Consider the following 456,067-nt stretch of genomic DNA (forward strand, 5'->3'; position numbering starts at 1 on the left):
CTTCACGGGGGCAACCTCGGTCGTAACCTTTTCCGTCCTGCCGCAGGTAGAGCACTCGAACGTACGCTCCTCGAATCCCCGCTCGCCGGAAGAGATACGCGACAGCGCGAGCCCGTGCTTGCACACCGGGCACATCGGGCGATCGTTTAGGGACTTCATGCGGCTGGCCTCGAAGGCAACATCGCAGGCGCTGCGGAGGACGGTTCGACTCTTACGCCTGGAGGAGGCCGCCGCCTTTGGCTATCCTCGCGAGCGCTAGTTCTGAATAGCGGGCCGTGAGACCTTTGGCTATCCGCGACAGGCGCCGTAGTTCAACGGCGGGCGACGGTCCCTGCAGTTCAATGGGGCAGCACGATTATCGTTCCTTCGACCTGCCCCGGTCGCCGCTGAAACCGTCCACGTTCGCCGACGTTCCTTTCAGGAGGTGGGTCGCAACGAGAGGAGGTGGGTCGCAACGAGATTGCTTCGATGCTGGGGGCCGTCGACATCGGTCCGCAACACAGCGGGTCAATTGTGCGGGAAATCGGCGGGCGGTGCATCAAGGAAAAGCCGGAATTGTCCCCCCCTGCGTCTGCAATTGGAGCGGCTCCCGAAAACCGAAGCCCCCTGACTCGGCCCCCTCGGCTCGCCGATCTGTGTTCACGCGGTAGCCGGCGCCCGCCCACCGTCGGTGATGCGATACTCGATATCTCCGGATGGAAGCGGTTCGGTTTCCACGTGACCGGGCTCCACGAGCCGCGCCGCGATTTCGTGGTCGAACGTCGGTGGGTTGACCAAGGATCCGCCGATGAGCTTCCTCAGAAAATCGCGCTCCAGATCGGTGCTCCATCTTCGCGCTCCTCTGCGATCTTTTCCGGCGCCGCTGCGGGACCCGGTCGGCGCAAGAAGGACTCGATTCCGGAACCCGGCGCGGTTCACCTGCAGTTCAGACCGGAACGCCTAGTAATGGGGCGTTGCAGAAAGAGGGCCATGATGGGTGCACCCGAGACTTTCGATGCCATGGCCATCGTCGTCGATTTGCTCGACGCGTGCCGGGACCGGCGAATGTCCGATCTGCTCGGCCTGTACGACGAAGACACCACCGTGGAATGTTGCGAAGGCGGGAGGTTCGAGGGCAGGCGGGCATTGCGTTCCTATTGGACGCTGAGGTTGGCGGATCAGCCTCCCGGCCCCTTCCAGATCGCCAGATCGAGGCGATCGTGCCGGAAGACGGCGGCATCTACCTCGAGTACCGCGATGCAGGGGGACGGCTGTTCCGGACGCGTCTCCGCTTGAACACCGCCGGCAAGATCGTGCACTCGACCTGCAATCCGCTGGTCACCAACGATGAGGCGTTTACGGTTTGATGCCGTGACGACTGTCCGTTCGCGGCGGCCTCAGCCGACCGCTCCAGCTGCCGCCGTTGTCGATGCGCCGTTGCCCCTCGCGTCTGCTCGGTCGCTGTGCCGGGATCGCGCTTTCGAGCAGGCGTGGCGGAGGGCGGTCAGTGCATCGGGCTGCGGCGCGGATACAGCTGAGACCTCCGGCGCGACCGGCTGGGGGGCCGACGATTCCGCAACACTGAGGATCTCGCGGCCGGCGTCGGTCAGCTGCCAGCCCGTTTCGTCCCGCAGCACCAAGTGCTGCCCGAGGTCCAGGTCCGGCACGCGGGCCGCGAGACCGTGATACCCGAGCCAGCCCCGATCCTTCGCGTACTCCAAGCCAGCCCAATACTCAGCCGGCGGCGCCTTGTCCTGGTAGAGCATCGGATAGTTGATCTCTTCGATGCAGATCCGGCCATCCTGGATCGGCTCGAAGGCGCGTGCTCCATGATCCTGCGCGCGGCTTTTTCGGATTCGGAGTAGGGGCGGTCGCCAACGTGTTTCATTGCTATGAATTTAGAGAGTTACAAACGGCCGCAGCAACCTTTGGGGGCCAAGAGGCTGTCGCTGGGGCCGCTGTCTCGGCCGGTTCGCTCCGGCCGACTCGCGAATGAAACCGTGTCAGCTTTGCACGAGCAGAGCAATTGCAACGATTGCGAAAGGGCAAAGCCCCAAGAGGACGATACCTACGCGGACGAATGTTTCGGCCATGGCACACCCCGACAGTGCAGCATTTGTCACATAGCTTAAGCCCGGGCGTCTCTCGCTGAAAGCGCAATTTATGCCGGATGCACGTAGCCCGAATAGGCTACAAAACCGCGCGTCCAAAGCGCTCCTCGCAGACGCTAGGACTTATTGTTTTAATGTCTTGGGTTCAAATCGGCGGAGAGCCGCCGACTCAGCCCCGAGGGGTTGCATGGAACTTCCGCTGCCAAAGCCACTAATAGCGAGCCAGATTGGCAGGTCCCCTACTTCGAGATGCTTGTCGATTGTCCGTTCGCTGCAGCGATCGCTTCCTGGGTACGTTGATAGGTCATTGTTCTGATCGTTTGTGCGCCAGCGATCGGCGTGGCTTCCACCAAGAACCCGCCGCCGGGTTGCTCGATAATCACCATTGGTGATCTCGTTCTGGATTTCGGAACAAGCGGGTAAGGCCCGGAATGTTCCAAATGTCGAGGTTGGTCTTCCGGGCGCAGCAAGCTCTGCGTTGGTGTCAGCGCTCTCCCGGCCACCAACTCGATGGCGGCCGCTTCCGGCTTTAGGTGGTTTGCCTGGATCAGGGCGCGACGCCGCCCGCTTAAAATACACACGGGCCGTTGGCTCTAGCCCCAGGATGTAAAGTGCAAAATCCTGACGAGTTGAAGACTGCGGCGGTACGTAAATATTTCTTACCTAAGAAGGAGTAGGCTCTGGGCTTGACCGACGCCTTGGGTCGAAGCTGCCACTGAAGCGCTAGCCGTCGCGCCGCCGGCCAATGAAAGAGTTTTCGAGCTCCACGAGAATATGCATATGATCCTTCCCGAGTGGCCGAACGTCGAGCAGCAAGATGAAGACGACGAGGCGGCCTGAAACGGGCTAGCTCGCGCTGGTTCAAGAAAAAACGCCGCCGGTCTCAAAAATACACGCCCGGCGGCGTTCCTTCCTGAACTGGGACGCTGAAATTCCTAGCACTAAGCAAACTGCAGGGGCCGTGCCACGGGCCAATGACGCATCAAGTGCGCGTGATATGTGAGGCCGTTCACACGCGATCATCGCGAGTCGGCCTAACGCACCGATGGGTGGCAACTCGGTGTCGGAGAATCATGATGCCGTTTTTCAGCAGCCAAAGCTTGGCGTCAGCAGCCGCCGCTTCAGTGCTCAGTGTTCTCGTCGTGGGAGCGCTCGCCTTTTCGGCCGTTGGTTATGTGGAGTGGTCATCGGGCGTTAATCTAACCCATTTCATGGGCCGGACTGCGGCGGATGCCTCAACGCCGGTTCTACCGCTCAAGGGGCGAACAGGTTGCGAGCAGGGCAATAAGCCGCTGCCCGCGCTTTCTCTACCGCTCGAATGACGCCGACCTAAAGCGACGGCGCCCAATCTCCCAAGGCGACTAAACCGCCAGACGGGCAGGCAGGGCCTCATCGCCTGCTGGCGACGTGCATCGGCGAGTTTGTGCCTGGCTCGGGCGCCCCCATAGTTGCCCATATGGCAATGCCTATGGCCAGCGCTAACAGCACGGTCTTTGTAGCAATCTTGTCGCCAGACATTCTCGAGACGCCTCTCATGCGTCAGCGCGGCAAATCTCAAAAACTACGCCGCCGGGCCCGAAATGGTTTGTCCCGGCGGCGCCCTGTCATTCCCAGCGCTAGGGCCCTGAAATTCCCAACGTCACTTGCTTAGCAGGTACCCGGAGTGACGGCTGTTGCCTAACTCACACAAGGTCCAAAAGAGGAGCCGACGCTCAGGGCCGGTGCGCCAGCTCCTCCGAAACGTGACCGTGCTGCGTCCCCAACGGTCCCGTCCCTCAGAGAAGCCTGCGCCGATCACGTTGCTGATTTGCTAACGGCTCGGGAACAAGTGGGAATGCGAAGAGTCAATTCGTTGCTCCCGCGATCAGGTGCCCCCCCGACCGGGAGTTCAGTGGCGACCCTGGTGCCCCCAGCGCCGGGGTCGCTTGTATGCGTCCCCCCGAGGCCCTCGGCAAGTGCGCTGCGACGTCGAGTGCAATTCAGGCTGCCGCGGATGTACCGGCATTCTGCCTGAACCGAGGTGGCTCTTGCTCACCGGCGCCCGCGCCCCCAGCAGACGACACGACGGCCTCAGCGATCCCAAGCTGGGGCCGTTTTCGCGTTTTGTGTGTAGAATTGGCCGCGGGCGCGGAAGACACGCCATCGGGGCCCGGGCTGTTGCGGCGAACAGGGAGGCGATTGGGGAGCGTTTGTCGTCGACCAGATGGGCTTACAGGCACCTGCGGGATTGCTTGCCATCCACACCAACATGCCCGCCACCGTTCCAGCCGACGTCGACAAGGCCCTCAAGGCCGGCAACCCACCGCCGTCCAGTCTCTCCGCAGGAACGACGCGCCTATGAACAGCTGGTCAGAACTCTGGCGCGAACATGCTCACCGGAGGTCACCAATGAAAAGACTGGAGGCGATGCGGCAGATTTCGGCGTAGCTCGAGTGGTAGGCTTTAGCCCACGAGCGATGGGAGTGCTAGGGTCACCATTGTCAATTTGGGATTGGAGAACGTTTGACTAGTGCTCGACCAAACGCGCCGATCATTGCTGCCGCCTCATGATCTCCACGATCATCGAGAATGCGATGAAGCGTCCTCGCACTTTCTTGGAATACGGGCAAAAGCGATGGGTCACGTTCGCACAAGACACCTGCGATACACAGTGCAAGGGCCTCCACACCCATCTTCGCTTGAGCTAAAGGATCTGCTGCCATCTTTTCCTGCCTCCATCGACAGTTTAATCGTACACTGCGCGGTCCCAGGCTCAGTTTTTATGACGACGCTCGCTCCGGGAGGCGATCAAGCCCTTTAATTCCTCGACAAGACGCCGCCTGATGAAGTTGCGTTCGGCGTCAGTCAGTTGAGTGTCCAACAGCCGCCGGTACCGCCGTACATTTGCTTCGCGAGTCCACCGAGCATCCGCGCGGGATACTCTCAACGGCCGATGCCGCTTCGTCGCAGCATGTCGTTCGGAATCGCAAACGGCGGGCACCGGCTTGCTCAACCGAGGCAGCTGCATCGCCATTCCACCGCGCGGCGGCGGATCCTCCTCGTCGTCCAGCCGCTTCAGCGCCGCCAGGATATCGGCGAGGCGCAACCGATGCGGAATGCCGGGCACCTCCCGAAGAGCCGGCTGGGATTCGACGATGTACATATCCGATGCCCAGGACGATAGGATGACTCGCTTCTCGTCTGTCGAGAGCCGAGCGTCATTCAATACATCGCCGGGTGAATTATAGTGAGATACTGAATGAAATAGCGACGCATTGCTGTTGGCATTGCGATTGACATGGCTCATGTCGTGCCTCCTGTTTCTCCTTTCGCCCAGAGACGCGTTGCTAAAGGCTTGGATATAGAGGTCGGCGACGGTCGTACGCCGCCGACCTCTGGCCTTAGTTGCTGTTGATCGCGATACGCTTGACGTTCGACCGTGACTGCTCGGACCTCGGTAGCGTCACGGTGAGGACGCCGTCCTTGAAGTCGGCCTTCGCCCTATCTTCCTCGACGCCATCAAGCGGAATCTGGCGCTCGAAAGAGCCGTAATATCGCTCGCTGACGAACTTGGAATCGTCGCTGCGTTCTGCTTTCCTTTCACCCCGGATTGAAAGGATGCCGTTGGCGATTTCAACCTGGACATCCTTTTCGCTGAGGCCTGGAAGCTCGGCGGAAACCGTAACCTCCTTATCGGTTTCATTCAGTTCAAGGCGTGGCCAACTAAACTGGCCCTCCATCAACGGAGCGTTGATGCGACCGAATGAGCCGAAGCCGCGAAAGGCGTCATCGAACAGACGGTTCATCTCACGGTGAAGCGTGAGAAACGGATCGAATGCCTCTCGTCCGGTTGAGAGTTCTTGCCCTTTGCCCCAGGGAACGAGATCCCGAATACCCATGATATCCTCCTTAACTTGACATGCAGCTGGTCAGCGCACGGACGGTTACCGTCCGTGCGTGTTTTGGCCCAATAGGAAGCGGGCTCAGGCCGCCTTCTGCGTGATTTGTCCGCCAGGAGCGCCACTTCCGATGGCAATACGCCGAGGCTTCATGGCCTCGGGGATTTCGCGCAGGAGCTCGATCCGCAGCAGACCGTTTTCGACCATCGCCGACTTGACCTGCACGTAGTCGGCGAGGTTGAACTGTCGCTTGAACGGACGCGCCGAGATACCCCGATAGAGGTATTCGTGCTGGTCCTTGTCGCCCTTGCGCCCTTCCACGGTCAGCACGTTCTGCTCAGCCGTCACCGAAATCTCGTCCTGGTTGAAGCCGGCCAGTGCGACCGAGATCTGGTAACGGTCCTCTCCGAGCCGCTCGATATTGTAGGGCGGGTAGTTGTCTTCGGATCGGTGCTGGGTTTCGTCGAGAAGGTCGAAGAGGCGGTCGAATCCAATACTCGAACGCCACAGGGGAGTGAAATCATATGTCCTCATAGCCAAGTCCTCCAGAGAGCAAGATGGATACGAAGGAGCGCAAGACGTTCGGTGCAAGACACCTGTCCGGCGCCCTGGTTGCTTTGCCGAGCCCAGCCTGGCGCCCGGCACCGCCCGTAAGCGGCAAAAATCAAATTAGAAAAACGGCGATCAGTTTCAAGAGCGTTCGCAAAAATTTTTGGGCTTGGTTTTAGTCGGGTTATTCCGGCCCGCGCACCGGAACCGAGTTCGGGCAGTTGGCTCGCGAGGGCACACCGGCCATCTCAGCCGGGTCGGGAGACCACTCAATACGGGGACATCGCGGGGGCCGGAGAAGTTTGCACTTTGGCCGCGGGGACCTGGATTTCTTGATCCGGATCAAGACAACGAGAGAACGGCGCCGTCCACGGTAAATCACTCGTCGTGGGAGGCCGTCTGATGGCGTGCCGGCCCCATTGCGGTATTTCCATTTGCTCTGGAGTCGGCTGCCGTGCAAACGGGCTTATCACGAAGGCACGCGCCATGCGAGATCGGTTGCGCAGCCGGCGCGCAACCCTTGCTTGCAGCTAGCCTCTAACGTTTTAAGTCCCGCGCGATCCCTTGCGAACGCCGGATGCGCCAACCCATCGACCCTAGAGGTATAGCTCTTGCCATGAGCAACAACACTGACGGTGCACCAAATGAAAATCGCTTCAGATCCTACGGGCAGGCTCAAGGTCTTCGGTTCATCGGCGAGCAGGCGCGCCTCGACTGCGCGATGCTTTCGCTCGCCAGCCATTGGCGGGTCGGACCGCCGGCAGATCGCAAATTTTTTCTCAAAGCGGCTCTTGACGCCGTTACTCCGCCGCATAATTTTTGCTGAGCCAGCCCGCTTTGGGGCGGTGTCTGGGCGCCCTTTAGGGCCCAGGCAAGACGGGTGCCGGTTGTGTACCGGTGCCGTTCATATCCATCTTGCTCTCTGGAGGATTTGGCTATGCGCACATACGACCTATCCCCTCTCTTCCGCTCGACTATCGGCTTCGATCGTCTTTTCGATCTTGCCGAAATAGCCAACCGGACCGGTGGCGACGACAACTATCCCCCCTACAATATCGAACGGCTGGCCGAGGACCGCTATCAGATTGCGCTTGCAGTCGCAGGCTTCTCGCCTGACGCGATTTCGGTGACGGCCGAGCAGAACGTCCTCACGATCGAAGGGGACAAGCTCGAACAGGCCGAGCGCGAATACCTGTACCAGGGGATCTCGACCCGGAGGTTCAAGCGGCAGTTCAGCCTGGCCGACTACGTTCAGGTAAAGAGTGCTGCATTCGACAACGGGCTTCTAAAGATCGAGCTTGCGCGCGAGATTCCTGAGGCCATGAAGCCGCGGCGGATCGCGATTAACGCAATGTCGACGAAGTCGCCCCGACAGCTCGAATCTGCTGCCTGACCCGGCCGCGTGCCGAAAATCCGGCACGCGACCTTCACATTGATATCGTCTACAGAACGGAGGCAACCATGCGGCCGACGACCGCGTATAACACTCTGGACGCTGTGAAGTTATTGATCTCAAACGAGCGACGATTCGAACGTCCGCGGGATCTATTCGCGGATACCTTACTGAACATGGCTGAAAGCCGAGCCATTCTCGCGTGCCGAGCTTCCGAGGTCGCCGCCATTCCATCCAATCTTACCTTGTGCTCGTCGAAGGGACTGTTAGCGCCCCTTCGCGTCGACGCGATCCCGGCTGCACGTCGCAGTCTCGACGGCGATCTACGCCCACTGCCGGAAGGCAAGTCAGCCCGTCTGCGCTCGACGGCGCGTCCTGTTGCCGCATAGGAGGTTGCCATGACCGACATCACGCTGCCCAAGCAAGTCGTCGACAGGATTGAAGCCCGCTGGTCCTCAAGATACGGCCCGATGGAGAAGCGACACTCCAGATTGATCGATCAGCGGCTCGAGCAACTTCGAGCGCACCGTAACAACATCTGGCGTTATCGGCGGCTACTGAAAACCCGGCTCACCGAGTTGGAGCGTCAATTCATCGAAAGACGCCTCGCAGAGGAGCTCGAAGCCGTGCAACGCGTGGCGTCTGATGTAACCCCCATCGGTACATGCCTGATGTCAATCCCGGCTGCCAGAACATCGGGAGAAAGCCAGCCATGATCGACCTTCAAAAGAAACTTATTCGCGGCAGCGAGAAGATCATCGGCCACTACCAGTATCTGCTGGCTACCGCGACCTCGGAACGGGAGCGCGAGCGTTTTCGCCAACGCATCAACGAAGAGCAGTTGCTGCTGGACAAGCGTCGGCAGCCTGAGCAACCCGCTCGCGCAGCGTGACAGAAAGGATGACATGGCCGCATGGGTGAATTGAAGAGCTTGCCCCTGGACGAAGCCATCCGACTTCGCTGGGTCTTGCGGGACATCAGAGCCAGGCGCTTTATCGTCAGCCCGCTCGATCCGGCCGATGTCCAGAAGCTCACTCAAATGGGCTACATCGAAATCCGTGACACGCTCCCCGTTCTGACGGCTGCGGGTATGGATGAGATTTGAATAATTTGACTCAGATGTTAGCCGATCCGCTGAGTCAAAGGGTCGCTGGAGGCTTAACAACCGTCCGCATGTTGGCGAACCAAAAAGGGACTGAGCAGGATCGGTACGACAATGACTGCGAAGATCGTCATTTTCTGCGACCACGAGGATTCCCATGGCGCAGTGACTTTGACAACCTACATGGGCTCGGAGGATAAATGTCTATCTATCTGCATACGCAAATCCGGCAGATGAAGCCGACCGAGATCAGCCGCATCGTGACAGCCTACGAGCAAACTCTACGTGCTCTCTGCGTCAAGGATCGCGACGACCCACTCACGGAAATGATCGCGAAGACAATCATCAAGGTCGCACAGACCGATATCACTGATCCAGCAGAGATTTCGGCTCACGCGATCAAGCAATTGGAAATCCGCTAGGGGATGCGATGGGGTCTCGACAAACAAGCGCTCCTTCATCTTTCTGGAAATTGTCGATGAAGATCGGGCTCTTGAGGTGGCACGGCGGATCGCTGAGAGCACTGGGCGTGAGGTGCCCCTGCGTGATGCGAACTGAGTAGAACTGACCACAATTCGAACGAGGCACTGAGACCAAGCTCTTATGCGGTGGCACTGCTGATCTCAGTTTTTTTGCTTTGTGACGTCTTAGAAAAAAAGCCTGGGCCGACAACTGTGCCGCCATCGATGTGTGGCGAGCACGCCAAATGCTGTCGAGATCGCCAGCAGAACTGGGATCCAATGGTTCGAGGCAATCTTCGAATTGGACAGATGGTAGGAAATCAGCTCGAAGCTCACCAGCCCTGCCGCAAACAGACCGCCCGCCAGTGCGACGAGCGACGCGACTGCAGAGATCGTCAGCAAGGCGTATCCAGTTCGATAGTCTCTCTTGAGACCGTCTTGGCCGTCACATTGAACTGCCTGCGAGAATGGGCCTACGCGCAGGCCTACAACGCCTCAACAGAAAGAGCAGCCGAGCTGCCGCGATGGCTTCACCGCTACAACTGGCATCGTCCTCATGGCAGTATCGGCTCAAAGCCACCGATCAGCAGGTTCGGATTGACCGGGAACAACCTCTTGAGGCTCCATACCTAGAGCTATGGCAGGAGACGCGCTGGGTAGTGACCTATCGACCCAGGAGTAAAGCACCATGTCCCTTTTGCAAGGAAAGACGCGAAGCGACTGTCACCGCACCGGAGGTCCGGCGTTGAGTACGATCGCAAGATAATGCTGTCGGGTCGGGGGCAGAACGACGATGGCGACGGTCGATCAATCTTCCATTCGCGGTCGAGATCGCATGAACGTTTTTCGTCGCAGGCCTACCTCGGACTTAGTGCGGGCGTCGGGTCGCGAATGCCGGTCCGATGGGGCTCTCGAGGGTTGCCTTGACCGAGTGCCCTGCTCTCGGCCAAACAGGCAGGCGCGAGCTTGACTACGTTGTCACCGGCTTCACCTTCTGGCCGATCGCCCATACAAAGCCGCAGAGCTCCCGCGCGATTGCGGCCACGACAATGGTTGGCTCATTTCCAGCAGCGCTCAGCGTTCGATATCGTTTGCAGACCCGCAGCTGCGCCTTCCAGGCAATATCCCGGACTGCCTTTGAAAGACGGACGATCGCTTCAGCCATCTCCTTCGCGATGCGAGGCGGATAGCAATAGCTCCAGGCGGCCTTGATGAGCATGCGCCGAGCCTCGCTGTTGCCGGCTTTGGTGATGCCACCACGCCGGATCCGCTCCCCACTCGGCTGCTCCGAAGGCACCAGGCCGAGCAATCAAATGGCGAGCACTCTCGAAACGAGCCAGATCGCCGATCGCGGCGACAAATGTTGCGGCTGAGATCAGATCAAGCCCATTACGAGGCGCCGGGCGCGACGACGGAGCGGGCGGTTGAGCTGGCTGCGTTCAGGAGGCGCGACCATGCTTTGGCATAATGATCTTCTGCGAAGATGGGCGAGATCAGGCAGCATGACAAATGCATAGCGAGAGTGTCATTAGGAGGGGAATGAGTATCTTTAATCGTTTGAGTATTTTTCAATGAAAACAATTATTTACGGGAATAACGTGGGATATAGAAAGTCGCCGCTGCCCCTCGTATTTATTCCTCATCACCGCACAGCCCTGGGTATCTATCGGTGATGAGATCGCCGTCACCGCGCTCCCGCCTTCTTGCAACGGAAAGGAGTGCGCTATGGTCATCAAGCGTCGCCATCGAACGAAGCATACCAAGACATTCGAAGAGAGATTGGCTGAGGAGGCTGCTCGCTTCAGGGAAGCTGCCGCGCACCTCCCGCCATGCGCACAGCGCGAGCTCTATCTTCGTCGAGCCCGTCAGGCTGAAACGGCAGCCCATATTAACGACTGGCTGACGTCGCCTGGCCTACAGCCGCCTACGATCGAAAAATTGCACGTCGTCCGGAAGCTGAAGCCGAATCGAGAAGGCGATCTAAATGGCCAAGGTTAAAGATCCCATGAACCTATCGGAAAGGGCGAAGTCTCGCGCGATCAGGCGAACGATTGGCAGCACAAGGACTCGGTACGCAACAGCGAGGGTGACGCAGGGTGCGACAAACCGAAGGATACAAAGCAGGCCGGACGAGTAGGCCTATTCGCCCTCCAGTCGCACATGCGATATTGATCTCAAATCAGCTTGAGTGAATTGATGCGCCCGCCCGGCACTGCCGCGGCGGGTTTTGCTTTTGAAACGAAATCAAACGATGCCCGCGGTGGAAAGCGAGAGGGCGCGGGTCGCAAGGCTGGCGTCCCGAACACAAAGACCCAAGAGCTGCAGCAGAAGGTTGAGTCCTCTGCCTTACGCCACTGGATTACATGCTCGGCGTCATGCGGAACGAAGAGTTGAACCGCGACACCCGGCTTGATGCTGCCAAATCGGCGGCGCCTTACGTTCACGCGCAATTGGCGGCTGTTGAGCACTCCGGCGCTCAACCAATCCGCCGCCATGCCTGACCCGGCGGTGCTCTGCCTGATCGCGCCCTAATCGGCGTCGGTCCTTTTCTGCCTTGAGTAGAAAGCAACCGCGGAAGCGGTGCCATCCGTGGCCGCGACAGTATCGGCTTCTCTTCGGCTGGCCTAGTTTCAGTTCGACTTTGCCGCGATCTGGTAATCAGGCCAGCTAGGACCAGCATGCTATGCAAGTTAGGAACCGTCTAGCGCGGAGATTAGCAGCTTTGAATGCTCGTTGTGCGGGCGATTCTCGAAATCTGGAACTCAGCTTGGGTGCCGACCTACAAATTTTTGGCCGGGCCCTCCGACTTACCGAAACGTAATTGTGCCGTTGGCACAGATTGCACTTTTGCCCCCAGTTGCTGGAGTCGCTCATAGGAACAAGTGTTCACTTTGTAACTTAAGCTCCCACTGCAACGGGGTAGATGGGCAGGACTATGGAACGTAAACTTGACCAGCTAAAAGCTCATTCGCTTACGGCGGTAGCACTGAGCACCTGCATACTCGTCGCAAGCCTTGCCATGCTCATATTGAGATAAGGCCGCCTCAGTTGGACGGCCTTGTCCTGTTCGATCTTCATTTCAACCGGTTCATAGTCCCCATCACAGATTTGAGAAACTTTCATCGCGAACGTCTTGAACCACCACACGCGCTGTGCGGCCGGCCTGCGGTGTACGAACGCTGAGCGGTCGTCCTAAACGGTCCGGCCCTCGCTTTTCTTTTGAGCGGCTTATTTGCATCTGGCGAATGGCCAAGCTGGCCCGCAACGCAAAAGCCCGGCGCGTCAGCGCCGGGCGAATGCCAATATATTTCAGGTGGGCAATGGAGAATGAAGCGCTCAAACGGGGCCGCAGTATATCCGTAGTGATACGGCTTACTCGTCTGACGGTCCCTTGCTGGGCTTCCTCTCCAGATCGTCCTGCGTCCCTCTGGAGCCCTCCAGCACGGCCTCGCTTGCGGCCAGGACGCGGAAGCTCCGCTCCATCTGTTCCAGAAAGCGCCGCATGAAATCGTCCTTGGTCGCCTCCTTGGCCCGCCTATAGTGCTCCGCCATCTCTGCATAATCGTCGGCACTCATACCGTTATATGCGGCTGAACATAGTAGCGTTCCTATGCCGTGACCGGTTTTGAAATGGGGGATGGCCTATTTCGGCCAGTACCGCGGCCTCGGGTCGGCGATGAAGACGGCGTTAGGAACGACACCTTCGAAGCGTCGTTAACAATCGCCGCTCCTCGGCCGGAGCGGAAGTGGCGAATGAAGGTGCCCCGGCTCTTGCCCCCGAAGACCCGGGGCACATTCTCGATCAGTTTGGAGCGGCCCCGGCTGGCACCTCGCTGGGGCACCGAATCGGCCTCGGCATGTCCTCTCGCTGGGGCCGCTTCGCTTCGGGGAACAAGCAGCAGTCCGCGACGTTGAATCGCCACTAAGGAGTGGGACTACTTGCCGGCCTCAGCACTCTCCCCGGGAGCTGGGGCCATCCTTTTTGATCAGAGGCCGGTTTTCGCGAGTCGTAAACAGCTTCGCCAAAGTCTCAGCCTGCTCTTTTGTCAGCTTCTCGGCGAACGCGCCGTTCTTTTCTATCTGCGCCGGTCCCTTGAGTTCGCTATCGTAGACCATCCATCCGTTGCCACCCTGCCGAACGAGGAAACGTCCCCGCATCGGGCGTCCAATAAATTCCATCTGCAACCACCTCTGCGAAATACGAGCTCGTCGATTAGCTCGAAGGATGGAGCGCCCGGCATTGAACTATGTGAATCGTAACGATCAACTTTGGACAAGCGCCACTTGGCTTTCGCGGCGAACTGAAAACGGCCCCAACCGGGGGGCCGCCAACCCGAACGATACGGGTTTTCCTCTGGCAGTCGGGGGGGCACCTTGGCTGACCAGAAGCGCCAATTAGACGCTGATCCCCTCTCGATGGTTCCTTGCTTGACGCGCATATTCGGGAAAAGGTGGCAATTGGACAGTTGCGTAAGCAACAGCTCCGTCGGATCGCACCCCGACATATTTGATGACTGGCCTAATTAACCTGGGATATTTCCATCCCATGCAAACCGCTGCAATCCACGCGCTGTGATCGTTGATGCCGGAGAGAGCTTTGCACGCTAAGCCATGGTCCGAAGAGGACGAACAGCAGTTGCTAAAGTTGATGCGAGAGACAGCCATGACGCAGTTCGAGATCGCCCGGAAGCTGGGACGCACAGAAGCTGCGGTAAGCAACCGGCTCACGGTCATCAGAAAGCGGAAACAGGTTTTCGGTGCCCAGTCCTCTCGAAGGACGACCGGGAAATAGGAACCAAACGGCCGAGTGCCGGTTTTGGCGAGAAGGAAATCATGGCAACTCGGCCTCGGTGCGCTCGGACTGCGCTGGGGCCGTTTTTGCGAAGAGCCGCCACTGGGGTGGGCTACACAGGCCTAATTTTCGGTTTCAGCTTACGATCGATCAGCATCTCGGCCCGGCGCTTTGCCAGTTCTGCCAATCGTGTGCGCACGGTATGGCGGGTCGTTTCTCCGCCGATCTCAATGATGATCTCGAACTGATCATCATATAGGCGTTTTACTTCGAACGTGACGCCCCTGTGGGTGAAGGTGCTTGGCATACGCATGGGATAGCAAATCGATGTGCTGTCCTTGCACCGGGATGCTACGGGAAATTGTCCCACTGTAGGAATGGAGCCATGCAAGGCCACTTGCGCAGGGTGGCCTTAATCTCCCGCGTCGCTGAGTAGCGGACTTCCTAGGTTGAGGCCTTCATGGTCCGCTCGACCTCATCAGCTAGCTCCCGGTGGCGTGCCGCCAGCTTGGCAAACAGCTCTTTCTTTGTCGGATTGGTCGCCAGCTTGCTGATCAGCTCGCACTCTTCCGCTTCGACGCGAAGCTTCTCTAAGTGCGCCTGCATGTCCTTCATTTTGGGCTCCCGATGCCGAGACCATATTTGTGGAACTCATGCGACGCGTCAACCGTGCGCTAGATGCGAAAGCCGGCGGTGTACCGTCGGGCGCTCAGACTATCGGGCGCTGTCCTAGTTAGGGCACTCGCAGAGGAGAATTAGGACACCCTGCATCCAACCCTGGATGCCTACGCTTGATCTGGGTCAATTATCGCCACCATGAGCAAGCTCTCTTCGTGGAATGGTCGAGGAGCGGCATGCTGCGCATTTGCCTTGGTTCGTCACCGAGCCAGGTCAAACCGACGCGCTCACGTTGGGCATGGGCGTTTTCCTAGTCCTGTTCATGGGGTTGGAATTGTCCTATTCCGCATCCTGTGCATGCCGGCGCAAATGGTGCCGGCGGAGCAGAAGACTAAAGCCACGTTCGTCGCGACGCTTTGCGTGCTCGCCATGTTTCAGCCCGGCACCTTCTTCTGGGTTGGGGCCGTGCTGGTCGCGATGGCTGACATTCCCGACTTCACCCCGGTATTCCACCGGATCGCAGACGCCGTGAGGCGGATCGAAAGGCGACGGAAGGGCGCCCCGCGTTAAGCATCCGGACGATTTATTTACCTTTGGTTTACGCAAGTTAATTGACTGGCTCACGCTTTGGCTCGATCATCCGGGCACTGGGCAGGGCGGTTTTATTAAGGACAATTTTTTGAGGCCCAGAGGGGCTAGCCCGATTACCGACAGCGGCGGCTCGGCAAGCAATGGGAATGAGGAACGGCCTCAGCACTGCCTCCAAGGGTGCTGGGGCCGTTTCTTGGGGTATCAGACTTGGCCGCCGTTGTTGTCGGCATCGCTTGGTTGAAGTCCTGCGCGCGCCCTGTCGATGAACGCAGGAGCGCCAGCGCCAAGATAGAAAGCTGTGATCGCGCCATTTGCGTCAGGGCCACGCGGGAATGAAACCGGCGAGTACAGCGAGAGTTGCGCGCATAAATAGATGGAAGGCTTGTTGTACGGAGGCGGACACGATCCACCGTTGTCGGATGCCGCCTTGACAGCGACAACCACCTCGACGGCTACGCTACCGAAAACACTCGCTTTTCACATCAATAGGGCGATAGCGACTATCGCGATGGGGCTCAGCCCGAGCGCCACGATGAGCGCGCTAAAAGGTAGGTCACTACTCATGACACAACCCCTGCGGTTGGGGTTGAAATCCTATTTCTGGATGCTGGAGGGCCGCTAGTGCAGTTTGTGCCACAGCCAACTGAAGGCGACCTTACTCTCTCGCGTCGTCTTGGGACAAATAGGGGTCTGGCTTTCCTAAAAGCCGAAACGACAAGCGTATCTGCTCCTGAGACCTAGCGAACTGTTCAGCAGCGCGTTGGTTGGCTGCCTCAATGCGGCGCATTAAGGCTTCATAGCGAGCAAACTGGAACCAGTAATCATCCCACATAGCCTCGCCTCCGGTTGCGAGATTAACGCAGGTTAGGATGGCTGGGTTCCGGGGATGGATCACGTCTAGAAGGCGATAATACTGGTCAAGAGCGCAGCGAGCATGGTGGCGCTAAAGATCGCGACGCCGAGACAGATGCGCGCTGCCATCGAGCAGGAATCGATTTGGGGCTGGTTGGTCATGGCGCGCGGCCTAGATCGGCGCCCGTAAACCTGAAGACATCAGCCAATCCGTCAAATGAGCGGCTGTCTCGTCTTGCCGCGCCTTTCTAATCAGGGCTTCTTTTTTGGCTGATGGGGGGAGTGCCTTGGCCTGCGAGCGCAGGCGCATCGCCTCGTCGGCTAGACGTTCTTCCAGAGACTGGGTCTGCTTGAAACGACGCCGCTTGCTGGTCATGGCGCTGCTCCCTGCTGGTGTTGGGCGGGGGCGCTACCGGGGGCGAGCTCATCACCGATAGATGCCGCTGGCCGTGCGGTGATGTTGCGCTAACAAATGAAAAGGTACGACGTTCCCAGCCCCGCCGGAACACCGTTCACGCATGGAGAAGACCGGGCCCAGCACCGGTCGATCGGTTCTGACCCTTATTGAGGGGAATTAGGATAACTGATGCCGGCGGACTTCTCCGAGCCTCATGTTGAGCGCCACGACGTGCTCGGCGGCAAGTTGTCGCTGAATTATACTTGCGGCCCATCCTTCCGGAATTTCATCCAGCACGCGATCAACCGCTTCTTCGCGCGAGGTCGCAGCGAGCCAGATTTGGACTTCGCCCTCATCGGTTGTCACACGGACAAGATGAACCTCGGTCGCCTGTTGCATGAGCAATAAAAGCGGGATCGCCGGAATCGTTTCAAAAACCATCACATAAGCTAAGGCGGGAACCTGGAATGGGACATTTCAGCTGACTGACATACGCTAAAGCGCTCGCCCGATCCGAGGCGTAATGATTTGAACATTATGTTCAAGACCGATTTAGATGGCGTCGAGTACAGCCTTTTAGGCTTGGCGGGGATATCGCTCGTAGCGTTCATCGTCAGCTTAGGCTGGCTTCTGATCGGCTGAACGGTCGTACCTCACATGGATAACGCAACCTTAGTTCCAGTGTAGATTCACGCGCTGGGGCCGTTTCTTTGGGATAATGAGGGTCCGCATGGAACTGGTGGAAGGGGTCGTCGCAATCGTCGGAGTGCTCAGCGCGGCTGCTGCGGTTGGGACCGGATATTGGTACGTCATGTCAGAACGGCAGAGGCGATAGACGTAACCTGACGACGACAGTGGGTCAGGCGAACAAGTGTTTCCCGGCCTGCAGCATCCTCACAAACGTCCCGCTCTCGTGGTATTCGAGCCAGCCCTGATCCTTGGCGTACTCCAGGCCGGCCCAATACTCGGCCGGCGTTGCCTTGTCCTGGTGGAGTATCGGATAGTTGATTTTCTCGATGTAGATCCGGCCGTCTTGGATCGGCTCGAACGCTCGGGCGTGCTCAATGATCCTGCGGGCGGCTTTCTCGGGGTCGGAGTAGGAGCGGTCAGCCACTTTAAGACCGGGCCAGATTGGCAGGTCGCCTGCCTTCGGGATGCTTGTCGATTGTCCGCTTCGCTGCAGCGATCGCTTCCTGAGTGCGTTGATAGGTCATTGTTCTGATGGTTTGGCCGCCGGCGATCGGCGTGACTTCGACCAAGAACCCACCGCCGGGTTGCTCGATAATCACCAATCGGTGCGCTAGATATTCAAGTTCGTCCGTCACGATAGTGATCTCGTTCTGGATTTCGGAACAAGTGGGTAAGGCCTGGAATGTTCCAATGGTGGGACCTTCGGGCGCAGCGAGCTCTGCGATGGTGTTAGCGCTCTCCCGGCCACCAGTAAGCGGTAGGGCAATGCGAAGTGGACTAGGCACAGGAGCTATTGAAACTCGGCCCTGCGGGCCTGATCTGCGTCATTCTTGTGTACTCGCTTTACAAGTCCGAGCAACGCGAAGCGAAGAAGGATATCCGAATCCAGCTGCTCGAAAACCAGCTGATCGAAAGCTATGACAAGCGCGTGTTGGCTGCCGATCGCCTCGCCGAAGCCATTTACAGCACGCGTACCGCGTTGGAAGCCCTGACCTCAGAGATACGGGCAAAGCGATGAACCAGATCATCAATCAGTTTCGACGCATCTTCGCCGACGACGGGCGCGGGGACAAAGATTTCACCCAGCAGGAAGAGCGGTTTGAAGAAGGCTCAGGATGAGCTGAAGGAAGCATCCGCTTCATTGGCGCGAGCCGCTAACCATCTCGCCGACTTCATCAAAGCCAGGATGTGATGGAGTTCCAGCCTTCATGATCGTTCTCTCGGTTCTCACCATCGCCATCGCGTTCCAGGAGTGGCGCGAGTGGCGAAAGAATCCGCCTGATCTTCTGGACAGGCGGTAGCTCGGCCTGATGCCTTCACGCCTGTTTCCCTCCCTAGACTTTCCCAGCGCCCTTTCGTTCACGCCGGGATGTTGAGGAAGTTACGACCTTGCCCCCGGGTGTGATCTGATGCTGTGCCCATTAGGGCAGCTGAGATCGGATATCGTCCGGGACGCGAAGGCAAGCGTTGCTGCCGAAAGGATCAACGCTAGCTCGCGACAAATCGGGCACAGATACTTTTTGTCTGTAGGCGGTATTGGCGACGCCATCGGGCTCTCCGCCAAAACACTGCCGGGAAAACGCAGATGAGGATTGCGGGTTCCCGTGCTGGCTCTCCTCTTGCGGGAAAGGATCGTGCGTTTTGCGGCCGAGGAAGGTGTCGGGCGGAGGTAGTTTTTAATAGTTCAGCCGCCTTTGCAATGAGTTCGCGGACGAATGCGGTCTGCTTGGATATTTGGGCGGCTTCATCGTGAACCCGATGAACAGCTTGGATTGGCATGGCTGTGCTCCTTGGCTTTGCAGGCGGGAGCGCTCTCGGTCTCTCAACCACCGACGCCTACGAGCAGAGCCTTGGCGGTGATAACTCATCAACGACGCTGGAGCGATTTTGCTCAATAGTGAACACAAGCTGGCGCCTAATCGGCGTCGGGCTCTTCTTTGTGCCTCGCCACAGCTTCATTAACTTTCTGGCGGTCGAGCCGATCTTCGGGGGAGAGCGTCGAGACAGGGCGCCAGATGCTAACGTTGATCTCCAAGTTTGAATTACGTGGCTTCGTGGCCCACTCCCACCATTGATCAAATGCGTCTTTGGTCACTCACGACTCCTGCGACATTGCCGGGTGCGTCCGGTTCTTGATCTTCCCCTGCCTGGATATGGTTCGGGCCGGCGCTGCCTAGCGCCGGTTCACCCGGCTGCCATTATGATCGCGCGCGGACTTGGGACTTTTAGCGCATGGAGATAATCGGCGCTGAACTCGGCCACCGTTTCAAGCTCCTCGCGCCGAAGCACGTAGGCGATTTGTCCGCGCCAATCGAGCAATCCCATCTTTCTCAGTTCCTGAACTGTGCGATTGACATGGACGGTTGAGAGGCCACAGGCATCCGCAAGGTCTTGCTGCGTTAAAGGAAGACGGAAGGTATCGTCGTCGAGCAAACCCACCATCTCAAAACGGGTGGCAAGCTCGCAGAACAGATGCGCGACTCTTGGCAGCGCCGCCCTTGAGCCCAGGTTTTCGACCCATTCTCGGTAGATCGCTGCATGGATAAGGGTCTCTCGCCAAAATGCGTTTGTCAGCCCCGGAGATTCCTTCAACATCCGCCGGAGATGCGAATGGGATATGAAGGCCACAGTCGAGGTCCCCTCGCTGCAGAGATCGTGATCCAAAACGGGCAGATGCAGCGTATGGAGATCAGGTACGTCCCCCGGTACGTAGATGGACGATATTTGATTGCGTTCGGAAACAACCCTTCGACGCGACAGCATTCCAGTCATGACGACGGCACAATGCACGGGCACGTCGCCTTGCCGTGCGACGCGGTCGCCGTCTCTAAATGTTTTGATGATGTGAGGCATCTGCTGGAGCCGGACCTTGTCTTGCTCGGACAGCTCAACGACGGACAGCAAACGCGCGACTAGCTTGACATGCGGCATCAGACACTCCCTCCCCTTCGCAGGCGGGAGCACGAGAGTGTCTCTCAGTCACCAGCGCCCACAGAAAAGGCCTTGGCCGATGATGCACAAGCAACGCGGGAAAGGGAACTAAGTTCCCGCGCTGACTGAACCATCAGGTGCGTGTTCGCCCTGCGAGAAAGTACGATTTCTGGCTGTAACAAATTGATACAGAAAGTGCGCTCCCGCCGGGCGCGAGATTCACCTCGGTTATTTCGGGAACCCAACTTTGCCAAGATTCTCAATGGCATGGGGCAGGTGATTTTCATTTCCTATTTTTACAGCCCTAAAATGACGACCGCTGCATCCTGGCGGACAGCGGTTCGGCAATCAGTCTAGGCCCCAGCCAGTCCCCTCGCTGGGGCCTTTTTTTGGAACAGGGAACGGCCGGCGCGGTTCTAGTCTCGCTTTGATGACGAGTGGGAAGAGCCCTCGGCCTCAGTGCTCTTCCCGGGGGCTGGGGCCGTTTTTGCAGTTTGAGGTTAGCTCACTTTCTTGCGGCTGATCGCGAAGGAAAAGCGGACCGTCATAACGGGGCCGGCGTCGTCCCGGACCTCGATCTCCATTTGCTCAGCGCCGCTACCGCTGAGGGTCGCTACGGCATCATGGGCCATGCCGCCTAAAGATCGCGCAGCCTCGTCCTGTGCCGCGTCCAGATCCCGAAGATCGAGGCCTTCCTCGTCAGGGGTTGTTCCGTTGCCATCCTTTAAATCGAAGTAATACCGAGGCATTGAGCGCGCCCATTCATTTCCTAACATTTCAAAGCGAAATTCGGAGGCGCGTTCCTAGTGGCCCCGCTTTTTGAAATGCGGGCGGCCTGTTTGGGGAGCACAGGAACAGGTCTCCATTGGCGGGCCGCACTGCCCCCCGCGGCAATTGAACAACGACGGAAGCCGAACTCCAGCGACGCCCCCGCGCTGGGGCTACTTCTCTAGGCCATCACGCGAACGGGTCTTTGCATGGCTGAAGTATCCTCACGAACGTCCAGCCGCCGGAGAGTGGGGCAGGGTGGTGTTTTGGGCCCATCGCATATGATCGCGCCGAATCCTGCGCGAGAGCAGCCGCTAAACGTTGGGGGCGCTAGCGATCGCCGATGGTTAACAGGCGAGCGTAGCCATACGCTCATGGCTTCTTCCAATTGATGTCGGCGCCGGTGGCGCCGCGGCGACCTGGCCCGATTGATCTAGATCAATATTAGACGGTTGTGTCGCTGCGAACGTGCCACCGCTTCAGATGTTCGATTGTCATGTTGACCGACGAAGGTGTTAGGCCGCGCTCCTCCCCGGCTGAACCGACGTTTGGAAGCCGCCGAGAGATGGGCGGCCCTAGTAACTTTGAAATCGTTCTGCGAGTAGCCCATGCACGACGTTGCCGTTGCGGCAGGCGTACCTTTGTCGGACGGGCCCAGTGAGAGGGGTATGGTCTGGATTCCGGGCGGCACGTTCCGCATGGGTTCTGACAGGCACTATGCCGAAGAGGCGCCGGTCCATCGCGTCTCGGTGAGCGGCTTCTGGATGGACCGGACGCCGGTCACCAATCGCGAATTTCGCAAGTTCGTCAACGCAACAGGCTACGTGACGTCAGCGGAGACACGGCCTGACCCCAGGGATTATCCGGGTGCGCTGCCACGCATGCTCAAGGCAGGCTCGCTGGTTTTCACGCCGCCGAGGCGTCCGGTCGATTTGCGCGACTGGTCGCAATGGTGGAATATCAAATTTGGCGCCAACTGGCGCCGGCCATACGGCCCCCGCAGTTCGATCAGCGGCCTCGACGATCATCCCGTGGTCCACATCGCCTATCGCGATGCTGAGGCCTATGCGACATGGGCTGGCAAGGACTTGCCGACCGAAGCTGAATGGGAGTTTGCCGCGCGGGGCGGCTTCGACGACGCCGAGTTCGCCTGGGGCGACGAGTTCATGCCCGGCGGCAGGCCAATGGCGAATACCTGGCAAGGCGCTTTTCCGTACGAAAATCTCAGCCGCGATGGTCACGCGCGCACCTCGCCGGTGATGGCGTTCCCGGAAAACGGCTACGGTCTCCATGACATGATCGGTAACGTCTGGGAGTGGACCGCAGATTGGTGGTCCACCAGACATGAGCCCGATGCGGCCAAGGCGTGTTGCATTCCGGACAATCCACGCGGCGGGCGTGAGCAAGACAGCCACGACCCGTCTCTGCCCAGCATCAAAATTCCCCGTAAGGTTCTCAAAGGCGGCTCGCATCTCTGCGCGCCGAACTACTGCCGTCGCTATCGTCCGGCTGCGCGCCATGCGGAAGCGGTGGATACGTTCACGAGCCACGTTGGTTTTCGATGCGTCATAAGAAAGGGAATAAATGATGAGCGATGAGAAGGATAACACTGCGCGCGACATGAGCCGTCGCAACGATTGCTCGCGACGACAAGCCTGGCTGCCGCGTCCGCATTGGGTGCCGCCGCATCGGTCGAAAAGGCACTGGCCCAGGCGCAGCAGGCACCGAGCGGCCAGCGGCCCAATATCGTCGTCATCATGGGAGACGATATCGGCATCTGGAATATCGGTGCTTACCATCGCGGCATGATGGCCGGCCGGACGCCGAACCTCGACAAGATCGCCGCAGAAGGCATGCTGTTTACCGATTATTACGCCGAGGCAAGTTGCACCGCAGGCCGCGCCAACTTCATCACCGGCGAGCTACCGATCCGCACCGGCATGACAACGGTCGGTCAGGCCGGCGCCCCCACAGGCTTGCCGGCGGAGGCCGTGACCATTGCCACCGCGCTCAAAGGCATGGGCTATGCCACCGGCCAATTCGGCAAGAACCACCTTGGCGACAAGAACGAGTTTCTGCCGACAGTGCACGGCTTCGACGAGTTCTTCGGCTATTTGTATCATCTCGACGCGATGGAAGACCCGGCCCACCCCGCTTATCCGCAGGAGCTGTTGAACAAAGTCGGTCCGCGCAACATGATCCATTCGTGGGCGACCAATGTGGACGATGCCACCGTGGATCCGCGCTGGGGCAAGGTCGGCAAGCAAAGGATTGAAGACGCCGGAACGCTCTATCCCAAGCGGATGGAAACTGTCGACGATGAAATCCGAGACTTTGCGTTGAGTTTCATTGAAAAGGCCAAGGCCGATAACAAGCCGTTCTTCTTGTGGCTCAATCCGACCCGCATGCACATCGTCACGCATTTGTCGCCGAAGTACCAGGCGATGCGCAACTCCAAGAACGGCTGGTCGATTCATGAAGCCGGCATGGCACAGCTTGACGACGATGTCGGCATCGTCATGCAAAAGCTCAAGGACATAGGCGTGGATGACAACACCATTGTCATCTTCACCACTGATAACGGCACCGAGGTCTTCACTTGGCCGGATGGCGGACAGACCCCCTTCGCTCAAAGCAAAGGTACGGTCATGGAAGGCGGCTTTCGCGCGCCCGCGATGATCCGCTGGCCGGGCAAAGTGCCGGCAGGCAAGGTCGAGAACGGCATCATCTCCGGGCTGGACTGGTTCCCGACTTTGCTGGCCGCTGCCGGCAACCCGAACATTGTCGAGGAACTGAAGAAGGGGAAGCACATCGGGGACCGTACCTACAAGTGCCATCTGGACGGTTATAATCAGATGGACATGATTACCGGCAAGGGGCCGTCGAGCCGGCACGAAATCTGGTACTTCGGCGAGAGCGAACTCGGGGCTGTGCGCATCGACGACTACAAGTATCGTTTCATCGACCAACCGGGGGGCTGGCTGGGCGAAAAAAGCAAGGTTGACGTACCCTACCTGACCAACCTTCGCCTGGATCCGTTCGAGCGAACGGGCTGGCCAGATAGCGGGACCAAATGCGGCGCGCAACAATACTTCGACTGGTTCAAATATGAGTTCTGGCGCTTCGTGTTCGTCCAGCAGAAGGTCGAGAAGCTGGCCATGACGGCGGTCGAGTTTCCGCCGATGCAGAAGGGCGCGAGCTTCAACCTCGATTCCGTGAAGGCAAAAATCGAGGCCGCCAGGACGGCAATGGCAAAATAAACTGTATTCGTGATCAGCATGGCGGGTCGGCCTCTTGGGGCCGCCCCGCGCAGCACGCGGGAAGTGTCTCTTCGTGACTCTTAACGAACATAGGCGCGGTGGAGCTGACCCTGGCTCATGACCCCAACCGGAAATGCCAATCAGAGCTTCAATGGTGCATAGAGTACCTGAAGGCGGCCGCTCTCCCGTTCCATTGCACAACGGAGGTGTACGATGGCAGTGAGCAGGAATTTATCCACTCTTCTATTAGCATCGTGTCTTGCCGTGCCTTTGGGAACGACCCCATTAACCGCGCAGCAATCGCAAAAGCCAAACGTCGTTTTCATCCTCGCCGACAACGTTGGGTACGGTGACCTTGGTCCCTATGGCGGAGGCCAGTTGCGTGGCGCGCCGACACCGCGGATTGACCAACTGGCCCACGAAGGGTTGCGGCTAACCCAGTTCCTGGTCGAGCCGGCTTGCACGCCGTCGCGGGCAGCCCTGATGACGGGGCGTTACTCGATCCGTGAGGGGCTGTCGCTCATTCTCGTTCCAGATGGACCAAACACGCTCTCGGCGCGCTCGGTCACGATGGGCGATCTGTTCAAGAGCGTAGGTTATGCCACGGCCATCTTCGGCAAATGGCATCTGGGCAAAGACCCGCAGAGTCTACCGACGTCGCATGGGTTCGATGAGTACTACGGCATCCCTCCCGACATGACGTGGGACTCGGCAACCTACGTTGAAAAGATCGAACTCACACACTCCTTACCCGTGCCCTACGACGTGTTGGTGCGCCATGGGCCGCAGGTCGTCGAGGCAATAGCCGGCGGCGAGTTACACAGCGTCAAGCCGTTCACACCGGAGGTGCGCGCCAACATCGATAACGAGCTGGTCGAAAAATCAATTGACTTCATGCGACGACAGAAAGCCGCTGGGAAGCCCTTCTTCCTCTATCTGCCGTTCTCAATGGGGCATATACCCAACCTGCCGTCCGGTCAGTTCAAGGGAAAATCTCGCATAGGCAACTATGGCGACAAGCTGATGGAAGGCGACAATCACGTCGGTCAGATTCTCGATGCGCTGAAGGAACTTGGCGTAGATGACAACACGCTGCTCGTGTTCGCGTCGGACAACGGCCCATCCGGAGAAGCCTTTCGCGAATATGGCAACGCTGGAACGCCAGACATGGGCAGCCCGGGTCCGTTTCGCGGCGAGCTTGGCGAAGCCACCGAGGGCTCGATACGGACCTTTTGTTTCATCCGCTGGCCGGGCCAAATCAAGCCAGACACGACTTCCTACGCAATGCTCTCGATCATGGACTTCTTTCCAACCTTCGCCAGCATCATCGGAGCCAAGCTGCCGAGCGACCGGCCTATTGATGGCGTTGATCAGACCGGCGTGTTGCGCGGGCAAAGCGAGACGGGAACGCGTGACACCCTGTTGAGCTTTATCGGCGGCGACCTCGTTGCTGCGCGGTGGAAGCAATGGCGCGTGTACTTCACCGACGTGTACCCGACAGGCATTGGCCCACAGCGTCAGCCCGGACCCGGGTCGGCCAGCGCCCCCATGGCCGGCTACCCGAAGATATTCAACATAGAGATGGATCCACACGAAGACCTCAACGTCTTTGGGTTGTTTCCCTTCGCCAGTGAACCGGCGCTTAAAGTCGTTGAAGAGTATCTATTATCGGTCAAGCAATTCCCGAACCCGCCTGCGCCGAATGTTACACAGTTCCAAACTGCAGGACGCAAGGAGTAGCACATTTCTTCGCTATGTCTGTGCTGATGGCCCCGTAGCGGAAGTGAGGCGACAGGCTGGGCATTCGCAAGCAGGACCTTGCGCGCGTCGCCGGCGCGTAGGATTACGGGGTGAGCTATGAAGCAAAGAAGACCGGCAAGTCGGCAGCGTCGCGGGCTAGCAACTCCCCTTGAAGGGTCCATCGAATTCCGAGGAAGTCGCCGTCTCGCCATATGAGCTGACAAGCTCGGGACGACGCGAAATTGCCAAAGGAGATATGAAAGCTTGTCGGAATGACGGTGGCTCCCGGTAGGCGCAGACTCGCACCGCTGTTCGTGGCATCGCGGACCACGCATGGCATTGATCTCCCTCTCATGGAGAAGGACACCAGCGCACTTCGGTTGATCATGGAACGCTTGATGCGGCGACGTTCAACCCTCTGCTCTTGAAGAAAGATGTCATCCATCGATACCCCAGCGTTGCTGCGTTCTTGAGTGGCTGCGAGAGCAATTACGCGCAAAATTGCACGACACAAATCCAAGTTATATGGGATCCCCATCCGAGCGGCGTGGCGCAAAGGTAGTAGCGCGCCGCAGCATTTGCGGTTCGCGGCGCAAGTACTGGCTTCTACTAATACCCCCGCAGGGTCTGGTCCGACGGGGGTTGGGAAAGATGGTGCGAGGCGAGATTATCCCGGTGTCGCTCCAAGGACCCACCTGCATGACAGCGTAGCAGGGAAACAGCTCTTAGTCGTCCCAGGTTCGTCCGCTGCAGCCTTTGCATTCAAACATGCGAACATGTCGGCCATTGTGCACGTTCAGCATTGTCCGGATCAGTTCGGCCTGCTTGCCGCAGCGGCAAAGCTTAGTTGCAATCGTTTCGATCCCTTCAATTTTCTGCCGAAGGATACCCATCGGACTTCCCCTGCGAAAGGTGATGAAAATGCTCTAAGTTACAAAGTGTGCACCAGTTCCTACCGGGAAGAGAGTACAACGCAAAAATTTCCCGTTATCGGCTTCATAAGGGTAAGGAGCTGGCTTACATGGGCGGCACCGGCTGGTCGCAGACTGCGTGCAGCCATCCGAAAGCAGCTCCATACAGTCGTGAGCTCGAAGTCAAAGCTCACCAAGTCGATTAGGAAGCTTAACGCTACATGGCTTGAGCTGCCATTCGTCGCCGAGATCGACTATCGCGATGTCACGGCAAAGAGCTGCTACGAGTAAGTTCGTTCAAGGCAGGAACGCATGTAGCTCCCGCTCGTTGAGGGTTAGGAGAAATCCGATGAATAAGCGAATTGATGAAGCCGTAGCTGCGCGTGCCTACCAGCTCTGGGAAAAGGCCGGCAAACCGGAAGGACGAGACGAAGATTTTTGGCACTTAGCCGAGCAAGAGCTGATCAACGAGGATAAAGGCTCTCCACTTCGTACCCCCGACACGTTGTGACCAACCTGAGTTGTTCCATTCGTCACGGTCTTGGCTGGGTTTGCGAGAGCCATCCGCGCCTCGCCTGAACCGGCGAACCCCTCGGCTGCACGTGCGGTGCCGGCATGCTCTGCGGATGCAACAGATCCGCAAATATCGATGCAGAGATCGAGCAGCCGGATGTGAGCGAGCTACTCAATGAGACCCCTCCCAATAAGAGTTAGCGTCGGTATAGGGCATGGCCTATGACGGGTGGGACGGAGAAAGTAGTCTCCAGATAGCAACGGGCGTTCCAGTCGAAATGCGTTTCCTAGTTTGGACCGTTGTCACCGAGGAACGTATGTTACGGCAAGCCATTTACGGACATGCATTATCGAAGGTGGACCCCCGAGGAAATTGAACGACTTAAAGCGATGATCGCCGCTCGGGCTAGTGCGAACCGCATCGCGGTCGCGCTGAGACGACCAGTTAACTCCGTTCTTGAACGTGCGCGCATCCTTGGCATGTCTCTTCCAACAATCACAGAAGAGCGGCGGCGGGTGAGGAATTTGCTCAAGCAAGACAATTCTCGTCATCGTTGAGGAGCTGTGGATTTGTGCAATTCGCTCGGTCCGGGTAGGACCTGTCGCGGTCCAACTTCATCTTCATCGTCGAATTCCATCGCGCCTTTGCGCAGCGTAGATGTGAGGGGTGTGAATCTGGCTTTCGGCCGGCCGGTGGCTTCAAACGTCGCGCCGCAGGGACAGCGCATCAGCGACGACGGCTGTTGAGAAGGCCGCGGCGGCCCCAAAGGACAGCCGCCCCGATTTGAAACCTGCAAGCGCCGCGGCAGCGTCGTCCGCGAGATCTTCATTCTCGATCCGACAAAGGACGGTAGAAAGCGATCTGCGCCCGAAGAACGTTCTTCCGGGAGATGAGCCGAAGCAACACGCCTGGGGAGCTATGGGGCCAGAATGGTTCCCAGCGAATGCCGTAATCCCACGGTGTCGCCTTGGTTGGCATACAAGCCGGTTTCAGCTAGGATTGAGAGTAAGGGCGCATCTCAGAGACCGGTTCAATAATGACGACTGTGCAACCGAACTTCCGCTCACCAAAAGCTCTGATGGCCGGCGCACAAGATGCGTGGCATCGATCATTTGAGCATTCCCCTGTACCTATGCTTCTGCTCACGCCGGATCTGAAGATTGTTAACGCCAACGAGGCCTATCTCGGCAGCGTCTCCCGCTCGCGAGATACGTTAGCCGGTTTGGATATGTTCGACGCCTTCCCTGACAATCCACACCTGACATTTGCCGACGGCGTTGCCAATCTGGCCGAGTCCTTTGGCAAAGTTCTTCACGAAAAACGCGGTCAGGTGATGCGCATGCAACGATATGACATCCAGCCTGAAGGACGCCCTTGGCAGGTCCGTTATTGGCACCCTAAGAACTGGCCGGTTCTCGATGACAATGGCGCGATCGTTGCGGTAGTCCATCATGTCACCGATGCAACGACTTCTGTTCTGGCCAGAAGGGCTGAGAAAGCGGGTTCTCCTCCTTTGTCGTCAGAGGCGCTCTTGCGCTCTGCTGACAGGGCGATTCTTGAAGCGCGCGAGGTTGTAAGGGAAACTCACGAGAAAATCTTGGTATCTCGCGCTTTGATCGAGGAGAGGGTGTCGCTCTCAATTCTCAAGCCCAATGTAAAAGCGCCCACCTAATAGTTCGGGCACGGAAGGCATCGCGAAGATGCATGACGTTTCGGAACTGCCGCTCCTCCAATCGGCTTTGAGCGAGGCATTGGTTATTACCGGCCAAGAGCTCGGCAACATTCAACTGATCGACTGGAAGACGGGCCATCTGGAGATCATGGCTCAGCAGGGCCTTTCTGAAGAGTTTCTCAACTGCTTTCGTCGTGTAACGATCAGGGATGGGTGTGCTTGCGGTCGTGCGTTGTTCAATCGGCAGCCCGTCATTCTCGATGACGTCACAATGGACCTTTGATTTCTGCCTTTTCGGGACATCGCCGGACGCGCCGGTTTTAAGGCCGTACAGTCAACGCCGCTCATGACCCACTCGGGCGCCCTAGTGGGTATACTCTCAACCTACGGCCAACATACACCGAGTGAGGACCAGCTGGGACTGATCAGGAGCTTAGCCATGCGAACAGCTGGCAGCATACTCCGTGGTCGCGCGGCGAAATCCGCATTCCCCGATTTGGATGACCTCGCCTTGCGCCCGCGGCTGTCGAAATAGCAAAGCACGGCTGTCCTCCGTCTTTAGATGCTTGGGGCCGACTCAAGTCGTGACCCCGTTTCATCATCTACCGGGGGACAGCCACCATCATCACCCCGTGTTCGGAGCAGGGCCCATCGGAGAGCGGAGCGCTTTGACTAGCGTCTTGACCACCGCTATGCCCTGAGATTTTCTTTGTGGCCAAAGGAAATCAGGCTGGCGAAGGGGGTTATATGTGCGAGGCAATCTGGAGGAGAATGCTCATGAGGACATGCATTATCGCACTTGCAGCCGCAGTCATCGCGGCGACGCCGATGACGGTCAAACAAGCCGCGGCCCAGAGCCAACAAAGCGAAGCTGACAAGGGCGTTAAGACACGCAATTCCGGTGAATCTGGCTACGTCGGCGAGCAGGAAAAGCCAGGCATGGCCGCTACGCCGCCTGGCCGGCCGGCCACTAGCTCAACCGGCGCCACGAATTCTCCGAGCGCGGAGAATTCAGGAACCGGCATTAGCGGCGCCCCCGGAAACAAGAACGGCCCCGCGCCGGGCCAGGGCACAGTCGGTTCAAACCCCCAAAATCAGCACGTGCGACAGCAGGATCCCTCAAACATCAAAGGCCTGCCAGGAAATAAGAGCGGCCCGCCCGCGAAGCGCTAACGATCGATGCATCGGTGCGCCGGCCTGACGAGGCTTATTAGGATGTCAGGCCCGCGGCCGTGCGGAAGGCGCGGCGATCACATTGAGATCGTGACGTGAGAGGCGTCTGCGCGCGCTTTGGGTTGCATCGCAATTTCAGGTGTGAATTGCGATTTCGCAAAAGGATTCATCGCGCGTCGCCGCGTCGAGGCGGTCACGTTAGCGGCCACTAAATCCAGTAAGCAAATTCTGTATTCATTCCGCCTTTATCGAGTTTCGTAATTGGAACGCCGCTTTCGGCAATCGGTTAACCGCCGTTCCCCGGATGCTGCTGTGTCCGGCGCTGCCCTAAGGAACGAGGAGACTGATCATGGCAAGTGAGGCAGACCGCGAGCCCCGGCACCATACGCAGAAGATGCAAAAGGCGCTCCAAGATATCCGGAACCACCTGCGCGATGACATCCAGAAGGTCGACGATCCGCAGTTGAAGGCGATGTTCGAGACGTCCGCCGAGGTCCTAGGCGGGCTTGAGAAGGCCTTCAATGATTACGAAAAGAAAAACGAGAAGGCTTGGCGCTGAGCACCTCCGCGGCGGTTTGACTTTTAGTGAAGCCAGAGCCCGCCTGTCCGAAGGCCGAGGCCGCTGTTCGAGTTCAGCAGGGAAAGCCAAATTCTTGTGTCCAAGTGGCGATTTTGTAAAGCAATTGGGGACGTAGCTCAGCGGCGAGAGCAGCTGTTTTGCAGTAAGCATCCGGTGAGGCTTTCAATTACCCACATCTCGCGCGTAGGATTTGCACCGGTTGAATCTTCTGTGATTCTGTTTGTGACGCCGATTCGCGGAGGCGTCACAGATGAGCAGAGACACGGGAGCTGGTGCTGCAGGCTGGCATGACGACGAAGTCGTTGCGGCAGGGCTGCCGGACAAGCGATTGGCGCGCCGATTTGGCCGCCTGCTTGATCAGATGTCGGCGGCACCCGGCCAACCGGTCCCGGCCGCGTGCGGCGACTGGGCGGCGACGAAGGCCGCCTATCGCTTCTTCGACAATCCGCGCGTGACCGAGCATGGGATGCTGGCCGGCCATTTTGCCGCGACCGCCAGGCGCTGCGCGGCGAACGACGGACCAATCCTCATTTTGCAGGATACAACCGAGTTCATCTACAGCCGTGCGCAGCCGGGTAAGATCGGCTTCACCAAGACCATCAACGCCGGACGCTATAAGGCGGGTCAGCCGAACGTGGTGACCTTGTGTGGGGTGCTGATGCATTCGAGCTTGGCTGTAACCCTCGGCGGCACGCCGCTCGGGCTGACGGCAGCGAAGTTCTGGACACGCACGAAGTTCAAGGGGACCTGGACGCTCAAGCGGCACGTGAACCCCACGCGCGTGCCGATCGAGACGAAGGAAAGCTATCGCTGGCTGGAGAACCTGCGCCAGTCGATGGCGCTCGTGGGCACGCCGGAGCGCTGCGTGCATGTGGCCGACCGCGAGAGCGATATCTACGAGCTTTTTTGCTTGGCGCAGGATCTCGGCACGCGCTTTCTGGTGCGAGTGCAGACCAATCGCTTGGCCGCCGCGCCCGCCGGCGCGGAGCCACGGGATAGAGCTCATCGGGTCTTCACCCAGCTCTCGGCGGCGCCTTGGGCGGGACGCCATTACGTCGCGATCGGACAGGATGAGACGGCGTGCGTGCACGTGAAGTTCGCCACCATCCAAACCTTGCCGCCCGTCGGCAAGCAGAAGCGATACAGTCCTCAGCTTCTCACCTACATCCAAGCCCTTGAGATCGACCCGCCGGCGGGCCGTCCGCCGATCGACTGGAAGCTGGTGACCAATCTGCCGGTCGGAGATTTCGCCATCGCCATCGAGAAGCTCGAATGGTACGCCTTGCGCTGGAAAGCAGAGGTGTTTCATAAGGTAATGAAGTCTGGCTGCCGCGCCGAAGAGGCGAGGCTTGAGACCGCCGAGCGGCTGGCCAAGTTCCTCGCCCTCATCGCGATGGTCAGCTGGCGTATCTTCTTCCTCACCATGTCCGCACGAGCAAAGCCCGAGGTTGCGCCGGAGACAGTTCTCACCACAACCGAAATTGCGACGCTTGATGCCATCGACGCGGCGCGGGCCAAGCCGCGCATCTTGCGCAAGACCCTCGCCACCTATTTGCTCCAGATCGCCATGCTCGGCGGCTACCTCGCTCGCAACCACGATCCGCCGCCAGGAAACATGGTTGTCTGGCGAGGACTAACACGCCTCCATGACATCGTCTTCGGCCTCTCAATCAGAACTCGTCGACAATGTGGGTAATTGAAAGCCGGTGAGGACCGCGTAGCGCTCACTCAGGCAGCCTGATTGGCTTGCTTGTTCTGGTCGCGCCAATTCCAGGGCAGGAGTTCGTCGAGCCGTTGGACCGGATGTGCAGCGGTGCGCGCCAGGACGTCGGCGAGCCAAGCTTGTGGAGCGAGGTCGTTCATCTTGGCCGTTTATGCCGCCCGCCGAACTATGCCGAACGGATTTGGTATGGCACGCCGTTGTCACGCTGGCACCGTCGATCGCGTGCAGGGCAGCCCCGTTCCATTCGGCATAGTCTGGTCGTTCAGAGCGCCTCGAGGAAGGCGAGTAGGCGGTCGTTCGGCTGGAAGCGGGTTCGCTTGCCGCGCTCGTACGGCTTGAGCTTCGCCAGGGCAGCTTCCTTCAGGGCGAGGTGGGCGTGCAGGTACGTCTGCGTCGTCTCGACCGATTCATGACCGAGCCACAGCGCGATCACGGAGCAGTCGACGCCGGCTTGCAGCAGTTCCATCGCAGCGCTGTGCCTCAGCACGTGCGGTGACACGCTCTTGGCCTTCAAAGACGGGCAACTCTTGTGAGCGACACGAACATGCTTTCCCAGCAGGGACTGGACGCTATCGGCACTGAGCCGGCCCCCGTGCACGTTCGGGAACAACGCTGTTGCTCCTTTCCGCAACGGTTCCTTGAGCCATGCCTGGAGCGCACACCGAGCGAGTGTGGTCAGCGGAGTGGTCCGCTCCTTCCGCCCTTTACCGACGCATCGTACGTGTGCACCAGACCCGAGGTGGACGGCATCCCGGTCAAGGCCAGTCAGCTCTGAGAGGCGCAAGCCCGTCTGGGCCGCGACCAGCAGCAAGGTGTGATCGCGGCGACCAAGCCACGTCGTTCGATCGGGCGCGGCGAGAACCGCCTCGATCTCGGGGCGCGTCAGGAAGTGCACCTGTCGCTTGTCATGGCGTTTGCTCGGTATGGCGAGCACGCGCTGGATCAGCGCACTGTGTGCCGGTTCCTCGAAGGACACGAACCTGAAGAAGGATCGGATGGCCGTCAGACGCAGGTTACGCGTCTTCGCGCTGGCGCCGCGCTTTACCTCGAGATCGGTGAGGAACGCGCCGATGAACGTTGCATCCAGATCGGCGAGCGTCAGGGCCGATGGGGACTTCCGCAGCCGCACCTGTGCGAACATGAACAGCAGCCGGAACGTGTCCCTGTAGGAGGCGATCGTGTTGGCGCTAACATTGCGCTGGCGCATGAGGCGCTCGGTGAAGAAGCGCTCGATCAACGTGGCGACATTGCAGGCGGGCTTCATGGCGTCACCTCCCATCGCCGATCGAGACGCCGCGCCGCTTCTTCCATCAACTCGGGGCAGGCCGAGAGATACCAGTAAGTATCGCGCACGCAGGCGTGGCCGAGGTAAGTGGAGAGAACTGGGAGTTGCTGCTCGACGTCCTTGCCTTCACGATACCAGTCGAGCAGCGTCCGGATGGCGAAGCGATGACGGAAGTCGTGCACGCGTGGGCCGGTACGATCACCTGGGCGCCGCAGCCCGATCTCTCTGGACAATCGCCAGAAGACGCGATGAACGTACTGGTGCAGCAATCGGCCTCCCTGTTCGGCAACGAAGAAGGTCGAGCCGCAGCGTGATCCGAGCAGCGCATCGCGCCGGTGGGCGTAGTCGCGCAGCGCGGTTCTCGTCGTCGGATGCAATGGCACGAGCCGCGACTTGGCGAACTTGGTCAGCCGGACCGTCAGCACGCCGGCGTCGAGGTCGACGTCATCACGCTCCAGGCCCATCGCCTCGGATATACGCATGCCTGTCACCGCGATCAGCCCGAACAAGGTATGGTAGGTCCATCGGCGCAGCCCGTCCGCTGGCGGCAGAGCCAGCGCTGCCGTCAGCAACGCATCGATCTCCGCGTCGCTGTAGACATAGGGCTTGGCGCGCTTCCATCCGGGCAGCATGCCGACGGGCGACACCTCCGTTCTCGGATCGAAGTTGGCGACATGGCGCGCGAACCCGCGCACGTCGCTCAATCGCAGCGCCCAGGATGCATGACGATCGGGCGGCAGCGTTGCCCATTCCATTGCCAGCTTCGTCGTGATGATCCTGGCTTTGCGCTTCTCCATGAAGGCGACGAAGTCGGCGAGCCGACGGGTCTGGTGCTCATACTTGTATCCCAACCCCTTGCTCATGCTCAGGTACTTATCGAGTGCGGAGCGCAGATCGGTCATTGCACGCCTCCCGGCCAGGGCAGGCTCAATGTTCTCAGCGCATCGATGTCGACCTTCGCGTAAATCCGGGTGGTGTCGTGGTTCTCGTGCCGCAGCAACTGTCCGATCTCCGACAAGGTCGCCCCAGATCGGAGAAGCTCTGTAGCGAGACTATGTCGGAAGATATGGGCGCCGCGGTGGGCGCAACCTTCGATTCCAACGCGATCGAGAGCGGCCTTGGCGATCATGCTGATCGCGCATCCGGAAGCAAAGCCGACGTGTGGCGCGAGTGTGCGGACGAACAGCCGTCGGCACGACGACTTTGGGCGGCCATTGCGCAGATATACAACGATAGCCGCGCCAATGTCTGGCGGTATCGGCATTCGTGCGCGCTGTCGGCCCTTGGCGCGAACGAGTATCTCGCTGGCGCGCCAGTCGATATCGTCGAGGGTGAGCGTCGCAACCTCGTCGGCCCGCAGGCCGAGCTTGGCCAGCAACAACAGAATGGCGTAGTCGCGCCGTCCCATCACCGTCTCTCGGTCGCAACCGTCGAGAGCCTTCCGCACCTGAGCGGCAGGCAGATAGGTCGGTAGAGTTGCGAGCTTCCATCGGCGCATCGATGGAACGCAATCCGCCAACGAGCGCGAGTTCAGCCCCCGATGGTGGAGGTAACGGAGAAAGGCACGCAACGACCAGCACATCGCCTTGCCTGTTCCCGGGCTCCAATCCTGGGCGTGGCGCTCAACGTAGCGGATCACGTCCTCTTGGCTGATCTTGCACAGGGCGCCGGCGCCGCCGGAGCACACCTCGTGCAGGAACCTGCGGATGACTGGGAGATGGCGGACGATGGACCTCGGGGCCAAGCCGCGCTCTGATCGCAGGTAGGCATCGAACTCCTTGAAGATCCGTTCGTGCGGGGTGAGAGGCGGTAGCACCAACGGCGCGATCGCGCCTTCCTCGCGCAGCACCGACAGCCATCGCTTGAGTGCAGCTCGGTCACCGGGCTGGACAGACTGCCTCCCGCCTCGATGTCGGAGGTACCGCGCAACGACCTGCTCATCGAGATCGACCAGCTTGTAGCGACGGCCCGCGATCCAACTCAGGAGCCCGCCAACCACGTTGAGGCAACGCCACGTGCCGTGCCGAACGAGCCTCTCTTCGACGAGACGAGCGGCGTAGCGCTCGACGAACTGTCCGTGCGGCCCGCTTCTGAGACGCCGGTACAGCCGGCTTCTTCTACCCAAGTACTCTTCAACTTCCATCTTCCTGTTCTCCGCTGTTGAAAGCGGAGGCACAGAACGAACTATGCCGAACCGACCAAACGCCGGTCAGCGAGAAATCTGGGGAAAACGCCCCGACTCGGCATAGTTCGGCGGGCGGCATAAACCTGCCTATGCCGCACTCGGCATAGGCAGGTTACGATCAGGCTGTACCTCATCGCGGCACGATCGCCACCGCGGTCGGAGCCACAGAACAGCCACGACTTCCGCCCGAGGGCAATGCCGCGCAGGGCTCGTTCGGCGGCGTTGTTCGACAGGCAGATGCGTCGGTCCTCAAGGATGCGGGTGAACGCACTCCAGCGCTTGAGTATGTAGTCCATCGCCTTAGCGACATCGTTGCGCCGTGGGAGCTTGGCACGCTGCTCACGCATCCAGTTTCCAAATTGGCGATCAGCGGTGCGCTGAGCTCATGGCGGACGGCCCGGCGCCGTTGGGGTGTCTCGCCGTTGATGCCTCGCCAGCGCCCATCTCAGCCACTGCGTGTTTGCTTCGGACGGTGAACGTGGCAGAAACCGGTTCGCCTGATGTCGAGAAAAACCGCCAAAATGCCAGCGGCCGCCGCCGGCGCGGGTGGCGGCCGGCTGATGAAACCCGGCATAAGTCGCATGCGGCAGCCGCGCATCGGCAGCGTCCGCCTCGGCGCGGCTCCTGATCGGCACGACCCTCGCCTAGTATGCGATGCTTTTGGTTTTCGTCGAGTCAGGACCATGCCAGTGGCGCCGGCCCGCCTGGTGCTGGTCGGCACGTTGGCTTGAACGTCAGCTTAACCATTTCCCGCCCAAAACGCCCAAAAGGAAAGGACCGCTGGCTTACCGCTTCAGGATAAGCGGAAGGCGAACCAAGGAGCTGGCGCGCGCCCGGGCGGTGACCACGATCCTTGCCACCCGAGCGGCCCAGAAGCGCGCCGCAGGCGAGGCTGCAATGGCGCCATGGTGGCGCTCGAAGCCGCTCGCCACCGGAAACAATGTCGGTATGGTCGCGATGATCGACCCGCCGACGGTCAATGCCGTCCGGCGAGCCGAGCGACTGTCAAGCTGATGAAGCCGATCGTCTCGCGCAGGATTTTTGATGGCGCCATATCTTCTGGCATCGCTCGAGGTCTCCGCGGCGTTTTACTCCGCCGAACACGAGGGCCGCAATTGGCGGCATCTCTGTTCAAGTGTCCAAGTGCCTTGGGGGCTGCATGACTGTCGGTGCGAAGCTGCTGGTTGATCACCTGGGGCAAAGAATCGACGCGCTAGCTGATCGCGTGCCTTTCATAAGAAATCCACCGTCTATGACACTTTTCGCGCCGTCGACCGGTTTTTGCGGAGCTGTGCTTAGGGGCCATATGGCCAGATCATCGCGCTGAACCGGATCCGCGATCACGCCGCGGGCGAGAGCTTTCTGATCGGCCTGTCGAGCGCTTCTCCACCAAAGGTCGAAGATTTCGGGGAAAATTGGAAACTTTCGCCATCGCGCTGAGTTGGCAGCGACTGGATGCGGTCGCTTGGAGCGTGAGGATGGTCGACGAAGTCACGGTGAGAAGGGCGGCAGAGACGGCCTGGATCGTATACCGGGCGGCGCACCCCGACGTTGACGTTCACGACAGCCGCCGCTGCCTGCTCGAGCGCTATTTGCACAGGAGACGGGAAGAGCGAGAGTGCGATGCCGAAGATCTCGCCAGCTTCGGGATAGCCTACTTGCACCAGCCTCCCGAAGACGAAGGTTGACGGGCGTGAAGATGTTCGTCGCGCGGATGGTCTGCGAAAGCGCAAAGCCCAGTTGGACGCTGCTGGCGATTTCATACCTCGGTTCCGCGGTCGTTGTGATTGCCATGCAGTCCGTGGTCGGGGCCTAGCGATGCGGATCGCCCAGCTTGCTCCATTGGCCGAGAGCGTTCCGCCGAAGCTCTATGGCGGCACGGAGCGCGTGATCGCCTGGCTTGTCGACGAACTGGTCGAGCTCGGACACGACGTCACCCTGTTCGCGAGCGGGGATTCGAAGACAAAGGGAAAGCTCCATCCTGTCTGGCCGCGTGCGCTGCGCCTGGGGCGAAGGGGAACGGATCCGAACGCCGCATGCGCGCTGCTGATCGAAGCCATCGCCGATCGCGCGGGCGATTTCGACGTGATCCACTCCCACGTCGACTGGTTGCCTCTTCCGGTGCTAAGCCGGACCGGCGTGCCGTTCCTGACGACAATGCACGGCCGGCTCGACCTTCCCGGGCTGTCCGATGTGATCGGGGCTTTCCCAAACGCGGCCTTCGTCGCGATTTCCGACGACCAGCGTCGACCACTTCCGGATGCGAACTGGATCGCGACGATCCAGCATGGGCTGCCCAATGATCTGTTTAGGCCGTCCTGCGAACGTGGTTCGTACCTGGCTTTCCTCGGGCGGCTGACGGCGGACAAGGGACCGGAGGCCGCCATACGCATCGCACGCGCCGCGCGGACGCCGCTGCGGATAGCGGCCAAGATACCGCGCGCGGAGACGGCCTACTTCAAGAAGAAGCTCGAGCCGAACATCGATGGCGCGGAGATCCAACTTGTCGGCGAAGTGGACGAAATCGGGAAGCAGCCGTTCCTCGCCGGGGCCGCCGCGTTGCTGTTTCCGATCGGGTGGCCGGAGCCGTTCGGGCTCGTCATGATCGAAGCGATGGCGTGCGGGACACCTGTGATTGCCTACCGAGCCGGCTCGGTGCCCGAAGTGGTGGAAGACGGCGTCACCGGCTTTATCGTGGATAACGAGGAGCAGGCGATCAGGGCAGTGAACGAACTGGGCCGGCTGGACAGAAGAGTGGTCCGCGCCCGGTTCGAGGAGCGCTTCGCCGCGAGCCGGATGGTGAAAGAGTACGAACGCCGATATCGCGAGCTGCTCGGCCGCGGAGGACGCGAAGGATTCGAGACGAGGTCAACCATATTTCGCCCGGAAGTCGGCACGGCTTCGGAGTCTCTTCGTTGAGTTGCCGATCAGGAGGCTCGCACGAAAAACCATTCTTTCCACGGCGGCTTTTGTTCTTCTCGCGGCGGCCTCTCTTGCGGACGAAGTGCCTCCTCCACAGCCGGAGGTCCAGCAGCCGGCGACTCCGCGAAGCAAGCGGAAGACTGTTCGAATCAGGTTCGGCAGGCTTGCTTTCGCTCCCAAGGCAAGGGAATTGTCGTCCGGCTCGTGAGCACCGAACATCGTTGGTGGACTGGGTCCTGACCGCCATCAAGCAGGGTTTGCGCCCCGTTCCGAGTGAAAGAGCCATCAGGAACAAGTGGCAATCGCGCGCGTTGGGGCCCGGCATCTTGAACGGGTGCGGCTCACGTTGGAGGAGAAAATCGATGAAAAGCTTTCTTGCCGTCGCTCTGCTTGGCACTGCCGTGATCGGCGGCGGCGCGTTCGCGCAATCCACCCAGCCCGCCGATCGCGCCGCGCCGGCGGTCACGGGCCAGCCGGCCGATGCGAAGATGGCGCTCAAAGGAAATTGGCGCGCTTCGAAGCTGATAGGCCTGAACGTCTACAACGAGGCCAACGAGAAGCTCGGAGACATCAACGAACTGCTCGTCGACAAGGCAGGCAAGATCAACGCGGTGGTGATCGGTATCGGCGGCTTTCTGGGCATGGGCGAGCACGACATCGCCGTCTCGATGGACAAGCTGAAGTTCGTCGAAGAGCCGGTCCGGACCAGCTCGAGCAGCACCTCGACCAGCTCGAGCAGCACCTCGACCAACTCGCGCGACACCACCACCGGCGCGGCTTCGACGAATACGACGAACCGCAACGCGAACGATTGGGTCCCGGACCACGCGGTCATGAGCGGCAACAAGGAGCAATTGAAGGCGCTCCCGCAGTTCAAATACTCGGACTACAATTAGTGCGGCGAGAACTCACGGAAAAAGGGCCCCCGCTGGGCCCTTTTTTCTGCCGGGCCCAATGGTCCAAAAAAAATCGCCCGGTTTGCGGGCGAGCCTTTCATGCGGACCGTTCGCTGCAGAAACTATCCAATAGTCGGCTGTGAACAAGCCTGTAAGCGATTGAACGGGATTCTGTTTTTGGGGTTTGGGAGCGTTTGAGATTTGCAGGGATGTGAAGCTTGAGCGTCGCAAACCTTGCAAATTCGTTCTGTGGATTCCCCTTCGCGGTGAACCGTGCTTGTGTGGCGCATCGAGGGGACGATGCGGCCGAAGAAGCACAAGACGACGGGATCGAACGATCTGTTCCGGGCACGGCTGGACCAGATCATCAACATGAAGCACGAACTGGTTCTGCTTGCCGGCAAGATCGACTGGGACTGGATCGACGGCGAGATCGCCCCGCTCTACAGCGAGAACGGCAGGCCGGGGATCGAGACCCGCTTCATGATCGGGCTGCTGTTGCTCAAGCACATTTACGGGCTGTCCGATGAGGGGGTGTGCGAGCGCTGGGTGCACGATCCGTACTTCCAGTTCTTCACCGGCGAAGAGTTTTTCCGGCACGTTTTCCCGCACGAGCGCTCGGACCTGAGCCATTGGCGCAAGCGGCTCGGCGACAAGCTGGAGCGGTTGTTGGCCGAGAGCCTTCGGGTGGCGCACGCGACCGGTGCGTTACGCAGCCAGGACCTCAAGCGGGTCACGGTCGACACCACAGTGCAACCGAAGGCCATCAGCTTCCCGACCGACGCCAAACTGCTGCATGCCGCGATCCGGGGGCTGAACCGCCTGGCGAGGAAGCACCGGGTCAGGCTGCGGCAATCCTATTGTCGCGTGGCCAAAAGCGCGGCGATGATGGCGGGCCGTTACGCTCATGCCAAACAGTTCAACCGGCATCAGCGGCAGCTGCGTATCCTGCGCAGCCGGCTGGGGCGGATCATCCGCGACATCCGCCGCAAGATCGAAGGCCAGGCGACGCTGGAGGAGGCGTTCGCCCTCCCGCTTGGCCGGGCCACGCAGATCCGCTCGCAGCAGCAGCGCCAGCGCGGCTTCAAGCTTTATTCTTTCCATGCCCCGGAGGTGGAGTGCATCGGCAAGGGCAAGGCCGCCGCACCTTATGAGTTCGGCGTGAAGGCCTCCATCGTTACCAACAATCGCCGGGCTCCCGGTGGCCTGTTCGTGCTGCATGCCAGGTCGCTGCCCGACAACCCTTACGACGGTCACACATTGCGGGACGTTATCGACCGCACCGAGACACTCACCGGCTGTGCGATCGAGCGGGCCTATGTCGACAAGGGCTACCGCGGCCACGACGCGCAAAATCCCCGCCGCGTCTTCATCTCCGGCCAGAAGCGCGGTGTCTTTGGCGCCATCAAGCGTGAGCTGCGCCGCCGCTCCGCCATTGAGCCCATCATCGGACACCTCAAAGCTGAAGGACACCTCGGCCGGTGCTACCTCAAGGGCCGCGCAGGCGATGCCGCCAACGTCATCCTCTCCGCCGTCGGACACAACCTCCGTCGCATCCTCGCCTGGTTCAGAGAACTTTTGCGCCTATTGTTGGTCTCGCTCTGGCGCGCACGCTCAACTGTCCAGCTCAGCTCAATCCGGCTTCTTAACGGTCGACTCCAATAGCCGACGCCGCCATCACCGAGCACGGGGGAACGCCCCATAAAATCAGTACAGGCATCTTCTCCTCCAATGGCCTTCAGAACGTTTTCGCGAGGCCGGCTCGGCCCTGCGATGGCCGTTTACTGTTCGGTGCAGACCTTGGTGGTCTTCACGGCGGACTCGGCTTCCGTCTTGGTCTTGTAGACGCCGTCGCCCACGACCGTCGTCGTGGTCGTCGTTGGCTTGGTGTCGACAACGGTGCACTTTTTGGTCGTTGCATCACGAACGATGTAGAACTCAGCAGCGCCTGCGGCCTGGGTGCCGAGGACGAAGGCGGCGAGGGCGCCGCACACGATCAGCTTCTTCATTGTATCTCCTCCAATGGCTTATAAGTAGTCACTGCCAACGGGCAGGCGGCCGCGAAGTTCCGTTTCTCCCGGCAGTTGGAAGGCACACTGCTCATGTCGCGAGACTAATTTCTTGCGGCTTGAAGAATTTCCGCCGGCGCCGTCTCAGCCGATTTGCCGAAACTTCCCGTTCTGGAACCTGCCCCTTCGTCCGGTGTTGTTCGGCGACCAATTACCAATTAGGAGGATTTCAGATGAACAAGCGTTTATTGTTGGCTACGACCGCCGCAGTCGCGCTCGCGACTTCGGCTCTCGCACAATCTTCTCCGAGCACGTCGAGCTCCAATCCGTCGGCTACGCAGCATCAACAGGATTCCACGTCGACGCCGCCGTCCTCTTCGACGTCGACACCGTCGTCCAACTCCGCTCCGGGATCCGCGCAGACCAACCCTTCGACGAATTCGGCCCAGACGCAGCCTCCGCCAGCGACCGGCCAGAGCGCTGCAGGCCAAACGTCCAACTCCGGTACGGGCACCAACACCACGCAGGCGCCCACGTCGAATAACTCTACCAACCAAGCGCAGACCAGCCAGCCCTCCAACCAGACTATTCCGCCTTCGAACCAGGCGCAGACCAATCCGCCTGCGAACAATCAGACGCAGAGCGCGAACCCACCGGCTTCGGGCACCAATCAGGCTCAGTCTCCGACGGGTAGCAATTCGACCACCACGGCCCAGCAGCCGAACAGCCAGCAGAATACGGCCGATCGCTCGTCGAGCACGAACGTGAACGCGTCCGTGAACATCAACGATCAGCAGCGGACCCGGATCAGTACGTCGATTTCACACCTGAATGTGCAACCGCTCAACAGCGTGAATTTCTCGTTATCGGTCGGCACGGCCGTGCCGCGCGATGTACGTCTGCAGCCGCTGCCTGCGGAGGTCGTCGAGATCGTGCCCCAGTACCGGGGCTACAACTTCGTGCTGGTGAGGGACGAGATCGTGATCGTGGAGCCCTCCAGCTACAAGATCGTCGCGGTCCTGCCGTACTCGGGCCGCTCCACGGCGGCCGCGCCGGCGCGCACCGAACAGCGCAAGACGACCTTCAGCGACAGGGACCGCGAGGTCATCCGCAAGCACGCCAAGGAGCGGCCGGTCGAGCGCGAGCGGCGCACAACCACCGGCAGCTCGGTTCGTACCGAGATCCGCACCGGAGAGCGCGTGCCGGAAGGCGTGGAGATCGAAGCGTTTCCCGAAGAGGTCTATCGGGATGCTCCGACCCTTCGCGAATACCGGTACATCAACCGGGACAGCCGGACCTACATCGTCGAACCCCATGAACGTCGCATCATCGAAGAGATCGACTGATCTCGCCAAGGAAGGAGAATATCCATGAAGAACATCGCGCTTGGAGCTCTCGCCGCGACCTTGATGGCGTCGTCTGCGAGTGCGGCCCCTCTTGCACCTGCAGCCATCGCGTCGAATGAGGCTTCGGACATCGAGCAGGTCCGTCTTGTCTGTAACGAGTATGGCCGCTGCTACCGGACCCGCGGTCCCCGCTATGTCCAACGCTACTACGGCGGAGACGACGGCTACGTGGTCCGCCGCAGCTACGGCTATTACAGTGGTCCAGGCTATTACGATCGCGGCTACGGCTACTACGGCGGTGGCCCAAGCATCGGTTTCAGCTTCGGCACACGGAGCTGGTGAACTAGAAAAGGGGCCGCTCTCTGAGCGGCCCTTTCGCCGTCGATTACGTTTTCGCGGTGATGAGATGTCTGCTATTGCAAAGCTCCTGGGACAGAAGGAGCAATTGCTGGCGCGGCTCGAAGCCGATCTCGGCCCGAACGAGCGAGCCGAAATCCAGGCGCTCCTCGCCAAGATCGAGACCGCGTTGAAGATTGCTCGGCACCCAGGATTCCGCCGCTGCAGGCGAAGAAAGACGGCGAGTGTCGTGGTTTGCCTAGTTGTTCATCACTCGCGCTGCCACCAAGCGCTCGCGGCAGATATCCTAGGAAGCAGGACGCGCTTTGATCTCTGGCTGGCAGCGGCACATGTCCTCGTCAAGCGATACAGATAAAACCAATGACGCTGCCCGCCGACGGCGGAGAAGGAGCAATTCATTGCTGCTTGTCCTGGCCGTTGGATTTCTAGTCTTTGGCGCCGCAGCGGGCGCACTGTATTATGCGCTGCGGCCGGAAGTTCTCCGGATCGCGGTTGGGCCTCCCGGAAGCGATGATCACAAAGTAGTTGAGGCGATGGCCGATGCCTTCGCCAGCGAAAGCAGAACCGTCAAGCTGTCCCCGATCAAAGCCGTCGGGGCGGTCGAATCCCTCGCGTTGCTTCGTGCTGGCAGGGCCGACCTTGCGGTCGGTCGCGGCGACCTGGATATGCCCGCCGACGCGCAGACCGTCGCCACGCTGCGTAAGAACTTCGTTGTGCTGTGGGCGCCTTCCGGACTTGCGGGCAAGGCCCCCAAAAGAAAGCACGCGCCGAAAATCAAGGAGATCGCAGATCTCGCGGGGCATCGTGTCGGCGTAATTGGGCGGACCCCGGCGAATGCTGCTTTCCTGCGGGTTATCCTTAGCGCCTCCGGCGTGCAGGCGGACAAGGTCGCGATTATGCACTTTGGGACGGACCACATCGAGGAGCTGGCACGCGACCCGACCCTCGATGCTTTCATGGCGGTCGGTCCGCTCGATAGCAAAATCACCTTTGATGCCATCGCTGCAACGACCCGCGTGCGAGGCGCGCCAAAGTTTCTCGCGATCGAGACATCGGAAGCCATCGCTCTGAAGCACCCGCGGTATGAATCCGAGGAAATTCCGCCCGGCGTCTTCAATGCCGATCCGGCTTGGCCAGATGACAAGGTTGAGACGGTCAGCGTCAGCCACCTGATCGTGGCGCGAAAGACATTGTCTGAAGCGACGGTTGCGGCCTTTTTCCGGCAATTATTCGCTATCCGTCAGGCGATTGCCAGACAAGTGCCGGGGGCTGCACACATTACCAAGCCTGACACCGAGAAAGATGCCGAGCTGCCCGTGCACCGGGGAGCGGCGGCCGTCATCGAAGGTAGCGAACGCAGCTTTCTTGACAGATACGGCGACTACTTCTGGTTCGCTCTCCTGCTTCTCTCCGCGATCGGTTCGGCCGGCGCCTGGTTGCGTCGCTATTTGAATCGGGACGAAAGGGAGGAAAACACCAGCCATCGCAACAGGCTCCTGGCCATGGTTTCCAGCGCGCGGACCGCGGAAACCAACGAGGAACTGCTAGCCCTGCAGCGCGAGGCTGATGCTATCATCGCGGAAACGCTCGAAAGTTACGATGATGCCGCCATCGACGAAGAAGAGCTGGCAGCATTTGGCCTGGTGCTCGAACTGTTGAACCATGCCATCGTCGAAAGGCGAGCTGCGTTGCAACGAGGTCCCCTTGAACCGGTTCAAGGCGCGGCAGTGAGTCACAGCCTTGCGCCTCGGGGATAAGGTCTCGTATGAGAAGACTGCACCTTGGGAAAATGATTCTGCGGGTGCCTTCTTTCGGTACCTTGAAAAGTAGCGTCACCAGCGGATTAGGGGGCCAACGCGTCCGACGAAGCTGGAACTGGACCACCAAGGGGCCCGATAGTGTGGCGTCCGTCGCTCCCGGATGTGGCGCGTCGATGGCCTCGATACGAAACGGTGTGCGGTTGCCGGAAGTCACCCGAACGGCCTTTCCAGCCCGCTGCGGAATCATCGATCCGCCCATCGATCTGCTTGTCAAAGAACCCCATTGGATCGCGAACGACATCGGCCGTATCGTCAAAGGTGCGAATGGGCCCGAGGGCGGTGTGTGGGTCATCGCCGAAACCAAAGATCTCGGCACGTGATTACGGAGCATCGTATCCGTCGTCGTAGGCGTGTGGTCCGCCTTAGTACCCGGCGCCATAGTACCTTGGACCGTAGTCATAGAAGCCCGGACGCGGTCCCCAGGCATACGCCGAGGCAGCAAGCCCTCCGTGACCGCGCCGGCGATCACGCCTCCGGTCGCCCCACCATTGCAAACTTCCTCATCGGATCATTCCTTTCTCGTTTCTTTCCCGGCTCGACAACGGGAAAACCAGGCGTTGGTTGCTGGTTGTCCGCAATGCCTCGGCGCCGGGGCCCGCGCAACAGCTTGACCGAAGGCAGGTTCAATCCGCACTGCGGTGCGGCCACTTTCTGAGCTTGCCGAGCCGGATCTCGAGTGCAGACTTTGCTGGATATTGGGGCGCTAAACACTTTTGAATTTGGCGCCCATGTGATTGTGATTGCGTTACAATCTTTTTCCTTGGGGGCCTCATGTTCGATCCGGCAATGACCGCGCTTCGGCGTATCGTCCTCGACGAGGTCTGCGAAGACGTGTCGCGCTATGAGACCGGCGCACGCACCCACGTAGCTTTAAGCATTTTGGAAGCCGCGACGAATGGCGACACCTCGCCCGAGCGGCTGAGGCAGGTCGGCCGCGAGGCTCTTCACGGCGCGCCGACGATGTGGCGATAGCGGGCGGGAGCGGGTGGCGTGAACTTCCAGGTCACGGTGCTGAAGATCCTGGTGAGCTATCCCGACGGATTCGCCGTCATGCCGGACCTCAAGCGCGACCTGGCGATCCTTGCGACGAGCGGACGGGACTGGGGCGAGCGGACGAAGCGCTTGCCGCACGCATGCCGGATCTCGACATCTTCTCGTAAGGACAGGAGCGTGAACGGCGGTTGGCGCATCACAGAGAAAGGCCGCGCGGTGCTGGAGCTCATGGAAGCCCGGCCTTCCGACGTAGAGCTGCGAAGCGAGGCACCCCGGGCCGAGTCTTCGCCTGCAGCGCCTAGATCTCCGCTTCCCGGCTTAATCCGGGAGGGCTGGATCCAACGGCGTCAGCGGCGTCGACCCGTCCGGGAGCGGGCGCGGGCGAAGGCTTTCTGACTCCGCCGCGGGCCGCCGTACTGCCGGCGCTTCGGGGAATTCGAAGACTTTCATCACCGCGCTGCGCACCGGCCCACAATCGCAAGGTGGGAGCGGCGCGCCGTGCGTCGTTCCGCTGCGGCAGGAATCCTAGACCCGGGGGTAGGCGTTGCGGTCGCGTCCCGGCCGAATGCTGCCGGAGGCGAGAACGACGGCACCAAGGCTTCAGCCAAGGAACGGAGCCATGGTCGTCCGGTTGACTTCTGAAGACAAACTTCAGGAGGTCAACATGGCCATGGAAGACTGCGAGACGTTCAGCTTGATCGGAAGTGACAAGGTCGAGGGCACCAACGTGTACGGGGCCGACGGCGAAAAGGCCGGCTACATCGAACGCGTCATGATCGACAAGATCAGCGGCAAGGTATCCTACGCGGTGCTGAGCTTCGGCGGTCTGCTCGGCATCGGTGATGATCACTATCCGCTGCCGTGGCAGGCACTGAAATACGACACCAACCTTGGCGGCTACGTCACCGGCATCACCCACGACCAGCTCCGCGGCGCTCCCAAATATGCCGATGAGAGCAGTTGGAACTGGAGTGACCCCGCGACCACGCGGGCTTTGAATGCCTATTACGGTGTGCCGGTGGCTTGAGGCGGCACTCGGGGCCACGACCCTGCCGTTACGCGAGACCCACCCGCCTTTCCGCCTTGGTCCCGATGGAGACTTAAAAGTGAGTGCTGCAATTCGCGTTCTGGTCGTGGACGATGAAGCTCTTATCTGCAGCTTCATCGAGGACGCCTTGTGCGACGGCGGTTTCGAGGCTTGCTCGGTCCATTCGGAGGAGGTGGCCCTATCCACCTTTCGCGATGGGCGAGAGGGGTGTCGGGCGTTGCTGACGGACGTCAACCTGGGTAGCGGCATCAGCGGATGGGAGCTGGCGCGGCAGATCAGGGAAATCACGCCTGGCTTTCCCGTCATCTACATGACGAGCGCCAGCGCGCCAGACTGGAAATCCCAGGGCGTCGATGGCAGCGTCCTAATGGAGAAGCCCTTTACGCCCGCGCAATTGGCTGCGGCCGTCTCGCAGCTACTCGATACCGGCCTCTTGCCGGGTTGAACCGGGAAAGCTTCCGATCCTTCGATCGAGCCCGCAGGTGGTGGCTATGCCGTGAGGGCGCTGGCGATCGGCGCCAAGCGCGCCAAGAAGCCGCGCAAGGCATCAAGCGGGCGGAAGGAAATGCTGATGCCGATCAGGGCAAGAAGGCCGCGAATGCCCCAGTGAAAAAGCCGGCGGCCAGGCCGCCAGGGAAGCCTGCCTGTGTTGCGGGCCCATGGAACGAACGGGCTTACCGGGCGTCGAATCCTCAACCCCGGCACTTCCCCTTAAAGCCTCGCCGGGAGAAAACCTGCCAACCAGGTTGGGAGACCTGATGCACACTATTGGGCAAAGGACCGTTTGCGCCCCCGGGGAGGGAGCAATGAGCAATCGCATATCGGAGCGGCGAACGCCGACCCCGGCCGAACGGGAAGCTCGAAAGTTCTTTTGAGATGCGGATGCCAAAGTGGCGGTGTCAGAGTATGAACGTGCCTAGCACGCGTTCCATGCGAACCGGGAGCTGAAGGCTGAACGATTGGCTCGCGAGGCGGCAGCGAGACAGAAGCCAAAGGCCTGAACAGCCGGAACGTCCGAATATCCGCAAGGTCCGATTGGGCTTGCCATGATGCAGCGCCGGTGGGAACACTGTGCACGAGAGCAACTGAACGGCAAGCCCGCGGTTGGGATCCAATGAACAGGCTTTACCCCCTGGTTCTGGAGCACCGGCTTCCAAGCCCGGTCCGGTACTGCATCTCCGCCTGCATCATGGTGGTGTGCTCCGTGCTGCAGACGGCGCTGCAGACTCAGACCGGGGCGCCTGGATATTTCCTCCTGTTGCCTGGCGTTTTTCTCTCGGGCCTGATCTTCGATCGCGGCTCTGGAATGTTCGCGGCGGTCATCGCTGTCGGCGTGGGCGCCTACCTCAGCTACGCAGGTGGCTTCGGCATCGATTTCCTCGCGACGAATGCACTGTTCGCGATCACCGCCGCCGGGACAGCCATCGTGGCCGAATTTCAGCGCGCCGAACTCCGGCGGGTCATGCTGCCGGACAAGACCAAGACCTTGCTGCTGCAGGAGATGGCGCACCGGACGAAAAACAATCTCGCAATCCTTGGCGGGATGATCCGGCTGGAGGCAAGGCACGGCGGGCCGGAGGTCGCGGCAGCGCTGGAAGCCACCGCCCGCAGGGTGCAGGTGATGGCGGAGGTCTACGACCATCTTGTGCTCAAGGAGGACTCGCGCTCGGTCAATATGCGCTACTTCCTAAATGACGTGGTTGAGAAGGTCTTCCAGTCCTTGGCTCCATCTGGGCCGGTCGCCTTCCAGGTGGTCTGCGAGGACATTCTTCTGCCGAACAACCACGCGCTTGCGATCGGCATGATCACGAACGAATTGGTCACGAACTCGCTGAAGTATGCTTTTCCTGGCGACAGGCCAGGAAATGTCGTTGTTTTTTTGTCGAAAGGAGACGGCATCGAGCTGTCGGCGTCCGACAACGGCATTGGCCTGCGGGAGGGTGCAGAGCCGGGCGGACTGGGCTCCCGGATCGTGCACCTCCTCACTCAGCAGCTCGAGGGCGAAATCACATACGAACGGCTGGACCCGGGTCTGCGCGTCCGGATGCGGGCGCATCCGCGTTAGCATTCCTTGTCGCTAACGACTGGTCCATCTCAAGGGGAATTGGCATTGCGTCAGGGGCCGGTGCACCAAGTCCTTCTTGAACCTGCTTGCCTGGCAACAGAGGAGGGCCCAATGTCGACGGTCGCAAAGCTTCTTGCACGGAAGCTGGCGCTCCTGCAGCGACTGCAGCGTGATCCAGGACCGAACGAGCGGGAGGAAATCGAGGCGCTGATCGCCCAGATCGAGACAGCGCTAACGCTTCTCGATTCCGATGACGTCGCGGAAGGCGAGTAGCTTCGGCAGCGCCTTTTTAAGGGCCACGAGTCAGCTTCTCGGCAAAGGGCCCATCTTTTCTTATCTGGGCCGGTCCTTTGAGTTTGCTGTCATAGACCATCCAGCGATGCGGCCTTGCCGAACGAGGAATCGGCCTCTCATCGGGCGTCCATTCCATTGCAACCACCTGTGAAATTGAAGGGTTTCATGCGTCTGGCGAATTGAAACGGCCCCAATCGGGGGCCGCCAACCCGGACAATGCGCGTTTTCCTCCAGCAGTCGGGAGGCGCCTGGACCGCCTGGTGGCCCTGAGCCGACGCGTGCCAAGCCGATCGTTCCTATCATCGGCCCGCGGGGACCATGAACCATCGGAGCCAAAGTATACAATTGGACGGACGGCCAAATCGAATGCAATCATCTTTGGCATTTGATGACGAAATGATTCGGAGAAGCCATGCCGGTATGGTCCCTCGAGGACGAGCAGAGGTTATTGCAGTTGGCGCAAGAAACCGATCTGACGCAGCGCGACATTGGTCAGAAGCTCGGGCGTTCTGAGGCGGCCGTAAATCTACGCCTAGCCATCCTAAGAAAGCGTGCCGCCAAGGATGAATGGAGCAATGATCAGGATCAGAGGCGCGCCGAGCTGGCGGCCTTGTCCGGCATGCGGAAGGCATGGCCAAGATCGACCATAATGCCGATGATGAGGGCCGTGAGTGGTCCGTGTTCGAGTGCTTGAACTGCGGCCACGAGGAGACGTCGGAGCCGGCGGTGTCGGACCGCCACCCCCGCTACTGCAAAGGAGGGGCCGCTGCGAAGGAGGGCCCTCTGTAGAGGCTACCAGCCGCGGGCGCCAAAGCTGAAGCCGACGTCAGGGCCGCTGCCGCAATAACCATAGCCACGGTCATAGTAAGCGGGTCCGCCGTAGGAACCGGCTGTCGCGATTGATGTACCGCTATTCTCGCGAGGTCGGCGCGTCCCGCTAGACCTCGTTAGACAACGCTTCGATCTCAACCTCGGCACGCGCTCGCCGGTACGGATTTCGGTGCGAACCGTACTGCCGGTGGTGCGCCCCTCGCGCTCAGCTGGGCGCGCCTTGGCGTTGCTTTCGGATCACTTCGCGATCGCGATCACTAAAGGTCGTCTTGCCCTGCTCGGAGCGCGCCGGCGCCGCGGCCGTTGCGCGGCTCGAATGCAGCGTGACCGCAACGATCTTGTGGCCGATTGGCGCAAGAGCGAGTTGGCGGCCAAACGCCCACCGCGGCCTTGCCGGAAAGTGCACTACTAGATCAAGTGCAGTAATCGGCGTCCTCATTGGCGCGCCGAAGTCGGCTTTTGGTGCTCGCGTCGCCAGGAGACGCCCCTGTCAGGCAAGTCAACGTGATGCGCTGCGACGGATCAATGCTTGCTGCAGTGCGTCACAATTCGGAAATATCGGTGTGCACTCACTTTCCGGTCCGGTGCTCCCTGCGTGTGCAGGAACGCACTTCATAAGTTTGCATTGATTTGTTGTTGTACCAAATTTTGAGTGAGGCCGATCATGCGTCCGCTTTCTGGAATGATCGTGATTGCAACAGTCCCGACGTTTATCGCACTACTTCAGGCGACCCCTGCTGTCGCGCAGTCCTTCGACGACAGGTGGTCCGTCATTCCAAAGGCTCATGCAGAGCCCGCTCCTGAGAGACCTGACCAGACAAAGAAGTATGAGCCACAAGTGCAACCACCGAGCGGACAAGAGCCGACAAGTGAGACGGAGGTTCGCTCAGAGACCCGATCTTTCAATCGAGTGTTTTCCGGAAAAGCCTCGTTCTACTCATACCTGAAAGGAAAAGCAGCCAGCGGTTCTCCGTTCAATCGGGATGCACTGACAGCAGCGCATCGCAGCCTGCCGTTCGGCACGAGAGTTCGCGTCACTGATCTTACAAGCAGCAAATCTGTGGTGGTTCGTATCACCGACCGCGGACCAAGGGTTCGCGGTCGCGTCCTCGACCTTTCACTTGGCGCCGCGCGCAGCTTGGGAATTACGGATCGTGGCGTGGTCCAGGTTCATGCTAAAGTGCTTTAAAAGGCGGACCTTTATGCGGCGCCGAGATCGATGAGATTTCCGGGACGTGGCTGCGCGCAAAGCGTTGGCGGTTGAGCATCGGCGGCAGGCTGATTGGCGCAAACGCGAAATGGCGGCGAGCCGATTTCGCGCGGAATTTGATCATCTCGATGTCCAGCGCCGTTGTCATGTACTGCTCAAGGTCGGGTGGTATGTGTTTGATCGGAAGGCGCGGCGGATGGCGCGCGATCGGGAATTCGGTAGTTTGGGGGACAAGCATCCCCGCATCGAGCTTGGACATATTCAAGAGCGAATTGACATTTCGTCCATTTCTTTGCGCGTTGCATCGACCCGCTCGATCGTCTTTGTCATTTCATCCGATTTGAGCGGCGTGCGCAGCTGTGCAACGAACAGCCCTAACGCATGTAGTGGCTGCCGCAAATCATGGCTTGTCATGTCGAGAAAGCGCGATTTTACTGCATTGGCAAGCTCCAGCTCTTGCGTGCGTTCTGCAACCTTCCGCTCGAGGTTGATGTGCGCGCGGCGCAGACCTTCCTCCGCATTTTTTGCGAACCTCGACATCGGCGCTCAGTAACAAGCTTGGAAGGGCAATACTAATCAGGAACATTAACAGCAGCAGGAATGAAGCGTTGCGGTCCGCGGTCGTGAAGGAGCCGCCGCCTGTGAGCGTCCCCCAAATGGTGATGCCCGCAAGCAGCAGCGCAACCGTTGCGGTGTCGCGTGGGCCGCGGCGCAAAGCCGCCCACAACATTGGCAGGATCGCAAGAAAGCCCAGTGGATCGCGGCCTGGCGTTTGCTCGATGAGGGGACTGAAAGCAAGGACCCCAACGGCCGCCGCGGTCGCGCAAGGACCGCAGGTCTCCAAGAAGTCGTGGCGGTTAAGGGCCTGATGGTGGCCTGACGCCCAAAGCACAATAACCGGGGCGATCACCAGTGCGCCGGTCACGTCTCCTAAAGGTGTCAGGCGCCGGATTATCTCTAAGCAGTTGTCTAGATTGCGCTGAGACCTTACGGGCCTCCTCCAGGATTCGCTGTTCCCGGCGCAGGAAAAATGCGGTTGATGACGCGTTGGTTGAACATATGGCGCGCTCCCTCGCTCAACGGACGCGACTGGCTGGACCCTCGGTCTGGTGGTTTTAGGTACCGCTCGGCCCCAGTTCGACGCTGGGCCGTTTCTTTGGGCGACATGTCATCACCGGGATTCTACGGAATCCACCTCTACGGCATTGGGCGCTAATTTTGCTCTTGCCGGGGCTAGATTTCATTCCGAAGCAATTTTCAAATTCCGGCAGAGGGGCCGTTTCGCGACACGGCCCCTTTTCATTTGCCCCCTCGCTGGGGCCGGTCAGGCGAACAGGTCTTTGCCCGGCTGCAGCATCCTCACGAACGTCCCACTTTCGTGGTACTCGAGCCAGCCCTGATCCTTGGCGTGCTGCAAGCCGGCCCAATACTCAGCCGGCGTCGCCTTATCCTGGTAGAGCATCGGATAGTTGATCTTTTCGATGTAGATCCTGCCATCCTGGATCGGCTCGAAAGCGCGGGCATGCTCCATGATCCTGCGGGCGGCTTTCTCGGGGTCGGAGTAGGGGCGGTCACCCACGTATTTCATCGCTCAATCTACGGAATTGGCGAGAGCCCCGGCAACTTTTGGGGGCCAGGAGGCAGTCGCCGGGGCCCTCTATGCGGCTAATCCAACGCCAGCCGACTCGCGAATGAAATCGTGTCAGCTTTGCACGAGCAGAGCAATTGCAACGATTGCGAAAGGGCAAAGCCCCAAGAGGACGATGCCTACGCGGACGAATGTTTCGGCCATGGCACACCCCGACTGTACAAGATTTGTCGTAGCTTAACCCCGGGCGCCTATCGCTGAAAGTGCAATTTACGCCGGATACACGTAGCCCGAATGGGCTATAAAACCGGGCGCCGAAGCGTCTTCTTGAGATCCTTAGCGCGTTCCCATCTTCGCCGGCGCGAAGTGCGGCCGCACATCGGCGCCGCGCGTGCCGCAAGCCATGCAGGTAAAGCGAGGCTCGAGGTCGGACAGGCGAATGCTATCGGACCGGCACGAGTTCGACGGAATGGCTGCAGCGATGATCGGAGCAGAAGACGAGGAGGCCGCGGGCACCGGACTGGCGCATCTCGCCCAGGGTGATTTTGGGCTCGACCATGTCTAGGGCCTCCGAAAAGGCACCACGTCACCGTCCGCCGCGCGGATTACCACCCGGGCCAGCTCGAGTGGGTCGAAACCGAGGTCGGCGACCGCTTCGGCAACGCCCTGGCGGTCCAGCTCAGCGACGATCGCCTCCGTTACCTTCATCAGACGCGCCGTTTCTGCAGTGAGGTCTGCCATTGATCTGTTCTCGAGCTTCGGGCAGCCACGACCTTGCCCCCTGGTGTAATGATGAGTCTGTGTCCATTGGGGCAGGTGAGGTCAGATAGCGCGCGAGACAAAAACGCGGCCCCCTGAGCAGAGACGGTCACAGCAATCTCACCGCAAAGCGGGCATCGGTAGTTTTTGTCTTGAGGACTGTCGTAGACATCAGGCACGTCGAACATCCCATCGTGCTCTCCCCGATGGATAACAACGCTTTTGTGCGGCTGCTATTTGCTCATCTAAAATTAGGCATTAGCTCTTTCCTGCAAAGCTAGGTCTTCAGCTATATTATTACTTTTCCGGCCGACGGAAAAAAATGGCAATTGCAAAAGGGCGTGCTAACGTTGGTTCGTCGGGTTCGCGCCCGACCATCCCACTGGCCTCAGCGCCGGCCTTAAGGCCCCCAAGGTGCTGGGGCCTTTTCTATGGCAGCTAGGAACGAACGTGGCAGAGCTTTGTTCGTCTGTCATCCGAATGCAGCTCTCACCACCACCCCCCGACCAGACCGCATTCGGACAGTGTGAGTGGAAAGCCCAGGCCCCAGCGTGCTCCGAGCGCTGGGGCCGTTTCGCTTCGGGAAACAAGCAGTAGTCCATGACGTTGAATCGACATTAAGGAGTCGGACTACTTGCCGGCCCCAGCACTCTCCCCGGGAGCTGGGGCCTTTCTTGTCAAAGGCCGGTTTTCGCAAGCGGCTAACCGGTGCGACAAAGTGAGACATCTGGAGGAAACCGGACAGACAGGCCGGCCGATCTTTGCCATCCTCGCCAGCAATTCAGAACGTAGCAATTTTTTCGGAGCTCCAATGCCAGCGTGGTCCGCCGAGGACGAAAAGCGGCTATTGCAATTGGTTCGGGATCCAGGCCTCACCCAACGCCAGATCGCGCAAAAATTGGGGCGCAGCGAGGCTGCGGTCACCATCCGCCTGGCTCTAATCAGACGGCGGATTATCGAGGAATTGAAGCATCGGCTTATGCGTTAAGGCCCGGCTGCTGCGGCATGCAGCTTCGCTGCCATATCGTTCGTGGCCCTCGTCGTCGGGCGCCTGGCCTTAGTCATCCTCAGCCCAGCTCAACTTCTCGCAGCTCGCGCAGCGGCGCAGGCGATAGCTTTTACCTTGGCGAGTATTGAGGATGGGCATTGTCGAAGTACTACCGCCGCAATGACTGCAGGCGCAAAAATCGGGCGGACGTTTTTGCCGGCTGTCGCCGGCGCCGAGTAGGTCGTTCATGATGTCGTTCCCTGCGAACCCGAAACTCACAAAGCGGACGTTCGTTCCTGGGCGGGAAGCAGTTTCCTTTCTTTCTGAGGGGGGCCTTTTTTCGGGCTTTGCTCTGGCTATGATCTCGCAGGGCCGCCAACTGAGGCGTCATAATGGACCGGATAGAGCGCGTAATCTTGCTATTGCTTGTGCTGTCAGTGTTGACGGCCGCTAGCGCGTTCGCCTTTTAAGGCGGCCTCAACCTCATCGCATAAACAGCCAACCCACGCTTGCGATCAGGGCCACAAACGGCACTGCCGCAGTGCAGACAAAGGCAGCTTCAATACCGTCGATATGGTGGTGGCCTGCGCGCATAGCGGAGCATCTCTCGGTCGACGAGCTCGAGGAGTTGCGCAACCTGCTGCGAGGAGCGGCGAAGATAGGATGCGAGCGGAGAAGCAACGGACACGAGTCCCGCGACGCAGCCGCCCGATAGCCTGGCAGGACGGAAGCACCGGGGGCAGGAGCTCTCGCATTACTGGGCCAACGCCGAGCGGGCTCCGGAGTGTAGCTGTGGTTCGCCAGGAACGTTTCGCGAGGGCCGCAAGCCGCCTGGCAGGCGATGTCGTCGGCGTTGGGCAACCCTAACGGCGGGATCTGCCTCCTAGAATTTCAAAGTCGTGCGTAGACCGAAGACCGTTGCGTTCTTGAGCGCTCGGCCCGGGATCGGCCCCGCCGGGTCCGTTGCTCCGCCCCCGGGATGAATGATGTATTGGAAATTTGGCTGCAGGGTCCAGCCGTCCCGTAACTGATATTGATACACCGCCGTCAACAGTCCTTCGAAGCTGCGCACCGGCCATGTCGGACCAAAGAGTACGCGATAGTCGACGTCCAGTGCCTGAGCCCGCTTCGAGACGTGGGCGTAGCCAGCAGCGATGCTGAATTTGTCGTCCGGCCGTTTGTTGCTGAGGCCGATGAACTCGAGTCCGGCGTCGGCGTAGAGATCAATCAGATTGCGGTCCGCGGGAGCGCCGGAGATGCGACCGAAAACGCCAATTCCCCGTTCATCGCTTTTGGGCACGCGATAAATCTGCTGCTCGAAGACTGCCCATCCGCCGACATCGCCTGCCAACATCAGGGGAGTGCCGCTGCTGGCCGGCGCCGCAAGCGAAACGCCGTTGCTGGCGAGTTGAAGATCGGAGAATGGCCCGAGGTGACGCCAACCGCCGAACTTGATCTGGCCCGTCAGATTGGGATCGCCCTTCGTGTTGTTCCAGGAGTACTGGATTTGGCCCAGCAGAAGGGGCGGATCGTTAATCCGGAAGTTGACGCCAAATCGGTTGCGTTGTTGTGGATCGCCTGGGCCCGGACCCGCCTGGTTGCCGTCGAAGACGCCGCCAAGAATGGATAGCTGATCCGTGATGTTGACCAGCAGCCGGGTGCCCATTGCCGCCAACGGCGGCGACGGACCGCTGCTGGGCAGGTCGAGAGATGTGATTGCCGGCCACCCCATCGATGCGTTGGTGAAGACATCTGTATATTTCGTGTTGAAGAACTCGCTATCGGCGGCGAGCTGCCCGAACTTCAGGGAGACCTTTTTGTTACCCCACTGCTTCTCGAAGTAGGCTTCGTAAAGTCGCGTCGACGGCAATGCCTCGATGCCGCTGACGACGAAGAGATTGTCGAGATAGTTGCGCGACAGTCCCGCACCATGAATCTGGAACATGTTGGCGTGGAAGGTAAGCTTGTCGATGCCGGCGAGCTTCTGCAGGTCGACATCGACGGCAAGGTTCAGCCGGCCTTCGTAGATCGCTCCCTGCTTCAGCCCGCCGGAGACATTTCCGAGCGTCTCGCCGATGTAGGTCGCGGCGAACTTGATCCCGTATTTTTGAAACGGGTTCGGCAGAAGTCCAAGCGTCTTCTCCTCGATGGTGCTCTCGCCGGTGTCCGGATCGGCAGGCTTGTCTTCGTCGGTCTTCTTGTCTTCCTGCGCGAAAGCGTGGGTGCCGGCGAGAAGCCCCGCAACAAGGACCGCCAGCGTCAGGCATCTAACGACCATGTTCAATCGAACCGCATAGCGAGGAGTCCGCAAGACAGGGGCACATTGGGACACGGTCGAATAGCAAACTCAAGAGGGCGCGCGCGCTGGCTGGTTCCGCTCAGGTGATTTTCCAAGCCCGTGATTTTTGCGGCAGCGCGAGAGGCGAGCCGGCTTTGAAAACGGCAACCCCGGGAACAATCGGAACTTTGCCTTGACGCTGCCGTTCGTGAGTGGGGCCAGAAATGGAGGAGAGTGAGATGAATAAGCTGATCGTCTGCGGCGCCCTTGCCGCTTTTGTGCTCGGTGCGCAGGCTGCGAGCGCCGCCGAATTCTACATCGTGCGCGATGCCGCGACTAAGAAATGCACGGTCGTCGACACAAAGCCGACAACTACCACCACGACGGTCGTTGGCGACGGCGTCTATAAGACCAAGACGGAAGCCGAATCCGCCGTGAAGACCACCAAGATCTGCACCGAACAGTGATGATCCGTCGGCCATGGTTCGGGCCGGTCGGAAGGACAAGGAGGATGAACGATGCCTGTATTTCTGTTGTGGGCCGTTCCCGCCATCATCGTGATCGGCGGCGCCGGCTATTGGCTGATTCACATACACTGATCAAACAACGATGATCACGAAGCGGCCCGTCCGGTCATGTCAGGCGGGCCGCTTTTCTGCCGGGACGGCGCCCTTTTCGGACGGGCAGCGGACGAAGCCAGGCAACCATGCCGACCGCCGTACGTTGACGCTCGAATGGGGCGCAGCTACGGAGCCGCCGATGATCGAAACCGATACCCTTTTGGTGAAGTGCCCCAACTGCGGCGCCTGGCCTATGGCGGCGGGCCCGAACGCCCCCTATTCCCATCAGGACGTTCGGCTGAGATGCGCCAAGTGCGGCCATGGCGAGGATGGCCGGCTGCGACGCTCCGCGTCCGTCGAACACCCCCCGCAGCAGCCGCATGCCGCTTGAATCATGAAGATACGCGTGCACTTGCAAAGCCACATCGTCGAGCTCGATGACGGCTCGAGATGGCAGGTCTTTCCGGGCGATCTCGACTTGACGCTGAACTGGAAGCCGGAAACGGACCTGATGGTTCTCGATGCAGACGACGAAGTTGCGTCTCATGTCCTGGTCGGTGGTGGCGCAAAGGTGCGCGCGAGGCGCGTGGGCGACAGCTGGCCTGCGACGCAAGTCAAGGACGCGCTGAAGGGCGGTTGAGCGCTTTTTGCAACCCGCCGGTTGGAGATCCATGGAAGACGAGAAGGCCCATTGGCTCGCGGAGGCGTAGGGATGCCGACGCCTGGCGTTGTCGATCAGCGATCTGGATACTGTCGAGCGGCTAAATGCGCTGGGCGATCCTACTCCGGAAGAGAAGCTGCTCGCGAAGATCGACACCGCGCTGAGCTTGCTCGAGCCGCGACATGTTGCCGGACCGAGCAGCGAATGAACCGGCGCTGCCGCCAGTCAGCGCTCGGCAAGCTGACAAAGCGATCTCGGACGATGATCGGCCGCGTAGCTCCGTGTGGCGCAGGACTGGTAGGCCTACTCCGGAGACGCCCGCAGTCGGAGCAAGAGGCGTTCGAAGCCAGAAGCGAAGCCGACGGCACAGGGCAGCCCGACTCGGAGGCCTCGAACTAGCGATAATTGGTGAACAATGCGCGAGTGGCTCCGATCTCCCGGACTCCAGCGGTCCACCTAGCTTGATCTACGTCAACGTGGCTTTGGCCGCTGGCCTGAGAGTTTCGGCATGACCGAGCGGTACGACCGGATCACTATTGCCGGATACGTCGCCATCGCCTTTGGCGTCGCGGCGTTGATTTGGCTGCTGATGTCGTAGAGGCCGCCTCAGTTGGCGGCCTCTTTCATCCTAGATCCAATTCATATATTGGCCGAAAATCCGGCGAAGTGCCATCATATTGGGATACTGAATACCCAAAAGATGACCGAGGAATTGGCGCAGCGCTCTCATTCCGGTATCTGACAGGAACTGCTGGTCTTGCGGTCCTTCGGGCCCTGAGCACTTGCGGCCCCGCCAGCCGGCGTTATTCGGCCTGTTCGATCGCGGCTGGCATTTTGGCTACCGACATCAGAGATCGAGCGACTTGGTTTAGCAACTGATCAGAATTCTCCTCTTCCGCAAGTGACTTCGACAACAGCGCGACGACTGCACTGTGGCGTAGCTGCTGGGCGAGATTCTTCGCCATGGTGTAAGCCGAGATTTCATAGTGCTCCACACGCTGTGCAGCTCCGATTAAGGCGAGGTCCGCGGCCGCGTCTTCCTTTTCCTCTCCTTCAGCCATGATTTCCTGGCCTTCCTCGATAAGCCCCATCATGCCCTTGCAAGGCTTCGCTCGGACGGTCTTGCCGAGCAACTTGAAGCATTCATTGATGCGCTCCACCTGGTTTTCGGTCTCGACGAGATGTTGCTCAAACAGCTCTCGCAACTGATCGAAGCGAGCTGCCTCGGCCATCTTCGGAAGCGTCTTGGTGAGTTGCTTTTCGGCATGCAGGATGTCGCGGAGCTCATCGATCAACAGGTCGCCAAGCCCGGCTTGGTCGTCTGGCGGCGAACTTTCCGCGACGATCGCGGCGGACGCGCCGGGGTCAGCCTGGATCGCTGGCGATTCCGTGAAGACCCAGCCATTGCCCTCGTTCCACGGACCGCGGGCGTCGATCTCGCCGTGGTCGCCGGCCCCGGTGGAGTCGTTGAAGAACTGGTCGACCAGTCCCGGTGTTGGGGCGATGCGGCCGATGCTGAAAGCGGGCTTGGCCATGCTCTCGAGCGCCAGCGCGAACGCTCTCATGTGTGTGATTTCCCGAGTCATCAGGAACTGCAGCGCGTCCTTGGTACCGGCGTCGTCGCAGAAATTGATTAGGCGTTCATAGACGATCTTGGCCCGCGCTTCGGCGGCGATGTTGCTGCGCAGATCGACGTCGAGCTCGCCGGTTATCTTCAGGTAGTCGGCCGTCCACGCATTGCCCTGAGAATTGAACAGGTTCACGCCGCCGCCACCAGCGATCGCAATCAGGGGATCGGCTTCGGCGGCCTGGCGATCGAACTTCGCCGGCTTGAGGTGCATCCGGGCGAGTGTCCCCACGACTTCGAGGTGACTCAGTTCCTCGGTGCCAATATCCATCAGCAGGTCCTTGCGATCCGGATCCTCGCAGTTGAGCCCCTGTATTGAATATTGCATCGCGGCAGCGAGCTCTCCGTTGGCACCACCGAACTGTTCAAGAAGCATGTTGCCAAAACGAGGGTCTGGTTCGTCGACGCGGACAGTGAACATCAGCTTCTTGACATGGTGGTACATCGAAAGGCCTTGCAATGAGAGGGGAGATCATCCCGAACGGAAGCCAGGATCGTTTGTTCCTATCGGACGGAGGATTCCCGGCCGGACGCCAACCGCCGACATTCCTTGTTTGGATAGCCGGGGGAGGACCTCGACGGCACGTGGAGCGTTGGGGAGGTACTTACCTTTCCGATCGTTGAGACATGTTCAAGATCGCTAGCTTGTCAGCAAGGCGCCTTGGCCGCAGTCCAAGCTTTCCGGTGAATGTTAGACCGACCAGAGAGGATGTCGCGGTGGCACATTCAATCGCCCGCAGCACTGCGCCGGCCCCGGAGCAGGTGGCCCGCGCCCTGACCTGGGCGCAGATGAGAAGCTTCTTCTGGTCCTGACAGCCGTCGGCTGGCTTGCCTCGCGCGGTTGTGGGGTGCCGCTGCGGCGCGCAAGAAACCATGCTCTGCCAGTGACGGTCACTGCGTCGCTGCTGCCCGATGATTTAAAACTCGTATTCGACCAAACTCGGCCGGATCGTCGGACGGTGATTGGGCATATGCATGGCGTCCCGCTTTCCGGCAAACGAAAAGATGCGTTTCCCTCAGGCCACGCGCTGCACATGGACTGGCACCGGCGGCCAGCGGGTTGCCGGCTGGTCCCCGGCGGGCGATCCGCGCGATTGCGGTCGGGCTGTCGCTCACTCGCATTGCGATCCTGGCGCATTGGGCGAGCGATGTCGTTGCCGGCTTCGCACTCGGGGCGATTCTCGAACGGGGCCTCCGGCTTTGGACCGGCTACTCGAACGGAATTTCAAAGGAGGATGATCATGCCGACTCTTGAAGACCTGAAGGGATACATGGAGCGCGCAACCGGTCTGAAGCGCCCCGGCAAGCGGAAGGCTGTGGATCTCGCGCGAGCGCGAAAGCCTGTTACGGTTCGCTTTAAGGACGACGGTCTCATTCCAAATCACCCGCGATGGCCGCTCGTACTGTATCGAAACGCGGTCGCTTTCGACGAGGACCTGGACGCCGCAGCCGTGATCGAAGACCTATTTGAAGCGAACGGATGGGGAGATAGCTGGCGGGATGGCATCTACGATTACGTGCATTATCACTCCAGGATCCATGAGGTGCTCGGCATCGCGCGCGGCAAGGGCCGCGTTCGGTTCGGCGGCAACAAAGGGAAGATCTTCACCCTGAAGGCTGGGGACATCGCGGTTCTTCCCGCCGGCACAGGCCACCAGTGCCTTTCAGCGGGCGATGAGTTCCTCGTCATCGGGGCATACCCGCCGACCGGTACATACGACGAGTGCACGAGCGTCGAACACCGTCAGCGGGCGCTGAAAGCCATTCCGAAGGTTTCGGTGCCGCCTAAGGATCCGGTCTATGGGGCCGGCGGGCCGCTCTCGAAGCTCTGGAAGAAAGCGAAATGACCGAGTACGTCATCCGCTTCGTCCTCGGGGGCGCCGTCGTATCGGCCTTCGCGATGCTGGGAGATCTCCTGCGTCCAAAGAGCTTCGCCGGCCTGTTCGGAGCAGCGCCCTCGGTCGCGCTCGCGACGCTTGGGATCGCGGTGTATCAGCACGGGGTCAATTACGCCGCCTTGCAAGCTCAGGCGATGATTGCGGGAGCGGTTGCGCTCGCCATCTACAGTGTCGTCGCCTGCCATCTGCTTGTCCGCGCAAAGCTGCGAGCGGTGACGGCGACCTTGCTGTCACTCGTCATTTGGCTGGTCGCCGCTTTCGGGCTGCTGGTTTTCGCTGGAGGTCAGACGTGAGCCCGATCCGCTTTTCAACGTCATCTCTCAAGGAAGGCCGCTGGTACGAATATCTGATTCGCTTCGTGCTTGGCGGCGCTGCGACCGTCTTTACCGGCCTCATCAGCAGTCGCTATGGAGCAGTCATCGGTGGCGTTTTTCTTGCCCTTCCAGCCATATTCTGCGCGAGCGCAACGCTGATTGAGAAGCATGAAATTCGCCGCAAGCGCGAAGCGGGTCTCGCCGGCAAGCGCCGCGGGCAAATGGCGGCCGCCGTCGATGCCGCTGGCGCTGCGCTCGGCGCGCTGGGCATGCTGGCCTTCGCGGTTGGTTTCTCGATGCTAATCCCACGCGGCAATATCCCCGCCGTCTTCGTCGGCGCCTCCCTCGCCTGGTTGACTATCGCGGTAGCGGCTTGGTACGTGCGCCGGAAAATGCGATCGATGCGGACCGTGAAAGAGCCCAGCGGCTCCACGAATTCGCGAACGCGATAGACGGGCTGGCGATCTTCTCTTCACACTTGAGGCCGGGCGAGATCCAGCACGGCTTGTCCCAAGATCGTGCACAAGGGAGACCAGAGGAACTGCGGTTATCGGCGCGGGTTGAATGCAAAGCAGCCCAGTTGCTGCCCGCGGCTTGTGCAAGGTTTAGAATGGCCGACGAAACGATCAAGACCACCGGCATAGCCGCACGCGGCGCCTCTCGCCTCCCGTCGGGTCGAGATCGACAGTTTCAACCTCGAACTAAAAGATGAGGACGAATTCCTGGGGGACCGCGCCAGCAAGGGCGCCTTCCGGGAAACTCTCGAAGAGTGGCGAAAGCCGTTGCGCAAATATGGCGAAGATCCCTTCGGGGAGGAGCTTTCCGAAGATATCAGCAAAAAGGAGCTCGACGCCGTCCTTGGCGGCGACGATCCTGAAGGCTCCCGTTGTCGTCCACGGCGCCATTGAGGACTTTGCACAGGAGCTCGCCCGCGTAACGCGGCGGTTCCTAAAAGCCAAGGCCTGGGAAAAAACCGAGCGCATCGTAGTGGGCGGCGGTTTTCGGGACAGCCGCCTCGGCGAACTCGCCATCGCCCGGGCCGAAATCCTCCTCAAGGCGGACAACTATAAGGTCGAGATACTCCCGATCCATTCTCATCCGGACGACGCCGGCCTTATCGGCGCGCTATATCGCGCTCCATCCTGGATCTTCGAAGCGCACGACTCCATTCTTGCCGTGGACATCGGAGGCACGAACATCCGCTGCGGCGTCGTGGAAACGCGACGCAAGAAGGCGCCGAACCTCTCCGAGGCGTGCGTGTGGCAGTTCGAGCTATGGCGTCATGCCGACGACGAGCCGTCGCGTGAGAACGCTGTGAGGCGCCTTGTCAAGATGCTCAAAGAACTGATCGCGAAGGCGGAAGACGAGGGATTCAAGCTCGCGCCATTCATCGGCATCGCATGCCCAGGCGTTATCAAGAGCGACGGCTCGATCGAGAAGGGCGCGCAGAACTTGCCCGGCAACTGGGAGAGCAGCAAGTTCAATTTACCCGCAAGTCTCGTCCAGGCGATCCCGCAGATCGGGGAGAACGACACCGCCGTCATCATGCACAACGATGGGGTCGTGCAGGGACTTTCTAAGGTCCCCTTCATGCAAGACGTGAAGCGTTGGGGCGTGCTGACGATCGGCACCGGTCTCGGCAACGCCCGCTTTACCAACCGCAATGGCAAAGGCGAACGCTGAGGTTATCGGAAGAAGGTGGCTCGATATCCGGTAAAATGAGGGCCGATCGTTGGCTGGGTTGTGAAACGCGTTTTTGGGGGAGACCAAGATCGGCATCTCAGGAGGCAGCTGAAATTTCCTTCCTGAACTGGCATAGGCGGCGGTCACCACCGCGATTTCGTTCGGCCAAGGGCGACTTTTTGCCGCTCATAGGGCAAGGTTTCAACGGAGGAACCTCGCTGACTTCGCGGGTTTATCACCGGAAGGAGGGATCGGCGCTAGCGAGTGGAAATGACTGCTGTGATAGCGGCGGCCGAGCGTGTCGCTGACGACTAACCGTCGAAGAGGCCGTGATTAGCGGAAACCCAGCCTACGATCCCTACAGAGTTGAAGGAGGCACGTGGTGACCCAACCGACCGAAAAGGAAATCGAGAAGCGCGCCTACGAGATATGGGAGCGGAGCGGCAAGCCCGAAGGCAGGGAGGAAGAATTCTGGCGGTTGGCGGAGCAGGAGTTGCGAAACGAGGACAAGTCATCTCCCCTCCGCACTCCAGATAGCCTGTAAGCAGAGAAGAAGCGCTAACCGGATGTCTCATTCCGCAGCAGCCGAAACTGTATTGCTGTACTTTGTGCTGCCCTTTGGTTATTGGCGGGGTTTGCTGATTATCTTTGCCATCGCGCATCTCGGATTGAGACGACAAGCGGCTATAAGGAAACCCTACTTCATCTGTTGATGTTGATCGAACTTGGGATACCATTGCTGGCGGCGATTTTTTTTGAAATCAACGCTCTTATTATTGCGGCTATGATCGTCGGCTTTGTTACGCACCAGCTGACAGCCCTCTGGGATACAACATTCGCCAGCCATAAGCGGAGCAACACGCCCATCGAACAGCAGGTCCATAGTTTTCTCGAGCTCATGCCTCTCATGGCGATGGTGATCGTCATCATCTTAAACTGGCCGCAATTCCTCAGCCTTTGGGGACTGGGTTCTGGGCCCGCACGTTACGAACTCGCCCTGAAGCGAGAGCCATTACCATGGACGTATGTGGCGGCGTTTCTATTCGCGGTCCTGCTGTTTGAAGTCCTTCCCTATATGGAGGAATTCGTTCGAGGCTTACGGTCGCGGAAGAGGGCTTAGCTCCGAACGCGGAGCACCATCAATGAAGGTTGCCGTCATCGGAGCGACAGGACTTTTAAGGTCCGCTATTGTGGCTGGCTTTCCTCGCACGGCCATTCGGTCCTTTCGATGAGTAGAATCGCCGACATTAGGTGTCCTGGCACGATCTCAACGAGGCGCGGATTGTATCTTCACAGCCACCGCTGTCGTTGCACAGCCCGTCACAGGCTCGCTGCTTGTGCTGCACGTCGGTTACTCCTTCTGGGAAGGATGGATCGTGGTCGATGGTGCTGTATCTCTCGTCTCACCGAATCTGCTGGCTGTGGTTTGCCTTCGGCATTCCAGTGTTCATGGCGGTGGCCGCTATACTCTGGCTGATGATAGCTAAACCTTAACTTGAGGTGTTTTGAAGCGTGATGGCAGTGCCGAGCTCGCCAGGATGCTCCGCTCGCGGTGGCATGCCAGCTTGCAGTAGTTGCCGGGGAGCGCGCAGGCCTCCGGGATGGTCGAGCGGATAGGAGGGGATACCTGTTAGGCCGCCAAAGCGCCTGTTGCTCAGGCGCGCCTCCGTTATTGGCCAAGAACTCTGCGTGCGAGATGAATATACGCAATCGCTCTGGATGAATGTCCCGGTGGTCGAAGTTGCTAGCCTGTCGGGATCCGACCGGGCGGACGTGGTCGTGGTCGGTTCTGGCATTGCTGGGCTGCCGGTGGCGTAGAGCTTGCAAGCCGTGGGCGCTATCGACACCGGCATGACGGCACGCACGACCGCGCATCTCGCCACAGCGCTGGACGACTATTCCAAGGAGCTCGTGGGCGCGCGCGGCGAGGAATGTGCGCCTTACTACCAAAGCGTCATGACCGCGATTGACCGCTGAAGCTATCCTGGAACTCGAAAACGTCGACTGCGATTTCTGCCGGGTCGACGGAATCTTGGGTGCATTGCCGAATCCCAGACCGGGCGGCCAACCGCCAGCGGCAGCAAAAGGGGAAAGGAGCCGCCTCGCAACGGCTCCGTCCTTCCGCTATTTCTTGCCCTCGCCGACCGTAGGCGCGGGCTTCTTGTCGAGATCCTGCGCCATCTCAAGATGATGCTTAAGCGCCGGCAGGGTTTTGCCGGCCCAATTCTTCAGATCCGCGTTATCGCCGCCCTTGGCATAGCGCTCGAACAGGTCGACGGCATCCTTATGAGCGCTGACCTGCATCGAATTGAACTCCGAGCTGAAGTCGTTACCGTTGGCACCCTTCAGCTTGTCGAGCTTGCTTTGGTGCGATGAATCGAGAGCGCTGGGCAATTCGGCTTTCACCTTGCCACTGGTGACAAGTCCCTTCAGCTCGGTGCTGGTTTTGGTGTGGTCCGTTACCATCTGGGAAGCGAAAGTCTTCTCCGCTGCATTTCCCTTCTGCTGTGCGAGCTTGTTAGACTCGATTTCAAACATGTCCGATATCGCGACCTGCTTGACAAAATCCACCGTCGAGGGGCTGACCCCGAGCACGGAATTGACCCCGGTCTTTTCGCTGACGGATTGCGCCATGACCGGTGTCGCCAGCAAAATGCACGCGATTGCTATTATAGTGCGTCTCATGTGTATCTCCATCAGTTTGCGGTCTTGCAATTGACGCCCTTGCGAGGCGTTAGTTGAGCTTAGTCGCCGTCTGCTCGTCGAATTTGGCGGCGAGGGATCGAACGATATCGTGTGGCTGAGCTTTCCATCCAGGCGATCAAGACGTCGTAGTGGCGACCGGCCGCAACAGGAGACCCGCCAGATAGCAGCGGCCTCAAGTAACCGGTCTTGCGGCATCTTCGACCGCTCGGGCGGTGGAACGATCCCGTGACCAAACGAGCCTGTTGCGGGTGGTAGACCTCCTTGCGGTTGAGGTGGAACTGGACGCAGTAGCCGCCGCATTTGCGCTTTTCGCTGATTCCCGCCCCGTTCTTGGCCAAGCTATCGTCAAAGGCGAGGTGGTGGTTGGCCTACGCACTACCCTGAAGTTTTAAGCCGAGTGCCGGTAAACGTGGCGGAGGTATACGCGTCACTACGCAGTGACCTGTATATCGGATCCATTACTTCTTTTTCTTGGGGACGTTCTTGCCTTTTTTGCGGGCCTTGGAAAGTCCGATCGCGATCGCCTGCTTCTTGCTTTTTACCTTGCCGCCCTTTCCGCCACGGCCACTTTTGGCCGTCCCCTTCTTGTACCGTCGCATCTCGCTCTTGACGTCCGAGCCCGAGCTCTTCGAGTAGCGACGCTTCTTCTTGGCTTTTTTTGCCATGGGTTCTTCTCTTTCCACTAAAAGACACTGCTAGTTGAACTGCCAGAAGCATGACTTCCGCGCCGTCGGCCTTCCCATCCACCGCATCGACAATCTAGATGGCGCTGGCAAGTTCCAACGCACCATTCGGAGCATCCGTTAGAGGATATACCGAATGCGGTGTCCTCATAGGAACGCTGTCAAATGTTTCACGCTTGATAGGTTGGAGAACCTCGATCGATGCGCCGCACCAGAATTCGGCTCAAGCGCCAGCCATCCGACCAAGCCGGCCGACGCGGTTGGCGGCTTAGCACCGAGGAAGATGAAGAAGGTATCGAGGATTGGATGGTCGGCGGAGGCGACAGCCCGTCAGCTTGAACGGCAAATAGTCCCGGAAATTGTTGCTGCATCAACCAAGGGACCAGGGTAGCCACACGATGGTTCGTCCCAAGGGTTCACCTCCTATTTCGAGCCCGATTCAGCGGGCCAGCCGTTTGATGGTCTTGGCCGCACGGCTGGGACCATGCCAGCCGAGAAACTTCAGCTCCTTGTTCTCCAGCGCATTCGTTGCTCGAAAGAACTGTTCGAGGTCATCGCGTGCATGGGTGGGAAGATCGCGGATATCCTTGAGATCAGTTTCGAGCGGTGATCTATCAGGCACCGCAAACACCCGATCGTTGCGCTCCGTCTCGCCCTTTTTCTTCTGTTCGACTTCGAGAATGCCGATGGGACGGCAGCGCAGCACGACGCCCGGATAGGTCTGCGCGTCATGCAAGATCAGCACATCCAGCGGATCGCCATCCTCGGCCTTGGTCGAGGGAATGAACCCCCAGTCATAGGGATAGGTCAGGCCGGCCATCAGTGGCTTCGCCAAGGCAAAAACGCCAAGCTTCGGATCGAAATCGAGCTTGCACGAACTGCCGCGCGGCGTCTCGACCACGGCGAAGATGTTCTTATCGTCGGCCCAACTCGGCAGTTTTGTCAGATTGGTCATGGCGGACGACTCGGGCCTCGAAAGGAGCAGCGGGCCCGACGGAAATCGATCCGCCGAGCCCTGCCGGGAATCAGGCGGAGGCGGAGGCCTTCTTGTTGACGCCCTTGCGCAACGCTACCGTATTGAGCTTGGCGTTCGCGGCCTTCTCTTCGTTTAGGTTCGTGGTAAGGAAGCGCACGATATCGTCGTGGCCGAGCTCCTCCGCCCAGGCGATCAAGGTGCCGTAGCGGCATATCTCGTAGTGCTCGACGGCCTGCGCGTTGGCGACGAGCGCCGCATCCAGCACCGTCTTGTCCTCGATCTCGCCGGCCGTCTCGTCGGCTTCCTTGATGATCCCGTCGATGGCTGGGCATTGCGTGCCGCTTGGCGATTGGCCGAGTTTCTCGAACACCTTTTCGAGACGCTCGATCTGCTTGTTGGTCTCCTCGAGATGGTTCTTGAGGCCCGTGGCCAGATCCCGGTTGGTGGCTTTGTCGATCATCTTCGGCAGGGCCTTGGTGATCTGCTCCTCGGCATAATAGATGTCCTGCAAGCCATGCAGCAGCAGATCATCCATCGTCTTGATGTCTTTGGTGAATAGTCCCATGACGCCGCTCCTCGCTCCTAAAGCGGGGGGAACGCATGCTCGCCGTGCTGGTTCCTGGGCGTGAACGCCACAGCCGGCCGGGAAGATTATGATGGTGGGTGGCGTCTCGTCCGTCCGCAGGAACTCGCGCAAACAGGCCGCGTTTTGCCTCTTTGGGTGGAGTTCAACATGGTCAGCACCTCGCTCTGGATGGAGACCGAGATCCTGCCGGAGGCGGGTGCCCTCAAAGGCGATGTGCAATGCGATGTCGCCGTGGTTGGTTCGGGCATCGCCGGACTGTCGACGGCGTACGAATTGATGAAGCGCGGCCGCTCGGTCATCGTCATCGACCGCAAGGGTATCGCAAGCGGCATGACGGCGCGCACCTCGGCGCATCTTGCGCCGCTCTGCGATGATTTGATGAGCGAATTCAGGAAGCTGCGCCGCGCCGAGGCCGCCAAGCTGTTCTACGAAAGTCAGGCCGCCGCCGTGGATCGCATCGAGGAAATCCAGACAAGTGAGAAAATTGCCTGCGACTTTCTCCGTCTTGACGGCTATCTTTTTCAAGGCAATGGCATGCCGACCGACATACTCGATGAGGAGCTGGAAGCGGTGCGCGAGGTCGGCGCACCGGTGCACCGGCTGGTTGGCGTGCCGCTCAAGGGCTGCGAGAGCCGGCACGTCTTGCGCTATCCGCGCCAGGCAAAATTCCATCCCCTCAAATATCTCGCCGGACTTGCCGCCGCTTGCGCAAGCGGCAGCGTCCGTTTCTTTGCCAACAGCCCGGTCGAGGAAGTCGCCGAACATGACGGCGGCGTCGCGCTGCGAACCTCACAGGGGCAGATCACGGCCGTGCATGCTGTCATCGCGACCAACGCATCAATCGCCGACCGCTTTCAACTGCATACCAAGGTTTCTCCTTACCGCACTTACGTGCTCGCCTTTGCCATCGCGCGGGGCGAACTGCCCGACGCGCTCTATTGGGACACCGAAGATCCCTACCATTATGTGCGGCTGAAAACGGGCCCCGAGGAGGATGATTTCGTGCTGGTCGGCGGCGAAGACCATAAAAGCGGTGAGGCCAACGATGCCGACCAGCGCTTTGCTCGGCTGGAGAACTGGGCGCGTGAATTGATCCCGGCTTTGGACCGCATAACCCATCGCTGGTCGGGTCAGGTTCTCGACACGATCGACTATGCCGGCTTCATCGGCCGCGAGCCCGGCAGCGAGCGCATTTACCTTGCGATGGGCGATTCAGGCCAGGGTCTGACCCATGGTGTGATGGGCGCGATGCTGAACACAGCCCTCATTCTGGGCGAAGATCATCCGTGGAAGTCCGTCTATGCGCCGGATCGCAAGCCGCTCGCTGCGGCGCGGAATTTCCTGCGCGAGAACATGACGATCCTGCAAAACCTCGCAGAATATGTGGCGCCGGGTGAAATCGCTTCGCTCGAAGAGCTTCAGCCCGGTGAGGGCGCCATTCTGCGGCGGGGACTCGAAAAGATCGCAGCCTACAAGGACAAGGCTGGCGAACTGCATCTTCATTCGGCCAGTTGCACGCATATTGGCTGTCATCTGCACTGGAACAGCTTCGAGAGCTGCTGGGATTGTCCGTGCCACGGTTCGATCTTTGCGCCCAACGGACGGCCGATCAATGCTCCGGCCGTGTCGGCTTTGCGCCCGGTAAAGGTCTAGCGAGATCCGGTCAAGGCTCAGGGAGCGTTCCATCTTCAAGGACGAGGACATCGAGCAGGGCGATCTGCGTAGCCCGCGCACACCGTGGGCCGTCCTACGGCCGCTGCCAATTGAGCCGATCGTTGACAGCTTTCGGTGCAAGGTGCTGATCGTCGGTGCCGGCATCACCGGTGCGCTGATGGCCGAGCGCCTGACACGGCAAGGCCGCCAGGTGGTCATCATCGATCGCGAGCTTCCCAGTCTCGGCAGCACGGTGGCCAGCACCGCCATGCTGCTCTGGGAAATCGACCGGCCGCTGTTCGAACTTGCGCAGCTCTATGGTTTCGAGAAGGCGGTGCGCTGCTATCGGGCCAGCCACCATGCCGCGCAAGGCCTGCCGTCCCTGGTTAGGCAGCATGGAATTGCCTGCCAGATGCGACGGCGTCTCTCGCTCTATCTCGTCGTCGATGACAGTCCGAACCTTGTTCAGGATGAATATGCGCTGAGGGGCCGCGCCGATCTGCCGTCCCTCTATCTCGATCACGCCGCGCTGCTGAAGCGCTTCGGCATCGCGCGGGCGGGCGCCCTTTTGTCAAGGGACGCGGCTGATGCCGATCCTGTGCTGCTCACACATGGCCTGCTTGATATCTCCCTGCAACGCGGCGCCCGCCTTCTCAAGGCCAACGCGGTTGCCTACGACAGCACGGCCCAGAGCGCCACCGTCGGCCTTGAGAACGGACTTTCGATCGAGGCGCGCCAGGTTGTGCTCGCGACCGGCTATGTGATGCCGGATATTGTGCGGCCCACGGCGCAGCAACCAGCTTCCAGCTGGGCCATCGCGAGCCGGCGGCAGCCAGGCCATCTGTGGCCCGAACAGGCGCTCATCTGGGAAGCGAGCCGGAACTATCACTATGCGCGGACCACCACTGATGGCCGCATCATCCTTGGTGGCGAAGATGACCGTGCGCTCATCGAGCCTCACGCTCGTGATGACGCCACGCCTGCCAAGGTGAGGGCGCTCAAAGATTATCTGAAGGCGCTTTGGCCGCATGCATCGGAAGATGTGGCGTTCGGCTGGTCGGGCGCCTTCGATACCACACATGACGGATTGCCGTTGATCGGCAAGGTGCCCGGCTCCAAGAATATCTTCGCCGCCTTTGGCTATGGCGGCAACGGCATTACCTTCAGTTCCTGACCACCAAAGCGGCGGTGATCGCACGATGGTATTCCCGCGGCCAATCATCGAGCAGGAGGTCGAAATGCCGCCGCGTGGCGTCCGTATGGAGGCGATGGAGGCACGTTCTGTCGATGCCATTCCAGTCGGAAAGGAGTGGCAATATGAACCCAAATGGGACGGATTTCGTTGCCTGCTGGCGCGGGACCGGGACGCGGTGTCCATGCGCTCGAAGTCCGGCCAGGATCTTGCCCGATACTTCCCGGAGATCGTCGCCGCAGCCCGCGATTTGCGCGAACGGAGGTTTGTGCTTGACGGCGAGCTCGTCGTCGAGGTTGGCGGGCAATTTTCGTTCGATGACCTCCTGCAGCGCATCCATCCGGCCGCTAGCCGCGTTCAGAAGCTGTCCCGGGACACGCCGGCCCTGTTTCTCGCTTTCGATCTGCTGGAGCTGGGCGACAAAAAGTTGGCCGACCAACCGTTGTCCCGACGGCGACCTCAGTTGGAAAAGCTTGCTGGCCGCAATTTTTCGCGCGCGCCGCTATTTCGGCTATCGCCGGCCAGCACGAAGTTCGGGGATGCCGAGCGGTGGCTGCAATCGGCAGGCGGCGGAAGTGACGGCGTGGTCGCCAAGCGGCTCGATCTTCCGTACCAGACCGGGAAGCGCGAGGGCATGCAGAAGATCAAGCGATATCGCAGCGCTGATTGCGTCATTGGAGGCTTTCGCTACGGCGAGAAGCTGCAGGCCGGCCGCAAAGCTGTCGCCTCATTGCTGCTGGGGCTTTACGATGCAGACGGCCTCCTGCACCACGTCGGCTTTTCGTCAGCCATCAAGGCAAAGGACAAACCGGCGCTGACCGAAAGACTCGAGATGATTGCGGCGACCAAAAGCTTCACTGGCAACGCGCCAGGCGGACCAAGCCGATGGTCGACGAGACGATCGTCCGAATGGCAGGCGGTGAAGCCGAAATACGTTGTCGAAGTGTCCTACGATCACTTCACCGGTGGCCGCTTTCGGCACGGTACGACCATCCTTAGATGGAGGTCCGACAAGAAGGCGGACCAGTGCACTATGGAACAGATGAAGCAAAAGATCGCGCGGGACCTCATGAGGGCGATCGAGCCAGCCTGACGGATACTTGGGGTCTATCGCATGTCCCGGATCTCGCAGGCCAACACGCCCCGATCGCGTTCGCGCCAACGACAACCCAGTCTTGGCGCAGCAGGTCGTAGACGACCTACAACGTAGGCCCAAGGGTGAGGGCTGCGAGCATCCCAAGCGAGAGGTCGCCCGTCGATCCACGCGGCCAAGCCTTCCTCAACTGAGGGATGTAAGACAGCGATGCGAGAAAGGCCGCGATGCCGCCAATAGAGGATGCGAATTTACCCATCACACTCTATGGCCACTCCTCGCCTGCCGACGGTGCAGATCCTCGGAGCGAGCCGGTTGCTCGGACTGCCGGCCAGCATTCGCGTCGTATCCCCTGTCAATGAATGCCGCACGGCAAACAGTGAGGAATAAGAACCGTTCCTAACGTCCTGCGATCGTCACGCGAGCCACCGGCCATCAGCGTTTCCGTCGTCACTCGACCTGCTCGCCGAACCGGTTCAAGTAGACCGCCATCATGGCGTCGTGAGTCTCGTCCGCGGAACTGCAGAACGCGTCGGTCACCAGGACGACGCGAAAAGCCCAATCGATCGCGCCGAGCGCGGTAGCGAGCACGCAAACCTCCGTCTCGCCTCCCGTAACGACGATCGTACCGACCAGCTTCTCGCGCCGGCGAAGATGCAGGTCGGATCCGGTCCACGGAGAGTAAACGTGCTTGTCGTAAATCGTGGCCGGGGGAACGAAGCAGGCGAGCTCCGGAACGAGATCGACTATATCTGGGCCAAGACGATCGATTGTCATCGAGCTCCGTCGCTCGTAGTACCGTCGCCACATCCCCGCACCTTGGCCTGAGGACCGGGCTGGGATGAAGCGGGTAAAAGTCGCCCGCTCGGGATGCCTTGCCGTGATGGCGACGATACTAGGAATCACCCGATCGAACCACGGCGTCCTCCATTCGGTGTCCTCTGCGAACATCCAGTGCATGTCGACGCAGATGTGAATCGTGTTGGCGCCGGATGGCCCCAGCCGTAGCACATCTCTCTTGGCCATCCTTCGGTCGTCTCAAGGACTTTGCCGTATCGGACGCAACAAGGGTGTTCCTTCATGGTTCCTTCGTTAACGCGCCCTGGGCGACTCGACCGGATGTCCTCGGGAACCACGAGATGCAGCCGGGCTTTTACCTCTCGATGTTCGAGAAAGCCGATAGAAGTGAAGAACTGACTTCCGCGATGGCCGACGGTTTCGTCCGCGTCCGCGGAGCGCGGGAGCATAACCTCCGGAACGTTTCGCTCGACATCCCACGCAATGAGCTCGTGGTCTTCACAGGCGTGTCCGGATCCGGCAAGTCCTCCTTAGCGTTTGGGACGTTATACGCGGAGGCTCAACGTCGTTATCTCGAATCCGTATCACCTTACGCACGTCGGCTATTCCATCAGATGCAGGTGCCCGACGTCGACGCAGTTGAAGGATTGCCGCCAGCCGTCGCCCTTCAGCAGCAGCACGGATCGCCGACAACCAGGTCGTCGGTGGGAAGCGTCACGACGCTCTCCAACCTCTTGCGCATACTGTATTCGCGGGCGGGCACATATCTGCGCGGGCAGGCCTTGCTTTACGCGGAGTCCTTCTTGCCTAACACGCCGGAAGGCGCCTGTCCGAACTGTCACGGCATCGGGCGAATTCATCAGGTCGTCGAACGAAGTCTGGTACCCGACGACACTTTGACGATCCGTGATCGCGCCATTGCGGCTTGGCCTTCGGCTTGGCAGGGCCAGAATCTCCGGGACATTCTCGTCACCTTGGGGTATGACGTCGATAGGCCGTGGCGCGAGCTTTCGAAGAAAGATCGTGACTGGATTCTCTTCACGGACGAGCAGCCAACCGTACCGGTGTATGCGGGATACACGCCAGCCGAGACGCGAAAAGCCCTGAAGCGCAAGGAGGAGCCCAGCTATATGGGCACCTTCACCGGCGCCCGCCGGTACGTGCTTCAGACATATGCCACCACGCAGAGCATCATGATGAAGCGGCGTGTAGCGCAGTTTCTGTCGAGCGATGATTGCCCGGTCTGCGATGGAAAGCGGCTAAAAGCGGAAGCGCTTTCGGTCAAATTCGCAGGAATGGACATTGCCGAGATGTCTCGCCTGCCGTTGGGCAAGCTCGACGAGCTTATCAAGCCGTACATTGATGGAAGCAAGAAAGACGGTACCGACGATCATCCCGAAAAGGCGCTTGTCGTTCAGAGAATCGTCGAGGATCTCGTCGGGCGTCTCGAAGTTCTGCTTGAGCTAGGCCTCGGTTATCTCACCTTAGAGCGCAGCACGCCGACGTTATCGCCGGGCGAACTGCAGCGTCTGCGGCTCGCGACGCAGGTCCGATCGAACCTGTTCGGGGTCGTCTACGTACTGGACGAGCCCTCCGCTGGCCTGCACCCGGCAGACATTGAGGCGCTCTTGCGGGCACTCGGGCGCCTGAAGGCATCGGGAAATTCGCTCTTTGTCGTTGAACACGAGCTCGATGTGGTGCGCGAGGCCGACTGGATCGTCGACGTTGGGCCCGCTGCCGGGGACCAGGGCGGTCGGATACTCTACAGCGGGCGCCTTGCCGGTTTGGCCAAAGTCGAAGCGTCCCAAACACGAAGGTATCTGTTCGAAGATGCCGCGAGGGCACCACGCAAGATCCGTCGGCCGAGCAGCTGGCTGAAGCTGCGGAACGTGACGCGGAATAACCTGAGCCGTCTCGATGCCGACCTCCCTCTCGGCGTCCTTACATGTGTGACCGGCGTGTCCGGCTCGGGCAAATCCACTCTCATCAGCCAGTTTCTCGTCGAGGCGATCGCAGAGAAGCTAGGTCAGCGCCGCAAATCCGATCTGGACGAAGCTGAGCTGCAGGAGACCGTGCGTACGCTGAGTGGAGAGATTACGGAAGGGTTGGATCGCGTTAAACGTCTCGTTGTGGTCGATCAGAAGCCGATCGGGCGGACCCCGCGGTCCAATTTGGCGACTTACACCGGCTTGCTCGATCACGTGCGTAAACTTTTCGCCGGGACGAAGCAGGCGCGTGCCAGGCGCTACGACGCGGGCAGATTTTCGTTCAATGTGGCCAAGGGCCGTTGCGAAACCTGCGAGGGCGAAGGCTATGTATGCGTAGAGCTGCTGTTCCTTCCGAGCGTCTATACTCCGTGTCCGACGTGCCGGGGCGCTCGCTATAACCCGAAAACGCTCGAGATCAAGATACTGGACAAGTCGATCGCCGATGTGCTGGCGATGACCGTCGACGCGGCTTTCGAGTTCTTTAAAGACGATGACGTTCTTTCGCGCTCTTTGGGCGTTCTGCGCGAGGTCGGGCTCGGTTACATTAGACTTGGCCAGTCGGCCACCGAACTTTCAGGAGGAGAGGCGCAACGCGTCAAACTCGCCACCGAGCTCCAGCGCGCCCATCGTGGCGGCACATTATACGTTCTCGACGAGCCGACGACGGGACTGCATCCGTCCGATGTCACAAAGCTCGGCAATCAGCTGCAAGGGCTCGTCGAGGCTGGCAACACCGTCGTTCTGGTCGAGCATGATATGTCTGTTGCAGCGGAGAGCGACTGGATCGTAGAAGTCGGCCCTGGCGCTGGAAACGAAGGAGGCCGCATCGTGGCGTCCGGACGACCGGATCAAGTTGCTGCCTCCGGGAGCCGGACAGCAGAATATTTGAAGCGAGCGCTCTAACTAGTTCATCGAAGGCCGCCCGCCCCCATAGGAACACCGGGGGACGCAGTTGGTTGTTTGCCATCGCCTGCCCGAAAGAGACACGCATGGAAAGCATCCTCATCGTCGAATTCGATACTAGCCGCGCGGCAGAGCTCGCGGTCGAGCACGTTATGCAGGAGTGCGGAGTCCAGGGAACCGACGTGTTCGTGCAGCCGACGGGCGCCGACAATACATCCGGCGATCGACCCGCGCTCGCCGACGTGAAGGTAAAGCCGAAGCCGGGCGAGAAGCTTGGGGGCCCGATCGAAGTATCCGTCGACTTCCATGGCGACGATCCGAAGCGCGTCGCGGACGCGCTGAAATCCGTTGGTGCTAAGGCCGTCCGGATGAAGTAAAGGACAGAATCATGCCCGAATATCCCAAACCGCCGTTTCCCAGCCAGCGACAACCCATGCCAGGCTCGACGGGGAAGATGGACCCGCGCCCGGATCATGGCGAGACAAGCTACAAGGGCTCGGGACGGCTTCAAGGCAAGTGCGCCATTATTACTGGCGGCGACAGCGGCATCGGGCGCGCGGTCGCCATAGCCTTTGCCCGCGAGGGCGCCGACGTCCTGATCGCCTACCTTGACGAAAGCGACGATGCGAAAGAAGTCGCGGCGATGATCGAGAAGGAAGGGCGCACGGCTGTCCTCGTCGAGGGCGACCTTCGCTCGGCCGACCATTGCCGCACCGTGGTCCGCCGCGCCGTGCAGGAACTTGGCGGCGTCGACATTCTCGTCAATAATGCCGCGCATCAGGCGACCTTCGCCGACATCGGCGACATCAGCGACGAAGAATGGCGCATGACCTTCGAGGTGAACATCCATGCGATGTTTTACCTCGCCAAGGCCGCGGTCCCGCATATGAAGCCTGGAGGCGCCATCATTAACACGGCATCGGTAAATTCCGACATGCCGAACCCGATACTGCTCGCCTACGCGACGACGAAGGGAGCGATCCAGAACTTTACGGGCGGTCTGGCCCAGATGCTGGCGGAGAACGGCATCCGGGTGAATGCCGTTGCGCCGGGTCCAATTTGGACCCCGCTCATTCCCTCGACGATGCCAGAGGAAACCGTAAAGAACTTTGGCAAGCAAGTGCCGCTGAAGCGGGCTGGCCAGCCGGCTGAACTCGCCACAGCCTACGTGATGCTCGCCGACCCGCTATCCAGCTACACTTCGGGCACGACCGTCGCGGTGACCGGAGGCCAACCCTTTATCTGAGAGGTGGCCGGCATAAAGCATCCCGTGACGCCCGATGGCCGCTACTTCGTCGTAAATGGGAAGCTTGGGTCTCAGCAATGCGGACGTTGAGCCGGGCGCCTCCATAGAGCTTGGGAGGCAGGCTTTCAGCGAGGGGGCAAGTTGGGCGATGCGCATCGATGGTCCTTTAGATAGGAAGCACCGCTCGGAGCAGTAAGATGATTGCAGCCGAACCGAAGTTCGGCAATGCTCCGCCTTGCGGTGCCGATCACCGCGCGCGTGCCCTCTTTAGTGATGCGCTCGAGGAGCTCTTGCGCACGCGTCAATGTTCGTCTTCGGAAAGCTGACTGAGATAGGCCAATCCGAAACTTGCGAGGTCTTCGGCATCGCCTTCGCGGCGATCCCAACTCCCATAGAAATGACGCTCAAGCAGGCAACGACGCCTATCTGATGTATCAATCCCGGAGTGAGTGGCGCAGAAAACGCTCCAAGCGATATCGATCGCCGTCCGCAATGTGATTGCATTTGCCATTTCAGCTCCGCGACACCGGCATCATTGCCGTGCAATCCCTTTCCACGGCGAAGGTTGCATCTTTTTCCCAACCTTAAAGCTGGCACCGGGCGTATCGTAGGAACCTTGCTCTCCCGAAGACATTTGCCGTTAAGATCTTGAACGGAGGATGTTATGGCACTCGAAGCGAAGGAATCGGGCAACTTGATCGGCAGCGACAAGGTTGAAGGCACGACAGTTTACGGTGCAGACAGTCAGAAGATCGGCAGTATCGAGCGGGTGATGATCGACAAAAAGAGCGGAAAGGTCTCCTACGCGGTCCTGAGCTTCGGCGGCCTTCTTGGCATCGGCGATGACCACTATCCACTGCCTTGGCAATCGTTGAAGTACGACACCAATCTTGGCGGGTACGTCACAGGCGTGACAGAAAGCCAACTGCAGGGCGCGCCCAAATATCGTGATGAGACGGCATGGAATTGGAATGATCCGGCTGCCGGTCGATCGGTAAATGACTATTACCGAGTACCAATCTGATTGCCCTCGAAATGCGGCGTGCTCGTCATCAAAGTGCGCCTCAGACGAAGCTATATAGCGCGCCTCAACTTCCCGCACCACGAGGCCCTGCGAAAAATGTGGAGGCCCGGCTCGCGCGCGGCCTGAACGCTTAGTGCGCTCGGCCCAGTCAGGGCCACTGGTCACGAGTTAGTCGGACTGCGATTGTCGGACATCTGAGTCCATGTATCTCAAGCGCTAGGGTTCACGGCCAAGGCCGGGATTAGGAACGCGGTGTGGGTCCGTATCCGGGGCCCGGGGAAGCGGATCTAATTGCTGTTCAGGAGCTGTCGCATTAGCGGCAAGCACGCCGCACGGCCTTGCAAGTCAGCAAGGTAGGTGCGCGCGAACGTGGAATATGAGAGCGGATAGTCTATCCGAGACTGAGGACGTAGAAATACATCGCCACGATTATCGCGACGCTTAGTAGCGTGATGCCGAAACTTTCGTATCCCGAACCGATTTGACGACCGCTCAAACGTTCCGGCGCTGCGACATCCTGTCAAAGCGCTTGATGAGCAATGCGCCTCACTCCTCGTCGCCCGATTGACTTGGTGGACGCCCACGATGGGGCAGCTTCGGGCCAGTGATCCGGTCTGCCGCGACGCGAAGGGTGCCGGCGTGTTTCATCGCTTCAACGCGAGCCGGCCCAGGCGGCAAAGCGCGCGCATGATCCAGCGCCAGTATCGCTTCCGCATCGAGGTCAGCTGCCGACTACCGATCGACCGTTCTCTTCATGCGACTCGCGTGACCTAATGCCTGCCGAACTAGGGCGCAAAAAAAGAGCTTGTTTCGGCGCTAGGAAAGAAGCGGACATTTGAGGGTACGATTCACGCATGTTAGTTTTTGAAGTTGAACCACGAAAGTGTGTCGCGCTCGCAACGTCGCAATAGTTCCGCTGAACATCGGACCCGTTTGGACTTCACGGCGATACGGATCCACTGTTTACTAATCGTGGACCATTGAAGACGATTTTTATTTGCAAGATGTTCATTTCAGATCGGGTCCAGGAGGTCGCTGTCCAGCGCCAGCGGCCTCCTCGTTTTGCTTTCTCGACCTGCAAGGGAATCGTGTAATGCCAGTGCAGGTATGGGCCGTTGCCGCTTCGATTGGATGGACAGCTGTTGTCGGAACGATGCTGCTGTATATGATTTTCGGCCCTAACTGATCGTATTCCTGTTCTCCCAACCATCGGGTCCCGGCGGGTTCAAGGCGGAGAGTCCTTGTAGTCCGCGCCAGGCGATTGCCCTCAATCGATTGCTGAACAAAACGCCGGCTATATCGCTGCAGCCGGCGCATCACAGCCCTGTCAACTGATGTAAATGCACCGTCTGGTTAAGGCGGCTTTTCGCAACTGGAAGTGCGTTTAGGAACGCCGATCTCCCCGGTGTGTTGCTCGCACTGACAAACGGAAAGGAAGCGTTCAAATGAAGGTTGCAAGGATCGCGCTGGCAGCGGCATTCATTCTCGGTTCGATAGCTGCCGCGAGCGCTCAAGGGGGCGGCGGAGGCGGTGCGGGTGGAGGCGGTGCAGGCGGAGGCGGTGCGGGCGGTGGAGCGGGTGCGGGTGCCGGCGCAGGCGGCGCAGGCGGTTCCGGAAGCGGTGCGGGTGCCGGCGGTGGCGGTGGCGGTGGCGGTGGCGGTGGTGACTCTCCGGCCGCGGCTAGCGGTCAAGGTGCCTCAAGTAGCCCCAGACACGGGAACCCGGGGGCGACCATGAACGATACGAAGGAGCGCCGAGATCGCTAACTAGGTTCGGCCATCCCGGATGGGCTCATAAGGCGGGGCGGCCTCCAAGAGCCTTTGCAGGCCGCCGTCTCGGAGGCTGAGTAGGTGCGCGTGCGATCCAGTCATGGAAGCTGTACGAAGACATTCCGCCGCAAGCGCAGTGGGTATCAATACAGGGCAATGCGCCGACGCTGAGGAGACATCGCCGGGGCCCTGAAGACGAATTTCTGGATGGGGGGTTCTAGCGTCCATTCCGGTTCCTTCGCCATAGAGCTCGCGCTTTCGCTGGATATGGTCGCTCGGCAGAAATAGTGGCCGTGCGGCGGGAGAGCGTTTTAGTTTCAGGCAGCTTGCAACGCCTCTTGGCGTCATCGTCGAAATAGACATAAACATCGCAGCCACGCCGATTCCAACCGCGGATATGCTTGGCCCATTCGGAGAGCTGGGCCGGTTTGTAACATCCGCTGTAGCGTCCGCCCGGACCATGGCCGCGAACGTAGACAAAATCTGCAGTCCGCTTCCAAGGCGCTGGCGCATCGTGATGATCGGAGATGCAGAGCGCGATGTTCTGGGCGGATAGCAAACTCAGGATGCGCGGCTCGTACCAACTTGAATGACGGAACTCGAAGACATAGCGACGCCGTCGCTTCAACAGATTGAGGAAGGCGGCTAGCTGGTCCGCGTCGACTGAAAGATTTGGCGGCAGTTGAAACAATACAGGGCCGGCCTTCTTACGCAGCAGCGACAGACGGTCTTCCAGCAGTTCGAGACTGTTGATCGAGCTCCCGGACAGTCGCTTCCAGTGCGTGATGAACTTCGAAGCCCTCTGGCGAAGACGAAGCCGTCGTCAGTAGCGTCGCGCCAGTCGGCTACGGCGTTTTGCGTCGGCGTGCGGTGGAACACGCCGTTCAACTCCGTCGTGCAAAACTGACTCGCATAATAGTCGAGTTGCCGTTTTACAGGCAATTCTTTCGGAAAGAACCGGCCGCGCCGGGATGGATAGTGCCATCCGGATGTGCCTATCAGAACACGTCCCGGCACTCCGGCTATTTCCGATTCTTGTCCATGTCTTGCGCCATCTCAAGATGGTGCTGGAGCGCGCGGCGGGTCTTGCCCGCCCAGTGCTTCAATTTCGGATTGTCGCTGCCCTTGGCGTAGCGTTCGAACAGCGAGACCGCGTCCTTGTGCGCGCTGACCTGCATAGGTTCATATTCGCTGGAGAAGCCGTCCGTCTTGGCGTCGCGCAGCCGCGCCAGTTTCTTTTCGGAGCTGTCGTCGAGCTTGGTCGGCAGCGCCGAGCTCATCTCGCCGCTGACCAGCTGCTTCAGCTCCGAACTGGTCTTGCCATACCCTCGATAGCATCGCACTTCTTGCCGCGCGCCGGCTTACCCATCAGCTCGAAGATCGGCTCGAGCCGCTCGATTTGGCCTTCGGTCTCGTCGTGGTGCTTTTCGAACGCGGCGCGCAATTGATCTGAGGAGGCTGTCTTGGCCATCTTCGGCAGTGCCTTGTAGATCTGCTTTTCGGCGTAGTAGATGTCCTTCAGGGTATCAAGGAAGAGGGCACTAAGATCTTTCTCGGCCATGGGTCGCACCAGGATTGCAGGTTGCTTTGCAGCCGACAACGAGAGCATCACAACCAGGCTCCTATTTTCTGACCCTCGTCTCTAGCGGTCCTTGCGGCGCACGTTTCGACTGGTGCCGGGTTTTTGACGGATGGTCGAGGAGCGACGCCCTCGTTCGGTCATGTGTGCGGTTGAGCTCGTCGGAACAAGGTTCAATCCGCCAGGGAGGCCTAGCCGCTAATTGCATCCGGATGGCTGAAGACCTCGAATGCGCTTCCACGCGCAACAGCAATTAACGTAATTCCGCACGCCTGGGCCGCACGGACCGCGAGCGCCGTCGGAGCCGACATCGCGACGAGCATGGGACAGCTGATCGCGGCAGCCTTTTGTACAAGCTCGATCGAGACGCGACTTGTCAGGACGATCGCGCCTTCGGTGGCGGAGACGTTGTTGGCGGCGAGCGCGCCAGCGAGCTTATCCAAGGCATTGTGGCGACCGACATCCTCGCGAATCGCGACCAGTTCTTGATCGGGATGGAAGAAGCCGGCCGCATGCGTGGCGCGCGTCGCGCGGTTGAGCGTCTGGGCGTCCGACAATGCGAGCAGGGCGCTCTCGACTTGCCGAGCCCGGATAATGATAGACCTCGTCAAGTGCGACGCCGGACGCGCGGCGTCAGCGAGGCTTTCTATGCCACAAAGGCCGCAGCCGGTCGGACCGACCAAGCGCCGCTGGCGCCGCTTGAAACGCTGTTCGCTAGTGCCGGCAAGCCACATGCGCAGCTCAATGCCTGACGGTCCTGGAATGATGTCAAGGGACTTCAGGTCAGCGACATTTTCGATGGTCCCTTCGGTCAGGCTGAAGCCCAGCGCAAGATCCTGGAGGTCAGCGGGAGTCGCCATAACAACGGCGGCCGTGGTGCCGTTGTATACCAAAGCGACGGGACACTCCTCTGCGAGAGTTCGCTGCGCTTCCAAGCCATCTTGATCTCTCCGCAGCGTCTCGGCGGTGGGGTCTGGCAGGAGATGAAGGCTGTCGTTGGAGATCGGCAATCTCTGCATGAGCGCTCCTTGCCAGCACGACGCTCGGGACACGCCAAGGTTCCTGTCGCGCGAGGAACCTCCGCTTCAACGGTCGGTTCTGTCGGTACTTGTCGAGCGAGATCAGTGATCAGCCATGAAGCCAAAAGTGACAGTGAAGCCATACGCCGGACCGGCCGGCGGTTGGGGGTCTGTGAAGGCCGTCGCGGGTATTCTGACCAAAGAGGAGGTAGCGATCCTCGGCAGCGAAATCCTGCTGAAACAGAACAAGTCCGACGGATACATGTGCGTCAGCTGCTCCTGGGCGAAGCCGGCAAAGCCTCGTCCGTTTGAGTTCTGCGAAAACGGCGCCAAGGCCACCGCTTGGGAGGTGACGAACAAGACGGTCGAGGCCGAATTCTTTGCAAAGCACGCGCTTACAGAGTTGCGAGGCTGGTCCGATCACGCACTCGAGGAGCAGGGGCGCCTGACCGCGCCGATGCGCTATGATGTGGCGCTGGACAAATATGTTCCGGTGAGCTGGTCGGAGGCGTTCCAGGAGATCGGCCGAGAGCTGAAGGGGCTCGATCCGCGTTCGGTGGTGCTGTACACCTCCGGCCGCGCCTCACTCGAGGCAAGCTACATGTATCAGCTATTTGGCCGGATGTATGGCACCAACAATTTTCCTGATAGCTCGAACATGTGCCACGAGAGCACGTCGGTGGCATTACCCCCAGTGATCGGCGTACCGGTCGGGACTGTACGGCTGCCGGATTTCGAGCAGACAGACTGCATCCTGTTCTTTGGTCACAATACGACGACCAATGCTCCACGGATGCTGCATCCCTTGCAAGAAGCGGCGCAACGGGGCGTCCCGATCATCACCTTCAATCCGTTGCGGGAGCGTGGTCTGGAGCGCTTCACCAACCCGCAGGACCCGATCCAGATGGCGGCGGGCGGCACCCGGATCAGTTCGCAATACCATCAAGTGAGGTTTGGTGGTGACGCCGGAGCCATCATAGGGATCTGCAAGGCCGTGATCGAGGCGGACGACGAGGCGCGGTCGAAGGGGCATGAACGTATCGTCGACGCCGCGTTTATCGAACAGCATACATGCGGGTTCGACGCTTTCGCGGATTTCTGCCGCGCGCAGTCGTGGAGTGATCTTGAGCGGAAGTCCGGATTGCGCCAGGCGGCGATGTTCCAGGTGGCCAGCACCTACATGGCCGCGAACGCCGTCATCGCGAACTACGGCATGGGCGTGACGCAGCACCAGCACGGCGTCGAAACGGTGAAGATGATCGTCAACCTGCTGCTGTTGCGCGGCAATATCGGCAAGCCCGGCGCCGGGATCTCTCCGATCCGCGGCCATTCCAACGTCCAGGGCCAGCGCACCGTCGGCATTTCCGAGAAGACCAAGTTGGTCCCGCTCGACAAGCTGAAGGAGCTTTACGCATTTGAGCCGCCACGATGGGACGGCCTGACGACGGTGGACGCCTGCAAAGCAATCCTCAAGGGAGAGGTGCGCGCCTTCCTCAGCCTCGGTGGCAATTTTATCCGCTCCATTCCGGAACGATCGCTGATGGAGCCGGCGTGGACCCGGCTTCGGCTATCGGTCCAGATCGCCACCAAGCTGAACCGTACGCATCTCGTCCCTGGAGAAGTGACTTTTCTGCTGCCGTGTCTCGGCCGGATCGAGATAGACCAGCAGGCGAACGGCCCGCAAGCCGTTGCCATGGAGGATTCCACGGCCTGCATTCATGGCTCGAGAGGACAACGCAAGCCGGTAGCGGAGCGGCTGTTGTCCGAACCGCGGATCATTGCCGAGATGGCGAAGGCGACGTTGCCGCCGAATCCCAAGCTCGACTGGGACGCCTGGGTCGACGACTATGCGTTAGTCCGCGACGCGATCGAGCGGACGTATCCGGATCAATTCGAGGATTTCAACAAGCGCATGTTTGAGCCAGGTGGCTTTCCGCGGCCACTCGGCGCTCGCGAGCGGAAATGGAAGACGCCGAATGGCAAAGCCAATTTCACGGTTCCGGAAGCCGCTTTCGCCTCGCCGCCAGCCGGGGACGGCGTCTTCGAACTCATGACTACCCGCGCAGATGGTCAGTTCAACACGACGATCTATAACGAGAACGACCGCTTCCGCGGAATCTACGGCAGCCGCGAGGTCGTGCTGATGAACGGGGACGATATGGCCGAATGGGGTCTTGCCCAGGGCGATCTGGTCACGCTGGAAACGGCGGCCGATGACGGTGTCGAACGTCGTCTCCGTGGACTTCAGGTCGTTCCCTACGACGTCCCCCGCGGTGGCATCGTTGGATATTATCCGGAGTGCAACGTCCTCGTTCCGCTCTGGCATTTCGCCAAGGGCAGTAAGGTCCCGGCGGCGAAGTCGGTCCCGGTGCGCATCAGCCGCGATCCGGTGCCCGAATTGACGGACACCCATGAAATCCCGATCACCAAGGTCGAGTGAGAGGGGGCGACATGCCCAAGGAAAACGATCTCGAAGGACAGCAGGATCAGGGCGGCAAGAACGGTGGCCAGAAGCGAATGCCAAAACCGGAGCCCAAGCCGAAGGGTGATCAGCCCGATCTGCTGAAGCGGCCGGGCTCGACGCCTCCGCCGACACAGGAGTGAGATCGGCAGGATCGCGGCTGGCTGCATCACGCCGGTGCGCGCGTCATGAAATCCATCAGGCCCAGCCACAGCAAGATGCCGAGCCAGAACAGCCCGGCGCCGGCGAAGATCAGGAGGCGTGCGCCGCGATCCCGCAGCTCCATGAAGAATGCCGCGACGATGGTGGCCTTGATAGCGGCAATCACAATCGCCACCGCGGAATTGAAGGAACCGAGCGGCAGATAGGCCAGGGTGACCGTCAGCGCGAGCAGTGCCAGCAGGGCAAGCCAGGAGCCAACGAGCGTAAGCGGTGGCCACCAGTTCGTCATGTGCCGCTCCGTCCGGGCAGATAGATCAGGGCAAACAGGACGATCCAGACCACGTCGACAAAATGCCAATAGAGTGCGGCGGAGTGCAAGGCAGCGCGCAGGCGCGTGCTAGCGGAGCGGCGCAGCAGGACGGCAAGCGTCGCGAGAACAGCGATGCCGATCACCATGTGGACGGCGTGAATCGACGTCGCGACGAAGTAGAAAATGAAGAACAGCTCGACTCCATCGGCGAGCGGCGCAGCGTAGCTGAAGTCAATGTCGGGAACGAGGTGCTCGTGATATTCGCCGGCATATTCGGTTGCCTTCAGGCCAAGGAACAGCAAGCCAAGCAGCATGGCGCTGGCCAGCATCGCGATACAGATCCGGCGTGCGTCAGCTTGCAGCGCATTGACAGCGCACGCGACGAAGAAGCTGGAGGTCAGCAGGATCGCCGTATTCGCCGAACCGATGACGATCCTGGTGTGGCGGCCGGCCTCCGCGAACGCGTTCGGATTAGCGTGCCGGTAAACGAAATAGGCAAACAGCAGCCCGCCGAACAGCAGCACTTCGGTTGCGAGAAACACCCACATGCCGATCTCGGCGGTTTCATCGCGATGTTGAACGGAGGCGTATTGCGGAGCGAAGGCGCGGCGCTCAGGCATTCTGCGGCTCCGCAGCAAAGTCCGGCCCGTATTGGTAGGGCGCACGGGTCACGACGGGCTGTGACTGGAAATTAAACTCGGGCGGCGGGGATGGGGTCTGCCATTCCAGCCCCGGCGCATCCCAAGGGTTCGCCGGCGCGCGCGCGCCGAAAAACAGGGAATAGCCGAGATAGAACATCGGCAGCAGATAGGCTGCCGCCAGGATCGTCGCGCCGCCGGAGGACAGCACGTTCCACAACTGAAATTCCGGCGGATAAACGTGATAGCGGCGCGGCATACCTTCGGCGCCGAGCACGAATTGCGGGAAGAAGGTCAGATTGAAGCCGAAGAATATCAGTACCGCCGCGGTCCGCGCCCAGTACTCGGAGTAGAGCCGTCCGGTGATCTTGGGCCACCAGTAGTGCAGACCGCCGAAGTAGGCCGTTACCATGCCGCCGACCATGATGTAGTGGAAGTGAGCCACCACGAAATAGGTGTCGGTGGCATGCACGTCGAAGGCGAGGCAGGCCAGGAACAGGCCCGTCAGTCCGCCGATCGTGAACAGGCCGAGGAAGGCCAGAGCGTAAAGCATCGGAGCGTCGAAGCGCAGCGATCCCTTGTGCAGGGTGGCGGTCCAGTTGAACACCTTGATCGCCGAAGGCACCGCCACGATGAAGCTCATGAACGAAAACACGAGACTTGCGAGCAGCGACTGGCCGCTGACGAACATGTGGTGGCCCCAGACCAGAAAGCCGGCGGCCGCAATGGCGAGGCTGGCCCAGGCGACAAATTTGTAGCCGAACACCGGCTTGCGCGAGAAGCAGGAGATCAGTTCGTTGACCACCCCCATGCCGGGCAGGATCATGATGTAGACGGCCGGGTGCGAGTAGAACCAGAACAGATGCTGGAATAGCAGGGGATCGCCGCCGATTCTGGGATCGAAAATGCCGACACCGAGGAAACGTTCGGTCGCGAGCAGGACCAGTGTGATGGCGAGCACCGGCGTCGCCAAAACCAGGATCACCGACGTCGCATAGATCGACCAGATGAACAGCGGCAGCCGGTACCAGGTCAGGCCCGGCGCGCGCAGCCGGTGGATGGTGACGATAAAATTCAGGCCGGTGAGGATCGAGGAGAAGCCGGCGATGAAGATACCGGTCACGGCGACGATGACGTAGCTGTTGGAATAGAGCGTCGAAAACGGAGTGTAGAACGTCCAGCCCGTGTCGATGCCCCCGGCGACGATCGCGAACAGCGTCACGGTTCCGCCAGCGATGAACAGGTACCAGCTCATCAGGTTGAGGCGCGGGAAGGCGAGATCGCGGGCGCCGATCATCAGCGGCACGATGAAGTTGCCGAGCGTGTTCGGGATCGAGGGGATCAGGAAAAACCACACCATGATGACGCCGTGCATGGTGAAGAGCCGATTGTAGGTATCGGACGAGACGAGATCGGCCTGCGGCGTAGCGAGCTCGATGCGGATCGCGGTGGCGGCCGCGCCGCCGACGAAGAAGAAGCAAATCAGGGCGGCGAAATACAGGATCGCGATGCGCTTGTGGTCGGTGGTGAAGAACCAGGAGCGCAGCGTGTAGGCGTTGTTGAGATAGTCGGGCTCGGTCATGGCGCGCGATCCGCAAGCGATTTGATGTAGGTGACGAGCCGCAGCAGCTGGTCTTCGTTGATCTTGCCCTCAAAGGACGGCATCACCGGCGAATATCCGGCTGCGACCTGGCTGCGCGGAAGCAGGATCGAATCCCGGATGTACCTGTCGTCGGCGGTTACCGTGGAACCATCCGAGAGCGGCACCGGCTTGCCGTAAAGTCCCTCCAGCAGCGGCGCATGCACGCTGCTGTTGGCGGCGTGGCAGCCGCTGCAGCCTAGCTCGCGAAACAGTGCGCCGCCTTCACGAGCCAGCGAGTTGGCGGGTCCCTGGTCGTTCAGCCATTTGTTATAGTCCGCCGGCTCCATCGCCACGATCTCGCCGATCATGCCGGAATGGTCGGTGCCGCAATATTCGGCGCAAAACAGGTGATAGTGCCCCGCCGTGATCGCTTCTATCTCGAGGCTCTGGTAGCGCCCGGGCACCACGTCGTGCTTGAGACGCAGCGCCGGGATGAAGAAGCTGTGAATGACGTCCTGGGATGCCATTACCAGCCGCACCGGACGATTGACCGGCATATGCAGGCTGTTGATCTCGGATTGTCCGCCGGGGTGCTGGACTTTCCACATCCATTGTTTGGCGACGACAAAGACCGACAGCTCTCCCTGCGGTTTCTGGTAAATCTCGAGGTACACGCTGGCGCCCCAGACAAACAGCAGGAGGAAAATTAACAACGACGCCGACGTCCAACCGACCTCCCAGTGCCAGCTTTTCTCGACCCGATGTCCGCGATCGGTCGGGTTGCCAGCTCGGTAACGCACGCAGAACACGATGAGCAGGAAGAACAGCAGGCCGAGCACCAGGGCGCTCGCCAGGAGCAATCCCGCAAACAACAGATCGACGTCGCCGCCATAGGGTGAGACCCCGGGCCGCCAGAATGGGATCCATTCGCGCCACATCGTGCTCAGCCGCCCGAGCGGGTCATCGGGACGGCCATCCGGGCAGGCCGGTCTCCAGCAGCCGCTCCATCGCACGCCTAACGGGGATCCGGACCAGGCCGCGGCCGCGATCGATCCAGCCATAGCTGTCCGCAAATTGGCGATCGGCTTCTCGATGCCGGCGCAGTTCGGCCGCCGGATCGAGTGCAAGCGGCGGCGCCTCGGCACTGAGCGCAGGGCGCGCCACGGGGCTTCCACGATCGATCGACCGCGTGAAGGCGAAAGGCATGACAAGGGGCGTCGCCACGACGAACAGTCCGAGGCCAAGCGCCAGCCAACCCACGAGGACGGGATCGACATCGGACCGCTCGTAGTTGGTATCGGGGCTGTCAGTCATGGGGGGACCCGAAAGGCACGGAGACCAATGCCAACCATGGGCGCATGTTCCAATCCAGGAACGATCCTGTTTGGCCCGCATTGGAATCTGACGTGCTCACGACGCTGATCCGGCGACCGGATGACCCAGATATTCTCTCCTGCCGCGGATACGTGGCTGCGCCTGTCCATGGTAGCCGGTCTGGCCGTTCTGGGCGGTGGTCTGGTCGGCGTGATCGGATTTGCGCACTCGACCTTTGAGACGTCGACCGATGTCCGCCCGCACCAGCCGGTTCCGTTCAGCCACAAGCACCATGCGGGCGAACTCGGGATCGACTGCCGCTATTGCCACACGGGCGTCGAAACGAGCCCGCAGGCAGGGCTGCCGCCGACTGCGACCTGCATGACCTGTCATTCGCAAATATGGACCAATGCAGCGATGCTCAAACCGGTCAGAGAAAGCCTCGCCGACAACAAGCCGATCGCCTGGACCCGCGTCGCGAAACTGCCCGACTACGTCTTCTTCCGCCACGACATTCACATCGCAAAGGGCGTGGGTTGCGAGAGCTGTCACGGGCGCATCGACACCATGCCGCTGACCTATCGCGCCAAGGCGTTGACCATGGAGTTCTGTCTCGATTGCCATCGCGATCCCGCGCCGCATCTGCGTCCAAAGGATCATATTACCGACATGACGTGGCAGGCCGGCCGCGATGCACGCAAGCAAGGCGCGGCGATCGCTGCGCACGAAGGCATCCGCTTCGGGCAGCTCACCCATTGCTACGTCTGTCATCGATGAGGCGCCCCGCGACAAAGCCGGACCATCCACGTGGCCCCGTCCTCTGGTCGAGCCTCGAGGAGTTGTCGGGTGATCCCGCGTTTGAAACGTGGGTCGACGCAGAGTATCCGGTCGCGGCCACCTTTGGCCCGACGGCGCGGCGGACGTTTCTGAAGCTGATGGGCGCATCCTTTGCGCTTGCCGGACTAACAGGATGCGAGAAGAGCCCGTTCGTCGCGGCGTTGCCCTATGTCGAACAACCGCAGGGTACGGACGTCGGAGTTCCAAAATACTATGCGACGGCGGTGACGCTGGATGGCTATGCCCAGCCGGTCATTGTGACGACCTATTCCGGTCGGCCAACCAAGCTGGACGGCAATCCGGATCATCCGGCGACACAGGGCCGCAGCGACGTATTCATGCAGGCCGCCGTGCTCGATCTCTACGATCCGGATCGCGCGCAAGCACCTAACCGCCGCGGCGAGCCGGTGACGTGGAACGACGTGCAGCATCACATCGGCCTGTTGCGTCAGCAGTGGGCGCAAAGCCAGGGCGAGGGGCTCGCATTGTTGCTGGGTCATTCGACTTCGCCGACGCTCATTCGCCAGATTGAAGCTCTGGTTCGCGAGTTTCCCAAGGCCCAGATCTATGAGCACGCCGCGGTTGGCGGCGGACGATGGCTCGATTCCACGAGAGCGGCCTATGGTCAGCCGCTGCAACTTCGCCCACAATTCGAGAACTGCGAGGTCGTCGTCAGTCTCGATGATGATTTCTTGGGAGCGGGACCTGACCAGGTCGCCAACGCGCGCGCCTGGTCGGCGGCGCGACATCGCACCGCCGACAAGCCTGGACTTGCGCTGTACATGGCGGAGGCCTTGCCGTCCACGACAGGAGCGATGGCCGAGGCGAGGGTGGCGGTCGATGCCTCGCGCACCTGGCTCATCGCCCAAGGACTCGCCAATTCATATGGCGTTGCCGGCGCGGCAAAACCTGATCTTTCGGCGAAGGAGCAACGATGGCTCGATCGCGCAGTCCATGCGTGCCGGTCCGCGCGTGGCCGAGCGCTCGTGACCTGTAGCCGCTTCGGCGACGACGCGACAGCGTCCTGGGTGGCGCGAACTAACGAGGTGCTCGGCGCGAATGCGCTGCTCGGCGCTGCGGCGCCTGCCCCCAATGTAGCGAACGCCAAGAGGTTGAGCGATCTGGTGAGCGACATTCGCGGCGGCGCTGTAGAAACGCTTGTCATCATTGACGCCAACCCGGCCTATACTGCGTCGGCGTGGCTGGCTTTCAGGGACGCTATCGCGAAGGTCAAATCCTCGGTCCATCTCGGCATCCATCGGGACGAGACAGGGGCGCTTTGCGAATGGCATCTGCCATTGACGCATACGCTGGAGAGTTGGAGCGATGCTCGCTCGATCGATGGAACGGCCACTATCATCCAGCCCACGATTACCCCCTTCTACGACGTCCGCACCGTTCATCAGGCCATTGCGTTGCTGCTGGGAGATATGGACCCGTTGCCGGAAGCGCCGGTTCGGGACACGTGGCGCGCGGCGCTTGGCGACGATTTCGAGACGAAGTGGACGCGTTGCCTGCATGACGGCTATGTCCCGGAGCAGAGGACGGCCCCACCGAACATCCGCGCGGCGGCAACCGCCATTGTCCCGCCGCTGCCGGATGACGGACTGGATATTGTCTTTCGGCCCGATCCGACGATCTGGGACGGCAGTTTCGCCAACAATGCCTGGCTGCAGGAGTTGCCGAAGCCGCTCACCACGCTGACCTGGGGCAATGTGATTTCAATCGGTCCGGCGCTGGCCATGCGAAAGGATCTGACCAATGGCGATCATGTCAGGATTAGGGTCCGGGATCGATCGATCACGGGACCTGTGTGGGTCCTGCCGGGCCAGGCCCCGAACACGGTCGCGCTCACGCTCGGCTACGGCCGGAGCAAAGCGGGTCGGGTTGGCGATGGTCTCGGCTACAATGCCTATGAGGTCCAACCGATCGACCAGCCCTGGCAGACCAAGGGCAGCCTGCACAAGCTGGGAACCCGCGAGACGCTGGCCGTCACGCAACTGCATCACCGCATGGAGGGCTTCGACTTCGTCCGTGAAGTCAATCTAGCCGACACCGATCATCCCAAGCACGAGAGGTCGCAACCGAGCCTCTATCCGCCAAAGGCTTCGGCGCAAAACGCCTGGGGCATGGTGATCGACCTCGATGTCTGCATCGGATGCAATGCGTGTGTGGCCGCTTGTACGGCCGAGAACAACGTGCCGGTCGTCGGCAGCGAGCAGGTCAAGGTCGGCCGCGAAATGCATTGGCTGCGGATTGCGCGCTACTATGCCGGCGACGTCGAGGAGCCGCGCAGTTTCTTCCAGCCGGTGCCCTGCATGCATTGCGAGCAGGCCCCCTGCGAGATGGGCTGTCCGGTTCACGCCACGACGCACAGTCCGGAGGGCGTCAACCAGATGGTCTACAACCGCTGCATCGGCACCCGGACTTGCTCGAGCTACTGCCCCTACAAGGTGCGCCGCTTCAACTTCTTCGACTATCGCCCTGCGTCCGATGCGCCGGAACATGCTGCACACAATCCGGACGTCACGGTGCGCTCGCGCGGCGTGATGGAGAAGTGCACCTATTGCACGCAGCGGATCGAGGCTGCGCATGTCGCGGCCGACAAGGAGAACCGGCCGATCCGCGACGGCGAGGTGGTGACCGCCTGCCAGAGCGCGTGTCCGACCAAGGCGATCGTGTTCGGGGATATCAGGAATCCCGACTCCGAGGTGTCGCGCCTGCGCGGTGACGGACGGCATTACGTGTTGCTGGAAGAGCAGGGGACGCGACCGCGCACGACCTATCTGGCACGCTGGAAACCCCCGGAAGGCCAGGGATGACCGATCGCACCGCCGATATCCTGCCGCACGACCAGAGCCTCGGGCGGGTCAGCGATCAGCTCACCGGCATTCCCCTACATTTCCCGGCGCGCCGGCGCTGGTGGATTGCGATGATCATCGCATCGGCGCTGCTGCTCCTCCTTGTGATCTCCACAACCGCGCTGTTCACCCGCGGCGTCGGCATCTGGGGCATCAATATCCCCGTCAACTGGGCGTTCGCGATTCACAATTACGTCTGGTGGCTGGGCATCGGTCACGCCGGAACGTTGATCTCGGCGTTGCTGCTGCTGACTGGCAGCGAATGGCGTAATTCGCTCAATCGTTTTGCCGAGACCATGACGCTGTTCGCGGTGATCTGCGCCGGCATCTATCCGGTGCTGCATCTCGGCCGTCCCTGGTATCTGTACTGGATGTTTCCCTACCCCGCGACGATGGGGGTATGGCCGCAGTTTCGCAGCCCGCTGGAATGGGACATCTGGGCGGTCTTGACCTATCTGACCGTATCGCTGGCGTTCTGGTACACTGGCCTCATTCCAGACCTCGCCGCCGCGCGCGACCGGTCGAGGAAGCGCGGCTGGCAGATTTTCTTCGGCATCACGTCGCTCGGCTGGCGCGGCTCGGCCGCGCATTGGCAGCGCTGGTCGCAGGCCTATCGCCTCACCGCGGGACTTGCGGTGCCGCTCGTCGTGTCCGTGCACAGCGAGGTCTCGCTGCTGTTCGCGGCCGGTCAGATCCCCGGCTGGCACTCGACGATCTTTCCGCCGTACTTCGTGCTCGGTGCGGCCTTCTCAGGTTTTGCGGTGGTCGCAATCATCGCGATCGCGCTGCGGTCCCTGTTCGGTCTCGGCAATCTGGTCACCGATGACCATCTCGATGTACTCGGCAAGGTGCTGCTCGCGTGCGGCCTGATGACAGGCTACGGTTACCTTTTCGAAGTCTTCGACGCGCTCTTCTCCGGTGGAGCGCACGAGATGCAGACGCTGTCGGACCGGCTCACCGGTGCCTATGCCTGGACTTATTGGGGCGCGGTCGTCTTCAATTTCATTCCGCTGCAGGGGCTGTGGTGGCGTTCGGTGCGGCGCAGAGGCTGGATGCTGCTGTCGATCTCCATCTCGGCCGTGATCGGAATGTGGCTGGAGCGTTACATGATCCTCGTCACCAGCCTCTACCGCGACTTCCTGGTGTCGTCCTGGGGCGCGTTCACCCCGACCTTCTGGGACTGGTCGACTTATCTCGGCACGATCGGTCTGTTTCTGGTGCCGTTCCTGCTTGCGATCCGCTTCATTCCCATGATTTCGATCTTTGAGACCGAGGAGCTGTTGCACAAGGAGCAGGAGGAGCCTCATGGCTGAGCACTCCTTCGGCCTGCTCGGCGAGTTCGCTACCCCAGAGGCGCTGCTCGCGGCCGCGCGCAAGGCCCGCGAGGCGGGCTATCGCAAGCTCGATGCGTTCACGCCGTTTCCCGTCGAGGGGCTGGCGAGAGTCCTGCGGCTGCCGACGCCCCGGCTTTCCATCGTTGGTCTCGTTGGCGGTCTCGCGGGCGCTGCCATCGCGCTGCTGATGCAACTCTATGTGAATTACGACTATCCGCTCGATGTCGGAGGGCGGCCACTCTACGCACTCTCGGCTTTCGCCGTCGTGGTGTTCGAACTGACGATCCTGGTGTCGGCACTCGCGATGATCATCGCCATGCTCTGGCAAAACGGCCTGCCGCGGCTCAATCATCCGATCTTCAACGCCCGTCATGTCGCCCGCGCCAGCAAGGACCGGTTCTTTCTGTGCGTGCTGGCCGAGGACGCAGCGTTCGATTCCGATAAGACGGCGGCTTTCCTGCAGAGCGCTGGGGCGCTGTCAGTGGAGCTCGTGTCGTCATGAAGGGCGCATGGCTTCTTGCGTCGGCCTTGCTGCTCGCCGGGTGCGACCAAAACATGGACGCGCAGCCTCGTTACAGTGAGTACAGCCGCGCGCCGCTGTTTCGCGGCAGCGCATTGCGCAAACCGCCAGCGGGCGCGGTCGACCGCGACGCGCTGGCGGAACAGGCCGCTGTGCGGACCAAGCCGCCATTGACAGCGGCGTTGCTGGAGCGGGGCCGTCAGCGCTTCGACATCTTCTGCTCGCCGTGCCACGGCGCCAATGGGGACGGCAACGGCATCATCGTCGAGCGCGGCATGCCGCGGCCGACCAGTTACCATGCCGAGCGGCTGCGGAACGCCGAAGATCAGCATCTCTTCGACGTTGTCAGCAACGGCTACGGCGCGATGTATTCCTATGGCGCGCGCGTGCCGCCGCGGGATCGCTGGGCGATCGTCGCCTATATTCGCGCGCTGCAGTTCAGTCGTCATGCGTCGATCGACGATGTGCCGGCCGGCCCGCGCGGCAAGCTTGTGGAACAACCATGATCGGACGCGACCTGCGCGATCGCCGTTTGATGATTGCCGTGGTCGGCGCGGCCGGCATGCTGGTTGCTGGTGCGTTCGCGGACCATCGTTCGACCGCCGCGGCCTATCTCGTGGCCTGGATCGCAGTCAGTGCGGTTCCGATCGGGACGCTCGGCGTGCTCATGACGAGCTATCTGGTGCGGCGGGCGTGGACGGAGGAACTGCAGCCGGCAATGACGGCGATCTGCGCCACCCTTCCTATTTTCGGCGTGCTCTTCCTGCCGGTCCTGCTCGACCTCGCTACGCTCTATCCTGCGGCCGGACCTCACGCGGCGCTACCGGCCTTCAAGGTGGTCTATCTCGCTCCGTGGTTCGTGGCGGCGCGAACGGTGGTTTATTTCATCGTCTGGACCTGGCTTGCCCTGAAGTTGCGGGCGGCCTGGCCGGACCGGGATCGCACGGCGAGGACGGCGTGCGGTGGACTGATCGTCTACGCGATCTCCGTGTCGTTCGCCGGTGTGGATTGGATCGAAGCGCTGGAGCCGCAGTTCCATTCATCGATTTATGGCCTGCTGTATCTCGGTATGGTGCTACTGGACGGCGTCGCCGGCGCCATCGGCCTTGGACTTCTGCTGTGCGGCATAAGGCGAGCCGGCGGCTACAGCGCGCTGCTGTTGTCGACGATCCTGCTCTGGGCCTATCTGCACGCCATGCAATACATCGTCATCTGGTCGGCCAACATTCCGGACGAGGTGGCCTGGTACATCGATCGCTCGTCGAACGGCTGGCAGTTCGTCCTGTCGCTCCTGGCCGTCGGCCAGCTCGTGTTTCCGTTCTTCGCGCTGCTCAGTCACCGCGTCCGCGCCGATCGCCGTTGGCTGCTCGGACTATGCGCCCTCACGCTCGCGATGCGGATTTGCGAGGCTTCGGTCCTGGCATTCCCTGCCATTGATGGCCTCCACGGCTGGCTCGCCGGCATCATGCTGGTGACCGCGCTCGCCCTGCTTATGGGGGTATTGGCCTGGGGCGTAGCGTTCCGCCCGCGCCATGGCAGATGGCTCAACTTCGCGCCACCTCGCGTTCGCGCCGAAGCAGAGCGACGATGAGCACGCCGAGCAAGACCAAGGTCGCAAGACCGGTCGCCTTGAGCAGGCGACCGACCGCGAGCGTGTAGAGACCGCTTGCGGGATCAAACCCGTAGCACATCAGCCTGACATGATCGGTCCATCCGCCAATGCGGCCTTGACCGGCTTCGACCAGCGCCAGGCGCAGATTGGCGGGATCGAGCCCGAGACCGGGCAGGGCGCGCGCAATGCGACCGTCGGCCGTGACGACAAAGGCGGCTGCGGGATGCGCGTAGCGGTCCTTGTCGCGGTCGTAGACGGCTTCAAATCCGAATGCTCGTGTCAGTGCCGCGATATCGCCGGCATCTCCGCGCAGGACGTGGGTGGCGTCGCCCAGCGCTTCGAGGCCGACTTGCGCCTGCTTCATCTCCTTCGCGTTCTCCGCGGTATCCTGCGGGTCGAAGCTCACGACGTTCAGATCGAAGTCCTGACCGGGACGCAGGCCGGACTGCCGGAGCGCATCGGAGATGGTGCTGACCACCGGGCCGCACAACGTATCGCAGGTGAAATCTGCGAGGACCCACACGCTTGGCCCGCCGGTGAGCCATTGCCGGATCGGCCGTGCGACGCCGTTTTCGTCCCGCAGGCGGACGCTCAGCGGTAGCACGGCGCCGGGCCGGGGCGATGCCTCGACCCCGGCGACATCGGATCTGGTCAACTCGGCGCGCGCCGGCGCAAGCGCTGCGCAGACCAAACAGACGGCAAGCATCATCTGATGATGCATCGCTCCTGGCCTTCACTTCTCCTTGCCGGGCAACACGGTCTCGAGCAGCTGACGCGCTGCGCCGCGGATGACGCCGACTTCGTTCGGGTCGCCCTTGGCGAGCGCGATCGAGAAGTTCTTGGCTTGCTCGAGCGTGATATGCGGCGGTAGCGGGGGCACTTCCGGATCGGTCTTGACTTCCAGCACCACCGGAATGTCGCTCGCGAGCGCCTGCTCCCAGGCCGAGCCGAGCTGTGCGGGGTCGTCGACATAAATCCCCCGCAGCCCGATCAGGTCGGCGAAACGCGAATAAGACACGTTGGGAATGCGTTGCGATGCCTCGAACTTGGGATCGGCATTGATGATGCGCTGTTCCCATGTCACTTGGTTGAGATCTTCATTGTTGAAGACGCAGACAATCCAGCGGTGGTCGCTCCAGTCGCGCCAGTATTTGGCGACCGTGATAAGCTCGGCCATGTTGTTCATCTGCATGGCGCCGTCGCCAACCAGCGCAATGACGGGACGATCGGGCGCTGCATATTTGGCGGCGATTGCGTAGGGAACGGCCGCGCCCATCGATGCCAGGCCGCCCGACAGCGAGGCGTTGAAGCCGGGACGCATCTTCAGATCACGGGCAAACCAGTTGGCGCAGGAGCCGGAATCGCTGGTGATGATCGCGCGATCGGGAATGCGCGGCGATAGCTCCCATGTCACGCGCTGAGGATTGACCGGCTTGGCCGGCTGGTGTGCACGATCCTGCAATGTCTTCCACCAGGCCCGGACATTGTGCTCGATCGTCTTTCGCCAGCTGCCGTCGCTCTTCTGCTTCAGGCGCGGAAGCAGCGCGCGCAGCGTCTCCGCGGCGTCGCCCACGAGGCCAATCTCCATCGGAAAGCGGATCGAGAGCATGCCGGCGTCGATGTCGACCTGGACGCCGCGGGCCTGGCCCTCCTTGGGCAGGAACTCGGAATATGGAAACGCCGAGCCGATCATCAAGAGCGTGTCGCACTCCATCATCAGATCGTAGCTCGGCTCGGTGCCGAGCAAGCCGATCGAGCCCGTCACCCATGGCAGGTCGTCGGGCACCACGGCCTTGCCGAGCAACGCCTTGGCGCATCCGGCCGACAGCCGGTCGGCGACGGAGGCGACCTCGTTGGTCGCGCCAAGCGCGCCAGCGCCGACGAGCATGGCGACCTTCTTGCCGGCGTTGAGAATGTCGGCGGCGCGATCGAGCTCGGCCTCTGCCGGAACGATCCTCGGCGGAGTGTATCCGACGCCGGACCGCAGCGTGCCGTGTGCGCGCGGCGGATCCTCGTAATCCTCTTCCTGCAGATCATTCGGCAGGATCAGCGCGGTCACGGTGCGCCGGGCGAGCGCAATGCGCGCGGCGCGGTCGATCAGATGGCGGACCTGAGCGGGCGAGGAAGCCTGCGCGACATACGCGCTGGCGACGTCCTTGAACATCGAGACCAGGTCGAGCTCCTGCTGATACTGCCCGCCCAGCGCGTTCCGCGCCTGCTGGCCCACGATGGCGAGCACCGGCTGATGGTCGAGCAGGGCATCATACAGACCGGTGATCAGGTGTGAGGCACCGGGGCCCGACGTCGCGATGCAGACGCCAAGGCGGCCGGAAAATTTGGCATAGGCACACGCCATGAACGCCGCCATCTCCTCGTGGCGCGCCTGGACGAAATCGATCTTGCCTTCGGCGCGATTGAGCGCACCGAACACGCCATTGATGCCATCGCCGGGATAACCGAAGAGATGCCGCACGCCCCAATCCTGGAGGCGCTGCACTACGAAATCGCCAACGGTCTTGGACATCGTGCATATCCCGAAAATTGAATGTGAGCGGTGAACGGCGGGGATTGGCAGCCGTTCCAAAGCGACCGTCCCTCAAGTAGGAGGCGGCATCGGAGAAGAAATAAGCAGGTCAATGGTCACCGAACGTGTGAGGATCCGCGGCGACATGCGGTTGCCATTAGATTGGGTCGATAATAGCCAGAGTTGGCCCTCATCGACAGGAAGGCCGGAATGGCAAAGAAAGAAGCAGACCGCGCGCGGTCGCAAGCAGGACCGGGCGCGCGTCGCCGGCGGGCAGGACTACGAGGTGAGTTACGAGTCAAGGAGGACGGGCAAGTCGGCGGCATCGGTGAAGAAGGCGGTCAAAATGGTCGGCACCAGCCGGAAGCGGGTTGAGCGGTCGGCTCGGAGTAGCAAAGAAGAAGTCGCTAGGAACAACGCCCTCGCGGTGAACGTTGACCTGCGTCGCTCGCGGCAGAGCGGCATGGACGAGTAGAGCGTGCCCCGGCTCTTGCCCCCGAAGACCCGGGGCACATTCGCGGTCAGTTTGGAGCGGCCCCGGCTGGCACCTCGCTGGGGCACCGAATCGGCCTCAGCACGTCCTCTCGCTGGGGCCGTTTCGCTCCGGGGAACAAGCAGCGGTCCACGACGTTGAAATCGACGATGGAGTGGGACTACTTGCCGGCCTCAGCACTCTCCCCGGGAGCTGGGGCCATTCTTTATGGTCAGGGGCCCGTTTTCGCGAGTCGTAAACAGCTTCGCCAAAGTCTCAGCCTGCTCTTTTGTCAGTTTCTCGGCGAACGCGCCGTTCTTTTCTATCTGGGCTGGTCCCTTGAGTTCGCTATCGTAGACCATCCAGCCATTGCCACCCTGCCGAACGAGGAACCGGCCTCGCATCGGGCGTCCAATAAATTCCATTTGCAACCACCATCTGCGAATTCCAATCGAGCAATAGACCTACAGGATAGCATCGCCAGGCATTGAACCATGTGAATCGGCTCTATCAACTTTAGGCGAATAGTTCTCGCCGGCCCGGGTGGTGCGATTGGGTGCCTTCCAAGGCAGCACGCTCGCTGCGACAAATAGGACAGGGAGCCCATCGCCAAGAAGTGGCAATTCCTGGCACCGGTGTTAGTCTTGGACCCCTTGGGTCACGACCCGATTCATTATAGGACAACTGGCCTCAGCACCGGCCTCCAGGCCCCCAAAGGTGTTGAGGCCTTTTTCTATTGCGCTAGGAACGAACGTGGTCGAGTCTTGTTCATCGGACGTTCAGATGCCATCACTGCCCCCGACCGCATCTGGGCATCAGCAGTGGCCCCAGCCAGTCCCCTCGCTGGGGCCATTTCTTTGGTCGATTAGGACATCACTTCTGATACGCCTAAGCGAATGCGGAAGCGATTATTCGGCCGCACTCTGGCGCAATGTTCAGGCTCAATCATCACGATGGCGTTGAGTACACCTTCTTGGCGTTGGCGGCGATATCGTTCGTAGCGCTCATCATGAGTGTCGGCGCGCTGTTGATCTGAGCCTGGTCATCTCATGGATTGATCCAACCGCCTTGGCCTCAGCGTGTACCCCCTCGCTGGGGCCTTTTTCACAAGGTGCCAAGCGGATTGGCGGCCTTGTCATGGGTGGCCAGGGGACCAGTTTTAACCTAGGTCAGTTGAGGGGGCATGACCGATGAGGGCTTGAAAAACTGTTCACCCGCGCCGCTGCAGCTATCGAAGAAGCACGAGAGCTGACTGCGGAGAGCGCAGAGTCGCAAAGGGAAGTCAACGCGCGCATTAGGCATTACAATCTTCGTGCCACCTTCTATCCGCGCAGCCTCAGACTTTTCTCTCCATCGGATTTTCCCGAATTACGCCGCGTGGACGTTCCATCTCGTAGCGCACAAGACGTAGAGCAGCCCTGACTCCTTCGACGTTCGCCCGCGCCTGGTCCAAGCCATGGCGGGCACGTTCGCGAGTGATCGCGCATTCGCGGATCACCTGATCGGCCCGTTTCAATAAGTCGTCCATGACCTCGTTGAGCAGCAAGTGAAGGAACGTTCCAATTGGGGGCTCGTCCTCGCCGGGGTGTCAAGTCGCGTACCCGCGCTCCTGCGCTTCGCCATATCCGCTTTCCTCTTGCGGAAAAGGCTCCTGCGTCTTCCGGCCAAGGAAGGTATCCGGCGCCGGCAGCTTCAGCAGCTCGGCCGACCTCACGAATGAACGCACTCTGTTTGGAGATGCTGGAGGCCTCGTTGTGCACGCGCGAAATCTGATCGATACCGGCCATGGCTGCGCTCCCTTGCTTATGCAGGCGGGAGCGCTCTCGGTCTCTCAGCCACCGATGCCTACGGACAGAGCCTTGGCCGGTGATGGACAGATAACGATCGCGTCAGGGATCGGTTCCGGGCTGATCTTGGGCTCGGCCTATTCCTCTTCGGCCTAGCTCAGCTTCTCACAGCCTAGGCAACGGCGCAGGCGATAGCTCTTGCCTTGGCGACTGTCGAGGATGGACATTGCCGAAGTGATACCGCCGCAGCGGAAGCAGGCCTGGAAATGGGGCCGCGGCGGCTTATGCTCGCCATCACCGGCATTGAGTAGATCGTTCATTGGTCCTTCCCCGGATTTTTCGCCGGTCGACCGGTCAGATCCGGGATAGAAGCCGCATTTCCATTCCCATTGGTCCGCGTGGTTCGGCACGCCCTTGCGCAGCCCGATCGAACCAACGACGACGTCGCGATAAAGGATGCTCCATTTCTCGCGGGCAGCTTCCTTGTCGCGCCGGCGCGTGAGCTTGGTCACGTCGCGTCTCCGATCGGGCAGCGCTGCCACAGTTGCAGCAGCTCCGCGGCCGGCCGCTTGCCAGTCGCGCTGCACTTCACGCAGCGCAGGCGGTCGGCGAGATCGTGCACCCTGGTGGTCGGAACGTGGCGCAGGGCAGCCCAGGTCAACCGCGCGCGGCGTCTTGCACCGCGAGCATTTGATCTCAAGCCACGGATAGCCGGCATTGATAGCCTGGTCGATCGAGTGCTCCGCCATCATCACCAGCACCACCTGCCGATTTGCGCTCGACCTGAGTGCTGGACCTGCATATTCCCGTCGAGCCATTTCGGTGAAAGCGCTCCGCTGTTCACGGAGGAAGGCACGTTCGAATCGTGCGGCGGGAGCCAATTTCAATCGAGCAGTGCGCGTCGCAGAATCGAGGAGCGCCAGCGTCATCAATCAGTGTCTGGCAATCCCGAGATTCACTTAGTGTATTGGCCCTTAGATGGTCGGTGTCACCGATCGTCGCGCGCGAGCACGACCTTCACTTCGCAGCCGTTCGGGAGCGGGCTGCGGGATACCGAACCCTTCATTTGGGCCGCGAGAAGCTTGATCAGCCGGCTACCCATCCCAGTTTTTGCCTCCGAGGGGCAGCCTACCCCGTCGTCCTTGACGACGATGCTGAGCCTGCGTTCGTCGGCCTTGACATCGACGTCGATGGCGCCAGCCCGCTCGTTCGGGAAGGCATATTTGAAGGTGTTGGTAACCAGTTCGTTCACAATCAGCCCGATATTGGCCGCTTGCACGCTGGCCAGGGAGATCTCGTCGCAGCGCACGCGAACGGCGATCGGCCGCACGCCGCGCTGCAGGTCGCCGAGGCTTCCGCAGAGCGTTTCGATGTAGGGCCCGAGCCGGATCTTGCCGTCGCCGCCCATGCTGTGCAGCCTATCGTGGACCTTGGCGATGACCTCGACGCGCCCGATGGCGGCATGGAGGGCGGCCTGCACCTCCGGATTGACGTCGGCCCGCGCCTGCAGCCGCAACATGGACACGATGGTGGTGAGATCGTTCTTGGTCCTGTGCGCCAGCTCCTGCAGCAACACGTCTGAATAGACCTTGGCTTTGGCCAGGCTCTCTGTGGTGGAGCGCAGAGCTTCGGTGATCCCTGCTAAGCCGAAGCCGGTCAATATGAATACGATCAGTGGTGGCGCCGCCGCAGCGGCGGACCGCGGCAGGAAGAACACGGACGCGAGCACCGCGCTCGCGATCGTGGCGAGAAAGCCGCTCCCTCGGTCAAACAATACGGATGCGAGAAACACGGCGGGTACGAAAAGGAGGAGAGGATAGGCCCCCAAGGGCTCCGGCGCCAAAAGTCGCCCCAGGCATGCGCCTCCCACCAGGGTGAGCGATAGCACGTAGCGCAGCCAGATCGGATAGCTTGGCACCATGTGAAGGAGCTTGAAGACGAACCGATCCATCTTGGGCAACAGCTGCTCCCGGCTAGCAGTTCCTGCATCGAATTCCATGAGGCCAGCGTTGCGCGTGATGACGTTGGCGTTAAACACTCGCAGCCCGCCAAGAATTAGGACAGGCTGCTTGACTTGCCTATGCGCATGCGTCGACAGCTCGCCCGGCCCATCCTACGAGCACGCTTCAGTCTCACCATATGGACAGAGTAGAATGGGGGCTACTAGCTTTGCTGCCATGTCATTCGTGGCCCTCGTGGTCTTCTCCTCGAATAAGCCGATCCTTCAGGGGATGACGTCGACTCGACCTAAGCGGGAAACCCCCTCGCTGGAGCCGTTTCGTTGGGGCAGCTATCAAGGGGCTTATGGCTCAAAAGAAAGAGGCCGCTAAGGAGGCGGCCTCCGTCTTCACATCAACAGGGCGATAGCACTATCACGATGGGGCTCAGCCCGAGCACCACGACGAGCGCACCAAACGGCCAGGCCGAGGCGGCCTTACGGCCTTTCTCTCTTATCTCGCTGTTTTGCCGCTTCGCTGGGGTATTCAGTCGTTCGCCCACGGTCCGTTTCTTCGCCATACCTGCTTTCCCCTTGCGGGAAAGGCTCGTGCGTCTTGCGGCCGATGAACGCATCCGGCGGCGGATTGTCTTTGAGCAACCGGACAGATTCAGCCGAGACCCGGAGGGCCTCATCAATGATGCGCCGGTCTCGCCGCTGGTCGCCGTAAATGAGATTGATGACGCGCTGATCGGCCATGGCCGCGCTCCCTTGCTCAATGCAGGCGGGAGTACGCTCGGTCTCTCAGCTACCGGCGGCCACGGCAGAGCCTCGGCCGGCGAGAGGTACATGCACCTAAACGCTTATTCGTTGCTAGGAATTAAACCATCCGCAGTCGGGCAATTCAGGAAGTCTTGCCCCTTTTAGTCTGGAGATCGAAGACCAATCTGACCTGCATGATGGTGCCGGCTTCGTCCCTGACATCGATGGTCATGTCGCGCGGCTTTGCCGACCTCGAGTGGATCGCGTCACGAGCCATATCCGCCAGCGACTTGGCGGCCTCGACTTGAGCGGCCTCGACACTCTTCAGTTCCAGTCCCTCCTCGTCGAGGGCCATTGCCTCTCCCTCGTAGAGATCGAAATAAAAGCGAGGCATCACAGACCTCCAAGACTGCATTCGAATAAAGCAGGCCTATGGAATGTGTTCCTTGCTCGCCGCGGTCTAATGCCTTGTTGCGCGAGGAATGGCCCCTAGCACTCTGCTTCTATCGTCGCGCACTATCACCGCTCGGCCTGTCGCATCTGCCATCTCTCGTGCTTTCCTTAACGCGGCGTCCGCGTCGGGAAGATCGAGTACTATGCGCTTTCGGCCCTTTTGCTTAACGGACATCGTCCCGACCGAAGCATCCTGTTGGCCCGCGCCTGCGGGGGAAAGCTGCTGGATCGACGGTGGAACGTTGGACATTAATCCGTTTTCGCTTTCCTGCTTTGGGAACGGCTCCTGCGTCTTTCGTCCCAGGAATGTATCGGGAGTCGGTGTCGCCAGCAGCTTCACCGAGGCCGATATTCGACCACGCATGAAAGCGAGGCGCGCTTTGACGGCATCGCCGTCCTGGATGCGATGAACAACCGCCATTGACCGATCTTCCCCGTTTTTTGGCGCAGCGCCATTTGGGCCCTACGTCGGCGGTTGAAGGCCGGAAGCCGATAGCCACTCAGTCATGCGCGCGGCCCTCTCATCCTGGTGGGCTTTCTGCAGAATCGCCTCTTCCTCAGTGCCTGGCGGAAGCTCCTTGGCTTGCGCGCGCAGGCGCAACGCGGTGATGTTCGTTAACGAATCGAAAGGTGCGGCGTTCCAGCCGCGCTGGAACTTCTGTTCATCCGGACGCCATGACCGTAATGGGCTAAAAACTGGCGCCCCGGGAAACCGTGCCGCTACCGAGATGGGGTCACCGGCAGCCGAGCCAGCACTCGCCTTAAGAGCGAGCCGGATTGGCAGGTCGCCTGCCTTCGGGATGCTTGTCGATTGTCCGCTTCGCTGCAGCGATCGCTTCCTGAGTGCGTTGATAAGTCATTGTTCTGATGGTTTGGCCGCCGGCGATCGGCGTGACTTCGACCAAGAACCCACCGCCGGGTTGCTCGATAATCACCAATCGGTGCGCTAGATATTCAAGTTCATCCGTCACGTTAGTGATCTCGTTCTGGATTTCGGAACAAGCGGGTAAGGCCTGGAATGTTCCAGTGGTGGGACTTTCGGGGGCAGCAAGCTCTGCTGGTGTTAGCGTCTGCGGCCACCAGCTTGAGGGCGGGTTCATGGCGGAGATCTTCGTCGTCGGCAACGCCACGAGATGACTGCGCTTGGACGACAGCCGGAGGCTCGCGAGAAATCCTTACAGCGCATGTACCGCTCCAGCTCATGCACCGCCGTTTATTTCGGCCGCCTCACGATATCGAGCGCGACCGTCTGATGGGTCTCGCAGCCGAGGCACGTCACTTCGAGGTTAGCGAAAAACCCTGATTGAGCGCATCGCCGAGCGCGGGCGACGGCTGGGCTGGCCCCTGAAAAGCGAGTATGCGGGCGTTCCATGCTCGGCAGGCCGCGCCATCCGCCACCAGCCGGGCCTCCTTGACGGGCTCAGCCAGATGCCTGACCGTGGCGCCGTCCTCGCGTGACTTCGATCCCATGGGGATCCCGCCTCCGGGCCTGCCGCAAATCCGCACGATGGGGGTTCGGGACGGCCGACCGCGTGGCCAGGATCGTCGTTACAACCCCGGGCGCGCGCCTAGCTCCTTGGTCAGCGCCTTGCGGTTGCCGCCGGGAGAAGCGGGGTGGGGGTGGTGTTTTGGGGCAAGGCCGCGGCCTTCGGAATCTGGCATCGACGTCTTGGCGAGGACATCGCAGCAGCCATAGTTCCCCGTCCTCACGCGCAGACGACAGCCGTGGAGCTTCGTCAGTTCCTGCAACGCGAGTTGGCCTCATTCAAGATTCCGCGTCACATCCTGATCCTCGACCAACTGCCAAAAGAAGAGACGGGAAAGATTCAAAGGCGACAGCTGCGCGAATTGTTCGACCGATCGGCTTCATCAGCCTGACGATCATTCGGGTGGCCGGACGCGTCGCTTCTTTCTACGCAGAATATTTGAACGTCTGGCGCGGCAGGAGCGAGACGCCAAGCATTCGACGAGCGAACCGGTATGGACCGCCAAGGGCAAGATTTCGCCGGCTCTGTGGGATGCTTATTCGATGGCGATGGCGCGATATCTTCCGGCATCGCTCGAGGTCGCCGTTGCCAGGCAAGTTGTCGAATGGTTTCCGCCCCGAACAGAATCGTTTCCGGGACCGCCTTGCCAATCAGCTGTTCGAGCTGAAGCAGCATTTCCATCGCCAGGAGGGAATCACCACCGCGCCAAAGGACCATTGGATCTGGAAGCAGAATTGCTGATGCTGTGGAGGCGGCTGCTCAAGTCCGATGCGGTGACGCTCGACGATGATTTCTTCGCGTGCGACGGCCGAACACGAGGGACGGAACTGGCGGCACCTGTGTTCTCAGCTCGAGGTCGTCCAAGTGCCTTAGGGGCATGATGGCTGCACGCTCCATCTGCTCGGCCGGCGGATTACCTCGACTTGACACGTGTCTAAGTTCGGTAATGTCTCACCTTGAATTTGTCCCGCTTTGTCGCGTTTTCAGACGCGCGCAAGGAGGCGCACGCGAGGCTAGAGCGTTGATTCTTTGCCGCAGTTGATCAACCAGCCGCTCCGCACCGACAGTCATGTCGGCAGAGCGGTCTAAAATGCTGAGATTTCCCGGTAGACTGACGGTGCGCTCAGCCAGTCGCGCGCTGAGGATGCGGTCCGGGGAGGATCACATCCGGAAAGAAGCCCTGACGCCGCTAGCCCCCGTCGGGGCTTCTTGCGGGCTTCTTGCAGCTTACGCCGGCTCAGAATGTACGAACGCCGCCCGCTTAAAATGCATGCGGACGGCGTCGGTTCTAGCCCCAGGAAGGATCTGCAAAATCCTGGCTAAGCTAAGTCTGCACAAAGACTTAAAAAGTTTAATACCCCTGAAGGGGTAGCTTGCCGTCAGAACGCGCGGCGCGCCCACGTTGTCGCACGACTGGCGTGGTCTCTGCCGATCAGCCGAACAGGCCTTTGCCAGCCTGCGCCATTCTGACGAAGGTGCCATTCTCGCGGTACTCAAGCCACTTCATGTTTCCTCGGCATACTTCAGGTCAGCCCAATACTCAGCCGGTGTCGCCTTATCCCGGTAGAGCATTGGATAGTTGATCTTCTCGATCTAGATCCGGCCGCCCTGGATCGGCTCGAATGCGTGAGCGTGCTCCATGATCCTGCGGGCGGCTTTCTCGGGACTGCCGTAAGGACGATCTGCGGTCAGTTTCATCGGCGGTATGGAGAATTAGCGACTTTTCTGCGGGGGCGCCGTTCCGTGTGCATTCATTGGAAAATATGGCGCTCTCACGGCAATCGAAGCGAAAGACTTGAGATCGACGAAGCTACAGTATTGGTTCGATCGATCGATGCATGGCCGACGTCGATTATACCAGTCACCGAGTCCTACAGCCTCAGCGATGAAGAGAAAGTCAGCCTCGCTTAATTTGAAGGTCAAAGCCCTACCGCTGTTCAACCCTGGTGCGCCACAGGGCATCGAAGGTATTCTGGCGAGATGGCGTCCATTCTTCTGAACCGATCGGATCGCTGGGCTTCTCTATGAGTGCACTTGCAAGCTCCTCGGTGGGACGTGCCTGCGTCGAAATCCGCACGGGCCACTCCAATAATGATTTTGAAAGCATGGGCTTGCCTTCGTACCAGCATTTTCGTCCGTCGATGAGGCGCCAAGACCAATACTCGCGCGGATTTGGGGGCATCACCGCACTGCATTGCTGTTTTGCCTGCGCGGTCGGCATTCCAATCAATAGAAAAGTAGCGATGCGAGCGGCCAAAGGAATAAATGAAAATTGCCTCTTCATCGGAACACTTAGAGACTACTTCGTTGCCGCAGTCGACTTACAGCAACGACCAAGTCGGGCCGCTCAAGAACCTCAACTAACTTGTCGAGTATGCGTTCACTGTCGTGGGGGCGGGGCAGAAGATACTCGTCCAATATGCACAGGGCTTCGCTGACGGCATGAAGAGCCAGCTGTTGATCGGTCACCGCTTCTTACCCATTCGAATTGGCGGAGCGTTGCGATTTCAAGGAAGCTTAAAGATCAAGTCAGCTTTTGGACTTATCCCATCAAATTTTATTTCAATCGAGGGTGAATTTAGGTCAGCGCTTCTGTCTCAGGATTGCGATTTGGCTATCGCCTCACCGCCGCTCCGCGCAACGCCACGTGCACTTCGATGGGCGTATCGCTACACAAACGAAGAGTCCGACAAGGCGCTGCGCCTCCACGCCCGGATTAGCGCGACGGATCACGCGATGGGAGCGCGAGGATCTGCTCGACGCTTTGCAGCAGCGGCTCGATGCGAACCCGCTTGCTATGCGCCTTCGTCGCGAGACGGTCGAGCATCCGTTCAGCGTCACCTCATCAAGCCGTGCGAAATGAGCCTTCAAATTTTTCAAGTCAGTGAATTTCTTGCATAGCGCCAGCAACTACCACCGTTGCCCGATCTTCTTGACTCCCGATCTCGGAAGAACGGCGCGGGCGCGGGAGTTACGGCTCAATAGATTGGGGCCAAAAAAGCGAAGTGTGGCAGGATCACTGGCTTGTAGCAGCCACCAGTCGGCGCATAGTCAAGCAATGATCGAGCAGCGTCCAGCCTTCATGGCTTGCAAAAACCCCGGCACCGGCTGGAGAATCGATATTCTGTGGGCCGATGGCGAAACCGAAGTCATCAAAGGTTTTGTTACGGAGCACGACGCAACCAAGTGGATTTCCGAGCATTCGGCGGCGTGCCAAGAAAGCGCTAGCCCACCGCGCTAGCATGGCTTCTAGTTCGGAGGAGCGGCGACGATGGATCGCGAGACGGAAGAACTGGCAAGTAAAATCGCAGAATGCGCGAGACAGGCGCGCCATCAAGCCGCGCTTCTGCCGGAAGGTCCAGTCCGCGACGCACTGATAGAAAAAGCCAAGCATTACGAAGCACAAATCCCCGCCGACTCTACGTATACGACTGTTACGCAGCGCTAATGGGCAGGTGACTGCATTGCTTCGGCGCTCCGACTCATCCGGCAGGCTTCCACCCGAGGTTTGCCTTTGAGTTAAGTGTTCTTCCTTCATCTTCATCGTCGAATTGCGTCGTTTTTAGATGTTCCCGCGGTGTGTGCAACTCCCGGCCGGTGGTGGCTATCGACGTTGCGCCGCAGGGACAGCGCATCAGTGACACGGCCTCCCTCATCAGTGACACGGCCTCCCTGAGGGCAGCTTTTCGCCGCATGCCCCATGGCGCTGCTTGCGCAATCCGGTCCGCTGATTGCGCCAGCCTTGGAAGTGCTCTCCGATCAGTATCGGCCGCAACCAAATGGAGACCGACCTCGCCATTGCTCTACAGTGTAAAGACATTGAAAATGAATGATTTGGAATTGCGCTTGATGCTGGCAGGAGTCCGTTTGGTGACGTCAAAGAGCTCTTAGTTCAAGGCCAAATCTGAAATGCGAGCGGGGGCGGGCGATCGAGCTGCTGCCGGGGCAGGCCACGGCGACGAAATAGTCTTGCTCGGGGGCGCCGCTGAGATTGGCGAATGGAAGCACGACCATAGAAAGACGGGGACGACGAATGCCTTGCGATATCAGGCGATGTCACCGTCGTGCTGAACGAGCCACCAGTGGTGACCGCAAAGGCCCGAACCGGACGAGAAATGTTCTTGAGCACTTGCTCGCCAAGGATCGACGACATCGACATCAACCTTTCCTTGGATTTGATCGTGGATAGATAACGAGATGCAGATGCCGCCCGACGCTGAGATGCCTTCAAGACGCGCAGCGATATTGACGCCGTCTCCGAATATGTCGTGTGGCTCGACGATTATGTCGCCGATATTGACGCCGATGCGAAAGGCGACACGGCCATGTTCCGGATCAGCAGCCGCAAATTCGTGGATGCGGGATTGAAACCGTAATGCGGCTCGAACCGCTTCGACCGCGCTCGGAAACTCTGCCAAGAACCCGTCTCCGGTGTTCTTCACGATACGGCCGCCGTGACTGGCAATAGCGGGCTCACTTCTCTGGCGAGAAGTTCGCTCAGCTTGCCGTGCGTGGCCTCTTCGTCATCGTGCATGAGCCGTGAATAGCCGGCGACATCGGCGGCCATTATGGCCGACAGCCTGCGCTCTATCCGACCTGGCCGCTCTTGCACTATGGACCCGCGATCCAAGCGATGCCCGATTGTACGACGGACAAGCCCCGCCCCCAACGGCCTTGACGAAGATGCCCGAGAGGCCGCCGATCAGCTATCGGCCCGAACGGCACAACCTAGGAACAGTCGATATTCGCCGGACGTTAGCGCTCATGCAGCAAGTCCGTTTGGTGGGCGACCGGCGCGAGGAGACTTACATGGCTGACGAAAGCTCAGTTGCACCTACTGCCACGCCCGAGCAGCGAATAGACCGAGCTTCAAAAGCGATCCGGCGGATGGCTGAAGACGATGCGTTGCAACATTTGCCACAACATGATCGGTGGCTGCATCATTTGAGTGAAGCGACCCGGGCAGCTCCATTTCAGTCCCTTGCCGTTGCATTCTTGCTAGGCGCCTTCCTAGCTCGTCGGTAGCGTCCATGCAGCGCAGCCCTACGAATTGCCGGACGGCAATATCTTATTCGGATTGCTCAATGACCTTGCTCACATCAGGCTCATCAATCCCATCCGCCCGATGGCACTCGCAAGGCATGCCGGCGCCGCACTGACAGCCATGTGCCTCCGCCGTCCAAGGCAAGTGCGGATGGTTCTCGCAGACCCAGCCCAACCCCAAGCAAATCGGACAGGTGGGTTTGGTCATTCTTGAGCTTTGTCGGGCAGACCCAATTCCTTGCGGACCGCAGCAGCGGAGTTGCCGACCTTTTCGACGACCTTCTGAAGGTCATTCTTCGACACACCAAGTGCATGGGTCCAATACTTCACCTCGTATGGCTCGTGCATGTTGATCTTCGAGCGATCTGGCTGGACGCGGTTGGTTAAATTGTCCGGCATTGCCTCTATCCCAAAATAAAAGGTCGCGGCCGTTGGCTGGTCCGAAGAAGATCAGGCTATTGTCGGGGCGGTTTGCAAAATTGACCGTCGCGGCAGTAACGTCGGGCACCCAAAGCTAGTTCCTACCAACGCTTCCTTGCCCCCGAAGATCCGGGGTACATCTCAATCAGTTTAAACCAGTGGCCCCGGCTGCACCTCGCTAGGGCCGTCGACTCGGCCTCAGCGTCTCGCCGGGGCCGTTTCTGTTCAGGGAACGAGCAGCAGTCCACGACGTCAAATCTAAACGATGGACTGGGACTATTACCGCGGCCTTAGCGCTCTCCGCGGGCGTTGAGGCCATTCTAACGTCAGGGGCCGGTTTTCGCGACTCGTGAATAGCTTCGCTAAAATCTCAGCCTGATCTTTTGTCAGCTTCTCGGCGAACGCGCCGTCCTTTTCTATCTGGGCCGGTCCTTTGCATTCGCTATCGTAGACCATCCAGCCGTTGCCGCCTTGCCGAACGAGGAATCGGCCTCTCATCGGGCGTCCAATAAATTCCATTGCAACACCACCTGTGAAATTGAAGGGTTTCAGGCGTCCAGCGAATTGAAACGGCCCCAACCCGAGGGCCGCCAACCCGAACAATGCGGGTTTTCCTCCAGCAGCCGGGGGGGCCTGGATCGGCTGGGGACCTGAGCCGACTCGTTGCCAAGCCGATCGTTCCTATTATCGATCGTTAGGATAAACGGCCCAGTGGTGCTGGTTTTGGCGTGCAGGTGATCGTGGCAACTCGGCCCCTCCGCGCCGCGCCTCACCGCGTTGGGGCCGTTTTTGCAAAGACTACGCGAAAAGGTCTTTGCTGACCTGGTGATCCGCGGAGTGCCAGCGTTATTAGCGAACCGAAATAAAAATTCAGCTGAAGTCGTGTTTATTCGGTTAGCCGAACAGATTCTCGCCGGCCTAGGGTCATGCGATTGGGTGCCGTCCTAGTTAGGACATTCGCTGCGGGCCTACCTTAGAACGCGACAAAGGAAAAACCCATCAGTAGCAGGGCGAGCAAAACAGACGCCCCGGCCGCTATCTTTAGTCCGGCGCTTGGCTTCGCTGATTGGTTCATATTGGGGGCCGTAACCCGCGAGATTGAAGTCACGCGCTCATATGCGCGCCGGTCTCAGCTTGCCGGGTTCTCTTAAGTAGCTGCTCTTTTTCCATACCTGCGGGGAGTACGCTTGCTTCTTCACGAAGACTCTTGGCCTCTTCAGTAAGGCGTTCCTCTAGAGAGTGCTCTTGCTTGAAGTGCCGACGCTTAATGACCATGCGCTGTCCTTTCCGTGGCGGAAGGCGGCGTGTCCCCCGAGCTGGAGCTACTCCGAGATAGCGATGCGGCGTTGAGCGCGCCGCCGAGGGGCGGATGGGCGCGGAGGCGACCATCTGGATTCGAGAATGCCCCGGCGTAGCTTTCTCAAGCAGAAAAAGCGGGTGCGCGTTTGCGACCGCTTTTTCTTGATGTCGGTTTGAGGGGACCTCTTACTTTGCAGGCTCCATCATTGGTTTACCCTTATCGACGATATGGACCGTCAACATCTTCAGGGTTTTGTCGCCTGCCACCTTGAAACCACCGTGGGGCACGTCGCGAATGTTGATTGTTGCTGCTCCCGTAGGAAATGGCACCTCTTTTCCATCGGGTAGCGCCAACGTTGCTCCCTCTAGAACGTAAACGGCTTCCTCGCCATGATGCGTGTGGCGGATGAGATTATTCCCGGGCTGTACGTCGACGACGCTGACTACAATCTCCATATTCGTGCCGCTTAGATTGGCGCGTTTCAACTCGGTGCGGTTTGTTTGGGCATTCGCGGACCAGGTAAGGGCGAAGAAAATAAGAGCAGTGATCCGAAGCATACTTTCCTCCTCAAATGGACAATGAAATGTTTTCGCGACACGCCAATGTGACGCCCACTTATCCAACAGCAACCATTACGAGAGTGCAAGGGAAGTGCAGCACAATCCATCCTGAAGCAGATTGTGGCGATTGAGGCGACGACTACACCACCCCGCCGATCGTGGTATCGATCCGTGATGGTCGCATCGTCAGAGATTGCGAAGCAAAGTAAACCTCCGCGCATCGGAAGTTTACCAGTAGGAGAAATCAGCAGGGCCTACCAGAGACGTCCTTGGCGAATTGATCACTTCGCCTCAGTCGACCCGGGTATCAACCCAGCCGACCTTGCCGCAGGCGGTGAACTTGCGGTGCACCGAGATCTCAGCCCAATCCCATCTGCAAGTCGGTAAGCTTCAGCAGCCGCTATGATGTTGGCAGCCGACGCAAGAACACAAGCACCGTCTTGAAACCGGCGTTGCGATCGACAGGGCCAGTCCAATAACGGAGATGACGGGCGGGTTTTCGACGCCAAGGCATGGGCCGATATACTCAGTGCATCGAGTTCATGGCCGCTCGGGCTGCGGAGCGCATGTTGCTAGGCGGCGAACTCGCCGCTCCGGTTGAAGAACGTCCTTGGCGGGGATCGCTTGTGCATTTCCCTGCACGAACGAAAACATCCAGGTCCGGAAGCTTCATTCGCGGCTCCTCAACGAAGAGCGGGCGAGCAAGCGCCGCCGGCAGTCACGCGGTGGCGACAATCCCCTCCGAAGAGCTGCAGCAGGCTCGGCGGGGATAGGGCGTCCCCGGCAGATGAGTTCTAGAAGCTGGTTTTGCGAACCGAGCTGACAAGCCAGGATTGGGCTGCGCGGCAGCGGCCCAGCATTGGCTTCCACCGCCCCAGGAGTGCTGGCACCGTTTCGTATTGGGCGAAGGGTCATTGCCCGCCTGAAGCACCCGGACGAAAGTCCCGCTCTCATGGTACTCGAGCCAGGCCCTTGACCGATGGCGTGCTGCAGCCAACCTAATACTTGGCTGGCGTCGCCTTGCGCAACCACCGGTAGAGAAAAAATCCGTGGACGCCCGCATAATCGAAAGTAGTGGGAAGCAGGCTCTCCACGGCGCCGCGCTGGGGACGGCGGCAGCATTTATCCGCGGCGGGGAATTGATTTCTTAACTCAAACCTTGGGTCCGGTGATCGCGAAGCTTGAGAACTTCCGAAGCGGTCCCTTGCCGGAAATTGGGCTTCATCCGCGATAGGTCGGGCCATGGGCTTTGCCGGTCATCATGTCCCGCTGAAACGTAACCCCGCGCCCATTATGCCGGGAGTGCCGCCGTCTCTTAAGAGTGGTCGCTGACAAGAGACGGCAAGGCACCCCTGCGCACGGATATCCCCAGCCTCGTTGTCCACATCCGCAACTCCTTGAAGCTGCAGCAAAGACGAATGCCCTCGGAGCGCGCACCATAAACCCACGTATTGTTCGGGAAACGAATCGCCGGCGGCCTAGTTTCAAGTGCAGAAGCGATGTTTGCCTTCGGGGTCGATGCCGTAGCCCGTCGACATTCGCCGTCGCCCGCTCGTAACTGGCCTTCAACTGCTTGACCTGCTGGCGTGTTTGCGCGAGCGATGCCTCGAGCTGGTTGACTTTGTACTGGAACGACGCCGGATCGATACGAAACAGCATCGCGCCGGCGACCGCGGTGGTGTGCCTGGCACATGGGATAGGTTGATTGTCCGGGCGTCATCGACCCGCGACCCGTCTAGAAATGGTATCCGCGCGACAAGGAGAGGTCTGGCGCTTCTGGTAGGTCAAGTTGAGAAATTGGCCGGAGCTGGTCGGAAGGAAGCAGACGAGGAGCACCACGCGCCTACGGCACGATGCCGGCACCGAATACGGGCTTTCGATATTCCGCGACAGAGGTCGATTTCGCCTGACCTACAGGCGAAGGTCTTTCAACGTTCCGCTTTGTTGAGATAAATCTGTGCTCGCCACGCGGGCTCATGAACTGCCCTATGCGAAGGATTGGATGATGTATCGTAGGTTTGGTTGGTGTGGGGAAAGGCGGTAGCGCTCCCCCGCTACCATGCGGCACGATTGTCATACCGTTGCGGTCCACCGCCTTATCCTCCAGCCTCCAAAGGGATGGTGCTTTCCACGCGGTCCGCCAGCTCAGGGCCGGCGCGCTCTGCGGCCAAGGCACGAGTAACGAGTGAAAGACTGCCTGGCGTTCAGCTGTCGGGTCGCGGGCGCTGCATCCTCATGCTCGACTCTCGCCGTTTTGATGGCGGTCGTCATTCTAAGACCTTCGTACGAGTGCGGTGCCTTGGCGACCATTGAGCGAATTAGTGGCGCCAAGCTTCCCGGCCGTCAGCGTCGTACCAAGATACGGCCCAGCAATGCCGTGCTGTACTCGCCGGTGGCCCTCGCCAGATTTCTTGCGCTCGAACTCGGCTGCCCGGCCGGAAAGTTGAAGGGCAGGCTGAGCGTCCAAGGCGCGATGAACCGGAATCCCCAAGAGTCGTCCTTTTGCGGCGGCTTTGAGATCGGTGCGAGTTCGATCTCCTCTGCCTTATGGGCGAAAGGCGAGGATAGCGCGACCTTGCCTTTGATGGGTTGAACGACCGCACCGCCAAGACCGTATTTCAGCATCGAGTAGATGAAATTGCCATCCGGCTGGACGCCGACCAGAGGCTGATCCAGTTTGTCGCGGAGTTGCTTGATGACGAGATAGCTGTCGATGCCACCGGGCACGCCGTCGCGCTCGAACCAGGTTCTTATGGTGCCGGATGAGCTTCGCATGGAGAAGGAGTCATTATCATCCTGGATTCGTGCGACCTGTTTGTTGAAGCCGTAAAAATTCTGGCCGATCAACGTGGCTGCCAGCGAGCTCACGAACAATTGCGGCATGTAGCTGAACAGGACGTTCTGCAATGAAGGTGCGTTCTTATGGATAACGTCGGGAATCAGCTGGGCGATTTCGAGGTAGTGCGCGCCGCCGAAGGGTAGTGGTCCTGGACGCACGTTGCGTTGCCGGGCAAAGATCAGGACGACATGATGCGGTGGCTCGGGAATATTCGCCGGCGTCTTTTCCGTGTTGCCCTCTGCATAGGACGACGCGCCGTGGTGCGCTGTCTTGATCGTGCTGTGGGGCGCTGGAGGTTCGAGGAGTGTCAGCCCATCGGGTAGCATCTTCTCGAGTTCGCAGCGCGGCCGTTGTTGGACGACGCAAAACGCCTCGATTTCGCCGGTACCGGCGACGGCGTTAGTGGCAAGCTTGCGCAGCAGGTCCAATGCCGGCAACAAGGCGGTTGGCAGCGAAACGTCGTTGAAGTCGTTGGCGTTTGGCATGGCAATATCTACTCCTGCAATTGCGGCTGCCGCGGCGCGGCCCGCCATGACCGATGCTTCAATACAACCCGCATTAATACCGGTACGAACCCAGTCGCCGGCGAGAAAGAGATTGTCGACCCCCGACTTGCCGGCCTCCATGCGTTTGAACACGCTGCCGGGAACCGATAGCACATATCGGTCCGAGGGATTGATGTTCACCCTCGGATATTGCGCGAAGAACCGCCTTCGAGTCGGGGGAGAATAAGCACGATAGTCGAAGAATCGCTCCCACCGAATGGCACGGCCGGGGCCTTCAATTCCGGGCCATAGGAAGTGAAGGTTGCTCTCGACCCAGTGCAGCATCCTTCGCCTTTGCCGCGCGAGCATCCTGGCCGGATAACTGTGTTTGCAGAACGGGGGCGGCGGATTCAGGGGATCGTCGACCAGGGAGCCAACGAAATATGCCAACCCCTTGGGAGGCGGTTGAGGCCATTCTTCCAGTGGCAACATCAGGCTGAGGTCGGCCCAGGTATCGAGCGGCAATACGAATCCCGAAAGAGCCGTTCGATCCTGCTTGCAACCGAGCTCTCGCATGCCGACGTTTGTCCATGCCTGAAAGGCTACCGTCGCCGTCGTCTTGATGGCATCGACCATCTCTCGCCAGCCGGGCGTGTGGCAGATCAGGTCGCTGCATATCGTGCAAAATGCGCCGATGCCGATGCCGAGCACGACATCGTCGAAATCCCTCCCTCGCAGCAGCTTTCGGGGAGGGTCGACGCCGGGCCACTTCGTCCACGCCGATTCCAGGTCTATTCTTTGGTCCCGCAGAGCCTGTCCTTGGACCAGCTGAGTGTAGTCTGGATGGGAAGGCCAGCTCGGGATTGTGCCATCTGCGCCGATCCAGATCAGCGGATCGTAAGAATTGCCGGAGTGGGTGGTCGCCTGCACGGTGGTGTCGATGAACTCGATCGAAGCTTTGTCTTGAGACAGTCCGATGTGCTCGACCTTGGTAAAGAATTCGAACTTGACGTGGCGTTTCGTGAGCACCTGGTAGAGCGGAGCGAACAGCAGCTCGCCCATGGTCGCCTTGAGAAGGTAGAAGAACGACCCGCGATATGTGAAGAGCAGTTTCAACAGGATGCGGGTGCCGGTGCCTGCCGCCACATTCCTGCAGGGAATGACATTCCCGTATTTATCCGTGTGGCGGCTACCGAAGAACCCGAACACATAATCATAGCAGCCACGGATAATGGCGGAATCCAGCGTCGAATCCGAGCAACCGTTCAACCTCATCCAATCGGTCCACTCCTGATGGTCGATGCAGTCGAAGCCCTGCCACAGCACGCCGTCGCTCAACATGCCGATCGCGATCGTCAGAGCGACCTCCGCCACGATCTCGCGCGGGTCGCGAGACATCGCAGCTGACGCCGGCTTGTCGCAGAGCTGAGTCCGCGCATGCCTTAGTATCGTCTGTAGTTCGGCGGCGTCACTCGGGCTGACCGCCCTGGGATCCTGCGGCAGGATATCGATCTTCGCCCGCGCCGTTCTGAACGGACCGTCGGTTGTTCCGGCCGCCACGGCGGAGTGCTGGGTCCCCGCCGGCCATTGGTCGGTGAAACCAGCGATCGACTGGCTCTGCTGCACCGAGCATTCGAGCAGGGAGCGCAGAAAATCGACGAGCGAGACTGCGGGACGCGGTGTGCCCGGAATTCCTTCATGGGGTGGAATGTCGATAGTCCATGAAGTCCAACCGGAATTGAACGGCTCCATGAGCACGGATCGATCGAGGCCCTCGAAGGCGTTCTCGCGTGATCCGAACGGCGGGCTGAGATCGAGATCGTTCATCGCGGCATAAAGCCGGTCGACCAGTTCGAATGCGTTATCGTAGAAACCGGTCCAGACATGAAGTCCGTGTTCTTCGGCGCGATATCCTTTCTCCTTGTCGCGGCCGACCGCTCCCTTGCCGCCAAGCCGCCAGCCGATCGTGTAGACGGTGATGTCGAACAGCTGATGCTGGGGATCCTGTTCCGTCAGCTCGAACGCCGCGCTGAGCGCCGCGACACCGCCTCCCAGGATTGCAATCTTTCTGAGCGCCATGCGGCCGATCCTCATTCAGCGGGAGCGGGCGCGCAGCTGCGCATAACATCACAGAGAGACACATATTGTCGGGTAGCGTGAAGGAACCGCTCGCCGGGAATTTCGAGCTCTGCGCCGGTGATCGCGCGCGCCGCCTGCATTCCCGAGATCACGGCTGTTTCAACGCATTCGGTGTTGAAGCCGGTGTCGATCCAGGTTCCGGCGAGGTACAGGTGCTTGAAGCCGGACTCGTCGGTCTTCAGGCGCCAGGCGCTGGTGCCGGCCGCCGTCGCGACACAGCAGTCCCAGGGACTGATATTGGCTTTGACGTGCTGCGCCCTGATCCGGCGATAGTCGTCGCGATCCTGATCGTCGTAGAGCACGGTCCAGTCAAACGCACCATTCTTCATCACCTTCGGCCAGATGAACTTGGCCTTGTGTTCGAGCCAATCCAACGTCTTGAGATAGGCGAGCAGATTTGCCATCTCCTGGGCATGCCGGCTTGTCCGCGGCGCTGCGTACAATTTCGAAGGGAAGACGTCACAGAGGTAGTGAAGCGAGTAGGGAGGGTCGCGGCGCTCATACCGCAGGAGCTGGGACATGTCCGCCCAGATGTCGAGAGGATTGGGGCCTGACACCAGCGCGGGCTTTTGTCCGGACCAGCCGAGGTCGGCAAGCGAGCGCGTGCTCCAGAGCTGAACTGCGATGCTGGGCACCAGGCGAAGCTTTGCCGCCATATTCCAGAAGCCGGTGCTGTAGTTGTAAAGGTCGTCGAACGGCTCGTGCTTTGCTTCAATGCCAGATAGGCCCGGTCCGGCCGGTCGCTCGACACTTTTGTTGCCCGTGAACTTCTTGAAAGCGCCGAGCGGTATCGCCAGGACGACATCGTCGAAATCGTCGACTCGTGTCTTTACGTCAGTGTCGACCCGTTCGTTGCACCAGAACGATTCAAAATCAACGCAGCCGTTCGGGGGCACGTCGAGGTGAAGCCAGTCGGGTTGGCTGCTCCAGCCGGACAGTCCATCGCCAATCGGCACGGTCCATTCATAGCCGGACTTCGGTATCGCCTGCACGTCAAAGTGCAGTGAATCGACAGATCGCCCATCCGACGAGACCCTGATATCGGTCAGTTTGTGAAAGAACCGAAACTCGACGTCTCGCTGCTTGAGTATCTCGAACAGGGGAGCGACAATCACTTCGCCCGCACCGGCCTGCAGCTCCCACGCCACGGCTCCCTGATAGGTTCCGAGTGCTCGAAGCAGGACCTGGACCGCGGTTCCTGCGCCGTAGCTCGCGTTGGCGATGTCTCCGTCCGGATACTGAAACATCGTGTCGTAGAGCGCTCTCACCATTGGCGACTGCTTGACCAGTAAGGGCTCGGCGCCATGACGAACCAACCAGCGGCGAAAGTCCTCGCCGTCCATCTGCTGGATGGATCGTTGCTCAATCACGATGTCGTCGAAAATGCCGTCCACCAGCGGCCACGCTAGTCGCAAGGCCTGGTCGAACAAGTGACCGGCTGCGGTATTCGCAAAGGTCATATGACAGCTGGCGCCAGCAGCGCCCTGAAGCACCCGGCGGACTAATTCCATGTCCGCGGGGCCAAACGAGATCATGTCTTCGTCGAGATGCAACAGCCATGCCGAGGCAATCTCCAGACAGGTCCTTGCCGTCACCACACCGAGCAGTCTTGAGGGGGGAAACCGCGGGTCGTCGCGCATTTTTATCGTTTCGATCGAAACTTCGTCGAGCTTTACGATCGGCGAGTCTGACCCGAGCGCATAGTCGTGGAAGTCGATCAACAGCCGTATCGCGTGCGACAGACAATTGGCGATGCTGAGGTCAGCCGGTTCTCTGCCGGGTATACCGACTTTCTTCGATGTCGGGAAGTTGACGTCATACACGGTCGGCTTGGCCCCATCGGGATCGCCGATCGGCGTGTAACCCTGTGGGAGAATCAAGGTGTTCAAATCGACTTTCGCTCCCTTCCGCGACAAGTCTCGGTAAACCTCGGCCAACATCTGGAAAGCGTTCAGGTAGTGGCCGAACCAGATATGCAGGCCATGCTCGATGTTGCGGCCCTGCGCATCGCGCCCGCTGGCGCACTTGCCTCCGAGCCGCCATCCCAGCTGATAGACCGTGACGTGATATTGCTTGCGCAATTCCGATGTAAGGCTGAGCTGATAGGCGGCGGAAAGTCCCGCCATTCCGCCGCCTACGATGATGATGCGGCGCTGGCTCAAGCCTGTCTCCATTGCGACGACGGCGATGGATGGATACGTTTCAGTTCGGCGAGCTCCTTGGCGGCGCCGAGGCGTTCAAAGATGTCGGCAGCCTGCCGCAGGCGAGACTCACGCTCAGGATCGCTCGCGCTGGTCGCAAGGCCGGTTCGATAGATCGCCTGCGCCTGCTCGCGGGGGGTTTGCAGCAGCTCGGCCACTTCGGCGGCGCGCTTCCAATTCTCGAGCGCCCGCGCCGATTGACCGGTCAGGAAGCACAATCGGCCGTTCATTAACAGACTGTAGAGACGGCAGATCGGCGATGTTCGAGCGAGCCGGGAAAGCTCCCGGCACGCCAGCTTCGCCTGGCTTTGAATGTTCGAAGAGACCGCGCCGGAAGCTTGCTCCCAATGGCTCAGTAAGACATCGGCGATTCCTGCCGGCCCGAAGGCATATCCGCCCCACACAACGCCGCATTCGCGCAAGATCGGAAGTCCCCGTTCCGCAAGCTCCAGGGCGACCGCGGCCTCGCCGCGCTCGAGGTAGCCGGCCGCGGCCACGCCGGTGCAAAGCAATTGTTCGGTGCGGATCAACCGCTGGCCCGCCAGCGCTTTCAGTTTGTCGAGGCATCCGGTATCGGCCCCGCCCCGGGTGATGTCGATCAATGCTCGTAAGGAAAGACTCCAAGCGCGGATCTGCGGCGGGGAATCGTCGGAGAGTTCCGCGAACAGCCTGGCAAGCCGCTCATCGGCGAGCGAAATATATCCCCGCAACAGCGCGATGAAGATCAACATCGTCTCGCTGTTCTGCGCACGCTTTCGGTCACCCAGGCGCTCGTAACAACGTCTTGCATGTTCGCCATGCGCCTCGGCATTGTCCCATTCGGCGAGGCCATAAGAGAGAACGCCGAGCACGAGTCGGACCCGCGCGATCTCGGGCAGCGAGCCGTAATCTTCCGCAAGTTGGATCGCGCGCGCTGCGTAACTGCGGCCGATCCCCACCATGCCGGACATCCCCATTCCGAGCGCCAGCGCGCTGTATCCTCGAATCGTCTCCGGGGTCGCGCCGCATTTCTCGGCCAGGTTCAACGAGGCCAGGGTTCCGTTGAGCACGGCCAGCGAGTCATTCTGGTAGAAATACTGCTCCGACAGAAATTCGTGCATATGAGCGACGCGCTGCATGTCGGACCTGTCCTGCTCAGCCAGGACCACTTGTTTCGACGAAGTAAACCGTAACCTCAACTGGGTTGCGGCGTTGCGAACAAGCGCGCCGATTCGTTCGGTCTTGCTCGCCGGGAGACGATGACCAAGCAACTCCATTGCGCGGTGGTAGTGGTTGGCGGAGCTCTCGTAGTCCGACAATTCGTGACAAGCGTCACCGAGGATGACCTCCCAAGCCGCCTTGCGGCTGCGTCCGATCTGGATTGCTTCGCGCTGCGTGAGATCGAATAGCTTTTCCACGTAACGGATCGCTTCGCGATTTGCCGAGTTGTTGCGCGACTGTTGCGCCGCAAGCTCGAGGTAAGTGATCGCCCGCAACGGCTCGCCGCCAAGCTCGAGATGCCTTGCCAGGCGCGCATAATTCGGTTGGAGCTCCTCGGCGTGATGCTGCTCGATGAAGCTGGCAATCCGCCGATGGAGGGTTTTTCGCTGCGCAAAAGACAAGACATGATAGGCAACCTCCATCGTTATGGAGTGCCTAAACACAAAGGAAAGTGGCCGCGTCTCGCGATCGAGTTGCAGGAAGTCGAAGTCGATCAATCGGCGGATGCATTCCGCCTTGGTGGCAGCGGACAACTCCGGGACGATTTGATCCAGCAACTCGGAGGAGAAGGCGTCGCCGACTGCGCTGGCGGCCTTGAGCACCAGCTGGTCGTCGAGCGATAGCAGGTCGATCCGGCTGACGATTGCGCGTTCAACGCTGGTCGAGAGCGAGATACTGGAATCGGCGAGGCTCTGTTCATCGAACGAACATATCCCCCGCGTAACCTGAATCTTTCCGGTGTCCCTGAGCGCGAGCGCGAGCTCCTCGCTGAAGAACGGATTTCCACTGGCATGACCGTAGACATATCGCACCAGTTCCGGCGGAACCTCGGACGATCTCAGGCGCCGCTTCACCAGCAGCCGCACGTCGTCGCGCGACAGCCGGTCGAGCCGCAACTGCAGCGATGAGGCGAGTTCGACGACAAGACGCTGCTCTGCGATCGCTGTCGTCTGGGTCCGCTGAGTAACCACGATCAGGAAGTCCGAAAGCCGGCGCGCGACGGCGCCAAGCAGTTCGATCGAGGGGCCGTCGAACCAGTGGACGTCCTCCATCAGGAGGATGCGAACGCTCGATCGTCGCAGGATGAAGATCACGAGTTCTTCGATCGCGCTCGCGCGAGCCGAGCCGACGATCTGTTCGGTGAAGGCGAATTCGGAAAATCCCAGTGGAATGACTTCTTCGAGCAGCGGAAGCCAATTCAGCAGCGACTCGTTTTCGAGCAGCGCTTCCGACAATTCGCGTCGAACCCGCGGTCCGTCGCCCGGTCCTTCAAACTGCAAGATCTGCCGCAATACGGCGCGCCACACGAAGTAGGGCGTCGATCTTTCGATCGCCGTGGCATTTGCAACCAGGACGGCGTGATTGTCGGCCTGCGCCGATCCGATGAAGTCTTCGAGTAGGCGCGATTTTCCGATGCCGGCTTCGCCTGCAATGAGGACGAGCTTACCGGTTCCCGTCTTCAGACCGTCGAGACAGCTCCTGAGCATCGCGGTTTCGCTGACGCGGTCGATGATGGTGCGCCGGGGTGGAGCATGGAAATCGTCGGTCACTGCCGCCGGACTGAACGCCAACATCGATGCGCCCGTCCCCTTGACCTGGAGATGTGGCAGCAGATTGAACACGATCCTGCGCCCGACGGCCTGGGCCGTCGTGGCGTCGCAGACGATGTCGCCCTGTGCGGCCTCGGCGAAGTGCGCGGCCACATTGATCGCCTGCCCAAAAATCCCGAACGTCCTTTGATGGAGGCCGCCATAATTGCTGCAGAACAGGCGGCCGGTCGCCAGGCCGACAGAAATCGGAATGGCCTTCGCTTCCAGCTGGCGACGGAGGCGCAGACACGCCTCGACTGCCCTGAAGGGATCGTCTTCGTGGGCAAGCGGAGCCAATCCGAAGACGAGCGTAAGAGTCAGGCCCTTGTCGTCCATCAGGACCTGATGAACGGTTCCCTCGAGCCGTTCGGCGATTTGCTGGACGTCAACGACGAAGGCCTGCAGTCTCGTCAAGAAATCATCATCGAAATTGAAATCGGGGAGGCCGACCCGCGCCACTGTGAGCGTGCGAAACTCGCCGACCCAGTCGCTGGCATCGGCCTTGCCCGTGTGGCTTCCGAAGATAGTGCCGTCTATCGGTGCGACGGCATCAGGTGAGTTCATTCCAAGGAGCCGTGCCCCATAGGGCATGGGCTCGAGTTCGCACGAGCCCGTCAACAGCCGCGCGGCGTTTGCACACAACGCGATGTCGCCGATCGCAGCTTTCTGATAAGCGAGGCCGATGCGGTAAAAGGGTTCTCCGGCTGCAACATAGTGCCATTTGTCCTGCCAGCCGCCGAGCCTGCAGAAGAACACTTCGCCGGTTTCCACCGCCGTGCGCGCACTGATCGCTTCTCGGCCCGGCCCGGCGGTCATGGCCTGTCGCAGCGCAAGGCCGCAGCGCACGGCCTGCGCGGTAGCGACGGCAGCGTCCGGATCGACCCAAATCGCGAGAATGGCGTCACCGGCGAAAGCGACGATGTCGCCTCCCTCTGAATCAATCACGTCGGCCAGTATCGCAAAGCAATCGTTGATGAAGTAGGTAAGGCTTTCAGCGCCGTCGCCGGCAGCGCGGTCGGTCTTCGCTGTGAAGCCGGCAATGTCGATAAGCAGCACTGCCGCGGTCCGGGCGTCCGCGCGAGGGTTGTTTGACCACTCCTGAGACCGGAGGCGTGCATTCACCCATTTTGGCGTGTGGGCGGCTTGCTCCCTCGCGACAGCTCCGGCAGGCATTGCACGACCTCGGCTCAATGGAGCCGGAATGGAACCCTGTCTTGGAGAGAAAATCAACAAACCTGCGGTTCTCGGACCGCCGGAGACCGTCAGCGGTCTTGTCCAATGTCTAAAATGCCTTTTATCACCTCGGCGGCATGCGGGCTGTGGGGTGGCTCACAATGATCGTCAAACTTCGGGTCCGTTCGTGATCCGGAAAAAACGCGACCACATGCGATGACCTTGTCACTCACACGCATGTCGACGTGCACATGACGGGCTGGCCGAGCCGTGCGCATGACGCGGCGCGAACGCGCGCCAAAGGACGGTGACTGGCTCTCTTGGCTTTCGACGCTTTGCTTTCGTTCCAGTCTTCATGAGGCTGCGCCTTCTGAACAAGCTCGACTTCCAAATTGAGGCTCTCAACCTATTGAAAACACTGGGCCGGGAAATGACGGGGCGATCCCGGCAGGAGGGATATCCCAAGCAAATTCAATGGCATGGACTTGATAACCCCGCCAATGCCGCCATTGCCTAGCGAGCGTTGCGGTGGCTACCGTGTTCGTCGCTGAAAGGGATATCAGCGCGAACAAAACGGACTAGCCGTTCTGCCCGTCGCGGGGTGCTGCCCGACTGCACGGATTGGATGGTTTTCAGTGCTGTGGTTGACCAGGATCGGCTTACTGGTCGGGACTGCTAGCCCGTCTCCGTGGGCCGTTCGACGTCTCGATACTTGCCGAAATTTGCGGAAATCGCCCTTGCGACGGCCGACCCGGGAAGGTCACCGACGCTCCCCGACCTCTCCCGACTGGTGGGTCGCAGGTGATACATTCTCGAACCGGTGCGCTTGCCAGCCTATGCTCAAGCCGAGCTGTCCTGCCGCCATCACCGCAGCCCGGGCCAAGATCCCTCCGTAGGTGGGGTAGGCTCAACCGCGACGTTCAGCCGCTTCGTGTCTGCGACCCAACCCACTGCCAAAACCGCAAGCGAGGCTTCAGCATCCAACCGGGCTCCATTCTTCGTAAAGACCATGCGCACGCCATCAGGTGTCTTCGCGAACGCCTCGATGGTGCCGAAACTCTCGTATCCTGAGCGTTATGGTGTCATTTGTCGCTGCCTCGCAGCTCATGCCGATGCTTACGATTTTGTTGAATCGAGAGAAGCGATGCCGTCACTCGCAACGTCGGCAATCGAGCGTCTGCGTTGTGGAATTCAACCTGAGGTTAGTTGGCCCTCCGGACATGGCCGAAGACTCCTTCGCCATTGTTTTGACGGACAGGCGTGTGACGAATGCTGCCAAGAGAGTAGCGAAGCTCCGGCCGGCAATCCCGGTATGCATCGAGGTGAGCAATGAGTTCATTCGAGGCTTTCCCGACAGCTCTGCACGACCGCCACTTGAGAGGGGTGTCGTGTGAGATGGCTGCCCACAGCGCCAGGCGGGGAGATCCAATCTCGCAACGCAAGCGGACGTCGATTCGACCGGTCTGGTTATGCATCCTGGCGCTGGCGGTGGCCGCGTTCGGCTGCGGCGCCCTTCACGCCCAAGCGGCCGCGGCGCCCGACAAGGAATTAGTCGTGGCGACCAAGCAGGCCCCTCCATTTGCCATCAAGCAGCCGGATGGGAGTTGGAGCGGTATGAGCATCGCGCTCTGGAAAAGGATCGCCGATCAGGCACACCTACGTTTTCGCCTGGTCGAAACCCAGAGCGTGCCGGATTTGCTGGACGGCGTCGCAAACGGCAGATTCGATGTTGGCGTCGCGGCGGTCACAGTGACCGCCGAGCGTGCGCGCAAAGTCGATTTTACGCAGCCGTTCTACAACACCGGGCTCGGCGTTGCGGTACCGGTCAACGAAAACCCCTGGGTCGCGATCGGACGGGCGCTTCTCTCTTTCGGATTCTTCCAGGCCGTCGCGGTGCTGCTTGGTTTCGCAATGGCGGTCGGATTTCTGATCTGGATGCTGGAACGGCGCAAAACGGAGCACTTCGGTGGCGGCGCCAAGGGACTCGGCTCCAGCTTCTGGTGGTCGACCATCGCCATGACGCAAGCCGGGGCCGCTCAGAATGCGCCGACAACGCTCCCCGGCAGGATCGTCGCAATGGGATGGATGATCGCTTCCGTGATCGCGATTGCGGTGTTCACCGCCGGTATCACCTCCACCCTGACGCGCAGAGGGCTCGAGGGCGCCGTTCACGGCTTCAACGACCTGCGTTCCGTGCGCGTCGGCGCGGTCGCGAACTCCGCGACGACCGACTACCTCGCCCGTCAGCGGCTTTCGTTTCGAACGTTTCCGGACATCCAGGGCGGCCTCTCCGCGCTGGGGCGTGGGACAATCGATGCCTTTGTTCATGACAAGCCGTTGCTGACCTGGATGGTTCGCAGCGACTTCTCGGCCTCGGCTCGCGTCGTCGATACCAGCTTCAGCAGCGAGAGCTATGCGATCGTACTGCCCAAAGACAGCGCCTTGCGGCCGATGCTCGATCTCGCCGTACTCGATCAAATCGAAGGTGATTGGTGGCAGCAGACGGTGTTCGAGACGCTTGGAAACGCTCAATCTCGCTGACGATACCTGCGAGGAGCCCGGTCCGTTCAGCGCTGCCAGAGTCTCATCGTTGGAGCGGAACCGACAAAGTTCCGAACATCGGCCTCGCGAGCGATGCAAACCGTCAATAGCCCTGTGCGTATGCGCGAGTTGCTGTTCCACCAAATCAGCTTCAAGCTTGCTTCATCCTCGGCGTGGCAGCTTGGCGCATTTTCTAACATGGCCCCCAAACCACGTGCGTGAGTTGCCGTTGCCGAGGAACTGCTCCAGCGCGCCTTGTCCGTAGGCCGAGTTCGATCCATCGGCCAACTACGCGGGCCAATCATTCCCATCTGAGCGGCCTTCCTATTGGCGCGGTCTCAACCTGTTGTCGGCAACCGTGCTGACGCGAGTGCATTCCATGTTTCTGCGAAATGTTCTCCGGTGCCGCGACTGGCGCCACCGGGCACGCAACGTGAACGTGATTTCCCAACCCTCGTGTCCGTGCCTGACAAGCATTGTCGACTATCGCGGCCGGCTGCCCGCACGCTTTCATTCGTACAGCACCAGAGTTGATTCTCTTCTCTGCCAGAGCGACTGGCATTTTCGACATCATCCTGACCGCAGATCAAGCCGCCCCAACCGGCGATGGTCTCGAAAAGGAGGCGGCGTTATACGCGCGTGCGCATCAGTGCTCAGCGCAGTTCCACGAAGCGAGGTTGAAAAAAGCGCAATAGGTTTGTGCGTCGGTCAATCTCTGCAATAAGGCATCAAGCACTTGAACGCAGCAGCCGTCGAGTGGCTTGTAAGTTGAAATAGGAGACCGGGTTGCAAACACATTTTTCGCGCATCAATCAGTCCAAGGCCGTCTTCGATGATATTTATGCCCTGGATGATCCCAGGGCGTATTTCTCTGTCCTGGGAGATTTGGATTACATGATCCCGGACGTGGCCGAGCCGGTTGTGCGCCAAATTCTGGCAGCGAAGGTTTCGGAAACCGGCGTCAAGCCGACCGTGCTTGATGTTGGCTGTTCATACGGAATCAACGCAGCGGTGCATCGGTTTCCACTGACTTTCGGGGGCTTGCGCCATCGCTACGCCCGGCGCGAGATGAGGGCGATCGGTTCTGAGACATTGGTGCGTCTCGATCGCAATTTTTATGCGGCTTGGCCGGATGTCGGTCTCGCGCGATTTATCGGTCTCGATGTGTCGGCGCCGGCGATTAGGTATGCAACGGGTGTTGGTCTGCTTGAGCAGGGCATTGTCGCAGATCTTGAAACGGAGGCGCTCTCGACCGACAGCGCGCATCTTGTCCGATCCGCGGATGTCATCATGTCGACGGGGTGCATCGGCTACGTCACCGAGAAGACGTTCAGCAAGATTCTCGATGCGACGGAGAGGCGTCCATGGATCATTTCGTTCGTGCTACGAATGTTCCCGTTCGATTCTCTAGCCGCGACGTTCGCGAAGCGTGGCCTTGTGACGGAGCGTCTTGCCGGCGCGACTTTCATCCAGCGTCGTTTTCGCGATGCTGAAGAGTTTGAAAGTTGCTTGGCCAGCCTGGCGGCTCTTGGCATCGATGCCACCGGTCTTGAGTCGGAAGGGCTGTTTCACGCCGATCTGATGTTGTCCCGCCCTGAGGCGGATGTGCGCGCCGCTCCCCTGGAAGACATTGTCACTGTTGCCAGCGGCAGGGGGCGTCCGATCGGACCCCGTTATGTCCATGTTGAGGGCGACGACGGCTTGCAGGTCGCGTTGGAGCCGTGACGGGCTCGCCTTCCGAAGGTGGCGTCGGTGTGACCCAGGGACCTGTGCATCCAAGTGGATCATGCCCTGACTCCTGCTTGGTCATTTTCTGCCAGTTCTGCAGTCTACAGGGAGGCCCTGTTCATGACAGCTTCGCCGATTTCGAATCCGTCCAATTCCGTGCCGTATATCGAGATCGATGCTGTATCAAAATCCTACGATGGGGGGCGGAGCGTTGCTGTTTCCAACGTATCGCTCGACGTACAGCAGGGTTCGCTGGTCGCGCTCGTGGGCGGCTCGGGATCCGGCAAGACCACGCTGCTGAAGACCATCAATCGGCTCGTCGATCCTGACGTTGGAGAAGTCAGGATCGACGGAGTGCCTGTCAGCGAAGCCGAACCGCCGATGCTGCGGCGGAGCATCGGCTATGTCTTTCAGGGGATCGGCTTGTTTCCGCACATGCGCGTTGCCGACAACATTGCCGTGACACTCAAATTGCGTGGCTGGCAGGCGAGCGAGATCAAAGCGCGGGTGGCCGAGATGCTGGATATGGTGGACTTGCCGCAGGATTACGCCAGCCGCTTTCCGCACATGCTGTCCGGAGGTCAGCGCCAACGGGTTGGCGTCGCGCGTGCAATCGCCGCCCGACCGCGCATTGTTCTGATGGACGAGCCGCTGGGTGCGCTCGATCCTGTCACCCGCGACAGCCTGGGTTCTTCCTACCGCGAGCTGCACGACCGGTTCGGCATGACGACCCTGATGGTGACCCATGACATCCAGGAAGCTGCGCTGATGGCTGATCGAATCGTCGTCATGAAGAACGGCCGCGTACTCGCGGACGATACGCCGCACACGTTGATGATGGGCTCTGGTTCTGACGATCCGGACGTGACCGCCTTGATGGAAGTCCCGCGACGTCAAGCGGAACGCATCGCCGCGCTTGCGACCAAGAACGGACCTGCTCGTGCCTGATGCCGGCGCAGAGCTGCTTTCCAGTGCCCGATTAGACGCGTTGTTCGACGCCTGGCGCCTGCTTCCCACCTATCTCACACCACATATTGTACTTTGCGCCACGGCGCTGGCGCTTGGACTGCTCGTCAGCCTGCCGCTGGCTGCCCTCGCAGCGGAACGACCATGGCTACGCAGGCTGGTGCTTGCCATCGCCAGCTTGATCCAGACCATACCGGGACTTGCGTTGCTCGCACTGTTCTATCCATTGCTCCTTGCGCTCTCGACATTGACGGCACGGCTCTTCGGCTTCGGCATCCCCGCACTGGGATTCCTGCCGACGCTGATCGCATTGACGCTCTATGCGATGCTTCCGATCTTGCGCAACAGTGTGGTCGGTTTGAATGGCGTTAGTCCAGCTGTCGTCGAAGCGGCAGAAGGCGTTGGTATGACGCCTCAGCAGATTCTGACGCGCGTCAAGGCGCCGCTCGCCACGCCCGTCATCATGGCCGGGGTGCGGACTGCAGCCGTATGGACGATTGGAGCAGCCACGCTTTCCACGCCCGTCGGCCAAACCAGCCTTGGCAATTACATTTTTACGGGGTTGCAAACCGAGAACTGGGTTTCCGTGCTGTTCGGCTGCATCGCCGCGGCCGGGCTTGCTCTGATCACCGACTTCTGTCTCGGTCTCGTGGAGACGGGGGCGTCTGAACGTAGCAGGAAACGTGTGGCGTTCGGTATAGCCGGGCTTGCTCTCGGCACGCTCGCCGGTTTCGCGCCGCTGCTCTCGAACGAAACAGCAACCTATGTCATCGGCGCGAAGAGCTTCTCCGAACAGTTCATTCTGGCGGATCTGATGGGTGACCGGCTGAAGGCTGAAGGAGCCGGCGTAACGCGCAAGGATGGGCTCGGTTCGGCTATCGCCTTTCGCGCGCTGGCTCACAATGACATTGATGCTTACGTCGATTACTCCGGCACGCTCTGGCGCAACGTTATCGGTCGCACCGATATGCCACGGCGCGAGGAGATGCAGGCGGAGATCGTCCGCTGGATGAAAGCGGAGCAGGGTGTCACGGTACTCGGCGCGCTTGGTTTCGAAAATGCCTACGTTCTCGCGATGAAACGGGAGAGAGCGCAGAAGTTAAACGTCACCTCGATTGCCGATCTTGCTCGTGTTGCACCTCAACTCACCATCGGCGATGACCTTGAGTTTTTGGGCCGACCGGAATGGCGCTCGCTTAAGGATGCCTATGGTCTGTCGTTCAGAACGCGACGCTCGTACAATCCAACGATCATGTACCATGCTCTCGAGGCCGGTGAGGCCGATGTCATCTCCGCGTTCTCCAGCGACGGGCGTATCGCCGCGCTTGATCTGCTCGTACTGGCTGACCCGAAGCATGCGATACCTTCCTATGATGCGCTGATCCTCATCTCGCCAAAGCGTGCCGCCGATGCGCGGCTGAAGCGAGCACTTGTTCCGCTTGTCGGCTCGGTGCCCGTTGAAGCGATGCGCGCCGCTAACCTCATGGTCGACGGTGATACGGACAAGGCTTCTCCGGCAGAGGCGGCGCGAGCCCTGGCAAAGGCCGTGCATTTGCAGCCGCGATAAATACGCGAACACGATCAGGGGCGTTCTCGTTCGAGGTTCGACCATCGCCGATGAGTCGTGCCCAAGGTCGCGAACGAAATTGCGCGTCGCGCAATGAACGATCAGCTCGGCAGCGTGGCCGGGCGCCGTTGGCAACGTTTTTGCGGTGACGCGAGGCCCCAGTCCAAGCTGGGGGAATTCGGATTCATAATGACGCCACGAATCGTTGTCACGAACGTACAACCGTATTTGGGGATGACAATGCGGGCAAAAAAAGTGGAAAGGGCGGTTGGTTCCAACCAATCGTTGCTTGAGCTGCTCCAGGCAGAACTTGCAGCCCTCAATTCGCAAATCGAAGCGATCGAAAAGACACGGGCAGAAACGCAATCGATCGATGAGTTGAGAGAGTGTGCGATCCGCGCGTGTCGACGGATTGACGAGATTCGTTCCGTCGTTGCCGCCGAACAGTCGAACGACGCGCCCAACAGCGCAACTCCTGAATCTCCGTCTACGGTTGCTCGTTGAAGCATGCCGGCCGCGTGGTCCGTCTCTCGGCTTCCTGGGCGGTAGACGCGGTCAAGGCGCTGGCCCGAGGGGCGGCGATGCTCCGCTCGCTCGTCTGCGGCGATCGTCCTGAAGGCGACGCATCTCGACTTGCGTCATGCGCTTGGGCACCAGCCCTAACCAAAATCGTCCCTTCGATCCCGACAGCCGCGCGTATCGCAATCAGCCAACTTCCGGGTGTAGCGCGATCAGCAAGATCGCCACCGCGACCACTGCGAGCCAGCATTCAGCGGCGATGATGGCCCATTCGGTACCTGTTCGAGCTTTCATTGGCGCCACCTTTTTCGACGGCTCCGACGTGAGTCTGAGGGGTTTCAACGTCGGAGCCGTCTTCGCCAGTGCTTCGGACTATCCGAGTTTGATGCGCTGTGGGGCTCGGCTGATCCGAGTGACGATCAGATCACACTCGGCCTTGGATGGAAGTGCACTTTGTGCCAGCGCAACCGGTTCCGTTGCCGAGGTTGCATCGAAATTCATGCGCAACCCATGCCGCCTATCGTGCGGCACCCAATTGTGTTGCCGCCAGTGCATTCCAAGCCAGGCCGAAGCTCAGTCCGATGGACGACACTTGATCCGCGTTGAGCGCAAGCCTGATTTCCCATCCGCGTCCATGCTGGCGTGAAATCAAAACTTCGGACGACCCAAATCCGCGCACGTCGCGTTTCCATTCGCGCAGCATTAGAATCAATTCCTTCTCTTCCGCGCTCACTTCTATTCTGGACATCGCCATCACCGCATCAAGCCACCCCAACCGGCAAAGCTATTGAGCGCCTCAACGCCGCGTCAACACGCGCGCGTGCATATCCGACATTGGCACTCGATGGCTGTCACCCATCTCGCAAGCTCCGCTGACGCAAGCGACGGCCCCGACGTGCTGTCTGAGGGCCGCGCCGGAGCCGTCTTTGCCAGTATTTCGGATTGGCCGAGCCGATGCGCGTGCTCGGTCGATCCGATGTACGCAATGAGATCACAACCGCCTCGTGATGGGATGTGCAGTCCGTGCCAACAGCACGAGTTCCATGGTCACGATTGCATCATAATCAATCAACAACCAAAACGCCCACGCGTGTTGCTGTTCCATCGAATGCGTTTCACTTTGCATTTTCCTCGGCGGTGGTGGGCGACTCATGATCCAGCACTGGACTCGCAAAGTGTGTCGGCTAGCACTCGCCGGGGAACGGAGGCCATGATGAAACGCTGCGACCGCAAGCGCTCCGACATGACGCCGTGCGTGATTACCGACGGCGCGGATGCCTATAGCTTCGAGAGCGATCAGGACACCCACCCGATCTGCGTTGGCTGCGGTCGCAGCCCGCAAGTGACAGGCGTGGCGCCACCCGCCGATTGGGCTGAGCAGGTTGCCGACTATCTGAAGGCCGTGCAGATCAGGCAGCGGCGCTGAAGCCTCGCAGCGCGCGGCGCCCATGCAGTAGATCCGACGGGCCTGCCCAATCCACCAGCCCGGCCGAACCGCTCGCAACGGGCCTCGTGTTCGCGCTCGATCAGCCCGATGAGCGCTAGCTGCCATCGTCCCTTGCAGGTCAGTTCCATGACGCATTGATCGTCGTGCGTCATGTCGTCACGGATCAGTCCGTCAACGTGCGTCAATCGACCGCGCAACAAGAGGCTTCCAATCCGGAAGGAACCATCGCTCCAACGAAAAAGCTCCGGGCCTTTGATTGGCCCGGAGCTTTCATGTCGCTTTGAGTTAAGTGAGCGATCAGTACCTAGCGACGGCGGGGCCGCCCAGGTTGAACCTGTAGTTCAAGCCTGCCTTGATGGTGTGCTGGTCGTTGCGGAAGCTGCCGATAAAGCCGAGAGAATCGGACACGTTGACGGTGCCGAAGTCATAGTACTGGTATTCGAGCTTGCCCGACCAGTTCTGGGTAAACATGTATTCGAGACCGGCACCGACGGTGTAGCCGTCACGGCCGCCGTCGCCGCCGAAGCCGTTCGAGAAGCGCGTGTCAGCCCAGGCATAGCCGCCCTTGACGTAAAGCAGCGCCGGACCCCAGGTGTAGCCGAGGCGTCCGGTTACCGAACCGAGGCCACGATTAGCGAAGCTCGAACCGGTATCCAGAAAACTATAGTTGGCTTCAAGACCCATCACCCAACTCGGCGCGAACTGGTAATCATAGCCGGCCTGCACGCCGCCCATGAACACACCGTCGTTGCCACCGCCGAAGCCGGGGGCGAGGACGTTATCGTTGCCACCGAACGCACCACCGACGTGGCCACCGATGTAGAACCCGGTCCAATTGTAGATCGGGGTCGGAGCAACATAGGGCGGAGCCTTGGTGTAGGGCTGCGGCGCGAGATCAGCCGCGGAAGCGGGCGCGACCGCGCCGAGCGCGATCATGCTGGCGGTGACAAGCAGAATTTTCTTCATCTTTTCATTCCAACTTTCTTGTACTGGCCCGGCCCCAAGTTCATCGCCTATCAGACACGTGCGGAATTGCTGTAACTTGGCTGCAACAGGCGGTGCCAAACGGGGGCTGCTAACGACAAAGGCGAGGGACGCTTGGCGTTAGGCGAGCTTGGAACTTTCGTGACGCGGATTATGCATTGCAGATCACATCCCGGCGCAACGCGTCGGTGGATAGATGACTATCTTCGCATGGAACTAAAGCGAGCTCGAAGACGACCGAGAGCGAAGCGCGGGCCTGCAGTGCTTGTCGAGCCAAAAGGAAGAGTCACTACTGCCGCTGACACACGACGAGAGGGGTTGCCGTCAATGCCGAGAGGCATGTCGTTGATCTGTCCTACACAATAGCGCGATGAGGAGGGCTGCTGACATCTGACGCGCGATGAATTCAGGCAGAATCCGCGCGAAGGTAGAAGCTTCGATCTCGGAACTCTTCGCCTGGCTGCAACCGGAGCGGCACGACATCCCGATGGCCCGTTGATACTGTCGGGCTTCTGTCCCGCAGCGGAACGAAATGGGAAGCCCCGACGCATACCAGCCCCGCGCCGCAGTCTTTTTGCGTGCACGCAGCATCCCGCCCGATATCTCTGACAGATTGATCCAGCGATAATGCAGGGCAGCGTCCCGACGATGGGAGTCCTGAACCAGGCTGTGTCAATTACCGGAGAGGATGTAGCGGCAGACTCGGCCAATGAGCCACGAAATAAGGCCGAGGACGGCGATGAAGACTCCAACTATTGGGGCAAACGCCACGTCAAAAACGCCACCTGAATTGTGCATTACGATCGCCGTGATGGCGCCGGTGGCGATGCAAATGGCCGCAACAATGCACCCGATCAGATAAAGGGCATTCCCAAGTCTAGCTGTCTTTGTGGGCCGTTGTTCCAACTGCTTCGCCTTTACCCTCAATTCGATCCCGAACAGGCGGCGGATTGCTCCTGGGCGGTGGCGAGAACAATGTTTATCTGGCGTTTGCGAATGTGGTCGATCCGGCGCGCGGCTTCCTCGGTGCGAGTGCGGTGCTCGGTCCGGACAACTTTGCTTTCCCGCGACAGGAAACCGCGATCCTCGATCAGGAGGAGAGTGCCATCGCGACGATCGACACGAGCAATCTCGAAACGCCGTATCCGACCAATATAGTGCGTCGCAAGGATCACGTCGTGATGCGCTTGCCACATCATTATCTGCCTTTGGTGACGTAGCACCAGTAGTTAGGAGCGCTTCTCGAGCCGCGGCCGCGGCCCTTCGGTGATGCGGAACCGGGACAGCACGTCGGTGCGAATGGCGCCGCGGAGGATTTTGCCGATCCCATTGCGCGGCAATTCGTCGAGGGCAATCAGCAGGCGCGGACGCTTGTAGTCGGTCATGTTCGGCACCACGCGATTGATGCGCTCCTCCCAGCCTGGTGCGGGATTTTCGACCGCTGCCAGAATGACCTCGCCCCAATAGTCCGAGGGAATGCCGACCACCGCGACTTCCGATGGCTGCAGCGCCGGCGCAAGCAACCGTTCGACCTCTTCCGGCGCTACTTTGTAGCCGCCCGACTTGATGACGTCGGCGCTACGGCCGGTGAGGTGCAGCCGGCCGCGTGCATCGAGATAGCCGAGATCGCCGGTTTCGTGGAATTCATTCGGTGCGAGCGCGCTAAAACCCTCGGTGGTGAGATACCCGGTCATCAGGTGTTGTGCACGGATCAGAACCTCGCCGTCGCCGCCCGCCGCGGCCGGCCGGCCGTCCTCGCCGCGGATGACGATTTCAACACCGGGAGCGGGCCAGCCGACGCAGGCGTCCTCGCCTCCGGATGCATACCAGGACTCGGTCTCCTCGGCTTCGAGTACCGTGATCGGATTGAATACTTCGCTCTTGCCATAGGTGACCCGCACCACGGGGCCGAACATCTCCCTTGCGCGCGCATAGAGCGTGGGCTTCAGCACCGCCGTGCCGCAGAAGATCGTGCGCAGCGACGAGAACTGGCGCGTGCCCGCGGCAGCCACGATCTTTGCCAGCACGGTCGGCGGCGCAAACATCGCATCGCATGCGCCGCGTGCGAGGATATCCAGCACGCGCGCCGGGTCGACGCCGTCGAGCAGTGTCACGGCCGCACCCGACGACAGGTAGGCATGCGTCATCAACGAGGAGCCGTGCGAGAATGGCGTCATCAGCAGGACATTGCTGTCGGCATCCGGGCGGGACGGCAGGTTCGCCCGCAGCAATATGTTGGCCGTCCAGCGGCCGATCTGGCTGTGAACCGCGCCTTTCGGGCGTCCGGTGGTACCAGAGGTGAAGACGATACGCGCCGGCGCGTCGCCGTCGACCTGCGGGAAGGCGGCCGGATCCAACGCGGTCCGTTCGATGCTTTCGACCTCGATGATGCTCGGACCGCCGGCAGCCTTTTCGGTCGCGAAGGCCGCGCCGGTGATCAACAGACGAACGTTGGAGACCGCGAGGCAGTAGGCGCGCTCGTCGCTGCTCAGCGCAGGGTTGATCGGGACTTCGACAGCGCCCGCCAGCATGACGCCGAAAGTGGCCGCAACGGCGTCCACGCTGTTGCGGAACAATGTAGCCACGGCATCTGTCGGGCCGATCCCGGCCTGGATCAGGGCATCCGCAACGCCGGCGGCTTTGGCGAACAACTCCGCATAGGACGTTGTTCCGGCGGCGTCGACGACAGCCGGCCTGTTGCCGTAGCGGAGCGCGAGCGCGGAGAATTCGCCGGCCCAATGGATTGATTTCGATGACATGCTCGAACTCTCCGTCGAGACGATCCGCGTTGCTAGCCCGCGCCGTAGACCAGATTGGGCAGCCAGAGCGAAAGCTGTGGGACATAGGTGATGATCGCAAGGCACAGCAGCAGCAGGCCGAGGAACGGCAGAACGCCGCGCACCACTTCGGTGACGGGCGCCGTCGAAATCGTGGCCAGCACGTAGAGGTTCAGTCCGACCGGGGGATGAACCAGCGCGATCTCCATGTTGTGGGTGAAAACGATCGCGAAATGGACGGGATCGATTCCGAGCGGTTTCAGCGCAGGCGCAAGGATCGGCATCACCACCAGCAGCGTGGCGGCGACCTCGAGAAAGCATCCGAGCACGAGCAGCAGCACGTTGATCGCGAGCAGGAATTGCCAGGGATGAAGCTGGTTGTCGAGCGTGAACTTCACCAGCGAGGCCGGGATGCCCGAGTCCGTCATCCAGTGGCCGAACGCCAAAGCGGTCGCGACGATGATCATGATCGTCGCGGCGCTCTTGATTGCCTCGGCGATCACCTCGAGCGTCTGGCTGACCTTAAAGCCGCGATAGAAGAACAGGCTGACGAGAAGAGCCACCGTGGCCGAGACCGCGGCTGCTTCGGTGACCGTCATCAGGCCGCCGTAGATTCCGACCATCACGATGAAAGGTACGCAAAGCGCGGGCAGGGCATTGAGACTCATCCGCACCAGTTCGGCGCGAGGCACGGACGGTTGGCGCGGCAGCTCATACTTGTGCGAGTAGTAGAACACCCAGCCGAAGAACATCGCTGCCTGCAGCAGCCCGGGCATGATGCCGGCCAGGAACAGGCGCGGTACCGATTGCTCTGCGATCAGTCCGTAAAGAATCAGCGACAGGCTGGGAGGAATCACGATGCCGATCGTGCCGGATGCGCCGACCACGCCAAGCGCAAAATGACGCGGATAGCCGCGCTCGATCATCGCCGGCACCAGAATGGTGCCCATGGCGAGCGCAGTCGCAACTGAGGAGCCGCAGATCGCGGCAAACAGGGTACATGACACCACCGTCACGAGACCGAGCGCGCCCCGCAATCGTCCGAACCAGGCGATCGCGACATCGACCAGCGCCTTGGCGACGCCGCCGCGCCGCATGAATGCGGCGGCCATCACGAACAGCGGCAAGGCCATCAGTGTGCTCGAATTCATTTCATCGGCGATCTTCTGCGCGATCGCCACCAGAGGCTGGTCGCTGAAACCGAACAGGACTGCCGCGCAGAGACCCAACACCAGAAAGATCGGCATTCCCGCGCAGAGCAGCCCGAAGAACATCAGCAGGAAAAGCATCGTCCACATCGTGTCGGTCTCGTTGTTGCTGGACCTGAAGCGTCCCGATGCGGGACCACGACGGTCAGTTTGCCGATGGCAGATCGGTCATCAAGACGGCTGACGATCGTCGATCGCTCAGTGATCGTGAACGGCGATGACCATGGTGGCGGGATCGAAGCGGAAGACGAGCAAATAAAGCTTGATGACGTAGCGCAACAGCATCAGCACGGCGCCGGTCAGGATGGCCGAGTAGTAGATCCACATCGGGAATTCGAGGCCCGTGATGCTGCGCTCGTCGAGGCTGCGGGCGACGTCGGCAACCTGGAAGCCGCAATAGGCCAGGCCGCCACAAAACAAGATCGCGACACAGCAGTTGAACGCCTCGACCCATCTTTGCCCTTGCGGCGGCAACAGTCGCAGCACGACGTCGGGCCTGACATGCCCATCGGTCCGGACCAACTGGCTCGACGCCAGAAACACCGCCCAGACCGTCAGATAGACCACTACCTCCTCGCCATTGATGAAGGCGAAATTCTTGTTCACGTAGCGACCGATGACCTGAGCGGTCCCGACCGTCAGCGCGGCGGCACCAAGAACTCCTATCAACAGGAGTTCAAGCCTGTTCCAGATCTTCATCATGGGTGGCAATCAATGGCCGACGGTCGTTACATCCGCCTGCACCTGCTGCAGCAAGGCGGGCGAAATCCGCAACTCCTTCGCGATGCTGTCCTGCAAAGGCAGCATCTTGGCGCGGACCTCAGCGAGCGCGCTCTCGGACGGCGAAACGAACACGATGCCGTTCTTCTCCAGCGTGTGGCGTGCCTCGGTCTGAGCCTCTTCCATGCTCTTGCGGTAGACCTGGATGTTCTCCTGCCAGAGATCGATGACCAGCTTCTGGAGATCCGGCGGCAGCTTCTTGTAGAAGCTCTCGCTGATCATCGGCACGTAGAACCCGACGAATTCGCGATCCGCAAAGCCATACTTCACGCCGGATTCCCAGAGCTTTGCGCTGGCAAGGCTTTCATCGGTCGAGCTCAGCCCGTCGAACGTGCCTTGCGAGAGCGCCAGCGGAACGTCCGGCCAGGCTGTGACGTTCGGTGTTGCATTGAAGAACTTGGCCCGCGCCGATTGTCCGGCACCGCCGGAGTTGCGGATCTTCATACCGGCCTGATCGGCGAAGTCGCGGATCGCCTTGTTGGTGCTGTAGGTGTTTTGATATCCGAGCTGCAGCCAGGGGCCGAGCAATTTGACATCGAGCTTGCTCTCGAATTGCTTGTTGATGATCTCGCCGATCTTGCCGTCGGCAGCAGCATAGACCACCGGGTAGGGCTGCCCAAAAAATGCCGGCAGCTGGAAGACGTCTGCATCGGGGACGAAGCCGGTCAGCACCCAGGTGCCGGGGATCGCCATCTCGACGGCGCCCTGACGCAGCGCCTTCACCACGTCGCGGTCGCGAAACAACTGGCCGCTGTGGAACAGCTCGGTCGTGATCCGGCCGCCGGATTTTTCCTGCAGCTTCTTCAGGTAGTCGGCGGCAGACAATGTCCGTCCGTGTGCCGCCGACGTGTCCACCGAAGCCCGCAGCTTGAACTGAGGTTCGGCTGCTAGCGCTCCCTGGCTGCACTGAATCGCAAGCACGGCAAGCACGGCCGTCACGGCGCCCCGCTTCATCGAGTTTCTCCCCTTGGCCGTCGTCTTCTGTCCGCGACGGGTCACGGAAGCTAACGGGCAGGCCAGGTTGATTCAAGTGGAACGTTTCATTGCATAGGTGTGTCAGTAGCGGTGCGTCGTTTGGAGTTCTAATGGATCATTCACTCGACAGAACAAACTACTGTTATCATTCATATTTATTGCATGTCCGGAACGGTGGCTCATCTCAAGCATAGCTGATCTGCCCTATTTTTCATGAAACGTTTCATTGACAAGGCGGCCTCCGCGCGCCTAGCGTCCCGGCGCCGAGCGATACGCGCGGCCCCGGAGCGGAACGCTTCGGGTTTCCACGCAACAAGTGGACGGCGCATGAGCCGCAACAAATTACGGGGGGAGTGATGAGCACTACGCGGAGAAATCTGCTGTTGTCCGGCATCGCCATCGGCGCTGCGCTGGCCAGTTCGAATGTTTCGGTGATGGCGGCGGGACAGGAATTGACGCTCGGCGTCGTCGGCGTTCTGTCGGGTCCCGCTGCGCAATGGGGCCTCGCGCTGCGCGGCGCGGTCGAACTAGTCGCTGCCGAGGCCAACCGGGACGGCCTGATCAAGGTCGACGGGGCGCCATGCAAGGTCAACGTCGTTGCCATCGACAGCAAATACACGGCCGAAGGCGCCGCCGCTGCAGCCAACACGTTGGCAGGGCAGGGCGTTAAATTCATCATCGGCCCGATCGGCTCGCCCGAGCTCACCGGCGTGAAGCCGATCGCCAAGCGCAATTCGATGCTGGTGATGGGCAACGGCTACGCCAAGGATGCGCTGTCGCCGCAGTTGCCACTGGTGTTCCACATGGGGCCGGGTCCTTCGGGCTGGGCCGAGCCGATCATCAAGATCGCCAAGCAGAAGTTCGGCATGAAGAGCGTGGTGCTGGTCGCGCCGAACGACCAGGGCGGCACGGATATCGCGAGCGTCGACGCCGACGCATACAGGAGAACCGGCATCACCGCTTCCGAAGAATATTATCAGCGTGGCACCACCAATTTCGCGCCGATCGTGACCCGGATCATGAACGCGAAGCCCGACGCCGTCGATCTCGCTTCATCGCCCCCTGGCGACGCCGGCATCATCGTGAAGCAATTGCGTCAGGCTGGCTTTGAGGGGCCGATCGGACGTCTCGGCGGTCCGGGATACACCGAAATCTCCCGCGTCGCCGGTGGCGACGAGGTGCTGAAGGACTTCTATTGGTACGAGCCGGTTCTCATCGACGAGAAAGTGCAAATGATCGCCGACGAGTACAAGAAGCTGCTCGGTGCCGAGCGGCCGGAAAACAATCTGTTCTTTCAGTGGGTCTCCGCCGCCCGCATGGTAACCAAAGCCATCGCCAAGGCCGGTACCATCTCGGACACGGCCAAGGTTGCCGAGGCCCTGCGATCGTTGCCGGTTGAGGATCCCAATATCGGTCCCGGTCACTGGATCGGGCAGGATTTCTTCGGCATCAACCAGGAACTGTCGTTCCCGTTCGGCGTCGGGCTCGTGGAAAAAGGCAAGCTGCAACCGACCATCAGGGTCGAAGCGGCCGGCGGCAAGTAGCGGGTACTCCGTGCAAGGTTTTGTCGCCACCTGCCTCATCGGCATCAGCCTGGGTGCGCAGTACGCGCTGCTCGCCCTCGGCTTCACCCTGATCTTCGGCATTCTCGGAGTCGTCAATTTCGCGCATGGCGGCTTCTACGTTCTCGGAGGATATCTCGCTTATTCAGCGGTGACCTATCTTGGCATGCCCTACGCGCTGGCGGTGATCTGCGCGGCGCTGGGCACCACGCTGCTCGGATTCCTGTTCGAACGCTTCGTACTGGATCGCGTGATCGACGATCATCTGGCGACGCTGATGCTGACGCTCGGCCTCTATTTGATGATGTCGAGCGGCATATTGGTGGTGTTCGGACCGCAATCTCCGGCCTTCGCCTTTCCATTGACCGGTGTCATTCACGGCCATGGCTTCTTTGTGCCGATCGAGAATCTCGTGGTGCTGGGCGTCTGCATCATCGGGATCCTGTCGATCTACGGCCTGATCTATTACACCGATTTCGGCCGCGCGTTGCGTGCGCTGGCCGATGACCGCGCGGTGGCGACGGCGCAGGGACTGCGTCCCGCGATTCTGTTCCCGGCCGCCTTCGCCCTGGCGACGGGGCTCGCCGGCCTCACCGGCGCGCTGGTCACACCGATCCTGTCGCTTGCGCCGCATATCGGCGATCCCGTACTGGCGACGTCCTTCCTGATCGTCATTCTCGGCGGTCTCGGTAGCGTCGGTGGTGCGACAGTCGCGGCTTTCATCGTCGGCATGGCGGAGGCGTTCTCTGCGGTCTATCTCGGTGGCTCGAAGGGCGCACTCGCGCTGTTCGTGCTCGTCCTGGTCATGCTGGTCGTCAAGCCATCGGGTCTGTTCGGTCACCGGGTTCGGGGAGCTTGAGCACATGACAGCCCGCACCCTTTCCAAGCGCGGCGACCTGGCCGAGGCAGCAAGCGTCGTGGTTATCGCGGCCGCTTTCGTAGTCCCCTGGCTCAGCCAGAACCCGATGGTCTATTCGCTGGCCAACCAGATGCTGATCGCGATTACGGCCGCGTTCAGCGTCTACATCATGCTGCGCATGAATCTGATGACCTTCGCGGTGCCGACCTTCATGGCGATCGGCGGTTACACTGTCGCGATCCTGGGGCTTCGTCACGGCGTGACCGATGTGCTGCTGCTGGGGCTTGCGAGCTTCGTGGTGCCGGCGCTGTTCGCGCTGCCGCTCGGCGCGCTGGTCCTCCGTCTGACCGGCGTCTATTTCGTGCTGGTCACGTTCGTCCTCACCGAGATCACGCAACTGTTGCTGTTTGAAACGCCGGGATGGACCGGCGGGTCCAATGGACTGGTCGGGATGCCGGCCGTGACGCTGTTCGGGCTGGAACTCGCCGACAACCGCGCGGTGCTGCAGGTCACGATCGGCCTGGCGCTCGCCGGCGCTATCGTCACCGCTGCGGTGACCCGCACGCTGCGCCAGCATTTCGCGGCGATCGAGGAGAACGAACTGCTCGCCCAGAGTCTTGGTCTTGTCGTCTGGCACTACAAGGCGTTCGGCTTCGCCATCGCCGCGGGCGTATCCGGGCTCGCCGGCTTCGCCCTCGTCAACATGCTGCTCACCGCTCATCCGACCTCGTTCAGCGCGCTGTCATCGGTCAACTACATTGCCTATGCGATCATCGGTGGGAAGAGCAGCATGCTTGGCCCGGTTGTCGGTGGCGCTCTGCTGATCTGGGCGGGAGACGTCTTCGCATTGCGCGGGGAGTATTCCCAGTTCCTGTTCGGCTTCCTGATCGTGGTGGTGGTGCTGGTCGCGCGCGAGGGCGTCGTCGGGACGATCCATCGCCTCGGCGTCCGCGTGCTTTCGCCATCGTCGCCGTCGCGGTCCTCCACCGTCGCCTCGTCGCCGACGCTGAGCGTGCCCAATGCGATGGAGCCCCTGCAATGACGACTGAACGCACCGGACGGACCGACGGCGGCGCGCTGCTCGAGGTCGCAGCCATCTCCAAGCGTTTCGGCGGGCTGCATGTCTTCGACAATGTCAGCTTCGCCATCCCGCCAGGCGACGTCCTTGGCGTCATCGGGCCGAACGGCGCCGGCAAGACCACGCTCATCAATGTCATTTGCGGCATGTTGCCGCCGACCACCGGCCGGGTGCGGCTCGACGGCAAGGATATGACCGGCAAGCCGCTGCATGCCGTCAGTCGCATGGGAATTATCCGCAGCTTCCAACAGACCAACACCTTCCGCATGGCATCGGTCCGCGAGAACATTTCGCGGGCCCTTCGCTTCAGCGGCAGTGGGCCCGGATGGGACAGCGTCGCGCCGCTGATCGACGAGTTCGAGCTTGAACCGCAGCTCGACGAGCAGAGCGACAAGCTGCCGTACGGGCTCCAGAAGATGCTCGGTCTCATTCTGGCCTGCGCCGCCCGGCCGAAAGTCCTGCTGCTCGACGAGCCGGCGGCCGGCCTCGAGCGGCGGGAGCGCCTGCGGGTCGATGCTTTCGTGCGCCACGTGAGGACGGAGCTCGGTTGCGGGGTCCTGATCGTCGAGCATGACATGGATCTCGTGCGCCGCCTCTGTCCGAGAATACTGGTGCTCGATTCCGGTCGTGTCCTGGCCGAAGGCGCTCCGGCCGACGTCCTGGCACGCAAGGATGTCATCGACGCCTATCTCGGGACAGTGGATGAGGAGGCGGCCTGATGCTGGCGGTGAAAGACCTCGAAGTCCGCTATGGCGGCATCACGGCAATCAGCGGCGTCTCGATCGACGTCGCCGAGGGCGAGACGGTGCTGCTGATCGGCGCCAATGGCGCCGGCAAGTCGAGCCTGATCAACGCCATCATCGGTCTGGTCAAGGCCTCGCATGGCAGCGTGCGCTTCGCAGGCCGTGATCTCAGTGCCGTATCCTGCGATGGGCGCGCGCGGGCCGGAATTGGGTATTCGCCCGAAGGGCGCCGCGTATTCCCGACCATGTCGGTCGCTGACAACGTCCTGAGCGGCGCCTGCTGGCACGGCGGAGCGAGCCAGCGTCAAGCCTGGGCCTGGCTTTGTGGCATCTTTCCGATCCTGAAGGAGCGCGCCAGCCAGCCGGCCGGACAATTGTCGGGTGGACAACAGCAAATCGTCGCGCTGGCGCGCGCCATGAGTTCGTTTCCCAAGCTGCTGCTGCTGGATGAACCCTTCCTCGGGCTCGCGCCGGTGTGGATCGCGCAGATCAGCGAGGCGATCCGCCATATGCAACAGCGCGGCACGACCATTCTCATGACCGAGCAGATGGCGCGTCCGGCGCTCAAGCTTGCCACACGCGGCTACGTGATGCGCGGTGGCGAGGTCAGGCGGAGCGGCACCGTCGCCGAAATTCGCGACGTTGCGCTTGCCGAGGAGTATTTGTGATGTCCGCTACTTTGAACGCCACTGCGCTGCTCGGGACCTTCGCCGCAACGACGTCGGCGAGCGAACTGTCCCCGGATGTCGCCACGAAGGCAGCCATTTGCCTGCTGGACTCGCTGGGGCTCGCGCTCGCGGCGCGACACGAGCCGACGGCCGCGGCCGCGCGCGCGATGTCCGCGGAGGTGCTGCCTGGACCGCGCACCGCGCGCATCTGGGCGAGCGGCAAACATGCCGCGCTGTCCGAGGCGGTTCTCGCCAACGGCATTGCCGTTCACGCCCATTTTCAGGACGACACCGACCACGATTCATGGACGCACCCGGGATCCCTGATTGCGCCGGTCGCGGTGTCGCTTGGCGAAACGCTGGATGCGCCGCTGCGCACCGTATTGACCGCTCTCACGGTCGGCTATTCCGCGCTCAAATGGCTTGGTGCGGGTGAAGTCGTTGCCCGCGGCCTGATCGGCCGGGGCGTGCGGACCAGCCCGACCTTCGGCACGATCGGCGCCGCGGCGGCGGCCGCAGCCGCACTTGGGCTCGATCCACCGAGGTCCACCAGCGCGGTTGCAATCGCGGCGTGCACGACCGGCGGCACGCTGGAGCCGGTGCGCTGCGGCTCCGACGAATGGCGCGTACAGAACGGGCGCGCCGCCCAGGGCGGGCTGGTGGCCGCGGAGCTTGCGGCGCGCGGCGTCCAGGGGGCGCCCGATGCGCTGGAAGGACCGAAGGGGTTGTTGCGCTCGCTTGCCGGCCTCGATCGCACGCCAGAACAATGGCAGCGAGGCCCCGATGTCGCGACGATGATCGGCATCATGGCAAAGCCGTTCGCAACCCTGGGCGACAACATGTCGGCGGTGCTGGCGGCGCATGTGCTTCACCGCGACGGCATCGATCTGTCGCAGGTGAAGCGGATCACCGTGACGATCTGGGAGCCCTATACGCAATATCCGGGAACGTCCTTCAAGGGACCGTTCACGCGGACGGTGCAGACCCAGGCCAGCACCGCCTTTGCGGTCGCCGCCATGCTGCGTTACGGCCGCCTCGACTACGAGATGGGCGTCGAGCACCGCCAGGACCGGGAGATCATGGCACTCGTCGGAAAGACGATCGTCGAGCCGGACGCGGTCGGCACCCATCTCGACGCGACCGTCGAGTTGGAGATGGAAAATGGTGCGCGTCTTCGCCGGACCGCGCGCGAGGCGCCCAAGGTTCTGGTGTTCCAGGACGAAGCCCGCGCCACCGAGGTTTTTGATAGCCGCCTGGCCGGCACCGGAATTCCGGCCGGCGAAGGCGCCAGCCTTGCGGCCGAGGTTTTCGCCTCGGCACGTAGTGGCGGATCGATGCCTGTGCGCAGGCTGCTCGACCGCCTGACCCGATCTCAAAGGGATGCGATCCAATGAAACTTGGACTTGAAGGCAAGACTGCGATCGTCACCGGCGGCAGCAAGGGCATTGGTCTCGAGACCGTACGCCTGCTGGCGGAGGAGGGTGTCAAGGTTCTGGTCTGCGCGCGCCGCGAGGACGCGCTGGCCGAATGTCGTTCTGACGTCGAGCGGAGCACCGGCGTCAAGGTCGAAACGCTGTCGCTTGATGTGACCGATCTGAAGCAGATCGAGCGGCTGCCGGCGGTCGCCCGCGACCGTCTCGGCCGCATCGACATCCTGGTCAACAATGCCGGCACCGGCACCTACAAGCCGTTCCTCGAAGTCACCGACGAGGAATTGCAGTACGGCATGGCGATCAATTTCTTCGCTCAGTTCCGTATCTGTCAGCGCATCATCCCGATCATGATCGAGCAGAACGGCGGCAGCATCGTCAACGTGTCGGGCGAAACCGGGATCATGGTGACGATGCCGCCGTTCCTGTCGTCATGCACCGGTCCGGCCAAGTCGGCAGAAATCCGCTTCTCCAAGATTCTCGCCAACGAATTCGGGCCGCACAACATTCGCGTCAACTGCGTCGTTCCCGGTTTCGTCAATACTCCGGAACGTTTTGCAAAATGGGAGCGCGAACTCGCCAAGCGCGATCTGGGCGAAGAGGAGGCGGAAGCCGAACGCAAGCGCTGGTCGGAAAACAATTCGATGCGAAACACGCGCTGGGGCACGCCGGAGGAACTCGCCAATTTGATCGTCTTCGCGCTGTCCGACCGCGCGAGCTTCGTCAACGGCGCGGTGCTGGTTGCCGACAATGCGCAGGACAAGTCGTGAAGGCGACGCCGCTCGACATGATGAATCGATTGATGACAACAGGAACGGCGGCGGCCCTTGCGGAAGCCGGGAGGATTTGATGGACGTTGACAAGCCGCTCGCTGGTATCACCGTGGTTGAACTCGGACACAGCGTGGCCGCCCCCTATGCCGGACTGATTCTGGCCGATCTCGGCGCGCGTGTGATCAAGGTCGAAAATCCCAAGAGCGGCGATTATGCGCGTGGCTGGGGGCCGCCGTTCTGGAACGGAACGGCAAGTGTGTTCCATAGTCTCAATCGCGGCAAGGAAGGCATCACCGTCGATTTCGGCGCGGCGGAGGATTGCGAGAGGCTGAAGTCGCTGATCCTGAACGAGGCCGATGCCGTCATCCAGAATCTGCGACCCGGCATTCTGGACAGGTTTGGTCTCACCGCGGATGCGCTCAGCGCCGCGAAGCCATCGCTGATCTGGTGCGACATCGGCGCGTTCGGCGCCAAGGGGCCGCTCGCCAGCAAGCCGGGCTACGATCCGCTCGCCCAGGCCAGCACCGGCATCATGAGCGTTACCGGCGAGGGCGGCCGGCCGCCGGTGCGTGTCGGCGTCTCGCTGGTCGACATGGGCTCCGGCATGTGGGCAGTGATCGGCATGCTCGCTGCGTTGGTGGCGCGCAACAAGGGCGGTCAGGGTCGCAGCGTTGCGACCTCGCTTTACGAGACCGGGCTCGCGTGGATGACCGTTCCGCTGGCCGGCTATGCGGCGTCAGGTGAGGTGCGCAAGCCCTATGGATCGGGCACCGCGGAAATCGCGCCCTATCAGGCATTTGAGGCGTGCGACGGATGGCTGATGATTGCAGCCGGCAACGACAATCTGTTCCGCAAGCTGTGCGTGGCGTTGAGTCTCGAGGCGCTTGCGCATGATCCTGACTTCGCGACCAACGCGGCAAGGGTCGTCAACCGCGAACGACTGATCCCGCAAATCGCGGCCGCGGTGCGTAAGTATACGGTCGATGCGCTTGGCGGCATTCTCGACGGAGCCGGGGTTCCCAATGCACCGCTGCTGACCACCGATCAAGTTGCGGAGCATCCGCAAACCCGCGCCCTCGACATGATGGTGCGATGTGCTGGCGACGATATCGATCTCGTCGGCGTTCCGCTTGCCTTCGACGGTACGCGACCGCGCGCACGCACCGCTGCGCCGGCGCTCGGCCAGCACAATGCCATTCTTCGAAAGCCTGCGAGCAAGGGAGCCATCAATGCGAACTGATTTCCAGACCATCAAGGTCGAACGGCGTGATGGCGATATCCTGCTGGTGACGTTGCACCGGCCGGAAGCGTCGAATGCGATGAACACCCAGATGGGCCTCGATCTGGTGGAACTGTTCGAGGGCTTCTCGACCGACATCGAGGGGTTGCGCGCGGTGATCCTGACCGGGCACGGCGACAAGGCGTTCTGCGCCGGGGGCGATCTGAAGCAGCGCAACGGCATGACGGACGAGGCTTGGCAGGCACAGCATCTGGTCTTCGAGCGCATGCTGCGCGCTCTGCTGGGCTGTCCGATTCCCGTGATCGGCGCGATCAATGGTGCGGCCTATGGCGGCGGCTGCGAGATCGCGGCTGCGCTCGACTTCGTCTACGCCTCGACCAATGCACGCTTCGCGCTGACCGAAGTGACGCTCGGCATCATGCCAGGTGGCGGCGGCACGCAGAATCTGCCGCGCGCCGTCGGCGAGCGCCGCGCCAAGGAATTGATCCTGTCCGGGCAGCCGTTCTCGGCTGCCGAAGCCGAGCAGTGGGGGCTGGTCAATCAGGTGCTGCCGCCAGGGGAATTGCTGGAGGCGACCTTCGCCATCGCCCATCGCATCGCTGCCAATGGCCCGATCTCGGTGCGCCAGGCCAAGCAGGCGATCCATCGCGGTTTGCAGATGTCGCTCGCCGATGGCCTCGCCTTCGAGATCGAGGCCTACAACCGTCTGGTCCCGACCGCGGACCGGCGCGAAGGGGTGCTGGCGTTCAACGAGCGCCGCAAACCCAACTTTCAAGGCAAGTAGGAGGAGGCGCGAAATGCGTGAGAAAGCCCATGTTCGCGAGGTCGGACCCCGCGATGGCATTCAGATGGTCAAAACCATCCTGCCGAGCGCGCGCAAGCTGGCCTGGTGCCGTGGCGCGGTGGAGGCCGGAATCCGCGAGATCGAGGTGAGTTCGTTCGTGCCGGCCAAGGTGATCCCGCAATTTGCCGACGCGGAGGAGGTGGCCCGCGGCGCGCTGGCGATGCCGGGCTTGCGGCCGTCGGTTCTGGTTCCGAATCTGAAGGGGGCCGAGCGCGCCTTCGCGCTCGGTGTGCCAATCGTCAACTACGTGCTGTCGGCGAGCGAGGAGCACAATCAGGCCAATGTTCGCCGCAGCACCGAGGAGTCGCTGCAGGACTTCGCGCGCATCGCCGCGGCGCGCGATCAGCGCCCCGGAGCACGAATCGGACTTGGTGCGGGCATCGCGACCGCGTTCGGCTGCACCATCTCGGGGGCGGTATCGGAGGCACGAGTGGTCGAGATCGCGGTGCGGCTCGCCGGGATGGGCGCCGACGAGATCATCGTCGCCGATACGGTCGGCTATGGCGATCCGGGTCAGGTTCGCCGCCTGATGGGCGCGGTGATCGCAGCGGTGCGTCCACTGCCGGTCGCCTGCCACTTCCACGACACGCGCGGTCTCGGTCTCGCCAATGTGACGGCGGCACTGGATGCGGGTGTACGCGCCTTCGACGCATCCCTCGCCGGACTCGGCGGCTGTCCGTTCGCACCCGGCGCCACGGGCAACATCGACACCGAGGATACCGTCTTCCTGCTCGAGCAACTCGGTTTCGATACCGGCGCCGATGTCGAGCGGCTGGTTGCCTTGCGACGCGAGGTCGAGAGCTGGCTGCCCGGCGAACGGTTCTCCGGCGCGATCGCCCGCGCCGGCCTGCCCAAAACGTTCCGCGTGTCGGCCAGCGCGGCCGCCTGAAAGGATATGACATGAACTATCACGACGCCGCCCAAACCGCCGACATGGAGGTCACCGTCGCGTTGGGCGAAGATTTCTCCGACCTGCGCAACACGGTGCGGCAGATCTGCAAGGGCTTTCCGGGCGAATACTGGCGCAAGCTCGACGATCAAAGCGCCTATCCGACCGAATTCGTCGCGGCGTTGACGGAAGCGGGATTCCTCGGCGCGCTGATCCCGGAGGAATACGGAGGTTCGGGCCTGCCGCTGCGTGCGGCCGCGGTAATCCTCGAAGAGATCAATGCGAACGGCTGCAGCGCCAGTCCCGCGCATGCCCAGATGTACATCATGGGTACGTTGCTCCGTCACGGCAACGAGACCCAGAAGCGGACCTACCTGCCGGAGATCGCGGCGGGCCGGCTGCGGCTGCAGGCCTTTGGCGTAACCGAACCCAATACCGGCTCCGATACCACCCAGCTCAAGACCCGCGCCGAGCGTCAGGGCGACGTCTATGTCGTCAACGGCCAGAAGGTCTGGACGTCGCGGGCGCTACACTCCGACCTGATGCTGCTGCTGGCGCGCACCAGTCCGGTCGATCAGGTGAAGCGGCGCACCGACGGACTTTCGGTGTTCCTCGTCGACTTGCGTGAGGCCAAGGGCAACGGCGTCGAAATCCGCCCGATCAAGGCGATGGTCAATCACAACACGACCGAGGTGTTCATCGAGAACCTGAAAGTGCCGGTCGCCAATCTCATAGGGGAGGAAGGCAAGGGCTTTCGCTACATCCTCGACGGCATGAACGCCGAGCGGATCCTGGTCGCCTCTGAATGTGTGGGCGACGGACGCTGGCTGCTCGGCAAGGGCGTCGCCTATGCCAATGAGCGGCGCGTCTTCGGCCGCTCGATCGGCCAGAATCAGGGCATCCAGTTTCCACTGGCGCGTGCCTACGCCGAACTCGAAGCCGCCGACATGATGTGCCGCCGTGCCGCCGCGCTGTTCCAGGCCGGGCAGCCCTGCGGAGCAGACGCCAACATAGCCAAGCTGCTGGCGTCGGAGGCCACCTGGAAAGCGGCCGATACGACATTCCAGACCCATGGCGGATTCGCCTTTGCGCAGGAATACGACGTCGAGCGCAAATGGCGTGAGGTCCGTCTTTACCAGACAGCCCCGATCTCGACCAACATGGTGCTGGCCTATGTGGCGCAGCACGTGCTCGGTCTTCCGCGTTCCTACTGAGGAGACGACCCATGCTGGATATCACGCGTCAGACGGCGAATTTTGTAGCCGGCCTCAAGCTGTCCGATCTGTCCGGCCGCTGCCGCGAGGCGGCGCGGACCGGCATCATCGACTGCGTCGGCGTCATGATCGCTGGCGCCGCCGAGCAGCCGGTGCGGATCGTGTCGGCGATGGTGGCCGCGTCCACCCAGAACGACGGCGCACCCGAGGTTCCGTCGGGCCGCAATCTCGCGGCGCCGGATGCCGCGCTCGTCAACGGCGTCGCGGCGCATGTGCTCGACTATGACGACGTGGCGCTGGCCGGACATCCGAGCACTGTGCTGGTGCCGGCCATCCTGGCCGAAGGCTGGTCGCTCGACTCCAGCGGCGCCGACGCGCTAGCCGCCTATGCCGCGGGCTACGAAGTCTGGGCGCAGGTCATTGCGTTGGAGCCCGGTCACCTCCATGAACGCGGCTTTCACCCGACGGCCGTGATGGGCGCGCTCGCCACCGCGGCCGCCTGTGCGCGGCTGCGCAAGCTTGACTCCACGAAGACCGCGCATGCGATCGCGATCGCCGCCTCGCTCGCCTCCGGACTGGTCGCCAATTTCGGCACGATGACCAAATCGCTGCATGCCGGCCGCACCGCCCAATCCGGCGTGCTTGCCGCGCGCCTTGCCGATCAGGGATTTACCGCATCGCTGGACGTGCTCGAGCACCAAACCGGCTTCTTGCGCGCCCATTCGCCATCGGGCACGCCGGATATCGAAAACGGGACGATCGATCTCGGCCGCAACTGGCGGCTTGCCGATCTCGGCATCAATGTGAAGCGCTATCCGACCTGCTATGCGACCCATCGTTCGATCGACGCGATGATTGGCCTGGTGAATGCGCACAAGCTCAAACCCGACGACGTGAAGGAAATTCGGGTCCACACCGGCGTCACCCAAAGGCTGATGTTGCGCAACACCAACCCGCAGACCGGTCTCGAGGCCAAGTTCAGCATGGAATTCGCGATGACCGCCGCGCTGATCGCCGGCCGTGTCGGGCTGTCCGAGCTCACCGATGAGTTCGTCTCGCGGCCCGACGTCGGCGCTACCTTCGCCAAGGTCCGCTGCACGACGACCGACGAGATCATGCCGGGCGACCAGCCGTTTGCGCCGGCCGACCGCGTCAGCGTCGTATTGGCGTCGGGCGAAGTGCTTGAGCATGCGCCGGTGGTTCATGCCAAGGGCAGCTGGCAGCGCCCGCTTTCGCGCGACGAACTGCAGGATAAGTTCATGGACTGCGCGACCCGGGTGTTCAAGCAGGGCCAGGCCGCAGCACTGTTCGAGCAACTCTGGAATATCGAGGACCTCGGGTCGATCCGCTCGCTGCGCCTGACCAACGACCGGAGCGACGCATGAGCGCAGCAATGCCTGGGAAGGGATCGACGCCGCGCATCTGGCACCAGTCGGTCAACGAGCTCGATCATCTCGAAGTCTACAAGCGCGCGCTCGAGGCCCATGCGGCGGAAATCCTTGGCGACGACGCCGAGGTCGTCGTCCACGGGCTTCCGTCCAGATCATACGCCGGCGCTTCGGCCACTGCGGTGCTCGGCAATGCATTCGCCTATCACCGCATTCTCAGCCGGGTGATCGACAACGCGATCACCGCCGAGCGGCAGGGTTATGATGCCTTCGTGATCGGTTCGTTCAGCGAGCCGTTTCTGCGCGAGATCCGCTCCGCGGTGGATATTCCCGTCGCCTCGCTGACCGAGAGTGGTCTTCTGGTCGGCTGCTCGCTCGGCAGCTATGTGGCATTGATCTCCAATGCGCCGGCGGTGCAGTGGATGACCAAGGTTGCGGTCGACAAGCACAAGCTCGCCGCGCGTGTGCTGGAGGTTGCGGCGATGGATCCGCCGCTCGACGAGCCGCAGCTGGCGCGTGCTTACGCCGATCCGGCTCCGGTCATCGCAAATTTCACCGCCGCGGCCGAGCGCCTGGTGGCGCGCGGCGCTGACGTCATCATTCCGGCGGAAGGTGTGCTGGCGGAACTCCTGGTTCGTCACGGCGTCTACCGCATCGCCGGTGCTCCCGTGATGGACGTGTTTGCAGTCACCTGGGCCTACGCGCTGATGCAGATCAGGCTCTGGTCGAAGGCGCAACTTGGCGTGGGCCGGAGCTGGCACCACAGGCGCGACGATCCAGCGATCGTTGCAAGATTTTGGCAAGGGGACGCACAATGAGCACTTCACCCTCAACGCAAGTCGTAGGAGTCTATCACCGCAGGCTTGGCGATGCGCTGGTCACCGGCCTCAGCGACGGTTACGTCGACATGGGATACACGATCTTTCGCAATATCCCCGAGGAGGAAACCAAGGCCATTCTGGCGCGCGATCACCGCACCTCGCCGCCGCGCATCTCGGTCAACGCCTTTGCCGTGCGCATGGACAACCGGACCTACCTGATCGACTGCGGATCGGCGGATCTGATGGGGCCGACCTGCGGCCGTCTGCCGGCAAATCTCGCTGCCGCCGGCATCGATCCGGCCTCGGTCGACGCGGTGCTGCTGACCCATGTCCATCCCGACCATTCCAACGGGCTGACAGATGCCGCAACCGGAACGCGGCTGTTTCCCAATGCGGAAGTCATCGTCCATGAGAACGAGATCAATCACTGGTTCAACGACGAGGCGATGGCCAAGGCGGCCGAGCGGCCCCGGCGCCGCTATTTCGAGGCCGGCCGCACCCAGCTGAAGCCCTATATGGCTGCCGATCGCGTCAAGACATTCCGGAAGGGCGAGGTGCTCCCGGGCGTCACGGCGATCCCGATCCACGGTCATACCCCCGGCCACGCCGCCTATGTCGTATCGCGCGGCCGCGAATCAATGGTGGTTTGGGGGGACACGGTCCATGTGCCGGAGATCCAGGTTGCACGTCCGGAAGTGACAATGGAATTCGACACCGACCCCAAGGCCGCCGCGGCCGCTCGTCAGATGATGTTCGACATGGTGGTCACTGACGACATGCTGGTCGGCGGCATGCATCTGCATTTCCCCGGGTTCGGACATATGCGGCGTGAGGCAGGCCGGTACAGCCTGGTGGCAGAGCAGTGGGCGTTCGAAGTATGAGCCGCAATATCGTCGAAGCCGACGCCATCTGATCGTCCCGGTACAAGGACGGGAGGCCAGGCCGTTTGGATCACGGTGGAGAAATGCACAAATCATTTGCCTTCGGCCGGCTGATAGCACCTGCGGCCGAATTGGCTTCCGCGTATTGTGCAGGGGATTGAGATCTCAGCCCCGGTGATGGTGATGGCAGAACAGCAAACGGCAGGTCGCGGAAGCAAATTGACGATCCGCGATGTGGCGACCGCAGCGGGCGTTTCGACCGGCACGGTGTCGCGCGTGCTCAATGCCAATGCCACCGTCCATCCCGACATCCGCCGGAAGGTCCAGCGCGCAATCGATGATCTGGGCTATACGCCGAATGCGGTGGCGCAGAGCATGCGCATCCGGTCGACCCACACGATCGGCTGTATCTTGCGTGAGATCAACATTCCGCAACTCGCGGGCTTCGTCAAAGCCGCGCACGACGTGCTGGACGAGGTCGGCTTCTCGCTGCTCATCTCCAACTCGGAAGGCCGCAAGGAGCGTGAGCGAGAGCTGCTCAGCCGGCTGTCGCGGCGGCAGGCCGACGGCGTGATGATGGGGCCGTACACGCCGGTCGCCGGTGAGTTCGAGGCCTTCCTGCGCGATCTCGATATTCCGATCGTGCTGATCGATCGTGATCAGCCGGATTGGACTGATGCCGTTATGGCCGATCACGCCGAAGGGATGCGTGTCGCGGTCAGTCATTTGCTCGATCTTGGTCATCGGCGCGTGGCGCTGATCACCGGCGACGCCGGGCTCTATCCGGCGCGCGAACGCGTTCGCGGCTATCAGGAGGCTTTTGCCGCGCGAAATCTCGAGCCTGATCCTTCGCTCGTTCACGCCGGGAGCTTCCTGCCCGGCGCGGGATTTCGTATCACCTCGGCATTGCTCGGCCAGCGCAACCCTCCGACCGCGATCATTTCCGGCGGCATCGACATGTTGTCGGGCGTGCTGCGCGCGGTGCGCGGGCGAGGCCTGCGGATACCGGAGGACGTGTCGCTGATCGCGTCAGGCCATTCCGAGCTCGCCGAGCTCGTCTCACCGGCCGTCGCCATCATCGGCTGGGATCAGGCGGAGGTCGGCCGGATTGCGGCCGGCATGCTCCTCGATCGCATCCGAAACGACGGTCCGCACGAGCCGCGGCGCGTGCTCGTGCCCAACGAGTTCATCCCGCGCGCGTCGCTGGGGCCCCCAAGACGTACCTGAAGACTTGCCGTCCATGGCACGACCGGACGGCCATAGCATGCAAGGAGACAGTTCCATGAGTGGCGAAATGATCAACGGCAAAGAAGACGAGCGGCCGATGCTGTTCCAGCCACTCACGATTCGAGGCCTTACGTTGAAGAACCGTCTGGTCGTGCCGCCGATGGTCCATTACAGCTGCGAACCGGGAAATACCTGCGGAGCGTTTCATCTCGTACATCTTGGTCGCTATGCGCTCGGCGGCTTCGGGCTCGTCTTCGTCGAAGTGACGGCGGTGGAGGAAGTCGGACTCACCAACGAAAACGATCTCGGCATCTGGAATGACGAGCAAGCCGAGAGCTTCAAACCGCTGGTCGCCTTCATGAAGCGTCAGGGGACGGCGATCGGCATTCAGATCGGCCATGGCGGCCGCAAGTCGTCGGCACAGTCCGCCATGCAAGGCATGGGGCCGCTGACCGAAGAGAATCTGAAAGCCGGCGCCAGGATCTGGCAGCCGGTCGGCCCGACCGCCGAGCCGGTCGCCAAGGGCTGGCTAACGCCACGGCAATTGACTACTGCCGAGTGCAAGGCCATGGTCGGCACCTGGGCAGCCGCTGCAAGGCGGGCGGTTGCCGCCGGGTTCGACACCATCGAGATCCACACCGCGCACGGCTATCTGCTGGCCTCGTTCCTGTCGCCGGTCTCCAACACACGTAATGACGAGTATGGCGGCGACCGCGCCGGGCGCATGCGTCTGCCGCTCGAGATCGTCGAGGCGGTGCGCCGCGAAATGCCGGCGGACATGCCGCTGTTCGTGCGCGTCTCGTCCGTCGACGGCACCGTCGAGGGCTGGAACATGGATGATACGGTCGCCTTCGCGTGCGAGCTGAAGGCGCGCGGCGTCGACGTCGTCGACTGTTCCTCCGGCGGAATCTCCGGCGCGGCTACGGCGGCGCAAGTGCCGCGCAGCCTCGGCTTCCAGGTTCCTTTCGCCGAGCGCGTGCGTAAGGAGGCGGATGTCACCACCATGGCCGTCGGCATCATTCTCGAGGCGCAGCAGGCCGAGGCCATCCTTCAGAAAGGCCAAGCCGACCTCATTGCCGTCGGGCGGCAATCGCAGTTCAATCCCAACATCGCCCACCACTGGGCGCACGATCTCGGCATCAACAGCCGTTTCGAAGATTGGTCGCCCGAGTTCGGCTGGTGGCTCGAGAAGCGGATCAAGACTCTCCAGGGCTTTGCCACGCCGACGGGCGTCGTTACGCGTCACTCCTGACCGGCGTCACACACATCGCTCGCAGCCGGTGAACGGAACGCCGTCCATGGCATCGCTGCTATCTTTGAGGATCCGCGCTGCCGTGCGACGGGTATCGCAGCGCGGGTCCAGCAGCGCGTTTCAGGTCCGCTGCTGAACCTGCGCCGAGTAGATATCGGCGAAGCGGTCGCACAACAGGTTCTTCCGCACCCTCCCCATCGTGTTGCGTGGAAGTAACTCGACAAGGACAATCGAACCGGCTTCTTCGCTTTCAGCCGGATTCCGACAAGCGGCGGAATCATTTCGTGGAAGGTCCGGGTTTTTACGGACTGAGCGTTAACGCTGCCGCACGAGCACAAAGGTGGGGGTCTTGTCAGGAAGCGATTTGGCCATTTTAATCGAGAGATTGCAGTACGTTATTCTTATTGTAGAGCGCATTTCCGATGAAAGCCATCGAGCAGATTGTTGCCGGCTACGTTTCGTTGAAGGATCGCCAAGCCCTGGAAAAGCTGAGGCACCATCGTCAGCAATTGCTAGATGATGTTCAGATGCACACCATTCCAGGGTTCAAGCCGTCGATCGTGAGCGATATCCTCCGCGAGGAGATCGAGGTCATCGAAGGCGCGCTAGCGCGCGTAGATGAGGATCGATCATTGCCATGAGCAAAAACTTCGACGAGATCGAGACACTGAAACCAATGGCCTGCAGTGCCATCACCGATCCCAGTCTGAGGATGATATACGAAGCTATCCGCGGCGCGCTCGAGGCCGACGATGAATTCGAGGCAAGCGGCAAAGATCCCAAATTCCGAGTCCGATCGACGGCCGAATGGAAGCGGCATGCCCGCGATCTTGAGGCGGAGATGTTGAAGCGAGGGCTCGAGTTCGACGTTATCGATTGGACGAATGGTCAGAGTGAGCGGCGAGAAAGCCGGTGAAGGCACCCGCTGTTCATGCGTAAACGCCGTTGCGATGGCACCAACGGACAAACGTGTAGATGGACCAGACCCGCGACCAGTACATGCCGGGCGCTCCGTCGAGAAAGGCTCGCCAAAGTCGCTCAACCGCGTCGGGATTCAGGCCGGTGGGCGCGATCGCCTGCGGATCGCGCATGGTTCGATCCATGGCGTCCTTCAATCCGCGGCGAATCCATCGGTCAAAGGGCATGACGAAGCCGGTCTTTGGGCGCTCGAAGAGCGCAGGATCGAGACCGCGCAATCCGATCCGCCGAAGCATATCTTTGCGCCCCAAGGGCTGATATCGCGCTTGGTCCGACAGGGCGTCGACGCTTTCAAACAATACGTGGTCGACCAGCGGAACGCGCTGCTCGAGCGAACTGGCCATGCTTGCTGCATCATTGTCGCGCAGGAGGCGTTCACCCAAAAAGAGACGTTGTTCCATCACGCTAATAGCGGAAACTGGGGTACGGCCTGCCGTTTCGGCCGTCAGCCGCCGGCGCATCGCGTCGGGAAGGCCTTCCACGAGCGCGCCCGCGAAATCCGGTGCAAGCAATTCACCCTGAAATCCAGGCAGGAAGAGCGCGTAGGCCATCTGGTATAACGCCAGCAGATCCTCGCTACGATCGACCATATCCGGAAGCTTCGCCCAGCGCGTTTGAGGCGGCACGGGATGCGAGGATCGTCGCAGGGGCCAAGTCAACAAAGCTGCAGCCCTGGCCTGCCATTTTCTGGGAAATGTGCGGCCCCGATGACACCACTGCTGCAAGATCGGAAGATCGCGATATGTCGGATACCCGCCGAACAGCTCGTCGCCCCCGGTTCCTGACAGCGCGACGGTAAAGCCTGCTTGGCGAATGGCCCGGGAGATGAAATAGGCGTTCAGTCCATCGAAGGTTGGCTGGTCGAGACTATCGAGCGCGTCGTCCAGACTGTCGACGAACCGCTGCTCGGACAACACCACCTCATGATGCTGAGTGCCGATTGCCGCAGCGGTCTGCCTTGCGAACGGCGCTTCGTTGAACTGCTGGTCCTCGAACGCGAGCGTGAAAGTATGAACCGGGGCGTCAGCGGTCAGTTGCGCGAGATTTGCCATCGCGGAGGAATCGATGCCGCCCGACAGGAAAACCGCGAGCGGCACATCACTGGCGAGGTGAAGCTTCATCCCTTCGTCGAGGATCGAGGCAAGCGTCGCTTCGTCCATTGTCGGTTTTGGCGACTCTCCGGGAATGCGCCAGAAATCGTGCTCGCTTATTTTACGGCCTGTCCCGTCAAACTCGGCGTAGTGACCCGGTGCAAGAAGTTCAACGCCCTGAACGGCGGTGCAAGGGCCGACAACAAACCCGTTCCATACGTTGCTCGCAACCGCCTGCGGATCAAGACGCGGCGTTCCGAGCAAGCCTGAGGCCAGCAATGCACGCAATTCGGATGCAAATATCAGCGACCACGTCGTGTTCGGATTGCTGGACTGCGCGATATAGAGCGGCTTGATGCCGAGCTGGTCGCGCGCAAGCAGAAGTCGTCGCTGTTGCGGATCCCAGCTTGCGAATGCGAACATGCCGCGCAGCCATCCGACGGCCTCCAGGCCATGCAGGCCGAGTGCCCGCAGCATGACGGCGGTGTCGCCGCTGGACCGAAAAGACTGCCCTTCGCTCTCGAGGCGTTTGCGCAGGGCGACATAGTTGTAGATTTCGCCGTTGAACGAAATCACGTGCCCGGTTGTATCGTCCACCATCGGTTGAGCGCCGGCGGACGACAGATCGAGGATCGAGAGGCGGCGGTGATCAAGCATGACACCCCAGCCGCGGGCATCCGGCGTTGAAGCCCACGAGCCATGGCCGTCCGGCCCGCGATGGATCATGGCCTTGCTCATCCGAGCGAGCGCGGCCCGGTTGTTTTCGTCAAGCCGGCCGATGATACCCGAGATACCGCACATTCAATCGTCGCCTTCGCGGCTTGAGCTTGAGCTGGCCCGCACGAGGTAACGTTGCGGAGAACCTACCAAGACTGCTTCGGCAATGCTTCTACGTCGAAAATCCAAGCGGATAAATGGACACGCCGCCTTTCTATCATTGTTTCGTTAAGAGGAACGAGGCAACTATTAACGCAAAGCGCAGGCTTAAGCATTGAGTAAGCCGAGCTATGTGAATGTGGGCCCCAGCGAGCATCTCAGTACCTGTCGACGTCGGCAGGCAGGTTTGGATCGATGCACTCAGACCGCCTAAATATTCTCTTCGTGTCACAGATGCCTGCGAGCCCGCCGCGGATCGGCGCGCAGGCGCGCATGCACGGTTTGATGACGGAATTGGCTCAGCGCCATGACCTGACGGCAGTCATGCTCGTGGACGACGAGCACGACATCGAGGAATGCCGAGCTGCCATGCAGGCCTACTGCCGCAAGGTGGTGCTCGTGCGTAACCCGTTCGGTCGCGATGGGATGCCGAAGCGCCTGCTTCAACTGCGCTCCCTGGTATCGCCCCTCAGCTTCGAGCGTTTGCGAATCACGGCAGACGTCGTGCGTCAGACGCTGGATGACTTGCTTGGGTCGACGCGCTTCGACGTGGTTAATCTCGAGTTCACGTTCCTTGGTCACTACGAACTGCGCAAGGCGCCGGCAGGAGAGAAGCTTCCGGTATTGGTCGTGGATTCTCACAATATCGACTACGACCTTGCCCGCCAGTACGCCCAAAGCGGCGACAGCTTGTTTCGTCGCCTTTATTCCGAAGTCAATTGGCGCAAGCTTCGGAAGGAGGAGCTCGGGACCTATCGTGACGCGGATGGCGTCTATCTGTGCAGCGCTGCTGACGAACGACGGCTGCTTGAAGAAGTGCCGGAAGCCAGGACTACTGTCATTCCCAATGCCGCGGATATCGAGTTCTATCGCCCGCGTGCCGACGATCCGAAGCCCGACGGGCGCACCGTCGTATTCTTTGGCCTCTTGTCGTATGCACCGAATGTCGACGGTGTCATCCACTTCGTCAACGATATATGGCCGCGCATCGCGGCCAGCCATCCGGATGCGCGTTGGAAGATCATTGGCGGGTCGCCGCCACCCGCCCTGTTGGCGCTGGCAGGTCCCCGAATCGAGTTCACCGGCTTCGTGCCGGATTTGAGGCCGCATCTTGCCGAGGCCGCGGTCGTCGTCGTCCCTCTGCGATTGGGAGGCGGGACACGGCTCAAGATTGTCGAGGCTATGGCGATGGGCAAGGCAATCGTCTCGACAACCCTGGGCGCCGAGGGGATCGAGGCCGTGCCGGATCGTGACATCATGATCGCGGACGATGTCGAGAGCTTTGCCGCCCGTGTCAGCGGCTTGCTGGGTGATGCCGATCGCGCTGCGGATCTCGGACGTTCCGCGAGGCATTTGGCCGAAAGCAAGTATGCCTGGAGTTCAGCAGCTCGCGCTCTCGAGGGTTTTTACCGTACGAGGCTCGCCATCAGTTGCGGTACGGATGGGAAGGCGCCAACGCTTCGCCAGCAGCAACGGTGCGCCGAGCGTTGAAGAACCGCTTCAGGTCCAGGAAGCGCTTTTCGACGAATTCATAGCTCAGATAAGCGATCAGCAGCGAGACGAGTGCTCCCGCTGTCGCCTGTATTGCCACGGCTGCGCTGTGAGAGCCGAGCCATTCGCCGAGTGCCAGTTCGGTTCGGTGAGTCACGAGATAGTACGATATAAAGTGATGGTAGACGTACAGGCCGTAGCTATAGGTCCCGAGAAGCATCAGCGGTCGGCTGCAGAAAAGGCGCGATACCAAGGAACGCTTTGGCGCAACAAGCACCCAGATGAGGAGACAAGCCAACAGCACGGTGATGATGGAAGACCGAATCGGAAGGACGAAAGCGTTACCTTGGTCGGTCACCAGGCGCGTCCAGATGAAAGTCAGGGAAAGCAAGCCAAATGCAGTGGTCGCAACGTATGGAAGGGCGCCCATAAGTCGCTGAAGTCCGCCCGGTTGTCGGACCACCACGGCGAGAAAGGCGCCAAGGGCCAGACCGTCCAGGCGAAACGGTGTCAACACGTAGGTTGTCCACCAGCTAAGTCCGGCCAAGGAGCCGCCCAGGCGAGCGAGCATCGCAGCGACCGATAGGCCGAGGCTGACCGCAATCAACTTTCTCGGTTGCTTCGCGACCAGATATACGACGAGCGGCCAGAAGAAATAGAAATGTTCTTCGATGCAAAGCGACCAGAGATGCTCCAGATACGAGAATGACCAGTCACCGTTCCATGCGATGTAGACGTTGACTCCGTACAGCCAGGCCCAGGCCTGACGATCTATCAGATAGTCGAGGGTCGGACCACGCAGCGGGCTCACAAGCGGAGCGACGAAGAAGACAAGTGCGAGCACGCCATAGTAAAGCGGAAAAATGCGCAGCACGCGCCGTATATAGAAATTGCGGAAGAAGTTCGGTTCCTCCCGTGAATCATAGAGGATTCCGGTGATGAGAAAGCCGGACAGGACGAAGAACAACTCGACGCCATAAGAGCCGTAGTTGGTGATTCCGACGACGATCTTCTCGACAGCGTTGGTCGGCATCGTATTGCCGACGAAGTGCAGTAGCATCACCATGACGATGGCAAGTCCCCGCACCCCGTCGAGCGCAGGAATGTGTCCGTGAAGACGGGGCCACCGGTCGCGGACTGTTGCCTCGGCGGATTCGGTTGCCGGCAGCATACCTGCCGCGCGAGCCGATTCCGCCAGGCCAATTGTCGTCATCGGGACGACGTAACGATGGTTGTCGCGCCAGAGATGCTGCCGTTGGCGAGTCCCTTCAGCGTGTAGGCATCGATCCCGGCGACGATTGGATCGCTCACTGTGCCGATGATCATCCGAAGGTAAGTCATGAACTTTGTCGCTTCGACAGAATTTGCGTTGGACGCGAAGATGACATCTTTATTCCGCATCTCGAATTCTGTCGCGATGAAGTAGCCGCCGGGATCTCTCAAATCGAGAATATAGATAACGGGGACAAGGGGGCCGCTATAGCGAGTGCAGTCGACGCCGAGCTGCTTGGCAACTTCGCGTGGCTCTCCTCGGTAGATAAACACGGATCCAGGGTCGGCGTGATCATCCTTGAGGCCGCCTGCCTTCGCCATGGCCTCGGCCAGTGTCAGGCGCCAGGCTCCAAACGAGAACTGCCCCTGTTGCCCGGAGGCGCCCATCGCGAGGAAGGTTTGCGGCTGCGTGAATACGTACACCGTGTCTTGGGGACGAACAAAGATGTTGTTTGCCGGTTGGCTGAGCAGCGATCCGAACGGTGCGGTACCCTGCCGGCCGTCGCGTTCGAGGGTCACCCAGGTATCGAAGCCAGGATTCTTGGGGCCGCCCGCGCGTGTGATGATGTCGAGCAGCCGCTCGCCGCTGGCGCTTGCAGGCAAGCGTGCAGGCGTTCCGACCTCGCCCAATACGCTGATCGACGTTGCCTTCTGATCCACCAGCGCAACCACTGCCTGTGGTTCGATCGCACGGTCCTGCAGGGACTTCACGATCGCATTCTGGACTTCCTCCGGCGTCCGGCCCGCAGCGCGGATCGAGCCACCATACGGAACCGTGATGTTGCCTTTGTAATTCACGGCCTGATTGGGCAACGTGACATAGTTTCCCTGACGCGTGCCGGCTTCGGTCGGAGTAAACAGGCCACCGGCCATCGATTCAAACAGCGTCACGCTGACCGTGTCGCCGATGCCAAAGCGAATCTCGGGCGGGCCGCGGCGATCCGTGAAAACACGGTCGATCCGCCTGGAGTTGCGCACCAGGACCCTCTCGGTGTCAGCCGTCAGGCGCACCAGAGCATAGTGCACGCTTTCAGGGTCGGTCTGCCCCGCGCGGACATAGGAGCTTGCCGGTCCCGAGGTCGGCATGGTCGAGCAGCCAGCGAGCGCGATTGTCGCTGTGATGGCCAGGGCGCCCAACAGGCGGCCACTGAGACGCGAGGAATTGCCAGCCGAATGCGCCGGCGCCACTTCGCGAGTGGTCAGGCACGGCGTTCGTTGACTACTCTTGCCTGCACTTCTCGGCACGACATTGGACCCTGGTTAACGAAGATTAACGAACGGAGTCTTGGTAAACGCCGGTCTCTTCTTCGCGCTTGTTTGCGCGCCGCTTACGGTCGTCGCCGTCCGGCATCGGCCGCCGTACTGTCGGACACAGGCTCGGAAGAAATTTGCGCGAGTAAACATGTACTTACGCGGCATCCACAATTTCCCGGAATATCAATCGACCAAGCGAAACAGCCCGCCCTGTGCGCCACGCTAGGGGACAAGCGTTAACGAAGCGTTCACTATAAAAATTCAGGAAAGATTGACTTATCGTTGGTGTTCGGAGCCGTGTCTGAGTACGTGTTGGCGCCAGCGCCATTGAAGAGGCTGATCGTTTCGCTGCGCGGCCCCACGATCGGGCAAGGCAGGCGATTAACGATCAGCGTGCTGCCTTGGCGACGGGAGTTGACGGGCACCGAGCATGCACGAAGCCGTATTGCGTTCTCAGCGACCAGGCTTGGCGGCTCCGTCCGGTCGGATAATCGATAGATACGCGATCATCCCGCTGCTGGCTTGTGTCTACGCCACGATTGCTTTTCCCCTGATCCTCGTGACCTGTAGTCCGACGGACTCGGCCTGTCTTTTGGAAGCTCGACCAGAGAGCAAAATCTTTTGGCCGATCCTGTCCGCAGTCGCGCTCGTCGTTGCGCTGCGCAATCGGTCGCGACTCCGCTTTCCGCCGATCCTGATCATACTGTTTGCCTATCTTGCGCTGGCGGGGGCGAGCGTTGCCTGGGCATTCAAGCCGGAGGCTTCGGGGATCAGGTTTGCGCAGCAGGCCATGATCATTGCCTCGATCGCGCTCCCGGCGATCGTTGCAACTCGATCGACCGACCTGCTGCGCGGCCTGTTCTGGTGCTTCTTTATCGCTGCCGTGCTGAACATGCTGTTCGTCATGGGCAGGCCGCCGATCGACGTGAAGTTCGCCACATGGGGCTACCCCGGCTATTTCTCGGGCAAGAACTATCTAGGCGAATGCGCTGCCGTTGCATTCCTGCTTGCGCTCCATGAGCTGCTTCATCCCGGACGGCGACGGGTTCTCGGCATCGTTACCGCGCTCATGTCTGTCGCGCTGCTGCTGCTGAGCAATTCAAAGACGGCGCTTGGTCTTGCGGTGCTTGTCCCGGCGTTCGCCTGGACCTTGCTCAAGCTTTCCAGGGCTACCCGCGTTCCGGTGTGGGTGATTGTCGTATCGATACCGATTTGCTGGATGGTCTTTTCGTTCGTCACCGGCTTCAGCATGAATCGCGTATCGTACATGCTGTACGGCGATTCGACTTTCACGGGCCGTACCATCATTTGGGATTTTGCAAACATGCAAATCGCAAAGAAGCCGCTGCTGGGCTGGGGTTATCAATCGTTCTGGCTGGTTGGGCCCGACGCGCCGAGCATCGTGGAAGCGCCGGGCTGGGTCAAGGAGATGCCCAACGCCCACAATGGGTATGAAGACACGTTGCTTGAACTAGGCTATGCGGGATTTTTCCTGCTTGTCGCGTTCATCCTTGCGACGATACACGGCATTGGTCGCCTGGCGCGGTTTGATCGTTCGCGGGCATGGATCCTGCTGTCGATCGTTCTCTACGTTGCCATTACCAACGGTCTCGAGAGCACGTGGATGCGCGGCTTCGAAATGCTGTGGGTCGTGTTCGTTATAGCCGCGGTTGAAGCTGCCAGATATTGGGGGCAGGCGCGTCCCGCGGCCAAGTCGGCAATAGCCAGGCGTCCAGCAATGCGGCGCATCCACGGACCGCGGTTCAGGCCGCCGTCCACTCCCGTCAACGTCGTGAGGTCACGCTAGCAGGCGCGAAGCCGGTCGGTTCGGCGCTGCAAGTCAGAGGATGCATGTTCAACCGGAAGGTCATCGCGACGCGGAGCAACCCTGGTCACCGGACGCTGCGAACGGCCCTGCGACGGCCTTGGCAGTGCTTGGCTGCAACGATGATCTTCGTTGCATGCTCAAGCCATTCGTCCGCATTTGCTCTCGATTCGATGGAAATACTGCCTTCAGATCGCGCGACCACCTGGCAACCCGGCCTGATGGCCGAGGGTGGGATACCCTCTCGAAAAACCATCTGCGCGACGCTGTCGCCTCGTGGCGGCACACTCGATGACGCTGCGGCAATCCAGGGCGCAATCAACGCATGTCCGGTAGGGCAGGTCGTGCAACTGGCGGCGGGGCGGTTTCTGATCAATGGCGGCAATTTCCTGCTGCTCAACAAGGCAATCACGCTGCGCGGCTCCGGTCCGGGCCGGACGATGCTCGAAAAGCAAGATGGCGCGAAACCTTTCAATGACGCAGTCGGTGCCAAGCCGTCTCCGCTGGTCGTGGTGGGACCGTCGCTTTTCTCCAGCACGAGCGACACGGTCAATGCCGTGCGGTCGGCGAACCTTCGGAATGATGCAATAAAGGGCGAAAGAACGGTCGAGGTCGACGACGCTGCAGGCTTTGTGCCTGGACAAATCGTGCTGCTCGACGAGGCGTCGGCCGCTGATTGGCGTGTCGACCCGCAGGGGCGAGGGCAGATCTGGGCGTCGGAAGATTTCAGGGTTGTCTGGCAAAAGCACAAACCTGCAATTCAGTTTGTCGATGACTTTGCACCCGATGCGTTTCCGTCGACGCCACAGAGCGCTGGATCGTGGTTCGGGAGACCTGATCGGCCTGTTGCCGAGGTCAAGGAGATCAGCACCGTCTCCGGTTCCAGGATCACCTTCACGACTCCAGTTCACATCAGCTATCGGAAAGCAAACGCAGCTCAACTGTCACGCTTCGCGCAGCCGCATGTGAAGCACGCGGGCGTCGAAGATCTGGCGCTCAAGGGGGGCGACGCGGGCAATCTTCGCTTCAATTGGGCTGCTTCTTCGTGGGCGAAAAACGTCGACAATTCGGTTTGGCACGGCGAAGGCTTTGCAATCCACAGCTCCTTTCGGGTCGAACTGCGCGAGTTCTATGTGCACGACGCGGCCTGGGCTCAACCCGGCGGAGGGGGATATGCCATTAGTCTTTCCGCCGGATCTTCGGAAGTTCTGATCGAGAATGGAATTGCCGTGAGGGCCAACAAGCTGGTGGTGGCGCGTTCCGCCGGGGCGGGCTCCGTGGTCGGCTATAACTACATGGACATGGGCTACATCAATACGAATGGAGCCTGGATCGAGACCGGGCTCAACGCCAGCCACATGGTGGGCGCCCATCACGTCTTGTTCGAGGGCAACTACGCTCAGAACGCCGACAGCGACGACACTCACGGCAACAGCATCTATCACACGTTTTTCCGCAACTATCTGCGCGGCGTCCGGGCAGCGTTCGACAATCAGGCCGGCGGGACGATCGACGATGTGTCGCAGCCCCGCAATGGGCCGCGCCGCGCCGCTGGTCTGATGGCGTATTCCTACTGGATGTCTTTCATAGGAAACGTGCTCGGGGTTCCCGGTCAGATGGACGGCTGGTCGTATGAAACCCGTTTTACCGACGCAAAGCCCGGCGTCTGGATGCTCGGCTGGGACGCCGTGAAACCATATCCGACGGACGCAAAGGTTGCGACGTCCACGATTCGATATGGCAATTTTGATTACCTCACCAACAAAACGCACTGGGATTCCGGAATCGAGGATCGCGCCTTGCCTGCTTCCATGTACCTCACAAGCCGCCCCCCGTTCTTCGATGCCGGGCGCGGATACGAGTGGCCTTGGGTGGACCCGGTCGGGAAAACGAAGCTTCATGTGCTTCCGGCCAAAGCGCGCTATGACGCCGGCACGCCGTTCGTGCAGCCGAATTTGAATGGATCGGCACGCAAAAGTTCGCAGTGAGCACACGCCTCGCGGGCAATGATTAAATATGTTTTGAACAGGCGCGGTATTGCGTCAATGCGTCACCTGACCGACGCCGAGCTCAGAGGCTAACTAGGCGAGCGCCCCGATTTAAATGCTGCAGACGTCGTTAACTACAATAGAAGCTAAGGCCTTCTGATCCGCGCGGACCTTGGGCATTTCTGCACGTTTTGGTTTAATCAGATTGCCGATTCGCTATCCGGTTAGTCTCCGGAAGAGGAATTTGATGCGCAAATCGGTCTTTCACGAGGATTGGTGGCTGGATGCGCTGGCTCCCGGTGGCTGGCGTGAAGTCACTTGTTCGCGTGGCGGGCGCGTCGTGGGTTCTCTCCGGTTCGTCACGCGTACTGAAGGCGGGATGAACATATGTGAGATGCCTCAAATCACGCGCTTTCTCGGACCGACGGTCACGCTGCAGTCCGGCAAGACGGAAGCGCGCATGCGGTTGGCGCATGCGGTCATCACTGACCTGCTCAAACAGGTCGCGGATTTCGATCACGTCGAGATGACGCTCGATACCGGGTTCAGCGATGTGGCCGCGTTCCTCGCGTGCGGCTACGAGGTGCGCGCGCATCCGACTTTCATGCTGAAATGCACGATCCCCCGAGACGAGCTCTGGTCGGGATTGCGCGACAAGACGAAGAACGTGATACGACGCGCGCGGGAACGGCTCGCCATTCGCGAAGTCACGTCCCCAAAATACTTCGTGAAGTATTACCAGGCCAACCTGGAGGGCGCGAAGTCGTATTTCGACCTCTCGCGATTGGAAGCTGTCTATGCCGCCGCGAGCGAGCGACAGCAATGCAAGATCCTCGCGGCGGTGGACTCGAACAACAACGTCCACGCCCAGGTCTTCTTCGTCTGGGACCACAAGTTCGTGCACTATTTCCTGTCATCGCGGGACAGGAGCATTGCGCATCCAGGCGCAGTAAGTCTGCTCCTCTGGAGTGGCATCGAACTGGCGCACGAGCGGGGCCTTCATTTCGATTTCGATGGCGGAATCGAAAACGAGGCGCGATACAAATTCGTTGTGGCGTTCGGCGGAGAACTGGCCAATCGCTTCGACGTCAGCCGCTCCACCACACGGTACCGGCTTCACCGGCAACTACGCAGAGTTCCCCAGGCGCTGCTGCGGCGTCTTTCGCCTGGCGCCGCTACCGGCGACGTCAACGATCATGGGGTACGGCTCAACCATTTTCCGTCGTCCTGAGCGGATCGTTCCCGCAATTTCGGGCGCGCCATTAACTAAGGTTTTACAAACACGTGCATCAGCGGGCGATTTTGAAATAAGTAGGCGAGATAGAAACAGAATAAATTTGGAGGCGTTTAGATGCGCGTTCTCGTGAGCGGACATCTCGGCTACATCGGAACAGTGCTCACCCCGATGCTACGGCGTGCCGGGCACGAAGTCGTGGGCCTCGACAGCGATCTGTACTCTCGCTGCACATTTGCAGAGGGCGGGTCGATCGTGGATGTGCCGGCGATTTGCAAGGATACGCGAGACGCCGAACTTGCGGACCTGAAGGCTTTTGACGCGGTTCTGCATCTTGCCGCGCTGTCGAACGATCCGCTCGGCAATCTGAGACCCGGCCTTACCGACCAGATCAATCATGTAGCCAGCGTGCGCCTCGCGCAACTGGCCAAGCAAGCCGGTGTGCGACGGTTCGTGTTCGCGTCCTCCTGCAGCAACTACGGCAAGGCGGGCGAGGGCATGATCGACGAAACCGGAGCGCTCAACCCGGTGACTGCCTATGGCGAATCCAAGGTGCAGTCGGAGCGCGATATTGCCGGCCTCGCCGGTGACGGATTTTGCCCGGTCTACCTGCGACCCGCAACGGCTTACGGCGTATCTCCCCGGCTCCGATTCGATGTCGTGCTGAACAATCTCGTTGCCTGGGCGGTGACAACGCGAAAGATCCTCTTGAAGTCGGACGGCACGCCCTGGCGGCCCATCGTTCACATCGAGGACATCTCCCGCGCCTTTATCGCGGCGATGGAGGCTCCCGAGGCGGCGGTGTTCAATGAAGCCTTCAACGTCGGCCAGACGGCGCACAACTACCAGATCCGCGATCTCGCGAAGATCGTCGCCGATGTTGTCCCTGGCTGTCAGATCGAATTTGCCGATGGCGCCGGTCCCGACACGCGGTCCTACCGCGTGAGCTTCGAAAAGATCCGAACCCGGCTGCCGGAGTTCAAGCCGCAATGGGATGCGAGGATGGGCGCGGAACAGCTCTATAAGGCCTACCGGGCCTCGGGCATCACGCTCGAAGAGTTCGAAGGTCCCCGGTATCAGCGCATCAGCCACGTCAACAAGCTGCTGGCGGACGGCGTGCTCGATGCGGATCTCCGCCATGTAAAGTCGAGGCAGAGCGTCGGGCAATCGGCTCTCGCCGCGAACTAATACACGCGCCGATCGATTTGACACACCAGGAGGACGGCGTGTCGGCGGCAGACGATGTCACAAGTTCAGGCGCAAAGATCTTTGCGCTTGCGGAAAGGATCTACCCGATCTGCCGCAGCATTACCGGTAACGGTGTGCGGCAGACCCTTCGGGAGATCGGTGCGCACATCTCCCTTGATGTCCACGAGGTGCCGACCGGTACACCCGTTCTCGACTGGGTCGTGCCACGTGAGTGGAACATTCGGGACGCGTACATCAAGGACCCGCGGGGCCGGAAGGTCGTAGATTTCAACGAATCGAACCTGCACGTCATGAGCTACAGCGTGCCGGTGCGCCGCACCATGTCGCTGGACGAGCTTGAGTCCCACATCTTCACATTGCCCGATCAGCCGGACCTGGTCCCCTACCGAACGTCTTACTACCAGGAAAACTGGGCTTTCTGCATGGCCCACCGACAGCTGGAGCAACTGCGGGACGATAGCTACGAGGTCGTGATCGACTCGACCCTCGCCGACGGGCATTTGACCTATGGTGAGTATTTTCACCGGGGAGAGTCAGACGACGAGGTGCTTCTGTCGGCGCATGTTTGCCATCCCTCGCTTGCCAATGACAATTGTTCCGGTCTGGCCCTGCTTGCGGAGCTCGCAAGCCGCATCTCCCAGATGCGAACGCGATACAGCTATCGGTTTCTCTTTGCGCCGGGAACGATTGGCGCGATCACCTGGCTCGCCCGCAATGAGCATCGTGTGTCTCATATCAAGCACGGCCTCGTGGTATCAATGGTCGGAGACGGCGCCGGTCCGACATACAAGAAGAGCAGGCAGGGCGATGCCGAAATCGACCGTGCAATGATACACACGCTGCAGCATTCCAAGCTGGCGCCGACGATATTGGCGTTTTCGCCCTACGGCTATGATGAGCGGCAATACTGCTCGCCCGGGTTCAACCTGCCGGTGGGATTGTTTCAGCGCAGCCGTTTCGGTGCCATCCCTCAGTATCATACCTCGGCCGACGACCTGAGCTTCATTCGGCCGGAGCACCTCGGGGAATCCTTCCGCATCATTTCCGAAGTCATCGACCTGCTCGAAGGCAACCGCAGCTACTACAACACGTCGCCGAAAGGCGAACCGCAGCTGGGCAGACGCGGACTCTATGGTGCGATCGGCGGCGACAAGGACGCCGCTGCAGCCAACATGGCGATGCTGTGGATTCTAAATCTGTCCGACGGACATCATTCTCTGCTTGATATCGCCAGGCGTGCCGACCTGCCGTTCCCGGTCATTCTGAAGACAGCAAAGGTGCTCGAGCGCCACGGGCTCCTCGCGCCTGTGCGGTAGGCGCTCACGCACCCCGAAGCGGCCAGTTCAGGTCCTTATCGGAGATCGTGCTTACGGCCAGAGGCCAGCTGATGCCGAACATCGGGTCGTCGTATCGGACGCCGTTAGCAGCCGAAGGCTCGTAGAACTCCGAAATCAGGTAATTGACCTGAACGTTGTCGCTCAAGGTTTGAAAGCCGTGCGCGAACCCCTTGGGGATGTAGAGCTGCGAACCGTTCTCCGCTGAAAGCTCGAAGCCGCGCCATTGACGAAAGGTAGGCGAGTTCGCACGCAGATCGATGATGACGTCCCAAATCGATCCGTTCAAGCAGCGCACGAGCTTAACCTCGGCGTGCGGCTCATTCTGAAAGTGCATTCCACGCAATGTCGCCTTGCGCGAGGAGCTCGAGATGCTGTGCTGGGGAAATCTGGTCACGAGCCCGTATGCGCGAAACTCGTCTTCGCAGAACGTGCGCGCAAAAAAGCCGCGCTCATCGTGTGCAGGCTCGATTTTGACGAGCCACGCTCCGTCAAGTCCTGTTGCTTCAAAGCGCATGGGACGTATCCACTCCCGACCGAGAGGCCAATTGTCGACGACCAGTTCTATACAATTTTACTAAAATTTTCAGCAACTGCGTGGTTTACCTTGTTGTTCGATATCGCTTCATATTGTTCGCTTTCATACGATAAAATTCAATCTAACGAGCCCGATTTAAGCGCCGGCAATCTCATATTCGGCAATCCTATATTCATGGTACGGCCCAATGAACGCTCACTCGAGATTCAAATCGATTCGGTCGAAATCCTCTCACGGTAACTGCCGTCTGTGCGGCGCGACGTTGAAATCGACGTTTGTCGACCTGGGAATGTCGCCCCTCTGCGAAAGTTTTCTCACAGCCGACCAGACCGACGCCATGGAGCCGTACTATCCGCTGCACACCGTGGTTTGCGGGGTCTGCTTCCTGGTGCAACTCCAGGAATACGTCAAACCGGAGCATATCTTCACCGAGTACGCCTACTTCTCGTCTTACTCGACGTCGTGGGTGGAACATGCGCGGCGCTACTGTGAGATGATCAAGGCCAGGCTGAGCCTTGGTGCCGAGAGCCGCGTCTACGAGATCGCGAGCAACGACGGCTACCTGTTGCAGCACTTCCTGCCGCTCGGGGTGCCGGTCACGGGAATCGAGCCGGCGGCCAACGTGGCCGAAGTTGCTAGGCAGAAGAACGTCCCGACAATGGTCGAGTTCTTCGGCCTGGAGCTGGCGCGGAAGCTGGTGTCAGATGGCAAGCGCGCCGATCTGATTATCGGCAACAACGTGCTGGCACAGGTTCCGGATCTAAACGATTTCACCGCCGGAATGGCGTGCCTGCTCACGCCGCAAGGCGTGATTACGCTCGAATTCCCGCATCTTGAGCGGCTCATCGACGAAAATCAGTTCGATACCATTTATCACGAGCATTTCTCCTATTTCTCGCTGGTCACGATCGATCGTCTGGCGCGGCGGCATGATCTGAAGGTTTTCGACGTCGAGCAGATCTCAACGCATGGCGGCTCGCTTCGCGTCTATCTCTGCCGCGCCGATGCGACTCACGCCGTCTCCGCCGCGGTGTCCGCACTGCTGGCCCATGAGCGTCGGATCGGCCTGGAAGACATAGGTCAGTACGAGCAGTTTACATCGCGGGTTCATCGCACCAAGCGCGAACTGCTGTCGTTCTTGATCGCGAGCAAGAACAAGGGCGCGCGGATCTGCGGCTATGGCGCTCCCGGCAAGGGCAACACGCTGCTGAACTACTGCGGCATCGGTACGGACTTCCTCGACTTCACCGTGGACCGCAACCCCTACAAGCACGGCCGCTATACACCGGGAATGCACATTCCGATCCTCCCGGTCGAAGCCATCGACGAGGCTCGTCCCGACTACCTGTTCATCCTGCCCTGGAATTTGAAGAGGGAAATCGTCGCGCAAATGCGGCATGTCGCGGACTGGGGCTGCAAGTTCATCGTTCCGATTCCTAACGTCGAAATCATTGATCCGCGTGAGGTTGCGCCATGAAGGTTGTCCTTTTTTGCGGCGGTCTCGGTACGCGGATCCGCGAGTATTCGGAGAGCATACCGAAGCCGATGGTCCCGATCGGCCATCAGCCGATCCTCTGGCATGTGATGCAGTACTACAGCCAATACAACCACAATGATTTCATATTGTGCCTTGGCTACAAGGCGAACGTGATCAAGGATTACTTCCTGAATTATCGCGCGACTGCGAACAGCGACTGCGTGATCTCGGAGTACGGCAAAAAGGTCGAGCTGATCGGCGAACATCAGCCGGACTGGCGGGTTTCGCTGGTGGATACGGGGACATGGCGCAACATCGGGCAGCGCTTGCTGGCCGTCCGCCATCTCGTCCAGGACGAGGAGATGTTCCTTGCGAACTACAGCGACGGGCTGACCGATGCGCCGCTGCCGGACATGATCCAGAAGTTCAAGGAAAGCGGAAAGATCGGCTGCTTCGTGGCGATCCATCCACCGATCAGCTTCCACCTTGCCGAGTTTGATGCCGAGGGGTCGGTGCAGCGGATTCGCTCGAAGCCAGAGTCCGAGATTTGGATCAACGGCGGCTACTTCATCTTCCGCAACGAAATCTTCGACTACATCAAGGAGGGAGAAGAACTCGTCCAGGAACCGTTCAACCGTTTGATCGAGGGCGGTCATCTCATGGCCTATCGCTATGAGGGTTTTTGGCGCGCCATGGATACCTTGCGCGATAGACAAGTGTTGGAGGACATGGTGGAGCGCGGCGACACGCCGTGGCGGCTGAATCACCCGTCGGTAGCCAGCGCGGCATAACCGGAATGAGAGCATTGCAGCTTGCCAGGCCCGGAGACCGTCTGTCGATCCTATGCCTCGGCGCCCATTCGGATGATATTGAAATCGGCGCGGGAGCGACGCTGCTTGGTCTGATCGAGCACGGTATCAAGCTGGACGTGCATTGGTGCGTTCTAAGCGGTGGCGCCATACGGGAGGCTGAGGCGAGAGCGTCGGCAGCTGACTTCTTGTGCGAGGCTGCATCCGCGAATGTCGAGGTGCTGTCGTTTCCCGACGGATTTTTCCCGGAAAGGGGAGAAGCCATCAAGGAATGGTTTGAATCGCTGAAGCGGCGGGTCGAGCCCGACGTCATTCTGACGCATCGCAGGGATGATGCCCATCAGGACCATCGTCAGGTCTGCCGCCTGACCTGGAACACGTTTCGTGATCATCAGATTCTGGAATATGAGATCCCGAAGTGGGATGGCGACTTCGGTCAACCCAACGTTTACATGCCGGTATCGGCGGCGGCGCTCGATCGTAAGATTGAACTCCTGCTCAAGCATTTCGGGACGCAGCGATCCAAGCAGTGGTTCGATGCAGACACCTTTCGCGGCCTCGCGCGGATTCGGGGCATGGAGTGCAGGGCTACGGAACGCTTCGCCGAGGCATTTTTCGGGCGAAAGTTGACCCTGATCTGACGATGGTTGCGCGGACGTCACGCAGCCGGTGAAGTTCTGATTGCAGGATTTATCTCAAGGCGCACGATATGAGCACGTTATTCTCAAGTATCTTTCGCGCTGGTGACCTGGTGGAGGTCAGAAGCAAGGAGGAGATCCTCGCGACGTTGGATGCCAACGGCCGCCTGGAGGAAATGCCCTTCATGCCAGAGATGCTGAAGCATTGCGGCAAGACGCTTCGCGTCGGTAAGCGAGCTCACAAGACCTGCGATCCCGCGCTAGGTATCGGCGGCCGCAAGATGCTGAACACGGTCCATCTCGAGAACATCCGCTGCAATGGTGCGGCTCATGACGGCTGCGAGGCGGCCTGTCTGATATTCTGGAAGGACGCCTGGTTGAAGCCGGCGGGCGAGAAAGGGCCGTCGCCAGCTGGCGCGGGCAAGTCGTTAGGATCTGGCGGCTGCAGCGAGGAAACGCTGTGGAGCACCATCAAGCATCCGCCGAAGGTGGGCGAAACCGAGCCGACCTACGTTTGCCAGAACACACAGGTAAAATTCGCCACGCAACCCCTGAAGTGGTGGGATCCGCGTCAGTATGTCGAGGACTACACTTCGGGTAACGTTCGGTTGCAGGACCTCGTCGCCGGATTGACGTTCTCGGTCTGGCGCACGGTCACCGAAGCGGGGCTGGGCATCGGCACCGCGATGCGCTGGATCTACGACACGTTCCAGCGCATGAGAGGTGGCGTGCCTTATCCGATCAGGCCCTTCGGTGTGCCAGAGGGTAGCAAGGCCCCGCAGTCCCGACTTGATCTGCAGGTGGGCGACGTCGTGCGCGTCAAGCCGTACAAGGACATCCTCGAGACGCTGGACTGCAATTACCGCAACCGCGGCCTGTATTTCGATCCGGAGATGGTACCGTTCACCGAACGCGAGTACGAGGTCGAGAGGCGTCAAAAGCAGATCATCGACGAAGGTTCGTGCAAGATGGTCCGTTTCAAGACGGACGCGATCATCCTGAAGGATGTCGTGTGTGAGGCGCGCTATGCGATCTGCCGCCGCTTCTGCCCGCGCGCCATCTATCCCTATTGGCGGGAAATCTGGCTTGAGCGGGTACCTCAAAGCCAGAATCCAGCGAATTGAACGGGAACGGCGCGTGCATCGAAACGAACGCACCGATCAGTATTTTGCGGACAACAAGCCATATTCTGGCCTTGGCCGTAGGTCGCTGCACAGCGGCGTGGCGTTCATTGCTGCGCGTGGACTGAATATCTTCGTTCAGTTGGCCTCGACGATCGTGCTGGCGCGACTGCTCGGACCGCACGATTTCGGGTTGGTGGCCATGATGCTGGCCCTGATCGGCTTTGCTCCCCTTTTCGTCGATCTCGGGATGAGCGAGGCCTCCGCCCAGCGGAGCAGCATCTCACGCGCCGAGGTCAGCACGTTGTTCTGGCTGAATGTTCTGATCGGCGTCGTGCTGGCTGTCGTGCTGGCTGCGTCCGGTCGGTGGATTGCGCGTGCCTTCGCCGAGCCATCGCTCGCGGGCATGGCGGTGGCATTGTCGGTGACCTTCCTGATGATGGCTTTGTCGACGCAGCACTATGCGTTGATGCGTCGGGCAATGCAGTTTCGCCGCATCGCGATGATCGACATATCGGCGAACATCATCGGAAGCGCTGCAAGCGTCGGACTGGCGCTTTCGGGCTGGGGCTACTGGGCGCTGATCGCCAAGCCGATCATAACGTCGGCTTTGACCGTCGTTGGAGCCTGGACCGCCTGTCGATGGATACCGGGCAGGCCCAGACTCACGCCAATGGTCAAGGAACTGCTGCGGTTCGGGCTGGGAGTGACCGGCTTCACCATGACGGATTACTTCGCTCGTTCGGCGGACAGAATCGCGATGGGCTATTTCCTCGGTGCAGGGCCGCTTGGCTATTTTCAGAACGCCTTCACGATCTACAACAACCTGCTGTCGATTCTCAGTGAGCCGCTGCACAACATCGCGGTGTCGGGACTGAGCAAGCTCCAGCACAGTGCGGCTGAACTAAAGCGCTCCTGGGAAGGCGCGTTGTCACTGCTTTGCTACTTTTCGGGGCCCGCCTTCGCCGCCCTGGCCGTGAGCGCTCATGACATCGTGATCGTGCTTCTCGGAGAGAAATGGTCTCCCGCGGGCCCCCTGCTCTGTATCCTCGCCATTCGCGGCATTGCAGACTGCATCGAGCGAACTCTCGGTTGGGTCCATGTCGCGGTCGGGCGTCCAGATCGGTGGATGCGATGGGGCATCTTCAGTGCAATCTGCCAATTGGTTGCGCTTGCAGTCGGACTGCCGTTCGGCGTGGTCGGGGTAACGATCGCCTACACGGTCACTATGTTCGCGCTGTTCGTTCCTGCGCTCGTCTACGCCGGCAAGCCGGTCGGGATCAGCATCGGGGACGTCCTGCGCGCAACAGCGCCGCAGACCATTGCTGCGCTGGTCGCCGTAGCGGTCGCCTTCTCGATACAGGAGGCATTCCTGCAGGAATTGCCACGGTTGCTGCGAATCCCCTTCGCGAGCGTGATCTGTGTGACGGCCTACCTGACCGTCGTGGTCGGGGTCTTCAGGATCACGCGGCCACTGCAACTCGCGTGGTCCTTGCTACGCGACTTCGGCATTGTACGACTGCAAGTCAACTCCTGATCCTGGATTACGCCCATGACCTCCTTTGAGCGCTTCCTGATTAACTTGGACACCTGGCCCGCCGGGGCACTCCTGAGGATCGGCCTCGGCCTTTGCATTCTGCCGGTGTTCCGACTGCTGTCCGGCGGCGACGATCGTATCGTAGTCGTGTTGACGATGTTTCTTGCCCTGCTGCTCGCGCTTCGCCTTGTGCCGGCCGTGTGCCGACGTGTTCTTCCGTTTTCGCGCGAAGCGAAAGATCTGTGGTTCAAGCGTCGCAACCTTGGCAAGAGATACGACTCCTACCAGTGGCAAAAGCTGTTCTGGATGGGCCTGGGCATGCTGCCCTACGCACTGATCTCTGGTGGATTGGGGCGTGGGGAAATTGTGCTGCTTGCGATCTGTACGATCGGCGGCGGAGCAGGGCTGCTGCTTTGGCGTAGGACCGGCCAGCTCAGCGTCGGTGTCGCCACTGCGAAAGCGACGAAGTTGCCGCCGGCCGCGGTCGCGTCGACGCCGCCCTAGGACCGGGCCGCCCTACATTATGGGAGCTTGCGGCACTCGGTGAACCTGTCGCCGTCCGGCGTTTCCGCCCTATCGAGGCAATGGGCCTTATCGATAACCTTGCCGGCTACGACAAAGTCGTAGGCCTGGTTTTTGAAGACCAGCACGTAACGGCCGGGTGAGAGGACGAGATCGGGGTTCACTGGCTGCAGCTCGACCATCTCGCGGCTTTCAGGGACCGGCGCTACGGTCAGGTCGACGGAAACGGACCGGATCGCCCAGGCATCGTTGGCCATAGCGACTGCCGGTGACGACGGTGTTCGTGCGACCTGGGCGAGAATGCGCAATTGTGCGTTGTCGGGCGCGCTTGTCATAAGCTCGCGCTGATACGCGACAAACGAAAGCGGGCCGTGCGGCACCACAACGGTGCCCGGCTTCGTGGTCAATACCGACACGGCGATCCGGCTGTCGGGAAGGCGGATGTTCATCGGCTCGAGCCGGATCATCCGCCCGTTGCTTGACGCAAAAATCCCATATGTCGTCGGCAGTGAACGTGCGGGTGGTGCGGGCGCGACTGCTTCGATCGGAGCACGATGTACGAACGTGGCAATTGCCGGTTTCAGCTTGCGTCTGCTTTGCGGTGGCGGCTGAACGGGCGTCGCGTTCGAATGGCTGGCAACCTGGGGTGCTGTGCTGAACAGGGATGCAACATTGCCCCGCATGAGCATTCCGGTCCCAATCGCCAGCAGAACCGTTGTCGGAGCAAGGAACCACACAAAGTTGCGCACCTTCCATTCGCTGGTGACGGAACGTCGGTCCCGCGGCGAGCTCTGAAGTTCTTCCGCGATCAGCTTGTCGATCAGTATGATCTGCTGTTCCTGCACCGCGACGCTCGCCTCGGCAGTGCTGGTGTGCACGGGCGGTTGCACTGCTGGACGGATTGACGCCGGCGGCACCGAGTTCGGACGTGGGTCCGCGGCCGGACTGAATCCCTCTCCTTCATCTGCTTCAGGCGTGTACGAGGCTACCGCTGAGCCGGCATGCGAGTCCGGTGGCGCTGGCTGCGTGTGGTTGTCGGATTCCTCCGCTGAAACATCGATTGGATCGGCCGCAGGGGAGCCGGACCCGTCGTCTGGTCCGGCATCAGGCGAAGCCACATTTGTCCAGCGGCCGATGTTCTCCGCGGCCTCATTCAGGCGCCGACTGACCTCATCCTGCGGGAGCACAATCGGCTGCAGGGGTTGCTCCAGGTCAAGGAGCGGATGAGCTTCATTCGTCGGTCCGCCGTTCGGCAAGCTCGGATCCTCGCCTAGGACCGTCGGTTGCTTGTCGGTCGGACTGTCTGGCGGCGGCTCGGCGGGATTTCGTTCCGGATTTACGGGCTCGCGCAGGCGGGCTTCGACGAATTGCGTCCAGGCGCCACGCCGTCGCAGAGGTGCAGCAAGCCTGTCTGCCTGACGTGGCAAGGGCGGCGCATTGAGGATGGCCGCCTGAGCCGAGGGGAGCTGACTGGACCGTTTCATGCCTGGATACGCAGCTTGACGTTTGTCCGCCATTGCGGACGTTCGCGACACCCTGGCGATCATTATGAAAAGGATCGCCTACCTGCCGGGATGTAGCAGCCGCCGCTTAACAGGCCGTTAACCATAAACCGGCGGAAACGCCGCATTGCTCCGCACTGCGCGAGGTGACGATTTCAGGCGGCCGCTGGCAGCTCAAAGGATCCGGCGATCTGGCGCAGACGGTTGGCTCGTGCGCGCATCTGATCGGTATGAGCAATACCGAGGATGTCGAATACCGTCTGTATGCGGTAGAGCCAATCGTGCCTCAGCGCGGCTTCCCGGACGTTTGCGTTCTGAACCGCTCGCAGTCGCGCCGGGTCTGCGTCCAACGCTTCGAGGATCTGGCAAATGTCGGGCGAATCGAAGGGTACATGAATGACGGCGTCGGGCCAGTCGAACTGCCGTGCAAACTCCTCGGTGCGCGGCGCTTCTCCAACCATCACCGCCCCGGCTGCAGCGCCTTCATAATAGCGCGCGGAAATCTCGTCACGTCCGGCTGTGAATTCCGGGTTGTTGACGTGACTGCGATTGGCAATGAAATAGCGGCTGCGCTGCAGGATATTCGCAATCATGATGCGGTGTTCTTCCGGGTTGTCGACCCGGAACGTCCTTTCCTTTCGGTTCGAACCGCTCGCCGCCACAGTGTCGTAATAGTAGAAGAAGCGCTCTCTCTCGGCGCCGGCCAGCAACGCGGCGTGGGTCGTCGCCGAACGACGTCCGATGTTGCACACGGCGATCGATCGCTGCTGCTCGGGCCTCGGCGCGAACCGCTCCACGTCGACCGCCAGCGGCAGATAGCTGCACGGTCGACCTGCTATTCGCGCAATCTGCGGTGCGCAGTGATGCAGGCCGACGAATATATGATCAAATCCGGACAGGAGCTCGACCAGATACTCCGGGATGTCGTCTGCCCAGACTTCAGTGATGAAGCATGCGGCCTTGCGACACCGTTTGCGCCAGTCGGGAATCGCGGCGAGCGAGTGAAGTTGATACGCATTGCTGAAGATCGGGAAGAACAGTTCGTAATCACGTTGCAGCCGCAGTTGCGGCGGGGAGGGTGCCAGCACACCTGCCAGTTTGGTCGATCCTGATGCAAGGCGCGTCCACTTGTAGACCCGTCGCGAGAACTCCAGCGCAGCGCGATTTTGAACATCGAACCGATCGGCGCGCGTCATCGCCGCCAAATTGTCCTCGAACTCATAGCTGAGGCAAAATGCAACAAGATCGGAAATCCGACGCTGCGAGAGGAGTAAAACCTTGCCTTCCACGAGGCGCTGCCTCCGACCTATCAAATGCCGGAAAGTGCCGGCCACACGACTTCCGGAATCTCTCGATCAGGAGCGAGTTGCGCGTTGATCGTCGTCACGATGCGCGCAATGGCGCCAATCAACGCTAGTCCAGATACGCTATTTAATCTTGTTTTGTACAAGTTTTCCCGAAATTGGATAATGCGAGCCTGTGGAGTTCATTGCACGCGCATTGGCATTCCCGCCGTGCCGTTGCGAATGCAAGCACGAGGATGCATCGGCGAAGATTTGCGAACGGTACAGCGAATCCGCGTTAACCTGGAGAAGTTAAATCTGGAACTCGCTGGCAGTAGCGAAGAACGTCAGCGGACAATGACTGAGTGCGCGTTAACCCGAAAAGGTTAAATCTGGAACCGCCTGACAACGGCCGGCTTCGATGATGCGCAACGCGCTCCGCGGCAACTCCGAGAATTAGCTATAAATTTCATTTAACATGTGCCGAGCCAACGTTGGCGATGAACGCGTCGGGAAAATCCGGTAGCGTGCCGCATCATTTCGAAACGACAAAAATATTCAACACGGCAAGTCATTGAACACAGGCGGCGTCGGGGTTCATGCGTATTCTTAGTGTATTTGGTACTCGTCCAGAGGCGATCAAAATGGCACCGCTTGTGCTTGCGCTGGGCGAAGCAGAAGGAATTGATGCGCGCGTCTGCGTGACGGGCCAGCATCGTCAGATGCTCGATGATGTGATGTCGGCCTTCTCGTTGAAGGCTGACTACGACCTGAACATCATGCGACCGAACCAGTCGTTGAGTGAAGTGTTCAGCGCGGTCATGACCGGAATCGATCCGGTCATCGCCGACTACAATCCGGACTACGTTCTTGTACAGGGCGACACTGCAACCAGTACGGCGGCTGCACTTGCCGCGTTCTTCCGGTCGGTCAGTGTCGGGCATGTCGAGGCGGGATTGCGAACCGGCAATCTCATGAGTCCATGGCCGGAGGAGGCCAATCGGCGGGTCACTGCCGTCGTTACGACGAGGCATTATGCACCGACGTTGCGTGCGCGTTCTGCCCTGCTGAAGGAGGGGTATCCGCCAGACGCCGTCATTGTCACCGGCAATACCGTGATCGACGGGCTGCTCCGTATGGCTTCAAATATCTCTCAACCAGGCGAGCTTCGCCGGTCGCTTGAAGCGAAATACTCATGGCTCGATACCTCGAAGCGGCTCATCCTCGTGACCGGACATCGGCGCGAGAGCTTTGGATCCGGGTTCCGGCAAATCTGCGAGGCATTGAAGACGATCAGTCGGCGGGACGATATTCAGATCGTGTATCCCGTCCATTTAAATCCGAACGTGCGCGGGCCGGTGTTCGACCATCTGCGCGATGCGTCGAACATCTTCCTGATCGAACCCCTGAACTATCCCGAGTTCGTCTATCTCATGACGCGCTCGTATCTCATCCTCACCGATTCCGGTGGAATTCAGGAGGAGGCACCGGCGCTTCGGAAGCCCGTGCTTGTCATGCGAGATACCAGCGAGCGCATGGAGGCCGTTGACGCCGGCGTCGCTCGCCTGGTCACCACCGACCCGGCTCGCATTGTTGCAGGCGTCGAGCGCCTGCTCGATGTGCCAGCGGAGCACGAAGCCATGTCTCTCGGTGCCAATCCGTTCGGTGACGGGCGCGCCAGCAAACTGATCGTGCATGATCTTTTGAATGTCCGTCGGCCGAAACATCCAGCTGATGGCATAGCGAGCGTCAATCTGTTGTCGAATACCGAGATGCATACGAGACCGCCGTCGCCGATTCCCCAACCGGCCCACTGATCAGACGAAGCCATGGACACCAGAACCAATCAATTGGTCATTCAGGAATACGGCCAGCCGCTTGCGGAAGACTACGGTCCGCCTGCGGCGGGCCGTCCCGCTTTCGGCTTGTGGGACATTGTCGACGTTCTGCGCCGCGAATGGCGGTTGCCCGTTATCGGACTGTTGATTGGGCTGGCGGTTGCCGTGGCTTCCGTTGTTGTCATGAAGGCGCCCTACAAGAGCAGTGCACGCATCCTCATCGATCGAAGTCTCAATCGTTATCTGCAGACCAACAAGATCGTAGATCAGCCGACGATGGATGAAGTGGAGGTCGGCAGTCAACTCTACGTACTGTCATCAGACAGGGTCCTGCTTCCGGTTATTCGCTCGCTGGGTCTGGCCAGTGATGGCGAGTTTGCCGGGCGATCTGCACTTGGCAGCGCCACAGACGGGAACTCCAGCACGGCGGAAGCCACTGCAGCCGCTGAACGAGCGGCTCTCGAATCTCTGCTGAAGCGGGTGACTGTTGCACGTGAGGATGTCGCGAACGTTATCAACGTTACGGTCGAGTCGCAGAGCGCGGAGAAGGCCGCGAAGATCGCCAACGGAATCGTGGATAGCTATCTCGCGTCCCTACAGGACGCAAAGTTGAAATCGACACAGAAGGTGAGCAAGTGGCTGCGGGAGCGGCTGATCGAGCTGAAGAAGCAGGTGGCCGACGCGGACAAGGCGCTGCAGGACTTCAAGACGGCTAACAATCTCAGCAGCACTGGCGCTCAGGATACCGAGCTCCTGGCAAGTCTGAATACCCAGCTGATGAATGCCAAGTTCGCGGCAGTCGAAGCAAAGGAGCGCCTCGACCGGATCAAGCGGACAGAGGCAAACGGGATTCCGTCGGCCGTGTCGACGGACGCGCTATTCAACGACAAGCGAGCGGCAGTCATCAACTTCGCGCTCAACAACAGCGAACTTGCACGTCTCCGCACGCAAAAGCGCGACCTTGCGTCTCGGCTTGCGGAGATGGAAGCTCGTGTCGGTCGCAAGCATGCGGCTGTCGTCAAGCTTCGTGCGCAGCTCAACAGCGTTGACGCCGCCATTCGGTCCGACGAGGGGCGCATTACCGATTCCTACGCCAGCGAATACGAAGTCGCTAGGGCACGACAGACCGAACTCGAAGACACCGCCGCGAAGCTTTCCGCGGAAACCGGAAGCCAGCTGCGCGAACTCGAGAGCGCCGCCGAGGCGCTGCGTAATCTCTATAGCGGATTCTTGCAAAAGCATAAGGAGATCGAGGCGGCGCAGGCGGAGACGCTTCCGGCCCAAAGTGCGCAGATCATCACCAGAGCAGTTCCGCCGCTGACCAAGAGTTCCAAGAAAACCCTCATCGTGGCGGCAGGCAGCATTTTTCTCGGTCTGTTTCTCGGCATAGGCTCTGCCTTCGGACGCGAATGGATGGTGGATGTGTTCCGTACGCCCAAGGCCGTCGAACAGGTGACCGAGACGCGGTGCATCGGACTGCCCTTCGTCTATGCTGGTCAATTGCCAATCGAGGAGCATGTCCTTGCTGCCCCCTTCTCGCGCTTCGCGGAAGGCCTTCGCAATGTGAAGGCGATGCTCGACCGTTCGTCCGCCTCGACCGGGAGCAAAGTCATCGGCGTCGTGTCGGCGGTTTCGAAAGAGGGAAAGACTGTCGTTGCCGCCAATCTTGCCGCGCTCATATTGTCGTCCTCTGGATCGCGCACGCTGTTGATCGATGCCGACCTTCATCTCCGGAATCTCACGACTGCACTGTCCCCGGATGCGAAGGTCGGGCTTTTCGAAGCGCTGGAAGATCCGTCCCGTCTTGGCGAGTTTGTTTGCAAGCGACCGCATTCGGGGCTGGATGTCCTGCCGAATGCCTGCGCGCTTCGGATTCCCAACGCTGCTGAACTCCTGGGCTCGCGGGAAATGGAAAACCTGCTCGCCGTGGCACGGAAGTCCTATGACTACATTGTGGTGGAGGTGGCGCCGATCATGTCGGTCGTCGATGCAAGGCTGATCGAGCGCTTCATCGACGAGTTCGTCTTCGTTGTGGAATGCGGTCAGACCAAGCGCACGAGCGTGCTCGAAGCCTTGTCGGTAACGCAGCTCATCCGTGAGCGCGTGGCGACCATTGTGCTCAACCAGATCGATCCCGTCGAGCTCAGAACCATCGAGGCAAGAAATGGCGTCAGGTCCGAAGGATATTACCGGGAGTAGACCTGTGGACGAGCTTGACAGTCGCGCTTCAAGTGCTCCGCACAGCGCAGCGCCGCGCAGGTATGTGCTGATTTCGCCCTGCCGCGATGAGGGGCCCTATCTCCGCCACACGCTGGACAGCGTGGCTGCACAGTCGGTGCCGCCTGCGCTGTGGATCGTCGTTGACGATGGATCCACCGACGATACGCCACGGATTCTGGAAGAGTATGTGGCGCGTTTGCCTTATCTGCGCGTCGTGCGCCGCCAGGACCGAGGCCATCGGCGGGTAGGGCCCGGCGTGATTGAGGCGTTTTATGATGGTCTCGATCAAGTGTCGCTCGGCGACTTCGGCTATTTGTGCAAGCTTGATATGGATCTCGACCTGCCGCCTCGCTACTTCGAACTGCTGATGCAGCGAATGGAGGATAATCCACGTATCGGGACGACCTCAGGCAAACCCTGGTTCGTCCATCCCCAAACTGGCGATCTCGTGCCCGAGGTCTGCGGCGACGAAATGTCGGTTGGAATGACGAAATTCTATCGGGTTGAGTGCTTCGAGCAGATCGGGGGATTCGTGCGACAAGTCATGTGGGATGGCATCGATTGCCACCGCGCCAGAATGCTGGGCTGGATCGCGGAGAGCGTCGATTCAGAGCCAGTTCGATTCGTCCACCTTCGTCCGCAAGGGGCCAGCCAGAAGAGCATCTGGGCAGGCAGAATTCGTGCTGGCTTCGGTCAGTATTTCATGGGCACTTCGCCGTTTTACTATCTGGCGGTGGCGGCTTCCCGTCTTCGCGCGCACCCAATGTTCATCGGAAGCATAGCGATGCTTTGGGGTTACTTCAGCAGCTGGGCAAAGGGGTTGCCGCGCTATAACGACCCCGAGTTCAGACGTTTTCTTCGTACGTATCAGCACGCGTGCCTGAGACTGGGTAAACGAGCTGCCACGGCTCGCCTGGACGCCGAGCAAGTGGCTCGGTGGCAAGCCAGCCGGCAATCGCCGCAGGGGAGTTGAGCAGATGAAGCAACACGCGAGCCTATTGGGCGTGGAATTTGATGCGGTTACGCTCGATCAGGCGGCGCAGCGCTGTGTCGATATCTGTCTCCGCTCAAACAGTTCGCACGTCGTGATGACGATCAATGCGTCGCATCTCTGCATGATGCGGCGAGACGTGGCCTTGGCGCACGCATGTTCCGCGGCCGATATGACGGTGGCGGACGGTATGCCGGTGGTTTGGGCAATACGAGCGTCAGGTCAACACATGCCGGAACGCGTGGCCGGCATCGATCTGATGGAAGGACTTTTAAGGGGGGCCGCGTCCAACGAACTTTGTGTCTATTTTCTAGGGGCGCACCAGCAAGTCGTCGAAAAGCTCGTGCGCGTCTGCGAGGCGCGCTTTCCGCAGCTGAAGATCGCTGGTTTTCGGAACGGCTACTTCGGTCCGGACGAGCACGAAATTATCGTCGATGAGATACGAGCCAGCGGCGCCCACATTCTCTTTATCGGCTTGCCGTCCCCGTTCAAGGAGGTGTGGAGCGAACGCTATCGGGATCGGCTGCAAGTTCCCGTCATCCTGGGGGTCGGCGGCAGCTTCGACGTCTTGGCCGGCTTTATCAGGCGCGCTCCTCGGCTATTCCAATCGCTCGGTCTCGAGTGGTTCTGGCGCCTGATGATGGAGCCGCGCAAATTATGGCGGCGATATCTTTCCACCAACAGCGAGTTCATCTGGCTGGCGCTCCGCGAAGTGGTGGCGCGCAGGGCTTACGCCGCTCGTCCGGGAAGAGCGATCGCCGGATCGGCAAGCGTGGTGCCGAGAGACGACCGAAAAGTGGGTACGGAACGCAGGGTAGCTGATCGGCGAATTCTTGTCAGGCGAAGGAGCAACGTGCGGGATTCGCAGCTTCCGATGCCCGATCGCCGGCGCGGCATAGAGCGACGTATCTCAGAGCGTCGGGCACGGTCGGCTAATGCTCTCAAGGGTATCGAGGTGAGCGCCTGATGTATCGGCTGACCAACCAGGATCACTGATCCAAGCAGGCAGCTCAGCGATTAGCTTCATGGCGCAAGCGCGGGAAGCATCAAAGTGATTAAACCGCCAAGCAGTACCGATTCCTTCGGGTACGATAACGCAGACCAACCCATAGTCGTTAAGCTAAAGCCTGATGTGTACGTATTTGGGTATGAGTTCTGCCACGTTCTGCAAACGCTGATCAAACACGGCTGCGTGCCCGCCGAGCTTATCTATGAGGACGGAGGGGCGCTCATCCTTATTTTTGATCCCAATGAGAAGAAAGCGGAACTTTGGTCAGGATGGTGGAGGTGCGACAAACCCGACATTTACTCCATCATTGAACCAGAGCATCGCGGGCTCGTGAATCAAATATTCGAAACCGCAGACGCCTTCATGGAGTTTTCCAATGCTCGATCTCCTCAGATTGAGCTGATCCCAGGCCAGATCCAAAAGATTCAAAGATCGGAGGCTGCGGTTTTCCGCGGGGACGCCCTTCGTCCTCGACCTCTATAAAGAGCTGCTTCGGCACAGCGCGCATTGGAGGCGTTTTTCTGAGTGTTGGGAATGGCGGCAGCGCTCCCCCGCTACCACGGGCTACGAATTGCGCCACGCCAAGCGTCGATCCTCCACCATTGTACAATCCGGACAGCAGCGGCGGCTCAGAAATTTGAGGTTGAAGCAAGCCGAGGTGGAGCACCGCCGTCGGTCAATTTCGAACAGCCTGTTGTGACGCTCGTTACGGCTCAGCCGGATAGGCCGGCCTTGCGCAGGCCGTCGAGGAAGTGCTCGCGTTCGGCAGAAATTCTGTACCTTTCGGCCCGTGCTCGAACGAGATCGAGGGTGTTCGCTGGCGGCGTTGCGCCGTTCGCGCTCATTTCTCGACAACGTTCCGTGACGAACGCTTCGGCTTCGGATCGCGCTTCGCTGAGCCGACCCATCTGCGCATAACAGGCGGCAAGCAGACTGTGCGACCAGCGGTCGGGGGATCGCGCCTCCATCAGCGTCTTGACTGCTTCATCGTACTGGCGCCCCGAATAGAGCGCGAGCGCGTGGTACCAGTGGTACAGATTGGGCGGGAAGGGATTCAGTCGTTTGGCCGCACCGATCCAGGTGAGGGCCTCTCGCCACCGTCCCCAGTAGACCAGAATGTTCGCGAAAACGGCGGCGACGTCGGCGTCGTTTGGATTGAGCGCGAGCGCTCGGCTGAAATGGATTTCGGCCTTGGCGTCCTCGCGACGCAGGAACAGCAATTGCGCGAAGACACCATGGGCCCAGGCGTCGCCGCCGTCGATGTCGAGCGCAGTCTCGATCTCGCTCAACGCGTCGTCGAGCTTCGCCATGCCGGGCGATTCGAGAAACACGTCGCAGACGATCGTCCAGGCAATGTTGACGTGAGCGCGGGCATATTGCGGATCGAGCGCGACGGCGTCCCGGAAAAACTGCCTGGCTTCCGCCATGCCCTTCACGGTCAATTGACGCCACCGCTCGTTGCCCAGCAGAACCAGGTCATAGGCGGTAATGCTCGGGGTCGGCTTGCGTCTGGCGATCTCGCGGCCGGCGTCCTCGAGCCGGCCCGGAAGGGCTGCGACGATTGCGCGGACGATCTCGTCCTGCAGGGCGAAGACGTCCTCGAGTTCGCGGTCGTAGCGCTCGGTCCAGAGATTGTAACCGCTCGCGCCATCGAGAAGCTGGACGGTCACCCGCATCCGGCTGCCGATCTTGCGCACGCTGCCTTCGGCCACGTACCTGACGCCGAGCTCGCGGCCGACCTGCTTGATCTCGGGCGTCTTGCCCTTGTAGGCGAAGCTGGAGTGGCGGGCGACAACGAACAGCGAGCGGAAGCGCGACAGTTCGGCGATGATGTCTGCCGTTATTCCATCGGAAAAATATTCCTGCGCGGGATCGCCGCTGAGATTCGAGAACGGCAGCACTGCAAGCGACGGCCCATCGGGCACTGTTATTGCCGGCGAGGTGGGCAGGCCGGCGCCGGATTCGGCAGCGACCAGTGGCCCGACGTAACGGTAGCCGCGGCGCGGCAGGGTCTCGATCCAGGTCGCACCGCCCTCGACGTCGGCAAATACCCGCCGCAGAGCGGCGATCTGCACCGTCAGGTTGCTCTCCTCGATCGCAAGCCCCGGCCACGCCGCCTGCATCAATGTGTCCTTGGAAACCGGCGTTCCGGCCTGCTCGACAAGCAGGCGAAGCAGCGTCACCGCGCGCCGCCCGAGCGCGACCGGTTCGGACTCTCGAAACAGCATCACGGCTTCCGCGTCGAGGCGGTAGGGGCCGAATTCGTGGATCGTCGCCATGGTTCGGGAGACTACATTTTTTGCATCTTTTTCGGAACAGATTCAGGGCCTCCGGGAATTCGGCGACCCGCCACGCTGCCGCTGACGCGCAGCTTTGCGCGGCCGATTTCCGCTTTCGCCTTGATCCACCTCGCGCGGCACCTCCGCCAGCCGTTCGCGCCGCCGCGGCGAGGCGACGGCCGCTTGACAATGTAAGTAAGAACATTATTACAAACTGCTGCTTTCGGAGAACGCGTTGATGCTGCAGACCAAGCGAAGCTATAGCGGAATGGTGACCGCGCCGCATCACCTTGCGGCGCAGGCCGGGCTCGCCGTCCTCTCCGAAGGCGGCAATGCGGTCGAGGCGATGATTGCGTCCGCCGCCACGATCGCGGTGGTCTATCCCCATATGAACGGCCTCGGCGGCGACAGCTTCTGGCTGGTCGGCCGGGCGGGCTCCGCGCCGGTCGGAATCCAGGCGTGCGGACGGTCGGCGAAGGCCGCCAGCAGCGCCTGGTATCGCGAGCATGGCTGCAGCACCATCCCAAGCCGCGGACCGCTCGCGGCACTCACCGCCGCCGGGACCGTCGATGGCTGGAAGAAGGCCTATGAGCTCAGCCGCGATCGCCATGGGGGGCGCATGCCGCTGGCGCGGCTGCTCGAACCTGCGATCGGCTATGCCGCCGATGGCGTCGCCGTGACCCAGACCCTGCACGACAACACCACGAAGAAGCGCGCTGAACTGCAGGATGTGCCTGGCTTTGCCGAAGTCTATCTGCCGCAGGGCAATCCGCTTGCAGTCGGCGCACGGTTGCGGCAGCCGCGCGTCGCGGCCACGTTGCGGCAGCTGGCGCAAGCCGGCCTTTCCGATTTCTATCGCGGCGACCTGGCGCGTTCGATGGCCGCTGATCTCGAACGGCTCGGCAGCCCGCTCCGCCTATCCGATCTGGAGCAGCATCAAGCCGCGCTGGTGACACCGCTGTCGGTCGATGTGGCCGGGCACAAGGTGTTCAACATGCCGCCGCCGACGCAGGGCCTGGCCTCGCTGTTGATTCTTGCGCTCTATGCCCGGCGCATGGCGAAGGAGGCGGACGGGGTCGATCATCTGCACCGGCTGGTCGAGAGCACGAAGGCGTCGTTCCGCATCCGCAATCGCTACGTGACCGATCCCGACTACATGGCGCGGTCGGCGGCCGAGTTTCTCACCGACGAGTCCATTTCGGCGCTCGAAAAGACCGTTGCCGTCGATCATGCAGCGCGCTGGCCTGACCCGACGGCCCAGGGCGATACGGTCTGGCTCGCTGCGACCGACCGGAACGGCCTCAGCGTCAGCTTCATTCAGAGCATCTATTGGGAGTTTGGCTCGGGCGTCATCCTGCCCCAAAGCGGGGTCACTTGGCAGAACCGTGGGACGAGCTTCGGTCTCGCCGAGACCGACATCAACCGCCTGGAACCTGGGCGGCAGCCGTTCCACACCATTCAGCCCGCAATGGCTGAACTCAGCGATGGCCGGCTGTTGTCCTACGGCACGATGGGCGGCGAAGGGCAGCCGCAAACCCAGGCGGCGATCTTCACCCGCTACGCGTTGCACGGTCAGGATCTTCAGTCGACAGTGACCGCGCCGCGCTGGCTGCTCGGTCGCACATGGGGCGAGGAGAACAACAATCTCAAGATCGAATCGCGTTTCGATCCTGCCGTCATCGACGCGCTGCGGGCGCTCGGCCACGACATCCAGGTGGTCGGGGCGTTCGAAGAATTCATGGGCCACGCCGGCGCAATCGTCTGGCACCCGGATGGACTGCTCGAGGGCGCCAGCGATCCCCGCAGCGACGGCGTCGTCGCTGCTCGGTGAGGCAACGCGAGTACCCTTAGCGCTCACCGGCGGGCTGTTCGGAATTTGCCGCGCGTGAGCTAGCGTGCGGCGCCGGCCGGTGTTCTGGCTGCGGACGGTTTCCGTTTTCCCTCGCTTGCGGCCGCCGTCGCCGTCAACCAGGTCATGATCACGTCAAGCGCGTGATGGCGACGCTTCTCCAGCCAGTCCGGCTCTCCCAGATCCTTGTCGAACATCGCCGACAGCGTGTAGCGGTTGGAGACATGAAAATAGCTCATGGCCGTGATCGTGACGTAGAGCTGAACCGGATCGACGTCGCTACGGAACAGCCCGACCGCAAGGCCCCGGCGAAGGATATTTTCGATGCTCGCGACCAAGGGCAGCGTGAGGTCGGCGATCTTGCGCGATTTGCGCAGGTTACGCCCACGCTGCAGGTTCTCATTGTTGATCAGGGCAATATAGTTCTGGTGCGCTCCGAAAAAGGTGAACGTGAAGTTGATCAGCTCGCGCATGGCTGCGACCGGATCGAGGTCGTCGAGCTTGAGTTGCTGTTCGGCCGCGCGGATCTCGGTGTAGACGTGTTCGAGCACGGCGAGATAAAGGCCGTTCTTGTCGCCGAAATAGGCGTACAGCAACCGCATGTTGGCTTTGGCGCGTTTCGCGATGGCTTCAACCCGAGCTCCGCCAATGCCGTTGCGGCAGAATTCGAACGTCGCCGCCTGCAGGATCGCCTCCTTCGTCAACGCGGAATCGCGTGCCCGTCTGCCGCGTGTGGCGCTGCGGGCCGGGTTGGTCGATGCTGTCGTTTCAGTCACGGGACAAGCTTTTCTCAGGTTGTACGAGCCCAGCGCGAATAACATGTCCCCGCCCATCATGTTCAACGGGATGCGGGGCCCTGCCGTGCAGGCTCGCGGGATTGAGATCGCTATTGCGGTGGCTCGTCAAGGGGTAACCTTCCCGATGTTCCGGTCTCCACATCCACATCAACGTGCCGCCGTCACGACCGTGCCGCCATGCGCGACGAGGCGCCCATTCTTGTAGACGTCGCGCGGCCTGGGCCGGGCCACCACGGCCTCTTGCACGTGCTGGGCGTCGATCACGACGAAGTCCGCCGCCGCGCCCTCGGCCACCCCATAGTCCGGGAGGCCGAGTGCCCGCGCGGCGTTGGTGGTCACCATGTCGAAGGCCGCCGCCAGGTCGGCATCGGTGCTGAAGCCGGAGCGGTAGCCGACGATCATGGCGCGCTCCAGGAGGTCGCCGTCGCCGTAGGGCCACCAGGAATCGCGGATGTTGTCATTGCCGGCGAATATATTGACGTCGGCATCGCGCAGCAGCAACACCGGAGGAAACGCATGCGCTCCGGGCGCGTTGGTCAAAATCGCGACTCCGGCCTCGGCGAGCAACTGCGCGGTGCGCTGAACCACGTCTCGCGGCACCTCGCCGAGCGCATAGGCATGGCTGATCGTGACCTTGCCGCCGAGCCCGAGGGTCTTTGTCCGGCGTGCAATGTTCTCGATCTCGAAGATACCGAGCAAGCCGCCGTCATGCAGGTGAATGTCGATGCCGACCCCGTGTCGGTCGGCAATGCCAAAGACGACGTCGAGATGCCCGTCGATGTCGGCATCGTAACCCGCCGGATCGAGACCGCCGACCAGGTCCGCGCCGGCGCGAACCGCCTCGTCGAGCAGTCCGGCCACGCCCGGCGACGTCACGATGCCGCTTTGCGGAAAGGCGACGATCTGGACCGACACCTTGTCGCGGTGCGCGTCGCGCGCCGCCATGACCTGTTCGAGATTGCGCAACCCGACCTGAAGGTCGATATCGACGTGGCTGCGCATCCGGGTCGTGCCGTGCGCGACGCAGAGGTCGATCAGCGCCGCCGCCCGCACCGCAATCGGCCTGGCGCCGGCTAGCGCCTCCTTTTCGAACTTGACGCGCTCGCGCACGCTGAAACCGGCGGTGCAGGGGCGGTGGGACTTCCAATCGTCGCCGACGAAGCCCTTGTCGAGATGGATATGACCATCGACCAGCCCCGGCAACACCAGGCGTCCGGTCAGATCAAGGGTTTCGCCGGCCGCGACCGGCGATTGCGAGTGCGACGCGATCGAGGTGATGCGGCCATCGCACACGGCGATATCGACGGTGCGCCCATCGACCAGTCGGGCGTTTCGAAACAGCGTGTCGGCAGTGCTCACTGGTCGTCTCCGGTTCGTTGCAGCGGCGAGGCGATCGGGGTCCGATTTGTTTTCATCACGTTGGGACGATGCCATCGGGCAGTGCGCGCGAGAACGCGGCTATTCCTCCGGCGGTGGTGATCCAGATCTCGTCACGCCGCGCCAGGATTGTCTGCAGGGCGCGCCGCAGCGGACGCAGGCGGTGCGGCTGGCCGACCAGATAGGGGTGCAGCGCAATTCCCATGACGAGCGATTGTCTTTTCGATTGTGCCAGCATCTCCTCGAACGTGTCGGTGATCATGGTGGCGAACTGCTCGCCGGAGTCCTTGCGACCGACGATCGAGGGGATATCGTTCAACTCCTGCGGATAGGGCACTGAAAGGATGCGGCCGCCGTTCCGCGTCGAGAACCACACCGGCTGATCGTCCATGCACCAGTCGAGCAGGTACTCGTAGCCTGCTTCGGCCAGCAGATCAGGCGTGACCTGTGATTGCGAAATCCAGGGCCCCAGCCAGCCGCGCGGCGGGCGCCCTTCGGCGCGCGCGATGACATCGGTCGCTTCCGCGATCAATTGCCGCTCCTGGTCGGGCGCAAGCACACCCTGGCGCTCGGAATTGGTACGGCCGTGACCGACGATTTCGTCGCCGCGGGCGCGAAATGCCTCCATGACTTCAGGGCAGTAGTGATAGATGCTGCTGTTCGCGAGCACCGACAGCGGCAGTTCCAACTCATCGAACAGCTCGATCAGACGCCACACGCCGACGCGGTTGCCATAGTCGCGCCAGGCGTAGTTGAGGACGTCCGGATGCGGACCGCCGGGGCAGAGCTCGGCACCAAGCCCGTCGCCGAATGCGAAATGCTCGAGGTTGAGACCGACATAGACGGCAAGCCGCCGTCCTTGCGGCCAATTGAAATCCGGACGTTGCCCGATCGCGCTGTACTGATAGCGGCCGTGAGCGGCGAGGACCGGTCCGACAGAATCCGAGCGCAGCACGGCTTCCCCGCGCGACAGGCGGTCGCCATCTTCCGCGATCGAGATCAACACGTCGCGGGCCTCGACAATCCTTGGGTCCATCGGAATTTTCTCCGCGCCGTTGATCGCTCGCTTGACATCGGAATATTTTTGAAGAAAGTTTTTACTTCTGTCAAGTCCGCGCATAAGCGGCAGCGGAGGAACTGGCGGCTTCGATGCCGAGGCCGCCATCAGCGGAGGAACACCGAAGATGAACTTCAGGAGCATATCGTCCGGACCTGCGCGTCGTTGGCCGGCTTGGCACGCCGCAGCGACGATCCTGCTGGCCGCGTTGCCGTTCGCGTCCGGCGCGCGCTCGGCCGAACCGATCAAGATCGGCCTGGTGACCGCCCTGTCGGGACAGTCGGCGCGCGCCGGCGAGGCGCTCACCCGCGGAGCGACGATCGCCATCGAGGAAATCAATGCGAAGGGCGGCGTGCTCGGACGTCCGCTCGAGCTCGTCCGCCGCGACGACGAGAGCAATCCGGCCAAAGGGCTGATCGCGGCGCGCGAGCTGATTCAGCGCGAGAAGGTCGCCGTCCTGGTCGGCGGCCTCGACACGCCGGTCGAGCTTGCCATCGTGCCGTTCGTCAACAACGTCAAGGTGCCGTTCGTCGTGCCGTGGGCCGCCGGGACCAACATCACGCGGAACGGCGCCCCGTCCAATTACGTGTTCCGCGTCTCCGCCATGGACGATGAGGTCGACAAGGCGATCGTCCAGTTCTCGCGCAAGACCTACAATGCGAAGAAGCCTGGGCTCATCCTGGTCAACAATCCCTGGGGCGAGTCGAACGAGCATGGCCTGAAGGCGGCATTGAAGGCCGCAGGAATCGAGCCTGCCGGCGTCGAGAAGTTTGAAGGCAACGACGTCGATGTCGTTTCCCAGCTGTCGCGCCTGAAGCAGGCAGGCGCCGACACGCTCTACCTGGTCGGCAATGTCGGACCGTCCTCCCAGGTGGTGAAATCGCTCGACCGCATGGGCTGGGCGCCGCCGATCGTCTCGCATTGGGGGCCGGCCGGCGGCCGCTTCACCGAGCTCGCCGGGCCGAGCGCGGAGAACGTGATCTTCGTCCAGACCTACAGCTTCTTCGGGAACCTGTCGCCGGTCGGCAAGCGGGTGATGTCGGCCCTTCAGGCGAAGTATTCGGACATCAAGGGGCCTGCGGACGTGACGCCGGCGGTTGGCGTCGCCAACGCCTACGACTCCATCCTGGTCATTGCGCGAGCGATCGAAAAGGCCGGTGGCACCGAACCGACCGCCGTCCGTGACGGCTTCTACGCCATCGACCGCGTGGACGGCTTGATCAAGACCTACGAGAAGCCGTTCACGCAGGACAAGCACGATGCGCTGACGGCGGGCGACTACATCTGGGCGCGGTTCGAGGACAACCACATCATGCCGTTCGCACGGAACTGACCGCGCGAGATCGTCCGACAAACAAGCAGGGTGGTCATCGATGTCATTTCTTCCCGCGGTGATAACAGGACTGGCGCTTGGGAGCATGTACGGGCTGCTTGCGCTTGGCTTCCACGTTACCTACGCCGTCTCCGGCACGGTCAATTTCTCCCAGGGCAGCTCGATGACCTTGGGAGCCGTTGCCGGCTACTTCTTCCTCGTGCTGTGGGGCTGGCCGGCGGCGGCCGGCATTCCCGCCGTTCTGCTCGTCTGCGCGGTCTATGGCCTGCTGATTGAGCGCTTTGCGGTTCGGCCATTCGTGCAGCGCGGCTCCGACAACTGGCTGATGGCGACCGTTGCGGTCGGCATCATCGTCGACAATGTGATGATGTTCGTCTTCGGCAAGGAGCCGCGCAGCTTTCCGTCCGTCCTGGCGGCCAAGCCGATCCAGATCGTCGAGGGCGCGGGGGTCTATCCGTTGCAGCTCCTGATTCCCGTGGTCGGATTGCTGCTGGCGCTGGCACTTCATCTGCTAAGTCGCAGGACGCGTCACGGCGTCGCCATGCTCGCGGTGGTCCAGAACCCGAACGCCGCGCGGCTGATGGGCATCAACGTCAGCGGCGCCATCGCGGCAAGCTACGCGGTCTCGGCGATGCTGGCCGGGGTTGCGGCGCTGCTGATCGCGCCCCTGTTCAACGTGTCCTCCGAAATGGGCACGCTGTTCGGCATCAAGGCCTTCGCGGCGGCGATCATCGGCGGTCTCGGCAGCGCATGGGGCGTGATGCTGGCCGGGCTCTGCCTCGGCCTGATCGAGGTGTTCGCGACCAATTATCTGGGGTCGGTCTACACCCAGATCATCACATTCGCCTCGGTGATCGCGATTCTTGTCGTCCTCCCCCACGGGCTGCTCGGCCGAGCCGGAGTGAAAAAGGTATGACCTCTCGCGTCTCTGTTCTCGCCGCCGTCGCGGCACTCGCGGCCGCCATCCTCTATGCCGCCGTTGCCGATAGCTACGGCGTATTCCTGGTCGCGACCATCGCGCTGACGGCGATCGCTTGTATCGGCCTCAACGTGCTGCTCGGTCTCGCCGGGCAGATTTCGCTCGGCCACATCGGCTTCATGGCGATCGGGGCCTATACGACCGTGCTCCTGATGGAGAAGGCAGGGTGGCCTTATCTTGCGGCGACGGCTGCAGCGATTGCTCTTGTCAGCGTCGTCGGTGGTCTGCTCGCGATGCCGGCCTTGCGCGTGCGAGGTCCATATCTTGCGATGGTGACGATCGCCTTCGGCTTCATCGTCGAGCACGGCACCATCGAGTGGCGCGACCTTACGGGCGGCGGCAACGGCCTGATCCTGACCGCGCCGCCGCAGGTGTTCGGCTTTCCGCTGTCGGAGCGGCATTTGGCGATCGCGGGCATCGTGCTGGTGTTCGCCGGCCTCATCCTGTTCGAGCGCTTGAAGCGCAGCGGCTGGGGCTACGCCATGCGTGCCGCCCGCGACACCGAGGTTGCGACGCGCTCGATCGGCATTGATCTCGTGCGGGTCCGCACCGTGGCGTTCATCATCTCGGCGGCAGCGATGGCGTTGGCGGGGGCGCTATTTGCGCCCCTCCAGGGCTATATCAGTCCAAGTTCGTTCCCCTTTCTGCAATCGATCCTGCTGCTGTTCGGCGTCATGGTCGGCGGCGCCGGCTCGGCGCTGGGGCCGGTGATCGGGGCGGCGCTCGTCGTGCTGCTGCCGGAAGTGCTGTCCGATCTCGCGGAGTATCGTCTGCTTGCCTTTGGCGTGCTGCTCTTCGCCGTGCTGCGGGTCGCGCCCTCTGGCATCATGGGGCTGATCGAGCAATTCGCGGCAAGGTTCCTGCCGACGGGATCGAAGGCCGATACGGGCGCGGTGGGCGTCGATCCGGTCGCCGACCTCGGCATCGGAACCAGCAGCGCGTCGCGTCTTGACGTCGCAAACCTCTCGATCTCGTTCGGCGGTGTCCGCGCCGTGCAGGACGTCTCGTTTACCGCCGAACCCGGCACGGTAACCAGCGTCATCGGCCCCAATGGTGCGGGGAAAACCAGCGCGCTGAATCTGCTTTGCGGCTTCTACCGCCCGAAATCCGGCACCGTGAAGCTTGGCGACCGCGACGTCACCGGCTTGCCGTCGCACCAGCTTGCGCGTGTCGGAGTGGCGCGAACGTTCCAGACGACGCAGCTCTTCGGTTCGCTCTCGATCATCGAGAACGTCCTGCTGGCGGCGACGGCCGGCAAGCTCGGTAACATCGTGTCCGCGCTGCACAATGACGCGCAGGAGCGCCTTGCGCGGTCGCTGTTGCGCTTTGCCGGTGTCGACGGCGATTTGAGCAGACGCGCGGACGCGCTGCCCCATGGCGAGAAGCGATTGGTCGAGATCGCGAGGGCGCTCGCCTTGCGTCCGAAGGTCCTGTTGCTCGACGAGCCGGCCGCGGGTCTTTCGAAGGGCGACAAGCAGCGGCTGACGGTTCTGCTCCGTCGCATCGCGGAGACCGGGATCGCGGTCATCATCGTCGAGCACGACATGCCGATGATCATGTCGCTGAGCGACCTCATCGTCGTTCTCGATGGGGGCAAGCGCATTGCGATCGGCGATGCGGCGGCGATCCGCAACGATCCGCTGGTCCGCAAGGCCTATCTCGGCGATGCGCCGTCGGGTGAGCGGCGCCGCGCGACGCGCCCGGCGAAACAAGGCACGGCGCTCGAAGTCCGCACGCTCGATGCCTTCTATGGCCTGTCGCGGGCGCTCGGTGGGATCGACCTTGCCGTCGCGCCCGGCGAGGCCATCGCCGTACTCGGCGCCAACGGAGCGGGCAAAACGACCCTGATGCGCTCGATTGCCGGTCTCGAACCACCGCGGTCGGTCGGCGAGATCCGGCTGTCCGGCGCCCGCGTCGACAAGATGCCGGCGCATATCCGCGCCAGGGCCGGCATCGTGCTGGTGCCTGAAGGACGTCAGGTGTTTCCGGAACTGACGGTGCGGCAGAACTTGCAGCTCGGCGCTTTCGCACGCAAGGGTCTCGAACTCGACGCGGAGATCGACGCGATGTTTGCCCGCTTTCCGCGCCTGAAGGAGCGCATCAACCATCGCGCGGGCCTTTTGTCGGGCGGCGAGCAGCAGATGCTCGCAGTCGCGCGCGGGCTCCTGACCGCGCCCAAGGTCTTCATGCTTGACGAGCCGTCGCTTGGACTGGCGCCCCTTGTCGTCGACGAGTTGTTCGCCTCGTTCGAGCAGCTTCGCGTCGAGGGGATGACCCTGATCGTGGTCGACCAGATGGCCGGGCAAGCCCTTGCGCTTGCCGACAGGGCCTATCTGCTCGAGACCGGCGCCATCCTGAAGAGCGGTGCGGCCGAAATCATTGCGGAGGACCCCTCGCTTGAAGCCGCCTATCTCGGCGGAGAGGCCCACGGGAGTAGCATGCCGCGAACCGCCGTGCTCGCGTCCTGACGCCATGGTTGCGCAGCGGGAGATCGGTGTGATGCGGCCAGGCAATACGTTTCGCGACCTGCCCGGCGCGCCCGTGTCTGAACGATTCGATGGCGGTGCCGTAATCGAGGTCGGCGTGCTTGCTCGCCGCGCGCTGCGCAGCGGACGGCGCGGCCGTATTGCGGCGGTGTTCGAGCGCAGCCTTTATGCGGTGCTCGACGATTGCTGGATCTGCATCGGTGTCAAAGACCTCGGCTCCGGCCCGTTGCATCTTCTGTGCACCGGGATCGAGCCGCGGCTGCTCGTTCCCGGACAAGAGGTTGCGATCGTCGACACGATGCTGCTCGTCGACGGTATGCGGTTTGCCGGTTTCGAGACGGCCTCCGTATGGGCGCCGCCGCCTTCACCGGAATGGACGCTCGACAGTTTGCGGGCAGGGCTTGCGATGGTCGATCAGGCCTGGCGTCGCTTGCCGGTCGAGCAGGGGTTGGCCGCCTCGGGTGGCGCGGAACCGCCCACAACACCGTCGCGGGTGCTCGCTGCCGCAGCGCCGGGGCTCGCCGCGCTCAAGCGATTGATCGAGGCCGGGCTTCGCGGAGAGCGATGTGTACCGCGTGACTACCCGGAGATCGTCGAATTGATCGGCCTTGGTCCCGGGCTCACGCCATCCGGGGACGACCTGATCGGCGGCGCGCTGGTCGCGCTCGCCGGCCTCGGCCGTCTCGCGACGCGCGATGCGCTGTGGAAGACCTGTCGCGCGCATCTCGGTCGGACCAATGAGATCAGTGCTGCCCACCTGCACAGTGCCGTGCTCGGCTTCGCGGCGGCGGCGCTCCATGAGGCCATCGACGCGACGATTGGCGGACGGGTGGATCGTATCAAGTCCGCGGTCGCGGCGCTGTCGCGGATCGGGCAAAGCTCTGGACTGGATGCGTTTGCAGGTGCGCTGATGGTGTTGCGCGCGATCGAGTGCCGGCTGCTCAACGACAGCGCGCTGCATCATGCCGGCCTCACCGGCAACGGCCCGCCGACGCGATCAATCGCAGGGGCCTAAACGATCATGCGACACAACGGGAATTCGGACGACAGGTTGCGTGCGTTTGACAAAGTAAAAACTTTCTTACTAAGATCGATGCATCGGATCTCGGGAGGCCGCAAATGGTGACCACGCAGGAAGGGACGCCGAGCGGGCGTTTGTTGATGAGCAAGCCGAGCGTGGTGAACGTCGGGCTGGCAGGCTTTGTGAAGGACTTGCGGGACTGCGATATCGAGGTCGTGCAGGTCGACTGGACGCCTCCTGCCGACGGCGATCCCGAAATGGCGGCACTGCTCGCCAAGCTCGGTACGTGAGAGCGCGGCCATGAAGCTGATCGAAGACGCCAACAAGCAGGCGCTGGCCCGCATCCTCGAGGGTGAGCCCAGGCTGATCGATATCGTTCCGGCACGCGATGTGCTGGAAGGGTTGAAGGAACGCATGATCCTTCATGCCGGGCCGCCGATCACCTGGGACCGAATGTGCGGTCCGATGCGTGGCGCGGTGGCAGGCGCCATCGTGTTCGAAGGCTGGGCTCCGGATCTTGAAGCCGCCTTCGAACTCGCGGCCGGCGGCGGCGTCGCCTTCCACCCCAACCATCATTTCGACGCGGTCGGTCCGATGACCGGCATGACCACGGTCTCCATGCCGGTATTCGTCGTCGAAAACGCCAAGTACGGCAACCGCGCCTACTGCGCCATCAACGAGGGCCTCGGCAAGGTGATGCGCTTCGGCGGCAATGACGATAGCGTGCTGGCCCGCCTCGGCTGGCTGCGTGACGTATTCGGGCCGGTGCTGGCCAGGGCGATCCGCGCGTATGGCGGGATCGACCTGAAGGCGATCATCGCCCGCGGACTTTCGATGGGCGATGAAATGCACCAGCGCAATCTGGCCTGCTCCAGCGTGTTCCTGCGCGAGATCGGGTCGGCGCTGGCGCGCACCTCGACCGACAACGAGGTTCTCGCAAGCTGCATTGGCTTCATCGCGCAGAACGATCAGTTCTTTCTCAACATCGCGATGGCGATGGGCAAGGCGCTGACCGATCCCGCCAGCGGGATTCGCGGTTCGACGGTGGTGACCGCGATGTGCCGCAATGGAACCGATTTCGGGGTCCGTGTCAGCGGATTGGGCGATCGCTGGTTCACGGCGCCGGTGGAGATGCCGGAAGGGCTCTATTTCCCGGGCTATTCGCGCAAGGATGCCAATCCCGACATGGGCGACTCCGCGATCGTCGAGACAGTCGGGCTTGGTGGCTTCGCGATGGCGGCAGCTCCAGCGGTTGCCGGCTTCATCGGCGCTGGCGCACCGTCGTCGGCGGGCAATTTCACGCGGGCAATGAGCGAAATCACTGTCGGGCAGAATCCGGAATGGACGATCCCCGCGCTCGACTTTGCCGGCGTGCCGACCGGCATCGACGTTCGCCTGGTGGTGGAGACCGGCCTTGCACCGGTCATCAACACCGGCATCGCGCATCGCGAGCCCGGCATCGGCCAGGTCGGCGCCGGCGTGGTGCGGGCGCCGATGGCCTGCTTCCGGCAGGCCGTTCTCGCCATTGCGGAAGATCTGGGGGTGTCATGAGCGCGTTTGTCCTGAACGAAATTCGCAAGGGCTTCTATCTCGACTCGGTGGCGTTGATGCGGTTGTCGCGGGAGGTCGCGTCGGCGGCGGGCGTCGTCGAAGCCGCGCTGATGATGGGCACGCCGTCCAACCAGGCGATCCTGCGCAACGCCGGATTGCTCGATGGCGAGGTGATCGCGCAGGCCAATGATCTGATCCTCGCGATCAAGGCCGAGAGCGAAGCGGCGGCACGCGTCGCGCTTGCCGAAGCACAAAAGGCGCTCGATCGCCCCAAGACGAGCGGCACGGGCGAAGCGGCGTGGCGGCCGCGCAGCATTGCCGCGGCCGTCAAGGCCGCACCCGCCGCCAACCTCGCCCTGATCTCCGTTCCCGGCGAGTTCGCCGCGGCAGAAGCGCGCAAGGCGCTGAACCGCGGACTTCATGTCCTTATGTTCAGCGACAATGTCTCGATTGCGGATGAATTGTCGCTGAAGCAGCAGGCGCGCGAAGCGGGCCTCTTGATGATGGGACCGGACTGCGGCACGGCGATCATCGGCGGCGCGCCGCTCGCCTTCGCCAACCGGCTGAAGCGTGGGAGGATCGGGATCATCGGCGCATCGGGGACCGGTACGCAGGAGGTGTCGTGCCTGCTGTCCGAGGCGGGCGAAGGAATTTCCCACGCCATCGGCGTCGGCGGACGGGATTTGAAGAAGGAGATTGGCGGCATCACGACATTGATGGCGATCGACGCCCTCGATGCCGATCCCGAGACCGATCGCGTCGTGCTGATCTCCAAGCCGCCGCATCCGGACGTCGCCAGGGCCGTGCTCGGCCGGATCGGCCAGAGCTCGAAGCCCTACACGGTGTGCTTCATCGGCGCCGCCTCGGCGGATCTGCCGTCAAATGCACGCTTTGCCGGTACGTTGAGGGAAGCGGCCGAGAAAACCCTCGGCAACGGCCGGAGCATTGGCGGCAAGTTCGACGCTGCCGCCGTGGCTGCGCGTTTGCCGCCGCGACGCAAGGCGGCGCAGCGGATCGAAGGGCTGTTCGCCGGCGGCACCCTCTGTGCCGAGGCTCAGGTGATCCTTGCTGCGGGCGGTCGCAAGGTGGCATCGAATGCCGCCATTCCCGGCGTCCCGCATTTCAGCGACCCGGAGGCGCAGGGGAGGGACCGCATCGTCGACCTCGGGGCCGACGAATATACCCAGGGCCGGCCGCATCCGATGATCGATCCCTCGGTGCGCGACGATGCCTTGCGGGCGGCGCTGGTCGATCCCGCGGTCGCCGTCATCCTGCTCGATCTCGTGATCGGATACGGCGCACATGACAATCCGGCAGCGCATCTTGCGGCTGTCGCGGCGGGCCGTGCGGATGACGCGCCGGTCCTGGTTGCGTCGGTGACGGGGACCGAGCTCGATCGCCAGGTGCGTTCGGCGCAGATCAGGCTGCTCGAGGACGCCGGCATCGTGGTGGCGCCGTCGAATGCCCAGGCCTGCGACCTTGCTCTCGCTTTTTCCGTCAACGACGTCAGGATGCCGCGCTATGCGAACACTCAATGAGGTCCCGCGCCGTCTCGTGATCGCGATCGGCGGCAATGCCGTCCACCCCGAAGACATCAGCGGCACCTCGGACGAGCAGAAGGCCGTCGCCCAGCATACGGCCGAGGCGCTGCTGCCGCTCGCTGCGCTCGACAACGAACTAGTGATCACCCACGGCAACGGGCCGGTGGTGGGCAAGATCATGATGCGCCAGATGCTGACGATGAGCCGGATCCCGCCGATGTCGATGGACATCTGCGTCGCGCACAGCCAAGGTGGCATCGGCTATCTTCTGATGCAGGCGATCGAGAACGTCTTGCGCGCGCATGGCAACGGCCGGCACGTCGCCAGCCTGCTGACCCAGGTCGAGGTCGACGCCAACGATCCCGCCTTCGCCAATCCGACCAAGTTCGTCGGACCGTTTTTCACGGAGCAGGAAGCCCAGCGCATCAGCGCCGAGTTGAACTGGAAAATGCGCGAGGACTCCGGGCGTGGCTGGCGCCATGTCGTGCCGTCTCCGAAACCCAAACATGTCTGCGACATTTCGCTGGTCGACGCGCTGGTCAAGCGCGGCACCATCGTCATCGCAGGCGGCGGCGGCGGTATGCCCGTGATCCGCGACGAACGGGGCGTGCGAACCGGCGTGCCGGCAGTGATCGACAAGGACCTGACCTCGGCCCATATCGCCAACGTGCTTGGCATCGAGGAACTGCTGATCCTGACCGCGGTGCCCCGCGTCGCGATCAATTTCGGCAAGCCCAACAAGAGGGAGCTGGATCAGGTCAGCCTGGCGGAGATCAAGGCCTATCATCGCGAGGGCCATTTTCCGCCGGGAAGTATGGGACCCAAGGTCGATGCCGCCATCCGCTTTCTCGAAGGTGGTGGCAAGCGCGCGATCATCAGCCACCTCAATTGCGCAATGGCCGCGCTGACCGGCGAGACCGGGACCCACATCGTTCCCTAGCGCTCGTCAGATGCGATGGCGGCGCCATTGATGATGGCCGCCGGGATCTGCCCGGCGGGATACCGATGTCGGTCGGCCGCGAGCACAGGTCCGGATCCATGCCGCTCCGCTCGGGCTGCCTGCGCGCCTATTTCAGCATCGCCGCGACGTTGTCCTTTGTCACAACGTCGAGACCGGTGTGGATGATCGGCGGCGCCTTCTGGCCTTTCTTGATGGCAAGCAGCGTGTCCATCGCTTTCTCGCCCATTTCGAACGGGCGCTGGCCGATCAGCGCATTGGCGTAACCCTCATTCAAAAGCTCAAGCTGCATCTTGAGGGTGTCGGCCACGACGAGCGTGAACTTGCCGGCGTCCATGTCCTTCTTGCTCTTGCTGGCGAACGCCTTGAAGCCTTCGGGCGCGAACATCGGCCAGCCACCGACCGGGATGATGGCTGCAAGGTCGGGAGCAGCGGTGCGCAGATCGGTCATCTGCTGAACGCCGAGCGCGGGATCGTCGTTGCAGAAGGTCGGCGAGCCCCCGACCTCGGTCCACTTCGAGCCCTTGAGTGCCTCACGCACGCCGTCGACCCGCTCGGCCAGGTTCTCCGCACCCGGCCCGCCGGAGATCATCGCGTATCTGCCGCCATCAGGCCGCAGCTTCAGCAATTGCTTGCCGAGCGCGAGGCCGAACTCCTTGTTGTCGGTGCCGATATAGGCAATCCGCTTCGAGCCCGGCGCGTCCGAGTCGAAGGTGATGACGGGAATGCCGGCTGCACTTGCCGCCTCGATCGACTTGGTCATCGCGGCAACGTCGGCAACCGAGATGGCCAGGCCATCCACCTTTTGAGTGACGAAATCCTGGATGATCTGCGCTTGCGTCGCCGGCTCGTGCTCGACAGGACCCTTGTAGATGCATTCGATGTTGCCGAGCTCCTTGGCGCGTTTCTGGCAGCCGTCGCGCGCGAAATCGAAGAACGGGTTGTTCATGGCCTTGGGCACGATCACGAATCTGTAGCTCTGGGCCAGGCCAGGCGTTGCCATCATGGCGAGGACCGCAGCGGCCAGAAGTGCCTTTCTCATTGTTTCCCTCCAAATTTCTTATCGTGCCTATCCGTTCAAATCTGCGGCTCCGGGAGGCGGATAGGCGGACATCCATGATCCTCCAGGACGAACTCTTCAGGCCATGCGCGAGCGGAGACGATCGACCAGCACAGCGGCGATGATGATCACGCCCACCAGGGTCTGCTGCCAGTACGAGTTGACCTGCGCGAGCACGAGGCCGTTGCGGATCACCTCGAGCAGCACGCAGCCGACAATGGCCCCGAGCGGGCCGCCGGCGCCGCCCGCGAGATTGGCGCCACCGATGACAGCGGCCGCAATCACGTTGAGCTCATAGGATGTCGCCATGTTCGCCGGCGCCGATCCCAGCCAGCCCGAGACGATGATGCCCTGCAGACCCGCCGCGAGCGCACAGATCACGTAGATCTCGATCTTCACCCGGACGACCGAAATGCCGGTCAGCGCGGCCGCCTTCTCGTTGCCGCCGACGGCAAAGACGTGGCGGCCGAAACCAGTGTGATGCAGCACGACGGCCATCGCCAGCGCGAGAACCACGAGATAGATGAACGGCGCCGGCATGCCGAACACAACGCCGGATGTCAGCGTGTAGAAATATTCGGCGTCGGGGCCACCGGGAAAACTGCCGCGGCCGTTGGAGACGACGTAGCCGAGGCCGCGCACGATCGAGAGCATGCCGAGCGTCGTGACAAACGGCGACAGTCCAAGCACCGCGATGCAGAAGCCATTGACGAAGCCGACAATCTGCGCGACGCCGAGCCCCGCCAGAACCGAGACGAGCAGAATCAAGCCGGGCATATTGGCAATCACGGTCTTGCCGTCAGGGGCTAAATGCACGAACCACTCCGCGCCGGGCATGCCCGGTGTCGAGACGTGCGTCATCACCATCGAGGTGATCATCGCGGAAAAGCACATCACGGAGCCGACCGAGAGATCGATGCCGCCCGTGATGATGACGAAGGTCATGCCGAGCGTGGCGATGGCGATGAAGGAAAAGTTCTTCGCCACATTCTGTATGTTGCCTGCGGTCAGGAAATAGGGGCTGGCGAAGTTCATCAGCACGAACAGCGCCGCCAGCGCCAGCAGGACGTAGCCGGTCTGCGAAGCGAACAGGCCGCTGCGCCACCATCTGGCCTTGCCGACATTGGTGAAGGTGAGGGGAGATTCCAGGGGCGTGGCCATCACGCGGCCTCCTTCGCTCCCGTGATGAGGGAGGTGACTTCCTCGGGGCTGGTGTCGCCGATCGCCTTGTCGGCGCGCTTTTCGCCGCGCCGCATGACGACGACGCGGTCGCAGACAGCGAACACGTCGGGCATGCGGTGCGAGATCAGCATGACCGCGACGCCCTGTTCCTTCAGGCGATGGATCAGGCCGAGGACCTGCTCGACCTGGCGAACCGAGATCGCGGCGGTCGGCTCGTCCATCATCACCAGCCTGGCGTTGGAGAGCCGCGTCCGCGCGATCGCGACCGCCTGGCGCTGGCCGCCCGACATCTGCTTGACGAGATCATTCGGGCGGGTCTCCGAGCGCAACTCGCCGAACAGCTCCAGCGCGCGCGCTGCCATCGCCTTGTGGTCGAGCAAGGCGAATGGACCAAGCTTGCGCTTGAGCTCGCGGCCGAGGAAAACATTGGCCGCCGCCGTGAGATTGTCGGCGAGTGCGAGGTCCTGGTAGACTACTTCTATGCCGACCGCCCGGGCATCGATCGGACGGGCGAAATGAACCGCCTTGCCGTCAAAGCGGATCTCGCCGCGACTTGGCGGAAAGTTGCCGGCAATGATCTTGACGAGCGTCGACTTGCCGGCGCCGTTGTCGCCCATCAGGCCGACCACCTCGCCGGGCGACACGCGGAGGTCGACGCCATGCAACGCGCGAATGGCGCCGAACTCCTTGCCGATGCCCTTCAACTCCAGGACTGCTAGCCCGGCGTCGTGAGGGGTTACCATGGCTGGCTTTGCTCAAGCATGCTGGCCACCTCCGCTCAGAAGTGCACCAGCGTGCGCAGACCGAGAATCCAGGCGTTGTCGGTCTTCACGCCGGCGGCATTGTACCCGCGCCCGCCAGGATGCATCACATACTGGGCGTCGAACTTCAGGTTCATCCAGCCCGTCGCCTGCCACCCGTACCAGGCTTCGATCGGAACTTCGTTTCCTCCGGCGTTGGGCGTGAGCGCAGCCGTATTCACATGGGTCGTACCGACCGCAAAGCCGACTTCGTCCTCCGGGCGCGAGGCGAACGTTCCGGTGTGCCTGAAGCCGAATGCGATCTGGTAATCCTGGTACGACGTGCGGTGGTCGGCGACGGTCGTATTGAGGAAGGTGTACCAGCCCTGTGCCTTGGGACCTTCAACCGTCAGCCGCTGCAGGATCGATTCGTAGACGCCATAACGACCGCGCGAATCTCCGAGATTCTGGTCCGAGACGCCGCCGGTGCCCGGAGAGATCGCAATGATCCCCGGCAGGCCGCCATCAATTGTCGATGCGCTGTCATACCAGCCGCCAAATCTCCAGGTCCCGTTCAACGGACCGCTCGGCGCCCAGACCACCTCGACCGGCACCAGCACGCCCGAGGCGGGGCTAGAGCCGGGGACACCCGGCAGGAAGTAAGTCGCGGAGTCCGACGTCGTCAGGTAGTTCGGGTTGGCATCGTAGACGCCGACCGAAAGCTGCCATTCCTTGGCGAAGTTGTAGTGCACCACACCGGCCCATTGGCTCACCGGCCAATTGTAGATGTAGCCACCCTGGATGTTGCCGGGCTGGCCGCCGCAGAAGGTCAGGTTGATGAACTCGCAGAGGCCAAAGAAGAAGTCGGAGCCGACCGGAAGACGGCCGCCCTTGAGCTCAAGGCGATCATCGAACAGCTTCTGCGAGTAGTAGAGTTCGGTCAGGCGAAGAATGCTGCCGCGGCCGAACACTTCGTTGGTCAGCTGCAGCGCCGGAATTCCCGCCTCGTCATTCAGGTTGCGGCCGAAGCGGTCGACCAGCGTGAGGCCAACAGTGCCGCCCTGGATACCGGCAAGTTTTGCCATGTCGAACTTGGCCTGAAAGAAAAGCTGTCCGGCTTGGGTCGCGGTGTTCCTGTTGCCGCCCGACAAATTGCCGACGGCTTCGTCGCCCAGCGTCAGGGCCAGCGAGATCCCTCGCTCCTTTAGTTGCGTCCTGCCGAGATCGCCGAACAGATATGGTCTTGTCCAGAAATCATCGGTCTCGGTGTAAGGCACCGGCGGAGCCTTCGTCATGAGATCGGCCGCATGCGCGCCGCCGCCGCTGAACAGAGATAACAACGCGATCCCCACGCCGCACGCCCGCGCGGTGTTTACAGACCTAAGTGACATTTTCTGCACTCCCAGCGTCCCCGGCTTTGTCTATTTTTGTGCCACGTTCCCGCCCAAAGCCCCTCAGCGGGGAACGTGGTCGTTTCAGTGCATCGATCCGTCAACCAGAGATGGAATCCGTACGCGCGCAAAGCCCTTCAAGACGGAGGCGAGGGGTCTGCCTGCGGCTCAGCTGGGCCAGGCTTGCTGCGCCAAATTGGATACGAGCGCCGCGAGCTTGATCGATCTTGCGCCTCGAACTCCTTCCCCTCGTTCCTCTACTCAAGCCGCCGCGACCATATTCCCGGTCCGGGTTCTTCCTTTTCGAGTTGTCATGCCTGATCGCCCGTCGTCGTCGGCAACGCAGCCGCGCTATGCTGAGCTGCGCCCTGCAGAATTGTGCTTTCCTTCGATCTTGGCGCAGTGCGGGCGAGGCCTGCCAGCGCGGCCTTGCGCCGTCGACGGGCCTGCAATTGCTGATCCGCCAGCACACCGATCAGGATCACGGTCCCCATCACCGCGAAGTTCAGCGAATTGGGAATACCGAGGATGTTCACAAGGTTCTGCAGCACCTGCAGCAACGCCGTCCCCAGCGCGATGCCCAGAATGGAGCCCTCGCCGCCGCGCAGGCTACAGCCGCCGAGGACGGCCGCCGCGATCGCATAGAGTTCGTAGAAGTTGCCGAAGGAACTCGGAGAAACCGAGTTGGTGTAGAACACAAACATCACGGTCGAGACGCCGGCGAGCCCGCCGCTGATGACATAGGCGGTCGCAATCACGAGATTAGTGTTGATGCCGGAGAAGCGCGCCGCTTCCTCGTTCTTGCCCACGGCATAAAGCCAGCGCCCGTAGACCGAGCGGTGCAACAGCACGCCGAGGATCAGCGCAAGGATGATCAGGAAGATGAAGGTGTTCGGGATGCCCGCAATATTACCGGAGGCGATATTGCTCAGCGTGCTCGCCTCGTCGCCGTAGCCGAAGCCGCGCGTCGAATCGCTGGTGTAGTAGCGCGCGGCGCCGCGATAGATCAGCAACCCGCACAGCGTTACGATGAAGGGCTGCATTTTCAGCCGCGTGATCAGGAAGCCCTGGATGCCGCCCAGCGCAAGCCCGCCCATCAGGACCAGCACCAGCGCGAACGGCCAAGGCACCTGATAGGTCGTCAGCAGGTCGACGAAGATGACGCCGAGCAGCGCGAACATCGAGCCGAGCGAAAGATCGATTCCTCCGGTGATGATGACGAGGCCTTCACCCAGCGCGAATACGCCGAACAGGCCGATCAGATTGGCCATGTTCAGCAGATTCACGACCGACAGGAAGGCCGGATTGATCGCGCCGGTGATGGCGGAGATCACCGCCAGCAGCAAGAACAGGCCGAGTTCCTTCTTCATCATGGCGCAGCGGCCTCCATGGTTTCGAGTGCTTGGCCGACCGCCAGCCTCAACACGTTGTACTCGCTGAACTGGTCGCGCTCGATCACGCCGCTGACACTGCCTTCATGCATCACCGCCACCCGGTCGGAGACGCCGATGACTTCCTCCATGTCCGAGGAGATCATCACGATCGCGACGCCCTGGTCGGCGAGGCTGCGCATCAGCGCGTAGATCTCGCTCTTGGCGCCGACGTCGATGCCGCGGGTCGGCTCGTCGAAGAACATCACGCGCGGCTGCATGGAGAGCCACTTGCCCAGCACCACTTTTTGCTGGTTGCCGCCGGAGAGCGTCACGGCTTCGATGTCGATGCTCGGCGCCTTGATGGACAGCCGCCTGGCCTGGTCTTTGGCGATTCTGCGCTCGGCCGCCCCGTTGACCAGCCACATCCGCGCATGATCCAGCAGGCTCGCGAGCGTCACGTTCTCCCGGATCGGCAGTTCCAGCACCAGACCGGATTTCTTGCGATCCTCCGGCACCAGGTAGATCCCTTGCCTGATCGCGTCCCGCGGCGAGGCGACGCCGACCGGCGCGTTGTCGATCCGGATCTCGCCGCCCAGCAGCGGATCGACGCCGAACACCGCGCGGGCAAGCGAGGTGCGGCCGGCGCCGACGAGCCCGGCGAGGCCGAGGATCTCGCCGCGCCGCACCGACAGATTGATCTGCCGGTCAGGAAAGGCAGTGGTCACGACGCCGGCGATATCGCAGCCGCCGGGCTGCGGCGTGCAGGATGGCGGTGTATACAGCGCCTTCAGGTCGCGGCCGATCATCAGCCGGATCATGCCGGCGTGGCTGAGCTCGTCGCGCGCCAATTCCCCCACCGTGCGCCCGTCGCGCAGCACCACGACGCGATCGGCGCAGCTCATGATCTCGCCGAGCCGGTGAGAGATGTAGATCACCGAGATGCCGTGCGTCTTCAGGTCGGCAATCACCTCAAGCAGCCGCTCCGTCTCCGAAATCGTCAGGCTGGAGGTCGGTTCGTCCATGATGATGACGCGGGCGTCGATCGAGAGCGCCTTGGCTATCTCCACCATCTGGCGCTCCGCGATCGACAAATTCTCGACCAGCGTGCCCGGCATGAAATCGGCGCCCAGCCGTTCCAGCAGCGGCATCACGCGGGCGTGCATCTGCGCATTGTCCACCAGCTTCAGCGGGCCGCCGGCCAGCTTCTCGCGTCCGATGAAGACATTGGCCGCGACGTCGAGATTCTCGAACAGGTTCAGTTCCTGGTGCACGAAGGCGATGCCAGATCGCGTCGCCTCGGTCACCGTCATCCGGGCGTGCTCGGTGCTGCCGATGCGGATCACGCCGGCGCTCGGCGCGATCACGCCGGCGAGCACGCGCATCAGCGTCGATTTGCCGGCGCCGTTCTCGCCGACCAGGCCCAGCACCTCGCCGCGATTGACGCGCAAATTGACGTCGTCGAGCGCCCTGACGCCGGGATAGGTCTTGCTGATTCCGCTGAGTTCCAGCAGCGTTTCCGCCATTCGGCATGTCCTCCTGCACAACGCCCGGCGGCCTGTGGCGGCCGGGCGTTGAAGCCGACTGAAGTTACTTCTTGAGCAGTTCCTTCAGATGTGCGGCGAACTCCGCGACGTTGGTCTTGCTGATCACCTTGGTCGGCACGATCAGCTTGCTGTCCTTCGGAATCCAGGACTTGTCGCCGTTCAGCGTCTTGATGATGTTGGTGGCGGAGAGATAGCCGAACTCGTAGGGCTGCTGCACGACCGTGGATTCGATCGTGCCGTCGGAAATGCCGCGCAGCGTCCGCTGATCCTCGTCGAAGCCGACGATCTTGACCTTGCCGGCCTTGCCTGCGGCCTTCACCGCGTCATAGATCAGCGGCGTCTCGTAGCTCCACAGGCCGGACAGCAGCGCGATGTCGGGATATTTGACGAGCACGTTCTCCATGTTCGCCTTGGCCTTGGCGAAGTCCACCTGGTCGGTGAACACGTCGACCAGTTCGACCTTGGTGCCGGCGATCGCTTCCTTGATGCCCTGCACCCGCTCGCGGGCGTTGTCGGCGTCCATCGTTCCGACGAACAGTGCGATCTTGCCGCCGTTCGGCAGCGCCTTCTTGATCTCCTCGCCGGCCTGTCGCCCCGCCGCGACGTTGTCGGTGCCGATATAGGCGAGGCGATTGCTCTGCGGCGCGTCGCTGTCCGTGGTGATCAGCACGGTCTTGGCCGCAACCTTGTTAAGTTCTTCGGTTGCATGCGGTGCATCGTCGACCGAGATCGAGATACCGGCGACGCCGCGCACCAGCAGATCATCCAGTTCGCGCCGCTGGCCGGCCGCCGTCCCTTCATTGGTGACGATCAATTCGATATTGTAGTCCGGGTGCTCCTTCTGCGCCTTCTCAAGCCCACGGCTCGCGATGGTCCAGAAGTCGGCCGCGACATTGGTCACCAGCGCGATGGTGGTCTTTTTCTGCTGTGCCTGTGCTACCCCCGTCGCCATGGCGAGCGCGGCAGCGCCCGCCAAGAGCGGCACGATCAATTTTCTGGTTGAGACATTCATATGCACCTCCCTGTCGACACCCCCGGTGAGGGGATTCACGCCCGGCGCTTTCCACGCCTTATTTTATTCACTCAACTAATAAATTAGCGCGACAAAATGTCCAGTCAAGGATGTTCATAATCACGCCTTCGGCCAATAATAGTATGGGAGTGATATTTTTCAGTCGCTATCCGCGCTTTTTGAACCCACAAACGAGTAGCCCGCGTTGAATAATTTCATCAAGCGAATTAAAAGGCGCAATATGAACGAACAGCCCGAGCCGTTGAGACGTGCTTCGAGCCTGGCCCGCGGATCGAACCCCGGCCGTCTCGTCGAGGTACTGCGACGCCAGGGGCCGTTGCCGCGGGTCGAGCTCGCACGCAGCACGGGCCTGAGCTTCCCCGCCATTTCGGCCATCACGTCGAAGCTGATGGCGGAGGACCTGCTGTGCGAAGCCGAGACAGATGCGGCGACGCTGTGGCCCGACGACGCCGACGAAGAGGACGCGGATGGTGGCCGTCGCCGCGGCCGGCCGGCAGTCCTGCTGACCCTGAATCCCGAATTTGGCCGCATCATCGCGGTCTCGCTGCGCATGAATCTGGTCGAGACACTGATCGCCGATTTCAGCGGCTCCGCCCTGGCGCAATCGCGACTTGAACTCGCGACGCGCGCGCTCGATGCAAGCGCACTATGCGAGCTCGTGATCGCACAGATCGACGCCATGCTTGAGGCGACCGCCACGCCGCGACATCGCTTGCTCGGAATCGGAATAGCGCTGCAGGGCATCGTCGACGGCGATACCGGCCGGCATCTGTGGAGCCCGGCGCTGTCGATCACCGACGTCGATCTTGCCAAGCCGATCCACCAGGCGTTCGCTGTCGAAGTCGTGATGGCGAACGACGCGGTCGCGGTCGCGCTGTCCCTCGCTGCCGCCGAACCGGCACTGGCGCAGGGCCTCACGGCCACGATCATGGTGGGCCACGGCGTCGGCATGGGCATCATTGTCGACGGTGAAGCGCGCTGGGGTGCCGGCGCGGGCAGTGAGATCGGTCATGTCAAATTGGCGCTGAACGGCCCGCAATGCCGCTGCGGTCAGCGCGGCTGCATCGAGGCCCATCTTGCCGACTATGCGCTTTACCGCGATGCCCGCACCTTTCTCGACCTGCCGCCGGCGGCGTCGCAGCAACCGTCCGAGGCGCAGATGGCTCTGTTGCGCGATCGGGCGCGGAGCGGCGATTCCCGTCTCGAGCACTTGTTCCAGCAGGCGGGTCACGCGCTTGCCGAAGCGGTCGCCACGACGATATCGGTGCTGCGCCCGCATCATGTCATCCTCGCAGGTCCCGGCCTGCAGGCATTCGACATGATGCGCAGTGCCTATGAGGAGAGGCTCGACCAGGCGGTGCTGCCGTGGCTGCTCAAGTCCACGGCAATATATGTGCGTCCAAGCGAGTCGGCGACCATCGTCGACGGCATGGTGCGGCGGACGCTGCGGGTCGTGGACCGCAGCCTCATGGAGACAACCGAGTGAACCTCGGAATCTGTGGCCCTTTTGCCTGAGCCGCAGCAACGCAACCGACGCCCTTCAGGCGCCAATATCGAGAGGATGCCAATGCAGGGCGCCATCTATCCAAGTCTCAAGGACCGGACCGTACTGGTCACCGGCGGCGGTTCCGGCATCGGCGAGGCGATCGTCCGCCGGTTCATCGGCCAGGGCGCGCGGGTCGGATTCATCGATATCGACCTGACGTCGTCGGAGCAGCTGCTGTCCGATCTCGGGGCGCAAGCCCGCGTGCACTTCGAACATGCCGATCTGCGCGATATCGGCGCGCTGCGGCGCGCAGTCGCCGGCCTCCGCGAGGCGCTCGGGCCGGTCACCATCTTGGTCAACAATGCGGCCCGCGACGACCGTCACGCGATTGAGGACGTCACACCGGAATTCTGGGACGAGCGGATCGCCGTCAACCTGAAGCACCAGTTCTTCAGCGCCCAGGCGGTCGCGCCGGACATGAAGCAGGCAGGGGGCGGTTCGATCGTCAACATCGGCTCGGTGAGCTGGGTGATCGGCCAGGGCAACATGCCTTGCTACACAACGGCCAAATCAGCCGTTCAGGGACTCACCCGGGCGCTGGCCCGCGATCTTGGGCCGCACAACATACGGGTCAATTCCATCCTGCCCGGATGGATCATGACCCAGCGGCAGCAGGATCTGTGGTTGACGTCTGAAGGCGTGGCCGAGCTGATGCAGCGCCAATGCCTCAAGCGCAAACTCGTGCCTGATGATATCGCCCGCGTCGTGCTGTTCTTTGCCGCCGATGACAGCGGTGCCTGCACCAACCAGAGCCATATCGTGGATGGTGGCTGGGTCTAGCGGTTCATCCAGGCGTCACCTCGAGACTGAGGCGCCATTCCAACTCAGCCATGGAATTGTCCGACCGGATGGTCAATAAATAGCGGTTCGGAGGCGGGGCTGCGGTCGCGGAACTTTGCGGCTCTTGACAGACATCTTTGGACGATGGCCGAACGGCCGCCTGGTGGAACGGACAAGACATGGCCCGATCGCGCGCCAAGGACTATGACGACAAGCGCCTCTCGATGCTGCATCGCTCGGCCGAGCTGTTCGCCGCATCGGGATATGTCGGCACGTCGATGAACACCATCGCCGATGCCTGCGGGGTTTCGAAGGCGCTGCTCTATCACTATTATCCCGACAAGGAAGCGATCCTGTTCGATATCCTGTCGTCGCACCTCGCGAAGCTGGTGGCGGCGGTCCGCAAGGCGAGCGCACAGGCCGGCGATCCGGTCGCGCGCTTCAGGACGATCGTTGCGACCCTGCTCGAGCTCTACCGGCATGCCGACGCCGAACATCAGGTCCAGATCTCAAGTCTCAAGCTGTTGCCGAAGGACAAGCAGCAGCCGCTGCTCGCAAGCGAGCGGATCCTGGTCGGGATCATGTCGGACGCACTCGCCGCCGCCGTGCCGGCGGCGAAGCACAAGCGCCTGCTCAAGCCGCTGACGATGAGCGTCTTCGGCATGCTGAACTGGCATTACATGTGGTTTCGCGAGGGCGGGCCGATGACCCGCGCCGAATATGCTGGTTTCGTCGCGCAACTCGTGCTGGCCGGCGCCGACGATGCCGCGGCCGCCGTCACCCGGCCGCGCGGCAAGGCGAGATCGGCCGGCCGCAGCCGGCAGGCCGAGTTGCTCTGACGCGCCTCCTAACCCCGCATCGCGTTCATGGTCAGCAGCTCGTAGGTCGCCGCGGTTTCGCCGGTGCCGGTCGTGATCTCGACGTCCCAGCGTACCTCGCCATATTGCTTGTTGCGCGGCATCTTCTCCTTCGCGGTCAGCCGCACCTGGATCTGTTCGCCGGGCTGGACGGGTTTGACGAAGCGCAGCGAGTCGAGGCCGTAATTCGCCAGCACCGGCCCGTAGTCGGGATCGACGAACAGGCCGGCCGCAAACGACAGCAGCAGATAGCCATGCGCGACGCGGCCCGGGAAGAACGGATGCCCCTTGGTCGCTTCCTCGTCCATATGGGCGTAGAAGGTGTCGCCCGTGAAATGCGCGAAGTGCTCGATGTCGTCGAGCGTGATCTGCCGCGACTTCGAGACCAGCGTGCGGCCGATCTCGAGATCGTCATAGTGATAGCGGAACGGGTGCAGGTCGCCTTCGAGCATCGGGCTGCCCTTGAACCAGCGGCCGGTGACGCCGCTCAGCATCGCCGGCGAGCCCTGCAAGGCAGTGCGCTGCATGTAGTGCTGGAGGCTGCGGACGCCGCCCAGTTCCTCGCCGCCGCCGGCCCGGCCGGGGCCGCCGTGAACCATCTGCGGCATCGGCGAACCGTGTCCGGTGTGCTCGCTCGCGCAGTCGCGGTCGATGATCGCGACGCGACCGTGAAAACTGCCGATGCCAAACGCCAGTTCGGTCGCGGCCCGGATGTCGTGCGTGTAGATGGATGCGACGAGGCTGCCGCCGCCGCGATTGGTCAGCGCGATGGCCTGCTCCAGATCGTCGTAACCCATCACGGTGCTGACAGGCCCGAACGCCTCGATCTCGTGGACTGCGGATGCGGCGAGCGGCTTGGCGCAATGCAGCAGCAGCGGCGGAACGAAGGCGCCGCGCTTCGCGTCGGCATCGAGCAGCCCGAAGTTGCCGGGATCGCCGGCCACCAGTTCGGCTTCGGCGCGAAGCTTCGCGACATGGGCAAGCACATCGCTGCGCTGGCCGAGCCCGACTAGCGGCCCCATCCTGACCTTGTCGTTTTCGGGATTGCCGATCGTGACCTTGGCCAGACGGTCGCGCAGCGCCGTGATCACGGCATCGAGCTGCGCCGACGGCACCAGCGCGCGACGGATCGCGGTGCATTTCTGGCCGGCCTTGACCGTCATCTCCTTCGCCACTTCCTTGACGAAGAGGTCGAACTCCGGACTTCCCGGCACTGCGTCCGGAGCGAGGATTGCGGCGTTCAGCGAATCCCGTTCGGCGATGAACCTGACCGCCTCGCGCGCGATGACCGGATGCCGCTGCAGTTTTTGCGACGTGTCGGCCGAGCCTGTGAAGGATACCACGTCCTGGCAGGTCAGATGGTCGAGCAGGTCGCCGGTCGATCCGACGATGAATTGCAGCACGCCTTCGGGCAGCACGCCGGATTCGGTGATCAGCCGGACCAGCTCGTAGGCCACATAGGAGGTGACCGTCGCGGGCTTCGTCACGACGGGCACGCCGGCCAGCAGCGCCGGCGCCAGCTTCTCCAGCATGCCCCAGCACGGGAAGTTGAATGCGTTGATGTGCACGGCGACGCCGTGCAGCGGCATGACGATATGCTGACCGGCGAATGCACCAGCCTTGGAGAGCCCCTCGACATTGCCATCGAGCAGGAATTTGCTGTTCGGGAGCTCGCGGCGGCCCTTGCCAGCATAGGCGAACAACGTGCCGATACCGCCGTCGACGTCGATCATTGCGTCGGTGCGGGTTGCGCCTGCGTGGAATGACAGTTTGTAGAGCCGGTCCTTGTGCTGGGTCAGATAGTCGGCCAGCGCCTTCAGTAGGCCCGCGCGCTGATGGAACGTCAGCTTTCTGAGATGTTTGCCGCCGATCGCGCGGCCATAGGCGAGGATCTCGCGCATGTCGAGATCGCTCCTGATGGTGACCGCCACCACATCGCCGGTGACGGCACTGTGAATCTCGGCTGCCGGTTCGCCCGGGCCGGACCATTTTCCGCGCACGAAGCTGTCGAGCTTCATGACGTTGCCCGCCGTCCGTGCACCACTGGATTGAGGCTGTGTCATCGCAATTGGACCTTCTGACTTGTGATCAATGATGCGTCTCGCCTTGACGGCGGAACGTTCAATCCGAACGTTCAAGCTTTGGCTCGTCCGACAAAGCGCGTCGCGCGCTTTTCGAGAAAGGTGTTGAGCGTCACGACGCGATATCCGGCGCGGATATCGGTCAACACCAAATCGCTGACCATGATGACCTCCCGTTGCGGCTTCTGGTGGCCGAAGGTCGCGTGACCTGCGCTTGGATTACTATTGACCGTCCGGTCAGTCAATTATAATCCGCGTAACGGCTTGGCATGACGACACCGGGCAATATCGAGTGAGCACGATTTCGGTCTCGGTTGCATTTCAGACCCGACAAGAACGTCAGGATGATCCGGCCGAGCATCGCTTGTCTGCAGCAAAAGTGCCGACGCGTAAGCACGGTCCCGTGCACTCGAGCGGTGTCATGCTGCCACAAATCGGCCCCATATCACCGGCGACCTCCCGCCGCCATGAGAATTGGCCGATGACGATGCAGTCGCCGGATATCGCCGGGTTTCGGTTCTCGACCGCGGATTTCGGCGAGCGCGACCGCTTGCCGATCTTTCGCGAGCAGATCGGGCGGATGATCGTGAAGCTCGATCCGGAGCCACTGAGCGTCGGCGCGTTCCATGCCGAAGCCAATGTGCGCGAGCTGCCTGGGCTCGGGATCGGGTCCTGGGCGTGCAGCAACCTCAAGATCGCACGGCCGCGCGAGCTGCTCGACGGCAATGACGACCTTGTGCTGACGATCATCACGAGCGGCAACGCCCGCGCGTCGCAGCGCGGCCGCGACATCGAGCTGGGCCCGGGGCAGGCCGTGCTGGAGTCGAGCGCGGAGGTCGGCAACATGGTGGTCCCGGTCTCGCCGAGCCGTTTCGTCGGTCTCAGGCTCCCGCGCAAGGCGCTGGCACTGCTGGTCCGCGATCCCGAGGACATGCTGAACCGGTCGTTGCCCGCGAACACCGAGGCGATGCGTCTGCCGGCGCTCTACATCAGGGAGCTTGACGACAGCTACCAGCTCGCGACGCCCAAGCTGCGCGGCGCCGTCGTCCGGCATCTGGTCGATCTCGGGCGACGTCGCAAACTGCGCTCTCCGCCAGCCTGTGTGCTGTCGCGCACACAACATCGCCGCCCAATCACGTCCGCTGTGGGCGATTTCAGACGTCAATGCACGACAACGTGTTTCACATTGTTGCCCGATGTCGCATATGTCCAATCCCCCGTCGCCTCAGTCCGAGCCTGCCAATCGTCTCGCGCTTAAACGGCAGCCCCCCGGCGATCGTTGCAATCGGCGGATTCGTCGACTGCGATGCATTGAGGCGACTTGAGACCATCGAGGAGAATGTGATGAAGTTTGCACTTCGAGGATATTTCCTTGCGCTCGGCGCGAGCCTGGCCTTGTCCGGCGCCGCCACGGCACAGGATATCAGTGTTGCCGTGGTCGGGCCGATGACCGGCTCCGAGGCGAGCTTTGGCCAGCAGTTCAAGAACGGTGCTGATCTCGCGATTGCCGACATCAATGCGGCGGGTGGCGTGCTTGGCAAGAAGCTGAAGCTGGAGGTCGGCGACGATGCCTGCGATCCGAAGCAGGCGGTGTCGGTTGCCGAGAAGATGGCAGGCGCGAGGATTCCGTTCGTCGTTGGGCATTTCTGCTCATCGACCTCGATCCCTGCGTCGGACGCCTATGCCGAGGGCAATGTGCTGCAGATCACGCCGGGCTCGACCAATCCGCAATTCACCGAGCGCGGGTTGTGGAACACATTCCGTGTCTGCGGCCGGGATGACCAGCAGGGCACGGTTGCGGCCGCCTACATTATCAAGAACTGCAAGACCAAGAACGTCGCGATCATCCACGACAAGACGACCTACGGCAAAGGCCTTGCCGACGAAACGAAGAACGCCATCAACGCCGCGGGCGTGAAGGAAAAGCTCTATGAGGCCTATACCAAGGGCGACAAGGATTTTGCTGCCCTGGTATCCCGCTTCAAGAAGGAGTCGATCGATTTCGTCTATGTCGGCGGCTATTATGCCGAGGCAGCGTTGATCCTGCGCCAGATGCGCGAGCAGGGCGTCAATGCGGTGCTGATGGGCGGCGACGCCCTGGTCGACAAGCAGTTCGCCGCGATCGCAGGTCCGCTCGCCGAAGGCTCGCTGTTCACCTTCTCGCCCGACCCGCGCAAGAAGGCGACCGCGGCCGCGACCTTGAAGAAGTTCAAGGACAAGGGCATCGATCCCGACGGCTACACGCTCTACAGCTATGCCGCGTTCCAGATCTGGAGCCAGGCCGCAGCCCGTGCCCAGACCACGGACGCCAAGAAGGTCGCGGCGGCCATCAAGGCCGGAAGCTGGGATACCGTGCTCGGCAAGATCAGCTACACGCCGAAGGGTGACATCACCCTGATCGACTACGTCGTGTACCGCCGCGACAAGGACGGCAACTACGCCGAACTGCCGGCCGGTCAATGATCGCCGGAGCGTTTTCGAGCGAAGCTGATATCGGTTCGCGTGAAGAAAACGCGTCAGAGCAAAATCGAGAGCCACCGTTCCGATGCAATCGGAACGGTGGCAACCCTGGCCAGGCTGAATCCGTTCCCGCTGCGTTCGTGACCGGCGCGTCCGGTCACACGTTCCGGGCAAAGCGCGCAGCGCCGGGGATCGGCGTGAGCCATGCGACGGCGCGATCGGTATAGATCTCGGCTTGCGGCTGCAATCCCTCCATGCTGTCAAGCGTGCCGGCTTTCACCACGACCTTGCCGGGCATCAATGCGGTCTTCGCCAGCAGAGGGGACCCGCAGCGCCCGCAGAAATGACGATGGACCGGATGGCCGCTGTCGCCCTTGTCGACGAACATCACCGTCTCGCCCGACTGCTGGTAGTCGGCTTCGCGGATCACGAGGTTGAACGAAAACAGGCTGCCGCTTTGCCGCTGGCAATGTGTGCAATGACATATCGCGATGCTCCGCGGTTCGCTCTTGAGCGTGTAACGCACCGCGCCGCACAGGCAGCCGCCGTTCCGTTCCTGCATGCTGGTTTCTCCCATTCGATGACGCCGTCGCCGCAACAAGGACGCCGCCTCAGGCGTCGCCAATCACGGCATCGATGAACGTGGTGGCCGACTCCCTCAACTGCTTGCGGCTGTATCCGGCGCGCTCCATCACGGCGAGCCCGCGCGTGAACGTCACGATGACGCGCGCCAGCCGGTTTGCATCGGCCGTGCTGCGCCTGTTCGGCGCCGCGCTGATGGCTTTGCCGACCAGCTGCTCGAGCCGGGTGAGCACGTCCAGCACGCGCTGACGCACATCCGCGCTCGAAATGGCAGCGTCCAGCGCGGTGCGCGTCGTCAGGCAGCCCCGCTGCGGCGTGCCGTTCGTCATGTTGACGATGATCATGTCAAAGAAGTCCCTCAGTCTCGCCGAGGTATCGCCCTGCGCCAGCGCGCTGCCGGCCGCGTCCAGGAATTGCGCGGCATACTGATCGAAGGCGCGCAGGAAGATCGCTTCCTTGTCGCCATAGGCGTTGTAGAGGCTGCCGCGCTGGACGCCGGTCGCGGCCGCGAGGTCCTGCATGGTCGCATCGTGCAGGCCCTTGCGCCAGAACACGTCTAGCGCGGTTGCGATCATCTCGTCCTCGTCGAACTGACGCACGCCCACCATTCGATCCACTCCATCGGGTCATTGTTGACACAATCGTCAATATTGACAATGATGTCAAGAATGAACCCGAGGAGATCCGGATGATTACCGCTGTCACGACGTTCAAGCTGCCGAAGCCGATCACGCGCGAGGAAGCTCGCAGCATCTTCCTGAGTACCGCGCCGATCTATCGCGGCATTCAGGGGCTGTTCCGAAAGACCTATTTGCTGTCCGAGGACGGGATGACGGCCGGCGGTATCTATTTCTGGGACTCGAGAGTGGAGGCGGAAGCGCTGTACACCGATGCGTGGCGCGCCCGCGCACGGGAGAAATATGGCGCCGATCCGATCGTCACCTATTTCGAGAGTCCTGTGGTGGTCGACAACCTTGCCCAGCAGATTGTTGCCGACGATTAGCAACGAAGCGGCGGTGGCGGATGCGCATCACGGGTGCGCGGCGGCGCTCGGACCAGCTCGCGCGCGATCCAGACCGCCGCCGGTCCATGTGCGAGCTCGGCAACCGCCGCGACGGATCTCAGCCAGATCGGCGCGAGCTTCGGTGATAGCGGCAGGTGGTTCGCGATCTGCCGGCGAAACAGCTCGTCATCGGGCAGTCCCGTGATTGGAGCGGTGAATGCCTCCGGCGGCAATCTTCGCAGCCACAGCGGAATGCCCGCCGCGGCCGCGGCGTCCGCGAGCGAGCGGCCGTCGATGACGGATGCGCGTGCGCGCGCCGAAGCGATCCCGGCTCGCGGGACCGCCAGCGCGAATAGCAGCGCAGGGAAGCTCGCGGCAAGGTCCGCAAGACGCGTGTGCCGCATGGCCAGCGCGCGGACCTTTCCCTGAACGTGTGGATGATACCTCCGCAGCTGATGTTCGAGCAGCACGGAGCGTGTGGCCTCGCGACGAGAGGTCACCAGAAGCGTCGAGGTCATGACAACAGTTCCGCAAGCGCGGAGCCGAAGGCCCGCGGCAGATTCGATTGCGTGTGGGTGTTGCGATTTCACCCGGGATCCGATCCCGGGACGCGCGTCAAATATCGCGCGGCGAACCCGGGAAGCGCACAGACCTGAACATCGTCGCCTCCTGCGTTGAAGTTGCGGAGCGCTCCCATAGCCTATCTCCCGCCGATGGGCAACGTGAAGCTGTGCATTGCGCTTTAGCGATGTGGTGCGTGCGCGATGAGAGACCACACCGCGGCGTCGGCCGCCAAGGTCTCTTCACGATCCTGGTCAACGACGCTAGTCTGATGAGGGGCTAACAAGAAACGCAGGCGGGAGGCCATAATGACCCAACAACAATCCTCCGATCCAGGCTCCCCGGCACTGCCACGCCGCAGGCTCGGCCGCACCGGGCTCGATGTCTCCATTCTCGGCTTCGGCACGGCGCCGCTCGGCGACCTGTTCGCACGGCTCGACGACACTGCTGCGATCGCAGCAGCGGAGCGGGCGTTTGCGCTGGGCATCAACCTGCTGGATTCCTCGCCGCTCTACGGCCATGGCCTCGCCGAACACCGCAGCGGCACCGCGCTGCGCCGCGTGGCGCGCGACAACGTCGTCGTCTGCACCAAGGTCGGGCGCTGGATGGACCCGTTCCACGGCCGCGGCTCCAATTTCGCCGGCGGCGCGCCGCATCGCGCGGTGTTCGACTATTCCTATGACGGCACCATGCGCTCGGTGGAGCAGTCGCTGCTGCGGCTCGGCACCGATCGCATCGACCTGCTGCTGATCCACGACGTCGACGTCTGGACCCACGGAACTGACGCGATCGAGGCGCGGTTTCGCGAGGCGATGGAAGGCGCCTATGTCGCGCTCGACAAGTTGCGTTCCGAGCGCGTGGTCAAGGGCATCGGGATCGGCGTCAACGAGGCCGAGATGTGCGTGCGCTTCGCCAAGGCCGGAACGTTCGACACCATGCTGCTTGCCGGCCGCTACTCGCTGCTCGAGCAACCCGCACTCGCCGAATTCCTGCCGCTGGCGCAAGCAAAGGACATCGGCATGATGCTCGGTGGCGTCTTCAACTCCGGCATCCTGGCGACCGGCGCGGTTGCCGGTGCCAAGTACAATTACAAGGATGCGCCGCCGGACGTGATGCAGAAGGTGGCGGCGATCGATCGGGTCTGCCGCGCCCACAACGTGGCGCTGCCGACCGCGGCGCTGCATTTCGCGCTCGGCCATCCGGCGGTGGCAAGCCTCGTGCTCGGCGCGCAGACGCCGCAGGAGGTCGAGCGCAACGTCGCCGCGTTGTCGTCGCCCGCGCCTGCCGCGCTGTGGCGCGACCTGAAGAATGAGGGGCTGCTCGACCAGCATGCGCCGGTGCCGACATGATGCGGATCGACGCCCATCACCATGTCTGGACCTTGGCGCGCGCGGATTACGGCTGGCTGACGCCCGAGCGCGGGCCGATCTACCGCGACTTCGGCCTGGCCGATCTCGCGCCGCATCTCGCCGCGGCCGGGATCGAAGGCACCATCCTGGTGCAGGCCGCGCCGACTGAAGCGGAGACCACATTTTTGCTTGATATCGCAAAAGGCGCCGAGCAGGTGCGCGGCGTGGTCGGCTGGATCGACTTCGACGCCGCCGACGCCGCGGCGCGGATCGACGCGTTTGCCGGGCGCGAGCTCCTGGTCGGTCTGCGGCCGATGGTGCAGGACATCGCCGGTGACGACTGGCTGCTGCGCCCCGAACTGGCGGCGCCGCTCGAGGCCATGGCGCGGCATGACCTCGTCTTCGACGCGCTGGTGCTGCCGCGCCATTTGCCGCGGCTCATTCAGGTGGTCGATCGCCATCCGGACCTGCAATTCGTGCTCGACCATTTCGGCAAGCCGCACCTTGCGACCGGCGACATCGCAGCCTGGAAGGACGACATCGCAAGCCTCGCCACACGATCCAACGTCGTCTGCAAACTCTCGGGCCTTGCGACCGAGGCGGCACCGAACTGGCAGGTTGCCGATCTCAGCGAGGCCGTGGATCATGCACTGGCATGTTTCGGGCAGCAGCGGATGCTGTGGGGCAGCGACTGGCCCGTCGTCAATCTCGCCGGCGGCTATGCGCACTGGTTCGCGGCGGCGGAGACCTTGCTGGCTGATTTGTCAAGTGACGCGAGGGCCGCGATTTTCGGCGGCAACGCCGCGCGCATCTATTTGTCAAGCCGCGGACGGCCAACATCCCGGAAATAGATTGCGGCCCGCGCCCAATTTGATCCACAGCGCGCCTTGATGAATCAATCCGGGATGGTTCATAAGCGGCCTCCGCGCCATCGGTGATCCGGCGGCGCAACGGAATTTCAGAGAGACGGGCGTGGCAAAGATTCATCATCAGATTGCGCAGGAGCTGGGTGTTCGCGACGAACAGGTCGAGGCGGCGGTGACGCTGCTCGACGGCGGCGCCACGGTGCCGTTCATCGCGCGATACCGCAAGGAGCTCACCGGCGCGCTTGATGACGCCCAGCTGCGCGCGCTGGAAGAACGGCTGACGTATTTGCGCGAGCTCGAGGAGCGCCGCACCGCGGTGCTCAATTCGATCCGCGAGCAGGGCAAGCTCGACGCCACGCTCGAGGCCCAGATCATGGCCGCCGACAGCAAGGGCCGGCTCGAGGACATCTATCTGCCCTACAAGCCGAAGCGTCGCACCAAGGCCGAGATCGCCAAGGAAGCCGGCCTCGAGCCGCTCGCCGATCAGCTTCTGACGCAGCCCGAGAGCGATCCGAACGAGGCCGCGACGCCCTTCGTCAATGCCGAGAAGCAGGTGGCCGACGTCGCCGCGGCGCTCGACGGCGCGCGCGCGATCCTGGTCGAGCGCTTCGCCGAGGATGCCGACCTGATCGGCGCGCTGCGCGAGGAGATGTGGTCGAACGGCATCATGGCCTCGACCGTCCGCACCGGCAAGAAGACCGGAGGCGAGAAGTTCAAGGACTATTTCGATTTCTCCGAGCCGCTGCCGAAGCTGCCGTCGCACCGCATCCTGGCACTGTTCCGCGGCGAGAAGGAAGAGATCCTCGACCTCGCGATCAAGCCGGAGGCGCAGGAGCCGGTCGTAGGCCAGCCCGGCCTCTACGAGCTCAAGATCATGAACCGCTTTGCGATCTCGAACCAGGGCCGCAAGGGCGACAAATGGCTGACCGAGACGGTGCGCTGGGCCTGGCGCACCAAAATCCAGATCCATCTTAACATCGATTTGCGGCTGCGGCTGTGGACCGCGGCCGAGACCGAGGCGGTGCGCGTGTTCGCCTCGAATCTGCGCGACCTCTTGCTCGCGGCGCCGGCCGGCGCGCGCGCCACTATGGGGCTCGATCCCGGCTATCGCACCGGCGTCAAGGTCGCGGTGATCGATGCGACCGGCAAGGTGGTGGCGCATACGGCGATCTTCCCGCACGAGCCGCAGCGGCGCTGGGATGAGGCGCTCGCCATTCTCGGCAAGCTCGCGATCGAGCATGGCGTCGAGCTGATTGCGATCGGCAACGGCACCGCCTCGCGCGAGACCGACAAGCTCGCCGCCGAGCTCGTGAAGCGGCTGCCCGAGCGCAAGATGACCAAGATCGTGGTCTCCGAAGCCGGCGCATCGGTCTACTCGGCCTCGGCCTTCGCCTCGAACGAATTGCCCGACCTCGACGTCACCATTCGCGGCGCGGTCTCGATCGCGCGGCGCCTGCAGGATCCCTTGGCCGAGCTGGTCAAGATCGATCCGAAGGCGATCGGCGTCGGCCAATACCAGCACGACCTCGGCGAGGCCAAGCTCGCGCGCTCGCTCGATGCCGTGGTGGAAGACTGCGTGAACGCGGTCGGCGTCGATGCCAATACCGCCTCGGTGCCGCTGCTCGCGCGAGTGTCGGGCATCGGCCAGGGACTGGCGCAGAGCATTGTGCAGCACCGCGATGCCAACGGCCCGTTCAAGTCGCGCAAGGCGCTGAAAGAGGTGCCGCGGCTCGGGCCGAAGGCGTTCGAGCAGTGCGCCGGCTTCCTGCGCATCAGCAATGGCGAGGATCCGCTCGATTCATCCGGCGTGCATCCGGAAGCCTATCCAGTGGTACGCCGCATCCTCGAGGCGACCAAGAGCGACATCAAGGCGCTGATCGGTAATGCCGACGTGGTGCGGGGTCTCAAGCCGCAGTCCTTCGTCGACGATACGTTCGGATTGCCGACCGTCACCGACATTCTGCGCGAGCTGGAAAAGCCCGGCCGCGACCCGCGTCCGGCGTTCAAGGCGGCGGTGTTCAAGGAGGGCGTCGAGGAGGTCAAGGACCTCAAGAAGGGCATGATTCTCGAGGGCACCGTGACCAACGTTGCCGCGTTCGGCGCGTTCGTCGATATCGGCGTGCACCAGGATGGGCTGGTGCACATCTCGGCGATGTCGCGGAATTTCATCAAGGACCCGCGCGAGGTGGTGAAGCCCGGCGACATCGTCAAGGTCAAGGTGCTGGACGTCGAGGTCGCGCGCAAGCGCATCGCGCTGACGCTGCGGCTTGACGACGAGATCGGGCCGAAGAAGGACAATGCGGCGCCGTCGCGCGATTTCTCGCGCGGCTCCGGCAAGATGACGTCGTCGGCTCCGCGCCGGCCGCAGGAGCAGTCCGGCGGCGGCGCGCTCGCCGACGCACTGCGCCGCGCGGCCGAGAAGAACGGACGCGGCAAGCCGACCTGAGCCGCGGAGGAGGGCGGCGAGCCGAGTTCGCCGCCTTGTTCGAAATCGGCCACCTGACGCTTCTGGCTGAGTTGCCTAAGCTGTCCCCGTCATCCTGAGGTGCGAGCTCTTGCGAGCCTCGAAGGATGCACGGCCCCATCTCTGGTCGATTCATCCTTCGAGGCGCGCAAGCGCGCGCACCTCAGCGACTGTGTTCTTCGTCAAGCGGGTTGCCATGGTTTTTGGTCCCTGAGCATGGCGTTGAGGGTTGTGAGGACTTTGCGTGCAACGGCGATGAGGGCGACCATCTTGGGCTTTCCAGCGGTCACCAGGCGTCGGTAGAAGACCTTGAGCTGCGGATGGTATCGGCTGGCCGACAGGGCGGCCATGTAGAGCCCGGCGCGCAGCTTGGCCCTTCCACCGCCGATCATGCTCTTGCCCTTCCAGCGGCCCGACTGGCGGGTGAACGGGGCAAGACCGGCGAGGCTCGCAATCTGACGCCGATTGAGCGTGCCGAGCTCGGGCACCTCGGCGAGGAAGGTCCGTGCGAGGGTGTTGCTCACGCCAGGAAAGCTGACCAGCAACTCCTCCTTGGCGCGCCAGACTGGCGAGCCGCGCACCAGCGTGTCGATGTCGTTGTCGATCTCCGGCAGCTCCTTCTCGAGGACCTTGATATGGCGGGCAAGGCTCTTGCGGACGCGGACGTTCTCGGCCCGCTTCTCGCGCTGACGCTCGGCAACGATCATCTCGATGATCTGCCGTCGGCGGCTGACCAGTTCGGCCAGCAGCCGGGCTTCCTGATCCGGCATCGCACGCGGCTCCGGCTGCACCGCCTCGACAAACCGCGCGATGACCGCCGCATCGATCGGGTCCGTCTTGGCGCGCTGGCCAACCGCCTGCGCGAAGTGCCGGATCTGGGCCGGGTTGACCACCACCAGCGGCAGCCGGGCGCCGGCCAGCGCCGCAGCAACGATCGTCTCGAAGCCGCCGGTTGCCTCCACCGCAATCAGCGCCGGCGAGATCGCCTGCAAGCGCGCAACGAGCTCTTCCAGGCCTTTGCCGTCACGCGCCACGGCAAAGGCTTCTCCGCTCGGACGGACATGCACGTCCAGTCGGTCCTTCGACACATCAATGCCAACGTAGATCGCGTCCATCTGCACCCATCCTTGCGCAACCGGGCTCGCCAGGCGGCCCTCGCGACTGTTCGGGTTCAATGGAACAACGGACGGGGCGCCGCGCTGAGGTCCGGGCTTCAAAGCCCTGGGATGAAGCGGTCTCCCGTCCGTTACCGCACCGGACACTCTATCCGATCCAGTGCCTCCTGACTTACAAGGATGACGGGGCCGAAGGGGGCCGTCCCGGCTACAACTCTCCGGCAGCAAACCTCGCCAGCGCATCCGCAACGCCCTTGCCGTAGGCCGGGTCGGCCTTGCTGCAATTCGCGACGTGCCGTTCCTGGATGTGCTTCGACGCATTGCCGACCTGACGGGCGGTGTTGTCGAACAGGACCTGCTTTTGCGCGGCATTCATCTTGCGAAACAGGTCGCCCGGCTGCTGCCAGTGGTCGTCATCCACGCGATGATCCCAATGCGCAGCCGCGCCTGACAATTCGAGTGGCGGCTCGTTCAGTTGCGGCTGATCGGTCCACTCGCCATGGCTGTTCGGCCAGTAGGTCAGCGTGGCGCCCAGATTGCCGTCGGTGCGCATCGCGCCGTCGCGGTGATAGCTGTGGAACGGGCATTTCGGCGCGTTGACCGGAATCTGGTGGTGGTTGACGCCGAGCCGGTAGCGCTGCGCGTCGCCATAGGAGAACAGGCGGGCCTGCAGCATCTTGTCCGGCGAATAGCCGATGCCTGGCACGACATTCGCCGGCGTGAACGCCGCCTGCTCGACTTCGGCGAAGAAGTTCTCCGGATTGCGGTTGAGCTCGAAATGCCCGACCTCGATCAGCGGATAATCCGCCTTGGGCCACACCTTGGTCAGATCGAACGGATTGAACGGGAATGCCTTGGCCTGTGCATCCGTCATCACCTGGATGAACAGCGTCCAGCGCGGGAAGTCGCCGCGCTCGATGTTCTGGAACAGGTCGCGCTGGTGGCTCTCTCGGTCCTTGCCGACCAGCGCCTCGGCCTCGGCATCGGTCAGGTTCTGAACGCCCTGCCGGGTGCGGAAATGGAATTTCACCCAGACGCGCTCATTGTCGGCATTGATCATGCTGTAGGTGTGGCTGCCGAAGCCGTGCTGGTGACGGAAGCTTTTCGGGATGCCGCGCTCGCTCATGACGATGGTGACCTGGTGCAGCGCTTCCGGCAGCAGCGTCCAGAAATCCCAGTTCATGTCGGGGTCGCGCACCCCCGTGCGCGGATGCCGCTTGATGGCGTGGTTGAGGTCGATGAAGCGCAAGGGATCGCGGAAGAAGAACACCGGCGTGTTGTTGCCGACCACGTCCCAATTGCCTTCATCGGTGTAGAATTTCAGCGCGAAGCCGCGAATGTCGCGCTCTGCGTCCGCCGCGCCGCGCTCGCCGGCGACCGTCGAGAACCGCGCGAACATCGGCGTCTGCTTGCCGATCTCCGAGAAGATGCTGGCCTTGGTGTAGCGCGTGATGTCGTGGGTGACGGTGAACGTGCCGTGCGCGCCGGCGCCCTTGGCATGCATCCGCCGCTCCGGGATCACCTCGCGGTGAAAATGCGCCAGCTTCTCGATCAGCCAGACATCCTGCAGCAATGCGGGTCCGCGCGGCCCCGCCGTCAGGATGTTGACATTATCGGCAACGGGGGCGCCGGAGGCGTGGGTCAGAAACGGCCTTTTGGTCTCGTCGCTCATCGAAAGCTCCTTGCTGAAGGTCAGCACTTCGCCGTCCCGGCGCCCTCAGGGAGGCCAGGCGAAAGGCGATTGCATCGCGGGTTGGATGACGGCCGGCGTGGAGGGGAGAGTCCGGTGATCGACAGATTGTGAAGCGGGTCTGCGATCCCTCGACGCCGTCGTTGTTCTCCGATAGCTGCAGGATTAAGAACCGCGGCCGATCGATTCAACGAGCGCTATCCGCCGATTCCAGCCAAATGTCCGTCGATCCCGGCCAACGCAATCGTGGCCGCCGGTCCAGGCAACTGCCGCTCGGCATGCCGGCGCGCGAATTCTAAATCCGGTGTCAGAATCTGGCGCATTTGTCAGTTGAAGTCGGGCATCGGCTTGCGTCTTCTGATCATGCTCGCGTGCGGCGATACGAGTTCGCCGCGGTCCCAATCAGGGAGGGTTTCATGAAGAACAGGCTTCTCACGTGTCTCACGGCAGCGACGCTCGCTGTCAGCGTTGCGCTTGCACCCGCTGCCCTCGCCAGAGGCGGCGGTGGTGGTGGCGGACATGGCGGAGGTGGCTTCGGTGGCGGCCACGGTGGTGCCATGGGTGCCATGGGTGGTGGCATGCACGGTGGCGGCTTTGGCGGCGGCATGCATGGCGGTGGTTTCGGCGGCGGAATGCGTGGCGGTGGCGCGGCGTTCGCCGCCATGGGCGGCGGCGGGCATTTCGCTGGCGGGCACGTTGGTGGTCCCCGCTTCGTCGGTGCACCGGCAATCGGCCCGCGGTTTGCCGGCGCCGGATTCCGCGGTTCGCGCTTCTTCCATCATGGCGGCTTCTTCCGCCACCACCGCTTCCATCGCTTCGCATTCTTCGGCGCGCCCTATCTCTATGCCGGCTATGACTACGGCTGCTACCGCAGGGTATGGACGGCTTACGGTCTGCAATGGGTCAATGTGTGCGGGGACTATTGGTGATAGCCCAACCAACCGCACCGTTGTCGCGGTCGTCGCCAGACGTTCCATCCTGCCCCGGAGTGGGATAGTCTGGCGGCGATCGTCGCGGGGCGGCCGCTCGGAGAGTTTGAGAACTCGGAGAGTTCGACACAGCTCGGAGAGTTCAGGAATATGACCGGTGCTCACCGCCGCATTCTCGTCGTCGAGGACGATCCGGAAACCGCGGATCAGCTCGTCGAGGAACTCACCACCAGCGGTTATGATGTGGATCTGGCGGCGAACGGCCGCGAGGCGCTGAGCCAGGGTGCGGCGCGCGACTATGCCGTGATCACCATCGATCGCATGCTGCCTGACATCGACGGCATCACGGTGATGCGTCAGATGCGCGACGGCGGCATCGCAGTGCCGTTCCTGATCATCAGCGCGCTCGGCGAAATCGACGACCGGGTGCGTGGCTTGCGCGCCGGGGGCGACGACTATCTTGTCAAACCGTTCTCCTTTGTCGAACTGCTGGCGCGGCTGGAGGCGCTTGGCCGCCGCAGCGAGACCGTTGCAAAGGAGACCATCCTGCGGGTCGGCGATCTCGCGATCGATCTGATTTCGCGGACGGCGAGCCGCCGCGGCCGCAAGATTCCGCTGCTGCCGAAGGAATTCCAGCTGCTCGAATATCTGGCGCGCAACGAAGGCCGCGTGGTGTCGCGCGCCATGCTGCTGCGGCATGTGTGGGACCTGCACTTCGATCCCTCGACCAACATCATCGACGTCTATGTCGGGCGTTTGCGCCGCAAGGTCGACGACCAGCAAGCCTATCCGCTGATCCACACGATCCGCGGCATCGGATACTGCCTCCGTGCTCCTGGCTAAGACCCTCAAGTCGTCGACGTTCCGCCTGGCGTTGATCGCCATCGGTGTCTTCGGCCTGATCGTCTCCGCGATCTTCGCCTATGTCTACTGGTCGACGTTGTCCTATGTGCGCGACAGATCCGACCGCGCGATCATGACCGAGCAGGCGAGCCTCGATGATGCCTATGCGCGGTCCGGCCGCGATGGACTGACCGCGTTGATCGCGCAACGCGTCGCGGACAAGGGTTTTGCCGATCATGTGTATTTGTTGGTCGGTCCCGGATCGACGGTGCTGGCGGGAAATCTCGGGCAGTGGCCGGCGGGCGCTGCCGAGAAGGGGTGGGCTGAATTTCGTGCCTCCCTGCCACAGCTTTCCTCGGGCCCCTCCCTGCTGCGAGGCGTGACGGAAACCCTGTCAAACGGCGATCGGCTGCTGGTCGGCCATGACATCAGCGATCTCGACGGCTTCATGGCGCAGATCAGGGCCGCCGGCATTGCCGTCGTCGTGCTGATCATCGGGCTTGCGGCTGCTGCCAGCATCGGCGTCACGCGGCGAACCGTCGGCCGGATCGAGTCGATCAATGCGACCAGTCGCGCCATCATGCTCTCCGGCCTCGACCAGCGCATCCCGCTCCGCGGCAGCCATGACGAATGGGATCGCGTCGCCGAGAATCTCAATCTGATGCTGGACCGGATCCAGACCCTGATGGGCGACGTCAAGCAGGTCAGCGAAAATATCGCCCACGACCTGCGCACGCCGCTGACCCGGATGCGCGGCCGGCTCGAGAAGGCCTATCACGCCCCGCGGAGCGGCGAGGGGGATGCTGCGCTGATCGGCGACACCATCGCCGATCTCGACGCGGTGCTCGGGATGTTCGCGTCGATCACGCGGATTTCCGAGATCGAGACGCGAGCCCGCAAGGGTGCGTTTCGCACCGTCAATCTCGTCGAGATCGCCGCCGAGGTGGTCGAGCTCTACGATGCCGCGGCTGAGGAGGTCACCACCCGCCTCGATCTTGCCGGCGATCAGGCGGTGCTTGTCACCGGCGACCGCGACCTGCTGTTCGACGCCATCGCCAATCTCGTCGACAACGCCATCAAGCATGGCCGCCCGGGCGGACGGGTGACCGTGACTTGCGAGAACCACGAGGGCGGGCCGATGATTTCGATCGCCGATGACGGCCCCGGCATACCCGCCGAGCAGCACGACCACGTCTTCAAGCGGTTCTACCGGCTCGAGCAGAGCCGCTACACGCCGGGCAACGGCCTCGGCCTCAGCCTGGTCGCGGCGGTCGCGAGCCTGCACGGCGCACGGATCGAATTGCGCGACAATGCGCCAGGATTGTTGTGCAGGCTGGTCTTTCCCGCCGCGGAAACGTAGGGATGGCCGAGGGCGCCTGTGGTTCTACCCCTGGGCGCCGATGCACGGCTCACACCTCAGTCAACACACGTCGTCGTCCTGGCGAAAGCCAGGACCCATTACCCCGAATGACAATTGTGATGCTGCGCTGGGGCCACGATCTCGTTTACATTCAGATTCGGTGGTTATGGGTCCTGGCTTTCGCCAGGACGACGATGTGGTTAGAGAGCAGGTCAAAACCTCGCTGCCATCTCCACCAGCCGCCGGTGCGCCGCCTCGCGGGCCGCGCGGATCGGCTCGGCCGGCCCGGTGGTTGGGCCAATCGGCACGAAGCGCACGTCGCTGATGCCGATGAAGCGCAGCGCCTCGCGCAGATAGGGCGTTGCCATGTCGATGCGGCCGCGGTTCATGCCGGTGACGAAGTCGCTGCCGCTTGCGAGGATCACGACCGTCGGGCGGTCCTTGAGCAGCGGCAGATAGCCCTGCGCCGGATCGAAGCGGAAGGCCAGCCCGGGCTGGATGATGACGTCGAGCCATTGCTTGAGCTTGTAGGGAATGCCGAAATTCCACATCGGCGTCGAGATCAGCACGCGATCGGCCAGCGACAGCCGCAGCGCGAGGCGCTCGGCGATTGCGAAGGCGTCGTGCTGCGAACTGGTGAAGCTCTTGCCGTCGATCCGGGCGTATTTGGCCTCGAGCAGATATCCCTCGAATTCCGGCAGCGGCTCGCGCCAGAGGTTCATCGCGTCGATCTCCCAGTCCGGCCGCGCCTGACGGAAGCGATCGAGAAAGGCACGCGCGCCGGCCGCCGATTCCGAATCGGGGCGCGGTGAGCAGTTAAGGTGCAGCAGCTTCGGCACCGCGCCTCCCTAGCCGAGTGCCTTGATCACGGTGTCGGCGTTGGTCACGACGGAGACGTTCTGGAGCGCGAAATTGATCGCGGCGTTGTGCCAGTCGGCATTCATGGTCGAGCAGCAATCCTCCGGCACGATCATGAAATAGCCTTTGTCGGCGCCGGTGCGCGCGGTGTGCTCGACCGACATGTTGGTCCAGGCTCCGGTATTGATGATCATGTCGCGGCCGGTTGCCTTCAGGATGGTCTCAAGCCGGGTGCCTTCCCAGGCGCTCATCCGCATCTTCTCGACCACGAAGTCGCCCGGGCGCGGCTCGAGCCCCGAGACCGGGGCCGCGCCCCAGCTGCCGCGCACCATCGCCTTGCTGTCGACCAACCCCTCGAACAGCGGCGCATTGAGCGTGACGCCGGGCGCGCCCGGCTCGACGACGAACCAGACATGGATGATGACGACGCCGCGCGCTCGCGCAGCCTCGGCCACGCGGCGCACATTCTCGACGACATGCTGCTGGCGGGCGTGTGCGGGCGCACCGGACTCGGCGAACGCGCCGCCGTCCATGATGACGTCGTTCTGCATGTCCTGGATGATCATCGCGCAGCGTTGCGGATCGAGCTGCATCTCACCGGCGGCGAGATTCGGCGCAGGCGTGGACGAAGCGGCACCCGCGCCGCCGCGCTTGCCGCTCATATAGGGCTCGTGGCGCGGGCCGACCTTGGTCGGGATCGCATAGACCGAATGGGTCGCGGTCAGATAGAGCGTGCGGAAGTCGGCGCCGCCCCAGGCGAGGTTGGCGACGAGCTCGGGCAGGCGGACCTTGCCGAGCAGGTCGGCGGCGGGCGAATAGACCCAGACGCCGCCGGGCGCGGTGACCCAGACATTGCCGCGCTGGTCGCATTTCATGCCGTCGGGCAGGCCGGGCTCGAGCTCGGAGCGGATGCCGGAGGCGAACACGCGCGGATTGGTAAGCGAGCCGTCGGCATTGACGTCGAAGGCGCGGATCAGCGCCTGCACGGTGTCGTTGACATAGAGGATGCGCTCGTCGGGCGAGAAGCACAGCCCGTTCGGCTGCTCGAACAGGTAGCGGTCGACCAGCAGTTTCGGCGCGCCGCCGCCGGGCGGCACGCGGTAGACGCCCTGGAAGCCGAGCTGGCGCGGCCGTTCGACGCCATAGACCGGCATGCGGCCGTACCAGGGATCGGAGAAATAGATCGCGCCGGAGGAATGCACACAGACATCGTTCGGACTGTTGAGCTCCTGGTTCTCGTAATGCGAAGCCAGCACCTCGCGCCGCCCGTCGGGCCGCTCGCGGATCAGCGAAGACGTCGCGTGCTCGCAGACGATCAGATTGAGGTCCGCGTCATAGGTCATGCCGTTGCATTTGTTCGATGGCCGCCTGACCTCGACGACGCCGCGCCGCGCATCCCAGCGCCGGCGCACATCGCCCGGCATGTCGGAGAACAGCAGGAAATGATCGGCCGGATGCCAGATCGGTCCCTCCGTGAAATCGAAGCCGGTCCCGACCTGGCCGACCGGCGCGTAGGGATCGATCAGGTCTTCGAACTCGCTGCGCAGCGTGACATGCGTCATCGCCTCGATCCTCTACGCCGGGAACCAGTTGCGCTGCGGCAGGCTCTGCACGACAGGCCCGGGTACCTGGTCATGCAGGCGGCCGACCACCATGCCGCCCTCGATCTTGGCCGGGCGATCGTGCACAGGAAGCAGATAGCGGGAGCTCGAGAGCAGCTTCTTGATCGCTGCCTTCTCGGCGCGCTTGCTGGTGCCGTGGTTGCCCGTGGTGCGCGGCTCGGCGTCGTGGATCTCGTTAAAGGGATTCACGATCTGGTCGTTGAAATCATAGATCACGTCGCCGCAGATCGTCGCAATCCCGTCGGCGGTGTGGACATGGATGTTCATCGAGCCTTCGGTATGGGCGTTGGCAGCGTCGCAATAGACGCCCGGCATCAGCTCGACCGGGCCGGTGATTTCGAGGTCGAGAAAGCGCAGCGCGCTCTTGGTGTGCAGGCGGTCGATCAGGTGCTTGATGTCCGGCGCCGGATACTGAGGGTGCATCAGGCCGGAGACGGAGTATTCCAGCTCCTTGCGGTTCAGCACGACGGTCGTGTTCATCGGGAACAGGTCGTCCTTGCCGGCATGGTCGATGTGCAGGTGGGTGTGACAGACGAAGCGGACGTCGCCCTTCCGCACGCCGTGGCGGGCGAGCTGGTTCTCGATCATGTTCTCGTGGAACTGGAGCCCGCGCATGCCGAGCGTCTCCATGATCTGGTTGGAGCGATAGCCGGTGTCGACCAGCACGGGGTAGGGGCCGCCGAGGATCAGGAAGCCGAGCGTCAGCACGCGGCGAGTGCGGCCGCAATTGTGCCCGAGCACGAGGAAGCTCGATTCCAGCTCGATATCGCCATAGTCCAGAATCTTGATCTCCAGCGGCATCTGTCTCCCTCCCAATTCGTGTTCGTTGTTATGTTCGTGCCCGCGGTGCGGCTATGGCTCTATCCGATAGACCCGCGCCGCCGTCGTGCTGAAGATCGCATTGCGCTGTTGGGGACTGAGCCGTTCGGCCGCCGTCTTGAAAGCGGCGATGAGATCGCGATAGCTGGTCCACAGCTTCTCGATCGGAAAGTTCGAGCCGAACAGGCAGCGGTCGGCGCCGAAGATCGCGACGGTATCGGTCATCACGCCGGCGATATGCGCGGCATCGTTGCGATGGATGAAGGTGCCGAGCCCGGACAATTTCGACACCACGTTGGGGCATCGCGCGAGCCGCGTCATCCCGGTGCGCCAGGCGCCTCGGCCCTGCGGCGACAGATCCTCCAGCATGCCGGCATGCTGGAGGATGAACGTTACATCAGGGCAGGCCTCCGCGAGGCCGGCCGCATCGGCCATCTGCGGTGCGAACACCTGCAGGTCAAAACTCCAGCCGTAGTCGGCGAGGTGGCCGACATTGCGCCGGATCACGGGATCGGTGCAGAGATCGGCACGGGCGGCGAAGCGATAGAGCGGATTTTCGTGCCAGTGCAGCTGCATGCGCACGCCGCGCACCAGCGGATAGCGCTTCAACCGATCGAGTTGCGGGCGGACGTCGGCGGCGGAGAAATCGGCATAGGCGACGAGGGCGTGCGGCCAACCGTGCGCGTCCGCGGTCTGCTGCACCCAGGCGGCCTCGTCCTCGAATTGGCCGTTCGGCCAGTTGGTCTGGACATAGACCGAGCGGGTGACGCCGGTGCCCTTGAGGTCGTCGAGATATTCCTCGATCGGATAGTCGCGGCGGATCGGCTCATAGGGGCCGAAGATCCGCGGCTGCATCGGGCCGGACAGCCAGGCGAGATCGGCCTGCCGCCAGATGTGATGATGTCCGTCGACAATGCCAGTCACGCAGCTCTCCTTGTTCCAAGCGACAGCAGATGCGCGACGACAGCCGCGCTGGATCCGCCGTCCACGAGATCGTCGACGAAGCGCTGGATCGCGATTAGCGCCTCGGTTTGCGGCGTGAAGCCGGGCGAGGTTGCGAGCGGCGTCAGCCAGCTGACGCGCCAGGCCCGCCGCGACAGTTTTGCCACGGCATCGCGCAGCGCAGCCGGATCGCCGCGTTCCAGGCCGTCGGAGACGATCACGACCGCGGCGCCGCGGGCATATCCGCCGAACCGCGGCACGGCGAGGAACGCCTGCAGCGCATCGCCGATCCTTGTGCCGCCGTCCCAGTCGCTGACCAGGAAGGACGCCGCGTTCAGCGCCTGCTCGCGCCGCTTCAGCCGCAGCGCCGGCGTGACTCGGGTCAGTCTTGTGCCGAAGGTGAAGACCTCGACATTGCCGGCCGCCTGCACCAGCACATGCGCGAGCTTCATGTTCTCCTCGGTGCGCGCCTTCATCGAGCCGGAGACGTCGATCAGGAACAGGATCTTGCGCGGGCGCTGGCGGCGTCGCATCCGCCCGAGCCGCAGCACCTCGCCGTCATTGCGGACGCTGTCGCGCAGCGTGCGGCGCAGATCGGCGAACGGGCCAATGCGTGCACGGCGGCGCCGGTGGCCGCGCCGTCGCGGCAGCCGCCGTGCCGCCTCGCGCGACAGTTTTCGCAGCGGATCGCTGGTCGCGGCCTGTGCAAAGCGGCGCTCGACCAATGCCTCGGCCCGCGCCGCGGCGAGGCCGGATTCATTGGCCTCGTCGGCGAGCGGTGGCTCGTCCTCGCCGCGGCCTTCCTCCTGCAGGCGAACGGTCTCCTCATCCTCGCCCTCGGCCTGCTCGATCGCCTCGGCGCCGCGGAAGTGGATGTCGAACAGCCGGTCATAGGTCGCGCGGCGCTCTGGCGGCGGCGCCAGCGTCGCGAGCCCGGCCTGGCGGATGTGCTCCAGGCTGCGCGGCCCGAGCAGCTCGATCGCGGCGAGGAAGCTCGTCGTCTGCTCCGGCGCAACCGAAAAGCCGTTGGCGCGCAGCAGCGCGACGAACGAAACAAATATCCGCGCGGCGCGCGGCAGCTGCAGGTCGTCGTTCACGCGGCCGCCTCCGCGATGATCGCATCGAGCCGCGGTGAAATGAAATGCAGATCCTCCTCGTCCTTCAGCGCGACGCCGATCGAGCGCTTGAACGCGTCCGGCCAGCGCGCGCCGCCCTTGTTGAGCAGGGTCGCGGCCTCCGCCCAGTCGACCGCCTCGGCGATCCCGGGCGCCTTGCTCAGCGGCTCGCGGCGTAGCCGGCCGACGGCGGCGACCACCGCGCGGGCGGTGGCCTCGGCGACGCTGGAGGCGCGCATCATCACGATGCGTGCCTCGCGCTCGGCATTCGGATAATCGATCCAGTGGTAGACGCAGCGCCGCCGCAGCGCCTCGTGCAGATCGCGCGTCCGGTTTGAGGTCAGCATCACGACGGGATGCTCGGCAGCGCGCACCGTGCCGCGCTCGGGGATCGAGATCTGGAAGTCGGAGAGGAATTCGAGCAGGAAGGCCTCGAACTCCTGATCGGCGCGGTCGATTTCGTCGATCAGCAGCACCGTCGCGTCGGGCGCGCGCAGCGCGGCCAGCATCGGCCGTTCGATCAGGAAGGCGTCGCCATAGATGTCGATGCTCTCCTCGCCGGCCTGCCGGATCGCCAGCATCTGGCGCGGATAGTTCCACTCGTAGAGGGCAGCGGCGGCGTCGATGCCTTCGTAGCATTGCAGGCGGATCAGCCTGCGGCCGAGCACGGCGGCGATCGCTTTTGCAGCTTCGGTCTTGCCGACACCCGGCGCGCCCTCGAGCAGCAGCGGCTTGCCCAGCGCAAGCGAGAGATAGGAGGCGGTCGCGATGCCGTCGTCGGCGAGGTAATAGGCCGCGCGCAGCGCCTTCTCCAGCGCCTCGGGGCTGTCGATGCCGACGATGTTGCTGCGGACCGGCATAGAGAAACCTCAGCGCCGCGGCTGCGGCCGCGCGCCGCCTTGCGCCTTGATCGCGCGGAGCACCTTCTCCGGCGTGATCGGCAGATCGTCGATCCGCACCCCGACCGCGTTGAAGATCGCATTGGCGACCGCAGGAAGCACCGGATTGGCGCACATCTCGCCCGGTCCCTTGGCGCCGAACGGGCCGTCGGGCGCCGGGCGCTCCAGCACTGCGATGTCGTGCAGGCAGATGTCGCCCGGACCCGGCATCAGATATTCGACGAAATCGCGCGGACCGTGCACCGGCTCCGGATAATAGGGCTCCGGCGTCTCGTAAAGCGCGTGGCTGACGCCCATCCAGGCGCCGCCGACCAGCTGCTGCTCGACCAGCCGCGGATTGAGCGCGCGGCCGAGCTCATAGGCGGAGTCCATCCGGACCATGTCGACCTCGCCGGTCTCGTCGTCGACCTCGACCTCGGCGACCAGGCAGGCATGCGCGTAACAGGTCGCCGGCGACATCTCGCCGGTTTCAGGATCGACGTCGGACAGCGGCACCAGGAAGATGCCGCGGCCGGAGATGGTCTTGCCCTGCTTGAACTGCGCGGCGATGGCGACGTCCTTGGTCGAGATCGAGCGATGCGGAGCACCCTTGACGTGGATATTGCCGCGGCCGTCGGTCTCGAGGTCGGCGGCATTCACCTCCAGCTCCTCGGCGGCCGCCTCCATCATCACGCCGCGCGCCTCGCGCGCCGCCGCCATCACGGCGTTGCCGACGCGATGCGTGCCGCGCGAGGCGAACGAGCCCATGCAGTGCGGGCCGGTGTCGGAATCCGCGGTGTCGACATAGACGTCCTCGACCGGCACGCCGAGCGTCTCGGCGCAGATCTGCCGCGTCACCGACTTCATGCCCTGGCCGAGATCGATCGAGGACAGCGCCACGGTGAACTTGCCGCTGGGGTTGGAATGCACCAGCGCCTGGCTCGGATCGCCGCCAAGATTCATGCCGATGGGATAATTGACCGACGCGATGCCGCGTCCGCGGTGCCTGGTCATGGTCAGCGCCTCCTGGTGCCGAAGACGGAAGAGAAGCGGGTGGCGCCATGCGACGGTGCGGCCGGCCGCGGTGGCGGAGGTGACGGCGGCGGCGAAGAGGGCGTTGGCGGCGGCTCGCGGGTAGCGGCCGGCGCGCGGTCATACGTCGTGCGCTGCTGGGACGGTGCGGCCGGCGGCGCATGTGCCTCGCGCGGGGTCGGCGTCACCGCGGCGCGCGCGCCGCCGCCATCCTTGCGCGACGACATCCGCTTGAAGTCTTCGCGGAGCGGCCATTTGGCCTTCTCCGCTGCGACCTGCACGCATTCGATCAGCGCGGTGTTCTTGGCCTCGCGGCGGTGCGCCTTCATGTCGCCGTCGCGATACGCATTGAGGATCCGGAACTCCATCGGGTCCATGCCGACAAGATGGGCGAGCTTGTCCATCTGGCATTCGATGGCGAAATCCATCGCGGTGACGCCAAAGCCGCGCATCGCGGTCGCGGGCGTCCGGTTGGTGAAGACGCAGTAGACGTCGCCATGAACGTTCGGGATCGTGTAGGGGCCGGGCAGATGGGCGGCGCATTTCACCGCCGCATAGCTCGACAGCCGCGTATAGGCGCCGCTGTCGAAATAGGCGCGCACCTTGCGGGCGACAACGCGGCCGTCGCGCATCACGCCATCCTTGATGTAGATCCGCTCGGCGCCACGCGGCGGCCCGTACTGCATCTCCTCCTCGCGCCCGAACACGTAGCGCACCGGGCGACCGGTCAGCATTGCGCCGAGGATGCAGAGCGGTTCGGTCAGCGTATCGACCTTGCCGCCGAAGCCGCCGCCGACCGTGCCGCCGATGAAGTGGAAGGTGTTGGACGGCACGTCGAGGATCTTCGCGCAGGTGTCGACCGAGAAGAACAGCGCCTGCGTCGAGGTGTAGACGATGTAGCGGCCGTTGGTGTCGGGAGCTGCGATCGAGCCGTTGGTTTCGGTCGGCGCGTGCTCGATCGGCGACATCTGGTAGCGCTGTTCCAGCACATGGTCGGCCGTCGCGAGCGCGCGGTCGGCGTCGCCGAAGCGCAGCTGCTGGTGATCATAGGTCTCGTGATAGGTGAAGGTGTTCTTGGGATAGACCTCGTTGACCACGGGCGCGCCCGCCTTCAGCGCGTCCTCGACATCGAACACCGCCGGCAGCGGCTCATAGTCGATCTTGACCTTTGCGATGGCCTCATAGGCCTCGCGCGGGCTGTCGGCGACGATCGCGACGATGGGTTCGCCCTTGTAGCGCACCTTGTCGACCGCGAGCGAGGGCTCGTCGTCCTTGCCGAAATTGATCAGGCTGAGCAGCGTGTTCAGGTTGCGCGGCACGTCGGAGGCGCGGATCACGCGCCGGACCCCCTGCGACCGCTCGGCCTCCGAGATGTCGATGCGGCGGAGTCTTGCATGGGGATGCGCGCTGCGCACCACCTTCAGATGCAGCATGCCCTGCAGCTTGTGGTCATCGAAATAGGGCGAGGTGCCGGTGACATGGCCGAGCATATCCTGGCGCTGCGTGCCTTTGCCGATCTCCTTCAGATTGTCGTCGCGCTCGTCGGCGAAGATGTCCTTGCGCAATTCCAGCATGGCACTGTTCCCTTACGCACGCGCCCGGCCGCCGGAAGCGGCTGATAGCACGGCGTTGATGATCGGCTCGTAACCGGTGCAGCGGCAGATGTTGCCGGAGATCGCCTCGACCACTTCGGCGCGGCTCGGCTGCGGATTGCGGTCGAGCAGCGCCTTCGCGGCCATCAGCATGCCCGGCGTGCAGTAGCCGCACTGCGCGGCGAAATTGTCGGCGAACGCGCGCTGCAGCGGGTGCAGATTGGGGCCGTCCTTGATGCCGTCGAGCGTCTCGACCGAGCGGCCGGCGACCGTTTCAGCGAGCGTCAGGCAGGAGAGATGCAGCTCACCGTCGATCAGCACGCTGCAGGTGCCGCAGCCGCCCTGGCCGCAGCCGAATTTCGGCGTCATGTCGCCGATCAGTTCGCGGAGCGCGACCAGAAGGTTGGTGCCGCCGTCGACGAAGATCGCGACGTCACGGCCGTTATGCTGGAATTGAAGGGCAGTCTTGGCCATCACGATTTATTCCTGACCGGACAACAGACGACGTAGATGCACGCCGACGATCTCGCGGCGATACCAGGCGCTGGCGAGCGCATTGTCGCCGGGCGACGTTCCCTCGACCGCTGCCGCGGCGGCGGCGCTGATGGTGGAGGCGTCGAGCGCGCGGCCTTCCAGTGCGCGCTCGGCGGCGCGGGCGCGGATCGGGGTGGGCGCCATCGAGCCGAGCGCGATGCGGGCGCCGACGATGCGGCTGCCGTTGACCGGCAGGTGCGCCGCGAGCGTGATCACCGCGCCGCCCTTGGGCTTGATCCGCGCGATCTTGCGGTAGCGGAAGGCGTCAATGCTGCCGGGCCTGGCAAACGAAATCGCCAGCACCAGCGATCCGGCCTGCCGGTCGCGCGATTGCAGGAACTCCTCGATCGGGATCTCGCGTCCGCCGAGGCCGCCCTGGACGGACACGGTGGCATCAAGCGCGAGCATCGCGACCGTGAAGTCGCCATACGGCACCGGCGCGAACAGGTTGCCGCCGACGGTGCCCATGTTGCGCACCGCCGGTCCGCCGATCGAGCGCGCCGGGGCGTGCAGGAAGGCGAGGTCGCGTTCGGCCAGGATGCGAGCGAAGGTGACGCCGGCGCCGAGCGTGATGCGCGAGCCCGTGGCATCGATCCGTGTCATCGCATGGTCGCTGGCGCGCACGATGGTCGAGATCGAGACGTCGCCCTCGTTCAGCGCCCGCATCACCAGCGTGCCGCCGCCGAGATAGCGGGCGCTGCGATCCGACGACAGCGCCGCCGCGGCGTCATGGGTGCTGGTGAAGGTCTTCACCGTGACTGGCATGATGGTGCTCTCCGCTTACGCGGCCTCCTTCAGATGCCGGCGGATGGCGTCGAAGCCGGCCTGGTAGATGTCTTCCGAAACCATCTGCGTGATGCGCTCGCTGTCTTCGGTCCGCGTCGTGAAGCGCGACTCCCAGTGCCAGAAGGTGCGGTCGCCATCGGTGACCGGCAGCAGGCGGACATGCGCAACGTAGTTGAACATCGGGATCGGCGTATCGAGCAGGCAGTAGCTGAACGATTGCTCAAGATCGGACAGCGCCAGCAGTTGCTCGCGCAGCTCGGCGCCGTCCTTCAGCTTGAAGCGCCTGACGCAGCCGATCTTGTCGGACGGCTGCGCGCGCTCGATGCCGCTGGTTGCGACCGCCGGATGCCAGCGGTCATGACCGTTGAAATCGCGCAGCACGGCCCACACCGCATCGGTCGGCGCATCCAGGATCGTGCTCTTGACGATATGCGGCACGGCCTATCCCCCGAACGCCCGTTTCAGCGCGTCGAAGCCACCCTGGAACACGCCGCCGCCGATATTGTTGACGAGCTCCGCCTCGCGTTCCGGCGCGCAGTCGAATTCGGCGGTCCATTCCAGAAAGGTCTGGTCGCCGTCGGTGACCGGCGTGAGCCGCAGCGTCGCGACGTAGTTCTCGACGCCCATCGGCGATTCCAGGATCGAATAGGTGCAGAACATGTCGTAGTCGGACAGCCCGAGCAGCTTCTCGCGGATGCGATCGCCGTTGCGCAGCCGGAAATCCCTGACGCAGCCGATCTTGTCGGAGGGCTCGCCGCCCTCGATCCGGCTTTCGGCGATCGCGGGATGCCAGTTCGGCAGCCCGTTGAAATCGCGGACGCGGGCCCAGACCCGGTCGTTGCGGGCGTTGACGACGGTGGAAATGTAAACCCGTGCCATGGCGTGAGCTCAGTCCTTCTTGCGCGGCGTGCGCTCAGGTCGCGCCGGCTCGCCGCCGCCCTCGGGCGCCGCCGGCTTGGCCTCGCCGCCGCTCTTGCGCGCGGAGTCCTTGATGCCTTGCATGTCTCGGGCTTCGCGGATCAGGCCGGGCATCTTGGCGAGGCTGCCGCCTTCGACGCCGATATCCGAGAGGATCGAGTCGATCAGCGGCGCCTGCACGCGGTAGCGCAGCGCCGAGTCGATCACTTCGTCAGTGGCGCTGCGTCCGGTGCCGTTGCCATGCCCGTTGCCGTTGAGGCCGTCGACCTGGAGGATGCGGATGCCCTCGATCTTCTCCATCGGCTTGACGCTCTCGCGCACGATGCCCTCGATCCGGTCGAGCAGCTTGCGGCGGAACAGCGAGTAGCGCGCCTGATCGGTCAGCACGTTCTCGGCCTCGTTAAGCAGACGCTGCGCCTCGGCCTCGACCGTGGCACGGACCCGTTCGGCCCCGGCTGCGATCCTGGTTTCCTCGGCCTGCTTTTCGGCGAGCAGCACCTCGACGGTCTTGCGCCGCTTTGCGATCTCGCTTTCGCGCGCGGTGACGACGCGTTCGGCCGCTTCGGTGGCGTGGATCCGGGCATCCTCGGCCGCGGCTCGTGCCGCGGATTCTTCCAGTGATTTCTGATGCAGCGCGATGGCCTTTTCCATCAGCGCGGTCTCGACATCCTTCTCGCGGTTGACCTCGAGCTTGCGCAGCTCGCGCTCGCGGCCGATGCGGGCCTCGTCGAGGCCACGGTCGGAGGCGATGCGGGCGCGCTCGACCTCCTCGCGGGCGACGATCTCGGCCTCCTGCAGCGACTGGTTGCGGGCGACCTCGAGCTGCTCGATCGCACGGCGCCGCTCGATCCGGGCCGCCTCCAGCGCCTGTTCGCGCGAGACGTCGGTGGTGTCGATGTCCTTGCGTGCCACAATTTCGGCCTGCCGGACCTGCCGGTCGGCATCGATCCGCTCGGAGCGCTTGGCGGCCAGCGCGATCACGCGCTCCTCGTCGGCGAGCTCGATCGCCTTCTTCTGGTCGATGTTGAGCACTTCGCGGGTCCTGGAGGAGGCGATCCGCTCACTCTCCAACGTCAGCTCGACATCGATGCGCTGCCGCTCGATGGCGTCGCGGCGCTTCAGCTCGGCGGCCTCGATCGCCTCGGTGCGCGCGATCTCGAGCCCGCGGGTTTCGCGCTCGGCGCGGATGCGCTGCGCGGCGACCGACTTCTCCTGCGAGATCCGCGCCGCCTCGATCGCCTCGCGGGAGGCGATATCGGCTTCCTCGATCGCGCGGGTGCGCGCGATCTCGAGCGCCCGGACGTGCTCTTCCTGGGCGATCCGCGACGCTTCGGTGGCTTCGCGGGCACTGATCCCGGCAATCTCGACCGCCTGGTTGCGCTCGATTTCGAGCTTGCGCGTGGTGTGGTCGGCGGCGATGCGCTCGGCGGCCAGCATCTTCTCGCGCGCGATGCGGGCGGCCTCGACCGCCTTCTGCGCCTCGATCTCGGCTTCCTGGATGGTGCGGACCTGCTGGATCTCCAGCGCGCGGGTGCGCTCGTCGGACGAGATGCGTTCGACATTGACCGTCATGGTCTGGGCGATCCGCGCCTTCTCGGTGGCCTCGCGGGCGGCGATCTCGGCCTCGTCGACCGCGCGGGTGCGCTCGATCTCGCGGCGCCGGGTCTCCTCCTCATTGGCGATGCGGGCATCGGTGACGACGCGGTCCTGCTGGATCCGGGCCTTCTCGATCGCCTCGCGAGCGGCGATCTCGGCCTCCTCGACGGTGCGCATCCGCTCGATCTCGCGCTGGCGCACCTCGCGCTCGGAGGCGATGCGGGTGGTGTCGACCGAGCGCTGGTTGGCGATCCGGACCTTCTCGATCTCCTCGCGGGCCAGCAGCTCCTTCTCCTCAACCGCCCGCGTCCGCTCGATCTCCTTGTGCCGGGTCTCGCGCTCCGAGGCGATCCGGGCTTCGGTGATCGCCTGCTCGTTGGCGATCCGCGCTTTCTCGATGGCTTCGCGCGCCGCAATCTGGGCCTGCTCCGACTCAGTCTCGCGCAGCGCGCGCTCGCGGGCGACCTCAGTGCGCTGCAGGGCACGGCGCATCTCGATGTCGCGTTCCTGCTCGAGGCGGGCGGTCTCGCTTTCGCGCTCGATCTCCAGCGCCTGCCGCTCGGCTTCGAGGTTGCGGGAGCGGATCTTGATCATCGAGTCCTGCTCGATGTCGTTGCGCAGCTTGCGCTTGGCCTCGATGTCCTCCATCAGGCGGGTCAAGCCTTCGGCGTCGAAGCGGTTCGAGGGGTTGAAATATTCGAGGTCGGTCTGGTCGAGATCGGTGATCGCGACCGACTCCAGTTCGAGGCCGTTCTGCGCCAGCGCTTCGGCGGCATTGGCCTTGACGCGCGCGACATAGTCTCCGCGCTGCTCGTGCATCTGCTCCATCGTCATCTCGGAGGCGACCGAGCGGATCGCGGAGATGAACTTGCCGGAGAGCAGGGTGTGCAGCTGCTGCGGCTCCATGGTGCGGCGGCCGAGCGTGGCAGCGGCGATCGAGACCGCCTCGCGGGTCGGCTGAACCCGGACGTAGAAATCGGCCTCGATGTCGACGCGCATCCTGTCGCGGGTGATCACCGCGTCCTGCCTGGAGCGCACGATCCCCATCGGCAGCACGTTCATGTTGACCGGCGTGTAGTCGTGGATGAAGGGCAGCACGAAGGCGCCGCCATTGATCACCACGCGCTCGCCGAGGAAACCGGTGCGGACGAAGGAGACCTCCTTCGACGAGCGGTGATACAGCCAGTTCACGACATAGACGATGATGACGATCGCGACGATTGCGACGATGAGCCAGAGGATCAATTCACCGACCAGCATCCCCGACATCTCTTCCTCCCTTGGTCACGGCGGCTAGCGCGCGCCGATCGCCTTGAATTTGCGAACCTGATCCGTGAGCGCCCGCTCGACCGGCAGGCGTTCCATCGAGGAGGCGCCGTAGAAGCCGTGGCAGTTGCGGGTCTGCTTCATGATGAAATCGGCATCGGCGGGGTCCGCGATCGGACCGCCATGCGCGAGCACGATGATGTTCGAATTGACGCTGAGCGCGGCCTCGGCCCAGGCCTCGATGCGGGCAGGGCAGTCGGCGAGCTTTGGCGCGGTCTGCGCGCCGATCGTGCCGCCGGTGGTGAGGCCCATATGGCAGACGATGATGTCGGCGCCGGCGATCGCCATCGCGGCAGCCTCCTGCTCGCTGAACACATAGGGCGTGGTCAGCATGTTCTTCTCATGCGCCTTCGCGATCATGTCGATCTCGAGCGCATAGGACATTCCGGTCTCTTCGAGGTTGGCGCGGAAGGTGCCGTCGATCAGGCCGACGGTCGGGAAGTTCTGCACGCCGGCAAAGCCGAGCGCCTTGAGCTGGTCGAGGAAGACATCCATGTCACGGAATGGATCGGTGCCGTTGACGCCGGCGAGCACCGGCGTCCTGGTCACGACCGGCAGCACCTCGCCGGCCATCTCGACGACGATCGCATTGGCATCGCCATAGGGCATCAGTCCGGCGAGCGAGCCGCGGCCGGCCATGCGGTAGCGGCCGGAATTGTAGATCACGATCAGGTCGACGCCGCCGGCCTCCTCGCATTTCGCCGACAGTCCGGTGCCGGCGCCGCCGCCGACGATCGGCTCGCCGCGTGCGATCATGGCGTGAAACTTCTTCAACAGCGCCGTGCGTTCAAACCTGGCCATGGGTCACCTCGCTACTCTCCGCCGCACACCGGCGCGTCCGAGCAAGGGGCGGAACGCGCTGACGATGGCGGCGGTGAACTCGGGATCGTTGATGTTGCGCTTGACGCGGATGATCTGCCGGTTGCCGGTCCGGCGTACGGTGCGCTCCAGCGCGCGGAACAACGCCGCATCGGCCTCCGGGTCCCAGAATGGCTGGCCTAGTGCATCGAGCGCGGAGACGCCGCCCTCGGCCAAAAAGAAGCGCACCGGCCCGTCCATCTGGTTGAGCCGTTCGCCGATCCAGCGGCCCATGCGCTCGTTCTCTTCCGGCGTGGTACGCATCAACGTGACCTGCGGATTGTGGATGTGGAATTTGCGCTGTCGATAGGGCTCCGGGATCGTGTCGGGTGCGCCGAAGTTCACCATGTCAAGCGCGCCGACCGAGCCGACATAGGGCACGCGGCTGCGGATGATGGCGCCGAAGCGATCCTCGGTCGCCGGGAACACGCCGCCCATCAGGAGGTCGCAGACCTCGGTCGTGGTGAGGTCGATCACGCCGGCGAGTTGGCCGGACTCGACCAGCTTCTCCATCGAGCGGCCGCCGACGCCGGTGGCATGGAAGACGAGGCACTCGAAATCCTCACGCAGCTCGGCCGCGATCTTCTGCACGGCCGGGGTAGTGACGCCGAACATGGTGATGCCGATCGCCGGAAGGTTCGCGCCTGCGCTGCGCTGCTTGCCGGCCTGCTCATCGAGCCGCGCCTTAACCATGCCGACCAGCGCATGAGCGCCGTTGCCGAGCACCGTGCGCGAAATCGAGTTGAGACCCTGCACGTCGGTCACCGAATACATCATGGTGATGTCGGCGGGACCGACATAGGGACCGACGTCGCCGGACGCGACCGAGGAGATGATCAGCTTCGGCACGCCGACCGGCAGCGCGCGCATGCCGGGCGCGACCAGCGACGCGCCGCCGGAGCCGCCGGCGGAGATGATCCCGGCGATATTGCTCTGACGACGCAGCCATCGCTCGAAAGCCTCCGCCATCGCCGTCACCGAGGCGCCGCGATCGGCGCCGAACACGCCCGAACCGCCGCGGCCGTGGTTGAGTGCGATCTCCTGCGCGGTGACATCGCAGCTCGCCGCTTTGCCGCTGGTCGAGACGTCGACCAGTCGGGTGCGCAGGCCGCTGCCGGCGATGATATCGCGGATGAAGCGCAGTTCCGCGCCCTTGGTGTCCAGCGTGCCGACGACCAGCACGACGGGTGGCCCCGACGTTCTGGACGTCGTCGGTTCGCGCCGCGAGCGACTTGTTTCCTCGAGACGCGTGACGGCAGCGGATTGCGTCCGGGCGGCGGCCTCGATGCGGGCGATCGGCACCGCCTGCGACCAACGGGTCGGCAGCACGGGATTGGAGACGTAGATGCGGGTCGGCCCCTTACGTTCCGGTTGCGGGGCACCGGCCGCTTTGGCCTTCGCCGGCGTGGCCTCGACATCGGTCTCATCGGCGCCATGGGTGCCGACACCGAGCAGCCGCTGCTGCAGCTCGCGGTCGGTTGCAAGGCGCGCGGAATCGATGATGCGGTTGATCCTGCCATTGACCATGATGGCGACGTTGCGTGACACCGCCGTCGCCACACCGATGTTCTGCTCGATGACCAGCACGGAGATGTCGCCCTCATCGCCGAGCCGCAGCAGCATGTCCTCGACCTGGGCGACGATCACGGGCGCAAGGCCTTCGGTCGGCTCGTCCATGATCAAGAGATGCGGATTGGTCAGCAGCGCGCGCGCGATCGCGAGCATCTGCTGCTCGCCGCCGGACAGCTGGTTGCCCCCGTTGCTCTTGCGCTCGGCGAGGCGCGGGAAGGTGTCGTAGATTCGCTCGATGGTCCAGGCGCCGCGCCGCAGGCCGCCGGCAAGCGCAAGGTGTTCGTCGACGGTCAACGAGCGCCACAGGCGGCGGCCCTGCGGCACATAACCGACGCCGAGCCGGGCGATCCGCGCCAGGTTCAACCGTGTGACCTCCTCGCCGCGAATCCGGATCGAACCGCCGCTGGCGTGGACCAGCCCCATGATTGCCTTGCACAGCGTGGTCTTGCCCATGCCATTGCGGCCGACCACCGAGAACACGCCGGACTCGAGCGTGAGATCGACGCCCTGCAGCGCATGCGAATGGCCGTAATAGACGTCGAGGCCCTTCACCTCGAGCGCGGGCGCGGCGCGGCGGTCATTCATGGCCGCCTCCGAGATAAAGTTCCTGCACCTCGGGATCGGATTCGATCTCGCGCGGCAGGCCTTCCTTGAAGATGCGGCCGTTGTGCATCATCGTCACGCTCTCGACCACGCGCAGCGCGACGTCCATGTCGTGCTCGATGATGATGTAGCCGATATGCGCCGGCAGCGAGGTCAGGATCTCGATCAGCTCGCGCCGCTCGGTCGGCGACAGTCCTGCAGCCGGCTCGTCGAACAGGATGAAGCGCGGCGCGCCGGCGAGCGCCAGCGCGATCTCGAGCTGCCGCTGCTGGCCATGTGCAAGCTCGGCGACGCGCTGGTCCTTCACACCGCTGAGGTGAACCGCCTGGACCAGCGTTTCGGTCGCATGCATCAGCGCATCGTTCTGCCCCGGGCGCAGGAACGAGAACCGGCCGCGCGAGACGCCGCGGCAGGCGAGGTAGACGTTGTCCTGCACCGTGAGGCCGGGGAACAGCGCCGAGATCTGGTAGGTGCGACGTAAGCCCCGGCGGATGCGCTCATAGGGCGGGAACTGGGTGATGTCCTCGCCGAAGAAGCGGATCGTGCCTGATGAGGGCGGGAAGTCGCCGGTGATGCAGTTGAACAGCGTCGTCTTGCCGGCGCCGTTCGAGCCAAGCACCGCGCGCCTTTCGCCGGGCCGCACCGTGATGGTGACGTCGGTCAGCGCCGCCAGCGCGCCGAACAGCCTTGTCACGCCGCGCAGCTCGAGCGCCGCGCCGGCGCCGACCACGGACAGCCGCTGCGCGACGCTATCCATGGCGGCCTCCGCCTGAACGTTGCGTCGAGGATGCATTGCGCTGCCGCCAGCGTTCCCACAGGCCGATCACGCCATCCGACGACCAGAACACGATGGCGAGGAAGCCGAGCCCGATCAGCAGCCGGAAGCGGTTGCCGTCGAGCCCGAACTTGATCAGCACGTCGAGCGCGAAGGTCCGCAGTAGCACGAAGATCAGCGCGCCGATGAAGGGTCCGATCGGCCGCGTGATGCCGCCCACCACGGCGATGATCAGGACGTCGATGCAGGCGCCGACGCTGACCGAGCCGGGCGAGATCTGCCGGTAGTTCCAGACCTGCAGCACGCCGCCGAGCGCGGCGATGAAGGCGGCGAAGGCGTAGGCCGCGATGCGGTGCGCATTGGGGTTGAAGCCGAGCGCCGCCATGCGGCGGGAATTGTCGCGGACGCCCTGCAGCGCGAGGCCGAACGGCGCCCGCGAGACATACTGGACCGCGAAGTAGCAGATCGCGGCGACGCCGAGCGTGACATAATAGAAGGCGATATCGGCGCGCCAGTCGACGCCCCAGAAATGCGGCGTCGCGACGGTGTTGATGCCGGTGTGGCCGTTGAAGATCGCCCAGTTCTGGTTGGTGAAGTAGTAGAACGCCGCGCCGATCGCGAGCGTGATCATGATGGTGTAGATGCCCTCGGTGCGCACCGCGAGCGCGCCGCCGAGCGTGCCGAACAGCGTCGCCAGCGCCAGCGCCATCGGGGTTGCCAGCCACCACGGCCAGCCGAGGCTGATATTGGCGTTGCCGCTGATGCCGAAGACCGCGACCATGTAGCCGGCGAAGCCCGCGATGGTGAGCTGCATCAGGCTGACCATGCCGCCATAGCCGGCGAGGAACATCAGGCTGAGCGCGATGATGCCGAGGATCAGCGTGGTGGCGAATATCTCGATCAGGAAGAAGCCGTTGGCGATCAACGGCATGATCACGAGGATCAGCGCGACCAGCCAGGCCGCCGGGTTCTGGAATTCCGGCCAGGCACGGATGAAGGTGCGGCGGGTCGCATCGGCGGACGGGTCGGGGCGGAACTGGGTGCTCTGGAGCAGCGACATCTGTCATCGCCTCGCGAGCAGGCCCTGCGGCCGCAGCGCCAGCACCAGCACCATGATCAGGAAGGTGACGACGATGGCGTAGGTCGGGATGTAGACCGAGCCGAGCTGCTCGGCGAGGCCGATGATGACGGCGCCGAGCGCCGCTCCCGAGATCGAGCCCATGCCGCCGACGATCACGACGACGAGCGAGGCGAGCAGGAACCGCGTATCCTCGCCCGGCGACAGCGACTGGAAGGTGCCGCCGACCACGCCGGCAATGCCGGCAAGGCCCGCGCCGAGCGCGAACACCAGCACGAACACCAGCTGGATCCGTACCCCCGTCGCGGCCAGGATGTCGCGGTCGTCGACGCCGGCACGCACGATCATGCCGATCCGCGTACGGTTGAGCGCCAGCCACATCGCGATTCCGATCACGACTGAGGCGGCGAAGATCACAAGCCGCACCAACGGGTATTGCAGATAGACCGGCTCGCCCGATGATTTGATCGCGGTGAGCAGCGGCAGCTGGATCGGGCCGATCAGCCAGCTCGGGGTCTGGATCTGGTAGAAGTCGCCGCCGAACACCCAGAGCATCAGATCGGCGAACACGATCGACAGCCCGATCGTCACCATGGTCTGCCTGAGATCCTGACCCTCCATGCGTCGGAACACGACGAGCTGCAGGATCACGCCGACCAGCGCCACCGCGATGAAGGCGATGATGAAGCTGAGGAGCCACGACCCGGTCCAGCTGCTGATCGCGTAGCCGACATAGCCGCCGAACAGATAGAGCGAGCCGTGCGCAAGGTTGACGTTGCGCATCAGGCCGAAGATCAGCGTGAAGCCGCTGGCCACCAGGAAGTAGAGCCCGCCGAGCGTGATGCCGTTCAGCACCGCGTTGAGGAACACGCGCTTGCGGCCGATCGCGGCCTCCAGCCCCGGCGGCCAGATCGCGAACACCAGCCACGCGAGCACCGCGACCGCGATGATCACGATCAGCGCCCAGGCCGGATGGCGTTCGATGAACCTGGCCATCTCCGTCGCGTTCCCTCACTGGTCGCGACCGTCTGCCGGGCCGCGTGTCCAGTATCCTACCGAGGGCGTAAGCTCAGGATTTGATCGACAGTATCTTTTATCGTGCGCTCCGGAACTCCTTCACGGCCGCAACACCTTGGCGGCGCGGCGATAGTCGGTCGGCGCCATGCCGACATTGGCGGCGAAGAAGCGGGTGAAGCCGCTCTGCGAGGAGAAGCCGAGGTCGAAGCCGATATCGGCGATCGGCGTCTCGGTCGCGACCAGCGCATCGAGCGCCTGCTCCATGATCAGCGTGTTCATGTAGAGGTGAGGGGTGACGCCGGTCTGGGTGCGGAACAGCCGGTAGAAATGCGGCCGCGACAGCCCGGCCTCGCGCGCGATCGCATCGAGCTCGATCTCGGCGCCGGGGCTTTCCGACATCAGCTTGATCGATTTGCGCACCCTGAAATCGGTTACCGCGGCCGCCGCGCGCGCGTCCTGGGCCGCCTGCCAGCTCTCCTCGTAGCAGGAGTCGATCAGCTGCCGGAGTTCGCAATCGAGGCTGCGCAGCGACGGCGCGCCGCATACCAGTGCTGCGGTGCGGCGGATCAGCCGGTCGAGCGCTTCGGTGCGCGGAAAGAAGGTGCGGCCGAACCGCAGGCCCTGTGCCGTCGCGGGCTGCGGTGCGAACCATTCGGCGTTGACATAGAGCACGAAGAAGATCGCGCCGTGGTCCATGTCGGTCGGCAGAAAGTTGTGCGGTTCCCACGGGTTGACGGCGACGACGGTGTCGTCCTTGAGCAGCAGCCGCTGCTCCGAGACGTCGATCTGCGCCGGCGTTCCGCCGACATGAAAGATCAGATGCCCCTCGCGGTGCGCATGCACGTTGAAGGGACGGTTCAACTGATAGACCGTCGCGCGACCGAACCGGCCGTGGAAGACGGCAAGCGCCCTGCTCATGCCTCCCCTCCCGCGGGATGTTCTTGTCTTTTCGACAAGGGTTCATCATCCGCCCGCGGAAAGCAAGGGCGAGCAGGGCTCTTGATGCAACCGCGCACCATGCCGCGGCCGTTCAGCCTGCACTGCAACAAATACGTCAGTACTTCTTGCACTCCGGGACCGTGCGGCTCGGCAGGCCGATCTTGGCGAACACCGCCGGATCGTAGCCCAGCGTCTGGTTGACGTTCGGGATCACCTTGACGACCTTGCTGAACAGCGCGCCCTTGCCGTCATCGACCACCTCGGTGACGAAATTGGTGCCGATCGCCTGGCGGTTGGCGTCGAGCTTGATCTTGCCGTTCGGTGCGTCGATCTCGATCTTCGCCAGCGCGTCCTTGAGCTTGGCCTGGTTGTTGGAGAGATCGCCATTGACCTGGCGCAGCGCCAGGATCAGCGCCATCGTCGAGCCGTAATAGTTGGTCGCGAGCAGCGACGGGCTCGGAAAGCGTTTGGCCGGCGGGAAGGCATCCTGATAGGCCTTCACGAATTTCTGCCAGCCCGGATCCTCCCAGGTATCGGCCTGGCCGCTCGCGGCGATGGTGCCGATCAGCGCGTTCTTGGCATTACCCTTCGACGACAGGATGGTCTGGTCGATCATGATCGAGCCGCCCATCAGATGCGCCTTGCCGCCGGCCTGCTGATACTGGTTGAGGAAGTTGACGGCATCGGCGCCGCCGAGGCCGAGATAGATCGCGTCGACGTCGTCAGGCAGCGCGGCGATCACCGAGGCAAAGTCCTTGGTGCCGAGCGGCACCCATTGCCGGTTGGTGACCTGGCCGCCGGCGCCGCAGAACTCGAGCACCAGGCCAAACACCTGGGTGTAGATGAAGGAGTAGTCCTCGCCGACGGTCGCGATCTTGCGATAGCCCTTGGTCTCGTAGGCGTATTTGCCGAGGCCGACCTGCCACTGCGCGCCGTCCATGTTGTAGCGGAAGAAGTTCGGCGCCGGATCGACATAGGTCGTCTCCTGCGCGCCGGAGGCGGCGTTGACGAAGGTCAGCTCCGGATGGGTCTTGGCGAAGTTCTTGACCGCGATGCCTTCGTCGCCGGACAGCGGCGACAACAGGATCTGCACCTTGTCCTGCTCGATCAGCTTGCGCACCGCGCGCACCGCGGAGTCGGGCGTCGCGTCGGTCGAGGCGACGACGAATTCGAGCTCCTTGTCGCCGATCTTCTTGCCGAGCACGTTGAGCGCCGTCTGGAAGCCGCGCATGCCGTCCTCGCCGAGCACCGTGTAGGTGCCCTCGAGCGTCGCGGTGACCCCGACCTTGATCTTCTCCTGAGCGAACGCCGTGCCCGAAAGCAACAGGCTGCTCAACGCAATCAGTCCCAAACTGCCTTTCAACATCGCGCTCCTCCCTCTGCGTTGTCGCCGGCGTCCACCTGGCGTGCGAAGGCTGATGGGCGTCCGGTTGTTGCCGGCAAAGCTAGCCGAAGGCAGGCGCGGCGCGGATGTCGTCGGCGCCGGGTGGCTTAACGGGCAGTCTCATTTTGATTGTTGCGCCGCAGCGCGGCGCAATGCCGCGGAGCTTGTTCGGTGTCATCACCCGGGAAAGCGGGTGATCCAGTATATTCGAGAAACGGCGGTGCTGGAGCCGAGAGGTTGGGGCGTACTGGATGCGCGGATGACGACGCCGGAGAGGAATGCGAGCAGGCAGCTTCCTTCGCGTCGTCCCGGCGAAGGCCGGGACCCATACGCCGCGGCGGACGTTGTTGTAAGGACACGTCGTTCCAGCGATGCTTGACAATCGGAATTTGTGGTTATGGGTCCCGGCCTTCGCCGGGACGACACTCAATTTGTTGCGCGACTTGTGAGTCATACGTTTGCGTTCTCGCGACATATTTTGTCCGAGCTTTGCTCTTCTTTCCGCCCTCTCTTGAACAGAGGGCGCAGGGAAAGCCGGGTGCCGATCGCACCCATGGGCCCCGAGCAATGGGTAGAAAGCTCGGGGGTAGGACCACAGGTGTAACCGGAAACAACCCGGCTTTCCCTGCGCGATGGGTTACGGCTTATACGTGCTCTCCCCGGCGAGACTGGGCTTTTTTGTCACCGCCCTCGCAAACGCTTGCGCGCTTTGCGAGAGGACACCTGCCGCTAGGGCGTCAGGCCTGCACGATTTCGCCGTCCGCTTCATGCGCACTCGTCAGCTGCGCTTGTCGCGTCCACCGCATCTCACCGCAACACCCGTGACGATGCGCAGCGCCCCTCGATCGGGTGAGACGGGTGTTTCTATACACTGAGTTAAGCTTCGGATAAAGCGAAATATTTTTGCTGCGGGGACTTGCGCCGTCGGGCAAATCAGTGGCAGGGGGCACGCTCATGCCAGCTCCAGTCCGCCGTCGACGGTTATGATCTGACCGGTCATCCATTGCGTGGCGGGACCGGCGAGCCGCACGATCCATTCGGCCACGTCGTCCGGAAGGCCGCGTCGTCCAAGCGGGATGCGTGTGCGTTCGTGCTCCTTTACGGCCGCCGCCTGCTCGTCGCTGAGACCCATCATGCCGGTGAGCGCGCCGGATTCGGTCGGCCCCGCCGCAACGGCGTTCACTCTCACGCCGAGCGGCGCAAGCTCGAGCGCCCAGCAGCGGGTCAAATGCTCCAACGCCGCCTTGCTCGCTGCGTAGTGCGACAGGCCTGCCGCCGGCTTGTGTCCGTAGGTGCTGGAGACGTTGACGATGGCGCCGCGCGTCGGCGTCAGGTGCGGAAGCGCGGCGGCGGCGAGCAGGCTCGGCCCGACCACATTGACCGCGAAGATGTCCGCGATCCGGTCGGCCGTCGCATCTTCCAGCGGCAGGATCGCGCCGGCGCCCGCATTGTTGATGACGGCATCGAGCCTGCCCCAGGCCTCGATCGCCTTGGCGACCGTGCGCCGCGCATCATCGGCGGAGGCGGCATCCGCGATCAGGCCCGTGATGTTCGGATGCTCGGCAACCGTTTCCTCGAGGGGGCCGGGCCGGCGGCCGGTGACCAGCACCTTGTCGCCTTGCCGTGCGAAGGCGAGGGCGGCCGCGCGGCCGATGCCGGAGGTGCCGCCGGTCAGGATGATGACCTTGTCGTTCTTCATGTGATCGTCCTTTACGAAACTGCGATTGAGGTCAGGGTCGAGCGCGAGCAGCAAGAGAGGTTCACCTCTTCCCATCGGGGAGAGGCAGGCTGAAGCCGGGCTCGATCATTCGATTCAAAATCAGGCCCTTCGGGCCGAGATGAACGCGAGGATGTCGGCATTGACGATGCCGGGCTGCGTGGTGCAGAGGCCGTGCGGCAGCAGGTCATAGATCTTGAGCTGGCTGTGCTGCAGCAGCTTGGCCGACAGCAGGGCGGAATCGGAGACCGGCACGATCTGGTCGTCGCCACCATGCAGAACGAGCGTGGGAACGGTGATGGCCTTCAGGTCATCGGCGAAATCGGTCTCCGAGAAGGCCTTGATGCAGTCGTGGTGCGCCTTGGCGCTTCCGGTCATGCCCTGGCGCCACCAATTCCAGATCACCGCCTGCGATGTTTCGGCACCGGGACGATTGTAACCGTAGAACGGGCCGGATGCGAAATCGAAGTAGAATTGCGCGCGGTTGGCGGCGAGCTGATTGCGCAGGCTGTCGAAGACCTCGATGGGCAGGCCACCGGGATTGGCCTCGGTCTTCAACATCAGCGGCGGCACGGCACCGATCAGGACCAGCTTCGCCACACGATCCTTGCCGTGGCGCGCGACATAACGCGCGGCCTCGCCGCCACCGGTGGAGTGGCCGATGTGAATAGCATTGCGAAGATCGAGATGCTCGACGAGGGCCGCGACATCAGCCGCGTAGTGATCCATGTCGTGCCCGTCGCTGACCTGGCTCGATCGGCCGTGACCGCGTCGATCATGGGCGATGACGCGGTAGCCGCGGCCGAGGAAGAACAGCATCTGGGCATCCCAGTCGTCGGAGCTGAGCGGCCAGCCGTGGTGGAAGACGATCGGCTGGGCAGATTTCGGTCCCCAATCCTTGTAGAAGATGTGCACGCCATCTGTTGTCGTGATCGAGGTGACGGGACGCACCGTGTCGCCGGCGCCGGTCGGAGCTTTTGTTTCCTTGCCGACGGCGGATGTCGAGCGGATTGTCAGCGACATTGCCGACATGATCGAAGCTGTGAGCAGCTTTCGTCGCGACGTCCGTGCGAGCCGGGCGACCGAGTTGTTCCAGGCCATCTTGCTTGTCTCCTGTTGTTGGCGTGGGCATGCTGATGGTTTACGCCGTCAATTGCGCCGCTGCCCCAGAGCGATTGAGACCGTTGCAGCGCAATTGCTGCTAGCGCATGCGGCGCCGCCAATTGCTCGGCGTATCTCCCGTCAACCTCCTGAAGGCCGCGGCAAACGCGGTCTGGGAGGCGTAGCCCAGCGCGGCCGACACCGTGACGACGGACGCGTCGGTATCGCGCAGCATCTTCATGGCCTGCTCGAGTCGGTGCTGGCGCAGGAAAGCATGCGGCGAGAGCCCGGTGCTCTCCTTGAAGGCGCGGCAGAAGTGGAAGCGCGACAACCCCGCATCCGACGCCAGCGCGGCGAGCGAGACGTCCGCATCGCTGTCCGAGCGCAGGCGCTCGATGGCACGACGAAGCACCGCAGGCGACAGCCCGCCGACCGCCGGCGGCACATTGATGGTCGAGCCGGAATGCGCGACGAGCAGGCGGGTCGCCAACAGGTCCGTCAGCTGCTGCCTGAACAGGGTATCCAACGCGGTGTTGTTCTCCAGGAGGTCAGCCCCGCTGGTCAGCAATCGCGCCGTGATGGCGTCGGGATGTCCGATCCGTTCGGTCAGATCTGCCGGAGCACCCAGATCGGCTTCGCTTGCAATGCGCTCAAGCGTGGCGTGCGGAAGATAAAGCTGGATCAGATTCAAGAGTTGAGGCGAATCTGCGCGGCCCGCCGAACCGGCCGCAACGACATCCCACCGCGAGGTCGCGCCGGCGGGAATGACCGTCACCACCCCCGGCCGCGCGGTGCCGATCGCAACCGATTTTCCGCTCCGCCGCTCGAGCCGTTGAATGCCGGCGGGATAGGCCATGATGACGTGGTCGGCCATCGGCTTGACGATCTCATGCACGGGATCGTGTTGCCAGTAGGCGATCGAGCCGCCGGATGGCTCCAGAGCGAAGCGGACCGGCCTCGTCTTCAGCACGCGTGCCATTTCGGTATTGGCCGAGCGCTGGCCGGGAAGCGGCGGGCCATCCGGGCGGTCGTCGGGTGTCGCCGGCCGATCGTTCGGAAGATCATGCAGGACAGGCTTGTTCATCGATTTGCCTTCGCGCCGCTGACGGTGCCACTGATATCGAGCATGACGGCTTTCCCGGATCATGAGTGCGCGGCCGGCATGCCAGCTGGCCGCGATGCGGGAAAAAAGGCACGGTTTCCGAGACGGCGATACTGTGCCGCGGGATAGCCTCTGTTCGCCGGTCGTCAGGTCATCCCGCGTCCTCCGCTGCAGCGATCCATCCGGCTGCGAACGGGACGCCGGCGTACATGGGTTTCCATGAGGTGCGGCCGGCACGTGGCGGGGTTACAATCGGGGCGTAAACCGCCCAGCTTGATCAACTCCGGCCCTCATTTGACCAATAGCGCCAAACACGACAGTGCCGATCTTGAGGCTGCTCCCAAGATTGACGCCAAGATTGACCGCAAGGCTGATCGCTCGCGGGCGAGGCAGCCCAGCACGATGCCAGCGTTGCCCCGCCAGCGCGCTTTCCTGGCGATCGCAACCTGCCTCGCCGGCGTTACCGCCAGCTGGCTCACGAAATCGCCCTTCGGCCTGCTGGCCGTGGTGGCTGCCCTGTACCTCCATGTCGACCGACGGGCAGCCCTGCTCCTGCGGGTCGTGTGGGCCGTCGCGTTCGTCGGCGCGATTGCCGCGCATTTCCATGCGCACGACCCCCAGAGCGCCGCGCTATCGCTGGCGCTGTTTGCCATCCTCGCGCTTTGCATCGGCGAGATCGTCGCGATCCCGTCATCGGCAAAGCTGAGCGCCGATGCGGTGCAGGCCATGCGGATCATCGAGAGCATGCCGGCCTACACCTGGTCGGCGAGCCCGGATGGTCACATCACCCATGTGAGTGCGAGTACGCTGGCCTATCTCGGCGAGCTCGCCGACAAGACCGGGCTGTTTCACGTTCTGGACAATGCCGGCTGGCGGCGTGCCATCCATCCCGACGACTATGCGCAGGTGATGGAGATCCGCCGCCATTCCCTGAAGACCGGTATTCCGTTCGATGCAGAGTATCGGGTGCGCGGCTCGGACGGAACCTATCGCTGGTTTCGGTCGTTCGGTTCGCTGTCGCGCGATGAGCGGGGCGAACTGGCCGGCTGGTACGGCACGATGATCAATATCGAGGCGAAGAGGCAGGCGGAGGACGCGCTGCGCAAGAGCGAACGCCAGCTTCAGCAACTGATCGACGCGGTGCCCGCGCTGATCTGGAGCACGACGCCGGATGGAACGCCGACCTATGTCAACAAGCGGTTCAAGGTCGCAACCGGTGCTTCCCTCGAGGACATCACCGCGCCCGACGGATCGCCGTCGCTGAGTGTCGTTCACCCGGACGACAGGGCGGCCGCGATTGCGGCGATCACCCACTCGTTCAGGACGGGCGAGCCTTACGTCATGATCTATCGCCAGCTCCGCGCCGGGGGTGCCTACCACTGGACGGAGACCCGCGCCGAGCCGCTGCGCGACGATGCCGGCAATATCATCCAGTGGTACGGCGTGAGCGTCGATATCCACGACCTGGTGACGGCCCAGGAGGCGGTGAAGGAGAGCGAGCGATCGCTGCGCCAACTCGTCGAGACGCTGCCGGCCATGATCGATTGCGCCGCGCCGGATGGCGAGCCGATCTATCGCAGCCGTCAGCTCCGCGAGTTTCTTGGATACGATCTCGAGGAGCTCGACGGCAATGAGAAGGGGCGCCTCGAAGCGACGCTCGACGCCGGTGTCCATCCCGACGACCTTGACGGCGTCAAGCAGCGATACGCGCACTCATTGGCGTCGGGCGAGCCGTATGCCCGCAGGCACCGTCTGCGGCGTTTCGACGGCGAGTATCGCTGGGTCGAGACCCGCGCCGGCGCGATGCGCAACGCCGATGGCGCCATCGTGCAGTGGAATGTGATCTGTCTGGACATCGACGCCGAGGTGCGGGCGCAGGAAGAGTTACGGATGGCGCAGGCCGAGCTTGCCGGCGCAAGCCAGGCGGCGAGCCTTGCCGAGCTCTCGGCATCGATCGCGCACGAGGTGAACCAGCCGCTGGCCGCCGTCGTGGCCAATTCGCATGCCTGCCAGCGCTGGCTGACGGCGGACCCGCCAAACCTGGAGCGGGCGCGCAAGACGGTCGAGCGCATCATCCGCGACGCGAATGGCGCCGCCGATGTCGTGAGCCGCATCCGCGCCTTGTTCAGGCAATCGCTCGACAAGCGAAGCAGCGCGGAGTTGGGCAGCATCATCGCCGAGGTGCGCGAGCTGATGTCCGAAGAAGCCGTGCGGCGCCGCATCCGGCTCGATATCGATGTCGAATCCGCCATACCGCCCGTGACCGTCGATCGCGTTCAGATCCAGCAGGTTCTGAGCAACCTGATCCGCAACGGCATGGAGGCCATGGAGCGGGCCGTCGACGACAGATCGATCCGGATTCGCCTCGATCGGATCGAGGATGCGGTTCGGGTGCGGATCAGCGACCGTGGCCCGGGCGTCGAATTCCCAGACCGGGTGTTTCAGCCGTTTTTCACGACGAAGGAGTCCGGGATGGGCATGGGCCTTGCGATCTGCCGCTCGATCGTCGAGTCGCATGGCGGGCATTTGTGGGCGGAAGAAAATGAGCCGCACGGCGCCAGCTTCATTTTCACATTGCCGATTGAGGCGAACAGGGCGACATGACGGCCGAGGAGCAGATTGTCTTCATCGTGGACGACGACGAGCGCATTCGCGAGGCGTTGAGTGAGCTGTTGGCCTCGCATGGCGTCGAGACCGCGACGTTCGCCTCCGCCGGGGCGTATATCGACGCCGGGAAGCCGGACGTGCCGGCCTGTCTGGTGCTCGACGTTGAGCTACCCGACATCAACGGGCTCGATCTGCAGCGGCAGATCGCGCAGGGCGATCATCCGCCGATCGTGTTCATCACCGGGCATGGCGATATCCCGTCGTCGGTTCGTGCCATCAAGCATGGTGCGCTGGATTTTCTGACCAAGCCGTTCAGCGATGACGACGTGATGGCCGCGATCCGGGCGGCGATCGACCAGGACCGGGTCAGGAGGGCGGATCGCGCCGAACTCTCCGGCTTGCGGCAGCGTTACCTCAGCCTGACGCCGCGTGAGCGTGACGTGTTGCCGCTCGTGGTCAGCGGCCTCATGAACAAGCAGGCGGCAGCGGAACTCGGCATCAGCGAGGTGACGCTTCAGATCCATCGAAGGAATGTGATGCAGAAAATGGCGGCGGCGTCGCTCGCCGACCTCGTGCGCAGCGCGGAGCGGCTGCAAATTCCCGTCACCCACTCCCGGCGCGGCGGAGGGACCGACCGTGAGTAAGGGGGTTGTCGCTGTTGTCGACGACGATCCGAGGCTGGTTGAATCGCTGGCGGAGCTGTTGGAGTCCGCAGGCTATCAGACATGCTGCTTCTCGTCGGCGCAGGCGCTGCTCGCTGCCGGCTTTGCCAATGTGGACGTGCTCATCACCGATGTCGGCATTCCCGGGGTTGATGGCTTCGAGCTTCGCAGGCGCGCCCTGAAGCAGCGGCCGGACCTGCCGGTGTTCCTGATCAGCGGTCGCCATGAGGTGGCGGATCAGAGCCGTGCCCAGGGATTGAGCGGATTCTTCCGCAAGCCGTTCGACGGCCGGGCGCTGCTCGCCGCGGTGGATGATGCCCTGCGTGACGGAAGGGAGGGGAAGCATGAGGATTGACGCGCCGCTGCAACGACGCCTGCCGTCAGCCCGGCCGCTGCCGGGCGATAATGCTGCGCAACCGGTCGTTCTGATCGTCGATGACGATGCGTCGGTGCGGGAGGCGTTGTCCGAATTGATCCTGTCGGTCGGCTTCCAGTCGATCGGCTTCGCTTCCACCAGGGAGTTGCTCGAGGCAGATGTCCTGCAACGCCCCGGCTGTCTCATCCTCGACGTGCGGATGCCGGGCGCCAGCGGTCTCGACCTGCAAGCCTATCTGGTCCAGAACGGCAATCCCAAGCCGATCATCTTCCTGACCGGACATGGCGACATTCCGATGACCGTGCAGGCGATGAAGGCCGGCGCCATCGACTTCCTCACCAAGCCGGTGCGGGACCAGGCGTTGCTCGACGCCGTGCTCGCCGGCATCACGATGGATGCGGCGCGCCGGCAGCAGGCCCTGGTCGTCAAGGGCTATCTCGAACGCGTCAGGATGCTGACACCGCGCGAGCGCGAGGTGCTGCACAGGGTTGCGCATGGCGGCGTCAACAAGCAGATCGCCTTCGAGCTCGGGATCAGCGAGGTGACCGTCAAGCTGCATCGTGCCAACGTCATGCGCAAGCTGCAGGCGTCTTCGATCGGTGACCTCATCCGGATCTGGGAGGCGCTGCCGAAAGCCGTGCGCGAGACCGCCGTCGAAGGATGATCCTGGCACTCTTCCGCAAGCTGAGCAGGAACTCGATCAGGCGTTGGAACAACACGCGGCCCGATGACGCAGCTCTCGGTTGACCTGCCGACGGTTCGAGCATCAGGCCAAACGATGGCGCGACGCGCGTGGCGGATTGTTCGCAAAGCGCAGTTGCCGGAACCGATCGCAGCGAGCGTCGGAGATTTCGATAATTGGGACGAACGTGGAAGTTCCCTTGCGTTTGCCCAACATTGTCCATCATGAGTCTATCAACTTCGCGTGTGGTGCCTGTTGAATGCGGAGACAGGGGATCGCCGGAACCTGAGGTGCAGAGGCTCGGGTCGCGTCAACAGGCAGGCGGAGCGGAACAATCAAGCAAATCGTGGTGCGACGATGCCTGCCGCCTTTGCCGGCGCGGGCAAGGCGAAGGTATTTCATCGCTGCAGCGCGACGCGTTCTGCGTTCGGCGTGCGTCGCTGTCGTCGGTTGCTCGCTGTGCGAGCAGGCTCACGCGCTCGACTTCTTTGGTCTGTTCGGTTCCGACGATCCGCCGCCGGTCAGCGCCACGACACTGTCCTATCGGTTGGAGATCGAAGCCAAGACGCCGGAGGGCAAGAACGATAGCGACGCCGAACAGGCATTGCGCGATGCCGCCGGCACCTATCGCCTTCGACAGGAACCGCCCCCGGACGGGGAAGGTCTCGCGCGCCGGCTGCAGGCGGATATCAATCCGCTGCTCGATGCCCTTTGGGGGCTTGGCCGCTACAACGCCCAGATCGATGTGACGATAGATGGAGTTCCAATCTCCTTCGACGAGATCGGGCTTGCCGCGGCGGCGCGTCGGGCCGACACCTTTCGCAATCGGACCGTTGTGCCCGTCAAGGTCATCGCGCGACTTGGTCCGTTGTTCACGCTGCGCGCCGTTGATGTAGACTATCCGCGCGACCAAGCGCCGCAGGGATTGCCGCGCCGCGCGTTTGCGCTGAAGTCCGGCGATCCCGCGATCTCTGCCGACCTGCGCGCTGCGCAGGTGAAACTCGTCGACTGGTTCCGCAGCAATGGACATCCGCTCGCGAAGGTCGCCGACGTCAAGGCCACCGTCGATCATGGCGCCGCCGCGATGGACCTTCGGTTGCGGGTCGAAGCGGGCCCCAAGGCCGGCATCGGCGCCGTGACGATCTCGGGCGGAGACGTCGATCCGAGAGTGGTGGCCACGCACGTCTACCTGAGGGAAGGCGAGCCTTATTCGCCAGAGCGGCTCGCCTTGGCGAAAACCTCGATCGCAAAGATCCCGGCCATCGGGGGAATTCGCGTCCGCGAGGCGGACAAGCTCGATGCCAATGGCAATCTGCCGGTCTTCATCGATTTGACGGAAAGGCCCAGGCACGCGGTGGGCCTCTCGGCGAAATATTCCACCGTCGATGGTCCCGGCATTGCTGGCTACTACGAGGATCGGAACATATTCGGCGGCGGCGAGCGCCTGAGGCTCGAAGCGTCCGCCTCGCTCTTGCAACGGATCGACGGCACGTCCTTCACCGGCTTCAATAATCTGAGCGGCTCGGATTTCGGCGCACGGTTTACCGGCACCTTCATCAAGCCAGGCTTGTTCGGTACGGCCAACGATCTACTGATCGAGGCCACTGCGTTCCGCGAGCGTGTCGGCAACAACGACCTCGGCGGTTACACTGACGACACGGTGCGCGGCACGTTCGGCGTGATCCATCGCTTTTCGGAGGCGGCTTCGCTGCAGGCCGGTCTTCAGGTCGAGCAATCGAAATCGCAGGACGTGCTGGGGCGGGTCGATGCGACATTGATCGGCTTCACGGCGACCGGCCGCTACGACACGACAGACAATCCGCTCGACCCCACGCGCGGTGTGCGCCTCTCGGCGACCGTCAATGCCTATCCGAAGCTGATGGGTTCCACGATCGATCTGTTCGAAGCGCGGGTTGCGGGCTCGGCCTATTATGCGCTCGACGAGCAGGCCGACTACGTGCTGGCGGGTCGGTTGGCCGCAGGCTCGCTTGCGGGCGCGCCGCTCGACCAGATTCCGGATGCACATCGCTTCTTCGCCGGCGGCGGCGGATCCGTGCGCGGTTACGGCTTCAACACCATTTCGCCGATGATGTTCGGTCAAATCACCGGTGGTCGCAGCCTGATCGAGGGCTCCGCCGAGGTGCGGGTCAGGATCACGCCCACCATCGGCCTCGTGCCATTCTTCGACTTTGGCACCGCCTCCCGATCATCCCTGCCAGGCTTCGACGACTATGTGGGCTACGGCGCGGGACTTGGCTTGCGTTATCTCACGCCAGTCGGCCCGATCCGCCTTGACGTTGCGACACCGCTGAACCCTCGCCCCGGAGACAGCCGTTACGCGATCTATGTCAGCATTGGGCAAGCCTTCTGATGCGCATCCGACGGCTGTTCATTATCGGTTCCGCCGTCGCGGCCCTGGGTCTCATCGCTGCCGCGGTGCTTGGTGTCGTTCTCTACGGAATGGTGGGCGGGAGCGGCGAGAACCAGCAGGATGTGCTGGCCAGTCTTGTCTCGCGGACGCTCTCGACGCCGGCGACCCAGGTCCATGTCGGCGCCGTCGATGGTGTGCTGTCCTCGGATGCAACGGTCCGCGACGTTAGCATCACCGACAAGGACGGAGTCTGGCTGACGCTCGACAAGGCGCGCCTCGTCTGGCGACGCAGCGCACTGTTGCTGGGGCGGCTGGAAATCGACCGTCTCGAGATCGGTACGCTTGAGATCAGGCGAAAGCCGCTTCCGTCCGACCAGCCTGCCGCCGAGTCCGATCAGCCGATGCTGCCTGACCTTCCGGTGAAGGTGCAGGTGAAGGCTTTCGACCTGCGGGCCCTGACGCTGGGACAGTCGATTCTGGGTGAAGCTTTGAGTGTCGCGGCGACCGGCAATACCGAGCTCGGCTCGCCCTCGGAAGGGCTCGTCTTCAACCTCGATGCCACCCGCAAGGATTTCCCGGGCCACTTCAAGGCCGCTCTCGCCTACGTTCCGCAGGGAAATGCGCTTACCCTCGACGTCACGCTCGACGAGCCAGCCCACGGACTCATGTCGAAGCTCGGCCATCTGCCGGGCGAGCCGCCCGTCACATTCGCACTGGGAGGCAAGGGCACGCTCGACAGCTTTCGTGGTGCCCTGAAGTTGCAGGCCGGCCCCACGATCGATGCGACCGGCACGATTACGCTTGAGCGAAACGGCGCGGCCCGAGTGCTTGCAACGCGCCTTATCAGCCACCTCGAACCGTTGTTGCCAGCGATCGCCGCGCCGGTCTTCGCCGGTGAAACCAATCTCGACAGTACGACGCATTTTGGTGACGACGGCAGCGTCGCCCTGGACGGGCTGACGCTGACGAGCCGTCTCGCACGGCTCGACGCGAAAGGTTTGCTCGGAGCCGACAAGGTCGTGGATTTTGCGGCTTCGATCCGCTCCTTGCCAAGCAACGGCGACGTGACTGAGACTGACCAAGGCTCGATCCGCAGCCTCGTTTTCGACAGCCGCGTCAACGGCCCAATCAAGGCTCCCACAGCATCGGTCAAGCTCGCGCTGTCGGGTGCTCATCTGCCGGACGCAGACGTCGAGACGCTTGATGCTTCGATCACGGCCGTTCCTCGTGCCGAGGCCAGCGATCCGGCAACGCGTATCATCCTTGACGCGAACCTGCGCGCTTCCGGCATTGCGCCACGCGACGCGAGTTTGGCGGCCGCGATCGGTAACACCGCGTCGCTCGTGCTCCATGGCGATACGGACCTGGGCGGCCGCGCCAGGATCGAGCGTCTCGAGATCGGCACATCAACGGTTCAGGCCACCTATACAGGCGATGTCAGCGCCGATCGCCTGAATGGCCGGGCAACCGGAACCGTGCCCGACCTCGGCGTCTTTGCTGACCTTGCCGGGTTGAAGCTCAAGGGCTCGGTGGCGTTCGGCCTCGATCTCGACACGGATTTACAGCGTGGCAGCTTCGATATCAGAATGTCAGGTGCCGGCGAGAAGCTTGCGACGGGACTTGCGGCGCTCGATGGGCTTGCGGGGGCGCGGCTCGCACTCGCCGCCGACATCTCTGGCGATGGCCGCGACACTTACACGGTCCGCGGCGCGTCGATCGACGGAGCCCATGTTGCGGTTCGCGCCAAAGGAACAGTGAGGCGCGACTCGAGCGACCTGTCGGCGCGTGTGGACCTGCCGGATCTCTCGGCGGCCGATGCGCGCCTCACCGGTGCGGGAGCTCTCGACGTCGGCCTGACCGGCGGGCTCGCGCATCCCGGGGTTTCGTTCGCGGCCTCGGTGGATCGCGCCAGCGCGATGCGGCGTCCGATTCCGCATCTGGCGCTCGCTGCGACGGTCAACGACATCAACGGAGTCTGCGCTGTCGAGGCCAAGCTCGATGGCTCCGTCGACGGCAAGCCAGCGCGCGGGATTGTTCAGCTGAGTCGTCGATCGTCGGAGCCCGACGATCGCGCAGCTCCCGCCTTTGCAGGATGGCACGCAAAGACCATCGACATCGCGATCGGATCGGTATCCCTGAAGGGGGCAGCAACGATCGACGCCCAGAGATTCGCCAGCGGGCAGATTCGCTTCGCAGCCGGGGCGCTCGCCGATCTCTCGCCGCTTGCCCTCACAGAGCTCGCCGGTTCGGCCTCACTCGACCTTGCCGCTTCGGCCGACGGCGGCCAACAGTCGGTCCGGCTTGCCGGCAAGGGTGCCGGAATCCGTGCCGCGGGTGCGGCCGTCCGCAGTTTCGATCTGCGCGCCGATGGCGCCGATCTCTACAGCCATCCGGTGCTCAATGCTGATGTGCAGGTCAATGGTGCCGAGTTCGGCGGTCAGACAATCTCAAACGTCACGCTGGCGGCCACGGGCAATGCCGATGCGAGCGCGATCGGCCTGTCCGCCAAGGCTGCCGGATTCGATCTCGATGCCGCGGGTGCACTGACCACCAGGGAGCGGGTGCGGTTCGATCTCAACCGCTTCACCGCGCGCCGTGGCGCCAAAGCGATTGCGCTGCAGGGCCCCGCGGGCTTCACGCTCGACGATGGCACGGTGTTGATCGAGCATCTGGCGCTCGGGATTGGACGTGGCCGCTTCACGGTGGACGGCAAAGCCGGTCAGGTGCTCGACCTCAAGGCCATGGCCAGCGCGATCCCGCTCGGCGAGGCCGATGTCGCGATACCCGGTCTGGGCCTGAGCGGGACCCTCGACGCGTCAGCGGCCATTGCGGGCTCCATGAGCGCGCCGACCGGCCAGTACAAGGTCGCGGTCAAGCAGCTCACCGCGCCGCAGACCAGAAGCGCCGGCCTGCCGCCGATCGACGTTGCCGCGGACGGACGATTAGATGGCAGCCGCGCGAGCCTCAACACCACAATTGCCGCGGGAAGAGCCGGCGCGATCACGGCGTCGGGTACGGTGCCGCTCGACGCCACGGGTCCGATCGCGCTGACCGCGAAGGGCCGCCTCGATGCCGCCATCGCCAATGCCGCGCTTTCCGCCTCCGGCCGTACCGTGTCCGGCAGCGTTACGCTCGATGCCCGTGTCGGCGGCACACGTACCAAGCCCCAGATCGGCGGTGTCGCCACCATGAGCGGAGGTACCTTCCGTGACAGCATGCTCGGTACGCGCCTCGATGCCGTCGAGGCGAAAATCACCGCCGAAGGAGAGCGCATCGTCGTGGAGCGCCTAGCCGCGGTGACGCCCAACGGCGGTACGTTGTCCGGCTCCGGTGAGGTACGGGTCGCCCCGGATGCAGGCTTTCCAGGCACGATCTCGATTCGCGGTCAGCAGGCGACGCTTGCTTCCAGCGCGCTGGCGACCGCGCAGGCCAATCTCGCCATTGACGTCACAGGCGCCCTGGCACGCGATCCGCGGATCGTCGGTCGCGTCGACTTGACTCGCGTGAACGTCGATATTCCGGATCGCCTGCCGTCGACGCTGAAGCCGATCGATGGCATCAACCATGTGAACGCCTCCGGACAGGCCGCTGCACGGCTCGCAGCTGCGCGCAAGGCCGAGACGCCGAAAGACAACAAGAAGCGTCCGGCGCTCTTCAACGCCGCGCTCGACGTGACAGTTTCGGCGCCGAACCACGTCTTCATCCATGGCCGCGGGGTAACCGCGGAACTCGGCGGCTCCGTTCATGTCGGCGGCACGAGCAACGCGCCGGTTCCGAAGGGAGCCTTCTCGCTCTATCAGGGCAAGCTGGTGGTGCTCGGAAAGACGCTGACCTTCACCAAGGGCAATCTCTCCTTCAATGGCGATCTCGCGCCCGAGCTCGATTTCGCGGCAGAGATACAGGCCTCTGACATCACCGCGCAGGTCGGAATCTCGGGCCCGGCGGCCGCGCCGGTCTTCGCCTTCCATTCGCAGCCCGAGTTGCCGCAGGACGAGATCCTGTCGCACATTCTCTTTCAGAAAGCTTCGGGCAGCCTGACGACCTCGCAGGCCGTGCAACTCGCAGGGGCCGCGGCTCAGTTCGCCAGTGGTGGCGAGGGAACGGTGGACCGCATGCGCCGCTCGCTCGGGGTCGACAATCTGGACGTGGGCGCCGGAGCGGGCGGTCCGATGGTCGGCGCCTCGCGCGCGATCGGCGACAGGCTGAGCGTGGGCGTGCGGACGGGTGCGAGCGCCAGCCAGTCAGGAGTGTCGGCCAATGTCGACGTGACACGCCATATCCGCGTCGAGTCGGATGTCGATGCGAAGGGCTCGACATCCGTCGGAGTCGGCACACGGTTCGAATGGTAAAGGCGACTGAGATCGCGCCTCACTTCGTGGTGTAGCCGCCGTTGACGAGGATGGTCTGGCCGGTCATCCACCAGCCGTCCGACACCAGCAGGCGGATCCACGGCACGATATCCTTGATGTCGGTGAGGCCGGTCCTGGAGAAGCCGGACAATGCTGCCGCCGATTTGTGGTAGGCGACCGCGTCCGCGCCTTCGGCCGGATAGAAGAACGGCGTGTCCATCGGGCCGGGTCCGATTGCGGTGACCGAGATGCCGCGCGCGCCGAACTCCTTCGATGCCGCGCGGGTGAAATGCTCGACCGGCGCCTTGGTGCCGGCATAGGCCGCATAGAACCGCGTGTAGGCGCCGAGCAGAGACGTCACCAGCGTGCAGATCTTGCCGTTGTCGTTGACGTGGCGGCCAGCCTCCTTGAGGAAGAAGAACGCGGACTTGGCGTTGACCGCGCTCATCGCGTCATATTCGGCCTCCGAGATCTCGACCATCGGTTTCTTCAGCACCTTGCCGACGGTGTTGATCGCGATGTCGGGGCGGCCGATCGCGGCGACCGCCTCAGTGAACAGCTTCTCCATCGCGCCTGCTGTTGTGAGATTGGCCTGGAAGGCGACCGCCTTGCTACCTGCGGCCTGCAGCGCCGCCGCCGTCGCGTCGGCATCGGCCTTGGTGGCCGCGCTGTTGTAGTGGATCGCGATCGCCCTGGCGCCGTGGGCGGCGAGATCGCGCGCGATCAGGCCGCCGAGATTCTTGGCGCCGCCGGCGATGATGACGGTCTTGCCCTTGATGCTGTGGTCGGTCATGGCGTTCGCCTCTCCAGGTCTCGCGGCCGCGCCCTGCGGCCGCTTTCTGGAGAGGACGATATCGTCTAGAATTTGCCGATAAAGCCATGCATCCTGATATCACTTGTCGGGAATGGCGAACAATCGGGGACGATTTTGGACCGCATCGACCTGTTCCGCATCTTCGCTCGCGTCGTCGAGTGCGCGAGCTTTACGCGGGCGGCCGATACGCTGGGCCTGCCGCGCTCGTCGGTCTCGTCAGCGGTCGCAGAACTGGGGCAGCGCGTCGGCGCGCGGCTGCTGCATCGCACGACGCGAAAGGTGTCGCCCACGCATGACGGAGCGGCCTTCTACGAACGAGCCTTGCGCGTCGTTGCCGATGTCGAGGAAGCCGAGACTCTGTTCCGCCACGCCGCCGCCGAACCGTCCGGCAGGCTCAGGGTCGACGTGCCCGGGCGGATCGGCCGCCTGGTCATCGCGCCGGCGTTGCCGGCTTTCCTTGATCGTTATCCGCAGATCGACATCGATCTCGGCGTCACCGACCGCGCCATCAACCTGATCGAGGATTCCGCCGATTGCGTCGTGCGTGTCGGCCCGCTCAGCGATTCCGGCCTGATCGCGCGGCCGCTCGGCGATCTGACGCTGATCAATGTCGCAAGCCCCGGATATCTCGCGCGCCACGGCACGCCGCGCACGCCCGACGATCTCGGCGCGCATTGGGCGGTCAACTACGCCTCGCCCTCCACCGGCCGCATCGAGGAATGGGAGTGGTGCGAGCAGGGCGCAACCCGCACGATCGCGATGCGTGGCCGCGTCACCGTCAACAGCGCCGAGGCCTATATCGCCTGCTGCCTCGCCGGCCTCGGCCTGATCCAGATTCCCGCCTACGACGTGAAGCGGCACCTCGATGCCGGAGAGCTCGTCGAGCTGATGCCGCGGCACCGCGCCGCGCCGATGCCGATGACCTTGCTCTATCCGCACCGTCAGCATCTGTCGCGGCGGCTGCAGGTGTTTGCCGACTGGTTGACGGATTTGCTGAAACAGAAGCTGCTCGCGGCGGAGTAGGGGCGCAGGCTGGTGTTCCCGGTCGGTGGGAGGTATAATCCCGGCGCTCGTGACGGTAACCTGATGACCACTTTGGTAAGTAAATTCGGCCTTGCAAGCGTAGTGTTGGCGCTGTGCCTGAGCGGCCAGCAGGCCAGTGCCCAGGCCGGCCTGGTGCGCTACTGGACGCCGGGCTCGCTGTTCGGCTTCGGCGGCAGCCTTGCCGACGGCCAGAAGGCGGATACTTACGGAAACTTTCCGAGCTTTGACGCCGCCAGCGCGCAAGGCGGCGATTTCTCATATCTGAACGGCCGGCCCGACGGCTGGTTCGCCGGCAGCGAAGGCGGTCGCGTCGGCTGGAACGCACTCGGCCAATCAGCGGCGTTCGGCTCGCTGGAATATCAGGGCGCGCAGTTCGGATACAATTTCAGGGGCGTCGGTAATACGCCCGTGACCTTCTTCGCCGGCTTCGACACCCTGAAATACAATCCGCCCGGTGCCGGCGGGCCGCTGGCGCCGTTCAGCGGCAATCCCGGTGTCAACGCCGGCTATTCTGCGCGCGCGGGCCTCGAGTTCCGGCCGACTTCGAATCTCAGCCTGTCCTTCGGCGCGAGCTTCACCCAGCAAGGGGCGGAGCGGATGGACAGCGACATCCATTCGCAGCTGCTGCCCGGCCAGTCTCCGGTCCTGTTCGGCGGCCGGTAAAGCGCGATGAGAATCGTCATCGCGCTTTAGCTCTTTGTCTGAGCATGATCTCCGCGCAAACGCGTCCCGCGTTTGTCGCGAGGGAAAACCGCTTCGCACTTTTCCGAATCATGCTTTAGCGCGTCAGCGCAAGACGGCAGCGCTGCGGTCCTGATTCAACCAAAACTTCAGAACCCAAGAAGGCTCGAAGTCACGGGCACAGTCAGGATCGAAACATGGACATGCAGGGCAAGATCGCACTCGTCACCGCCGCGGCATCCGGCGCCGGCCGCGCCGGGGCACGCATCCTCGCGCGCGAAGGCGCGGCGGTCGCGGTGGTCGACCAGAACGAGGCCGGCGCGAAGGCGGTGGTCGACGAGATCAAAAAGGGCGGCGGACGCGCGCTGGCGCTGACCGGCGATCTGCGCGACGACGGCTTTGCGCGCGATATCGTCACGGCAACGGTGAAGGAATTCGGCGCGCTCGACTGCGTGTGGAATCACCTCGGTATTCCCGGTCCGTCCGTGATCGACGATCTGGAAGGCTGGGATCTCAGCGTCGATCTCAACCTGCGCTCGCAGCTGATCACCACCAATGCGGCGCTCGGCCAGATGACCGCGCGGCGCCAGGGCAGCATCCTGTTCACCGCATCGACCTCGGGCCTGGTCGGCTCGCCGTGGAGCCCGACCTATTCGGCGGCGAAGGCCGGCGTGATCGGGCTGGCGCGCGCGCTCGCCAAGCGCCACGCCAAGGATGGCGTCCGCGTCAACGCGATCTGCCCCGGTGCGATCGACACGCCGATGCTGCGGGTATTCGTCAACCGGCCGGACCAGCCGGGCCACAACGAGGCCGATCCGGAGGAGCTGATCAAGGCCGCGGTCACCCGCAATCCGATGGGCCGCGCCGCGCGTCCCGAGGAGATCGCGGAGGTCGCGGTGTTCCTGCTGTCGGACAAGGCGTCGTTCGTCACCGGCATCGCGATGCCGGTCGACGGCGGGACGGTGGCGTAGCGTCTTCCAGGGATTGCCCTAAAGCATGATCCGGAAAAGTGCGAAGCGGTTTTCCGAAAAGATCATGCTCAAACAAAGAGCTAAAGCGCGATGACGATTCAACCTAATCTCATCGCGCTTTAGAACTTCGCCCTGATACCGGCATAGGCGGCGAGTGGCATGCCGGGCACGAAGGTGCGCGGATCGGTTAGCTGGGCCATCAAATTGGGCGAAGCTCCGGCGCTGGCAAAGCCGCCGGTCTCGTAGAACGCGCCGCCGAGATAATAATGCTGGTTGAAGACGTTGTTGATCAGGCCGAACACCTCGATATTCGGCGTGATCTTGTAGGAGGTGTGCAGGTTCACGACCGCGTAGGCCGGGACCTTCTGGCTCTGGTTGGTGTCGTCGCCGATCAGCCACTGGCTGCCGACCACGTTGACGTCGGCGCCGACCTTCCACGCGTCGGTGGCGAGGTACTCGACACCTGCCTTGAAGCGGTGCGCCGGAATGCCCGGGATATGGTCGCCCGGCTTGACGTTGATGAACCGGACGTCGTCGTTGTTCGGGTCGGTCAGGGCGTTCGGGTTGTCGGGAGCCGGCAACGTGTTTGCGCTTCGATAGGTCGCATCGATGAAGGTGTAGTTGGCATAGGCGTTCCAGCGATTGACGCGGTAGTCGAGCTTGGCTTCGATGCCCTGCCGCAGGGTCTGCCCTGCATTTTGGAAATAGCCGAAATTGCCTGTGCCGATCGGGCTCTGCACCCGGATGATGTCGTCGTCGGACAGAGTGTGGAATGCGCCGACGCCCCAGCTCAGCACGCCGGTCCTGGCGTCGTTGCCCCAGGTGCCGCGGAAGCCGGCCTCGACGGTGTGCGAAACCACCTGCTTGAGCGGCGGATCCGACACCAGGAAGGAATCGATGACGCAGGGGCGGGCCGGATCGGAGCAGCCGAGCTCGAGCGGCGTCGGCGCGCGGTTGGCCTCCGAATAGCCGGCATAGAAGGTGAGGTTCGGCGTGATCTTGTAGGTGCCGCCGATCACCGGGTTGAGGCGCTGGAATCGGTTACTGCTGTTGAGCTGGTTATTTGTCCCGGTCTGGTCCTGCAGATCGATCTGGGCATAGTTGAATCGTCCACCAGCAGTGACCGAGAACCTGTTCGTCACGTCGAAGGTATCGGTGAGATAGACGCCGGTGTAGGTGTTGGTGGCGCGCAGGTCGACCGGGGCGAGACCGGCATCGGGCTGGTTGATGAAGATGCCGGTGCCGGTCACGAACAGGTTGTTCGGATCGATCGTTCCGAGCTCGCTGGTCGCCGTGAATTTCGTGTTGCCGTGGTCGACACTGACGCCCATCACAACGTGGTTGTCGTGTCCGAACAGCTTGTCCGAGTTGGTCAGCTGGGCTGTGCCGCCGAAGCTGTTGGTCGCGGCCCGGTTGCGGTCGACTTCGCCAAGGAAGGCGTTGCCCAGCGTGTTCGGAACCGAGGGACCTCCCGCCGGACCGAAAATCGGCAGGTCGTCGCCGATGCACAAACTGTCTCCCCCGTCGCAGGCATGCACGTCGGTGCCGTTGCCGTCGACATGGGTCTGCCGGAAGCCGCGGAAATAGGCATTGCCCTGGAAGGACCAGGTATCCGAGAAATTATGGTTCAGCGTGGCGTTGACGAAGGCGAGTTGAAGCAGCGTCGTCTGCGGCCAAGTGTAGACGCTCGACCAGCGTTGATTGAGCATCTGCACCGGCGTTGCCGCGACATTGCCGAGCAGGTTGCTGGCGCCGGTGAAATTGACATGAAATTCGGTGTCGTCGTTGCGTGCGCCAACGTCCACATACATGCGGTTGATGTGCGACGAATTGGCGTAGTCGCGCCAGCCGCGATCATACGCGGATTCGAACGCAGCGTAGGCGGAGATGTTGTCCCTCTGGCCGCCGGCCTGCACGCTGCCCTGCACGCGCCCGTAGGAGCCGCCGAACAGTTCAGCCTCGGAGCCCTGATAGGTGAATCCGTTCTTCATCTGGATGCTCAGCGCGCCGCCGATCGCGTTGAGGCCGAACACCGGATTGTTGGGAAACAATGCGACGCTGTCGATGGCCTTTTCCGGGATGAAATCCCAGTTGACCACGTCGCCCCAGGATTCGTTGATGCGCACGCCGTTCTGGTAGACCGCGATGCCCTGCGGCGTGCCCTGGACCGGCGAGGCGGTAAAGCCGCGGTAGTCGAGATTGCGCTGGAACGGATTGCCGGTCTGGTCGCCGAGCGTGACGCCCGGCAGCTTGCGGTTCACAGCATCGAGGAAGTTGGTCGAATAGTTGTGACTGAAATCCTGCGTCGTCATCACCGCGGTGTTGGACGGGACCTTGTCGCGATCAATCAGGGTGGAGTCGCGGTCGGAGGGGCCGGGTGCAGCGGTGCCGACATCGGGGCCCGCTGCCGGAGCAACAGGCCCGGTTCGGGTTCGCGCGGTTCGCGTGGTCCGAACCACCGGCCGTGCCGTCGGCCTTGCGCTGCGGGTGCCGGCCAGAGGTGTGGGCGCAATCACGTTGACGGGCGGCAGTTCAGTGGGGACCGGATCGGCCGTCTGAGCGTGCAGGACAGTCGATGGCAGTGCAGAGCCAATAACAGCCAGCACGGCCGCAGCGCCGTGCGTATAGACCGAAGAAGACAAAGACCGTGTTGCCGTACGCAACAACGCAGCAGCCATGACGCCCACCCCCAAGCCGCGGTTCGGCTTGATCCCCGACGAACCTTGGCTCGGAGACTGCGGGAACGCCCTTGCTTTGGCAAACAAGATCAATCCCGGGGGACCGGGATTCTTTTCCATCTGGAATCGGGAAAAATTCCCGATTCCATCCCTCGCGGGACCAACCGGCTGCATACCGGCCGGTTTCGGTCGGCGTGCTACTTCTGTTCACGCGGCGCCGGGATCAGAACAGATTGTAGCCGGGGGTCAGCAGATTGGCCGGATCGTAACGCCGCTTGGCGTCGCGCAGCTTCGGCCAGGCCGAGCCGAAGTGGCGTTCCCAATCCTTCGGCGCCATGGGCAGCGCGCTGACTGGATATTGGATGCCGCCCGCACCGCGGATCTGCTCGTAAAGCAGGCGGTTCTTCGACAGCGTCTGGCCAACCCCTGCCGCACCTGCCGACGCCGGCATGTGAACGATGTTGAAGCAGAAGGCGATGTTGCCATCGGGCCACCGCACCAGCGGCGTGCCCGACGCGCGCGTGTTCAGGGGATAAAAGGTCACTCGCCCGAGCGGCCCGATCTCCTCAACCGAGAGGCGGCCGATCATCTCGTCGGCCAGGTGCTCGGCGTTGCCGTCAGGCAGAAACGTGAACAACCAGGGGTGCGGGCTCGACCACAGCCCCTTCGACCTGAGCAGCGCTTCCAATTTCGCGAAGGCAAGCGCGTCGTCGTGATAGGCCAGATCGGTGATCACCGCCGTATTGCGGTCGTCGGACAGGGATCCAAGCACGGCGCCGTCGTTTGGGGGCGAACCCTTGTCGTAGAACACGGCGCCTTCGAGCTGGTATCGCCAGCGTCCGGGGCCGGTCGGGAGAATGGCCCCCTGTAATTGATCGAAGCGATCGTCTTGAAGCGCGCGGCGCTGGTCTGCAGCCAGTGAGGCAAGGTCCCGGTAGAAAAGCTGGTATCGGCGGACGCGCTCGGGCGCGCGCACCAGCTTCAGGGTTGCCCGTGTGATCAGACCGCACTGTGCAAGCCCGGCCCGGGCGGCATCGAACAGATCGGCGTGCGACTGCGGCGAACAGGTCAATTGCTCGCCGGTTCCCGTAACCATGTCCAGCGAGAGAACATGGTCTGTCTGCATGCCATGGCGCGACGAACTGCCGCCGATTCCGCCGACGGAGATCGTGCCGCCGACGGAAAGGCCGAGATAGTTGGTGAGCACCGGGGGCGTGAGGCCTTGCGCCAGGGTCGCTTCGAGGACGCGTTCCCACGTCGTGCCGGCATCGACGACGATACGATCGGCCGCAATGTGGTGGATCGCGTTGAGCGAGGTCATCTCGATGACGATGCCACCTTCGATCAGCGCGCGGCCATAGGTCGAATGGCCTTGCCCGCGTGCCGCTATCTTCTGCCCTGACTTGCCGGCCCAACGAACCAGGCGGACGACATCGGTGGCGGAGCCGGGCTTCAGCACCGCACGAGGTTGGCCTTGAACGATGTTGCCGAAATCGCGGGAAACGGCGGCGCGGTCGTTGTTGTCGTTGCTGAGCGCAATAGCAGCCGGGAGCAGGTCGCACGCGTCTTGGCTGAGCTCGCCGTCGGCCGCGGACCCGTCGCAACCCTGAGCCTGCGCCAGCGTCGTCGGGTAGGCGGCGCGAGACGCCAACGCTGCGGCCGCGCAAAGTCCTGCGCCGAGCAGGGTACGCCTGTTCGTCATGGGGCCTCCTCATGTGCATGATGCGGCAAGCCTCGTTGCCGCTCACCCGCACAATGGGTTCGGCACGCTTGCCGGACAATCAGCGCCTGGCGGGAAGCACCTTCCCATTTGCCGAGAGAATGGCGATGGCGCGCGCCAGTGTCTAAAGCTGCTCGTGCTTCAGTCGATCGACCAGGCTATCGGCGAACAGGCGCGTCTTTGCCGCCGGCATGCCGCTTGGCGGGAACACCGCATGGATCGGCATTCGCGGTGCTTCGAACTCCTCGAGAACAATTTCGATCGCGCCATCGTTGACGAGATCACGGACCTGCCAGAACGGCCCGTATCCGAGGCCGAGGCCGTCACGTGCAGCGGCGCAGAACGCCGCGGTATTGTCGGTCTCGAAGCAGCCATTCACCCGAACCGTCCTGATGCCGCCATCGATCTGAAACCGCCATATCGCGGGCTCGCCCCCGCTCGTGGTGCGGAGGACGCATTGATGCCGGTCGAGATCGTCGGGATGAGCCGGGCGTCCGTAACGGGCGAAGTAGCGCGGCGCGCCGTAGACGACGGTACGAATCTCACCAAGCCGTCGGGCCTTGAGCGACGAATCCGGCAACTCCCTGATCCGGATGGCGATGTCGAAGCCATCGCCGACAACATCGATGGCTCGATCCGAGGCCTTGAGTTCAGCCTTGATCAGGGGGTAGCGGGCAATGAAGTCCGCGATGACGGGCACGATAAACGCCGACGCGAACTGCACCGGCGCGGCGATGCGAAGCAGGCCCGACGGTTCGGCGCGCTGGCTGGCCGCTTCGAGACGTGCCTCGCTGATCTGCGCAACGGCAGGTTTGACGCGCCGATAGAACGCCAATCCCGCCTCGGTCGGAAACGACTGCCGGGTTGTACGTCGCACCAACTCGACGCCGACGCTGCGTTCGAGTGTCATCAGCGATCGATTGACCGATTGCAATGAGCGGCCCAGCCGACGTGCGGCCGCCGTCTGGCTACCGGCATCGATGACCGCGAGAAAGACTTCGATATCTTCCATCGAGCCACCTCATTCTCCCGCAAACCGGAAGGATATTACGGTGTGAGGGGATTGTCAGGAGAGGCTGGCCGTTCGCCGGGAACCGATCCGGCAGGGAACCGGCATGGCACGACGCGCGATCTCGACCGCGCTTGTCGCATTCGGTGACGCTCGATGCGGGACGCCGGGCAGCGTCCCGCATCAGCGTCCATCTCAGTCCTTGAACTCGCAGCCGAGGCGCTGCAGGGCCTCGTCGACCCAGCGGCGGTCGCTGGTGCCGGCGAGGATCTGCTGGATGGCCTTTTCCTCGGTGGCCTTCTTGGCCTCGGTCAGCTTGCAGATGGCCTCGGCGTCGTCATAGGGCACGCAGAGCACGCCGTCGTCGTCGGCCACGATGAGATCGCCGGGTTCGACGATCATGCCGTCGATCGAGATGGCGCAATTGATCTCGCCCGGGCCGTCCTTGTAGGGGCCGCGATGGGCGACGCCGGCGGCGAACACCGGGAACGATCCGGCGCGGATCGCGCCGGCATCGCGGATCGAGCCGTCGATCACGAAGCCCGCGACGCCCTTCGTCTCGGCCAAGGTCGACATGATCTCGCCGATGATGGCGTTGACCAGGACGCCGCCGGCATCGACCACGATCACGTCGCCGGGCTGGGCCAGGTCGATCGCCTTGTGCACCATCAGATTGTCGCCGGGCCGGGTCTTGACCGTCAGCGCCGGGCCGCCGAGCCAGCCGCCCGCGTGCATCGGCCGCAGCCGGTTGGTGCCCGCGATCCGCGACATCGAATCGCTGATATTGGCGACCGGCAGGGTGCGGTAGCGCGCGACGAGATCGGGCGACACTTTCCGCTTCGCCTTGTGAATAGCAAATCCTATGGCCATCGGTTTTCTCCGAGATTGATTGGTTGAAGTCGATTGTCGGTCTTGCTGCTTGGTTGGACCCTCATGGTGAGGAGCGCGGAACGCGCGTCTCGAACCATGTGGCCCGGTTGGGGCCTGCATCCTTCGAGATGCCCGCTTCGCGGGCTCCTCAGGATGAGGAGTTGGAGTGCTTGTCTCGGCAACGTTCAATGCGCGCGGTGGTCGAGATGGGCGTTGAGGCGAGGATAGACGCGGCGGGCATTGCCTTCAAAGATCTTGGCCTTGTCCGCCGCGCTCAGCGGCAGCGCGTCGATATAGCGGCGGGTGTCGTCGAAGTGATGACCCGTTTCAGGATCGATGCCGCGCACGGCGCCGACCATCTCCGACGCAAACAGGATGTTCTCGACCGGAATCACCCTGGTCAACAGCTCGATGCCGGGCAGGTGATACACGCAGGTGTCGAAGAACACGTTCCTCAAGAGATGCTCCGACAGCGGCGGCAGCTTCATGTCCTGCGCCAGGCCGCGGTAGCGGCCCCAGTGATAGGGCACCGCGCCGCCGCCATGCGGGATGATGAACCGCAGGGTCGGGAATCGCTTGAACAGATCCGAGGTCAGGAACTGCATGAATGCGGTGGTGTCGCCGTTGAGGTAATGCGCGCCGGTGCCGTGGAAGCAGGGATTGCAGGACGAGGAGACATGGACCATCGCGGGCACGTCGAGCTCGACCATCTTCTCATACAGCGGATACCACCATTCGTCGGTCAGCGGCGGATCGCACCAATAGCCGCCGGCGGGATCGGGATTGAGGTTGCAGCCGACGAAGCCGAGTTGGGTCACGCAGCGCTCCAGCTCCTCGATGCAGTTGGCAGGCTTGACCCCCGGGCTCTGCGGCAGCTGGCACACGGGGACGAAGTTCTGCGGGAACAGCGTGCAGACCCGGTGCACGAGGTCGTTGCAGATCGTGGTCCATTCGCGGCTGGTCGCTTCCTTGCCGACGTGATGCGCCATGCCGGCGGCGCGCGGCGAGAAGATGGTGACGTCGGTGCCGCGCTCCTTCTGCAGGCGGAGCTGCGCGCCCTCGACGCTGGAGCGGATCTCGTCATCGGTGATGCCGAGATTGGTGGTGAGCGGTCGGCGCGACTTGTCGGCGAGGCCGGCGAACTGCTTGTCGCGGAAGATCTGCAGCTTGGCCGGCTCGGTGGTGTAATGGCCGTGACAATCGATGATCATGGTTGCTTCCTTGGCAGGGGTGTCAGTGTGCGACGGATGACGGGATCGCGCCCGTCAATTCCGCCTCGCGCGGCTTGACGCGCATGGTGGCGGCGATGGCGGAGGCGACGAGCAGGAAGCCGGCGATCCCGACCAATGCCCAGGAGAAGCTTCCGGTGGAGTCCTTGATCAGGCCGATGCACCACGGCCCGATCAGCCCGCCGAACTGCGCCAGCGTGTTGACCAGCGCGATCGAGGCGGCGCCGGCCGCCCCGGTCAGCAGCGAGGCGTTGATGCTCCAGAACAGCGGGTTGCCGGCGTTGAGGCTGAAGCCGACGATGCACAGGAACACGAAGGCCAGCACCGGGCTCGCGACATAGGCGCTGCCGAGCATCGCGACCGCGGCGAGCAAGTAAACTGCTGCGAGATGAAACTTGCGATCGCCGGTCTTGTCCGAGCTGCGACTGACCACGATGGTGCCGATCACGCCGAGCAGCGGCGGGATCGCCGAGAGGAAGCCGACCTGGATGTTGCTGAGATTGCCCATGCCCTTGATGATCTGCGGCAGCCACAGCAAGAGGCCGTAGATCCCGACCAATGCGCAGCCGAACAGCGCCGCCAGCAGCCAGACCCGGATATCGAGCACGCATTCGATCAACCTGTGCTGCCCCTGTTGTTCGATCTCGGCCCGCTCGGCGGCGAGTTGGCCCTCCAGCCAGGCTGCCTGTTCCTTGGTGAGCCAGCTCGCCTTGGCCGGGCGGTCGGTGAGATAATAGAGCGTGAACAGGCCGAGCAGAATGGTCGGCACGCCCTCGGCGAGGAACATCCATTGCCAGCCGTGGAGACCGGCAGCGCCATCGAACCAGGTCATGATGCTGGTCGAGATCGGCCCGCCCAAGACCGCCGAGAACGAGCCGGCGATGATGTATCCCGCCACCGCGCGGGCGCGATAGCGCGCCGGGAACCAGTAGGTGAGGTAAAGCACCACGCCGGGCATGAAGCCGGCTTCCGCGACGCCGAGGCCGAACCGCATGACGTAGAGGCTGAGCGGATTCCAGACAAAGGCGGTCAGCGCGGCGACGAGGCCCCAGGTGATCAGGATGCGCGCCAGCCAGATCCGCGCCCCGAGCCAGTGCAGCATCAGGTTGCTCGGCACCTCGAGCACCATGTAGCCGAGGAAGAAGATGCTGGCCGCGAAGCCGAAGATCGCGGGGCTGAGGCCGAGGTCCTTGTTCATCGTCAGCCCGGCATAGCCGAGATTGATGCGGTCGAGATAGTTGAAGAACATCATCACGAACAGGATCGGGATCAGCCGCCAATAGACGCGGCGGATGGTCTGCTGTTCGAGCTCAGTGACGGACGCACCAGTCATTGCATTCCTCCCGTTCATTGTGATGGCGTTCATTGGGTCGCGACGCCATTTCGGATGTTGTTGGGGTGCTCCACCTCGCGTTCGGCAGGCAGCCGTTCGGCGCCGTCCGAAGCTGCGCCTGCCGCCATCGTTCTGAGGTCGATGCCCTGCTGCTCGGGCAGCAGCAATGCCGCGCAGAAGGCGGCGGTGTAGCCGCAGATGGCGCAGATCGCCATTGCGTCGCCGAGATGCATCCGCGTCGAGAGAATGCCGACGGTCGCCGGCACGATCGAGCCGAGGCCGCGCCCGGCGCTCAGCGCAAAGCCGGCGCCATTGGCGCGGATGCTGGTCGGAAACAGCTCGGCAAAGGTCGGCATCAGGCCGGAGGCGAGGCCGGCCTGCAGCGCGCCGAGGAAGAATCCGAGGATGACGGTGATGCCCTGGCCGATCGGCGCCTGCGTGTAGACCGCGACGTTCAGCGCCTGGCAGATCAGGAACAGCATGAAACCCTTGCGGCGGCCGATGCGGTCGGCGATCAGGCCGAACGCGATCGGTCCGACGAACGATCCGAAGATGTTGACGGCGAGATAGCCGGCGGTGTGCGTGACCGGCAGATGCAGCCCGGTTTGCAGATAGGTCGGCAGCCAGGTGATCATCACATAAGCCGCGCCGAGCGTGCCCGTGGTGAAAAAGGTCGCGACCAGCGTCTTGAACAGATGCTCACCGGTGAAGATGGTCCAGAAGCTGTGCGTCGGCGAGGCGGCGCGCTGTGCCTTCTCCTCGACGAAGATCGCGGATTCCGGCACGAAGCGGCGGACGAAGAACACCAGCAGCGCGGGGAGGATTCCGATCGCGAAGAACACGCGCCAGGCCATGTCCTGCGACAGCCAGCCGAAGATAACGGGAAACAGCGCCACCGATAGCGCATTGCCGACAGCGTATCCGCTTTGGATCGCGGCGGCGACGCGGCCGCGCATGCCGGCCGAAACCACTTCGGCGACCAGCACGGCGCCGACCGCGGCCTCGCCGCCATAGCCCATGCCCTGGACGGCGCGTGCGACCAAGAGATACCAGAAGCCGTCGGCAAAGGCGGCGGCAAAGGTCGAGACCGCGACCAGGAGGATGGTGAATTGCAGCACGCGCACCCGGCCGAACCGGTCCGCGGCAATTCCGGCGACCCAGCCGCCCAGGGCGGTGCCGATCAACGAGCTGGAAGCCAGAATGCCGGCGTCAGGCCGCGACAGGCTCAGCGTTGCGATCAGCGCCGGCGTGACCAGCGCGTAGATCGTCGTGTCCATCGAATCGAGTGCAAGGCCGCCGAAGGCGGCGAAGAAGGTCTTGCGTTCGACGGCGGACAGCTTGGACAGCCACCCCAGATTCATGTTCGTTTCCTCTTGATATCGCGGCCTCTTGCTGGGCCGTTTCTGCGAAATTTAAGGCGCGTCGAGTGCCGCCGGGTTCACCACATTGGCGCGATCGATGTCGCATTGCGTGAGGACAGCTGCGATGTTGCGCGCGGCCTCGACGCCGGTCCGCGTGATCGATGCTCCGGTTTGGGCTGCGATATGCGGCGTCACGATCAGGTTCGGCGCCTGCAGGATCGGCCGGTCCTTCGCCGGCGGCTCCTCCGCCAGCGTGTCGAGGCCGGCGCCGGCGAGATGGCCGCTTCGCAGCGCCGCGCACAACGCGTCCTCGTCGACCAGCGCGCCGCGCGCGGTATTGATCAGGAGGGAACCGGGCTTCATGGCGTTGAGCCGCCCGGCATCGATCATGCCGCGCGTCGTATCGGTCAGCGGCGCGTGCAGGCTGACGATGTCGGAGACCGCGAGCAATTCGGCGAGGTCGGCGGCTTCGCGCGCCAGTGCCGGATCGACACGGCCTTTGCTCCGGCCGAGCGCGACGACGCTCATGCCGAGCGCGGCCGCCGCGCGGGCGACGTGCCGGGCGATGCGGCCGAAGCCGACCAGGCCGATCGTGCGGCCGCGGATTTCGCGGCCGCGATAGGTGGCGCGGTCCCAGGCGCCGGAATGGGTTCGCGCGTTCAGGCTGACGACGTCGCGCCCGAGCGCGAGGATCAGCGCGATGGTGTGCTCGGCAACCGCGGGCGCATTCGCGTCGCCCGCGACCATCACCAGCACGCGCTTGGCTGTTGCGGCGTCGATATCGACGCTATCGACGCCGGCGCCGTGCTTTGCGATCACGCGCAGGTGCGGATTGCCGGCGATGGTGGCGGCGGAGAACACCGGATTGCCGCGCATCAGGATCGCCTGCGTCGGCGCCCGCGCCATCTCGTGCGTGAGACGTTCGGGCGTGACGGCATCGCGCATCAGCACGACATCTGCGCCGATCTCGCCGAGGACATTGACGGCGGCCGGCGCGAGGCTGTCGCCGGTGACGAGAACGCGAAACGGAGCGGTCATCTTCTATCGTTCGCTGCGATATTGCATGGCTGACCCGCTGCGCGCGCCGCGCAATTGTGCCTGAACCTGACGCATTTCACGGGCTTCTCCCTTGGAGGACTGGTGATTTCGCGCGAAGATCGGGAAACGGCCCCGTGAGGTCAAATACCTTGTTGACCCCCGACTTATAGGGAATCGGAATAAGCGATGGATTACAGGCAGCTCCGTTACTTCATCGCGGTGGCCGAAGAGCTCAGCTTCAGCCGCGCAGCGAAACGTTTGCATGTCAGCCAGCCGCCGCTGAGCACGCAGATCAAGGCGATGGAGGAAGAACTCGGCACGCGCCTGTTGGCGCGGACGCGGCGCGCGGTGGAACTGACGCAGGCCGGACAATTGCTGCTGGAACACGCGCGGCGCGCGGTCAGCGAGCTTGATCTGGCGTCGGAGACGGTGCGCCGTGCGGCGCGCGGCGAGGCCGGCATGATCCGCGTCGGCTTCACCGGCTCGGTCCCGATGCTCGACATGTTCGCCGAGCTGTTCCGCAGCTTTCGCGCCAGCTATCCGCGGGTGAAGATCGAGCTCCGGCACATGTCGACGGCAACGCAGCTGCGCGCGCTTGCCGACGCCGAGCTCGATGTCGCGATCATGCGCCCGCCGCTCGATTTCAGGCCGGCGGCCGATCTGCAGGTCCATGTGGTGTGGCGCGACCGGCTGATGGTGTTCCTGCCGCTGGATCATCCGCTCGCTGGCGCGAAGGGCGCGCTCGAGATGTCCGATCTTGCCGAGCATGAATTCGTCGGCATGGCCGAGAGCGGCTGCGGTGTCGGCGATCAGGCCGCGATGCTGTGCCGGCGGGCGGGCTTTGCCCCGCGTGTGGTGCAGGAGGCGCATGAATTGCGCACCGTGCTCAGCCTGGTTGCGGCCGGGATTGGGCTTTCGATCCTGCCGTCCTGCTACCAGCAGGCCGGCGTGATGAATGTGGTGGCGAAGCCGCTGGACACGCCGGATGCGGAGAGCCGCATGCTGGTGGCGGTGCGCTCCAACGCCTCGCTGCTGCCGCGCCGGTTCGTCGAATGCGCGCTGCAGGCGGCGTCGCGCAGCGCACCGCCGCTCGTTCCCGAGGTTGCGGCAGCGGGTCGTTGATCGTGCCGCACGCCCTATACTTTCGTCGGCCGTAGTCTTCCGGCATCCCGTCTGGCCTTGCTCTTGCATCGTTCAATGTCAGGTGCTGGGGCGCGGATATGTCGCGTTCTCGCCCGCGACGGCAGCGTCGCAGGCGAGCAGTCTGTGACGCGCGCCCGCAGCTGGATCGACACGGAGACGACGACATGCACGCCATCACGCGTGCGGCACTGCTGCTCGGGACGATGTGGCTGACATCGCCGACCCTGGCGCGGGACGACGGCCGCTACGCCAATTCACCGCTAAAGCCCTGGTTCGAAAGCCTGCACAGCGGCTATGGACAATGCTGCTCGGATGCTGACGGCTATGTGGTCGCCGATCCCGACTGGGAGTCGGACCATGGCCATTATCGCGTGCTCATCGACAATGAATGGGTTGTCGTGCCGAACGAGGCGGTGATCACCGAGCCGAACAAGGTCGGGCGCACCATGGTGTGGAAGCACTATATCGACGGCCACCCGCGCGTGCGCTGCTTCATGCCGGGCAGCATGACCTGAGGCGCATCGTCCGGGCTGCAACTCAGGCCGGCGGGACGAACACCCGGTTCGGGAATGCCTGCTCGACGACGTCGAGAAACGCGCGAACCTTTGCGCCGACCAGCCGTCGCGAGCTCTGCAGAGCCCAGATCTCGACCGGAGGTCTGGCATCCGTTCCCCAATAGGCAAGCCGACCCGCGGCAATGTCGTCATCGACCAGCAGCTTCGGCAGCAGGGCCGCGCCCGCGCCTGCGAGCACCGCATCGCGCATCATCAGCATCGATGAGAGACGCAGCATTGGCCGCGGCCTGAGCATCATCTCTTCGCGTTCATGTCGGATGCGCCAGAGCGTGTCCAGCGGCGTCTGCGACATCAGAACGGCATCGACCGAGACGCCATTCGGATCGCGCGCGGCGGTCGTCGGCCGTTGTCGATCGGGATGCGCCACGACGAGCAGTTCGTCGCTGAGGAAGCGGCGGCCGACCAGACGTTCATCCGGTGACGGGTTGATGCGGATGACGAGGTCATAGCCGTCCTCGACCGGATCGACCAGGCGATCCTCGGCGACGATCTCGAGCTGGACGTCGGGATAGGCGTGCGCAAAGCGCGCACCGATCCGGCCGAACGCGACGTGGGCGAGCAAGACCGGCGCACTGACCCGCAAGCGGCCGCGCGGCGTCGACGCGCCGAGCACCACGGCTTCGCCGGCCTCGGCGATGTCGGACAGCGGACCGCTGGTGCGCTCGTGCAGCGCGCGGCCCTCATCGGTCAATCGCAGACTCTGCGAACCCCGCTCGATCAAGCGGACGCCAAGACTCTGTTCCAGTTCGGCGACGCGGCGGGACAGCGTCGCCTTGGCCCGTCCGGAGGCGCGGCTGGCGCGGCCGAACCCGCCATGCGCGGCCACCAGGTTGAAATCGGTGAGCGCCTGAAGGTCCATCGAGCTGTTCCATATATGAAACGGTCTGTTCAGATAATGCCACCTCCAAAGAAAAATTGGAACGGATAGCTTCTCCGCAACGGCAGACGGTCTGCCCCAAAAGAGGAGTATTCGACATGACCATTCTGGTGACAGGCAGCACGGGCACCATCGGCACCCAGGTTCTCAATCATCTCGCCGGTCAGGGCGTCGAGGTTCGGGCCCTGACGCGTTCACCTGGCAAGGCGCAATTTCCGCAGCACGTGACGGCGGTTCGCGGCGATCTCGCCGACGTGGATTCGGTCCGCGCGGCGCTCGTTGGCGTCAGCACGCTGTTCCTGCTGGTGCCGAATGCGGCCGACGAACTGACGCAGGCGATGCTGACGCTGACCGCCGCGCGCGAGGCCGGCGTCAAGGGCATCGTCTATCTCTCGGTGTTCAAGGGCGAGGCCTATGCGGACGTGCCGCATTTCGCCGGCAAGCACACGGTCGAGCGGATGATCGAGGCGCTCGATCTTCCCGCGACCATCCTGCGTCCGTCCTATTTCATCCAGAACGATCTTCGGCTGAAGGAGCCGCTGCTGAACTTCGGCGCCTACGGCATGCCGATCGGCGCGAAGGGCATCTCGATGGTCGATATCCGCGACATCGGCGAGGCGGCCGCGATCGAGCTGCTGCGCCGCGAGCGCGCGTCCGCACCGCTGGGCCGCGAGACTTACGCGCTGGTCGGCCCCGACGTCGTGACCGGCGAGGGCGCGGCTGCGATCTGGCGCGATGAGCTTGGCCGTGCGGTCAGCTATGGCGGCGACGATCTCGCGGCGATGGAGCCGCGTTTCAAGGCAGCGATGCCGGCATGGCTCGCGCTCGACATGCGCCTCATGTTCGGCCGGTACCAGAGCGACGGCGCGGTCGCGACGGCCGACGAGCTGGCACGCCTGACGAAGCTGCTCGGCCGCGCGCCGCGGGCCTATCGCGATTTCGCCCGCGACGCCGCCGCGCAGTGGCGCAAGGGCTAGCTGCGCCCGTGCACGAGGAAGCGCGTGATCACGCCGCCAAGCGTGGCGTGGTCGAGCGGTTCGGTGAGCGAAGTCTTGGCGGCTTCGATCAGGGCATCCGGCGCGAGGCCGCGGCGCAGGTCGCACAGCGCGTCGGCATAGTCGGCGGTGAATTCCGGATGCGGCTGCACCGACAGCGTCGTGCCGTTGGCGTAGAGCAGGGCGGCGTGCGGCGTGAACCCGGACGACAGGATGGTGCGCGCGGAGGCGGGCGGGGTGACCACCTGGTCCTGATGCGAGCAGGCGACGGCGATCGTCTCGCCGTCGATCAGCCCGTTGTCCGGCGCGATCCGATAGACATGGCGCCCGATGCCCCAGCCTTTCTCGGATTTGCGCACCGTGCCGCCGAGCGCCTGCGCGATCAGCTGATGGCCGAAGCAGATGCCGACGGTCGGAATGCGCTTGTCATGGGCCGTGCGCACGAAGGCTTCGAGCGGCGCGATCCACGCGACGTCGTCGTAGACGCCGGCGGCCGATCCCGTGATCAGGATCGCATCCAATGTGGTGGGATCCGGAAGCGCCTCGCCCTTGGCGACGCTGACGACGTCGCAGTTCACAGATGGATCGGCGGTGGCCACCATCCGCTCAAACATTTGCGGATAGCTGCCGTGGCGCTCGCGGGCTTGCGGGTTGACGAGCCCGGTTTCGATGATGGTGATGCGGGGCATGGAACGCGCTGGCGGATGAGCGGGGATGACCCATCCTTTACTCCGAAAGCGCCAATGGCGACAAGCTGCGCGGCGGTCGTCGATCAATTCCGCGACGGTGCCGCCGCGTCGATCGTGGCGGTGTGCTGCGCTGTCGGCGTCGTGCTTGCGGTCGCCGGCGTCGTACTCTCGCTCGCCGGTGTCGCCGTCACGATCACGGGCTCGGTGCGGTAGCGCGGCAGCTGATCCTCGAGCGAGTAGCCGACGCAGAGCGCGAGGCTCGACCAGACCGCCATGCTGAAATACAGCGACATCCAGGCGATCTCCTCGCGCCACTCGGCGATGTCGTGGGTCACGACCCAGCGCCGGCTGACGTCGCGCAGGCCTTCCAGCGGATGCAGCAGCGTGCCGCCGGCGGCGAGGTTGGCGCGCCAGCGATTCAGATACATCGGGACGTCGACGGTCATCAGGAAGGCGAGGAAGCCGGCGATGCCGACGATCGCGACGATGAAGGCCCAGCGCACCGGGCCATGAAACTCCGGCAGCAGCCGGCACAGAGCAATCCCGACCAGGAAGAACACCACCGCCCAGATCGAGTTCTCGATCGCGTTGCAGAGATAATGGGTGGTCAGCACCGCATACCAGGAAAAGCATTCAGCGATCACGATCAGCGGCACGATGATCCAGGCGATGGTCACGGTGGTCTCGGCGCCGGTCATGGTGCCGAGCTGATGCAGGATGATCGCCCATTGCGCGGCGAAGCAGACCTCGGCGACGGTGGCGACGGTGCGGCCGACCACGACGCTCGACAGCCAGGTGTCGAACAGGCAGATGCGCTGCACGTCGGCGCGCGGCAGGACCGAGCGGAAAGCACAGCCGAACACATAGGCCGCGCATAGCAGCATCATCAGGCCGATGCCCGAGGTGTTGCTGAAGCTGCCATTGGCCTGTTCATTGAACTGGCGGTAGAGCGCGAACCAGATCGCGATGTTGGCGGCGCTGACGAGGCTCAAGAAGCCCCACCACCGGACCACTGGATTTGACCAAGCCAGCGAAACCGGCCGTGCCCGCCACTCCATGCTCATTCACCGCTCCGCGTGTAACCGAATTGATATTGAACTGTAGCAATTCTGTCATAGAAGGCGGCGAATCACGAACTAAAAATTGCGTGTGGGAGCGAGCCGGGCAGATCCGATTATGACAGTGCCCGATTGTGACAGTGCCCGATTGTGACAGTGCGCGATTGTGACAGTGCGCGGTGGTGCGTGACCGTCAGCCGCGCAGCGCCGTCTCGGGAATGGTGCGGCGGACCACCTCGCGCATCGCGAAGCTGGAATGGATGCGGGCGACGCCCGGCATCCGCGACAGATGCTGCTTGTGAATGCGCTCGAAGTCGGCGATGTCGCGGGCGATCACCTGCAGATGATAATCGTCGCTGCCCGACATCAGATGGCAGGACACGACGTCGGGGCAGCGCGCGATCGCGGCCTCGAACGCTGCGAGATAATCCTCGCTCTGCTTCTCCAGCGTGATGGTGACGACGACGGTCGTCACCAAGCCCAGCGCCGATGGTTCGAGGTCGACGCGATAGCCGCGGATCACGCCGATCTCCTCGAGATGGCGGATACGCCGCGCGCAGGCGGTCGGCGACAACCCGACCTTCTCGGCAAGCTCGATCTGGCTGGCGCGGGCATCGCTGACCAGCTCGGCGAGGATTCTGAGGTCGATACGATCGAGACCGTCCACGCAGATTTCCTTCAAGAGCTGAGCTGAAAGCGAAGGATATGGGCGTATTTGGCTGTGAGCAAGCTGGAAATCGCTGAGAAACGCCATGTGACGGGGCATAGCCTTGATGTCGGCGGAAACGAATCCTTCAAGGAGCGGACCATGCGCATCGGCGTGCCCAAGGAGATCAAGGTCGAGGAATATCGGGTCGGGCTGACGCCTGCCTCGGTACGGGAATATGTGGCGCACGGCCACGAGGTCGTGGTCCAGCGCGGCGCCGGTGACGGCATCGGCGCGGGCGACGACGTCTACACGCAGGCCGGCGCGCGCATCGCCGACACCGCCGAAGAGGTGTTCTCCGTCGCCGAGATGATCGTGAAGGTGAAGGAGCCGCAGCCGTCCGAATGGACCAGGCTGCGCGAGGGACAGATCCTCTTCACCTATCTGCATCTCGCGCCCGACGTGCCGCAGACCGCGGGGCTGATCGCCTCCGGTTGCACGGCGGTGGCCTATGAGACCGTGACCGACGCACATGGTGGACTGCCGCTGCTGGCGCCGATGAGCGAAGTCGCCGGCCGGCTCGCGATCGAGGCCGCGGGCGCCGCGCTGCGCAAATCCGCCGACGGCATGGGCAAGCTGCTCGGCGGCGTGCCCGGCGTCCCGCCGGCGCGGGTTGCGATCATCGGCGGCGGCGTGGTCGGCACCCATGCGGCGCGGATGGCGGTAGGCCTCGGCAGCGACGTCACCATCCTCGACCGCTCGTTGCCGCGGCTCCGCGCGCTCGACGACCTCTTCCTCGGGCGCGTCCGCACCCGTTACGCCACGCTGGAAGCGATCGAGCAGGAGGTCTTCGCGGCTGACGTCGTGATCGGCGCGGTGCTGGTGCCCGGCGCCAGCGCGCCAAAGTTGGTGTCGCGCGCGCAGCTTGCAGGCATGAAGCGCCGCGCGGTGCTGGTCGACGTCGCGATCGACCAGGGCGGTTGCTTCGAGACCTCGAAGCCGACCACGCATCAGGCGCCGACCTATCTGGTCGACGACATCGTGCATTATTGCGTCGCCAACATGCCGGGTGCGGTGCCGGTCACCTCGAGCCACGCGCTCAATCATGCCACCTTGCCGTTCGGGCTGGCGCTGGCATCGAAGGGGCTGCGCGCGCTGGTCGAGGATCCGCATCTGCGCGCCGGCCTCAACGTGCATCGCGGCCGCATCACCAACCGCGCCGTGGCCGAAAGCCAGCATCTGTCGGCCGTGATGCCGGAGGAAGCGCTGGCGTCGTAGGAAATTCGAAAGATCTAACTGCAGCGCGGGTCCAACCTCCCCTTGAAAAGGGGAGGTCGCTTTGCTCGCCAGAGCAAAGCGGGTGGGGATCAACTCTCTCCACATAGAGCGTCGCCTGCGGCTGACCCCCATCCCGACCTTCCCCCTTTCAGGGGGAAGGAGAAGACAGATATTTAGTCCGAATGCTTCGCTCCATCCGGGCTACGGCTTTGTCATCCGCACGAAGCGTTGAGCGTCCCGAGAGGTCTTTTCTCAAACGAATTTTGGCCCGGCTTCATCTGCCAGTTGTTTCAGCCGGCTCTGCATGACTTCAATGATGTGCGCGCGCTTTGCCGCGATACGTTCGATGGGGCCGCCGATGCCGATAGCCAGCGGAGCGCGTCGCTTTGGCAGGGGAACGAGCATGCCTATTGTGTTTGCGCCTGGCGTCGTGCGGCCGCCTGTCTCGGAAAAGCCGCGGCGGCGAATGCGCTCGACCTCTTCGAGAAAGGCGGATTCCCGAACGCGCGCCGACTGACTCGGCTCCTCGGCATTGTTGCGCCGGATAATGCCGCGAATTTTGGTGTTCGGCATTTGGCTCAGCAGCACATGTCCGAGCGCGGTCCGCACCATCGGTCGTATTTGACCGGCTTGTGCCGTGTACTGAAGCTGAGAGCCGCCGGGGACAACGTGCAGATACTGCATCCCGGCGGCGCCGGCCTGTTGTCCGAGCATGACGGTTTCGCCGCCCGTCGCGGTCCAGAGTTCCTCCATCAGATCGGTGAGCTTGGTATCACGGAACGGGGAACGACGGATCCAGTCACCCAGCAAATTGACCCGGTAGCTCGGGATGAAGAGCCGGGTCTTTCGCTCGTATTCCAAATAGTTCAATTCGACGAGACACCGAAGCAACACTGACGCGCTCGACTGGGGCATCTCCAGCGCGGACGATATTTCAGTCACGGAAGCAGCCCGCTTTGTTTTCCGAAAGAACTCCAGAACTGCAAACGTCCGCATGGCCGATTTGACGATGGCCGTCTTATTCGGATTCGGCATGGCTGGCTCCTCGGTGGGGTCAAGTACCGCACCTCCATCACATATGTGATGTTAGGGCAAAACTGCTTCACTTGACGACAACTTTGGCCCAGATTGGCGCCAATAAGATCAAGCCGCATGGAAACGCACAGAGCAGGGGAAGGCGGATGCCCGGCCGAAGTTTGCTCGAGAAGATCTGGGGCCAGCATGTCATTGCTCGCCTCAGCGAAGACACAGACCTCCTTCATATCGACCGCCATCTGCTGCACGATCTCGGCGGCTCGCGCGGCCTGCTCGATCTGAAGAGCCGGGGCCTCAAGGTCCACAATCCCGAACTGACCTTTGCAACGCCGGATCACGCGCTGTCGACGGCGCCGGGCCGCGCCGGAACCAGCAAGATCGGACTGGAATTGCTGGCTGCGCTGCGGGTCGAGACCTCGGCGAGCGGCATCACGCTGTTCGACGTCGACGAGCCCGGCCAGGGCATCGTCCACGTCATCGGTCCGGAGCTCGGCTTAAGCCTGCCGGGGGCGACCATCGTCTGCGGCGACAGCCACACCTGCACCCATGGCGGCTTGGGGGCGCTCGCCTTCGGCATCGGATCGAGCGAGCTCACCCATGTGCTGGCGACGCAGGCGCTGATCCAGCGCCGCCCGAAGACGATGCGCGCGCGCTTCGAGGGCAAGCTGCCGCTCGGCGTCACCGCCAAGGACATGATTCTGGCGCTGATCGGCCATATCGGCGCCGCCGGCGGCACTGGATATGCGGTCGAATATGCCGGCAGTGCGATCCGCGCGCTGCCGATCGAGGGCCGGCTCACGATCTGCAACCTCTCGATCGAGCTCGGCGCCAAGATCGGCATGGTGGCGCCGGACGAGAAGACCTTCGAATTCCTGCGCGGCCGTCCCTATGCGCCGCAAGGCGCGATGTGGGATCTCGCGGTGAAAGCGTGGCGCGAACTGCCGAGCGATCCCGACGCGGTGTTCGACCGCGAGGTCGTGATCGATGTCGAGAAGATCATCCCGCAGGTGACCTGGGGCATCAGCCCCGAGCACGTCGTCGGCGTCGACGGTGTGATTCCCGATCCGAAGGCGGTGGACGATCCCTTGCGGCGCGCCGCGATCGAGACGGCGCTCGAGTATATGGGCCTGCAGGGCGGGGCGCCGATCGCGGGCACGCCGGTCGATTGGGTGTTCATCGGCTCCTGCACCAACAGCCGGCTCAGCGATCTGCGCGCCGCGGCCGAGGTCGCGCGCGGCCGCAAGGTCGCGACCGGGGTCCGCGCCTGGGTGGTGCCAGGTTCGGAGAACGTCAAACGCGAGGCGGTCGCCGAAGGGCTCGACAAGATCTTCATCGACGCCGGCTTCGAGTGGCGGGAGCCGGGCTGCTCGATGTGCCTTGCCGCCAATGGCGAGGTGGTGGCGCCCGGGCAGCGCTCGGTTTCGACCTCGAACCGCAATTTCGTCGGCCGGCAGGGGCCGCGCGCGCGGACGCATCTGGCGAGCCCCGCGAGCGCCGCAGCATCCGCGATTGCCGGCGCGATCGCCGATGTCAGGATGATGGGACGCTAGAGCATGCCAAAACCGTTCGACAAGCTCACCGCAACCGCCGCGCCGATCATGCGCGGCAATATCGATACCGACGTCATCATCCGCATCGAGCGGCTGGTGGGCAATTCGATCCGCGGCACGCTCGGTAAATGGGCGTTCGGCTCGCTGCGCTATCTGCCCGACGGTTCGGAGAATCCGGAGTTCATCCTGAACCGCGAGCCGTATCGCGAGGCGGAGATATTGGTGACCGGGCCGAATTTCGGCTGCGGCTCCTCGCGCGAGGGCGCGGTGTGGTCGCTGCAGGAGCGCGGCATCCGCGCCATCGTCGGTTCCGGATTCGGCGACATCTTCTTCGCCAACTGCTTCCAGAACGGAATCCTCCCCATCATCGTCGACAAGGCGGTGGTCGATCAGCTTGCCGTCGACATCGAGGCGACGCAGGGCGCGGGCAAGGTCTCGATCGACCTCGAGGCCCAGACCATCGTCTCGCCGTCAGGCGCGCGGCATTCGTTCGAGATCGATCCGCGGCGGCGCGAGGGGCTATTGAAGGGGCTCGACGAGGTGGCGCTGACGCTGCAGCGCGACGACGAGATCCACGCCTTCCAGGCCTCCGACCGCGCGGCGCGGCCATGGATTCATTCGACAACGACACCCGCTTCAAGGACACCGGCATGAGCACGCAATCCAACATGGTCAAGGTCGCCGTCGTCGGCGGCGAGGGCATCGGCCCCGAGGTCACCGCGCAGTCGCGTCGCGTGCTCGACTGGTTCGCGGCGAAGCGTAACGTGCCGATGACGCTGCGCGAGGCGCAATACGGCCTGATCCCGTATCTGGCGACCGGCAAGGTGCTGCCCGAGGACACCGCCGAGGCGATGGACGAGGCCGATGCGATCCTGTGGGGTGCGACCGGCGGGCCGGAGACCACCGAAGTGCCGGCCGCAGCACGCAAGGCCGGCAGTCTGCTGGGCCTGCGCAGCAAATACGATCTTTATGCCAATCTGCGACCGATCGTGGCGAGCCCGGCACTGTCGGCCTCCGCGCCGCTCAAGGCCGAGGTGCTCGACGGCGTCGATTTCGTCATCATCCGCGAATTGACCAGCGGCATCTATTTCGGCGAGCCGCGCGGCATCGAGACGCTACCCGACGGCCAGCGCCGCGGCTTCAACACCGAGCAATACACCACGAACCAGATCCGCCGCGTGGCGCGCTCGGCCTTCGAGCTGGCGCGGACCCGGCGCAACAAGGTCTGCTCGGTCGACAAGGCCAATGTGCTGGAGACCAGCGTGGTGTGGCGCGAGGAGGTGATCAAGCTGCACAAGGAGGAGTTCTCCGATGTCGAACTGACCCACCTCTATGTCGACAACGCCGCGATGCAGATCGTGCGCGAGCCGCGGCAGTTCGACGTCATGGTGACCGGCAACATCTTCGGCGACATCCTTTCGGACTGCGCGGCGATGGCTTCGGGCTCGCTCGGCATGCTGCCGTCGGCCTCGCTCGGCCCGGTCGATCGCTTCGGCCGACGCAAGGCGCTCTATGAGCCGGTGCATGGCAGCGCGCCCGATATCGCGGGCAAGGGCATCGCCAATCCGCTCGGTTCGATCCTCAGCGTCGCGATGCTGCTGCGCTTGACGCTGAACCGGCCGGAGGACGCCGACCTGCTCGAGAAAGCGGTGCAGACCGCGCTGGCCTCCGGCGCGCGCACGGCCGATATCGCCGAGGCCGGGGCGAAAAAGCTGTCGACCGTGCAGATGGGCGATGCGGTACTCGGCGCGCTCGACAGGATCTCGGCCAAGGAGCACGCGTGATGGCGCGCCTCACCATGCCCCACATTTCAAGGCGATCGGCGCTGACGGTCATCGCCGCCGGCGGCGCCGCGCTGGCGACCGGGCGTGCGTGGGGGCAGGCGGCCGCGGGCCGCGCGATCTATCCGGTCGCGGTGCCGGTCTATCAGACGCAGTTCGTCGCCGACCGTATCGGCTACTTCAAGGAGGCCGGGCTCGACTGCAAGCTGGTGCAAGGCGGCAGCGGCGTGAAGACCCGCGAGATCATCGCCTCGTCGCAGGGCGACATCGGCATCGGCGACGTCACCCATCCGATGCAGCTGACCAATCACGGCCGCGCCGCGCGCGTGCTGTTGCCGGTCGACACGCGATCGAACTCGGTGATGTTCATTATCCGCAAGGACCTAAAGGACCAGGGCATCAACTCGCTGGAGGCGTTCACGCAATGGAAGCGGCCCGACGGCCGCAAGCCGATCGTCTCGGTCTCCTCGCTCGGCGGCACCAACCATGTCTGGTCGTCCTACTACATGGAAACCATGGGGCTCGACGACAAGGTGACCTGGATCGGCACCGGCAATGTCGACACCATGCTGGGATCGCTGAAGTCGAAGCAGGTCGATATCCTCGTCAGCTCGCTGTCGCTGTTGAACGAGGCACAGCAGCAGGGCTGGGGCGAATTGCTGTTCGATGGCACCGACGAGGCGATCTGGAACAAGCATATCGGCGGCAAGGTGCCGGTCACGGCGCATTTCACGCTGCAAGCCACCATCGACAAGGACCCGGCCAAGATGCAGGCCTACGTCACCGCGCTGTGGCGGGCGTCGCAGTGGATCAAGACCCACAAGCCGACCGAGGTCTACGACGCCATCGAGCCCTATGTCGGCAGCACCTCGCGCGAGGCCAATCTGCTGGAGATCACGTCGATCCAGAAGGTCGCGGACTATGAGGGCTCGATCGACGCCGCGAGCTTCGCGCGCGGCGAGAAAGTCTGGTTCCGCGAGATGACCGGCATCAAGCCGCTCAAGATCGCCGACGTGGTCAATTCCAACCTGATCGAAGCGGCGCGAAAGGCCTATCCGGGTTGAGCGCGCTCGAGACAAGCGCAACCGTATCGCCGCGCGCCGCGGCCGATCGCCGCGTCGAGGTCAAGGGCCTGAGCAAGTCGTTCCAGCTCGCCAAAACCACGATCGAGGCCGTGCGCGACGTGACCTTCGACGTCCGCCGCGGCGAGTTCGTCGCGCTGCTCGGGCCGTCGGGCTCCGGCAAGAGCACCGTGCTCAACATGATCGCCTCGCTGATCCGCCCGACCGGCGGCGAGATCCTGATCGACGGCAAGCGCGTCGTCGCCGGCAAGGCGACGCCCAACGTCGGCTACGTCTTCCAGCGCGACACGCTGTTTCCGTGGCGGACCGTCGGCGACAATATCGGCTACGGGCTGGAGCTATCAGGCGTGCCCGCTCACGAACGGAAGGAGCGCATCGCCGAATGCGTCGCGCAAGCCGGCCTGAAGGGATTCGAGAACGCCTATCCGTCGGCGCTGTCGGGTGGCATGCGCCAGCGCGCGGCGCTGATGCGGACGCTGATCGTCGAGCCGCAGATCCTCCTGATGGACGAGCCGTTCGGCGCGCTCGACACCCACACCAAGATCGACATGCACGAGGTGCTGCTCCGGATCTGGGAGCGCGAGCAGCAGACCGTGCTGTTCGTGACCCACGATCTCGGCGAGGCGTTGACATTGGCCGACCGCATCATCCTGTTCTCGGCGCGGCCGGGCCGGATCAAAGACATGTTCGAGGTCGATTTCGACCGCCCGCGCGATGCGGTGAAGGTGCGCGAAACCCCGCATTACGCCGAGCTGTTCCAGCACATCTGGCATTCGCTGGGCGAGGAATTCGTCAGGGGCCGCAGCGCATGAAGAGATACGGCACGCTCGGCACGGTCGGCTGGCAGGTCCTGATCTGCGCCGTCGTGCTGTCGGTCTGGCAATGGGGCTACGACCTCCGCACCAAACTGCCCTGGCTGGTGCCCGACCTGCTCGATCCCTACTTCATCTCGAAGCCGTCGATGATCTTCGACAACTTCCTGATCCAGAGCTGCCTGACCTCGAAGCTCGGCGTCTTCAACAGCTGGTTCAACGGCGACTTCGGAAAGTGCCTGGCGCGCAACGAGAACAACCTCTGGGCCGCGACCGCCATCACCCTGAAGAATACCTTCTTCGGCTTCATCACCGGCGTGGTCAGCGGCTTCGTCGCCGGGCTGATCCTGGGACGATCCGACCGGCTGAGCGCGATCTTTCAGCCCTTCATCACTGCCGTGAACTCGATCCCGCGGATCGCGCTGGCGCCGATCATCGTGCTGGCATTCGGGATCGGCGACATGTCGAAGATCGTGACGTCGTGGATCGTCGTCGTGTTCCTGGTGTTCTTCAACACTTTCGAGGGCGCGCGCTCGATCGACGAAGGCTTCACCAATGCCGCGCGCCTGCTCGGCGCCAGCGAATGGCAGATCACCCGGACGGTGGTGATCCCCTCGACCATGGCCTGGGTGTTCGCCTCGCTGACGCCCGCGATCTCCTTCGCGCTGATCGGCGTGATCGTCGGCGAGTTCATCGGCGCCGAGCGCGGCATCGGTCGCCTCATCATCGAATCGGAGGCGCGCGGCGAGGCCTCGGGCATGATGGTTGCGGTCGTGGTGCTGATGCTGGTCGGCGTGGTGCTGTCGGCGATCATCTGGCGGCTGCAGGCCTATCTGTTGCGCTGGCAGCGGCAGCGCAGCGCCGAATAGGCCGCGGGCCGTGGCGACGTCGCATTTGCCGCCACGGCCGGGCTGGATCTAGGCTGCATTTTCCGATGGCGAGGTCTCGCCGTCGAGCCAGTCCTGCTCCTTTGCCAGCGCGCGCCAGGCCGCTTCCATTCGCTTGAAGCGATTGTAGGTCGGCCCGTCGTCGGCACGCTCGGCAAGTTGTGCGCAGTTCTCCGCATTGTCGCGGAAGTGCTGTGACTGTTTCATGGAACGTCCTCCTGTTAGCTAAGGACGTGGGACATCAATTCAGGCTATTCAACGCGTGGAACATGGGTATTTCGCCACACAGATGAATGCCTATTCAGCGAGTTCCCGGCGCGATATTTCGCAACTGAGCGTGAGCAATTGCAGCATGGTCGATACAGGAACGGTGCGTCGCACTCGACGTTCCTCCTTCACGTCGCAACTGGAGGAGGAGAGACGGCATGAGGACGTATCTGCTAACCGCGGCCATGGTGACCGCGATCGCATCGCCTGTGTTCGCCGATGATATCGGTGTCCGCGCAGGTCCCGTCGGCGCAGGCGTAACGGTTGGTCGGGCACCCGAATATCGCGATCGCGATCGTGATCGCGCCACGGTGATCAGGGAGCGTGAGCCGCGCCATGACCGGACCACGGTCATCAAGAAGCGGGACGAATTCGGCAATCGCAGCAAGACCGTCATCCATAACGACGACGATTGACGCCAACTCAGGCGATCTTGTGTGAGCATGAACGTCCGTCGCTGACCTCGTCACGGCGGACGTTTGCTTGGTGCCCCAGGCATGGAGCGACGATGGCGGCCGAGACGGAGCTCAAATTCCACGTTCCCGCGCGCAAGCTCAAGGGACTGAAGAAACCGCGGGTCGCCGGCAGCAAGAGCGGTGCACCATCCGAGAGCGATCTCGTCTCGACTTATTTCGACACCGCGAAGCACAAGCTCAAGCGGCACGGACTGACGTTGCGCGTGCGGCGGGATGGCGGCAACTATGTTCAGACTATCAAGTCGGGAGCGGGTCCGCAGTTTGAACGGGGCGAATGGGAGACTGACCTAGCGGACGGAAACCTCAACCTCGACAAGGCTGAAGGCACGCCGCTCGAAAAGCTCGCGTCCGGCAGGCTGCGTCGCAAGCTGAAACCGGTATTCGAGACGTCGGTGCGGCGTATCACCGTGCCGCTGCGGACCAAACGCAGCGAGATCGAACTCGCGATCGATCGCGGCTACACCACGGCCGGGCACCGTTCGCGCCGAATCGACGAGGTCGAACTCGAACTCAAGAGCGGCCGCCCGCTCGACCTGTTCCGGGTCGCAAGGGCGCTGGAGCGGAAGGCGGCGGCGGAACTCGATCTGCGCTCGAAAGCCGAACACGGCTATGAACTTGCCGATGGCGAGGGGCATGTCGTCGTCTCCGCCGGGAGCATCGTGCTCGACGCCGGACTTACCGCCGGCGCGGCGTTCCGGGTGATCGCGCGCGCCGCGCTTCGTCACTTCTCGTCGAATGCCGAGGCCGTCCGCGAGGGCGAGGCGGAAGGCATTCACCAAATGCGGGTCGGGTTGCGGCGGCTGCGCGCCGCGATCTCGCTGTTCTCGAAGATCCTGACCGTGGCCCCGACGGAAGACATCAAGACGCAGCTGAAGTGGCTCACCAATGCGCTCGCCCCGGCGCGCGAGCTTGACGTGTTCGTCAAGGAAGATATCGAGCCAGCATCGCATGACGCGCTGCTGCGGCGCGGCGGCAAAGCGATCCGGCAGGAGTTTTCCGGCCGCCGCGATCGCGCATTTGCCGGCGCGAGGCACGCGGTCAATTCGCGGCGCTATCGCTCCATGCTGATCGACACATTGCAATGGATCGAGGCAAAGCGGACCATTACCGCGGAGGACGAAGGCGGCCCGATCGAGGACTTCGCCGCCGCGCTGCTGCATCGCCGCATCAGGAAGCTGCGCAAGGATGGCCGTCGTCTTGACGAGCTGTCGGCCCGGGAACGGCACAAGCTGCGCATCAGAGCCAAGAAGCTCAGATACGCGATCGACTTCTTCGAAAGCCTGTTTCCGCGCAAGGGTGAACGCAAGCAACTCGCGCGGCTGTCCAGGCACCTGAAGCGGGTCCAGGATGCGCTCGGCTCGCTCAACGATTTTGTTGCGCACCGCAAGCTGGCGGTCGATGCGGCGCTGAAGGCCCCGCATCGGAAGGAGCGCGCCAGCGCCTTCGCCTCGGGCGTTGTGCTTGGCCGAGAGGAACAGGCGGTCAAGCCGCTGATCAAGGTCGCCGCCAGGGAAGTGCGAGGACTCGAGAAATTTTGACGAGCGTGTGGTGGCGAACCCCGGACATCTATGCCGCTGGTGATGCCCCCGATTGCCTCTCCCGCTCGGCCGCTGCGATGCGACATTCCTCCGCGTAGGCACGCAGGCGCTCGGCCGTCAACGAGTCCATGCCGGTGCGTGCCAGCCGCTCGGCGCGGTCGGCCTGATCTCTGAGATCATTGATGGTCCGGGTCATGTGTGCCTCCATGCCCAGACAATTTGAATCGAATTGCGACGTTCCCCAGCCGGTCAGGACGTGGCTAACGGGCGGTTAAGGAGGCACGGTTGCTCAGGTCACCGGCGCCGGGTTGAACAGCGTCAGATCGTTGTGGATGCCCCAGCGGTCCGACCATGGCTTGGTGCGCCCGCTCGCGACGTCGAGGATCAGGCGGAACAGGTCCCAGCCGGTTTCCTCGATGGTCTTCTCGCCGGCGGCGATGCAGCCGGCGTCGAAATCGATCAGGTCCTTCCAGCGCCGTGCCAGCTCGCTGCGGGTCGCGACCTTGATGACAGGCGCAGCGGCGAGGCCATACGGCGTGCCGCGGCCGGTGGTGAACACCTGCAAGGTCATGCCGGAGGCGAGCTGCAGCGTGCCGCAGATGAAGTCGCTCGCCGGCGTCGCCGCAAACAGCATGCCCTTCTGCCGCGCCTTCTCGCCCGGCGACAGTACGCCCGCGATCGGGCCGGAGCCGGACTTGACGATCGAGCCGAGCGACTTTTCGACGATGTTGGCGAGGCCGCCCTTCTTATTGCCCGGCGTGGTGTTGGCGCTGCGGTCGGCGCCGCCGCGGGCCAGATAGGCGTCATACCATTCCATCTCGCGGATCAGCGCGCGGCCGACATCCTCGTTGACGGCACGGCGAGTCAGCAGCTGGATCGCGTCGCGCACCTCGGTGACTTCCGAGAACATCACAGTCGCGCCGGCGCGCACCAAGAGGTCGGCGGCGAAGCCCACCGCGGGGTTCGCGGTGACGCCCGAGAACGCGTCGCTGCCGCCGCATTGCAGGCCGATCACGAGATCGGCGGCCGGGCAGGTCTCGCGCTTGCGGGCGTTGAGCACCTTCAGCCGGGCCTCGGCCTGGGTCATGATGGCGTCGACGATGGCACCGAAGCCGTCAAAGGCCTCGTCCTGCATCCGCACGATGGCATCGCCGACGCCCTCCGGCACCAGCCGTTCCGGCGCGAGTTTCTCGCAGCCAAGCCCGACGACGAGGATCTCGCCGCCGAAATTCGGATTGAGCGCGAGATTCTGCAGCGTGCGGATCGGCACCACGGCGTCGGGCGCCGTGATCGCGACGCCGCAGCCATACGCGTGCGTCAACGGCACGACGTCGTCGACATTGGGATATTTCGGCAAGAGCTCGGCGCGGATGCGCTTCACGGCATATTCCATCGTGCCCTTGACGCATTGCACGGAGGAGGAGATGCCGAGGATGTTCTTGGTGCCGACCGAGCCGTCGGGATTGCGATAGCCTTCGAAGGTGAAGCCTTCGAGCGGCGGCAGCGCGGGCGGCACCGCGGTCGCGATCTCGAGTTGATCGAGCGGCGGCGCGTCGGGCATGCGGATGCGGGCCTCGTCGACCCATTCGCCGGCCAGGATCGGTGACAGCGCATGGCCGATCACCTCGCCGTAGCGGATGATCGGGGCGCCCTCGGCGATGTCTACCAGCGCGGTCTTGTGGCCCTGGGGCACGAAGGCGCGCAGCGTCAGGCCCGAGGCGAAGCGCGAGCCGGCGGGCAGCCCGAAATCATTCACGACGATGGCGACATTGTCGCGCTCGTTGAGCTTGATGTAGCGGGGCTGCTCCTGCGCGCCGATCGACTGGTCCATGCCGTATTCCTCCTGGCTTCACTTCACCTCTCCCGCTTGCGGGGGGAGGTCGGATCGCATCGAAGATGCGATCCGGGTGGGGGCTCTCTCCACGGCATGACACGCGGGGAGAGCCCCCACCCCAACCCTTCCCCGCAAGCGGGAAAGGGGCGCAGCGTCTTATGCAGCTGCACTCGGTTTCAACTGCTTCAGCCCGGGAAGGTGTAAGCCGTCTTCACCGTGGTGTAGAACTCGCGGGCATAGGCACCCTGTTCGCGTGCGCCGTAGCTCGAGCCTTTGCGGCCGCCGAACGGGACGTGGTAGTCGACGCCGGCGGTCGGCAGGTTTACCATCACCATGCCGGCCTCGCTGTTGCGCTTGTAGTGCGAGGCGTATTTCAGGCTTGACGTGCAGATGCCCGAGGCGAGGCCGAATTCGGTGTCGTTGGAGATCGCCAGCGCCTCTTCATAATCCTTGGCGCGGATCACGCAGGCGACCGGGCCGAAGATCTCTTCGCGCGCGATCCGCATCTGGTTGGTCGCCTCGGTGAACAGCGCCGGCTGCAGATAGAAGCCGGGCGTCTCGCGGTTCAACAATTCGCCGCCCCAGTGCAGGCGGGCGCCTTCATCCTGACCGATCTTGATGTAGCGCAGGTCCTGGTCGAGCTGGCTCTGGTCCACGACCGGGCCGACATGCACGCCGCTCTTCAGCGCGTCGTCCACCGAAAGCCCCTTCATCCGCTCGGTCAACGCGGCGACGAAGCGGTCGTGAATCCCCGCGGTGACGATCAGGCGCGAGGACGCCGTGCAGCGCTGACCCGTCGAGAAATAGGCGCCGTTGACCGCGACCTCGACCGCGACCTTCACGTCGGCGTCGTCGAGCACGACCAGCGGGTTCTTGCCGCCCATCTCGAGCTGGAACTTCTTCATGGGGTTGGAGAGCACGCAGGCCTGCGCGATCTTGCGGCCGGTCTGCACCGAGCCGGTGAACGAGATCGCGGCGACGTCGGGATGATCGAGCAGGGTCTGGCCGACCACCGAGCCCGAGCCGACCACGAGATTGAACACGCCGGAGGGAATGCCGGAACGCGCAATGATCTCGGACAGCGCATGGGCGGAGCCCGGCACCAGCTCGGCCGGCTTGAACACCACCGTGTTGCCGTAGCAAAGCGCCGGCGCGATCTTCCACGCCGGGATCGCGATCGGGAAATTCCATGGCGTGATCATGCCGACAACGCCGACCGGCTCGCGGGTGATCTCGACGTCGAGGCCGGGGCGCACCGATGCGCCTTTCTCGCCCATCAGCCGCAGCGCTTCGCCGGCAAAGAACGCAAAGATCTGTCCGGCGCGCGCCACCTCGCCGATGCCTTCCGGCAGCGTCTTGCCTTCCTCGCGGGCGAGCAGGCGGCCGAGCTCTTCCTTGCGGGCGAGGATTTCGACGGAAATCCTGGTCAGCGCGTCGAAGCGTTCCTGCGGCGTCGAGCGCGCCCAGGCCGGGAAGGCGGCCTTCGCGGCGGCGATCGCCTTTTCGGTCTGCGCCTTGTCGGCCTTGGCGTATTCGCCGACGACATCGCCGGTGTTGGAGGGGTTGATGTCCCGCGTGATGCCTGTTCCGTCGACCCATTCGCCGGCGATGAAGTTCTTCTGGTGAGCGGTCATGTTTCCAACCTTTCTTGTTTAGCGCACGAGGCAGGGACGCTTGTCGTCGAAGGTCCACCCCTGGATCAGGAACTGCATGGCCAGCGCGTCGTCGCGGGCGCCGAGACCATGCTGCTTGTATAGCGCGTTCGCGGCCTCGATGGCACCGCGATCGAGCTCGATGCCGAGGCCCGGCCGATCCGGGATCGCGATCTTGCCGCCCTTGATCTGGAGCGGCTGGCGCGTCAACGCCTGGCCGTCCTGCCAGATCCAGTGGGTGTCGATCGCCGTCACCTTGCCCGGCGCGGCGGCGCCGACATGGGTGAACATCGCCAGCGAAATATCGAAATGGTTGTTGGAGTGCGAGCCCCAGGTCAGGCCGTTGTCGCGGCAGGTCTGCGCCACCCGCACCGAGCCTTGCATGGTCCAGAAATGCGGATCGGCGAGCGGAATGTCGACTGCGCCAAGCCGCAATGCGTGCGAGAGCTGGCGCCAGTCGGTCGCGATCATGTTGGTCGCGGTCGGCAGCCCGGTGGCGCGGCGGAACTCGGCCATGATCTCGCGACCGGAGAAGCCGGCTTCGGCGCCGCAGGGGTCCTCGGCATAAGCGAGCACGCCATGCATGTTGCTGCACAGCCGGATCGCCTCGTCGAGCGACCAGGCGCCGTTCGGGTCGAGCGTGACGCGCGCCTTCGGAAAGCGTTTTGCAATGGCGGTGACGGCCTCGATCTCCTCTTCGCCCCTGAGCACGCCGCCCTTGAGCTTGAAATCGGCAAAGCCGTAATGCGCCTGCGTCGCTTCGGCGAGGCGCACGATGGCCTCCGGCGTCATTGCCACCTGGTGGCGCAGATCGAACCAGTCGGGCTTGCCGGTCTCGCCCTCGACGTAAGGCAGGCTGGTCTTCTTGCGATCGCCGACGAAGAAGAGATAGCCGAGCGTCTCGACGCTGGCGCGCTGCTGGCCTTCGCCAAGCAGCGCTGCGACCGGGAGATTGAGATGCTGACCGAGCAGATCGAGCAGCGCGGATTCGACCGCGGTCACGGCATGGATGGTGACGCGGAGGTCGAAGGTCTGCTTGCCGCGGCCGCCAGCGTCGCGATCGGCGAAGGCCTGGCGCATCGAGGCCAGGATGTTGTTGCAGGCGCCGATGGTCTGGCCGACGACGAGGTCGCGGGCGTCCTCGAGCGTCTTCTTGATCTTCTCGCCGCCCGGCACCTCGCCGACGCCGGTGTGGCCGGAGTTGTCGGTGAGGATAACGAGGTTGCGGGTGAAGAACGGCGCATGCGCGCCGCTCAGATTGAGGAGCATGCCGTCGCGGCCGGCGACCGGGATCACCTCCATCGCCGTGACAACAGGTGCGCCGGCAAAGCCGGTGCGGATCGTGTCCTGGATCATTTGCTCCTCCCTTCGTCCTTTGCTGTTGTCCTGGCCGTTCGGCTTATTCTGCCGCCTGCTGCGCGGCGGCCTGCGGCAGCTTGGCGACCAGCGCCGCGAGCTCGGCGATCTCCTGCTCGGTAAGATCGGTGAGCGGCGGCCGCACCGGGCCGGAGTAGCGGCCGATCACCTTCATGCCGGCCTTGATGATCGACACCGCATAACCCTTCTTGCGGTTGCGTATCGCGATCAGCGGCAGGATGAAATCCTTCAGACCTGCATGGATGGTCTGATGATCGCGCCGGCGCACCGCGGCATAGAAATTGGTGGCGAATTCCGGCACGAAGTTGAACACCGCCGACGAATAGGTGGTCACGCCCATGTCGAGATAGGGCAGGGCGAAGGTCTCCGCGGTCGGCAGGCCGCCGATATAGGTCAGGCGATCGCCGAGCCGGGTGTAGACGCGGGTCATCAGCTCGATATCGCCGATGCCGTCCTTGTAGCCGACGAGGTTCGGGCAGCGCTCGCAGAGGCGCGCCAGCGTATCGGGCTGCAGGATCGCATTGTCGCGGTTGTAAACGATGACGCCGATCTTGACCGATGCGCACACCGCCTCGACATGGGCGGCGAGGCCGTCCTGCTCGGCATGCGTGAGATAGGGCGGCAGCAAGAGCAGGCCGTCGGCGCCGGCCTTCTCGGCGCCGACAGCGATCTCGCGCGCGATCGCGGTGCCGTAGCCGGTGCCGGCCAGCACGGGAACGCGACCCTTGGTCTCGTCGACCGCGATCTTCACGACGTGGGGAACTTCACTCGGCGTCAGCGAGAAGAACTCGCCGGTGCCACCGGCGGCGAACAGGCCGGCAACGTCGTAGCCGCACAGCCAGTCCATGTTGGCGCGATAGGTCGCCTCGTCGAACGAATAGTCCGCGTTGAACGGGGTCACGGGGAAGGACAGGAGGCCGCCACCGATTCTCGCGGCCATCTCCTGAGGGGTCATCTTGCTCATGGCGCCACTCCTTGAATGTTTCTGGGAACGGGATGCGCGAGCAGCGCGCGTCCATGGCGGAATTTCTAGGGAATGCTTCGATGCGCGTCCAAGCCAAACGCGGTATCGAGCGATGCTAACTCTGCATCAATCGCCGCGCAGATGCGGCGCTGCGATTTCGGTTGCGATCTCGATCAGTGACGGCAGCAACTGGTTCTCGTGATCGCGCCGCCACACCATGAACAGCTCGACCGGCACGGGTGATCGCAGCTTCAGCGGCTTCAGCTTGACGTCCGCGATCTTCAGGCTGGCGGCCGCTTCCGGCACGATCGCTACGCCGAGCCCGGCGCGCACCATGGCGAGGATCGAATGGATCTGGCTGAGATGCTGCACATAGCGCGGCAGCACGTCGGCGCGCGTGAACATCGACACCAGGAGATCATGGAAGTAGCGCGCCTCATAGGGCGAATACATCACGAAGGGCTGGTCGTCGAAATCCTTGATGCTGACGGTCTCGGCCGCGGCCAGCGGATGCTTCTTCGGGATCGCGGCGAGCAGCGGCTCGGCCACGACGCGCCGGCTGGCGAATTCCGGCCGCGCGATCGGCGGGCGCAGCAGGCCGGCGTCGATCTGCCCGGTGGTGAGCGCCTCGAACTGATCGCCGGAGACCATCTCCTTCAGCGAAAAATCGACCTCGGGCAGGCGCGATCGGCAGGCCGCGATCAGGTCGGGCAGGAAGCCGTAGGCGGCCGCGGCGGTGAAGCCGATCTTGAGCGAGCCGGTCTTGCCGAGCGCGATGCGGCGGGCGACCTGCGAGGCGGATTCCGCAAGCTTGAGGATGCGCCGCGCCTCGGGCAGGAAGCTGCGTCCGGCCGGCGTCAGCCGCACCGAGCGGCTGGTGCGTTCCAGCAGCGGCGCGTCGATGATGTGTTCGAGCACCTGGATCTGCCGGCTCAGCGGCGGTTGCGTCATGTTGAGCCGCGCCGCGGCGCGGCCGAAGTGCAATTCTTCGGCCACCGTGACAAAGCAGCGGAGCTGGCTCAGGTCGAACATCGATGCAAGCCCGGAATTGATCGCGCGGGGATTTGTACGTTCTAGCATCGATGCCTCCCACTGGCCAAGAAGACAAAAAAGCAGACAAAAAAGCAGACAAAGACGGCGGCCTAAGCCGCCGTTTGGTTTTCTGCTCCCTCTCCCCGTTCTTACGGGGAGAGGGTTGGGGTGAGGGGCTCTCTCTGCGCAAAGGCCGCCTCGATGTGCACGCGCGATCCGAACGAGTCGGAAGGACTGTCTCTGCGGAGACGTATTGCTTCGCCCTCACCCGAAATTCGCTGTGCGAATTTCGACCTCTCCCCGCGGAAGGGCGGGGAGAGGTGAAGCGCGTTCACGCCGCCTTGAGCTGCACCCGCTTGATCTCACCGACGATGAACAGATAGGCGATCGCCGCGACCAGCGCGTTGGCGCCGACGAACACCAGCGCGCCGTTGAACGAGCCGGTGGCGGCCAGGATGTAGCCGATGACGATCGGCGTCGTGATCGAGGACAGGTTACCGAAGGTGTTGAACAAGCCGCCGGAGACGCCGCCGGCTTCCTTCGGCGAGGTGTCGGAGACGACCGCCCAGCCGAGCGCGCCGATGCCCTTGCCGAAGAAGGCGAGCGCCATGAAGCCGACCACCAGTGCCTGGCCGTCGACATAGTTGCAGGCGATGATCGACATCGACAGCAGCATGCCGCCGACGATCGGGATCTTGCGCGCCATGGTCAGCGAGCCGGTGCGGCGCAGGATATAGTCCGAGATCACGCCGCCGAGCACGCCGCCGATGAAGCCGCACAGCGCCGGCAAGGTCGCGACGAAGCCGGCCTGCAGGATCGAGAGCCCGCGCTCCTTCACCAGATAGACCGGGAACCAGGTCAGGAAGAAATAGGTCAGGGTGTTGATGCAGTATTGGCCGATATAGACGCCGAGCATCATCCGGTTGGCGAGCAGCTGACGGATGTGGTCCCAGCTGGGGCCGCTGTCCTGCGTTTTGCCGGCCTTCGCCGCGTCCATGTCGACCAGCGCGCCGCCCTGCTTGATGTAGTCGAACTCGGCCTCGTTGATCGCGGGGTGCTCCTTCGGCTCGTAGATGGTCTTGATCCAGGCAATGCCCATGACGATGCCGAGCGCACCCATCACGTAGAACACATGGCGCCAGCCATACTCATGGGCGATCCAGCCCATCAGCGGCGCGAAGATCACGGTGGCGAAATACTGCCCCGAATTGAAAAAGGCCGAGGCGGTGCCGCGTTCATTGCCGGGGAACCAGGAGGCGACGATGCGGGCATTGGCCGGGAATGATGGCGCCTCGGCGATGCCGACCAGGAAGCGCAGGGCGAACAGCAGCACCACGGCCGCGCCGGCGGACAGAAACCCGACCAGGCCTTGCATTGCGGTGAAGATCGACCAGACGATGATGCTGATCGCATAGACCCATTTGGAGCCGAAGCGGTCGAGCAGCCAGCCGCACGGCACCTGGGCGACGACATAGGACCAGCCGAACGCCGAGAACACGTAGCCCATCGCGACGGGATCGAGATGCAGTTCCTTGGAAAGGGCGGGGCCGGCGATCGAGAGCGTGGCGCGATCGGCATAGTTCACGGTGGTGACGAGAAACAGCATCGTCACGATCAAGAGCCGGACGCGGGATCGCCGCGTGTCTGCGGCGGACACAATTGCGCTCATTAGCGCCTCCTCGAAAATTTCCTCGGGGTCTGTCCTAGAGAGATGACGACAATGGGTCCAAGCCGAAACGGGTATTGATCCATACCGATTTTGAATGGATTGGCCCTGGTGTCATTCCACCTTCGCCGCTATTGCCAGGGTTCCACATTTAGTGTACGAGTAGTACAGTTATTGAGGGCGCAGCGTTGCGCCCGGCTGCTCGAGGTCGAAAGCTGATGACCACGCCGCGCGACTATGAGGTGTTCGAGGCAGGTGATGTGACGCTGCAGGGCGGCGCCGTGTTTCCGCAACTGAGGCTCGCCTACAAGACCTATGGCACGCTGAATGCGGCGCGGGACAACGTCATCCTCTATCCGACGTCGTTCGCCGCACAGCACACCGACATCGAATGGCTGGTACAGCCGGGCGGCGCGCTCGATCCCGAGCGCTACTTCATCGTCATCGCGAATCTGTTCGGCAATGGTCTGTCTTCCTCGCCGTCGAATTCGGTCGAGGTGCTCGGCGGCGCGCCGTTTCCTGCCTTCACCTATCATGACGCGGTCGCGATCCAGCGGCGGCTGCTGGTCGAGCGGTTCGGCGTGACAAAGCTCGCGCTGGTCTATGGCTGGTCGATGGGCGGCATGCAGGCCTATCACTGGGCCGCGCGATATCCCGACATGGTCGAGCGCGCAGCCGTGGTTTGCGGCAGCGCGCGGTGCTCGCCGTATAATCATGTGTTCCTCGAAGGTGTGAAGGCTGCGCTGACCGCCGACCCGGCCTACCGGGACGGCCGCTTCGTCAGCAAGCCCGCGGCGGGCCTTCGTGCGATGGGGCGCGTCTACGCCGGCTGGGCGATGTCGCATGAGTTCTATCGCGAGGAAGTCTGGCGCGCGGCCGGCTTTAACTCGCTGGAAGACTACCTCGCGGGATCCTGGGACGGTGCCTTCGCGCGGCGCGATGCGAATGATCTGATGGCGCAGATCGCGATCTGGCAGGCCGGCGATATCAGCCGTTGCGATCAATTCGGCGGCGACTTCGACCGGGCGCTGGCCGCGATCAAGGCGCATGTCCTGCTGATGCCGGGGCGTACCGATCGCTATTTCGACCCGCGCGACAACGAGGCTGAACTCGGCCGCCTGGTCAACGCGCGCTCGGCCGCGCTGCATGCGATTCCGTCGATCCACGGGCACCGGGCCGGCAATCCCGCCAACAACGCCGAAGACCGCGCCTTCATCAACGCCGAAATCTCGGCGCTGCTGCAACGCTGACAGGTGAGACGACCATGAGCACCGCAGAGACCAGTGACGCCGGACCCCGCCTGAAGCCGCTCAGCCCGCTGACCTTGCGCGATTTGTCGACCAAGTCGAACCTTGCCGGCGCGGTGCGCGCGGCAAGCCATTACGGGATGATCGTCATCGTCGGCGCGCTGATCTCTCTGGTCTCATCGCGCTACGGTCTGCCATGGGCGCTGCCGCTGATTGCCGTGCAGGGCTACTTCGTCGCATTCCTGTTCATGGTGGTGCATGAGACCGCGCACAAGACGGCGTTCCGCAGTCCAGTGCTCAATCTTGTCGTCGGCAATCTGTCCGCCTTCATGATCGGACTGCCCTACCGGTATTACTGCCTGTTTCACTGGGACCATCATCGCTACACGCAGGATCCGGAGAAAGACCCGGAGCTGATCGTCGGCCCCAAGCCCGCGTCGGACACCCAGCTCGCGATCGCCTATTCGGGACTGCTGCAGGTGTTGGTTCGCATCCGCCTGATGTTTTGGCATGCACTCACCGGAAAGGTGGTCGTGCCGTGGATTCCGGAGCCCAAGCGCGCCTCGATCGTGCTGGAGGCGAGGCTCTATCTCGCGGGCTATCTGCTGTTGCTCGCGGCATCGTTCGCGCTGCACAGCGCAATCCTGCTCTGGGTGTGGATCGTGCCGCTCCTGGCCGGTCAGCTCATCCTGCGCCCCTATCTCTATGCCGAGCACACCGGTTGCGAGCGGACGCGGAGCGCGTTCGAGAACACGCGCACAACGATGACCGGCAGGATCATGAAATGGTTCGCCTGGAACATGCCTTACCATGTCGAGCACCACGCCTATCCCACGGTGCCGTTCCATGCGCTGCCGAAGCTCAACGCCATCGTCGATGGCCACATCGTGTATCGCGGCAGCAGTTACCGGGCCGTCACGCGCGAGACCTGGGCCTGGTTCCGCCGTCAGCGCCAACGCTCTGCTTGATAGTCAAGCGTCCGTGCGTGGCCGCAGCACCAGATTGACGAGATTGCGGGCGTAGGCCGGCGTCAGCGGCTTGATGCCGAAGACGTAGCGGTAGAACAGGCTGCCGTAGATCGCGTCATAGGTGTCGCCGGGGACGCCCGGCGCGCCGATGCTGCCGTCCTTCTGGCCGGCGGCGATGATCTCCAGCATCTTGCTGCGGCGCAGGCCGAGGTAACGCTCGTAGAACAGTTCCGCCGTGCCGGTCTTCGAGATGCATTCCGAGATCACGGCGAGCTGGACGCGGCCGAACTCGCCCTGCAGCGCCTCGACATAGGTTGCGACATGGCGGCGGATGCGGGCCACCGGATTGCCCGCCTCAGGCAGCGGCACGGCCCGCGAGGCCTGGTCGAGGAAGGCATCGATCAGCAACGCTTCGCGCGACGGCCACCATTTGTAGATCGTCATCTTCGAGACGTTGGAATGTTTTGCAATCGCGTCGATGGTGGTCGCGGCGAGGCCGGTCGTCGCCATCAGCTGATAGGCGCCTTCCAGGATCGCGGCCGTGGTCGCGGCGGAGCGTGGCCGCCCGCGCCGCCCCGTTGCCGCTTCCTCTGTCTCCGTTTTGCCGCTGGCCATGGCCGGACTTCGCGTCCCGCGTCTTTCAATCATTGCGCTGCATGCGGGCATAGCATGAAATCGCGCTCGGTTTCAGATCGTCGCCGTCGCTGATAGTGTACAGCGCGCAAGCCAAAGCTTGCGTGCGGCACATTGCCCTCGCTCTGTCCAGCTCAGCCGATCGAACAGGAGTGTCCCCGTGAAGGCCGTCTACAGTGATCTGCACCGCAGCCATGATCCGCAATTCTTCCTGGTCCGCGGTGTGGTCCAGCGTACCACCGAACAGCCCGAACGCGCCGACCGCCTGCTGGCGGGCCTGAAGGCCGGCAAGCACACGCTGATCGAGCCGACCAGGTTCGGGCAGGGGCCGCGGGCGCGTGTGCACAGTCCGGAATATCTGAGCTTTCTCGCGGACGCCTGGGACGAATGGTCGGCGCTCGGCAATGCCGGACCGGAGATGATCGCGAACATCCACCCGGTGCGCAATGCCGGCACGTACCCTGCTCATATCGTCGGCAAGCTCGGCTGGCACACGATGGATACCGCGGCTCCGATCGGTCCCGGCACCTGGGCCGGCGCCTGCGCCGCGAGCGACGTCGCGGTCACCGCCGCGCAGATGGTGCTGGACGGCGAGGACGCCGTCTACGCGCTGTGCCGCCCGCCCGGTCACCACGCCTATCGCGACCTCGCCGGCGGCTTCTGCTTCCTCAACAACAGCGCGATCGCGGCCGAGCATCTGCGCCAGAAACATGAGCGCGTCGCGATCCTCGACGTTGACGTGCATCACGGCAACGGCACGCAGGGCATCTTCTATGAGCGACCGGATGTCTTCACCGTCTCGATCCACGCCGATCCGTCGTTCTTCTATCCCTTCGTTTGGGGCTATGCGCATGAGCGCGGCGCCGCAGGCGGCCTCGGCACCAATCTCAACATTCCCCTCGCCAAGGGCACCGGCGACGACGACTACATGAAGGCGCTTGCAGCGGCGGAAAAGGCGATCCGCTCCTTTGCCCCGACCGCGCTTGTGGTCGCGCTCGGTCTCGACGCCTCCGAGAAGGACCCGCTTGCCGGCCTCGCCGTCACCACCGACGGCTTCCGCCGCATCGGCGAGGGCCTGGCCCGCTTCGGCCTGCCGACGGTGCTGGTGCAGGAGGGCGGCTATCTCTCCGATATCCTCGGCGCCAATCTGACGGCGGTGCTCGGTGGGTTTGAGGCCGCGCGCTAGCGCTGGTTTCGGGCGAGGCGGTGACCGGTCCGCGCGAACAAAGCCCGTCAAAGCAGGAATCTGGAGCATCGGCCTTGATTGATCAAAGCCGATGCCCCGGCCGCGAGGCGCGCAACAGAGCGTCGTGGACTTGCGTGTCCGCAACCAAAATCACATCATGCCGTTGGTATTCGGCGCTGGCTTATGATTCTGCCTGGCGGTTTCAGCCGGCCAGGTGGACAGCAACGCGAGGACGGCCATGAGTGACCTGCTTCGCATCGCCATCGTCGGTTATGGCGAGATCGCGTGCCGGCAGCACCTGCCTGCGATCGCGAAGACGTCAGGCGTAGCTCTCGTCGCGGTGGTTGATCCCGTGAAGACTCCGCCCGGCCTGCCGCATTTCCGCGATTTGCAGGAGTTGTTGCGCGACGGGCCGGAGATCGACGCGGTCGCGCTGTGTACGCCACCGCAGGTGCGCCACGCGCAGGCCGCCGCCGCACTCGCGTCGGGCAAGCATGTGCTGCTGGAGAAGCCGCCGGGCACGACGTTAAGCGAACTCACGCCGCTGATCGCGGCCGCGCAGGAGGCGGGCCGGACATTGTTTGCCACATGGCATTCACGCTATGCGGCCGCGGTCGGTCCTGCGCGGCAATTGCTCGCGAGACGCACCATCAACAAGGTGACCATCATCTGGAAGGAAGACGTGCGCGTCTGGCATCCGGGTCAGGCCTGGATCTTCGAGGCGGGTGGCTTCGGCGTGTTCGATCCCGGCATCAACGCACTGTCGATCCTGACCGAGATCCTGCCGCGTGCGGTCTTTGTCAGGAGTGCGGCGTTGGACTTTCCGTCCAATCGGGAGGCGCCGATTGCGGCAGAGATCGAACTTTCCGACGCGGGCGGCTTGCCAATTCACGCCGAATTCGATTTCCGCCAGACCGGATCGCCGAGCTGGGACATCCTGTGTGAAACCGAGGCCGGGCCCGTGACGCTGTCGAAAGGTGGAAGGCAGCTGCGCGTTGGCGGCAGGCTGGTGGTCGATGCGCCGGATGAGGAATATCCCGCGCTGTACCGCCGTTTCGTCGCGCTGACCTCGGAAGGAAAATCCGATGTCGACCTCGCGCCCTTGCGGCTTGTCGCCGATAGCTTCATGCTCGGGCGACGGCGCCTCGTCGAGGCGTTCGAGGACTGACAATGACATCAGCCAGCATTGATCGCGCCCCCTTCGGCAAATTGCCCGACGGCACCGTGGTCGAGCGCGTGACGCTGCGCGGCGAACACGGCTTTGAGGCCGCCATCCTTTCCTTCGGCGCCACGCTGCAGGCGCTGATTGCGCCGGATCGTGACGGGCATTGCGACGACATCGTGCTTGGCCACGATGAGCTCGACGGCTATCTCGCACAGCGCAAATTCTTCGGCGCGACGATCGGGCGCTACGCCAACCGGATCGCCGGCGCGCGCTTCGTGCTCGATGGCGAGACCGTGCAGCTTGACGCCAACAACGGTCCCAACGCGCTGCACGGCGGAGTGCAGGGCTTTGATCGCAAGCTGTGGCGGATCGTCGAACTATCGGATGATCCGGGGCCAACGCTGGTGCTGGAGCGCGAGAGCCCGCATGGCGAGGAGGGGTATCCGGGCAATCTCGTGGTGCGCGTGACCTATTGCGTGCGCAGTCCGATGGAGCTCTCGGTCACCTACGAGGCGACGACCGACCGGCCGACCTGCCTCAATCTTACCAACCACAGCTTCTTCAATCTCGAGGGCGCGCGCTCGGGCATGCAGATCCTCGATCACCGCCTGACGATCGTCTCCGACCATTTCCTCGCGGTGGATGCCACGGCGATCCCGCTACCGGGCCCGCCGCGGCCGGTCGACGGCACGCCGTTCGACTTCCGCAAGCTCATAGCCATCGGCGCGCGGATCAGGATGCATGACGAGCAGCTGCGGCTCGGGCGTGGCTATGACCACAATTTCTGTCTGGCCTCGGGGGCGGGCCTTCGCCTTGCTGCGCGCCTCGAGGCGCCGCACAGCGGCCGCGTGATGGAGCTGTTCACCGATCAGCCGGGACTGCAATTCTATTCCGGCAATTTCCTCGACGGCTCGACCGCCGGCAAGGGCGATCGTCTCTACCGGCAATCCGATGCGCTCTGTCTCGAGCCGCATGCCTGGCCTGATACGCCGAACCGGCCCGACTTCCCGTCGGCGCGGCTCGATCCCGGGCAGCTCTATCGGCGCAGCATCGTCTACCGCTTCTCAACCGCGTGAGTGACGCACTGACCGACCGTGCCGCCGAGCCGCTGATGGAAGAGGTGCCGACATCGGTGCTGTCGGCGGAGCGTTGCCATCTCGGCGAAGGCCCGACCTATGATGCGGCGACCGACACCGCCTGGTGGTTCGATATCCGCGAGCGCCGCCTGTTCGAGCATCGATTTGCAGGCGGCAGCACTGTGATCCATGAATTGCCGAAAATGGCGAGTGCATTGGCCCGGATCGACGGCGAGCGGCAGCTGATCCTTACCGAAGATGGACTTTATGTCCGGCACGTTGCAGGCGGCCGCCTGGAGCGGTTCGCCGCGCTGGAGGCCGAGAACCCGCTGACGCGTTCCAACGATGCGCGTGTGCATCCGTCGGGCACGTTCTGGCTCGGCACCATGGGGCGCCATGCCGAGCAGGGTGCCGGCGCAATCTATGCGCTGCACCGGGGCCGCATCGTGCGACTGTATCCCGGGATCACCATTCCGAATGCGATCTGCTTTTCGCCCGCGGGCGACATAGGTTATTTTGCCGATACCGCGACCAACGTGCTGCATCGCGTGCCGCTCGATCCATCAACGGGACTGCCGACCGGTGAACCCATCGAATTGATCAGGCATCAAGGTAGCGGCGGGCTCGACGGCGCGATCGTCGATGCCGACGGGCTGATCTGGAACGCGCGCTGGGGCGGCGGTTGCGTCGACGTTTACGATCCCGCCGGTCGGCATCTGCGTTCGCTGCGCGTACCAGCGAGGCAATCGAGTTGCCCGGCATTCGTCGGCCGCGACTTCTCGCGCGTGCTGGTCACCACGGCCTGGCAGGACATGGATGAGGCGCAGCGCGCGGCCGATCCCGAGCATGGCAGGACGTTCCTGCTCGAGGCCGCCGCGCGCGGTCGGGCCGAGCCTGACGTCAAGCTATCCTGACGGATGGGTGCAGCGCGGCGTTGTTGACGCGACCGGATTGTTTGGACGATAGTACAAATATGGTCCGCAAACCTGCCAGGTCTGACGTGAAGGCCGCCGCCAGCACCCGCAAGCCGAACATGCGCGAGGCGATCCTCGCCGCGGCCGAGGAATTGTTCTCGACCTATGGCTTCAACGCCGTCTCGGTGCGCGACATCGCGCACGCCGCCGGCGCCAATCCGGGCAGCGTGACTTATCATTTCAGGACCAAGGACGGCCTGCTGCTGGAAATCTATCGGCGCCATTGCGGCCCGATGAACCGGCGGCGCTCCGAGCTGTTGGCGGCGGCGCGTCGGGTGCGCGATCTGCAGGACCGGCTGGAGGCGATCGTGCGCGCATATGTGTTGCCGGCCTTTACGTCCGGCAGCGATCTTGCCGGCGGCGGAACGCGGTTCACGCGATTGCGCGCGATCATGTCGGCCGAGGGCAACGAGGTCGTGCGCAAGATCATCGCGCAGACCTTCGACGACACCAGTCATGCCTTCATCGACGCGATTCATGAAAGCCTGCCGCATATTCCGCGTACCGATCTGGTCTGGCGCAGCCACTTCCTGCTCGGCGCGCTCTACTACACGCTGGTGACGCCGGAGCGCGTCTCGCGCCTGTCGCGCGGCAGCGCCGACGGCACCGATGCCGGCCACGCCATCGAGGAACTGGTGCGCGCGACCGTCGCCGCGTTGCAGGCCGCACCGCTCGACGAAGGGGCGCCGCGCAAGATCCCGGGCTCAAATCCGGGGCGAGTGGTGACCTGAACGTCCGGAGCTTGTCGCGATGGAGAAACTTCGGCTACGCGCCGTGCTCGGCAATCATCCGCACGTCCAGGCAGTGAAGAACGGTGAGCTTCGCTCCGACCTGTTCGATCTCGACTTCCCCGAATTCACGCCGACCAACGCCGCGTTCAAGCCGATGGTGCGCGAGCAGGCCTTCGACGTCTGCGAGATGGCGATCGTGACCTATCTGATGGCAAGGGCGCACGGCAGGCCGCTGGTGCTCCTGCCGGCGGCGATGGTCGGCCGCTTCCAGCACGGCCACGCGCTCTGTCGCGCCGACCGCGGTACGCTCGTGCCCGCCGATCTCGAAGGCAAGCGGGTCGGCATCCGCTCGTTCACGACCACGACCGGGGCATGGATGCGCGGCATCCTTGCCAATGACCATGGCGTGAACCTCGACAGGATCAACTGGGTCACGTTCGAGGATCCGCATGTCGCGGAATATGTCGACAGCACCGAGCGTGCGCCGAAGGGCAGCACCATCATTCAGATGTTGAAAGACGGCGAGCTCGATGCCGTGCTGGGCGAGACCTCCAGCGATCCGGCATTCAAGCCATTGTTCGCCGATCCAGCCGCAGAGGCGTCCCTGTGGTATGCGCGGCACGGCGTGGTGCCGGTCAATCATCTGGTGGTGGTGACATCGCGGCTTGCGGCATCGCGGCCGGACGTGGTGCGGAGCCTGTACGATCTCTTCAAGCGCGGCAAGGCGGAGGCCGGCCCGCCCGGCATGCCGGACCTGGTGCCGTTCGGCGTTGCCGCGAACCGCAAGCCGCTGGAGCTGATGATCGACTATTGCGTGCAGCAGGCGTTGATCCCCCGGCGCGTCACGGTCGACGAGCTGTTCGACGACACAACACGGGACTTGAACTGATGACAATCTCCGGCGATCCGCGGCAATGGCAGGTCGGCATGCTCGGCTATGGCGAGGTCGGCCGCATCCTTGCCGAAGATCTGCGCCAGCAGGGCGTGAGGGTTTCGGCCTACGACATCAAGCTTGACCGCGAACAGGGCGCGGCGCTGCGCGCGCACGCGGCGGAGATCGGCGTCGAGCTCGCGCAATCCCATGCCGATCTTGCGGCGCGGGCCGATTTCATCATCTCGGCGGTGACGGCGAGCCAGGCGGTGCCGGTGGCCGCGGCCTGCGCGCCCGCAATCCGGAACGGGGTCTGGTTTCTCGATTTCAACTCGGCCTCGCCCGGCGCCAAGCAGCGCGCGGCGGCGCACATCGGCGGCGCCGGTGGCCGCTATGTCGAGGGCGCGGTGATGACCTCGCTGCCGCCGTACCGGATCAAGGTGCCGCTGCTGCTCGGCGGTCAAGGCGCGCGGGAGCTGGCGCCACTGCTGGTCGCGCTCGGTTTTGCGGCGAAGGTCGCAAGCGACGCGCTTGGCGTCTCCTCGGCGGTCAAGATGTGCCGCAGCATCATGATCAAGGGGCTGGAGGCCATGGTGATCGAGAGCTTCACCACCGCACGCGCCTATGGCGTCGAGGATGCGGTGCTCGCCTCGCTCAAGGAGACCTTTCCGTCGATCGACTGGGAGAAGCAGGGCGCCTATTTCTTTCAGCGGGTGATCGAGCACGGCCGGCGGCGCGCCGAGGAGGTGCGCGAGGTGGCGGAGACCGTGCGCGAGGCGGGGCTGACGCCATGGTCTGCCTCCGGCACCGCCGAGCGGCAGGGCTGGATCGCCGATCTTGCCGATGAGGGCGTGTTCGGAGCCAAGGGAACGCCGGACTTCGCCCGCAGCGCCGACTGGCGTACCGAGGCCGACCGGATTCTCGCGCGCATCAAGTCGTAAGGTCTCGCCCGGAGAATCCGCCGCGTTCCCTGCCGACGCGCAATGCGCTATTGCTCCATGAACAGTTTGTTCTGGAGGCACTCCCATGAAGAATTCCGGCAAGGTCGTCGCCATCACCGGAGCGGCACGCGGCATCGGCAAGGCTTGCGCGGCGCGCTTCCTGTCCGACGGCGCCAGGGTCGTCATCTCGGATGTCGACGCTGCAGGGCTTGTCCACACCGCCCAGGAACTCGGACATATCGATCAGCTGCGGGCGGTCGAGGCCGACGTCAGCAAGCGTGCCGATGTCGATCGCATCGTCGCGACCGCGGTGAAGGAGTTCGGCCGGCTCGACGTCATGGTCAACAATGCCGGCGTCGCGCGCAACCGCGACTTCCTCGACATCAGCGAGGCCGAATTCGACGACGTCATGGGGATCAACCTCAAGGGCGCGTTCTTCGGCGTCCAGGCTGCGGCGCGCCAGATGATCGCGCAGGGCGGTGGCGGCGTCGTCGTCAACATGTCCTCGGTCAACGCGCTGCTCGCGATCCCCTCGCTCGCGACCTATGCGATGTCCAAGGGCGCGATGAAGCAGCTCACCTCGGTCGCCGCCGTGGCGCTGGCGCCGCACGGCATTCGCGTCGTGGCGGTCGGACCCGGCACGATCCTGACCGAGATGGTGGCGACGGCGATCTTCTCGTCCGAGGATGCGCGGCGCAGCGTGCTGTCGCGCACGCCGGCCGGCCGCTGCGGCGAGCCGAGCGAGGTCGCTGCCGTCGTGGCATTCCTTGCCAGCGACGATGCCTCCTACATCACCGGCCAGACCATCTATCCCGACGGCGGACGGTTGATCTTGAACTACACGGTGCCGGTCAGCGAGAAGAAGTAGCGGGCAGGTTCAATCGCGAGCGCACTGCCAAAATATCGAAAACAACCCCATGCAAAGGAGCCGGCCGGCGGCCGGCCTTCGACCAGGCGACTTGACGCGTCGGGCAAATCGGGGCTATTATTCCATTATTCAGAAATCGTGCGATCGTCATCCGGCGTCAACACCCGCGCATGCGAGCGATCCAGTATTCCAGAGGCGGTCGTGCTTGAGCCGATGGGCCGCGGCGTACTGGTTCGCCCGGTTGAACCGGGCGATGACCGGTGAGGATGGGGACGCCGCTACCGGCCCTTGAACTGCGGCTTGCGCTTCTCCATGAAAGCGCTGCGGCCTTCGCGGAAGTCCGCGCTGTCCATGCATTCGATGCCGACCTGCTTGATCGCGGCCATGTCGCGATCGGCGGGATCCTTCAGCACCTGCGCAATGGTGATCTTGGCGGCCTTGATCGCCAGCGGCGCATTGCCGGAAATGGTGCGCGCGATCTCCATGGTCGCATCCCAGAGCTCGGCGTCCGGCAGCACGCGATTGACGAGGCCAATTCGCAGCGCCTCGGCGGAATCGATCCGCATGCCCGTATACATGATCAGCCGCGCCCAGGACGGCCCGACCAGCGACACCAGATGGCGCAGCCCGTCATAGCCATAGGCGATGCCGAGCTTGGCGGCGGGTATGCCGAACTGGCCGCTCGAGCCGGAGATGCGGATATCGGTCAGCATCGCGACCTGCATGCCGCCGCCGAGGCAGAAGCCGCGGATGCAGGCGATGGTCGGCTTCGGATAGTCGGCGAGTAGGGCGCGCTGGGCGGCGCTGCGCCGTGAATATTCCTCGGAGGCCTCGGCGTTGTGCCTCGTCTTCTCGAACTGGCTGATATCGGCGCCCGATACGAACGCCTTGTCGCCGGCGCCGACCAGGATCACGACGCGGACGGCCGGATCGTCGCGCAACGCCGTCAGCGCCTCGCCGAGCCCCTCCCACATCTCCAGCGACATCGCATTGCGCTTGTCGGGATTGTTGAAGGTGATGACGCCGACGCCGTCGACGACGTCCTGCAGGATCTTGCCGTCGGCAAGCGATTTGTTTGACATGTTGAGCCTATGAGGGTCCGGACTGATCGAGCGAAGGCTAGCACCCGGCCGACAGCCGAGGCAGGCGGTTTGGAGCACGGCGCGATTGCATTGCCGGGCAGCAACTCTCCCGGTAGTTGTACGGTTCGCAAAATAAACTGCCGCGCAACGGTTGCGCCATAGAGTGCGCCGCCGGCGCTCCGTCCCGGTTTAACTTTTTCCTAGTTTTTCGACGGTATGGCTGTACGCACCTGCGCGCCAGGACCATTCGGCCACGCGCTGGAATGCGTGCCGCAGCTGCCCGCTACCATCGCGTCGGTAGCGGACTTCCCCACCCGGACCGGCAGTGAAGCCGGTCAATCCCGACCTCCGTGCATTCACATCGCCTCGGGCGAGGTTCAGTCGTGTCCGTCGAAAAGTTTCTCAAGCAACGCGCGGTCAAGATCACCGTCAACGGCAGCTACACGTTGCCGAACTGGTACGATGCCCAGGGCAAATTGCGCACCTTCGCCTGCCGCACCACGCGCGTCTCGCCGTTCCGGATGATCGTGGACGTGCCCGTCGTCGGCAAGGTCGGCGACCGGCTGACTTCGTATTTCGAGGAGTTCGGCAAGTTCGAGGGCTGCATCACCGACACGATGAGCGGCAGCTTCCTGCTCGAGCTCGAGATGACGCATGCCATGCGCGAGAAGTTCGCCGACAAGCTGACCTGGATCGAGAAGAAGCAAAAGGATCCGAGCATCCGCGAGGCGCGCAACAACCCGCGTTTCGTTCCCGTCGCGCCGCATGCCATGTTGACGCTGGCGGACGGCACCATGCAGAGCTGCTTCATCATCGATATGTCGCTGTCCGGCGCGGCGGTCTCCTCCGAGGCGCAGCCGCCGGTCGGCATGCCGCTGGCGATCGGCGCCTGCGTCGGGCGGGTGGTCCGGCATCTGCCGAACGGCTTCGCCATCAAGTTCGTCGAGACCTACAAGCAGAGCGAGCTGGCCCGCCTGATCTCGCGCAAATCCAAGGAATTGCAATTGGTGTCCGACGCGGACCCTGTCGCCTGACGGCCGGGATCCGCCGGCTCCCTAGGTCAGCTGTTCCGGGTCTTCGGCCGCGCGCATCCGCGAGATAGTGTCCTCGGTTGCATTTGGACCGGCCGCCGCGATCGCGATCTCCCGCGCCAAATTGGTGCATTCGGCCCACATCAGGAAGAACACCAGCGGTGGCCGTTCGCGCGCTTCCAGCAGTTGCCGGCAACGCTCGGCCGCGCCGTCGATCGCCCACCACTGTTGGGCGACCACCATGACCCTGCGGAAGCTCCGCAACGTGCCGGAAAACTTTTGCGAATCGGCGCCCACGAGAGCGCCGCAATGGTTCAGCCAGTTCAGGCCAGCGTAGATCGCAATCCCGTAGTCTTCGATCGCGGTGCCGGTGAAATCGACGACGGTTTTGTCGTGCGCGCGCTGGCGCAGGAAAGCATCGATCATCTCCGCCTGGCGGGCCGGATCGACCAGCAGCGAGATGTCCTGCCGCGGCACCATTGGGACATAGCGCATCGCTTCAAGCCGCGTGTGCTCCCAGATCGCACTGATGTCGCCGAGCAGATCGCCGGACTTGCGTTTGCAGGCCGGATAGACCAGCACGCCATTGTCGGCGAGATCGAGATAGCGCGGGACCACCTTGTCGAGCGCGGCGAGAAACGCCAATGGATCGGTAAGGCCGCGCAAGTCGCTGGCGGCGTCCTCCGCTTGTGCAGGCTTGTTGCCGCGTGTCCAGCCGAAATTGGCCATCCCCGGACGCCCTGATCTCAACCCGGCCATCAGGTTAGTTGGAAAATGCGGCGAAGCAAATGCGGCATTTGCTGCTACGCCGCCGTGCCTGCCCGCCGCTGCCGGTTGACGCGAGAGACCGCCGCGCCTAGCTGATGGTTAATGGCGCAACGCAGGTTGTTGCCGCTTTCGGGACCTATCGCCATGACCGCTTCTGATCGGCAATCGCATTGGCAGACCGTCTATCTGACCAAGGGAGAGCAGCAGGTGAGTTGGTCGCAGGCCGATCCGCAGCCATCGCTGCGTCTGATCGAATCGATCGCACCGGGCCCCGACGCGTCGATCATCGACATCGGCGGCGGGGCCTCGCGCCTCGTCGATGCGTTGCTTGCGGGCGGTTTCCACGATCTGACGGTGCTCGACCTCTCCGAAGCGGCGCTGGCGAGCGCGCGGGAACGGATCGGCGCACCGGGCGATAAGGTGCGCTGGGTTGCTGATGATGCGACGGTCTGGCAGCCGCAGCGAGCCTTCGACATCTGGCACGATCGTGCCGCGTTCCATTTCCTCGTCGATGAGACGGATCGCGCGGCCTATCTCGACCGGCTGCATCGCGGCGTCAAAGCAGGCGGCCACGCCGTGATCGGCACCTTCGCGCTGGACGGCCCGGAGAAGTGCAGCGGCCTGCCGGTGCAGCGCTATGATCCCGCGACGCTCAGCAGGACCATTGGTCCGGCATTCGAGTTGATCGCGCATGAGGCGCACCGGCACGTCACGCCCTGGGGCGCGACGCAGTCGTTCCAGTTCAGTGTGCTGCGGCGGAAGTGACCCGCCGCGGAGGGAGAGGTGAAATGACGGACGCGCCACGCACGATCGGCGAGATCGCGAGCTACCACGCCCATGTCTATTACGACCCCGCGACCAGCCGGGGCGAGGCGGAACGGCTGCGCAACTGGATCGGCGAGCGCTTCCTGGTCACGCTCGGACGCTGGCACGACGTCAAGGTCGGCCCGCACGATCAGGCGATGTATCAGGTGGCGTTTGCGGCCGAGTTGTTCCCGACCCTGGTGCCGTGGCTGATGCTGAACCACGGCAGCCTGAGCATCCTGGTCCATCCCAACACCACCAATCCGCGCCGCGACCACCACGACGATCCGCTCTGGATCGGCAGGCCGCTCGCCGTCCACGCCGACAAGCTGCCCGAAGAGGCCGAGATGGAGCAGGCGCCGGCGCCGAACACGTCGCCGACACTGCGTCCCTGAGCGTCTCCGGGTTGTCCGTAGGGCAATCGCATATGACCCTTCGGCGGCTGCGGAGGTAACTCGGCCTCGTGGTTCGAGACGCGCCGCAAGCGGCGCTCCTCACCATGAGGGTTTACTATTGTGCCGCAAAACAAGACCCTCATCCTGAGGAGCCCGCCGAAGGCGGGCGTCTCGAAGGATGGCCGCGAGGACGCTGCCCGACAGATTTCTTTCCATATGCGATTGCCCTGAGGTTATCCGGAATGGGTAAAGTTTGACGCAATTGTGCTGCAGCCGAGTCGTTTCAAACTCATCGCGTTTTGCAACGTGAGGTTAAGTCACGGTTCCTACGCTTACCCGATAAATTTGAGGGTCGGGCGCATTGGGCATGTTCTTTTCGTTTCGAAGCTGGGCACTGTGGCGGGTGGTTGGACCTCTGCTGGCCATCGTGCTGCTGCTGGGCGGCCTGTCTGCCGGCAGCCTGCAGGTGATGTCTGCGGTCAGGGCCTATGTGGCCGGCGAAAGCATGTGGTCGAAGGGTCAGAAGGATGCCATCCACTACCTGCAGACCTATGTCAGCACCGGCGCGCCGCTCTATCTGCAGAAGTTCGATGCCGCGATCGCGGTGCCGCTGGCCGATCGCACGGCGCGGCTCGCCCTGGAATCGCCGGGCAACAATGACGCCGTGGCGAGGGCCGGCTTCGCCAGGGCAGGCAATCATGATGACGACATCGGCGGCCTGATCTGGCTGTTCAAATATTTCCGCAAGATGCACCACGTGGCCGGCGCGGTGACGGCATGGCGCAACTCGGATGCGTTGCTCGATCAGCTGATTGAAATCCGGAACGAGGCCGCGAACGACGTCGCGCTGCACGATCCGTCGGCTGCGACCATCAGGCACTGGGCCGAGCGGATCGGTACGGTCGATGCCGCGCTGAGCACGCTCGCCGTCGATTTCTCCGATCATCTGGGCAAGGCGTCGCGCCAGGTCTCCGCGCTGCTGCTGCTGGTCAACCTCGTGATCGCGGCTTGCCTTGCCGGCATCGTGCTGGTCCACACGCGGCGGATGCTGTGGCGGCGCTGGCTCGCCGAGACCGCGCTCGCGGTCGAGAAGGAGCGCGCCCAGCTTACGCTGGCATCGATCGGCGATGCCGTCATCGTGACGACGCAGGACGATCGGGTCGACTACATGAATGCCGCCGCGCAGCGGCTCATCGCGGCAGGGCAGGAGGTGACGGGACGGCCGCTGGCGTCGCTGTTCAACATTGCCGAGCAGCCGGTGCGCGGATCGTTCGACGCCGCCGACGACAGCCGGCCGCAGCTCCTGGTGCGGCCTGACCATTCCAGCGTGCCGGTCTCGGTGGTCGAGACCCCGATCGTGCATGCCGGAGAACCGGCCGGCCGCGTCATGATCATTCATGACATGACCGCCGAGCGGCGGCTGGTCGAGGAATTGGCGTGGGCTGCCTCGCATGACGCGCTCACCGGCCTTGCCAACCGCCGGCAGTTCGAGTTCGAACTGCACAAGGCGATGTCGGGCTCGCCGGCCATCGGCGCCGACCTGATGCTGATCGATCTCGATCAGTTCAAGATCGTCAACGACACCTGCGGCCACATGGCGGGCGACCGGTTGCTGAAGCAGGTGGCAAGGCTGCTGGCGACCGAAGTCGGCGGCAGCGGCCTCGTCGCGCGTCTTGGCGGCGACGAGTTCGGCATTCTCCTGCGTGACGACGGCTTCGCGACGCACGACGTCGCTGCCGACGTTGCGGAGCGGGTCAGGGCGGTGATCGAGCAGTCGAACTTCATTTATGAGGGGTCGAGCTTCCGGATCAGCGCGAGCATCGGCCTGGTCGGGCTGGCCGACAGCGCCGGCGTGCAGGACGCGTTGCGGCTTGCCGACGTTGCCTGTTTCCTTGCCAAGGACAAGGGACGCAATCGCGTCCAGGAGCACCGCCCGTCCGACACCGGCATGGCCGTGCGCGTTGCCGAGATGAGCTGGGTCAATCGCATTCGCAAGGGACTGGATGAGGGGCGCTTCTGCCTCTACGAGCAGGAGATCCGCCCGGTGAACGGCGTGCTGAAGGGCAACGACCGGCGCGAGCTCTTGCTGCGCCTGCGCGACGAGAGCGGCGCGCTGGTGCCGCCCGGCAGTTTCCTGCCCGCCGCCGAACGCTACGGGCTGATGCCGCTGATCGACCGCTGGGTGGTTCGCCGCGCCTTCGAGATCATCGCCGAGCGCAAGCACCAGCCGCGCAAGATTGCCAGCTACGCCATCAACCTGTCCGGCGCCACCATCGGCGACAGCGACTTCGTCGACTTCGTCGCCGAGCTGTTCGCACAGCTTGACGTTTCGCCGGCATCGGTGTGCTTCGAGATCACCGAGACCAGCGCAATCTCGAACCTCGACGAGGCGCAGAAGTTCATCGCGCGGCTGCGCGAGATCGGCTGCAGCTTCTCGCTCGACGATTTCGGCACCGGCATGTCCTCGATCGCCTATCTGAAGCACCTGCCGGTCGACATCATCAAGATCGACGGTTCGTTCGTGAAGGAGATCCTGAACAGCAAGGTCGATCGGGCGATGGTCGAGATGATCACCAAGACCGCGAAGATCATGCAGAAGCAGGTGGTCGCGGAATTCGTCGAGAACCTCGCGATCCTGGACGAACTGCGCCAGATCGGGGTCGACTACGCCCAGGGTTACGCCATCGGGAAGCCGGTCCCGGTGCTCACCCTCTGGGAAGAAAAGATCGCCTGAGCCGCCGAAATCGTCCCGAATCGGGACTTTTTCGGTCAATTCAGCCCGCCCACGGCTGATTCTCCGGCACTTTCCATCCGAAAAACGTTTAAAAAACCTCTCGTTGTCCGCTTTGTCTCGATTATGCCTTACTCTAATTCCCTGATATGATGAGTGATCGGTGAATCCCGGTGGGCCGGGTAACAGGCCCCAGAGCACCGAACTTGGGGATTGATGGGTCAACGAACGACGAAACCTGCCCGGCGTAAGTCGAGCCGTGGCATGTCTCTGGTGGGCAGCACGGCGTTTGCCGTGAGCGCGCTTGCCCTGTCGTCTGGCCTTGCCGCCTGGATGGTCGGCATCGACCCCACCGCATGGCTTCACGGTCCGGCGCTCGCCAACACCACCGCCTCGCTGAACTTCGACGATCGCTTCGGCTCTCGCTCCACGATCAATTCGGCCTCACTCTATTATCCACTGCGCCGCGGGTTCCGTTCGAGCCGCGGCGATTTCAATTCCGAGTTCGGCCAGATCGAGGACGCGCTGGCCGGCCAGCTGCGCGACACGCAGACCGAACTGCCGACCAGCCAGTCGGCGACGGCGTCCGTCGCCGCCACGACCACGGCGACGACGTCCACCGTGCCGATGCCGCGGTCGCGGCCGGCCGAGGCCAATCTGCTTGCACGTAACGATCAGCCGCCACCGCCACAGGCGCCGGTGCAGCAGGGCGACAACCGGACATTCCTGCAGAAGATTGCCGACATGATGCCGGGCAAGATGCAGCTGGCCTCGCTCGATCCGAATGACGGATTGTTGTCCGGTCCGAGCCCCGATCTAGGCAAGCTCGGTTATGACAACACCACGGCCGTCTACGACATCACCGGCCGCATCGTGTACATGCCCGACGGTACCAAGTTCGAGGCGCATTCAGGCCTCGGCAATCTGCTCGACGATCCCGCGCATGTGACTGCCCGCAACGCCGGTGCGACGCCGCCCGGCATCTATGAGATGAAGCCGCGCGAGAAGCTGTTCCACGGCGTGCCCGCGCTGCGCATGACCCCGGTCGACGGCAGCGACACGTTCGGGCGCGTTGGCCTGCTGGTCCACAGCTACATGCTCGGGCCGAACGGCGACTCCAACGGCTGCATCTCGGTCAAGCACTACGACAAGTTCCTGCAGGCCTACCGCAGCGGCACGGTCAAGCGCATCGCCGTCGTCATCAACATCAAGGATGTCCAGTCGGCCTCGACCCGCGCGGCGTCGAACTCGTAAGCCGACCGCCGGCGCCTCCGGCAAATTGCGCAGGCTCTTGAAGAGTCCAACCTTCGATCCGCTGACCGCCTCCAGCGCGGCTTGGCTGCTTCTTCCATCGTCTCGGAAAATCGCGCCACGTCGTCTCGCCAGCTCTCCCTGGAGGCGGCGCCGACACGGTTATTCCAACGGATGTGAATTTGTGTATACTTATTGCATGACTATAATACCGTTATATATGAATATTGTCGTTTTCCCAGCAGTATTGTATACATAACGTATTCATTCGTGCTGAGGAGGCGGACCGGTGCCAAAACCCTTTCCGATGAACGCGTGGTACGCGGCCGGCTGGGATGCCGAGATCAAGCATGCGCTGTTGCCGCGGACGATCTGCGGCAAGCATGTCGTGATGTACCGGACGGGCGACGGCGAGGTGGTGGCGCTGGAGGATGCCTGCTGGCATCGCCTCGTGCCGCTCTCCAAGGGCCGGCTCGATGGCGATGCCGTGGTCTGCGGCTATCACGGCCTGAAATACAATGCGCAGGGCCGCTGCACTTTCATGCCCTCGCAGGAGACGATCAATCCGTCGGCCTGCGTGCGCGCCTATCCCGTCGTCGAGCGCCACCGCTTCATCTGGCTCTGGATGGGCGATCCCGCGCTCGCCGATCCCGCGCTGGTGCCCGACATGCACTGGAACCACGATCCGGCCTGGGCCGGCGACGGCAAGACCATTCACGTCAAATGCGACTATCGCCTCGTCGTCGACAATCTGATGGACCTGACGCACGAGACCTTCGTGCACGGCTCGAGCATCGGCAATGATGCGGTCGCCGAGGCGCCGTTCGACGTCACCCATGGCGAGAAGACGGTCACCGTGACGCGCTGGATGAAGGGCATCGAGGCGCCGCCGTTCTGGGCCAGGCAGCTGCAGAAGCCGGGACCGGCCGACCGCTGGCAGATCATCCGCTTCGAAGCGCCGTGCACCGTCAACATCGACGTCGGCGTCGCGCCGGCCGGTTCGGGCGCGCCAGAGGGCGATCGTTCGCAGGGCGTCAACGGCTATGTGCTGAACACGATCACGCCCGAGACCGAGAAGACCTGCCATTATTTCTGGGCCTTCGTCCGCAATCACCGCATCACCGAGCAGCGGCTGACTAGCGAAATCCGCGACGGTGTCGCCGGCATCTTCCATGAGGATGAGATCATCCTGGAAGCGCAGCAGCGGGCGATGGACGAGAATCCGGACCGGGTGTTCTACAATCTCAACATCGACGCCGGCGCAATGTGGGCACGGCGCGTCATTGACCGCATGGTGGCGAAGGAAAATCCGCCGCAGCAGCTGCAGGCTGCCGAGTAGGCGAGGGGCGAGCCATGGCGGAACGCGAGACCGATCGTTCAGTGTCGCAGACCGTGCGGGCGCAGCTTGCGCTGCGCGACCTCGTTCTCTCCGGCGGCCTGCGGCCCGGCGAGCGGATCTCGGAGCTGCAGGCGGTCGAGTTCACCGGGGTGTCGCGCACGCCGGTGCGGATGGCGCTGGTGCGGCTGGAGGAGGAAGGCCTGCTGGAGGCGATCCCTTCCGGCGGCTTCATGGTCAAGGCATTTTCCGAGCGCGACATTCTCGATTCGATCGAGCTGCGCGGCACGCTGGAGGGCCTGGCCGCGCGCTTCGCCGCCGAGCGCGGCGTCTCGTCGCGCGAGCTCGAGCCGCTGAAGGAATGCCTCAACGAGATCGACGGCCTGGTGCGGCAGGATCCGATTTCGGTCGAAGCCTTTTCGTCCTATGTCGCGCTCAACGCGCGCTTCCACGCGCTGCTCACCGAGCTGTCGCGCAGCCCGCCGCTGATCCGGCAGATCGACCGCGCCTCGGCGCTGCCGTTCGCCTCGCCGAGCGGCTTCGTGATGGCGCAATCGGCGTTGCCCGAGGCGCGCCAGATCCTGCTGATCGCGCAGGATCACCATCGCATTGTGGTCGACGCCATCGAGAACCGCGAGGGCGCGCGCGCCGAGGCGATCATGCGCGAGCATGCAAGGCTTGCGGCTCGCAATCTGCGGCTGGCGCTGCGCAACCGCAGCCATCTCGATCTGCTGCCGGCGCTGGCGCTGATCAATTCGGCAGCCGGCTGAGCGGAGAGCGCCATGCGATTCATCGAGACCTGGACATCCGCCACGCTGCTCGCCGTGCGCGACCTCGCGCCCGGCATCCGTGAATTCCTGCTGCGGCCGGATAACTTTACGGGTGCGCCCTATCCGGTCGGCAGCCATATCGATGTCGGCGTCACCATCGATGGCCAGCCGCAGACCCGCTCCTATTCGCTGGTCGGCGAAGCCGATCCGCAGGGCTACCGGATCGCAGTTCGGCGCGCAGCGGATTCCCGCGGCGGCTCGCGCTACATGTGGTCGCTCGCGCCGGGCGTGCGGCTCACCATCACGCTGCCGAGCTCGCTGGTGCAGCTCGACTGGACGCGGCGGCAGTATTGTCTGATCGCGGGCGGCATCGGCATCACGCCGATCGTCGGTGCGGCACAGGCGCTGACCCGCCGCGACGCCGGCGTGACGCTGCACTATGCCGTGCGCACGCGCGGCGATGCGGTCTATCTCGAACCGCTTGAGCGTGCGCTCGGCGACCGCCTCACCGTTCATGCCGGCGACGAAGGCAGGCGGCTCGACCTCGGCGGCGTCTTTGCGGCGCTGCCGCAGGACACGATGACGCTGTTCTGCGGCCCGATGCGGATGCTGGACGCGGCGCGGCGCGCCTGGGAGGCATCCGGCCGCCCGCTCTCCGATTTGCGCTACGAGACCTTTGGATCGAGCGGGCTGCTGCCGAGCGAGCCGTTCCGCGTGCGGCTCAGTGGTGAAGGGACCGAGTTCGTCATCCCGCGCGACCGGTCGATGCTGGACGTGCTCAACGAAGCCGGTCATGAGGTGATGAGTGACTGCCGGCGCGGTGAATGCGGGGTCTGCGCACTCGATGTGGTCGATGTCGACGGCGAGATCGATCATCGCGACGTCTTCTTCAGTGACCATCAGAAGCGGGAGAGCCGCAAGATCTGCGCCTGCGTGTCGCGCGCCCGCGGCACCATCACGGTCGACACCCTGCATCGGTCGGACGCGCCTTGACGAGCCGGTCGGCGCGGACATTCGATCGGCGTTACGCCGCGTGCACCGAGTGCTGCGGATCGTGATCGAGCAGTGCGGAGATCTCGCTGCCTGACATCGGCCGCCCGATCAGATAGCCCTGGACCTCGTCGCAACTGGTCTGGCGCAGATATTCGAGCTGGTCCGCGGTCTCGACGCCTTCGGCCACGACGCCGATCTGCAGCTCCTGCGCGAGGCCGATCACCGATTTGACGATCGCGGCGCAGTCCGGCTGGGTCAGCATGTCCCGGATGAAGGATTGATCGATCTTGATGCGGCTGAACGGCAGCTTGCGCAGATAGGTCAGCGACGAGAAGCCGGTGCCGAAATCGTCAAGCGCGACCGTCAGGCCGAGCTCGAGCAGCGCGTGCAGGATCGCGGGCGCCGATCCGTATTTCGAGATCAGCATCGACTCGGTGATCTCGATCTCGAGACGGTTCGGCGCGACATTCGCCTCGGCCAGCGCGTCGACGATCGTCTGCAGGATGCCGACGTTCTGGAATTGGACCGCGGAGAAATTGACCGCGATCCGGATGTCGTCCGGCCAGTGCGACAGCATCGTGCAGGCGCGGCGGATCACCCACTCGCCGAGCTGGTGGATCAGTCCGCTTTCCTCGGCGATCGGGATGAAGACGGTCGGCGGGATCAGGCCGCGCGTCGGATGCTGCCAGCGCAACAGGGCCTCGAAGCCGGTGACCCGGCCTTTGCGGATGTCGAGGAACGGCTGGTAGACGAGAAACAGCTCGTCCGCCTCGATCGCGTGCTCGAGATCCCGCTGCAGGGCGCGGCGGTCGCGCGCCGACCGGTCGTCGCTGGCCTCGAAGAAGCAGATGGTGCCGGGTGCGGATTTCTTCGCCCGGTAAAGCGCGATGTCGACATGCTTGAGCAGGTCGTGGGACGTGCTGCCGTCCCGCGGCGCCAGCACGATGCCGATGCTGATCGTGCGGTTGACCTCCAGCCCATCGATCGGGAACGGCTCGGCAAAGGCCGCGACGAACCGTTCGGCGATCGCAAACGCATCCTCGGGCCGCGTCAGATTCGACATGATCAGCGCGAATTCGTCGCCGCCAATCCGTGCGACATGTTCGGCCGCGCGCGTGCAACGCTGCAGCCGGGCGGCCACCTGCACCAGGAACTCGTCGCCTGCCGGATGGCCGAACCTGTCGTTGACCTCCTTGAAGCGATCGAGATCGAGCAGCAGCACCGCGAATTCCTCGCCCGATCGCGCCAGCCGGTTCAGTGCGCCGTTGAGCGCTTCATTGAAGGCAACGCGGTTCGGCAGATGCGTCAGCGGATCCTGCCTCACCGTCCGTTCGGCTTCGTGCTGGGCGATGATCCGCCGCCTGAACTCGAACGCGTTGACGAACACGCCGCGCAGCAGCACCGAACCATAGACCAGCACCAGCACGGCCATCAGGAGGTAGACGAAATCGCCGTCCCGGCCGAGGCAGATCGCGGTGCCGACGAAGATCGGTGCGGTGAACGCAATCGCGGCGATCGGGATGGTGGAGAACGCGAAGGCGCCGCCGGCCAGCATTCCGGCGCACAGGCAGGTGATGACGAGCTGGGCGCCGCTCGATGCGTTCGCGAAGAAGGCGACGGGGACGACGCCCCAGGCCGTCCCGAGCGCCAGCGCATTGCGCACCAGCCGGTACATGGTTCGGCGCGACACGAATTGCGGCTTGGCGATGCGGCGTGATGCCCGCGCCTGCAGGCCGAAGAACAGCGCCGCGCTGCCCACCGCGGCCGCCCACACCAGCGCGAAGGCCCAGTCCGGCGATTGCCACAGCGCAATCGCCAGCACCAGCGCGTTGCAGGCGTTGGCCAGCATGATGCCGAAGGAATAGCCGAGCACCAGCGAGACCTGTTCGGCGCGGATGTGGCCGGCAAGCGCTTCATCCGCCGGCGGCGCACCGAAGGCCGCGAGGTCGCCCGCGAGCAGGGTCGCGAAATATGATCTCAGATGGGTACGCATCACTACGTTGCCTGCCCGGTTTGGCCATGGCGCCGTGGCGAAGAATTCTCTGCAAACCTTTGACAAACTATGAACTATTGGAACGGACCGGGCCGCGGCGGGCGCCTCCTTGGGTTCCACCGGCGGGCATTGCTAACAAATCGATACAAATGCGTGACGCGAGGTCACGGAGCGGCAAAGCCTGCCTGGAGCCGCGCTGCTTGATCGCCCGCGGGTTTTTCGCAATGAGTCGGGTTCCCGCGAACGGCAAAAACCAGAAGGTGCGCATGAGCCTCCCGATCACGAACCACGATCCCGGGTTCCGTATCACGCGGGCCAGCCATGTCGTCCTGACCGTTCGTGATCTTGCGGCGAGCCGGCAGTTCTACGAAAAGGTGATCGGGCTGATCCTGACCGCGGAGGAGGCCGGCGCACTCTATTTCCGCGGCGTCGAGGAGGCCTGTCATCACAGCCTTGTGTTGCGCAAAGGCGAGGGCGCCGCCTGCGCACGGCTCGGCCTGCGGGTCTTTCAGGATGGTGACCTCGAGCGGCTCAAGGCCTTTTTCGAAGCGCAGGGATGCCGGGCCGCCTGGGCCGAAGTGCCGCATCAGGGCCGCACCCTGCATGCGACCGATCCGGCCGGCACGCCGCTGGAGTTCTGCGCGACCATGCCGGTCGAGCCGCGCATGATCACCAAATTCACCCGCCATGCCGGCGGCTCGGCGCTGCGGCTCGATCACTACCAGGTCCTGACGCCGGAGGTGCGCAAGGCGTGCGAGTTCTACACCGCGGCAGGCTTCCGGCTCAGCGAATACATCGCGCCGGCTGATACCTTCGACCTGCGCGGCGTGTTCCTGCAGCGCAAGGGCAATCCGCACGACATCGTGTTCTTCAACGGTGCCGGACCGCGGCTGCATCATTTCGCGTTTCTCGCGCCCGAAGTTCATCATCTGCTCAACGCCTGCGATGTCGCCGGCGAGCTCGGCTATGGCGCGGCCGTCGAACGCGGCCCCGGGCGCCATGGGCCTGGACACGCGATGTATGTCTACATGCGCGATCCCGACGGGCATCGCGTCGAGCTGTTCAACACGCACTACCAGGTCATGGACATCGAGAACGAGCCGGTCGGCTGGGATCCGTCCGACCACACGATCTCGTTCCCGTGGGGGTTGCCGGCGCGGCAGGCCTGGTTCGAGGAGGCTACGCCGTTCGAAGGTGTCGCGATCCGCGAGCCGCAAATGAAGCCGAAGCCGCTGACGCTCGAGAGCTACCTCGCGACGTAGCATGTCAGTGCCAGCCGACAATCCCATCCATGACGTGGCCATCGTCGGCCTCGGGCCGGTCGGCGCCATCTTCGCCAATCTGCTCGCGAAGGCCGGCTTGAGGGTCGCAGTCATCGAGCGCGTTGCCGACATCTACGACAAGCCGCGCGCGATCACGCTCGATCACGAGGCGCTGCGCGTGCTGCAGGCGATCGGGCTCGGCGATTTCATGGAACAGGCGATCGCCCCGCATAACGGCTCGCACTATCTCGGCGTCGACGGCGAGATCATCAAGATCTTCGACCCGATGCCGCCGCCGTTCCCGCTCGGCTGGATTCCGAACGTGACCTTCGTGCAGCCGGACGTCGAGCAGGCGCTGCGCGACAAGCTCGCCGACTATCCGCATGCCGACATTTTCCTTGCGGCCACGGGCGTGGCGCTGCAGCAGGACGATGGCGCGGTGATGCTGACGGCGCGCCGCGAGTCCGGCGAGGCGTTCCTGATCCGCGCGCGCTATCTGGTCGGCTGCGACGGCGCCAACAGCTTCGTCCGCAAGCAGCTCGGCATCGGCCTCGACGACCTCGCCTTCGATGAATGGTGGATGGTGGTGGACACGCTGACCAACGATCCCGCCAAGCGGCCGGCCAGGAGCTTTCAGTATTGCTGGCCGTCGCGTCCCGGCACCTTCGTGCCGGGCCCGCGCAATTTGCGGCGCTGGGAGATCAAGTTGCTGCCCGGCGAGGCCCCCGAGGCGGCCGGCGCACCCGACAACGTCGTGAGGCTGCTCAAGGGTTTCACCGATATCTCGGACCTCACGATCTGGCGCTCGGCGGTCTATCGCTTTCACGCGCTGCTCGGCCGGCGCTGGCGCGACCGCCGCGTGCTGCTGATGGGCGATGCCGTGCACCAGACGCCACCATTCCTCGGGCAAGGGCTGTGCGCGGGTATCCGCGATGCGGTGAACCTGGCCTGGAAGTTGCGGCTGGTTCTTCGTGGCGACGCCGGCGATGCGCTGCTCGACAGTTACGAGATCGAGCGCAAGCCGCATGTCCGCGCCGTCGTCGCCAGCGCCAAGGAGTTCGGCAAGATCATCGGCGAGCTCGATCCGGTGGCCGCCGTCGAACGCGACATGCGGCTGCGCGCCGACCTGAAGGCCGGCAAGGCCGAAACCATCAGGCAGAAATTCATCCCCGATCTCGTCTCCGGCCTGATCGCGCGCGATGCCGCGCTTGCCGGGCGGCTGTTCGTGCAGCCGCATGTGCGCGCGCCGGATGGGCGGACGTGCCGGCTCGACGATCTGCTGCAGCCGGAATTCGCGATCGTGACGACGGCGGCGGAGCCGATGGCGTGGCTGTCGGATGCGTCCGTTGCCGCCTGGCAGCGTCTGTCAGGCGAGCGCGTCGTCATCGCCACATCAGGCGAAACTGCCGATCGAGGCGATATCCTGACCGTGGTCGAACGCGACGGTTTGTTCGCGGACTGGATGCGGCAGCATGACTCCGCGGCGGTCATCGTGCGGCCGGACCGCTACGTCTTCGGCGCCGCGCGCAATGCCGGCGAGCTCAGTATGCTTGTCGGGCAACTGCTCCAGAACCTCAGCGCAGGGCACTAGTCTTTTCAAGCCGCCGCTTTGTCTGTACCACCGGAAGAAAGAAATTCCGGGGGAAACCAGTGAACAACAATAGCGATGCGGCGGAGTATGATTACGTCATCGTCGGCGCCGGCTCGGCCGGTTGCGTGCTCGCCAACCGCCTGAGCGCTGACGGCAAGCACTCCGTGCTGCTGCTCGAGGCCGGACCGAAGGACAGCAACATCTGGATCCATGTTCCGCTCGGCTACGGCAAGCTGTTCAAGGAAAAATCCGTCAACTGGATGTACCAGACCGAGCCGGAGCCTGGCCTCAACGGCCGGCAGGTGTTCCAGCCGCGCGGCAAGGTGCTCGGCGGCTCCAGTTCGATCAACGGCCTGCTCTATGTGCGCGGCCAGCACGAGGACTATGACCGCTGGCGACAGCGTGGCAATGCCGGCTGGGGCTATGACGACGTCTTGCCCTATTTCCGGAAGGCGGAAGATCAGCAGCGCGGCTCCAACACATATCACGGCGCCGGCGGTCCGCTGCCGGTGTCGGATTGGCGGCATCATGATCCGCTGTCGGAGGCCTTCGTGCATGCCGCAGCCGAGGTCGGCATTCCCACCAATCCGGATTTCAACGGCGCGACCCAGGAGGGCGCGGGCTTCTTCCAGACCACGACGCGGCGCGGCCGGCGCGCCTCGACGGCGCGGTCCTATCTGCGGCCGGCGCTGACGCGCGGCAATCTTCATGTCGAGACCTCGGCGCTGGCGCAGCGCATCCTGTTCGACGGCAAGCGCGCGAGCGGCGTCGCCTACAAGCAAGGCGGTCAGTTGCGCAAGGCCAAGGCGCGCAGGGAGGTGCTGGTATCGAGCGGTGCGTACAACTCGCCGCAATTGTTGCAGCTTTCCGGCGTCGGCCCCGCCGATCTGTTGAAGCAGCACGGCATCGACATCGTGCTCGATGCGCCGGGCGTCGGCAACGATCTGCAGGATCACATGCAGGTCCGCATCGTCACGCGCTGCGCGCAGACCGTCACGCTGAACGACGTCATCAATCATCCCGTGCGCCGCGTCATGGCGGGCCTCCGCTACGCGGCGCTGCGCAAGGGGCCGTTGACGATCGCCGCCGGCACCTCCGGTGCGTTCTTCAAGACCAGCCCGCGGCTGGCCTCGCCCGACATCCAGATCCACTTCCTGCCGTTCTCGACCGACAAGATGGGCGAGCAGTTGCATCCGTTCTCGGGCTTCACGGCCTCGGTCTGCCAGCTGCGCCCGGAGAGCCGCGGTTCGCTGAAGATCAGGAGCGCGGACCCGGGCGTGCCGCCGGAAATCCGCATCAACTATCTGGCGACCGAGACCGATCGCCGCGCCTTCATCGACGGCATCCGCATCCTGCGCAAGATCCTGGCCGCGCCGGCGCTGAAATCCTATTCAGTGGGCGAGGTCGATCCTGGCGCCACGGTGGTCAGCGACGACGACCTGCTCGATTTCTGCCGGCGCACCGGCAGCACGGTCTATCATCCGACTTCGACCTGCCGGATGGGCAACGATCCGCTCGCGGTGGTCGACCAGCGGCTCAAGGTGCGCGGCATCGAAGGTCTGCGCGTGGTCGATGCGTCCGTCATGCCGGACCTGATGTCGGGCAATACCAATGCGCCGACGATCATGATCGCGGAGAAGGCGTCGGACATGATCCTGGAGGATGCGCGGTAGGACGTGATCCGTCATCCTGAGGAGCGCGTAGCGCGTCTCGAAGGATGCACGGCCCCGCTCTGACGGCTCGGAAAGCTCCGGGCCGTCGACCCTTCGAGACGCGCGCAAGAGCGCGCTCCTCAGGGTGACGGTGATAGAGTGGGCTACAAGGCCTCAGCCCTTATATGCGCGCACCCGTGCGACCATCTGCTCGACATGGGCGATCGGCGTCTCGGGGAGGATGCCGTGGCCGAGATTGAAGATCATCCGCCCCTTGCCGAAGTTCTCCAGCACCTCGTCCACCGCGCGGTCGAGCGCGGCGCCGCCGGCGATCAGGGCCAGCGGATCGAGATTGCCCTGCACCGCGACGCGGCTCTGCACGCGCTCGCGGATCATCGACGGCTCGGTGGCCCAATCGATCGAGACCGCATCGACGCCGGTTTGCTCGACATAGGCCGGCAGCATGCCTGCCGCGCCGCGCGGGAAGCCGATGATCCTGGCATCGGGGACCTGCTTGCGCACCCCGGCCACGATGCGCCGGGTCGGCTCGATCGCCCAGCGGGTGAACTCGCGCGGCGGCAGCACGCCGGCCCAGGTGTCGAAGATCTGCAGGCAGTCTGCGCCGGCCTTCAACTGGCCGACGAGATAGTGGATCGAGTTCTCGACCAGCACGTCGATAATCTTGGCGAACGCATCCGGATGGCGGTAGGCAAGCATCCGCGCGGGCGCCTGGTCCGGCGTGCCCTGTCCGGCCACCATATAGGTCGCGACCGTCCACGGCGCGCCGCAGAAGCCGATCAGCGCGATCTCGGGGGCGAGTTCGCGACGGACGCGGCGCAGTGCTTCAAAAACCGGCTCGAGCGTGTCGAAGTTGGCACGGGTCGCCAACGTCGCGATTTCGCCGGGCGTTGCCAGCGGATCGAGCCGGGGTCCTTCGCCGGCCTCGAAGCGCACCGAGCGGCCGAGCGCGTAGGGGATCACCAGGATGTCGGAGAAGATGATCGCGGCGTCGAAGTTGAACCGGCGGATCGGCTGCAGCGTGACCTCGGCGGCGAATTCGGGCGTGAAGCAAAGATCGAGGAAGCCGCCGGCCTTGGCGCGCAGCTCGCGATATTCCGGCAGATAGCGGCCGGCCTGCCGCATCATCCAGAGCGGCGGCGCGGCCTGCCGGTGGCCCGACAGCACGTCGATGAGCGGCTTCTTGGTGGGATCCTGGGGCACGCGGATGGTTCCTGATCACGGTCAAAATTTGCGCCCCTGATACACGCTGCAGCGCAATGGGCCAAGGCGGTTCTGGAACCCCCCTTTGCGCGGCCGCGTTGTCCCCCCGAATGGAGGGACGACATGGCCGACAAATTCGATCCTGCCCCGCACGACAAGCATGCCGAGAAGCCGCATGAAGCGCAGGCTGCCGACCGCAAGGCTCGCACCCGGCTGAAGGAGGGGCTCGAGGATACCTTCCCGGCCTCCGATCCGGTCAGCGCCACGCAGCCCGCGCCCTCGAAGCACGACGGCAATCGGGACAATTAGCTAGTATATCCCAGCGGCTGCTAACCACGATGCCAAGTGAGTTCAACATGCGGCGACCTGCTCGCCGCGGAGCGATGGCTCGGAGCGACCGAGCCCGTCCGAGCACCCTGATTGCCGGGATAAACTAGACGGGGCCGCTTGCGGGGCGCTGCATCCGGTCAGATTCGAAGGTCACGCCGAGCCGCCGCTCCAGGCGCCAGGCCACTATGCAGTGCCGCCGGATCGGTTCGCTCTCGATCTCCAGTTCGAACGCGAGCGGGATTGCGACGTCGCTTTCCACGGCGAGCCCCGCGCCGCCGGTCGAGAGGTTGAGCACAAGACATCCGACACTGGTGTTGCGGAAGAAGATTGTCCCGCGCTTCAACAGGATCGTTCGTTGGCTGTCGGTCTTGTATCTTATCGTCGTGCTCACGGCAGTCTCCTACCCCCGATGTGATGCCCGTCGCGATCGCTCCCCTCAAGCGCGATGGTCGCGCTTTCGCTTCTTGTTTGAGCACCATCTCCGCGCAAACGTTTTGCGTTTGTCGCGAGGGAAAACCGCTTCGCGCGTTTCCGGATCATGCTCTAGTTCACCAGCACGGCGCCATCGCAGCGGATGCCCAGCACCCAAACGTCGACCTGGCCGAGCCCGATGCCGAGCGTCGCGAGCAGCGAGGCCAGCACCTGATCGACTGAACTCGTCACGCCGTTCAGGATGCTCATGACGAGCGCCCCCAATCCCGGGATCGGCAGCCCGAGCGGGCCGAGATTGATGGTCAGCGAGAGGTCGCCGAGCAGACTTCCTGTCAGCGATGAAAGGAAGTTGGTCGTCGTCACCGTCTTCTTGGTGCCCGACTGGATGTCGCTGTAACTGAAATTGACGTTGGTCGGCGTGGTGTTGCCCATGCCGGCATGGGCGAGGCCGGTGACGGTGGCGAGACCAAGGTTGACCAGCGTCGCCGGCGGCGGATTGGGCTTGGTCGTGAAGTTGGTCATGTCGGCGACCGTGACGTTGCCGATCCATGCATCGACGATCCCCGGCGTCACGCCGATCGTGACCTGCGAGGTGTTGATGTTGGGGTGGCCGCAGGACACCGCGTTGAGTGTCGCGGTGCCCGAGGCGACCTCGACATAGACCGGGAGATTGATCGCAGACACGGTGCCGGAGCCGAGCACATTGATCGTCGCCAGGATCCTGGTCTGCGCGGTGTGGACGCTCACACCCTGGGTGCCGATCGCGATCCAGCTCGAGCCGACCGGGCGCTCGCCGATCGTTGCGATCACGGAGACGTTGGCGATGCCGGGCAGGCCGAGATTGATCGAGGTCGCGATCTGATGGTTGCCGTTGGCGATCTGGGCCACCGTGGAAATCAGGTCGAACACCGAAACGCTGGCGCCGACCTTGGGTTTCTGTCCCACCGTGAGATTGGCGAAGGGACCGAGGTCGACCAGCGTGCCGGGCGAAATCTTGGTGGTGGAGCCGGTGACGGCCTGGGAGATCGTCGACAGCGCTGTGGTCGCCGCGTTGGCGCCGTTGGTGATCTGCTGGGTGGTCAGCGCGGACGCGACGATGTCGCCGACCTTGATGTTGCTGCTCAGCAGGTCGCTATAGGTGACGCCGGTCAGGTTGACCCGGGTCGCCAGTGCCGACAGGAAGTCCAGTGCGTCGATCTTCGCGCTGATCAGCGCATTGTAGTCCATCACCGAGAGCGACAGCGTGGTGCCGAGCATCGGGCCGAGCAGCGCATTGAGCGCGCCGCCGTTGACCGAGAGCAGCCTCGACCCGATCGCGAACGAGGCCATTTCGGTCGATGTCGCGGTGGCGGTTGTCTTGATGGTGAAGCTGCTCGCGCCGGTGAGGTACCGCGCGAAGTAGAGCGGGGTCTGGGTGTTCAGCGTGACCCGCGCGGCGTTGGGAGTGCCGACCGCCGGGGTCACGAAACGGGCCTGTGGCGCGATGGCGCTGTTTGCGGTGTAGGTTCCTGTCTCGACCTTGACCAGCGCACTGGCCGGGTACTTGTTCTGCGTCACCGTCGCGGTGGCGGCGTTGACCGGATTGTTCAGGTTGGCGGCGGCGACGATCGCGGCGAGATCGGCGGTGCTCTGCGTCTTGCGCCGGTCGGCGAAGATTGTGCCGAGATCGATGGCGAGCCCGGCGCACCCGATCAGGAGCGTCATCAGGCCGGCGCTGATCATCGCGAAGTTTCCTCGTTCGTCGGCGCCGAAGCGCCGCATCAGCATGAGGACGCCTCTCATCCTAGAATCCCCCGTACTGAATCGCCGCGGAGCGGACGATGGTGCTCGCCGGGGCGGGAACGAAGGGCAGCTTGTAGATAAAGTTGCCGGCCGCGTTGTAGTTGACCGTCACGACGTAGACGTTGGCATTCGATGGAGACGGCGCGGCATTGACCGTGAGATTGCTGGGGACGAGCAACGGATAGGTCGACGCGTTGGCGGTGACGTAGCTCGTCGCGAGGCTGTTGCGTTCGGTGTCGGTCATTCCCGCGATGGATGACCGCGCCGCTTCGGCGGCGAGTTGCTGAACGCCATGCACCATGGCGAGATACGAGCCGAAGACGATGATGCCGAAAATGAAGGCAAGAAACAGCGGCAGCATCAGCGCGAATTCGACGGCGGACGCGCCGCTTCGGCAGCGAAAAAACCTGGTCATTGCAACACACCTCGAAACGCCAACTACGACGTCACGTTGCGAGGCTTTGATTAAGGAAAACTATGAAAACGCTTCCGCGAATCAGCGGCGGCAATTCACACTTATCGGGTCAGTGAAACGTTATGGGGCGATCAGAATATTTGATGCGATATCCGCAAAAACCCGGGGTGTGGTGCGGTTGAGGTGCTGCAGCGTGTGGAGATGTAGTTGTTGGATACCGTGATATGCGGAGCAATGCACGTAACAATACATATGGCCTGCAATATCAGTGCCTTGTCGGGTAATTGTAGCTAAACGAAAGTGCAACCAAATGTTAGTATAGCCTGATGACATACTGTGGAGATTGGAATTGCGTCCCGTGCTGAGACTGGAGGGCTCGCGATGCATAGACCGCGTCAGCATTTGAATATTCCTACTGAAATCGTTCGCACCGTCGTTGCGATCGCGGAGACAGGCAGCCTGTCGAAAGCCGGGGAGCGTCTCGGCCTCAGCCAGCCGGCGATCAGTTCGCAGGTCAAGCGCCTGCAAAGCCTGATTGGCGGCGCACTCTTCGTCAGAACCGCAAACGGCACCACGACCACCGAGCTCGGCAAGGTCGCCGTGCAGCAGGCGAGGCGCATCCTCGAAGCCAACGATCAACTGCTTCGGCTCGGCGGCAATCATGAAGGACCCCAGCCGTTGCGGCTGGGAATCAGCACGATGCTCGCCGAGGAATTCCTGAAGCTGCATCCCTCCGATGCACTCGCCGACGTTCTGCTGCACGCCGACATGTCACCGGCCGTCATCAGGGGATTGATCGACGGCTACATCGACATCGCGTTCGTCTACAGCAATCCTTCGCAGGAGAACGAAGACGAGGTGACGATCGCGGCCGAAGCCGACGAGCGGTCGGTGTGGGTGCGATCGCGCGATTTTGTGCTGCGGCCGGGCGCCCCGATCCCGATCCTGGCCTGGCCCGGTGACGACTGGATGATCCGGACGCTCACCAAGCACAACATCACGTACAAGATCGTGTTCAGGAGCCCGAACCATCAGCTGCGACTGGAAGCCGCCCGGGCCGGATACGGCCTGACGGCGTGCCCCGAGCGAATGATCCCGTCTTCGCTGATCTCGGCGAAGGACTATTATCTTCCGGAGCTTCCGGTGCAGAAGCGCCTGCTGTGCGTTCGCCCTGGTCTCGAAGGCAGCCGCGCCACGGCGATGGTGCAGCGGTTGTCCGGCCTGTTCTTCAGCGGCGCGAAGCCGATGCGTCAGGTGAGCAACATGTAGCCGGTGCTGCCGCGGTCCGGCGGCACCGATCAATAATGCGGTGGGCGCTCGTTGGCGGGGCCGGGCGCTTGGCGTTCGGCCTCCTGAAGCCGGTCGCGCAACTCGGCGATCTGGCGCGTCAGCGCGTCGATCTGCTTCCATTGTGCCGTGATGGTCTGGTTCAGCGTCTCGATGGCCTCGTCCTGATAGGTCAGGCGAACCTCCAGCGCATCGATCCGCTCGCTCAGCTTGGCCGTGTCATTCATGGACGGCAGCCTCGCAGGGGGCACTCTCGCGCTCCGCGTCGCTCGAACGCGCACCCGCACGCTCGCGCAGGCCGTGGCCGAGCGCAACACGCTCGTCGAACACAAAACAGTCGCCGCGCCAGCGGCTGTCCTGCTGCGGCGTGTCCTCGAGATATTTCAGGATGCCGCCCTTGAGGTGATAGACCTCGGCAAAACCTTGCGCGAGCAGATAGGCGCTGGCCTTCTCGCAGCGGATGCCGCCGGTGCAGAACATCGCAATCCTGCGGTGTTTCGCCGGATCGAGGTTTCGCGCCGCAAATTCCTTGAATTGTCCAAAGCTCGCGATCCTGGGATCCACCGCGCCTTCGAACGTGCCCATCGCGACCTCGAACGCGTTGCGGGTATCGAGCACCATGATGTCAGGCGCGGCGATCAGCTCGTTCCAGGCGGCGGCATCGACATAAGTGCCGACCTGCCGCGTCGGATCGACCGTGGTGTCGCCGAGCGTGACGATCTCCTTCTTCAGCCGCACCTTGAGCCGCTGGAATGGCATCTGCGCGGCTTCGGAGAACTTCAGCTCGAGATTGTCGAGGCGGCCGCCGAACAGCGCTCCGTGCCTGAGCTCCGCAACGAAGTCATCGATGCCTTGGTCGGTGCCGGCAATGGTGCCGTTGATGCCCTCATGGGCGAGCAGCACGCTGCCCTTGAGATCGAGCCCGGCGCAGAACGTGCGCAGCGGCTCGCGCAGCGCACGGAAGTCGGGCAGCGCGGCGAACTGGTAGAAGGCGGCGACCTTGAAGGGCATCGCCGGGGTTTATCAGGCCGGCCAGGCCGGCGAAACCCGCAAAGCCATGCATTGTCGGGATAATTCCCCTGGCATGCCAGGCATTGCTCAGCCGGGGATGAGTGTGCCATGTACTTTGTACTCCCTTGGCATCATCCGCCGCAGCCGCATCAGACCATCACGATCAAGCGAGCACTCCGTTATGAGGAATTTCCATTTCGCCGGCCGTTCCACGGTCCACGCCCAGAACGCGATGGTGGCGACGTCGCATCCGGAAGCGGCGCTCGCGGCCATCGAGGTGATGCGCGAGGGCGGCACGGCCGCCGACGCGGCGGTTGCAGCCTGCGCGCTGCTCGGCGTTATCGAGCCGCAATCGACCGGCATCGGCGGCGACTGCTTCGCGCTGATCCAGCCGCGGGGAGAAGGCAAGATCACCGCCTATAACGGCAGCGGCCGGGCGCCGATGGCGGCGACCGCCGACTGGTATCTCGAGCGCAAGATCCATTCTGTGCCGCTGACCTCTGCACATGCGGTCAGCATTCCCGGCGCGGTCGATGCCTGGGACGTGATCCTGAAGGACCACGGCAAGTTCGGCTTCGACCGGCTGCTGCAGCCCGCGATCAAGGCCGCCGAAGAGGGCTACGTGGTCGCGCCGCGTATCGCCTTCGACTGGAAGAACGGCTTCGAGAAGCTGAAGAACGGCACCAACACCGAGCGCTATCTGTTGCCGCACGGCAAGCCTGCGGTTGCCGGCGACGTGATCCGCCAGCCCGAGCTCGGCAAGACGCTGCGCGCGATCGCGCAAAAGGGCCGCGACGCCTTCTATAGCGGCGAAATCGCCGCCGACATGGTCGACACGCTGCGCGGCATCGGCGGCCTGCACACGCTCGAGGATTTCGCCGCGCACTCGACCGAGGCGACCTCGCCGATCGGCACGATGTACAAGGGCTACGACGTCTGGCAGTGCCCGCCGAACGGCCCCGGCATCACCATGCTGGTCATGCTCAACATCCTGTCGCGCTTCGACCTGACCAAGTTCAAGCCGCTCAGCATCGAGCGCTTCCATCTCGAGGCCGAGGCGGCACGCATCGCCTACATGATGCGCGAGCAGCATATCGGCGATCCCCAGCACGTGCATGTCGACGTTGCCGGCATCCTCGCCAGGGAATTCGCCGAAGAGCACATCAAGAACATCCGGATGGACCGGCTGCTCGAACTGCCGAACCTCGCGCCGCCGATGAATCCGTCGACGGTCTACATCACGGTGGTCGACAAGGATCGCAACGTCTGCTCGTTCATCAATTCGATCGCGCATTCGTTCGGCTCGGCGATCGTCTCCAACAAGACCGGCGTCCTGCTGCAGAACCGCGCCGGCGGCTTCCGCATCCAGCCCGGACATCCGAATTGCATCGCACCGGGCAAGCGTCCGCTGCACACCATCATCCCGGCGCTGGTCACCAGGAACGGCCGTGCGCTGATGCCGTACGGCGTGATGGGCGGGCAGTACCAGCCGGTCGGCCAGACCCGTGTGCTGACCAACATGCTCGACTATGGCTGCGACATCCAGGAAGCCATCGATATGCCGCGCGGCCTGCACTACGAAGGCGTCTACCAGCTCGAGGACAGCGTACCGGCGGAGATCGTCGAAGGCCTGAAGAAGATCGGTCACAAGACCACCAGCGTGGTCGCGCCGCTCGGCGGTGGGCAGGGCATCTGGATCGATTGGGACAAGGGGACGCTGACCGGCGGCTCCGATCCGCGCAAGGACGGCTGCGCGCTCGGCTACTGATTGTCGCGGGCGATCAGGGGCCGCCGGAAACAAGGTGTTGTCGCGGGGATGGTGCTAGTCCTGCCCCGCGGAAGCCCGTCACCGGCATCACCTACTCATATCTGGCGGCGCAACTGATCGGTGATCTCATCGCGGGCGCGTCGTCGCCATTGATCGGTGATTTTGCGCTGGACCGCGACGGCGGCATGGCCGGTCACTGAAAAATGGCTAGGGATTCGACCCGCACTGGGCTAGAGACGGCCGTCCTTCACGAGAGGTGCAAGATGCGATCTTCCCGACGCACGATCATCAAGACTGCATTTGCCGGCCTTGCGGCGGCAGTCTCCACGTCCGTTGTCAGCGGGACGGCAACGGCCCAAACTGCAGGAAAGCCCATGACCACAGCTTCAGGCCTCCAGATCATCGACAGCAAGGTCGGCACCGGCGCCTCGCCGAAGACCGGCCAGACCTGCGTCATGCACTACACCGGCTGGCTCTACGAGAACGGCCAGAAGGGCAAGAAATTCGACTCCTCGGTCGACCGCAACGAGCCGTTCGAGTTTCCGATCGGCCAGGGTCACGTGATCAAGGGCTGGGACGAAGGCGTCGCCACCATGAAGGTCGGCGGCAAGCGCACCCTGATCATCCCGCCGAACCTCGGCTACGGCGCGCGCGGCGCCGGCGGCGTGATCCCGCCGAACGCCACGCTGATGTTCGACGTCGAACTGCTTGGCGTCAAATAAGCCGATGGGCGTCAAGTAACCGGCCCACAACAACAAGGGCGCAGCGATGAAGATCTCGATCCTCGACGATTATTTCGACACGCTGCGCACCCTCGATTGCTACCGCAAGCTCAACGGGTATGACGTCAAGATCTGGAACGATCACGTCCAGGACGTCGATGCGCTCGCCGAGCGGCTGCGCGATACCGAGGCGCTGGTCCTGATCCGCGAGCGAACCCAGATCCGCACGCCGCTGCTCGAACGTCTGCCGAAGCTGAAGCTGATCAGCCAGCGCAGCGTCTATCCGCACATCGACATCGACACCTGCACGCGGCTCGGCATCATCGTGTCGTCGAGTCAGCATGCCGATACGCCGTCCTACGCCACCGCCGAGTTCACCTGGGGCATGATCCTCGCGGCGATGCGCGCGATCCCGCAACAGATGGCGGCACTCAAGGCGGGCAAGTGGCAGATCGGCGTCGGTCATACGCTGCGCGGCAAGACGCTCGGCATCTATGGCTACGGCCGCATCGGCGCCGTGGTCGCGGGCTATGGCAAGGCGTTCGGCATGAACGTGCTGGTCTGGGCGCGCGAGCCGGCGATGGCGAAGGCGCGTGCCGACGGCTATGAGACATCAGCCAGCAAGGCGGATTTCTTTGCCCGCTGCGACGTGCTGTCGTTGCATATGCGGCTGGTGGACGCGACGCGCGGCATCGTCACGGCGGCAGATCTCGCGCAAATGAAACAGACCGCGCTGATCGTCAACACAAGCCGCGCGCCGCTGATCGAGCCCGGCGCGCTGGTCAATGCGCTGCGTGCCGGCCGGCCCGGCATGGCCGCGATCGACGTCTACGAGAAGGAGCCGCTGCGCGACACCGCGGACCCGCTGCTCAACATGGAGAATGTGGTCTGCACGCCGCATCTCGGCTACGTCTCGCGCGATGAGTACGAGATCCAGTTCACCGACATTTTCGACCAGATATTGGCGTACGCGGCGGGTACGCCGACCAATGTCGTGAACCCGGATGTGCTAGCACATCCGCGCCCGCGCGGCTGAGCAGCGTCGTTCATGATCGATCGGCCGGCTCGATGGGGCGGCCGTGTCATCTCTCGTTCAGCGAGGCCAGTGAGCCGCTGAGGTCACCCTACCGACGATCCTCTTGATGCCGCCGAGTGCCTTCTGTCCCTTGCCCTTGGCCTCCAGGATCGCGCCTCTGCCCTGCAGAGCCGGAGAGCCGGTGACCTTGCCGAGACGCCGCTTGAACCTGCCGATCGCCTCGTTGGTCGTGCCTTTGATCCTATCGGTCGTGCTACCCATGAAATTACTCCTTCGGAATACGCTGAGGTAACGCGCCGGAACATGGCGATGTTCCGATTTGGCGAGGTTCCGATTTTCCGCTCGCCTGCGCGGCTGCTTTTCGCTAGCGTTCCACGCACGAAATCAGGCCAACGAAAGCAAGAATGATGAGCGGTTCCCACGATCACACCCATTCCCACGACCATCACCATCACGACGACGAGCGCTGGAAGCACGACGGCGTCCGCGTGATTCCCGGCAACCAGCTCGATCCGAATGTGCCGTCGACCGCCGGCATGGACCGCAAGGCCGCGATCAATTTTGCCCGGGTCGGCGCGCAGAAATTGTGGGCGGGCACCGTCAGCATCAAGCCGGACGCCAAGACCGGCGCGCATCATCACGGCCATCTCGAAAGCATCATCTATGTCGTCAAGGGCAAGGCGCGGATGCGCTGGGGCGAGAAGCTGCAGTTCACCGCCGAGGCCGGCCCCGGCGATTTCATCTTCGTGCCGCCCTACGTGCCGCATCAGGAGATCAATGCCAGCCGCGACGAGGTGCTGGAATGCGTGCTGGTGCGCTCCGACGGCGAGGCGGTCGCGATCAACCTCGACATCGAGCCGATCGAGAAGCCGGAGACCGTGCTGTGGGTCGACCCGGTGCACCGCCATCCCGACGAGAAGAAATAGCCGCGACATTTGCGTCGAGATTCCGGGTTCACGCTTCGCTTGCCCCGGAATGACAGTCCAGGGGAGGAGGCCAGCATGACGCTCGTGCGTTACGAGAGCGCCGACCACATCGCGACCATCACGATGGACCGCGTCTCCTCGCACAACGCGCTCAACAACGCGCTGTGCGACGAGTTGCAGCAAGCCTGGCGGAGCTTTCGTGACAGCGACGACCGCGTCGCGGTGCTGGCCTCGGCCGAGGAGAAGTATTTCTGTGTCGGCGCCGACGTCAGGGATTTCCCCGCCAATATGTGGCAGGCGGTGCCCGGGCTCGGTGTCGAGCTCGACAAGCCGGTGATCGCAGCGACGTCGGGCTGGGTGGTGGGCGGCGGTTTCGTTCTGGTGCAGATGGCCGACATCTGCGTCGCCTCGGAGACGACGCGGTTCGTCTATCCGGAAGCCAAGATCGGCACCACTGGCGGCGGCGTCTCCTCGGTGCTGGCGCGCATGCCGCACAAGATCGCGATGGAGTTCCTGCTCGTCGGCGAGGAGCTATCGGCCGAGCGGGCCTACCAGATCGGCTTCGTCAACCGCATCACGCCACCGGGGCAGCACCTTGCGGCGGCACAGGAACTGGCGGCCAAGATCGCGGGCAACGCGCCGCTGGTGGTGCAGGCGCTCAAGAAGCTCGCGCGTGACGCGATGCCGAAGGGGCCGCTGGAGACGGTCGCGGAGGTGCGCCGGCAGCTCGACGCCATCAAGGACAGCGACGACCTCAAGGAAGGCGCCAGGGCGTTCAGCGAGAAGCGCAAGCCGAGATTTACGGGGCGATGACCTTTTCCGTCATTGCGAGGGGCTCGCGACAAAATTGCAGGCAACCTTGCGCTGAAGCGACGAAGCAATCCATCTGTCCCTGAGCGGAGATATGGATTGCTTCGCTGCGCTCGCAATGACGGGGCCTAACCCCTACGCAAACACCCGGTGATCGATCACACCGTTCGGCACGACATAGCCGTAACGCGTGTTCGACGGTTCGGGGCCGGCCTTCTCATACTGCGCCTTCATCATCGCAAATCGATCGCCCTTGAGGTCGAGCATCGCGCGCTTCGGCTGGATGTTGTAGAGTCGGGCGTTGTTGTCGCCGAAGATCGCCGTCTTGACCGGCCCGTCGGCGGGGCCGAGCGGTGCGTAGCCGAACTTCTTCTGCATCATCTCGGGGATCTCCAGCCGCCGCAGGCCCTCGATCTGCCATTGCGGCGCGCCGGTCCACAGCGCATCGGTACCCCAGCAGACGTGGTCGACGCCGAGCCCCTTGATCAAGGTACCCATCAGCGCGGCGCAGACATTGGGCTCGGCGACCAGCGTGGTCGCGAACAATTGCCCGACGTCGCCATAGACATTGTTGACGCCGTACTGCGCCGGGATATCGGCGAGGTCGGAGGTCCAGGCGATGCGGCCGGTGCGCTCGAATTCGGCGAGCGCGACCTTCGGGTCGCCGCCGACATGGCGATAGGCCGAGTGGTAGATGATGAAGTTGAGCTGCGGCCAGTCCTTGGCGGCTCGGCCGACATCGGCAACGTCGGCGAAGCCGCGCAGATTCGGATACTGCTTCTCGATCCCTGGCGGGAACAGCCCCTTGTGGACGCAGACATTCTTGATGCCCGCCTTCACCATCTTCTCATAACCCTTGTAGGCGACCTTCTCGTCGTCGAGCCGCCAGGGGTAGCGGCTGATCTCCTTGTGAGTGTTGTCGCCGATCGTGTAGCCCTTGCAGGATTCCGGCTTCAGCGCCAATGCGGCGTCGAGCTTGTCGAGCCAGCCGGGCTGCCCGGGCGTGAAGATGGCGTGGCAGAACACGCGCCGCGAGCCGGCCTCGTCGTTCATTTTCTTGCGCGCGTCGGCCATCTGCTCGTTGGTCAGGAACCAGTCCTGCTCGATATCCGACGGCGCCGAGGAGATCAGCGCGATCTTGGTGTCGGAATCGAGAAACATCTCCTTCTTGTAGTTGTCGAACTTGAGATCCTCGATGGTCTGCTCGTGATCGCTGAGCTCCTTGTTCCAGCCGGCCTTGCCGACCGCCTTGCGCATTTCCACAAAACCCATGATGCGGGTGTCGTCGCGCAGGAAATGCGTGTGCATGTCCATGATGAACTGGTCTTTGAGGGAGTTGGCGCGCTCCTGCGCCATCGCGGGCGTCGCGGCCTCCGCCGGCGTCACGGCGAACAGCTCCCCGTAGACCTGGTTCATCGCGACGAAGGAGGCGGCCATGCCGGCCGCGGTCTGGAAGAATCTGCGGCGGTCGAGGCCCTGCTTGCCGCCGAGATCGTCGGCCATCGCGAGCAGCCGCGCCTCGACCTCGCGCTGCCGTTCATTCTGCGGGTCGGGATAGAATTCGTCGCTGGAGACGATCTGGGTCGGGATCGGCGTCTGGTGCTGGCACAGTTCGGAGGGCATCAAGGCGGCAAGTTCATCGTCGGTGAGATTGCTGCTCATTCTTCGCTCCCGCTTCTCGCCGGATTTTTCCGGTCGGATCGCTGCGGAGACTAGGACCAAGTCCGCCCGTCGTCCGCGCCGTTGGCCGGAAACCGCATTCACAAAATCGTGCATCGCATTCGCTGTCATTGCGAGGAGCGTAGCGACGAAGCAATCCATACTCCGGCAAGCGGCGCGATGGATTGCTTCGCTTGCGCTCGCAATGACGGTTGTGGATGCTAACATCGTGCAACCCAGGGGCCGAACGAAGCCCCATCGTTCAGAGGGGAGCGAACCATGATGTCATCTGACCATTCGCGGCGCAGCATGATCAAAGCCATCGGCATTGCAACGGCCGCCGGCGTGCTCGGCGAAGCGCGGGCGCAGGCCGCGAGCGCGGTTCCTGCCGAAGGAGAAATATGGAGCAACGAATACTGGGCGAAGAAGGGTGACATCCCCTTGTGGATGTTCCGCAAGCGGATCGGTGCGCCGAAGCCGGGCGAGCCGGCGCGGCCGGTGGTGTTCTTCGTGCACGGCTCGTCGGTGACATCAAGGGTGTTCGACCTCACGGTGCCGGGCAAGGGCGAGTATTCGCTGCTGAACACATTTGCCCGCTACGGCTTCGATTGCTGGACCATGGACCACGAGAACTACGGCAAGTCCGGCCGCACGTCGGGCAATGCGGATATTGCAAGCGGCGTCGCGGATCTGAAGGCCGCGGTCGAGGTGATCGCGCGCGAGACCGGGCAGGGGCGATATCACTTCGTCGGCGAATCCTCGGGCGCGCTGCGGGCCGGCGCATTCGCGATGGCCGCGCCCGAGCGCATCGACCGGCTGGTGTTCGCGGCCTTCACCTACAAGGGCGAGGGCTCGCCGACGCTGGCAAAGCGCGCCGAGCAGCTCGCCTATTACCGCAGCCACAACATGCGCAAGCGCGACCGCGACATGATCCGCTCGATCGCGACCCGCGACAGGCCCGGCACGTCGGACCCCGCCGTGGTCGAGCTGCTGGCCGATGTCGAGATGCAGTTCGGCGACCAGATCCCGACCGGCACCTATCTCGACATGACCGCCAATTTGCCGGTCGTGCATCCGGAGAGGGTGCTGGCGCCGGTGCTGCTGGTCCGCGGTGAATATGACGGCATCGCCGCGGTTCCGGACCTCGAGGAGTTCTTCAACAAGCTGCCGAACGGCGATCGCCAGTTCGTCATCCTGCCCGGCACCGCCCATTCGGTGGCGCTTGCCACCAATCGGGAGCTGTTCTGGCATGTGACGCGGGCATTCCTAACTATGCCGACACCGATTGTGACCTGACGTCGCCCTGCGGCAGGACGCCGCAAGAAAAATCGGAACGGTGATGTCGGGACGCGGCGAGGCGGTTCGTCCTCGGGGCACAACCCCGCGAAAAGGAGCGCCTTTCATGGCCAAGCCGACAATGATCTTCGTCAACCTGCCGGTCAGCAATCTCGCCCATGCGACCGCCTTCTATGAGGCGATCGGCGCGACCAAGAACGCGCAATTTTCCGACCACACCGCCTCCTGCATGGTGATCTCGGACACGATTCACGTCATGCTGCTGACGCACGACAAGTTCCGCGAGTTCACTCCGAAGAAAATTGCCGACACCAAGACCACGAGCGAAGTGCTGATCTGCCTGTCCGCCGACAGCCGCGACGCCGTCGACGGCTATGTCACCAAGGCAACGGGCGCGGGCGGCAACGCCGATCCGTCGCCGCAGCAGGATTACGGCTTCATGTACGGCCGCAGCTTCGAGGATCCCGATGGTCACATCTGGGAAGTGATGTGGATGGACGTCGAGGCGGCGATGAAGGCGCAGTCCGCCGCGGCGACCGCCTGATCGCATCCTGCCATCACGAGGAGCTCAAGCATGTCCAAGGTATCTCCCTGCCTGTGGTTCAACGGCGAGGCCGAGGAGGCCGCGAACCTCTACGTCTCGCTGCTGCCCAATTCGCGGATCGAGACTGTCCAGAAGAACGTCATCGACAGCCCCGGCGGAAAGGCCGGCACGGTGCTGCTGGTCGAATTCACGCTCGCCGGTCAGCGCTTCATGGCGCTGAACGGCGGGATGAGGATGGAGCATACCCACGCGGTCTCGTTCGCAATCGACTGTGTCGACCAGGCCGAGGTCGATCGCCTGTGGGACGCGTTGCTCGCGGCCGGCGGCACGGCCGAGCAGTGTGGCTGGCTGCGCGATCGCTACGGCGTCGCTTGGCAGATCGTGCCGGCGGCGATCCGTCAATATCTCGGCGGATCCGATGCCGCCGGCGCCGCGCGCGTGATGCAGGCCGTGCTCGGGATGATCAAGCTCGATATCGAAGCCCTGCGCCGGGCCTATGAGGGCAAGTCCGCAGCGTGAGCTAGGGCTTCGCTGTCATCGCCCGGCTCCGACCGGGCGATCCAGTATTCCAGAGATTTCGGTGCTCAGCCGATAGGCAGCGGCGTACTGGATGCCCCGCATGAAGCGGGGCAAGACAGTATGGGCACGATGGTTCCGTCACATGACCGTGGCGACGGATCGCGGATGCAGCTGATATCGTATATTTGTCGCAAGCTGCGTTCCCCTCGCACCGTGCGTGCCCTTTGAACATCGTATCCAAATCTCCTTCTGTTCCGCGACGTCCCGCCGCGCGCACGGCGATCGTCGCGGCAATCGTCTTCATCGTCGCCCATGTCGTGCTGCTGCTCGGGATCACGGCGCCGGACAAGCTCTATTTCGACGAGGTCCATTACGTGCCGGCGGCGCGGCAGATGCTGCTGCCGGTGCGCGAGGGGGCGATCCTCAATCCGATGCATCCGCCGCTTGCCAAGGAGATCATCGCCCTCTCGATCAAGGCATTCGGCGACGTGCCGCTGGGATGGCGCTATCCCGCGGCGCTGTTCGGTGCGCTGGCGCTGGTCGGCGTCTATCTCGGCGGGCTTGCGCTGTTCGCGTCGCAGCAACGCGCGATCGCTGCCGTGCTGCTCGCCTTCTTCAACCAGATGCTGTTCGTGCAGTCGCGGATCGCGATGCTGGATATTTTCGCGCTCGCTTTCGGCCTGTTCGCGATCGCGACGTTCGTCCACGGCTTCAGGCAACAGCAGCCGCAATCCGCCTTTGCGTTGGCGGGCCTCTTCGCAGGGCTTGCCAGTGCCTGCAAATGGAGCGGGCTGTTCGTGCTCGCGACCTGCATCGCGATCGTCGCTGCGATCCGCCTGATGCAGGGCTGGCGCACGCGCTTTGCCGACGGCAATGCGGAGGATTGGTATCAGCCGGAGCCGTGGCCGGATTTTCGTCTTCCTCACTTCATGGTCTGCTTCGTGCTGATCCCGGCGGCCGTTTATCTCGCGACCTTCGTGCCGCTCTACGGCCTCTCGTTCACGGATATCATCGAGGCGCAGCGTCGCATCTTTGCCGACAACACCACGGCCGCCATCGCGGGCCACACCTATATGAGCTCATGGCCGTCCTGGCCGTTCCTGGTGCGCCCGGTCTGGTACCTGTTCGAGAAGGTCGGCGATGACAAGTTCGCCGCGATCGTGCTCCTCGGCAACCCGTTGGTGCTGTGGCCGGCATTGATCGCGCTGATCATTGCGCTGCGCGACTGGATCGTCGGGCGCGGCCGTGATGCATTTCTCGTGCTGGCGTTCTACCTCGGCCCGTATCTCGCCTGGGCCCTGCTGCCGCGCACGCTCGGTTTCATCTATTACTATCTCCCCGCGGCGACCACCGCGAGTTTCGTGCTGGTCTACGCCTTGACGCGCAAGGGTGCGCCGCGCTGGCTGCTGTGGGCGTTCGTTGCGGTTGGATGCGCGGGGTTTGTTGCGATGCTGCCGGTCACGGCCGCTGTCATCGAGACGTCGATGGCGACGTTCAACCGCCTGATGCTGTTTCAGGGCTGGATATGACGGTCTTTGAAGTAGAGTGATCCGCCTGCCGGGCATGGCAGGCGGATCGAGGCTGCGGGAGATTACTGCGAGGCGGTCTTGGTATCCATGTTGACGACCTGCACGCGTCGATTGGTCGGGTCCATCGGCGCGCTCGGGTCCTTCGGCCGGGTCTTTCCGTAGCCGACCGTCACGAGATCCGAGCCGTTCAGGCCGTAATGCTCGACCAGATATTTCTTGATGGTGTCGGCGCGGCGCTCTGACAGGTCCTGGTTATAGGCTTCGCCGCCGATCGCGTCGGTGTGGCCGGCGACGACGAAGGTCGAGCCCTTCATGCTGGCATCGGACAGTGCCTTGCCGAGCTCCTGCACCGCCTGAGTCGAGCCCTTGCTGATGTCGGCCGAGTTGTAGTCGAAGTGGATCTCCAGATCGATCTTCGGCTTGTTCGCCGCGATGTCGGCGATCTCCTGGCGTTCAACGCGCGACAACGAACGGGTCTGCCGGTTGCGGACGGTGTTGAGGAAGCTTGCCTCCTTGGCGGAAGCCGCGAGGTCGACCTGCGTGCCGGCGGAAAGGCCGCGGGTGGCCGACTTCGGCTTCAGCGCATTGAGAATCTGGGCGGCCGGAACGGCCTCGCTGCCGGCCAGTGCGACGCCCGCCGTCATCGACAGCGCGGCGCCGATTGTCAGAAAAGACAAGGAAAAAGAGCGGGTCATGGTTTTCGTCCTCAAATGTCGGGCTAGCCAATCCGGCTTGCTGTCGTTTTGATGCTGGGAGGATAGGACCGGTTCAAAGCCCAGAATGTGATCTGGGTCACGGTTGGGTGTGCCGCCCCGCCTTGCGCCAGACAGGGCAGGCGGGAAGCGAGGACATCATGGCCAACGTCAATCGCGTCCTCCGCTCGATCAATGACGAAGCTGCCTCGCGCTGCGTCGATATCTTCCTTCGCCCGGACGGCAGCATCGGCTTCGAGGAATATCGGCGGGACGTCGAAGATGGCCGTGGCTGGTTTCCGGTCGGCGGTCATTCGTCCCGCATCTTCCATGGAGAAAGCGCCGCGCTCGCGGCGGCGATCGGGGACGTTCCGTGGTTGCGGCGGGTCGTCGGATCGACCTAGCCGCTCCGAATGATGCGGAGCTGATTTCCGCCGCGCGGCTCTCCACAGCGGCGCGAATCTCACTACATTGCTGGGGCAATGTCCCGCGCCGCCGAACCCCTTTTGTTGAACAATGCTGCCGCCCGCCATATCTGGCTGCGCGCGCAGCGGCTCGATACAAAGGTGCCGTTCGGCGAGGGGGCGTCAGCGGTGGCGGCCGCCGTCGATCATCTCGGCTATGTGCAGATCGACACCATCAACGTGATCGAGCGCTGCCATCACCACATCCTATTCAGCCGCATTCCGGACTACCGCCGCGCCGACCTCAAGCAGGCGCAGAGCCGGGACAAGAGCGTGTTCGAGTACTGGACGCACGCGCTGTCCTACATTCCGTCCAAGGACATCGGCATCTTCCTGCCGGCGATGAAGGCGCACAAGCGCGAGGGCCACAAATGGTTCTCGTCGGTGACCCCGGCGGATACGCGCAAGGTGCTGCGGCTGCTTCGTGCCGGTCCGCTGACCATCCGCGACATCGACGACGATGTGCTGACCGAGAAGGAGCATCTCTGGCAGAGCCGGAAGCCCTCCAAGCGCGCGCTGCAGCTCGCCTTCTATGGCGGCGTGGTCACGATCAGCGAGCGCGCCGGCATGCTGAAGACCTATGAGCTGACGACCCGGCACTTCGGCTGGGACAAGCCGCCGAAGCCGGCCCCGGCCTCAGCCAGGACCGCCTATCTGCTCGACCGCGCGCTGCGCTCACAGGGCATCGTCAGCCTGGATTCGATCTGCCATCTCGACGCGCCGAGCAAGAAGGCGGTGCGCAGCCTGATCGAGGCGCGCCTGCGCCGCAAGGAGCTGGTCCGGGTCGCGCTGGAAGGCGCCGGCAAGCAGGAGCATTGGGCGCGGCCCGAGGTGCTGGACGCGACCGGCGACGGTGATCCCACCCTGGTTCACATCCTTTCGCCGTTCGATCCGCTGATCATCCAGCGCAAGCGCACCGAGCTGTTCTTCGGCTATGGCCACCGTTTCGAGGCCTATGTGCCGAAGGAGAAGCGCCTGTTCGGCTATTTCGCGCTGCCGGTGCTGGTCGGCGACGACATCGTCGCCGCCCTCGACCTCAAGACCGACCGGCAGAACAAGAAGCTCCTGATGCAGAAATGGAGCTGGGTCGGCAACGGCAAGAAGCAGGCGGCACGCAAGGAGCTGAAGCGCCGCATCGAGGAAGAGCTCGACCGCTTCGAGCGCTTCCAGCTCGCTGAATAGGGCTGGCTCTCCGTCATTGCGAGCCAACGGGTCGCGCGAACGCGCGCCCGATGACAGGCTCCGCGAAGCAATCCATCGCGCCACAAGCGGATAAGTGGATTGCTTCGCTTCGCTCGCAATGACGCCGTGCACAAAACGTATAGGGTTCCCGTTTGCGCTGTGAGCTATGAGTTTTTGCCATTGCTCAAAGCGGAGCCAGCCAATAATCCTCACGGCAAGCAACACCCGGGGGGACGCTTATGAGCCAGACAGCAACCATCGCGCCGGATCGCGGCGCCCGCAGCGAGATCGAGACGTCGACGATCCGCGCGATCTCCTGGCGGCTGATCCCGTTCCTGATCCTGGCCTACTTCTTCTCCTATCTCGACCGCGTCAATCTCGGTTTCGCCGCGCTCACCATGAACAGCGAGCTGAAGTTCTCGCCGGTGGTGTTCTCGTTCGGCGCCGGCATTTTCTTCATCGGCTATTTCATTTTCGAGGTGCCGAGCAACCTGGCGCTGGAGCGGTTCGGCGCCAGCAAGTGGATCGCCCGGATCATGGTGAGCTGGGGCATCCTCTCGGCGTTGATGGCGGCGGTCTATGACGAGCACAGCTTCTATGCGCTGCGCTTCTTCCTCGGCGTCGCCGAGGCCGGCTTCTTCCCCGGCATCATCCTCTATCTGACCTATTGGTACCCGGCCGAGTATCGTGCGCGCTTCCTCGCCGCCTTCGCGCTCGCGGTGCCGATCTCGACCGTGATCGGCGCGCCGATCTCCGGCCTGTTGCTCGGCCTCGACGGCGTGATGGGCTTGAAGGGCTGGCAATGGCTGTTCGTCATCGAGGGCATTCCCTCGGTGCTGCTCGGCATCGTCACCTGGTTCTATCTGACCGACCGGCCGGAGAAGGCCGATTGGCTCTCGGCCGAGCAGAAGGCGTGGCTCAAGGCGAAGCTCGACGCCGAGGTCGCGGCCAAGCAGGCGGCGAAGCATTTCACGCTGGGCGAGGCGCTGTCCTCGCCGAAGGTGCTGGCGCTGAGCGCGATCTATTTCGGTTTCGTCGCCTCGCTCTACGGTATGCAGTTCTGGCTGCCGCAGATCGTCAAGGCGTTCGGTCTGACCAACGCGCAGACCGGCTTCGTCACCGCAATTCCCTATCTGTTTGGCACGATCGCGATGATCCTGTGGGCGCGCCGTTCCGATGCCACCCGCGAGCGCGTGTTCCATGTCGGCGCGCCGCTGCTGCTGACCGCGCTGGCGCTCGCCGTCTCCAGCTACATCACCGATCCGGTCATGACGATGGTGGTGCTGACGGTCGCTGCGATCGGCGTGTTCTGCACCTTCGCGGTGTTCTGGACGCTGCCGACCGCCTGGCTCTCCGGCACCGCCGCCGCCGGCGCGATTGCGCTGATCAACTCGATCGGCAACCTCGCCGGTTTCGGCGGGCCCTATCTGATCGGCTGGGTCAAGGAAGCCACCGGCAGCACGTCGACCGGCCTGCTGGTGCTGTCGCTGTTGCCGCTTGCCGCGGGCCTGCTGGTTTTCCTCGGCAGCCACGAGACCAAGACCGAGTTCGCCGGCGCGAAGTAGCTCGCCCTCAAATCACGTGCTCCCGTAGCCCGGATGGAGCGCAGCTTAATCCGGGGACCCTCCCGCCACCGGTGAGGTCCCGGATTTCGCTGAGCCTGTCATCGGGCGCGCGTTCGCGCGACCCGTTGGCTTCATCCGGGCTACGCATTTTCCGAACTCCGCACCCGCCAAATCCGACCCCGCTCACGAATTGGTTATCACTGACGAATATTGACATTTATCAGTGATAAATCGATACTCTTCATCAGTCGTCAGCCCGATGGAGATTTCAGATGTTCGTTCGTTCCGTTTTCTCGAGCTATTACAGGCTCTTGACGGGAGCATCATTGGCTTTCGCGCTGTTCGCGCTGACCGGCTGCAATGAAAAGGCGGCTGAAAACGCCGATCCGGGGCGCCCCGTTCTGGTGGCGACCGTCCACTATGAAGCTGAAACCCCTGAGCGCAGCTTTGTCGGCACCATCAAGCCCCGTATCGAAGCCGATATGGGCTTTCGGGTCGCCGGCAAGGTGGCCAAGCGGCTGGTCGAGGTCGGACAGACAGTCGACGTCGACCAGCCCTTGGCCACCCTCGACGAGGTCGACCTGAAGCTGCAGGCCGAGCAGGCGGAGGCGGAATTCCGCGCCGCCACCGGCGTGCTGGCGCAGGCCGCCGCCGCCGAGCAGCGCGCCAAGGATCTGAAGGCCAAGGGCTGGACCACCGACGCGGCGCTCGATTCCGCCAAGGCCGCCGGCGACGAAGCCCGCGCCCGGCTGAACCGCGCCGAGCGCTCGGTCGAGCTGACCAAGAATTCCCTCTCTTATGCAACGCTGGTGGCCGACACCCGGGGTGTCGTCACAGCGACCATGATCGAGCCCGGCCAGGTGGTTGCCGCGGGCCAGGCATCGATCCGTGTCGCCCGACTTGGCGAGAAGGAAGCTGTCGTCGCGATCCCAGAGACGCTTCTTGCTCGTGCCAGGTCGGGCGTAGCCACGGTGACGCTGTGGTCGGACGCCAAGAAGAGCTATGCGGCCAGGCTGCGCGAGGTGGCGCCGCAGGCCGATCCCGCCACCCGCACCTATCTCGCAAAATTCTCGCTGCCGGACGCGGACGAGGCAGTTTCGCTCGGCATGACCGCGACGTTGACGCTCGCCGACAAGGCGAGCGAGCGCGTCGCCAAGTTGCCGCTGTCGGCGCTGTACAGCCAGGGCGGCGATCCCTCGCTCTACATCGTCGACGACAAGGGCGACATCGCGCTGAAGCCGGTCAAGGTGAAGGCCTATGAGAGCAACAACGTCGTGATCTCCGGCGGTGTCGACGATGGCACCAAGGTGGTCGCCCTCGGTGTGCAGAAACTCGATCCGAGCCAGAAGGTGCGGGTCGTGTCGTCGCTGTCGTTCTAACCCTCGCATAGCAGCGGAAACGGTTCTGGGACTGGTCTAGAACTTGGAGAGTTCGATGAAGCGCTTCAACCTTTCGGCCTGGGCGGTCAGCCATCCGACGCTGGTCCTGTTCCTGATGATCATCCTCGCCGCCGCGGGCTTCTTCTCCTACGAGAAGCTCGGCCGCGCCGAGGATCCGTTCTTCACCGTCAAGGTGGTGAACGTCTCGGTGATGTGGCCGGGCGCGACCTCGCAGGAAATGCAGATGCAGGTCGCCGATCCGATCGAGAAGAAGCTGCAGGAGCTGCCGTTCTTCGACAAGGTGCAGACCTATTCCAAGCCGGGCTTCACGGCGATGCAGGTCTCCTTCAAGGATTCGACCTCGCCGAAGGACGTGCCCTATCTCTTCTATCTCTTGCGCAAGAAGCTGGTCGATGTGCAGGGCGAGCTGCCCTCCGGCATCCTCGGCCCCGTCGTCAACGACGAATTCTCCGACGTCGATTCGATCCTCTATATGATGACCGGCGACGGCGCCAATTATGCGCAGCTCAAGAAGGTCGCGGAGGGTTTTCGCCAGCGCCTGCTGAAGGTGCCCGGCGTCACCAAGATCGATCTCTACGGCACCCAGGACGAGCGCATTTTCGTCGAGTTCTCGCATGCCAAGCTGGCGACGCTCGGCATCACGCCGCAGGCGCTGTTCGACTCGCTCGCCAAGCAGAATAACGTCACCCCGGCCGGCACCGTCGAGAGCTCATCGCAGCGCGTGCCGCTGCGCGTCACCGGCGCGCTTGACGGCGTCAAGGCGGTTGCCGAGACGCCGGTCGAGAGCAACGGCCGCGTGTTCCGGCTCGGCGATATCGCGACCGTGAGCCACGGCTATGTCGATCCGCCGAGCTTCAAGGTGCGGCAGGAAGGCAAGCCGGCGCTCGGTATCGGCGTCGTCACCGCCAAGGGCGCCAACATCCTCGAGCTCGGCAAGGAGGTCCAGAAGGCGACCGCCGAGTTCCTGAAGGCGGTGCCGCAGGGCGTCGATGTCCAGCAGATCGCCGACCAGCCCAAGGTGGTCGAGCACGCGGTCGGCGAGTTCGTGCACTCCTTCGTCGAGGCGCTCGCGATCGTGCTGTTCGTCTCCTTTGTCGCGCTCGGCTGGCGCACCGGCATCGTGGTCGCGCTGTCGGTGCCGCTGGTGCTCGGCATCGTCTTCATCGTGATGAACGCAATGTCGCTCGACCTGCACCGTATCACGCTCGGCGCGCTGATCATTGCGCTCGGCCTTCTGGTCGACGACGCCATTATCGCGGTCGAGATGATGGTGGTGAAGATGGAGCAGGGCTGGGACCGCATGAAGGCGGCGTCCTTTGCCTGGGAATCCACCGCGTTTCCGATGCTCACGGGAACGCTGGTCACGGCCGCTGGCTTCCTCCCCATCGGCTTTGCCAATTCTGCGGTCGGCGAATATGCCGGCGGCATCTTCTGGATCGTGGCGATCTCGCTGGTCGCGTCCTGGTTCGTCGCGGTGATCTTCACGCCCTATATCGGCGTCAAGCTGTTGCCCAACATCAAGGTGCACCAGAACCACGATCCGCACGCGATCTACGAGACGCGGATGTATCGCGGCCTGCGCAGCGTCGTGCAGTGGTGCGTCGATCACCGCATCAAGGTGGTGGCGGCGACCGTCGGCGTCTTCGTTGCCTCCATCGTTGCGTTCGGCCACGTCCAGCAGCAGTTCTTCCCGCTGTCGGAGCGGCCCGAACTGTTCCTGCAGCTGCGTCTGCCCGAAGGCACCGCCTTCAACGTCACCGAGAAGGCGGTGAAGCAGGCCGAAGGGCTGCTGAAGGGCGATGACGATATCCAGACCTACACCGCCTATGTCGGCCAGGGCTCGCCGCGCTTCTGGCTCGGCCTCAACCCGCAGCTGCCGAACGAGGCCTTTGCCGAGATCGTGATCCTCGCCAAGAACGTCGAGGGGCGCGAGCGCGTCAAGGCCAAGATCGAGCAGGCCGCCGCCGACGGTGCTTTGAACGAGGCACGGGTCCGGGTCGACCGCTTCAATTTCGGTCCGCCGGTCGGCTTCCCGGTCCAGTTCCGCGTGATCGGCCCCGATGCCAACAAGGTGCGCGACATCGCCTACCAGGTGCGCGACGTCATGCGCCAGAACAAGAACGTCAAGGACGTCCAACTCGACTGGAACGAGCAGTCGCCCTATCTGAAGCTCGCCGTCGACCAGGATCGGGCGCGTGCGCTCGGCCTGACCCCGCAGGACGTCTCGCAGGCGCTGGCGATGCTGATCTCGGGCGCGCCGGTCACCACGATCCGCGACGGCATCGAGAAGGTCGGCGTGGTCGCCCGGGCGGTGCCGTCCGAGCGGCTCGATCTCGGCCGCGTCGGCGATCTCACCATCACCACGCGCAACGGCGTCGCCGTCCCGCTGCAGCAGATTGCCAAGATCGAATATGCGCATGAGGAGCCGATCCTGTGGCGGCGCAACCGCGACATGGCGATCACCGTGCGGTCGGATGTCGTCGACGGCGTGCAGGCGCCCGATGTCACCAACCAGATCTCGCCGAAGCTGAAGGACATCCAGGCCCATCTCGAGCCGGCCTACCGGATCGAGCCGGGCGGGGCGTTCGAGGAATCCGCCAAGGGCAATGCGTCGATCTTCATCCTCTTCCCCGTGATGGTGATGGTGATGCTGACGCTGCTGATGATCCAGCTGCAGAGCTTCTCGCGCCTGTTCCTGGTGTTCCTGACCGCGCCGCTCGGCATCGTCGGCGCCTCGCTGGGGCTAAACGTCGCCAACCAGCCGTTCGGCTTCGTGGCGCTGCTCGGCCTGATCGCGCTCGCCGGCATGATCATGCGCAACGCCGTGATCCTGGTCGACCAGATCGAAAGCGACGTGGCGTCCGGCCTGACCCGGCGCGAGGCGATCGTCGAAGCCACCGTCCGGCGCGCCCGGCCGGTGGTGCTGACGGCCCTGGCCGCTATCCTCGCCATGATCCCGCTGTCGCGCTCGGCGTTCTGGGGCCCGATGGCGATCACCATCATGGGCGGTTTGTTTGTTGCGACTTTCCTGACCTTGCTGTATCTGCCGGGCCTTTACGCCCTCTGGTTCCGCAAGTCCCTCGAGGAGAGCGGCTCCGAGCAAACCGATACTGCGCCGCAGCATGCCGGCGATGCGCAACGCGCATTTCCGCTTGCTGAGGCGGCCGAATAATTGAAGATTGAGCAGGCCAACATGACACTGATCACGGAACATAGCGAAACCGACACCCGCGAGCGGATTCTCGTGGTGGCGGAGCGCTTGTTCCGGCAGATCGGGTATCAGAAGACGACGGTCGCCGACATCGCCAAAGAGCTGCGGATGAGCCCCGCCAACGTGTACCGCTTCTTCGATTCGAAGAAGTCGATCCACGAGGGCGTGGCCCGCGGCCTGATGGGCGAGGTCGAGATCGAGGCCCGGCGCATCGCGCGCTCGGAAGGGCCGGCGGCGCCACGCTTGCGCCAGATGATGACGACCATCAATCGCATGAACACCGAGCGCTATGTCGGCGATTCCAAGATGCACGAGATGGTCGAGATCGCGATGCAGGAGGACTGGGACGTCTGCGTCGCCCATATGGAGTGTATCGCCTCCATTATCGGCGAGGTGATCGCGCAAGGAGCCGCGTCGGGGGAGTTCGAGATCAAGGACCTGCAGCTCGCCTCGCTGTGCGCCTGCACCGCGATGATGCGGTTCTTCCATCCCCAGATGATCGCCCAATGTGCCACCAAGCCGGGCCCGACCATCGACCAGATGATCGATTTCGTGATCGCCGGCCTGTCGCCGCGCGGCCGCGCCATTTGAGCGCCAGCCCTTGAGCGCCAGCCCTTGAGCGCCAGCCCTGACATTTTCGTCAGTTGACTCTTCTCGCATAGCAGGCAAAGCGAGTTTGTAGCCCGGATGGAGCGCAACGCAATCCGGGGCCATTTTCGCTTGCGAGACCGTCCCGGATTACGCTGCGCTCCATCCGGGCTACGTGAGAGGGGCCAGCCGTGACCGCCAGAGACCTGCATTCCTACGAGCCGAAGAACGGCCACGGCCTGAAGCACGATCCGTTCAACGCCATCGTGGCGCCGCGGCCGATCGGCTGGATCTCCTCGCGCGACAAGGGCGGCAACGTCAACCTCGCGCCCTACAGCTTCTTCAACGCGTTCTGCTATGTGCCGCCGATCATCGGCTTCTCCTCCACCAACTGGAAGGACAGCGTCGCCAACATCCAGGACACCGGCGAGTTCGTCTGGAATCTGGCGACGATGGATCTCGCCAGGCACATGAACGCGACGGCAGCGCATGTCGCGCGCGATGTCGACGAATTCAGGCTCGCGGGCCTCACGCAGGTCGCCGGCAAGCTCGTCAACGTGCCGCGGGTCGCCGAAAGCCCGGTGTCGTTCGAATGCAAGGTCAGCCAGATCGTCCAGCTCCAGGGCGCCGACGGCAAGAAGGCCGAGGCCTGGCTGACGCTCGGCGAGGTGGTCGCCGTCCACATCGACAAGGCCTTCATCAAGGACGGCGTCTACCAGACCGGCCTCGCGCACCCAATCGTCCGCGCCGGCCGCCGCGGCGACTACTTCGAGATCAAGCCGGAAAACATGTTCGAGATGATCCGGCCGGATTGAGTGCTGCTCTATCATCCCTCTCCCCGTTCTTCACGGGGTCGAGACGAGCGAAGCTCGCTCTTAGAGGGTAGGTGAGGGGCTGCTTCCACCGGTTGTGATGGTCGTGAGACCTGTACCCCCTCACCCGAAATTCAAGCTGCGCTTGAATTTCGACCTCTCCCCGCAAGCGGGGCGAGGTAAGGGACGTCGCTCCGCTGCGGATTCGTGCGCTCCGCAACAACGGCCCGCGCCACAACAATGTGAAATTTCCGCGCGCGGGGATGAAAAACCGTCACTCGCAACCTCTCCGAGAGCAGTCTAACCTCCACCCGCCAGGCCGGATCAACGGCCGGCCAACAGAGTGGGAGGATGCGATGACACGCCAACCGCGGCGCGATCCGAACGAAGAACAACGCGATCCGAACGTCTCACGACGTACGCTGGTCCAGGGACTGGCGGTTTCCGCCGCCGCCGTCGCGGGCATCGGCAGTGCGCTGGCCCAGAACGCGCCCGCGCCGGTCGGGCCGCCGACAACGATCACCAGCCCGCCGCGCGACTTCAGTCCGCGCGGTGCGCCGACCACCTATTTCTGGGACCCCGACATCATCGCGGTCGATCCGTCCTTCAACGACCTTGCCCAGCCCAACACCTCGATCAAGCGCCTTTATACCGGCCTGTTGTGGGCGGAAGGCCCGGCCTGGAGTTCGCAGGGCCGCCATCTGCTGTGGAGCGACATCCCGAACAACCGGCAGATGCGCTGGTCGGAAGATGACGGCCATGTCAGCGTCTTCCGCACGCCGTCGAACTACTCGAACGGCAATTCGTTCGACTTCCAGGGCCGCCAGCTGTCCTGCGAGCATCTCACCCGCCGCGTGACGCGCTACGAGAATGACGGCACCGCGACCGTGCTCGCGGATTCCTATCAAGGCAAGCGGCTGAACTCGCCGAACGACGTCGTCGCGCATCCCGACGGCAGCTACTGGTTCACCGATCCGCCCTATGGCGGACAGCTCTATGAGGGCGAGCCTGATGCCGCGGGCGGCCCGGGCAATCCGGCCGGCAAGCTCAATCCCCGGATCGGCCAGCCGGCGGGCTTCGTGCCGGCCAAGCGCGAGCTGCCGACCAATTGCTACCGCATCGACCCGTCCGGCCGCGTCGATCTCGTAGTGAGCGAGGACCAGGTGCCGGACCCGAACGGCCTCTGCTTCTCGCCGGACTACAAGAAGCTCTACGTGGTCTCGACCGGCAAGGGACCGGGCGATAGCGGCCCCGGCGGCAAGGGCGACGTTTTCGTGTTCGATGTCGGCGCCGACAACAAGCTTTCCAACGGCAAGCGGTTCAGCGATTTCACGATCGACGGCGTGAAGTGCGGACCGGACGGCATCCGCTGCGACGTCAACGGCAATGTCTGGTGCTCGAGCAATGCCGGTCGCGCGGTCGGTTACAGCGGCGTGACGGTGTGGTCGCCGGAAGGCAAGCTGCTCGGCCGCATCCGGCTGCCCGAGATCTGCGGCAACATCACCTTCGGTGGTCCCAAGCGCAACCGTCTGTTCATGGCCGCAAGCCAGTCGCTTTACGCGGTCTATACTGCAACCCAGGGAGCGGGGCCCGCCTAGCTCGTCCTGCATGGGGATGGCGTCTGCGCCATCCCCCGCTACCTGATTGTCGCACCTCAGCTTTCGGAACCGAACCCGCGGCGTGCCGTTAACAAAATGGCGCCTGGGCCGCGTCAATTTCGCTTTATCTGCGAAGCGAAGTGTTCACCGGTGAACGGCACTTTCCGATAAGATCACCCATCCGCGCCGCCGTTTCATGAGGATCCGCCATGAGCTTCCGCCGCGACTATATGACAAAACCGATCTTCTCCTGGGCGCGTGGCGTGCTGCCGACGATGTCGGACACCGAGCGCGAGGCGCTGGAAGCCGGCGACGTCTGGTGGGACGCCGATCTCTTCACCGGCAATCCCGACTGGTCGAAATTGCTGGCGTTCGCGCCGGCCAGATTGACCGACGAAGAGCAAGCCTTCCTGCACGGTCCGGTCGACGAGCTCTGCAGGATGCTCGACGAGTGGAAGATCAACTGGGAATGGCGCGATCTGCCGCCCGAGGTTTGGGCTTTCATCAAGGCCAAGAAATTCTTCGGCATGATCATCCCGAAGGAATTCGGCGGTCTCGGCTTCTCGCCCTATGCGCATTCCGAAGTGGTGCGCAAAATCTCGTCGCGCTCGCTGACCGCGGCCGTCACCGTGATGGTGCCGAACTCGCTCGGGCCCGGAGAGCTCTTGATGCGCTTCGGCACCAAGGAGCAGCAGGACAAATGGCTGCCGCGCCTCGCCTCCGGCCAGGACATTCCATGCTTCGGCCTGACCAGCCCGGAGGCCGGCTCCGACGCCGCCTCGATGATCGACACCGGCATCATCTGCAAGGGCAATTTCGAAGGCCGTGAGGTGCTCGGCTTGAGGCTCAACTGGCACAAGCGCTACATCACGCTCGGCCCGGTCGCGACGCTGCTCGGCCTTGCGTTCAAGGCCTATGATCCCGATCACCTCGTCGGCAGCGAGGAAGAGCTCGGCATCACCGTCGCGCTGATCCCGACCCATCTGCCGGGCGTGTCGATCGGCCACCGCCATCTGCCGGCGATGCAGGTGTTCCAGAACGGCCCGAACTGGGGCAAGGACGTCTTCATCCCGCTCGACTACATCATCGGCGGCGAGGCACGGCTCGGCCAAGGCTGGAAGATGCTGATGACGGCGCTTGCCGCCGGCCGCGGCATCTCGCTGCCGTCGTTGTCGGCCGCCGGCGCTGCCTATGCCGCGCGCACCACCGGCGCCTATGCCCGCATCCGCGAGCAGTTCGGCATCTCGATCTCGAAATTCGAAGGCATCGAGGAGCCGCTCGCGCGGATCGCCGGCACGGCCTATCTGCTCGACGCCGCGCGGCGGCTGACCTGCGCCGCACTGAACGAGGGGCATCATCCCGCCGTCATCTCCGGGATCATGAAGCTGCACGCCACCGAGCGGATGCGGATCGCGATCGACGACGCCATGGACATCCATGGCGGCAAGGCCGTGATCGACGGGCCGCAGAATTATCTCGGCGGGCTCTACCGCTCGGTGCCGGTCGGCATCACGGTCGAGGGCGCCAACATCCTGACCCGTAATCTGATCGTGTTCGGGCAGGGCGCGATCCGCGCGCATCCCTATCTGTTGCTGGAGATGAACGCGCTCGGCGAGACCGACCGCGACAAGGGCCTGACCGCGTTCGACACCGCGTTCTGGAAACATATCGGCCACAGCTTCGCGACCATGTTCCGCGCCTGGGGCCGCAGCTGGAGTTTTGGGATGTTCGCACCGGCGCCGGATGCCGGCGATGCGACCGAGTTCTATCGCCAGCTGTCGCGCTATTCGTCGGCGTTCGCGCTGTGCGCCGACATGGCGCTGCTCACCCTCGGCGGCGCGCTGAAGCGCAAGGAGATGCTCTCGGCGCGCTTCGGCGACATCCTGTCCGAGCTGTATTTGCTCTCCGCTGCGCTCAAGCGCTGGCAGGACGAGGGCGGGCAGAAGGAGGATCTTCCCGCGCTCCAATGGTGCATGGCGTCCGGCTCCAAGACCATCGAGAACCGCTTTGCGGAAATCTTCGCCAATCTGCCGAACCGCCCGATGGCTTGGCTGCTGAAATTCCTGATCCAGCCGTTCGGCGCCCGCGTCACGGGCCCGACGGACCGCGTCGTGCAGCAATGCGCGCAGCTCGTGCTGTCGCCGTCGGCGGCGCGCGACCGGCTGACGCCGGACCTCGCCTTTGTCGAGGATGACGGCGGCATCGCAAGGCTGGAGAAAGCCTTCCGCCTCGTCACCGAGGCCGAGGATGCCGCCAAGCAGCTGCGCGCGGCGCGCCTCCATGACTGGAAAGAGGCGGTCAAGAAGGGCGTCATCACCGAGGCCGACGGCGAGAAGCTTGCCGCTGCCCACGAGGCCGTCGCCAAAGTCATCGAGGTCGATGATTTTGCGCCGGAGGCGCTGTCCCCGATTTACAAGAAATCCGCCGACGTGCATCAGTTCTTCCAGGAGCTTGGTGAGCAGAGGGCGGCGAGCTGATGGCGCGACCAGTCTTTATTGTCGACGGCAGCCGGACGCCGTTCCTGAAGGCGCGCTCCGGTCCCGGCCCGTTCACCCCGGTCGATCTTGCCGTGCAATGCGGCCGGCCGCTGCTGGCGCGGCAGCCTTTCGCGCCCACCGCCTTCGACCAGGTCATCCTCGGTTGCGTCAACGTGATCGCCGACGAGATGAACCCGGCACGCGCTGCGGCGCTCAGGCTCGGCATGGGCGAGCAGATGGTCGCCTTCACGGTGCAGATCAATTGCGGCTCCGGCATGCAGTCGATCGACACCGGCTACCGCTACATCCGCGAGGGCATCTCCGACCTGATCCTCGCCGGCGGTGCCGAAGCCTTGAGCCACGCGCCGCTGGTCTGGCCCAATTCCGGCGTGCGCTGGTTTGCCGGCTTCGCCGGCGCCAAGGGGCTAGGTGCCAAGATCGCCGCGGCGCTGAAGGTGAAGCCGAGCTACTTCAAGCCGATCATCGGCCTCGAGCGTGGATTGACCGACCCGATCACCGAGCTCAACATGGGGCAGACCGCCGAGAAGGTCGGCCATCTCTTCGGCATTACGCGCGCACAGTCCGATGCATACGCTGCCGAGAGCCATCAGCGGCTGGCCAACGCGCAGAAGCAGGGCTTTCTCAAGGGCGAGGTCGAGACCGCGTTCTCCCGCGACGGCAAGTTCTACGACCATGACGACGGTGTCCGCCCGGACTCGACCCCCGAGACCCTGGCGAAGCTGAAGCCGGTGTTCGAGCGTCCGTGGGGCCAGGTCACCGCCGGCAATTCCTCGCAGATCACCGACGGCGCCTCCTGGGTGATCCTGGCGTCCGAGAAGGCGGTGGCCAAGCACGGGCTGACGCCGAAGGCCGTCATCCTCGACAGCCAATGGTCGGCGCTCGATCCCTCGATCATGGGCCTCGGTTCGGTGCTGTCGGCAAGCGCGCTGCTCAAGCGCAACGACCTGACCTTGCAGGACGTCGAGACCTGGGAGCTGAACGAGGCCTTCGCCACCCAGGTGCTGGGCTGCCTCGCGGCATGGAACGACGAAAAATTCTGCCGCGAGATCCTTGGGCTCGATGGCGCGGCCGGCGAGATCGACCGCGCGAAGTTGAACGTCGACGGCGGCGCGATCAGCCTCGGCCATCCGGTCGGCACCAGCGGCAACCGCATCGTGCTGCATCTGGTCAATGCGATGAAGCGGCTCGGCACCAGGCGCGGCGTCGCCACCGAATGCATCGGTGGCGGGCAGGGCGGCGCGATGTTGATAGAGACGGTGTGATCATGGATTCACGGATCATGGACCTTCTCGCCGATCGCGTGCTCGAACTCGGGCCGAAGCCTACCGCCGACAGCCCCTACAAGAATTTCAAGCTGACGCGCGATGACGACGGTATCGCCTGGCTGCTGTTCGACCGCGCCGGCGCCAGCGCCAACACGCTGTCCGCCGATCTACTCGAGGAGCTCGATGCCATCGTCGCGGCGCTGGAGAACCAGCGGCCGACGGGTCTCGTGGTGCGCTCGGCCAAGCCAAGCGGCTTCATCGCCGGCGCTGACGTCAATGAGTTTCGCGGCGCCAGCGATTCCAGCGCGGTGGAGACCGCGATCGGTCGCGCCCATGCGGTGATCGACCGGCTCGAGGCGCTGCGCGTGCCCTCGGTCGCCGTCATCCACGGCTTCTGCCTCGGCGGCGGCCTCGAGGTCGCGCTGGCTTGCCAGATGCGGATCGCGATCGACGATGCCAGGTTCGGTTTCCCAGAGGTGATGCTCGGCCTGCATCCAGGTCTTGGCGGCACCGTGCGCTTCACCGAGCTGGTCAACCCGATGCAGGCGATGACCTTGATGCTGACCGGCAAGACCATCGACGCGCGCCGCGCCAAGGCGCTCGGCCTGGTCGACGCCGTCACCCAGGAGCGCCATGTCCGCAACGCGGTGAAGGATGCGGTGTTCGGCCGGCTGAAGCGCGCCAGGCCGGGCGCGCTCAACTCGATTCTCAATCTTGGTCCGGTCAGGGGCTTCCTCGCCTCGCGGATGCGCAGCGAGGCCGAGAAGGCGGCGCCGCGCAAGCATTACCCGGCGCCCTATGCGCTGATCGATCTGTGGGAGAAGCACGCCGGCAACCGCTCGGCGATGCTGAATGCGGAGAAGGCCTCGTTCGCCAATCTGATGGTGACGCCGACCGCGCAGAACCTGATCCGTGTGTTCTTCCTGCGAGAGCAGATGAAGAAGCTCGCCGGCAGCGGCAACAAGGTTGCGCACGTCCATGTCATCGGCGCCGGCGCGATGGGCGGCGATATCGCGGCCTGGTGCGCCAACCAGGACATGCTCGTGACCTTGGCCGACATGAAGGCCGAGCCGATCGCGGGCGCCATGAAACGAGCGTCAGAGTTGTTCGGCAAGATCATGCGCAAGCGGATCGACCAGCGCGACGCGCTCGACCGGCTGATCCCCGACATGGACGGCGAGGGCGTCCGCAATGCCGATCTGATCATCGAGGCGGTGCCGGAAAAGCTCGAGCTGAAGCAGAAGGTCTATGCCTCTCTCGAGCCGAAGATGAAGCCCGGCGCGATCCTCGCCACCAATACGTCGAGCATCCCGCTGCAGGATCTGCGCACCACGCTGGCACGGCCGGAGCGGCTGCTCGGCCTGCACTTCTTCAATCCGGTGTCGCGGCTGCAACTCGTCGAGGTCGTCAGCCATGACGGCACCGATGCGGCGATGCTCAAGGAGGCGCTCGCGTTCGTCGGCGCCATCGACCGCCTGCCGCTGCCGGTGAAGAGCTCGCCGGGCTTCCTCGTCAATCGCGCGCTGACGCCCTACATGCTGGAAGCGATGATGATGCTGGACGAGAAGACCGATCAGCGCCTGATCGACGCAGCCGCCGTCGAGTTCGGCATGCCGATGGGGCCGATCGAACTCGCCGACCAGGTCGGCCTCGATATCTGCCTCGATGTCGGCGACATGCTGCGCTCGAAGTTCGGCGACACGCTGCCGCCGACGCCTGCGTGGTTGCGCGAAAAAGTCGCCAAAGGCGAGCTCGGCCGCAAGACCGGCAAGGGCTTCTACACCTGGAAGGACGGCAAGGCGGAAAAGGCGCCGCTGCCGGAGACCGGTCCCCGGGTCACCGATGAGATGATCGACCGCCTGGTGCTGCCGATCTCGAATGTCTGCGTCGCCGCCTTGCGCGAAGGCATCGTCGACAATCCCGATATGGTCGACGGCGCGATGATCTTCGGCACCGGCTATGCCCCGTTCCGCGGCGGCCCGCTCAACTATGCGCGCAGCCGCGGCGTCGACAATGTGGTGTCGGCCATGCAGGCCTTGATGCGCAAGTTCGGCGGACGATTTGCGCCGGATCCCGGCTGGGAGGCATTCAAGTGAGCGATTCGCAAGTGACCGGCTCGCAAGTGACCGACGCCCACGCTCACGCGCCGCTGAGCAACGACGCCGAGCCGAAGGGCGATCTCTGCATCCGCACGCTGGCGATGCCGGCCGACACCAATGCCAATGGCGACATCTTCGGCGGCTGGCTGCTCAGCCAGATGGATCTCGGTGGCGGCGTGTTCGCCTCCAAGGTGGCGAAGTCGCGCACCGTGACGGTCGCGATCGACGCGATGAACTTCCGCAAGGCGGTCAATGTCGGCGATCTCGTCTCCGTCCACGCCAATCTGGTGCGCATCGGCCGCACCTCGATCACGGTGCATCTCGAGGCCTGGGTGCTGCGCCGCCGCGAGCAGCAGTCGATCCTCGTGACCGACGGCAATTTCACCTATGTCTCGATCGACGAGCAGGGCCATCCGCAACCGATTCAGCGCGACGGCGCGACGATCGAAACCTGACATTTTTTGCGCGCCAGTGCTGCTGATTCGGTGTGAAGGGAAACGCGTCGAAACTGAGTCCGGAGCGTGGTTTGATTGCAAAAACCCGGAGTTTTTGGCGCTTCGCTGCGCAAATAATCGAGGAACAAACAGCCAGCGACTCCGTTGTCGGGCCGAAGTCAAACCGAGGCTGACAATGTCCGACAGTTACGTGATCGAAGTGAGTTCGCAGACGGCGGGTATCGTGGTGCGCGATACGCGTGGATATCAGTTCTTTGCTGCATCGCACCTTTTTGACCGCCTTGAAGGCCAGATCTTCCGCAATGCGCGCGAGGCCGAGCGCGCGGCGCGCCGGCTGCTCACCGGTCAATCCATGCAGATGGCATCGTAGAACGCCTTCGCGTCATTGCGCGTGGCCCGGGCGAAGCGTTCACCTTCGCCCAGGCCTTCCCTGACCCGGCACTGCACGTTGACCTCCGTGCCGAACGGTCGCACCATGGGCGACTCGCCGTTTCAAGGGGGCCGCCGTGGCCGGACTCTCCCATCGCCAGACTGAAATCCTCAACATCGCGCGCGCGTTCGGCCGGGTCATGGTCGAAGACCTCGCCAAGCGATTCGAGGTGTCGGCGCAGACCATCCGCAAGGACCTCAACGATCTCTGCGACCAGCGGTCGCTGACCCGCATCCATGGCGGTGCGATCATCGCCTCGGGCGTCGAGAACCTCGCTTACGAGGCGCGCCGCTTCGTCGCCGCAGAGGAGAAGAAGGCGATCGGCGCTGCCGCGGCGGCACGGATTCCGAACGGTTGCTCGCTGTTCATCAATATCGGCACCACCACGGAAGAGGTCGCGAGCGCGCTGACCTCGCATGAGGATCTGCTGGTCATCACCAACAACCTCAACGTCGCGATGCTGCTGTACCGCCATCCGCGCATCGAGGTAGTGGTGGCCGGCGGCACAGTGCGCCGCGCCGACGGCGCCGTCGTCGGCTCCACTGCGACGCAGCTGATCGGCCAGTTCAAGGTCGACTACGCCATCATCGGTGCATCCGCGATCGACGAGGAGGGCGCGCTGCTCGACTTCGACTATCGCGAGGTGCAGGTCGCGCAGGCGATCATCGCCAATGCGCGCAACGTGATGCTGGTCTCGGACTCGACCAAGCTGCGCCGCAGTGCGCCGGTGCGGATCGCCCATATGAGCCAGATCCAGACCTTCGTGACCGATTCACCGCTTCCTGCGGGCCTCGCCAATATCTGCCATAGCCGCGGTATCGAGGTGGTCGTCGCGATGGACAAGCCGCAAGTCGATCTCGACGACAACGCCGCCGACGCGGCACCCGCGGCGCTGCGCAGCGCGCAGGGCGCTTGATCGCTCAAGTTTTAGCGAACCTGTTTCGGATGCCTTTCGGCCGCTGCTGTAGCCTGCCTGAGGTGGAGCGGTTCGTTGGTCAGTACGCAATTCAAGGTCGTCACGGCATTTGGCATGGCGGCGATGTTCGGCATCGTCTCGTTTGTCCTTGGCTTTAGCGTCGCATCCGCGTGCGCGACGGCGCTGGCCGGCGGTGTTTCTGCGCTTGTGGTCATGCGCGCGTTCGATGGTGAGACCCAGCCGCCATCGAAGAGCGTCCGTGCCAACATCGTTCGCTTCGGCAGCGGGAGCCGCCCGGCCTGGCTGTCGGAACTGGAACAGCTGAACGGCCGTGGCAGGAAACTGCTTTACGGACTGTCGCGGATCTTCTTTTCGGGATCGCTGTGTCAGCGCATCGCGAGCGGAGCCTTCCTCGCGCAGTCGGTAATCGGCCTGGTGGCGATCGTCCTGCTCTGGCTTGGCCAGGCGATGGGCTTTGACATGCGGCTGTTCGCAATCCCGTCGCTCGGCAGCTTGTTTGCGGATGGCATCCCGATGTCGGCTGAAGCAATCGCGGGGGTGAGGTTCGAGCACCTCTTCTTGCCGCTCGTCTCGCTCTACGCCGTCACGTTTTCCCTGTTCCTGATCGCATTGCTTGGCGATCTCGCGACCATCCTGCGCGACTGGCGAGAGCAGTGGAAGTATCTCACGATGCCGCTGTTCTGCTTTGCATTCTGGGCGCTCCTGGCGCACCGAAAATCATCGGGATATAGCGCCCTGCAAGTCGCGCTCGGCGGCGGGCACCTCTGGGCCTATGTCGCGGTCTTCGTGTTCTTTCCGCTTTTCTTTCTCGTGCTGTCGGCGTCGCTGCCAGGCAATCGGGCGATCCGGTGAACAGGGATCGCTCCGTCGGGCGAATCTATCTCCGCTTCGCGCTCAAATGGTATGCGATCCTTTTCGTCGCATCGTTGGTCTTCTACGTCCTGTTCGCCAGCGGTCACACATTCGTCGCGTCGACCGGTGTGCTCTTGCTCGCCGTCTACTTTGTGCGCGACAGCCGAGCTTGCGCCAAGCGGGTCGGCGGTGAAGTTCACCGTACCTACGATCCCGAAAAGGCTCTGCCGGAATTGCGCGTCGGACGATCGCCACAGCGTCCCTGACCGTCCGCCACCGCCTTGCCTGGCGTCACGCCAAGCGTCGCCCGTACGTCCACCCCAAAAGCCCTGACCGCGAGCACTCCGCCCAAAGAATCCCCAGCGAAAGTTCCCCATTTTCACTTTGCTTTCGTTTTTGGTTGTGATTTACTCCAATACGAAAGTAAAACCGTCAAAGCGAAGGCGGTTGCCGGGGGAAGCGTTCTTTGGACCAGATTTACGACCTCGCCATCATTGGAGGCGGCGTTAATGGCTGCGGCATCGCGCGCGATGCGGCGGGCCGGGGTAACTCTGTTTTCCTCTGTGAAATGAATGACTTGGCTAGCGGGACGTCGTCCTGGTCGACCAAGCTCGTGCATGGCGGTCTGCGCTATCTCGAATATTACGAGTTTCGTTTGGTGCGCGAGGCGCTGATCGAGCGCGAAATCCTCTGGCAGATCGCGCCCCACATCATTCGGCCGCTACGTTTCGTTTTGCCGCACCACGCCGGCCTGCGCCCGGCCTGGCTGCTGCGGCTCGGCCTCTTCCTCTACGACCATATCGGCGGTCGGCATTTGCTGCCGGCGACGCGCTCGGTCGATCTGACCCGCGACGTGGTCGGCAAGCCGCTGATTCCGGGCCGCTACACCAAGGGCTTCGAATATTCCGACTGCTTCGTCGACGACGCCCGGCTGGTTGCGCTGACCGCGCGCGATGCCGCCGATCGCGGCGCCGAAATCCGCACCCGCACCCGCGCGGTCGAGATCAGGCAGGTCGACGGCGTCTGGCACGTCACGGTCGAGGACAGTGTCACGGGTGCCCGCGACACGATCCAGTCACGCGTGCTGGTCAATGCCGGCGGTCCCTGGGTCGAACAGGTCCTGGCCTCGGGCGCCGGCGTCAACGCGCGCGCCAAGGTGCGCTTGGTGCAGGGCTCGCACATCGTGGTGCCGAAGCTCTACGACCACGACCGTGCCTACATCTTCCAGAACGCCGACGGCCGCATCATCTTTGTCATTCCGTATCAGAACGACTTCTCGCTGATCGGTACTACCGATCGCGACTATGACGGCGATCCGGCCAAGGTGAAGGCGACGCAGGAGGAGATCGAATATCTCTGCGCGTCCGCCAGCGCGTATCTCGCCAAGCCGGTGAAGCCCGAGGACGTGGTCTGGAATTACTCCGGCGTGCGTCCGCTCTATGACGACGGCGCGAGCGAAGCCAAGGCCGCGACCCGCGACTACGTGTTCGAGCTCGATACGCCCGGCGGTGCGCCGCTACTGTCGATCTATGGCGGCAAGATCACGACCTATCGCCGCCTCTCCGAAGAGGCGCTGGAGCGGCTGTCGCCTTATCTCCGCGGCACAAAGGCGCAGGAGGGCTGGACCGGCAAGGCGCCGCTGCCCGGGGGCGACATGGATGTATCCGCGGTCGCGGCGCTGAGCGCCGAATTGATCCGCACCTATCCGTTTCTCGCGCAATCGCACGCCAATCGTCTCGCGCATGCCTATGGCACGCGCGCCAGCAAAGTCTTGGGCAATGCAACATCGACGGCCGATCTCGGCCGCTCCTTCGGCGCCACCTTGACGGAAAGCGAAGTCAGGTACCTGATGGCGAACGAATGGGCTCGGACTGCGGACGATGTCGTCTGGCGACGATCCAAGCTGGGCTTGCGGATGACGGCGGGTGAAATCGCCGCGCTCGACGAGTGGATGCTCGCCAACCGCGTGTCCGGTGAACGTCCCCTCCGCGAAGCGGGAGGACGGGCATGAGCGTCACACTGCAGAATGTCACGCGAACCGTGGATGGCATGCCGACCATCCGCGACGTGTCGCTGACGCTGGAGCGTGGCACGCTCAGCGTGCTGCTCGGGCCGACGCTGTCGGGCAAGACCTCGATCATGCGGCTGCTCGCCGGCCTCGACAAGCCGACCACCGGGCGCGTGCTGGTCGACGGCAAGGACGTCACCGGCGCCGACGTGCGGCAGCGTTCGGTTGCGATGGTCTATCAGCAGTTCATCAACTATCCCTCGCTGACGGTCTACGAGAACATCGCCTCGCCGCTGCGGGTGCAGGGCAAGCCGCGCGCTGAGATCGAGCGGCGGGTGGCGGAAGCGGCCGGCCTGTTGCGGCTCGAGCCGTTCCTGAAGCGCACGCCGCTGCAACTCTCCGGCGGCCAGCAGCAGCGCACCGCGATCGCGCGGGCGTTGGTCAAGGGCGCCGACCTCGTGCTGCTCGATGAACCTTTGGCCAATCTCGATTACAAGCTGCGCGAGGAGCTGCGCGCCGAGCTGCCGCGCATCTTCGAGGCCTCCGGCGCGATCTTCGTCTATGCCACCACCGAACCGTCGGAAGCGCTGCTGCTCGGCGGCGACACGGTGTGCATGTGGCAGGGCCAGGCGCTGCAAACCGGCGCGACGCCGAAGGTCTACCGCCATCCCGACACGCTGCGCGTTGCGCAGGTGTTTTCCGATCCGCCGCTCAACATCATCGGCATCGAGAAGAAGGGCGCGCAAGTGATCTATGCCGGCGGCGAGCAGGCGCCCGCGGCCGGCCTCTATGCCAATCTGCCAGATGGCCGCTACCGGACCGGCTTCCGCGCGCACCAGCTCGAGGTCGGGAATGTCGCGGCCGGCCGCCACAAATTTTCCGCCGCGGTGACGGTGACCGAGATCACCGGGTCGGAGAGCTTTGTGCACGTCCATGTCCACGGCTCGAATTGGGTCGCGGTGCTGCACGGCGTGCACGAATATGAACCCGGGCAGGTGCTCGACGCCGCGCTCGATCCCGACAACATCTTCGTGTTCGACGCGGCCGACCGTCTCGTCGCGTCGCCCGCGACCGCGTTTTCGGGCGAGGTGCATCGCGCGTCGCGCGAAGCAAACGCATCAAGCGGCAACAGAAAGTGAGGGAGATGCTTCATGGCCCGCATTGACCTCGTCGATCTCGCGCACTCCTACGGCGGCAACGACGCGCCGCAGGAATCCTTTGCGCTGAAGCCGGTCACCATGACCTGGCGGCAGGGCGGCGCCTATGCGCTGCTCGGGCCGTCCGGCTGTGGCAAGACCACGCTGCTCAATTTGATCTCCGGCATCGTGACGCCGTCGCGCGGAAAGATCCTGTTCGACGGCCGTGACATCACGCCGCTGTCGACGCAGAAGCGCAACATCGCGCAGGTGTTCCAGTTCCCGGTGATCTACGACACCATGACGGTCGGCCAGAACCTGGCCTTCCCACTGAAGAATCGCGGCGTCGCGAAGGCCGAGGTCGACGCGCGGGTCAGGCAGATCGCCGAACTGCTCGACCTCACGCCCTATCTCAAACGCAAGGCGACGCGGCTCACCGCCGACGCCAAGCAGAAGATCTCGCTCGGCCGCGGCCTGGTGCGGTCCGACGTCGCGGCCGTCCTGTTCGACGAACCGCTGACGGTGATCGATCCCGAGCTGAAGTGGCAGCTGCGCTCCAAGCTGAAGGCGCTGCATCGCGAACTCGACCTCACGATGATCTACGTCACCCACGACCAGACCGAGGCGCTGACCTTCGCCGACACCGTCGTCGTGATGCATGACGGCCGCGTGGTGCAGAGCGGCACGCCGGCCGAATTGTTCGACAAGCCGGCGCATACGTTCGTCGGCTACTTCATCGGCTCGCCCGGCATGAACATCGTGCCCGCCGAGGTCAGTGGTCACGAGGCGCGGGTCGACGGCCATGTCATCGGCCTGCATCGAAACTATGGTGTGCTGCCTGCGGGCAAGAAGATCGAGATCGGCGTGCGGCCGGAATTCGTCGATGTCGCGGCGCCGGCGTCAGGGCTGCTGTCGGCCACCATCGAGCGGATCGACGATCTCGGCCGCATCCAGTTCGCCCGCGTGCGCGTCGGCGATACCAAATTTGCCGCGCGCGTGCCGCCGGGCTTCTCGGTCTCCGGCAACACCGCCGGACTGATCTTCAATCCCGCGCACGTCCACGTCTATGCCGACAGCCATTTGGTGGAGGGGGTCGCCTGATGGACAAGACGATCAACCAAAAAGCCTGGTTCCTGGTGCTGCCGGTGTTCCTGGTGGTGGCGTTCTCGGCGGTGCTGCCGCTGATGACCGTCGTGAACTATTCGATGCAGGACACCTTCGGCAACAACCAGTTCTTCTGGAACGGGGTCGGCTGGTTCAAGGAGCTGCTCGATCCATCGACCGATCTCGGCGGCCGCTTCCTGGCCTCGCTCGGCCGCAACCTGTTCTTCTCGGCGGTGATCCTTGCGATCGAGGTGCCGCTCGGCATCATCGTCGCGCTGTCGATGCCGCGCGAGGGCTGGAGCGTCGCGGCCTGCCTCGTCATCCTCGCCTTGCCGCTGCTGATTCCGTGGAACGTGGTCGGCACCATCTGGCAGATCTTCGGCCGGCCCGATATCGGCTTGCTCGGCTATGTCCTGAACCACCTCGGTCTCAACTACAATTACGTGTCCAATGAGGTCGACGCCTGGGTCACGGTCATCGTGATGGACGTCTGGCACTGGACCAGCCTCGTCGCGCTGCTCTGCTACGCCGGGCTGAAGTCGATCCCCGACGCCTATTACCAGGCGGCGCAGATCGACGGCGCCTCGCGCTGGGCGGTGTTCAAGGCGATCCAGCTGCCGAAGATGAACCGCGTGCTGCTGATCGCGGTGCTGCTGCGCTTCATGGACAGCTTCATGATCTACACCGAGCCGTTCGTGGTCACCGGCGGCGGCCCCGGCAATTCGACGACCTTCGTCTCGATCGAGCTCGTCAAGATCGCGCTCGGCCAGTTCGACCTCGGCAAGGCCGCGGCGCTGTCGCTGGTCTACAATCTGATCATCCTGATCGTGTGCTGGGTGTTCTACACCGTGATGGTCAATGCCGGCTCCGAGCGTCCGGCCAAGGAAGGAGCGGCGTGATGCATTCGATCCCCGGCCGCCGCCTGATCATGGCGCTGTTCTTGATCTTCCTGCTGTTGCCGATCTACTGGCTCGTCAACATGAGCTTCAAGACCAACGCCGAGATCGTCTCGACGATGACGCTGTGGCCGCACACGCCGACGCTGCAGCACTACAAGCGCATCTTCACCGACGAGAGCTGGTATTCGGGCTACATCAATTCGCTCGAATACGTCGTGCTCAACACCATCATCTCGATCGCGGTGGCGTTGCCGGCGGCCTACGCGTTCTCGCGCTACCGCTTCCTCGGCGACAAGCATCTGTTCTTCTGGCTGCTGTCAAACCGCATGGCGCCGGCGGCGGTCTACGCGCTGCCGTTCTTCAACCTCTATTCGGCGATCGGCCTGTTCGATACGCCGTGGGCGGTCGCGCTCGCGCACTGCATCTTCAACGTGCCGCTGGCGGTGTGGATCCTCGAAGGCTTTGTCTCCGGCGTGCCGCGCGAGATCGACGAGACCGCCTTCCTCGACGGCTATTCGTTCCCGCGCTTCTTCATCAAGATCCTGGTGCCGCTGATCGCAAGCGGCATCGGCGTCGCCGCCTTCTTCTGCTTCATGTTCTCCTGGGTCGAGCTGCTGCTCGCGCGCACGCTGACCTCGGTGCAGGCCAAGCCGATCGCGGCGATCATGACGCGCACGGTCTCGGCGGCCGGCATGGACTGGGGCCTGCTCGCCGCCGCCGGCGTGCTCACCATCATTCCGGGCGCGCTGGTGATCTGGTTCGTCCGCAACTACATCGCGCGCGGCTTCGCGCTCGGCCGGGTCTAGGAGGCGATCATGGAATCCATCGCATGGATGGCCTGGACGCTGCCGACCGCGATCTTCTTCGTGCTGCTGGCCTCGACGCTCGGCGTGATGACCTGGCTCGCGGCGGTTTATCCCGAGGCCGAGCGGGTCGGCGTGCTGCGCATCCCGACCACGCGCGGCGATCGTTTGTTCATTTCGCTGGTGCTGGCGGCGGTGATCCACCTGGTGTGGATCGGCCTCGTCGGCACCGATCCGATCCTCACCCTGCCAATCGGCGAGGGCGTGGAAATTTCGAGCCTGTGGCTCGCAACGCTGATTTCGCTTCTTTCAGCCGTGGCGATCTTTCGCACCGTCTGACGAAAGCGAAGAAGAGCAGATCCGGGGTCTACCCGGGCCTGGGGTTTTGTTTGTCGCTGCAACCGGAGGAATCATAATGCGACATTTGAGAACGACAAAGGATAGTCTTTTGACTATGACCAGCGCCGCCGCGCTGATCGCGGCTTCGCTCGCGGTCGCCACGCCGGCCCGCGCCGCCGACGATGCCGTGATCCAGAAGTGGATCGCGGAATTCCAGCCCTCGACGCTGTCGAAGGAAGACCAGAAGAAGGAGCTCGAGTGGTTCGCCAAGGCCGCCGAACCCTTCAAGGGCATGGAGATCAACGTCGTCTCGGAAACGATCACGACGCACGAGTATGAATCACAGACGCTGGCCAAGGCGTTCTCCGAACTGACCGGCATCAAACTCAAGCACGACATCATCCAGGAAGGTGACGTCGTCGAGAAGCTGCAGACCCAGATGCAGTCGGGCAAGAACGTCTATGACGGCTGGATCAACGACTCCGACCTGATCGGCACCCACTTCCGTTACGGTCAGACCATCATCCTGTCGGACTACATGAAGGGTGAGGGCAAGGAGGTCACCGACCCGATGCTCGACGTCGACGACTTCATCGGCAAGTCGTTCACCACGGCGCCGGACGGCAAGCTCTACCAGTTGCCCGACCAGCAGTTCGCGAACCTCTACTGGTTCCGCTACGATTGGTTCACCAACCCCGAGTTCAAGGCCAAGTTCAAGGCCAAGTATGGCTACGAGCTCGGCGTGCCCGTGAACTGGTCGGCCTATGAAGACATCGCCGAGTTCTTCACCAACGACATCAAGGAGATCAACGGCGTCAAGGTCTACGGCCATATGGACTATGGCAAGAAGGATCCCTCGCTCGGCTGGCGGTTCACCGACGCGTGGCTGTCGATGGCCGGCAACGGCGACAAGGGTATCCCGAACGGTCTGCCGGTCGACGAGTGGGGCATCCGCATGGAAGGCTGCCGCCCGGTCGGCTCCTCGGTCGAGCGTGGTGGCGACACCAACGGCCCGGCCGCGGTCTACTCGATCACGAAATATCTCGACTGGCTGAAGAAGTATGCCCCGCCGCAAGCCCAGGGCATGACCTTCTCGGAAGCAGGGCCGGTGCCGGCGCAGGGCAACATCGCCCAGCAGATGTTCTGGTACACCGCCTTCACCGCCGACATGGTGAAGCCGGGCATCGCCGTGATGAACGCGGATGGTACGCCGAAGTGGCGTATGGCTCCGTCGCCGCACGGCGCTTACTGGAAGGAAGGCATGAAGCTCGGGTATCAGGACGCCGGCTCCGTGACGCTCCTGAAGTCGACCCCGCCGGATCGCCGCAAGGCAGCCTGGCTCTATCTGCAGTTCATCATCTCCAAGTCGGTGTCGCTGAAGAAGAGCCATGTCGGTCTCACCTTCATCCGTGAGTCCGATATCTGGGACAAGTCGTTCACCGAGCGTGCGCCGAAGCTCGGCGGCCTGATCGAGTTCTACCGCTCGCCCGCGCGCGTGCAGTGGACCCCGACCGGCAACAACGTGCCCGACTATCCGAAGCTCGCGCAGCTGTGGTGGCAGAACATCGGCGATGCGTCGTCCGGTACCAAGACGCCGCAGCAGGCGATGGACGCGCTGGCCGCGGCCCAGGATTCGGTGATGGAGCGTCTTGAGAAGTCCGGTGTGCAGGGCGCCTGCGGACCGAAGCTGAACAAGAAGGAATCCGCCGAGTTCTGGTACAAGAAGGCCGAGAAGGACGGCACCATCGCTCCGCAGCGCAAGCTCGCGAACGAGAAGCCAAAGGGCGAGACGATCGACTACGACACGCTGATCAAGTCGTGGCCGGCCAACCCGCCGAAGCGCGCCGAAGCGAAGTAAGGCGCAAGCAAAGGCGTACCAGCCCACGCCATCCGAAGACGACGAAAGGCCGGGAGCGATCCCGGCCTTTTTGCTGATTGCCAGGTCATTCCGGGATGGTGCGCAAGCACCAGACCCGGAATCTCGAAATTCCGGGTTCGATGCTTCGCATCGCCCCGGAATGACGATGTGGAGAGAGGAGCGCTCCCTACTCCGCCGCCTCGGTCGCCTTCAGCGTCGGATAATCCGTGTAGCCCTTGGCGCCGCCGCCGTAGAAGGTCGCCTTGTCCCACTCGTTGAGCGTCGCGCCGGTCTTGAGCCGCTCGACCAGATCGGGGTTGGAGATGAACGGCTTGCCGAACGCGATCAGGTCTGCCGCGCCGGCCTCCAGCACTTTCTCCGCAAGCGCGAAATCGTAGCCGTTGTTGGCGACATAGGCCTGCTTGAAGCGCTTGCGCAGCGAGGCGTAGTCGAACGGCGCGATATCGCGCGGGCCGCCGGTCGCGCCTTCGACGACGTGGAGATAGGTCAGCTTCAGCGCACTGAGCTGGTCGACGATGTAGTCGAACAGCGCTTGCGGATTGGAGTCGGTGATGTCGTTGGCCGGCGTCACCGGCGAGATCCGGATGCCGGTGCGATCGGCGCCGGCCTCGCTGGCGACCGCCTTGGACACGTCCAGCATCAGCTGGGCGCGGTTCTCGATTCCGCCGCCATAAGCGTCGGTGCGCTTGTTGGTGCCGTCGCGGGCGAACTGGTCGAGCAGATAGCCGTTGGCGCCGTGGATCTCGACGCCGTCGAAGCCGGCCGCCAGCGCATTCGCGGTGCCGCGCTTGAAGTCCTCGATGATCCCTGGAATTTCCGACAGCTCGAGCGCGCGTGGCTCGGACACGTCGGCAAACGTGCCGTTCACGAAGGTCTTGGTCTTGGCTTTGATCGCGCTCGGCGCCACCGGCGCGCCGCCGTTCGGCTGCAGTGCGACATGCGAGATGCGGCCGACATGCCAGAGCTGGATGAAGATGCGGCCACCGCGCTCATGCACCCGATCGGTGACCCTGCGCCAGCCCTCGACCTGTTCCTTCGAATAGATGCCGGGCGTGTCCTGATAGCCCTGGCCCTGCTGCGAGACCTGGCTCGCTTCGGTGATCAGAAGGCCGGCGGAGGCGCGCTGGCCGTAATAGTCCACCGCGAGTGGGCTCGGCACCATGCCGGGCGGCACCGCGCGGTTGCGCGTCAGTGGCGCCATCACCAGGCGGTTCGGCAGCGTCAGCGCGCCGAGCTTGTAGGGCTCGAGAAGTTTGGTCGATTGGCTCATGTGAAATGTTCCAGAGAATGACTGATGAAGGAGAATTGTGCATTGCCGCGACGAGCGCAATGGGCCGAGGCATTCGCGCTCCGCAGGCTAGCTGCGCACAATTCCGCCCATGTGGCCGGCATCGAGGAACAAGGTGTGCGCGTTCACGTAGGAGGATTCATTCGAAATCAGGAACAGCGCAGTATAGGCGACCTCCCAGCCGGTGCCCTGGCGGCCGAAAGGCACTGTCACGGCGCGGTCGGATCGCCTGCGGCTGGCGTCGCGCCCCATCGGCGTGTCCATGAAGCCGGGCGCGATCACATTGCAGCGAATGCCCCTGTCCTCGCCGGCCCGCGCGATCGCCCGCCCCAGCGCGATCTGCGCCGCCTTGGAGGATTCATAGGCCGGGTTGCGGCCGCCGGCGCGCTGGCTCGCCATCGAGGAGATCAGGATGATCGCGCCGCCCGGCGCCATCACCTCCAGCGCCTTCTGCGCGAACAGCATGTGGCTGCGCACATTGACGGCATAGTCGCGGTCCCAGGCTTCGGCCGTCATCTTGGGCAGCGACAGGCCGGAGGAGATGCCGACATTGAGCGCCAGCCCGTCGAGCCCGCCGAGCCTTTGCGCGCAGCGTTCGACCGCGGGCGCGATCGCCGCGACGTCGGAGACATCGACCACATCGGTGAAGGCCTTGCCGCCTTCGCCTGTGATCTGCGCGACGGTGTCGTCGGCGGCGTCCTTGTTGACGTCGAGGCAGGCGACCGACGCGCCCTCGCGCGCGAACAGCACGCTCATGGCGCGGCCGTTGCCGATCGGCGGCGCTTCATCCACGGTGGTGCGCTGTCCCGCGCCGACCACGATGACGCGCCGCCCGGCGAGGCGGCCGTGGTTCTTCGCCAGTCCGAGCGCTTCGGCATGCAGCGAAGCGGACGGATCGATGGCTTTCGGTGCGTGGGTTGTGGTCGACATGGCGTGCTCCCTGACGTCTTGTTGTTGTCAGGGAGCAGTAGCACGGCTGCGCATGCGAGGCGACGTGTCGCGCCGCAGCCTTGGCGAAGGCGGAGAATCCCGCCGCGGGGAATATCGATCACCCCGGCCCTGTTAGGTCCTCATCCTGAGGAGCCGCGAAGCGGCGTCTCGAAGGATGCGGCCCGAGTGGGGGCTCATGGTTCGGAGACGCGCGAAGACGCGCTCCTCACCATGAGGGACGAAGCGCGTCAGCTGACGCCGAGGAAATCGCGCTTGCCGATCTCGACGCCGTTGTGGCGCAGGATGTCGTGCGCGGTCACGGCGTGGAAATAGAAGTTCGGGAACGAGAACGCGCTGACGAATTGCTGGCCCTTCAAGGTCATCGTGCGATCGGGGCCGATCGGGAAGGTGACGTCCCTGGCGTCGGCGCCGTCGAACTGCGCCGGCTTGAACGACTTCACATAGTCGATCGTCTTGGCGAGCCGCTGCTTCAGTTCACTGATGCTCTTCTCGGTATCGGGCGTCGACGGCACTTCGCTATGGGTCAGCCGCGCGCAGCCCCGTGCGGCGTGATCGCAGACAAGTTGCACCTGCTTGGTCAGCGGCAGCATATCGGGATAGAGCCGCGATCCCAGCAACACCTCGGGCGCGATCTTCTTCGCTTCGCAATGCGCCTCGGCCTTGGTCAGCTCGCCGGTGAGGCTGTTGAGGATCTGCAGGTAGGCGGGGACGACGGCGTCATGAAAGGACATGTGATGCTCCCTGTTCTGATGAAATCCGGATGTTACCGAACGGCGATGCTGCAAGTGGGGCGGCAAGGGGAAGAATACAACTGCGGGCGGCTGTAACAGTTGGTCAAATATTTCCCGCGGGCGGCATTCTTGATCCCGTCATCCTGAGGAGCCGCGAAGCGGCGTCTCGAAGGATGCACGGCCCGGCTGGGGGGCCGATTCATCCTTCGAGACGGCCGCGTTGCGGCCTCCTCAGGATGACGGATCGCCAGAGTCTGCGTAGCCCGGATGGAGCGCAGCGCAATCCGGGGAGGCGCATCGGGGCTTGTCCCGGATTTCGCTGCGCTGCATTCGGGCTACGGAAAATGGGCGTTCGCTCTACCGCATCCCCGGTGCCGCGGCGTCCGCGGCCGGCTGGGTGCGGGGCCCGCCGCGCATCCGCGCCAGGAGCTCCGCGGTCGGCCAGGAATCCGCCGGCAGGCCGTACTTCATCTGCATCGCCTTCACCGCACTGCGGCTTGCCTGTCCGAGCACGCCGTCGATCTTGCCGACGTCGTAGCCGGCACGCGCGAGCAATCCCTGCAGCTCCTTGATCTCATTGAACGGCAATTGCGCGACCGGCGCGTGCGGCCGCTGCATCGGCGGTGCGCCCGCGATGCGGCCGGCGAGATAGCCGGCGGTGGTCGAATAGATCAGCGAGTTGTTCCACTCGGTGTAGGCGGCGAAGTTCGCATAGGCGAGGAACGCCGGACCCATCCGGCCCATCGGCAGCAGCAGCGAGGCCGGCATCTCGTCATTCGGCAATGGCTTGCCGTCGGTCAAGCTGACGCCAAGCGACACCCATTTCGAGCGCGGCAGCTTGATGGTGAGGTCGGCCTGGTCCCACGGGAAGTTTGCCGCCTGCGGCACGCGCACCTCCTGCAGCCACGGCTCGCCGCGCCGCCACTTCAATCCGGTGGCGATGTAGTTCGCGGTCGAGCCGATCACGTCGGGGCCGCTTTGCAGGAGATTGCGATGGCCGTCGCCGTCATAGTCGACCGCGTAGTTGAAATAATGCGTCGGCAAGAATTGCGTCTGGCCGAGCTCGCCGGCCCATGAGCCGATCATCTCGTCGGGCGTCAGGTCGCCGCGCTCGATGATCTTCAGCGCGGCGATGGTCTCGCCTTGGAACATTTCAGAGCGGCGGCAGTCATAGGCCAGCGACACCAGCGATTTCAGCGTCGGCAAATTGCCCATCTGGACGCCGAAATCGCTCTCCAGTCCCCAGAACGCGGCGATCACCGCCGGCGGCACGCCATATTCCTTTTCGGCGCGCGCGAATGCGGAGGCATAGGTCCGGATGTATTGCTGGCCCTGCTGCATGCGATAGTTCGCGGCCATGCGGCCGGCGAACTGGGTGAAGATCTGCCCGAACACGCGCTGGCCGCGGTCGCGGTTGACGATGCCTTGGTCGTAGATCAGGTAGGGCGCGGTCTCCGCGATCGTGCGCTGCGAGACGCCGGCGGCGACCGCCTTCTGCTTCAGCTCGGCGAGGAAGCGATCGAAGTTTTGCCCGTTGTGACAGGACGCAGCCCTCGGCGAGGCGACGGCGGCCGGGCGCGGCCTGACCGGTGCGGGATTCAAGGGGCTGGGCAGCGGCTGCTGCGCCGAGGCGAGGGTAGAGAGCGCCAGCGCCCCCGCGATCGCTGCGATCATGATCGGGGCGCGGAGGGGAGAGGCTGGCATCGATGTCACCGGCTGGAAAGAGGGGAATTGAAGCCCAATCTGCATACACCAGGGCGACACCGGGCAACAACGGGGATAGCGCCGTTAGACCAATTGGGCTGAGGTAGGTTGAGCCGCCACCACTATGATCGGCCGGTGATTCGCGGGCAGGGGTGTCGGCGGATCGATCACGCCCGGAGGGACCCATGTGGAGTTTTCTCGAGCGTCTTTTGGATTCGTCGACGTTTTCGCCGCACGGCATCTGCCTGTTATGGGAACCGGAGCTGATCTGGCTCCACGTGATTTCAGACGCGATCATTGCCGCTTCGTATTTCTCGATCCCTTTTGCGCTGGCGATCCTCGTCTCCAAGCGGCGCGATTTCCAGTTCGGCTGGATGGCGTGGCCGTTCGCCGCGTTCATCCTCGCCTGCGGCCTCACCCATGTGTTCTCGATCTACACGCTGTGGGTGCCGATCTACGGTCTCGAGGGCCTGCTCAAGGCACTGACCGCTGTCGCCTCGATCTTCACCGCAGTGCTGCTCTGGCCGCTGATCCCGCGGATTCTCGCGATCCCGACCGAAGAGCAGTTGCGCGAGGCCCATGTCGCGCTCGCCGAGGAGGGACGCCAGCGCCAGCGCTCGGAATTCCTGCTCGAGCGCTTTCGCGAGGCCGAGGCGAATGAGAGCAAGATCCGTCAGGCGCAGAAGATGGAAGCGGTCGGCCAGCTCACCGGCGGCATTGCGCACGACTTCAACAACATCCTCACCGTCATCACCGGCACGATCGACATCCTGGCCGAGGCAGTCACTCACAACCGCCAGCTCACCGAAATCACCGCGCTGATCCGCGACGCCGCCGAGCGCGGCGCATCGCTGACGCGGCATCTGCTCGCCTTCGCGCGCAAGCAGCCGCTGCAGCCGAGCGACGTCGACGTCAACGCGTTGATGGTCGACACCATAGAGCTGCTGCGGCCGACCATCGGCGACCATGTCGACATCGATTTTCGCGCCGCACCCGATCTGCCGCGCGCACTGGTCGATGGCAACCAGCTCGTCACCGCGATCATCAACCTTGCGCTCAACGCGCGCGACGCGATGCCGAAGGGCGGCCGGCTGATGATCGAGACCCGCACCGCCGAGCTCAAGCCATCGGACGTGAGCGGCCATGATGGGCTTGCCGCCGGTGACTATGTCGCGATCGCGCTGACCGACAACGGTCGGGGCATTGCGGAAGCCGATCTGGCCAAGGTGTTCGAACCGTTCTTCACCACCAAGGACGTCGGCAAGGGCACCGGGCTCGGCCTCAGCATGGTCTACGGCTTCGTCAAGCAATCCAACGGCCACGTCGTGCTCGACAGCGAGATCGGTCGCGGCACCAAGGTGATGCTCTATCTGCCGCGCGCGGCGGTGGTCTCAGCGGCAGCGGTGCCCGAGCGGCGGCAGCCGGACGTGCGCGGCGCGCGGGAAATCGTGCTCGTCGTCGAGGACGACAGACTGGTGCGCTCCTATGTGCTGACCCAGATCGAGAGCCTCGGCTACACCACGCTGTCGGCCAATAATGGCCGCGAAGCCCTTGCCGTGCTCGACAGCGGCGCGCCGATCGATCTGTTGTTCACCGACGTCATCATGCCGGGCGCGATGAACGGACGCGACCTCGCCACCGAGGCGCGGAAGCGCCGCGCGGGTCTGCGCGTCCTCTTCACGTCGGGCTATACCGATGACGCTATCGACCAGGACGGCAAGCTCGAGCAGGGCATCCTGTTCCTGGCAAAACCCTACAGCCGCGCCGAGCTCGCCCGCATGTTGCGCGTCGCATTGCGCGAGGAGGGGGCGGTGATTGCGCAGGAACCGGCGGCGTAGCGAAGGATCGTAGCCCGCATGAGCGAAGCGACATGCGGGACCGGTCTTACCCGCATATCCCTTCGCTCATGCGGGCTACCGATCGCCGCGGCAGATAACCGATTGTTAACCCCCGCCGCGTCGCTGCGACGCACTGGTTCCCCTTGCGGCTTCAGCGGCAAAATCCCTACCTCAGCGGCGTGAGTTGTGGCAGCATTCCGCTCGCCGTGAGGGAACAACGATGAACTATTTCCGCACCGCGCTCCTGCTTGCCGGCCTCACCGCCCTGTTCATGGGGGTCGGCTATCTGATCGGCGGCGGCACCGGCGCCGTGATCGCGCTGATGGTCGCGGCTGCGACAAATCTGTTCACCTACTGGAATTCCGATCGCATGGTGCTGTCGATGTACGGCGCCCATCAGGTCGATGCGGGCTCGGCGCCCGAACTCTACAATCTCGTCGCCGAGCTGGCGCAGCGCGCCGCGCTCCCGATGCCGCGTGTGTTCCTGATGGACGAGGCGCAGCCCAATGCGTTCGCGACCGGCCGCAATCCGGAGAATGCGGCGGTCGCCGTCACCACGGGCCTGATGCAGCAGCTCAGCCGCGAGGAGCTAGCCGGCGTGATCGCGCATGAGCTTGCGCATATCAAGCATCACGACACGCTGACCATGACGATCACGGCGACGATCGCCGGCGCGATCTCGATGCTGGCGCAGTTCGGCATGTTCTTCGGCGGCAACCGCAACAACAACGGCCCCGGCATCGTCGGATCGATCGCGATGATGATCCTGGCGCCGCTCGGCGCCATGCTGGTGCAGATGGCGATCAGCCGCACCCGCGAATACGCCGCCGACAATTATGGCGCACGCATCGTGGGCCAGCCGATGTGGCTTGCCTCCGCGCTCGCGAAGATCGAGAACGCCGCGCATCAGGTGCCGAACATGGAGGCCGAGCGCAATCCGGCCACCGCGCACATGTTCATCATCAACCCGCTGTCGGGCCACGGCGTCGACAACCTGTTCGCGACCCACCCCTCGACCGCGAACCGCATCGCCGCGCTGCAGCAGCTCGCCGCCGAGCTCGGCACCCAGACCGCGCCGCGCCCGGCCGGTGGAAGCTATCCGCCGCGCAGCCCGTGGGGCGGATCCGGCCAGCGCGGCCCGTGGGGGTAGGGTGGGACCAAGCCGTAGCCGCGAAGGCGGTGTGCTCCCTCGCCCCGTTCTTACGGGGAGAGGGTTGGGGTGAGGTTCGTCTCCGCAAATACAGCGATAGCTGCATTCGCGGAAGCTCCCCCTCACCCGGAACGCATCTAGCGATGCGTTCCGACCTCTCCCCGCACGCGGGGCGAGGTGAAGTGAAGGCAGCTGCTACGCGCTCGCGGCGTCCAGCCGTTCGACCTGGTCCTTGCTCAGCTCAAGTTTGGTCGCCGCGACCAGGGTTGCGACCTGCTCGGGCCTGGTGGCGCTGGCAATCGGCGCGGTGACGGAGGGTTTTGCCATCAGCCAGGCGAGCGCGACCGCAGCCGGCTCGGCGCGGGTTTCCGCGGCGACCTCGTCGAGACCGGCCAGGATGCGCATGCCGCGCGGGTTCATGTATTTAGGAATGCTGCGTGCACCGCGCGGGCTCTTTGCGAAGTCGCTCTCCGAGCGATATTTGCCGGTCAAAAATCCGGCGGCGAGCGAGAAGAACGTGATCACGCCGACGTCGTTCGCCTCGCAGACGCGTTGCAGCGCGCCTTCGTAGCTTGAGCGCTCCGCGAGGCTGTATTCGGGCTGCATGCTCTCGTAGCGCGGCAGGCCGTTCGCCTTGGCAATGTCGAGCGCGCTCTGGAGTCGCTCCGCCGAGAAGTTCGAGGCGCCGATCGCCCTGACCTTGCCGGCCTTGACCAGTTTGTCATAGGCCGCGAGCGTCTCTTCCTGCGGCGTCGTCTCATCGTCCTTGTGGGACTGGTAGAGGTCGATGAAATCGGTCTGCAGCCGCCGCAGCGAGTCCTCGACGGCGCGCGCGATGTAGTCCGGCTTCAACCCGACATTGCCGCCGCCCATGTCCATGCCGACCTTGGTGGCGAGGACGACGCGGTTGCGGTTGCCGCGCGCCTTCATCCATTTGCCGATGATCGTCTCGGATTCGCCGCCGCTGTGGCCCGGTACCCAGCGCGAATAGACATCCGCCGTATCCAGGAATGTCAGCCCCTGATCGAGCACGGTGTCGAGCAGGCGAAACGACGACGTCTCGTCCACGGTCCAGCCGAATACATTGCAGCCGAAGCACAGGGGAGGGACAGTGAGGCCGGAGCGGCCGAGCGCGTGATGCTTCATGAGTTTTCTTTCGCTTGTTCTTGATAGCGGGCGGCGGACACTGAGGCAGATCGCCCTTGTTTGCAAGGCGTTGTGCCGCAACCGCCTGGCAGGCGCTTGGCGGACGCGGATGGATCGGGACCGCTCGTCGGTCAGGTCAGGCACGCTGCCCCTCGACGCTGCATCGACTAAGGAAGAGATTCTGTCGCAGAGCAGAAACGCGATTTTATTTGCCGCGGGTCTGATGTAGATTGCGCGGCGAGCTGCCACCGGTTGCGCCGAAATCCGGAGAATGAGCGGCAGCGCGACTGGCCATCGGCAGGCCATTTCTTCTCATTTTTCAGTACGAAATGCTCTGCCCGGGCCGCGTGCCTGGGTGAATGTTTTTTCATTCCAACCAAACGGAGCGATTGCCATGCATTTCTGCTTCTCTGGTGAATACACCCCGCGTTCCCTGAACAACATCATGGAAAACCCGACGACCAATCGATACGAGGCCGCGAAGAAGTTGATTGAGGCCGCCGGCGGAAAGCTGATTTCGATGTACAGCACGGCGACCGATGGCCCCGGCGTGATGGTGATCTTCGACGTGCCGGATCCGAGCTTCGCGCCTGCGGTCAGCGGCGTGGTGGTCGCGGCCGGCGCCATGCAGAATGTGCGGCTGATCCGGCTCTTTACCCAGGACGAGATCAAGGTGGTGCGTCAGCACGCGACCAAGCTCAAGGCCGCCTACACGCCGCCCGGCGGTTAGCAGGCCGAGCGATCCAAAACGGCGCAGATTGATCTGATGGCCGGTGTCACTCTCGCGCGGCGGCGCTTGCTGGCGTCCCGCGCGGAGGCGAGGGCCGTTGCGCGCCGCTGATCCGGGGCGTCAACGGATGGGCACTAGCTCAGGCGGATGTCCTGGCTACGTGCATGCCGGCCACAGCCCCGGCCGGTTGTGCCGTCGCATGACGTCCGCCGCCTCGCTCGGCCTCCGCTTCAGCAAGACGAGCGCAGTACGCGCTAAGGCGCGATGAGATCAGGGCGTGTACTCATGAATTCTTCGCGTCCGCTTTGATCTCGGAAGCTGACGTTGAGGCCGACATCGCCGTATGTCGGCCTTGGGCCAAAAAGCAACATCCAAAGAAGTTCAGTTGACTGCGTGCGGCCTCAAAGTTCATGTTGAACGGCGTCTCGGTCGCGCGACCGAACTACTTAGAGCCCGCCCCTATAACGCTTGCTCGCATGTCCAGCCCTTCTTAGCGGACGACTAGCGAATGCGACAGGGGATGCGAAGTATCGCCTTGGCCGACCAGCGCCGCTTGGGGATGGAAAAATCACACCCCCCGCTTCTTCAGACCGAGCCCCTCGAACTGCGTCTTCTGCTCGTCACTCAGGTTCCAACGGAAATCGTCGACCGCGTCGTTCACGCTGATGATCGCCTCTCTCATCGCTTCCAACCGCGCCTTCGCGGCCTTAAGGCGGGCCGGCGGGGTGAGCGCGTCCTTTGGCGGGCATGGGTTTAAGGCTTCCATGGTGCCCATCGTGGTATCCTGCACCACTTCGAGCGCGGCGCGTTGCGTATCGTTCAGTTTTAGGCTGGCGACGATGTCGTCGAGGGGCCATTGCTGGGCGACGAGCTGGCGGTATTGCTTTTCGGCCTGTTGCTCGTCTTGCGGTTCACGGCTCGCCTGGCAGGCGGCGTCCTGCATCTCCTTCAGCTTCGCGGCCGCAGCGTTAGCGCGGCGGTCGCGTTCGGGCGTGTTGAGCTGGGCCTTCTGTTCATCGCTTAGGAGATCGTAGAATTTTTGAAATGGCGGCATAACGGTCGCAACTGCGCTCAGCATCGCGTTGACGCGGCTCTGCATGGCCGCGAATCGCTCCAGCGCGGTGGTTGCGGTCTGTGCTGGACAGGAAGCGCGGATGGTGTTGCCGGCGGAAATCCAGGCGCTCGCGAACTCGTCGAAGGCTGCGCGCTGCGCCTCGTTCGCCGCGACCGCTAGGCCGATCCGCTCGAGGGGAAGGCCGGTCGTCTCGGCGGTGTCGCCGCTACAGAATTCCTGCACCGAGGGCGCTTTGCGATGCCGCCTCCCGGCGGGGCGCTCGGCCGCAAACGCTGAGAGATCGCTCGCAGCGTAAGGCGAGAAGATCGCGGCGTAGAGATCGCCGTAGCCATAGGCCCAGAAGCCGCTGCCATCATTGAGAAGCGCGTAGTCATAGAGATCGCTATAGGCAAACGGCCAGAAGAGCGGACCGACCCAGCCGTATGAACCGTCGGAGTGCTGCCACCAGCCTTGCGCAGCTCGGCCGCCCTGCCAGCCGGCCAGCGCGGCGACGGCCGTGAGCTGCGCGCGCTCACTCGGGCCGATCGACTCGGCGGCGGGGCGAAGATCTTGCGGTCTTAGAGCAGCCGTGCGGACGCGGCTGTGGCGCGCCGCCATGCGTGCGTGGCGGAGACCCGCGACCGACAGCACGCCGGCCATCGCGAAGCGCGCGACACTCACGGGGCCGCCAACGCGCAGGCGGAAACCCGCCTCGGCCGCGCTCGGCAGCGCTCCCAGAACGCCAATTGCAACGCCGGCCGCAGCCATTCCAAGGCGGGACTTTGACATGATCTCTCCCTCGGTCTCTCCCTTGGCGGTCCAGGCCACATCGCGTCACAAATATGACTCGCAGCGGAACCGAAAGTTCCTCCCGCCGTTTTCATTGGGTGAACCTGCGGTCAGGTCACGACGTCAACGGATTAGTCGCGTCGGGTACACGCGCTGGGTCGAATCGTCATCGCGCTTTAGTTTGGTGTGTGATTCGCGCAAACGCGTTGTCGCGAGGGAAAGCCGCTTCGCACTTTTCCGGATCATGCTTTAGCGCACGTCGTCCTCGGTCGAATGCTCCTCCGTTTTCGGCGGCCAGGCGCCGCGCCGGACCAGCGCCTCGTGCAGGAGATGTGCACGCTGTTCGTCGCACCCGACGGCTGCAAGGTGGTCGAGGGCGCGATCAGCAAGGACGGCTGGTGCAAGGCCTTTGCCGCGGTGGATTGATCGGCGGATTGATCCTTGGCTCACAACTCCCGCGCATTCGAGAACGCGAACGAGGACACGCGCCGCGTGGTCTCGTCCAGGATCAGGGTGCGCGTGATCGGCGGCTCGGCGCGCTGGCTGCAATTCTCGCGCTCGCAAAGCCGGCAGTTGACGCCGATCGGGGTGCCCTCGACCTTCTCCAGATCCATGCCGGTGGCATAGACGAGCTTGGCTGCATGACGGATCTCGCAGCCGAGTCCGATCGCAAAGCGCGGCTGCGGCTGCGGGTAGGGCGCCACCGGCCGGCGCACCATCTGCGCGATCGAGAAGTAGCGCGTGCCGTCCGGCAATTCGATCACCTGGCTGAGCAGGCGATCCGGCATGTCGAAGGTCGAGTGCACGTTCCAGAGCGGGCAGGTGCCGCCGAACTTGGAGAACGGGAAGGTGCCGGAGGAGAACCGCTTCGACACGTTACCGGCATTGTCGACGCGGAGCAGGAAAAACGGCACGCCGCGCGCGTTCGGCCGTTGCAGCGTGGTGAGGCGGTGGCAGACCTGCTCGAAGCCGGCGTTGAAACGCTGCGCCAGTACATGGACGTCGTAGCTCAAGGCTTCGGCTGCGGAATGAAACGCCTGATAGGGCATCATCGCGGCGGCTGCGAAGTAATTGGCGAGCGTGATGCGGTAGAGCCGGCGCGCGGTGTCGTCGAGCGGACCGGCGCGGCTGACGATGGCGTCGATCGAAGCGCCGCACTCGACAAAGCCGATCTGCAGCGCAAGCTGGAAGCTGCGGCCGGAGCTGTCGACCAGTTCGGAGATCAAGAGCTGACGGCGATGCCGATCGAAACGGCGCAGCGTCTCGCGCATCACGTCGACCGGCATCACGCGGGTCAGAATCGAATGTTTTTCGCGGAGGCGCGTGGTCAGCGCCGTGAACAGGCCTTCGGTCGGCACGTTGAGCTCGTCGCGCAAATTCTCCGCGGCGGTCTCGAGCTCCGGAAAATAGTTGCGGTTGGCCTCGATCAGGTCGCGCACCCGCTCGATCGGGTTGGCGTCGAATTGCGAGCCTTCGCGGTCGGCCATCTGCGCCGCCACCAGCGTCTCGCCGCGTCGCGCCTCGGTGTAAGCGGCGTAGAGCCGCTGCAGCGCATGCGTCACGCCGGGGCAGAGCTCGGCGAGGTCGCGCAGCTCCTGCTTCGGCAGGTCGATCTGGCGGAACAGGGGATCGGAGAAGATCTCGTTGAGTTCGGCGAAGAAGCGGTCCTCGTCGGCGGTGGCGAGGTCGCGCAAGTCGAGGTCGTAGGTCTCGGCCAGCCGCAGCAGGATCTGGGCCGTCACCGGGCGCTGGTTGCGCTCGATCAGGTTGATGTAGGAGGGCGAGATGCCGAGTCCCTCGGCGATCTGGGTCTGCGACAGCCCCAATTGCTGGCGGATCCGCCGGAAGCGCGGACCGACGAAGAGTTTCTTTCCGGACTCGCCAGGCATGGCAGGCTTCCTGACCTATTTTGTGACAAAATTTACAAATCGACATTTATTACAAGTTCATATGTTACATGACATCACCAATAAATAACAAGGCATCTGTACGAACTTCGCGTTTTCGCGTTTATCTCCTGACACGCGGTTCGCAATGCTCTGTCAAGAATGTCGATCGGACGAGCAGGTTGCGGGGATCAAGGTACAGGCGGCTGGGCAAAGGCAGCCCGATTTTTTGAAGGAGACTGACGATGAGCAAGGGCAGCAATTTCTGGGTGATCGGCGGAGAGTTCGGGTCGATGAACTTCCACAAGCTCGTCGAAGGGTCGGCCCAGGTCCGCGGTCCGTTCAAGACCCGCAAGGAAGCCGAAGAGTGCTGGAAGGAAGTTTCGGAAGAGAGCCGCCACAAGGCCGGCGTGCGCTTCTCCATCGTCGAGGAGCCGTCGCGGGTTTCGGCCTGAGCGCCAGAATTTTCAGAGCTAAGAAAACGTCCAAGGACGGCGGCCCCATCCGGTTTCATCCGGGTGGGGTCGACCGCTTTTGGGACAGCGTCAGGTCTTTGATCTGGGGATAAGTGGCGACCTAAGTGCTTGGGAACCAACGCCCTTTGCGGACATCTTGGTTGCTGATAGGTTAATGCGCAGGAAACCCGTCACCACGAGACCGCAAGGCATGTCCGATCCGCAGAACACCGGCAGCGAGGCGCGCGAGATGCGGCCGACGCTGCGAGAGGCGTTGCGACGGGCGCGGATCGAGGCGGCCGATCGCACCGGTGTCGTCGTCGAGTTGCGCGACGCCGAGGTGGCGCGGCTCGAGATCCTCAACGATGCGCTCGATCCGCTGTTCGCGCAGGTGCCGGACAAGGTCGATCTGTTCGACCGCGGCATCAGCCAGGGCGAGACGCCGCGGCTGTGGATCGACGTCGTCGCGCATGTGCTGATGGGGCGCGACAAGCGGATCTACCGCTTCGTGCAGGACACGAGGTTCGGCCGCATCGTGCTTGCCGAATCGCATGACGTGGCCGCGATCGTCGATGCCGTCACCGACTATGTCGCGCGCCGCCTGATCGAGCGCGAGCATGCGATGGTGGCAACGCCGCTTCCGGTTGCCGAGCCGCCGGCGCCGCCGCCCGTGCCGGTGGCGCCGAAGCGCCGCGGCGGGATCGGCATGTTCGTGTTCGGCTTCGTCATGGGCGCGCTCGCGCTGTTCGGTCTCGCGCTGTATGCGAGCTTGCAAAACTTCTAGCCGCTCAAGGGGCGGGGCATCGTGGTCATAACACCCGCCTCGGCATTTTTCGGCGTCCTGGCGGCGGCCGCGGTGGTCGGCAGCGCCGTGCTGTTCGGCAAGTGGCAGACGTTGCGGCGCGCCGAATACATCCGCACCTTTTACTGGCCGGCGGGCCTGTTGGCGCGGCTCGAGAAGCGTCACCCCGGCTTCACCCGCAAGGACAGCGCGCTGGTCTCGCGCGGCCTGCGGCAATTCTTCCTCGCCTATCTGATGAGCGGCAAGCGCTACGTCTCGATGCCGTCGCAGGCGGCCGACGACCTCTGGCACGAATTCATTCTCTACACCCGCGAATACGACGCGTTCTGCCGCCGCGCCTTCGGCAGCTTCCTGCATCACACCCCCGCGGTGGTCCTGGTGAAGGAGCGGCGCAGGAGCAATGAGGGGCTGCGCCGGGTCTGGTGGTACTGCTGCAAATACGAGAACATCGATCCGGTCAGGCCGACCCGGCTGCCGCTGCTGTTCGCGCTCGACGCCAAGCTGAACATCGCGAACGGCTTCATCTATCACACCGACTGCGAGGCGCTGCGCCGCAGCGGCATCGGTGGTAGCAGTCCCTATTGCGGCGGCGATTTCTCCGACTCCTCGATCGACGGATCGTCAGCCGGCTTCGGCGATGCCGGCAGCGACGGGAGCAGTGGCAGCGATGGCGGTGACGGCGGCGGTGATGGTGGCGGCGGTGACAGCGGCGGCGGTTGCGGCGGTGGGTGCGGCGGTGGCGGGGGCGGCGATTAGGCTAGTCGTGCTTGCTTCAATTCGCGAATGCCGGCGTGATCGCCGAGCCCGCGCACGGTCTGCTCGCAGCGCCAGCCATTGCCGTCACGCTCGATCGTGAACAAATTGTAGGCCGCCGCCGGATAGTGCTTGCGCGCCAGCGCCGATGCCGACGGCACGCCGATCGCCGGGATCTTCCGCTCCGGGCCGTCGAACCACATCGTCGAATGGATGTGGTCGTGGCCATGCAGCACCAGTTCGACGCCGTGGCGCCTGAGCAGCGCCAGCAGCTGATGCGAATCGGTCAGCCGCTTGGCGCGGCCGTCGGAGTGCAGCGGGTGATGCACCAAGAGGACGCGGAAGGCGTCCTCCCGCGACAGCTGCGCGAGAATCGCATCGAGCGCATCGAGCTGAGGATGGCCGAGCCAGCCGGTCGCCATCAGCGGCGGGGTCGGCACCGCCGAGGAGACGCCGATCAGCGCCAGCGGCCCGCGGCGGCGCACGAACGGAAAATGCGTTGCCGCGCCGTCGGCGTCGCCGCGCAGATAGTCGCCGAAGTGACTGACGAAGCGATGCCGGGTCGCGCGCACATAGGCGTCGTGGTTGCCGGGGACCACGGTGACGTCGGCAGGCGAACCTACCCCCTCCAGCCATTGCCGGGCCGGATTGAACTCGGCATCCAGTGCCAGATTGACGAGGTCACCGGTCACGGCAATGTGGTCCGGCTGCTGCGCCTGCATGTCCGACACCAGCGCGTCGAGCACGTCGCGGCGGTGATATTTGTGACGGTTGCGCGTCCAGTTCAGGTAGCCGAAGGCGCGCTTGCCGGCGAGATCGCGCAGCCGCGCCGCCGGCAGCGGCGGCAGATGCGGGTCCGACAGATGCGCGAGGCGGAACGCCGCCATCATGCGATTCCCTTCGGATTGTCCGCGAAAAGTGGCCGGCAGCCGGTCATGTCGTGCTATCCCGAACGTCCTGCCCTGTATTGGCAAGAGCTGCGCAGGCGCGCAAGGATCAAAGCACGGATCAAACACCATGATGTCGAGGGTTCAGTGACGGTCCTGCTCGATTTACGCAAGCGCTACGAGCCGCAGATCAGATGGGTGTTTCATTTCTACTGGCGGCTCGTCCGCAGCATGACGCTCGGGGTCCGTGCCGTCGTGCTCGATGCCGACAACAGGGTGTTCCTGGTCAAGCACAGCTACGTCCATGGCTGGTATCTGCCTGGCGGCGGGGTCGAGGTCGGCGAAAGTTTTATCGAGTCGCTGCGGCGCGAATTGGAGGAGGAGGGGCGGATCGAGCTCAAGGGCGAGCCGGTGCTGCACGGCATCTTCCACAATAGCCACGTCTCGCCGCGCGATCATGTCGCGGTCTACGTCGTCAGGAACTACCGGCAGGACCGCCTGCCGGAGCCGAATCGCGAGATCGTGGCCTGCGGCTTCTTCGATCCGGCTGATCTGCCTGACGAGACCACCCCGGGTACGCGGCTGCGGATCGCGGAGGTGCTCGAGGGCAAGCCGCCGACGGCGACATGGCGGTGATGGACCGCGCCCGCGCCAGATGCTATCCCGCGCCCCACAATGACCGAATTGTCCCTGACCATCCTGCCCGAGACCCCGAAAGACGCCCAGGCGATCGAGCGTCTGCACGAGCGCACCTTCGGGCCCGGCCGCTTCGTGCTCAGCGCCTACCGGCTGCGCGAGCATGTCGATCATTTGCTCGATGTCTCCTTCACGGCGCGGATCGGCACGCTGCTGGTCGGCTCGGTGCGCCAGCTGCCGGTCACGATCGGCGATACGCCGGCCCTGATGCTTGGGCCGTTGACGGTCGAGCCGCCGTTCCGCAGCCGCGGCGTCGGCCGTGCGCTGCTCGAGCGTGCGATCAACGACGCCCGCGCCAAGGGCCATCGGCTGATCGTGCTGGTCGGCGACGAGCCATACTACGCGCGGGTCGGCTTCAAGCCGGTCCCGAAGGGGCGGATGACCATGCCCGGCCCGGTCGATTACAGTCGCCTGCTTGTCATGGAACTGGTCGACGGCGCGGCCGAGGGCGTGTCCGGGCCAATCCTGCCGGACTGGAGCAAGGCGATCTGACATCCGCGCGAGCGGTGCCGGAACGGTTGCGCACCATCGGAAACTGAAGCACAGTTGAGGCAAGCGCCGGGACAAGACCGGCGCATGTCATATCAACAGGGAGAGTGCGCGCCATGATCAAAGTCAGTGTGATGTATCCGAACAATCCAGGCGCACGCTTTGATCACGACTATTATCGCGACAAGCACATGCCGCTGGTGAAGGCGCGCCTCGGCGACGCGTGCAAATACTACACCGTCGACAAGGGTCTCGCCGGGGGCGCGCCGGGGCAACCTGCAACCTATGTCGGAATGTGCCACATCTTCTGCGACTCGGTTGAGGCCTTCGCGGCCGGCATGGGCAAGCACGCCCAGGAGATCATGGGCGACATCCCGAATTACACCGACCAGCAGCCGGTGATCCAGATCAGCGAAGTCGTCGTCGGCCACTGATCGTCCAGACCGAGCAGGTTACGCAGCTCCCCTCAGAGACGCTCGTAGCCCGGATGGAGCGAAGCGAAATCCGGGATCAGTCTCACCGCGGGAGCAGTCCCCCCGGATTGCGCTGCGCTCCAACCGGGTTACGCGATCGCAAAATCCCTCTGCCGCTGGCGGCAGAGGGATACGCACGTCTCAGAACTTCAGGTTGGCGAACGCCCGTATGCCGAGGCCCGGCATCAGCACCTCGTCCTTGGTATAAGAAACGGAGTTGCGGATGTTCTGGTTGAGCAGGTTGTTGCCGACCAGACCAAGCGTCATCTCGCGTGCGCCGATCCATGACGAATTCAGCTTGGTGTTGTAGGTGATCTCCGCGTTGAGGAGATTGTAGCCCGCGGTCGGGGTCTCGCCGATGACAGCGATGTCGTTCTGCGCGAAGGCGTGCACCAGATTGATGCGGGTCAGCCAGTTGCTGTCGCGCCAATAGAAGCCGCCGCCAAGCCGCACCGGTGGAATCCGCGGCACGTTGGTGCCGTCGGTGAAGGTCGCGCGCACCACGTCGAACTGGTTCTCGATGCCCCAGATGCCGCCGTTGAGCGGACCGATGTCGAACTGGCTCTGGAATTCGGCGCCGCGGAAGATCGCGTCACGCTGCGAATAAACCGCCTGCCGCGCCTCATTGTTGGGATCGCCATTGCCGCAGGAGTCGAAATCGTCGCCGCACATCACCCCGGTCAGGCGGCGATAGATGAAGTTGCTGAAGCGGGTGTAGTAGGCGGTGGCTTCGAAGCGGAACGGTCCGGTCGCCTTGCGCAGGCCGATCTCGACCGATTTCGCGGTCTCGATGGTCAGGTTCGGATTGCCGATGTCGAAGGTCGCGGTCGCATCATGCGCGCCGCGCGAGAACAGCTCCGCAGGCTTCGGCGCGCGTTCGACATATTGCGCCGTGATGCTGCCGACGAGATCGCCGGGCAGGTTCTGCAGCAGCCCGATGCTGCCGCTGACCGGCGTGTAGGACGGATTGCGTGCGATCGAGCTCTGCGGTGCGCCGTCAGGCAGATAGTCCGCCGGGAAATTCGGCATCGATCCGTGCAGGTCGACATGTTCGATGCGGCCGGCGATCTGCGCCTTGGTCGAATCCGTGAACTTGAACTCGTTGAACACGTAACCCGCGACGCGGTTGTTGTTGTTCGGACTCCACAGGCCGTTGAACAGCGAGGTCGGATCGTCCGGGCTCGGCGCGGTCAGCTCCTGATGCCCGGCCTGCACGCCGAACGCGGTCGTCACCGTGGCGAAGCGCGCGTTGAACGGCATCATCTGCACCTCGACGCGGGCTTCCTGCTCCTTGTTGGTGAAGGTCTGCCGCACGCCGTCGCTCAACGGGTCGGTCGGATCGGCGAGGCCGAGCTCGTTGTGGCGATAGTCGGTCGCGCCGACCCAGAACCGCACCGCATCGATCGCAGCAGTATCGGGCCGGTACTCGCCCTTGACGGCGATCTTGGTCTGGTGCGCGTCGATCCGGGTCTGGTGGTCGGCGCCGTCGATGCCGGGGATGTGGTAGAGCGAGTCGTTCTGGGTGATCGCCGCGCCGATATAGCCGCCCTGGAAGAAATAGGAGGCGCCGACCGACGCGCCGTCCGACTGCGTCGCGGAGTTCGGCTGGCGGCCGTTCACCGGCCGCGTCTGGTCGAACAGATATGGATAGCTCGGGATGCTGTAGTCGCTGGTCGAGCGGCCATAGACGTCGGCATGCACGGCGACATTGTTGCCGCCGGCGTCCAGCAGCATGCCGCCCTCGACGCCGCGATTGACCGAACTGACCGACGTGCGGGTCTCGACATTGAGGCAACCCGGCGCGCCGGCGTCGGCCAGCGGAGCCTTCACCGGCAATCCGTAGCTCTGGAACGGCGCCGCCACGCAGGTCGGCATCGCATCGGGAATCCGGTTGTTGGTGGCGCTGACGACGCCGCCGATCGAGGTCGAGCCGTAGCGCAGCGCGGCCGGGCCGCGCACCACTTCGATCTGGTTGGTCGAGAGCGGATCGATCGGGACGAAATGATCTTCGCCGAGATCCGACACGCCGCCGCCGCCGAGACCGTTTTCGACGATGCCGACGCGGTTGACGTCGAGGCCGCGGATGATCGGCCGGCTCGACGCGCCCGGCGCGAAGCTCGAACCGGTGATGCCGGGCTTGGAGAACAGGAGATCGCCGAGCGTGGCGGCGCCGGAGCGCCGCAGTTCCTCGTTGGGTATCACGGTGACGGTGGCGAACTGATCGGTAACCACGGGCAGCACGCCCTGCTGCGGTGCCGGCGCTGGTGCCGCAGCCGCCGGTTGCGCGGCCGCAGCGCGTTCGCGGTTGCGGCTCGGCGCGGCCCGGACAACATGACTCGGCGTACGCGTTGGCGCCGCCCGGTGCCGTTGGATCGGGCTCGGTGCCGTCACGGTGATGTCAGGGAGTTGCGTCGGCGCGTCGTCGGCCAGCGCATTGTGGCTCATCGCGCCCAGCAATAGCCAGCTCACGCTCCCGATATAGAGTGCTCGTTTCTTCTGAAGTGTCATTGTCCCGTTCCAGGCCCGTCGAAATGACGGATCGATTCCGATTTGCCCCGCTGGCGCAGGCCGCAAATGTGACGCGGCCGTCCGCTCAGGGCGTGCAGCAATCAGTCGATGTCAGGACAGGGGAGGTGCGCGGGAGCGGAAGGCCGCCGGCGCCGATTTCAGATGGGCGAATTCGGCATTGGTGGTGCGGAACAGAAGCTCGATCGCTTCCGGCAGCAACAGCACCGGCGGCGCCGTGAACAGCATGCTGCTCGCGAGCGAGATGACGGCGCAGATCGCGCAATTGTCGGCCGGATGCCGGTCGTTGTCGTGATTGGCGGGCTGTGGCGTCCCGGTCACCTGGACCGCGAGGTCCGGCGTCGCCGAGGTCCCGATATAGGCGAGATCGACCAGCGACAGCCCGGTCTGGCCTGCGGGCGCCGCTTGCGCAGCCGCGATCGGATGGAAATGCCCGAACGACAGCATGAACTGGACGGCGAGCGCGAACAGCGCCAGCCGCGAGCCAGTCTTGATGTGTCGCCGGAACCACTGCATGTCTGATGACGCCCGCCCAATCGGGAGCGCATCAACACCCCAGCGCCCCGATGTTACATTATAACATCGGATGGCATGCGCGATGTCAACCAGCGTTCAGACAAACCGTGTCGATGCATTGCCTGTGTGTGCTTGATGCAACGCAAACGTGAGCCCGGCCGGGCTCAGCGTCCCTCGCGCAGCCATGTTGCCGCGAACGCGCCGAGCAACAGCAGCAGGCCGACCAGGCCGGCGAACATCGGCAGCACGCCGACACCCTTAACGACGCTGGCGTCGCGCATCTTGACGCCGAGCCAGCCGTCGCCGCGGAAGATCGAGGAGGAGCGCACCGGCACGACGCGCGGCATATCGAGGCTCGAACCGTCGACGATGCGCCGTGCGTCGCCGCCGGTCGCTTGCGCCAGCGGCTTCAGCATGTCGGTGGTCGAGGTGACCTCCGAGAATTCCTTCGGGTTGGTCGGGCCGACATTGATAAGCGCCTTCAGCGTGCCGTCGGTGGCCTGCCACAGGCCGAGCTCGTTGGCGGGCAGCGTCGCGCGCCACTCGCCGGGATCGCCGGCGGTGAGCGTCAGTTCATGCGTGGTGCCGCTCGGCGACGTCACGGTGACCGGCGATACGGTGTCGGCCATCGTCTGGCGCACCACCATGAGATCCTTACCCTGCACCTGCATGCGCAGCGCCTCTTCGTCGAGGTCGGGCTGCTTCATCAGCCAGTGCGACACCCGCCGCAACAAATCGAGATGCGGGCCGCCGCCCTCGTAGCCGCGCGCCCACAGCCAGATGTGGTCCGAGAGCAGCAGCGCGACGCGGCCTTCGCCGAAGCGCGACAGCAGCAGCAGCGGCTTGCCGTCGGCGCCGGTCATGACCGGCGGATTGATTGCGTTGCGGGTATCGACGGTGCGGAAGAACCGGCTCCAATGCGGCGGCTCGGCATTCGAGCCTTCCAGCCCGCGCGTCACCGGATGGCGCTTACCGGCATCGCTCAGATGCGCGTAGAACGGCTTCTCGGTCACACCGACCGGTTCGGCCGGCAGCACCGAATCCAGCGGCGTGCGCCAGATGCTGGTGGTCGAGGCGTAGTCGGGGCCGGCGGACACCAGCACCGCGCCGCCGGCGCGGACATAGCGAGCGATGTTGTCGAAATAGGCGATCGGCAGCACGCCCTGGCGGGCGTAGCGGTCGAAGATGATCAGCTGGAATTCGTTGATCTTCTGCTGGAACAGCTCGCGGGTCGGAAATGCGATCAGCGACAGCTCGTTGATCGGCGTGCCGTCCTGCTTCTCCGGCGGACGCAGAATGGTGAAGTGCACGAGATCGACGCTGGGGTCGGATTTCAAGAGGTTGCGCCAGGTGCGTTCGCCGGAATGCGGCTCGCCGGACACCAGCAGCACGCGCAGCTTGTCGCGCACGCCGTCGATCGCGACCACGGCGCGATTGTTGACCGGCGTCAACTCGTTCTCGAGCGGCGAGGCCTCGATCTCGACGATGTTGGGCCCAGCGTGCTTGATGTCGATGTCGACGCTCGAGGTCTGGCCGCTGGTCAGCGTGCGCTCGTTGATCACTTCGCCGTCGCGGCGGATCGTGACCTTGGCGCGCTCGCCGGTGACGCCCTGGTCGTCGAGCCGGAAGGTAATGGTCTGGGTCTGGCCGACGATGCCGAAGCGCGGGGCGGCGGTGATCGCGATGCGGCGGTCGCGCTCGTCCTTGCGGCCGGTGATCAGCGCGTGCACCGGCGCCTGGAAGCCGAGCGCCTGGGCGTTGGCGGGAATGTCGTGCACGCGGCCATCGGTGATCATGAAGGCGCCGGCGACGCGCTCGACCGGAACGTCCGACAGCGCCGACGTCAGCGCGCCGAACAGTTTTGTGCCATCGGTCTCGCCATCGGCCTGACCGGCCTCGACGACGCGGACCTCGAGGCCCTTGATCTGCTTCAGGCTGTCGACCAGCGCCTGCCGCGCCTTGTCGGTCTCCTGGTTGCGCGTGCCGAAATTCTGGCTTGGGCTCTTGTCGACCACGACGGCAGCGACCGAAGACAGCGGCTCGCGGTCCTCGCGGGTGAAGGAGGGATTGGCCAGTGCCAGCAGGATCAGCGCCAGCGCCGCGACCCGCACCGCGGCGCCCCGCGCGCGCGACACCAGGAGCAGCACGGCAATGACGACGATCGCGCCGAGCGCGAGCCACAGCACGAGCGAAGGAACCAGCGGTGTGAACGCGATACCGTAGTTCATATTATTGTCCTAGCCGCTCGATCAAGGCAGGCGCGTGCACCTGGTCGGCCTTGTAGTTGCCGGTCAGCGTGTACATCACGATGTTGACGCCGGCGCGGAAGGCGAATTCGCGCTGGCGCGGTTCGCCCGGCGTCAGCGGCAGCATCGGCTGGCCGTCGGGGCGGATCGCCCAGGCGCCGGCGAGGTCGTTCGACGTGATGATGATCGGCGAGACGCCGTCGCCGCCGCGCGCCGGGCGCTGCGCAGCCTCGTCGTCGTCTTCGCGCGGCAGCGCCTCGACCCAGGTCTGGCCGGAATTGAAGCGGCCGGGGAAGTCGCGCAGCAGATAGAACGTCTTGGTCAGCACGTGCTCGCGCGGCACCGGCTCGAGCTCGGGCACGTCGAGGGTCGACAGCAATTCGCGCAGCGTCTGCATGCCGGGCGTTTGCGATGAGCCGTTGTCCCCCGGCGGCGCTTCGACGGCGTCACGGGTATCGAAGATGACGGTGCCGCCCTGCTTCATGTAGGCGTCGATCTTGTTGATGGCGTCCTGCGGCGGCTTCGGCGCGCCCGGCACGATCGGCCAGTAGATCAGGGGGAAGAACGCCAGCTCGTCGCGCGCGGGATCGATGCCGACGGGATCGCCGGCTTCCAGCGCGGTGCGCTGTCCGAGGAACAACGTCAGCCCGGACATCCCCGCCTTGACGATGGAATCGACGTCGGCATTGCCGGTCACGACGTAGGCGAGCCGCGTCTGCGACACCGCCTTGATGGCGAAGTCGTCGCTGCTGGCGTTCTGCGCGCGGCTCGGCGAGGGTACCATCGTGGTCGCAAGGATGAAGGCCAACGCGAGCACGGCCGGTGCCGCGCGCCGCCGGATCAGCGCGGCAAGGCCGCCGCCGAGCATGGCCACCACGATCGCATCGAGCAGGAACAGCGCCAGCGCCGTCGACAGCATGATGCCGCGCAGGTCGCGCGGTTCGGCGTTGGTATAGCTCGCACGCGTCGCGCGCAGGGCTGAGGTGTCGAGCGGCGCGATCCGATCGGCCGAGGCGAGCGTGTTGACCGCGATCGGGCTCTCGGCAGTGCCGTAGAAGCCGGGCGGATGGTCGGCCGTGCCGCGATCGCGATAGTCCGCCGACATCGGCTTGGCGCTCGAGGGCGGCGGGCCGAAGACGCCGAAGCCGTCGAGCGTGCGCAGCGGCGCAACCGTCTCGGCATTGGGATCGCTGGCGACGCCCGGGCCGGGCTTCGAGGTATAGCCGGACATGTCGATCAGCCGGCGCAGCATCTCGACGAAGGTGCCGGACATCGGCAGATCCGACCAGCGCATGTCGGCGCCGACATGGAACAGGCTGACCACGCCCTTGCCGCGACGCTCGCCGGTGACCAGCGGCGTGCCGTCCTCCAGCGAGGCCCAGCTCTTGGTCGAGAGCACGGCGTCGGGCTCGGCCAGCACCTGGCGGTTGACGGTGATGTCCTTCGGCACAGTGAGGCCCGAGAACGGGCCATCGGCGGCGAACGAGGCCATGTGCTGCGGCTTCTCCCAGGTCAGGCTGCCGCCGAGCGTGCGTCCGCCGCGGCGGAGCTTGACGGGAACGAGGTCGTCATCGGCCTGGGCGAGGCGCGGACCTGCGAAGCGCACCAGCACGCCGCCTTGCTCGATCCAGGCATTGAGCCGGTCGCGGATCTCCGGCGACAGCGTGCCGACGTCGGCCATCACGATCATCGGCAGCCGCTGGTCGAGGAATTGCCCGATCACCTGCTGCGGCGCGCCGCGATCGCCGAGCCTGACATCGGCGAATGGCGACAGCGCGCGGGAGAGATAGAAGGTCGACGCCAACAGCGGCTGCGCAGTGTCGTTGCTCGCACCCGAGACCACGCCGATGGCGCGGCGGCGCCAGCGCCGGTCAAGCAGCTGCACGGCGCCGGCCGAATGCTCGCCGGAGATTTCGAGCCGTGCGATGTCGTTGCGCAATTCGACCGGAAGATCGAAGGCGGCTTCGGTCTCGCGATCCTGCGGTCCGAATGTGTAGCGCGCCTCGCCGATCGGCGAGCCCTTGGCGTCGACCGCGCGCACCGTTCCCGCCGCGATGCCGCTCTCGGTGCGCAGCACCTTCACCGTCATCTTGGCGGCGGCGTTCTCGGCCGCGACCAGCGCCTGCGCCGACTGCGCTCCGCCCGCATAGATCGTCAGATTGCGGCTCTCGATCACCTTGCCGAGCCCCTCGGTGAATTCGCTGCCGCGTCCGGTGTCGACGCCGTCGGACAGCCAAGCGATGTCGCAGTCGCCGGTCGACTTGAGGAAACGTCCAAGCGTGCCGAGAGTTTCAACCCGATCGACCGAGTAGGGCTTCGGTGCGAGCTGGCGCAGCGCGACGCGCGCGGCGCCGGCCGGCATCAGCGTGATGTCGCGCGCGGGCTCGGACAGCGGCACCAGCGCGACGCCGCGGCGGTCGCTGTCCGCGTTGGCGATCAGTTCGTCGGCGGCCCTGATCCGCGCGTCCCAGCTCGAGGCCGCGCTCCAGCCGTCATCGAGCAGGATCACCAGCGGCAATTTGCCGGCGGCAACGCCGGTCTGCGGATTCCAGATCGGGCCGGCAGCGGCGAAGATGACGAGCGCGGCGGCGGCGAGCCGCAGCAGCGTCAGCCACCACGGCGTGCGCGACGGCGTCTCCTCCTTGGGCGCGATGTCGAACAACAGCCGCGTCGGCGGAAACTCGATCCGGCGCGGCCGCGGCGGCATCACGCGCAACAGCCACCACAGCACCGGCAGGCTGACCAGCCCCAGCAGCAGCAGCGGTTCGGCAAAGGAGAGGGGGAGGCCTGCGATCATGCGCTGCGTCCCGCCTTGACGGTTGAGCGGCCGCCGCCCTTGCTCACCATCATGCCGGCATGCAGGAACAACAGCAGCTCGGCCGCGGAGCGGCTGGTGGTGTGGGTCGAGAACAGCCAGTCGAGCCGGTTGGTCTCGCCGCGGATCTGGTCGCGATGCAGTGCGACCCGGGCGACATAGTCGCTCGCCCAGCTCTCGGCGCGGCCCGCGGTGATGACGCTGCCGATCTCTGGCTCGACGAATTCGACGCGGCCGGAATAGGGAAAGGTCTCTTCGGCGGGATCGACGACCTGGATCAGGGTGCCGTGCGCGCCGGAGGAGGAAAGCCCGGCCAGCATCGCCGTGATCTCCGTGATCGGCGACCAGAAATCCGACAACACGACGACTTCGGCCAGCGACGACGGCACGAAGGACGGCGGCAGGCTCGCGCGCGTCTTCTCGTCGTGCAACATCGCTTCCGCCATCTTGTCGATCACGTTGAGGCTTGCCGTCGGATTCAGCAGGCCGGGAATGCCGACGCGTTCTCCGCCCGCAACGAGCAACTCTGCGAGCGCGAAGGCTACGATCAGTCCGCGCTCCAGCTTGCTGTCGCGCGCCTCGCGCGAGGCAAAGGCCATCGACGGCGAGCGGTCGGGCCAGATCCACACCGTGTGCGCGGCTTCCCACTCCTGCTCGCGGACATAGAGATGGTCGTCGCGTGCCGAGCGGCGCCAGTCGACGCGCTGCGACGGCTCGCCGGAGACGAAGCGGCGGTATTGCCAGAAATTCTCGCCCGAGCCGGCGCGGCGGCGGCCGTGCAGGCCATGGATGACGTTGGCGGCGACACGGCGGGCCTCAAGCACCAGACGCGGCAGCGATGCGGCGAGCGTTCGGCTTTCGCCATCGGCACGTCGAACCGCAAGGATCTCCTCGTTCTGGTGCCTGTTGTCTGCGGCCATCAACCGATCCGGGTCTTCAGTTGCTTGATCACGTCGGGAATGGTGCGACCCTCGGCGCGCGCCGAGAAGGTCAGCGCCATGCGGTGCTTGAGCACGGGCTCGGCAAGATCGAGCACGTCGTCGATCGACGGCGCGAGTCTCCCGTCGAGCAATGCACGGGCGCGCACCGCGAGCATCAAGGCCTGGCTGGCGCGCGGACCCGGGCCCCATGCGATCAGCTTGCCGGCCTCGCCGCCCTCGGTGCCGGGACGCGCGGCGCGGACCAGCGTCAGGATCGCCTCGACCACGGAATCGCCGACCGGCAGCCGCCGCACCAGGCGTTGCGCGGTGAGCAACGTCTCGGCGTCCATCGACGGCTTGGCCGCTGCCTCTTCGGCGCCGGTGGTTTCGAACAGGATGCGCCGCTCGGCGTCGCGATCGGGATAGTCGACGTCGATTTCCATCAGGAAGCGGTCGAGCTGCGCCTCGGGCAGCGGATAGGTGCCTTCCTGCTCCAGCGGGTTCTGCGTCGCGAGCACGTGGAACGGCTTTGGCAAATCATGCCGCGCGCCGGCAATGGTGATGTGCTGCTCCTGCATGGCTTGCAGCAGCGCCGACTGGGTGCGCGGGCTGGCGCGGTTGATCTCGTCGGCCATCAGCAACTGCGCGAACACGGGACCTGCGATGAAGCGGAACGAACGCTTGCCCGCCGAGCTCTCGTCGAGCACTTCGGCGCCGAGAATGTCCGACGGCATCAGGTCGGGGGTGAACTGAATGCGCTTGGCATCGAGGCCGAGCGTGACGCCGAGCGTCTCGACCAGCTTGGTCTTGGCGAGGCCGGGCACGCCGATCAACAGCGCGTGGCCGCCGGACAGGATCGTCACCAGGGTGTTTTCGATCACCTGGTCCTGGCCGAAGATGACGGTGGAGACCGCTTCCTTGGCGGCCTTGATCTGGCCCGCGACCTGCTCGGCCGAACGGACGATCACATCCTCCAGTTTCTCGACGCTGTCTGCACCAGCCATTCGATCCGCTCCTTCTTGACGATGCGCGCACATCGGCGCGTCGTCATCATCTGTCGTCATCTCGGCCCTCATGCTAAACCTGAGCGAAGGCCATGTATTCGTTGAATTAAACTATCCCCACCTTATCGGTGTTTCAGGGTATGAACGGCATCACGATGTGGCGAGAATGACATCCCGACCACATCTCAGGATATGTGCACCAAACGTGCCAGATTGAAGGTAGGAAACCTTAAGGCAAACAATGGCGAAGCAAGGGCAGAGCGATTCCGGCAGGGAAACTACGGGCCTCGGGAGCAAGGGTCTCGAAGGGCTCACCACGGCCGCCAATCAAGCTGCGACGTCGGGTCCGGCCGGACGCAAGGGTCTGCCGCCGGTTCACCTGTGGAATCCGCCATTCTGCGGCGATCTCGACATGCGAATCGCGCCTGACGGCACCTGGTTCTACATGGGAACGCCGATCGGCCGCCCCGCGCTGGTGCGGCTGTTCTCCACGATCCTGAAGCGCGAGGACGGCAAGCACTTTCTCGTGACACCGGTGGAGAAGGTCGGCATCCGCGTCGATGACGCGCCGTTCCTTGCCGTGGAAATGCAGACCGGGGAAGACGCGCGCGGCCGCCTGCTCAGGTTCCGCACCAATGTCGACGATTGGGTCGATTGCGAGAAAGGCCACGGCCTCAGATTCGAGGCGGCCGAGGACGGCGGATTGACGCCCTATCTGCACGTCCGCGCCGATTTGTGGGCCAAGGTCACTCGCGCGCTCTATTACGATCTGGTTGACATGGGCGAGCAGCGGATGGTCGATGGTCAGGAGATGTTCGGCATCGAGTCCGGCGGCGAGTTCTTCGCGATGGCCGATGCCAGTCAGGTGAGGGACGCACTTTGAACGAGCCGTTGCTGAAGGTGGAGCCGGCGACGATCAGCTCGACGGAATTCTTCGCGCGGGCCCGCACGCGGCTCACTTTCGATGTGCCGCCGGGCCTGGTCGATCCGCATATCATTCCGCGCACCGGAGATTCCGGCAACGACCGCATGCTCGAGATCGTGGCGCAGGAGCAGCCGGTGCGGCCAGCCGCGGTGCTGATCCCGGTGGTCGATCACCCCGAGCCGACCGTGCTGTTGACGCAGCGCTCGCCCAATCTGTCGAGCCATGCCGGCCAGATCTCGTTTCCCGGCGGCAAGATCGACGCCACCGACGCCTCGCCGCTCGATGCCGCGCTGCGCGAGGCCTGCGAGGAAGTCGGACTGAAGCGGGAATTCATCGACCCGGTCGGCTATCTCGACCTTTATGGCACCGCGTTCGGCTTCCGCATCCTGCCGACGGTCGCGAAGGTGAAGCCGGGATTCACGCTTGCGATCAACGAGGCGGAGGTGGTCGATGCGTTCGAGGTGCCGCTCGCCTTCCTGATGAATCCCGAGAATCATCAGATCCACACCAAGGAATTCCGCGGCATGGACCGGTCCTATTACGCGATGCCGTTCGCCGAGCGCTACATCTGGGGCGCGACCGCGGGCATTCTGCGCGTGCTGTATGAGCGGATCTATCTGTCATGATCCGCACGGTATTGACCGAGATCGGAATCTTTCTGATCCCCTTCGCGGTCTATGCCATCTTCCTCATCGCGACGCGGTCCGGCGTGACGCTGCCGGCGTCATGGCCGCTCGACATGATCGCAAAGCTGACGCTGGTGGCGCTGGTGATGGTCATCGTGAGCTTCGTGCTGCTGGCCGAATTGACTGGCGCGCCGCCGAATTCGACCTACGTTCCAGCCCATATCGAGAACGGCAAGCTGGTGCCGGGAGTTGAGAAATGAGCGAGGTGCGCCTGTTGTCCGACGCGCCATGGCTCGCTTCCGGGCCTGCGGCGCGCGTGCTCGGCCTGCTCAATGCCGACGGCGAGGAAGCGCGGGTGATCGGCGGGGCCGTGCGCAACGCCTTGATGCAGATTCCGCTCGCCGACATCGACATCGCCACCACGGCGCTGCCGGAGGAGGTGATCCGCCGCGCCAAGCGGGCGGGCATCAAGAGCGTGCCGACCGGCATCGAGCACGGCACGGTGACCCTGGTCGTCGACAGCCAGCCCTTCGAGGTGACGACGCTGCGCGAGGATACCGAGACCTATGGCCGCAAGGCCAGGGTGGCGTTCGGTCGCGACTGGGTGCGTGACGCCGAGCGGCGCGACTTCACCATCAACGGCCTGTCGGTCGACGCTTCGGGCGTCGTGCACGATCACGTCGGCGGCCTCGCCGACATCGAGGCGAGGCGCGTGCGCTTCATCGGCGATCCCGCGCAGCGGATTGCCGAGGACTATCTGCGCATCCTGCGCTTCTTCCGTTTCCATGCCGCCTATGGCGCGGGCGAGGTCGATCGCGCCGGCTATCTCGCCTGCATCGGCGGGCGCGCCGGTTTGAGCGGCCTGTCGGCCGAGCGGATCCGCATGGAGATGCTCAAGCTCGTGGTCGCGAACGGCGCCGCAAGTGCAGTGGTCGCGATGGGTGACGGTGGTTTGCTGCAGCCGCTGTTCGGCGGCGTCGCCTATACCGGGCCATTCGCGGCGATGATCGAGATCGAGCAACTGATGAAGCTCGCGCCGAGCGCGATGCGAAGGCTCGCCGCGCTGACGGTCGCCGTGACCGAGGACGCGCGGCGTATCGCCAGCCGGCTGCGGCTCTCCAACGCCGAGGCCAAGGCGCTCGATTCGATGGGCCATCGCTGGTGGCGCTTGCCCGGCATGGACGAGGCCCATGCCAAGCGCAGGCTCTACCGGCTCGACGAGGAGCCCTATCGCGACCGGGTGCTGCTCGCCTGGGCGCGCACCGGCGCGGGCCAGGATGTCGATCAATGGCGCGAGCTCGCCACGCTGCCGGAGCGCTGGCGCGCGCCGCACTTTCCGTTGCGGGCATCGGATTTCATCGCGCGCGGCATTGCCGAGGGACCGGCACTCGGACATGTCCTGACCCTGGCGGAGGATGCCTGGTTGGCCGCGGACTTTCCGCTGGAGCCGAAGATGCTGTCTGATATCGCCGACCAGACTGCGGCCCGTTTCACCCGCGACCATCGGCTTTGAATTTTCTCTGAGTTTTCTTGCCGACGTCTCGATGCCGCCGTGGTCGGCGGCGGCACGGTGACGATCGGCTGAACGACGATCGGTCGAACGTCGCATGGAGGCGATGCTGCCGGCACCTGCCAGTCAGCATCGCGCCAATGGATCTCACGCCGCCTTGCGCTTCTTCTTGCGGTCGCCGTCGTCGTCTTCGTCCTCGTCGTCCTCGTCGTCCTCGTCTTCGTCGTCTTCCTCTTCATCGTCCTCCGGATCGAGCTCGGTCGATTCGAGTGCGACAAGCGGCACGGTTTCGCGAAACAGGTCGCCGTCCGTTCCCATCCACAGGCACTCGACCTTGTCCTCGTCGATTTCGACGACCGTGATCGGATGGCCGCCGGACTTCAGCATGACAACATCGCCTGGTTTCAGTTCCATGATTTTCCCTCCGCGCTGGATGACGCGGGCGGCAGGCTAGCGACCGGTGATGACAGCCAAATCACGGCCGGCGCCAGCTTCAATGGAATTGACGTGGAAAACGGCCGCGATGCGCTATTTGCGCGCGGCAGGAACCAGTTCGCTCAGCGAGCGGATGATGCGGTCGGGCTTGATGGTCGATCCCGGCGGCAGCCCGACACCGTGCACGTCCATCCAGATCGCGTAGATGCCAAGCCGCTGTGGCGCCACGACTTCCCACTCGAGATTGTCGCCGATCATCCAGGTGTCCGGTGCGGTGACGCCGAGCGCTTCCATCGCGTGCAGGTAGGCGCGCTCCTCCGGCTTGCCGAAGCCGTGCTCGCCCTCGATCTGGATGTGATCGAAACGATGGCCGAGCGCGAAGCGCTCGACCTTGGCGCGCTGCATGTCGGCGGCGCCGTTGGTGACCAGCGCGAGCTTGATGCCAAGCGCCTTCAACGCATCGATCGCTTCATGCGCGCCGGGGAAGACGAACATCTCTTCCTCGCGATAGGCGGTGAAGCGATCGGCGATGCGGTCCGCAAGATCGTCCGGCAGCGCGCGGTGACCGGCCGCCGCAAGCGCCGCGAAGCCGCCCTTCACGGTGAGCCGCCGCGCCTCGCCAAGCTTGATCCGCCAGATCGGCTCGGCGGTCGACCAGAATTGCCGCGCATAGGCCAATAGCGCCGTCGCGACCTGATCCGGGGGCAGGGGCGCCAGCTCCGCGGCGAACTCGGTGGTGATCGTGTTCCAGGCGATCTCGGGGCGTCCATAGGCCGACAGGATGGTGTCATCCATGTCGATCAGCATCGCGCGCGGCAGGTTCATCACGGCCATTTCACCTCCGGCGGCAGCGACGACAGGATCGAATCCACATTGCCGCCGGTCTTTAGGCCGAAGATGGTGCCGCGGTCATAGAGCAGGTTGAACTCGACATAGCGTCCGCGGCGGACCAGCTGCTCGTCGCGATCCTCCGCGCTCCAGGCCGCCGCGAAATTGCGCCGCACCAGGTCGGGATAGATCTTCAGGAAGCTGCGCCCGACGTCCTGGGTGAAGGAGAGATCGGCCTCCCAGTCGCCGCTGTCGTGCCAGTCATAGAAGATGCCGCCGATGCCGCGGGCTTCCTTGCGGTGTGGCAGATAGAAATACTCGTCGCACCATTTCTTGTACTTGTCGTAGTCGGCGACGCCGTTCGGTCCGCTGCACGCCTCCTTCATCGCGGCGTGGAAGGCGACCGTATCGGGGTCCTCCTGGGTGCGCCGGCGGTTCAGCACCGGCGTCAGGTCGGCGCCGCCGCCGAACCACGCCTTGGTGGTGACGACGAAGCGGGTGTTCATGTGCACGGCGGGCACATTCGGATTGCGCAGATGCGCGATCAGCGAAATGCCCGACGCCCAAAATCGCGGATCGTCGCCGGCACCTGGAATCTGCGCGCGGAATTCGGGGGCGAACTCGCCGTGCACGGTCGAGCAGTGCACGCCGACCTTTTCGAACAGCCGGCCCTTCATGATCGACATCACGCCGCCGCCGCCCGGCTTGCCGGTGTGGTCGGTGCGGTCCCAGGGGGTCCGCGCGAACCGGCCGACGGCGCCGGGATAAAGCGTGGACGGGGCGTCGTCCTCGAGCTTCTCGAAGGCCGCGCAGATGTCGTCGCGCAGCGCCTCGAACCAGCCGCGCGCACGCGCCTTGCGGTCCTCGATGATGGCGGGGTCTGTTGGCAGCATGACTAACCTTGCGGACCGAAATAGGTGCAGCTTTCGTTGCAGCTGTCGCGATGGACGCTGACGCGGGTCAGCTTGCCTGCGTGTTGCAACCGCTCCCAGATGAAGCGCGACAGATTCTCCAGCGTCGGCACGCCGATCGCCTCGATCTTGTTGAGGAACTTGTGGTCGAGCGTCTTCTGCACCTCGGCCATGGCGCGTTCGAGCAGGCCGAGATCGACCACCATACCGGTCGCGGGGTCGGGCGTGCCGCGCACGGTAACTTCGGCGCGAAAGGAGTGGCCGTGAATCTCCTCGCTGGCGGTGCCAAAGGTCGTTCCGGACAGCGCGTGCGCAGCCTCGAACCGAAACGCTTTCGTCAATTCCCACATCTCGTTCAACAATCCGATTCTGTTAGTTCATCTAATGCCGAGCGACTTGTGCGTCTGCACGCTAAGGCGCCATTGCGGGTGCTTCAGGCAATAGGCGATCGCCCGCTCGGTATTCTCGATCACGTCGGGGCCGTCCATCGGCTGCAGCGAGAAGCGCTCGAAGGCGAGGCTCGCGAAATCCTCCGGTGTGTTCTCCACCTGCGGATAGACCAGTTTGAGCTCGTGCCCCTTGCGCACCACGAGTTCGGCTGCGGCCTTGGGACTGACGCAGATCCAGTCGAGCCCGTCGGGCGGGGCGATTGTGCCGTTGGTCTCGATCGCGATCGCAAAGCCGTGGCCGTGCAGGGCATAGATCAAGGCCGCGTCGACCTGCAGCAGCGGCTCGCCGCCGGTCAGGACCACGTAGCGGTCGGCCTCGCCTCCCGTCCACTGCGCGGCAATGGTGCCGGCCAGCTCTTCGGCGGTCGCATAGCGGCCGCCCAGCGTGCCGTCGGTGCCGACGAAATCGGTGTCGCAGAACTTGCAGACCGCGCCGGCGCGGTCCTGCTCGCGGCCGCTCCAGAGGTTGCAGCCGGCGAAGCGGCAGAACACGGAGGCGCGGCCCGCATGGGCGCCTTCGCCCTGCAGGGTGAGAAAGATCTCCTTGACCGCGTAGCTCACCAAAAATCCCTTAAGTTGCCGAACCGGCAATTCCCGAGCCGGCGCTTCCTGAACCGGTCTGCCGCAGCGCCTCGCCGACGGCCATGGCCGCCGTGACGGCCACATTGAGCGAGCGCATGGTCGGCCGGATCGGAATCGCCAGCCGCGCATCTGCGGCGGCCACCACCGCGTCGGTCACCCCGGCCGTCTCGCGCCCGAACAGCAGGACATCGGAGGCCGTATAGGCGAAATCAAGATAGGATTTCGCCGCCCTTGTCGTGAACAGCACCAGCCGGCATCCGGCCTCGGCCCGCCATTCCTCGAATTTCGACCATGAGTCGTGACGCTTCAACCGCACATGGTCGAGATAGTCCATACCCGCCCGGCGGAAATTCCTGTCCGAGGTGTCGAAGCCCGCCGGTTCAATGATATGGGCTGCCACGTCCAGGCAGGCGCAGAGGCGCAGAATCGTCCCTGTATTCTGGGGGATGTCGGGCTGGAACAGCGCGATCTGCATGGTGCGGGCGGCCTGTGAAATCCGGATGAAATTGTCTCAATAAAACATCGCTCGGCGCGGATTTCGTGCATTGCACGTGTGCGAGCCGATAGCGGGCTTGCGCTCGTCCGGCAAGGGTGCCAATAGAACGATTCTGGACTGCTGTTCCGCCATTTGGGGTGGGGAATAGCGGTTTTCTGCCGCCGCGGGGGCCGCGGGCGCCGGCAGCCTTTCTTGGGGCGCGTCCTGCGTCTCCAGGGCGGTTCCACCGGCTGCAGAAAAGAAAGGGCTAGGAATCGTGACGACAGCGTCTTCGGCGGACCATCCGACACGCCGTGATTTTCTCTTTGTTGCAACCGGAGCTGCCGCCGCGGTCGGCGCAGCCGCCACCGTCTGGCCGCTGGTTGCGCAGATGAACCCGGATGCCGCGACGATCGCGGCCGGCGCGCCGATCGAGGTCGATCTGACGCCGATCGCCGAGGGTCAGGACATCAAGGTCTTCTGGCGCGGCAAGCCGATCTACATCAGCCATCGCACCAAGAAGCAGATCCAGGAGGCCCAGAGCGTGGCGCTCTCGAGCCTGCCCGATCCGCAGCCCGACTCGGCCCGCGTCAAGGCCGGCCACGACCAGTGGCTGGTTGTGATTGGCATCTGCACCCATCTCGGCTGCATCCCGATCGCCCATGAAGGCAATTACGACGGCTTCTTCTGCCCCTGCCACGGCTCGCAGTACGACTCCTCCGGTCGTATCCGCCAGGGGCCGGCGCCCGCCAACCTGGCGGTGCCGCCTTACGCCTTCCTTTCCGACACCAAAATCCAGATCGGCTAAGTCCCGGCCCCTCCGGGATTTCAGCTTCCACTTGGACCCATCGCGTCGTTTTTCTTCTTCAGGATCGCATCAATGAGCGGACCATCTGATTTCCAACCGAGCAACCCCGCCTTGAAGTGGATCGAACGGCGCCTTCCGATCTTCGGCCTGATCCACTCCTCGTTCGTGGCCTATCCGACGCCGCGCAACCTGAACTACTGGTGGACCTTCGGCGCCATCCTTTCGATGATGCTGGCGCTGCAGATCCTGACCGGCGTGATCCTGGCGATGCACTACACGCCGCACGCCGACCTCGCCTTCAAGTCGGTCGAACTGATCGTCCGCGACGTCAATTACGGCTGGCTGCTGCGCAACATGCATGCGTGCGGCGCGTCGATGTTCTTCTTCGCCGTCTACATCCATATGTTCCGCGGCCTCTATTACGGGTCGTACAAGGAGCCGCGTGAGGTGCTGTGGATCCTCGGCGTCATCATCTACCTCCTGATGATGGCGACGGGCTTCATGGGCTATGTGCTGCCGTGGGGCCAGATGAGCTTCTGGGGCGCCACCGTCATCACCAATCTGTTCTCGGCCGTGCCCTATTTCGGCGAGAGCATCGTGACCCTGCTGTGGGGCGGCTATTCGGTCGGCAACCCGACGCTGAACCGCTTCTTCTCGCTGCACTATCTGCTCCCGTTCGTGATCGCCGGCGTAGTCGTGCTGCACGTCTGGGCGCTGCACGTCGCGGGTCAGAACAACCCGGCCGGCGTCGAGGCCAAGACCGAGAAGGACACCGTTGCGTTCACGCCGTATGCGACGATCAAGGACATGTTCGGCGTGTCCTGCTTCCTGATCTTCTTCGCCTGGTTCATCTTCTACATGCCGAACTATCTCGGCGACGCCGACAACTACATCCCGGCGAACCCGGGCGTGACGCCGGCGCACATCGTGCCTGAATGGTACTACCTGCCGTTCTACGCGATCCTGCGTTCGATCCCGAACAAGCTCGCCGGCGTCGTGGCGATGTTCTCGGCGATCATCATCCTGTGCTTCCTGCCCTGGCTCGACAGCGCACGGACCCGTTCGTCGAAGTATCGCCCGCTGGCCAAGCAGTTCTTCTGGATCTTCGTGGTGGTCTGCATCCTGCTCGGTTACCTCGGCTCGCAGCCGCCGGAAGGCATCTATGTGATCGCCGGCCGCATCCTGACGGTCTGCTACTTCGCCTACTTCCTGATCGTGCTGCCGCTGCTCGCCCGCATCGAGACCCCGCGTCCGGTGCCGAACTCGATCGCCGACGACGTGCTGGCGAAGAGCAAGGGCAGGGCCGCGACCGCGGCCTCTGTGATGCTCGCGATGGTGGTGGCCGGCAGCCTGCTCGTCGGCGGCACCCAGAACGCCAAGGCCGAGGAGGGCGGCACTGCGCCGCCGGCCCAGAAGTGGTCGTTCTCCGGTCCTTTTGGCACCTATGACCGTGGCTCGCTGCAGCGCGGCTTGAAGGTCTACAAGGAAGTCTGTGCGGCCTGTCACGGCCTGTCCTATGTCGCGTTCCGCAACCTCGCCGATCCCGGCGGCCCCGGCTATTCGCCGGCGCAGGCGGCGGCGTTCGCGTCCGAGTACAAGATCAAGGACGGTCCGAACGACCAGGGCGAGATGTTCGAGCGTCCGGGCCGCCCGGCGGATTACTTCCCGTCGCCGTTCCCGAACGAGCAGGCCGCGCGCGCGGCCAATGGCGGCGCGGCGCCGCCCGACCTCTCGCTGATCACCAAGGCGCGGTCCTACAAGCGCGGCTTCCCGCAGTTCGCGATCGACTTCTTCACCCAGTACCAGGAGCAGGGACCCGACTACGTCGACGCCATCCTGCAGGGCTTCGAGGACAAGGCTCCGGCCGGCGTCACGATCCCGGAGGGCTCGTATTACAACAAGTACTTCCCCGGCCACGCCATCAAGATGCCGAAGCCGCTGTCCGATGGTCAGGTGACCTTCGACGACGGTTCGCCGGCGACGGTCAAGCAGTACGCGCATGATGTCACCACGTTCCTGATGTGGGCCGCCGAGCCGCACATGGAGGAGCGCAAGCGGATCGGCATGCAGGTGTTCTTCTTCCTGGTCGTCTTCGCCTTCCTGATGTACTTCACCAAGCGCAAGGTCTGGGCCAACGCCCACTGATCTCGGGTACGGCATAGCGAGTTTGAAAAAGCCCCTTCGGGGGCTTTTTTGTTTGCAATCACTCCGTCATTCCGGGGTGACGCGGTAGCATCGAACCCGGAATGACAGTGTCGTCAATTGCGTCGGCCGCCGAGTGCGGACAAGATGCCGGCCAATCAGCCGGCAAACATTGCGGAGGAACTCATGGGTACCAGCATCAGCTTCAAGCGTCCGGACGGCAAGGAAGCGTCGGGCTATCTCGCCAATGCGGCGCGCGGCAACGCACCCGGCGTCGTCGTGATCCAGGAATGGTGGGGCCTGTCGGACCAGATCAAGGGCCTGTGCGACCGCTTCGCGGTGGCTGGCTTCGATGCGCTGGCGCCCGATCTCTACAAGGGCAAGGTGGTGCCGTATCACGACACCGATGCCGCGGGCAAAGAGATGAACTCGCTCGACTTCATGGACGCCACCACGCAGACGGTGCGTGGCGCTGCGCAGTATCTCGCCAAGAACGGCGCCAAGGTCGGTCTGACCGGCTTCTGCCTCGGCGGCGCGGTGACCATCATCGGCTCGGTGCACGTGCCGGAATTGACCGCGGGCGTCGTGTTCTACGGCATCCCGCCGGAGCAGGCCGCCAAGCCCGCCGATGTCAGGGTTCCGCTGCAGGCGCATTTCGCCAACAAGGACGATTGGTGCACGCCGGAGCTCGTCAGCAATTTCGAGAAGGCGATGAAGGCCGCCGGCAAATCGCTCGAGCTGTTCCGCTATGACGCCGAGCACGCCTTCGTCAACGAGCAGCGCCAGTCGGTGCACGACCGCGAGGCCGCCGAACTCGCCTGGGGCCGCGCCACGGACTTCTTCAAGAAGCACCTGGGGTAAGGCGATTGCAAAACCACCGGCGTCGTCCCGGCGAAGGCCGGGACCCATACGCCGTGGCTTTTGCAATGGGCACGCTGGCAGTCATCTCGCCAAATAACTACGCCCTGTGGTTATGGGTCCCTGCTCCCGTGCGCAATTGCGCACTAGGCAGGGACGACGGCGAGACTTAACTTTCCTTCACCCCGTCCCACCACGGGCAGGTCCCCGACATCAGCCTGAAATTGCCTTCCATCACCTGCACCGGTGCGCGCTTGCCCTCGGCGGCGGCGCGCATCCGCATCTCGCGCGCGACAGCGCGGTCCTCCGGCGACAGCCAGACCCGCTCGTGGCCCCACAGGCTTGGGCCGTCATGCATCTCGAACGGTGTCCAGTTCGCCGGATCGATCTCGCGGCCGCCCCAGCCGCACTCGACCATGAAGGCGGACGGCGACCTAGCGTAGAACGACGTCATCAGGTCGTTGGTGTGACGGCCGAGCGTGACGTTGACGCGGTCTTCCTGCTGCGCGACGTCATAGGCTTGGCCGACATCGTCGAGCGAGAACAGCTCGACCATCAGATGATGCATGCCGTTCGTGCCGGTCTCGATCAGCGCCAGCGAGTGGTGGCGGGCGTTGATGTGGAAGAAATAGGCGCGGAACGGTTTTTCGATGTAGTCGCTTAAGCCGAAACCGAGCACGTCGACATAGAAGCTCATCACCGGGGCGATGTGCTCGACGGTCAGCACCGCGTGGCCGAGGCCGAGCGGCCCGGTGCGGAAGCCGGAGATCGAGCGCCCCGGCCTGAACGGCGTGTCGTCGATCTCGGCGCCATGAAACGCCTCGAGACGGTTGCCGGCGGGGTCGCGAAACGAGATCAGGCCGCGCACTCGCCTCGCGTCAGCGAGCGCCTGCGGCTCAGCGGTCACGGCGACGCCGGCGCGTTCCAGCCGTGCCGCCAGCGCGTCGAGGGCCGCACGGTCAGCCACCTCCCAGCCGAAGAACCGGGTGCCTTCGCCCTGGGCGCGGTCGATCACGATGCGCTGCTTGCGGTCGTCCATCCGGAACGCGAGCAACGAGTTGCCGCGCTCGACCGCCTGCAGCCCGACGAGGCCGGTGCCGAACTGCCGCCAGTCGTCGAGCGCGTCGGAGCCGAAGCCGGCATATCCGAGACTCAAAATCGCCATCTGCGCCTCCGCCATCTGTCTGTTTTTTGGGCGGCCGACCAGCCGCCATTTCAGCAAATCCTACGCGGATTCCCGCCCCTTCAAACCCGAAAATGCCGCCCGAAAGGGCGTCCAGGATTGGGGCAGGGGTGCCGGGCCATCTCTTGACACGGCCCGCGCCGGGTGGTGAGTAACGGGCATGAGCACCGTTGCCAGCCCATCCCGTCGTTGGTGGCCCACCTTCTCTTAGGTGGCCGGTGCGTTTTCTTTTTTCACAAACGTCGAAGGTCGCCATCGCAGTGCGACCGATGGTTAGTTTATTTGCCCTTCGTTTGTCCTGTGTGGCGCTCTCTCGGCAAGTCTCGTAAGAGGATCACATGAACAGGACAGTCTTCTCCCTGCCGGCTCGAAGCGAATATCTGACCAATGGCGGCCTTGCGGTCGCGCGCGTGGTCGAGCAGTTCACCGGCGGCGCCAACCGCCTCGACGATTTGATCGCGCTACTGGACCGCCGCCGCGGCGTGGTGCTGTCCTCGGGCACGACGGTACCGGGCCGCTACGAGAGCTTTGACCTCGGCTTTGCCGATCCGCCGCTGGTGTTGGAGACGTCAGGTACGAACTTCTCGTTGCAGGCGCTGAACCCGCGCGGCGAGGTCTTGATCGCCTTCCTCGGCGACGTGCTGCGCGAGCCCTCCGTCGTGACCTCAGAGCGGAGCGCAACACGGCTCGCCGGCCATATCATCCGCGGTGCCGCGCCGGTCGAGGAAGACCAGCGCACCCGCCGCGCCAGCGTGATGTCGCTGGTGCGCGACATGGTGGCGGCGTTCACCTCCAATGCCGATCCGCTGCTCGGCCTGTTCGGCGCCTTCGCCTACGACCTCGTGTTCCAGATCGAGGACCTGGTGCAGAAGCGCGCCCGCGAGGCCGACCAGCGCGACATCGTGCTCTACGTGCCGGACCGCCTCTTGGCCTATGACCGCGCCACCGGCCGCGGCGTGGCGCTCAGTTACGAGTTCGCGTGGAAGGGCAAATCCACCGCCGGCCTGTCGCAGGAGACCGCGCCGAGCCTTTACGCCAGGAACGGCCGGCAGGGCTTTGCCGATCACGCGCCCGGCGAATATCAGGCGACTGTCGAGGTCGCGCGCGCGGCGTTTGCCCGCGGCGACCTGTTCGAGGCGGTGCCCGGGCAGCTGTTCGCCGAGCCCTGCGAGCGCTCGCCGGCGGAAGTGTTCCAGCGGCTCTGCCGGATCAATCCGTCGCCCTATGGCGCGCTGATGAATCTCGGCGACGGCGAATTCCTGGTCTCCGCGTCGCCTGAGATGTTCGTGCGCTCCGACGGCCGCCGGGTCGAGACCTGCCCGATCTCGGGCACCATCGCGCGCGGTTCGGACTCGATCGGCGATGCCGAGCAGATCCGCAAGCTCCTGAACTCGGAGAAGGACGAGTTCGAGCTCAACATGTGCACCGACGTCGACCGCAACGACAAGGCGCGCGTCTGCGTGCCCGGCACCATCAAGGTGCTGGCGCGGCGTCAGATCGAGACCTACTCAAAGCTGTTCCACACCGTCGATCACGTCGAGGGCATGCTGCGGCCGGGCTTCGATTCGCTCGACGCCTTCCTGACCCATGCCTGGGCGGTCACCGTGACCGGCGCGCCGAAACTGTGGGCGATGCAGTTCGTCGAGGATCACGAGCGGTCGCCGCGGCGCTGGTATGCCGGCGCGATCGGCTGCGTCAATTTCGACGGCAGCATCAACACCGGGCTCACCATCCGCACCATCCGCATGAAGGATGGACTTGCCGAGGTGCGCGTCGGCGCGACCTGCCTGTTCGATTCAGATCCCGCCGCCGAGGATCGTGAGTGCCAGGTCAAGGCGGCGGCGCTGTTCCAGGCGCTGCGCGGCGATCCGCCGAAGCCGCTGTCGGATTTCGCGCCCGACGCCACCGGCTCCGGCAAGAACGTGCTCTTGATCGATCACGACGACAGCTTCGTGCACATGCTGGCCGATTACTTCCGCCAGGTCGGTGCCAACGTCACCGTGGTCAGGCATATCCATGCCCAGGACATGCTCAAGAAGAAGGGCTGGGACCTCCTGGTGCTGTCGCCCGGGCCGGGTCGGCCGGAGGATTTCGGCATCGCGAAAACCATCGATACCGCGCTCGAGAAGCAGCTGCCGATCTTCGGCGTCTGCCTCGGCGTGCAGGCGATCGGCGAGTATTTCGGCGGCCAGCTCGGCCAGCTCGGTCAGCCCGCGCATGGCCGTCCGTCGCGCGTCCAGGTGCGCGGTGGCCGGCTGATGCGGAACCTGCCCAATGAGATCGTGATCGGCCGCTACCACTCGCTCTATGTCGAGCGCGACAGTGTGCCCGAGGTGCTGGCGGTGACCGCGACCACCGAAGACGGCGTCGCGATGGTGATCGAGCACAAGACCCTGCCGGTCGGCGGCGTGCAATTCCACCCGGAATCGCTGATGTCGCTCGGCAACGAGGTCGGCCTGCGCATTGTCGAGAATGCATTCCGGCTTAATGTGAGTAGCAAGTGAAGGCTAAGTTTAACCATCGTCATTCCGGGATGGTGCGTTAGCACCAGACCCGGAATCTCGAGATTCCAGGTTCGATGCTTCGCATCGCCCCGGAATGACCCTCAGAGCGAGACCAATGACCTTCGACCACGACATCAAGGCGACCGTTCGTACCATCCCGGACTACCCGAAGAAGGGCATCCTGTTTCGCGACATCACGACGCTGCTGGCGGATGCGAGGGCCTTCCGCCGCGCCGTTGACGAGCTGGTGCATCCCTGGGCGGGGGCGAAGGTCGACAAGGTCGCCGGCATCGAGGCCCGCGGCTTCATCCTCGGCGGCGCGGTGGCGCATCAGCTCTCTGCCGGCTTCGTGCCGATCCGCAAGAAGGGCAAGCTGCCGCACACCACGGTGCGGATTGCCTACTCGCTTGAATACGGCATCGACGAGATGGAGATGCATGCCGACGCCGTGCAGCCCGGCGAGCGCGTGATCCTGGTCGACGATCTGATCGCGACCGGCGGCACCGCGGAGGGCGCGGTGAAGCTGCTGCGCCAGATCGGCGCCAATGTGGTCGCCGCCTGCTTCATCGTCGACCTGCCCGACCTCGGCGGCGCGGCCAAGCTGCGCGCGATGGACGTTCCGGTACGCACGCTGATGGCGTTCGAGGGGCACTAGCTGCAATCCCTCCACACGTCGTCCCGGCCTTCGCCGGGACGACAGTTATCCCCGCTGCAGCAGCATACTCAATTCGAGATCGCGGAACGTCGTGTAATTCCGCCGGATCCATTGATGCAGCTCGGTCGATGAATCCTTTTCCTGGCGCAGATAGCCGGTGAAGGAGAAGTTCAGCCGGTCGATATAGGTCTTCAGAAACACCGGCAGCGCGCGGAAGCGCAGCACCCGGCTGGCGGTCATGACCGGCGGCAGCTCGCCGCGCACCACGAACTCGTTGTCGATGACGATCAGCGCGTTCGGCGGGATCGTGCCGAGCAGCGTCTGGTAGCCACGCACCGAGGCGCGGTCGGTATCGGCGACGTACAGGATGACCGGCGCGACGCGACGGCGTAGCGCCTCCTTCATCAGCCCGATCTCGTCGCACATTTTGAAGAATTCGTCGAAGGCGTGGTAGCCGAGGTCGATCACCTTGCCGATGCCGTCATTGACGATGACGCGGTCCATCAACTGCATCTTGCCGTAGGTGTCGATCACATCTGCCGTTTCGGTGATCCGCGGCAGGTAGTCGAGCAGCGACGGCTCCTTCAGATTGATGTCGTAGCAGGCCACGTCGCCGTTCTTGAGCAGCAGGAATTCGCCGAGCAGCCGCGCGATCAGCGTCTTGCCGACCTGCGGGCGGGGCGAGCAGATGATGTAAACGGGCGTGGACGACATCGCCCGCTATATCAGGCCAAATTTTCGCCTAATCCAGCCCCATCAAGGTCGAAGGTCCGACTATTTTTCGCCTTTGGCCGACTTGGCGCCGACCAGGTCGGTCAGCTTGATCCGGTCGAACTCGCTCCAGACATTGGCGAGCCAGTGCCGGACATAGCCGCGCAGCACGAAGGAGTAGTTCGCGGCGTCGTCGTTGATGCCCTTGTTGGCGACGAATTTCAGGAACGGAACCGAGGAGACCTCGACCTGCTCATAGGCCATTTCGTTGAGCTTGGGGATCGTGAGGTCGGTCGCGTCCTTGATGCGATGGAAGTAGGAATTGTAGGTCGCCTGGTCCCACTGGAAGAATTGGGTGTCGTTGATGAAGTTCTTCACCAGGAAATACTTCGCGCCGCTCATGAAGTTGGCGGTTTCGGCGATCTCGTCCAGCGAGGCGATCGACGGGCCGAGGATATGGAACACGGCGAAGGTGATCTGGCCGGAGCGCGCCGCGTCGAGGAAGCCGATATCGCGCAACGAGGCCAGCGCGGGCGACAACAGGCCGGCGCGGACGTCGATCACGGTGACCGAGGGTCCCGAGTTCAGCGTGTCGAAGATCTTCATCTGGTCCGCGGTCGTCGTCATGTCGACGATCTCGGTGATGTCGGGATGGAAGCGCTTCAGCGTGCCGCGCGGCGATTCGGTGTCGAACGCCCGGGTCTGCACGTTATTGGCACTGAAATAGTCCAGGAGCGTCCGCGAGACGGTGGTCTTGCCGACCCCGCCTTTGTCGGCGCCCACCACGATCACAACCGGCTTTGCCATGGAAGTCCCTTAAAGCGCGCTCCCGACCGCGATGGCGATCGGCAAGTCCCCACACTGCTTTGGGCGCGAACATGGCAGAAACGAGGGAGAATTCAATTCCTTAAGGCGCCCGCAATCGGTTTGGTGGGAATTTCCTTAATGGACTGAGTAAGCTAGGGCCATGATCCGGAAAAATGCGCAGCGGTTTTCCGAGACAATCATGGTCAAATCAAACCGCTACAGCGGTCAGCGGCGCGGGCCCCAAGGGCCCTGGAGCGGACCTTGAAGCGGACCAAACGGTCCCTGCCTCGGAGTTGTGTCCGGCAGCGGCGGCGGATTGTCCGGCTGTGCCGGCGGCGTATCGCCCCATGGGCCATGGGTCGCCGGTGGAGCCTGGTCGCCCGCCGCGGACGGCTCATCCTGCGGCTCCGTCTCGTCCGGCAGCGCCAGCGGTCCGGGATCGTGGCCGCCGGCGTATTTCACCAGGGCATCGACCCGGGACTTCACGGAGGGATGGGTGGCGAACAGGTCGGCAAACCCCTCGCGCGGATTGTCGACGCAGAGTTCCATCACCGCCGAGGTGGCGTCCGGCAGCTCGCCGCGGTTCTCGATCTTGCGCAGCGCCGAGATCATCGCATCGGGGTTCTTGGTCAGCTCCACCGATCCGGCATCGGCGAGGAATTCGCGCGAGCGCGACAGCGCGAGCTTGACCACTTGCGACAGGAGCCAGGCCAGCACGATCAGCGCGACCGCGATGATGATCACGATGATCGCGCCGCCGCCCGAGCCCTTGCTGTCGCGGTCCGAGGATGATGACGAGGAGCGAGAGGATGAAGACGACCAGCCGCCTCCGCCGCCGCTCGAATTCCACGACAGGTTCGTGAACAGGCGGAAGAACAGCTCGCCGAAGAAGCCGACCACGCCGGCGATGATCACGGCGATCACCATCAGCTGCACGTCGCCGTTCTTGATATGGGTGAGCTCGTGGCCGAGCACGGCCTCGATCTCCTTATCGTTCAGCGCCTTCAACAGGCCGGTGGTGACGGTGATAGCGTATTGACTCCGGTTCAGTCCGGTCGCGAACGCATTCAGCGCCGCGCTGTCCATCACCTTCAGCTTCGGCATCGGGATGCCGCGCGAGATGCAGAGATTTTCCAGGAGATTGTAGAGCCGCGGCTCTTGCTGGCGCGTCACGCTCGCGCCGCCGGTGACGGCGTCGATCATCTTCTGGTGGAAGAAATAGGCGATCACGATCCAGGTCACCGCCGCGATCGTCGCCCACGGCAAGGCCGAGATCAGGTCGCGCAAGGCCCGCGTCAGGTAATAGTCGACGGTGCGGCCGCTATCGATCATCACCTCCGCGACCAGCGCGCCGGCATAGACCAGCACGTAGATCAGCAGGAACAGGCCGGCAAGCAGCAGCATCGAACGAAACTTGTTCGATGCGATATGCGTGTAGAGACCATAGGCGGCCATGGTGCGCGTCCGCTCTCACCGTCATTCCGGGGCGCGCGGCACGCGCGAACCCCAATGCGCAATTGCGCTTTGTGGAATCTCGAGATTAGTGAGTGAGATGAGATTCCGGGTTCGATGCGTTGCATCGCCCCGGAATGACCGAAGGGGCGTCATCTCGAAGGAAGTAATCAGAACTTCACGCTGGGCGCCGCCTCGACTTCCGTGCGGCTGGCGCCGAGGTCGAAGAAATCCTTGCGGGTGAAGCCGAACATGCCGGCGAACAGCGCGGCCGGCATCTGCTGGATGCCGGTGTTGTATTCCTGGACCGCATTGTTGAAGAAGCGGCGGCTGGCGGCGATCTTGTTCTCGAGATCGGAGAGCTCGGAGGCGAGCTGCTGGAAATTGGCGTTGGCCTTGAGGTCCGGATAGGCCTCCGACAGCGCGATCAGCCGGCCGAGCGCGCCGGAGAGCTGGTTTTCCGCCGCCGAGACCTGGGCCGGACCCTGCGCCGACATTGCCGAATTGCGCGCCTTGATGACATCGTCGAGCGTGCCGCGCTCATGCGCCGCGTAGCCCTTCACGGTCTCGACCAGATTCGGGATCAGGTCGTGGCGCTGCTTGAGTTGCACGTCGATGTCGGCAAAGGCCTGTCCGACCCGCTGGCTGAGCGCCACGAGGCGGTTGTAGGCGCCGAACGCAAACAGCACGAGAAGCACGATGACGCCGATAACAATCCAGCTGGTCGACATGACGGGGCAGCTCCTGATGGACGAGACGGCGGCACCGTAGCCCAAGATCGGGGCGCAGGGCAGCCCGCCGCGGAAAGGTGGGCAAGCGTTAGTCGAAGGTTGGCCGACATCGGTTCAACATATTCCGTCGTCCCGGCGAAGGCCGGGACCCATACGCCGCGGCCCGCGGAAGGGGCACAAGCGGCGACGGCTTCACTCACAACAAATCTCGGTGGTTATGGGTCCCGGCTTTCGCCGGGACGACGAGATACCGCATCGCCCCAGCGCCAGCGCCGGGCGCTTGCGTATTCGGCTCTGGCGCGGCGCGGGATCCGCGCAACCGATACGCCCTCGGGCGTGCACAGTTTCGCCGCGATCTCGACCTTGCCGATGTCCGGCTGCGCCAGCACGCGCGATGGCCTGTTCTCAACGCGCGCGCGGCTCAGCGCGACATAGGCGAAGCGCTCGTCCTCGAAGGGTAGCTCCGCGCCCTTGACCTGCTTGTGCGCGCGCGAGCGTTGCAGGCGCTGCGAGAAGTGGCACCAGTCGGGCGCGACCAGCGGACAGCCACCGTCATGCGGGCAGGGTCCCACGACGTGTGCGCCGGCGGCGATCAGGCGTGCGCGCAATGCGATGATCCGCGCATAGCCGGCGGGCGTGCCGGGCTCGACGACCAGCAGCGTGTCGCTGGTTTTCGACCACAGCGCATCGGCGAGCGCCCCGCACTCCGCGTCGCCGAGCTCGCCGATCATGTAGCTGGCGACGACGAGGTCGGCAGTTTCGGCCTTGTCGAGCAACGAATGCGCCTGGCCGAGTTCGTAGCTGGTGTCATGCAGGCGAATGCTGCCGCGAAACAGCTCCTCGGCCAAAGACCGCAGCGCACCGTTGGCGTCGAGTAGGGTGAAGTCCCGCAGCGACGTGAACGCTTCCGCGGCGGCCCAGGTTGCGGTCCCCGGACCGGCGCCGACATCGAGCAGGCGCGCCGGCGCGAAGTCCGGCCTGATCTCGGTCAGCGCATTGAGACATGCCACGACCGCAGCATAGGTCGCCGGCATCCGCGCCAGCGCATAGGCCAGCGCATCGATTTCGGTCCTGATGGTCGAGGAGCCGCCGCCTTCGCGATAGGTCTGCGAGATCACCGCCGCGCGGCCGGCGGCGTCGCTGCGCGACAGGCCTTCGAGCCTGGCGTTCAGGGCGGCGCGCAGTTCGGCGGGGAGGTCGGGTGAGGTCATGTGACGGACTATCCCACGTCATTGCGAGCGGAGCGAAGCAATCCATAGCGCCGCGTGCTGAGGCATGGATTGCTTCGTCGCTATCGCTCCTCGCAATGACGATGCGGAGGCGCGGGTATCAAGAAAATGACGTCGACGCGTAGGTGCTACGCCTAAGCCACGTTCTGGTCGAGGATGTCGACCGCGCCCTGCAGGTCGACCGACACCAACTGCGACACGCCGCGCTCGGCCATGGTGACGCCGAACAGCCGGTTCATCCGCGCCATCGTGATCGGATTGTGCGTGATGATGATGAAGCGCGTCTCGGTCGAGCCGGTCATCTCGTTCAGCAGGGTGCAGAATCGTTCGACGTTGTGGTCGTCGAGCGGCGCGTCGACTTCGTCCAGCACGCAGATCGGCGACGGGTTGGTCAGGAACACCGCGAAGATCAGCGCGAGCGCCGTCAGCGCCTGCTCACCGCCCGAGAGCAGCGAGAGCGTCTGCGGCTTCTTGCCGGGCGGCTTGGCGATGATCTCGAGGCCGGCCTCGAGCGGATCGTCGCTCTCGATCAGATGCAGCGCGGCTTCGCCGCCGCCGAACAGCTCGGTGAACAGCCGCTTGAAGTGGTTGTTGACGGTCTCGAACGAGGTCAACAGGCGCTCGCGCGCTTCGCGGTTGAGGCTCTGGATGCCCTGCCGCAGCCGCTTGATCGCTTCGACGAGATCGTCGCGTTCGGTGGTCAGCGCGGTGTGCTGGGTCTCGACTTCCTTGAGCTCTTCCTCGGCACGCAAATTGACGGCGCCGAGCCGCTCGCGGTCGCGGCGCAGCTTTTCGAGCTCTTCCTCGACCTGCGTGACCGGCGGCAGCTCCTGGCCGGGTTCGATCTCGGCCATGCCGACGACCGCGCTGGGCTCGACCTCGAGCATGTCGTGGATCTCGCGCTCGATGTCGGCGAGGCGGCGGCGGGTACCTTCCATACGCTCCTCGGCGCGCGCGGTAGCTTCGCGGGATGAGGACAGCGCTTCGAGCGAGGCCTTGGCGAGGCGATCGGTTTCCGCCATCGCGGCTTCCGCGGTCGCCAGCGCGTCGGCGGCAATGCGGCGATCGCCCTCGGCGTGCTCGATCTCCGTGATCAGCGCGCTGCGCTTCTCGGCGAAGACTTCGGGCGCATTGGCGAGTTCCTCGCGCTCGGCCGACACCTCGGCGATGCGCGCCTCGACGGTCTCGACCTGCGAAGCGGCGCTGGTCTTGCGGTTCTGCCACTCATTGCGCTCGGCAACGATCGCCTGCACGCGGCGGTCGGCGAGCTCGGCCTCGCGGGCCAGCGCCTGCGCCTCGGCGCGGACTTGCGCCGCGGCCCGGCGCTGGTTGTCGATCTCGGCGCGAACCGCGGCGAGCTGGGCCTCGGTCTCGACACCCGGCGGCAGTTCGGCGAGCGCGGCAGCCGCGCTCTCATGCGCGGCTTCGGCCTCGGCGCGGTCGGCGGCGACGCGGCTGTGCGCCTCGGTCAGCGCCGATTTGCGCGCGGCGTGGCGGTTGATCTCGCGCTCGGTGGCGGCATGGCGTTCGCGCGCGGCGTCGGCCTCGCGGCGGGCGGCGCGGACGGCTTCGCGCGAGGCACCCTCGGCGGCGGACGCCGAGCGCAGTTCTTCTTCTGCCGTCTCCAGCGCCTGGCGCTTGGCGGCGGCGTCGATGCGGGCCTGTTCCAGTTCGTGCTCGATGTCGACCAGACGGGCGCGCTCGGCGAGACGGCGGGCGGCGCCGGTCGGGGCATGCGCGTCGGCGACAAAGCCGTCCCAACGCCAGACATCGCCTTCGAGCGACACCAGCCGCTGGCCGGTCTTCAGCTGCGACACCAGCGCGGCGCCGCGTTCCTTGGCCACGACGCCGATCTGGGCCAGACGGCGCGCCAGTTCCGGCGGCGCCTGGACATGGTCGGCCAGCCGCTCGACGCCATCAGGCAGCGCCGGATCTTCGCCGGCCACGCCGATATTTGTCCAGCGCATCGGCGCCGAGGAATCCACCGGCGCATCGAGGTCGTCGCCGAGCACGGCGCCGATCGCCTTTTCATAGCCCTTGGCGACGGTGATGCCGTCGATGATCGGCGGCCAAAGATTCTTGGTCTCGCTGGTGACGAGCTTGGAGATGGTGCGGGCTTCCGTCTCAAGCCGCTGCACGCGCTTCTCGGCTTCGGTGAGCGGGTTGCGGGAGGCTTCCAGCGTCTGCCGCGCGGCGGCGTGATGCGCCTCGCTGGTCTGCACGGCGGCCTCGGACTCGGCAAGCGTCTGCTGCGCCATCTCCATGGCGGCGGCGAGCGCGTCGATGTCGCCGAGATTGCCGGTCTCCTGCGCGAGCCTGGTTTCCTCGGCCTGGACGTTGGCGATCTCCTGATCGAGCCGGGCCAGCCGCTCGCGATGCGTACGCACGCCGGCCTCGAGCTGATTGCGCTTGGCGGTGAGATCGGCGAGCTGCGTGGTCAGCTCGGAGAACTGGCGCTCGGTCGCGGCCAGGATCTCCTCGGCCTCAGCGACGCGCTCGTCGACGCCGGAGCGCTTCTCGACGCGCGACTTGATCTCTTCCTTCAACTCCGCGTCTTCGGTGTCGAGCCGTTGCAGCGCGATGTCGGCATCCGAGGTCTGCTGCTGCTCGCGCGCGATGTCCTGGGCGAACTGGGTGAGGCGGCGATCGAGCTCGCCGACGCGCTCCTTGGCGCGCTGCTCCTCGCGGTCGAGCATCTCGCGCGTGTTGGTCAGGCGCTGCAGGCCGGCGGCGGCGCGCGCTTCGGCATCGCGCAGCGCCGGCAATTCGGCGGCGCGGATCGCCTGGATGCGGGCGGATTCGGCCTGCTCGCGGGTGCGCTCGGCCATCTCCCGCACGGAGATATCATGAGTCTGCGCGGCGTCGTTGACGTCGGCATTGGCCTCGATCCAGCGCAGATGGAACAGCATGGCTTCGGACTTGCGCACCTTGGCCGCGACCTCACGGTAGCGGATCGCCTGGCGCGCCTGCTTCTTCAGGCCTTCCATCTGGCCTGTGAGCTGGCCGATCACGTCCTCGACGCGGGTGAGGTTGGTTTCGGCCGCCTTCAGCCGCAGTTCCGCCTCGTGGCGGCGGGCATGCAGGCCGGCCACGCCGGCGGCGTCTTCCAGCACGCGGCGGCGCTGCTCGGGCTTGGCCTGGATGATCTCGCCGATCTTGCCCTGGTGGACCAGCGCCGGCGACCGCGCGCCGGTGGCGGCGTCGGCGAACAGGATCTGCACATCTCTTGCACGGACATCGCGGCCGTTGATGCGGTAGACTGAGCCGGCTTCGCGCTCGATGCGGCGGGAGATTTCCAAGAGCTGGCTGTCGTTCACCGCGGCCGGCGCCGAGCGATCGGAATTGTCGATCGTCATCACGACTTCGGCGTGATTGCGTGCCGGACGGTTGCCGGAACCGGCGAAGATCACCGCGTCCATGTCGGCGGCGCGCAGCGACTTGTGCGAGGTCTCGCCCATCGCCCAGCGCAGCGCTTCGACGAGATTGGATTTGCCGCAGCCATTCGGTCCGACGACGCCGGTCAGGCCCGGCTCGATCATGAAATCGGTGGGTTCAACGAACGACTTGAAACCGTGCAGGCGAAGGCGCGTGAGCTTCATGTACACAAATCTCGTTTGGCCGGGCGCGAATCTCCCTGCCGTGACAATACCATGGAAGGCAATGTCGGTGTGTGGGTGAGTTGCTGCGTGCAGCTCTCATGAGCGGCGACAATGGCGATGCGAGCGCGTCAGGGCAACCGCTTGAGCAAGCTTTTCCCAAGGGATTTGCAGGGTTTTATGGCCCTTGCATGTCCTCGATGATTCGCATCGCGCGAATCAGGTTTTCAACAACCAAATGATGCGACGGCCGCGTGCCGTGATCGCAAATCATCCACAATTATCGTGCCTCGACTCGAAAGCGAGGCACGAAGACGTCAGGTTCGCGGGCTCCCGATCAGCTCTTCAGCAGCGGATCGATGTGCTTGCTGAATTCCTCGAACGAGGTCTCGCCCTTCAGCATCTCGCCATTGACGAAGAAGGTTGGCGTCGAGTTCACCTTCAGCACCTCGTTGGCGTATTTCTGGTCGGCTGCGATCTTGTCGAGCAGCTTCTGATCCTTCAGGCAGTCCTCGACCTGCTGCTGGGTGAGGCCGGCCTGCTTGCCGATCCGGGTCAGTGTCTCGGTGGTGTTCTTCACCACCCAGTCGTTCTGCTGGCGGAACAACAGGTCGATCACGGCAAAATACTTCGGCGCGTCGTCCTTGGCGATACAGCGCGCCAGCATCGAGCCGGCGGCGGCCTTGATGTCGAGCGGGAATTCGCGGAACACGTAGCGGACCTTGCCGGGGTCGATGTAGGTCGACTTGATCTTCGGGAACACGGTCTCGTTGAAATTGGCGCAGTGCGGGCAGGTCATCGAGGCGTATTCGACGATAGTCACCTTGGCGTCCTGCGGGCCGAGCCCCATGTCCGGCAGCGACTGCGGCTTGGCGACCTCGGCGGCGGTCTGCGCGAACGCGTCGGTGATCAGGCGCAGCGGCGACAGGCCGGCGAGGGCGGCAAGCCCGGTCAGCGAGAGAGCGGTGGTGAAAGCGCGGCGCGTGATGATCAAGGTCAGCTCCCGGATTGGCGCATTCACGCCACAATGAAGGGGTCCCGAAAAGAAGCCTTCGCTAGCTTGAAACGGCCATTGTGGCAATGCCGCGGTCTTGCGGCGGGCCTGCCGAAAAGCGTCAATTTCGCTTGATCGAGGCACCCAAACGGGCCAGCGCCGCGCGCAGATCGTCGTCCTCGACGGCCGCAAGGTTGGCCGCCTCCCGGGCCACGGTTTTGGCGTCCGGCGGGCGCGGCCGTACCGGGCGGCTGCGGCGCGAGAGCGGCGCCTGTCGGATGGTCAGGCGGCCGACCGCATGCCAGCCGAAGAAGCGGTTCACCCGTTCCAGGATGACGTCGGAGGAGTGCTGGATCTCCAGCGCCATCGGCCCTTCGACCCGCAGCACCAGCGTCGCCGGCTCCTGCGGCTGTCCCTCCACCGGCCGCGGCCACTGCATCTTCAGCGGCTCGCAATAGGCGGCAATTCGCTCGCCCGCGATCTCGGTCCAGCGCGTCACCAATTCGCGCGCGGCAAAGCCCTGCTTGGCATAGGCGTCGGTGAAGACGTCGCTGAGCAGGATCGACAGGGGCTTTGCGCTGATCGGGCCGGGTCTGGACATGGGAGGGTTATAGCAGTGGTGGTGATGTGGCTGAAACCGTGTTCATCATTGTGGCGGCGTTTTCCGTGCCGGGCGAAGAAAGACGTGGATGCCCGGGTCAAGCCCGGGATGACATGGCGAGATGTGGCTTAAGATACGTTCATGAGCTCGCGCGCGGCCGCCAAAATCAAATCGACCGATCAGCAGGCCGACCGCCCGGCGCGGCTGCTTGCCTGGTATGACCGGCATCGCCGGACGCTGCCGTGGCGCGCGGTGGCGGGGGAGCGCGCCGATCCGTACCGCGTCTGGTTGTCGGAGATCATGCTGCAGCAGACCACGGTGCGGGCAGTCGGACCGTATTTCGAGAAATTCGTGTCGCGCTGGCCCGATGTGACCGCGCTTGGGCGTGCCTCGCTCGACGACGTCTTAAGGATGTGGGCCGGGCTCGGCTACTATTCGCGGGCGCGCAATTTGCACGCCTGCGCGGTCGCGGTGATGCGCGACCACAGCGGGGCGTTTCCGGACACCGAGGACGGCCTGCGCGCGCTGCCCGGCATCGGGCCGTACACCGCGGCCGCGATCGCCGCCATCGCCTTCGACCGCCGCACCATGCCGGTGGACGGCAACATCGAGCGCGTGGTCAGTCGGCTCTACGCCATCGAGGAGGCGCTGCCGCAGGCCAAGCCGCTGATCAAGGAGATGGCGGCGACATTGCTCGGTCCGTCCCGCGCCGGCGACAGTGCTCAGGCGCTGATGGATTTGGGCGCGACGATCTGCACGCCGAAGAAGCCGGCCTGCGCGTTGTGTCCGCTGAACGACGACTGCGCGGCGCGCACGAGCGGCGATCAGGAAACCTTCCCGCGCAAGGCACCGAAGAAGAGCGGCATCTTGCGCCGCGGCGCGGCCTTCGTGGTGACGCGCGGCGGCGAGCTTCTGGTGCGCTCGCGCCCGGAAAAAGGCCTGCTCGGCGGCATGACCGAGGTGCCGGGGTCGCAATGGCTGGCCGGGCAGGAGGACGCGGCGGCACTGGCGCAGGCGCCGGACCTCAAGGGCGTCACGCGCTGGCACCGCAAGGCCGGCGTCGTCAGCCACGTGTTCACGCACTTTCCGCTGGAGCTCGTCGTCTACACCGCCGGCGTGCCGCCGCGGACCCGCGCGCCGGATGGCATGCGCTGGGTGCCGGTGGCGACGCTGGACGGCGAGGCGTTTCCGAACCTGATGCGCAAGGTCATCGCGCATGGGCTCGATCTCTGACGATGCGATGAATCACATCATCGGCTCATTTTTTTGAGCATGATCTTTTCGGAAAACCGGTTCCCACTTTTCCGGATCATGCTCTGACCTGCTGACACCATGCTGGCAGCAGGGCTTCGCTATCACCTCCGGAAACCGGAGGCCGCCATGATCGTAACCGCACTCGACCGCATTCCGATGCCGCCCGTCGCAAAGCTACTGGGTTGGCGCGTGGTCGACGCCCGTCCGCAGGAGGGCTGGATCAGGATCGTGTTCGACGGCAAGCCGGATTTTTGCAATCCGGCCGGCTTCATCCAAGGCGGCATGCTCTCGGCAATGCTCGACGATACGATGGGGCCGGCGGTGTTCGTGATGACCGAGGGCCGGCTCTTCACCACGACCATCACGATGACCGTGAATTTCCTGGCGCCGGCAAAGCCCGGACCGATCACCGGCGAGGCGACGGTGACGCAACTCGGTAAGACCATCGCCTTCGTCGAGGGAAAGCTGATCGCCGCCGACGGCACGCTGCTCGCCACCGCGAGCAGCAGCATCCGCCTGGTGGAGGCGGCGCGGGCGTTGCGGTGAAGCCGCGCCCGCATTGGCAAATCCGTCATGCTGAGGTGCGAGCGGAGCGAGCCTCGAAGCATGCACGGCCACCGGCCGGGGTCGTGCACCCTTCGAGACGCCGCTTCGCGGCTCCTCAGGGTGACGGTGATAGATCGTGCGCCGCGCTACAACTCAGCCTGCCCGCTGCACGATCGGCGGCTTGGCGTTCAGTCCCTCGACCTGGAAACCGGCGACGCGCTTGTAGTTGGCGGCGATGTCTTCCAGCTCCTGCTGCGACAGCACGTCGGTGACGACCTTGAAGCCGTCAGGCGCGCGCTCCTCGACCAGCTGCATCACCTGCTCCGGGCCGTTGCGGCGGTTCAGCATCACGAGGTCCGTGGTCGCGGGCCTCCGCTCGGCCTCATAGGCCGCGAGCGCCGCCTGCGTCGGGCCATGCGCCAAAATCTCGCGCGTCAGCACGCGCGCATCCAGGATCGCCTGCGAGGCGCCGTTGGAGCCGATCGGATACATCGGATGCGCGGCGTCGCCCATCAGCGTGACGTGGCCGAACGTCCATTGCGGGATCGGATCGCGATCGACCAGCGGATATTCGTAGGCATGCGGACAGTTCCGGATCAGGCCGGGGACATCGAGCCAGTCGAAATTCCAGCTCTCGAACCACGGCAGGAACTCGTCGAGCTTGGCGGTCCGGTTGTAGTCCTCGCGGCGCCATTGATAGGTCGGCGGCATGTGTCGCTCGGCGACCCAGTTGATGTCGAACTTGCCGTCGGGGCCGGCCTCCTTCGAGATCGGGTAGCAGACGAATTTCAGGATCTCGTGGCCGGCCATGATCATGGTGCGGCCGGTCAGGAAGGCATCGCCGCGGGTGATGCCGCGCCACAGGATGCGGCCGTTCCAGATCGGCGGCCCCTCCTGCGGATAGAGCTTCTCGCGCACCGCCGAATGGATGCCGTCGGCGGCGATCAGCACCGCGCCGTCATAGCTGCCGGCGGGCTTGCCGGTGGCGCGATCGATGAAATCGGCGCGGACGCCGTCGGCGGTCTCGGTCCAGCCGGTGAGGTGATGGCTGGTGAGGATGTTCGCAGCTCCCAGCCGTTCGGTCGCGGCATCGAGCAGCAGCTGTTGCAGCCGGCCGCGATGGATCGAGAATTGCGGCCATTTGTAACCGGCCTCGAGCCCGCGCGGCTCGCTCCAGATCGGCTTGCCGTGCTTGGAGAAATAGGCGAGCTCGCGGGTGCGCACCGCTGAAGCGTCGAGCACATCGCGCAGGCCGAGCTCGATCAGTTCGCGCACCGCATGCGGCAGCACGTTGATGCCGACGCCGAGCGGCCGCAGCTCGGGCACGCTCTCGAAGACGCGGGCCGGCACGCCGATCTGGTGCAGGCTGAGCGCCAGCGTCAGCCCGCCAATTCCGCCACCTGCAATGAGCACAGTCATGAAAAATCCCCTCGATTGGCCATGGTCATCGCACGACGGCACCGCCGCGGGCAAGGTCTGCGGCGCGCGGGGTGGACGGCCAAGGGGGCTGCCGCTAACCTCCGCGCCGTCAGAACAAGAACCAGAGCCGCGTTCGCAACGAACCGACAAGGCTCGGAGAGGACAGCAACATGCTCAAGCTCTATTTTGCCCCCGGCACCTGCGCGCTCGCGTCCCACATCGCGCTGGCCGAGGCCGGCGCGCCCTACACGACCGAGAAGATCGACTTCAAGACCAACCAGCAGAACAGCCCGGAATACCTGAAGATCAATCCGAAGGGCCGCGTGCCCACTTTGGTGACCGATCGCGGCGTGCTGACCGAAACGCCGGCGATGCTGGCCTACATCGCGCAGAGCTTTCCGCAGGCGAAGCTCGCGCCCGACGACGCCTTCGAATTCGCCAGGCTGCAGGCCTTCAACTCCTATCTGTGCTCGACGGTGCATATCTGCCACGCCCACAAGATGCGCGGTCCGCGCTGGGCGACGCAGGAGACTTCGTTCGCCGACATGAAGGCGATGGTGCCGAAGACCATGGGCGCCTGCTTCAACCTGATCGAGCGCGACATGCTGAAGGGCCCGTGGGTGACGGGCGAGAATTACACCGTCGGCGACGCCTATCTGTACACGCTGACCCTCTGGCTCGACGGCGACGGCGTCGACATCGCAACGCTGCCCAAGGTGAAGGCGCATCGCGCGGCGATGGAGAGCCGCCCGGCGGTGCAGAAGGTGCTGGCGGAGCAGAGGGCGTAAGCAAAAAACTCGGTGTCGTCCCGGCGAAAGCCGGGACCCATAACCACCGCTGCTGGTCGTCTGACAGGGCTGTGGCTCCAGCGTCGCGCCACACGAAGGTTGGTGGTTATGGGTCCCGGCTTTCGCCGGGACGACGCGGGGATAGAGCGCGCCGCTACACCTTCCGCGTCTCCAGCTCGCGTCCGGTCTCCAGCATCAGCTTGCGCAGCCACAGCGAGCCCGGGTCCATCTGGGCACGCGTCGGATAGAACATGTGCTGCTCGTCGATCCCTGGATCGAGCGGCGGCGTCACCGTCATCAGCGACAATTGCTTCGACAGCGCCGAGATCAGCCGGCGCGGCACGAAGGCGACGAGGTCGGTGCGCGCGGTGACGTGCAGCGCCTCGATATAACCCGGCACCACCAGCGCGATCCGCCGCTCAATGCCCTTGGCGCGCAGCCAGCTGTCGATCAGGTCCTCGTTCTGGCCGCGGATGATCACGGCGACATGGCGCGCGGCGAGGAAGGCCTCGCGCTTCTTCAGCTTCGTGCCGACGCCGTGGCCGCGCCGCACCGCGAGCGCATCGCTGTCGGTGTAGAGCCGCTGGCGGTGAAAGCCCTTGAAGGAGTCGCCGATCGAGATCACGAGATCGATGGTGCGGGCGAATTCGGGCGTGAAGATCGCGGGTCCCCGCCACGGCACCACGTCGATGGTGACGTTTGGCGCGATCTGCGTCACCTTCTCCATCAGCGGCGGCATCAGGAGCTCGACCGCGAGGTCGGGCATCATCAGGCGAAAGTGCCGGTCGCTGCGCGCGGCGTCGAAATCGTCGGAGACGAACAGCGCGCGCACCTGGTCGAGCGCATGGGCCAGCGGCGAGCGCAACGCCTGCGCCCGCGGCGTCAGCTCCATCCGCGCGCCGGTGCGCACCAAAAGCGGATCGCCGATCAGGTCGCGCAGCCGCTGCAGCGCGTGGCTGGTCGCCGGTTGCGACAGATTGAGCCGCATCGCCGCGCGGCTGACATTGGCTTCGCGCAGCAGGGCGTCGAGCGCGACCAGCAGATTGAGGTCAAGCGAATTCAAATTCATCGGGTGAATATATATCATACTACCTATCGATTGGAAGAATGCGTGCAGGCGCCGCAGGATTGCGGGCAAGGCGTTCTCACGCGAGCCGAAGGCCGCATCGCGTGAGGAAACGCCTGGAATCAGGGTCTATCAATCGCAAGGAGACGCGCCATGAGCGCAGCCGACAACAAGAAACTGGTGCAGGAGATGTTCGTGATCGCAGGCAGTCCCGATCCTGTGGTGCGCGAGAACTCGCTGTTCATGGCAACGCTTGCCGACGACGCGATCTGGACCGTGACCGGGCAATATTCCTGGTCGCGTACCTTCACCGGCAAGCAGTCGATCATCAACGATCTGCACGGCCATGTCCGCTCGAAACTGGTCGAGCGCGGTCGCACCGTCGCCCATCGCATCATCGCCGACGGCGACATCGTCGTGATCGAGGCCAAGGGCGACAACCTCACCAAGCAAGGTCAGCGCTACGACAACGACTATTGCCTGGTGTTCCGTTTCGACGGTGGTCGGATCAAGGAGGTGCGGGAATATTGCGACTCGGTCCTGACCGAGAGCGCGCTCGGCGCGTTTCCGGCGTAGCAGTCCGCCGCTAACGGGCGGCACAAACGAAGACGGCGCCCATCCGGGCGCCGTCGTCTTGCCGTCGTGTGGATTGGCTTACGCCACCTTGGACTTGAGGTGGCCGAACATGATGTCGCGGGCCGCGTCGTCCATCTCGGCCTTGAAGGTGTGCTTGTCCTTCAGCGCGATCGCGCGCGCCGCCGCCGGCCGCGCCGAGATCTCGTCGACTAGCCGCTTGACGTTCGGATATTTGGCGTAGCCTTCCTCGCCGAGGATGAACGCCGCCATCCGCGCCCAGCCCCAGAACGCCATGTCGACGATCGTGTAGCTGTCGCCGACCATGTAGCGCTGTTTCGCCAGGTGATCGTCGAGGATCTTGTAATGGCGGTGCGCCTCGTACTGGTAGCGGTTGTTGGCGTAGTCGAGATCCTTCGGCGCGAAGTGCTTGAAGTGCACGGCCTGGCCGGAATAGGGGCCGAGGCCGGTCGCGATGAACATCAGCCAGGACAGCGTCGCGGCGCGATTGGCCGGCGTATTGGCGGGCAGGAACTTGCCGTGCTCCTCGGCGAGGTAGAGCAGGATCGCGTTCGAGTCGAACACCAGCACGCCGTCATCGTCGATCGCCGGCACCTTGCCGTTCGGGTTGACCTTGAGGAATTCCGGCGCGAACTGCTCGCCCTTGCGGGTATCGACCGGGATCGCCTCGAACGGCAGGCCGGACTCTTCCAGGAACAGCGCGACCTTGTTCGGGTTCGGCGCACCATTGAAATAGAATTTGATCATGAAGGGACTCCCTTGGTTCTTGTAGCCGGCGAGATCGCGACGCGGCGGGGAAGGCCGCAGACCGGCTCCTCTTGCGCAAATTTCACGCCGCGGCGCAAGCGACGAGTTTGTGAATCAGGGTCGCGTGGCGCGCTGGTCAGCCGGCCCAGAAGAAGCCCAGGATACCCGCGACGACCAGCGCGATGCCCGCGACGTCCAGCGCGGCGGCGGAGCGGGTCGCAGCACGCAAATGGGAGACCTGCGCCGCGCGTTCTGATCCCCGCGCGTAGCCATGGATGATGATCTCTTCATTGAACTCGCCATGCGCCTCGAGGGCGAGCGTCAGGCCGACGCAGACGAGCAGGATGCCGAAAATGATCAGGCCGAAGAATCCGAGCAGGCCGATCAGCAGCATCGGAAACATGCCGAGCAGGAAGACCGGCAGCAGCGGCACCAGCAGCAAGGTCTCGGATTGTCTTCGCATCGGCGACCAATCGAAGCGGCAAGTGGTGGGACCGAATCTAGTCCCGCCGTCGCGGCGCAACAAGGCGGGCCGCATTCAAGACGGCGTCATCTTTCCCAACGTGTCATTCCCCGGTGCGCAATTGCGCATCTGAGGGCGCCGGGAAGCGGCGAGCCCGGAATGACGAGGAAGATTAGTCGGCTTGCCTCAGCCCGCCGCCATCTCGGAGCGGATCTCGGCGCGCAGTTCGTCGATCAGCCGCAGGCCGCTCTTGGTCTCGACGTGCCAGAAGGTCCAGCCGTTGCAGGCGCCGGAGCCCTGCGCGACCGCGCCGATGCGGTGGATCGAGCCGACCTTGTCGCCGAGCATGATGGCGCCGTCGGCGCGCACCAGGGCGCCGTGGCGCTTCTTGGCGTCGACCAGCCTGGCGCCCGGCACGATCATGCCGCGCTCGATCAATTCGGAGAACGCCACCCGCGGCGCCTCGCGCGCGGTCATGAACGGCGCCAGCGTTGCTTCCGGCAGCGGCTCGATCGCGGCGATGCGCGCCTCGGCGGCGGCGGCATAGGCCTTGTCGCGCTCGAAGCCGATATAGCTGCGGCCGAGGCGCTTGGCGACGGCGCCGGTGGTGCCGGTGCCGTTGAACGGATCGATCACGAGATCGCCGGGCTTCGAGGACGACAGCAACACGCGGGCGAGCAGCTGCTCGGGCTTCTGCGTCGGATGCACCTTCTTGCCGTCGCCGTCCTTGAGGCGCTCATCGCCGGTGCACAGCGGGATCAGCCAGTCGGAGCGTGCCTGCACGTCCTCATTGGACGCCTTCAACGCTTCGTAATTGAAGGTGTAGCCCTTGGCCTTCTCGTCGCGCGCGGCCCAGATCATGGTCTCGTGCGCATTGGTGAAGCGGCGGCCGCGGAAGTTCGGCATCGGATTGGACTTGCGCCACACGATGTCGTTCAGGAGCCAGAAGCCGAGGTCCTGCATGATAGCGCCGACGCGGAAGATGTTGTGATAGGAGCCGATCACCCACAGCGTTGCCGACGGCTTCATCACGCGGCGGCAGGCCAGCAGCCAGGCGCGGGTGAAATCGTCATAGGCAGCGAACGACGAGAACTTGTCCCAGTCGTCGTTGACGGCATCGACATGCGACTCATCGGGGCGCTTGAGGTCGCCCCTGAGCTGCAGATTGTAGGGAGGATCCGCGAAGACCAGGTCGACCGAGCCGGCCTGAAGCTTCGACAATTCGGCCACGCAATCGCCAATGACGATGTGGCTCGATGGGGCACTCTCAAATTTAGTGCGGGGCGCCCTTGCAGACGCCCCGCGACGCGACACTACCATGACTCAAGAACTCTGACTCAGGCGACGCTGTCGGCGACGCGGGACTAAACAACCGACTGGCGTCACATTGACCCGGCAAAGTAAAAATCGACTTAATTGGAAATCTTCATGCAAAAGATTGCAGCATCTTTTGCGCGGCATGGCGCAGTGCCGTCGGCGTTGTGCTGCAACATCAGCGCGTTCGGCGAAAAAATTTGCGGATCATCAAACCGGCACGATTCGCGCGGTAGATTCGCCCTCATTCGCAGCCGTTTGCACCGCAAGGGATGCGCCTCTTCCGGACTAGGCAATTATTGCCGGGCAGGATATTGATTAACAGAATGGAAATTTTAAGTTGGAGTGTCCCGCGTTGGGTCGCCGACTGGAATGAAGGGAAACCACCATGCGCTATGATGATTTCCGCCGCAGCGACGACATCGAAGACCGTCGCGATGAAGGCGGGATGGGCGGAGGGGGCGGTGGCGGCTTCGGCATTCCGATGGGCGGTGGCGGGCTCGGCATCGGCACCATCATCGTGCTCGGCCTGCTCGGCTATGCCTTCGGCATCGACCCGCGCATCCTGATCGGCGGCGCCGAGATTCTCACCGGCGGCGGCCAGGCGCCGACCTACCAGACCGACCGGCAGTCGTCGGGCGGGCAGGCCAAGCGCGGCGCGCCGACCGACGAGATGGGCAGCATGATCGCCGGCATCCTGGGCGAGATCGACGATCGCTGGAGCGAGATCTTCAAGGCCAGCGGCCAGACCTACACCGGTCCGAAGATCGTGCTGTTCCGCAATGCCACCAATGGCGGCCGCTGCGGCATGGCGCAGTCGGCGATGGGACCGTTCTACTGCCCGCCGGACAAGACCATCTTCCTCGACACCGGCTTCTTCCGCGAGGTCGAGACGCGCTTCCGCGGCTGCTCGGGTAACGCCTGCAAGTTCACCGCGGCCTATATCATCGCGCATGAGGCCGGCCATCACATCCAGAACCTGCTCGGCATCATTCCGCGCGTGAACCGACTGCAGCAGCAGGCCGGCAGCAAGGCCGAGGCCAACGCGCTGCAGGTCAAGGTCGAGCTGCAGGCCGATTGCCTTTCCGGCGTCTGGGTCAATCGCGAGGAGAAGAAGCGGCCGGGCTTCCTCGAGGCTGGCGACATCGACGCCGCGCTGACCACAGCGAACGCGATCGGCGACGACACGCTGCAGCGGCAGGCTACGGGCAGGGTGGTGCCCGATTCCTTCACCCACGGCTCCGCCGCGCAGCGTAAGGAGTGGTTCATGAGGGGCTACCAACAGGGCACCGTGCAAGCCTGCAACACGTTCGGCGGTAGCTTGTAGCCGTGTGCCGGTAGCGTCATCCCCGGATGAGCGCATTAGCGCTCACTCGGGAGGTGCTCGCCTCTTCGGCGAGCCTCGAAGGATGAAGCGCCTGTGGCCCATCCTTCGAGGCTCGCCCAGCGGTGCAAGTGCACCGCAAGGCGAGCACCTCAGGATGACGTCAGCGGGATGGGAAAGAGGTGTAAATGTCCTCACTCGACGAATCCAAATCATTCATCCCACTCAACATCGCGGTGCTGACGATTTCCGACACCCGCTCGCTGGCGGATGACAAGTCGGGCACCACGCTCGCCGATCGTCTCACCGCGGCCGGCCACAAGCTCGCGGCGCGCGAGATCGTCACCGACGATGTCGAGGCGATCAGAGGCGTGATCCGGCGCTGGATCGCCGATCCTGCCGTCGATGCCGTCATCACAACCGGCGGCACCGGCTTTACCGGTCGCGACGTGACGCCGGAGGCGGTCGAGCCGCTGTTCGAGAAGCGGATGGACGGCTTTTCGATCGCCTTCCACATGCTGAGCCACGCCAAGATCGGGGCGTCGACGATCCAAAGCCGCGCCACCGCCGGCGTTGCGGGCGCGACCTTCATCTTCTGCCTGCCGGGCTCGCCCGGCGCCTGCCGCGATGGCTGGGACGGCATTTTGGCCGCGCAGCTCGACTACCGCACGCGCCCCTGCAATTTCGTCGAGATCATGCCGCGGCTGGATGAACATCTGCGCCGCCCAAAGGCGAAAGGCGCGAGCGCTTAGCCGCTGCTTTTTTGTCATCCCGACGCGCAATTGCGCATCTGAGGGCGTGTGAACCACGAACCCGAATCTTGAGGGTGAGCTTCCGTAGCCCGGATGGAGCGAAGCGAAATCCGGGGCAGTCTCTTCCCCGGCGGCACCGTTCCCAAATTGCGCTTCGCTCCATCGGCTACGCAGTCCAGACGTCTCGGGCTGCGGCTTCACAACTCCAGCTCCCAGGTCTCGCCGACCAGGTCGACGCCAAAACTGTGATGCTTCTCTTCCTTGACCCGCTGGAAGCCGGCGCGGGCGTAGATGCCGCGCGCGGCGACCAGGATGCTCTGGGTCCACAGCGTCATCTTCGTGTAGCCCTTCTCGCGCGCGGCGCGGATGCATTGCTCCACCAGGGCGCGGCCGACGCCGAGCCCGCGCGCCTTTTCTTCCACCAGCAGCAGCCGCAGCTTGGCGACCCCGTCGCCGCCGTCGACCAGGAAGACCGAGCCGACCGGCTCGCCGTCGACCTCAGCGATCCAGCAATGCTCCCGGGCCGGATCGAACGATCGCAGAAACTGCGCGCAGATCTCGGCCACCAACGCCTCGTAGCTGATGTCCCAGCCATATTCCTCCGCGTAGGCTTGTCCCTGCCGCGAGACGACCCAGCCCATGTCGCCGACGCGATGGCTGCGCAGCAGGAAGCCGACCGGCTTCTCGGCCGGTGGCTCCAGCGATTGCTCGATCGTGCCCATGGCGCGCACCACCGCGGCGCGACGGTCGCCGTCTATCTGCTTCAATAGCGCCTCGACCTCGCTGCGCGAGCGGCGGTCGAGGTCGGCGGCTGCGGTGCGGCCCTTGGCGGTGAGGGCCACCTCGTTGACGCGTTTGTCGGCCTTCGACGGCTTGCGCGTCACGATCTGGCGCCTTTGCAGCGCCGCCAGCGTGCGGCTGACGAAGCCGGCATCGAGGTCGAGATCGCGCACCAGGTCGGTTGCGGTGCAATTTTCGCGGTGCGCGAGCTCGTAGATGATCCGCGCTTCCTGCAGCGTGAATGTCGAGTGCAGCAGCTTCGGCTCGATGATGCCGAGCTTGCGGGTATAGAACCGGCTGAAGCCGCGGATCGCGGCGACCTGGCTCTCGAGCGTGGTGTCATAGGAATTTGATTTCATCAAATATATTATTTGACGGAATCAAATAATCCGCAAGCGCTTTAATCAGGCCACCATGATCCGGCTGCGCAGCATGGTGCGGGAGGAACGGCCGAGCCGGCGCAGCAGGCGCGCCTCGGAGCGGCGGGCGTCGGGCCGGTAGCCGCCGATCCGCTCGTAATGCTCGCGCGCGATCAAAAGGCCCTGTTCGGCCGAGGGCCCGGTGATCATCCGGGCAACGAATTTGAGGCCGTCGCGCAGGCCCGGATCGGTGTAGGGTGCGCGGGCGTAGCGGAAGATGCCGGCGCGGTCCTTGCCGCTCGCCGCCACCATCTGGATGAACTGGGTGGTTTCCTCGATCCAGCCGGCATCGAGCACCGCGCCCGGATGCAGGAACATCAGCCAGGGCGACCGCGCCTGCCGCGCGCCTGCCGCAAGCGCGGCGGCGCGCGTGCCCTCGAAGCGCAGGAAGCGGCAGCCGGCGACGTCGGCGACGCGCTCCATCACATCGCTGTTGCCGCGGTCGACCAGCAGCACTTCGCGGATGACGCCCGCGGCCGCGCCCGGCACCAGCGCCGCCAATGTTGCGACCGCGGTGCGCTCGACGCCGTCGGTTGGAATGATCACGCTCAGCATGATTTTGAGGCTTCGATGGCTCAAACGGTGGAGAAACTCCGGCCGTGTTATCACCTTGTCATATTCAAAGCAGCCTGTTCGCCTGCAGAATTTTGTAGCAAGGTTTTGTGGAATTTCTCCGTTCATGTTCTTGATTTGTTCTCGTGCTGTGTTAGCTTCAAAGCATGAGCCGAGCATCCTCTCATGCCCTCAAGCACCCGCCGGTAACGGCGCCCTCCGATAACCCGGCGGGTGCACCTTCCCCTTTTCCCGAGCTTGCGGTCGCGATCGAGCGCGAGCGGCGGCGCGGCCGCGGCGCGCAGTCCAACGCCAGCGGCCGCTACGAGGCCGAGGCGCGCGTTGCCTTCGACGACGGCTGGCAGAGCCTCGAGGACCTGCCGCCATTTGCGACCAGCGTGGCGCTCGACACCTCGCGCAAGGTGATCACCCGCAACGACTCGCCCGACATCGGCTTCGACCGTTCGATCAATCCCTATCGTGGCTGTGAGCATGGCTGCGTCTATTGCTTCGCGCGGCCGACCCACGCCTATCTCGGCCTGTCGCCGGGGCTGGACTTCGAATCGAAGCTGTTCGCCAAGCCGGACGCACCCGCGCTGCTCGAGAAGGAGCTGGCGGCTCCGGACTACGAGGCGCGGATGATCGCGATCGGCACCAACACCGATCCCTATCAACCGATCGAGCGCGACCGGAAGATCATGCGCGGCATCCTCGAGGTGCTGGAGCGCGCCGGCCATCCGGTCGGCATCGTCACCAAGTCAGCGCTGGTCACCCGCGACATCGACATCCTGGCACGTATGGCCAAGCGCAATCTCGCCAAGGTCGCGCTCTCGGTGACGACGCTCGACCCGAAACTCGCCCGCACCATGGAGCCGCGCGCCTCGACCCCGCCGAAGCGGCTCGAGGCGATCAAGCGGCTCGCCGATGCCGGCATCCCGACCACGGTGATGGTCGCACCTGTGATCCCGGCGCTGAACGACTCCGAGATCGAGCGCATCCTCCCTGCCGCCGCACATGCCGGCGCCAGGGAGGCGAGCTACGTGCTGCTGCGCCTGCCGCTCGAGGTGCGCGATCTGTTCCGCGAATGGCTGATGGCGAACTATCCCGACCGGTACCGTCACGTCTTCACGCTGATCCGCGACATGCGTGGCGGCCGCGACTACGACTCGCAATGGGGCACCAGGATGAAGGGCACCGGCCCGATGGCCTGGATGATCGGTCGCCGCTTCGAGATCGCCTGCGAAAAGCTCGGCCTCAACAAGAGGCGGACCAAGCTGACCACCGATCACTTCGCCAAGCCGAAGCGTAACGGGCAGCAACTCAGTCTATTCTAGGCGGACCCGTAGCCCGGATGGAGCGCAGCGAAATCCGGGTCTGTTCGACCCGTGGCCGAAGATTTCCCGGATTGCGCTTCGCTCCATCCGAGCTACGAAGACGTCAAACAGTGAGTGCAAACATGAGTAACACCCCGACCGCACGCTTCACCGTCCTCACGCTCGGCGTCAGCGACATGCGCGCCAGCATCGGCTTTTATGAATCGCTTGGCTTCACCAGGAAGATGCGCGCGACCGGCGAGGAGGTCGCCTTCTTCGAGACCGGCGGCACCGTGCTCGGCCTGTTCCCGTGGCATCTGCTCGCCGCCGATGCCGGGCTGCCGGATCAGCCACGGCCGTCAGCGTTCCGCGGCGTCGCGATCGCCTGGAACTGCAACGACGACGCCGAGGTCGATCGTGTGATGGCGTTCGCGCTGTCGAAAGGCGCCAGGCTGCTGAAACCCGCGCAGCCGACCAGCTATGGCGGCTATTGCGGTTATTTCGGCGATCCCGACGGCCACGCCTGGGAAGTGGTGCGCGCGCCGGGCTTTGAGGTTCGCGACGACCGCCGGGTGTCAATTCCCGATTAGAGCGCCGACCCCGATTAGAGCGGCGGATTGAATAACGGGGAAGGGCGCCAGGTTCCCGGTTGCGCCGCGGGCCGGGCTTGATCACGATCCCGGCATGATTCGGGACAAGTCCAATAGCACGTCAAAGACCGCGTCGAAGAAGAAACCGGCCGAGCCGGCCAAGCCGGACAAGCGCGTCATCGTGGTGACGCGGCCGAGCTTTCGGCGCGAGCGCGCGCTGATCAAGCGCGGTGTCTGGCCGGTTGCCGGCTGCGACGAGGCCGGGCGCGGGCCGCTGGCGGGTCCGGTGGTCGCCGCCGCCGTGGTGCTGGACCCAAATCGGATACCCAAGGGCCTCGATGATTCGAAGCGGCTGACCGTCGAGCGCCGCGAGGAACTGTTCGAGGAAATCTGCGCGACAGCAGCGTTCTCGGTCGCGGTGGCGTCACGGGCGCGGATCGACCGCGACAACATCCTGCGGGCCTCGCTGTGGGCGCTGGCGCGCGCGGTGCATGCGCTGCCGGAAATGCCGAAGCACGTCTTCGTCGACGGCCGCGACAAGCTCGCCACGTCCTGCGACTGCGATGCCGTGATCGGCGGCGACGGCATCGTGGCCTCGATCGCGGCGGCCTCGATCATCGCCAAGGTGACGCGCGACCGCCTGATGTGCGCGCTGGCGCTGGATTGTCCCGGCTACGGCTTCGAGCAGCACAAGGGCTATGCCGTCCCCGAGCACCTCGAGGCGCTCGACCGGCTCGGCCCCAGCAGCCATCACCGCAGCTTCTTCGCCCCCGTCGTCGCGGCGCGGTTGAAGCATTTCCCGGTCCCGGCGGAGCCGGACCTGTTCACGTTGGACGCCGAAAGCGAAGCCGCGGCATCCGAAGCGGCGTAAAGCGCGGCGGCGGCGCACTCTCGGCTGTCATCGCCCGGCTCGCCGCCTCCGCTAAAGCTTCGGCGCGCCAGGGGGCCGTGGCCTCGTCGAAGCCTTGGCGAAGACGGGACCGGGCGATCCAGTATTCCAGAGACCGTTGTGCTCAAGCCTGGCCGCCGCGGCGTACTGGATCCCCGCCTTCGCGGGGCATGACAGCGATGTTTGACTTTGCACCGTGGACACATCTAGCCCGGTTGCCTCCATCGCCGCCGCCGTTTATCAAAAAACCTCGGGATCAGATGGCGCCGCTTGATACGGGTGGCTGGGGCATTTCAGGCGTTTCATGCGGTTTACCTCCCTGGTTGTCGAACTGATCCGCGCCCGGCCGCGCCTCGTGGTCTGGATCGTGGTGCTGGCGCAGGCCGCGATCTGGCTGTTCCTGCCGGCCATCTTCTACGGCAGTCCGCCCGGCAACCTCGCCACCATCCTCGCCTTCGGCCGCGAATATCAGGTCGGCACCGACATGGGGCCGCCGCTCGCGTTCTGGCTCGCCGACATCGCCTTCCGCGCCGTCGGCAATCACGTGTTCGGCGTCTATCTCCTGGCGCAGGTCTGCGAGATCGTCACCTTCATCGCCTTCTACGGCCTGGCGCGCGCCATCGTCGGCGGCCCGCAGGGCGTGCTGGCGGTGCTGCTGTCGATGACGGTCGTGGTGTTCTCCTCGCCGAGCGTCGAGTTCGGCCCGCTGATCCTGGCGCGCCCGCTCTGGGCGCTGCTGCTGCTGCATTCCTGGCAACTGATCGGGCAGAACCGGCGCAGCGCCTGGTTCGCCTGGTCGATCGATTGCGGCCTCCTGCTGCTGACGACGCCGGCAGCGATTGGCATGATCCTGCTCGTGACCGGCTTTGCGCTCGCAACCGAGCGCGGGCGGCGCATGCTCAAATCGGTCGATCCGATCTACGCGCTGCTCGTCATCATCGTGCTGGCGCTGCCCTACCTGATCTGGCTGCTCCGCGCCGACGTGCTGGCGCTGCCGGCCTTGCCGGCATTCGCCGATCTCAGGGCGCACGCGCTGCGCTGGGGCGTGGTGCTCGGCGGGCTGATCGTGGCGACCGCCGCGATCGCGCTGCTGGCGATCCTCAATTCGCGCTGGTTCGCCCGCGATACGGAGGATGCTCCGATTATCTATCGTCCGCCCGTCAGTCAGCTGGCGCGGCAATTCGTGTATTTCTTCGCGTTCGCGCCGGCGATCGCCAGCAGCTTCGTCTCCGGGCTGTTCAATCTCGATCGCGCCTTCGGCGGCGCCGGCGTGGCGCTGTTGATGTCCGGGCTTGCCGTCGTGGTCGCGACCGGCGACTTGATCCCGCTCAGGCGGCAGCGGTTGCTGCGTTCGGTCTGGGCCCTGGCGGTCGCGGCGCCTGCGGCGCTCGCGCTGGCGGCGGCTCTGTTCCTGCCCTGGACCAGCACCACGGAGGCGTCCACCTCGCTGCCGGCAGCCGCGATGGGCCGCTTCTTCGATGACAGCTATGAGCGCCGCACCAACCAGCGCCTGCGCGCGGTGGCCGGCGATCCCGAACTTGCCAGCCTGATTGCAATGAACCGCCGCCGCCCGCATCTTTTGCTCGACGCCACGCCGCAGCGGACGCCGTGGCTGTCGGTCGCAAAATTCAACGAGACCGGCGGCGTCGTGGTGTGGCGCGCACAGGACACCGCCGGCACGCCGCCGCCCGACATCGCGCAGCGCTTCCCCGGCCTTGTGCCGGAAGTGCCGCGTTCGTTCGACCGGCTGGTCAACGGACGGCAGCCGGTGCTGCGGATCGGCTGGGCGATCGTGCGGCCGAAGGGGACGTGATTTGACGTGGAGCCGTAGCCCGGATGAAGCGGAGCGAAATCCGGGGCCGCTCTTTCACTCGACCTGATCCACCCGGATTGCGCGGAGCCTGTCATCGGGCGCGCGTCCGCGCGACCCGTTGGCTCCATCCGGGCTACGAAGCTACGCCACCTGCAGCACCTTCGCGATTGCGCGCAGATCCTGCCACGACAGCCGCTTGTACGACGGCGAGCGCAGCAGATAGGCCGGATGGAAGGTGGCGACGGCGCGGATTGTGCGGGTGCCGGTGTCGTAGTCGATCCATTTGCCGCGCGTGCGCATGATGCCCTCGCGCGTTCCGAGCAGCGCCTGCGTCGAGGGATTGCCGAGCGTCACCAGCACGTCGGGATTCACGAGTTCGATATGGCGCTGGATGAAGGGCAGGCACACCTGCGTCTCCTGCGGCGTCGGCGTACGGTTGCCGGGCGGCCGCCACGGGATCACGTTGGCGATATAGGCTTTGCTGCGGTCGAGCCCGATCGCGGCGATCATGCGGTCGAGCAGCTTGCCGGAGCGGCCGACGAACGGCAGGCCCTCGATGTCCTCGTCGCGGCCCGGTGCCTCGCCGACGAACATCACGCGCGCCTGCGGATTGCCGTCGGCGAACACCAGCCTGTTCGCGGTGTGCTTCAGCGCGCAGCCGTCGAAATTCTCCATCAGCATGCGCAGGGCTTCAAGCGTCGGCGCGGTCCGCGCAGCCTCGCGCGCGGAAGCGATCGCGGCATCCGGCGCCACGGTGATTTCGCTGCGCGGAACTGACGGCATCGGCGGCGGACGCAGCGGATTGGGCGCAACTGATGGACGCGGTGCGGCAGGGGCGGGAACTGGCTCCGGCTCCTCGAGCCGGTTGATCGGCGCATCGCCGAGCGCGCAATCGACCCCGGCCTCGAGGTAAAAGGCCAGCAATTGCTGCAGTGTAGGGGTAGGCTCGGGCGGCAGGGCCATCATGGGCGCAATCTAGAGCATCGACCAGAAAAGTGGAGGGCGGTTTTCGGAAAGATTATTCTCTGCGGTATCCGGGCCGTGCAAACCCATGGAAGCGCAATTCCATGGTTGTCCTTCCGCCAAAAATCGGAAACAACGACCCGTGAAAAGCTTAGAAGCGTTCTCAATGGGCTGAGATCAAAGATCATGAGTGCTGAAGACCTTCCTCCGCGCGAGTCTATGGAATTCGACGTCGTCATCGTCGGCGCCGGCCCGTCGGGCCTGTCGGCAGCGATCCGGCTGAAGCAGCTCAATCCGGAGCTCTCGATCGTCGTGGTGGAGAAGGGCTCCGAGGTCGGCGCGCACATCCTCTCGGGTGCGGTGATCGATCCGGCCGGGCTCGACAAGCTCGTGCCCGACTGGCGCGAGGATGCCGACTGTCCTCTGAAGACGCAGGTCAAGGACGACCGCTTCTACTGGACGACGTCGCAGGGCTGGTTCCGCATCCCGAACTTCATCATGCCGCCGTTGATGCACAATCATCACAACTACATCGGCTCGCTCGGCAATGTCTGCCGCTGGCTGGCACCGAAGGCGGAAGCGCTCGGCGTCGAGATCTATCCGGGCTTTGCCGCGGCCGAAGTGCTTTATGACGACAAGGGCGCGGTGCGCGGCATCGCCACCGGCGACATG

General features: G+C 63.4%; 416 protein-coding genes and 17 pseudogenes (1 of these 433 cut by a window edge). 237 read left to right on the plus strand and 196 right to left on the minus strand.

Features of this window, described 5'->3' with window-relative positions; all coding sequences use genetic code 11:
- Positions 1-1,136 precede the first annotated feature (1,136 nt).
- Positions 1,137-1,346: a hypothetical protein gene (locus QA635_RS08470; protein ID WP_283068315.1), complete on the plus strand. Its 210-nt coding sequence runs from the start codon at positions 1,137-1,139 to the stop codon at positions 1,344-1,346.
- A 30-nt stretch (positions 1,347-1,376) separates the two neighbouring features.
- Here the strand turns inward: QA635_RS08470 and QA635_RS08475 are convergent, their stop codons facing one another.
- Positions 1,377-1,745: a hypothetical protein gene (locus QA635_RS08475; protein WP_283068316.1), complete on the minus strand. Its 369-nt coding sequence runs from the start codon at positions 1,743-1,745 to the stop codon at positions 1,377-1,379.
- A gap of 584 nt (positions 1,746-2,329) precedes the next feature.
- Positions 2,330-2,476 (minus strand): hypothetical protein, encoded by a 147-nt coding sequence (locus QA635_RS08480; RefSeq protein WP_283068317.1) that lies wholly within the window; start codon positions 2,474-2,476, stop codon positions 2,330-2,332.
- A 687-nt stretch (positions 2,477-3,163) separates the two neighbouring features.
- On the opposite strand from QA635_RS08480, the gene QA635_RS08485 reads away from it, so the two are divergent.
- Together QA635_RS08485 and QA635_RS08490 are read left to right on the plus strand one after the other, a co-directional pair.
- On the plus strand, positions 3,164-3,412 hold the full coding sequence (locus tag QA635_RS08485) for a hypothetical protein (protein WP_229189888.1): 249 nt from the start codon (positions 3,164-3,166) through the stop codon (positions 3,410-3,412).
- A gap of 845 nt (positions 3,413-4,257) precedes the next feature.
- Positions 4,258-4,447: pseudogene (locus QA635_RS08490) on the plus strand (epoxide hydrolase); the annotation flags it as partial.
- 395 nt (positions 4,448-4,842) lie between these two features.
- Here the strand turns inward: QA635_RS08490 and QA635_RS08495 are convergent.
- The 3 genes from QA635_RS08495 to QA635_RS08505 all read right to left on the minus strand — a co-directional run bounded on the left by QA635_RS08495 (position 4,843) and on the right by QA635_RS08505 (position 6,502).
- Positions 4,843-5,376 (minus strand): hypothetical protein, encoded by a 534-nt coding sequence (locus QA635_RS08495; RefSeq protein WP_283068318.1) that lies wholly within the window; start codon positions 5,374-5,376, stop codon positions 4,843-4,845.
- 94 nt (positions 5,377-5,470) lie between these two features.
- Positions 5,471-5,968 (minus strand): Hsp20/alpha crystallin family protein, encoded by a 498-nt coding sequence (locus QA635_RS08500; RefSeq protein WP_229189890.1) that lies wholly within the window; start codon positions 5,966-5,968, stop codon positions 5,471-5,473.
- Positions 5,969-6,052: 84 nt separating this feature from the next.
- Positions 6,053-6,502: an Hsp20 family protein gene (locus tag QA635_RS08505; RefSeq protein ID WP_283068319.1), complete on the minus strand. Its 450-nt coding sequence runs from the start codon at positions 6,500-6,502 to the stop codon at positions 6,053-6,055.
- A 631-nt stretch (positions 6,503-7,133) separates the two neighbouring features.
- Here QA635_RS08505 and QA635_RS08510 point away from each other — a divergent pair.
- From QA635_RS08510 to QA635_RS08535, 6 genes are all read left to right on the plus strand, one after another.
- Entirely contained in the window at positions 7,134-7,343 is a 210-nt protein-coding gene (locus tag QA635_RS08510; RefSeq protein WP_283068320.1) for a hypothetical protein, read from the plus strand.
- 111 nt (positions 7,344-7,454) lie between these two features.
- Positions 7,455-7,910, plus strand: a complete 456-nt coding sequence (locus QA635_RS08515) for an Hsp20 family protein (RefSeq protein WP_283068321.1) — start codon at positions 7,455-7,457, stop codon at positions 7,908-7,910.
- A gap of 398 nt (positions 7,911-8,308) precedes the next feature.
- On the plus strand, positions 8,309-8,626 hold the full coding sequence (locus QA635_RS08520) for a hypothetical protein (protein WP_283068322.1): 318 nt from the start codon (positions 8,309-8,311) through the stop codon (positions 8,624-8,626).
- Positions 8,623-8,802 carry a hypothetical protein gene (locus tag QA635_RS08525; protein ID WP_028344371.1) on the plus strand — a complete coding sequence of 60 codons (180 nt, stop codon included), beginning with the start codon at positions 8,623-8,625 and terminating at the stop codon, positions 8,800-8,802. The genes QA635_RS08520 and QA635_RS08525 overlap by 4 nt, the downstream gene beginning before the upstream one ends.
- A 21-nt stretch (positions 8,803-8,823) precedes the next feature.
- The gene (locus tag QA635_RS08530; RefSeq protein ID WP_283068323.1) at positions 8,824-9,015 is read left to right on the plus strand and encodes a hypothetical protein; all 192 of its coding nucleotides are present in this window, start codon (positions 8,824-8,826) and stop codon (positions 9,013-9,015) included.
- Between the two features lie 197 nt (positions 9,016-9,212).
- Entirely contained in the window at positions 9,213-9,434 is a 222-nt protein-coding gene (locus tag QA635_RS08535; RefSeq protein ID WP_283068324.1) for a hypothetical protein, read from the plus strand.
- A gap of 225 nt (positions 9,435-9,659) precedes the next feature.
- On the opposite strand, the gene QA635_RS08540 is transcribed toward QA635_RS08535, so the two are convergent.
- Positions 9,660-9,875 carry a hypothetical protein gene (locus QA635_RS08540; protein WP_283068325.1) on the minus strand — a complete coding sequence of 72 codons (216 nt, stop codon included), beginning with the start codon at positions 9,873-9,875 and terminating at the stop codon, positions 9,660-9,662.
- Positions 9,876-9,932: 57 nt separating this feature from the next.
- On the opposite strand from QA635_RS08540, the pseudogene QA635_RS08545 reads away from it, so the two are divergent.
- Positions 9,933-10,106: pseudogene (locus QA635_RS08545) on the plus strand (integrase core domain-containing protein); the annotation flags it as partial.
- Positions 10,107-10,443: 337 nt separating this feature from the next.
- On the opposite strand, the gene QA635_RS08550 reads toward QA635_RS08545, so the two are convergent.
- From QA635_RS08550 to QA635_RS08565, 4 genes and pseudogenes are all read right to left on the minus strand, one after another.
- Positions 10,444-10,692, minus strand: coding sequence for a hypothetical protein (locus QA635_RS08550; RefSeq protein WP_283068326.1), 249 nt, complete (start codon positions 10,690-10,692; stop codon positions 10,444-10,446).
- 27 nt (positions 10,693-10,719) lie between these two features.
- A pseudogene (locus tag QA635_RS41740) lies at positions 10,720-10,770 on the minus strand (hypothetical protein); the annotation flags it as partial.
- A gap of 2,075 nt (positions 10,771-12,845) precedes the next feature.
- Positions 12,846-13,049: a hypothetical protein gene (locus QA635_RS08560; protein WP_283068328.1), complete on the minus strand. Its 204-nt coding sequence runs from the start codon at positions 13,047-13,049 to the stop codon at positions 12,846-12,848.
- Between the two features lie 372 nt (positions 13,050-13,421).
- Positions 13,422-13,652 carry a hypothetical protein gene (locus tag QA635_RS08565; protein ID WP_283068329.1) on the minus strand — a complete coding sequence of 77 codons (231 nt, stop codon included), beginning with the start codon at positions 13,650-13,652 and terminating at the stop codon, positions 13,422-13,424.
- Positions 13,653-14,136: 484 nt separating this feature from the next.
- On the opposite strand from QA635_RS08565, the gene QA635_RS41950 reads away from it, so the two are divergent.
- Positions 14,137-14,265, plus strand: coding sequence for a hypothetical protein (locus QA635_RS41950; RefSeq protein ID WP_482151237.1), 129 nt, complete (start codon positions 14,137-14,139; stop codon positions 14,263-14,265).
- Between the two features lie 112 nt (positions 14,266-14,377).
- Here QA635_RS41950 and QA635_RS08570 read toward each other — a convergent pair whose 3' ends face one another.
- Both QA635_RS08570 and QA635_RS08575 read right to left on the minus strand, forming a co-directional pair.
- Positions 14,378-14,578 (minus strand): hypothetical protein, encoded by a 201-nt coding sequence (locus tag QA635_RS08570; protein WP_283068330.1) that lies wholly within the window; start codon positions 14,576-14,578, stop codon positions 14,378-14,380.
- A gap of 131 nt (positions 14,579-14,709) precedes the next feature.
- Positions 14,710-14,880, minus strand: coding sequence for a hypothetical protein (locus tag QA635_RS08575; protein ID WP_176937075.1), 171 nt, complete (start codon positions 14,878-14,880; stop codon positions 14,710-14,712).
- Positions 14,881-15,240: 360 nt separating this feature from the next.
- Between QA635_RS08575 and QA635_RS08580 the strand changes: the two genes are divergently transcribed.
- Positions 15,241-15,453 carry a hypothetical protein gene (locus tag QA635_RS08580; protein WP_283068331.1) on the plus strand — a complete coding sequence of 71 codons (213 nt, stop codon included), beginning with the start codon at positions 15,241-15,243 and terminating at the stop codon, positions 15,451-15,453.
- 1,045 nt (positions 15,454-16,498) lie between these two features.
- On the opposite strand, the gene QA635_RS08585 is transcribed toward QA635_RS08580, so the two are convergent.
- The 4 genes from QA635_RS08585 to QA635_RS08600 all read right to left on the minus strand — a co-directional run bounded on the left by QA635_RS08585 (position 16,499) and on the right by QA635_RS08600 (position 18,048).
- Positions 16,499-16,702 (minus strand): hypothetical protein, encoded by a 204-nt coding sequence (locus QA635_RS08585; RefSeq protein WP_283068332.1) that lies wholly within the window; start codon positions 16,700-16,702, stop codon positions 16,499-16,501.
- Positions 16,703-16,900: 198 nt separating this feature from the next.
- Complete coding sequence (locus QA635_RS08590) at positions 16,901-17,164, minus strand: hypothetical protein (protein WP_283068333.1); 264 nt, start codon at positions 17,162-17,164, stop codon at positions 16,901-16,903.
- Between the two features lie 418 nt (positions 17,165-17,582).
- Positions 17,583-17,837, minus strand: a complete 255-nt coding sequence (locus QA635_RS08595) for a hypothetical protein (protein ID WP_283068334.1) — start codon at positions 17,835-17,837, stop codon at positions 17,583-17,585.
- A 1-nt stretch (position 17,838) separates the two neighbouring features.
- Positions 17,839-18,048 carry a hypothetical protein gene (locus tag QA635_RS08600; protein ID WP_225160057.1) on the minus strand — a complete coding sequence of 70 codons (210 nt, stop codon included), beginning with the start codon at positions 18,046-18,048 and terminating at the stop codon, positions 17,839-17,841.
- A 158-nt stretch (positions 18,049-18,206) separates the two neighbouring features.
- Between QA635_RS08600 and QA635_RS08605 the strand changes: the two genes are divergently transcribed.
- The gene (locus tag QA635_RS08605) at positions 18,207-18,431 is read left to right on the plus strand and encodes a hypothetical protein (RefSeq protein ID WP_283068335.1); all 225 of its coding nucleotides are present in this window, start codon (positions 18,207-18,209) and stop codon (positions 18,429-18,431) included.
- 897 nt (positions 18,432-19,328) lie between these two features.
- On the opposite strand, the gene QA635_RS08610 is transcribed toward QA635_RS08605, so the two are convergent.
- The 3 genes from QA635_RS08610 to QA635_RS08620 all read right to left on the minus strand — a co-directional run bounded on the left by QA635_RS08610 (position 19,329) and on the right by QA635_RS08620 (position 21,093).
- Complete coding sequence (locus QA635_RS08610; protein WP_283068336.1) at positions 19,329-19,508, minus strand: hypothetical protein; 180 nt, start codon at positions 19,506-19,508, stop codon at positions 19,329-19,331.
- An 89-nt stretch (positions 19,509-19,597) separates the two neighbouring features.
- Positions 19,598-20,344 (minus strand): Crp/Fnr family transcriptional regulator, encoded by a 747-nt coding sequence (locus QA635_RS08615; RefSeq protein WP_283068337.1) that lies wholly within the window; start codon positions 20,342-20,344, stop codon positions 19,598-19,600.
- A 500-nt stretch (positions 20,345-20,844) separates the two neighbouring features.
- Positions 20,845-21,093 carry a DUF6894 family protein gene (locus QA635_RS08620; protein ID WP_283068338.1) on the minus strand — a complete coding sequence of 83 codons (249 nt, stop codon included), beginning with the start codon at positions 21,091-21,093 and terminating at the stop codon, positions 20,845-20,847.
- A 687-nt stretch (positions 21,094-21,780) separates the two neighbouring features.
- Between QA635_RS08620 and QA635_RS08625 the strand changes: the two genes are divergently transcribed.
- From QA635_RS08625 to QA635_RS08665, 9 genes are all read left to right on the plus strand, one after another.
- Entirely contained in the window at positions 21,781-22,710 is a 930-nt protein-coding gene (locus QA635_RS08625; protein ID WP_341850421.1) for a formylglycine-generating enzyme family protein, read from the plus strand.
- Between the two features lie 39 nt (positions 22,711-22,749).
- Positions 22,750-24,372: an arylsulfatase gene (locus QA635_RS08630; protein WP_283068340.1), complete on the plus strand. Its 1,623-nt coding sequence runs from the start codon at positions 22,750-22,752 to the stop codon at positions 24,370-24,372.
- Between the two features lie 213 nt (positions 24,373-24,585).
- Entirely contained in the window at positions 24,586-26,112 is a 1,527-nt protein-coding gene (locus QA635_RS08635) for an arylsulfatase (RefSeq protein WP_283068341.1), read from the plus strand.
- A 1,260-nt stretch (positions 26,113-27,372) separates the two neighbouring features.
- A complete protein-coding gene (locus tag QA635_RS08640; RefSeq protein ID WP_283068342.1) occupies positions 27,373-27,534 on the plus strand; it encodes a DUF2934 domain-containing protein in 162 nt (53 codons plus the stop codon).
- A 1,039-nt stretch (positions 27,535-28,573) separates the two neighbouring features.
- Positions 28,574-29,209 carry a PAS domain-containing protein gene (locus QA635_RS08645; protein ID WP_283068343.1) on the plus strand — a complete coding sequence of 212 codons (636 nt, stop codon included), beginning with the start codon at positions 28,574-28,576 and terminating at the stop codon, positions 29,207-29,209.
- 28 nt (positions 29,210-29,237) lie between these two features.
- Positions 29,238-29,492, plus strand: coding sequence for a GAF domain-containing protein (locus QA635_RS08650; protein ID WP_283068344.1), 255 nt, complete (start codon positions 29,238-29,240; stop codon positions 29,490-29,492).
- A gap of 656 nt (positions 29,493-30,148) precedes the next feature.
- Complete coding sequence (locus tag QA635_RS08655; protein ID WP_283071529.1) at positions 30,149-30,382, plus strand: hypothetical protein; 234 nt, start codon at positions 30,149-30,151, stop codon at positions 30,380-30,382.
- A gap of 349 nt (positions 30,383-30,731) precedes the next feature.
- Positions 30,732-30,941, plus strand: coding sequence for a hypothetical protein (locus tag QA635_RS08660; protein WP_283068345.1), 210 nt, complete (start codon positions 30,732-30,734; stop codon positions 30,939-30,941).
- Positions 30,942-31,212: 271 nt separating this feature from the next.
- Positions 31,213-32,658 carry an IS4 family transposase gene (locus tag QA635_RS08665; RefSeq protein ID WP_038373858.1) on the plus strand — a complete coding sequence of 482 codons (1,446 nt, stop codon included), beginning with the start codon at positions 31,213-31,215 and terminating at the stop codon, positions 32,656-32,658.
- A gap of 32 nt (positions 32,659-32,690) precedes the next feature.
- On the opposite strand, the pseudogene QA635_RS08670 reads toward QA635_RS08665, so the two are convergent.
- From QA635_RS08670 to QA635_RS08690, 5 genes and pseudogenes are all read right to left on the minus strand, one after another.
- Positions 32,691-32,834, minus strand: a pseudogene (locus tag QA635_RS08670) (transposase domain-containing protein); the annotation flags it as partial.
- Positions 32,835-32,947: 113 nt separating this feature from the next.
- On the minus strand, positions 32,948-33,949 hold the full coding sequence (locus QA635_RS08675; protein ID WP_283063947.1) for a tyrosine-type recombinase/integrase: 1,002 nt from the start codon (positions 33,947-33,949) through the stop codon (positions 32,948-32,950).
- Positions 33,946-34,872, minus strand: a complete 927-nt coding sequence (locus tag QA635_RS08680) for a tyrosine-type recombinase/integrase (protein ID WP_283068346.1) — start codon at positions 34,870-34,872, stop codon at positions 33,946-33,948. The genes QA635_RS08675 and QA635_RS08680 overlap by 4 nt, the downstream gene beginning before the upstream one ends.
- Positions 34,869-36,113: a tyrosine-type recombinase/integrase gene (locus tag QA635_RS08685; RefSeq protein ID WP_283068347.1), complete on the minus strand. Its 1,245-nt coding sequence runs from the start codon at positions 36,111-36,113 to the stop codon at positions 34,869-34,871. The genes QA635_RS08680 and QA635_RS08685 overlap by 4 nt, the downstream gene beginning before the upstream one ends.
- Positions 36,114-36,265: 152 nt before the next feature.
- Positions 36,266-36,588: pseudogene (locus QA635_RS08690) on the minus strand (IS66 family transposase); the annotation flags it as partial.
- A 407-nt stretch (positions 36,589-36,995) separates the two neighbouring features.
- Here QA635_RS08690 and QA635_RS08695 point away from each other — a divergent pair.
- Positions 36,996-37,169 (plus strand): hypothetical protein, encoded by a 174-nt coding sequence (locus QA635_RS08695; RefSeq protein ID WP_283068348.1) that lies wholly within the window; start codon positions 36,996-36,998, stop codon positions 37,167-37,169.
- 326 nt (positions 37,170-37,495) lie between these two features.
- Here QA635_RS08695 and QA635_RS08700 read toward each other — a convergent pair whose 3' ends face one another.
- Complete coding sequence (locus tag QA635_RS08700) at positions 37,496-37,819, minus strand: hypothetical protein (protein ID WP_283068349.1); 324 nt, start codon at positions 37,817-37,819, stop codon at positions 37,496-37,498.
- A gap of 154 nt (positions 37,820-37,973) precedes the next feature.
- Between QA635_RS08700 and QA635_RS08705 the strand changes: the two genes are divergently transcribed.
- The 3 genes and pseudogenes from QA635_RS08705 to QA635_RS08715 all read left to right on the plus strand — a co-directional run bounded on the left by QA635_RS08705 (position 37,974) and on the right by QA635_RS08715 (position 41,622).
- Positions 37,974-39,074, plus strand: coding sequence for a glycosyltransferase family 4 protein (locus tag QA635_RS08705; RefSeq protein WP_283068350.1), 1,101 nt, complete (start codon positions 37,974-37,976; stop codon positions 39,072-39,074).
- Positions 39,075-39,439: 365 nt separating this feature from the next.
- Positions 39,440-39,973 (plus strand): PRC-barrel domain-containing protein, encoded by a 534-nt coding sequence (locus QA635_RS08710; RefSeq protein ID WP_283071531.1) that lies wholly within the window; start codon positions 39,440-39,442, stop codon positions 39,971-39,973.
- 300 nt (positions 39,974-40,273) lie between these two features.
- Positions 40,274-41,622 (plus strand): annotated as a pseudogene (locus QA635_RS08715) (IS5 family transposase).
- Positions 41,623-41,754: 132 nt separating this feature from the next.
- On the opposite strand, the gene QA635_RS08720 reads toward QA635_RS08715, so the two are convergent.
- Positions 41,755-41,982, minus strand: a complete 228-nt coding sequence (locus tag QA635_RS08720) for a hypothetical protein (protein ID WP_283068351.1) — start codon at positions 41,980-41,982, stop codon at positions 41,755-41,757.
- A 233-nt stretch (positions 41,983-42,215) separates the two neighbouring features.
- Here QA635_RS08720 and QA635_RS08725 point away from each other — a divergent pair, with 233 nt between their 5' ends.
- From QA635_RS08725 to QA635_RS08780, 12 genes are all read left to right on the plus strand, one after another.
- A complete protein-coding gene (locus tag QA635_RS08725) occupies positions 42,216-43,328 on the plus strand; it encodes a DUF1236 domain-containing protein (RefSeq protein WP_283068352.1) in 1,113 nt (370 codons plus the stop codon).
- Between the two features lie 24 nt (positions 43,329-43,352).
- Complete coding sequence (locus tag QA635_RS08730) at positions 43,353-43,670, plus strand: hypothetical protein (protein WP_283068353.1); 318 nt, start codon at positions 43,353-43,355, stop codon at positions 43,668-43,670.
- A 64-nt stretch (positions 43,671-43,734) separates the two neighbouring features.
- Positions 43,735-44,040, plus strand: coding sequence for a hypothetical protein (locus tag QA635_RS08735; RefSeq protein WP_283072208.1), 306 nt, complete (start codon positions 43,735-43,737; stop codon positions 44,038-44,040).
- Positions 44,015-45,442, plus strand: coding sequence for a TAXI family TRAP transporter solute-binding subunit (locus QA635_RS08740; RefSeq protein WP_283068354.1), 1,428 nt, complete (start codon positions 44,015-44,017; stop codon positions 45,440-45,442). Before QA635_RS08735 ends, QA635_RS08740 begins: the two co-directional genes overlap by 26 nt.
- Positions 45,443-45,618: 176 nt before the next feature.
- Complete coding sequence (locus tag QA635_RS08745; protein WP_283068355.1) at positions 45,619-45,825, plus strand: hypothetical protein; 207 nt, start codon at positions 45,619-45,621, stop codon at positions 45,823-45,825.
- Positions 45,826-46,276: 451 nt separating this feature from the next.
- Positions 46,277-46,477: a hypothetical protein gene (locus QA635_RS08750; RefSeq protein ID WP_283068356.1), complete on the plus strand. Its 201-nt coding sequence runs from the start codon at positions 46,277-46,279 to the stop codon at positions 46,475-46,477.
- Between the two features lie 18 nt (positions 46,478-46,495).
- Entirely contained in the window at positions 46,496-46,894 is a 399-nt protein-coding gene (locus QA635_RS08755) for a hypothetical protein (RefSeq protein ID WP_283068357.1), read from the plus strand.
- A 268-nt stretch (positions 46,895-47,162) separates the two neighbouring features.
- Positions 47,163-47,525 (plus strand): PRC-barrel domain-containing protein, encoded by a 363-nt coding sequence (locus tag QA635_RS08760; protein WP_283071534.1) that lies wholly within the window; start codon positions 47,163-47,165, stop codon positions 47,523-47,525.
- Between the two features lie 79 nt (positions 47,526-47,604).
- Complete coding sequence (locus tag QA635_RS08765; RefSeq protein ID WP_283068358.1) at positions 47,605-47,991, plus strand: response regulator; 387 nt, start codon at positions 47,605-47,607, stop codon at positions 47,989-47,991.
- Positions 47,992-48,660: 669 nt separating this feature from the next.
- Positions 48,661-49,611, plus strand: a complete 951-nt coding sequence (locus QA635_RS08770) for a sensor histidine kinase (protein WP_283068359.1) — start codon at positions 48,661-48,663, stop codon at positions 49,609-49,611.
- Positions 49,612-49,722: 111 nt separating this feature from the next.
- On the plus strand, positions 49,723-49,884 hold the full coding sequence (locus QA635_RS08775; RefSeq protein ID WP_283068360.1) for a hypothetical protein: 162 nt from the start codon (positions 49,723-49,725) through the stop codon (positions 49,882-49,884).
- A 1,516-nt stretch (positions 49,885-51,400) separates the two neighbouring features.
- Entirely contained in the window at positions 51,401-51,925 is a 525-nt protein-coding gene (locus QA635_RS08780; RefSeq protein ID WP_283068361.1) for a septal ring lytic transglycosylase RlpA family protein, read from the plus strand.
- Here QA635_RS08780 and QA635_RS08785 read toward each other — a convergent pair.
- The 5 genes and pseudogenes from QA635_RS08785 to QA635_RS08805 all read right to left on the minus strand — a co-directional run bounded on the left by QA635_RS08785 (position 51,912) and on the right by QA635_RS08805 (position 54,275).
- The gene (locus QA635_RS08785; RefSeq protein WP_283068362.1) at positions 51,912-52,205 is read right to left on the minus strand and encodes a hypothetical protein; all 294 of its coding nucleotides are present in this window, start codon (positions 52,203-52,205) and stop codon (positions 51,912-51,914) included. The two genes, QA635_RS08780 and QA635_RS08785, sit on opposite strands and share 14 nt — an antisense overlap.
- A gap of 2 nt (positions 52,206-52,207) precedes the next feature.
- Positions 52,208-52,486, minus strand: coding sequence for a histidine kinase dimerization/phospho-acceptor domain-containing protein (locus tag QA635_RS08790; protein WP_283072210.1), 279 nt, complete (start codon positions 52,484-52,486; stop codon positions 52,208-52,210).
- A gap of 46 nt (positions 52,487-52,532) precedes the next feature.
- Positions 52,533-52,871, minus strand: a pseudogene (locus QA635_RS08795) (MASE1 domain-containing protein); the annotation flags it as partial.
- A gap of 399 nt (positions 52,872-53,270) precedes the next feature.
- Positions 53,271-53,534, minus strand: coding sequence for a hypothetical protein (locus QA635_RS08800; protein ID WP_225649274.1), 264 nt, complete (start codon positions 53,532-53,534; stop codon positions 53,271-53,273).
- A 561-nt stretch (positions 53,535-54,095) separates the two neighbouring features.
- Positions 54,096-54,275 carry a hypothetical protein gene (locus tag QA635_RS08805; RefSeq protein WP_283068363.1) on the minus strand — a complete coding sequence of 60 codons (180 nt, stop codon included), beginning with the start codon at positions 54,273-54,275 and terminating at the stop codon, positions 54,096-54,098.
- 829 nt (positions 54,276-55,104) lie between these two features.
- On the opposite strand from QA635_RS08805, the gene QA635_RS08810 reads away from it, so the two are divergent.
- Positions 55,105-55,281, plus strand: coding sequence for a winged helix-turn-helix transcriptional regulator (locus QA635_RS08810; RefSeq protein WP_283071536.1), 177 nt, complete (start codon positions 55,105-55,107; stop codon positions 55,279-55,281).
- A 69-nt stretch (positions 55,282-55,350) separates the two neighbouring features.
- Here QA635_RS08810 and QA635_RS08815 read toward each other — a convergent pair whose 3' ends face one another.
- The gene (locus tag QA635_RS08815; protein WP_283068364.1) at positions 55,351-55,530 is read right to left on the minus strand and encodes a hypothetical protein; all 180 of its coding nucleotides are present in this window, start codon (positions 55,528-55,530) and stop codon (positions 55,351-55,353) included.
- A gap of 634 nt (positions 55,531-56,164) precedes the next feature.
- Positions 56,165-57,559 carry a carbohydrate porin gene (locus QA635_RS08820; protein ID WP_283071538.1) on the minus strand — a complete coding sequence of 465 codons (1,395 nt, stop codon included), beginning with the start codon at positions 57,557-57,559 and terminating at the stop codon, positions 56,165-56,167.
- A gap of 239 nt (positions 57,560-57,798) precedes the next feature.
- Between QA635_RS08820 and QA635_RS08825 the strand changes: the two genes are divergently transcribed.
- The 3 genes from QA635_RS08825 to QA635_RS08835 all read left to right on the plus strand — a co-directional run bounded on the left by QA635_RS08825 (position 57,799) and on the right by QA635_RS08835 (position 58,988).
- On the plus strand, positions 57,799-58,026 hold the full coding sequence (locus tag QA635_RS08825) for a hypothetical protein (protein ID WP_283068365.1): 228 nt from the start codon (positions 57,799-57,801) through the stop codon (positions 58,024-58,026).
- A gap of 499 nt (positions 58,027-58,525) precedes the next feature.
- Positions 58,526-58,759, plus strand: a complete 234-nt coding sequence (locus tag QA635_RS08830) for a hypothetical protein (RefSeq protein ID WP_240536851.1) — start codon at positions 58,526-58,528, stop codon at positions 58,757-58,759.
- 88 nt (positions 58,760-58,847) lie between these two features.
- The gene (locus tag QA635_RS08835) at positions 58,848-58,988 is read left to right on the plus strand and encodes a hypothetical protein (RefSeq protein WP_196238240.1); all 141 of its coding nucleotides are present in this window, start codon (positions 58,848-58,850) and stop codon (positions 58,986-58,988) included.
- A 595-nt stretch (positions 58,989-59,583) separates the two neighbouring features.
- Here the strand turns inward: QA635_RS08835 and QA635_RS08840 are convergent.
- Positions 59,584-60,852 (minus strand): DUF892 family protein, encoded by a 1,269-nt coding sequence (locus QA635_RS08840; RefSeq protein WP_283068366.1) that lies wholly within the window; start codon positions 60,850-60,852, stop codon positions 59,584-59,586.
- Positions 60,853-61,648: 796 nt separating this feature from the next.
- Here QA635_RS08840 and QA635_RS08850 point away from each other — a divergent pair.
- From QA635_RS08850 to QA635_RS08885, 8 genes and pseudogenes are all read left to right on the plus strand, one after another.
- Complete coding sequence (locus tag QA635_RS08850) at positions 61,649-62,254, plus strand: cupin domain-containing protein (RefSeq protein WP_283068367.1); 606 nt, start codon at positions 61,649-61,651, stop codon at positions 62,252-62,254.
- Positions 62,251-62,598 (plus strand): DUF3147 family protein, encoded by a 348-nt coding sequence (locus QA635_RS08855; protein ID WP_016841014.1) that lies wholly within the window; start codon positions 62,251-62,253, stop codon positions 62,596-62,598. The genes QA635_RS08850 and QA635_RS08855 overlap by 4 nt, the downstream gene beginning before the upstream one ends.
- Complete coding sequence (locus QA635_RS08860; RefSeq protein ID WP_069280627.1) at positions 62,595-63,071, plus strand: DUF3147 family protein; 477 nt, start codon at positions 62,595-62,597, stop codon at positions 63,069-63,071. Before QA635_RS08855 ends, QA635_RS08860 begins: the two co-directional genes overlap by 4 nt.
- A 158-nt stretch (positions 63,072-63,229) precedes the next feature.
- Positions 63,230-64,302, plus strand: a pseudogene (locus QA635_RS08865) (ROK family protein).
- Between the two features lie 382 nt (positions 64,303-64,684).
- On the plus strand, positions 64,685-64,846 hold the full coding sequence (locus QA635_RS08870) for a DUF2934 domain-containing protein (RefSeq protein ID WP_075968978.1): 162 nt from the start codon (positions 64,685-64,687) through the stop codon (positions 64,844-64,846).
- Positions 64,847-65,014: 168 nt separating this feature from the next.
- Positions 65,015-65,422 carry a hypothetical protein gene (locus QA635_RS08875; protein ID WP_283068368.1) on the plus strand — a complete coding sequence of 136 codons (408 nt, stop codon included), beginning with the start codon at positions 65,015-65,017 and terminating at the stop codon, positions 65,420-65,422.
- 166 nt (positions 65,423-65,588) lie between these two features.
- Positions 65,589-65,789, plus strand: a complete 201-nt coding sequence (locus tag QA635_RS08880; RefSeq protein ID WP_376708631.1) for a DUF2269 family protein — start codon at positions 65,589-65,591, stop codon at positions 65,787-65,789.
- Between the two features lie 364 nt (positions 65,790-66,153).
- On the plus strand, positions 66,154-66,279 hold the full coding sequence (locus QA635_RS08885; protein WP_256521279.1) for a hypothetical protein: 126 nt from the start codon (positions 66,154-66,156) through the stop codon (positions 66,277-66,279).
- Between the two features lie 147 nt (positions 66,280-66,426).
- On the opposite strand, the gene QA635_RS08890 is transcribed toward QA635_RS08885, so the two are convergent.
- The 4 genes and pseudogenes from QA635_RS08890 to QA635_RS08905 form a co-directional block, all read right to left on the minus strand.
- Positions 66,427-66,987 carry a DUF4142 domain-containing protein gene (locus tag QA635_RS08890; protein WP_028343205.1) on the minus strand — a complete coding sequence of 187 codons (561 nt, stop codon included), beginning with the start codon at positions 66,985-66,987 and terminating at the stop codon, positions 66,427-66,429.
- Between the two features lie 488 nt (positions 66,988-67,475).
- Positions 67,476-67,673: pseudogene (locus tag QA635_RS08895) on the minus strand (DUF6496 domain-containing protein); the annotation flags it as partial.
- A 457-nt stretch (positions 67,674-68,130) separates the two neighbouring features.
- Entirely contained in the window at positions 68,131-68,592 is a 462-nt protein-coding gene (locus QA635_RS08900) for an inorganic diphosphatase (RefSeq protein WP_229158072.1), read from the minus strand.
- 124 nt (positions 68,593-68,716) lie between these two features.
- Positions 68,717-69,232, minus strand: a complete 516-nt coding sequence (locus QA635_RS08905; protein WP_283068369.1) for a YciE/YciF ferroxidase family protein — start codon at positions 69,230-69,232, stop codon at positions 68,717-68,719.
- A 168-nt stretch (positions 69,233-69,400) separates the two neighbouring features.
- Here QA635_RS08905 and QA635_RS08910 point away from each other — a divergent pair, with 168 nt between their 5' ends.
- From QA635_RS08910 to QA635_RS08920, 3 genes are all read left to right on the plus strand, one after another.
- Positions 69,401-70,906, plus strand: a complete 1,506-nt coding sequence (locus tag QA635_RS08910; RefSeq protein WP_283071539.1) for an FAD-dependent oxidoreductase — start codon at positions 69,401-69,403, stop codon at positions 70,904-70,906.
- A gap of 142 nt (positions 70,907-71,048) precedes the next feature.
- Positions 71,049-72,080, plus strand: a complete 1,032-nt coding sequence (locus QA635_RS08915) for an NAD(P)/FAD-dependent oxidoreductase (RefSeq protein ID WP_283068370.1) — start codon at positions 71,049-71,051, stop codon at positions 72,078-72,080.
- 94 nt (positions 72,081-72,174) lie between these two features.
- Positions 72,175-73,191, plus strand: a complete 1,017-nt coding sequence (locus QA635_RS08920) for an ATP-dependent DNA ligase (RefSeq protein ID WP_283071540.1) — start codon at positions 72,175-72,177, stop codon at positions 73,189-73,191.
- A gap of 106 nt (positions 73,192-73,297) precedes the next feature.
- Here QA635_RS08920 and QA635_RS08925 read toward each other — a convergent pair whose 3' ends face one another.
- Complete coding sequence (locus tag QA635_RS08925; RefSeq protein ID WP_077231164.1) at positions 73,298-73,450, minus strand: PQ-loop domain-containing transporter; 153 nt, start codon at positions 73,448-73,450, stop codon at positions 73,298-73,300.
- A 191-nt stretch (positions 73,451-73,641) separates the two neighbouring features.
- Positions 73,642-74,217, minus strand: a complete 576-nt coding sequence (locus QA635_RS08930; RefSeq protein ID WP_069276989.1) for a cysteine hydrolase family protein — start codon at positions 74,215-74,217, stop codon at positions 73,642-73,644.
- A gap of 179 nt (positions 74,218-74,396) precedes the next feature.
- On the opposite strand from QA635_RS08930, the gene QA635_RS08935 reads away from it, so the two are divergent.
- The 3 genes from QA635_RS08935 to QA635_RS08945 are packed head-to-tail and all read left to right on the plus strand — an operon-like array spanning position 74,397 to position 78,126.
- Positions 74,397-76,880, plus strand: coding sequence for an excinuclease ABC subunit UvrA (locus QA635_RS08935; protein ID WP_283071542.1), 2,484 nt, complete (start codon positions 74,397-74,399; stop codon positions 76,878-76,880).
- Between the two features lie 53 nt (positions 76,881-76,933).
- Positions 76,934-77,257, plus strand: coding sequence for a hypothetical protein (locus tag QA635_RS08940; protein ID WP_283068371.1), 324 nt, complete (start codon positions 76,934-76,936; stop codon positions 77,255-77,257).
- Between the two features lie 11 nt (positions 77,258-77,268).
- The gene (locus QA635_RS08945) at positions 77,269-78,126 is read left to right on the plus strand and encodes a glucose 1-dehydrogenase (protein WP_283068372.1); all 858 of its coding nucleotides are present in this window, start codon (positions 77,269-77,271) and stop codon (positions 78,124-78,126) included.
- A 301-nt stretch (positions 78,127-78,427) separates the two neighbouring features.
- Here QA635_RS08945 and QA635_RS08950 read toward each other — a convergent pair whose 3' ends face one another.
- Positions 78,428-78,637 (minus strand): hypothetical protein, encoded by a 210-nt coding sequence (locus QA635_RS08950; protein ID WP_283068373.1) that lies wholly within the window; start codon positions 78,635-78,637, stop codon positions 78,428-78,430.
- A 153-nt stretch (positions 78,638-78,790) separates the two neighbouring features.
- Here QA635_RS08950 and QA635_RS08955 point away from each other — a divergent pair, with 153 nt between their 5' ends.
- Positions 78,791-79,150: a PRC-barrel domain-containing protein gene (locus QA635_RS08955; protein WP_018273495.1), complete on the plus strand. Its 360-nt coding sequence runs from the start codon at positions 78,791-78,793 to the stop codon at positions 79,148-79,150.
- Between the two features lie 585 nt (positions 79,151-79,735).
- Positions 79,736-79,924 (plus strand): hypothetical protein, encoded by a 189-nt coding sequence (locus tag QA635_RS08960; protein WP_283068374.1) that lies wholly within the window; start codon positions 79,736-79,738, stop codon positions 79,922-79,924.
- 1,212 nt (positions 79,925-81,136) lie between these two features.
- Here the strand turns inward: QA635_RS08960 and QA635_RS08965 are convergent.
- From QA635_RS08965 to fdhD, 4 genes and pseudogenes are all read right to left on the minus strand, one after another.
- Positions 81,137-81,936: pseudogene (locus QA635_RS08965) on the minus strand (DUF72 domain-containing protein).
- Between the two features lie 5 nt (positions 81,937-81,941).
- Entirely contained in the window at positions 81,942-82,262 is a 321-nt protein-coding gene (locus QA635_RS08970; RefSeq protein WP_283068375.1) for a DUF4142 domain-containing protein, read from the minus strand.
- A pseudogene (locus QA635_RS08975) lies at positions 82,241-82,480 on the minus strand (YciE/YciF ferroxidase family protein); the annotation flags it as partial. The pseudogene QA635_RS08975 and the gene QA635_RS08970, both read right to left, overlap by 22 nt.
- A 209-nt stretch (positions 82,481-82,689) precedes the next feature.
- Complete coding sequence (gene fdhD, locus QA635_RS08980; protein WP_283068376.1) at positions 82,690-83,517, minus strand: formate dehydrogenase accessory sulfurtransferase FdhD; 828 nt, start codon at positions 83,515-83,517, stop codon at positions 82,690-82,692.
- A 115-nt stretch (positions 83,518-83,632) separates the two neighbouring features.
- On the opposite strand from fdhD, the gene QA635_RS08985 reads away from it, so the two are divergent.
- Positions 83,633-85,957, plus strand: coding sequence for an FdhF/YdeP family oxidoreductase (locus QA635_RS08985; protein ID WP_283068377.1), 2,325 nt, complete (start codon positions 83,633-83,635; stop codon positions 85,955-85,957).
- Between the two features lie 11 nt (positions 85,958-85,968).
- Entirely contained in the window at positions 85,969-86,121 is a 153-nt protein-coding gene (locus QA635_RS08990) for a hypothetical protein (RefSeq protein WP_155258696.1), read from the plus strand.
- Between the two features lie 26 nt (positions 86,122-86,147).
- On the opposite strand, the gene QA635_RS08995 is transcribed toward QA635_RS08990, so the two are convergent.
- The 5 genes from QA635_RS08995 to QA635_RS09015 form a co-directional block, all read right to left on the minus strand.
- On the minus strand, positions 86,148-86,429 hold the full coding sequence (locus QA635_RS08995; RefSeq protein WP_028343215.1) for a cytochrome C oxidase subunit IV family protein: 282 nt from the start codon (positions 86,427-86,429) through the stop codon (positions 86,148-86,150).
- Positions 86,426-87,070: a cytochrome c oxidase subunit 3 gene (locus tag QA635_RS09000; RefSeq protein ID WP_283068378.1), complete on the minus strand. Its 645-nt coding sequence runs from the start codon at positions 87,068-87,070 to the stop codon at positions 86,426-86,428. Before QA635_RS09000 ends, QA635_RS08995 begins: the two co-directional genes overlap by 4 nt.
- Positions 87,063-88,670 (minus strand): cytochrome c oxidase subunit I, encoded by a 1,608-nt coding sequence (gene ctaD / locus QA635_RS09005; protein ID WP_283068379.1) that lies wholly within the window; start codon positions 88,668-88,670, stop codon positions 87,063-87,065. Before ctaD ends, QA635_RS09000 begins: the two co-directional genes overlap by 8 nt.
- Entirely contained in the window at positions 88,667-89,509 is an 843-nt protein-coding gene (gene coxB / locus QA635_RS09010) for a cytochrome c oxidase subunit II (RefSeq protein WP_283068380.1), read from the minus strand. Before coxB ends, ctaD begins: the two co-directional genes overlap by 4 nt.
- Before the next feature lie 121 nt (positions 89,510-89,630).
- Complete coding sequence (locus tag QA635_RS09015; RefSeq protein ID WP_283068381.1) at positions 89,631-89,984, minus strand: hypothetical protein; 354 nt, start codon at positions 89,982-89,984, stop codon at positions 89,631-89,633.
- A gap of 120 nt (positions 89,985-90,104) precedes the next feature.
- Here QA635_RS09015 and QA635_RS09020 point away from each other — a divergent pair, with 120 nt between their 5' ends.
- The 6 genes from QA635_RS09020 (at position 90,105) to QA635_RS09045 (ending at position 97,127) form a co-directional block, all read left to right on the plus strand.
- The gene (locus QA635_RS09020; RefSeq protein WP_209910686.1) at positions 90,105-90,761 is read left to right on the plus strand and encodes a cytochrome c3 family protein; all 657 of its coding nucleotides are present in this window, start codon (positions 90,105-90,107) and stop codon (positions 90,759-90,761) included.
- 62 nt (positions 90,762-90,823) lie between these two features.
- Positions 90,824-93,643, plus strand: coding sequence for a Fe-S-cluster-containing hydrogenase (locus QA635_RS09025; protein WP_283068382.1), 2,820 nt, complete (start codon positions 90,824-90,826; stop codon positions 93,641-93,643).
- A complete protein-coding gene (gene nrfD / locus QA635_RS09030) occupies positions 93,640-94,995 on the plus strand; it encodes an NrfD/PsrC family molybdoenzyme membrane anchor subunit (protein ID WP_209910692.1) in 1,356 nt (451 codons plus the stop codon). The genes QA635_RS09025 and nrfD overlap by 4 nt, the downstream gene beginning before the upstream one ends.
- On the plus strand, positions 94,988-95,518 hold the full coding sequence (locus tag QA635_RS09035) for a DUF3341 domain-containing protein (RefSeq protein ID WP_209910695.1): 531 nt from the start codon (positions 94,988-94,990) through the stop codon (positions 95,516-95,518). The genes nrfD and QA635_RS09035 overlap by 8 nt, the downstream gene beginning before the upstream one ends.
- Positions 95,515-96,042, plus strand: a complete 528-nt coding sequence (locus QA635_RS09040) for a c-type cytochrome (protein WP_283068383.1) — start codon at positions 95,515-95,517, stop codon at positions 96,040-96,042. Before QA635_RS09035 ends, QA635_RS09040 begins: the two co-directional genes overlap by 4 nt.
- On the plus strand, positions 96,039-97,127 hold the full coding sequence (locus tag QA635_RS09045; RefSeq protein WP_283068384.1) for a hypothetical protein: 1,089 nt from the start codon (positions 96,039-96,041) through the stop codon (positions 97,125-97,127). The genes QA635_RS09040 and QA635_RS09045 overlap by 4 nt, the downstream gene beginning before the upstream one ends.
- Here QA635_RS09045 and QA635_RS09050 read toward each other — a convergent pair.
- Positions 97,081-97,857 (minus strand): SCO family protein, encoded by a 777-nt coding sequence (locus tag QA635_RS09050; protein ID WP_283068385.1) that lies wholly within the window; start codon positions 97,855-97,857, stop codon positions 97,081-97,083. The genes QA635_RS09045 and QA635_RS09050 overlap by 47 nt on opposite strands.
- A 24-nt stretch (positions 97,858-97,881) precedes the next feature.
- Positions 97,882-99,672: a thiamine pyrophosphate-requiring protein gene (locus tag QA635_RS09055; protein WP_283068386.1), complete on the minus strand. Its 1,791-nt coding sequence runs from the start codon at positions 99,670-99,672 to the stop codon at positions 97,882-97,884.
- Positions 99,673-99,892: 220 nt separating this feature from the next.
- Between QA635_RS09055 and QA635_RS09060 the strand changes: the two are divergent.
- Positions 99,893-100,051: pseudogene (locus tag QA635_RS09060) on the plus strand (DUF3606 domain-containing protein); the annotation flags it as partial.
- Positions 100,052-101,480: 1,429 nt separating this feature from the next.
- Here the strand turns inward: QA635_RS09060 and QA635_RS09065 are convergent.
- From QA635_RS09065 to QA635_RS09105, 9 genes and pseudogenes are all read right to left on the minus strand, one after another.
- Entirely contained in the window at positions 101,481-101,690 is a 210-nt protein-coding gene (locus tag QA635_RS09065; RefSeq protein ID WP_283068387.1) for a hypothetical protein, read from the minus strand.
- 393 nt (positions 101,691-102,083) lie between these two features.
- Positions 102,084-102,443, minus strand: a complete 360-nt coding sequence (locus QA635_RS09070; protein WP_283068388.1) for a hypothetical protein — start codon at positions 102,441-102,443, stop codon at positions 102,084-102,086.
- A pseudogene (locus QA635_RS09075) lies at positions 102,440-102,668 on the minus strand (hypothetical protein); the annotation flags it as partial. The pseudogene QA635_RS09075 and the gene QA635_RS09070, both read right to left, overlap by 4 nt.
- 251 nt (positions 102,669-102,919) lie before the next feature.
- A complete protein-coding gene (locus QA635_RS09080; RefSeq protein ID WP_283068389.1) occupies positions 102,920-103,969 on the minus strand; it encodes a sensor histidine kinase in 1,050 nt (349 codons plus the stop codon).
- Positions 103,970-104,365: 396 nt separating this feature from the next.
- On the minus strand, positions 104,366-104,626 hold the full coding sequence (locus tag QA635_RS09085) for a hypothetical protein (RefSeq protein WP_283068390.1): 261 nt from the start codon (positions 104,624-104,626) through the stop codon (positions 104,366-104,368).
- Positions 104,627-104,771: 145 nt separating this feature from the next.
- Positions 104,772-105,023, minus strand: a complete 252-nt coding sequence (locus QA635_RS09090) for a DUF6894 family protein (RefSeq protein ID WP_028343226.1) — start codon at positions 105,021-105,023, stop codon at positions 104,772-104,774.
- Between the two features lie 66 nt (positions 105,024-105,089).
- Positions 105,090-105,503 carry a hypothetical protein gene (locus QA635_RS09095; protein WP_283068391.1) on the minus strand — a complete coding sequence of 138 codons (414 nt, stop codon included), beginning with the start codon at positions 105,501-105,503 and terminating at the stop codon, positions 105,090-105,092.
- Between the two features lie 340 nt (positions 105,504-105,843).
- On the minus strand, positions 105,844-106,182 hold the full coding sequence (locus QA635_RS09100) for a hypothetical protein (RefSeq protein WP_283072212.1): 339 nt from the start codon (positions 106,180-106,182) through the stop codon (positions 105,844-105,846).
- A pseudogene (locus QA635_RS09105) lies at positions 106,156-106,552 on the minus strand (hypothetical protein); the annotation flags it as partial. The gene QA635_RS09100 and the pseudogene QA635_RS09105, both read right to left, overlap by 27 nt.
- 144 nt (positions 106,553-106,696) lie before the next feature.
- On the opposite strand from QA635_RS09105, the gene QA635_RS09110 reads away from it, so the two are divergent.
- Positions 106,697-106,960, plus strand: coding sequence for an AMP-binding enzyme (locus QA635_RS09110; protein ID WP_283068392.1), 264 nt, complete (start codon positions 106,697-106,699; stop codon positions 106,958-106,960).
- On the opposite strand, the gene QA635_RS41745 is transcribed toward QA635_RS09110, so the two are convergent.
- The 9 genes and pseudogenes from QA635_RS41745 to QA635_RS09155 form a co-directional block, all read right to left on the minus strand.
- On the minus strand, positions 106,909-107,286 hold the full coding sequence (locus QA635_RS41745) for an acyl carrier protein (RefSeq protein WP_425249143.1): 378 nt from the start codon (positions 107,284-107,286) through the stop codon (positions 106,909-106,911). The two genes, QA635_RS09110 and QA635_RS41745, sit on opposite strands and share 52 nt — an antisense overlap.
- A gap of 1,210 nt (positions 107,287-108,496) precedes the next feature.
- Complete coding sequence (locus tag QA635_RS09115; protein ID WP_125459264.1) at positions 108,497-108,853, minus strand: hypothetical protein; 357 nt, start codon at positions 108,851-108,853, stop codon at positions 108,497-108,499.
- A 732-nt stretch (positions 108,854-109,585) separates the two neighbouring features.
- Entirely contained in the window at positions 109,586-110,113 is a 528-nt protein-coding gene (locus tag QA635_RS09120) for a hypothetical protein (RefSeq protein WP_245288838.1), read from the minus strand.
- Positions 110,114-110,526: 413 nt separating this feature from the next.
- Positions 110,527-111,184: pseudogene (locus tag QA635_RS41750) on the minus strand (adenylate/guanylate cyclase domain-containing protein); the annotation flags it as partial.
- Between the two features lie 632 nt (positions 111,185-111,816).
- Positions 111,817-112,011 carry a DUF3606 domain-containing protein gene (locus tag QA635_RS09135; protein WP_016844186.1) on the minus strand — a complete coding sequence of 65 codons (195 nt, stop codon included), beginning with the start codon at positions 112,009-112,011 and terminating at the stop codon, positions 111,817-111,819.
- Between the two features lie 1,506 nt (positions 112,012-113,517).
- Positions 113,518-113,889 carry a cupin domain-containing protein gene (locus QA635_RS09140; protein WP_283068397.1) on the minus strand — a complete coding sequence of 124 codons (372 nt, stop codon included), beginning with the start codon at positions 113,887-113,889 and terminating at the stop codon, positions 113,518-113,520.
- Between the two features lie 2,346 nt (positions 113,890-116,235).
- Positions 116,236-119,295 (minus strand): NAD(P)-binding protein, encoded by a 3,060-nt coding sequence (locus QA635_RS09145; RefSeq protein ID WP_283068398.1) that lies wholly within the window; start codon positions 119,293-119,295, stop codon positions 116,236-116,238.
- An 11-nt stretch (positions 119,296-119,306) separates the two neighbouring features.
- A complete protein-coding gene (locus tag QA635_RS09150; RefSeq protein WP_283068400.1) occupies positions 119,307-121,517 on the minus strand; it encodes an NAD(P)-binding protein in 2,211 nt (736 codons plus the stop codon).
- On the minus strand, positions 121,514-125,401 hold the full coding sequence (locus QA635_RS09155; protein ID WP_283068402.1) for an AAA family ATPase: 3,888 nt from the start codon (positions 125,399-125,401) through the stop codon (positions 121,514-121,516). Before QA635_RS09155 ends, QA635_RS09150 begins: the two co-directional genes overlap by 4 nt.
- 1,446 nt (positions 125,402-126,847) lie before the next feature.
- Here QA635_RS09155 and QA635_RS09160 point away from each other — a divergent pair.
- From QA635_RS09160 to QA635_RS09180, 5 genes are all read left to right on the plus strand, one after another.
- The gene (locus tag QA635_RS09160; protein WP_283068404.1) at positions 126,848-128,059 is read left to right on the plus strand and encodes a transporter substrate-binding domain-containing protein; all 1,212 of its coding nucleotides are present in this window, start codon (positions 126,848-126,850) and stop codon (positions 128,057-128,059) included.
- A gap of 786 nt (positions 128,060-128,845) precedes the next feature.
- The gene (locus tag QA635_RS09165; protein ID WP_283068406.1) at positions 128,846-129,784 is read left to right on the plus strand and encodes a class I SAM-dependent methyltransferase; all 939 of its coding nucleotides are present in this window, start codon (positions 128,846-128,848) and stop codon (positions 129,782-129,784) included.
- A gap of 123 nt (positions 129,785-129,907) precedes the next feature.
- Complete coding sequence (locus QA635_RS09170) at positions 129,908-130,735, plus strand: ATP-binding cassette domain-containing protein (protein ID WP_283068408.1); 828 nt, start codon at positions 129,908-129,910, stop codon at positions 130,733-130,735.
- 40 nt (positions 130,736-130,775) lie between these two features.
- Positions 130,776-132,320: an ABC transporter permease/substrate-binding protein gene (locus QA635_RS09175; protein WP_283068410.1), complete on the plus strand. Its 1,545-nt coding sequence runs from the start codon at positions 130,776-130,778 to the stop codon at positions 132,318-132,320.
- A gap of 57 nt (positions 132,321-132,377) precedes the next feature.
- Positions 132,378-132,824 carry a hypothetical protein gene (locus QA635_RS09180; protein ID WP_283068411.1) on the plus strand — a complete coding sequence of 149 codons (447 nt, stop codon included), beginning with the start codon at positions 132,378-132,380 and terminating at the stop codon, positions 132,822-132,824.
- 532 nt (positions 132,825-133,356) lie between these two features.
- Here the strand turns inward: QA635_RS09180 and QA635_RS09185 are convergent.
- Positions 133,357-133,593 (minus strand): hypothetical protein, encoded by a 237-nt coding sequence (locus tag QA635_RS09185; protein ID WP_283068412.1) that lies wholly within the window; start codon positions 133,591-133,593, stop codon positions 133,357-133,359.
- 456 nt (positions 133,594-134,049) lie between these two features.
- On the opposite strand from QA635_RS09185, the gene QA635_RS09190 reads away from it, so the two are divergent.
- Entirely contained in the window at positions 134,050-134,265 is a 216-nt protein-coding gene (locus tag QA635_RS09190; RefSeq protein WP_253606941.1) for a hypothetical protein, read from the plus strand.
- A 318-nt stretch (positions 134,266-134,583) separates the two neighbouring features.
- On the opposite strand, the gene QA635_RS09195 is transcribed toward QA635_RS09190, so the two are convergent.
- On the minus strand, positions 134,584-135,252 hold the full coding sequence (locus tag QA635_RS09195) for an outer membrane protein (protein ID WP_283068413.1): 669 nt from the start codon (positions 135,250-135,252) through the stop codon (positions 134,584-134,586).
- Positions 135,253-136,220: 968 nt separating this feature from the next.
- Between QA635_RS09195 and QA635_RS09200 the strand changes: the two are divergent.
- A pseudogene (locus QA635_RS09200) lies at positions 136,221-136,490 on the plus strand (nitrilase-related carbon-nitrogen hydrolase); the annotation flags it as partial.
- Between the two features lie 9 nt (positions 136,491-136,499).
- On the opposite strand, the gene QA635_RS09205 reads toward QA635_RS09200, so the two are convergent.
- The 4 genes from QA635_RS09205 to dctP form a co-directional block, all read right to left on the minus strand.
- The gene (locus tag QA635_RS09205; RefSeq protein ID WP_283068415.1) at positions 136,500-138,029 is read right to left on the minus strand and encodes a class I adenylate-forming enzyme family protein; all 1,530 of its coding nucleotides are present in this window, start codon (positions 138,027-138,029) and stop codon (positions 136,500-136,502) included.
- Between the two features lie 32 nt (positions 138,030-138,061).
- Positions 138,062-139,345 carry a TRAP transporter large permease gene (locus QA635_RS09210; RefSeq protein ID WP_283068417.1) on the minus strand — a complete coding sequence of 428 codons (1,284 nt, stop codon included), beginning with the start codon at positions 139,343-139,345 and terminating at the stop codon, positions 138,062-138,064.
- A gap of 108 nt (positions 139,346-139,453) precedes the next feature.
- Complete coding sequence (locus QA635_RS09215) at positions 139,454-139,957, minus strand: TRAP transporter small permease (RefSeq protein ID WP_057017373.1); 504 nt, start codon at positions 139,955-139,957, stop codon at positions 139,454-139,456.
- 9 nt (positions 139,958-139,966) lie between these two features.
- On the minus strand, positions 139,967-140,989 hold the full coding sequence (dctP, locus tag QA635_RS09220; RefSeq protein ID WP_283068418.1) for a TRAP transporter substrate-binding protein DctP: 1,023 nt from the start codon (positions 140,987-140,989) through the stop codon (positions 139,967-139,969).
- A gap of 377 nt (positions 140,990-141,366) precedes the next feature.
- On the opposite strand from dctP, the gene QA635_RS09225 reads away from it, so the two are divergent.
- The 18 genes from QA635_RS09225 to QA635_RS09310 all read left to right on the plus strand — a co-directional run bounded on the left by QA635_RS09225 (position 141,367) and on the right by QA635_RS09310 (position 158,795).
- A complete protein-coding gene (locus QA635_RS09225) occupies positions 141,367-142,554 on the plus strand; it encodes an ABC transporter substrate-binding protein (protein ID WP_283068419.1) in 1,188 nt (395 codons plus the stop codon).
- A 10-nt stretch (positions 142,555-142,564) separates the two neighbouring features.
- Entirely contained in the window at positions 142,565-143,431 is an 867-nt protein-coding gene (locus QA635_RS09230) for a branched-chain amino acid ABC transporter permease (protein WP_283068420.1), read from the plus strand.
- A 4-nt stretch (positions 143,432-143,435) separates the two neighbouring features.
- The gene (locus tag QA635_RS09235) at positions 143,436-144,473 is read left to right on the plus strand and encodes a branched-chain amino acid ABC transporter permease (protein WP_283068422.1); all 1,038 of its coding nucleotides are present in this window, start codon (positions 143,436-143,438) and stop codon (positions 144,471-144,473) included.
- Positions 144,470-145,228, plus strand: a complete 759-nt coding sequence (locus QA635_RS09240) for an ABC transporter ATP-binding protein (protein ID WP_253606946.1) — start codon at positions 144,470-144,472, stop codon at positions 145,226-145,228. The genes QA635_RS09235 and QA635_RS09240 overlap by 4 nt, the downstream gene beginning before the upstream one ends.
- Complete coding sequence (locus QA635_RS09245) at positions 145,228-145,920, plus strand: ABC transporter ATP-binding protein (protein WP_283068427.1); 693 nt, start codon at positions 145,228-145,230, stop codon at positions 145,918-145,920. Before QA635_RS09240 ends, QA635_RS09245 begins: the two co-directional genes overlap by 1 nt.
- Positions 145,920-147,314 (plus strand): MmgE/PrpD family protein, encoded by a 1,395-nt coding sequence (locus tag QA635_RS09250; RefSeq protein WP_283068429.1) that lies wholly within the window; start codon positions 145,920-145,922, stop codon positions 147,312-147,314. Before QA635_RS09245 ends, QA635_RS09250 begins: the two co-directional genes overlap by 1 nt.
- Positions 147,311-148,120 (plus strand): SDR family NAD(P)-dependent oxidoreductase, encoded by an 810-nt coding sequence (locus QA635_RS09255; protein WP_283068430.1) that lies wholly within the window; start codon positions 147,311-147,313, stop codon positions 148,118-148,120. Before QA635_RS09250 ends, QA635_RS09255 begins: the two co-directional genes overlap by 4 nt.
- A gap of 79 nt (positions 148,121-148,199) precedes the next feature.
- Complete coding sequence (locus QA635_RS09260) at positions 148,200-149,363, plus strand: CaiB/BaiF CoA transferase family protein (RefSeq protein WP_283068431.1); 1,164 nt, start codon at positions 148,200-148,202, stop codon at positions 149,361-149,363.
- Positions 149,353-150,147, plus strand: a complete 795-nt coding sequence (locus QA635_RS09265; RefSeq protein WP_283068432.1) for an enoyl-CoA hydratase/isomerase family protein — start codon at positions 149,353-149,355, stop codon at positions 150,145-150,147. Before QA635_RS09260 ends, QA635_RS09265 begins: the two co-directional genes overlap by 11 nt.
- 13 nt (positions 150,148-150,160) lie before the next feature.
- Positions 150,161-151,096 carry a hydroxymethylglutaryl-CoA lyase gene (locus QA635_RS09270; protein WP_283068433.1) on the plus strand — a complete coding sequence of 312 codons (936 nt, stop codon included), beginning with the start codon at positions 150,161-150,163 and terminating at the stop codon, positions 151,094-151,096.
- Between the two features lie 11 nt (positions 151,097-151,107).
- A complete protein-coding gene (locus tag QA635_RS09275; RefSeq protein WP_016844204.1) occupies positions 151,108-152,310 on the plus strand; it encodes an acyl-CoA dehydrogenase family protein in 1,203 nt (400 codons plus the stop codon).
- Positions 152,311-152,321: 11 nt separating this feature from the next.
- Positions 152,322-153,695 (plus strand): MmgE/PrpD family protein, encoded by a 1,374-nt coding sequence (locus tag QA635_RS09280; RefSeq protein ID WP_283068434.1) that lies wholly within the window; start codon positions 152,322-152,324, stop codon positions 153,693-153,695.
- Entirely contained in the window at positions 153,692-154,516 is an 825-nt protein-coding gene (locus QA635_RS09285; RefSeq protein ID WP_283068435.1) for an aspartate/glutamate racemase family protein, read from the plus strand. The genes QA635_RS09280 and QA635_RS09285 overlap by 4 nt, the downstream gene beginning before the upstream one ends.
- Complete coding sequence (locus QA635_RS09290) at positions 154,513-155,400, plus strand: MBL fold metallo-hydrolase (protein ID WP_283068437.1); 888 nt, start codon at positions 154,513-154,515, stop codon at positions 155,398-155,400. Before QA635_RS09285 ends, QA635_RS09290 begins: the two co-directional genes overlap by 4 nt.
- 219 nt (positions 155,401-155,619) lie before the next feature.
- Positions 155,620-156,627, plus strand: a complete 1,008-nt coding sequence (locus QA635_RS09295) for a LacI family DNA-binding transcriptional regulator (protein WP_225158765.1) — start codon at positions 155,620-155,622, stop codon at positions 156,625-156,627.
- Between the two features lie 13 nt (positions 156,628-156,640).
- Positions 156,641-157,879: an NADH:flavin oxidoreductase/NADH oxidase gene (locus QA635_RS09300; RefSeq protein WP_283068439.1), complete on the plus strand. Its 1,239-nt coding sequence runs from the start codon at positions 156,641-156,643 to the stop codon at positions 157,877-157,879.
- A 422-nt stretch (positions 157,880-158,301) separates the two neighbouring features.
- Positions 158,302-158,520, plus strand: a complete 219-nt coding sequence (locus QA635_RS09305; protein WP_076826890.1) for a hypothetical protein — start codon at positions 158,302-158,304, stop codon at positions 158,518-158,520.
- Positions 158,517-158,795, plus strand: coding sequence for a hypothetical protein (locus QA635_RS09310; RefSeq protein ID WP_253606956.1), 279 nt, complete (start codon positions 158,517-158,519; stop codon positions 158,793-158,795). Before QA635_RS09305 ends, QA635_RS09310 begins: the two co-directional genes overlap by 4 nt.
- Before the next feature lie 13 nt (positions 158,796-158,808).
- On the opposite strand, the gene asnB is transcribed toward QA635_RS09310, so the two are convergent.
- On the minus strand, positions 158,809-160,749 hold the full coding sequence (gene asnB, locus QA635_RS09315; RefSeq protein WP_283068440.1) for an asparagine synthase (glutamine-hydrolyzing): 1,941 nt from the start codon (positions 160,747-160,749) through the stop codon (positions 158,809-158,811).
- 270 nt (positions 160,750-161,019) lie between these two features.
- On the opposite strand from asnB, the gene QA635_RS09320 reads away from it, so the two are divergent.
- Positions 161,020-162,315, plus strand: a complete 1,296-nt coding sequence (locus QA635_RS09320) for a glycosyltransferase family 4 protein (protein ID WP_283068441.1) — start codon at positions 161,020-161,022, stop codon at positions 162,313-162,315.
- Here the strand turns inward: QA635_RS09320 and QA635_RS09325 are convergent.
- Entirely contained in the window at positions 162,251-163,528 is a 1,278-nt protein-coding gene (locus QA635_RS09325) for an acyltransferase family protein (RefSeq protein WP_283068442.1), read from the minus strand. The genes QA635_RS09320 and QA635_RS09325 overlap by 65 nt on opposite strands.
- Complete coding sequence (locus tag QA635_RS09330) at positions 163,525-164,724, minus strand: polysaccharide biosynthesis/export family protein (protein ID WP_057017391.1); 1,200 nt, start codon at positions 164,722-164,724, stop codon at positions 163,525-163,527. Before QA635_RS09330 ends, QA635_RS09325 begins: the two co-directional genes overlap by 4 nt.
- Before the next feature lie 547 nt (positions 164,725-165,271).
- Here QA635_RS09330 and QA635_RS09335 point away from each other — a divergent pair.
- The 5 genes from QA635_RS09335 (at position 165,272) to QA635_RS09355 (ending at position 172,413) form a co-directional block, all read left to right on the plus strand.
- Positions 165,272-166,648, plus strand: a complete 1,377-nt coding sequence (locus QA635_RS09335) for an O-antigen ligase family protein (protein WP_283068443.1) — start codon at positions 165,272-165,274, stop codon at positions 166,646-166,648.
- 140 nt (positions 166,649-166,788) lie between these two features.
- Positions 166,789-168,654, plus strand: coding sequence for a pectate lyase family protein (locus tag QA635_RS09340; protein ID WP_283068445.1), 1,866 nt, complete (start codon positions 166,789-166,791; stop codon positions 168,652-168,654).
- Between the two features lie 247 nt (positions 168,655-168,901).
- Entirely contained in the window at positions 168,902-169,885 is a 984-nt protein-coding gene (locus tag QA635_RS09345; protein ID WP_225158756.1) for a GNAT family N-acetyltransferase, read from the plus strand.
- Positions 169,886-170,005: 120 nt separating this feature from the next.
- A complete protein-coding gene (locus QA635_RS09350) occupies positions 170,006-171,076 on the plus strand; it encodes an NAD-dependent epimerase/dehydratase family protein (RefSeq protein ID WP_225158755.1) in 1,071 nt (356 codons plus the stop codon).
- A 17-nt stretch (positions 171,077-171,093) separates the two neighbouring features.
- A complete protein-coding gene (locus QA635_RS09355) occupies positions 171,094-172,413 on the plus strand; it encodes a DUF4910 domain-containing protein (protein ID WP_225158754.1) in 1,320 nt (439 codons plus the stop codon).
- Positions 172,414-172,417: 4 nt separating this feature from the next.
- Here the strand turns inward: QA635_RS09355 and rfbC are convergent, their stop codons facing one another.
- Positions 172,418-172,948 carry a dTDP-4-dehydrorhamnose 3,5-epimerase gene (gene rfbC / locus QA635_RS09360; RefSeq protein ID WP_225158753.1) on the minus strand — a complete coding sequence of 177 codons (531 nt, stop codon included), beginning with the start codon at positions 172,946-172,948 and terminating at the stop codon, positions 172,418-172,420.
- 208 nt (positions 172,949-173,156) lie between these two features.
- Here rfbC and QA635_RS09365 point away from each other — a divergent pair, with 208 nt between their 5' ends.
- From QA635_RS09365 to QA635_RS09390, 6 genes are all read left to right on the plus strand, one after another.
- Positions 173,157-174,446 (plus strand): class I SAM-dependent methyltransferase, encoded by a 1,290-nt coding sequence (locus tag QA635_RS09365; RefSeq protein WP_225158752.1) that lies wholly within the window; start codon positions 173,157-173,159, stop codon positions 174,444-174,446.
- Positions 174,443-175,237: a glucose-1-phosphate cytidylyltransferase gene (locus QA635_RS09370; RefSeq protein ID WP_283068447.1), complete on the plus strand. Its 795-nt coding sequence runs from the start codon at positions 174,443-174,445 to the stop codon at positions 175,235-175,237. The genes QA635_RS09365 and QA635_RS09370 overlap by 4 nt, the downstream gene beginning before the upstream one ends.
- A 5-nt stretch (positions 175,238-175,242) precedes the next feature.
- Positions 175,243-175,896, plus strand: a complete 654-nt coding sequence (locus tag QA635_RS09375; protein ID WP_283068449.1) for a PIG-L deacetylase family protein — start codon at positions 175,243-175,245, stop codon at positions 175,894-175,896.
- 68 nt (positions 175,897-175,964) lie between these two features.
- Complete coding sequence (locus QA635_RS09380) at positions 175,965-177,017, plus strand: hypothetical protein (protein WP_283068451.1); 1,053 nt, start codon at positions 175,965-175,967, stop codon at positions 177,015-177,017.
- Complete coding sequence (locus QA635_RS09385) at positions 176,980-178,551, plus strand: lipopolysaccharide biosynthesis protein (protein WP_283068452.1); 1,572 nt, start codon at positions 176,980-176,982, stop codon at positions 178,549-178,551. The genes QA635_RS09380 and QA635_RS09385 overlap by 38 nt, the downstream gene beginning before the upstream one ends.
- 15 nt (positions 178,552-178,566) lie before the next feature.
- Positions 178,567-179,055, plus strand: coding sequence for a hypothetical protein (locus QA635_RS09390; RefSeq protein WP_283068454.1), 489 nt, complete (start codon positions 178,567-178,569; stop codon positions 179,053-179,055).
- 17 nt (positions 179,056-179,072) lie between these two features.
- Here the strand turns inward: QA635_RS09390 and QA635_RS09395 are convergent, their stop codons facing one another.
- Both QA635_RS09395 and QA635_RS09400 read right to left on the minus strand, forming a co-directional pair.
- Positions 179,073-180,590, minus strand: a complete 1,518-nt coding sequence (locus QA635_RS09395; protein WP_283068456.1) for a hypothetical protein — start codon at positions 180,588-180,590, stop codon at positions 179,073-179,075.
- Positions 180,591-180,730: 140 nt separating this feature from the next.
- Positions 180,731-181,864: a glycosyltransferase family protein gene (locus QA635_RS09400; protein ID WP_253606972.1), complete on the minus strand. Its 1,134-nt coding sequence runs from the start codon at positions 181,862-181,864 to the stop codon at positions 180,731-180,733.
- A gap of 638 nt (positions 181,865-182,502) precedes the next feature.
- Between QA635_RS09400 and wecB the strand changes: the two genes are divergently transcribed.
- The 5 genes from wecB to QA635_RS09425 all read left to right on the plus strand — a co-directional run bounded on the left by wecB (position 182,503) and on the right by QA635_RS09425 (position 188,399).
- Positions 182,503-183,675, plus strand: coding sequence for a non-hydrolyzing UDP-N-acetylglucosamine 2-epimerase (gene wecB, locus QA635_RS09405; protein WP_341850422.1), 1,173 nt, complete (start codon positions 182,503-182,505; stop codon positions 183,673-183,675).
- Between the two features lie 12 nt (positions 183,676-183,687).
- A complete protein-coding gene (locus QA635_RS09410) occupies positions 183,688-185,895 on the plus strand; it encodes a GumC family protein (protein WP_283068462.1) in 2,208 nt (735 codons plus the stop codon).
- A gap of 4 nt (positions 185,896-185,899) precedes the next feature.
- Positions 185,900-186,889 (plus strand): glycosyltransferase family A protein, encoded by a 990-nt coding sequence (locus tag QA635_RS09415; RefSeq protein ID WP_283068464.1) that lies wholly within the window; start codon positions 185,900-185,902, stop codon positions 186,887-186,889.
- A gap of 4 nt (positions 186,890-186,893) precedes the next feature.
- Positions 186,894-187,874, plus strand: a complete 981-nt coding sequence (locus QA635_RS09420; RefSeq protein ID WP_283068465.1) for a WecB/TagA/CpsF family glycosyltransferase — start codon at positions 186,894-186,896, stop codon at positions 187,872-187,874.
- A gap of 84 nt (positions 187,875-187,958) precedes the next feature.
- Positions 187,959-188,399: a hypothetical protein gene (locus QA635_RS09425; protein ID WP_253606977.1), complete on the plus strand. Its 441-nt coding sequence runs from the start codon at positions 187,959-187,961 to the stop codon at positions 188,397-188,399.
- A gap of 230 nt (positions 188,400-188,629) precedes the next feature.
- Here the strand turns inward: QA635_RS09425 and QA635_RS09430 are convergent, their stop codons facing one another.
- A complete protein-coding gene (locus tag QA635_RS09430) occupies positions 188,630-190,195 on the minus strand; it encodes a winged helix-turn-helix domain-containing tetratricopeptide repeat protein (RefSeq protein ID WP_283068466.1) in 1,566 nt (521 codons plus the stop codon).
- A 238-nt stretch (positions 190,196-190,433) separates the two neighbouring features.
- On the opposite strand from QA635_RS09430, the gene QA635_RS09435 reads away from it, so the two are divergent.
- On the plus strand, positions 190,434-192,026 hold the full coding sequence (locus QA635_RS09435) for a gamma-glutamyltransferase family protein (protein WP_283068468.1): 1,593 nt from the start codon (positions 190,434-190,436) through the stop codon (positions 192,024-192,026).
- Between the two features lie 59 nt (positions 192,027-192,085).
- Here the strand turns inward: QA635_RS09435 and QA635_RS09440 are convergent, their stop codons facing one another.
- From QA635_RS09440 to QA635_RS09450, 3 genes are all read right to left on the minus strand, one after another.
- A complete protein-coding gene (locus QA635_RS09440; protein WP_283068469.1) occupies positions 192,086-192,865 on the minus strand; it encodes a TetR/AcrR family transcriptional regulator in 780 nt (259 codons plus the stop codon).
- 123 nt (positions 192,866-192,988) lie between these two features.
- A complete protein-coding gene (locus tag QA635_RS09445; RefSeq protein WP_283068471.1) occupies positions 192,989-194,200 on the minus strand; it encodes an amidohydrolase family protein in 1,212 nt (403 codons plus the stop codon).
- Between the two features lie 55 nt (positions 194,201-194,255).
- Positions 194,256-195,254 carry a polysaccharide deacetylase family protein gene (locus tag QA635_RS09450; RefSeq protein ID WP_283068473.1) on the minus strand — a complete coding sequence of 333 codons (999 nt, stop codon included), beginning with the start codon at positions 195,252-195,254 and terminating at the stop codon, positions 194,256-194,258.
- A gap of 229 nt (positions 195,255-195,483) precedes the next feature.
- Between QA635_RS09450 and QA635_RS09455 the strand changes: the two genes are divergently transcribed.
- The 8 genes from QA635_RS09455 (at position 195,484) to arcC (ending at position 205,126) form a co-directional block, all read left to right on the plus strand.
- Complete coding sequence (locus tag QA635_RS09455; protein ID WP_283071545.1) at positions 195,484-196,608, plus strand: ABC transporter substrate-binding protein; 1,125 nt, start codon at positions 195,484-195,486, stop codon at positions 196,606-196,608.
- Positions 196,609-196,648: 40 nt separating this feature from the next.
- The gene (locus tag QA635_RS09460; protein ID WP_076826929.1) at positions 196,649-197,524 is read left to right on the plus strand and encodes a branched-chain amino acid ABC transporter permease; all 876 of its coding nucleotides are present in this window, start codon (positions 196,649-196,651) and stop codon (positions 197,522-197,524) included.
- Entirely contained in the window at positions 197,521-200,055 is a 2,535-nt protein-coding gene (locus QA635_RS09465) for a branched-chain amino acid ABC transporter ATP-binding protein/permease (protein ID WP_283068476.1), read from the plus strand. The genes QA635_RS09460 and QA635_RS09465 overlap by 4 nt, the downstream gene beginning before the upstream one ends.
- Positions 200,056-200,086: 31 nt before the next feature.
- Entirely contained in the window at positions 200,087-201,088 is a 1,002-nt protein-coding gene (locus QA635_RS09470) for an oxamate carbamoyltransferase subunit AllH family protein (RefSeq protein WP_283068477.1), read from the plus strand.
- A 104-nt stretch (positions 201,089-201,192) separates the two neighbouring features.
- Positions 201,193-201,384, plus strand: a complete 192-nt coding sequence (locus tag QA635_RS09475) for a hypothetical protein (RefSeq protein WP_283068479.1) — start codon at positions 201,193-201,195, stop codon at positions 201,382-201,384.
- 10 nt (positions 201,385-201,394) lie between these two features.
- Positions 201,395-202,645 (plus strand): YlbE family protein, encoded by a 1,251-nt coding sequence (locus QA635_RS09480; RefSeq protein WP_283068480.1) that lies wholly within the window; start codon positions 201,395-201,397, stop codon positions 202,643-202,645.
- Complete coding sequence (fdrA, locus tag QA635_RS09485) at positions 202,642-204,183, plus strand: acyl-CoA synthetase FdrA (RefSeq protein WP_283068481.1); 1,542 nt, start codon at positions 202,642-202,644, stop codon at positions 204,181-204,183. Before QA635_RS09480 ends, fdrA begins: the two co-directional genes overlap by 4 nt.
- Complete coding sequence (arcC, locus tag QA635_RS09490) at positions 204,167-205,126, plus strand: carbamate kinase (protein WP_283068482.1); 960 nt, start codon at positions 204,167-204,169, stop codon at positions 205,124-205,126. Before fdrA ends, arcC begins: the two co-directional genes overlap by 17 nt.
- A gap of 127 nt (positions 205,127-205,253) precedes the next feature.
- On the opposite strand, the gene QA635_RS09495 is transcribed toward arcC, so the two are convergent.
- The 7 genes from QA635_RS09495 to QA635_RS09525 all read right to left on the minus strand — a co-directional run bounded on the left by QA635_RS09495 (position 205,254) and on the right by QA635_RS09525 (position 213,446).
- Positions 205,254-206,186, minus strand: a complete 933-nt coding sequence (locus QA635_RS09495) for a sugar-binding protein (protein ID WP_225642735.1) — start codon at positions 206,184-206,186, stop codon at positions 205,254-205,256.
- A gap of 96 nt (positions 206,187-206,282) precedes the next feature.
- Positions 206,283-207,365 carry an ABC transporter permease gene (locus QA635_RS09500; protein ID WP_283068483.1) on the minus strand — a complete coding sequence of 361 codons (1,083 nt, stop codon included), beginning with the start codon at positions 207,363-207,365 and terminating at the stop codon, positions 206,283-206,285.
- On the minus strand, positions 207,365-208,129 hold the full coding sequence (locus tag QA635_RS09505; protein WP_283068484.1) for an ATP-binding cassette domain-containing protein: 765 nt from the start codon (positions 208,127-208,129) through the stop codon (positions 207,365-207,367). Before QA635_RS09505 ends, QA635_RS09500 begins: the two co-directional genes overlap by 1 nt.
- A gap of 35 nt (positions 208,130-208,164) precedes the next feature.
- Entirely contained in the window at positions 208,165-209,517 is a 1,353-nt protein-coding gene (locus QA635_RS09510) for a carbohydrate porin (protein ID WP_283068485.1), read from the minus strand.
- Positions 209,518-209,828: 311 nt separating this feature from the next.
- Positions 209,829-210,890 (minus strand): ABC transporter permease, encoded by a 1,062-nt coding sequence (locus QA635_RS09515; protein WP_283068487.1) that lies wholly within the window; start codon positions 210,888-210,890, stop codon positions 209,829-209,831.
- Positions 210,887-212,413, minus strand: a complete 1,527-nt coding sequence (locus tag QA635_RS09520; protein WP_283068488.1) for a sugar ABC transporter ATP-binding protein — start codon at positions 212,411-212,413, stop codon at positions 210,887-210,889. Before QA635_RS09520 ends, QA635_RS09515 begins: the two co-directional genes overlap by 4 nt.
- Positions 212,414-212,477: 64 nt before the next feature.
- Positions 212,478-213,446, minus strand: a complete 969-nt coding sequence (locus tag QA635_RS09525; protein WP_283068489.1) for a sugar-binding protein — start codon at positions 213,444-213,446, stop codon at positions 212,478-212,480.
- A gap of 241 nt (positions 213,447-213,687) precedes the next feature.
- Here QA635_RS09525 and QA635_RS09530 point away from each other — a divergent pair, with 241 nt between their 5' ends.
- From QA635_RS09530 to QA635_RS09540, 3 genes are all read left to right on the plus strand, one after another.
- Positions 213,688-214,953 (plus strand): ROK family protein, encoded by a 1,266-nt coding sequence (locus tag QA635_RS09530; protein ID WP_168855345.1) that lies wholly within the window; start codon positions 213,688-213,690, stop codon positions 214,951-214,953.
- An 81-nt stretch (positions 214,954-215,034) separates the two neighbouring features.
- Positions 215,035-215,793 carry an SDR family NAD(P)-dependent oxidoreductase gene (locus QA635_RS09535; protein ID WP_283068491.1) on the plus strand — a complete coding sequence of 253 codons (759 nt, stop codon included), beginning with the start codon at positions 215,035-215,037 and terminating at the stop codon, positions 215,791-215,793.
- A 179-nt stretch (positions 215,794-215,972) separates the two neighbouring features.
- Positions 215,973-216,632: a TetR/AcrR family transcriptional regulator gene (locus QA635_RS09540; protein ID WP_283068493.1), complete on the plus strand. Its 660-nt coding sequence runs from the start codon at positions 215,973-215,975 to the stop codon at positions 216,630-216,632.
- An 8-nt stretch (positions 216,633-216,640) separates the two neighbouring features.
- Here QA635_RS09540 and paaZ read toward each other — a convergent pair whose 3' ends face one another.
- Together paaZ and QA635_RS09550 are read right to left on the minus strand one after the other, a co-directional pair.
- Positions 216,641-218,668, minus strand: a complete 2,028-nt coding sequence (paaZ, locus tag QA635_RS09545; RefSeq protein ID WP_283071547.1) for a phenylacetic acid degradation bifunctional protein PaaZ — start codon at positions 218,666-218,668, stop codon at positions 216,641-216,643.
- A 116-nt stretch (positions 218,669-218,784) separates the two neighbouring features.
- Complete coding sequence (locus tag QA635_RS09550) at positions 218,785-218,976, minus strand: hypothetical protein (protein ID WP_283068495.1); 192 nt, start codon at positions 218,974-218,976, stop codon at positions 218,785-218,787.
- Between the two features lie 335 nt (positions 218,977-219,311).
- Between QA635_RS09550 and QA635_RS09555 the strand changes: the two genes are divergently transcribed.
- Together QA635_RS09555 and QA635_RS09560 are read left to right on the plus strand one after the other, a co-directional pair.
- Positions 219,312-219,989, plus strand: coding sequence for an AraC-like ligand-binding domain-containing protein (locus QA635_RS09555; protein ID WP_283068496.1), 678 nt, complete (start codon positions 219,312-219,314; stop codon positions 219,987-219,989).
- A gap of 86 nt (positions 219,990-220,075) precedes the next feature.
- Complete coding sequence (locus QA635_RS09560) at positions 220,076-221,194, plus strand: branched-chain amino acid ABC transporter substrate-binding protein (RefSeq protein ID WP_283068498.1); 1,119 nt, start codon at positions 220,076-220,078, stop codon at positions 221,192-221,194.
- Between the two features lie 154 nt (positions 221,195-221,348).
- Here the strand turns inward: QA635_RS09560 and QA635_RS09565 are convergent, their stop codons facing one another.
- Positions 221,349-221,816 (minus strand): GFA family protein, encoded by a 468-nt coding sequence (locus tag QA635_RS09565; RefSeq protein ID WP_283068500.1) that lies wholly within the window; start codon positions 221,814-221,816, stop codon positions 221,349-221,351.
- Positions 221,803-222,381 (minus strand): TetR/AcrR family transcriptional regulator, encoded by a 579-nt coding sequence (locus QA635_RS09570; protein WP_063790097.1) that lies wholly within the window; start codon positions 222,379-222,381, stop codon positions 221,803-221,805. The genes QA635_RS09565 and QA635_RS09570 overlap by 14 nt, the downstream gene beginning before the upstream one ends.
- A gap of 80 nt (positions 222,382-222,461) precedes the next feature.
- On the opposite strand from QA635_RS09570, the gene QA635_RS09575 reads away from it, so the two are divergent.
- Positions 222,462-222,776: a monooxygenase gene (locus tag QA635_RS09575; protein ID WP_283068502.1), complete on the plus strand. Its 315-nt coding sequence runs from the start codon at positions 222,462-222,464 to the stop codon at positions 222,774-222,776.
- Here the strand turns inward: QA635_RS09575 and QA635_RS09580 are convergent.
- Positions 222,773-223,294 (minus strand): hypothetical protein, encoded by a 522-nt coding sequence (locus QA635_RS09580; RefSeq protein ID WP_283068504.1) that lies wholly within the window; start codon positions 223,292-223,294, stop codon positions 222,773-222,775. The two genes, QA635_RS09575 and QA635_RS09580, sit on opposite strands and share 4 nt — an antisense overlap.
- A gap of 351 nt (positions 223,295-223,645) precedes the next feature.
- On the opposite strand from QA635_RS09580, the gene QA635_RS09585 reads away from it, so the two are divergent.
- The 3 genes from QA635_RS09585 (at position 223,646) to QA635_RS09595 (ending at position 227,998) form a co-directional block, all read left to right on the plus strand.
- Positions 223,646-224,686 carry an aldo/keto reductase gene (locus QA635_RS09585; RefSeq protein ID WP_283068505.1) on the plus strand — a complete coding sequence of 347 codons (1,041 nt, stop codon included), beginning with the start codon at positions 223,646-223,648 and terminating at the stop codon, positions 224,684-224,686.
- Positions 224,683-225,537, plus strand: coding sequence for an amidohydrolase family protein (locus tag QA635_RS09590; RefSeq protein ID WP_283068506.1), 855 nt, complete (start codon positions 224,683-224,685; stop codon positions 225,535-225,537). The genes QA635_RS09585 and QA635_RS09590 overlap by 4 nt, the downstream gene beginning before the upstream one ends.
- A gap of 121 nt (positions 225,538-225,658) precedes the next feature.
- A complete protein-coding gene (locus QA635_RS09595) occupies positions 225,659-227,998 on the plus strand; it encodes a Tex family protein (protein ID WP_283068508.1) in 2,340 nt (779 codons plus the stop codon).
- Positions 227,999-228,198: 200 nt separating this feature from the next.
- Here the strand turns inward: QA635_RS09595 and QA635_RS09600 are convergent, their stop codons facing one another.
- Positions 228,199-229,131 carry an IS110 family RNA-guided transposase gene (locus tag QA635_RS09600; protein WP_283062735.1) on the minus strand — a complete coding sequence of 311 codons (933 nt, stop codon included), beginning with the start codon at positions 229,129-229,131 and terminating at the stop codon, positions 228,199-228,201.
- A 208-nt stretch (positions 229,132-229,339) separates the two neighbouring features.
- Positions 229,340-230,803, minus strand: a complete 1,464-nt coding sequence (locus tag QA635_RS09605; protein WP_283068509.1) for a catalase — start codon at positions 230,801-230,803, stop codon at positions 229,340-229,342.
- Between the two features lie 434 nt (positions 230,804-231,237).
- On the opposite strand from QA635_RS09605, the gene QA635_RS09610 reads away from it, so the two are divergent.
- The 3 genes from QA635_RS09610 to QA635_RS09620 all read left to right on the plus strand — a co-directional run bounded on the left by QA635_RS09610 (position 231,238) and on the right by QA635_RS09620 (position 233,953).
- Complete coding sequence (locus tag QA635_RS09610) at positions 231,238-231,750, plus strand: hypothetical protein (protein WP_283068511.1); 513 nt, start codon at positions 231,238-231,240, stop codon at positions 231,748-231,750.
- 150 nt (positions 231,751-231,900) lie between these two features.
- A complete protein-coding gene (locus QA635_RS09615) occupies positions 231,901-232,593 on the plus strand; it encodes a response regulator transcription factor (RefSeq protein WP_028338477.1) in 693 nt (230 codons plus the stop codon).
- Positions 232,580-233,953 (plus strand): sensor histidine kinase, encoded by a 1,374-nt coding sequence (locus QA635_RS09620; RefSeq protein WP_283068516.1) that lies wholly within the window; start codon positions 232,580-232,582, stop codon positions 233,951-233,953. The genes QA635_RS09615 and QA635_RS09620 overlap by 14 nt, the downstream gene beginning before the upstream one ends.
- Positions 233,954-234,165: 212 nt before the next feature.
- On the opposite strand, the gene QA635_RS09625 is transcribed toward QA635_RS09620, so the two are convergent.
- From QA635_RS09625 to QA635_RS09735, 23 genes are all read right to left on the minus strand, one after another.
- Complete coding sequence (locus QA635_RS09625) at positions 234,166-234,792, minus strand: FMN-dependent NADH-azoreductase (RefSeq protein ID WP_283068518.1); 627 nt, start codon at positions 234,790-234,792, stop codon at positions 234,166-234,168.
- Between the two features lie 9 nt (positions 234,793-234,801).
- Entirely contained in the window at positions 234,802-236,373 is a 1,572-nt protein-coding gene (locus QA635_RS09630; RefSeq protein ID WP_283068519.1) for an isochorismatase family protein, read from the minus strand.
- Positions 236,374-236,385: 12 nt separating this feature from the next.
- Positions 236,386-237,234, minus strand: a complete 849-nt coding sequence (locus QA635_RS09635) for an MBL fold metallo-hydrolase (RefSeq protein WP_283068520.1) — start codon at positions 237,232-237,234, stop codon at positions 236,386-236,388.
- Between the two features lie 51 nt (positions 237,235-237,285).
- The gene (locus tag QA635_RS09640) at positions 237,286-238,176 is read right to left on the minus strand and encodes an amidohydrolase family protein (RefSeq protein WP_283068521.1); all 891 of its coding nucleotides are present in this window, start codon (positions 238,174-238,176) and stop codon (positions 237,286-237,288) included.
- Positions 238,173-239,291, minus strand: coding sequence for a vWA domain-containing protein (locus QA635_RS09645; RefSeq protein WP_283068522.1), 1,119 nt, complete (start codon positions 239,289-239,291; stop codon positions 238,173-238,175). Before QA635_RS09645 ends, QA635_RS09640 begins: the two co-directional genes overlap by 4 nt.
- Positions 239,288-240,169: an AAA family ATPase gene (locus QA635_RS09650; RefSeq protein WP_283068523.1), complete on the minus strand. Its 882-nt coding sequence runs from the start codon at positions 240,167-240,169 to the stop codon at positions 239,288-239,290. The genes QA635_RS09645 and QA635_RS09650 overlap by 4 nt, the downstream gene beginning before the upstream one ends.
- Positions 240,170-240,178: 9 nt before the next feature.
- Positions 240,179-241,201, minus strand: coding sequence for a xanthine dehydrogenase family protein molybdopterin-binding subunit (locus QA635_RS09655; protein WP_283068525.1), 1,023 nt, complete (start codon positions 241,199-241,201; stop codon positions 240,179-240,181).
- A gap of 2 nt (positions 241,202-241,203) precedes the next feature.
- Positions 241,204-242,793 carry a xanthine dehydrogenase family protein molybdopterin-binding subunit gene (locus tag QA635_RS09660; protein ID WP_283068526.1) on the minus strand — a complete coding sequence of 530 codons (1,590 nt, stop codon included), beginning with the start codon at positions 242,791-242,793 and terminating at the stop codon, positions 241,204-241,206.
- A gap of 12 nt (positions 242,794-242,805) precedes the next feature.
- Positions 242,806-243,285, minus strand: coding sequence for a (2Fe-2S)-binding protein (locus tag QA635_RS09665; protein ID WP_028333320.1), 480 nt, complete (start codon positions 243,283-243,285; stop codon positions 242,806-242,808).
- Positions 243,286-243,291: 6 nt separating this feature from the next.
- Positions 243,292-244,110, minus strand: coding sequence for an FAD binding domain-containing protein (locus QA635_RS09670; RefSeq protein WP_283068528.1), 819 nt, complete (start codon positions 244,108-244,110; stop codon positions 243,292-243,294).
- Between the two features lie 15 nt (positions 244,111-244,125).
- Positions 244,126-244,569: an SRPBCC family protein gene (locus QA635_RS09675; protein WP_050387585.1), complete on the minus strand. Its 444-nt coding sequence runs from the start codon at positions 244,567-244,569 to the stop codon at positions 244,126-244,128.
- A 3-nt stretch (positions 244,570-244,572) separates the two neighbouring features.
- Complete coding sequence (locus QA635_RS09680) at positions 244,573-245,010, minus strand: SRPBCC family protein (RefSeq protein ID WP_283068531.1); 438 nt, start codon at positions 245,008-245,010, stop codon at positions 244,573-244,575.
- Positions 245,011-245,019: 9 nt separating this feature from the next.
- The gene (locus QA635_RS09685) at positions 245,020-247,914 is read right to left on the minus strand and encodes a flotillin family protein (protein WP_283068533.1); all 2,895 of its coding nucleotides are present in this window, start codon (positions 247,912-247,914) and stop codon (positions 245,020-245,022) included.
- Between the two features lie 24 nt (positions 247,915-247,938).
- Positions 247,939-248,772 (minus strand): phosphoenolpyruvate hydrolase family protein, encoded by an 834-nt coding sequence (locus QA635_RS09690; protein WP_253607030.1) that lies wholly within the window; start codon positions 248,770-248,772, stop codon positions 247,939-247,941.
- Positions 248,773-248,775: 3 nt separating this feature from the next.
- Positions 248,776-250,986 (minus strand): ABC transporter permease, encoded by a 2,211-nt coding sequence (locus QA635_RS09695; protein WP_283068535.1) that lies wholly within the window; start codon positions 250,984-250,986, stop codon positions 248,776-248,778.
- Positions 250,979-251,761 carry an ABC transporter ATP-binding protein gene (locus tag QA635_RS09700; protein WP_016847809.1) on the minus strand — a complete coding sequence of 261 codons (783 nt, stop codon included), beginning with the start codon at positions 251,759-251,761 and terminating at the stop codon, positions 250,979-250,981. The genes QA635_RS09695 and QA635_RS09700 overlap by 8 nt, the downstream gene beginning before the upstream one ends.
- Positions 251,754-252,839 carry a branched-chain amino acid ABC transporter permease gene (locus QA635_RS09705; RefSeq protein ID WP_283068536.1) on the minus strand — a complete coding sequence of 362 codons (1,086 nt, stop codon included), beginning with the start codon at positions 252,837-252,839 and terminating at the stop codon, positions 251,754-251,756. The genes QA635_RS09700 and QA635_RS09705 overlap by 8 nt, the downstream gene beginning before the upstream one ends.
- Before the next feature lie 3 nt (positions 252,840-252,842).
- Positions 252,843-253,853, minus strand: coding sequence for a branched-chain amino acid ABC transporter permease (locus QA635_RS09710; RefSeq protein ID WP_283068537.1), 1,011 nt, complete (start codon positions 253,851-253,853; stop codon positions 252,843-252,845).
- A 120-nt stretch (positions 253,854-253,973) separates the two neighbouring features.
- Positions 253,974-254,792 carry a helix-turn-helix transcriptional regulator gene (locus QA635_RS09715; RefSeq protein WP_016847806.1) on the minus strand — a complete coding sequence of 273 codons (819 nt, stop codon included), beginning with the start codon at positions 254,790-254,792 and terminating at the stop codon, positions 253,974-253,976.
- A gap of 136 nt (positions 254,793-254,928) precedes the next feature.
- Positions 254,929-256,179, minus strand: coding sequence for an ABC transporter substrate-binding protein (locus tag QA635_RS09720; RefSeq protein WP_092081339.1), 1,251 nt, complete (start codon positions 256,177-256,179; stop codon positions 254,929-254,931).
- Positions 256,180-257,149: 970 nt separating this feature from the next.
- Complete coding sequence (locus QA635_RS09725; protein ID WP_283068538.1) at positions 257,150-257,896, minus strand: SDR family NAD(P)-dependent oxidoreductase; 747 nt, start codon at positions 257,894-257,896, stop codon at positions 257,150-257,152.
- 120 nt (positions 257,897-258,016) lie between these two features.
- Positions 258,017-259,015: an alpha/beta fold hydrolase gene (locus QA635_RS09730; protein ID WP_283068540.1), complete on the minus strand. Its 999-nt coding sequence runs from the start codon at positions 259,013-259,015 to the stop codon at positions 258,017-258,019.
- Between the two features lie 100 nt (positions 259,016-259,115).
- Entirely contained in the window at positions 259,116-260,099 is a 984-nt protein-coding gene (locus tag QA635_RS09735) for a helix-turn-helix domain-containing protein (protein WP_310882745.1), read from the minus strand.
- Positions 260,100-260,846: 747 nt separating this feature from the next.
- Here QA635_RS09735 and QA635_RS09740 point away from each other — a divergent pair.
- The 6 genes and pseudogenes from QA635_RS09740 to QA635_RS09765 form a co-directional block, all read left to right on the plus strand.
- Positions 260,847-262,721, plus strand: a pseudogene (locus tag QA635_RS09740) (PAS domain-containing protein); the annotation flags it as partial.
- Positions 262,718-263,368 carry a response regulator transcription factor gene (locus tag QA635_RS09745; RefSeq protein WP_283068544.1) on the plus strand — a complete coding sequence of 217 codons (651 nt, stop codon included), beginning with the start codon at positions 262,718-262,720 and terminating at the stop codon, positions 263,366-263,368. The pseudogene QA635_RS09740 and the gene QA635_RS09745, both read left to right, overlap by 4 nt.
- Positions 263,361-263,741 carry a response regulator transcription factor gene (locus QA635_RS09750; protein ID WP_283068545.1) on the plus strand — a complete coding sequence of 127 codons (381 nt, stop codon included), beginning with the start codon at positions 263,361-263,363 and terminating at the stop codon, positions 263,739-263,741. Before QA635_RS09745 ends, QA635_RS09750 begins: the two co-directional genes overlap by 8 nt.
- Positions 263,731-264,426, plus strand: a complete 696-nt coding sequence (locus tag QA635_RS09755; protein ID WP_253607040.1) for a response regulator transcription factor — start codon at positions 263,731-263,733, stop codon at positions 264,424-264,426. The genes QA635_RS09750 and QA635_RS09755 overlap by 11 nt, the downstream gene beginning before the upstream one ends.
- 367 nt (positions 264,427-264,793) lie before the next feature.
- Positions 264,794-266,815 (plus strand): autotransporter assembly complex protein TamA, encoded by a 2,022-nt coding sequence (locus QA635_RS09760; RefSeq protein WP_283068548.1) that lies wholly within the window; start codon positions 264,794-264,796, stop codon positions 266,813-266,815.
- Positions 266,815-271,164: a translocation/assembly module TamB domain-containing protein gene (locus tag QA635_RS09765; RefSeq protein WP_283068550.1), complete on the plus strand. Its 4,350-nt coding sequence runs from the start codon at positions 266,815-266,817 to the stop codon at positions 271,162-271,164. The genes QA635_RS09760 and QA635_RS09765 overlap by 1 nt, the downstream gene beginning before the upstream one ends.
- Before the next feature lie 19 nt (positions 271,165-271,183).
- Here the strand turns inward: QA635_RS09765 and QA635_RS09770 are convergent, their stop codons facing one another.
- Positions 271,184-271,957, minus strand: coding sequence for an SDR family oxidoreductase (locus QA635_RS09770; RefSeq protein WP_283068552.1), 774 nt, complete (start codon positions 271,955-271,957; stop codon positions 271,184-271,186).
- 135 nt (positions 271,958-272,092) lie between these two features.
- On the opposite strand from QA635_RS09770, the gene QA635_RS09775 reads away from it, so the two are divergent.
- The 3 genes from QA635_RS09775 to QA635_RS09785 all read left to right on the plus strand — a co-directional run bounded on the left by QA635_RS09775 (position 272,093) and on the right by QA635_RS09785 (position 274,674).
- On the plus strand, positions 272,093-273,001 hold the full coding sequence (locus QA635_RS09775; protein ID WP_283068553.1) for a LysR family transcriptional regulator: 909 nt from the start codon (positions 272,093-272,095) through the stop codon (positions 272,999-273,001).
- 63 nt (positions 273,002-273,064) lie between these two features.
- A complete protein-coding gene (locus QA635_RS09780; RefSeq protein ID WP_283068554.1) occupies positions 273,065-273,685 on the plus strand; it encodes a hypothetical protein in 621 nt (206 codons plus the stop codon).
- A gap of 215 nt (positions 273,686-273,900) precedes the next feature.
- On the plus strand, positions 273,901-274,674 hold the full coding sequence (locus tag QA635_RS09785) for an SDR family NAD(P)-dependent oxidoreductase (protein ID WP_253607047.1): 774 nt from the start codon (positions 273,901-273,903) through the stop codon (positions 274,672-274,674).
- A gap of 119 nt (positions 274,675-274,793) precedes the next feature.
- Here the strand turns inward: QA635_RS09785 and QA635_RS09790 are convergent, their stop codons facing one another.
- The 8 genes from QA635_RS09790 to QA635_RS09825 form a co-directional block, all read right to left on the minus strand.
- A complete protein-coding gene (locus QA635_RS09790) occupies positions 274,794-276,986 on the minus strand; it encodes a TonB-dependent receptor (protein WP_283071549.1) in 2,193 nt (730 codons plus the stop codon).
- 589 nt (positions 276,987-277,575) lie between these two features.
- Positions 277,576-279,003, minus strand: coding sequence for an FAD-binding protein (locus tag QA635_RS09795; protein ID WP_283068555.1), 1,428 nt, complete (start codon positions 279,001-279,003; stop codon positions 277,576-277,578).
- Between the two features lie 193 nt (positions 279,004-279,196).
- Positions 279,197-280,084, minus strand: coding sequence for a LysR family transcriptional regulator (locus QA635_RS09800; protein ID WP_283068557.1), 888 nt, complete (start codon positions 280,082-280,084; stop codon positions 279,197-279,199).
- A 192-nt stretch (positions 280,085-280,276) separates the two neighbouring features.
- Complete coding sequence (locus QA635_RS09805; RefSeq protein ID WP_283068559.1) at positions 280,277-280,951, minus strand: RraA family protein; 675 nt, start codon at positions 280,949-280,951, stop codon at positions 280,277-280,279.
- 185 nt (positions 280,952-281,136) lie between these two features.
- A complete protein-coding gene (locus QA635_RS09810) occupies positions 281,137-282,162 on the minus strand; it encodes an amidohydrolase family protein (RefSeq protein WP_283068561.1) in 1,026 nt (341 codons plus the stop codon).
- 22 nt (positions 282,163-282,184) lie between these two features.
- Complete coding sequence (locus QA635_RS09815; RefSeq protein ID WP_283068563.1) at positions 282,185-283,513, minus strand: MFS transporter; 1,329 nt, start codon at positions 283,511-283,513, stop codon at positions 282,185-282,187.
- 29 nt (positions 283,514-283,542) lie between these two features.
- Entirely contained in the window at positions 283,543-284,874 is a 1,332-nt protein-coding gene (locus tag QA635_RS09820; RefSeq protein WP_283068565.1) for an MFS transporter, read from the minus strand.
- 51 nt (positions 284,875-284,925) lie between these two features.
- On the minus strand, positions 284,926-285,912 hold the full coding sequence (locus QA635_RS09825) for an NAD(P)-dependent oxidoreductase (RefSeq protein ID WP_283068567.1): 987 nt from the start codon (positions 285,910-285,912) through the stop codon (positions 284,926-284,928).
- Positions 285,913-286,098: 186 nt separating this feature from the next.
- Between QA635_RS09825 and QA635_RS09830 the strand changes: the two genes are divergently transcribed.
- Positions 286,099-287,034 carry a LysR substrate-binding domain-containing protein gene (locus QA635_RS09830; RefSeq protein WP_283068569.1) on the plus strand — a complete coding sequence of 312 codons (936 nt, stop codon included), beginning with the start codon at positions 286,099-286,101 and terminating at the stop codon, positions 287,032-287,034.
- A gap of 185 nt (positions 287,035-287,219) precedes the next feature.
- A complete protein-coding gene (locus QA635_RS09835; protein ID WP_057017007.1) occupies positions 287,220-287,570 on the plus strand; it encodes a hypothetical protein in 351 nt (116 codons plus the stop codon).
- A gap of 22 nt (positions 287,571-287,592) precedes the next feature.
- Here QA635_RS09835 and QA635_RS09840 read toward each other — a convergent pair whose 3' ends face one another.
- Positions 287,593-288,489, minus strand: coding sequence for a LysR family transcriptional regulator (locus tag QA635_RS09840; protein WP_283068572.1), 897 nt, complete (start codon positions 288,487-288,489; stop codon positions 287,593-287,595).
- A 116-nt stretch (positions 288,490-288,605) separates the two neighbouring features.
- Here QA635_RS09840 and QA635_RS09845 point away from each other — a divergent pair, with 116 nt between their 5' ends.
- Complete coding sequence (locus QA635_RS09845) at positions 288,606-289,484, plus strand: NmrA/HSCARG family protein (protein ID WP_283068574.1); 879 nt, start codon at positions 288,606-288,608, stop codon at positions 289,482-289,484.
- On the opposite strand, the gene QA635_RS09850 is transcribed toward QA635_RS09845, so the two are convergent.
- The 3 genes from QA635_RS09850 to QA635_RS09860 all read right to left on the minus strand — a co-directional run bounded on the left by QA635_RS09850 (position 289,481) and on the right by QA635_RS09860 (position 291,931).
- Positions 289,481-290,191 (minus strand): type 1 glutamine amidotransferase, encoded by a 711-nt coding sequence (locus QA635_RS09850; RefSeq protein WP_283071550.1) that lies wholly within the window; start codon positions 290,189-290,191, stop codon positions 289,481-289,483. The two genes, QA635_RS09845 and QA635_RS09850, sit on opposite strands and share 4 nt — an antisense overlap.
- Before the next feature lie 83 nt (positions 290,192-290,274).
- Complete coding sequence (locus QA635_RS09855; RefSeq protein WP_283071551.1) at positions 290,275-291,249, minus strand: hypothetical protein; 975 nt, start codon at positions 291,247-291,249, stop codon at positions 290,275-290,277.
- 193 nt (positions 291,250-291,442) lie between these two features.
- Entirely contained in the window at positions 291,443-291,931 is a 489-nt protein-coding gene (locus QA635_RS09860; RefSeq protein WP_028333294.1) for an Lrp/AsnC family transcriptional regulator, read from the minus strand.
- A gap of 126 nt (positions 291,932-292,057) precedes the next feature.
- On the opposite strand from QA635_RS09860, the gene ald reads away from it, so the two are divergent.
- Positions 292,058-293,173: an alanine dehydrogenase gene (gene ald, locus QA635_RS09865; RefSeq protein ID WP_283068577.1), complete on the plus strand. Its 1,116-nt coding sequence runs from the start codon at positions 292,058-292,060 to the stop codon at positions 293,171-293,173.
- 252 nt (positions 293,174-293,425) lie between these two features.
- On the opposite strand, the gene QA635_RS09870 is transcribed toward ald, so the two are convergent.
- Complete coding sequence (locus QA635_RS09870) at positions 293,426-294,208, minus strand: IclR family transcriptional regulator (protein ID WP_283068579.1); 783 nt, start codon at positions 294,206-294,208, stop codon at positions 293,426-293,428.
- A 146-nt stretch (positions 294,209-294,354) separates the two neighbouring features.
- Between QA635_RS09870 and leuC the strand changes: the two genes are divergently transcribed.
- The 6 genes from leuC to QA635_RS09900 are packed head-to-tail and all read left to right on the plus strand — an operon-like array spanning position 294,355 to position 300,302.
- A complete protein-coding gene (gene leuC / locus QA635_RS09875) occupies positions 294,355-295,758 on the plus strand; it encodes a 3-isopropylmalate dehydratase large subunit (protein WP_283068581.1) in 1,404 nt (467 codons plus the stop codon).
- Between the two features lie 3 nt (positions 295,759-295,761).
- The gene (leuD, locus tag QA635_RS09880; RefSeq protein ID WP_283068583.1) at positions 295,762-296,412 is read left to right on the plus strand and encodes a 3-isopropylmalate dehydratase small subunit; all 651 of its coding nucleotides are present in this window, start codon (positions 295,762-295,764) and stop codon (positions 296,410-296,412) included.
- The gene (gene leuB / locus QA635_RS09885) at positions 296,409-297,542 is read left to right on the plus strand and encodes a 3-isopropylmalate dehydrogenase (protein WP_253609891.1); all 1,134 of its coding nucleotides are present in this window, start codon (positions 296,409-296,411) and stop codon (positions 297,540-297,542) included. Before leuD ends, leuB begins: the two co-directional genes overlap by 4 nt.
- Positions 297,542-298,603 (plus strand): ABC transporter substrate-binding protein, encoded by a 1,062-nt coding sequence (locus QA635_RS09890; protein WP_283068586.1) that lies wholly within the window; start codon positions 297,542-297,544, stop codon positions 298,601-298,603. The genes leuB and QA635_RS09890 overlap by 1 nt, the downstream gene beginning before the upstream one ends.
- Complete coding sequence (locus QA635_RS09895; RefSeq protein WP_283068588.1) at positions 298,600-299,433, plus strand: ABC transporter ATP-binding protein; 834 nt, start codon at positions 298,600-298,602, stop codon at positions 299,431-299,433. The genes QA635_RS09890 and QA635_RS09895 overlap by 4 nt, the downstream gene beginning before the upstream one ends.
- Positions 299,430-300,302 carry an ABC transporter permease gene (locus tag QA635_RS09900; protein ID WP_283068590.1) on the plus strand — a complete coding sequence of 291 codons (873 nt, stop codon included), beginning with the start codon at positions 299,430-299,432 and terminating at the stop codon, positions 300,300-300,302. Before QA635_RS09895 ends, QA635_RS09900 begins: the two co-directional genes overlap by 4 nt.
- A gap of 48 nt (positions 300,303-300,350) precedes the next feature.
- Here the strand turns inward: QA635_RS09900 and QA635_RS09905 are convergent, their stop codons facing one another.
- Positions 300,351-300,527 (minus strand): hypothetical protein, encoded by a 177-nt coding sequence (locus QA635_RS09905; protein WP_168857282.1) that lies wholly within the window; start codon positions 300,525-300,527, stop codon positions 300,351-300,353.
- 218 nt (positions 300,528-300,745) lie between these two features.
- On the opposite strand from QA635_RS09905, the gene QA635_RS09910 reads away from it, so the two are divergent.
- The gene (locus QA635_RS09910) at positions 300,746-301,003 is read left to right on the plus strand and encodes a hypothetical protein (protein ID WP_283068592.1); all 258 of its coding nucleotides are present in this window, start codon (positions 300,746-300,748) and stop codon (positions 301,001-301,003) included.
- 92 nt (positions 301,004-301,095) lie between these two features.
- Positions 301,096-302,601 (plus strand): CYTH and CHAD domain-containing protein, encoded by a 1,506-nt coding sequence (locus tag QA635_RS09915; protein WP_283068593.1) that lies wholly within the window; start codon positions 301,096-301,098, stop codon positions 302,599-302,601.
- 28 nt (positions 302,602-302,629) lie between these two features.
- Here the strand turns inward: QA635_RS09915 and QA635_RS09920 are convergent, their stop codons facing one another.
- From QA635_RS09920 to QA635_RS09950, 7 genes are all read right to left on the minus strand, one after another.
- Positions 302,630-302,797, minus strand: coding sequence for a hypothetical protein (locus QA635_RS09920; RefSeq protein ID WP_225642902.1), 168 nt, complete (start codon positions 302,795-302,797; stop codon positions 302,630-302,632).
- Between the two features lie 93 nt (positions 302,798-302,890).
- Positions 302,891-304,432, minus strand: a complete 1,542-nt coding sequence (gene garD, locus QA635_RS09925) for a galactarate dehydratase (protein WP_283068595.1) — start codon at positions 304,430-304,432, stop codon at positions 302,891-302,893.
- Between the two features lie 188 nt (positions 304,433-304,620).
- On the minus strand, positions 304,621-306,069 hold the full coding sequence (locus QA635_RS09930; RefSeq protein ID WP_283068596.1) for an aldehyde dehydrogenase family protein: 1,449 nt from the start codon (positions 306,067-306,069) through the stop codon (positions 304,621-304,623).
- An 18-nt stretch (positions 306,070-306,087) separates the two neighbouring features.
- On the minus strand, positions 306,088-307,443 hold the full coding sequence (gene gudD / locus QA635_RS09935; protein ID WP_283068597.1) for a glucarate dehydratase: 1,356 nt from the start codon (positions 307,441-307,443) through the stop codon (positions 306,088-306,090).
- Positions 307,444-307,486: 43 nt separating this feature from the next.
- Positions 307,487-308,428, minus strand: a complete 942-nt coding sequence (gene kdgD / locus QA635_RS09940; RefSeq protein ID WP_225158642.1) for a 5-dehydro-4-deoxyglucarate dehydratase — start codon at positions 308,426-308,428, stop codon at positions 307,487-307,489.
- 126 nt (positions 308,429-308,554) lie between these two features.
- The gene (locus QA635_RS09945) at positions 308,555-309,460 is read right to left on the minus strand and encodes a LysR family transcriptional regulator (protein ID WP_076826064.1); all 906 of its coding nucleotides are present in this window, start codon (positions 309,458-309,460) and stop codon (positions 308,555-308,557) included.
- Positions 309,461-309,791: 331 nt separating this feature from the next.
- Positions 309,792-311,129 (minus strand): MFS transporter, encoded by a 1,338-nt coding sequence (locus QA635_RS09950; protein ID WP_283068598.1) that lies wholly within the window; start codon positions 311,127-311,129, stop codon positions 309,792-309,794.
- Positions 311,130-311,344: 215 nt separating this feature from the next.
- On the opposite strand from QA635_RS09950, the gene QA635_RS09955 reads away from it, so the two are divergent.
- Together QA635_RS09955 and QA635_RS09960 are read left to right on the plus strand one after the other, a co-directional pair.
- Positions 311,345-312,376 (plus strand): alpha/beta fold hydrolase, encoded by a 1,032-nt coding sequence (locus tag QA635_RS09955; RefSeq protein ID WP_283068599.1) that lies wholly within the window; start codon positions 311,345-311,347, stop codon positions 312,374-312,376.
- 14 nt (positions 312,377-312,390) lie between these two features.
- Positions 312,391-313,341, plus strand: coding sequence for a fatty acid desaturase (locus tag QA635_RS09960; RefSeq protein WP_283068601.1), 951 nt, complete (start codon positions 312,391-312,393; stop codon positions 313,339-313,341).
- Between the two features lie 3 nt (positions 313,342-313,344).
- Here QA635_RS09960 and QA635_RS09965 read toward each other — a convergent pair whose 3' ends face one another.
- The gene (locus QA635_RS09965; RefSeq protein WP_283068602.1) at positions 313,345-313,956 is read right to left on the minus strand and encodes a TetR/AcrR family transcriptional regulator; all 612 of its coding nucleotides are present in this window, start codon (positions 313,954-313,956) and stop codon (positions 313,345-313,347) included.
- A gap of 178 nt (positions 313,957-314,134) precedes the next feature.
- Between QA635_RS09965 and QA635_RS09970 the strand changes: the two genes are divergently transcribed.
- From QA635_RS09970 to QA635_RS10005, 8 genes are all read left to right on the plus strand, one after another.
- Entirely contained in the window at positions 314,135-315,160 is a 1,026-nt protein-coding gene (locus QA635_RS09970; protein ID WP_283068603.1) for a histone deacetylase family protein, read from the plus strand.
- A gap of 238 nt (positions 315,161-315,398) precedes the next feature.
- Positions 315,399-316,328, plus strand: a complete 930-nt coding sequence (locus QA635_RS09975) for a Gfo/Idh/MocA family protein (protein WP_283068605.1) — start codon at positions 315,399-315,401, stop codon at positions 316,326-316,328.
- Between the two features lie 2 nt (positions 316,329-316,330).
- Positions 316,331-317,401, plus strand: a complete 1,071-nt coding sequence (locus tag QA635_RS09980) for an aldose epimerase family protein (RefSeq protein ID WP_283068607.1) — start codon at positions 316,331-316,333, stop codon at positions 317,399-317,401.
- Positions 317,402-317,436: 35 nt separating this feature from the next.
- On the plus strand, positions 317,437-318,315 hold the full coding sequence (locus QA635_RS09985) for an SMP-30/gluconolactonase/LRE family protein (RefSeq protein WP_283071555.1): 879 nt from the start codon (positions 317,437-317,439) through the stop codon (positions 318,313-318,315).
- Between the two features lie 59 nt (positions 318,316-318,374).
- Entirely contained in the window at positions 318,375-319,106 is a 732-nt protein-coding gene (locus tag QA635_RS09990) for a TetR/AcrR family transcriptional regulator (RefSeq protein WP_225642920.1), read from the plus strand.
- A 19-nt stretch (positions 319,107-319,125) separates the two neighbouring features.
- Positions 319,126-319,995 (plus strand): ABC transporter substrate-binding protein, encoded by an 870-nt coding sequence (locus QA635_RS09995; RefSeq protein ID WP_283068609.1) that lies wholly within the window; start codon positions 319,126-319,128, stop codon positions 319,993-319,995.
- A gap of 5 nt (positions 319,996-320,000) precedes the next feature.
- Positions 320,001-320,918, plus strand: coding sequence for a DUF1932 domain-containing protein (locus QA635_RS10000; protein WP_283071557.1), 918 nt, complete (start codon positions 320,001-320,003; stop codon positions 320,916-320,918).
- Positions 320,919-321,003: 85 nt separating this feature from the next.
- On the plus strand, positions 321,004-321,786 hold the full coding sequence (locus QA635_RS10005; protein ID WP_092089647.1) for an SDR family NAD(P)-dependent oxidoreductase: 783 nt from the start codon (positions 321,004-321,006) through the stop codon (positions 321,784-321,786).
- 278 nt (positions 321,787-322,064) lie between these two features.
- Here the strand turns inward: QA635_RS10005 and QA635_RS10010 are convergent, their stop codons facing one another.
- The gene (locus QA635_RS10010) at positions 322,065-322,868 is read right to left on the minus strand and encodes an enoyl-CoA hydratase (protein ID WP_283068612.1); all 804 of its coding nucleotides are present in this window, start codon (positions 322,866-322,868) and stop codon (positions 322,065-322,067) included.
- Positions 322,869-323,251: 383 nt separating this feature from the next.
- On the opposite strand from QA635_RS10010, the gene QA635_RS10015 reads away from it, so the two are divergent.
- A complete protein-coding gene (locus QA635_RS10015) occupies positions 323,252-323,902 on the plus strand; it encodes a PilZ domain-containing protein (RefSeq protein ID WP_283068613.1) in 651 nt (216 codons plus the stop codon).
- Positions 323,903-323,923: 21 nt separating this feature from the next.
- On the opposite strand, the gene QA635_RS10020 is transcribed toward QA635_RS10015, so the two are convergent.
- On the minus strand, positions 323,924-324,628 hold the full coding sequence (locus QA635_RS10020) for a hypothetical protein (RefSeq protein ID WP_283068615.1): 705 nt from the start codon (positions 324,626-324,628) through the stop codon (positions 323,924-323,926).
- A gap of 183 nt (positions 324,629-324,811) precedes the next feature.
- On the opposite strand from QA635_RS10020, the gene QA635_RS10025 reads away from it, so the two are divergent.
- The 7 genes from QA635_RS10025 to QA635_RS10055 all read left to right on the plus strand — a co-directional run bounded on the left by QA635_RS10025 (position 324,812) and on the right by QA635_RS10055 (position 332,947).
- Positions 324,812-325,432: a class I SAM-dependent methyltransferase gene (locus tag QA635_RS10025; protein ID WP_283068617.1), complete on the plus strand. Its 621-nt coding sequence runs from the start codon at positions 324,812-324,814 to the stop codon at positions 325,430-325,432.
- Positions 325,433-325,455: 23 nt separating this feature from the next.
- Positions 325,456-325,866, plus strand: coding sequence for a DOPA 4,5-dioxygenase family protein (locus QA635_RS10030; RefSeq protein WP_283068619.1), 411 nt, complete (start codon positions 325,456-325,458; stop codon positions 325,864-325,866).
- A gap of 367 nt (positions 325,867-326,233) precedes the next feature.
- On the plus strand, positions 326,234-328,600 hold the full coding sequence (locus QA635_RS10035) for a putative bifunctional diguanylate cyclase/phosphodiesterase (protein WP_283068621.1): 2,367 nt from the start codon (positions 326,234-326,236) through the stop codon (positions 328,598-328,600).
- 261 nt (positions 328,601-328,861) lie between these two features.
- The gene (locus QA635_RS10040) at positions 328,862-329,851 is read left to right on the plus strand and encodes a DUF2778 domain-containing protein (RefSeq protein ID WP_028338550.1); all 990 of its coding nucleotides are present in this window, start codon (positions 328,862-328,864) and stop codon (positions 329,849-329,851) included.
- A gap of 286 nt (positions 329,852-330,137) precedes the next feature.
- The gene (locus QA635_RS10045; RefSeq protein WP_283068624.1) at positions 330,138-331,187 is read left to right on the plus strand and encodes an aromatic ring-hydroxylating dioxygenase subunit alpha; all 1,050 of its coding nucleotides are present in this window, start codon (positions 330,138-330,140) and stop codon (positions 331,185-331,187) included.
- Between the two features lie 14 nt (positions 331,188-331,201).
- A complete protein-coding gene (locus QA635_RS10050) occupies positions 331,202-331,954 on the plus strand; it encodes a GntR family transcriptional regulator (RefSeq protein ID WP_283068626.1) in 753 nt (250 codons plus the stop codon).
- Positions 331,955-331,966: 12 nt separating this feature from the next.
- Positions 331,967-332,947 (plus strand): PDR/VanB family oxidoreductase, encoded by a 981-nt coding sequence (locus tag QA635_RS10055; protein ID WP_283068627.1) that lies wholly within the window; start codon positions 331,967-331,969, stop codon positions 332,945-332,947.
- Positions 332,948-332,978: 31 nt separating this feature from the next.
- Here QA635_RS10055 and QA635_RS10060 read toward each other — a convergent pair whose 3' ends face one another.
- Positions 332,979-334,940, minus strand: a complete 1,962-nt coding sequence (locus QA635_RS10060; protein WP_283068628.1) for a putative bifunctional diguanylate cyclase/phosphodiesterase — start codon at positions 334,938-334,940, stop codon at positions 332,979-332,981.
- A gap of 266 nt (positions 334,941-335,206) precedes the next feature.
- Between QA635_RS10060 and QA635_RS10065 the strand changes: the two genes are divergently transcribed.
- Genes QA635_RS10065 through QA635_RS10075 form a run of 3 tightly spaced genes read left to right on the plus strand, consistent with a single transcriptional unit; the run spans position 335,207 to position 339,466 of the window.
- Positions 335,207-336,202, plus strand: coding sequence for a VOC family protein (locus QA635_RS10065; RefSeq protein WP_283068630.1), 996 nt, complete (start codon positions 335,207-335,209; stop codon positions 336,200-336,202).
- A 1-nt stretch (position 336,203) separates the two neighbouring features.
- Complete coding sequence (gene mhpA / locus QA635_RS10070) at positions 336,204-337,793, plus strand: bifunctional 3-(3-hydroxy-phenyl)propionate/3-hydroxycinnamic acid hydroxylase MhpA (RefSeq protein ID WP_283068631.1); 1,590 nt, start codon at positions 336,204-336,206, stop codon at positions 337,791-337,793.
- A gap of 59 nt (positions 337,794-337,852) precedes the next feature.
- Complete coding sequence (locus tag QA635_RS10075; RefSeq protein ID WP_283068633.1) at positions 337,853-339,466, plus strand: GMC family oxidoreductase; 1,614 nt, start codon at positions 337,853-337,855, stop codon at positions 339,464-339,466.
- Positions 339,467-339,619: 153 nt separating this feature from the next.
- Here QA635_RS10075 and hemE read toward each other — a convergent pair whose 3' ends face one another.
- Positions 339,620-340,666, minus strand: coding sequence for a uroporphyrinogen decarboxylase (hemE, locus tag QA635_RS10080; protein WP_283068634.1), 1,047 nt, complete (start codon positions 340,664-340,666; stop codon positions 339,620-339,622).
- 123 nt (positions 340,667-340,789) lie between these two features.
- On the opposite strand from hemE, the gene QA635_RS10085 reads away from it, so the two are divergent.
- Positions 340,790-340,975, plus strand: coding sequence for a hypothetical protein (locus QA635_RS10085; protein ID WP_028333252.1), 186 nt, complete (start codon positions 340,790-340,792; stop codon positions 340,973-340,975).
- Positions 340,976-341,099: 124 nt separating this feature from the next.
- Here QA635_RS10085 and QA635_RS10090 read toward each other — a convergent pair whose 3' ends face one another.
- The 3 genes from QA635_RS10090 to QA635_RS10100 form a co-directional block, all read right to left on the minus strand.
- The gene (locus tag QA635_RS10090) at positions 341,100-341,387 is read right to left on the minus strand and encodes a PilZ domain-containing protein (RefSeq protein ID WP_245288617.1); all 288 of its coding nucleotides are present in this window, start codon (positions 341,385-341,387) and stop codon (positions 341,100-341,102) included.
- 152 nt (positions 341,388-341,539) lie between these two features.
- Complete coding sequence (locus QA635_RS10095; RefSeq protein ID WP_283068638.1) at positions 341,540-343,210, minus strand: pilus assembly protein TadG-related protein; 1,671 nt, start codon at positions 343,208-343,210, stop codon at positions 341,540-341,542.
- A 1-nt stretch (position 343,211) separates the two neighbouring features.
- Positions 343,212-343,625 (minus strand): TadE/TadG family type IV pilus assembly protein, encoded by a 414-nt coding sequence (locus QA635_RS10100; protein ID WP_283068639.1) that lies wholly within the window; start codon positions 343,623-343,625, stop codon positions 343,212-343,214.
- A 381-nt stretch (positions 343,626-344,006) separates the two neighbouring features.
- Here QA635_RS10100 and QA635_RS10105 point away from each other — a divergent pair, with 381 nt between their 5' ends.
- Positions 344,007-344,894 (plus strand): LysR family transcriptional regulator, encoded by an 888-nt coding sequence (locus tag QA635_RS10105; RefSeq protein ID WP_283068640.1) that lies wholly within the window; start codon positions 344,007-344,009, stop codon positions 344,892-344,894.
- A gap of 29 nt (positions 344,895-344,923) precedes the next feature.
- Here QA635_RS10105 and QA635_RS10110 read toward each other — a convergent pair whose 3' ends face one another.
- Together QA635_RS10110 and trhO are read right to left on the minus strand one after the other, a co-directional pair.
- Entirely contained in the window at positions 344,924-345,139 is a 216-nt protein-coding gene (locus QA635_RS10110) for a SlyX family protein (RefSeq protein WP_028333247.1), read from the minus strand.
- Positions 345,132-345,923: an oxygen-dependent tRNA uridine(34) hydroxylase TrhO gene (gene trhO / locus QA635_RS10115; protein WP_283068642.1), complete on the minus strand. Its 792-nt coding sequence runs from the start codon at positions 345,921-345,923 to the stop codon at positions 345,132-345,134. Before trhO ends, QA635_RS10110 begins: the two co-directional genes overlap by 8 nt.
- Positions 345,924-346,104: 181 nt before the next feature.
- Between trhO and ggt the strand changes: the two genes are divergently transcribed.
- The 3 genes from ggt to QA635_RS10130 all read left to right on the plus strand — a co-directional run bounded on the left by ggt (position 346,105) and on the right by QA635_RS10130 (position 349,449).
- Entirely contained in the window at positions 346,105-347,691 is a 1,587-nt protein-coding gene (ggt, locus tag QA635_RS10120; protein WP_283068644.1) for a gamma-glutamyltransferase, read from the plus strand.
- A gap of 263 nt (positions 347,692-347,954) precedes the next feature.
- Entirely contained in the window at positions 347,955-348,413 is a 459-nt protein-coding gene (locus QA635_RS10125) for an FKBP-type peptidyl-prolyl cis-trans isomerase (RefSeq protein WP_028333243.1), read from the plus strand.
- 46 nt (positions 348,414-348,459) lie between these two features.
- On the plus strand, positions 348,460-349,449 hold the full coding sequence (locus QA635_RS10130) for a D-2-hydroxyacid dehydrogenase family protein (protein WP_283068647.1): 990 nt from the start codon (positions 348,460-348,462) through the stop codon (positions 349,447-349,449).
- Positions 349,450-349,506: 57 nt separating this feature from the next.
- Here QA635_RS10130 and QA635_RS10135 read toward each other — a convergent pair whose 3' ends face one another.
- Positions 349,507-349,710 (minus strand): CsbD family protein, encoded by a 204-nt coding sequence (locus QA635_RS10135; protein WP_283068648.1) that lies wholly within the window; start codon positions 349,708-349,710, stop codon positions 349,507-349,509.
- 146 nt (positions 349,711-349,856) lie between these two features.
- On the opposite strand from QA635_RS10135, the gene QA635_RS10140 reads away from it, so the two are divergent.
- Both QA635_RS10140 and QA635_RS10145 read left to right on the plus strand, forming a co-directional pair.
- Positions 349,857-350,375, plus strand: a complete 519-nt coding sequence (locus tag QA635_RS10140) for a cupin domain-containing protein (protein ID WP_028338582.1) — start codon at positions 349,857-349,859, stop codon at positions 350,373-350,375.
- A gap of 75 nt (positions 350,376-350,450) precedes the next feature.
- Complete coding sequence (locus tag QA635_RS10145; protein WP_283068649.1) at positions 350,451-351,188, plus strand: enoyl-CoA hydratase/isomerase family protein; 738 nt, start codon at positions 350,451-350,453, stop codon at positions 351,186-351,188.
- Between the two features lie 132 nt (positions 351,189-351,320).
- Here QA635_RS10145 and QA635_RS10150 read toward each other — a convergent pair whose 3' ends face one another.
- Positions 351,321-352,847 carry an amidohydrolase family protein gene (locus QA635_RS10150; RefSeq protein WP_283068650.1) on the minus strand — a complete coding sequence of 509 codons (1,527 nt, stop codon included), beginning with the start codon at positions 352,845-352,847 and terminating at the stop codon, positions 351,321-351,323.
- A 276-nt stretch (positions 352,848-353,123) separates the two neighbouring features.
- Here QA635_RS10150 and QA635_RS10155 point away from each other — a divergent pair, with 276 nt between their 5' ends.
- From QA635_RS10155 to QA635_RS10170, 4 genes are all read left to right on the plus strand, one after another.
- Positions 353,124-354,140: an alpha/beta hydrolase gene (locus tag QA635_RS10155; protein ID WP_283068651.1), complete on the plus strand. Its 1,017-nt coding sequence runs from the start codon at positions 353,124-353,126 to the stop codon at positions 354,138-354,140.
- 106 nt (positions 354,141-354,246) lie between these two features.
- Positions 354,247-354,684, plus strand: a complete 438-nt coding sequence (locus QA635_RS10160) for a VOC family protein (RefSeq protein WP_283068652.1) — start codon at positions 354,247-354,249, stop codon at positions 354,682-354,684.
- Between the two features lie 30 nt (positions 354,685-354,714).
- Positions 354,715-355,203, plus strand: a complete 489-nt coding sequence (locus QA635_RS10165) for a VOC family protein (RefSeq protein WP_283068653.1) — start codon at positions 354,715-354,717, stop codon at positions 355,201-355,203.
- Positions 355,204-355,427: 224 nt separating this feature from the next.
- Positions 355,428-356,732, plus strand: coding sequence for a phospholipid carrier-dependent glycosyltransferase (locus QA635_RS10170; RefSeq protein ID WP_283068654.1), 1,305 nt, complete (start codon positions 355,428-355,430; stop codon positions 356,730-356,732).
- 62 nt (positions 356,733-356,794) lie between these two features.
- On the opposite strand, the gene QA635_RS10175 is transcribed toward QA635_RS10170, so the two are convergent.
- Positions 356,795-357,427, minus strand: a complete 633-nt coding sequence (locus QA635_RS10175; RefSeq protein WP_283068655.1) for an OmpA family protein — start codon at positions 357,425-357,427, stop codon at positions 356,795-356,797.
- Between the two features lie 158 nt (positions 357,428-357,585).
- On the opposite strand from QA635_RS10175, the gene QA635_RS10180 reads away from it, so the two are divergent.
- The 13 genes from QA635_RS10180 to QA635_RS10240 all read left to right on the plus strand — a co-directional run bounded on the left by QA635_RS10180 (position 357,586) and on the right by QA635_RS10240 (position 374,931).
- Complete coding sequence (locus QA635_RS10180; RefSeq protein WP_057017018.1) at positions 357,586-357,828, plus strand: hypothetical protein; 243 nt, start codon at positions 357,586-357,588, stop codon at positions 357,826-357,828.
- Positions 357,829-357,906: 78 nt separating this feature from the next.
- A complete protein-coding gene (locus QA635_RS10185) occupies positions 357,907-359,070 on the plus strand; it encodes a winged helix-turn-helix domain-containing protein (RefSeq protein ID WP_283068656.1) in 1,164 nt (387 codons plus the stop codon).
- A 239-nt stretch (positions 359,071-359,309) separates the two neighbouring features.
- The gene (locus QA635_RS10190) at positions 359,310-360,635 is read left to right on the plus strand and encodes an MFS transporter (RefSeq protein WP_283068657.1); all 1,326 of its coding nucleotides are present in this window, start codon (positions 359,310-359,312) and stop codon (positions 360,633-360,635) included.
- 272 nt (positions 360,636-360,907) lie between these two features.
- The gene (locus tag QA635_RS10195; RefSeq protein WP_283068658.1) at positions 360,908-362,014 is read left to right on the plus strand and encodes an efflux RND transporter periplasmic adaptor subunit; all 1,107 of its coding nucleotides are present in this window, start codon (positions 360,908-360,910) and stop codon (positions 362,012-362,014) included.
- A 55-nt stretch (positions 362,015-362,069) separates the two neighbouring features.
- Positions 362,070-365,207, plus strand: coding sequence for an efflux RND transporter permease subunit (locus QA635_RS10200; RefSeq protein WP_283068659.1), 3,138 nt, complete (start codon positions 362,070-362,072; stop codon positions 365,205-365,207).
- Positions 365,208-365,228: 21 nt separating this feature from the next.
- Positions 365,229-365,837 carry a TetR/AcrR family transcriptional regulator gene (locus tag QA635_RS10205; protein ID WP_283068661.1) on the plus strand — a complete coding sequence of 203 codons (609 nt, stop codon included), beginning with the start codon at positions 365,229-365,231 and terminating at the stop codon, positions 365,835-365,837.
- Between the two features lie 188 nt (positions 365,838-366,025).
- The gene (locus QA635_RS10210; RefSeq protein WP_283068662.1) at positions 366,026-366,649 is read left to right on the plus strand and encodes a flavin reductase family protein; all 624 of its coding nucleotides are present in this window, start codon (positions 366,026-366,028) and stop codon (positions 366,647-366,649) included.
- A 353-nt stretch (positions 366,650-367,002) separates the two neighbouring features.
- Positions 367,003-368,244, plus strand: coding sequence for an SMP-30/gluconolactonase/LRE family protein (locus QA635_RS10215; RefSeq protein ID WP_283068664.1), 1,242 nt, complete (start codon positions 367,003-367,005; stop codon positions 368,242-368,244).
- Positions 368,245-368,453: 209 nt separating this feature from the next.
- Entirely contained in the window at positions 368,454-370,721 is a 2,268-nt protein-coding gene (locus tag QA635_RS10220; RefSeq protein WP_283068665.1) for an acyl-CoA dehydrogenase, read from the plus strand.
- A complete protein-coding gene (locus QA635_RS10225; RefSeq protein ID WP_283068667.1) occupies positions 370,721-372,004 on the plus strand; it encodes an acetyl-CoA C-acetyltransferase in 1,284 nt (427 codons plus the stop codon). Before QA635_RS10220 ends, QA635_RS10225 begins: the two co-directional genes overlap by 1 nt.
- A gap of 2 nt (positions 372,005-372,006) precedes the next feature.
- The gene (locus QA635_RS10230; protein ID WP_283068668.1) at positions 372,007-374,103 is read left to right on the plus strand and encodes a 3-hydroxyacyl-CoA dehydrogenase NAD-binding domain-containing protein; all 2,097 of its coding nucleotides are present in this window, start codon (positions 372,007-372,009) and stop codon (positions 374,101-374,103) included.
- A complete protein-coding gene (locus QA635_RS10235; RefSeq protein WP_057016954.1) occupies positions 374,100-374,561 on the plus strand; it encodes an acyl-CoA thioesterase in 462 nt (153 codons plus the stop codon). Before QA635_RS10230 ends, QA635_RS10235 begins: the two co-directional genes overlap by 4 nt.
- A gap of 175 nt (positions 374,562-374,736) precedes the next feature.
- On the plus strand, positions 374,737-374,931 hold the full coding sequence (locus QA635_RS10240; RefSeq protein ID WP_092085874.1) for a hypothetical protein: 195 nt from the start codon (positions 374,737-374,739) through the stop codon (positions 374,929-374,931).
- Here QA635_RS10240 and QA635_RS10245 read toward each other — a convergent pair.
- The gene (locus QA635_RS10245; RefSeq protein WP_283068669.1) at positions 374,907-375,038 is read right to left on the minus strand and encodes a hypothetical protein; all 132 of its coding nucleotides are present in this window, start codon (positions 375,036-375,038) and stop codon (positions 374,907-374,909) included. The two genes, QA635_RS10240 and QA635_RS10245, sit on opposite strands and share 25 nt — an antisense overlap.
- Before the next feature lie 29 nt (positions 375,039-375,067).
- On the opposite strand from QA635_RS10245, the gene QA635_RS10250 reads away from it, so the two are divergent.
- The 10 genes from QA635_RS10250 (at position 375,068) to QA635_RS10295 (ending at position 384,927) form a co-directional block, all read left to right on the plus strand.
- On the plus strand, positions 375,068-375,907 hold the full coding sequence (locus tag QA635_RS10250; RefSeq protein WP_057016956.1) for a DeoR/GlpR family DNA-binding transcription regulator: 840 nt from the start codon (positions 375,068-375,070) through the stop codon (positions 375,905-375,907).
- A 114-nt stretch (positions 375,908-376,021) separates the two neighbouring features.
- The gene (locus QA635_RS10255; RefSeq protein WP_283068672.1) at positions 376,022-376,780 is read left to right on the plus strand and encodes a hypothetical protein; all 759 of its coding nucleotides are present in this window, start codon (positions 376,022-376,024) and stop codon (positions 376,778-376,780) included.
- On the plus strand, positions 376,777-377,046 hold the full coding sequence (locus tag QA635_RS10260; RefSeq protein WP_283068673.1) for a hypothetical protein: 270 nt from the start codon (positions 376,777-376,779) through the stop codon (positions 377,044-377,046). The genes QA635_RS10255 and QA635_RS10260 overlap by 4 nt, the downstream gene beginning before the upstream one ends.
- A 200-nt stretch (positions 377,047-377,246) precedes the next feature.
- Entirely contained in the window at positions 377,247-378,791 is a 1,545-nt protein-coding gene (gene glpD / locus QA635_RS10265; protein ID WP_283068674.1) for a glycerol-3-phosphate dehydrogenase, read from the plus strand.
- Positions 378,788-379,927, plus strand: a complete 1,140-nt coding sequence (locus tag QA635_RS10270) for an ABC transporter ATP-binding protein (protein ID WP_283068675.1) — start codon at positions 378,788-378,790, stop codon at positions 379,925-379,927. Before glpD ends, QA635_RS10270 begins: the two co-directional genes overlap by 4 nt.
- 12 nt (positions 379,928-379,939) lie before the next feature.
- On the plus strand, positions 379,940-381,025 hold the full coding sequence (locus QA635_RS10275) for an ABC transporter ATP-binding protein (protein WP_283068676.1): 1,086 nt from the start codon (positions 379,940-379,942) through the stop codon (positions 381,023-381,025).
- Positions 381,025-381,927, plus strand: a complete 903-nt coding sequence (locus QA635_RS10280; protein WP_028338609.1) for a carbohydrate ABC transporter permease — start codon at positions 381,025-381,027, stop codon at positions 381,925-381,927. The genes QA635_RS10275 and QA635_RS10280 overlap by 1 nt, the downstream gene beginning before the upstream one ends.
- Positions 381,927-382,733, plus strand: coding sequence for a carbohydrate ABC transporter permease (locus QA635_RS10285; protein ID WP_028333212.1), 807 nt, complete (start codon positions 381,927-381,929; stop codon positions 382,731-382,733). Before QA635_RS10280 ends, QA635_RS10285 begins: the two co-directional genes overlap by 1 nt.
- Before the next feature lie 9 nt (positions 382,734-382,742).
- Complete coding sequence (locus QA635_RS10290) at positions 382,743-383,069, plus strand: DUF2160 domain-containing protein (RefSeq protein ID WP_016846242.1); 327 nt, start codon at positions 382,743-382,745, stop codon at positions 383,067-383,069.
- Between the two features lie 115 nt (positions 383,070-383,184).
- Positions 383,185-384,927, plus strand: coding sequence for an ABC transporter substrate-binding protein (locus QA635_RS10295; protein ID WP_283071565.1), 1,743 nt, complete (start codon positions 383,185-383,187; stop codon positions 384,925-384,927).
- Positions 384,928-385,114: 187 nt separating this feature from the next.
- Here QA635_RS10295 and QA635_RS10300 read toward each other — a convergent pair whose 3' ends face one another.
- The 4 genes from QA635_RS10300 to QA635_RS10315 all read right to left on the minus strand — a co-directional run bounded on the left by QA635_RS10300 (position 385,115) and on the right by QA635_RS10315 (position 389,622).
- The gene (locus QA635_RS10300; protein WP_283068682.1) at positions 385,115-386,218 is read right to left on the minus strand and encodes an alkene reductase; all 1,104 of its coding nucleotides are present in this window, start codon (positions 386,216-386,218) and stop codon (positions 385,115-385,117) included.
- A gap of 87 nt (positions 386,219-386,305) precedes the next feature.
- Entirely contained in the window at positions 386,306-387,166 is an 861-nt protein-coding gene (locus tag QA635_RS10305; RefSeq protein ID WP_283068683.1) for an SDR family NAD(P)-dependent oxidoreductase, read from the minus strand.
- 248 nt (positions 387,167-387,414) lie between these two features.
- Positions 387,415-387,918, minus strand: a complete 504-nt coding sequence (locus tag QA635_RS10310) for a DUF1993 domain-containing protein (RefSeq protein ID WP_283068684.1) — start codon at positions 387,916-387,918, stop codon at positions 387,415-387,417.
- Positions 387,919-388,275: 357 nt separating this feature from the next.
- Complete coding sequence (locus tag QA635_RS10315) at positions 388,276-389,622, minus strand: lytic murein transglycosylase (protein WP_283068686.1); 1,347 nt, start codon at positions 389,620-389,622, stop codon at positions 388,276-388,278.
- Between the two features lie 185 nt (positions 389,623-389,807).
- Between QA635_RS10315 and QA635_RS10320 the strand changes: the two genes are divergently transcribed.
- Positions 389,808-391,460, plus strand: a complete 1,653-nt coding sequence (locus QA635_RS10320) for an ATP-binding protein (protein ID WP_283068687.1) — start codon at positions 389,808-389,810, stop codon at positions 391,458-391,460.
- A gap of 220 nt (positions 391,461-391,680) precedes the next feature.
- On the plus strand, positions 391,681-392,610 hold the full coding sequence (htpX, locus tag QA635_RS10325; RefSeq protein ID WP_141340519.1) for a zinc metalloprotease HtpX: 930 nt from the start codon (positions 391,681-391,683) through the stop codon (positions 392,608-392,610).
- Between the two features lie 195 nt (positions 392,611-392,805).
- On the opposite strand, the gene QA635_RS10330 is transcribed toward htpX, so the two are convergent.
- Positions 392,806-393,756, minus strand: coding sequence for an aldo/keto reductase (locus QA635_RS10330; protein WP_283068690.1), 951 nt, complete (start codon positions 393,754-393,756; stop codon positions 392,806-392,808).
- A gap of 271 nt (positions 393,757-394,027) precedes the next feature.
- On the opposite strand from QA635_RS10330, the gene QA635_RS10335 reads away from it, so the two are divergent.
- Positions 394,028-394,486 carry a GYD domain-containing protein gene (locus QA635_RS10335; RefSeq protein ID WP_229193141.1) on the plus strand — a complete coding sequence of 153 codons (459 nt, stop codon included), beginning with the start codon at positions 394,028-394,030 and terminating at the stop codon, positions 394,484-394,486.
- 568 nt (positions 394,487-395,054) lie between these two features.
- Here QA635_RS10335 and QA635_RS10340 read toward each other — a convergent pair.
- The gene (locus QA635_RS10340) at positions 395,055-396,308 is read right to left on the minus strand and encodes a Spy/CpxP family protein refolding chaperone (RefSeq protein WP_283071567.1); all 1,254 of its coding nucleotides are present in this window, start codon (positions 396,306-396,308) and stop codon (positions 395,055-395,057) included.
- A 294-nt stretch (positions 396,309-396,602) separates the two neighbouring features.
- Here QA635_RS10340 and QA635_RS10345 point away from each other — a divergent pair, with 294 nt between their 5' ends.
- Positions 396,603-396,755 (plus strand): hypothetical protein, encoded by a 153-nt coding sequence (locus QA635_RS10345; RefSeq protein WP_283068693.1) that lies wholly within the window; start codon positions 396,603-396,605, stop codon positions 396,753-396,755.
- A gap of 20 nt (positions 396,756-396,775) precedes the next feature.
- Here QA635_RS10345 and QA635_RS10350 read toward each other — a convergent pair whose 3' ends face one another.
- Positions 396,776-398,218: a helix-turn-helix domain-containing protein gene (locus tag QA635_RS10350; RefSeq protein ID WP_057016971.1), complete on the minus strand. Its 1,443-nt coding sequence runs from the start codon at positions 398,216-398,218 to the stop codon at positions 396,776-396,778.
- Between the two features lie 242 nt (positions 398,219-398,460).
- Between QA635_RS10350 and QA635_RS10355 the strand changes: the two genes are divergently transcribed.
- The 3 genes from QA635_RS10355 (at position 398,461) to QA635_RS10365 (ending at position 400,228) form a co-directional block, all read left to right on the plus strand.
- Positions 398,461-398,670, plus strand: coding sequence for a DUF4170 domain-containing protein (locus QA635_RS10355; RefSeq protein ID WP_016839740.1), 210 nt, complete (start codon positions 398,461-398,463; stop codon positions 398,668-398,670).
- A 211-nt stretch (positions 398,671-398,881) separates the two neighbouring features.
- Positions 398,882-399,454 carry a hypothetical protein gene (locus tag QA635_RS10360; RefSeq protein ID WP_283071569.1) on the plus strand — a complete coding sequence of 191 codons (573 nt, stop codon included), beginning with the start codon at positions 398,882-398,884 and terminating at the stop codon, positions 399,452-399,454.
- Between the two features lie 21 nt (positions 399,455-399,475).
- Positions 399,476-400,228 (plus strand): glycine-rich domain-containing protein, encoded by a 753-nt coding sequence (locus QA635_RS10365; RefSeq protein WP_283068697.1) that lies wholly within the window; start codon positions 399,476-399,478, stop codon positions 400,226-400,228.
- Here QA635_RS10365 and QA635_RS10370 read toward each other — a convergent pair.
- On the minus strand, positions 400,225-401,112 hold the full coding sequence (locus tag QA635_RS10370) for a metallophosphoesterase family protein (protein WP_283071574.1): 888 nt from the start codon (positions 401,110-401,112) through the stop codon (positions 400,225-400,227). The two genes, QA635_RS10365 and QA635_RS10370, sit on opposite strands and share 4 nt — an antisense overlap.
- Positions 401,113-401,259: 147 nt before the next feature.
- On the opposite strand from QA635_RS10370, the gene QA635_RS10375 reads away from it, so the two are divergent.
- The 3 genes from QA635_RS10375 to QA635_RS10385 all read left to right on the plus strand — a co-directional run bounded on the left by QA635_RS10375 (position 401,260) and on the right by QA635_RS10385 (position 402,731).
- Positions 401,260-401,748 (plus strand): NUDIX domain-containing protein, encoded by a 489-nt coding sequence (locus QA635_RS10375; protein WP_016839736.1) that lies wholly within the window; start codon positions 401,260-401,262, stop codon positions 401,746-401,748.
- 39 nt (positions 401,749-401,787) lie between these two features.
- Complete coding sequence (locus QA635_RS10380) at positions 401,788-402,300, plus strand: GNAT family N-acetyltransferase (RefSeq protein ID WP_057016974.1); 513 nt, start codon at positions 401,788-401,790, stop codon at positions 402,298-402,300.
- A gap of 113 nt (positions 402,301-402,413) precedes the next feature.
- The gene (locus QA635_RS10385; RefSeq protein ID WP_225158578.1) at positions 402,414-402,731 is read left to right on the plus strand and encodes an EthD family reductase; all 318 of its coding nucleotides are present in this window, start codon (positions 402,414-402,416) and stop codon (positions 402,729-402,731) included.
- A gap of 180 nt (positions 402,732-402,911) precedes the next feature.
- Here the strand turns inward: QA635_RS10385 and QA635_RS10390 are convergent, their stop codons facing one another.
- The 6 genes from QA635_RS10390 to QA635_RS10415 form a co-directional block, all read right to left on the minus strand.
- Positions 402,912-405,278 carry a TonB-dependent receptor gene (locus QA635_RS10390; protein WP_283068701.1) on the minus strand — a complete coding sequence of 789 codons (2,367 nt, stop codon included), beginning with the start codon at positions 405,276-405,278 and terminating at the stop codon, positions 402,912-402,914.
- A 111-nt stretch (positions 405,279-405,389) separates the two neighbouring features.
- On the minus strand, positions 405,390-405,812 hold the full coding sequence (locus QA635_RS10395; protein ID WP_283068703.1) for a DUF2946 family protein: 423 nt from the start codon (positions 405,810-405,812) through the stop codon (positions 405,390-405,392).
- 164 nt (positions 405,813-405,976) lie between these two features.
- Positions 405,977-408,040, minus strand: a complete 2,064-nt coding sequence (locus tag QA635_RS10400) for a hypothetical protein (RefSeq protein WP_092085833.1) — start codon at positions 408,038-408,040, stop codon at positions 405,977-405,979.
- A gap of 1 nt (position 408,041) precedes the next feature.
- The gene (locus tag QA635_RS10405; protein ID WP_225158824.1) at positions 408,042-410,852 is read right to left on the minus strand and encodes a DUF4159 domain-containing protein; all 2,811 of its coding nucleotides are present in this window, start codon (positions 410,850-410,852) and stop codon (positions 408,042-408,044) included.
- Entirely contained in the window at positions 410,852-411,793 is a 942-nt protein-coding gene (locus QA635_RS10410; protein WP_092085831.1) for a DUF58 domain-containing protein, read from the minus strand. The genes QA635_RS10405 and QA635_RS10410 overlap by 1 nt, the downstream gene beginning before the upstream one ends.
- Positions 411,793-412,797: an AAA family ATPase gene (locus tag QA635_RS10415; protein WP_028333192.1), complete on the minus strand. Its 1,005-nt coding sequence runs from the start codon at positions 412,795-412,797 to the stop codon at positions 411,793-411,795. Before QA635_RS10415 ends, QA635_RS10410 begins: the two co-directional genes overlap by 1 nt.
- A gap of 241 nt (positions 412,798-413,038) precedes the next feature.
- Between QA635_RS10415 and QA635_RS10420 the strand changes: the two genes are divergently transcribed.
- From QA635_RS10420 to QA635_RS10435, 4 genes are read left to right on the plus strand one after another with little or no spacing between them, the layout of a single operon-like run.
- Positions 413,039-413,680, plus strand: coding sequence for a DUF1285 domain-containing protein (locus tag QA635_RS10420; protein ID WP_016839726.1), 642 nt, complete (start codon positions 413,039-413,041; stop codon positions 413,678-413,680).
- 32 nt (positions 413,681-413,712) lie between these two features.
- Positions 413,713-414,348: a CoA pyrophosphatase gene (locus QA635_RS10425; protein WP_371852161.1), complete on the plus strand. Its 636-nt coding sequence runs from the start codon at positions 413,713-413,715 to the stop codon at positions 414,346-414,348.
- Positions 414,345-414,608: a DUF6111 family protein gene (locus QA635_RS10430; RefSeq protein WP_253607126.1), complete on the plus strand. Its 264-nt coding sequence runs from the start codon at positions 414,345-414,347 to the stop codon at positions 414,606-414,608. Before QA635_RS10425 ends, QA635_RS10430 begins: the two co-directional genes overlap by 4 nt.
- A complete protein-coding gene (locus QA635_RS10435; RefSeq protein ID WP_283068705.1) occupies positions 414,605-415,861 on the plus strand; it encodes a CCA tRNA nucleotidyltransferase in 1,257 nt (418 codons plus the stop codon). Before QA635_RS10430 ends, QA635_RS10435 begins: the two co-directional genes overlap by 4 nt.
- Before the next feature lie 144 nt (positions 415,862-416,005).
- Here the strand turns inward: QA635_RS10435 and QA635_RS10440 are convergent, their stop codons facing one another.
- From QA635_RS10440 to QA635_RS10465, 6 genes are all read right to left on the minus strand, one after another.
- Complete coding sequence (locus QA635_RS10440; RefSeq protein ID WP_283068707.1) at positions 416,006-416,272, minus strand: YodC family protein; 267 nt, start codon at positions 416,270-416,272, stop codon at positions 416,006-416,008.
- Positions 416,273-416,386: 114 nt separating this feature from the next.
- Entirely contained in the window at positions 416,387-417,127 is a 741-nt protein-coding gene (locus QA635_RS10445) for an HAD family hydrolase (RefSeq protein ID WP_283068709.1), read from the minus strand.
- Complete coding sequence (hemF, locus tag QA635_RS10450) at positions 417,118-418,014, minus strand: oxygen-dependent coproporphyrinogen oxidase (protein ID WP_283068711.1); 897 nt, start codon at positions 418,012-418,014, stop codon at positions 417,118-417,120. Before hemF ends, QA635_RS10445 begins: the two co-directional genes overlap by 10 nt.
- A gap of 2 nt (positions 418,015-418,016) precedes the next feature.
- Positions 418,017-418,382 (minus strand): 6-pyruvoyl trahydropterin synthase family protein, encoded by a 366-nt coding sequence (locus QA635_RS10455; RefSeq protein ID WP_283071578.1) that lies wholly within the window; start codon positions 418,380-418,382, stop codon positions 418,017-418,019.
- Between the two features lie 27 nt (positions 418,383-418,409).
- A complete protein-coding gene (gene queE / locus QA635_RS10460; RefSeq protein WP_283068713.1) occupies positions 418,410-419,042 on the minus strand; it encodes a 7-carboxy-7-deazaguanine synthase in 633 nt (210 codons plus the stop codon).
- A gap of 10 nt (positions 419,043-419,052) precedes the next feature.
- Positions 419,053-419,538 carry a tRNA (cytidine(34)-2'-O)-methyltransferase gene (locus QA635_RS10465; RefSeq protein WP_283068716.1) on the minus strand — a complete coding sequence of 162 codons (486 nt, stop codon included), beginning with the start codon at positions 419,536-419,538 and terminating at the stop codon, positions 419,053-419,055.
- A 277-nt stretch (positions 419,539-419,815) separates the two neighbouring features.
- On the opposite strand from QA635_RS10465, the gene petA reads away from it, so the two are divergent.
- From petA to QA635_RS10480, 3 genes are all read left to right on the plus strand, one after another.
- Entirely contained in the window at positions 419,816-420,346 is a 531-nt protein-coding gene (gene petA, locus QA635_RS10470; protein WP_016839713.1) for a ubiquinol-cytochrome c reductase iron-sulfur subunit, read from the plus strand.
- A 72-nt stretch (positions 420,347-420,418) separates the two neighbouring features.
- The gene (locus QA635_RS10475; protein WP_283068718.1) at positions 420,419-422,491 is read left to right on the plus strand and encodes a cytochrome c1; all 2,073 of its coding nucleotides are present in this window, start codon (positions 420,419-420,421) and stop codon (positions 422,489-422,491) included.
- A gap of 183 nt (positions 422,492-422,674) precedes the next feature.
- Positions 422,675-423,349, plus strand: coding sequence for a dienelactone hydrolase family protein (locus QA635_RS10480; protein WP_283068720.1), 675 nt, complete (start codon positions 422,675-422,677; stop codon positions 423,347-423,349).
- A gap of 166 nt (positions 423,350-423,515) precedes the next feature.
- On the opposite strand, the gene QA635_RS10485 is transcribed toward QA635_RS10480, so the two are convergent.
- Positions 423,516-424,511: a VOC family protein gene (locus QA635_RS10485; protein ID WP_283068722.1), complete on the minus strand. Its 996-nt coding sequence runs from the start codon at positions 424,509-424,511 to the stop codon at positions 423,516-423,518.
- A gap of 356 nt (positions 424,512-424,867) precedes the next feature.
- Between QA635_RS10485 and QA635_RS10490 the strand changes: the two genes are divergently transcribed.
- Together QA635_RS10490 and QA635_RS10495 are read left to right on the plus strand one after the other, a co-directional pair.
- Positions 424,868-427,033: an anthranilate synthase component I gene (locus QA635_RS10490; RefSeq protein ID WP_283068724.1), complete on the plus strand. Its 2,166-nt coding sequence runs from the start codon at positions 424,868-424,870 to the stop codon at positions 427,031-427,033.
- A 115-nt stretch (positions 427,034-427,148) separates the two neighbouring features.
- On the plus strand, positions 427,149-427,688 hold the full coding sequence (locus tag QA635_RS10495; RefSeq protein WP_018273383.1) for an adenine phosphoribosyltransferase: 540 nt from the start codon (positions 427,149-427,151) through the stop codon (positions 427,686-427,688).
- A 45-nt stretch (positions 427,689-427,733) separates the two neighbouring features.
- Here QA635_RS10495 and QA635_RS10500 read toward each other — a convergent pair whose 3' ends face one another.
- The 8 genes from QA635_RS10500 to QA635_RS10535 form a co-directional block, all read right to left on the minus strand.
- Entirely contained in the window at positions 427,734-428,402 is a 669-nt protein-coding gene (locus QA635_RS10500) for a P-loop NTPase family protein (protein WP_283068727.1), read from the minus strand.
- 60 nt (positions 428,403-428,462) lie between these two features.
- Entirely contained in the window at positions 428,463-429,206 is a 744-nt protein-coding gene (locus QA635_RS10505; protein ID WP_038386041.1) for a P-loop NTPase family protein, read from the minus strand.
- 225 nt (positions 429,207-429,431) lie between these two features.
- The gene (locus QA635_RS10510; RefSeq protein ID WP_283068731.1) at positions 429,432-430,661 is read right to left on the minus strand and encodes a M48 family metallopeptidase; all 1,230 of its coding nucleotides are present in this window, start codon (positions 430,659-430,661) and stop codon (positions 429,432-429,434) included.
- Between the two features lie 167 nt (positions 430,662-430,828).
- A complete protein-coding gene (locus QA635_RS10515) occupies positions 430,829-431,389 on the minus strand; it encodes a LemA family protein (RefSeq protein WP_016839704.1) in 561 nt (186 codons plus the stop codon).
- Between the two features lie 215 nt (positions 431,390-431,604).
- Entirely contained in the window at positions 431,605-432,600 is a 996-nt protein-coding gene (locus tag QA635_RS10520; RefSeq protein ID WP_283068735.1) for a small ribosomal subunit Rsm22 family protein, read from the minus strand.
- Between the two features lie 152 nt (positions 432,601-432,752).
- On the minus strand, positions 432,753-436,217 hold the full coding sequence (gene smc, locus QA635_RS10525) for a chromosome segregation protein SMC (RefSeq protein ID WP_283068752.1): 3,465 nt from the start codon (positions 436,215-436,217) through the stop codon (positions 432,753-432,755).
- 334 nt (positions 436,218-436,551) lie between these two features.
- Complete coding sequence (locus QA635_RS10530; protein WP_028338651.1) at positions 436,552-437,208, minus strand: DsbA family protein; 657 nt, start codon at positions 437,206-437,208, stop codon at positions 436,552-436,554.
- A gap of 121 nt (positions 437,209-437,329) precedes the next feature.
- Positions 437,330-437,809 (minus strand): DUF721 domain-containing protein, encoded by a 480-nt coding sequence (locus QA635_RS10535; protein WP_028334785.1) that lies wholly within the window; start codon positions 437,807-437,809, stop codon positions 437,330-437,332.
- 141 nt (positions 437,810-437,950) lie between these two features.
- Here QA635_RS10535 and mutY point away from each other — a divergent pair, with 141 nt between their 5' ends.
- Together mutY and QA635_RS10545 are read left to right on the plus strand one after the other, a co-directional pair.
- Positions 437,951-439,042 carry an A/G-specific adenine glycosylase gene (mutY, locus tag QA635_RS10540; RefSeq protein WP_283068755.1) on the plus strand — a complete coding sequence of 364 codons (1,092 nt, stop codon included), beginning with the start codon at positions 437,951-437,953 and terminating at the stop codon, positions 439,040-439,042.
- Positions 439,043-439,189: 147 nt separating this feature from the next.
- Entirely contained in the window at positions 439,190-439,609 is a 420-nt protein-coding gene (locus QA635_RS10545) for a PaaI family thioesterase (protein WP_283068757.1), read from the plus strand.
- 153 nt (positions 439,610-439,762) lie between these two features.
- On the opposite strand, the gene QA635_RS10550 is transcribed toward QA635_RS10545, so the two are convergent.
- A complete protein-coding gene (locus tag QA635_RS10550; RefSeq protein ID WP_283068758.1) occupies positions 439,763-441,028 on the minus strand; it encodes a flavin-dependent oxidoreductase in 1,266 nt (421 codons plus the stop codon).
- A 170-nt stretch (positions 441,029-441,198) separates the two neighbouring features.
- Here QA635_RS10550 and QA635_RS10555 point away from each other — a divergent pair, with 170 nt between their 5' ends.
- Entirely contained in the window at positions 441,199-441,816 is a 618-nt protein-coding gene (locus tag QA635_RS10555) for a glutathione S-transferase family protein (RefSeq protein ID WP_283068760.1), read from the plus strand.
- Between the two features lie 154 nt (positions 441,817-441,970).
- On the opposite strand, the gene QA635_RS10560 is transcribed toward QA635_RS10555, so the two are convergent.
- Positions 441,971-442,885, minus strand: a complete 915-nt coding sequence (locus tag QA635_RS10560) for a LysR family transcriptional regulator (protein WP_283068762.1) — start codon at positions 442,883-442,885, stop codon at positions 441,971-441,973.
- Between the two features lie 150 nt (positions 442,886-443,035).
- On the opposite strand from QA635_RS10560, the gene QA635_RS10565 reads away from it, so the two are divergent.
- Positions 443,036-443,458 (plus strand): nuclear transport factor 2 family protein, encoded by a 423-nt coding sequence (locus tag QA635_RS10565; protein ID WP_283068764.1) that lies wholly within the window; start codon positions 443,036-443,038, stop codon positions 443,456-443,458.
- Between the two features lie 78 nt (positions 443,459-443,536).
- Here QA635_RS10565 and QA635_RS10570 read toward each other — a convergent pair whose 3' ends face one another.
- From QA635_RS10570 to QA635_RS10580, 3 genes are all read right to left on the minus strand, one after another.
- Positions 443,537-444,223, minus strand: coding sequence for a glutathione S-transferase family protein (locus QA635_RS10570; RefSeq protein ID WP_028334792.1), 687 nt, complete (start codon positions 444,221-444,223; stop codon positions 443,537-443,539).
- Positions 444,224-444,359: 136 nt separating this feature from the next.
- Positions 444,360-444,656: a hypothetical protein gene (locus QA635_RS10575; RefSeq protein ID WP_283071579.1), complete on the minus strand. Its 297-nt coding sequence runs from the start codon at positions 444,654-444,656 to the stop codon at positions 444,360-444,362.
- 216 nt (positions 444,657-444,872) lie between these two features.
- Complete coding sequence (locus QA635_RS10580; protein WP_283068767.1) at positions 444,873-446,006, minus strand: site-specific DNA-methyltransferase; 1,134 nt, start codon at positions 446,004-446,006, stop codon at positions 444,873-444,875.
- A 382-nt stretch (positions 446,007-446,388) separates the two neighbouring features.
- Between QA635_RS10580 and ypfJ the strand changes: the two genes are divergently transcribed.
- Complete coding sequence (ypfJ, locus tag QA635_RS10585; RefSeq protein ID WP_028334795.1) at positions 446,389-447,327, plus strand: KPN_02809 family neutral zinc metallopeptidase; 939 nt, start codon at positions 446,389-446,391, stop codon at positions 447,325-447,327.
- A 185-nt stretch (positions 447,328-447,512) separates the two neighbouring features.
- Complete coding sequence (gene moaB / locus QA635_RS10590) at positions 447,513-448,076, plus strand: molybdenum cofactor biosynthesis protein B (RefSeq protein WP_225647769.1); 564 nt, start codon at positions 447,513-447,515, stop codon at positions 448,074-448,076.
- 197 nt (positions 448,077-448,273) lie between these two features.
- Here moaB and QA635_RS10595 read toward each other — a convergent pair whose 3' ends face one another.
- Together QA635_RS10595 and QA635_RS10600 are read right to left on the minus strand one after the other, a co-directional pair.
- Positions 448,274-449,215 (minus strand): bifunctional helix-turn-helix transcriptional regulator/GNAT family N-acetyltransferase, encoded by a 942-nt coding sequence (locus QA635_RS10595; protein WP_283068774.1) that lies wholly within the window; start codon positions 449,213-449,215, stop codon positions 448,274-448,276.
- Positions 449,216-449,260: 45 nt separating this feature from the next.
- Positions 449,261-449,830, minus strand: coding sequence for a glycosyltransferase (locus tag QA635_RS10600; RefSeq protein ID WP_092087357.1), 570 nt, complete (start codon positions 449,828-449,830; stop codon positions 449,261-449,263).
- 164 nt (positions 449,831-449,994) lie between these two features.
- Here QA635_RS10600 and QA635_RS10605 point away from each other — a divergent pair, with 164 nt between their 5' ends.
- The 4 genes from QA635_RS10605 (at position 449,995) to QA635_RS10620 (ending at position 454,432) form a co-directional block, all read left to right on the plus strand.
- A complete protein-coding gene (locus QA635_RS10605) occupies positions 449,995-451,161 on the plus strand; it encodes a PA0069 family radical SAM protein (RefSeq protein WP_283068775.1) in 1,167 nt (388 codons plus the stop codon).
- Between the two features lie 122 nt (positions 451,162-451,283).
- Positions 451,284-451,730 carry a VOC family protein gene (locus tag QA635_RS10610; RefSeq protein ID WP_018273372.1) on the plus strand — a complete coding sequence of 149 codons (447 nt, stop codon included), beginning with the start codon at positions 451,284-451,286 and terminating at the stop codon, positions 451,728-451,730.
- A gap of 94 nt (positions 451,731-451,824) precedes the next feature.
- On the plus strand, positions 451,825-452,601 hold the full coding sequence (locus QA635_RS10615) for a ribonuclease HII (protein ID WP_225647766.1): 777 nt from the start codon (positions 451,825-451,827) through the stop codon (positions 452,599-452,601).
- A 322-nt stretch (positions 452,602-452,923) separates the two neighbouring features.
- Positions 452,924-454,432, plus strand: coding sequence for a glycosyltransferase family 39 protein (locus QA635_RS10620; RefSeq protein WP_283068777.1), 1,509 nt, complete (start codon positions 452,924-452,926; stop codon positions 454,430-454,432).
- A 141-nt stretch (positions 454,433-454,573) separates the two neighbouring features.
- Here the strand turns inward: QA635_RS10620 and QA635_RS10625 are convergent, their stop codons facing one another.
- Positions 454,574-455,398 (minus strand): uracil-DNA glycosylase, encoded by an 825-nt coding sequence (locus QA635_RS10625; protein ID WP_425249144.1) that lies wholly within the window; start codon positions 455,396-455,398, stop codon positions 454,574-454,576.
- A 183-nt stretch (positions 455,399-455,581) separates the two neighbouring features.
- Between QA635_RS10625 and QA635_RS10630 the strand changes: the two genes are divergently transcribed.
- Positions 455,582-456,067 carry the 5' end (the start) of an electron transfer flavoprotein-ubiquinone oxidoreductase gene (locus QA635_RS10630; RefSeq protein ID WP_283068778.1) on the plus strand. 1,173 nt of this gene lie beyond the right edge of the window, so the window shows 486 of its 1,659 coding nt (coding positions 1-486); its start codon is at positions 455,582-455,584; its stop codon lies off the right edge, out of view.

Source organism: Bradyrhizobium brasilense (assembly GCF_029714345.1).
In the GTDB taxonomy this organism is placed as follows: domain Bacteria; phylum Pseudomonadota; class Alphaproteobacteria; order Rhizobiales; family Xanthobacteraceae; genus Bradyrhizobium; species Bradyrhizobium australafricanum.

Excerpts from the sequence above, each read along its gene's own strand:
- QA635_RS09770 (WP_283068552.1), bottom strand. The coding sequence starts at position 271,957 with ATGACCGACCACAGCATCAAGGGCAAGACCGTCATCATCGCCGGCGGC.
- QA635_RS09015 (WP_283068381.1), bottom strand. The coding sequence starts at position 89,984 with ATGACTGACAGCCCCGATACCAACTACGAGCGGTCCGATGTCGATCCC.
- QA635_RS09730 (WP_283068540.1), bottom strand. The coding sequence starts at position 259,015 with ATGGCCTGGAACAACTCGGTCGCCCGGCTCGCACGGACGTCGCGACGA.
- QA635_RS10255 (WP_283068672.1), top strand. The coding sequence starts at position 376,022 with ATGGCGGCGATGTTCGGCATCGTCTCGTTTGTCCTTGGCTTTAGCGTC.
- QA635_RS08805 (WP_283068363.1), bottom strand. The coding sequence starts at position 54,275 with ATGGCAGACCTCACTGCAGAAACGGCGCGTCTGATGAAGGTAACGGAG.
- QA635_RS09450 (WP_283068473.1), bottom strand. The coding sequence starts at position 195,254 with ATGGACCCAAGGATTGTCGAGGCCCGCGACGTGTTGATCTCGATCGCG.
- QA635_RS08530 (WP_283068323.1), top strand. The coding sequence starts at position 8,824 with ATGGGTGAATTGAAGAGCTTGCCCCTGGACGAAGCCATCCGACTTCGC.
- QA635_RS08825 (WP_283068365.1), top strand. The coding sequence starts at position 57,799 with ATGAATAAGCTGATCGTCTGCGGCGCCCTTGCCGCTTTTGTGCTCGGT.
- QA635_RS08925 (WP_077231164.1), bottom strand. The coding sequence starts at position 73,450 with ATGGGTAAATTCGCATCCTCTATTGGCGGCATCGCGGCCTTTCTCGCA.
- QA635_RS10565 (WP_283068764.1), top strand. The coding sequence starts at position 443,036 with ATGAGCGCAGCCGACAACAAGAAACTGGTGCAGGAGATGTTCGTGATC.
- QA635_RS08525 (WP_028344371.1), top strand. The coding sequence starts at position 8,623 with ATGATCGACCTTCAAAAGAAACTTATTCGCGGCAGCGAGAAGATCATC.
- QA635_RS10380 (WP_057016974.1), top strand. The coding sequence starts at position 401,788 with ATGACCGAATTGTCCCTGACCATCCTGCCCGAGACCCCGAAAGACGCC.
- QA635_RS09240 (WP_253606946.1), top strand. The coding sequence starts at position 144,470 with ATGACGACTGAACGCACCGGACGGACCGACGGCGGCGCGCTGCTCGAG.
- QA635_RS10330 (WP_283068690.1), bottom strand. The coding sequence starts at position 393,756 with ATGAAGCATCACGCGCTCGGCCGCTCCGGCCTCACTGTCCCTCCCCTG.
- QA635_RS09990 (WP_225642920.1), top strand. The coding sequence starts at position 318,375 with ATGGTCCGCAAACCTGCCAGGTCTGACGTGAAGGCCGCCGCCAGCACC.
- QA635_RS09195 (WP_283068413.1), bottom strand. The coding sequence starts at position 135,252 with ATGAAGAAAATTCTGCTTGTCACCGCCAGCATGATCGCGCTCGGCGCG.
- QA635_RS09340 (WP_283068445.1), top strand. The coding sequence starts at position 166,789 with ATGATCTTCGTTGCATGCTCAAGCCATTCGTCCGCATTTGCTCTCGAT.
- QA635_RS10560 (WP_283068762.1), bottom strand. The coding sequence starts at position 442,885 with ATGAATTTGAATTCGCTTGACCTCAATCTGCTGGTCGCGCTCGACGCC.
- QA635_RS10185 (WP_283068656.1), top strand. The coding sequence starts at position 357,907 with ATGTCCCGCGCCGCCGAACCCCTTTTGTTGAACAATGCTGCCGCCCGC.
- dctP (WP_283068418.1), bottom strand. The coding sequence starts at position 140,989 with ATGAAGCGGGGCGCCGTGACGGCCGTGCTTGCCGTGCTTGCGATTCAG.
- QA635_RS09475 (WP_283068479.1), top strand. The coding sequence starts at position 201,193 with ATGGTGACCACGCAGGAAGGGACGCCGAGCGGGCGTTTGTTGATGAGC.
- QA635_RS10085 (WP_028333252.1), top strand. The coding sequence starts at position 340,790 with ATGGCCGACAAATTCGATCCTGCCCCGCACGACAAGCATGCCGAGAAG.
- QA635_RS08585 (WP_283068332.1), bottom strand. The coding sequence starts at position 16,702 with ATGACCAGCAAGCGGCGTCGTTTCAAGCAGACCCAGTCTCTGGAAGAA.
- QA635_RS10430 (WP_253607126.1), top strand. The coding sequence starts at position 414,345 with ATGATCCGCACGGTATTGACCGAGATCGGAATCTTTCTGATCCCCTTC.
- ggt (WP_283068644.1), top strand. The coding sequence starts at position 346,105 with ATGAGGAATTTCCATTTCGCCGGCCGTTCCACGGTCCACGCCCAGAAC.
- QA635_RS08850 (WP_283068367.1), top strand. The coding sequence starts at position 61,649 with ATGCCGACTCTTGAAGACCTGAAGGGATACATGGAGCGCGCAACCGGT.
- QA635_RS10055 (WP_283068627.1), top strand. The coding sequence starts at position 331,967 with ATGCGATTCATCGAGACCTGGACATCCGCCACGCTGCTCGCCGTGCGC.
- QA635_RS08510 (WP_283068320.1), top strand. The coding sequence starts at position 7,134 with ATGAGCAACAACACTGACGGTGCACCAAATGAAAATCGCTTCAGATCC.
- QA635_RS10505 (WP_038386041.1), bottom strand. The coding sequence starts at position 429,206 with ATGGCAAAGCCGGTTGTGATCGTGGTGGGCGCCGACAAAGGCGGGGTC.
- QA635_RS10020 (WP_283068615.1), bottom strand. The coding sequence starts at position 324,628 with ATGGCCAATTTCGGCTGGACACGCGGCAACAAGCCTGCACAAGCGGAG.
- QA635_RS09725 (WP_283068538.1), bottom strand. The coding sequence starts at position 257,896 with ATGAAGAACGACAAGGTCATCATCCTGACCGGCGGCACCTCCGGCATC.
- QA635_RS08815 (WP_283068364.1), bottom strand. The coding sequence starts at position 55,530 with ATGAACGACCTACTCGGCGCCGGCGACAGCCGGCAAAAACGTCCGCCC.
- QA635_RS10335 (WP_229193141.1), top strand. The coding sequence starts at position 394,028 with ATGAGCGGCAGCGCGACTGGCCATCGGCAGGCCATTTCTTCTCATTTT.
- QA635_RS08910 (WP_283071539.1), top strand. The coding sequence starts at position 69,401 with ATGGTCAGCACCTCGCTCTGGATGGAGACCGAGATCCTGCCGGAGGCG.
- QA635_RS10155 (WP_283068651.1), top strand. The coding sequence starts at position 353,124 with ATGATGTCATCTGACCATTCGCGGCGCAGCATGATCAAAGCCATCGGC.
- QA635_RS09655 (WP_283068525.1), bottom strand. The coding sequence starts at position 241,201 with ATGACCAGGCACCGCGGACGCGGCATCGCGTCGGTCAATTATCCCATC.
- htpX (WP_141340519.1), top strand. The coding sequence starts at position 391,681 with ATGAACTATTTCCGCACCGCGCTCCTGCTTGCCGGCCTCACCGCCCTG.
- QA635_RS09650 (WP_283068523.1), bottom strand. The coding sequence starts at position 240,169 with ATGCCGGTCCGCAGCAACATCGTCGGCATCGACAGCCCCGAGGCGCTG.
- QA635_RS09345 (WP_225158756.1), top strand. The coding sequence starts at position 168,902 with ATGCGCAAATCGGTCTTTCACGAGGATTGGTGGCTGGATGCGCTGGCT.
- QA635_RS09820 (WP_283068565.1), bottom strand. The coding sequence starts at position 284,874 with ATGAATCTGGGGTGGCTGTCCAAGCTGTCCGCCGTCGAACGCAAGACC.
- QA635_RS09210 (WP_283068417.1), bottom strand. The coding sequence starts at position 139,345 with ATGTGGACGATGCTTTTCCTGCTGATGTTCTTCGGGCTGCTCTGCGCG.
- QA635_RS10060 (WP_283068628.1), bottom strand. The coding sequence starts at position 334,940 with ATGCGTACCCATCTGAGATCATATTTCGCGACCCTGCTCGCGGGCGAC.
- QA635_RS09430 (WP_283068466.1), bottom strand. The coding sequence starts at position 190,195 with ATGGCGACGATCCACGAATTCGGCCCCTACCGCCTCGACGCGGAAGCC.
- QA635_RS09530 (WP_168855345.1), top strand. The coding sequence starts at position 213,688 with ATGAACGAACAGCCCGAGCCGTTGAGACGTGCTTCGAGCCTGGCCCGC.
- QA635_RS09905 (WP_168857282.1), bottom strand. The coding sequence starts at position 300,527 with ATGAAACAGTCACAGCACTTCCGCGACAATGCGGAGAACTGCGCACAA.
- QA635_RS10570 (WP_028334792.1), bottom strand. The coding sequence starts at position 444,223 with ATGATCAAATTCTATTTCAATGGTGCGCCGAACCCGAACAAGGTCGCG.
- QA635_RS09870 (WP_283068579.1), bottom strand. The coding sequence starts at position 294,208 with ATGCCGAATCCGAATAAGACGGCCATCGTCAAATCGGCCATGCGGACG.
- QA635_RS10555 (WP_283068760.1), top strand. The coding sequence starts at position 441,199 with ATGCTCAAGCTCTATTTTGCCCCCGGCACCTGCGCGCTCGCGTCCCAC.
- QA635_RS09365 (WP_225158752.1), top strand. The coding sequence starts at position 173,157 with ATGAACGCTCACTCGAGATTCAAATCGATTCGGTCGAAATCCTCTCAC.
- QA635_RS09670 (WP_283068528.1), bottom strand. The coding sequence starts at position 244,110 with ATGCCAGTCACGGTGAAGACCTTCACCAGCACCCATGACGCCGCGGCG.
- QA635_RS08475 (WP_283068316.1), bottom strand. The coding sequence starts at position 1,745 with ATGCTCTACCAGGACAAGGCGCCGCCGGCTGAGTATTGGGCTGGCTTG.
- QA635_RS08855 (WP_016841014.1), top strand. The coding sequence starts at position 62,251 with ATGACCGAGTACGTCATCCGCTTCGTCCTCGGGGGCGCCGTCGTATCG.
- QA635_RS09510 (WP_283068485.1), bottom strand. The coding sequence starts at position 209,517 with ATGTCACTTAGGTCTGTAAACACCGCGCGGGCGTGCGGCGTGGGGATC.
- QA635_RS10150 (WP_283068650.1), bottom strand. The coding sequence starts at position 352,847 with ATGAGCAGCAATCTCACCGACGATGAACTTGCCGCCTTGATGCCCTCC.
- QA635_RS09715 (WP_016847806.1), bottom strand. The coding sequence starts at position 254,792 with ATGAGCAGGGCGCTTGCCGTCTTCCACGGCCGGTTCGGTCGCGCGACG.
- QA635_RS08740 (WP_283068354.1), top strand. The coding sequence starts at position 44,015 with ATGTCCTCGTCAAGCGATACAGATAAAACCAATGACGCTGCCCGCCGA.
- QA635_RS08500 (WP_229189890.1), bottom strand. The coding sequence starts at position 5,968 with ATGGGTATTCGGGATCTCGTTCCCTGGGGCAAAGGGCAAGAACTCTCA.
- QA635_RS09815 (WP_283068563.1), bottom strand. The coding sequence starts at position 283,513 with ATGACTGGTGCGTCCGTCACTGAGCTCGAACAGCAGACCATCCGCCGC.
- QA635_RS08750 (WP_283068356.1), top strand. The coding sequence starts at position 46,277 with ATGTTCGATCCGGCAATGACCGCGCTTCGGCGTATCGTCCTCGACGAG.
- QA635_RS10205 (WP_283068661.1), top strand. The coding sequence starts at position 365,229 with ATGACACTGATCACGGAACATAGCGAAACCGACACCCGCGAGCGGATT.
- QA635_RS10110 (WP_028333247.1), bottom strand. The coding sequence starts at position 345,139 with ATGAATGACACGGCCAAGCTGAGCGAGCGGATCGATGCGCTGGAGGTT.
- QA635_RS10005 (WP_092089647.1), top strand. The coding sequence starts at position 321,004 with ATGAAGAATTCCGGCAAGGTCGTCGCCATCACCGGAGCGGCACGCGGC.
- QA635_RS08705 (WP_283068350.1), top strand. The coding sequence starts at position 37,974 with ATGCGGATCGCCCAGCTTGCTCCATTGGCCGAGAGCGTTCCGCCGAAG.
- QA635_RS08885 (WP_256521279.1), top strand. The coding sequence starts at position 66,154 with ATGACGGCACGCACGACCGCGCATCTCGCCACAGCGCTGGACGACTAT.
- QA635_RS09055 (WP_283068386.1), bottom strand. The coding sequence starts at position 99,672 with ATGTCCAAGACCGTTGGCGATTTCGTAGTGCAGCGCCTCCAGGATTGG.
- QA635_RS09840 (WP_283068572.1), bottom strand. The coding sequence starts at position 288,489 with ATGGACCTTCAGGCGCTCACCGATTTCAACCTGGTGGCCGCGCATGGC.
- QA635_RS10615 (WP_225647766.1), top strand. The coding sequence starts at position 451,825 with ATGATTCGGGACAAGTCCAATAGCACGTCAAAGACCGCGTCGAAGAAG.
- QA635_RS08995 (WP_028343215.1), bottom strand. The coding sequence starts at position 86,429 with ATGACGAACTGGTGGCCACCGCTTACGCTCGTTGGCTCCTGGCTTGCC.
- QA635_RS10600 (WP_092087357.1), bottom strand. The coding sequence starts at position 449,830 with ATGCTGAGCGTGATCATTCCAACCGACGGCGTCGAGCGCACCGCGGTC.
- QA635_RS09035 (WP_209910695.1), top strand. The coding sequence starts at position 94,988 with ATGGCTGAGCACTCCTTCGGCCTGCTCGGCGAGTTCGCTACCCCAGAG.
- QA635_RS10605 (WP_283068775.1), top strand. The coding sequence starts at position 449,995 with ATGAGCCGAGCATCCTCTCATGCCCTCAAGCACCCGCCGGTAACGGCG.
- QA635_RS10010 (WP_283068612.1), bottom strand. The coding sequence starts at position 322,868 with ATGTCAAACAAATCGCTTGCCGACGGCAAGATCCTGCAGGACGTCGTC.
- QA635_RS08955 (WP_018273495.1), top strand. The coding sequence starts at position 78,791 with ATGGCACTCGAAGCGAAGGAATCGGGCAACTTGATCGGCAGCGACAAG.
- QA635_RS08990 (WP_155258696.1), top strand. The coding sequence starts at position 85,969 with ATGCCCAAGGAAAACGATCTCGAAGGACAGCAGGATCAGGGCGGCAAG.
- QA635_RS09280 (WP_283068434.1), top strand. The coding sequence starts at position 152,322 with ATGCTGGATATCACGCGTCAGACGGCGAATTTTGTAGCCGGCCTCAAG.
- QA635_RS09250 (WP_283068429.1), top strand. The coding sequence starts at position 145,920 with ATGTCCGCTACTTTGAACGCCACTGCGCTGCTCGGGACCTTCGCCGCA.
- QA635_RS08770 (WP_283068359.1), top strand. The coding sequence starts at position 48,661 with ATGAACAGGCTTTACCCCCTGGTTCTGGAGCACCGGCTTCCAAGCCCG.
- QA635_RS09255 (WP_283068430.1), top strand. The coding sequence starts at position 147,311 with ATGAAACTTGGACTTGAAGGCAAGACTGCGATCGTCACCGGCGGCAGC.
- QA635_RS10100 (WP_283068639.1), bottom strand. The coding sequence starts at position 343,625 with ATGACCAGGTTTTTTCGCTGCCGAAGCGGCGCGTCCGCCGTCGAATTC.
- QA635_RS41745 (WP_425249143.1), bottom strand. The coding sequence starts at position 107,286 with ATGGTCCTTTGGCGCGGTGGTGATTCCCTCCTGGCGATGGAAATGCTG.
- wecB (WP_341850422.1), top strand. The coding sequence starts at position 182,503 with ATGGCACCGCTTGTGCTTGCGCTGGGCGAAGCAGAAGGAATTGATGCG.
- QA635_RS10580 (WP_283068767.1), bottom strand. The coding sequence starts at position 446,006 with ATGGTAGTGTCGCGTCGCGGGGCGTCTGCAAGGGCGCCCCGCACTAAA.
- smc (WP_283068752.1), bottom strand. The coding sequence starts at position 436,217 with ATGAAGCTCACGCGCCTTCGCCTGCACGGTTTCAAGTCGTTCGTTGAA.
- QA635_RS10195 (WP_283068658.1), top strand. The coding sequence starts at position 360,908 with ATGTTCGTTCGTTCCGTTTTCTCGAGCTATTACAGGCTCTTGACGGGA.
- QA635_RS09575 (WP_283068502.1), top strand. The coding sequence starts at position 222,462 with ATGATTACCGCTGTCACGACGTTCAAGCTGCCGAAGCCGATCACGCGC.
- QA635_RS10180 (WP_057017018.1), top strand. The coding sequence starts at position 357,586 with ATGGCCAACGTCAATCGCGTCCTCCGCTCGATCAATGACGAAGCTGCC.
- QA635_RS09335 (WP_283068443.1), top strand. The coding sequence starts at position 165,272 with ATGCACGAAGCCGTATTGCGTTCTCAGCGACCAGGCTTGGCGGCTCCG.
- QA635_RS09765 (WP_283068550.1), top strand. The coding sequence starts at position 266,815 with ATGCGCATCCGACGGCTGTTCATTATCGGTTCCGCCGTCGCGGCCCTG.
- QA635_RS09420 (WP_283068465.1), top strand. The coding sequence starts at position 186,894 with ATGAAGCAACACGCGAGCCTATTGGGCGTGGAATTTGATGCGGTTACG.
- QA635_RS10225 (WP_283068667.1), top strand. The coding sequence starts at position 370,721 with ATGGCGCGACCAGTCTTTATTGTCGACGGCAGCCGGACGCCGTTCCTG.
- QA635_RS09605 (WP_283068509.1), bottom strand. The coding sequence starts at position 230,803 with ATGAGCGACGAGACCAAAAGGCCGTTTCTGACCCACGCCTCCGGCGCC.
- QA635_RS09660 (WP_283068526.1), bottom strand. The coding sequence starts at position 242,793 with ATGCTGGAATTGCGCAAGGACATCTTCGCCGACGAGCGCGACGACAAT.
- QA635_RS08720 (WP_283068351.1), bottom strand. The coding sequence starts at position 41,982 with ATGAAGAAGCTGATCGTGTGCGGCGCCCTCGCCGCCTTCGTCCTCGGC.
- QA635_RS09495 (WP_225642735.1), bottom strand. The coding sequence starts at position 206,186 with ATGAGAAAGGCACTTCTGGCCGCTGCGGTCCTCGCCATGATGGCAACG.
- paaZ (WP_283071547.1), bottom strand. The coding sequence starts at position 218,668 with ATGAAGCTCGACAGCTTCGTGCGCGGAAAATGGTCCGGCCCGGGCGAA.
- QA635_RS09235 (WP_283068422.1), top strand. The coding sequence starts at position 143,436 with ATGACAGCCCGCACCCTTTCCAAGCGCGGCGACCTGGCCGAGGCAGCA.
- QA635_RS09190 (WP_253606941.1), top strand. The coding sequence starts at position 134,050 with ATGATGAAACGCTGCGACCGCAAGCGCTCCGACATGACGCCGTGCGTG.
- QA635_RS09275 (WP_016844204.1), top strand. The coding sequence starts at position 151,108 with ATGAACTATCACGACGCCGCCCAAACCGCCGACATGGAGGTCACCGTC.
- QA635_RS09285 (WP_283068435.1), top strand. The coding sequence starts at position 153,692 with ATGAGCGCAGCAATGCCTGGGAAGGGATCGACGCCGCGCATCTGGCAC.
- QA635_RS08760 (WP_283071534.1), top strand. The coding sequence starts at position 47,163 with ATGGCCATGGAAGACTGCGAGACGTTCAGCTTGATCGGAAGTGACAAG.
- QA635_RS08775 (WP_283068360.1), top strand. The coding sequence starts at position 49,723 with ATGTCGACGGTCGCAAAGCTTCTTGCACGGAAGCTGGCGCTCCTGCAG.
- QA635_RS09515 (WP_283068487.1), bottom strand. The coding sequence starts at position 210,890 with ATGATGAAGAAGGAACTCGGCCTGTTCTTGCTGCTGGCGGTGATCTCC.
- QA635_RS08640 (WP_283068342.1), top strand. The coding sequence starts at position 27,373 with ATGAATAAGCGAATTGATGAAGCCGTAGCTGCGCGTGCCTACCAGCTC.
- QA635_RS10550 (WP_283068758.1), bottom strand. The coding sequence starts at position 441,028 with ATGACTGTGCTCATTGCAGGTGGCGGAATTGGCGGGCTGACGCTGGCG.
- QA635_RS10200 (WP_283068659.1), top strand. The coding sequence starts at position 362,070 with ATGAAGCGCTTCAACCTTTCGGCCTGGGCGGTCAGCCATCCGACGCTG.
- QA635_RS09500 (WP_283068483.1), bottom strand. The coding sequence starts at position 207,365 with ATGGCCACGCCCCTGGAATCTCCCCTCACCTTCACCAATGTCGGCAAG.
- QA635_RS09980 (WP_283068607.1), top strand. The coding sequence starts at position 316,331 with ATGACATCAGCCAGCATTGATCGCGCCCCCTTCGGCAAATTGCCCGAC.
- QA635_RS08620 (WP_283068338.1), bottom strand. The coding sequence starts at position 21,093 with ATGCCTCGGTATTACTTCGATTTAAAGGATGGCAACGGAACAACCCCT.
- QA635_RS10515 (WP_016839704.1), bottom strand. The coding sequence starts at position 431,389 with ATGTCGACCAGCTGGATTGTTATCGGCGTCATCGTGCTTCTCGTGCTG.
- QA635_RS10625 (WP_425249144.1), bottom strand. The coding sequence starts at position 455,398 with ATGATGGCCCTGCCGCCCGAGCCTACCCCTACACTGCAGCAATTGCTG.
- QA635_RS08560 (WP_283068328.1), bottom strand. The coding sequence starts at position 13,049 with ATGAGTGCCGACGATTATGCAGAGATGGCGGAGCACTATAGGCGGGCC.
- QA635_RS10025 (WP_283068617.1), top strand. The coding sequence starts at position 324,812 with ATGACCGCTTCTGATCGGCAATCGCATTGGCAGACCGTCTATCTGACC.
- QA635_RS10125 (WP_028333243.1), top strand. The coding sequence starts at position 347,955 with ATGCGATCTTCCCGACGCACGATCATCAAGACTGCATTTGCCGGCCTT.
- QA635_RS08905 (WP_283068369.1), bottom strand. The coding sequence starts at position 69,232 with ATGGGACTATTCACCAAAGACATCAAGACGATGGATGATCTGCTGCTG.
- QA635_RS08800 (WP_225649274.1), bottom strand. The coding sequence starts at position 53,534 with ATGAAATACGTGGGTGACCGCCCCTACTCCGACCCCGAGAAAGCCGCC.
- QA635_RS09260 (WP_283068431.1), top strand. The coding sequence starts at position 148,200 with ATGGACGTTGACAAGCCGCTCGCTGGTATCACCGTGGTTGAACTCGGA.
- QA635_RS10160 (WP_283068652.1), top strand. The coding sequence starts at position 354,247 with ATGGCCAAGCCGACAATGATCTTCGTCAACCTGCCGGTCAGCAATCTC.
- QA635_RS10300 (WP_283068682.1), bottom strand. The coding sequence starts at position 386,218 with ATGAGCCAATCGACCAAACTTCTCGAGCCCTACAAGCTCGGCGCGCTG.
- QA635_RS10390 (WP_283068701.1), bottom strand. The coding sequence starts at position 405,278 with ATGACACTTCAGAAGAAACGAGCACTCTATATCGGGAGCGTGAGCTGG.
- QA635_RS09960 (WP_283068601.1), top strand. The coding sequence starts at position 312,391 with ATGAGCACCGCAGAGACCAGTGACGCCGGACCCCGCCTGAAGCCGCTC.
- QA635_RS09100 (WP_283072212.1), bottom strand. The coding sequence starts at position 106,182 with ATGAACCCGCCCTCAAGCTGGTGGCCGCAGACGCTAACACCAGCAGAG.
- QA635_RS09580 (WP_283068504.1), bottom strand. The coding sequence starts at position 223,294 with ATGACCTCGACGCTTCTGGTGACCTCTCGTCGCGAGGCCACACGCTCC.
- QA635_RS10295 (WP_283071565.1), top strand. The coding sequence starts at position 383,185 with ATGACCAGCGCCGCCGCGCTGATCGCGGCTTCGCTCGCGGTCGCCACG.
- QA635_RS08665 (WP_038373858.1), top strand. The coding sequence starts at position 31,213 with ATGAGCAGAGACACGGGAGCTGGTGCTGCAGGCTGGCATGACGACGAA.
- QA635_RS09370 (WP_283068447.1), top strand. The coding sequence starts at position 174,443 with ATGAAGGTTGTCCTTTTTTGCGGCGGTCTCGGTACGCGGATCCGCGAG.
- QA635_RS10455 (WP_283071578.1), bottom strand. The coding sequence starts at position 418,382 with ATGTGGGAATTGACGAAAGCGTTTCGGTTCGAGGCTGCGCACGCGCTG.
- QA635_RS09410 (WP_283068462.1), top strand. The coding sequence starts at position 183,688 with ATGGACACCAGAACCAATCAATTGGTCATTCAGGAATACGGCCAGCCG.
- QA635_RS10285 (WP_028333212.1), top strand. The coding sequence starts at position 381,927 with ATGCATTCGATCCCCGGCCGCCGCCTGATCATGGCGCTGTTCTTGATC.
- QA635_RS09465 (WP_283068476.1), top strand. The coding sequence starts at position 197,521 with ATGACCTCTCGCGTCTCTGTTCTCGCCGCCGTCGCGGCACTCGCGGCC.
- QA635_RS08495 (WP_283068318.1), bottom strand. The coding sequence starts at position 5,376 with ATGAGCCATGTCAATCGCAATGCCAACAGCAATGCGTCGCTATTTCAT.
- QA635_RS09320 (WP_283068441.1), top strand. The coding sequence starts at position 161,020 with ATGCACTCAGACCGCCTAAATATTCTCTTCGTGTCACAGATGCCTGCG.
- QA635_RS10220 (WP_283068665.1), top strand. The coding sequence starts at position 368,454 with ATGAGCTTCCGCCGCGACTATATGACAAAACCGATCTTCTCCTGGGCG.
- QA635_RS09630 (WP_283068519.1), bottom strand. The coding sequence starts at position 236,373 with ATGACGCATGTCACGCTGCGCAGCGAGTTCGAAGACCTGATCGATCCC.
- QA635_RS09985 (WP_283071555.1), top strand. The coding sequence starts at position 317,437 with ATGGAAGAGGTGCCGACATCGGTGCTGTCGGCGGAGCGTTGCCATCTC.
- QA635_RS09435 (WP_283068468.1), top strand. The coding sequence starts at position 190,434 with ATGCTGCAGACCAAGCGAAGCTATAGCGGAATGGTGACCGCGCCGCAT.
- QA635_RS08840 (WP_283068366.1), bottom strand. The coding sequence starts at position 60,852 with ATGTACCACCATGTCAAGAAGCTGATGTTCACTGTCCGCGTCGACGAA.
- QA635_RS09555 (WP_283068496.1), top strand. The coding sequence starts at position 219,312 with ATGATCGTGAAGCTCGATCCGGAGCCACTGAGCGTCGGCGCGTTCCAT.
- QA635_RS10620 (WP_283068777.1), top strand. The coding sequence starts at position 452,924 with ATGCGGTTTACCTCCCTGGTTGTCGAACTGATCCGCGCCCGGCCGCGC.
- leuC (WP_283068581.1), top strand. The coding sequence starts at position 294,355 with ATGCCCGGCCGAAGTTTGCTCGAGAAGATCTGGGGCCAGCATGTCATT.
- QA635_RS10270 (WP_283068675.1), top strand. The coding sequence starts at position 378,788 with ATGAGCGTCACACTGCAGAATGTCACGCGAACCGTGGATGGCATGCCG.
- QA635_RS09585 (WP_283068505.1), top strand. The coding sequence starts at position 223,646 with ATGACCCAACAACAATCCTCCGATCCAGGCTCCCCGGCACTGCCACGC.
- QA635_RS09090 (WP_028343226.1), bottom strand. The coding sequence starts at position 105,023 with ATGCCTCGCTTTTATTTCGATCTCTACGAGGGAGAGGCAATGGCCCTC.
- QA635_RS09610 (WP_283068511.1), top strand. The coding sequence starts at position 231,238 with ATGAAGAACAGGCTTCTCACGTGTCTCACGGCAGCGACGCTCGCTGTC.
- QA635_RS09225 (WP_283068419.1), top strand. The coding sequence starts at position 141,367 with ATGAGCACTACGCGGAGAAATCTGCTGTTGTCCGGCATCGCCATCGGC.
- QA635_RS10490 (WP_283068724.1), top strand. The coding sequence starts at position 424,868 with ATGAACAGGACAGTCTTCTCCCTGCCGGCTCGAAGCGAATATCTGACC.
- QA635_RS10320 (WP_283068687.1), top strand. The coding sequence starts at position 389,808 with ATGTGGAGTTTTCTCGAGCGTCTTTTGGATTCGTCGACGTTTTCGCCG.
- rfbC (WP_225158753.1), bottom strand. The coding sequence starts at position 172,948 with ATGCGCTTTGAAGCAACAGGACTTGACGGAGCGTGGCTCGTCAAAATC.
- QA635_RS10440 (WP_283068707.1), bottom strand. The coding sequence starts at position 416,272 with ATGGAACTGAAACCAGGCGATGTTGTCATGCTGAAGTCCGGCGGCCAT.
- QA635_RS09945 (WP_076826064.1), bottom strand. The coding sequence starts at position 309,460 with ATGTTCGACCTGAGCCAGCTCCGCTGCTTTGTCACGGTGGCCGAAGAA.
- mutY (WP_283068755.1), top strand. The coding sequence starts at position 437,951 with ATGAGCTCGCGCGCGGCCGCCAAAATCAAATCGACCGATCAGCAGGCC.
- QA635_RS10495 (WP_018273383.1), top strand. The coding sequence starts at position 427,149 with ATGACCTTCGACCACGACATCAAGGCGACCGTTCGTACCATCCCGGAC.
- QA635_RS10310 (WP_283068684.1), bottom strand. The coding sequence starts at position 387,918 with ATGTCCTTTCATGACGCCGTCGTCCCCGCCTACCTGCAGATCCTCAAC.
- QA635_RS09600 (WP_283062735.1), bottom strand. The coding sequence starts at position 229,131 with ATGGACGCGATCTACGTTGGCATTGATGTGTCGAAGGACCGACTGGAC.
- QA635_RS10305 (WP_283068683.1), bottom strand. The coding sequence starts at position 387,166 with ATGTCGACCACAACCCACGCACCGAAAGCCATCGATCCGTCCGCTTCG.
- QA635_RS10485 (WP_283068722.1), bottom strand. The coding sequence starts at position 424,511 with ATGGCGATTTTGAGTCTCGGATATGCCGGCTTCGGCTCCGACGCGCTC.
- QA635_RS09120 (WP_245288838.1), bottom strand. The coding sequence starts at position 110,113 with ATGAAGATGAAGGAAGAACACTTAACTCAAAGGCAAACCTCGGGTGGA.
- QA635_RS10290 (WP_016846242.1), top strand. The coding sequence starts at position 382,743 with ATGGAATCCATCGCATGGATGGCCTGGACGCTGCCGACCGCGATCTTC.
- QA635_RS09040 (WP_283068383.1), top strand. The coding sequence starts at position 95,515 with ATGAAGGGCGCATGGCTTCTTGCGTCGGCCTTGCTGCTCGCCGGGTGC.
- QA635_RS09265 (WP_283068432.1), top strand. The coding sequence starts at position 149,353 with ATGCGAACTGATTTCCAGACCATCAAGGTCGAACGGCGTGATGGCGAT.
- arcC (WP_283068482.1), top strand. The coding sequence starts at position 204,167 with ATGCGAACACTCAATGAGGTCCCGCGCCGTCTCGTGATCGCGATCGGC.
- QA635_RS09900 (WP_283068590.1), top strand. The coding sequence starts at position 299,430 with ATGAAGAGATACGGCACGCTCGGCACGGTCGGCTGGCAGGTCCTGATC.
- QA635_RS10095 (WP_283068638.1), bottom strand. The coding sequence starts at position 343,210 with ATGAGAGGCGTCCTCATGCTGATGCGGCGCTTCGGCGCCGACGAACGA.
- QA635_RS08890 (WP_028343205.1), bottom strand. The coding sequence starts at position 66,987 with ATGAGACGCACTATAATAGCAATCGCGTGCATTTTGCTGGCGACACCG.
- QA635_RS09690 (WP_253607030.1), bottom strand. The coding sequence starts at position 248,772 with ATGGCCAGGTTTGAACGCACGGCGCTGTTGAAGAAGTTTCACGCCATG.
- QA635_RS09050 (WP_283068385.1), bottom strand. The coding sequence starts at position 97,857 with ATGATGCTTGCCGTCTGTTTGGTCTGCGCAGCGCTTGCGCCGGCGCGC.
- QA635_RS10445 (WP_283068709.1), bottom strand. The coding sequence starts at position 417,127 with ATGGCCGTGATGAACCTGCCGCGCGCGATGCTGATCGACATGGATGAC.
- QA635_RS08730 (WP_283068353.1), top strand. The coding sequence starts at position 43,353 with ATGAAGAACATCGCGCTTGGAGCTCTCGCCGCGACCTTGATGGCGTCG.
- QA635_RS09995 (WP_283068609.1), top strand. The coding sequence starts at position 319,126 with ATGGAGAAACTTCGGCTACGCGCCGTGCTCGGCAATCATCCGCACGTC.
- QA635_RS10165 (WP_283068653.1), top strand. The coding sequence starts at position 354,715 with ATGTCCAAGGTATCTCCCTGCCTGTGGTTCAACGGCGAGGCCGAGGAG.
- QA635_RS09390 (WP_283068454.1), top strand. The coding sequence starts at position 178,567 with ATGACCTCCTTTGAGCGCTTCCTGATTAACTTGGACACCTGGCCCGCC.
- QA635_RS10610 (WP_018273372.1), top strand. The coding sequence starts at position 451,284 with ATGAGTAACACCCCGACCGCACGCTTCACCGTCCTCACGCTCGGCGTC.
- QA635_RS09350 (WP_225158755.1), top strand. The coding sequence starts at position 170,006 with ATGCGCGTTCTCGTGAGCGGACATCTCGGCTACATCGGAACAGTGCTC.
- QA635_RS09140 (WP_283068397.1), bottom strand. The coding sequence starts at position 113,889 with ATGCTTCGGATCACTGCTCTTATTTTCTTCGCCCTTACCTGGTCCGCG.
- QA635_RS10215 (WP_283068664.1), top strand. The coding sequence starts at position 367,003 with ATGACACGCCAACCGCGGCGCGATCCGAACGAAGAACAACGCGATCCG.
- QA635_RS08745 (WP_283068355.1), top strand. The coding sequence starts at position 45,619 with ATGGCCTCGATACGAAACGGTGTGCGGTTGCCGGAAGTCACCCGAACG.
- QA635_RS09845 (WP_283068574.1), top strand. The coding sequence starts at position 288,606 with ATGACCATTCTGGTGACAGGCAGCACGGGCACCATCGGCACCCAGGTT.
- QA635_RS09460 (WP_076826929.1), top strand. The coding sequence starts at position 196,649 with ATGTCATTTCTTCCCGCGGTGATAACAGGACTGGCGCTTGGGAGCATG.
- QA635_RS08710 (WP_283071531.1), top strand. The coding sequence starts at position 39,440 with ATGAAAAGCTTTCTTGCCGTCGCTCTGCTTGGCACTGCCGTGATCGGC.
- QA635_RS08655 (WP_283071529.1), top strand. The coding sequence starts at position 30,149 with ATGGCCGCTACGCCGCCTGGCCGGCCGGCCACTAGCTCAACCGGCGCC.
- QA635_RS09375 (WP_283068449.1), top strand. The coding sequence starts at position 175,243 with ATGAGAGCATTGCAGCTTGCCAGGCCCGGAGACCGTCTGTCGATCCTA.
- QA635_RS09735 (WP_310882745.1), bottom strand. The coding sequence starts at position 260,099 with ATGAACAAGCCTGTCCTGCATGATCTTCCGAACGATCGGCCGGCGACA.
- QA635_RS09825 (WP_283068567.1), bottom strand. The coding sequence starts at position 285,912 with ATGACCGCTCCGTTTCGCGTTCTCGTCACCGGCGACAGCCTCGCGCCG.
- QA635_RS10360 (WP_283071569.1), top strand. The coding sequence starts at position 398,882 with ATGTCCGATCCGCAGAACACCGGCAGCGAGGCGCGCGAGATGCGGCCG.
- QA635_RS09635 (WP_283068520.1), bottom strand. The coding sequence starts at position 237,234 with ATGCCGCTGGAGATCAAGATTCTGGACTATGGCGATATCGAGCTGGAA.
- ctaD (WP_283068379.1), bottom strand. The coding sequence starts at position 88,670 with ATGACCGAGCCCGACTATCTCAACAACGCCTACACGCTGCGCTCCTGG.
- QA635_RS08930 (WP_069276989.1), bottom strand. The coding sequence starts at position 74,217 with ATGGCCAAGAGAGATGTGCTACGGCTGGGGCCATCCGGCGCCAACACG.
- fdhD (WP_283068376.1), bottom strand. The coding sequence starts at position 83,517 with ATGCAGAGATTGCCGATCTCCAACGACAGCCTTCATCTCCTGCCAGAC.
- QA635_RS08480 (WP_283068317.1), bottom strand. The coding sequence starts at position 2,476 with ATGGTGATTATCGAGCAACCCGGCGGCGGGTTCTTGGTGGAAGCCACG.
- QA635_RS08645 (WP_283068343.1), top strand. The coding sequence starts at position 28,574 with ATGACGACTGTGCAACCGAACTTCCGCTCACCAAAAGCTCTGATGGCC.
- QA635_RS09780 (WP_283068554.1), top strand. The coding sequence starts at position 273,065 with ATGACCACTTTGGTAAGTAAATTCGGCCTTGCAAGCGTAGTGTTGGCG.
- QA635_RS09205 (WP_283068415.1), bottom strand. The coding sequence starts at position 138,029 with ATGTCATCGAAATCAATCCATTGGGCCGGCGAATTCTCCGCGCTCGCG.
- QA635_RS09805 (WP_283068559.1), bottom strand. The coding sequence starts at position 280,951 with ATGGCCATAGGATTTGCTATTCACAAGGCGAAGCGGAAAGTGTCGCCC.
- QA635_RS09160 (WP_283068404.1), top strand. The coding sequence starts at position 126,848 with ATGAGTTCATTCGAGGCTTTCCCGACAGCTCTGCACGACCGCCACTTG.
- QA635_RS10350 (WP_057016971.1), bottom strand. The coding sequence starts at position 398,218 with ATGCCTGGCGAGTCCGGAAAGAAACTCTTCGTCGGTCCGCGCTTCCGG.
- QA635_RS08550 (WP_283068326.1), bottom strand. The coding sequence starts at position 10,692 with ATGCTCATCAAGGCCGCCTGGAGCTATTGCTATCCGCCTCGCATCGCG.
- QA635_RS10545 (WP_283068757.1), top strand. The coding sequence starts at position 439,190 with ATGATCGTAACCGCACTCGACCGCATTCCGATGCCGCCCGTCGCAAAG.
- trhO (WP_283068642.1), bottom strand. The coding sequence starts at position 345,923 with ATGCCCTTCAAGGTCGCCGCCTTCTACCAGTTCGCCGCGCTGCCCGAC.
- QA635_RS10410 (WP_092085831.1), bottom strand. The coding sequence starts at position 411,793 with ATGGCCGCAGACAACAGGCACCAGAACGAGGAGATCCTTGCGGTTCGA.
- QA635_RS08570 (WP_283068330.1), bottom strand. The coding sequence starts at position 14,578 with ATGCGTATGCCAAGCACCTTCACCCACAGGGGCGTCACGTTCGAAGTA.
- QA635_RS08485 (WP_229189888.1), top strand. The coding sequence starts at position 3,164 with ATGATGCCGTTTTTCAGCAGCCAAAGCTTGGCGTCAGCAGCCGCCGCT.
- QA635_RS08960 (WP_283068374.1), top strand. The coding sequence starts at position 79,736 with ATGGGGCAGCTTCGGGCCAGTGATCCGGTCTGCCGCGACGCGAAGGGT.
- QA635_RS08660 (WP_283068345.1), top strand. The coding sequence starts at position 30,732 with ATGGCAAGTGAGGCAGACCGCGAGCCCCGGCACCATACGCAGAAGATG.
- QA635_RS08635 (WP_283068341.1), top strand. The coding sequence starts at position 24,586 with ATGGCAGTGAGCAGGAATTTATCCACTCTTCTATTAGCATCGTGTCTT.
- QA635_RS09700 (WP_016847809.1), bottom strand. The coding sequence starts at position 251,761 with ATGGATAGCGTCGCGCAGCGGCTGTCCGTGGTCGGCGCCGGCGCGGCG.
- QA635_RS09680 (WP_283068531.1), bottom strand. The coding sequence starts at position 245,010 with ATGGCACGGGTTTACATTTCCACCGTCGTCAACGCCCGCAACGACCGG.
- QA635_RS09270 (WP_283068433.1), top strand. The coding sequence starts at position 150,161 with ATGCGTGAGAAAGCCCATGTTCGCGAGGTCGGACCCCGCGATGGCATT.
- QA635_RS09245 (WP_283068427.1), top strand. The coding sequence starts at position 145,228 with ATGCTGGCGGTGAAAGACCTCGAAGTCCGCTATGGCGGCATCACGGCA.
- QA635_RS09755 (WP_253607040.1), top strand. The coding sequence starts at position 263,731 with ATGAGGATTGACGCGCCGCTGCAACGACGCCTGCCGTCAGCCCGGCCG.
- QA635_RS10065 (WP_283068630.1), top strand. The coding sequence starts at position 335,207 with ATGAGCCTCCCGATCACGAACCACGATCCCGGGTTCCGTATCACGCGG.
- QA635_RS09300 (WP_283068439.1), top strand. The coding sequence starts at position 156,641 with ATGGCACGACCGGACGGCCATAGCATGCAAGGAGACAGTTCCATGAGT.
- QA635_RS09685 (WP_283068533.1), bottom strand. The coding sequence starts at position 247,914 with ATGTCGGGGATGCTGGTCGGTGAATTGATCCTCTGGCTCATCGTCGCA.
- QA635_RS09615 (WP_028338477.1), top strand. The coding sequence starts at position 231,901 with ATGACCGGTGCTCACCGCCGCATTCTCGTCGTCGAGGACGATCCGGAA.
- QA635_RS10275 (WP_283068676.1), top strand. The coding sequence starts at position 379,940 with ATGGCCCGCATTGACCTCGTCGATCTCGCGCACTCCTACGGCGGCAAC.
- QA635_RS08680 (WP_283068346.1), bottom strand. The coding sequence starts at position 34,872 with ATGACCGATCTGCGCTCCGCACTCGATAAGTACCTGAGCATGAGCAAG.
- QA635_RS09810 (WP_283068561.1), bottom strand. The coding sequence starts at position 282,162 with ATGATCATCGATTGTCACGGCCATTACACCACCGAGCCGGCCAAGCTG.
- QA635_RS09590 (WP_283068506.1), top strand. The coding sequence starts at position 224,683 with ATGATGCGGATCGACGCCCATCACCATGTCTGGACCTTGGCGCGCGCG.
- QA635_RS08650 (WP_283068344.1), top strand. The coding sequence starts at position 29,238 with ATGCATGACGTTTCGGAACTGCCGCTCCTCCAATCGGCTTTGAGCGAG.
- QA635_RS09785 (WP_253607047.1), top strand. The coding sequence starts at position 273,901 with ATGGACATGCAGGGCAAGATCGCACTCGTCACCGCCGCGGCATCCGGC.
- QA635_RS09950 (WP_283068598.1), bottom strand. The coding sequence starts at position 311,129 with ATGAGCGCAATTGTGTCCGCCGCAGACACGCGGCGATCCCGCGTCCGG.
- QA635_RS10370 (WP_283071574.1), bottom strand. The coding sequence starts at position 401,112 with ATGGCGGCGTTCCGCCTCGCGCATCTGTCGGACCCGCATCTGCCGCCG.
- QA635_RS10400 (WP_092085833.1), bottom strand. The coding sequence starts at position 408,040 with ATGAACTACGGTATCGCGTTCACACCGCTGGTTCCTTCGCTCGTGCTG.
- QA635_RS09290 (WP_283068437.1), top strand. The coding sequence starts at position 154,513 with ATGAGCACTTCACCCTCAACGCAAGTCGTAGGAGTCTATCACCGCAGG.
- moaB (WP_225647769.1), top strand. The coding sequence starts at position 447,513 with ATGTCCTCACTCGACGAATCCAAATCATTCATCCCACTCAACATCGCG.
- QA635_RS09440 (WP_283068469.1), bottom strand. The coding sequence starts at position 192,865 with ATGTTATTCGCGCTGGGCTCGTACAACCTGAGAAAAGCTTGTCCCGTG.
- fdrA (WP_283068481.1), top strand. The coding sequence starts at position 202,642 with ATGAGCGCGTTTGTCCTGAACGAAATTCGCAAGGGCTTCTATCTCGAC.
- QA635_RS10230 (WP_283068668.1), top strand. The coding sequence starts at position 372,007 with ATGGATTCACGGATCATGGACCTTCTCGCCGATCGCGTGCTCGAACTC.
- QA635_RS09975 (WP_283068605.1), top strand. The coding sequence starts at position 315,399 with ATGAGTGACCTGCTTCGCATCGCCATCGTCGGTTATGGCGAGATCGCG.
- QA635_RS09185 (WP_283068412.1), bottom strand. The coding sequence starts at position 133,593 with ATGGCGATGTCCAGAATAGAAGTGAGCGCGGAAGAGAAGGAATTGATT.
- leuD (WP_283068583.1), top strand. The coding sequence starts at position 295,762 with ATGCCAAAACCGTTCGACAAGCTCACCGCAACCGCCGCGCCGATCATG.
- QA635_RS09310 (WP_253606956.1), top strand. The coding sequence starts at position 158,517 with ATGAGCAAAAACTTCGACGAGATCGAGACACTGAAACCAATGGCCTGC.
- QA635_RS08520 (WP_283068322.1), top strand. The coding sequence starts at position 8,309 with ATGACCGACATCACGCTGCCCAAGCAAGTCGTCGACAGGATTGAAGCC.
- QA635_RS09020 (WP_209910686.1), top strand. The coding sequence starts at position 90,105 with ATGACCCAGATATTCTCTCCTGCCGCGGATACGTGGCTGCGCCTGTCC.
- kdgD (WP_225158642.1), bottom strand. The coding sequence starts at position 308,428 with ATGAGCAAGATGACCCCTCAGGAGATGGCCGCGAGAATCGGTGGCGGC.
- QA635_RS09115 (WP_125459264.1), bottom strand. The coding sequence starts at position 108,853 with ATGAAGAGGCAATTTTCATTTATTCCTTTGGCCGCTCGCATCGCTACT.
- QA635_RS09920 (WP_225642902.1), bottom strand. The coding sequence starts at position 302,797 with ATGACCCGGACCATCAATGATCTCAGAGATCAGGCCGACCGCGCCGAG.
- QA635_RS09710 (WP_283068537.1), bottom strand. The coding sequence starts at position 253,853 with ATGGCCAGGTTCATCGAACGCCATCCGGCCTGGGCGCTGATCGTGATC.
- QA635_RS09560 (WP_283068498.1), top strand. The coding sequence starts at position 220,076 with ATGAAGTTTGCACTTCGAGGATATTTCCTTGCGCTCGGCGCGAGCCTG.
- QA635_RS10280 (WP_028338609.1), top strand. The coding sequence starts at position 381,025 with ATGGACAAGACGATCAACCAAAAAGCCTGGTTCCTGGTGCTGCCGGTG.
- QA635_RS08575 (WP_176937075.1), bottom strand. The coding sequence starts at position 14,880 with ATGAAGGACATGCAGGCGCACTTAGAGAAGCTTCGCGTCGAAGCGGAA.
- QA635_RS09570 (WP_063790097.1), bottom strand. The coding sequence starts at position 222,381 with ATGGTGGGCGTGCGTCAGTTCGACGAGGACGAGATGATCGCAACCGCG.
- QA635_RS08810 (WP_283071536.1), top strand. The coding sequence starts at position 55,105 with ATGCCAGCGTGGTCCGCCGAGGACGAAAAGCGGCTATTGCAATTGGTT.
- QA635_RS09705 (WP_283068536.1), bottom strand. The coding sequence starts at position 252,839 with ATGTCGCTGCTCCAGAGCACCCAGTTCCGCCCCGACCCGTCCGCCGAT.
- QA635_RS09835 (WP_057017007.1), top strand. The coding sequence starts at position 287,220 with ATGCACGCCATCACGCGTGCGGCACTGCTGCTCGGGACGATGTGGCTG.
- QA635_RS09305 (WP_076826890.1), top strand. The coding sequence starts at position 158,302 with ATGAAAGCCATCGAGCAGATTGTTGCCGGCTACGTTTCGTTGAAGGAT.
- QA635_RS10105 (WP_283068640.1), top strand. The coding sequence starts at position 344,007 with ATGCATAGACCGCGTCAGCATTTGAATATTCCTACTGAAATCGTTCGC.
- QA635_RS10040 (WP_028338550.1), top strand. The coding sequence starts at position 328,862 with ATGTCTCTGGTGGGCAGCACGGCGTTTGCCGTGAGCGCGCTTGCCCTG.
- ypfJ (WP_028334795.1), top strand. The coding sequence starts at position 446,389 with ATGCGCTATGATGATTTCCGCCGCAGCGACGACATCGAAGACCGTCGC.
- garD (WP_283068595.1), bottom strand. The coding sequence starts at position 304,432 with ATGGACCAGTCGATCGGCGCGCAGGAGCAGCCCCGCTACATCAAGCTC.
- QA635_RS09095 (WP_283068391.1), bottom strand. The coding sequence starts at position 105,503 with ATGGCGGTTGTTCATCGCATCCAGGACGGCGATGCCGTCAAAGCGCGC.
- QA635_RS09135 (WP_016844186.1), bottom strand. The coding sequence starts at position 112,011 with ATGCCGGACAATTTAACCAACCGCGTCCAGCCAGATCGCTCGAAGATC.
- QA635_RS09855 (WP_283071551.1), bottom strand. The coding sequence starts at position 291,249 with ATGGAGTGGCGGGCACGGCCGGTTTCGCTGGCTTGGTCAAATCCAGTG.
- QA635_RS09145 (WP_283068398.1), bottom strand. The coding sequence starts at position 119,295 with ATGGCGCTCAGAAAGATTGCAATCCTGGGAGGCGGTGTCGCGGCGCTC.
- QA635_RS09380 (WP_283068451.1), top strand. The coding sequence starts at position 175,965 with ATGAGCACGTTATTCTCAAGTATCTTTCGCGCTGGTGACCTGGTGGAG.
- QA635_RS10475 (WP_283068718.1), top strand. The coding sequence starts at position 420,419 with ATGAGCGGACCATCTGATTTCCAACCGAGCAACCCCGCCTTGAAGTGG.
- QA635_RS10240 (WP_092085874.1), top strand. The coding sequence starts at position 374,737 with ATGTCCGACAGTTACGTGATCGAAGTGAGTTCGCAGACGGCGGGTATC.
- QA635_RS10535 (WP_028334785.1), bottom strand. The coding sequence starts at position 437,809 with ATGTCCAGACCCGGCCCGATCAGCGCAAAGCCCCTGTCGATCCTGCTC.
- QA635_RS10500 (WP_283068727.1), bottom strand. The coding sequence starts at position 428,402 with ATGTCGTCCACGCCCGTTTACATCATCTGCTCGCCCCGCCCGCAGGTC.
- QA635_RS10415 (WP_028333192.1), bottom strand. The coding sequence starts at position 412,797 with ATGGCTGGTGCAGACAGCGTCGAGAAACTGGAGGATGTGATCGTCCGT.
- QA635_RS09000 (WP_283068378.1), bottom strand. The coding sequence starts at position 87,070 with ATGCCTGAGCGCCGCGCCTTCGCTCCGCAATACGCCTCCGTTCAACAT.
- QA635_RS08580 (WP_283068331.1), top strand. The coding sequence starts at position 15,241 with ATGCCGGCGCAAATGGTGCCGGCGGAGCAGAAGACTAAAGCCACGTTC.
- QA635_RS08780 (WP_283068361.1), top strand. The coding sequence starts at position 51,401 with ATGCGTCCGCTTTCTGGAATGATCGTGATTGCAACAGTCCCGACGTTT.
- QA635_RS10190 (WP_283068657.1), top strand. The coding sequence starts at position 359,310 with ATGAGCCAGACAGCAACCATCGCGCCGGATCGCGGCGCCCGCAGCGAG.
- QA635_RS10355 (WP_016839740.1), top strand. The coding sequence starts at position 398,461 with ATGAGCAAGGGCAGCAATTTCTGGGTGATCGGCGGAGAGTTCGGGTCG.
- QA635_RS09850 (WP_283071550.1), bottom strand. The coding sequence starts at position 290,191 with ATGCCCCGCATCACCATCATCGAAACCGGGCTCGTCAACCCGCAAGCC.
- QA635_RS09830 (WP_283068569.1), top strand. The coding sequence starts at position 286,099 with ATGGATTACAGGCAGCTCCGTTACTTCATCGCGGTGGCCGAAGAGCTC.
- QA635_RS09800 (WP_283068557.1), bottom strand. The coding sequence starts at position 280,084 with ATGGAAGATATCGAAGTCTTTCTCGCGGTCATCGATGCCGGTAGCCAG.
- mhpA (WP_283068631.1), top strand. The coding sequence starts at position 336,204 with ATGTCAGTGCCAGCCGACAATCCCATCCATGACGTGGCCATCGTCGGC.
- QA635_RS08785 (WP_283068362.1), bottom strand. The coding sequence starts at position 52,205 with ATGTCCAAGCTCGATGCGGGGATGCTTGTCCCCCAAACTACCGAATTC.
- QA635_RS08790 (WP_283072210.1), bottom strand. The coding sequence starts at position 52,486 with ATGTCGAGGTTCGCAAAAAATGCGGAGGAAGGTCTGCGCCGCGCGCAC.
- nrfD (WP_209910692.1), top strand. The coding sequence starts at position 93,640 with ATGACCGATCGCACCGCCGATATCCTGCCGCACGACCAGAGCCTCGGG.
- QA635_RS09480 (WP_283068480.1), top strand. The coding sequence starts at position 201,395 with ATGAAGCTGATCGAAGACGCCAACAAGCAGGCGCTGGCCCGCATCCTC.
- QA635_RS09665 (WP_028333320.1), bottom strand. The coding sequence starts at position 243,285 with ATGGCCAAGACTGCCCTTCAATTCCAGCATAACGGCCGTGACGTCGCG.
- QA635_RS09215 (WP_057017373.1), bottom strand. The coding sequence starts at position 139,957 with ATGATGAAGATCTGGAACAGGCTTGAACTCCTGTTGATAGGAGTTCTT.
- QA635_RS08565 (WP_283068329.1), bottom strand. The coding sequence starts at position 13,652 with ATGGAATTTATTGGACGCCCGATGCGGGGACGTTTCCTCGTTCGGCAG.
- QA635_RS09525 (WP_283068489.1), bottom strand. The coding sequence starts at position 213,446 with ATGAATGTCTCAACCAGAAAATTGATCGTGCCGCTCTTGGCGGGCGCT.
- QA635_RS08945 (WP_283068372.1), top strand. The coding sequence starts at position 77,269 with ATGCCCGAATATCCCAAACCGCCGTTTCCCAGCCAGCGACAACCCATG.
- QA635_RS10395 (WP_283068703.1), bottom strand. The coding sequence starts at position 405,812 with ATGCAGTGGTTCCGGCGACACATCAAGACTGGCTCGCGGCTGGCGCTG.
- QA635_RS10030 (WP_283068619.1), top strand. The coding sequence starts at position 325,456 with ATGACGGACGCGCCACGCACGATCGGCGAGATCGCGAGCTACCACGCC.
- QA635_RS10480 (WP_283068720.1), top strand. The coding sequence starts at position 422,675 with ATGGGTACCAGCATCAGCTTCAAGCGTCCGGACGGCAAGGAAGCGTCG.
- QA635_RS10140 (WP_028338582.1), top strand. The coding sequence starts at position 349,857 with ATGAGCGGTTCCCACGATCACACCCATTCCCACGACCATCACCATCAC.
- QA635_RS08935 (WP_283071542.1), top strand. The coding sequence starts at position 74,397 with ATGGCCGACGGTTTCGTCCGCGTCCGCGGAGCGCGGGAGCATAACCTC.
- QA635_RS09085 (WP_283068390.1), bottom strand. The coding sequence starts at position 104,626 with ATGGCCGATCAGCGCGTCATCAATCTCATTTACGGCGACCAGCGGCGA.
- QA635_RS09540 (WP_283068493.1), top strand. The coding sequence starts at position 215,973 with ATGGCCCGATCGCGCGCCAAGGACTATGACGACAAGCGCCTCTCGATG.
- QA635_RS10145 (WP_283068649.1), top strand. The coding sequence starts at position 350,451 with ATGACGCTCGTGCGTTACGAGAGCGCCGACCACATCGCGACCATCACG.
- ald (WP_283068577.1), top strand. The coding sequence starts at position 292,058 with ATGCGCATCGGCGTGCCCAAGGAGATCAAGGTCGAGGAATATCGGGTC.
- QA635_RS10520 (WP_283068735.1), bottom strand. The coding sequence starts at position 432,600 with ATGACCTCACCCGACCTCCCCGCCGAACTGCGCGCCGCCCTGAACGCC.
- QA635_RS09535 (WP_283068491.1), top strand. The coding sequence starts at position 215,035 with ATGCAGGGCGCCATCTATCCAAGTCTCAAGGACCGGACCGTACTGGTC.
- gudD (WP_283068597.1), bottom strand. The coding sequence starts at position 307,443 with ATGATCCAGGACACGATCCGCACCGGCTTTGCCGGCGCACCTGTTGTC.
- QA635_RS08820 (WP_283071538.1), bottom strand. The coding sequence starts at position 57,559 with ATGGTCGTTAGATGCCTGACGCTGGCGGTCCTTGTTGCGGGGCTTCTC.
- QA635_RS08625 (WP_341850421.1), top strand. The coding sequence starts at position 21,781 with ATGGTCTGGATTCCGGGCGGCACGTTCCGCATGGGTTCTGACAGGCAC.
- QA635_RS09790 (WP_283071549.1), bottom strand. The coding sequence starts at position 276,986 with ATGACGACGCAGGATTTCAGTCACAACTATTCGACCAACTTCCTCGAT.
- QA635_RS10340 (WP_283071567.1), bottom strand. The coding sequence starts at position 396,308 with ATGGCTGCGGCCGGCGTTGCAATTGGCGTTCTGGGAGCGCTGCCGAGC.
- QA635_RS08505 (WP_283068319.1), bottom strand. The coding sequence starts at position 6,502 with ATGAGGACATATGATTTCACTCCCCTGTGGCGTTCGAGTATTGGATTC.
- QA635_RS10420 (WP_016839726.1), top strand. The coding sequence starts at position 413,039 with ATGGCGAAGCAAGGGCAGAGCGATTCCGGCAGGGAAACTACGGGCCTC.
- QA635_RS09930 (WP_283068596.1), bottom strand. The coding sequence starts at position 306,069 with ATGACCGCTCACCAGAAGAACTTCATCGCCGGCGAATGGGTCGACGGA.
- QA635_RS08590 (WP_283068333.1), bottom strand. The coding sequence starts at position 17,164 with ATGGTTTTTGAAACGATTCCGGCGATCCCGCTTTTATTGCTCATGCAA.
- leuB (WP_253609891.1), top strand. The coding sequence starts at position 296,409 with ATGAGCACGCAATCCAACATGGTCAAGGTCGCCGTCGTCGGCGGCGAG.
- QA635_RS10510 (WP_283068731.1), bottom strand. The coding sequence starts at position 430,661 with ATGGCCGCCTATGGTCTCTACACGCATATCGCATCGAACAAGTTTCGT.
- QA635_RS09505 (WP_283068484.1), bottom strand. The coding sequence starts at position 208,129 with ATGGTAACCCCTCACGACGCCGGGCTAGCAGTCCTGGAGTTGAAGGGC.
- QA635_RS10050 (WP_283068626.1), top strand. The coding sequence starts at position 331,202 with ATGGCGGAACGCGAGACCGATCGTTCAGTGTCGCAGACCGTGCGGGCG.
- QA635_RS10595 (WP_283068774.1), bottom strand. The coding sequence starts at position 449,215 with ATGAAATCAAATTCCTATGACACCACGCTCGAGAGCCAGGTCGCCGCG.
- QA635_RS10245 (WP_283068669.1), bottom strand. The coding sequence starts at position 375,038 with ATGGTGCGACCGTTCGGCACGGAGGTCAACGTGCAGTGCCGGGTCAGG.
- QA635_RS08920 (WP_283071540.1), top strand. The coding sequence starts at position 72,175 with ATGGAGGCACGTTCTGTCGATGCCATTCCAGTCGGAAAGGAGTGGCAA.
- QA635_RS09915 (WP_283068593.1), top strand. The coding sequence starts at position 301,096 with ATGGCGGCCGAGACGGAGCTCAAATTCCACGTTCCCGCGCGCAAGCTC.
- QA635_RS10465 (WP_283068716.1), bottom strand. The coding sequence starts at position 419,538 with ATGCAGATCGCGCTGTTCCAGCCCGACATCCCCCAGAATACAGGGACG.
- QA635_RS08515 (WP_283068321.1), top strand. The coding sequence starts at position 7,455 with ATGCGCACATACGACCTATCCCCTCTCTTCCGCTCGACTATCGGCTTC.
- QA635_RS08685 (WP_283068347.1), bottom strand. The coding sequence starts at position 36,113 with ATGGAAGTTGAAGAGTACTTGGGTAGAAGAAGCCGGCTGTACCGGCGT.
- QA635_RS09890 (WP_283068586.1), top strand. The coding sequence starts at position 297,542 with ATGGCGCGCCTCACCATGCCCCACATTTCAAGGCGATCGGCGCTGACG.
- QA635_RS41950 (WP_482151237.1), top strand. The coding sequence starts at position 14,137 with ATGACGCAGTTCGAGATCGCCCGGAAGCTGGGACGCACAGAAGCTGCG.
- hemF (WP_283068711.1), bottom strand. The coding sequence starts at position 418,014 with ATGCTGCCAACAGACCCCGCCATCATCGAGGACCGCAAGGCGCGTGCG.
- QA635_RS08950 (WP_283068373.1), bottom strand. The coding sequence starts at position 78,637 with ATGGCAAATGCAATCACATTGCGGACGGCGATCGATATCGCTTGGAGC.
- QA635_RS10135 (WP_283068648.1), bottom strand. The coding sequence starts at position 349,710 with ATGGGTAGCACGACCGATAGGATCAAAGGCACGACCAACGAGGCGATC.
- QA635_RS09045 (WP_283068384.1), top strand. The coding sequence starts at position 96,039 with ATGATCGGACGCGACCTGCGCGATCGCCGTTTGATGATTGCCGTGGTC.
- QA635_RS09325 (WP_283068442.1), bottom strand. The coding sequence starts at position 163,528 with ATGACGACAATTGGCCTGGCGGAATCGGCTCGCGCGGCAGGTATGCTG.
- QA635_RS10435 (WP_283068705.1), top strand. The coding sequence starts at position 414,605 with ATGAGCGAGGTGCGCCTGTTGTCCGACGCGCCATGGCTCGCTTCCGGG.
- QA635_RS08675 (WP_283063947.1), bottom strand. The coding sequence starts at position 33,949 with ATGAAGCCCGCCTGCAATGTCGCCACGTTGATCGAGCGCTTCTTCACC.
- QA635_RS10385 (WP_225158578.1), top strand. The coding sequence starts at position 402,414 with ATGATCAAAGTCAGTGTGATGTATCCGAACAATCCAGGCGCACGCTTT.
- QA635_RS09955 (WP_283068599.1), top strand. The coding sequence starts at position 311,345 with ATGACCACGCCGCGCGACTATGAGGTGTTCGAGGCAGGTGATGTGACG.
- QA635_RS09720 (WP_092081339.1), bottom strand. The coding sequence starts at position 256,179 with ATGTTGAAAGGCAGTTTGGGACTGATTGCGTTGAGCAGCCTGTTGCTT.
- QA635_RS08615 (WP_283068337.1), bottom strand. The coding sequence starts at position 20,344 with ATGCCGCATGTCAAGCTAGTCGCGCGTTTGCTGTCCGTCGTTGAGCTG.
- QA635_RS08985 (WP_283068377.1), top strand. The coding sequence starts at position 83,633 with ATGAAGCCAAAAGTGACAGTGAAGCCATACGCCGGACCGGCCGGCGGT.
- QA635_RS09965 (WP_283068602.1), bottom strand. The coding sequence starts at position 313,956 with ATGGCCAGCGGCAAAACGGAGACAGAGGAAGCGGCAACGGGGCGGCGC.
- QA635_RS09520 (WP_283068488.1), bottom strand. The coding sequence starts at position 212,413 with ATGGCGGAAACGCTGCTGGAACTCAGCGGAATCAGCAAGACCTATCCC.
- QA635_RS10130 (WP_283068647.1), top strand. The coding sequence starts at position 348,460 with ATGAAGATCTCGATCCTCGACGATTATTTCGACACGCTGCGCACCCTC.
- QA635_RS09695 (WP_283068535.1), bottom strand. The coding sequence starts at position 250,986 with ATGAATGACCGCCGCGCCGCGCCCGCGCTCGAGGTGAAGGGCCTCGAC.
- QA635_RS09745 (WP_283068544.1), top strand. The coding sequence starts at position 262,718 with ATGACGGCCGAGGAGCAGATTGTCTTCATCGTGGACGACGACGAGCGC.
- QA635_RS09910 (WP_283068592.1), top strand. The coding sequence starts at position 300,746 with ATGAGGACGTATCTGCTAACCGCGGCCATGGTGACCGCGATCGCATCG.
- QA635_RS09395 (WP_283068456.1), bottom strand. The coding sequence starts at position 180,590 with ATGGCGGACAAACGTCAAGCTGCGTATCCAGGCATGAAACGGTCCAGT.
- QA635_RS08735 (WP_283072208.1), top strand. The coding sequence starts at position 43,735 with ATGTCTGCTATTGCAAAGCTCCTGGGACAGAAGGAGCAATTGCTGGCG.
- QA635_RS10175 (WP_283068655.1), bottom strand. The coding sequence starts at position 357,427 with ATGACCCGCTCTTTTTCCTTGTCTTTTCTGACAATCGGCGCCGCGCTG.
- QA635_RS08725 (WP_283068352.1), top strand. The coding sequence starts at position 42,216 with ATGAACAAGCGTTTATTGTTGGCTACGACCGCCGCAGTCGCGCTCGCG.
- QA635_RS08875 (WP_283068368.1), top strand. The coding sequence starts at position 65,015 with ATGTTGATCGAACTTGGGATACCATTGCTGGCGGCGATTTTTTTTGAA.
- QA635_RS08535 (WP_283068324.1), top strand. The coding sequence starts at position 9,213 with ATGTCTATCTATCTGCATACGCAAATCCGGCAGATGAAGCCGACCGAG.
- QA635_RS10035 (WP_283068621.1), top strand. The coding sequence starts at position 326,234 with ATGTTCTTTTCGTTTCGAAGCTGGGCACTGTGGCGGGTGGTTGGACCT.
- QA635_RS10315 (WP_283068686.1), bottom strand. The coding sequence starts at position 389,622 with ATGCCAGCCTCTCCCCTCCGCGCCCCGATCATGATCGCAGCGATCGCG.
- QA635_RS10345 (WP_283068693.1), top strand. The coding sequence starts at position 396,603 with ATGCTCCTCCGTTTTCGGCGGCCAGGCGCCGCGCCGGACCAGCGCCTC.
- QA635_RS09470 (WP_283068477.1), top strand. The coding sequence starts at position 200,087 with ATGCGGCCAGGCAATACGTTTCGCGACCTGCCCGGCGCGCCCGTGTCT.
- asnB (WP_283068440.1), bottom strand. The coding sequence starts at position 160,749 with ATGTGCGGTATCTCGGGTATCATCGGCCGGCTTGACGAAAACAACCGG.
- QA635_RS09170 (WP_283068408.1), top strand. The coding sequence starts at position 129,908 with ATGACAGCTTCGCCGATTTCGAATCCGTCCAATTCCGTGCCGTATATC.